The organism is Pedobacter sp. (genome assembly GCF_965279535.1).
Lineage (GTDB): Bacteria > Bacteroidota > Bacteroidia > Sphingobacteriales > Sphingobacteriaceae > Pedobacter.
In genome coordinates, this window is sequence record NZ_OZ257244.1 from 4,670,455 (window position 1) to 5,131,827 (window position 461,373).

At 39.7% G+C, this 461,373-nt stretch carries 370 protein-coding genes, 4 tRNA genes and 3 pseudogenes (2 of these 377 cut by a window edge); 249 read left to right on the forward strand and 128 right to left on the reverse strand.

Annotated features, from left to right (window positions below; translation table 11 throughout):
- Positions 1 to 3,039: the 3' portion of a carboxypeptidase-like regulatory domain-containing protein gene (locus tag ACQY77_RS19435; protein ID WP_421940660.1), read on the forward strand. The gene continues 2,751 nt to the left of window position 1, outside the view; 3,039 of the gene's 5,790 nt are visible here — the last part of the coding sequence; the start codon falls outside the window, past its left edge; the stop codon is at positions 3,037 to 3,039.
- Here the strand turns inward: ACQY77_RS19435 and ACQY77_RS19440 are convergent.
- The 10 genes and pseudogenes from ACQY77_RS19440 to hisG form a co-directional block, all read right to left on the reverse strand.
- Entirely contained in the window at positions 3,036 to 3,941 is a 906-nt protein-coding gene (locus ACQY77_RS19440; protein ID WP_421940659.1) for a WD40 repeat domain-containing protein, read from the reverse strand. The two genes, ACQY77_RS19435 and ACQY77_RS19440, sit on opposite strands and share 4 nt — an antisense overlap.
- Positions 3,942 to 4,170: 229 nt before the next feature.
- A complete protein-coding gene (gene hisIE / locus ACQY77_RS19445) occupies positions 4,171 to 4,773 on the reverse strand; it encodes a bifunctional phosphoribosyl-AMP cyclohydrolase/phosphoribosyl-ATP diphosphatase HisIE (protein ID WP_421940658.1) in 603 nt (200 codons plus the stop codon).
- 34 nt (positions 4,774 to 4,807) lie between these two features.
- Entirely contained in the window at positions 4,808 to 5,560 is a 753-nt protein-coding gene (gene hisF, locus ACQY77_RS19450) for an imidazole glycerol phosphate synthase subunit HisF (RefSeq protein ID WP_421942411.1), read from the reverse strand.
- 60 nt (positions 5,561 to 5,620) lie between these two features.
- Positions 5,621 to 6,010, reverse strand: a pseudogene (locus ACQY77_RS19455) (endonuclease domain-containing protein); the annotation flags it as partial.
- A 58-nt stretch (positions 6,011 to 6,068) separates the two neighbouring features.
- Entirely contained in the window at positions 6,069 to 6,818 is a 750-nt protein-coding gene (gene hisA / locus ACQY77_RS19460) for a 1-(5-phosphoribosyl)-5-[(5-phosphoribosylamino)methylideneamino]imidazole-4-carboxamide isomerase (RefSeq protein WP_421940657.1), read from the reverse strand.
- A 1-nt stretch (position 6,819) separates the two neighbouring features.
- A complete protein-coding gene (gene hisH, locus ACQY77_RS19465) occupies positions 6,820 to 7,419 on the reverse strand; it encodes an imidazole glycerol phosphate synthase subunit HisH (RefSeq protein ID WP_421942410.1) in 600 nt (199 codons plus the stop codon).
- Positions 7,420 to 7,557: 138 nt separating this feature from the next.
- Complete coding sequence (gene hisB, locus ACQY77_RS19470; protein WP_421940656.1) at positions 7,558 to 8,691, reverse strand: bifunctional histidinol-phosphatase/imidazoleglycerol-phosphate dehydratase HisB; 1,134 nt, start codon at positions 8,689 to 8,691, stop codon at positions 7,558 to 7,560.
- Between the two features lies 1 nt (position 8,692).
- Complete coding sequence (gene hisC, locus ACQY77_RS19475; protein ID WP_421940655.1) at positions 8,693 to 9,733, reverse strand: histidinol-phosphate transaminase; 1,041 nt, start codon at positions 9,731 to 9,733, stop codon at positions 8,693 to 8,695.
- Position 9,734: 1 nt separating this feature from the next.
- Positions 9,735 to 11,012, reverse strand: coding sequence for a histidinol dehydrogenase (gene hisD / locus ACQY77_RS19480; RefSeq protein ID WP_421940654.1), 1,278 nt, complete (start codon positions 11,010 to 11,012; stop codon positions 9,735 to 9,737).
- 49 nt (positions 11,013 to 11,061) lie between these two features.
- Entirely contained in the window at positions 11,062 to 11,913 is an 852-nt protein-coding gene (hisG, locus tag ACQY77_RS19485; RefSeq protein WP_421940653.1) for an ATP phosphoribosyltransferase, read from the reverse strand.
- Between the two features lie 277 nt (positions 11,914 to 12,190).
- On the opposite strand from hisG, the gene ACQY77_RS19490 reads away from it, so the two are divergent.
- From ACQY77_RS19490 to ACQY77_RS19560, 15 genes are all read left to right on the forward strand, one after another.
- Entirely contained in the window at positions 12,191 to 13,753 is a 1,563-nt protein-coding gene (locus tag ACQY77_RS19490; RefSeq protein ID WP_421940652.1) for a L,D-transpeptidase family protein, read from the forward strand.
- 19 nt (positions 13,754 to 13,772) lie between these two features.
- The gene (locus ACQY77_RS19495) at positions 13,773 to 14,186 is read left to right on the forward strand and encodes a hypothetical protein (RefSeq protein ID WP_421940651.1); all 414 of its coding nucleotides are present in this window, start codon (positions 13,773 to 13,775) and stop codon (positions 14,184 to 14,186) included.
- 71 nt (positions 14,187 to 14,257) lie between these two features.
- Positions 14,258 to 16,294: a BatA domain-containing protein gene (locus tag ACQY77_RS19500; RefSeq protein ID WP_421940650.1), complete on the forward strand. Its 2,037-nt coding sequence runs from the start codon at positions 14,258 to 14,260 to the stop codon at positions 16,292 to 16,294.
- Positions 16,291 to 17,547, forward strand: a complete 1,257-nt coding sequence (locus ACQY77_RS19505; protein ID WP_421940649.1) for a dihydroorotase — start codon at positions 16,291 to 16,293, stop codon at positions 17,545 to 17,547. Before ACQY77_RS19500 ends, ACQY77_RS19505 begins: the two co-directional genes overlap by 4 nt.
- 72 nt (positions 17,548 to 17,619) lie before the next feature.
- Positions 17,620 to 18,288, forward strand: a complete 669-nt coding sequence (locus ACQY77_RS19510) for a hypothetical protein (RefSeq protein WP_421940648.1) — start codon at positions 17,620 to 17,622, stop codon at positions 18,286 to 18,288.
- A 62-nt stretch (positions 18,289 to 18,350) separates the two neighbouring features.
- Complete coding sequence (locus ACQY77_RS19515; protein ID WP_428430049.1) at positions 18,351 to 18,875, forward strand: DUF4199 domain-containing protein; 525 nt, start codon at positions 18,351 to 18,353, stop codon at positions 18,873 to 18,875.
- Positions 18,876 to 18,997: 122 nt separating this feature from the next.
- A complete protein-coding gene (locus ACQY77_RS19520; RefSeq protein WP_421940646.1) occupies positions 18,998 to 19,948 on the forward strand; it encodes a glycosyltransferase family 2 protein in 951 nt (316 codons plus the stop codon).
- A gap of 66 nt (positions 19,949 to 20,014) precedes the next feature.
- Positions 20,015 to 20,983 (forward strand): glycosyltransferase, encoded by a 969-nt coding sequence (locus tag ACQY77_RS19525; protein ID WP_421940645.1) that lies wholly within the window; start codon positions 20,015 to 20,017, stop codon positions 20,981 to 20,983.
- On the forward strand, positions 20,980 to 21,768 hold the full coding sequence (locus ACQY77_RS19530) for a hypothetical protein (protein WP_421940644.1): 789 nt from the start codon (positions 20,980 to 20,982) through the stop codon (positions 21,766 to 21,768). Before ACQY77_RS19525 ends, ACQY77_RS19530 begins: the two co-directional genes overlap by 4 nt.
- 82 nt (positions 21,769 to 21,850) lie before the next feature.
- Positions 21,851 to 23,353 (forward strand): GH3 auxin-responsive promoter family protein, encoded by a 1,503-nt coding sequence (locus ACQY77_RS19535; protein WP_421940643.1) that lies wholly within the window; start codon positions 21,851 to 21,853, stop codon positions 23,351 to 23,353.
- Positions 23,354 to 23,553: 200 nt separating this feature from the next.
- Entirely contained in the window at positions 23,554 to 24,738 is a 1,185-nt protein-coding gene (locus ACQY77_RS19540; protein ID WP_421940642.1) for a 1-deoxy-D-xylulose-5-phosphate reductoisomerase, read from the forward strand.
- A 27-nt stretch (positions 24,739 to 24,765) separates the two neighbouring features.
- On the forward strand, positions 24,766 to 26,151 hold the full coding sequence (gene rseP, locus ACQY77_RS19545) for an RIP metalloprotease RseP (protein WP_421940641.1): 1,386 nt from the start codon (positions 24,766 to 24,768) through the stop codon (positions 26,149 to 26,151).
- 74 nt (positions 26,152 to 26,225) lie between these two features.
- Complete coding sequence (locus ACQY77_RS19550) at positions 26,226 to 26,762, forward strand: iron-sulfur cluster co-chaperone HscB C-terminal domain-containing protein (RefSeq protein ID WP_421940640.1); 537 nt, start codon at positions 26,226 to 26,228, stop codon at positions 26,760 to 26,762.
- 88 nt (positions 26,763 to 26,850) lie between these two features.
- Complete coding sequence (locus ACQY77_RS19555) at positions 26,851 to 27,162, forward strand: DUF3817 domain-containing protein (RefSeq protein WP_421940639.1); 312 nt, start codon at positions 26,851 to 26,853, stop codon at positions 27,160 to 27,162.
- Between the two features lie 88 nt (positions 27,163 to 27,250).
- Positions 27,251 to 27,330 (forward strand) — tRNA-Leu (locus tag ACQY77_RS19560).
- Here ACQY77_RS19560 and ACQY77_RS19565 read toward each other — a convergent pair.
- Complete coding sequence (locus tag ACQY77_RS19565) at positions 27,284 to 28,858, reverse strand: recombinase family protein (RefSeq protein ID WP_421942409.1); 1,575 nt, start codon at positions 28,856 to 28,858, stop codon at positions 27,284 to 27,286. The genes ACQY77_RS19560 and ACQY77_RS19565 overlap by 47 nt on opposite strands.
- Before the next feature lie 18 nt (positions 28,859 to 28,876).
- Positions 28,877 to 29,047, reverse strand: a complete 171-nt coding sequence (locus tag ACQY77_RS19570) for a hypothetical protein (protein ID WP_421940638.1) — start codon at positions 29,045 to 29,047, stop codon at positions 28,877 to 28,879.
- Positions 29,048 to 29,690: 643 nt separating this feature from the next.
- On the opposite strand from ACQY77_RS19570, the gene ACQY77_RS19575 reads away from it, so the two are divergent.
- Both ACQY77_RS19575 and ACQY77_RS19580 read left to right on the forward strand, forming a co-directional pair.
- Complete coding sequence (locus ACQY77_RS19575) at positions 29,691 to 30,017, forward strand: hypothetical protein (protein WP_421940637.1); 327 nt, start codon at positions 29,691 to 29,693, stop codon at positions 30,015 to 30,017.
- Positions 30,018 to 30,813: 796 nt separating this feature from the next.
- Entirely contained in the window at positions 30,814 to 33,018 is a 2,205-nt protein-coding gene (locus tag ACQY77_RS19580) for a S8 family peptidase (protein ID WP_421940636.1), read from the forward strand.
- Between the two features lie 5 nt (positions 33,019 to 33,023).
- On the opposite strand, the gene ACQY77_RS19585 is transcribed toward ACQY77_RS19580, so the two are convergent.
- On the reverse strand, positions 33,024 to 33,905 hold the full coding sequence (locus tag ACQY77_RS19585) for an ImmA/IrrE family metallo-endopeptidase (protein WP_421940635.1): 882 nt from the start codon (positions 33,903 to 33,905) through the stop codon (positions 33,024 to 33,026).
- Positions 33,895 to 34,254, reverse strand: a complete 360-nt coding sequence (locus ACQY77_RS19590) for a helix-turn-helix domain-containing protein (RefSeq protein WP_421940634.1) — start codon at positions 34,252 to 34,254, stop codon at positions 33,895 to 33,897. Before ACQY77_RS19590 ends, ACQY77_RS19585 begins: the two co-directional genes overlap by 11 nt.
- Before the next feature lie 186 nt (positions 34,255 to 34,440).
- Here ACQY77_RS19590 and ACQY77_RS19595 point away from each other — a divergent pair, with 186 nt between their 5' ends.
- The 4 genes from ACQY77_RS19595 (at position 34,441) to ACQY77_RS19610 (ending at position 37,081) form a co-directional block, all read left to right on the forward strand.
- Positions 34,441 to 35,133: a multiubiquitin domain-containing protein gene (locus ACQY77_RS19595; protein ID WP_421940633.1), complete on the forward strand. Its 693-nt coding sequence runs from the start codon at positions 34,441 to 34,443 to the stop codon at positions 35,131 to 35,133.
- Positions 35,108 to 36,289: a ThiF family adenylyltransferase gene (locus ACQY77_RS19600; protein WP_421940632.1), complete on the forward strand. Its 1,182-nt coding sequence runs from the start codon at positions 35,108 to 35,110 to the stop codon at positions 36,287 to 36,289. The genes ACQY77_RS19595 and ACQY77_RS19600 overlap by 26 nt, the downstream gene beginning before the upstream one ends.
- Complete coding sequence (locus tag ACQY77_RS19605) at positions 36,270 to 36,707, forward strand: DUF6527 family protein (protein ID WP_421940631.1); 438 nt, start codon at positions 36,270 to 36,272, stop codon at positions 36,705 to 36,707. The genes ACQY77_RS19600 and ACQY77_RS19605 overlap by 20 nt, the downstream gene beginning before the upstream one ends.
- A 152-nt stretch (positions 36,708 to 36,859) precedes the next feature.
- Positions 36,860 to 37,081 (forward strand): DUF2188 domain-containing protein, encoded by a 222-nt coding sequence (locus tag ACQY77_RS19610; RefSeq protein WP_421942408.1) that lies wholly within the window; start codon positions 36,860 to 36,862, stop codon positions 37,079 to 37,081.
- A 336-nt stretch (positions 37,082 to 37,417) separates the two neighbouring features.
- Here ACQY77_RS19610 and ACQY77_RS19615 read toward each other — a convergent pair whose 3' ends face one another.
- From ACQY77_RS19615 to ACQY77_RS19640, 6 genes are all read right to left on the reverse strand, one after another.
- On the reverse strand, positions 37,418 to 37,894 hold the full coding sequence (locus ACQY77_RS19615) for a hypothetical protein (RefSeq protein ID WP_421940630.1): 477 nt from the start codon (positions 37,892 to 37,894) through the stop codon (positions 37,418 to 37,420).
- Positions 37,895 to 37,909: 15 nt separating this feature from the next.
- Positions 37,910 to 40,129, reverse strand: coding sequence for an NB-ARC domain-containing protein (locus tag ACQY77_RS19620; RefSeq protein ID WP_421940629.1), 2,220 nt, complete (start codon positions 40,127 to 40,129; stop codon positions 37,910 to 37,912).
- Positions 40,130 to 40,480: 351 nt separating this feature from the next.
- Positions 40,481 to 41,326, reverse strand: coding sequence for a hypothetical protein (locus tag ACQY77_RS19625; RefSeq protein ID WP_421940628.1), 846 nt, complete (start codon positions 41,324 to 41,326; stop codon positions 40,481 to 40,483).
- Positions 41,327 to 41,482: 156 nt separating this feature from the next.
- A complete protein-coding gene (locus ACQY77_RS19630; RefSeq protein WP_421940627.1) occupies positions 41,483 to 43,447 on the reverse strand; it encodes a phosphatidylinositol-specific phospholipase C domain-containing protein in 1,965 nt (654 codons plus the stop codon).
- Between the two features lie 45 nt (positions 43,448 to 43,492).
- Positions 43,493 to 44,959: a hypothetical protein gene (locus tag ACQY77_RS19635; RefSeq protein ID WP_421940626.1), complete on the reverse strand. Its 1,467-nt coding sequence runs from the start codon at positions 44,957 to 44,959 to the stop codon at positions 43,493 to 43,495.
- A gap of 77 nt (positions 44,960 to 45,036) precedes the next feature.
- Positions 45,037 to 45,627, reverse strand: coding sequence for a hypothetical protein (locus ACQY77_RS19640; protein ID WP_421940625.1), 591 nt, complete (start codon positions 45,625 to 45,627; stop codon positions 45,037 to 45,039).
- Positions 45,628 to 46,299: 672 nt separating this feature from the next.
- Here ACQY77_RS19640 and ACQY77_RS19645 point away from each other — a divergent pair.
- From ACQY77_RS19645 to ACQY77_RS19665, 5 genes are all read left to right on the forward strand, one after another.
- A complete protein-coding gene (locus ACQY77_RS19645; protein WP_428430052.1) occupies positions 46,300 to 46,791 on the forward strand; it encodes a (2Fe-2S)-binding protein in 492 nt (163 codons plus the stop codon).
- Entirely contained in the window at positions 46,788 to 48,941 is a 2,154-nt protein-coding gene (locus ACQY77_RS19650) for a molybdopterin cofactor-binding domain-containing protein (protein ID WP_421940624.1), read from the forward strand. The genes ACQY77_RS19645 and ACQY77_RS19650 overlap by 4 nt, the downstream gene beginning before the upstream one ends.
- 883 nt (positions 48,942 to 49,824) lie before the next feature.
- Entirely contained in the window at positions 49,825 to 50,907 is a 1,083-nt protein-coding gene (locus ACQY77_RS19655; RefSeq protein WP_421940623.1) for an AI-2E family transporter, read from the forward strand.
- A gap of 132 nt (positions 50,908 to 51,039) precedes the next feature.
- The gene (locus ACQY77_RS19660) at positions 51,040 to 54,729 is read left to right on the forward strand and encodes a hypothetical protein (RefSeq protein WP_421940622.1); all 3,690 of its coding nucleotides are present in this window, start codon (positions 51,040 to 51,042) and stop codon (positions 54,727 to 54,729) included.
- Positions 54,726 to 55,796, forward strand: a complete 1,071-nt coding sequence (locus ACQY77_RS19665) for a transporter substrate-binding domain-containing protein (protein WP_421940621.1) — start codon at positions 54,726 to 54,728, stop codon at positions 55,794 to 55,796. Before ACQY77_RS19660 ends, ACQY77_RS19665 begins: the two co-directional genes overlap by 4 nt.
- A 28-nt stretch (positions 55,797 to 55,824) precedes the next feature.
- On the opposite strand, the gene ACQY77_RS19670 is transcribed toward ACQY77_RS19665, so the two are convergent.
- From ACQY77_RS19670 to ACQY77_RS19720, 11 genes are all read right to left on the reverse strand, one after another.
- Complete coding sequence (locus ACQY77_RS19670) at positions 55,825 to 56,391, reverse strand: hypothetical protein (protein ID WP_421940620.1); 567 nt, start codon at positions 56,389 to 56,391, stop codon at positions 55,825 to 55,827.
- A gap of 30 nt (positions 56,392 to 56,421) precedes the next feature.
- Positions 56,422 to 57,822, reverse strand: a complete 1,401-nt coding sequence (locus tag ACQY77_RS19675) for a phosphatase PAP2 family protein (RefSeq protein ID WP_421940619.1) — start codon at positions 57,820 to 57,822, stop codon at positions 56,422 to 56,424.
- 61 nt (positions 57,823 to 57,883) lie between these two features.
- The gene (locus ACQY77_RS19680) at positions 57,884 to 58,726 is read right to left on the reverse strand and encodes a hypothetical protein (protein WP_421940618.1); all 843 of its coding nucleotides are present in this window, start codon (positions 58,724 to 58,726) and stop codon (positions 57,884 to 57,886) included.
- Positions 58,727 to 58,747: 21 nt separating this feature from the next.
- A complete protein-coding gene (locus ACQY77_RS19685; protein ID WP_421940617.1) occupies positions 58,748 to 59,578 on the reverse strand; it encodes a hypothetical protein in 831 nt (276 codons plus the stop codon).
- A gap of 269 nt (positions 59,579 to 59,847) precedes the next feature.
- On the reverse strand, positions 59,848 to 61,431 hold the full coding sequence (locus ACQY77_RS19690) for a Na+/H+ antiporter (RefSeq protein ID WP_421940616.1): 1,584 nt from the start codon (positions 61,429 to 61,431) through the stop codon (positions 59,848 to 59,850).
- A gap of 11 nt (positions 61,432 to 61,442) precedes the next feature.
- The gene (locus ACQY77_RS19695) at positions 61,443 to 62,450 is read right to left on the reverse strand and encodes a bestrophin family protein (protein WP_421940615.1); all 1,008 of its coding nucleotides are present in this window, start codon (positions 62,448 to 62,450) and stop codon (positions 61,443 to 61,445) included.
- Positions 62,451 to 62,538: 88 nt separating this feature from the next.
- Positions 62,539 to 63,237: an SDR family oxidoreductase gene (locus ACQY77_RS19700; RefSeq protein WP_421940614.1), complete on the reverse strand. Its 699-nt coding sequence runs from the start codon at positions 63,235 to 63,237 to the stop codon at positions 62,539 to 62,541.
- Positions 63,238 to 63,356: 119 nt separating this feature from the next.
- Positions 63,357 to 64,196 (reverse strand): helix-turn-helix domain-containing protein, encoded by an 840-nt coding sequence (locus tag ACQY77_RS19705; RefSeq protein WP_421940613.1) that lies wholly within the window; start codon positions 64,194 to 64,196, stop codon positions 63,357 to 63,359.
- Positions 64,197 to 65,533: 1,337 nt separating this feature from the next.
- Complete coding sequence (locus ACQY77_RS19710) at positions 65,534 to 65,962, reverse strand: hypothetical protein (protein WP_421940612.1); 429 nt, start codon at positions 65,960 to 65,962, stop codon at positions 65,534 to 65,536.
- A gap of 22 nt (positions 65,963 to 65,984) precedes the next feature.
- Complete coding sequence (locus ACQY77_RS19715) at positions 65,985 to 66,932, reverse strand: hypothetical protein (protein ID WP_421940611.1); 948 nt, start codon at positions 66,930 to 66,932, stop codon at positions 65,985 to 65,987.
- A 157-nt stretch (positions 66,933 to 67,089) separates the two neighbouring features.
- Positions 67,090 to 67,647, reverse strand: coding sequence for a hypothetical protein (locus ACQY77_RS19720; protein WP_421940610.1), 558 nt, complete (start codon positions 67,645 to 67,647; stop codon positions 67,090 to 67,092).
- Positions 67,648 to 68,250: 603 nt separating this feature from the next.
- On the opposite strand from ACQY77_RS19720, the gene ACQY77_RS19725 reads away from it, so the two are divergent.
- From ACQY77_RS19725 to mobC, 3 genes are read left to right on the forward strand one after another with little or no spacing between them, the layout of a single operon-like run.
- On the forward strand, positions 68,251 to 68,661 hold the full coding sequence (locus ACQY77_RS19725; protein ID WP_421940609.1) for a mobilization protein: 411 nt from the start codon (positions 68,251 to 68,253) through the stop codon (positions 68,659 to 68,661).
- Positions 68,643 to 69,902 carry a relaxase/mobilization nuclease domain-containing protein gene (locus ACQY77_RS19730; RefSeq protein ID WP_421940608.1) on the forward strand — a complete coding sequence of 420 codons (1,260 nt, stop codon included), beginning with the start codon at positions 68,643 to 68,645 and terminating at the stop codon, positions 69,900 to 69,902. Before ACQY77_RS19725 ends, ACQY77_RS19730 begins: the two co-directional genes overlap by 19 nt.
- Before the next feature lie 16 nt (positions 69,903 to 69,918).
- A complete protein-coding gene (gene mobC, locus ACQY77_RS19735; protein ID WP_421940607.1) occupies positions 69,919 to 71,970 on the forward strand; it encodes a conjugal transfer protein MobC in 2,052 nt (683 codons plus the stop codon).
- 96 nt (positions 71,971 to 72,066) lie between these two features.
- Here the strand turns inward: mobC and ACQY77_RS19740 are convergent, their stop codons facing one another.
- Together ACQY77_RS19740 and ACQY77_RS19745 are read right to left on the reverse strand one after the other, a co-directional pair.
- Complete coding sequence (locus ACQY77_RS19740) at positions 72,067 to 73,095, reverse strand: sensor histidine kinase (protein ID WP_421940606.1); 1,029 nt, start codon at positions 73,093 to 73,095, stop codon at positions 72,067 to 72,069.
- A 249-nt stretch (positions 73,096 to 73,344) separates the two neighbouring features.
- Entirely contained in the window at positions 73,345 to 74,085 is a 741-nt protein-coding gene (locus tag ACQY77_RS19745; protein ID WP_421940605.1) for a LytR/AlgR family response regulator transcription factor, read from the reverse strand.
- Between the two features lie 365 nt (positions 74,086 to 74,450).
- On the opposite strand from ACQY77_RS19745, the gene ACQY77_RS19750 reads away from it, so the two are divergent.
- The 3 genes from ACQY77_RS19750 (at position 74,451) to ACQY77_RS19760 (ending at position 75,937) form a co-directional block, all read left to right on the forward strand.
- Entirely contained in the window at positions 74,451 to 75,053 is a 603-nt protein-coding gene (locus ACQY77_RS19750; RefSeq protein WP_421940604.1) for a Crp/Fnr family transcriptional regulator, read from the forward strand.
- 113 nt (positions 75,054 to 75,166) lie between these two features.
- Positions 75,167 to 75,631, forward strand: coding sequence for a MauE/DoxX family redox-associated membrane protein (locus ACQY77_RS19755; protein ID WP_421940603.1), 465 nt, complete (start codon positions 75,167 to 75,169; stop codon positions 75,629 to 75,631).
- A gap of 30 nt (positions 75,632 to 75,661) precedes the next feature.
- On the forward strand, positions 75,662 to 75,937 hold the full coding sequence (locus ACQY77_RS19760) for a hypothetical protein (protein ID WP_421940602.1): 276 nt from the start codon (positions 75,662 to 75,664) through the stop codon (positions 75,935 to 75,937).
- A gap of 80 nt (positions 75,938 to 76,017) precedes the next feature.
- On the opposite strand, the gene ACQY77_RS19765 is transcribed toward ACQY77_RS19760, so the two are convergent.
- The 3 genes from ACQY77_RS19765 to ACQY77_RS19775 are packed head-to-tail and all read right to left on the reverse strand — an operon-like array spanning position 76,018 to position 81,703.
- Positions 76,018 to 77,373: a TlpA family protein disulfide reductase gene (locus ACQY77_RS19765; protein ID WP_421940601.1), complete on the reverse strand. Its 1,356-nt coding sequence runs from the start codon at positions 77,371 to 77,373 to the stop codon at positions 76,018 to 76,020.
- The gene (locus ACQY77_RS19770; RefSeq protein WP_421940600.1) at positions 77,360 to 78,718 is read right to left on the reverse strand and encodes a RagB/SusD family nutrient uptake outer membrane protein; all 1,359 of its coding nucleotides are present in this window, start codon (positions 78,716 to 78,718) and stop codon (positions 77,360 to 77,362) included. Before ACQY77_RS19770 ends, ACQY77_RS19765 begins: the two co-directional genes overlap by 14 nt.
- A 3-nt stretch (positions 78,719 to 78,721) precedes the next feature.
- Positions 78,722 to 81,703 carry a SusC/RagA family TonB-linked outer membrane protein gene (locus tag ACQY77_RS19775; RefSeq protein ID WP_421940599.1) on the reverse strand — a complete coding sequence of 994 codons (2,982 nt, stop codon included), beginning with the start codon at positions 81,701 to 81,703 and terminating at the stop codon, positions 78,722 to 78,724.
- Positions 81,704 to 82,431: 728 nt separating this feature from the next.
- On the opposite strand from ACQY77_RS19775, the gene ACQY77_RS19780 reads away from it, so the two are divergent.
- Positions 82,432 to 82,674 carry a helix-turn-helix domain-containing protein gene (locus ACQY77_RS19780; protein ID WP_421940598.1) on the forward strand — a complete coding sequence of 81 codons (243 nt, stop codon included), beginning with the start codon at positions 82,432 to 82,434 and terminating at the stop codon, positions 82,672 to 82,674.
- 285 nt (positions 82,675 to 82,959) lie between these two features.
- Here ACQY77_RS19780 and ACQY77_RS19785 read toward each other — a convergent pair whose 3' ends face one another.
- From ACQY77_RS19785 to ACQY77_RS19795, 3 genes are read right to left on the reverse strand one after another with little or no spacing between them, the layout of a single operon-like run.
- Complete coding sequence (locus ACQY77_RS19785) at positions 82,960 to 83,289, reverse strand: hypothetical protein (RefSeq protein ID WP_421940597.1); 330 nt, start codon at positions 83,287 to 83,289, stop codon at positions 82,960 to 82,962.
- Positions 83,290 to 83,296: 7 nt separating this feature from the next.
- Positions 83,297 to 84,697: a hypothetical protein gene (locus ACQY77_RS19790; protein WP_421940596.1), complete on the reverse strand. Its 1,401-nt coding sequence runs from the start codon at positions 84,695 to 84,697 to the stop codon at positions 83,297 to 83,299.
- Positions 84,694 to 85,350 carry a Crp/Fnr family transcriptional regulator gene (locus tag ACQY77_RS19795; protein WP_421940595.1) on the reverse strand — a complete coding sequence of 219 codons (657 nt, stop codon included), beginning with the start codon at positions 85,348 to 85,350 and terminating at the stop codon, positions 84,694 to 84,696. Before ACQY77_RS19795 ends, ACQY77_RS19790 begins: the two co-directional genes overlap by 4 nt.
- Before the next feature lie 185 nt (positions 85,351 to 85,535).
- Here ACQY77_RS19795 and ACQY77_RS19800 point away from each other — a divergent pair, with 185 nt between their 5' ends.
- The 15 genes from ACQY77_RS19800 to ACQY77_RS19870 all read left to right on the forward strand — a co-directional run bounded on the left by ACQY77_RS19800 (position 85,536) and on the right by ACQY77_RS19870 (position 97,080).
- On the forward strand, positions 85,536 to 86,408 hold the full coding sequence (locus tag ACQY77_RS19800; protein ID WP_421940594.1) for an RteC domain-containing protein: 873 nt from the start codon (positions 85,536 to 85,538) through the stop codon (positions 86,406 to 86,408).
- 126 nt (positions 86,409 to 86,534) lie between these two features.
- Complete coding sequence (locus ACQY77_RS19805) at positions 86,535 to 87,044, forward strand: hypothetical protein (RefSeq protein WP_421940593.1); 510 nt, start codon at positions 86,535 to 86,537, stop codon at positions 87,042 to 87,044.
- Positions 87,035 to 87,415, forward strand: coding sequence for a DUF4134 domain-containing protein (locus ACQY77_RS19810; protein ID WP_421940592.1), 381 nt, complete (start codon positions 87,035 to 87,037; stop codon positions 87,413 to 87,415). Before ACQY77_RS19805 ends, ACQY77_RS19810 begins: the two co-directional genes overlap by 10 nt.
- A 2-nt stretch (positions 87,416 to 87,417) precedes the next feature.
- Positions 87,418 to 87,753 (forward strand): DUF4133 domain-containing protein, encoded by a 336-nt coding sequence (locus ACQY77_RS19815; RefSeq protein ID WP_421940591.1) that lies wholly within the window; start codon positions 87,418 to 87,420, stop codon positions 87,751 to 87,753.
- Between the two features lie 10 nt (positions 87,754 to 87,763).
- Complete coding sequence (locus ACQY77_RS19820) at positions 87,764 to 90,235, forward strand: TraG family conjugative transposon ATPase (RefSeq protein ID WP_421940590.1); 2,472 nt, start codon at positions 87,764 to 87,766, stop codon at positions 90,233 to 90,235.
- Between the two features lie 11 nt (positions 90,236 to 90,246).
- Positions 90,247 to 90,615 carry a hypothetical protein gene (locus tag ACQY77_RS19825; RefSeq protein WP_421940589.1) on the forward strand — a complete coding sequence of 123 codons (369 nt, stop codon included), beginning with the start codon at positions 90,247 to 90,249 and terminating at the stop codon, positions 90,613 to 90,615.
- Positions 90,616 to 90,624: 9 nt separating this feature from the next.
- The gene (locus ACQY77_RS19830) at positions 90,625 to 91,410 is read left to right on the forward strand and encodes a conjugal transfer protein TraI (RefSeq protein ID WP_421940588.1); all 786 of its coding nucleotides are present in this window, start codon (positions 90,625 to 90,627) and stop codon (positions 91,408 to 91,410) included.
- On the forward strand, positions 91,400 to 92,041 hold the full coding sequence (locus tag ACQY77_RS19835) for a hypothetical protein (protein ID WP_421940587.1): 642 nt from the start codon (positions 91,400 to 91,402) through the stop codon (positions 92,039 to 92,041). The genes ACQY77_RS19830 and ACQY77_RS19835 overlap by 11 nt, the downstream gene beginning before the upstream one ends.
- On the forward strand, positions 92,031 to 92,669 hold the full coding sequence (locus ACQY77_RS19840) for a TerB family tellurite resistance protein (protein ID WP_421940586.1): 639 nt from the start codon (positions 92,031 to 92,033) through the stop codon (positions 92,667 to 92,669). Before ACQY77_RS19835 ends, ACQY77_RS19840 begins: the two co-directional genes overlap by 11 nt.
- Before the next feature lie 11 nt (positions 92,670 to 92,680).
- A complete protein-coding gene (gene traJ, locus ACQY77_RS19845) occupies positions 92,681 to 93,892 on the forward strand; it encodes a conjugative transposon protein TraJ (protein WP_421940585.1) in 1,212 nt (403 codons plus the stop codon).
- A gap of 10 nt (positions 93,893 to 93,902) precedes the next feature.
- The gene (gene traK / locus ACQY77_RS19850; RefSeq protein ID WP_421940584.1) at positions 93,903 to 94,517 is read left to right on the forward strand and encodes a conjugative transposon protein TraK; all 615 of its coding nucleotides are present in this window, start codon (positions 93,903 to 93,905) and stop codon (positions 94,515 to 94,517) included.
- Between the two features lie 4 nt (positions 94,518 to 94,521).
- Positions 94,522 to 94,716, forward strand: a complete 195-nt coding sequence (locus ACQY77_RS19855; protein WP_421940583.1) for a hypothetical protein — start codon at positions 94,522 to 94,524, stop codon at positions 94,714 to 94,716.
- 16 nt (positions 94,717 to 94,732) lie between these two features.
- Positions 94,733 to 95,788: a conjugative transposon protein TraM gene (gene traM, locus ACQY77_RS19860; RefSeq protein WP_421940582.1), complete on the forward strand. Its 1,056-nt coding sequence runs from the start codon at positions 94,733 to 94,735 to the stop codon at positions 95,786 to 95,788.
- A 35-nt stretch (positions 95,789 to 95,823) separates the two neighbouring features.
- On the forward strand, positions 95,824 to 96,807 hold the full coding sequence (locus ACQY77_RS19865; RefSeq protein ID WP_421940581.1) for a hypothetical protein: 984 nt from the start codon (positions 95,824 to 95,826) through the stop codon (positions 96,805 to 96,807).
- A gap of 93 nt (positions 96,808 to 96,900) precedes the next feature.
- On the forward strand, positions 96,901 to 97,080 hold the full coding sequence (locus ACQY77_RS19870; protein ID WP_421940580.1) for a histone H1: 180 nt from the start codon (positions 96,901 to 96,903) through the stop codon (positions 97,078 to 97,080).
- 134 nt (positions 97,081 to 97,214) lie between these two features.
- Here ACQY77_RS19870 and ACQY77_RS19875 read toward each other — a convergent pair whose 3' ends face one another.
- On the reverse strand, positions 97,215 to 97,415 hold the full coding sequence (locus ACQY77_RS19875) for a hypothetical protein (protein ID WP_421940579.1): 201 nt from the start codon (positions 97,413 to 97,415) through the stop codon (positions 97,215 to 97,217).
- A gap of 283 nt (positions 97,416 to 97,698) precedes the next feature.
- On the opposite strand from ACQY77_RS19875, the gene ACQY77_RS19880 reads away from it, so the two are divergent.
- From ACQY77_RS19880 to ACQY77_RS19900, 5 genes are all read left to right on the forward strand, one after another.
- Positions 97,699 to 98,154 carry a JAB domain-containing protein gene (locus ACQY77_RS19880; protein ID WP_421940578.1) on the forward strand — a complete coding sequence of 152 codons (456 nt, stop codon included), beginning with the start codon at positions 97,699 to 97,701 and terminating at the stop codon, positions 98,152 to 98,154.
- Positions 98,155 to 98,458: 304 nt separating this feature from the next.
- Positions 98,459 to 99,061, forward strand: a complete 603-nt coding sequence (locus ACQY77_RS19885) for a hypothetical protein (RefSeq protein ID WP_421940577.1) — start codon at positions 98,459 to 98,461, stop codon at positions 99,059 to 99,061.
- Positions 99,062 to 99,108: 47 nt separating this feature from the next.
- Positions 99,109 to 99,303: a hypothetical protein gene (locus tag ACQY77_RS19890; protein ID WP_421940576.1), complete on the forward strand. Its 195-nt coding sequence runs from the start codon at positions 99,109 to 99,111 to the stop codon at positions 99,301 to 99,303.
- Complete coding sequence (locus ACQY77_RS19895; RefSeq protein ID WP_421940575.1) at positions 99,293 to 100,360, forward strand: DUF932 domain-containing protein; 1,068 nt, start codon at positions 99,293 to 99,295, stop codon at positions 100,358 to 100,360. Before ACQY77_RS19890 ends, ACQY77_RS19895 begins: the two co-directional genes overlap by 11 nt.
- 216 nt (positions 100,361 to 100,576) lie before the next feature.
- A tRNA-Pro gene (locus ACQY77_RS19900) sits at positions 100,577 to 100,650 on the forward strand.
- A gap of 44 nt (positions 100,651 to 100,694) precedes the next feature.
- Here ACQY77_RS19900 and ACQY77_RS19905 read toward each other — a convergent pair.
- Positions 100,695 to 100,961: a hypothetical protein gene (locus ACQY77_RS19905; protein ID WP_421940574.1), complete on the reverse strand. Its 267-nt coding sequence runs from the start codon at positions 100,959 to 100,961 to the stop codon at positions 100,695 to 100,697.
- A 162-nt stretch (positions 100,962 to 101,123) separates the two neighbouring features.
- Here ACQY77_RS19905 and ACQY77_RS19910 point away from each other — a divergent pair, with 162 nt between their 5' ends.
- The gene (locus tag ACQY77_RS19910) at positions 101,124 to 101,570 is read left to right on the forward strand and encodes a hypothetical protein (protein ID WP_421940573.1); all 447 of its coding nucleotides are present in this window, start codon (positions 101,124 to 101,126) and stop codon (positions 101,568 to 101,570) included.
- A gap of 661 nt (positions 101,571 to 102,231) precedes the next feature.
- Here the strand turns inward: ACQY77_RS19910 and ACQY77_RS19915 are convergent.
- A complete protein-coding gene (locus ACQY77_RS19915) occupies positions 102,232 to 102,510 on the reverse strand; it encodes a response regulator transcription factor (protein WP_428430150.1) in 279 nt (92 codons plus the stop codon).
- Between the two features lie 132 nt (positions 102,511 to 102,642).
- Between ACQY77_RS19915 and ACQY77_RS19920 the strand changes: the two genes are divergently transcribed.
- The 15 genes from ACQY77_RS19920 to ACQY77_RS19990 all read left to right on the forward strand — a co-directional run bounded on the left by ACQY77_RS19920 (position 102,643) and on the right by ACQY77_RS19990 (position 125,685).
- Complete coding sequence (locus ACQY77_RS19920; protein ID WP_428430057.1) at positions 102,643 to 103,356, forward strand: hypothetical protein; 714 nt, start codon at positions 102,643 to 102,645, stop codon at positions 103,354 to 103,356.
- Between the two features lie 929 nt (positions 103,357 to 104,285).
- A complete protein-coding gene (locus ACQY77_RS19925) occupies positions 104,286 to 105,275 on the forward strand; it encodes an IS110 family transposase (protein WP_421940571.1) in 990 nt (329 codons plus the stop codon).
- Positions 105,276 to 105,671: 396 nt separating this feature from the next.
- Entirely contained in the window at positions 105,672 to 105,842 is a 171-nt protein-coding gene (locus ACQY77_RS19930) for a helix-turn-helix domain-containing protein (RefSeq protein WP_421940570.1), read from the forward strand.
- Positions 105,843 to 106,618: 776 nt separating this feature from the next.
- Positions 106,619 to 108,469, forward strand: coding sequence for a malto-oligosyltrehalose trehalohydrolase (gene treZ, locus ACQY77_RS19935; protein WP_421940569.1), 1,851 nt, complete (start codon positions 106,619 to 106,621; stop codon positions 108,467 to 108,469).
- Positions 108,420 to 112,490 carry a malto-oligosyltrehalose synthase gene (gene treY / locus ACQY77_RS19940; protein WP_421940568.1) on the forward strand — a complete coding sequence of 1,357 codons (4,071 nt, stop codon included), beginning with the start codon at positions 108,420 to 108,422 and terminating at the stop codon, positions 112,488 to 112,490. The genes treZ and treY overlap by 50 nt, the downstream gene beginning before the upstream one ends.
- Before the next feature lie 314 nt (positions 112,491 to 112,804).
- Complete coding sequence (locus ACQY77_RS19945) at positions 112,805 to 113,170, forward strand: response regulator transcription factor (RefSeq protein WP_421940567.1); 366 nt, start codon at positions 112,805 to 112,807, stop codon at positions 113,168 to 113,170.
- Between the two features lie 261 nt (positions 113,171 to 113,431).
- A complete protein-coding gene (locus ACQY77_RS19950; protein ID WP_421940566.1) occupies positions 113,432 to 114,289 on the forward strand; it encodes an NEW3 domain-containing protein in 858 nt (285 codons plus the stop codon).
- A gap of 17 nt (positions 114,290 to 114,306) precedes the next feature.
- A complete protein-coding gene (locus ACQY77_RS19955) occupies positions 114,307 to 115,329 on the forward strand; it encodes an ABC transporter ATP-binding protein (protein ID WP_421940565.1) in 1,023 nt (340 codons plus the stop codon).
- Entirely contained in the window at positions 115,274 to 116,299 is a 1,026-nt protein-coding gene (locus tag ACQY77_RS19960) for an ABC transporter permease (RefSeq protein ID WP_421940564.1), read from the forward strand. Before ACQY77_RS19955 ends, ACQY77_RS19960 begins: the two co-directional genes overlap by 56 nt.
- Before the next feature lie 424 nt (positions 116,300 to 116,723).
- Positions 116,724 to 119,759 (forward strand): sensor histidine kinase, encoded by a 3,036-nt coding sequence (locus ACQY77_RS19965; RefSeq protein ID WP_421940563.1) that lies wholly within the window; start codon positions 116,724 to 116,726, stop codon positions 119,757 to 119,759.
- Positions 119,756 to 120,409 (forward strand): response regulator, encoded by a 654-nt coding sequence (locus ACQY77_RS19970; protein ID WP_421940562.1) that lies wholly within the window; start codon positions 119,756 to 119,758, stop codon positions 120,407 to 120,409. The genes ACQY77_RS19965 and ACQY77_RS19970 overlap by 4 nt, the downstream gene beginning before the upstream one ends.
- 92 nt (positions 120,410 to 120,501) lie before the next feature.
- Positions 120,502 to 120,993: a T9SS type A sorting domain-containing protein gene (locus tag ACQY77_RS19975; protein ID WP_421940561.1), complete on the forward strand. Its 492-nt coding sequence runs from the start codon at positions 120,502 to 120,504 to the stop codon at positions 120,991 to 120,993.
- Between the two features lie 29 nt (positions 120,994 to 121,022).
- Positions 121,023 to 122,171 (forward strand): type IX secretion system outer membrane channel protein PorV, encoded by a 1,149-nt coding sequence (gene porV, locus ACQY77_RS19980; RefSeq protein WP_421940560.1) that lies wholly within the window; start codon positions 121,023 to 121,025, stop codon positions 122,169 to 122,171.
- A gap of 15 nt (positions 122,172 to 122,186) precedes the next feature.
- Positions 122,187 to 122,534: a hypothetical protein gene (locus ACQY77_RS19985; protein WP_421940559.1), complete on the forward strand. Its 348-nt coding sequence runs from the start codon at positions 122,187 to 122,189 to the stop codon at positions 122,532 to 122,534.
- A 22-nt stretch (positions 122,535 to 122,556) separates the two neighbouring features.
- Positions 122,557 to 125,685 (forward strand): collagen-like protein, encoded by a 3,129-nt coding sequence (locus tag ACQY77_RS19990; protein ID WP_421940558.1) that lies wholly within the window; start codon positions 122,557 to 122,559, stop codon positions 125,683 to 125,685.
- A gap of 549 nt (positions 125,686 to 126,234) precedes the next feature.
- On the opposite strand, the gene ACQY77_RS19995 is transcribed toward ACQY77_RS19990, so the two are convergent.
- Both ACQY77_RS19995 and ACQY77_RS20000 read right to left on the reverse strand, forming a co-directional pair.
- Entirely contained in the window at positions 126,235 to 126,762 is a 528-nt protein-coding gene (locus ACQY77_RS19995; RefSeq protein ID WP_421940557.1) for an RNA polymerase sigma factor, read from the reverse strand.
- 367 nt (positions 126,763 to 127,129) lie between these two features.
- On the reverse strand, positions 127,130 to 127,753 hold the full coding sequence (locus tag ACQY77_RS20000; RefSeq protein ID WP_421940556.1) for a Crp/Fnr family transcriptional regulator: 624 nt from the start codon (positions 127,751 to 127,753) through the stop codon (positions 127,130 to 127,132).
- A 275-nt stretch (positions 127,754 to 128,028) separates the two neighbouring features.
- On the opposite strand from ACQY77_RS20000, the gene ACQY77_RS20005 reads away from it, so the two are divergent.
- From ACQY77_RS20005 to ACQY77_RS20035, 7 genes are all read left to right on the forward strand, one after another.
- The gene (locus tag ACQY77_RS20005; RefSeq protein ID WP_421940555.1) at positions 128,029 to 128,802 is read left to right on the forward strand and encodes an SDR family NAD(P)-dependent oxidoreductase; all 774 of its coding nucleotides are present in this window, start codon (positions 128,029 to 128,031) and stop codon (positions 128,800 to 128,802) included.
- Positions 128,803 to 128,881: 79 nt separating this feature from the next.
- Positions 128,882 to 129,301: a LytR/AlgR family response regulator transcription factor gene (locus ACQY77_RS20010; protein WP_421940554.1), complete on the forward strand. Its 420-nt coding sequence runs from the start codon at positions 128,882 to 128,884 to the stop codon at positions 129,299 to 129,301.
- A gap of 67 nt (positions 129,302 to 129,368) precedes the next feature.
- On the forward strand, positions 129,369 to 129,683 hold the full coding sequence (locus tag ACQY77_RS20015) for a DUF421 domain-containing protein (RefSeq protein WP_421940553.1): 315 nt from the start codon (positions 129,369 to 129,371) through the stop codon (positions 129,681 to 129,683).
- A gap of 6 nt (positions 129,684 to 129,689) precedes the next feature.
- On the forward strand, positions 129,690 to 130,082 hold the full coding sequence (locus ACQY77_RS20020; protein ID WP_421940552.1) for a YetF domain-containing protein: 393 nt from the start codon (positions 129,690 to 129,692) through the stop codon (positions 130,080 to 130,082).
- A 419-nt stretch (positions 130,083 to 130,501) separates the two neighbouring features.
- On the forward strand, positions 130,502 to 130,693 hold the full coding sequence (locus ACQY77_RS20025; RefSeq protein ID WP_421940551.1) for a hypothetical protein: 192 nt from the start codon (positions 130,502 to 130,504) through the stop codon (positions 130,691 to 130,693).
- A gap of 950 nt (positions 130,694 to 131,643) precedes the next feature.
- Positions 131,644 to 131,877: a hypothetical protein gene (locus ACQY77_RS20030; protein WP_421940549.1), complete on the forward strand. Its 234-nt coding sequence runs from the start codon at positions 131,644 to 131,646 to the stop codon at positions 131,875 to 131,877.
- A 1-nt stretch (position 131,878) separates the two neighbouring features.
- Positions 131,879 to 132,367, forward strand: a complete 489-nt coding sequence (locus tag ACQY77_RS20035; protein WP_421940548.1) for a DUF4385 domain-containing protein — start codon at positions 131,879 to 131,881, stop codon at positions 132,365 to 132,367.
- A gap of 54 nt (positions 132,368 to 132,421) precedes the next feature.
- On the opposite strand, the gene ACQY77_RS20040 is transcribed toward ACQY77_RS20035, so the two are convergent.
- The 6 genes from ACQY77_RS20040 to ACQY77_RS20065 form a co-directional block, all read right to left on the reverse strand.
- Positions 132,422 to 133,132 (reverse strand): type 1 glutamine amidotransferase domain-containing protein, encoded by a 711-nt coding sequence (locus ACQY77_RS20040; protein ID WP_421940547.1) that lies wholly within the window; start codon positions 133,130 to 133,132, stop codon positions 132,422 to 132,424.
- 52 nt (positions 133,133 to 133,184) lie between these two features.
- The gene (locus ACQY77_RS20045; RefSeq protein ID WP_421940546.1) at positions 133,185 to 133,496 is read right to left on the reverse strand and encodes a hypothetical protein; all 312 of its coding nucleotides are present in this window, start codon (positions 133,494 to 133,496) and stop codon (positions 133,185 to 133,187) included.
- 210 nt (positions 133,497 to 133,706) lie between these two features.
- Entirely contained in the window at positions 133,707 to 133,874 is a 168-nt protein-coding gene (locus ACQY77_RS20050; protein ID WP_421940545.1) for a hypothetical protein, read from the reverse strand.
- A gap of 396 nt (positions 133,875 to 134,270) precedes the next feature.
- A complete protein-coding gene (locus ACQY77_RS20055; RefSeq protein ID WP_421940544.1) occupies positions 134,271 to 134,609 on the reverse strand; it encodes a hypothetical protein in 339 nt (112 codons plus the stop codon).
- A 32-nt stretch (positions 134,610 to 134,641) separates the two neighbouring features.
- Positions 134,642 to 135,868, reverse strand: a complete 1,227-nt coding sequence (locus ACQY77_RS20060) for a recombinase family protein (RefSeq protein WP_421940543.1) — start codon at positions 135,866 to 135,868, stop codon at positions 134,642 to 134,644.
- A gap of 18 nt (positions 135,869 to 135,886) precedes the next feature.
- On the reverse strand, positions 135,887 to 136,057 hold the full coding sequence (locus ACQY77_RS20065; RefSeq protein WP_421940542.1) for a hypothetical protein: 171 nt from the start codon (positions 136,055 to 136,057) through the stop codon (positions 135,887 to 135,889).
- A 340-nt stretch (positions 136,058 to 136,397) separates the two neighbouring features.
- Here ACQY77_RS20065 and ACQY77_RS20070 point away from each other — a divergent pair, with 340 nt between their 5' ends.
- The 5 genes from ACQY77_RS20070 to ACQY77_RS20090 all read left to right on the forward strand — a co-directional run bounded on the left by ACQY77_RS20070 (position 136,398) and on the right by ACQY77_RS20090 (position 138,892).
- Positions 136,398 to 136,523: a hypothetical protein gene (locus tag ACQY77_RS20070; RefSeq protein ID WP_421940541.1), complete on the forward strand. Its 126-nt coding sequence runs from the start codon at positions 136,398 to 136,400 to the stop codon at positions 136,521 to 136,523.
- A 181-nt stretch (positions 136,524 to 136,704) separates the two neighbouring features.
- On the forward strand, positions 136,705 to 136,863 hold the full coding sequence (locus tag ACQY77_RS20075; RefSeq protein WP_421940540.1) for a hypothetical protein: 159 nt from the start codon (positions 136,705 to 136,707) through the stop codon (positions 136,861 to 136,863).
- Positions 136,864 to 136,876: 13 nt separating this feature from the next.
- On the forward strand, positions 136,877 to 137,605 hold the full coding sequence (locus tag ACQY77_RS20080) for a T6SS effector amidase Tae4 family protein (protein ID WP_421940539.1): 729 nt from the start codon (positions 136,877 to 136,879) through the stop codon (positions 137,603 to 137,605).
- Between the two features lies 1 nt (position 137,606).
- Positions 137,607 to 138,383, forward strand: coding sequence for a hypothetical protein (locus ACQY77_RS20085; protein WP_421940538.1), 777 nt, complete (start codon positions 137,607 to 137,609; stop codon positions 138,381 to 138,383).
- Positions 138,384 to 138,463: 80 nt separating this feature from the next.
- Complete coding sequence (locus ACQY77_RS20090; protein WP_428430059.1) at positions 138,464 to 138,892, forward strand: hypothetical protein; 429 nt, start codon at positions 138,464 to 138,466, stop codon at positions 138,890 to 138,892.
- On the opposite strand, the pseudogene ACQY77_RS20095 reads toward ACQY77_RS20090, so the two are convergent.
- A pseudogene (locus tag ACQY77_RS20095) lies at positions 138,853 to 139,224 on the reverse strand (IS110 family transposase); the annotation flags it as partial. The gene ACQY77_RS20090 and the pseudogene ACQY77_RS20095 sit on opposite strands and share 40 nt — an antisense overlap.
- A gap of 1,348 nt (positions 139,225 to 140,572) precedes the next feature.
- Here ACQY77_RS20095 and ACQY77_RS20100 point away from each other — a divergent pair.
- From ACQY77_RS20100 to ACQY77_RS20130, 7 genes are all read left to right on the forward strand, one after another.
- Positions 140,573 to 140,959 (forward strand): VOC family protein, encoded by a 387-nt coding sequence (locus ACQY77_RS20100; protein WP_421940537.1) that lies wholly within the window; start codon positions 140,573 to 140,575, stop codon positions 140,957 to 140,959.
- Between the two features lie 294 nt (positions 140,960 to 141,253).
- Positions 141,254 to 141,835, forward strand: a complete 582-nt coding sequence (locus ACQY77_RS20105; RefSeq protein ID WP_421940536.1) for a Crp/Fnr family transcriptional regulator — start codon at positions 141,254 to 141,256, stop codon at positions 141,833 to 141,835.
- Between the two features lie 126 nt (positions 141,836 to 141,961).
- Complete coding sequence (locus tag ACQY77_RS20110) at positions 141,962 to 142,090, forward strand: hypothetical protein (RefSeq protein ID WP_421940535.1); 129 nt, start codon at positions 141,962 to 141,964, stop codon at positions 142,088 to 142,090.
- Positions 142,078 to 142,566 carry an isochorismatase gene (locus ACQY77_RS20115; RefSeq protein WP_421940534.1) on the forward strand — a complete coding sequence of 163 codons (489 nt, stop codon included), beginning with the start codon at positions 142,078 to 142,080 and terminating at the stop codon, positions 142,564 to 142,566. Before ACQY77_RS20110 ends, ACQY77_RS20115 begins: the two co-directional genes overlap by 13 nt.
- Before the next feature lie 62 nt (positions 142,567 to 142,628).
- A complete protein-coding gene (locus ACQY77_RS20120; RefSeq protein WP_421940533.1) occupies positions 142,629 to 143,363 on the forward strand; it encodes a pirin family protein in 735 nt (244 codons plus the stop codon).
- Between the two features lies 1 nt (position 143,364).
- Complete coding sequence (locus tag ACQY77_RS20125) at positions 143,365 to 143,856, forward strand: cupin domain-containing protein (protein ID WP_421940532.1); 492 nt, start codon at positions 143,365 to 143,367, stop codon at positions 143,854 to 143,856.
- A gap of 280 nt (positions 143,857 to 144,136) precedes the next feature.
- A complete protein-coding gene (locus ACQY77_RS20130; RefSeq protein ID WP_421940531.1) occupies positions 144,137 to 144,397 on the forward strand; it encodes a hypothetical protein in 261 nt (86 codons plus the stop codon).
- A gap of 156 nt (positions 144,398 to 144,553) precedes the next feature.
- On the opposite strand, the gene ACQY77_RS20135 is transcribed toward ACQY77_RS20130, so the two are convergent.
- Positions 144,554 to 145,510 (reverse strand): NAD-dependent epimerase/dehydratase family protein, encoded by a 957-nt coding sequence (locus ACQY77_RS20135; protein WP_421940530.1) that lies wholly within the window; start codon positions 145,508 to 145,510, stop codon positions 144,554 to 144,556.
- 315 nt (positions 145,511 to 145,825) lie between these two features.
- On the opposite strand from ACQY77_RS20135, the gene ACQY77_RS20140 reads away from it, so the two are divergent.
- From ACQY77_RS20140 to ACQY77_RS20160, 5 genes are all read left to right on the forward strand, one after another.
- Positions 145,826 to 146,314, forward strand: coding sequence for an Lrp/AsnC family transcriptional regulator (locus ACQY77_RS20140; protein ID WP_421940529.1), 489 nt, complete (start codon positions 145,826 to 145,828; stop codon positions 146,312 to 146,314).
- Between the two features lie 825 nt (positions 146,315 to 147,139).
- On the forward strand, positions 147,140 to 148,522 hold the full coding sequence (locus ACQY77_RS20145; RefSeq protein ID WP_421940528.1) for an IPT/TIG domain-containing protein: 1,383 nt from the start codon (positions 147,140 to 147,142) through the stop codon (positions 148,520 to 148,522).
- 21 nt (positions 148,523 to 148,543) lie between these two features.
- The gene (locus tag ACQY77_RS20150; RefSeq protein WP_421940527.1) at positions 148,544 to 151,624 is read left to right on the forward strand and encodes a SusC/RagA family TonB-linked outer membrane protein; all 3,081 of its coding nucleotides are present in this window, start codon (positions 148,544 to 148,546) and stop codon (positions 151,622 to 151,624) included.
- A gap of 12 nt (positions 151,625 to 151,636) precedes the next feature.
- Positions 151,637 to 153,715 (forward strand): RagB/SusD family nutrient uptake outer membrane protein, encoded by a 2,079-nt coding sequence (locus tag ACQY77_RS20155; RefSeq protein WP_421940526.1) that lies wholly within the window; start codon positions 151,637 to 151,639, stop codon positions 153,713 to 153,715.
- Positions 153,716 to 153,734: 19 nt separating this feature from the next.
- Positions 153,735 to 154,733: a DUF4973 domain-containing protein gene (locus tag ACQY77_RS20160; protein ID WP_421940525.1), complete on the forward strand. Its 999-nt coding sequence runs from the start codon at positions 153,735 to 153,737 to the stop codon at positions 154,731 to 154,733.
- A 140-nt stretch (positions 154,734 to 154,873) separates the two neighbouring features.
- On the opposite strand, the gene ACQY77_RS20165 is transcribed toward ACQY77_RS20160, so the two are convergent.
- The gene (locus tag ACQY77_RS20165; RefSeq protein WP_421940524.1) at positions 154,874 to 156,586 is read right to left on the reverse strand and encodes a family 43 glycosylhydrolase; all 1,713 of its coding nucleotides are present in this window, start codon (positions 156,584 to 156,586) and stop codon (positions 154,874 to 154,876) included.
- Between the two features lie 519 nt (positions 156,587 to 157,105).
- Between ACQY77_RS20165 and ACQY77_RS20170 the strand changes: the two genes are divergently transcribed.
- Together ACQY77_RS20170 and ACQY77_RS20175 are read left to right on the forward strand one after the other, a co-directional pair.
- The gene (locus tag ACQY77_RS20170) at positions 157,106 to 157,843 is read left to right on the forward strand and encodes a 3-keto-disaccharide hydrolase (RefSeq protein ID WP_421940523.1); all 738 of its coding nucleotides are present in this window, start codon (positions 157,106 to 157,108) and stop codon (positions 157,841 to 157,843) included.
- A gap of 7 nt (positions 157,844 to 157,850) precedes the next feature.
- Positions 157,851 to 159,206 carry a Gfo/Idh/MocA family protein gene (locus tag ACQY77_RS20175; RefSeq protein WP_421940522.1) on the forward strand — a complete coding sequence of 452 codons (1,356 nt, stop codon included), beginning with the start codon at positions 157,851 to 157,853 and terminating at the stop codon, positions 159,204 to 159,206.
- Between the two features lie 85 nt (positions 159,207 to 159,291).
- Here ACQY77_RS20175 and ACQY77_RS20180 read toward each other — a convergent pair whose 3' ends face one another.
- Positions 159,292 to 160,068, reverse strand: coding sequence for a response regulator transcription factor (locus ACQY77_RS20180; RefSeq protein WP_421940521.1), 777 nt, complete (start codon positions 160,066 to 160,068; stop codon positions 159,292 to 159,294).
- A 3-nt stretch (positions 160,069 to 160,071) separates the two neighbouring features.
- Positions 160,072 to 163,251 (reverse strand): ligand-binding sensor domain-containing protein, encoded by a 3,180-nt coding sequence (locus ACQY77_RS20185; protein WP_421940520.1) that lies wholly within the window; start codon positions 163,249 to 163,251, stop codon positions 160,072 to 160,074.
- A 528-nt stretch (positions 163,252 to 163,779) separates the two neighbouring features.
- Between ACQY77_RS20185 and ACQY77_RS20190 the strand changes: the two genes are divergently transcribed.
- From ACQY77_RS20190 to ACQY77_RS20205, 4 genes are read left to right on the forward strand one after another with little or no spacing between them, the layout of a single operon-like run.
- Complete coding sequence (locus ACQY77_RS20190; protein WP_421940519.1) at positions 163,780 to 166,839, forward strand: SusC/RagA family TonB-linked outer membrane protein; 3,060 nt, start codon at positions 163,780 to 163,782, stop codon at positions 166,837 to 166,839.
- Positions 166,840 to 166,849: 10 nt separating this feature from the next.
- Entirely contained in the window at positions 166,850 to 168,520 is a 1,671-nt protein-coding gene (locus tag ACQY77_RS20195; RefSeq protein WP_421940518.1) for a RagB/SusD family nutrient uptake outer membrane protein, read from the forward strand.
- Between the two features lie 30 nt (positions 168,521 to 168,550).
- The gene (locus tag ACQY77_RS20200; protein WP_421940517.1) at positions 168,551 to 168,868 is read left to right on the forward strand and encodes a hypothetical protein; all 318 of its coding nucleotides are present in this window, start codon (positions 168,551 to 168,553) and stop codon (positions 168,866 to 168,868) included.
- A gap of 55 nt (positions 168,869 to 168,923) precedes the next feature.
- Positions 168,924 to 170,030: a glycoside hydrolase family 88/105 protein gene (locus ACQY77_RS20205; RefSeq protein WP_421940516.1), complete on the forward strand. Its 1,107-nt coding sequence runs from the start codon at positions 168,924 to 168,926 to the stop codon at positions 170,028 to 170,030.
- 158 nt (positions 170,031 to 170,188) lie between these two features.
- Here ACQY77_RS20205 and ACQY77_RS20210 read toward each other — a convergent pair whose 3' ends face one another.
- The gene (locus ACQY77_RS20210) at positions 170,189 to 170,704 is read right to left on the reverse strand and encodes a hypothetical protein (protein ID WP_421940515.1); all 516 of its coding nucleotides are present in this window, start codon (positions 170,702 to 170,704) and stop codon (positions 170,189 to 170,191) included.
- A 202-nt stretch (positions 170,705 to 170,906) separates the two neighbouring features.
- Between ACQY77_RS20210 and ACQY77_RS20215 the strand changes: the two genes are divergently transcribed.
- Positions 170,907 to 172,541: an ABC-F family ATP-binding cassette domain-containing protein gene (locus ACQY77_RS20215; RefSeq protein WP_421940514.1), complete on the forward strand. Its 1,635-nt coding sequence runs from the start codon at positions 170,907 to 170,909 to the stop codon at positions 172,539 to 172,541.
- 153 nt (positions 172,542 to 172,694) lie between these two features.
- On the opposite strand, the gene ACQY77_RS20220 is transcribed toward ACQY77_RS20215, so the two are convergent.
- Together ACQY77_RS20220 and ACQY77_RS20225 are read right to left on the reverse strand one after the other, a co-directional pair.
- Complete coding sequence (locus ACQY77_RS20220; RefSeq protein WP_421940513.1) at positions 172,695 to 173,441, reverse strand: DUF3667 domain-containing protein; 747 nt, start codon at positions 173,439 to 173,441, stop codon at positions 172,695 to 172,697.
- Positions 173,442 to 173,451: 10 nt separating this feature from the next.
- Positions 173,452 to 173,703, reverse strand: coding sequence for a hypothetical protein (locus ACQY77_RS20225; RefSeq protein WP_421940512.1), 252 nt, complete (start codon positions 173,701 to 173,703; stop codon positions 173,452 to 173,454).
- 148 nt (positions 173,704 to 173,851) lie between these two features.
- Between ACQY77_RS20225 and ACQY77_RS20230 the strand changes: the two genes are divergently transcribed.
- Positions 173,852 to 174,481, forward strand: coding sequence for a TetR/AcrR family transcriptional regulator (locus tag ACQY77_RS20230; RefSeq protein WP_421940511.1), 630 nt, complete (start codon positions 173,852 to 173,854; stop codon positions 174,479 to 174,481).
- A gap of 48 nt (positions 174,482 to 174,529) precedes the next feature.
- Here the strand turns inward: ACQY77_RS20230 and ACQY77_RS20235 are convergent, their stop codons facing one another.
- The 6 genes from ACQY77_RS20235 to ACQY77_RS20260 form a co-directional block, all read right to left on the reverse strand.
- Complete coding sequence (locus ACQY77_RS20235) at positions 174,530 to 174,817, reverse strand: hypothetical protein (protein ID WP_421940510.1); 288 nt, start codon at positions 174,815 to 174,817, stop codon at positions 174,530 to 174,532.
- 192 nt (positions 174,818 to 175,009) lie between these two features.
- The gene (locus tag ACQY77_RS20240) at positions 175,010 to 176,464 is read right to left on the reverse strand and encodes a TolC family protein (protein WP_421940509.1); all 1,455 of its coding nucleotides are present in this window, start codon (positions 176,462 to 176,464) and stop codon (positions 175,010 to 175,012) included.
- Between the two features lie 17 nt (positions 176,465 to 176,481).
- A complete protein-coding gene (locus tag ACQY77_RS20245) occupies positions 176,482 to 177,846 on the reverse strand; it encodes an HlyD family secretion protein (RefSeq protein ID WP_421940508.1) in 1,365 nt (454 codons plus the stop codon).
- A complete protein-coding gene (locus ACQY77_RS20250; protein ID WP_421940507.1) occupies positions 177,839 to 178,843 on the reverse strand; it encodes an ABC transporter transmembrane domain-containing protein in 1,005 nt (334 codons plus the stop codon). Before ACQY77_RS20250 ends, ACQY77_RS20245 begins: the two co-directional genes overlap by 8 nt.
- 163 nt (positions 178,844 to 179,006) lie before the next feature.
- Complete coding sequence (locus ACQY77_RS20255) at positions 179,007 to 179,345, reverse strand: hypothetical protein (RefSeq protein ID WP_421940506.1); 339 nt, start codon at positions 179,343 to 179,345, stop codon at positions 179,007 to 179,009.
- Between the two features lie 279 nt (positions 179,346 to 179,624).
- Positions 179,625 to 181,982, reverse strand: coding sequence for a glycosyl hydrolase 115 family protein (locus ACQY77_RS20260; RefSeq protein ID WP_421940505.1), 2,358 nt, complete (start codon positions 181,980 to 181,982; stop codon positions 179,625 to 179,627).
- 410 nt (positions 181,983 to 182,392) lie between these two features.
- On the opposite strand from ACQY77_RS20260, the gene ACQY77_RS20265 reads away from it, so the two are divergent.
- Positions 182,393 to 182,698: a hypothetical protein gene (locus ACQY77_RS20265; protein WP_421940504.1), complete on the forward strand. Its 306-nt coding sequence runs from the start codon at positions 182,393 to 182,395 to the stop codon at positions 182,696 to 182,698.
- Positions 182,699 to 183,130: 432 nt separating this feature from the next.
- On the opposite strand, the gene moaCB (ACQY77_RS20270) is transcribed toward ACQY77_RS20265, so the two are convergent.
- The 8 genes from moaCB (ACQY77_RS20270) to ACQY77_RS20305 are packed head-to-tail and all read right to left on the reverse strand — an operon-like array spanning position 183,131 to position 189,698.
- Positions 183,131 to 184,039: a bifunctional molybdenum cofactor biosynthesis protein MoaC/MoaB gene (gene moaCB, locus ACQY77_RS20270; RefSeq protein WP_421940502.1), complete on the reverse strand. Its 909-nt coding sequence runs from the start codon at positions 184,037 to 184,039 to the stop codon at positions 183,131 to 183,133.
- A gap of 9 nt (positions 184,040 to 184,048) precedes the next feature.
- Entirely contained in the window at positions 184,049 to 184,492 is a 444-nt protein-coding gene (locus ACQY77_RS20275) for a molybdenum cofactor biosynthesis protein MoaE (RefSeq protein WP_421940501.1), read from the reverse strand.
- 9 nt (positions 184,493 to 184,501) lie between these two features.
- Positions 184,502 to 185,599 carry a ThiF family adenylyltransferase gene (locus ACQY77_RS20280; RefSeq protein ID WP_421940500.1) on the reverse strand — a complete coding sequence of 366 codons (1,098 nt, stop codon included), beginning with the start codon at positions 185,597 to 185,599 and terminating at the stop codon, positions 184,502 to 184,504.
- Positions 185,600 to 185,605: 6 nt separating this feature from the next.
- Positions 185,606 to 185,839, reverse strand: a complete 234-nt coding sequence (locus ACQY77_RS20285; protein ID WP_421940499.1) for a MoaD/ThiS family protein — start codon at positions 185,837 to 185,839, stop codon at positions 185,606 to 185,608.
- Between the two features lies 1 nt (position 185,840).
- Positions 185,841 to 187,019, reverse strand: coding sequence for a molybdopterin-binding protein (locus ACQY77_RS20290; protein WP_421940498.1), 1,179 nt, complete (start codon positions 187,017 to 187,019; stop codon positions 185,841 to 185,843).
- A gap of 2 nt (positions 187,020 to 187,021) precedes the next feature.
- Positions 187,022 to 188,002 carry a GTP 3',8-cyclase MoaA gene (gene moaA, locus ACQY77_RS20295; protein ID WP_421940497.1) on the reverse strand — a complete coding sequence of 327 codons (981 nt, stop codon included), beginning with the start codon at positions 188,000 to 188,002 and terminating at the stop codon, positions 187,022 to 187,024.
- Positions 187,999 to 188,589, reverse strand: a complete 591-nt coding sequence (locus ACQY77_RS20300) for a nucleotidyltransferase family protein (protein ID WP_421940496.1) — start codon at positions 188,587 to 188,589, stop codon at positions 187,999 to 188,001. The genes moaA and ACQY77_RS20300 overlap by 4 nt, the downstream gene beginning before the upstream one ends.
- On the reverse strand, positions 188,589 to 189,698 hold the full coding sequence (locus ACQY77_RS20305; RefSeq protein ID WP_421940495.1) for an XdhC family protein: 1,110 nt from the start codon (positions 189,696 to 189,698) through the stop codon (positions 188,589 to 188,591). The genes ACQY77_RS20300 and ACQY77_RS20305 overlap by 1 nt, the downstream gene beginning before the upstream one ends.
- A 164-nt stretch (positions 189,699 to 189,862) precedes the next feature.
- On the opposite strand from ACQY77_RS20305, the gene ACQY77_RS20310 reads away from it, so the two are divergent.
- The 4 genes from ACQY77_RS20310 to ACQY77_RS20325 are packed head-to-tail and all read left to right on the forward strand — an operon-like array spanning position 189,863 to position 192,474.
- Positions 189,863 to 190,369 (forward strand): molybdopterin-dependent oxidoreductase, encoded by a 507-nt coding sequence (locus tag ACQY77_RS20310; RefSeq protein WP_421940494.1) that lies wholly within the window; start codon positions 189,863 to 189,865, stop codon positions 190,367 to 190,369.
- A gap of 12 nt (positions 190,370 to 190,381) precedes the next feature.
- Entirely contained in the window at positions 190,382 to 191,158 is a 777-nt protein-coding gene (gene modA, locus ACQY77_RS20315) for a molybdate ABC transporter substrate-binding protein (protein WP_421940493.1), read from the forward strand.
- A 9-nt stretch (positions 191,159 to 191,167) separates the two neighbouring features.
- Positions 191,168 to 191,839, forward strand: a complete 672-nt coding sequence (modB, locus tag ACQY77_RS20320) for a molybdate ABC transporter permease subunit (protein ID WP_421940492.1) — start codon at positions 191,168 to 191,170, stop codon at positions 191,837 to 191,839.
- On the forward strand, positions 191,836 to 192,474 hold the full coding sequence (locus ACQY77_RS20325; RefSeq protein ID WP_421940491.1) for an ABC transporter ATP-binding protein: 639 nt from the start codon (positions 191,836 to 191,838) through the stop codon (positions 192,472 to 192,474). Before modB ends, ACQY77_RS20325 begins: the two co-directional genes overlap by 4 nt.
- Before the next feature lie 156 nt (positions 192,475 to 192,630).
- Here ACQY77_RS20325 and ACQY77_RS20330 read toward each other — a convergent pair whose 3' ends face one another.
- Positions 192,631 to 193,128, reverse strand: a complete 498-nt coding sequence (locus ACQY77_RS20330) for a protease (protein ID WP_421940490.1) — start codon at positions 193,126 to 193,128, stop codon at positions 192,631 to 192,633.
- Positions 193,129 to 193,224: 96 nt separating this feature from the next.
- On the opposite strand from ACQY77_RS20330, the gene ACQY77_RS20335 reads away from it, so the two are divergent.
- From ACQY77_RS20335 to ACQY77_RS20390, 12 genes are all read left to right on the forward strand, one after another.
- The gene (locus tag ACQY77_RS20335; protein WP_421940489.1) at positions 193,225 to 194,286 is read left to right on the forward strand and encodes a hypothetical protein; all 1,062 of its coding nucleotides are present in this window, start codon (positions 193,225 to 193,227) and stop codon (positions 194,284 to 194,286) included.
- Between the two features lie 75 nt (positions 194,287 to 194,361).
- Positions 194,362 to 194,961: an RNA polymerase sigma-70 factor gene (locus ACQY77_RS20340; RefSeq protein ID WP_421940488.1), complete on the forward strand. Its 600-nt coding sequence runs from the start codon at positions 194,362 to 194,364 to the stop codon at positions 194,959 to 194,961.
- An 11-nt stretch (positions 194,962 to 194,972) separates the two neighbouring features.
- Positions 194,973 to 195,929 carry a FecR family protein gene (locus ACQY77_RS20345; protein WP_421940487.1) on the forward strand — a complete coding sequence of 319 codons (957 nt, stop codon included), beginning with the start codon at positions 194,973 to 194,975 and terminating at the stop codon, positions 195,927 to 195,929.
- A gap of 2 nt (positions 195,930 to 195,931) precedes the next feature.
- The gene (locus tag ACQY77_RS20350; protein WP_421940486.1) at positions 195,932 to 197,674 is read left to right on the forward strand and encodes an STN and carboxypeptidase regulatory-like domain-containing protein; all 1,743 of its coding nucleotides are present in this window, start codon (positions 195,932 to 195,934) and stop codon (positions 197,672 to 197,674) included.
- A gap of 218 nt (positions 197,675 to 197,892) precedes the next feature.
- Complete coding sequence (gene msrA, locus ACQY77_RS20355) at positions 197,893 to 198,387, forward strand: peptide-methionine (S)-S-oxide reductase MsrA (RefSeq protein ID WP_421940485.1); 495 nt, start codon at positions 197,893 to 197,895, stop codon at positions 198,385 to 198,387.
- Between the two features lie 279 nt (positions 198,388 to 198,666).
- Positions 198,667 to 199,224: an RNA polymerase sigma factor gene (locus ACQY77_RS20360; protein WP_421940484.1), complete on the forward strand. Its 558-nt coding sequence runs from the start codon at positions 198,667 to 198,669 to the stop codon at positions 199,222 to 199,224.
- Positions 199,225 to 199,329: 105 nt separating this feature from the next.
- Complete coding sequence (locus tag ACQY77_RS20365; RefSeq protein ID WP_421940483.1) at positions 199,330 to 200,313, forward strand: FecR family protein; 984 nt, start codon at positions 199,330 to 199,332, stop codon at positions 200,311 to 200,313.
- A gap of 104 nt (positions 200,314 to 200,417) precedes the next feature.
- On the forward strand, positions 200,418 to 203,882 hold the full coding sequence (locus tag ACQY77_RS20370; RefSeq protein WP_421940482.1) for a SusC/RagA family TonB-linked outer membrane protein: 3,465 nt from the start codon (positions 200,418 to 200,420) through the stop codon (positions 203,880 to 203,882).
- Positions 203,883 to 203,893: 11 nt separating this feature from the next.
- Positions 203,894 to 205,300, forward strand: a complete 1,407-nt coding sequence (locus tag ACQY77_RS20375) for a RagB/SusD family nutrient uptake outer membrane protein (protein WP_421940481.1) — start codon at positions 203,894 to 203,896, stop codon at positions 205,298 to 205,300.
- 8 nt (positions 205,301 to 205,308) lie between these two features.
- Positions 205,309 to 207,876: a zinc-dependent metalloprotease gene (locus ACQY77_RS20380; protein ID WP_421940480.1), complete on the forward strand. Its 2,568-nt coding sequence runs from the start codon at positions 205,309 to 205,311 to the stop codon at positions 207,874 to 207,876.
- Positions 207,877 to 207,885: 9 nt separating this feature from the next.
- Positions 207,886 to 208,992 carry a redoxin domain-containing protein gene (locus ACQY77_RS20385; RefSeq protein ID WP_421940479.1) on the forward strand — a complete coding sequence of 369 codons (1,107 nt, stop codon included), beginning with the start codon at positions 207,886 to 207,888 and terminating at the stop codon, positions 208,990 to 208,992.
- Between the two features lie 84 nt (positions 208,993 to 209,076).
- Complete coding sequence (locus ACQY77_RS20390; RefSeq protein ID WP_421940478.1) at positions 209,077 to 210,348, forward strand: amidohydrolase family protein; 1,272 nt, start codon at positions 209,077 to 209,079, stop codon at positions 210,346 to 210,348.
- Between the two features lie 150 nt (positions 210,349 to 210,498).
- On the opposite strand, the gene ACQY77_RS20395 is transcribed toward ACQY77_RS20390, so the two are convergent.
- The gene (locus tag ACQY77_RS20395; RefSeq protein WP_421940477.1) at positions 210,499 to 211,887 is read right to left on the reverse strand and encodes a M60 family metallopeptidase; all 1,389 of its coding nucleotides are present in this window, start codon (positions 211,885 to 211,887) and stop codon (positions 210,499 to 210,501) included.
- Between the two features lie 265 nt (positions 211,888 to 212,152).
- Here ACQY77_RS20395 and ACQY77_RS20400 point away from each other — a divergent pair, with 265 nt between their 5' ends.
- The 6 genes from ACQY77_RS20400 (at position 212,153) to ACQY77_RS20425 (ending at position 223,055) form a co-directional block, all read left to right on the forward strand.
- Positions 212,153 to 212,746, forward strand: coding sequence for an RNA polymerase sigma factor (locus ACQY77_RS20400; protein WP_421940476.1), 594 nt, complete (start codon positions 212,153 to 212,155; stop codon positions 212,744 to 212,746).
- Between the two features lie 101 nt (positions 212,747 to 212,847).
- The gene (locus tag ACQY77_RS20405) at positions 212,848 to 214,011 is read left to right on the forward strand and encodes a FecR family protein (protein ID WP_421940475.1); all 1,164 of its coding nucleotides are present in this window, start codon (positions 212,848 to 212,850) and stop codon (positions 214,009 to 214,011) included.
- A 79-nt stretch (positions 214,012 to 214,090) separates the two neighbouring features.
- Entirely contained in the window at positions 214,091 to 217,474 is a 3,384-nt protein-coding gene (locus tag ACQY77_RS20410; protein WP_421940474.1) for a TonB-dependent receptor, read from the forward strand.
- A 12-nt stretch (positions 217,475 to 217,486) separates the two neighbouring features.
- Complete coding sequence (locus ACQY77_RS20415) at positions 217,487 to 219,031, forward strand: RagB/SusD family nutrient uptake outer membrane protein (RefSeq protein ID WP_421940473.1); 1,545 nt, start codon at positions 217,487 to 217,489, stop codon at positions 219,029 to 219,031.
- Positions 219,032 to 219,077: 46 nt separating this feature from the next.
- Positions 219,078 to 221,621: a glycoside hydrolase family 95 protein gene (locus ACQY77_RS20420; protein ID WP_421940472.1), complete on the forward strand. Its 2,544-nt coding sequence runs from the start codon at positions 219,078 to 219,080 to the stop codon at positions 221,619 to 221,621.
- 171 nt (positions 221,622 to 221,792) lie between these two features.
- A complete protein-coding gene (locus tag ACQY77_RS20425; RefSeq protein WP_421940471.1) occupies positions 221,793 to 223,055 on the forward strand; it encodes an Hsp70 family protein in 1,263 nt (420 codons plus the stop codon).
- A gap of 177 nt (positions 223,056 to 223,232) precedes the next feature.
- Here ACQY77_RS20425 and ACQY77_RS20430 read toward each other — a convergent pair whose 3' ends face one another.
- Complete coding sequence (locus ACQY77_RS20430; protein WP_421940470.1) at positions 223,233 to 223,592, reverse strand: winged helix-turn-helix transcriptional regulator; 360 nt, start codon at positions 223,590 to 223,592, stop codon at positions 223,233 to 223,235.
- A gap of 78 nt (positions 223,593 to 223,670) precedes the next feature.
- Here ACQY77_RS20430 and ACQY77_RS20435 point away from each other — a divergent pair, with 78 nt between their 5' ends.
- The 4 genes from ACQY77_RS20435 (at position 223,671) to ACQY77_RS20450 (ending at position 231,310) form a co-directional block, all read left to right on the forward strand.
- Positions 223,671 to 224,558, forward strand: coding sequence for an NAD(P)H-binding protein (locus tag ACQY77_RS20435; protein ID WP_421940469.1), 888 nt, complete (start codon positions 223,671 to 223,673; stop codon positions 224,556 to 224,558).
- Between the two features lie 718 nt (positions 224,559 to 225,276).
- The gene (locus tag ACQY77_RS20440; RefSeq protein WP_421940468.1) at positions 225,277 to 228,483 is read left to right on the forward strand and encodes a SusC/RagA family TonB-linked outer membrane protein; all 3,207 of its coding nucleotides are present in this window, start codon (positions 225,277 to 225,279) and stop codon (positions 228,481 to 228,483) included.
- A 19-nt stretch (positions 228,484 to 228,502) separates the two neighbouring features.
- Positions 228,503 to 230,380 carry a RagB/SusD family nutrient uptake outer membrane protein gene (locus ACQY77_RS20445; RefSeq protein ID WP_421940467.1) on the forward strand — a complete coding sequence of 626 codons (1,878 nt, stop codon included), beginning with the start codon at positions 228,503 to 228,505 and terminating at the stop codon, positions 230,378 to 230,380.
- An 18-nt stretch (positions 230,381 to 230,398) separates the two neighbouring features.
- Positions 230,399 to 231,310: a DUF5017 domain-containing protein gene (locus ACQY77_RS20450; protein WP_421940466.1), complete on the forward strand. Its 912-nt coding sequence runs from the start codon at positions 230,399 to 230,401 to the stop codon at positions 231,308 to 231,310.
- A gap of 110 nt (positions 231,311 to 231,420) precedes the next feature.
- On the opposite strand, the gene ACQY77_RS20455 is transcribed toward ACQY77_RS20450, so the two are convergent.
- The 3 genes from ACQY77_RS20455 to ACQY77_RS20465 form a co-directional block, all read right to left on the reverse strand.
- A complete protein-coding gene (locus ACQY77_RS20455; RefSeq protein WP_421940465.1) occupies positions 231,421 to 231,603 on the reverse strand; it encodes a hypothetical protein in 183 nt (60 codons plus the stop codon).
- 343 nt (positions 231,604 to 231,946) lie between these two features.
- The gene (locus ACQY77_RS20460; protein ID WP_421940464.1) at positions 231,947 to 232,735 is read right to left on the reverse strand and encodes a glycoside hydrolase family 16 protein; all 789 of its coding nucleotides are present in this window, start codon (positions 232,733 to 232,735) and stop codon (positions 231,947 to 231,949) included.
- A 293-nt stretch (positions 232,736 to 233,028) separates the two neighbouring features.
- Positions 233,029 to 237,090 (reverse strand): hybrid sensor histidine kinase/response regulator transcription factor, encoded by a 4,062-nt coding sequence (locus tag ACQY77_RS20465; protein ID WP_421940463.1) that lies wholly within the window; start codon positions 237,088 to 237,090, stop codon positions 233,029 to 233,031.
- Between the two features lie 233 nt (positions 237,091 to 237,323).
- Here ACQY77_RS20465 and ACQY77_RS20470 point away from each other — a divergent pair, with 233 nt between their 5' ends.
- The 3 genes from ACQY77_RS20470 to ACQY77_RS20480 all read left to right on the forward strand — a co-directional run bounded on the left by ACQY77_RS20470 (position 237,324) and on the right by ACQY77_RS20480 (position 238,811).
- Complete coding sequence (locus tag ACQY77_RS20470; RefSeq protein ID WP_421940462.1) at positions 237,324 to 238,154, forward strand: BadF/BadG/BcrA/BcrD ATPase family protein; 831 nt, start codon at positions 237,324 to 237,326, stop codon at positions 238,152 to 238,154.
- A gap of 99 nt (positions 238,155 to 238,253) precedes the next feature.
- Positions 238,254 to 238,559, forward strand: coding sequence for a hypothetical protein (locus ACQY77_RS20475; RefSeq protein ID WP_421940461.1), 306 nt, complete (start codon positions 238,254 to 238,256; stop codon positions 238,557 to 238,559).
- A 12-nt stretch (positions 238,560 to 238,571) separates the two neighbouring features.
- Positions 238,572 to 238,811 (forward strand): hypothetical protein, encoded by a 240-nt coding sequence (locus ACQY77_RS20480; protein WP_421940460.1) that lies wholly within the window; start codon positions 238,572 to 238,574, stop codon positions 238,809 to 238,811.
- 86 nt (positions 238,812 to 238,897) lie between these two features.
- Here ACQY77_RS20480 and ACQY77_RS20485 read toward each other — a convergent pair whose 3' ends face one another.
- On the reverse strand, positions 238,898 to 241,243 hold the full coding sequence (locus ACQY77_RS20485; RefSeq protein WP_421940459.1) for a right-handed parallel beta-helix repeat-containing protein: 2,346 nt from the start codon (positions 241,241 to 241,243) through the stop codon (positions 238,898 to 238,900).
- 327 nt (positions 241,244 to 241,570) lie between these two features.
- Between ACQY77_RS20485 and ACQY77_RS20490 the strand changes: the two genes are divergently transcribed.
- From ACQY77_RS20490 to ACQY77_RS20515, 6 genes are all read left to right on the forward strand, one after another.
- Positions 241,571 to 241,726: a hypothetical protein gene (locus ACQY77_RS20490; protein WP_421940458.1), complete on the forward strand. Its 156-nt coding sequence runs from the start codon at positions 241,571 to 241,573 to the stop codon at positions 241,724 to 241,726.
- Positions 241,727 to 242,172: 446 nt separating this feature from the next.
- Positions 242,173 to 242,445: a hypothetical protein gene (locus ACQY77_RS20495; RefSeq protein WP_421940457.1), complete on the forward strand. Its 273-nt coding sequence runs from the start codon at positions 242,173 to 242,175 to the stop codon at positions 242,443 to 242,445.
- A 193-nt stretch (positions 242,446 to 242,638) separates the two neighbouring features.
- A complete protein-coding gene (locus tag ACQY77_RS20500) occupies positions 242,639 to 245,785 on the forward strand; it encodes a SusC/RagA family TonB-linked outer membrane protein (RefSeq protein WP_421940456.1) in 3,147 nt (1,048 codons plus the stop codon).
- A gap of 29 nt (positions 245,786 to 245,814) precedes the next feature.
- On the forward strand, positions 245,815 to 247,290 hold the full coding sequence (locus ACQY77_RS20505; protein WP_421940455.1) for a RagB/SusD family nutrient uptake outer membrane protein: 1,476 nt from the start codon (positions 245,815 to 245,817) through the stop codon (positions 247,288 to 247,290).
- 11 nt (positions 247,291 to 247,301) lie between these two features.
- Positions 247,302 to 248,951 (forward strand): arylsulfatase, encoded by a 1,650-nt coding sequence (locus ACQY77_RS20510; protein ID WP_428430064.1) that lies wholly within the window; start codon positions 247,302 to 247,304, stop codon positions 248,949 to 248,951.
- Between the two features lie 12 nt (positions 248,952 to 248,963).
- Positions 248,964 to 250,610 (forward strand): arylsulfatase, encoded by a 1,647-nt coding sequence (locus tag ACQY77_RS20515; RefSeq protein ID WP_421940452.1) that lies wholly within the window; start codon positions 248,964 to 248,966, stop codon positions 250,608 to 250,610.
- 60 nt (positions 250,611 to 250,670) lie between these two features.
- On the opposite strand, the gene ACQY77_RS20520 is transcribed toward ACQY77_RS20515, so the two are convergent.
- Positions 250,671 to 250,967 (reverse strand): hypothetical protein, encoded by a 297-nt coding sequence (locus tag ACQY77_RS20520; RefSeq protein WP_421940451.1) that lies wholly within the window; start codon positions 250,965 to 250,967, stop codon positions 250,671 to 250,673.
- Between the two features lie 148 nt (positions 250,968 to 251,115).
- Between ACQY77_RS20520 and ACQY77_RS20525 the strand changes: the two genes are divergently transcribed.
- The 7 genes from ACQY77_RS20525 to ACQY77_RS20555 all read left to right on the forward strand — a co-directional run bounded on the left by ACQY77_RS20525 (position 251,116) and on the right by ACQY77_RS20555 (position 254,944).
- Positions 251,116 to 251,508, forward strand: a complete 393-nt coding sequence (locus ACQY77_RS20525) for a MerC domain-containing protein (RefSeq protein ID WP_421940450.1) — start codon at positions 251,116 to 251,118, stop codon at positions 251,506 to 251,508.
- Between the two features lie 108 nt (positions 251,509 to 251,616).
- Positions 251,617 to 251,787, forward strand: a complete 171-nt coding sequence (locus tag ACQY77_RS20530; protein ID WP_421940449.1) for a hypothetical protein — start codon at positions 251,617 to 251,619, stop codon at positions 251,785 to 251,787.
- A complete protein-coding gene (locus tag ACQY77_RS20535; RefSeq protein WP_421940448.1) occupies positions 251,780 to 252,406 on the forward strand; it encodes an ABC transporter ATP-binding protein in 627 nt (208 codons plus the stop codon). Before ACQY77_RS20530 ends, ACQY77_RS20535 begins: the two co-directional genes overlap by 8 nt.
- Positions 252,406 to 253,617: an ABC transporter permease gene (locus tag ACQY77_RS20540; protein WP_421940447.1), complete on the forward strand. Its 1,212-nt coding sequence runs from the start codon at positions 252,406 to 252,408 to the stop codon at positions 253,615 to 253,617. Before ACQY77_RS20535 ends, ACQY77_RS20540 begins: the two co-directional genes overlap by 1 nt.
- A 3-nt stretch (positions 253,618 to 253,620) precedes the next feature.
- Positions 253,621 to 254,055: a hypothetical protein gene (locus tag ACQY77_RS20545; RefSeq protein ID WP_421940446.1), complete on the forward strand. Its 435-nt coding sequence runs from the start codon at positions 253,621 to 253,623 to the stop codon at positions 254,053 to 254,055.
- Positions 254,052 to 254,498, forward strand: coding sequence for a hypothetical protein (locus ACQY77_RS20550; protein ID WP_421940445.1), 447 nt, complete (start codon positions 254,052 to 254,054; stop codon positions 254,496 to 254,498). Before ACQY77_RS20545 ends, ACQY77_RS20550 begins: the two co-directional genes overlap by 4 nt.
- Complete coding sequence (locus tag ACQY77_RS20555; protein WP_421940444.1) at positions 254,495 to 254,944, forward strand: hypothetical protein; 450 nt, start codon at positions 254,495 to 254,497, stop codon at positions 254,942 to 254,944. The genes ACQY77_RS20550 and ACQY77_RS20555 overlap by 4 nt, the downstream gene beginning before the upstream one ends.
- 5 nt (positions 254,945 to 254,949) lie before the next feature.
- On the opposite strand, the gene ACQY77_RS20560 is transcribed toward ACQY77_RS20555, so the two are convergent.
- Both ACQY77_RS20560 and ACQY77_RS20565 read right to left on the reverse strand, forming a co-directional pair.
- Positions 254,950 to 255,780, reverse strand: a complete 831-nt coding sequence (locus tag ACQY77_RS20560) for a response regulator transcription factor (protein ID WP_421940443.1) — start codon at positions 255,778 to 255,780, stop codon at positions 254,950 to 254,952.
- The gene (locus ACQY77_RS20565) at positions 255,765 to 258,896 is read right to left on the reverse strand and encodes a ligand-binding sensor domain-containing protein (protein ID WP_421940442.1); all 3,132 of its coding nucleotides are present in this window, start codon (positions 258,894 to 258,896) and stop codon (positions 255,765 to 255,767) included. Before ACQY77_RS20565 ends, ACQY77_RS20560 begins: the two co-directional genes overlap by 16 nt.
- 375 nt (positions 258,897 to 259,271) lie before the next feature.
- Between ACQY77_RS20565 and ACQY77_RS20570 the strand changes: the two genes are divergently transcribed.
- From ACQY77_RS20570 to ACQY77_RS20650, 17 genes are all read left to right on the forward strand, one after another.
- Entirely contained in the window at positions 259,272 to 262,469 is a 3,198-nt protein-coding gene (locus ACQY77_RS20570) for a SusC/RagA family TonB-linked outer membrane protein (protein ID WP_421940441.1), read from the forward strand.
- Between the two features lie 19 nt (positions 262,470 to 262,488).
- Positions 262,489 to 264,384 (forward strand): RagB/SusD family nutrient uptake outer membrane protein, encoded by a 1,896-nt coding sequence (locus tag ACQY77_RS20575; protein ID WP_421940440.1) that lies wholly within the window; start codon positions 262,489 to 262,491, stop codon positions 264,382 to 264,384.
- 22 nt (positions 264,385 to 264,406) lie between these two features.
- Positions 264,407 to 265,105, forward strand: coding sequence for a DUF3823 domain-containing protein (locus ACQY77_RS20580; RefSeq protein WP_421940439.1), 699 nt, complete (start codon positions 264,407 to 264,409; stop codon positions 265,103 to 265,105).
- A gap of 75 nt (positions 265,106 to 265,180) precedes the next feature.
- The gene (locus ACQY77_RS20585; RefSeq protein WP_421940438.1) at positions 265,181 to 267,616 is read left to right on the forward strand and encodes a glutaminase domain-containing protein; all 2,436 of its coding nucleotides are present in this window, start codon (positions 265,181 to 265,183) and stop codon (positions 267,614 to 267,616) included.
- Complete coding sequence (locus ACQY77_RS20590) at positions 267,613 to 268,599, forward strand: glycoside hydrolase family 43 protein (protein WP_421940437.1); 987 nt, start codon at positions 267,613 to 267,615, stop codon at positions 268,597 to 268,599. The genes ACQY77_RS20585 and ACQY77_RS20590 overlap by 4 nt, the downstream gene beginning before the upstream one ends.
- Positions 268,600 to 268,710: 111 nt before the next feature.
- Positions 268,711 to 269,748, forward strand: coding sequence for a family 43 glycosylhydrolase (locus ACQY77_RS20595; RefSeq protein ID WP_421940436.1), 1,038 nt, complete (start codon positions 268,711 to 268,713; stop codon positions 269,746 to 269,748).
- A 26-nt stretch (positions 269,749 to 269,774) separates the two neighbouring features.
- The gene (locus ACQY77_RS20600) at positions 269,775 to 270,848 is read left to right on the forward strand and encodes a cellulase family glycosylhydrolase (protein ID WP_421940435.1); all 1,074 of its coding nucleotides are present in this window, start codon (positions 269,775 to 269,777) and stop codon (positions 270,846 to 270,848) included.
- A 388-nt stretch (positions 270,849 to 271,236) separates the two neighbouring features.
- Entirely contained in the window at positions 271,237 to 275,271 is a 4,035-nt protein-coding gene (locus tag ACQY77_RS20605; RefSeq protein ID WP_421940434.1) for a two-component regulator propeller domain-containing protein, read from the forward strand.
- 123 nt (positions 275,272 to 275,394) lie between these two features.
- Complete coding sequence (locus tag ACQY77_RS20610; protein ID WP_421940433.1) at positions 275,395 to 276,729, forward strand: BNR repeat-containing protein; 1,335 nt, start codon at positions 275,395 to 275,397, stop codon at positions 276,727 to 276,729.
- A gap of 17 nt (positions 276,730 to 276,746) precedes the next feature.
- Positions 276,747 to 279,119 carry a beta-L-arabinofuranosidase domain-containing protein gene (locus ACQY77_RS20615; RefSeq protein ID WP_421940432.1) on the forward strand — a complete coding sequence of 791 codons (2,373 nt, stop codon included), beginning with the start codon at positions 276,747 to 276,749 and terminating at the stop codon, positions 279,117 to 279,119.
- Positions 279,120 to 279,145: 26 nt separating this feature from the next.
- Complete coding sequence (locus ACQY77_RS20620; protein ID WP_421940431.1) at positions 279,146 to 280,291, forward strand: glycoside hydrolase family 88 protein; 1,146 nt, start codon at positions 279,146 to 279,148, stop codon at positions 280,289 to 280,291.
- A 7-nt stretch (positions 280,292 to 280,298) separates the two neighbouring features.
- Positions 280,299 to 281,552 carry a DUF2264 domain-containing protein gene (locus ACQY77_RS20625; protein ID WP_421940430.1) on the forward strand — a complete coding sequence of 418 codons (1,254 nt, stop codon included), beginning with the start codon at positions 280,299 to 280,301 and terminating at the stop codon, positions 281,550 to 281,552.
- Positions 281,553 to 281,613: 61 nt separating this feature from the next.
- On the forward strand, positions 281,614 to 282,699 hold the full coding sequence (locus tag ACQY77_RS20630; protein ID WP_421940429.1) for a glycoside hydrolase family 43 protein: 1,086 nt from the start codon (positions 281,614 to 281,616) through the stop codon (positions 282,697 to 282,699).
- Positions 282,700 to 282,816: 117 nt separating this feature from the next.
- Entirely contained in the window at positions 282,817 to 284,646 is a 1,830-nt protein-coding gene (locus ACQY77_RS20635; RefSeq protein WP_421940428.1) for a beta-galactosidase, read from the forward strand.
- A 264-nt stretch (positions 284,647 to 284,910) separates the two neighbouring features.
- Complete coding sequence (locus ACQY77_RS20640) at positions 284,911 to 287,910, forward strand: SusC/RagA family TonB-linked outer membrane protein (protein WP_421940427.1); 3,000 nt, start codon at positions 284,911 to 284,913, stop codon at positions 287,908 to 287,910.
- A 20-nt stretch (positions 287,911 to 287,930) separates the two neighbouring features.
- On the forward strand, positions 287,931 to 289,565 hold the full coding sequence (locus ACQY77_RS20645) for a RagB/SusD family nutrient uptake outer membrane protein (protein ID WP_421940426.1): 1,635 nt from the start codon (positions 287,931 to 287,933) through the stop codon (positions 289,563 to 289,565).
- A gap of 304 nt (positions 289,566 to 289,869) precedes the next feature.
- Positions 289,870 to 290,559: a Crp/Fnr family transcriptional regulator gene (locus tag ACQY77_RS20650; protein WP_421940425.1), complete on the forward strand. Its 690-nt coding sequence runs from the start codon at positions 289,870 to 289,872 to the stop codon at positions 290,557 to 290,559.
- A gap of 44 nt (positions 290,560 to 290,603) precedes the next feature.
- Here ACQY77_RS20650 and ACQY77_RS20655 read toward each other — a convergent pair whose 3' ends face one another.
- From ACQY77_RS20655 to nirB, 3 genes are read right to left on the reverse strand one after another with little or no spacing between them, the layout of a single operon-like run.
- Complete coding sequence (locus ACQY77_RS20655) at positions 290,604 to 291,014, reverse strand: hypothetical protein (protein WP_421940424.1); 411 nt, start codon at positions 291,012 to 291,014, stop codon at positions 290,604 to 290,606.
- 33 nt (positions 291,015 to 291,047) lie between these two features.
- Complete coding sequence (nirD, locus tag ACQY77_RS20660) at positions 291,048 to 291,440, reverse strand: nitrite reductase small subunit NirD (RefSeq protein WP_421940423.1); 393 nt, start codon at positions 291,438 to 291,440, stop codon at positions 291,048 to 291,050.
- Entirely contained in the window at positions 291,425 to 293,941 is a 2,517-nt protein-coding gene (gene nirB, locus ACQY77_RS20665) for a nitrite reductase large subunit NirB (RefSeq protein WP_421940422.1), read from the reverse strand. The genes nirD and nirB overlap by 16 nt, the downstream gene beginning before the upstream one ends.
- A gap of 252 nt (positions 293,942 to 294,193) precedes the next feature.
- On the opposite strand from nirB, the gene cobA (ACQY77_RS20670) reads away from it, so the two are divergent.
- From cobA (ACQY77_RS20670) to mobA, 10 genes are all read left to right on the forward strand, one after another.
- A complete protein-coding gene (gene cobA, locus ACQY77_RS20670; protein WP_421940421.1) occupies positions 294,194 to 294,964 on the forward strand; it encodes a uroporphyrinogen-III C-methyltransferase in 771 nt (256 codons plus the stop codon).
- Positions 294,965 to 295,023: 59 nt separating this feature from the next.
- Complete coding sequence (gene moaCB, locus ACQY77_RS20675) at positions 295,024 to 295,968, forward strand: bifunctional molybdenum cofactor biosynthesis protein MoaC/MoaB (protein WP_421940420.1); 945 nt, start codon at positions 295,024 to 295,026, stop codon at positions 295,966 to 295,968.
- 1 nt (position 295,969) lies between these two features.
- Positions 295,970 to 297,157: a molybdopterin molybdotransferase MoeA gene (locus tag ACQY77_RS20680; RefSeq protein WP_421940419.1), complete on the forward strand. Its 1,188-nt coding sequence runs from the start codon at positions 295,970 to 295,972 to the stop codon at positions 297,155 to 297,157.
- Positions 297,158 to 297,181: 24 nt separating this feature from the next.
- Positions 297,182 to 298,492 (forward strand): MFS transporter, encoded by a 1,311-nt coding sequence (locus tag ACQY77_RS20685; RefSeq protein ID WP_421940418.1) that lies wholly within the window; start codon positions 297,182 to 297,184, stop codon positions 298,490 to 298,492.
- A gap of 43 nt (positions 298,493 to 298,535) precedes the next feature.
- On the forward strand, positions 298,536 to 302,048 hold the full coding sequence (locus ACQY77_RS20690; protein ID WP_421940417.1) for a molybdopterin-dependent oxidoreductase: 3,513 nt from the start codon (positions 298,536 to 298,538) through the stop codon (positions 302,046 to 302,048).
- Positions 302,045 to 303,544: a rubredoxin gene (locus ACQY77_RS20695; RefSeq protein ID WP_421940416.1), complete on the forward strand. Its 1,500-nt coding sequence runs from the start codon at positions 302,045 to 302,047 to the stop codon at positions 303,542 to 303,544. Before ACQY77_RS20690 ends, ACQY77_RS20695 begins: the two co-directional genes overlap by 4 nt.
- A 183-nt stretch (positions 303,545 to 303,727) precedes the next feature.
- Positions 303,728 to 304,153, forward strand: a complete 426-nt coding sequence (locus ACQY77_RS20700) for a transposase (protein WP_421939148.1) — start codon at positions 303,728 to 303,730, stop codon at positions 304,151 to 304,153.
- Positions 304,150 to 305,007, forward strand: a complete 858-nt coding sequence (locus tag ACQY77_RS20705) for a transposase (protein ID WP_421939147.1) — start codon at positions 304,150 to 304,152, stop codon at positions 305,005 to 305,007. Before ACQY77_RS20700 ends, ACQY77_RS20705 begins: the two co-directional genes overlap by 4 nt.
- A 94-nt stretch (positions 305,008 to 305,101) precedes the next feature.
- On the forward strand, positions 305,102 to 305,380 hold the full coding sequence (locus ACQY77_RS20710) for a SelT/SelW/SelH family protein (RefSeq protein WP_421940415.1): 279 nt from the start codon (positions 305,102 to 305,104) through the stop codon (positions 305,378 to 305,380).
- On the forward strand, positions 305,377 to 305,943 hold the full coding sequence (mobA, locus tag ACQY77_RS20715; protein WP_421940414.1) for a molybdenum cofactor guanylyltransferase: 567 nt from the start codon (positions 305,377 to 305,379) through the stop codon (positions 305,941 to 305,943). Before ACQY77_RS20710 ends, mobA begins: the two co-directional genes overlap by 4 nt.
- Here mobA and ACQY77_RS20720 read toward each other — a convergent pair.
- Positions 305,940 to 308,072, reverse strand: coding sequence for a PAS domain S-box protein (locus tag ACQY77_RS20720; protein WP_421940413.1), 2,133 nt, complete (start codon positions 308,070 to 308,072; stop codon positions 305,940 to 305,942). The two genes, mobA and ACQY77_RS20720, sit on opposite strands and share 4 nt — an antisense overlap.
- Positions 308,073 to 308,699: 627 nt before the next feature.
- On the reverse strand, positions 308,700 to 308,834 hold the full coding sequence (locus ACQY77_RS20725; protein ID WP_421940412.1) for a hypothetical protein: 135 nt from the start codon (positions 308,832 to 308,834) through the stop codon (positions 308,700 to 308,702).
- A gap of 759 nt (positions 308,835 to 309,593) precedes the next feature.
- Between ACQY77_RS20725 and ACQY77_RS20730 the strand changes: the two genes are divergently transcribed.
- The 11 genes from ACQY77_RS20730 (at position 309,594) to ACQY77_RS20780 (ending at position 328,646) form a co-directional block, all read left to right on the forward strand.
- Positions 309,594 to 312,644: a SusC/RagA family TonB-linked outer membrane protein gene (locus ACQY77_RS20730; RefSeq protein WP_421940411.1), complete on the forward strand. Its 3,051-nt coding sequence runs from the start codon at positions 309,594 to 309,596 to the stop codon at positions 312,642 to 312,644.
- 70 nt (positions 312,645 to 312,714) lie between these two features.
- Complete coding sequence (locus tag ACQY77_RS20735) at positions 312,715 to 314,226, forward strand: RagB/SusD family nutrient uptake outer membrane protein (RefSeq protein WP_421940410.1); 1,512 nt, start codon at positions 312,715 to 312,717, stop codon at positions 314,224 to 314,226.
- A complete protein-coding gene (locus tag ACQY77_RS20740; protein WP_421940409.1) occupies positions 314,217 to 314,927 on the forward strand; it encodes a hypothetical protein in 711 nt (236 codons plus the stop codon). Before ACQY77_RS20735 ends, ACQY77_RS20740 begins: the two co-directional genes overlap by 10 nt.
- Before the next feature lie 11 nt (positions 314,928 to 314,938).
- Complete coding sequence (locus ACQY77_RS20745; RefSeq protein ID WP_421940408.1) at positions 314,939 to 315,964, forward strand: DUF5007 domain-containing protein; 1,026 nt, start codon at positions 314,939 to 314,941, stop codon at positions 315,962 to 315,964.
- A gap of 35 nt (positions 315,965 to 315,999) precedes the next feature.
- Positions 316,000 to 319,167: a SusC/RagA family TonB-linked outer membrane protein gene (locus ACQY77_RS20750; protein WP_421940407.1), complete on the forward strand. Its 3,168-nt coding sequence runs from the start codon at positions 316,000 to 316,002 to the stop codon at positions 319,165 to 319,167.
- Between the two features lie 16 nt (positions 319,168 to 319,183).
- On the forward strand, positions 319,184 to 320,701 hold the full coding sequence (locus ACQY77_RS20755) for a RagB/SusD family nutrient uptake outer membrane protein (RefSeq protein ID WP_421940406.1): 1,518 nt from the start codon (positions 319,184 to 319,186) through the stop codon (positions 320,699 to 320,701).
- Positions 320,702 to 320,704: 3 nt separating this feature from the next.
- Positions 320,705 to 321,493, forward strand: a complete 789-nt coding sequence (locus tag ACQY77_RS20760; protein WP_421940405.1) for a fasciclin domain-containing protein — start codon at positions 320,705 to 320,707, stop codon at positions 321,491 to 321,493.
- A 7-nt stretch (positions 321,494 to 321,500) separates the two neighbouring features.
- Positions 321,501 to 323,222 (forward strand): DUF5008 domain-containing protein, encoded by a 1,722-nt coding sequence (locus ACQY77_RS20765; RefSeq protein WP_421940404.1) that lies wholly within the window; start codon positions 321,501 to 321,503, stop codon positions 323,220 to 323,222.
- Between the two features lie 18 nt (positions 323,223 to 323,240).
- A complete protein-coding gene (locus ACQY77_RS20770) occupies positions 323,241 to 324,998 on the forward strand; it encodes a DUF4983 domain-containing protein (protein WP_421940403.1) in 1,758 nt (585 codons plus the stop codon).
- A gap of 8 nt (positions 324,999 to 325,006) precedes the next feature.
- Positions 325,007 to 326,950 carry a M60 family metallopeptidase gene (locus tag ACQY77_RS20775; protein WP_421940402.1) on the forward strand — a complete coding sequence of 648 codons (1,944 nt, stop codon included), beginning with the start codon at positions 325,007 to 325,009 and terminating at the stop codon, positions 326,948 to 326,950.
- Between the two features lie 10 nt (positions 326,951 to 326,960).
- A complete protein-coding gene (locus tag ACQY77_RS20780) occupies positions 326,961 to 328,646 on the forward strand; it encodes a LamG-like jellyroll fold domain-containing protein (protein ID WP_421940401.1) in 1,686 nt (561 codons plus the stop codon).
- Between the two features lie 604 nt (positions 328,647 to 329,250).
- On the opposite strand, the gene ACQY77_RS20785 is transcribed toward ACQY77_RS20780, so the two are convergent.
- Positions 329,251 to 329,877, reverse strand: coding sequence for a M23 family metallopeptidase (locus ACQY77_RS20785; RefSeq protein WP_421940400.1), 627 nt, complete (start codon positions 329,875 to 329,877; stop codon positions 329,251 to 329,253).
- A 39-nt stretch (positions 329,878 to 329,916) separates the two neighbouring features.
- Entirely contained in the window at positions 329,917 to 331,155 is a 1,239-nt protein-coding gene (locus ACQY77_RS20790; protein WP_421940399.1) for a metallophosphoesterase, read from the reverse strand.
- Positions 331,156 to 331,417: 262 nt separating this feature from the next.
- On the opposite strand from ACQY77_RS20790, the gene ACQY77_RS20795 reads away from it, so the two are divergent.
- The 13 genes from ACQY77_RS20795 (at position 331,418) to ACQY77_RS20855 (ending at position 347,688) form a co-directional block, all read left to right on the forward strand.
- The gene (locus ACQY77_RS20795; RefSeq protein WP_090882600.1) at positions 331,418 to 331,855 is read left to right on the forward strand and encodes an RrF2 family transcriptional regulator; all 438 of its coding nucleotides are present in this window, start codon (positions 331,418 to 331,420) and stop codon (positions 331,853 to 331,855) included.
- Between the two features lie 279 nt (positions 331,856 to 332,134).
- Positions 332,135 to 334,225: a HEPN domain-containing protein gene (locus ACQY77_RS20800; RefSeq protein ID WP_421940398.1), complete on the forward strand. Its 2,091-nt coding sequence runs from the start codon at positions 332,135 to 332,137 to the stop codon at positions 334,223 to 334,225.
- A 2-nt stretch (positions 334,226 to 334,227) separates the two neighbouring features.
- Positions 334,228 to 335,004, forward strand: a complete 777-nt coding sequence (cobA, locus tag ACQY77_RS20805) for a uroporphyrinogen-III C-methyltransferase (RefSeq protein WP_421940397.1) — start codon at positions 334,228 to 334,230, stop codon at positions 335,002 to 335,004.
- A complete protein-coding gene (locus ACQY77_RS20810) occupies positions 334,988 to 336,499 on the forward strand; it encodes a TSUP family transporter (RefSeq protein ID WP_421940396.1) in 1,512 nt (503 codons plus the stop codon). Before cobA (ACQY77_RS20805) ends, ACQY77_RS20810 begins: the two co-directional genes overlap by 17 nt.
- Positions 336,500 to 336,502: 3 nt before the next feature.
- Positions 336,503 to 337,219, forward strand: coding sequence for a phosphoadenylyl-sulfate reductase (locus ACQY77_RS20815; RefSeq protein ID WP_421940395.1), 717 nt, complete (start codon positions 336,503 to 336,505; stop codon positions 337,217 to 337,219).
- A gap of 238 nt (positions 337,220 to 337,457) precedes the next feature.
- Positions 337,458 to 338,363: a sulfate adenylyltransferase subunit CysD gene (gene cysD / locus ACQY77_RS20820; protein WP_421940394.1), complete on the forward strand. Its 906-nt coding sequence runs from the start codon at positions 337,458 to 337,460 to the stop codon at positions 338,361 to 338,363.
- Between the two features lie 72 nt (positions 338,364 to 338,435).
- Positions 338,436 to 339,686, forward strand: coding sequence for a sulfate adenylyltransferase subunit 1 (locus tag ACQY77_RS20825; protein ID WP_421940393.1), 1,251 nt, complete (start codon positions 338,436 to 338,438; stop codon positions 339,684 to 339,686).
- A gap of 182 nt (positions 339,687 to 339,868) precedes the next feature.
- Positions 339,869 to 340,879, forward strand: coding sequence for a bestrophin family protein (locus ACQY77_RS20830; protein ID WP_421940392.1), 1,011 nt, complete (start codon positions 339,869 to 339,871; stop codon positions 340,877 to 340,879).
- A gap of 80 nt (positions 340,880 to 340,959) precedes the next feature.
- On the forward strand, positions 340,960 to 341,427 hold the full coding sequence (locus tag ACQY77_RS20835; RefSeq protein WP_421940391.1) for a hypothetical protein: 468 nt from the start codon (positions 340,960 to 340,962) through the stop codon (positions 341,425 to 341,427).
- 420 nt (positions 341,428 to 341,847) lie between these two features.
- Entirely contained in the window at positions 341,848 to 342,642 is a 795-nt protein-coding gene (cobA, locus tag ACQY77_RS20840; protein WP_421940390.1) for a uroporphyrinogen-III C-methyltransferase, read from the forward strand.
- Positions 342,643 to 343,005: 363 nt separating this feature from the next.
- On the forward strand, positions 343,006 to 344,418 hold the full coding sequence (locus ACQY77_RS20845) for a glycogen synthase (RefSeq protein WP_421940389.1): 1,413 nt from the start codon (positions 343,006 to 343,008) through the stop codon (positions 344,416 to 344,418).
- Positions 344,419 to 344,425: 7 nt separating this feature from the next.
- Positions 344,426 to 345,694: a glucose-1-phosphate adenylyltransferase gene (locus ACQY77_RS20850; protein ID WP_421940388.1), complete on the forward strand. Its 1,269-nt coding sequence runs from the start codon at positions 344,426 to 344,428 to the stop codon at positions 345,692 to 345,694.
- A 209-nt stretch (positions 345,695 to 345,903) separates the two neighbouring features.
- A complete protein-coding gene (locus ACQY77_RS20855; RefSeq protein ID WP_421940387.1) occupies positions 345,904 to 347,688 on the forward strand; it encodes a glycoside hydrolase family 15 protein in 1,785 nt (594 codons plus the stop codon).
- Between the two features lie 45 nt (positions 347,689 to 347,733).
- On the opposite strand, the gene ACQY77_RS20860 is transcribed toward ACQY77_RS20855, so the two are convergent.
- From ACQY77_RS20860 to ACQY77_RS20870, 3 genes are all read right to left on the reverse strand, one after another.
- Positions 347,734 to 349,938: a bifunctional alpha,alpha-trehalose-phosphate synthase (UDP-forming)/trehalose-phosphatase gene (locus ACQY77_RS20860; RefSeq protein ID WP_421940386.1), complete on the reverse strand. Its 2,205-nt coding sequence runs from the start codon at positions 349,936 to 349,938 to the stop codon at positions 347,734 to 347,736.
- An 84-nt stretch (positions 349,939 to 350,022) separates the two neighbouring features.
- Positions 350,023 to 351,384 (reverse strand): sensor histidine kinase, encoded by a 1,362-nt coding sequence (locus tag ACQY77_RS20865; protein ID WP_421940385.1) that lies wholly within the window; start codon positions 351,382 to 351,384, stop codon positions 350,023 to 350,025.
- A 62-nt stretch (positions 351,385 to 351,446) separates the two neighbouring features.
- Positions 351,447 to 352,817 carry a sigma-54-dependent transcriptional regulator gene (locus ACQY77_RS20870; RefSeq protein ID WP_421940384.1) on the reverse strand — a complete coding sequence of 457 codons (1,371 nt, stop codon included), beginning with the start codon at positions 352,815 to 352,817 and terminating at the stop codon, positions 351,447 to 351,449.
- A 337-nt stretch (positions 352,818 to 353,154) separates the two neighbouring features.
- Between ACQY77_RS20870 and ACQY77_RS20875 the strand changes: the two genes are divergently transcribed.
- The 10 genes from ACQY77_RS20875 to ACQY77_RS20920 all read left to right on the forward strand — a co-directional run bounded on the left by ACQY77_RS20875 (position 353,155) and on the right by ACQY77_RS20920 (position 363,923).
- A complete protein-coding gene (locus ACQY77_RS20875) occupies positions 353,155 to 354,399 on the forward strand; it encodes an efflux RND transporter periplasmic adaptor subunit (protein ID WP_421940383.1) in 1,245 nt (414 codons plus the stop codon).
- 39 nt (positions 354,400 to 354,438) lie between these two features.
- A complete protein-coding gene (locus ACQY77_RS20880; RefSeq protein ID WP_421940382.1) occupies positions 354,439 to 355,137 on the forward strand; it encodes an ABC transporter ATP-binding protein in 699 nt (232 codons plus the stop codon).
- Between the two features lie 158 nt (positions 355,138 to 355,295).
- Positions 355,296 to 357,665: an ABC transporter permease gene (locus ACQY77_RS20885; RefSeq protein ID WP_421940381.1), complete on the forward strand. Its 2,370-nt coding sequence runs from the start codon at positions 355,296 to 355,298 to the stop codon at positions 357,663 to 357,665.
- A 100-nt stretch (positions 357,666 to 357,765) separates the two neighbouring features.
- Positions 357,766 to 358,563 (forward strand): ABC transporter substrate-binding protein, encoded by a 798-nt coding sequence (locus ACQY77_RS20890; RefSeq protein WP_421940380.1) that lies wholly within the window; start codon positions 357,766 to 357,768, stop codon positions 358,561 to 358,563.
- A 62-nt stretch (positions 358,564 to 358,625) separates the two neighbouring features.
- Complete coding sequence (locus tag ACQY77_RS20895) at positions 358,626 to 358,931, forward strand: lipoprotein (protein WP_421940379.1); 306 nt, start codon at positions 358,626 to 358,628, stop codon at positions 358,929 to 358,931.
- Positions 358,932 to 359,129: 198 nt separating this feature from the next.
- A tRNA-Leu gene (locus tag ACQY77_RS20900) sits at positions 359,130 to 359,211 on the forward strand.
- Positions 359,212 to 359,347: 136 nt separating this feature from the next.
- Positions 359,348 to 360,697, forward strand: coding sequence for a trigger factor (gene tig / locus ACQY77_RS20905; protein ID WP_421940378.1), 1,350 nt, complete (start codon positions 359,348 to 359,350; stop codon positions 360,695 to 360,697).
- Between the two features lie 337 nt (positions 360,698 to 361,034).
- On the forward strand, positions 361,035 to 361,742 hold the full coding sequence (clpP, locus tag ACQY77_RS20910) for an ATP-dependent Clp endopeptidase proteolytic subunit ClpP (protein ID WP_090885775.1): 708 nt from the start codon (positions 361,035 to 361,037) through the stop codon (positions 361,740 to 361,742).
- Positions 361,726 to 362,964 carry an ATP-dependent Clp protease ATP-binding subunit ClpX gene (gene clpX / locus ACQY77_RS20915; protein ID WP_421940377.1) on the forward strand — a complete coding sequence of 413 codons (1,239 nt, stop codon included), beginning with the start codon at positions 361,726 to 361,728 and terminating at the stop codon, positions 362,962 to 362,964. Before clpP ends, clpX begins: the two co-directional genes overlap by 17 nt.
- Before the next feature lie 95 nt (positions 362,965 to 363,059).
- On the forward strand, positions 363,060 to 363,923 hold the full coding sequence (locus ACQY77_RS20920; protein ID WP_421940376.1) for an AMP nucleosidase: 864 nt from the start codon (positions 363,060 to 363,062) through the stop codon (positions 363,921 to 363,923).
- A 75-nt stretch (positions 363,924 to 363,998) separates the two neighbouring features.
- Here the strand turns inward: ACQY77_RS20920 and ACQY77_RS20925 are convergent, their stop codons facing one another.
- Positions 363,999 to 364,658 carry an ATP-binding cassette domain-containing protein gene (locus tag ACQY77_RS20925; protein ID WP_421940375.1) on the reverse strand — a complete coding sequence of 220 codons (660 nt, stop codon included), beginning with the start codon at positions 364,656 to 364,658 and terminating at the stop codon, positions 363,999 to 364,001.
- A gap of 405 nt (positions 364,659 to 365,063) precedes the next feature.
- Entirely contained in the window at positions 365,064 to 365,924 is an 861-nt protein-coding gene (locus ACQY77_RS20930) for a sigma-70 family RNA polymerase sigma factor (protein ID WP_010601359.1), read from the reverse strand.
- Between the two features lie 391 nt (positions 365,925 to 366,315).
- Here ACQY77_RS20930 and ACQY77_RS20935 point away from each other — a divergent pair, with 391 nt between their 5' ends.
- Both ACQY77_RS20935 and ACQY77_RS20940 read left to right on the forward strand, forming a co-directional pair.
- On the forward strand, positions 366,316 to 366,912 hold the full coding sequence (locus tag ACQY77_RS20935; protein WP_421940374.1) for a hypothetical protein: 597 nt from the start codon (positions 366,316 to 366,318) through the stop codon (positions 366,910 to 366,912).
- 24 nt (positions 366,913 to 366,936) lie between these two features.
- A complete protein-coding gene (locus ACQY77_RS20940) occupies positions 366,937 to 367,143 on the forward strand; it encodes a helix-turn-helix domain-containing protein (RefSeq protein ID WP_421940373.1) in 207 nt (68 codons plus the stop codon).
- A 296-nt stretch (positions 367,144 to 367,439) separates the two neighbouring features.
- Here ACQY77_RS20940 and sucC read toward each other — a convergent pair whose 3' ends face one another.
- The 7 genes from sucC to ACQY77_RS20975 form a co-directional block, all read right to left on the reverse strand.
- Positions 367,440 to 368,639, reverse strand: a complete 1,200-nt coding sequence (sucC, locus tag ACQY77_RS20945) for an ADP-forming succinate--CoA ligase subunit beta (protein ID WP_421940372.1) — start codon at positions 368,637 to 368,639, stop codon at positions 367,440 to 367,442.
- Between the two features lie 206 nt (positions 368,640 to 368,845).
- On the reverse strand, positions 368,846 to 369,154 hold the full coding sequence (locus ACQY77_RS20950; protein ID WP_421940371.1) for a hypothetical protein: 309 nt from the start codon (positions 369,152 to 369,154) through the stop codon (positions 368,846 to 368,848).
- Positions 369,155 to 369,280: 126 nt separating this feature from the next.
- Positions 369,281 to 370,048 (reverse strand): ferritin-like domain-containing protein, encoded by a 768-nt coding sequence (locus ACQY77_RS20955; RefSeq protein ID WP_421940370.1) that lies wholly within the window; start codon positions 370,046 to 370,048, stop codon positions 369,281 to 369,283.
- Between the two features lie 119 nt (positions 370,049 to 370,167).
- Positions 370,168 to 371,733 carry a DUF4173 domain-containing protein gene (locus ACQY77_RS20960; RefSeq protein WP_421940369.1) on the reverse strand — a complete coding sequence of 522 codons (1,566 nt, stop codon included), beginning with the start codon at positions 371,731 to 371,733 and terminating at the stop codon, positions 370,168 to 370,170.
- A 10-nt stretch (positions 371,734 to 371,743) separates the two neighbouring features.
- A complete protein-coding gene (locus ACQY77_RS20965) occupies positions 371,744 to 372,040 on the reverse strand; it encodes a hypothetical protein (protein WP_421940368.1) in 297 nt (98 codons plus the stop codon).
- 43 nt (positions 372,041 to 372,083) lie between these two features.
- Entirely contained in the window at positions 372,084 to 372,380 is a 297-nt protein-coding gene (locus tag ACQY77_RS20970; protein WP_421940367.1) for a winged helix-turn-helix domain-containing protein, read from the reverse strand.
- Between the two features lies 1 nt (position 372,381).
- Positions 372,382 to 373,017 carry a hypothetical protein gene (locus ACQY77_RS20975; protein ID WP_421940366.1) on the reverse strand — a complete coding sequence of 212 codons (636 nt, stop codon included), beginning with the start codon at positions 373,015 to 373,017 and terminating at the stop codon, positions 372,382 to 372,384.
- Positions 373,018 to 373,310: 293 nt separating this feature from the next.
- On the opposite strand from ACQY77_RS20975, the gene ACQY77_RS20980 reads away from it, so the two are divergent.
- From ACQY77_RS20980 to ACQY77_RS21015, 8 genes are all read left to right on the forward strand, one after another.
- Positions 373,311 to 373,961 carry an ABC transporter ATP-binding protein gene (locus tag ACQY77_RS20980; RefSeq protein WP_421940365.1) on the forward strand — a complete coding sequence of 217 codons (651 nt, stop codon included), beginning with the start codon at positions 373,311 to 373,313 and terminating at the stop codon, positions 373,959 to 373,961.
- A gap of 123 nt (positions 373,962 to 374,084) precedes the next feature.
- Positions 374,085 to 374,564, forward strand: coding sequence for a hypothetical protein (locus ACQY77_RS20985; RefSeq protein WP_421940364.1), 480 nt, complete (start codon positions 374,085 to 374,087; stop codon positions 374,562 to 374,564).
- A 1-nt stretch (position 374,565) separates the two neighbouring features.
- Entirely contained in the window at positions 374,566 to 375,174 is a 609-nt protein-coding gene (locus ACQY77_RS20990; RefSeq protein WP_421940363.1) for an HAD family hydrolase, read from the forward strand.
- A gap of 3 nt (positions 375,175 to 375,177) precedes the next feature.
- Positions 375,178 to 376,668: a S41 family peptidase gene (locus ACQY77_RS20995; protein WP_421940362.1), complete on the forward strand. Its 1,491-nt coding sequence runs from the start codon at positions 375,178 to 375,180 to the stop codon at positions 376,666 to 376,668.
- Positions 376,669 to 376,807: 139 nt separating this feature from the next.
- On the forward strand, positions 376,808 to 377,074 hold the full coding sequence (locus ACQY77_RS21000; protein WP_421940361.1) for a hypothetical protein: 267 nt from the start codon (positions 376,808 to 376,810) through the stop codon (positions 377,072 to 377,074).
- A 58-nt stretch (positions 377,075 to 377,132) separates the two neighbouring features.
- Entirely contained in the window at positions 377,133 to 378,227 is a 1,095-nt protein-coding gene (dprA, locus tag ACQY77_RS21005; RefSeq protein ID WP_421940360.1) for a DNA-processing protein DprA, read from the forward strand.
- 156 nt (positions 378,228 to 378,383) lie between these two features.
- The gene (locus ACQY77_RS21010; protein ID WP_421940359.1) at positions 378,384 to 379,745 is read left to right on the forward strand and encodes a pyridoxal-phosphate dependent enzyme; all 1,362 of its coding nucleotides are present in this window, start codon (positions 378,384 to 378,386) and stop codon (positions 379,743 to 379,745) included.
- 64 nt (positions 379,746 to 379,809) lie between these two features.
- Positions 379,810 to 380,409: a hypothetical protein gene (locus ACQY77_RS21015; RefSeq protein ID WP_421940358.1), complete on the forward strand. Its 600-nt coding sequence runs from the start codon at positions 379,810 to 379,812 to the stop codon at positions 380,407 to 380,409.
- Positions 380,410 to 380,481: 72 nt separating this feature from the next.
- Here ACQY77_RS21015 and murA read toward each other — a convergent pair whose 3' ends face one another.
- From murA to ACQY77_RS21045, 6 genes are all read right to left on the reverse strand, one after another.
- Positions 380,482 to 381,807, reverse strand: coding sequence for a UDP-N-acetylglucosamine 1-carboxyvinyltransferase (gene murA, locus ACQY77_RS21020; RefSeq protein ID WP_421940357.1), 1,326 nt, complete (start codon positions 381,805 to 381,807; stop codon positions 380,482 to 380,484).
- Positions 381,808 to 381,917: 110 nt separating this feature from the next.
- On the reverse strand, positions 381,918 to 382,601 hold the full coding sequence (locus ACQY77_RS21025; protein WP_421940356.1) for a DUF4290 domain-containing protein: 684 nt from the start codon (positions 382,599 to 382,601) through the stop codon (positions 381,918 to 381,920).
- 278 nt (positions 382,602 to 382,879) lie between these two features.
- Positions 382,880 to 383,377 carry a SixA phosphatase family protein gene (locus ACQY77_RS21030; RefSeq protein WP_421940355.1) on the reverse strand — a complete coding sequence of 166 codons (498 nt, stop codon included), beginning with the start codon at positions 383,375 to 383,377 and terminating at the stop codon, positions 382,880 to 382,882.
- Positions 383,370 to 384,401, reverse strand: a complete 1,032-nt coding sequence (locus tag ACQY77_RS21035; RefSeq protein ID WP_421940354.1) for a glycosyltransferase family 9 protein — start codon at positions 384,399 to 384,401, stop codon at positions 383,370 to 383,372. The genes ACQY77_RS21030 and ACQY77_RS21035 overlap by 8 nt, the downstream gene beginning before the upstream one ends.
- Before the next feature lie 128 nt (positions 384,402 to 384,529).
- The gene (locus tag ACQY77_RS21040; protein ID WP_421940353.1) at positions 384,530 to 385,132 is read right to left on the reverse strand and encodes a DUF4254 domain-containing protein; all 603 of its coding nucleotides are present in this window, start codon (positions 385,130 to 385,132) and stop codon (positions 384,530 to 384,532) included.
- Positions 385,133 to 385,177: 45 nt separating this feature from the next.
- A complete protein-coding gene (locus ACQY77_RS21045; protein ID WP_421940352.1) occupies positions 385,178 to 386,854 on the reverse strand; it encodes a helix-hairpin-helix domain-containing protein in 1,677 nt (558 codons plus the stop codon).
- An 89-nt stretch (positions 386,855 to 386,943) separates the two neighbouring features.
- Between ACQY77_RS21045 and ACQY77_RS21050 the strand changes: the two genes are divergently transcribed.
- The gene (locus tag ACQY77_RS21050; RefSeq protein WP_421940351.1) at positions 386,944 to 387,573 is read left to right on the forward strand and encodes a hypothetical protein; all 630 of its coding nucleotides are present in this window, start codon (positions 386,944 to 386,946) and stop codon (positions 387,571 to 387,573) included.
- 179 nt (positions 387,574 to 387,752) lie between these two features.
- Here ACQY77_RS21050 and sppA read toward each other — a convergent pair whose 3' ends face one another.
- Positions 387,753 to 389,519, reverse strand: a complete 1,767-nt coding sequence (gene sppA / locus ACQY77_RS21055) for a signal peptide peptidase SppA (RefSeq protein WP_421940350.1) — start codon at positions 389,517 to 389,519, stop codon at positions 387,753 to 387,755.
- Positions 389,520 to 389,570: 51 nt separating this feature from the next.
- Between sppA and folK the strand changes: the two genes are divergently transcribed.
- On the forward strand, positions 389,571 to 390,065 hold the full coding sequence (gene folK / locus ACQY77_RS21060) for a 2-amino-4-hydroxy-6-hydroxymethyldihydropteridine diphosphokinase (RefSeq protein WP_421940349.1): 495 nt from the start codon (positions 389,571 to 389,573) through the stop codon (positions 390,063 to 390,065).
- A gap of 16 nt (positions 390,066 to 390,081) precedes the next feature.
- A complete protein-coding gene (locus tag ACQY77_RS21065; protein WP_421940348.1) occupies positions 390,082 to 390,444 on the forward strand; it encodes an Hpt domain-containing protein in 363 nt (120 codons plus the stop codon).
- A gap of 9 nt (positions 390,445 to 390,453) precedes the next feature.
- Here ACQY77_RS21065 and pssA read toward each other — a convergent pair whose 3' ends face one another.
- Both pssA and rho read right to left on the reverse strand, forming a co-directional pair.
- Positions 390,454 to 391,134: a CDP-diacylglycerol--serine O-phosphatidyltransferase gene (gene pssA / locus ACQY77_RS21070; RefSeq protein WP_421940347.1), complete on the reverse strand. Its 681-nt coding sequence runs from the start codon at positions 391,132 to 391,134 to the stop codon at positions 390,454 to 390,456.
- A 92-nt stretch (positions 391,135 to 391,226) separates the two neighbouring features.
- Positions 391,227 to 392,921, reverse strand: coding sequence for a transcription termination factor Rho (gene rho / locus ACQY77_RS21075; RefSeq protein WP_421940346.1), 1,695 nt, complete (start codon positions 392,919 to 392,921; stop codon positions 391,227 to 391,229).
- Positions 392,922 to 393,343: 422 nt separating this feature from the next.
- Between rho and pyrF the strand changes: the two genes are divergently transcribed.
- The 3 genes from pyrF to ACQY77_RS21090 all read left to right on the forward strand — a co-directional run bounded on the left by pyrF (position 393,344) and on the right by ACQY77_RS21090 (position 395,997).
- The gene (pyrF, locus tag ACQY77_RS21080; RefSeq protein ID WP_421940345.1) at positions 393,344 to 394,177 is read left to right on the forward strand and encodes an orotidine-5'-phosphate decarboxylase; all 834 of its coding nucleotides are present in this window, start codon (positions 393,344 to 393,346) and stop codon (positions 394,175 to 394,177) included.
- A gap of 187 nt (positions 394,178 to 394,364) precedes the next feature.
- On the forward strand, positions 394,365 to 395,648 hold the full coding sequence (locus ACQY77_RS21085; RefSeq protein WP_421940344.1) for a DUF2851 family protein: 1,284 nt from the start codon (positions 394,365 to 394,367) through the stop codon (positions 395,646 to 395,648).
- A 130-nt stretch (positions 395,649 to 395,778) separates the two neighbouring features.
- Positions 395,779 to 395,997 (forward strand): PspC domain-containing protein, encoded by a 219-nt coding sequence (locus ACQY77_RS21090; protein ID WP_421940343.1) that lies wholly within the window; start codon positions 395,779 to 395,781, stop codon positions 395,995 to 395,997.
- 145 nt (positions 395,998 to 396,142) lie between these two features.
- Here ACQY77_RS21090 and ACQY77_RS21095 read toward each other — a convergent pair whose 3' ends face one another.
- The gene (locus ACQY77_RS21095; protein WP_421940342.1) at positions 396,143 to 396,799 is read right to left on the reverse strand and encodes an ankyrin repeat domain-containing protein; all 657 of its coding nucleotides are present in this window, start codon (positions 396,797 to 396,799) and stop codon (positions 396,143 to 396,145) included.
- A 282-nt stretch (positions 396,800 to 397,081) separates the two neighbouring features.
- Here ACQY77_RS21095 and ACQY77_RS21100 point away from each other — a divergent pair, with 282 nt between their 5' ends.
- The 9 genes from ACQY77_RS21100 to ACQY77_RS21140 all read left to right on the forward strand — a co-directional run bounded on the left by ACQY77_RS21100 (position 397,082) and on the right by ACQY77_RS21140 (position 407,975).
- Positions 397,082 to 399,655, forward strand: coding sequence for a DNA translocase FtsK 4TM domain-containing protein (locus ACQY77_RS21100; protein WP_421940341.1), 2,574 nt, complete (start codon positions 397,082 to 397,084; stop codon positions 399,653 to 399,655).
- Between the two features lie 62 nt (positions 399,656 to 399,717).
- Positions 399,718 to 400,368: a LolA family protein gene (locus ACQY77_RS21105; protein WP_421940340.1), complete on the forward strand. Its 651-nt coding sequence runs from the start codon at positions 399,718 to 399,720 to the stop codon at positions 400,366 to 400,368.
- 236 nt (positions 400,369 to 400,604) lie between these two features.
- A complete protein-coding gene (locus ACQY77_RS21110; protein WP_421940339.1) occupies positions 400,605 to 400,877 on the forward strand; it encodes a hypothetical protein in 273 nt (90 codons plus the stop codon).
- Between the two features lie 43 nt (positions 400,878 to 400,920).
- Positions 400,921 to 401,685, forward strand: a complete 765-nt coding sequence (locus ACQY77_RS21115; RefSeq protein WP_421940338.1) for an MBL fold metallo-hydrolase — start codon at positions 400,921 to 400,923, stop codon at positions 401,683 to 401,685.
- Positions 401,686 to 401,731: 46 nt separating this feature from the next.
- Positions 401,732 to 401,815 (forward strand) — tRNA-Leu (locus ACQY77_RS21120).
- A 327-nt stretch (positions 401,816 to 402,142) separates the two neighbouring features.
- On the forward strand, positions 402,143 to 403,255 hold the full coding sequence (locus tag ACQY77_RS21125; protein ID WP_421940337.1) for a DUF1972 domain-containing protein: 1,113 nt from the start codon (positions 402,143 to 402,145) through the stop codon (positions 403,253 to 403,255).
- Between the two features lie 682 nt (positions 403,256 to 403,937).
- The gene (locus tag ACQY77_RS21130; RefSeq protein WP_421940336.1) at positions 403,938 to 404,576 is read left to right on the forward strand and encodes a response regulator; all 639 of its coding nucleotides are present in this window, start codon (positions 403,938 to 403,940) and stop codon (positions 404,574 to 404,576) included.
- 131 nt (positions 404,577 to 404,707) lie between these two features.
- Positions 404,708 to 406,123, forward strand: a complete 1,416-nt coding sequence (locus ACQY77_RS21135) for an exopolysaccharide biosynthesis polyprenyl glycosylphosphotransferase (RefSeq protein ID WP_421940335.1) — start codon at positions 404,708 to 404,710, stop codon at positions 406,121 to 406,123.
- A gap of 124 nt (positions 406,124 to 406,247) precedes the next feature.
- Positions 406,248 to 407,975, forward strand: coding sequence for an alpha-L-arabinofuranosidase (locus ACQY77_RS21140; RefSeq protein ID WP_421940334.1), 1,728 nt, complete (start codon positions 406,248 to 406,250; stop codon positions 407,973 to 407,975).
- A 2-nt stretch (positions 407,976 to 407,977) separates the two neighbouring features.
- Here the strand turns inward: ACQY77_RS21140 and ACQY77_RS21145 are convergent, their stop codons facing one another.
- The 12 genes and pseudogenes from ACQY77_RS21145 to ACQY77_RS21200 form a co-directional block, all read right to left on the reverse strand.
- Entirely contained in the window at positions 407,978 to 408,208 is a 231-nt protein-coding gene (locus ACQY77_RS21145; RefSeq protein WP_421940333.1) for an acyl carrier protein, read from the reverse strand.
- A gap of 1 nt (position 408,209) precedes the next feature.
- Positions 408,210 to 409,661: an AMP-binding protein gene (locus tag ACQY77_RS21150; protein ID WP_421940332.1), complete on the reverse strand. Its 1,452-nt coding sequence runs from the start codon at positions 409,659 to 409,661 to the stop codon at positions 408,210 to 408,212.
- A 37-nt stretch (positions 409,662 to 409,698) separates the two neighbouring features.
- Positions 409,699 to 409,854: pseudogene (locus ACQY77_RS21155) on the reverse strand (DapH/DapD/GlmU-related protein); the annotation flags it as partial.
- 505 nt (positions 409,855 to 410,359) lie between these two features.
- A complete protein-coding gene (locus ACQY77_RS21160; RefSeq protein ID WP_421940331.1) occupies positions 410,360 to 410,941 on the reverse strand; it encodes a serine O-acetyltransferase in 582 nt (193 codons plus the stop codon).
- A gap of 22 nt (positions 410,942 to 410,963) precedes the next feature.
- Positions 410,964 to 411,965, reverse strand: a complete 1,002-nt coding sequence (locus tag ACQY77_RS21165; RefSeq protein ID WP_421940330.1) for a glycosyltransferase — start codon at positions 411,963 to 411,965, stop codon at positions 410,964 to 410,966.
- A gap of 7 nt (positions 411,966 to 411,972) precedes the next feature.
- Entirely contained in the window at positions 411,973 to 413,124 is a 1,152-nt protein-coding gene (locus ACQY77_RS21170) for a glycosyltransferase family 4 protein (protein ID WP_421940329.1), read from the reverse strand.
- A complete protein-coding gene (locus ACQY77_RS21175) occupies positions 413,124 to 414,575 on the reverse strand; it encodes an oligosaccharide flippase family protein (protein WP_421940328.1) in 1,452 nt (483 codons plus the stop codon). Before ACQY77_RS21175 ends, ACQY77_RS21170 begins: the two co-directional genes overlap by 1 nt.
- Entirely contained in the window at positions 414,565 to 415,812 is a 1,248-nt protein-coding gene (locus tag ACQY77_RS21180) for an O-antigen ligase family protein (RefSeq protein WP_421940327.1), read from the reverse strand. Before ACQY77_RS21180 ends, ACQY77_RS21175 begins: the two co-directional genes overlap by 11 nt.
- Before the next feature lie 90 nt (positions 415,813 to 415,902).
- Positions 415,903 to 418,092, reverse strand: coding sequence for a GumC family protein (locus ACQY77_RS21185; protein ID WP_421940326.1), 2,190 nt, complete (start codon positions 418,090 to 418,092; stop codon positions 415,903 to 415,905).
- 28 nt (positions 418,093 to 418,120) lie between these two features.
- The gene (locus tag ACQY77_RS21190; RefSeq protein ID WP_421940325.1) at positions 418,121 to 418,897 is read right to left on the reverse strand and encodes a polysaccharide biosynthesis/export family protein; all 777 of its coding nucleotides are present in this window, start codon (positions 418,895 to 418,897) and stop codon (positions 418,121 to 418,123) included.
- Complete coding sequence (locus ACQY77_RS21195; RefSeq protein WP_421940324.1) at positions 418,894 to 420,018, reverse strand: DUF1972 domain-containing protein; 1,125 nt, start codon at positions 420,016 to 420,018, stop codon at positions 418,894 to 418,896. The genes ACQY77_RS21190 and ACQY77_RS21195 overlap by 4 nt, the downstream gene beginning before the upstream one ends.
- Positions 420,019 to 420,285: 267 nt before the next feature.
- On the reverse strand, positions 420,286 to 421,026 hold the full coding sequence (locus ACQY77_RS21200) for an SDR family NAD(P)-dependent oxidoreductase (protein WP_421940323.1): 741 nt from the start codon (positions 421,024 to 421,026) through the stop codon (positions 420,286 to 420,288).
- A gap of 100 nt (positions 421,027 to 421,126) precedes the next feature.
- Between ACQY77_RS21200 and ACQY77_RS21205 the strand changes: the two genes are divergently transcribed.
- Positions 421,127 to 421,510 (forward strand): winged helix-turn-helix transcriptional regulator, encoded by a 384-nt coding sequence (locus ACQY77_RS21205; RefSeq protein WP_421940322.1) that lies wholly within the window; start codon positions 421,127 to 421,129, stop codon positions 421,508 to 421,510.
- 24 nt (positions 421,511 to 421,534) lie between these two features.
- Here the strand turns inward: ACQY77_RS21205 and ACQY77_RS21210 are convergent, their stop codons facing one another.
- Positions 421,535 to 424,069: an ABC transporter permease gene (locus ACQY77_RS21210; protein WP_421940321.1), complete on the reverse strand. Its 2,535-nt coding sequence runs from the start codon at positions 424,067 to 424,069 to the stop codon at positions 421,535 to 421,537.
- A complete protein-coding gene (locus tag ACQY77_RS21215; protein WP_428430085.1) occupies positions 424,062 to 424,751 on the reverse strand; it encodes an ABC transporter ATP-binding protein in 690 nt (229 codons plus the stop codon). The genes ACQY77_RS21210 and ACQY77_RS21215 overlap by 8 nt, the downstream gene beginning before the upstream one ends.
- Before the next feature lie 105 nt (positions 424,752 to 424,856).
- On the opposite strand from ACQY77_RS21215, the gene ACQY77_RS21220 reads away from it, so the two are divergent.
- Entirely contained in the window at positions 424,857 to 425,540 is a 684-nt protein-coding gene (locus ACQY77_RS21220) for an arylesterase (protein ID WP_421940319.1), read from the forward strand.
- Positions 425,541 to 425,761: 221 nt separating this feature from the next.
- Here ACQY77_RS21220 and ACQY77_RS21225 read toward each other — a convergent pair whose 3' ends face one another.
- Positions 425,762 to 428,401, reverse strand: coding sequence for an outer membrane beta-barrel protein (locus tag ACQY77_RS21225; protein ID WP_428430087.1), 2,640 nt, complete (start codon positions 428,399 to 428,401; stop codon positions 425,762 to 425,764).
- Positions 428,402 to 428,643: 242 nt separating this feature from the next.
- Here ACQY77_RS21225 and ACQY77_RS21230 point away from each other — a divergent pair, with 242 nt between their 5' ends.
- Entirely contained in the window at positions 428,644 to 430,026 is a 1,383-nt protein-coding gene (locus ACQY77_RS21230) for a sulfatase (RefSeq protein WP_421940317.1), read from the forward strand.
- 18 nt (positions 430,027 to 430,044) lie between these two features.
- Here the strand turns inward: ACQY77_RS21230 and ACQY77_RS21235 are convergent, their stop codons facing one another.
- Complete coding sequence (locus tag ACQY77_RS21235; protein WP_421940316.1) at positions 430,045 to 430,803, reverse strand: class I SAM-dependent methyltransferase; 759 nt, start codon at positions 430,801 to 430,803, stop codon at positions 430,045 to 430,047.
- Positions 430,804 to 431,183: 380 nt separating this feature from the next.
- Here ACQY77_RS21235 and ACQY77_RS21240 point away from each other — a divergent pair, with 380 nt between their 5' ends.
- Positions 431,184 to 432,731 carry a sulfatase gene (locus ACQY77_RS21240; protein ID WP_421940315.1) on the forward strand — a complete coding sequence of 516 codons (1,548 nt, stop codon included), beginning with the start codon at positions 431,184 to 431,186 and terminating at the stop codon, positions 432,729 to 432,731.
- On the opposite strand, the gene ACQY77_RS21245 is transcribed toward ACQY77_RS21240, so the two are convergent.
- Positions 432,728 to 433,456, reverse strand: a complete 729-nt coding sequence (locus ACQY77_RS21245; protein WP_421940314.1) for a GntR family transcriptional regulator — start codon at positions 433,454 to 433,456, stop codon at positions 432,728 to 432,730. The genes ACQY77_RS21240 and ACQY77_RS21245 overlap by 4 nt on opposite strands.
- A gap of 353 nt (positions 433,457 to 433,809) precedes the next feature.
- Between ACQY77_RS21245 and ACQY77_RS21250 the strand changes: the two genes are divergently transcribed.
- The 14 genes from ACQY77_RS21250 to ACQY77_RS21315 form a co-directional block, all read left to right on the forward strand.
- On the forward strand, positions 433,810 to 436,977 hold the full coding sequence (locus ACQY77_RS21250) for a SusC/RagA family TonB-linked outer membrane protein (protein ID WP_421940313.1): 3,168 nt from the start codon (positions 433,810 to 433,812) through the stop codon (positions 436,975 to 436,977).
- 9 nt (positions 436,978 to 436,986) lie between these two features.
- Positions 436,987 to 438,927 carry a RagB/SusD family nutrient uptake outer membrane protein gene (locus ACQY77_RS21255; RefSeq protein ID WP_421940312.1) on the forward strand — a complete coding sequence of 647 codons (1,941 nt, stop codon included), beginning with the start codon at positions 436,987 to 436,989 and terminating at the stop codon, positions 438,925 to 438,927.
- Positions 438,928 to 438,935: 8 nt separating this feature from the next.
- Positions 438,936 to 439,694, forward strand: a complete 759-nt coding sequence (locus ACQY77_RS21260) for a DUF3823 domain-containing protein (protein WP_421940311.1) — start codon at positions 438,936 to 438,938, stop codon at positions 439,692 to 439,694.
- Positions 439,695 to 439,802: 108 nt separating this feature from the next.
- Entirely contained in the window at positions 439,803 to 442,700 is a 2,898-nt protein-coding gene (locus ACQY77_RS21265) for a glycoside hydrolase family 38 C-terminal domain-containing protein (protein ID WP_421940310.1), read from the forward strand.
- 115 nt (positions 442,701 to 442,815) lie between these two features.
- Positions 442,816 to 444,648, forward strand: coding sequence for a class I mannose-6-phosphate isomerase (locus tag ACQY77_RS21270; protein WP_421940309.1), 1,833 nt, complete (start codon positions 442,816 to 442,818; stop codon positions 444,646 to 444,648).
- Positions 444,649 to 444,661: 13 nt separating this feature from the next.
- Positions 444,662 to 446,983 (forward strand): GH92 family glycosyl hydrolase, encoded by a 2,322-nt coding sequence (locus tag ACQY77_RS21275; RefSeq protein WP_421940308.1) that lies wholly within the window; start codon positions 444,662 to 444,664, stop codon positions 446,981 to 446,983.
- Between the two features lie 28 nt (positions 446,984 to 447,011).
- Positions 447,012 to 448,418 carry a sugar porter family MFS transporter gene (locus ACQY77_RS21280; RefSeq protein WP_421940307.1) on the forward strand — a complete coding sequence of 469 codons (1,407 nt, stop codon included), beginning with the start codon at positions 447,012 to 447,014 and terminating at the stop codon, positions 448,416 to 448,418.
- Positions 448,419 to 448,435: 17 nt separating this feature from the next.
- A complete protein-coding gene (locus tag ACQY77_RS21285; protein WP_421940306.1) occupies positions 448,436 to 449,323 on the forward strand; it encodes an ROK family protein in 888 nt (295 codons plus the stop codon).
- Positions 449,324 to 449,331: 8 nt separating this feature from the next.
- A complete protein-coding gene (locus tag ACQY77_RS21290; RefSeq protein ID WP_421940305.1) occupies positions 449,332 to 451,686 on the forward strand; it encodes a GH92 family glycosyl hydrolase in 2,355 nt (784 codons plus the stop codon).
- Positions 451,687 to 451,713: 27 nt separating this feature from the next.
- Positions 451,714 to 454,893, forward strand: a complete 3,180-nt coding sequence (locus ACQY77_RS21295) for a GH92 family glycosyl hydrolase (protein WP_421940304.1) — start codon at positions 451,714 to 451,716, stop codon at positions 454,891 to 454,893.
- A gap of 437 nt (positions 454,894 to 455,330) precedes the next feature.
- Positions 455,331 to 456,839 (forward strand): alpha-L-fucosidase, encoded by a 1,509-nt coding sequence (locus ACQY77_RS21300; protein WP_421940303.1) that lies wholly within the window; start codon positions 455,331 to 455,333, stop codon positions 456,837 to 456,839.
- Positions 456,840 to 457,308: 469 nt separating this feature from the next.
- Entirely contained in the window at positions 457,309 to 458,133 is an 825-nt protein-coding gene (locus ACQY77_RS21305; RefSeq protein WP_421940302.1) for a glycoside hydrolase family 16 protein, read from the forward strand.
- Between the two features lie 70 nt (positions 458,134 to 458,203).
- Positions 458,204 to 460,225 carry an alpha-galactosidase gene (locus tag ACQY77_RS21310; protein ID WP_421940301.1) on the forward strand — a complete coding sequence of 674 codons (2,022 nt, stop codon included), beginning with the start codon at positions 458,204 to 458,206 and terminating at the stop codon, positions 460,223 to 460,225.
- A 119-nt stretch (positions 460,226 to 460,344) separates the two neighbouring features.
- Positions 460,345 to 461,373 carry the beginning of an alpha-galactosidase gene (locus ACQY77_RS21315; RefSeq protein ID WP_421940300.1) on the forward strand. 1,089 nt of this gene lie beyond the right edge of the window, so only the first 1,029 of its 2,118 coding nucleotides appear in the window; it begins with the start codon at positions 460,345 to 460,347; the stop codon falls past the right edge of the window.

Consider the following 461,373-nt stretch of genomic DNA (forward strand, 5'->3'; position numbering starts at 1 on the left):
AATGATAACATAAATTATAAGCAGTATGCAATTCGGAAGAATGAAATAGATAGTTTATGGAGTAATTATTTGGATTTGAGAAGTCATACTACCCAGCTTTTTAATAATAATCGCGTTGCAAGAACAACTCATACAGGTAGATTGAGTTACAAAATTGATACAGTATTCACCAATCGTTTGCCTTATATAAAAAATATTATCATCTATAAGCCGGATGAGCCGGACTTTGTTCAAATATATTCAGGCAATAATAACTATTTACCTTCATTTGAAGCAGGGAAATATAAGATTATGTTTTTATTAAAGGATAATAGATATTTCACGGCAGAAGATATTTTGATTAAGTCCAATGGGCAAAATTTTTATTCGTGGAAGACATTCAGAATTTCAGAGGCAGATTCCTTGAGCACTAAGTTAGATCAGTATATAAAAAATGTGAGATCAAATCATGATCATGAAACCGTCTCAACAGTTGCAAAGGAAGAAATTGAGCGATTTAACGAAAAGAATTTTGATTTGAGTAATTTGAAAGGTTTAATGACTGGCCGGGTGCTTTCTGCTAAAGACGGCGTTGCAATAGCCGGTGCATCAGTTAAAGTAGTGGGTTTGAGTGCTGGAGTTTCTACTGATCGTGAAGGAAAATTCGCAATCAAAATACCTAAAAGAGGCAAAGTTCAAATTAGCTATATTGGCTATGAACACAAGGAAGTCAGCGTAGTGGATGGGGCAGCTGGAAATATTTTACTTGATGAAAAACGTTTGGCGCTAAATGAGGTTGTGGTAGTTGGGTATGGAGCGGCTAAGAAGAGTATACTTACAGGAAGCATTTCAAGTATTTCAGGCTCCCTTGCAGGTAAAGCTGCCGGTTTGACCATCAACAATAATACCCTTGTTACTATTCGGGGTGTAATGTCCTTGCCAACCACAGAAAAGCCTATTATCATTGTTGATGGAGTTCCTTTTGCTGGAGACATCAACATGCTGTCTGCAGAAAACATCACAAATGTGGATATTTTAAAATCATCTGATGCGGTTGCAATATATGGTTCAAGGGCATCTAATGGAGTAATTATCATTAAAACAAAAAAAGGTGTATCTGGTGTCAATGATGCTGGCGAATTGGTGTCGCAACAACAAACCATGAGGACAAAATTTTCTGATCAAGGTTTTTGGAAGCCAACATTAATCACCGATGAAAATGGAATTTCGGATTTTAAGGTCAAGTTTCCAGATGATATTACAAATTGGAAAACCAGAGTAATTGCTGCTAAGGGCAAACAAGTTGGCTTGACAGAAACAAATATTAAATCTTTTAAATCGCTTAGTGCGAATTTTGTTTCGCCTCAATTTGCACTATCCGGAGATAGTATAAAGGTTATTGGAAAAATAATGAATTACACTCCCTTGGAAGAAATCCTGAGTAGAAAATTTTTATATAACGGAACTGAAATGCTGAACTCAAATATAAAAGTTAAGAACTCTTATCTTGATACAGTGGATATTGTAGTAAAAGAAAAAGATAGTTTGAAATTTGAGTATACTTTAAAACAGGAGAATGGTTACTTTGATGGGGAACTCCGGAAAATACCAGTATACAAACCTGGTGTGACAGAAACCAAAGGATACTTTTCTGCCCTGCTAGCGGATACAATTATCAATTATAGTTTCGACAAAAAGTTAGGTAAGGTTGTTGTGAGGGTAGAGTCATCTGTTTTCCCAACCTTACTGGATGAAATGACAAAACTGCGCGAGTACGAATATTTATGTAATGAGCAATTGGCATCAAAACTGAAATCCTTGTTGCTGGAAAAACAGGTTCGAAAATATTTAGGCGAGTCTTTTAATCATGAGAAAGATATTTTATATATTATAAAGAAGCTCAAAGAGAGCAAAAATCCGCAGGGAACCTGGGGATGGTGGCAAAATGGCGAAGAGCAAATGTGGATCAGTTTACATGTGGTTGAAGCACTATTGCAATGCGAAAAAGAAGGATTTAAAGTAGAGTTAAATAAAACTGTACTTTATAAATATTTGATAGAGAAACTAACGCAAGAATCTGATTATAATCAGTTATCAACAATTAAGCTATTAAATCTCTTAGATGATAAACATTATATCAAAGATTGGCTCTTGGCTTTTGAAAGAAAGAAAAAACAGGCAAGCCCAAATCTCTATGAGCGACTAGCATTCTGCGAATTGAAACAGTTAGCAGGATTAAAAGTTAATGTCGATTCTTTACTGTCGATTAGAAAAGAAACTATGTTTGGAAACATTTATTGGGGAAATGAGGGGATTAAATTTTGGGATAACAGTATCCAAAATACAATATTGGCCTATCGGATTTTGAAACGTGATGGAGGGCATGAAGGCATTCTTGAAAAGATTACCTTATATTTTTTGGAGCAGCGTAAGGATGGGCATTGGAGGAATACTTTTGAATCAGCGTTGATTCTGGAAACCATTTTGCCTGAAATGCTCTTGAGAAATTTAAAAAATGAGCCGGCTTCAGTTAAGATTGGAGGCCAGTTGGTTTACCAGTTTCCTTATGATAAAGTGATTGAAAATGTCGGACATGTCAAACTGGAAAAGTCCGGAAAGATGCCAGTGTATTTTACGGCTTACCAAAAGTTTCACAACGCTCATCCCGAAAAAGTGAATAAAGATTTTACCGTTAATACAAGTTTTGTTCAGGACGGAGCGACTGTTAAAAAGTTAAAAGCTGGTACATTAACCACGCTAAAAGTTGTAGTTAATGTCCGTGCAGATGCAGAATATGTTATGATAGAGATACCTATTCCGGCAGGATGTAGTTATGAAAATAAAAGGCAGAACTTTTGGGGAGTAGAAACACACCGGGAGTATTATAAAAACAAAACTTCCATATTTTGTAATAAATTAAAACAAGGTACTTATACCTTTGATGTGGACTTGATGCCAAGATATGCAGGTAGTTATAGTCTCAATCCGGCAAAAGCTGAAATGATGTATTTTCCTGTATTTTACGGAAGGGAAGAAATAAAGAAAGTTGGTATAAATTAAGCCTCATCCATCATCTCCCAAACCATTACCTTTTTATCATCTCCAGTAGAAATTAGGTGTTTACCATCATTACTCCAGATTATCTTATTAATGGAGTGTGTGTGTCCAATACCAGCTTTTTCCAAACTGAGGATTTTATAAAGTTTAAAGTTCTCCGCATCCCATAGTTTAATACTTTTATCCTGACTGCTTGTCGCAAAATAAGGTAGGATAGGATGAAAGGCAATGTCGTATACCGTAAACATATGCGCCGGAATAGTTTGCAGTAGTTCATGAGCCGGAAGGTTCCAGATTTTTAACTGTGCATCTCTGCTTCCAGAAATCAGGTATTTCCCTTTCGGGTGATAAGCTAAAGAAGTGACCGGTAGGGTATGACTATCTAAACTTTGTTTGAGGCTGTAATCTGAAAGATTATAGATTCGGATCAAGTGATCCTTGCATCCAAAGGCAATTTCCTGCTCATCAGGAGAGATAGCAATTGCTCTTACAGTATCATATGCTGCCTGAAACCGGTAAATTTCTTTATAATCATCTAAAGACCAAATGGCAACAGTTCCATCTTCCCCAGTGGTAATTAATTCATTTTTTGCTTTGACTGTTTTAATATCGAAGATTGGCTTTAAGTGGGCGTTAACCCGGGTCACCACACTTTCTTTTGCGAGATCATAAACGCTAAAAGCACCACTTCTTTCTCCAACGAATAAAAGGCCATTATTGTAATGAAGATAGTAAACAGAGCTTTGAACTGGCATCTTCACCTTCACGAAAGCCATATTCGCTAATGACCATTCTACCACTCCTTTATCATTTCCGGCACTAAAGAAGGTGTCGTCTTCAGTTGAATGAGCTAAGGCATAGACAGGGTTTTGGTGGCCGGAGAAAGTATGGAGATGTTTAAGCATTTGTGGGTGTTAAATTAGTATCAAGTATGGAGTATCAAGTATCAAGTATGGAGAATCAAGTATCAAGTATCAAGATGGGCAGCACATAAATTTAACCATCTAAACACCTTGGAGAACACCATGATAAGCATTCGCTTTCAGTAGTTTACGATATTCAAGTGTCGAGAATCAAGTATCAAGAAGTAATACTAGTCTGATCAGCCTGAGTGTTACACACTAAACTCAAAACTTATTTATGTCTTTTCTCTAAGTTCTTTGCGATATCCTGAATTGACAATCCTTTTTCCTTAAGTAAAAATAATAGATGGAAGATAAGGTCAGATGATTCATTGATCAAATCTTCTTCGGTTTCAGCCAATGCTGCTATTACGGTTTCTACACCTTCTTCACCAACTTTTTGAGCTATTTTATTTAAGCCCTTACTTCTCATTTTATTGATGTAAGAACCTTCAACCGGATTTTCATATCTATCGTTAATGATGTTTTCCAATTCGAAAATGAAGTTCTGGTTGAAATCTGTTTTGAAACAGCTGCGACTGCCCGTGTGGCAGGTAGGGCCAACGGCATCGGCTTTAATCAGGATGGTGTCGTTATCGCAATCCACAAAGAGCTCTTTCACGTAAAGGAAATTATTACTGGTTTCCCCTTTTGTCCAAAGGCGATTTTTAGATCTCGAAAAGAAGGTAACCTTGCCTTCAGCCTGTGTTTTTTCCAGTGCTTCAGCATTCATATAGCCAAGCATTAAAACTTCAAGGGTTTTGTAATCCTGAATAATTACAGGAAGTAAGCCAGCTGTTTTATCCCAATCAAGGGATGATATATTGATGTTCATTTTCTTTTAATATTGACTCGATATGTCGAGTGTGTTATATCCGCACGGGAATATGATTTCTTTTGAGTTCTTGCTTGAGATCGGGAATTAGGATTTCGCCATAATGGAAAACAGATGCCGCTAATGCTGCGTCAACGTTTGCTTTCTGGAAAACTTCTGTGAAATGATCCATACTGCCAGCTCCACCTGATGCAATGATCGGTATATTGATCATTTGGTTTACTTTATTCAATAAGTTGCAATCGAAACCAGCTTTTGTGCCATCATGATCCATAGAGGTAAGGAGAATCTCGCCAGCACCCAAATCTTCCGCTTGTTTGATCCAGTTTTCGGTTTCGAGCTCCGTAATTAATCTACCTCCATTGAGGTGAACCATATTTCTGCCTTCAACATGTTTGGTATCTACAGCTAAAACAACAAACTGAACGCCAAAAGTTTTTGCAAGATCTTCAATTAGTTTAGGGTTTCTAACTGCTGCCGAATTGATGCTGATTTTATCTGCTCCGGCGTTCAACAGCACATCAGCATCAGCAATTTCAGTTATTCCACCACCAATAGTAAAGGGTATATTTAATTGTCTTGCAACCGATTTTACCATCTCAATCATGGTTTTTCGGCGTTCATGCGTCGCTGTGATATCTAAAAATACTAATTCATCGGCACCTTGCTGTGCATATTGAGCAGCAAGTTCTACCGGGTCTCCGGCATCGCGTAAATCAACAAAGTTCACACCTTTAACAGTGCGACCGTCTTTTACGTCAAGGCAGGGTATTATTCTTTTACTCAAACCCCCTGCACCCCCTGAAGGGGGACCTGCAAACTGTTGAGCCGATATGGCTCCCTTTATATTATCCAAAACGTGATTTAAATTATTGTAAAGATCAGTATTCTTAAACCGGATTATCTTTATGCCGAGATTTTCAATTGCTTTTTGCCTGTCGATATCATGAATGGTTATTTCTGGTACATGATGTATAGTGCCATCTAATTCTATGATTAACTTGCATTCGTGACAATAAAAATCCGCTATAAATAACGAAATAGGATGCTGTCTCCGGAATTTTACTCCTAATTTTTTTTCTTTTAAATACTCCCACAGTAACCTTTCAGCATCTGTGGGAGTATTTCTTAGCTTCCTGGCATTTTCAAAAATGATTCTGGATGCGCCATAAAACATGTTAGGCTCGTTGAGCGGTAGTGTTCCAAAATCATCATCTTGTGGTATTTTATAGTTCATTTATGCAATTACTATTACCAGCATGCCTTTAGCTCCCCCTTCAGGGGGCCGGGGGGAATTATATCGAGCTCAACGCTTTCAAATTCCACTCCTTAATTTCCTCAATAGAGATTCTGTTTTCGTAAATTGCTTTTCCAACTACAACACTCCTAACTTCTAATTTGGCGAGATCTCTAATGTCGTCCATAGAACTTACACCACCCGAGGCAATCAATTTAATGAAAGGTGAGTGATCTAGGAGTTTTTTGTATAAGTCAATTGCTGCGCCTCCCAGTTTGCCATCTTTATTAATGTCGGTACACAGGAAACGGAAGAATCCTAATTGCAGACACTTGTCTACATAATCCATTAATTTAATCGGTGAGCTTTCCATCCATCCAGAATATTTAATTACCTCGTCCAAAACATCAATGGCGATTACAATGCGGTTAGCATAGTCATCTTTTTTGGCAAAGGCTTCACTTAACGAAGGGAGGAAGTCGGGATTAGTAATGGCCTGTGTTCCTACAATTACACGGTGGATTCCGGCATCAAGTAAATTGGTTACTTGTTCTATGGTTCTGATTCCTCCGCCATATTGCACTTTCATTTCCGTTTTTTTAATGATCTCAAACAATGATTTTTGGTTGCTAAAATCACCTTTGGCACCGTTTAAATCTATAATGTGGATGAAATCTGTACCGTTAGAACGGTATTTTTCGATCATTTCTGCAATGGAAACATCGTATTCAGTTTTTTGGTTGTAATCGCCTTCACGTAAGCGAACCACCTTCCCATCCAAAATATCAATAGCAGGTATTATGTACATTTTATAAGCTTAAGTTTGAAAAATTCTTTAGTATCTGTTCGCCAGCTTTTCCTGATTTTTCAGGGTGGAACTGAACGCCGTAAAAATTATCTTTTTGTACAGCTGCTGAAAACTTTAATCCATAATCAGCAGAAGCGATGTCAAAAGTAGGGTTATATTCAATAAAATACGAATGCACAAAGTAAAATTGTGCATTATTGTCAACAGCTTCAAACAGCGAATTGTTTTGATGATTTACTGCATTCCATCCCATATGTGGAATTTTGATATTCAGTGACTTATCGAATTTTTTGGTGTTAATTGGAACGATGTCGAGTAAAGGAGCGTCCCCTTCTTCTGAATGTGCAGTGATTAGCTGCATGCCCACGCAAATACCCAATACTGGCTTAGTTAGTTTTTTTATTGCAGAAACTAATCCGGTAGCTTTTAGTTTTTCCATGGCAGCGCCTGCATGGCCCACTCCGGGAATGATGATATGGCTATATTTGGTCAGGTCGGCCTCGGTATTAACCATACCATAGGATAAATTGAGGCGTTCCAATGCTGCGGTTAAAGAAAAGATATTGCCTGCGCCATAATTTACTATTCCAATACCCCCCATCCCCTTAGAAGGGGCTTCGTCTTTGATATCGTTTATATCACTTGAATAAGGGGCATCAATTTTTCCTACTTGATTCATTATTTGACTTTATCGTTTGTTTATTCCTTCTGTTTACTGTTCCTGCTTTATGGGCATGGACTACAATAAGCCCTTTGTACTTGGCAATACCATTTTCTCTGCATCGCGTTTAACAGCCATTTTTATGGCTTTTGCAAAGGCCTTGAAGATCGCTTCAATTTTATGATGTTCGTTATCGCCTTCTGCTTTGATATTTAAGTTACATTTTGCGGCATCGCTAAAGGACTTAAAAAAGTGATAGAACATCTCGGTAGGCATATCGCCAACTTTTTCACGTTTAAATTCTGCCTCCCAAACAATCCAGTTTCTACCTCCAAAATCGATTGCAACCTGCGCCAGGCAATCATCCATTGGCAGGCAAAAGCCATACCGCTCAATGCCTAATTTGTTGCCTAAGCCTTTAGCAAAGGCCTCACCAAGTGCAATTCCTGTATCTTCAATGGTGTGGTGTTCATCTATATGCAAATCGCCTTTGGTAATCACTTCTAAATCTATACTCCCATGTCTGGCAATTTGATCCAGCATGTGATCGAAGAAGTTCAAGCCAGTTTCGATTTTGGCCTTTCCGGTGCCATCCAGATCGAGATTGATGGTTATATCGGTTTCATTTGTTTTACGAACCTGACTGATTTTTCTGCTTCCTGCTTTTAGCAGGTTATAGATATCTTCCCATTTTTGGGTCTCCAGTACAATGATTTCAGCTAAAGATTCGCGTTTCTCCAAAGCCTCTCCAACGCCCAGGTTATCATTCTGGCGAAGGAAAATCGCTTTTGCTCCCAGGTTCTTAGCCAGGATTACATCATTTAATCTATCTCCGATAACAAATGAATTTTTTAAATCATAATCTTCACTGAAGTATTTGGTCAATAAAGCAGTACCTGGTTTGCGCGTTGGTGCATTATCTTTGGCAAACGTTCTGTCAATTACGATCTCACTAAAGTGAACACCTTCGCCTGCGAATGTATCAAGCATGAAGTTATGGATTGGCCAAAAATTCTCCTCAGGATTTGAGGGTGTACCCAGGCCGTCCTGATTGGTAACCATTACCAATTCGTAGTCTAGCTCTGCTGCAATTTTGGATAAATAATAAATGGAACGTGGATAAAATTTAAGCTTGGCAAAACTATCTACCTGTTCGTCATCCGGCTCAATATTCAGGGTGCCATCACGATCTATAAATAATATTTTTTTCATTTTAAAAGTTTCTTAAAACGGTTAAAAGTTTTTCATTTTCTTCTTTTGTGCCGACCGTTATTCTCAAACATCCTTCACATAAGGTAACCTTCGAACGGTCGCGAACAATGATTCCCTCCTCTACTAAAGTGTCGTAAATTTTTGTTGCATCCGTTACTTCTGCTAGGATAAAATTGGCATCGGAAGGATATACTTTTTTTACGATATTTAATGCATTTAATGCAATAGATAATTGCTCCCTTTCTGCAACAGATTCTTTAATCCATTCGTTAACTTGAGCAATGTTTTTTAAGGCCTCAAAAGCTAAATCCTGTGTAGCCTGATTGATGTTGTAAGGCGGCTTAATTTTGTTCAAAACATCGATCACTTTTGTAGAAGAAAAAGCCATTCCTAAACGCAAAGCGGCGAGGCCCCAGGCCTTAGAAAAAGTTTGCAAAACAACCAGGTTTGCATACTCGGTTAACTCCTGAATAAAGGTCTTTTGTTTGGCGTAATTAATGTAAGCTTCATCGATGACAACGATACCATTAAAGTTGGCTAAAATCGTTTCAATATCTGTTCTGTTTATTGAGTTTCCTGTTGGATTATTTGGTGAACAAATGAAAATAATTTTTGTGTTTTTGTCAATCGTTTCTGCGATTTTTTCCAGGTCTAACTGATAGTTTGGAAGCAGGTTTACTTTGCGGATTTCTACATCATTAATATTAGCAGAAACTTCATACATTCCATACGTTGGAGGCAAGATAATTACATTGTCTTTTCCAGGGTTGCAGAAAGCACGGAACAATAAATCTATCGCCTCATCACTACCATTTCCAAGAAATGTATTTTCAATAGGAACGCCTTTAATTTTACTGATCGCATCTTTAAGGTCCAACTGCAAAGGATCTGGATAACGATTGTAATTTGCAGGTAGTGGAGAGCCGTAACTATTTTCGTTTGCATCCAGAAAAACAGATGCCTGACCTTTAAATTCGTCCCTGGCGGTAGAGTAGGGGCGAAGCTTCTTTATATTTTCTCTAACTAATTCGTTAATATCCATCTTATTTTAATCTAATGGTAATTGCATTTTTGTGTGCTTCCAAGCCTTCGGCTGTAGCGAGTGTTTCAACGGTAGGGCCTATATTTTTAATGCCTGTTTCAGATAGGTGCTGAAAGGTTATTTTCTTTAAAAAAGCATCAGTGGATACACCTGAATAGGCCTTTGCGTATCCGCTGGTAGGTAAAGTATGATTCGTTCCGGAGGCATAGTCTCCAGCGCTTTCGGGGGTTAAATTGCCCAGGAATACTGAGCCAGCGTTGGTTATAGCCGGAATCAGGCGCTGAAAATCATTTGTCGCCAGGATTAAATGCTCTGGTGCATATTCATTAGAGAAATCCATTGCATCAGCCTGATTATCAGTTAATATAGCGTAAGAGTTTTCAATTGCTTTTGCGGCTATATCCTTTCTAGGAAGGCTTTCAATCTGAATTTCAATCTGTTTGATTACTTCAGTTATGATTTTATTTGAGGTAGAAACTAAAACAGACTGACTATCAATGCCATGTTCTGCTTGTGCAAGTAGGTCTGCGGCTACGTATGACGGATTGGCAGTGTCATCAGCGACCACTAAAACCTCTGAAGGACCTGCTGGCATATCGATAGCTACTTTGTTTTGAACCATTGTTTTCGCAGTGGTTACGTAACGGTTTCCTGGTCCGAATATCTTATAAACCTGAGGAACGGTGTCTGTTCCAAAAGCCATAGCAGCTACAGCTTGCGCGCCACCTATTAAATAGATTTTTTCGATTCCAAGAAGTACGGCGCAATAGGCCAGGTAGCAGTTCGTTTTGGTATCGCTTTGCGGAGGTGAACAAACTACTATTTCTTTACAGCCTGCAATCAAGGCAGGTGTTGCAAGCATAAGAAAAGTACTGGGAAGAACAGCAGTTCCCCCTGGAATATAGAGGCCTACTTTCTCAATTGCCCTTACTTCACGCCAGCAAACCACCCCTGGCATGGTCTCAATTTTATCCTCTGTTTTTAACTGAGATTGATGAAAGGTTTTGATGTTTTGGTAAGCCGTATCAATCGCTTTTTTAGCATCAGCCGGAATGGTTGATGCAATAGCTTTTAATTCGTTCTGGTCAAGAAACAGTTTGGAGAGATCAACCTTGTCAAAAGTTTTGGCGTAATTATAGAGCGCATTATCACCATCCGATTTCACTGTTTTAATAATCTCTGCAACCCTTTCTTCCACCAATTTATCGTCTTCAATTTCCCTGGAACATAGCTCCTGAATTTTTGATTTAGATAAATCTGTATAATTATAGATTTTCAATGTTTTATGTTTTTGAGATTAACTAATAGTTAATGATTTTCAGGTTGTTTTAGGTGATAATTTTCTCAATTGGCATCACTAAAATTCCCTCTGCTCCTGCTGCTTTAAGGCTATTAATTTTTTCCCAAAAATCAGCTTCTGCAATTACAGAATGTACGGCAACCCAATTCGGTTCAAACAAAGGAACTACTGTTGGACTTTTAACTCCCGGCAATAAATCAACTACCTTTTGAAGGTTATCTTTTGATACATTTAGTACCACATACTTGTTAGATTTTGCGCTCAAAACTGAACGTATTCTTTGGAGGAGTTCGGCAACTTCAGGATGATTTGCAATGGCTTCATTTCCGATTAAAACTGCTTCTGATGACATCACATCTGCAAAAGGTTTTAATCCGTTACTCTTTAAAGTTCCACCCGTAGAAACGATGTCACAAATGGCATCACTTAGTCCTAAACCAGGACCGATTTCTACCGATCCGGAGATGGTTCTGATATCAGAAGTTATCCCTTTAGACTGGAGGAAATTTTCAAGAATTACCGGGTAAGAAGTGGCGATAGCTTTACCATTTAAATCTTCTAATTTTTCGATTGAACTGGTGTTTTGAACGGCAATTTTTAATGTACATTTTCCGAAGCCTAATTTTTGCAAATGTGTTACTTTAGCTTTGGTTTCAGTGATTACGTTTTCGCCAACAATTCCGAGGTCGGCAATACCATCCTGAACGTATTCAGGAATATCGTCATCACGGAGAAAAAGAATCTCTAATGGGAAATTGGTAACAGAAGAAATTAATGAACTCTTGTAGTTCTCGAAAGATAAACCACAATTTTTAAGAATTTCTACAGATTTTTCGTTTAGCCTACCCGATTTCTGGATAGCAATTTTAAGTGTTTTCAAAGTATTGAATATAGAATGAACAAGAAATAAATTTTTTAAAAACAGTTTTGAAGTACAAAACACTACATATCACATCGCCTACTGGCGATGGTGCAAATGTAAGTGATGTTTCAAAGTAATGTTCATATAATTTATTTATGCTTGTATCAATACTTTAGCTGATAAGCGCTGGCAAATATAAAGATAGAATTGGTAAATCAAAAAAATATGGCACTTAATTTGCCTATTATCAGATATTAACTGGAATTAGCCCTATTTTTGCACCAAATTGTACATATTGAAAAAGTTTCGCTTTCTAATCCTGCCTGCTATTTTGTTTGTTTCTGCCTGTGGTTGGTTTAAATCTCCTCCCGAAATAGGCAAGGTATTGTCTGAACATTTTAAAAATAAAATCTACAAAGATTTTGATACAACAGTATACGACAGCATATTTGTACGCACTTTGGATAGCCTGGATAAGGATTTTATTAATCCTAAGACCATTAAATCATTCTATGCAAACCACTATTCGGAGCCTCAGCTCGTAACCAAATTTTACATTAATGGCAGTTTAGATTCTTTAGTAAGCTATTTAGAAAATAGTACAGATCATGGATTTAACCCCAGAATCTTTAAAACGGATGAGATAAAAGCGTTATTGGCTACGCTAACAGCCAATCGTTTTAAGAAGGTAGAGCAAACTTATCCGGTAATTGCAAAGCTCGAAGCTTTAAGTGCGAATGCTTATTTAAATTATACTAATTTTCTACGCTTTGGGGTAGTAAATCCTCGCAATATTTTTTCGCGTTATTACATTAAAGTTAAGCGTCCAGATAGTACCGGAATGTTCGGTATTTTAGGTTCAGAAAGTTTAGCGGATACCTTGAGAAAAATTCAACCGAAATCTGAGCAATATCAGGCACTTCAAAAAGCATTTTTAAATGCAAGTTCGGAAAGTGAGAGACGTATACTTTTACTGAATATGGAACGCTTCCGTTGGCGAATGCCAGAGACAGGGGATAATTACGTAATGGTGAATATTCCAGACTTTAGATTAACCTGGTTGGATAAGCAAGATACTGTAATTACAATGAAAGTTTGTGTAGGTGGAAAACGTGAAAATGGGTATGAAGAAAAGTTAAAAGCTTTTGCAAAATCCGGTAACCTGGATGATAAACCAAAGAACCATGAAACACCTTTATTGTTCAGTAAAATTAATGCCATACAAGCCAACCCAATCTGGAATATTCCGGTCAGTATTGCACAAAGTGAAATTTATTGGATGGCTAGAAAAGATCCATATTATTTATCTAACAGTAACATCAAGGTATATTATAAAGACAAGCTAATAGGTGAGCCCGATACCATTAACTGGAGCCGGTATTCGAGGGATAAACTGCCTTTTAAATTTAAGCAGGGATCCGGCGGAGGAAATGCACTTGGCAAGTTTAAATTCATCTTTGATAACAGCTCGAGTATTTACTTGCATGATACTAATAACAAAAATGGATTTAATTTAACCAATAGGGCCATAAGCCATGGGTGTGTACGGATTGAGAAACCTTTAGAGTTTGCTGAGAAGTTGCTTAACGATGATTATGCTTACGATAAATTGCGTGTTGAAGTAGATATGCTTCCTGTTGACACTACACATATGAACTGGTACAGAAAACGCATGGCGAAAAAAGCGGATACTTTAAAAACCTTCCAACTGAAACCAGCCTGGTTCGGGCCAAAGAAAGCTGTCCCACTTTTAATTACTTACTATACTGCATGGGCACAGAACGATAAGATCGAGTACAGACCCGATGTTTATAGTATGGACGATAAATTATGGGCAATGATAAAAAAATATAGGTAGAAGCCGTAAGTTTGTACCCATGGCAAAAGACACTTCTTCCTTTAACCACGAAAAGCTGATTACAGGGCAGGCGCAAAAATTTATCAATGCTTGGTTTAACAAAACAATCGATGAGCAGAGTGCTGAACTGAGCGATCATTTCTTTTTACCAGGAGGTAAAACACTTAATAAGAAAGCCGTTGTAGCAAGAATAAAAAGGATATTCAGTTCCTCAGAGCAATTTATTGGCGGAAGGTTTGATGTGGTGGACGCAAGTTTCGAGATCCTGAAGGATGGAAAGGGCATTGGTTCTGCAGAAGGTGCCGTTGGCTATCGGGCAACATTTAAAAATAACAGCAACGAAATTGTGAGCGGACCATTTAAGCTTTATTTTGCTTTAGAAAATGGTTCCTGGAAGATTGTACATATTGTTTTTCCGAGCTTTGTTTACTAATTCTGCATATTTCGGTAATATTGTGATTATCTAGGTTGTGCTTTCTATAATTTTTCTATCTTTGGTTTTTAATGAATTTCCTTTATCCGGGCTTTCTTTTCGCATTATTAGCCGTTGCTATTCCGGTTATTATTCATTTATTCAATTTCAGGAAATTTAAAAAGGTTTACTTCTCAAATGTTCAGCTTTTAAAAGATGTTGAACAGCAAAACTCCTCAAAAGAAAAGCTCAAAAACTTATTAATCCTTTTGACAAGGATATTGGCAATTACATTTTTGGTGTTGGCCTTTGCACAACCGTATATTCCTGCCGGCGAACAAAAAACAACTAGACTGGGCAACTCGGTAAGCATCTATATTGATAATTCATACAGCATGGATGCGCTTAATAAGGATGGAAGTTTATTAGATGAAGCCAAAAGAAGAGCTAAGGAACTGGTGAAGGGTTTTGGACTGAATGATCGTTTTCAGCTATTAACCAATGATTTTGAGGGCAAACATCAGCGATTATTAAATAAAGAAGAATTTTTAAAGGCTCTGGATGAAGTGCAAATCTCTGCAGCAAGCAGAACATTGCAGCAGGTAATTAACCGGCAAGGGAACATTTTAAGCGGTACAACTAACTTATATAGTTTCGTCATCTCTGATTTTCAAAAAAATACTTCTACAGGTAAAAAACTTGCTGGCAAGCCTGGCATTCAATATTCATTTTTAAAAGTTAATGCTTCAGCGCTACCAAACGTAGCGGTAGATAGCGTGTGGATGTTGTCGCCTAACCATCAGCCTCAGGCTAATGAAAGAATTGTTGTGCAGTTGAAGAATTACGCAGAGGAGGATGCAACAAATATTCCGCTGAAGCTCATGATTAATAATCAACAAAAGGGATTGGGTGCAGTGAGTATCGGTGCCGGAAAAAGCGTGAGAGATACGCTAAATTTTTCTGGCTTAACTGCTGGCTGGCAAAAAGGCATTGTGAGTATTAAAGATTTTCCCATTACGTTTGATGACACCCTTTCTTTTAGCTTTAAAGTAGATGATCATCTTCGTGTATTAAGTATCAACGGAGCACATGCCGGAAACTACATTAAAACACTTTTTGCAACAGATACTTACTATCAGCTTACAGAAAATGCCGAAAGTAATATCAATTATAATGGTTTTGGCAATTATGGGCTCATTATTTTAAATGGACTCAATAATCCATCAAGCGGTTTGTCTCAACAATTAAAAAGCTATTTGAATAATGGAGGTTCAGTTGTAATCTTTCCTGACCTGGATGCAGCAGTTAATTCATACAACACTTTTCTGACTGCGCTTGGACTCCCGGTCATTAAGCAACTCAACACCACAGCAACCCAGGTAGAGAAAATAGATCTCGAAAATCCTATTTTCAAAACTGTATTTGAAGAAATACCTAAAAATCTGGATTTACCAAGTGTGAACCGATTCTTTACTTTTGGGAGTAGTCAATCAAGTAAAGAAGATATTATGCAGTTTTCTGCCGGGAGATCGTTTTTAAGTAAGTATGATTTGGGGAATGGTAATATTTATTTATCGGCAAGTGGTTTAACTGAAAAGGATGGTAATTTAGCCAGGCATCCTGTGTTTGTACCTTTAATGTACCGCATGGCTTTGAGCAGCGGTATGGAAGAAAGTGTGTATTATCATTTAGGAGCTGACCATGCACTATCTGGCAAAAACATCAGCTTAGGCAAAAACCAAACTTTAAAATTGAAATCGGCATCTTTCGAGATGATTCCGGAACTTAGACAAGCCGGAGGAAAAACTACAATTTATTTGGCCGATCAAATTAAGGCCGCGGGCTTTTACAATTTAATGCTGGCAGATTCAGTACTTGCTGTTTATAGTTTTAATCAGCGTAGGAGCGAATCAGATATGCATTATCTGAGTACTGATGATTTAGGTTTATTAACCGATAAAGATAAATTCAAAATTTTTGATGCCGATAAAGATGCCGTTAAATTAATTTCGGGCGTTAATCAAATTGGGCAAACATTATGGAAACTTTGCCTAATTTTGTCGCTGATTTTTATTGCAGCAGAAATATTGCTCATCCGATTTTTAAATAACAATAAAAAAACAATATGAATCTCCTTATTAAGCAAGCAACTATCGCCGATCCTCAGAGTGAATTTTATAAGCAAAAATGCGATGTGAGAATAGCAGATGGCAAAATCAAGCAAATCGGTCAGCTCAGTGCCGGGAAAGGGGAAGAAGTTTTCGAAGCTGAGGGAGCTTTTTGGTCGCCAGGTTTTTTTGATCTGAACTCTGCTGCTGGGGATCCGGGTTTTGAAACCAAGGAAGATATACAAACACTTACCGCTGCGGCTCAGGCGGGTGGTTTTACCGGATTAGCTGTTTTACCACAAACCAATCCGGTTGTGCAGTCAAAATCTCAGGTGGAGTACATTCTTAACCGGGCAAAATATAATTTAGTTGATGTATTTCCTGTCGGAGCGATCAGTCAAAATCGAGAAGCGAAAGAATTGGCTGAGCTTTTTGATATGCAGCAGGCAGGTGCAGTGGCTTTTTCTGATGGTGACAAGGGGATTCAGGATGATGGGTTTATGAGCAGAGCTCTTCAATATGCTAAAGGATTTGATGCATTACTTATGGTTTATCCTGAAAATAAATCTATAGCAGGTAAATCTCAGATTAACGAAAGTAAAAACAGTGTGTTGCTGGGTATGAAGGGATTACCCCCACTGGCCGAGGAAATGCACATCTCAAGAGATATTTTTTTAGCAAGCTATAACGATACTAAAATTCACATCAGCAATGTTTCTACGGCAGGATCGGTTGCACTGATCCGTAAGGCAAAAAAAGAAGGCGTAAAAATTACCTGCGATGTGACGGCGCACCATTTGGTGTTTACCGAAGAGCTGTTAAGCGATTTTGATAGTAATTACAAGGTGAAGCCTCCTTTAAGGAGCAAAGCGGATGTAAAAGCTTTAATTGCCGGTTTAAAGGATGGAACAATAGATGCGATTACTTCACAACACAGGCCAGAAGAGATCGAATTTAAAAATGTGGAGTTTGAAATTGCCCACTATGGCATTATTGCTTTACAAACGGTTCTTCCATTGTTAATTAAGGCCGGTTTGGAAGAAGGGTTAATTGCTGAAAAACTAAGCATCAATCCCCGTAAACTATTAAATTTAAAAGTTCCGGTGCTGAAAGAAGGAGAGGAAGCGAATTTTACTATCTTTAGTTCGACCCAAAAATGGGAGTATAACGTAGCAAGTAATTATTCCAAATCGGCTAATAGCCCGCTTTTAGGTACAACGCTTACCGGAAAAGCACTTTTGGTTTATAATAAGGCGCAAAGCTGGAAAGTTTAAAACTTAAAACGATTGTTTCAGTTGCGTTTTCAAATAGTCAGACAGTTTAAATAATAGCTAAAAATCCTCAATATGGATAACAGAGTAAAAAGTGCATTAAGTGCATCGATTAATAAATATGCTGAGGTATCATCAGTAAATGTAGAAGGGTTTGAGCAGGAATTAGTGGCTGCTTTTGAGCTTGATCTTAACTTTTTAGATAAGGTAACGGCTTTTGATGCGGTATTTGATTCACATCCAAAATTTGAAGAATTGCGTGAAGTATTCTTTGATCTTTTAATGGTTAATTTCTTCGCTAGTGATGTGCAGAAGTTAGAAGACGATTATCTGGAAAGTGATGAGTGGGCCAATATAGAAGAAGAAACTATCGATAGGGGTACAGAGCTTCTAAATCTTTTGCTTTACATTAAAGAGTGCCATGATGAGGGCTTAGAACCAGAATTGGGCGATTTCTTAAAAGAGTTCTTATTGGTTGAAGATGATGAGTTTCAGGATGAATTTGAAATTTATGAAGAGTTGATCAGTAACCAGCAGTTGGCCGAAAGCAGCATACAGGAAATTACCAAAACTGCAGAAAAGCTCAATGTTAGCGAAGAAATGAAAGACCTGTTTGTACCTTTTATGGCTTTTTTTCTAGATGTAGAGGGTAGTGAAGAAACAAAGAAAGAAATAATTCAGTTTAGTCGTAACAAATCGTTCGATGTGGCTACTTATATATTAATTACCACTATTAATAACTAAATTAAAATTTAATTATGGACAAAAGTACGCTTATCTCAAAATTATCATTAAAGAACGGCTTTATGCTAGCTGCTATTTCGTTAGTAATTTCTATAGCCATTCATTTTATCGATCCGGTATTAATTTATACCAGTATTATAGCACAACTGGGTATTTTCGTTTTATTTATTGCTTTACTTGTTGTAGTTGGAATTAACATTAGAAAAGAGGTTGGCGGCTATTGGACTTTCGGAGAAGCTTTTAAAGCATTTCTGATTATTTCCTTGATTTTAGCCATTACCGCAACATTATACAATGTAATTTTGATGAAGTTTATTGATCCGGATTTACCTCAAAAAGCTGCAGCTGCGATTAAAGAAGCGCAAGTTAACATGATGGAAAAATTTGGTTTGGGTAAAGAAGAAATAGAAGAGGCATTAGCCAAATCTGGTAATATGGAAGAAAAACTAGAGCCAAGTTTTAAAAATATTCTAACCAGCTTTGGTGTTTCTATTGCGATGTATGGCGTATTGTCACTAATTTTATCTGCAATATTGAAGAAAAAAGCACCTGTTTCATTTAATACCCAACCTCCGGTAGAAGCTTAAAATTATAATACAGTTTAAAAATTTTGAACGTGCAGGTTTTATCATTTAATTTGATGAAATTTGCACGTTTTAATTTAAACCAGGCCCTGGCAGATAAATTTTGTTGGGTTTACGCTTAAAAAATGGATATATCAGTTGTAGTACCCTTATATAACGAAGACGAATCTTTACCCGAATTAACCTCCTGGATTGACCAGGTAATGTCTGCCAATAATTTCAGCTATGAAATTGTACTGGTTGATGATGGCAGTACAGACCGGTCTTGGGAAGTAATCGAAGAGTTGAGAGCACAAAATCCTGCAATTAAAGGGATTAAATTTAGAAGGAATTACGGTAAATCTGCGGCTTTAAATGTAGGTTTCGAAGTTACCCAGGGTGATGTTGTGATTACGATGGATGCCGATTTACAGGACAGTCCGGATGAAATACCAGAACTATACCGCCGGATTAAAGAAGAGAAACTCGATTTGATTTCGGGCTGGAAGAAAAAGCGCTACGATCCGATTACCAAAACCGTTCCTACGAAGCTTTTCAATGCGGCTACCCGTAAAATGAGTGGCATTCAGTTAAACGATTTTAATTGTGGTTTAAAAGCTTACCGCAGTGATGTAATCAAAACCATAGAGGTTTATGGCGAAATGCACCGGTATATTCCTGTAATAGCGAAATGGGCTGGATTTAGCAAAATTTCGGAGCAGGTAGTAGAACATCGCGCCAGAAAATACGGTACAACTAAATTTGGCTTCAGCAGGTTCATCAACGGGTTTTTAGATTTGTTGTCTATTTTCTTTGTGGGCAAATTTGGCAAGCGGCCGATGCATTTTTTCGGCTCTTTAGGTGTGTTAAGTTTCTTTATTGGTATCATTTTCTCACTTTATATTCTGGCAGAAAAGCAATATCTGATCTGGAAAGAGTTACCCTACCGCGATGTTACCCAGCAACCTTTATTTTATTTGTCATTAGTGGCAATAGTTGTTGGTTCGCAAATGTTTTTGGCCGGATTTATTGCGGAGTTACTCTCGCGTAATGCACCTGAAAGAAACCAGTATTTAATAGAAAAAGAACTTAAATAAGCAGCAGGATTAAAGCTTAAAAGCATTAGCTTTTGGCTTCGGTTTTTCAGCTTTTAGCTTCCACATATGTTTTTCTCCATCATTATACCACTTTACAATCGTCCGCAAGAGATAGACGAGCTTTTACATACATTAACCAAGCAAACGTACACCCAGTTTGAGGTTTTGGTTATAGAAGATGGTTCTAAAAATGATGCCCGTGCAATTGTAGAGGGGTATGCCAATAAATTAGATGTTAAATATTTCTTTAAAGAAAATGCCGGACAGGGCTTTGCGCGTAACTTTGGCTTTGAAAGGGCAAATGGAGAGTATTTCATCATTTTCGATTCAGACTGTTTAATTCCAGCTGATTATCTGGAAACGGTAAAGAATTATCTTTACGAACATCATTTAGATGCTTATGGTGGGCCTGATGCTGCACATGATAGCTTTACCCCGGTGCAAAAAGCCATCAGCTATGCGATGACTTCCCCATTTACTACAGGCGGAATCCGTGGAAATAAAAAGCATGTGGGGCAGTTTCATCCCCGTAGCTTTAATATGGGTGTTTCGCGACAAGCATGGGAAAAAGTTGGTGGATTTATTTTAACACGATTAGGAGAGGATATTGAATACAGCATCCGGATTCACGAAAATGGATTTAAGATTGGTTTAATTCCCGACGCGAAAGTTTACCATAAAAGAAGGACGAGTTTTAGTCAGTTTTACAAGCAATTGCACTTTTTCGGACGGGCGAGGATTAATATTTATAAACACTTTCCTAAACAGTTAAAATTGGTTCATTTTTTTCCGGCGGCCTTTACATTATTTATCGGCTTTGTCATTTTATGTAACCTGTTTTACTGGCCTTTAGCAGTTGTTAGCAATTTTTTACTGTTATTATACTTTTTGTTAATATTTTTTCACTCCTGGTCTGTAAATAAATCTTTAAAAGTTGCATTTTTGAGCATTATATCTTCATTCATCCAGTTAACTGCTTATGGTTTAGGCTTCATACAGGATTTATTTAAAAGAGTAATATTTAAACAGCAATGATCAATTACCTAAAAGAAAGTACATTCGCCGTAAATGAAGTGATTCAAAAGGCATGGGGCATCCTGAAAAAACACTATTTTTCTATTGCTACACTATGCTTTCTGATGTTTATCACGGCAAGTGCATCCAGTTTAATGGCTTTTTTCATTAAAGATGTGAGCAAAGCTTTGAGTGTAGCGATGGTTATCATATTTGTATTTCTTTACTTTACCATTAATCTTTCGCTGTTCAAGTATATATTTCACCTGATGGATGATGAAGAGCACGATGTAAAGATTGTAGATACGCTACCCACCAGATTGCAGATTATCCGTTTCCTGGTGGCTACCCTTTATTTTGTGGGTTGCATTTTTGGTGTATACCTCGTGGTAATTTTAGTTGCGTTTCCATTTATCTACACCGGTATTAACATCGATGTAGTTAAAAATGTGGCCATTTCAGTAGGTATTATTGCTATTTTTATTACCTGGTTAAGAATTTCTTTCTTCCCCTTTTTCATTATAGATAAGGGTTCTAAACCATTTGAATCGATTAAATTAAGTTTAGCCATTACTAAAGGGAATTTTACCAAAATTTTATTGCTTTTGGTGGTTCTAGGTGGGGGCTATTTAATTTATCTACTTCTTAATTATTTACAGTGGCCACTCATTGCCTTTATAGTAAATATTTTAAGCTCATTTATCATTGTACCTTTATCGAGTGTAGCTTTAACGGTGGCTTATCGTAAAATTGCAGGTGAATATAAAGGAGATGAGCATCCGGATATTTTGCATAATATCGTTTAAAAGCTCGACCTCCCACATCATTCATTCGCACAACCAGTTATTCATTTAATCAGTCACTCATTTTATTATTTAATCATTAAACATGGGGATAAAAGCAGCATTAAGTAAGCCCTTTGCGGCATTTGCAGTTTGGCAAATCAACAAATGGAAGCATAATGCAGTAAATGCACAACAAAAAATTCTGCTCCAATTGCTTAAAGATGCAAAACATACGGCATTTGGAAGGGATCATCATTTTGCTGAAATCCAAAACTATGCTGATTTTAAAAAGCATGTTCCTGTACAGGATTATGAGGGCTTAAAACCTTATGTAGATCGTGTGGTTGCGGGTGAAGCCGATGTATTATGGAAAGGGAAGCCCCAGTATTTTGCGAAAACTTCAGGTACAACCTCTGGTGTAAAATACATTCCACTTTCTAAAGAATCGATGCCTGAGCATATTAAAGCTGCCCGGAACGCCATTTTGACGTATATTCACGAAACAGGAAAAACAGATTTCGTAAATGGTAAGATGATCTTCCTGCAGGGAAGCCCGATTTTAACGAAAAAACACGGAATAAACATTGGCCGTTTATCTGGAATTGTGGCGCACCATGTTCCAGCCTATCTGCAAAAAAACAGGTTACCCTCTTATGAAACCAATTGTATTGAAGATTGGGAACAAAAGGTAGATGCCATTGTAAATGAAACGATCAACGAAAACATGACCCTCATTTCTGGAATCCCGCCCTGGGCGCAGATGTATTTTGATAAGTTATCGGAACAGGCAGGAGGAAAGAAGATTGCGGAAATCTTTAAAAATTTTAGTCTCTTTATTTATGGAGGCGTAAATTTTGAACCTTACCGGGCTAAAATAGAGCAGAGCATTGGTAAAAAGATCGATTCTATTGAAACCTATCCGGCATCTGAGGGATTTATTGCCTATCAGGATTCGCAAAAAGATAAAGGCTTGCTCTTATTAGCAGATGCAGGGATTTTTTATGAATTTATTCCTGCTGATGAATATTATAATGATAACCCCACACGTTTATCATTGGGGGAAGTGGAGCTGGAGCAAAATTATGCTTTAATTTTAAATACGAATGCAGGGTTATGGGGTTATAGCATTGGCGATACGGTTAAGTTTGTATCTAAAAATCCTTATAAAATTGTAGTTACCGGTAGGATCAAACATTTTATTTCTGCTTTTGGTGAGCACGTAATAGGGGAAGAGGTAGAGCATGCTTTACTAACTGTTGCCAATGAAGAACAAGTGAGCATAACTGAATTTACTGTGGCGCCTCAGGTTAATCCTGTACCAGGAGAATTGCCTTATCACGAGTGGTTTATCGAATTCGCTAATCCACCGAAAGATATGGGAGCTTTCAGTAAAAAAGTAGATCAGGCTTTGCAACAGAAAAATATTTACTATTTTGACCTCATAGAAGGAAACATTTTACAGCCACTTATTATTCGTAGTTTACAGAAGGATGCTTTTGTAAATTATATGAAAAGTGAAGGAAAACTGGGTGGTCAGAACAAAGTGCCCAGGTTGAGTAATGACAGGAAGTTGGCTGAGGGACTGGAAGGGTATATTGTTGGTTAAATCTATTGTTTAGCCAGTTAGTTGTTTAACTGCTTAGTCAGTTTGTTTACACGCTCAATCCAAAAATTTAGACGCTTGATAAGATCACAACAATATATTTGAGCATTTGGTAGCGATAGAAAGAACAGCAATCAAACAATTAAGCAATTAGAGAATTACGCAATTAAACACTTGTTCCACATTGCGATAGAAATAAGAATTTGAACAATAAAACAATAGATACTGTAAAAACCATAACCATTTTAGGTTCTACAGGGAGTATAGGTACGCAGGCCTTAGAAGTGGTGAGGGATAATCCAGGCATTTTTAAGGTATCGGTATTATCTGCATTAAAAAATGCAGAATTGCTAATTCAACAAGCCAGGGAGTTTAAGCCCGAGGCGGTTGTGATTTGTGATGAAAGTCAGTATGCGTACGTTAAAGAATCATTAGCCGGATCCGATATTCGGGTATTGGCTGGAGAGGCTGCATTAACCGAGGTTGCTGCTTACCCTTCGAGTGATGTGGTATTAACTGCCTTAATGGGGTCGGTGGGTTTAAAGCCGACTATTGCAGCCATTCAGGCCGGGAAAAATATCGCCCTTGCCAATAAAGAAACGTTGGTGGTAGCAGGGGAGTTAATCACGCAGCTTGCCGCAGAACATAAGATTAAAATTCTTCCGGTTGATTCAGAGCATTCGGCTATTTTTCAATGCCTGGTTGGTGAAGAACACAACGAAATCGAGAAAATTTATCTCACTGCATCAGGCGGCCCCTTTTTAGGAAAAGATAAGTCCTTTTTATCGACAGTTAAAAAAGAACAAGCGCTAAAACATCCCAACTGGGTGATGGGGGCAAAGATTACCATCGACTCGGCAACTTTAATGAACAAAGGTTTAGAGGTAATCGAAGCCAAATGGTTGTTCAATTTAGCGGTAGATCAGATTGATGTCGTTGTTCATCCACAATCCATTATCCACTCCATTGTACAATTTACAGATGGTTCTATGAAGGCCCAAATGGGTGTCCCGGATATGAAACTGCCTATTCAGTATGCTTTTACTTATCCCAACAGGCTAAAAAACAATTTTAAACGTTTTAATTTCCTGGATTACCCTAATTTCAGCTTTCAGCAGCCCGACCTTAATACGTTTAAGAATTTAGATTTGGCCTACACAGCATTGAAAAAAGGCGGGAATATGCCCTGCATTTTAAACGCTGCTAATGAAGTGATGGTTGAATCCTTTTTAAAAGACAAAGTTGGATTTTTAGAAATGAGTGAAGTTATAGCGCATTGCATGCAGGAAATAAAGTTCATTGAAAAACCACAATTGAACGATTATTTAGAAACTGACAAACATAGCCGTATCTTAGCGGCCGAATTGGTAACAAAAAGTATATTTTAACATCTAACATCAAAATATAAAGTAAATATGAATGGATTGATTATGGCGGGGCAGCTTCTGCTCGGATTGTCGATATTGGTAATTCTACACGAATTGGGACATTTCTTAGCGGCAAGGGCATTTGGCATAAAAGTGGAGAAATTTTACCTTTTCTTTGATGCTTGGGGTTTTAAACTCTTCAGTTTTAAAAGAGGTGGTGTAGAATATGGCGTTGGATGGCTTCCGCTAGGGGGCTATGTTAAAATTGCCGGTATGATTGACGAAAGTATGGATACCGAGCAAATGGCTCAACCCGCACAACCCTGGGAGTTCCGGTCAAAACCAGCCTGGCAGCGACTTATTGTAATGCTTGGCGGAATTATCGTTAACGTAATTGTGGGTATCGTAATCTTCTGGATGCTTACATTCTCTTACGGGCAAGATTATATCATTAATAATAAGCTTAATGATGGTATTGCTGTGGGTAATATAGGTAAAGAGATTGGGCTTAAAAACGGCGACCGGGTGCTTGCAATTAACGGGGTAAAACTGATTAAGTTTGGCGATTTGATTAGTTCCAAAGTTTTATTTGGTGATGCACAGCTAACTGTATTGAGGGGCGACAAAACCCTGTATGTAACGGTTCCTGATAATGTGTTGAATAAAATCTCTAAAAACGAGAAGGATAATTTTATTTCTCCGCGCTACAGGATGCAAAGTTTGAAGACTGTGGGCGCTCCTGATGAAAATAGCGGGCCATCGTTTTTTGATAAGCTTTTTAACAGAAAGGTAGAAGCACCAGTTTATCCGGCATACACAGCAGGAATTAAACCTGGAGATAGCATAATTAGTGTAAACAATAAAGCTGTTACCTTTTTTGATGAATTTAAAGACGAAGTATCAAGGAATGCAGGCCGTAAGGTTGAGATCAAAGCGATTCGTAAAGGCCAGCTGATGAACTTCAGTGTTCCGGTAACGGCAGAGGGTGTGATTGGTGTTGGTCCGAAGATGGCGGCATTGCCTATAGCGCATGTTGACTATTCTTTTTTTGAATCTCTTCCAATTGGTTTAAACATGGCCTGGAGCACTTTTGCCGATAACGCAAAAGGTATCGGGAAGATGTTAACCGGTAAAGTAAGTGCAAGAAACATCAGCAGTCCGATTGGTATTGCTAAAGTATACGGTAGTACTTTTGACTGGATTAAATTCTGGACTTTAACCGGTTTAATTTCTATGGCACTGGCCTTCATGAATTTATTGCCTATCCCGGGTTTGGATGGTGGACATGTGGTGTTCTTATTGATTGAAATGATCCAGCGCAAGCCTGTAAGCGAAAAAGTATTGGAAAGAGCACAAATTGTGGGCTTTGTAATTTTGATTAGCTTAATGGTGTTTGCCTTTGGTAATGATATTTTAAAATCCTTCGGGAAGTAAAATCTATTGATTAATATTGCCGCCAATGTGCTGATTTCTTCGGTGCATTGGCGGCTTTTTTATTTTAAGAACCCATGACTGAACACAAAACCCTTCCTAATTATTTTGAGTTTTATAATATACCGGTAGCTTTTAATCCGGATCAGAACAGCATTAAATCTGCATTTTATGCGAACAGCAAGAAGTATCACCCGGATTTTTATGCAAATGAGGCAGAAGAGAAGCAGCAGGAAGTGCTTGAACTCTCTACGCTGAACAACAAGGCATATCAGGTGTTAAACCATCAGCAAAGGCGCTTAAAATACGTTTTAGAACTTTTAGGCATTGTAGAAACAGACGAAGGGTATAAATTGCCTCAGGCTTTTTTAATGGAGATGATGGATATTAACGAGGCCTTGATGGACCTGGAATTTGAACCTGATGCAGCTAAAACCAATCAATTGAAAGAGGCCGTTGCTGAGATTGCAAAAGGACTGGATGAGGAATTGCAACATTTAACACAGACCTATGATGCCAGCACAGCCGAAAAGGAGCATGTTTTAGCTACCATCAAGGATATTTACTACAGACAGAAATACGTTGCCCGTATACAGGAAAAGTTGCAGGCATAAACCTTTGATGGACACCACAGTGTAAAAACATATTTTAGTTTTTGTAGCCCAATTGCTTTAAGGTATTTTCGGGCAAAACAATCAGATCATGAACAGTACCGTTTCCTTATTTCGTAAAGTGGCCGTAGCAGAAGGCATTTCGTACCTGCTTTTATTATTTGTAGCTATGCCATTAAAGTATTTTGCTGATATGCCTTTAGCCGTTAAATATACCGGTTGGGCACATGGCTTATTGTTTGTATTGTACGCTGCCTTACTGGTAATGGCCTGGCAAGAACAAAAATGGAAATTTGGTAAAGCGGTATTGATATTTTTAGCTTCATTATTGCCTTTTGCCCCTTTTGTGGTAGATCGTAAACTAAAAGATGAAAGACCTGAAAATGTAAATAACAGTTTGTAAGCGGGTTATCAAATATTTTAAATCAAAGTGAAAATATTTTTTGCATTTTCGCTTTCGTTGTCTACATTTGCATCCCCGTCTAACACATGCCCGGATGGCGGAATTGGTAGACGCGCTGGTCTCAAACACCTGTGGGAAACCGTGCCGGTTCGACTCCGGCTCCGGGTACTTGACCGGAGTAATCACTTTTAGAAGTTTTTACTCCGGTTTTTTTGTGACTTAACTTGTTGTTTAATAAGTAGATAAGCTCCATTCCTAGATTCTCTTTCCCGGTTCGATGTTCTATACCGTCGTAGATCCATTTTTCCGGAAAGATCGAACCAATAATTTTTCTTTTTTCATCATTTTCTCCTTCTAGATACAGAAAATCAAGTTTTTTCAGGTTTTCAAGGGCTCGGTAAAGAATTTCTTCAACATCTACCTTCTCAGCTTTCATGGAATTGAGTTCGACTATTTTTGCTTCATATTTTACAATGTTTAACTCTTCTTCGAGTTTAATTAAACGATAATCAGCGGCTTCTATGTCGTCTGATAACAACAATGTCCTTGCTTTTGCAATTCTATTATTTGCAGTTTCTATTTTTTTTGAAAGGCTCTTTTGTTCATTGATGTTTTGGTTTCTGTCTGAATAGATATCTAACACCACATGTCTATACAGTTCGGACATTCCAGGTTTGGGCATATACTTTCGGATTGCTTTGACAAAAGCAAGGTTCACCTCAGCAGCCTTGAATCTGGGTCCGCAGGAGGATTGGCAGTGGTAGTAGTGGAAATATCCATTTCTTCCTTTTGAAGCGCTTCCTGTGAGCAGTCTGTCGCATTTTGGGCATTTCAAAAAACCTCGTAGGGGAAGCTTATTCTTCGAAACTTTTGGTATTCCTCGTTTGTCAGGTTCTTTCTGCCTATTGTAGATAATCTCCTGTATCCGGTAAAACAGAGATTCGGTAATCAGTGGCTCGTGTTTCCCATCGGCTAAATAGGGAGCCTCATATTGGTTGGCTGGAACCAATATCTTTCCCATGTACGCAACATTTTTCAAAGCTTCCCTAAAGGTATTGATCTGTATCTGCAGTCCTTTTCTGCGAGCAGATCTCCAAATCTCGGCAACTGTGTATAAATCCTTTGCTACCTCATTAAACGCCCATTTCAGGATGCCTGCCTGGGGTTCTGATATTGCGATATATTTTTTGCCATTTTCATATGATTTGTTGACGTATCCTGCGGGAGCTGCGCCCATCCACCGCCCTTCTTTTTTTGCCTGCCTTAGACCATGTTTAACATTTAGTGCACGCCTATCATTTTCTATTTCCGGCGCAGTTAAGTAAACCGCAAGCATCATTTTATTTTCCGGAACATTGAGATCTAACGGTTGTTCTATTGCTTGAGGTTCCACGCCATATCTTCTGAGGATGCTTATCATCTGGTATGCGTCACTGGCGTTTCTGCTGAACCTGTCCCATTTGGTGAATAACAATAACTCGCTCTGTAATTTTTTGTTTTTTATGTTTATTAATAGCTTCCTCCATTCCGGGCGTTCGAAAGTTTTTGCGGAATGGTCTTCATAAATTACATTTCGTACTTTAATCTGGTTGATCTCGCAATAACGCGTGAGGACATCATGTTGGTTTCTTTGAGAATATCCTTTTTCAGCTTGTTCATCCGTACTTACTCGTATATATAAATCTGCAATTTTCATTTCAATAGGATTTGGAATTTAATAATTGGGTCTGACCTTTCTAATTTGTTGGTCTAAGGCTAATTTACCAAATTCGTACATGAAATCTAAGATAAGTTTTGCTTGATCTATACTAACTACTGTACCATGTTTGGCTAGTATTTTAACCGCTTCAGAAGGAGATACATTTCTTTTTTGCTTGAATTCCATATCGGCTTGTATGAAAGCTCTAAGATAATTTTACTGGGCTTTATGTTTTGCACCTTACGTTAGATAGTACGATCGCTATATTTAAATTATTTATTTCCTATTCACGGTAACTGTAGCTGGGAGATTGTAGAAAAGAAATTTCAGCGGATGCTAGAGGTAATGGATGAGTCTTGCAGAAGAATAATCAAGACATGTTTTGCAGAAGCATTGTGAAATTTAGTTAGTGTGCTTACACCTTCTGGGTAAGTATTGAAATCGCATGTTTTGAAACAAATTCACTCTACAGAATGTACAAAAGGGTTCTCAATTGATCTTATCTATCTCAATATGAACTAATTATGAAAGGACGCAACGAGTCCGAATTAATAGCCAAACATTGGAGATGTTTCGAAGGTACAGCAAAGGTTTTTGACAAACGGCAAGTGCCACAAGAGCAATAACCCTATACACAAAAAGGATTAATTTCCACCGTCACCCAAATATGCTGCATCTTTTTTCGATCCCATCCCGGGAAGAGCGTTGACGGCTGTTATAAAGTTATAAAACAACAGTTATTAGATGTAATAAATTTTCTTTTTCTCTGATGGTCAATGTTTTGCGTTTTTGCATTTGGAGTTTTTAGTTTTGCAGTTAAATTTGCCGCATGACCGTGACCGTACTGCCTATTTTAAAAACAGATTTTAAGCCCGAAAAGCCACTTGCCAAGGTAATGAATGAGAGATTGATCCGCCTAGCAAAGGAGTTGCAGGATGTGCATTTCAAGCCTTTGACCGGATGGGGATTCCCGAACGACGACTTGGTCGTGTACATCAGCTATAATCCCAAATACAAAGTGCGTTTTCGTATCGTCAATGACGTGCCAGCCGATGTGGAATATTTTGTGGCAGAATGCTGCGGCAGACTTGGATTTATCCTTTGGCGGGCAAACGCAATCGGCGTGCAAAACGAATCCAGTGCTGAATATCATTAGTCTTGTTTTATGCATGCTAATATTGCTATACCCGATATTGTCAAACGCTGTCTAGCCAATTCATATGATTCCATTCGGAGTTGTTCTTTTTCAAATTTAATCTTGGAAAACATCAGGTAACAATTCTGGGTGCTTGCGCCATGTAAAAGATGGACAATTGAGAGCGGTTCTGCCAACTTTTATAAATTAAATACTAATCAAATGCGGTCTGTGTACGCGTTTAGCTTCTAATTCTAAGAGGGGGATTTAAATTTGGCTTCCGAACCTGTGTAACTGCGGAAGTTCTGAAAGTAGCCGTTACTGGACAGATTTCGAATTTTTTCTTGTCTGATTTGCAGGAATTAGCTAAAGTTGCCAATTATTTGAAAATCTAAAGGTAGTTAATGGACAATTTTCGAACTCAAAATTAAGACATTAGTTGTGATCCATGAAAGACATGTTTTGAAAAACTAGCACGCAACTCGGTAAACTGCTGTAGGGTTAATCGGCGAAAAATCGACGTTGTATGAGCATTGCGAGGCCATCGTGAATTTTGAAAAAGTGTTGAAGAACAAAGTTGTGGGCCAGTATAGGAAAAAGAAATTATTGTAAATGTTCTTCAGAATTTGGTAATGACAACCTTTAGCAGGACGATACAGTTCCAATAAGGGATTTTAAGAAAAGCCGACCTTTAGCACGTGTCAAAGCTATCCGGAATCAATTATTTAGGCATTCAAAATATTTAGTTAAAATTTGGGATCTGTTTTGTTGAATTTTTCGCAAAAACAAATTATATTCGTTTAAAACCAAATTACGCTTGAATCTCCAAACGCCCAAAAAACATTACAGAATCCCGGATGAAAACATCCGCTTTGAGAAAGTTACGCCACCCAAGGGGGGGACAACTTACAAAAGAAATGATCATACTAACCATGGAAACTACTTATTACAAAGAAGTTCTGTCGTTAAGGCTTCTCTTATTCAAAAGGAGGATTATACTTGGAGTAAGTACCTGTTTTTGAATATTAGGTCCCCTCAATCTACTGCAATCAAAAGTGAAAAAACGAAACTGAAAGCTCTTGGTTTTGAGATCCTTAGTTTAAATAAGTTTCGTAAAAATGTCTGTATCGCAAAAATATCGAAAGATAATTTTAATGCCTTAGAGGATAAGATAAGGAAGTATGCAAATGATTCTGGCAATCCTGGGAAGACCAATCTGGCGATTTTGGAGGACATCGAAGAAGTTGAGGTAGAGGAAAAGTTATCAGGTTTAAAGAGAATGCAAGATGAATTGACAGTTATTATTTATCTATACAATTCGTTAAACCAAAAGGAAAGGTTTTTAATTCTAAACCATTTAGAGTCCGAATTCAAACAACTTTCGATCGAAACGGAGAGCCAAGTATTTGCAAATGGCACAACTGCCATAACCTGCAAAACAGAATATTCTGTTATTAAAGATATTGTTAAATCTTATTCAACGGTGAATAAAGTTGAATTGAACTCTTCATTTTATGTAAAGAGGTCATTGCCTGCTTCGAAGTTGCCAGGGATGTTAACAGTTAATCCTCCTATTTCCAATTCAATAGTTGCAATTATTGATTCTGGTATAGAATCTTCGTCTGTTCCTTTTCGTAGTTTGGTTACGACCAATTTAAGATATCTTCCAAAATCTGCGGTTGATGTTGATCAAGATCATGGAACTTTCGTGGCGAGTCGATGCCTTTTTGGAGATGAAATCGATAGTTGTCTAAGTTCCAATATCCTCACTCCATATTGTAAAGTTATGGATGTCACAGTTTTTGGTAAAGATAAATTGGGAAGAAGCGTTGGCCCAGATGATTTCTCTCTCATGAATATAATTGGAGAAGTAGTCAAAAAGCATCACTCGGAAATCAAAGTTTATAATCTTTCTTTGGGTAAGCCTGAGCCAATAAAAGATTTTGATTATTCTGAAGTTGCCAAGCAAATTGACTATTTGTCAAAAACATATGGTGTAATTTTTATCGTAGCATCGGGTAATATTGATACTCCGTTGGGAGTATATCCACATGATCATTTTGGACACAATGGGTCAAGACTAGGTTCACCAGCTGAATCCTTATTAGCGATTACTGTAGGATCTATTGCTAAATACGACAACATAAATTGTTTGGCTGTTAAAAATGAGATCTCACCATTTTCCAGAATTGGGCCAGGTGCTGATGGAGGTTTAAAACCTGAAATCGTTACGCATGGGGGGAATTTGGATAAGGGATATAAGGCAACTGCAAGAACTTCAAGCTATGGGATCAATAATACCGGTAGTGAGCTCGCGATTGACGTTGGGACGAGTTTTTCGGCACCACTTGTCTCACAATATGTTGTCCGTTTAATAGATGCATTCCCTGAAGCGACTACCAATCTGATAAAGGCTTTACTGTATCATTTCGCCCAGAAACGTTCCATACCTAGTACAATAATTAATCCGCACAATTTCTACACTGGTTTTGGGGAGCCAGATATTGAACATTCCCTGATATCGGCTCCGCGTGCTTTTAGCTATTTTTTTGAGGGTGCCATTGATCAAACCAAATACCAATATTTGGGATTTCATATCCCAACAATTTTCAAAACTAACACTGCCACTAAGTTGAAGGTTAAAGTGACAATTGTTTTTGATCCTTCTGTAAATCCTATTAATGACTTGGAATATAGCATGGCCAGGGTTAGTGCAACACTATTTAAGGCTCAAGGTATGGGCTTCAAGGAAATTAACGTAGATGCTGACCAAAAGTATAACTTGCCCTGGAATCCGATTCTTCAATTCGAGAAAGAGTTCACCAGAGGTTTTTCGTGTGGGTATTGGGAACTAAGGTTGCGCTTGTTCACTCGGGGAACTTTAACCAATAAGTATTTGCAGGATTTCGCAGTAATTATTGAGGTAATAGATTCAAATAATAAAGTTGACGTCTATGAAGAGACCGTTAACGAGTTTGGTAATAAATACGGAGTTGTAAGAAGCAAGAGGGGGGCAGCTTAGTGGAATCAGTCAGTTAGTATAAAACTAGTACGTGATTTTATGATTTCTCCTTTTGGGAACATGAAAACAAAAACATTATAGCTATTGTCAAAATAATGGTAATCGCAGGGAATGTCTCCATTTAAAGATTCGATTATCAGCTCACTTTTTGTCATTTTTCTATTTGACAAAAAATTCTGAACAAATGGTACATCATAATCAAAATTTGATTCCCATTCAATTTGCCCAAAATCCCTACTAAATGAAGGTGATTGGAAATAATTTCTCAATGTAAGAGTTGTTGTTGAAAAAGGAGATTTAGACTCTTTGTTCAGAACAAGTAGGGAGCATCTTTTTTTGGAGCGCTCAACGTATCGTCTTATTGTTGCATGAAATGAGCCACCAAATAGTTTCTGCAATTGAAGGCAGGCAGCAAGTTCAAGAGGGTATTCGCTGACTTTTTCATTAAAGACATCTACCTGGAACAATGCAGAAGAGGCAAAATAATTTGCCTCGGATTCAAACATATCATTGATGTCTGGATCGAGGGTTTCGTCATCATCTAAATATTTTAGCATATTGCCCTGCCAACCACAGAGTTCATGCCCAACTTCATGCAGTTTTACAAATTTCTGTTTAGCTACATGTTGATTTAAATCTAGGTAAATTACCTTTTCTGTACGATCCAAAACCCCTCTTATTTTCGCTAGACCTCTCTTTAGTGCTAGACCTTTCCTTAAGAAAAAATTTGATGGTGGCTTGCTCAAGTCAACGGAAGAATCAACTCTGAGCTGTGCATATTTCAGGATTTGATCTACAGGTGTGGGGAAAACACCGAGCGAATTGCTCTTATACAATGCATCTAGAGCAATGTTTTCAATGTCCTGTTTTTTCTTTTCACTTATCATTCTTCGTTTGATGGCGTAAAAATTTGAGATATTCGATAATCTTATCCCTCTCTTCCTCTGTCAAATCACCCATTGCTGATGAGAACGCAAAGCAGCCAGTCTGTACGGTAGATTCTTTCTTCTTTTCTACTATACCCGCAGATACCATTAGGTCATCAAAATTCATGTTGAATAATTCAGACAATCTATATAGAGTGTTGGCAGAAGGCTTCTTTATCTTGTCATTTTCTAACTGACTTAGATAGGCATTAGAAATTCCTGATTGGATCTCCAGTTCTCTTAATGAGATACCTTTCAATTCCCGAGCGTCTTTTAGAATTTTTCCTAAAGATTTATTTACACTTTCCATAACGGTTCAAAGTTAAGTAGACTTGTTCTAATTAGCAAATGCTAATTTTAGCTAGCTAATTCATAGCAATATAAAAATTATCAAGCACATTATCAAGCGTTTGCTAATTATATCAAATAAATATTTAGCAATTGCTTGATATATTTAGCAAACTGTTTTATATTTGTAATATTAAATGATATAGTTATGAAAGATACGGAAAAGGGGGCAGACCTTACAACTGCCAGCAAGAGTTTACCGCTGATCATCGAAGGCAAAAAATTTGATTGGGCTAAACAATACATTACGGGCAGACAAGTAAGAGATCTTGTTAATGCCCCGAAAGAAGTTGAATTATTCTTAGCTATTAAGAAGCCGTGGGAAGACGAAATGATCTTAGATGATGATAAAGTTGATCTGGCGAGGCCAGGAATCGAAAATTTCTTTTTCAAGCATATACTTTTACTTACCATTAATGATAAGCAATACAAATGGTATGAACAGTATATAACTGGTAAACAGCTAAAGGATCTTGCAAAGATACCGTTTGAAGACGTGCTTTATCTGAGTATCAAAAAACCATGGGAAGATGAGTTGATTGGCAACACTACCAGTGTAGATCTAGCTAGGCCAGGAATTGAGCATTTTTTTTCAACAAAAGTAGACCACGAAATTGTAATCATTGTAAACGGCAAGCCAAAATCCTGGAATAAGGAAAAAATCTCTTTTGAACAAGTTGTTTCCCTTGCAGAAGGGAATGCCAACAGCGATCAGAAAGCATATACTGTGACGTATCTAAAAGGCCCAAAACCGAATCCACAAGGAGAGATGGCAAAGGGTGATAATGTTTTTGTAACCAATAAAATGATCTTCAATGCAACACCAACTGATAAATCATAGCCCCGATCTAAAGCGCCTCAGAGATGAAGGCTACGATCTCGAAGTGAAAGGTGGATACGTTTGCATCCATCATATTCCCTACCTTAATTCCCAGATGGAGGTGAAATATGGCAAACTTATAAGTGCACTTACATTAATTTCCCCAACTTCAATCTCAAAACCTGCGGATCATACTGCTTATTTCATGGGGGAGATGCCGTTTCACAAAGATGGAACGCCATATAGCTCTATCGTCAATCATAGTCGGGCAACCCCATTGATAGAAGGTTATGTAGGCAATCACTATTTGTCGAGCAAGCCTGCATGTGGTTATTATAATAATTTCTATGATAAACTTACAAGGTATGCCCAGCTTATTTCTGCCCCTGCAAAATCGGCAGACAATAACGTCACCACTATGCCTTTCAATCCTTTTAGAGATGATAATGGAGATAGTACTTTCAATTATTTTGATACTAATTCGAGTAGGGCGAATATCGTTCAGTTGAATGCAAAGTTAAAGGGGCAGAAAATTGTTATCATCGGAATGGGGGGAACGGGTTCATATATTCTCGATCAGGTTGCTAAAACTCCAGTTACAGAGATACATTTATATGATGCAGATGTTTTCTCGCAGCATAATGCTTTTCGTTCACCAGGCGCTCCGTCTCTTGAAGAACTTGAAATGAAAAAATGCAAAGCAGAATACTTTTCAAATATATATTCAAAAATGCACAAAGGAATAGTTTCGCATCAAGAGTATATTTCCAACGAAAACATTCATTTGTTGAAGGATGCATCCCATGTCTTCATTTGTATAGATAATAATGCTGCTAGGAAATTTATTATAGATCAACTTCTATTTATGAATGTTTCTTTTATAGATGTTGGGCTGGGAGTGACCTTGGTTGATGACCATCTTATTGGTATTGTAAGAACTACAACGGGAACCGCTACTAAAAATGATCACTTGGACAAAAGAATACCGACAGAAGAGAGCGAGGTGAACGAGTACGCCACAAACATACAAATTGCAGATTTGAATGCACTCAATGCTATCCTAGCTGTAATTAAATGGAAAAAGCTGAGCCAATTTTATCAAGATCTCATCGAAGAACATCAGACAACTTATTCAATTAACGTATCACAACTATTAAATGGAGACACTGCAGCATAGGTTCGTTGAATTTATTCCGGAAGCATTAGAGGAAGGGATTTTGTATATCACAATGGAATACAGGACTGCGGTACATAAGTGCATCTGCGGTTGTGGGAATGAAGTAATTACTCCGTTCTCACCGACTGATTGGCATTTAAGGTTCTATGGAGATAGTATTTCTATATTTCCATCAATAGGAAGCTGGGGGTTTAAATGTAGATCTCATTACTGGATTATTAAAAATCGGATTGAACACGCCGGAAGTTGGGATGATAAGGAAATTCAGCAGGGAAGAAAGATTGATAAAGAAAATAAAGAAAAATACTACGATCAAAAATCAGAACATCCAACAATCGAAGAGTCCCAGAAAGAAATGGTCAAGAAAAGAAGAAAATGGAGTTTCAAGCAATTATTTTCGTTTTTCGGATTCAAATAGAAATTTAAAAAACGAAAGGAGATATTTGAAAATGAGTAAGATAACGGTAAAAGTGAACAAAAGCGCTACTACAGAAAGATTTGTGTCTAATGCGCAAGTTAAACGTAGTCCAAAAACAACATATATTCAATCAGTTAAAAAATCGAAATAAAATGAGTAAAAATCAACATGTAGTACCCCATAACGGGAGTTGGGCGGTACGCGGTGCAGGTAATGACAGAGTTACTAGAGTAGTTTCAACACAATCTCAAGCACAACAAATTGCCAGAGTAATTGCGACCAACCAAAGGTCAGAGGTTATTATTCATCGCCCAGACGGGCAGATCAGAGACCGTAATTCCTATGGTAACGATCCTTACCCACCTAAAGGATAACCTATGTTTTTGATTTATTAAAGCCATAACATTTTCTCTGTTATGGCTTTTTGCTTATAATATTAATACATAACTTTAATCAATGGAGAATCCAAATACAGAAGTGCAAAAAGGAGATATTCTTTGGAGCGATAACAATTTGAATTAGAGTGGAAGGAAGGGGTGAATTTCGCTCACAGTGATCGAGTTATTTAGGAATTTGAGGTCAGCGCGTTTCCGCCTAAACTGACCATCTAAAGAAAATGATAACTTAGATGTTCGAAGTGGTGCATGGATTTTCTTAAATTGGTCAATCCGCTGCGAAATCACTTAGTCAAAGAAGCCGAAATCTCCACTTTAATTGTTATATTTTCTTTCTAAAGCTTGTTTGAATTTTATTGATAAATCAGTTTCGTCCCCACCGTAGTTTCTGTAGTCTGCTAAATCTTTTTCGTCATTTATATCATCTTTAATGATATTTTCTAACTTATTTAGTTTGTAAATAAAGGGCTTATGGTAATCAGATGGCATTTGGTTTATAACTTTTTCACAAATTTCTCTTGCTTTATCATGTTTATTTAATCTGATGCATACTTCTGTATAATGAGTAAGTCCGTCAAGAACAAAATTTCTTGATTTAGGATTCATTTCCATCAAATTTTTATCTTTAACAAGATCGTAAAGCCTGCTTCCAGGATAATTATACAATTTGTAAAATGTATTACGTTGCTCTCTATAAATAAAAGTGTACTGTGTTTCTGAAATTTCCTTAAATCTCCTTTTGTCCTTTATTTCATTTCTTTCATCAACCAACATTATTGCTGAGTATGTCATTTGACTTCCTAAGATCTATAAATATTTATCTTCAGAAATTTTTGGCCTTAAACTTAGATAGTTCTCTAATATGTCGATAGCTTTATACCTATTAACCGAAGAACCCTCAGCCCAATGGAATTTTGAATTCTGCAAAATAAAATCGGAATCTGATTTAAACCAATGCCAATAATCAGAAAATAATTTTAATGCCTTGTCTATCCTTCCATTCTGAGAAAATAAATAGGTCGCATAATTAAATAACGCTTTTAATCTTACCTCATATTTAGCACTTTCCCTCTTTATGATTCTTCTGTAATGATTTTCAACTTCACTTTCTGAAGCATCCAATCTTTTCGAATCTGCTATTTTTAATAAAGCATAATCAGTTTCTAGTTTTTGACCTGTTTTGATCAAATTGTACCTATTGGTAATGTCACCATCATACTCCTTGCCTTTCTTTTCATAATAAGATCGCATTAACTTTAGGATTTCCGGAGAATATACCTTAAAAAAATCAACATCTAATCTCTCAACGATTCTAAGTTTTATCAATTCATTCAGAGCATTGTCAAACGAAGTTGTTTCCTCTTCCTTGTTTAAGATGAACTTTAAATTTGCAAGAAGGCCAGTTAGGTCATCATCATTGTTTACTAGCAAATTCATTGCTAAAAACATATTCTTAGCATCGTTAGACAAGTAATCATATATTCTATCATAAAGAAAGCTCCTTGCTTGCTCTATTGATTTGATATCTATCAGTAGCGTTTCATTAATTGAGCCATTTTGCGTGTAGAGGATCAAGAATTGAAGAATAAACAAGGGCCTACCGGATGTGATCTCAAAAATCTGTTTTGAATATTTTTTGAAAAGCTTAAAATCCTTATCAAAATTGACTTCTGGAAACTCATTTTTTGCAGCAGATATTAAAAATTCTAAAGTTTTATTTTCTGTTAATTCATTCGCTTCTATTTCAATTCCAGTAATTAAAGTTGCTGATCTAGTTGTAAGAATGACTTTGTGATAATTAATATTTAATTGCTGAATGAATTGTGTGATGTTGTTTTTCTCCTCTTTTTTAAATGTCTCTAGATCATCAATCACAATTAAAACTTTTCCCTCAAAATTCAAGATATCTTGTTGGTCAACATTTCCCACTTTGTCAAAGACAATTCTATTTATAAACTCAACAATTTCTTTCAAAGTATTAAAATTTCCGCTTATCTCTTCAATAACACCCTTATAATAATTGTAATACCTATCCTTTGCAGATAGAAAGATGATGTAATCAAATTTCTTATATTCGCTATTTGCTAATTGCTCACATACTTTCTGAATTGCAGAAGTTTTACCTATCCCGCCGTGCCCCCATAAGGTTGCAAATACTGACGAGTTATTTTTTGTTAAGAAGTTAATTACATGATTACTGATCCCAACGTCGATATAATTCTTCCAATCTTTTGAAAACTTATTAATGATTGTTCCATTTGAGGTTTTTATCTTATAAATATCTTCAGAGATATTAATTGTAGTCAATTCGGGTAATTCTAGAACCAATTTTCCCGTTTTCAATAGTTGATTAAATTTCGTTCTCCCTGTAAGTTTCTCTTCTATCGACGAGAACGTATAAAACTCATTTTCATCAACTATTACGATAAAAGGAGAAATTCTAAAGTATTCACCACTTTTATATTTTATATACAATGAGTTCGGTTCAAATTTTTGGACTTTTAACGGACAATTCCATAACATATAGTCTGATCCATTCGATTTATAATTGATTCCCGAATATGAACTATCTCCTTTCGTTGTAACTAATATCAGATCATGTTCAGCAAATAATAGTGAATTAGTGTCCTGAAATAAATCTAGAATTTCATTGAAAATATTTATCGACGAACTAATTTCATCCTCAAATGTATATCCATGACCTATTTGTTCATTTCTAATATTTGGATATTTATCAATTGATTCTCTAAGCTTATTAAGTTTTTTGTTGCCAAAAATTTCCGCATCTATATCAAGGGTTCTGGTAATTGATACAATACTTCCAATTGATGGTTTGAGAATGGTTTTTAAAATTTCTTCTTTTTTTTCTTGAGTTACCCTTGTGATGTTTTTATTCCATAGATAACCTAATGTGTAAATAAGGTAAAACTCTAATTTAGCTTGCAAATGAACTTTTAGTTCATGTTTTCTATCTAGGGCATTAAGTAGGTTGATTTTTTTATCAAGTTGGTGTAGTATATAATTCATTTAAATATTAAAGTGTGAGACGATAAATAGCTTAGATAGTTTACGATGGATGTACTTTGACTGTGAAGAGGCCTTGAGGATTTTAGGTTAACTTCGGATAGCTAAAGTATAAAAAATAATTATATTAACATTGCTCACTGAACAGCGAACTTAGAAAATGTGTGAGAACCGGTAATTGCGCTGCGATGAGGTTCGATCTATTTTTTAACAAATGTAAGTGCAGCAATTTCGATTGCTCATAGTAGCTGCAAAGTGGAGCCTGAAAGTATTGTTTACGAGTATTTGCTAGAAACTCACCCTTAATATATAGCCTAAATCTAATTTACTCATCAGAGAATCTTTGCTATAACATTAGTCCCCCGCGAAAATATTTTTTCCATCTTTATATCGAAGAACATAACCTTTCCATGAAAATAATTCGTATCGCCCATCAGACCATATGTATCCACCTTCGTTTCCTTTTCTTTTTAAGATGGAACCTTTTTTTGAATCAGGGAGAAATAGCTCTGCGAGCGACTGATCATCGTTAAAGAGGATATAGGCTGGCTTTTTTGCTGTTTTTTCGGCTAGGGGCTCCAGTTTCACATCCGCTTGCTCTAAATCAATAATTTCTTTGTTCATTGCAGACCATAACAAGCCATTTCCCAATGTCATATTCTCGGTATATCTTCCTAAAACATCTTCACGGGTTTCAGCACTATCTGCAGGGTTTATTCCTGTCAGGACATGCCCAGTCATCTGCTTTTTATCTGAATCCAACTCCGCTAGTTTGTTATCTGTTGGCCGGTAATAAAATTGCAAAGGGCGTTGACCTTTCATTACATAAATCGTTCCCCAGTCATCGGAATTTTCGGATTTGAATGTTCCATGATCGGTGTAAGGAAGCACCACGCTCCCGCTGTCATTAACCACTTCCCCATAGTCTAGCTTATAAACAAATGTTCCTTCATTTTTTCCCTCGGCCATTGTCAATACCATTGACCCGATCGCGGGGAGGTGATATTTTGTCGGTAAAACGCCTCTATAGACATATGTTTTATCGATGGAGTGGGGAGAAGTCACAGGAATCGAGTCCGTTTCATTTTTCGGATTTTTTTTATTTTCCTGACGACAGGCGAAAGCGAAAGATGCTGTCACCAGCAAAACTTGAAATAATATTCTCCTGCTTTTTGGAAGATGAAAATTTTTTTTATTCATAACTTAGAGGTTGTAGATTTTGAGCTAATTGAGTTTATGCATGAAAAGAATGTCGATCGATACAAGATTCTTTTTATTGCGTTTGTAATGTTTTTTAGTGTATGCTTTACCCATACCCGAGTTTATTCGTTTATTTGAAAATTATAGATAGGCGGCCTACCTATTAATTTTTTTTTGATTGTAAATAGGATGCTCATTGAGCAGGATACTATAATCTGTTATCCAGTTGCCAGACACATCTACATATAATATGTTCGGAAAACTCGCTTTATTGATAAGCCCTTCGTTTAGCCATTTATCTAAATTTTCTACTAATACTTGGTTACCCGTACGTGCGAGTTCAATAATGCTTTTATTCTTTTTTATCGAATTTAAGAGCAGCTTAGCCCCGTCCATAAGTGGATTAGACTTGGGCGATTGAAAATCATTACATACAAAGGCCGCTTCCTGACCTGCTTCAGTCAGCTGCCAGTCTAGTCGGACAAGGTCGTTGGCGTTGACAGAATCTTTAATGTTACTAAAGAAGGATTGCTGAGCCAGTAATAACTTATTTAAGTCATTACTGGCCGCATAAGCTCTTTTATAATTAATAAAGGCTCCACTTTTTTTGACAAGTGTATTCAATATCACGCTTTTATCCGGAAAAGAGTAATTTTCAAAAGTCACTAGTACTTTACCCGATAGATCATTGAGCGTTATATCTTTCAAAACTTTCCCCTGACTTTCAAAAAACAAATCTTTACCTAGCCATTTTTCAATGGAATCAGCTTGTTGAGCGACCGATATTTTTCGATCACAGAAATGACAAAAGCTCAGAATAACAAATTCCCTATCATTCTCTTTTAGAAATTGCTTCACAGATAGCAATGCACTGGACAGTTTTTCTCCATAACCACCAGCGATGGCGTCTTCCATGCAGTCCGAGGGAGCGTGTTTTGTATATAACTCTCCTTTATACAGATCCAGTCGAAGGTCAAACATTCGAATACCTGACTGAAGCTGTCCTCTTATGTTCTGTACCTGTGTAAGCGTATTACATTCGTTAATAATACTCAGGTTTTTACCCCCCGCTGAACTTAGAACCGACATTCCGGCGTCATGAGATCCAGGAATAACAATTTCTTTTAACGTGTAGTTACCTTTGTTAGGTAGCAGGAAATCTTTAATCCAATGTGCAGGGTTATAGGATTTAAATGAACCAAGGACGAACTGTCTATCCAATCTGGAGGTACCTATATAGAAATTCCCGTTTTCATCCTTACTCATGAGGGGGATCCGAGATGGTGCTTGATAATAAGGAAGCGGTGCATACTCGTCACGCAACAAGCCTTGACTGATAATGCCATAATACCATTTGCCATCTTTATCATTCCGCCTCCATACCATGAGCTGGCTGTCAGGGTCATTTAAAGATATAATTCCTGCGACTTGATAAACCTCGGTAGAGACTATATTGTTTGATTGATCTACCGCAGGAGTAAGATCTAGATTAATGGTAGTGCAAAGGAGGTTCTTATGCTTTTGTTCTTTCCAGAAAACTTTTATGGCGTGGCCTATTCCAGGAACTGCAGAACAAAATTCTATGTTCTTTGATTTGGCAATATCGAAGCTTTTCTCTACTGAAAGTTGAAGGTCATTATTCGCATTAACTACTAAAAGACCCGCATTTTTTGTTTTGGAATTTACTATACACAGAACTATTTGACTATTAATTTCAGTAGCTGATAAGAGTTGTAAAGAGCCTGAATTGGGTAAAATGTGTTGTGCCCCAGCCTCTCCGCCGGACAATGCAGTATACTGGATACTGCCAGTTTGATCATTCCATAGTAAATATTTTTTTCCCCTAAGAGAAGAAAATATCGGATGGCCACTAGCTTTGCCTACCACTGTTGGAGGCTGCATCGCTTTGGTGGATAGGTCATATGAGCCGATTTGGAAGTCTGGAGAAATGCCATCCCCAAGCCAGGCTAAATAAGCTGTTTGATCCTGGATTTTCATAGCGACGATATCCCCATTGATTTTTAAATCAAGTTCTGAGGGTGGCTTTAAGAAAATACCCTGGGCCATGGCGTAAATCGCGGGCACTAACAAAAGGTAGGTAGATAGTAGTTTTTTAGTCATCGCATATCAAATTAACATATCATGATATAAATTCAGGCAATTTAGCTAAAGGTTGAAAATATACCCAATTAAGACACCTGCTGAAAGATATTGGGCATTTGTTGTACTTGCAAAGCCCTGAAGCTGATTTTCTTCATTAGCCGTATCAAAATTCAGGGGTTGAACAAAACGGTTAGTCGAACCATAAGATAGCAATAAGCCCGCGTGAAGGTTCCCTTTCCTTCGTTTTACATTGATTCCAAATTGACCATGATAGGTGTTCCAAGTAGCAGTATTGGGATGGTGACCATTAAAATCACTGTCGACCGTAACACCGTTATCGTTATAATTAAAGTCTGTCCTTAATGACGCATATCCAATTAGTTTGGAACTTAAGGCTTGTTTAATTCCTATGCTGAAATTAGTAACTGACTTACGCTGTTCATTGAATTGAAGCAATTCATTAGTCAAATTCCTATTAGATTCATTATCTGGACGCAAAAATGTCGTATTTTGAGGATTTACGATGTTATATCTGCCTATTTTGGCAAAGTATTCTCCAGTCAGAAAAAACTCTCCTCCGTTCCCAAAATCAAATCCATAACCTAGGGCAATACTGAAGGGATCTCTGTATTTTATCGGTAATCCGCTCTGCCTGGTATTTCCCAGGACATTTAATATTAGTGAGGACCCCGGAATTGCATGTAAGTCATCAATGATTAAGTCGTTGGTAATCGTTCCATTTCCCTTGATATTCAGCCTAGGTGCGGTGATCACTACACCCAGATGATGTGGCCCATGTTCGTAGGCGGCACCGAACTTAAAACGTACTCCGATGTTCCAATAATTAATCTGATAACTGCTCTGCATATTTGTCATTGGTAATATCTCATTACCTGTGTCGTCACCATTGATCAGGGCACGCGCACTGTATTGTTCGGCATAGTCCTGGCTTCTTAACTTTGCCTCTAGGGTAAGACCAACAGACCAATTTTCATTAAGCTTGACAGCAAGGCTACCGTTTGCAATTGTATTACTGATTTTGTTATGTGCAGCATATTGGCCGACAAAGTTTTCATCTCCAGGGCTGTAAGAATTGTCGAGTATATTCATTTTTTTGTCGGATCTCTGGGTGACCTGATAGTTGCCGACCGGATCATGCACCAAGGAATAACCCAATGCAATGGTTTTTTTACCTTTAAAGAACAGGTTCCCTGACACCATCAGTGGGATGATTTGTACTCCTGTTGATTTAAGGTTTTTTCCCATGCCTACCCCGTTTTTGATGTTGTATTGTCCGAGTTGATAAACGCTGGTGGAGATACTAACTGAATTCTTAGGGTGCAGAGCTATCAATGCAGGATTATAATAATACAATCCGCTATCCCTGTCATTAACTATTGTGGCTCCAGGAGTCAGTAGTCCTCCTGGCCCGAAACTTGAATTCCAGTAATTTGCATCCTGCGCCATTAGCTGTCCGCTAAAAATCAGGCAGAAGCAGAGCGTATATAATGATCGATAGAAAGAAATCATAACAATTGATTATGGTTTAAGATTCGAAATTTAGGAACAATATGACCTATTGTTTGGCACATATTTTTTACTGGTAATTAAAATCCGTAGGCTAACACGGCATTGATAATACCTTTATAGCCAAACCCTGCATTCGCGGATATACTAATTTTATTTCCAAAACTGACACCGATGGCATCCACCTGATATGCAAAATTATTCATTTTATCTTTTTCGGTTCTGGCATCCGCTGTAGTAGAAATACGGCTATGGGCAAGGCCCGCCCCAATGCCGGAGTGTAATCTGAAGCTTTCATCATTGATATAATTATACTTTAGCTCCGCAAGGACGGTGTAAGAATTCGTTGCCACGCTTCCTATTTGAGTTCCGCCTGATAAAACATCTTTACTTGCCCGCTCAAAAATAAATGTTCCGCCGAGTTCGAGTTTTTCAGTGATATACCCTCTGTATCCTGCGAAAACAGCTCCGCTGTAATTCGAGTTGGTGGTAGTGACTTGTCCGTTTGTAGCACTTGTAACGATGATGTCTGCCAGCTCATTGCCAATGGCGTCTGCTGAGGCAACGCCGTAGCCTAAATAAATATGATTTCCTTTTTGCGCAAAGCTATTTATCGAAGTAAAAATTAAGGATAAAGCAATAATACAAAGTAATTGTGTCGTTTTTTTCATAATAATTTTTCTAGATTGGGGTTAATAGATCGAATAAATTAGGAATGAAGATATAAATAATCTTACAATCAAAAGTGCCGAGAATTCTTTGCTCAGGTGTTAGATTTGTCCACTATAGGCTTTTATCGGTAACGAAAGAGCTCCGGGTTTTTGCCGAAAGAACATCTTTTTTATTCGTTCCGCTTTTTGAAATGTAACGTCATCTCTTTCCTTTGGATAGAAGCCTAAGAAACATTTACGCTTCTCAAAATAGGAGGATTTGTTTGTTATTTGCACATTTAGCGCAGATTTGAGAAGCATAAGAACAGTAAAGGCAGGCGTAATTTCTTAGTTTGTGCGAGCTATGTGACCTGCAAAGCAAAACAAAAATAAATACCTTTTATGGGTACAGATTCCTCACCATGCGCTAGATCAGTCAGATGGAAAAAATGCAAAATGGAATTTAATTTCCCGCTGCTTTTTATGACATAGTATTGACTGCCGGACTTATGAGCAATATTAAACTGGACGTTTTGCAAATACAGCTCGTAGTAATTTAATTGTACTTTGTATCGGTCTAATGATGCAGCTCTTGTAGAGTTGAAAGATTTGTACATGTTGACTGCTGGATGTATACAATTGATACACATTGGACCGAAAATATGAAATAAGGTATTCGATAAAAGGATTACCGTGCCTTTAAATACTACTGCTATGATTACATTAAATGTAAATGAAAAATCATTTGAAATTGAAGCATCTAAGGAGATGCCCCTACTTTGGGCGTTAAGAGATCTGCTTGGTCTGACAGGCACCAAGTTTGGATGCGGTGTAGCTCAATGTGGCGCCTGCACTGTTCATCTCGATGGCGAGGCGGTACGTTCATGTGTCACCAAAATTGAAAGGGCCGCCGGAAAGCGCATTACTACGATTGAGGGACTTTCTGCTGGAAATGATCATCCTCTTCAAAAGGCATGGATTGAGTTTGATGTGCCGCAGTGCGGATATTGCCAATCTGGTCAGATCATGTCGGCCGTTGTATTGCTGAGAGAAAATCCTACGCCAAGTGATCAGGACATTGATGATGCTATGGCGGGTAACATCTGCAGATGTGGCACCTATCCCAGGATAAGAGCCGCCATACATCGGGCGGCAGAAATGCAACGGGAGGGCACAAAATCATGAACAGGCGTAATTTTATTCAGTCGGGTGCTTTATTGACCGGCGGATTGCTAATCTCTTTTAAGATACCAACGGCCAATAAAATGGCTGCTTTGAGTGAGGCTGCGGCAAGCGTTCCATTTGCTCCGAATGCTTTCTTAAATATTGGAACCGATAATTCCATCACAGTACTTTTGGCCCACGTTGAAATGGGCCAGGGTATCTGGACCACACTTCCCATGTTACTTGCAGAAGAACTGGATGTTGCTCTTGATCAGATCACGGTAAGGCATGGTGGTGCAGACAAGGCATTCAATCATACGCTTTATGGCATACAGATTACCGGTGGCTCCTCAACTACCTGGTCTGAATTTGACCGTTACCGGAATGCAGGTGCAACTGCCAGAATTTTATTAACTCAGGCGGCAGCGAAGCGCTCGGGTGTTGCTATTCAGGAATGCAAAACCGAAAATGGTACTGTCACCGCGGGTGAAAATAGATTTACTTATGGTGAACTGGCTGCAGATGCAGCGCTTTTCCCCGTTCCTGAAAACGTGAAATTGCGCGGTAAAACAGATTGGAAATACATAGGCAAAAGTATGAAGCGTCTGGATGCAGGTGTCAAAACCAATGGCCAGGCAATCTTTGGGATGGATATTCAATTTTCCGGTCTGCTAACCTCCGTTGTTGCACATGCGCCCGTTTTCGGCGGCAAGGTTAAGTCCTTCGATGCCAGTGGAGCCAAAGCGGTAAGCGGCGTAAGGCAGGTGGTTCAAATACCAACCGGTATTGCCGTAATCGCTGATCATTATTATGCAGCCCAAGAAGGTAAAAAAGCTTTAAAGGTTATTTGGGAAAACGGTACGGGTTCCAGACTATCGACAGTTAAACAAACCAACGCCTATAAAAAGCTTGCAGCCACTGATGGGTTTACCGCACAGAAAAAAGGTGACGCAGCCGCTGCGTTGTCAAAATCAGTAAAAATAATCAAAGCGGAATACGTGTTTCCCTATCTGGCCCATGCGCCCATGGAGCCTTTGAACTGCACAGTAAAAATAGATAAAGATAGTTGCGAGATCTGGACAGGAACGCAATTGCCAGCTTTTGAACAAGCATCAGCTGCTAAAATATTGGGCTTGTCGCCTGAAAAAGTGAAGATTAACGTTCCGTTCTTAGGCGGAGGATTTGGCAGAAGGGCAACACCGGGAACAGACTTTGTTTCTGAAGCAGTGCATATTGCAAAAGCTTGTGGTAAACCTGTAAAAATGGTTTGGAGCCGGGAGGATGATATAAGAGGCGGATACTACCGGCCTTTCTTTGTCCATAATGTAACCACAGGCATTGACCGGAACGGGATGCCCATCGCATGGAAACATAACCTTGCAGGGCAATCCATAATGAAGGGTGCCGCCAACGTATTGGGAGAGCTTAAAAGCCCGATTGACGAAACCTCAGTCGAAGGCGTAAAAGGTTCCCCGTATCTGACCAGCGTACCGGATCATTTTGTTGGATTGCATAATACCGAGGAAGTGATACCCGTTCTTTGGTTCCGTTCTGTAGGACATACCCACACTGCGTACGTGATGGAAACGATGATGGATGAGCTCGCGCACAATGCCGGACGGGATCCGGTCGAGTACAGGCGTGCTTTCTTTAAAGAACACCCGCGGCACCTGGCGGCGCTGGATCTGGTTGCTGAAAAAGGCAACTGGAAAAAAGTGTTACCTGCGGGTCGGTTTAAAGGGGTAGCAGTAGCTGAGGCGTTTGGAAGTTATGTGGCTTCTATCGCAGAGATCAGTATTTTGAATGGACAGGTGAAAGTGCATAAGATAGACTGTGCCATCGATTGCGGATTAGCGGTTAACCCGGAGGGCGTTAAAGCACAGACCGAAAGCGGGATTATCTTTGGTCTGACCATGGCCCTTTACGGTGAAATTACCGTGGAGGATGGAAAACTGCAGCAAAATAATTTTTACGACTACAAGATTGCCCGTATGCATGAGTCTCCAGAAATAAACGTTTACATCGTTGAAAGTGATGGTAAAATGGGCGGAGTCGGAGAATGTTCCGTGCCACCAACCGCGCCGGCTATTGCCAATGCAATCTTCGCTGCAACCGGGAAGCGGATCCGTAATCTGCCGCTTATGAACTATAATCTTACACAAAAAAAATAAGGAGGCGCAGATGATTAGTAACCTACTTAAGAAAATGACTTCGAAAAAGTCCGGGGCACTTATTATCCTGGTCCTGATAACGACCGGCATATTTGCTGTTTCCTTTAATAATGAAGTACGCCCTTCTCGAGTGCCTGTGTCTCCAAAAAAGGATAGCGTGACCTCAGTAAAAGCGTTTATGCAGGTTTATGCGGTACTAAAACACCCTCGGTGCATTAATTGTCATCCAGCCGGGGACATTCCTCTTCAGGGGGAAGATAGCCATCTCCACGCCATGTTGCCTAAGCGGGGTGTGGACGGAAAGGGACTTTATGCTATGAAATGCAGCAATTGCCATCAACCGGCCAATTCCACTGGACTACATACACCTCCTGGGAATCCCAACTGGCACCTGCCACCTGCTGACATGAAGATGGTATTTGAGGGTAAGTCACCAAGGGAGTTGGCGAAACAACTTCTTGATCCGGCTAAAAATAGTCATAAGAGTAAGGAGCAGCTGATCGAGCACGTGAGTTTTGACAGACTGGTAGTCGGCGGATGGGATCCTGGTGAGGGAAGGCAATTGCCCCCGGGAACCCACAAAGAGTTTGTCGCAAATTTCAAAACCTGGATTGAGACTGGGGCATACTTACCTTCGCCAAGTGCTCGAGCTTCTGGCCAAAAAAATATAAGCTGGCAGTAGCGCAACATTTGATATCAGGCACAGACTACGTAAAACGTCTGATTTAGAGAGGTTTATAGAATTTTATACTTTCGAAGCCGACATTTATTTATTACATTTAATTTTCAATAAAAAGACGATGTGGGGCTTTTTTAAGTTGCCTGAGGATAAGGCATAATTCTACAATTATTATATAATTAATTAGCGTTTAACCAGCAGAATATGATTCAATACCATTCAACTCCATCTCGAAGTGTCGCCGAAACAGTAATAAGTATGCTCGCCTTATTGGCATTGCTCTATGCTCTGTTCGAAGTATTGAAAGTGTTTTTTTGTATTTTTACTTTTGCACTTATCTTCTATGCTTCTTTCTCTACTGCCTTTGAGAAATTAGTGAGGTTATTCCTCAACCGGCGAAAAATTGCTGGGTTTATTTATTCACTTGTGTTGATAGGAATAGTTGCCCTGCCTTTTATTTTCATGATTACCGCACTGGGAAAGCATGTAAAAGAGGTGTTCTTTTTTGTTGAAGAAGTCAAAATCCACGGTATTCCACCCTTGCCTGAACAGGTAACTCGGCTGCCCTATGCCGGCGACGGCATAGCTGATTTCTGGCACCATTTGCAGCAAAATCCAAAGGAAACGGTCTTTGGGTATGAACATCAGATTAAGAATTTATTACATCATTTACTTACAGGTGGAATGGGGATTTTGGGAACCGGGATACAGCTTATTTCCGGCATTATCCTTTCCGCTATTTTTTTGGCTGGCGGCAAGGATATGTTAAAGCCATTCAGTTCAGGTTTACAGCGGCTGCTTGGCAAAAGAGATGGCGTTCTTTTACTGGATGCAACCGCTCATGCAATTAAAGGCGTATCAATAGGCGTGATAGGAACTGCTTTTTTTGCTGCTGCTCTATCCTGGATCGGATTTGGTATTGCCGGTATTCATTTTAAATTTCTGCTAACTGCACTGGTTTTTATATTGGTTTTGCTTCAAATGGGACCCCTGTTTGTATGGGTGCCATTGATCATCTGGATAAGTACACATGGGCAAACAGGAACAACTATTTTTGTAGCGGTGTACGGCCTATGCCTCTTTTTAGCCGAAGCCCTGGTCAGACCAATATTAATTGCCAGGAGCGGAGGAAAGCTTCCTTTTTTAGTGCTTTTCATCGGCGTAATTGGTGGGCTAGCAGCATGGGGATTTACGGGCATGTTCAAGGGTGCAATTATCATGGCTGTAGGATATACCATTTTTAATTCCTGGTTGAAAAGAAATGATCATCAATTACTACGCAACTAATTTGGAATGAGCTTTACAACATTAAAAAAAAGTTTCAAACTTTTCCTCCTGGCTTTTTTTACAATTATACTAATGGCCCTGGGGTTGTTATACTTTGTGGTTATTTTCAGGTTTAAAGAAAGCGTTAAATACATGGTCACAAAAGAAACCAATAGCAAGTACCAGTTTGATGCTGGTAAGGCTAGACTTTCTTTATGGTCCAAAAGCCTTGTTCTGGAAAAATCGAGATTGTTCAGCATAGATACAACAAAAACAAGCGCTTATTATGATGTTAAAATTGCCAAACTGAAATTTTCATTGGCTTCATGGGGGGATTTGATTTTTAAGAAAAAAGTGGTCGTTGATAGTTTGGAAATCATTGGTCCATTAATCAGGGTTCAGGCTTCTGGTCATCAGGTTAGCAAATCGAAAGGTGCCTTTCGCCCTTCAGACATACTTACTTTTCTTGAAAAAACCCAAAAGTATTTCAACCTTCGGAATCTGTCTGTCAAGGGGGCATCTTTCAGCTATAAACAAAATGCTCAACAACCAATCCGCATAAATGACATTAATCTAGTGATCAGGAATTTTGTGAAGGTAAATAATGACGATCGGCATCTTTTTGGTTCTGATCAAATTTCCCTGTCTGTTGGAAAACAACATCTGGAGTTGCCGCACCATAAGTTAACAGTCAACTTTAAGTCCTTAAAATTCAATAGTAATAATCAGTACTTTAATGTAGATTCCTTAACAGTGTATCAGCAAAATGAAAATCATACAGGAAGAATGAAATTTGCAACGGACAGATTTACATTTAATTCAAAGCATCTTCCCGCAACCTACCAGAAAAATCAGCTACTGCTCGATACGGTAACATGTGTAAATCCCAGACTCACCTTATATAAGAATAATCAGAAAACCGTTCCCAATTCACAGCAAACGGTTAGAAACAAGGATGCGCTATTTAAACTGATTAACATTAAGCTGATCCATGTAGTCAATGCGTCTCTAATGCAGAACGGACAGAATGAAAAAAAGGAAAATTCAATCGGGAAAAGCGCTAATCTGGATGTCTATAATTTTTCGGTTCTTTCAGATAAATCTGCAAAGATTACTTTGGATAGTATCAACATGAATCTCAAGGATCTGACATTTCTGTCCAAAGATAGCTTGCATAAACTGACTATAGCTAGGTTTTCTCTTTCACAAAACAAAGTAGTATTTCATGATATTCAGTATAGCCCGACATCTTTGTTAAAAACCCACAAATCGCTTGTTTTTTCTGCACCTGCAATGACATTGAAAAATATAGATTTGGAAGCACTTTTGAATAAAAAAATCCATGCGGACCAGGCCGTATTATCAGGTCCCATTATTACCCTGAGCGATAAAAATAGAAACCCTGAAAAAGGATTAAAAACGGTTTCTGCTCTGAAGGAAAACAAAAAGCCCGTTTTTTATGAGACGCTGCACCAGTTTAAGCAAATGATCAATGTTGAGCGATTGTTGATCAGGCAGGGCAATATTCATTACAGTTCATTTAGAAAGGTGCCACTTCAACTGGATATCCGGGATCTAAATGCTGAAATCCTGCTGAACAAAGCATTTATGAGTGACTCTCTGGTCGATATCAAACACGCCATTCCTGACCTTCGCATTGGTAAAGTAAATTTAAAAAGCAAAGGTTTGTTACTTTCTTTATATGATTATAAATTTAATGGCGGAGTCCGTGAAAACTGGGCACGCAGAGTAGACCTCAACCTACATAAAGCTAAGTTTACCGCAGAACACCTGTACTGGGAAGTTTTTGACTGGGACGTCTATAGTAAAACCAGAGCAATACAGATTGATTCGCTACATGTCAAAAAAATAATCGCTAATCTTTCAACTGATAACGCCTCAAAGCGGCCTGATCGTAGAAAAAGTTTACCCGTAGTCCGCTTAGGAAAATTAGGTATAGACGAAATGCTTTTTAACAGTCGATCAGGTAAAACGCAACTTAGTTTTGCCGTGAATGACTTCTATGCTGATCATATAAAATCCATTGAACATTATTTTATATGGTCGAACATTCATACAAAACTTACAAATTTTACCCTGAAAAGCCCGAACTCAATCTTAGCGATCCATGATATTTCCTTTAATAATGACAAGGGGGGGATCAGGGGGGCATCATTTGTTGCTGATTCTGAAAAGAGTTACACACGGATTCTTCTTCCATCTTTATTTTTTAAAGCATCGCTGCGGTCCACTAATATTAATCAGCTTGTTTTAAACTCAATTTCTGCAAATGGTGCAAATATTGATGTGCATGCAAATTCAGGAATTGTCCGCCAGCCTGCGCACTTGCCTGAAATAAACAAGTCTTTCCAAATCGGTTATGTTAACATCACCAATGCGATATTGAATTATACCAGAGAAGAACAAAATGATACCCTGAAATTTACCAGCACACTTAACCTAATTGCAAAAAATGTCCATAACCAGAAAAAGGCTGGGTATTTACTGGGCTATGACCAAATGGATCTCAATGTGATTGATGGAAAATTTGCTCATCAAAATACACAAGTTCTTGTTCCGTATTCATGGTTGAGGTTACGGAGTGGACTTGTGGAGAAAAACAATCAGAAGATCACCCTGAGTACAGCAGTCGATTTTCGCTGGTATGACCTCCTTTTCCATTTATCTAAGGATAGCGCACAACTTACTTCCGGGGGACTTTCAGGAGCTTTTAAAGACAGAGATTTCCGATATACCATTAATGAAAAAGTCGATTTTAAGAGCATTCTATTTAAGACCAGATTTGAGGGTGACCATATTACATACAGCAATAAGAAAATACAGGCAAATGCCAGCGATTATACCTGGAATCCCGTAAAAAACAAGCTGGATATTGGGCGATTTGGTTTACAGCCAGCATTGAGCCAGGAGTTGTTTTTTAAAACATCCAGGTATCAGGAAGATTATATTAGCATAAAGGGCGATTCAGTCTCTCTTGCAGGCGTTAAACCCAACAGCGTGGCAACTGATTCATTGTTTTCCGTTGATAAGATCAACTTGTACAATATTAATCTTGATTTTTCAAGGGATAAACACCTGCCATCCAAACCTGGTCATATTAAACCTATGCCCACCCGACTCCTCAGTATGGTAAAAAAGCCATTCCAAATAGATGAGATAGCACTTCATCGTAGCGCCGTTATTTACAAAGAATTGGCGGCTAAATCAAATCAATGGAGTGAAATTCCTTTTACCGATATCCACGGGAGGATTTTCAATGTGAGCAATCGTAAGGATGGTGATAGTCTTGCGCTTGTTCTCAGCGCCCGTTTATTCAGTAGTCAGATCAGGCATTTTTCCTATAAAGAATCCTATGCCGATTCTCTGTCGGGCTTTACCGCTAAAGTAAACTTTTCGCAAATGGATTTAAGAGCGTTTTCTCGCATGTCTATGCCTATGGCTTCGGTAGGCATTAAATCTGGTCAGGCAGACACCCTATATAGCTACTGGTCAGGTAACAAGTATGCCGCGCTTGGCAGGATGAATTTTAATTTCGAAGGCTTAAAAATTAAGTTTTTCGGTAATAATAGCCATAAATGGCAATTTGTGCCCGCCGTAAAAACTTTAGTAGTGAATCTGATCTTGCCTGGCAGCAACCGCAGACCGTCTGTGATCTACGTGGAACGTAACCAGCAAAAATTTATATTTAATTATTGGATAAAAGCTCAACTGAGCGGCCTGCTATCAACATTCGGTTTGAAAAAAAGTAAAAAGTACCGTAAACAATATGAGTTAAAGTCTGAAGAGTATAAACTCCCGGATCATAATAGCATTATGAAATGATAAAGAAACTGTATTTGCTACTGCTGATCATTTGTATTTACACATCACATTTACGAGCATCAACGCCAGATGCGAAAACACAGATAAAGGTTGGGGTTTATGTCAGCCCCCCGTTTGTTATGAAGAAAGATGGCCGGTTTACCGGGATGTCAATTGAACTATGGGAATCGCTCTCAAAACGGCTGGAGTTGTCGTTTGAGTATCAGCAGGTTCCTACTTTTAAGGAGCTGGTGCACGGGATTGAGGAGGGGAGGTTTGATGTTGCGGTCACAAATTTTACTATTACTCAGGAAAGGGCAAGAAATATTGATTTTACGCAGCCATGGTATGATGCAGGCCTTCGTGTAATGACAACCAAAGATCGCTCCAGTAGCTTTAAAGAAATTATTTCCGGTTTAGGTAATGCAGGCCATCTAACTACTTTTTGCTGGCTTGCGTTTTTAATCCTTTTGGGTACAGTTGTCCTCACTGTATTTGACAGGAAATATGATAAGGAATTTTCTAAGCGGTGGAGGGAGGGGCTGGCGGAAAGCTTTTATCACGTAATGTCCATAGCCATTTCTGGTAAAGCCGAAAGAAAGAATCTCTTTGGATGGGTGGGTAGAATCTTCTCCGCAATATGGCTTATATGCGGAGTCGCGGTTGTTGCCTATGTCACCTCTTCGGTCACAAGTGTTATGACTACCCAGTCGCTCGCAAATCAGATCAATAGTGTCAACGATCTGCCCGGGAAAAACGTGGGCATTCTCACCGGAAGTGCTTCAGAAAGATACGCTTATGAAACAGGTCTCCAAACAAAATCGTATAATAATATAGACCAGGCTGCAAAAGCCCTGGCTTCCAAAGAAATTCACGCTATTGTCGGAGACGCCCCTGTGTTGGAATATCATCAACATACCCATTCAAATGACCTCCTCACAGTGGTTGGGCCTCTTTTTAAACCTGATAAATATGGGTTTGGTGTGTCCAAAAAGAGCGGACTCGAAAAGCTGTTAACTATAGAACTGTTGGGTGCTCATGAACAGGGGCTAATCAGTGCACTTCGCAAAAAATATTTTGGTGAGTAAATCCCGATCCATTTACCCACCAAACTCATTACCCGTTCATGTAGTAGTGTAATATCCAAACCAACTGAAAAATAATAAATCCGGAAACAATGAAAAGTTGTATCCATTTATTGTTTGACCTTGCCGCAATTATGCAAGCAACAAGATGTATAAATTCCCTTACAGGATATATCCTTAGCATATCTAAATGGTAATTCGGTCCTTTGATGTAGGTGTCGACTGAATCAAATAGAAACAAGATCGCCAAAATCCCGAAAAACCATTTTTTTCGGGAGAAAAAATATGCCCTGTAATCTTTGTAGTCACGTAGGTCGTCAGGAAAAAGCACTGCTGCAAGCGTAAAGTAAGTAATCACGTAAACGACCAGAAAGATGTATTTTACAAAATCCCAATGTTTTATTTCCGTCAGATGTATTTCAAACCACCAAAAGTAAACTGTACTCAGAAACATATAAAAGGCCCACATGAGGTGCACTGCATATGCTTTTGCTCGGCCAGGATGTTCGATGAGTTTCACTGCACCCTTAAGTGCGTGCGTTATACTGTGGCCCAGAATGATGCCCAAAACAGTCTTTATATGCGAAAAAGTTTCCATGGTTGAGTATTTTATCTTGTCTATATGAAATTACCATAGATAAGCGGTCAAACCCAACCCCACGGTAAGATTGTCGAACCGGACTTTCTCGGATCCATAATCCTTAAAAGTATACCCGCCATTGGGATTAATATCATCTATAATGTCAAGCTTGAAATCATTTTTCGAATTGAAATAATTTAAATAGGCCTTAACACCAATATTCCTTTTTATCTGCTTTTGGATACCCACGCCCGCGGACCAGCTGAATGTACTTTTAGGCTGGTATCTGTAATATGGCAATTCATTGGATCCGAAAATTTCCCTATAATCTTCTTTTAGATTTAGCATAATCTCTCCCTTTGCCCCCGCAGCTGTTCCCGCTCCGAGTTTTCCTGTTACAAACCAATTTCTGGAAAGAGGAAGACTAAAGTAAGGACCAGCATGTATATACCGGATCCCCATCGGCTGTGTGTAATGCCCATCGCTTATTGTGGGAATATCCACATCGCTGAATTTTAAATTATCATCATTTATCGGGAAACTGGAAAATGCGAATTCGCCACCAACTCCGAAGTTCTTATGAAAGAACCACGCGCCTTCAATCCCAAAATTAAATCCCCCTTTGGCAAAAAGATCCTCAGACCTTTCTGTTAGATCTTTGCTCAATGCTTGTGTATACCCTAGTTTGAGCTCAATGAAGCTTGGCTTAAGCTGGACAGGGACATGGTTATTTGTCAGTTTGATGTGCTGTCCTTTTTCTTTGAAAATTTTATCTGCAACAACATACCCGAGTTCAGTCGAAAGAATCCCGATCCCCGCACCCGCAAGAACATCAGAAATCCAGTGGCGGTTGTTCAGTTCCCGTCCGACTGCGGTAGCAGTGGCAGCAGTATAGGCACCTACGCTATACAAGGGCGAGCGGTATTGTCCGTATTCTTTATGAAGAAATGTAGCATTCATGAAAGAATTTGCTGTATGGCCAGAAGGATAGGAATTATTAGAACTTCCATCGGGGCGTTCAACTTTTGCGGTGTACTTCACTGTATTTACAACAGAGCCCATGATCACTGCGGAAAAAGCATAGGAAACCAAAGCCCTGCCCATTTTGTTTTTTCCCTTTACACCGGCAGCGTTTAAACCGAGTACCGCAACTACGGGGGCATATTGTAAATAGTCGTCATAATGATATCGAAAGGTCGGTAGGTAGCGGTTACGGAAACTGCGTACATCTTTTCGTATACCCCACGTTGCTGCACTCCCGGCGATCAATAATACGGGAACAGCAGAAATTCTTACCGGTTTCGAGTTCCAGAAATTCTGTTTAACAATGGGGGAGTCAATTACTCCAATTCTTTGGGCGATTGTACTTTGAGAGATGAATAGCAGGATTAGTGAGGTGAGGCAAACATTCTTCACGCAGCTGGATGTGTTTAGGGATTTCGAAAGCATAATGTTATTGAGATTAGTTTACAGATTTAGATTATTAGCATTTTTTTCAAATGATACTCCATCATTTAGTATATAGTGGGGAACGTTTCAGGACAAATTCCAACGGAGCTGTGTAGGAGCCATCGGTATTTGTCCAGAAGGCTTTATGACTGTTACTGTAAAGGCTTACATTGTTGTCCATATAGATATGTAGCGTCACGCTGACATCATATTGTTGTTCGCTCTCGGTGCTAGATGAGCCAAAGTCAGTTACCTTGGCCTTGTTCCCATCAGTTTTAACCGTTGCACTACTGCTACCAAAGGTTGAACTTGTCGTATATGCTTTGGTCTGGCTTACTGTACCATCGATGATGTACTCAGCTCCCAAAATATCACCAAGATTTTTCATCGTGAAACCGATCAGTTTTTCGCGGGTTACCCCGGCCTGTAGCAATGCCGCGTTAGTGATCCGTGGATCAAGGATCGTATAGCCAGAGGAGTGCTGTGAAAGCAGGTTGTAGGCATCTTGTTGTGCCTTGATCCCAATTTCCGCTGCGCCTTGCTGATTATCTAGCAGGAAGGAAAAGGGAAGGATGGCTATCCGGTTATGGTGTTCATCAGGACTGGCAATCATCGAGATAGGATCTTTCTGGCGCACCTGCCCGGTAGAAGGCTGTTGGGAAAAATCCTCCACTCTTCCACTGGAATGGATAATTTTCGAAACATCTGACTTTTTGATCACGTATTCGGCGGTTTCACCAGCGTATACAAAAGAGATGTCGCTATCAGTAACACGGATTACTCTTCCCTTTAGCTCTTCACTGTTGGTTTTTTGTATGATATCTGGTTTGGTGTTCTGATTTCCCTGAGAAAATATATCAATTGAAATCATTGTACAAAGGACGAGAAGATAAATTATTTTCATAGTAGGGATGTTTGATAATAACTAAAAGTTTTCTTTTTTTAAGGTATATCTTAGTTTATACAATAATACTTTGCTTGAATCAGTATTGGGTTTAGTGTCGTACAATTTAATGGTGTTGTTGGTGATCACAAAAGCGTACGATTGCTGGTTCTTTTCGTATAGATTAAAGATTACCTGATCAAAATCGTCCATGGGATCGCCAATAAAATCGTTCAATATATAATAGGTTTTAATGCCTGGGAGCCCGGCTACCTCTCCGTCATTCGAGAATTTCACGTGGTTAATCGCTCCTTCAGGACTGGTCATTGTGTAGTTTCCTGAAACGAGGTTTTTATTTATTAAATAATCCATGTCACTACCAGAAGGATCTACCGAGTTTACACCTTTGATATATTGGGTGACTTCACGTTTTTTAGATTCTTTATTGTATTTCGAAAATAACAATACGGTATCCTTACGCGTTATCGAGTAAGTCAGATATCCGCCTGCGAATTGTAAACTTCCCGGCAACTTCCCCTGGTTGAACCTGAGAACAAATTTGTCTGCTTCATGATTATTGATCCCGGCAGGCACAATGAGGCTATCACCCCTGATCTTACTGGTGTCGATATGGATGGTAGTTAAACCTTCAGCCAAATCTATGGCCGCATAAGGCGATTTTGATTTGATCACCCTTTGGATATAATCGCTTTTTATCCAAACCCCGTGTAACAGCCGTTTGAACTCTTCCACAGATGTCCCTGTACTCCCGGGTGTGCCGCTATTGCTCGATGGTGATGAAGTTTCTTTGTTTTTGCTTTTGCAAGAAAAAAGAAGTCCGATTAAAAGAAGGATATTAAGTGTTTGTTTCATGATTACTAAGTCTGAATTTGTTTTTTTATTCTGAACCGGAAACCAGATTATGTCATTCAATATTTTGTGTCAAATTGTTAATCGCTGTAGAATTAGGTTAAATATAAATGTTCTACTACAGCTTTAACAGAAATCGGGATAAACCCGATAATTTTTTAATTAAGTATTTATTTTGATTTAGTCACTCAACGTTAAAGCTAACTATTCTCCGGCCAAGCACGAAGATGATTATACCGCAAGTTCTCTTTTCCCGTCGCCTTGCCATCAGGCTATTCGATTCTTAAACGCTCTTCTTCTAAATCTAATTTAAGTAGGTAATGTCTGGTAAGCTCTTCATCGATCAAGGGGTTATTCCTGTTTTCTTCCCTTAGCCATTCACGCTGTTTTTCCATAGTTGCAAAATATATTTTCTTGCCTTCATCAGAGAGTGTAAATATGGAATCTTCACCTTCCTCTTTCTCCCACCGGTTGATCATGTTTTTGATGTACAGATTTTTATCCTCTTTGTTTTTAAAGTTCTCATTGAGATAGGATAAGGCAACATCTTTCATCCCTTTTTGTAATACTATACTGGCTTCCTTTTCCGATAAATGGTAAGGCGTTTCCACAGGAATGTTTAGCCATTTAATTAATGAGGGAAGTGTTAGTCCCTGAACTATCAAAGTGAGTAGAATCACAACGAATGTGATGAACAGTATAAGGTCACGATGTGGAAATGGTTGACCGTTTTGAATGGTGACAGGGATCGATAATGCCGCTGCCAATGAAACCACACCGCGCATTCCTGTCCACCCGAAGAGTAAAGGAGATTTACGTTCTGGGTTTGGGTCGGCAACTTTGATAAAGTTACGCATGATTAAGGTGGTGATTACCGCTCCGTAGGACGCAATAAACCGGACAAATATCAAAATGATTGTAATTAGTAATCCGTATCCAATTGCCTCTGAAATTCCTATCCCTTCATTTTTCAATCCTTCGGTAATCTCCGGTAAGTCAAGACCGATAATCAGAAATACTATACCGTTAATCAGGAAAGTAAAGCTTTCCCAAACGTTAAAGCCTTTTAAACGTGATTCGGGTGTTTTTAGCCATTCATGCCTCCTGATAGAAAGAAACAAACCACCGCTGACTACTGACAATACACCTGATGAATGAACTTCCTCAGCTGCGATATACATGATATAGGGCGCCGCTAAACTTAAAATGATGTCCATGTTGACATCAGTAGGAAAGGATTTATGCACCTTTAGAAAGATAAAGGCCAGGGTTAAACCGATACCAATCCCACCGATAACCATCCAGCTAAAACTCAGCGCCGCATCCTGCCATATAAACTGCCCGGTGGCTACCGCTACTAATGCAAATCGGAAAATAATCAGAGAGGAGGCATCATTGAAAAGACTTTCACCTTCCAGAACAGTGGAATAGTTCTTGGGTATTTTTACGTATTTGAGGATCGCCCCCGTACTTACAGCATCTGGAGGAGATACAATCCCTCCCAAAACAAATCCGAGGGCTAACGAAAATCCCGGAATGTAAGCATTAGCTACAAAGGCTACAGAGATTGCTGTTAAAAAGACAATTATGAATGCAAAGCTTGTGATGATTCTTCTCAATTTCCAGATCTCCTTCCAGGAAACCTGAAAAGCACCTTCATACAAAAGTGGCGGAAGAAAAATAATAAAAATTAATTCCGGCTCAATCTTAACAGAGGGAATTCCTGGTATGATACTGATTAAAAGTCCGGCAATAACTAAAAGAATGGGGTAGGCAATTTTCATTATTTTTGCAAGCATGATGGCAAAAATAATGACCAGTACGAGCCCCAAATAAAATACAAAACTCTCTGTCATAAAAGTATCTGTTACATTAAAATATTATTTTGAGCTGCCAAAGGTTCTGGTAGGTTTTTATCATCCAGCATATCCTTCAAGTCGATTTCCAGCATGCGGCTGATTTGGGTAATGGGCACATCGTTGGCATTCCCTTCGAAAGGGTTTACCGAACTTTCCCCGATAGTGTCCAAAATGTGAAAAGCCCAGGCTATGAGGGCAGAAAAAGGAATATTAAACCAGATGGTATAGTTCTCCAAAAACGTACCTTTTCCCAAAGACTCATATTCCTTAAGCAAGCCGAATGGCAGAAGTAAAATAAAAATATACATCAAAAACGTCATTACCGTTTCGAAATTTCGGGGATAGGGAAAGTTTTTAATTCGCTCTGCCTTCCCCTGGTTATCAATCAGGCGAGTGATACAGTTTTGGAGATCGGACCATTCAATATGGCTTAAATCTCCGTTTCTTTTAAGTTTTCCCAAATTTTCTGACTGAAGTGCAATTAATTGCGTGGCTTTGTTTTTCTTGGATAAAATGTAGTTAAGTTCTGCGTCATTTAAATATTTCCTGAGCTCCTCCTCCACATTACTTTCCCACTCTGGTATACTAAAATTCCCCTGAGAAAAATTTTGATTACTCCTGTTTTTAGTATTTTCCCATGGACGATATTCCCGAAGTTGAAAACGTAATGCAGTAAGCCAGGCAAAGTGTCTGTAAAACATTGTCTTAACTGTATTGTCTTCCTTGCCCCCCAGAGTATCTCTTAAGGTGAATGCAAAACTGCGGCTGTCATTTATGATCGCGCCGTAAATCTGCCGTGCTTCCCATAACCTGCCGTAACTGGCATTATTCTTAAAACCGACACTAAAGGCTAGAGCGGTGCCCAAAAGCGCCAATGGCTGCCAGGGCAGCGAAAGGAAATGCCAGCCCAGGGCATAAAGCACTGTGGGGACTGTTGCAATGAAAAACATCCATAATGTGTTCCGCAACGTCCATTTAAAAAAAACTAAGGGTGTATATCTTCTTCCTGTAAACATGCTGTTAAATGAATATTGTCAATTGAATACACTGCTTTTGAATTATACTGGTAGTAGAGATTTCACCAGATGATGAGCGTTAATTTGATTACGGATTTGTTGCCCATACAGTGGCATCTGTAATAAATCCTATATCATTCATTGTCAACATTGATATGGCGACGTGCGCAATTTCAGCTGCTTTTAGTTTTTTTTCGTTCTTCTCTGACCCATATCCTGATTTGGCACCAAAATCAGTTACTACTTCGCTGGGGTTTATCTGCATCACTCTTACGTTATGCTTTCGAAGTTCCGCTCTCCAGCACTCGGTCATACCCTTTAATGCAAATTTACTGGCAACATAGGCAGACCCGTTCGCAAATCCATACTGGCTTGCAGTAGAACCTATATTGATTATGTTGCCTTTGTCCTGACGGATAAATATTTTGGCAGCTTGTCTTCCCATCATAAACGCCCCTTTAACGTTGATGTCCCAGACACGCGTGAAATCTTCGGTGGTTGTTGAAATCAGCTCACTAAAACTACCAATTCCTGCATTATTGATTAATACATCCAAACCATCCCATTTTTGCTCGATAAACCTAAAGAGGTTTTCAACATCCTTCTCATTGGAAACATCAGCTGTGAATCCTAAAATATCCAGTTCTTTTGCTGCCTCTACTACTGTCTTTTCAGTTCGGCCACAAATTAACACTTCTGCACCCTGTTGTTTGAATATTTTAGCCATTTCATAGCCCATTCCAGTGGCACCACCCGTTATCAGGATCTTTGCTTGATCGATTCTCATTTCTTATTTTTTTGCTTTAGGTTCGTTGTTTCTTGAACTACTTACTTTATTTTCTTACCTGTATGGAACTTAACCGATTGTTGCTGCTTCATTTCTTTTGTAGCATTGATGCACAGCTTCTATTGCTTGTTCTCGACCATTGAATCGTGTTCTTTTCTCAGATCAGTGGTGGTAATCCCGTATTTTTTTTTAAACGAAGAATAAAAGTGTGAAAGGTTTTCAAAACCCAGATCTAAATAGAAATCAGTAGGCTTTTGTGCTAAATGTTTGATTAAATAATGTGCTTCCTGCATCCGTCTTTCCTGAAGCCATTTTTTTGGGGACATTGAAAATATCCTGGAAAAGTCTCGCTTAAATACAGAAAGACTTCGTCCGGTGAGTTGTGCGAATGCTTCTAAAGACACGTTAAACATATAGTTTTTTTTCATAAAATCCTCCAGATCCATTTTATGTGGTGAGGAGAAATCAAATAATATTTGCTTAAAATCAGAATTGGCCTGCAAAAGCAATTCAATTGCTTCCCGGATTTTCAGATCAGCCAGTCTGGGCGTAGCTTCCTTTTTTTTATTGATGTACGGCTCAAGAGAAATGAAATAACTTTTCAGAAATTCGTCTGGTTCAAAAAATAGTCTTTGGCTCCCCTTATACCTGCCACCAATCTTAATTTTGTTTTCAAATGCATACTGTTGTAAGACTTCCTGATCGAGGTTAATGGAGATGAATTTATATTCGCCGGCGCTTGAGGGATACTTCGTCGTTCGGATCAGGTGGTTTTTTCTAATCAATATAATAGTGTTTTCAGGAATAACAGCTGTACCTCCAGGAAAAACAGCATGTGTTTCGCCAGATAACTGGAAGCCCAGCAAATGTTCACTAAAGAATTCTTCATATCCTCTGTGTTTTTTAAATTGACATGAGACTACCAGTCTATCAAATATTGTTTCCTTCTTACCTTCCATATTGAGCTATAAAAAATTTAGATTGGAAAAATTGCGAAACTTTTCTTCAATCTTTTCCAGAGATCTGCAAAATCAATTAACAGCTGAAATGATAAAGTTAAAAATTTGATTAGAATACGCCTTCATTTATCATGAAGAACAAAAAACCAATCTATAAAACTATCTACCACTGTGGAATTGGTTCAACATTCTGAACACAGATCCCACTATGCGGATACTTTTTCATTTACAGGACATTTCAATAACTTGATAAAAATGAATTCATAAACAAGGTACTAATTGTTAACTGTTATAGACAAAAGTATTTTCTGCATTAATTTTCGTTTACATTCCTGAGACTCTATTCTATTTAGTTGTTGCAAAGTTCAAATAAATAAACATTATTGATATTTGTTAAACGTCCAAGTTGGTGTTTCTGTAACGTCCATATTCAATTAGCAAGTTTTCAATTTATGAGCTAACCAGCTTCGTTAGTCAATTCTTTCTAAAGCTTTTTACTGATAATCAGGTTTGGACGCTAATTGTAATCACATTAAGCTGAAACCGGACCAGTCAAAGGCATGATTGGTTGCCAATCGACCGAGACGCTGTCTTTAATATAATCTTTCATCGTTGGATATTTGGTTCAATTGCCCCTAGGCTGAAGATGATGCTCGGCACTCCGGTTAAATGGAGAAGTAAGGTGCAACTTGATCAATACACTTGCCTGCAGGATTTTCAATTGATGCAGGCAATGAGCGCTAATGTACTTGGTAGAATTGAAGACTGTGTTGCTTATCACTAGAACAAGCATCGTCATTTAGGAAATCTTCGAATCGGAATACCTCAAACGACTCTTTACCTGACTTGTCAACTAAACTTATAAATATGTACTTGTCGTTGAAATACTCGATGTCAAATGATTTAACAAACTGGTTATTGGCCTTTACATTACATTCTATATAATGTTTATTCTTAAAATTCTCGGGTAAAAGGTATGCTTGATGGATAGTAACAAGATGTGAAACACAAAATATATCCCACCCATGAAAATAAAAAGCTAACCAAACTTACTTATGCCCTCGACCCATTCGTTATTCCGATTTAACTTTGCATTATTTATAGTTGATGAATATTGCGTTAACAATTTTTGCTCATTAGTCTTTTTTCATTTATCCAAGCTGAAAGATTAGTTTTATCTATCTCCATCTGAAAGACATTAGTTTAATACTGCAAATGAAATTACTTCGCCATCAACTTCCTTATAGACCCCTTTCAATGGAAACAAAAAACCTGCTATTTCTAGCAGGTTCAGGTTATTCCTTGAAGAAGAATTGTTGAAATTTTTGAATACCTTATTACTTGCAATCCCCTGCAACATTATAATCTGCTTCCGTAAACGTAAAGGTGAATTTATATGTCACATCATTAAGTTTTTCCGGTTTGTAACTTTTGATGTTAACTATACTGTGTCCGCTTTGATTGGTTGAGATAAAACATTTTCCACCAATTTTCACCACTACTTCTGCGGTGTTCCTGTTTATCAGTTTTGAAATAGGCTCGCTGTAGGAATCTGGTGTGGGATTCTTTGGTCCATCTTGTGTCTGCTTCACCAGGAAGCTTTCACCCGGTTGAATACTAAAACTAAAGCTTGGATAATTTAAAACCACCAGGTGACTAGTTTTATTTTCAAAATTAAACTCCCCATATTGTACGTATTCAGTTCTCTTCTTACAACTAAAACTAAATAATAATAAGCTAAAAACCCCAAGCAGTAAAGAGCGCATCAAGGTGTTGTTCTGTGTTGTTTTAATAGTTATTTTTTAAATTGTTTTTCCATTCTGTCCCATTTGATGCCCCAATTAAAGCATTCTGTATTTGTATGATATTATAACCGCTGACATTATCGCTGTTATCCGCAAATCCATTGTTATCAAATCTACCGAAATCGTCAATAAGATCGGTAACAACATTTGTGTATTTAGGCAATACTACTTCACCACCTCGATAATTAGGATATTCCATCCGGGTTAAGATCCACTGAGCGCCCCTGGACCACGATTCTGCCATTTGGTTTGTAGGAAGATCATTATTATTATAATGGCTTTGATCAAGTTTCCAATGAACCGCATGAGCGAGTTCGTGAATCGTTGTTGCGTAAATACCAGCTACGTTTACTCCATTAGGCTGGTAAATGTGTATAAACTGCCCCCAACCAAAGAGCCTTCGGGCAGGAGACGCATTCCCGCCGCTGGTAGGAAACTCAGGGTCTGGACTGAAGATGGCACGCAATTTCATCTGAACGTTCAAAAAACCATTTTCCGGTGGCCTGGTTAATCCCTGTATATCTTTATAATAATAATGAAAAGCCGCACGGAAGATGGTGCTGCAAAATTTGTCATACCCATCAAATTGCACATTCCATGCCGCTTCTACTTTTGGTCCTCCGATTTCCCTTGTCGTCCACAAGTTTTCGTTTTCTATAACCGCAAATTCATACCTTTCAAAATTAAGCCAATAATTGGCAGGGCGGGTAAACCAACCGTTAACCACATAATCTCCATTAGCGTTGGTAAAACCCTGGTAGGTCGTAAACCAACGTCTGGCTCTTATCTTCATGCCTTCTACACCTACGATTTGTCCATGTTCTTCGTCATATACAGTGATCCTGCCGTGTGGCCGCCATTCATCACCATTAACATTAGGGTCATTAGGAGGCCAATTACTGCCACCGCCACCACAATCGTCGGGAACCACTGGTACTTCCTCCTCTTGACCACCACCGCCTCCACCTGGTTAAGTAGGTTCATTCGGCCATTCTCCACACATTGATTCAGCAGCCAAGAGTTGACCGGAAACAGAAAAAGAAGATCCACCGCCTCCATTTACAGTAACGATGTTATCTTCGCTTTCATCAGGAATAAATAAGTCTTCCAGTTTCTGGTACGGAACATCCGGGAAGATATCCCACCGGAACGGAGGCATACTGATAGGTTGGAATCCCTGCAGGAACACTTGGGTCCCGGTAATTTCCCTCGTAAGGTGTCACCTCTGCATCAAGAGGAAAGGGATAGATTATTAAACTTTGATCTGCTTTTAGCCTATCCATATCAGTAGCATCACGGGGCATAAATTTAATGTAGTAGTGTGATGCATTAATTCCATTTTCAGCAATATAATAACCATCTTCAGTAGTCATTGTTTTTTTGATGGTTAATCCCTGTCCTGCTCCTCCGAACATTATTTTTCCCCTGGCATATTTTTGGGCATTATTGTTCATCAATTTTACATCGCCAATTAAAATCCGGGCAAGAGCCCTGCGCATGTTAGTGACGGAATAAGGATTTTTAGGATCTGAAACCTGTTTTTGATTCTTTTCGGTGTCGGGAGAACTCTGCTCCACATTTTGTTTTTTACAACTGGCAATACCAGCCATGATGAAGAACGTTAAGATTAGATGTTTTAATTTCATTAAATTTTTAATTAAGTGATGCCAAATATATCTATACGTTGTAAATTTTATTTAGAGGAGTTTGTCGAATAGGAAAAATTATTTGTATAATATTTATTACAAAGGTGAAGTCTATTAAGGGGTAAGAAGATATCACTACATTAACAATATGTAATATATGCTTATTTATATGTCGTGCCTAAATTTAATTCCCCAAAGGAAATAATAACGACTCTTCTCAAAACAACAGGATTACGTTCGATAGCGGTGAATATAATTCAATCATACTGGCGAGATTTGTTTTTAAAGCATCAGTTATGAACACTTCAGAGAAAAATGTAAGAAGAATTAAACCAGGATCTTTCACTTATTATCGGCAAATCAGAATAAATCTTCGCCGGATCATTACTTCGATTCCTCGACCTAGATCCTTTATTGAGGAACCATATCGGGCAGAGGAAAGCTGAAGTTAAGCCCACAATTTAGAGTTACCTGCAGGAATACTTTAACCACTCGCGTGTTTTGCAAGATGTATTTTTGTATACACAAAAGAATCTTGCGCCCTTGAGGTCGGGCATTTTCCTCGGAACTCGAAAATGCTGAAGACAGTTTAAATGCAAGATTATGTCCAGAAAGAAAACCAAGCAACCAGACCAGCTACTGACTCGTCCTATAATCGTAAGGGTCAATGAAAATACTTTTAGACGGCTGGAGAAAATACAGTTGCAGAGTAACTGCCAGTCAATAGGCGAGGTTGCCAGAAACATTCTGTCTAAAGAAAAAATCCTGATGCTGACCCGGGAGGTGGGTATGAACCTCCCTATGGAAGAGTTGACTTCCATTAGAAAGGAATTGAAAGCAATAGGGGTTAATATCAACCAGCAGACCCGGCATTTTCATACTTCAGAAAACGAGGCCCAGCGGTCATTTTACTTTATGCGTACCAGTGACCTGTATAAAAATGTAGGAGAAAAGGTTGACCGGTTACTGGAATTGGTAACCCAATTGTCTTTGAGATGGTTGCGCGGATATTAACTGGAAGTAGTATCAGGGGATTGATTAATTACAATGAATCAAAGGTCGCTGAGGGTATGGCCACGCTAATTTTAGCCAATCGGTTTGGACTTGATATTGAGCAATTAGAACTCAGGCACAAAGTTGCAAGGTTTGAACACCTGACTAAATTAAACAGCCGGATTAAAACCAATGCTGTACACATCATGCTCAATTTCGATAGATCAGATAATGTTGACGTAGCAGTATTTCAATCCATTGCCACTGCCTATATGGAACGGATTGGCTTTTCGGATCAGCCTTTTTTGGTCTATCAGCATCGGGATGTAAGTCACCCGCATATTCACATTGTATCAACGAACGTAAGGTCTGATGCGACCAGAATGGACCTGCATAATATCGGGAAAACTTTATCTGAAACAGCCAGAAAAGAAATAGAGATAGAATTTGGGTTAATCAAAGCCGAGGGGAGGGGACGTGAGCAAGTTATCCTTCCGGTAAATATCAGTGCTGCTGATTATGGAACCAAGCCCACAAAGCGTTCGATTTATAATGTGGTTACTGCAGTATTGAGAGATTATAAGTTTTCCTCTCTGGCAGAATATAACGCTGTGCTCCGGGATTTTAATATCGTTGCGGACCGTGGCGTGGAAGGTTCGGTTATGTTCGAAAAAAGGGGATTGGTTTATTCTATTTTGGACGCTGGGGGAAACCGGATCGGAATTCCCTTTAAAGCCAGCGCTTTTGCGGGTAAACCGACTTTAGCTAAGGTGGAAGCTAAGTTTGCCCTTAACACTGAGCGGCGCAAACTAAATGCCGACCCATTAAAGCAAATTATTAATAGGGTTTTACAAACGGGAGGGAATCTGAATAGAATGAGGTTGATGGAAGGGTTGCGTAAAGAAGGGGTATCGCTCCATTTCAGAGAAAATAATGAGGGTAGGATTTATGGCGTTACCTATGTAGACCACGATACCCGCACCGTTTTTAATGGAAGTGACCTAGGTAAGCAGTACAGTGCCAAAGCTGTTTTAGAAAGATTAGCAGATGGTAATATTGTTCCTGCAAAAGTGTCGATGCTTCCAGAAACAGTCAGCAGAAATTTAGGATTTGTTTCCGATCATCATCACGATCGAAGTTCAACAAGCCCTCATCTGTTACACTTTTTAATGGAAAAGCCAGCTTACGAGCCTCCTATTGCTTTGCCCGTTCGCAGGAGAAAAAAGAAAAAGAAAAAAGGGCTGCAAAGAAACATTCCTTAATTAGACAGATAAGCTTATGAATACAGGTGAAGATACCCAGGGACTTAGAAAAATACTCGATCTCAGCAGATTGATTAGTGCCGCTATATTGCTCTTGCACTTTTATATCAGGTTTTTTCAGCTTTTTTACGCCCTTGGCCTGCAGTCAACGATAACAACAAAAATCATTGGCCACTTAGCAAAGTTGTCCCTATTTGAGGGCTGGTGGTGGGCTAAAGTAATTTCCCTTATTTTTTTGTGCATTTCTTTACTGGGGGTAAATGGAAGGAAGGAGGAACGCATCAATATGAAACAGGTCTGGATCTATCTGGGGATTGGGCTTTGCCTGTATTTTGGGGCTTTATTTCTTTTGTTCTTAGGGGAATCTGTTATTGCGATAGCGGTCAGTTACATGGTCGTTACTGGTACTGGTTTTCTATTTATTTTGGCAGCGGGAACACGGATTTCCCGGGTCATAAAAGAGCACTTATCTAAAGATATTTTTAATTCCGAGAACGAAACTTTTCCCCAGGAAGAACGGCTATTGGAAAATGAGTTTTCGGTAAATCTTCCTGCTGTGTATAGTTATAAAGGGGAGAGGCGCAACAGCTGGATCAATCTGATCAATCTTTTTAGGGGACTTTTGGTAGCGGGGACACCCGGGGCGGGAAAATCCTATTTTGTCATCCGTCATCTGATTGATCAGTTAATGGGGAAGGGCTTCAGCATGTTCATCTATGATTTCAAGTATGACGATCTTTCGGTGATTGCCTACAATTGCCTTTTGAAATACATTAACAGGTATGAAATTAAACCTAAGTTTTATGTAATCAATTTTGATGACCTCAATCGTACTCACCGTTGTAACCCGCTAGATCCTGCCGCGATGACGGATATTACCGATGCTACTGAAGCCAGCCGAACCATCATGCTTGGATTGAACAGGGACTGGATAAAAAAACAGGGTGATTTTTTTGTGGAAAGTCCAATTAATTTCCTGACCGCGATCATCTGGTACCTGAAGAAGTATAAGGATGGAAAGTATTGCACATTGCCGCATGTGATTGAGCTGATGCAGGCCGACTATGATCAGCTCTTTGAGGTCCTTCAGCAGGAAGAAGAGATTAAGGTGCTCATCAACCCTTTCTTAAGCGCTTACCGTAATGAAGCCATGGCGCAGCTGGAAGGACAGATTGCCTCGGCCAAAATAGGACTCGCCAGGCTCGCTTCTCCGCAATTATATTATGTGCTAAGTGGGAATGATTTTACCCTGGATGTCAATAATCCTTTGGAGCCTAAAATTGTTTGCGTAGGTAATAACCCGCAGAAATTGCAGGTTTATGGTGCGGTGCTTTCCCTGTATATTTCCAGGATGATCAAATTGGTTAACCAAAAAGGAAAACTAAAAAGTGCACTGATATTTGATGAGTTTCCGACGATATTTTTTAACAACATCGACAGTTTAATTGCTACCGCGAGAAGCAATAAGGTAGCTACAGCGCTGGCTGTTCAGGATTTTAGCCAGCTCAAAAAGGATTATGGGGCTGAACAGGCTGAAGTGATTACCGGCATTGTGGGCAATATTATTTCCGGTCAGGTGACAGGCAGTACAGCAAAGTCCTTAAGCGAAACATTTGGCAAAATTATGCAGGACAGGCAATCGAAAAGTATCAACAGTAGCGATATCTCTATTTCTCAGAGCAGCCAGCTGGATTATGCCATTCCTGCCTCTAAGATATCAACCCTTTCTTCAGGGGAATTTGTCGGGGTGGTAGCCGATAATCCACAGGAAAAAATATCGTTGAAGATGTTTCATTGCGAGATTCAGAACGATCATGAGTTTATGGCAAGGGAGGAGCGAAATTTCAGACCAATTCCTGTGGTTAAACAGGTAAGTCAGCAAGAAATCTGGGGAAATTATGAGGCCATTAAGTCCCAGATAGCAGAGCTACTCGCAGCAGAAACGCAGAATACTGCTGTACATAAAACCGAAACTAAAAAAAAGAAAAAAAACATAAAACCTGATAAGCCTGGAGGTGTAGGACGGAATAAAACGGTTCGGTCATCACCAGGCGCCGTTTCACTTTAGCGATTAGATCTAGAGAAGATTCTTATGATCGGCGGACAGGGAGAATAATGGCGAGATATACTTATTCAATCGCATATGAATGTTAAAATACACGGGCTAAAATCTGTATATCTCGAGAAAAACGGAAAACACGTTGTTTTCACTCCAATAACGAAAGGCATGTTTTTGGGGATAATATTTTTCTAGTCTTTCTCTAATATTTTTAATTCCTGACCCGGAAGAATGGTCTAATGGGATTGGAGAAACTGCATTCTCCGAGCGAAATGATATTCGATCTTCAGTCACCTTTATCTCAATCAGAGAAGTTTGAGCGGGATCAAGCACCTCACCGTGCTTGAATACATTTTCTACTAATGTCAGTAAAAGTAGTGGGATCACCGGTGCCTCTTTATCCTTGATATCGAGGTCGAGCGTTGTGTTCAATCTGGATTCGAACCGGAGCTGATTGAGTTTGAGGATTTTTTTGATTTGCTCGGTCTCCATACAAATCGGGACATAGTCGCGCTTTCCGGAATCAAGTGCGTAAGATATGATGTCTGACAGCTCCTGAACAGCTTCCACGGCCTGTGCGGGGTTTTTCTTTACTGCATATTTTACGAAACTAAAGGTATTAAAAAGGATATGCGGATTTAACTGTGCCCGCAGGTAGGCTTTTTCCGCCGCGACCAGTTGCGCCTGCACTTCTGCATGTTCAATCGCCTTTTTTGCTTTAGCATTCTGTTCCTGCAGGTATGCCCTGAAATAGGAGTAGCCCGTTCCGTAAGCTATGAACCAACCACCGCGTATAAAAACGTCTGCAAAATAGATTTGATTAAGATGCCTGGCGACGTTACCGCTCGGACTGAGTATATAGGTAAAGAAGATCGAACACAGGAGGTATACTGCTAGCTCCAAAAACAACGAAAGACTAAAAATCCAGATATTCCTTTTGGGCCCGTGTATCCACCGCATCGTAACGAGTGCATGAAAATAAAACAGGCAACAGTTCAAAGTATAAAATAGCAGGTAGAACAGAAAGGAGCTAAACCGCTGGTTATGGATGGCTACCACGATTACTTCAAAGAAAATTAGCGTCACCCAGCAGAGCAGATGTATCAGGACCTTTTTGATATTCAGTTTCTCCATGATCTATAATATTATCCTAAGCATTTATAATAAAAGTGTGTGCCCATGGCAACCAGGGTAACATTGGCCATCAAAATGATTAAGCCATGAAAAATTCAAAGTTCCCGGGCCTGAAAAAAAAGACCCTTTTCATCTACAAGTCCCATGTTCGGCGCACAGTATCTTCAACAGGTGATCCAACAACTTCACTTACCGGTACCTCGACTGTTACCGATCCCACTACCGGGCGGATGAGGTTGTAATGACCATTTACCCAAGCTGCTGAGAGAGCATGCTGTAAAATTTCTGCTGGTAGGGAAGCCCCACCGGGAAATGGTCCCTGTTATCCAGGTACAGCATGTGGCCATCAATGCTATCAAAGTGCAATAGGGATATCACTATTCGCTTTGAGATTCGCACAAAGATGTTTTTGGCGCTGAATTCCTCCTCAATGTCTTTCAATAATTTATAGGTCATCTTGTTTCCTTGCGGGGTATGGATGATCACATAATTCGCCATGCCTTCGAAATACAGGATGTCCCTGGTCATCACTTTGAAAAAATGGTGCTTCGCTTCTCCCTTAAAGACAAGATAGTCCTCTTTTTGCAGTTTTCTGCTTTCTTCATCCAGAGCGGTCATGATCTGGTTGACCATATCCAAAACCTCCGTATATTTTACAGGCTTAAGGATATATCCGGTAACTTTCACCCTGATGGCCTCGAGGGCAAAATCTCTATAGGCAGTCACGTAAACCAGGTGCTTACAATAAGCGCGGAAATGTTTTCCAGCCTCAATACCATTAATCATTGGCATTTGGATATCAGAAAATATCACATCCACTGGTTTTGCAATCTGCAGAAATCCCAAGGCATCCCTCGCATTAGAAAATGAACCCATCACATCGACCATGGGGATCATTTGCAAAATTTCCCCGAGTTCTGAAAGTGCATGTGGCTCATCATCTATCAGAATGCAGGTGATTTTGCGATTCGTTAGTTTTTCGATTTTCATAGGTGGCTGGCAAATTAAACAAAATCGGAATAAATTTCAAATTAATCATACGTTGATGTATGTCATGTATAAAATTTTGTATAGCTTGTATAAAAAATGAAGCAAGCAAATTGGAGAAGAATACATTGGAACCGGAAATAATCATTAACCGGTCATTTCAGCCATCGTTCTTTAAATGGACCAATTGTCCTCGGATACAGGCAGGGGAGCTTTTGCTCCTTTGTCTTTTTTAATCCCATTTAAACAATGTTTTTGCTTTCGATGCCGGTTCGCATTTCTATAGGCTCGCTTTCTCCTTGGATCTTAAAGACTACTATTGAAAAGCCAATGACCGATGGCTGAGCTGTGCCACAACACTCTCTGTTATGCAACCAATCAGTGATGGATCTTTTGAAAGACTCATAACCGTTCTGGAAGGCTTTATGCCTTTGAGCGTTCAGCTCAAGATTGAACTGAAAGATGCCCTTGGGGAGGTGTCGATCCCAGCAAATAAGCTACTGCTTAATGTCGGGCAGGTTCAACATGTCGTCTGGTTTCTGCTGTCGGGGCTTGCCAGGGAATTCAGGGAAGACCCTATAACCCTGGAAGAAAAGACAAGTTGGTTCTGGACGGCCGATGGCTTTCTTTTCGATGATTCGGCTTTCTTTGCACAGGAACCATCTTATCGAGGGATCCAACTATTGGATAAAAGCCAGGTTGTCTGCCTGTCGTACACGGATTTCAAATTACTCCAACAGGGGTTCCTTGAAGTCCAACTGCTAAGCGAAAAGGTACGGGGCTACTATTCCAGGCTCCGCAAAAGGCACGGTGAGGAGTCACATGCGCTGAACGCAATGCAGCGGTACCTGAGCGAACAAACTTTGCTCGATCAGCTCTGGGGCAGGGTCAAGCTGCGCCATGTGTCCGAGTTTATGGGGATGGCACCTGATACCCTCGGACGGTTAAGGAAACAGCTGATCAAACGCTAGGGCTTAGGGGGGTATCGGATGTTTTTACGACGAATGTCTGATAAATTAGCGATGGCTGTCGGGGGTTTGTGCCTGACGTTTGCCGAATTTAGATCTGACCAATTTAACCAGGTATGAAGATTTTTTCACAGGCTACACCCCCTTTTAGTTTCCTGCCATCAGTAATGCTGGTCATGTTATGGACATATGCCGGTCTTTCCAAGCTTGTTGGCCTGGAGCGTTTCACCCAGCAGCTTGAGCTTATGCCTGTTGGGCTTTTGCAACGTGCTGCACCTTTATTGGCCTGGGGGCTTCCCATGTTTGAGCTGTTACTGGCAGTGTTGCTGCTACTGCCCAAGTCACGCCGGATAGCCCTCATAGTTTCGGGCATTCTGCTAATAGTATTTGAGATTTATATCACCGGTATGCTACTTTCCGGGCGCGAGTTGCCCTGTACCTGTGGTGGTCTCATCTCCCAGCTGAGATGGAAAGAGCATCTGATCTTTAACGCTGTTTTCATACTGCTGTCCTTTATTCCATTTTTGCTGCCATATCTAGTGTCTTTCAATAAGCATATTCACCGCGGAGTATATAAATAACCAATTTCTTAAACTTTAATCTTTACCAAGATGAAAACAAATCTAAAAAAAGGCGTATTCGCCTTTGCCTTATTGGCCAGCGTAAGTGGGGTGTTTGCCTCGAACATCAAAACTATGGTGACAGGTAAAAAACTGGCTGCCTATACCTGGACAAAGTATGATGAAAGCGGCAATCCAACCGGCACAAATATCCCGGGAGATGAAAATTCTTTCAGCGAGTGCCCTACGACTCCTACCCAGGATCTCTGTGCACACGGCGAGCTCGTATCGGATCCAAGTGTGACCATTGATCGTTATTATCAGTAAAAATTAAGGCTGTCCGGACAGCCCGGGCAGCCTTAATTTCATTATTCGTACCTATTACATTATGGTTCTGCGTTGATATTTCATCCCGGGTCGTGAAGGATAAGCTTAGGGTATTTTCGGCTTCGCTCATTGAAGCGAAAACCCATCTCCTGCAAAAGTTTGTAGTACATAGCTGCAGAGATATTCGGTCGTGAATCAGTGAGTTCATTAGAGAAATCCAATACCAGATCAAAGCGATAGTTGTCCTTTGCTGCAATTTCCACCACGAAAGGATAGGGAACTTGTTTATGGCCGTACCCTCTCCAGATGTAATCCAGGATATCACTGATTTTGGAATTTATAACTTCCACCCGGTTGCCGGAGACTTTTCGGATGCTCCCCACAGTGTCGCTTGTTAGGCTTCTGCGTGTATGCTTTCTAGGCTTGCCGCTTACAACCATACAACGGGTATCCCGCAGCTGTATTTCTGCCTTGATACCAAACTGAAGCTCGAGATCATCAAATATACGTTTGCGGATCTGCTCTAATCTGACTGGCTTGAAAAGATCAAGATTATAATTATAGGTGTGATGCTGTTTATACGCTTCCAGACTGGTAAATTTCGAATATTGGTAGAGGTGGGGAAAGCCCTGAGGATTGAACAATCTTAGTGAATCTGTGGTGGATACCTCGATTAGCTGCATGCGTGGTCCGGAAACAAATCCGCTATATGCTTTCCAGTATATATAGATCAATGGGCTATTATAAGCCGAAAACCTTCGATAGCCTATTTTGGCATTTCCTGCAGCAAGGGTCGTTCCCTCTTCGATTCCAGGAATGTAGGGCGAAATGATGGAGCGGGTTAGAAAGTTCTTGTCGCCCTGATGAAAAACTTCTTCTGGGGCAAAATCAAAGTTGTCAGACTTTGTTTTCATTTCCGTTGTTCCATTTTTGCCAAAACTAAGAATGTTGTCCTCGTTCACTTCCTCTGTACCAGTGATCGCACGAACTGTGCCGCTACGGTCTATCCAGATGTTATGTGGGGCAGAGCGATGAGGGAACATTTTGCGCAGGACCGTATCTCCGGTAACCAGGAATAAGTTCGCTTTTTTGAGATCACTGTTGGTTTGCCAATTCAGAAAATTCCGGATTTCCTGCTCGCTCTGGTAGGTGACCATAACAGTACGGAATTTTTCTGGGTGTTTTTTGCCGAGAGAATCTAATAATCTCATTTCTTTTAGACAAGGAATGCAGGAGGTGAACCAGAAGTCGATTAACAGAAGATCCCTATCCAGCAGTTGGCTGAGCTTGATCTCTTGATGATTTTTACCCATAATGCCACGGAGCATGATGTCCGGGATCCGGTCTCCGATTTTAAGGGGCTGCTGCGCCCATGAGTGGAAAACGCCGCAAAACACAAGACACACGGTTGCTAGCAAATTTTTAATATCCTTCATTTTGTATCAGATTGGTGTTGTAAATTGTTTCGTTTAATGGAATAGGGAAAGCTCTTGCAGTACTGCGCCAGCCCGGCTTAATTAAAGCCATTACTGTATTAATAATACCCCACCTTTTCAGGTCGAAAAAACGGTGTCCCCATTCACCAAGCAATTCTGTCCTTCTTTCTCTCGCCACTGCTGCCAGCGTCTCCTGAGTGGAAAGGGTAGACGGGAGCGGGCTGAGGCTTGCCCTTGCCCTGATGATATTAAGGTCTGCTATCGCTTCAAGCCCTTTATTCAAGTGGGCACGGGCTTCAGCACGAATCAAGAATTGCTCGGAGATCCTCAATGCGGTCGAATACTCCGGTCTTGTTGATCCTGTAGCACGATTGCGGTATTTCGCGGGATAATTATAAGCTAATGAGGCATTGATGTTCGTGCCTATCCATTTACTCTTTCTCCCGTCGTTGTTTTCAAAGCTGGCGAGCGTTTCCGGCCTGACTACATAGGGGGGAACTACAGAAACTGAAGAGGGTAGCACTGCAGTGGCGTCTGAGATAAACCCATTCTGATTCCAAAATTGTAAAACTGCTTCTATGCTGCCGGCAAGAAATACATCCTCGGGTTTGGGGAGCGGAAGATAGTTGCCCGAGGAGATTATTTGGTCGGATTCAGTTTCTGCACCGATCCAGTCTTCCTTAAGAAGAAAGGCACGCGATAACAAAGCTACAGCTGCCCATTTGTTTGCTCTTACCTTTCCGTTGCCAATATATGTCACTGGAAGTATAGCCTTGGCAAGAGAAAGGTCTGAGATCACTTGTTCTATAACTTCGTCCCGGTTTGCCTGTCCAGCAGTTCTGTTAATCTCTACTTCGGTAGTCAATATCAGGGGAACATGGTCATAGAGCTGTACGAGATACAAATAAGCAAAAGCTCTCAAGAATCTGGCTTCTGCGGAAATTTGTTCCGCGGCACCTTTTGATACGCCAATTGGTGATTCCATGGCGGCAATCAGGGCATTACTCTGGTAAATCGCAGAATAAAGCGCCGCCCAGAGGGCAGCGTTGTCAGGATTATTGGTCGAGAGCACACTCTGATTGAACTGCAATAGCGAGGTTCCAGTTCCCGGAGCTGTATGGATACAGTCATCGCAGTAAAGGCTTAAGAATTTACTCCCATTGTGGATATTGGTTGCAAACAGTGAATAAACTGAAAGCAGCGCAGCGGTCGAGAGCGTGCTGTCGGAGAATACCGCTTTAGCGTCTATCTGATTTTTTGAATCAGGGATCTCTACCGCTTTTTTACAGGAACTCATCCATGTCAAAAGCAGTATTAAAAATACTGTTAAATAGTTGATTTTCATATCTTATAGTTTTATCTGTAAGCCGATCACAAATGTTCTCAGCGTGGGAAAATTTCGGGTTGCGGCAGAGCTGCTACCACCGGTTTCTGGGTCCAGTAGCGGGATCTCTTTGTTCCAAAAGGTTATCGCATTCTGCACCTGACCGTAGATACTGAAGGTTTTTATGCCTATGGATTTCAATACCCGCTCGGGCAATTGATAGGAAAGGGCAATGTTTTTGATCCGCAGGTAGGAAGTGTCAAATATATTGCCTGATGACCCTGTTAGGTTGAAATCAAATACTGTGGTTGCCTTTGGGAAGCTTCCTGCGCCACCTGGCTCTCTCCAGCGGTCCGCTGCAATGGCAAAGTTGTTATAGGTGAAGTTCCCCGGGGTATAAAGTAAGCTCCCCGTTCCCTGCTGGCTGACAAACTGTGCAAGAATGTCCAGGCTAAGATTTCCTATCACAAACGAATTGGAAAGGCCCCCGAAGAAATCTGGTGTTGTTTTTCCAAGCGTATGGTTTTGATAGGGCGTAGCGGAAGGATTTCCATTCTGATCTGCGTAGACAGCCTTGCCGGTCTTTGGATCTGGTCCCAGATACCAGTATCCCCGGATCCGGGTAATATCATAGCCAAGCTCATATTGTGCTGCGTAGCTAGAAGTTGCGAAATTCTCAAAGGATTCCAGCTTGTTCCGGGGTAGGGTAAGGTTAAAGCTGCTGTTCCATCTAAATCCTTTTTTGGAAATGAGCTTGGCCTCCAGTGCCAGTTCCAAACCACTGTTGCGAACTACGGCCGGCAGGTTAGCTTGATAGCTCGAGAAGCCAGTCATCTGCGGGAGCGTATAATTAACCAGTTGGTCAGCGCTGCGGTTGAGATAGTAATCAGCTGATAAGAAAACCCTATCAGAAAAAAATCCCAGTTCCAGCGCGATATCAAACTTTTTGGTGGTCTCCCATTTGAAATCTGTATTGCTGATACGGCTGGGGCGGATAATGGCCTGGTCCTGATATAAAGCCGTACCAGGACTGCTGTAGGTCGAGGCAAACTGATAATCCTGAATTTGGTCGTTCCCGGTACTCCCGTAACTCGCCCGGAGCTTACCGTGGCTCAAAAAAGGAAGCAGCGTTTTGATGTACTTTAGCTCTGAGAAAATCCAAGCCGCACCGATCGAACCGAAATTACCGTAGCGGTTTCCTGGTCCAAACCTTGAAGATCCATCGCGGCGAAAAGTTGCGTTCAATAGGTAAGTCCCCGAAAAACTATAGGTTCCCCTTGCAAAAACTGAGGCAAACCGGTAAGGCAGATCGATGCTATATCTGCTATCGATTGTTCCTGCAGAAGCCAGATCCTCCATCAATGATTCTACTCGATAATTTCCTGCCTGGATAACCTGGTTTTTTGACTTTCGGTATTGCAGGGTTCCGCCAGCCAGCAGGGTAAATTTAGATCTACCACTGTACAGCTGATACTCTGCCTGTGGTTCTGTGATATAGGAAAAGGAGTTCGATTTTCCGAAATCGGTATAATTAGCCGCGCCCGGCCGCAGTGAGCTACTGGGGAAGATTAACGTCTGCTCATTTGTATTTCCGCTATAGCCTCCTGATAATTTTAGACTTAACCCTTTAGCAGCCTGGTACAGTAGGGTAAGGGAAGTTACGGTATTGTCGACGCGGGAACGGTTTCTCGCATTCAGCATCGCATCAAAGTTTCCCAGGAACCAATTGTAGCTACCGTCGGCGAGATAAAGTGGATAATTCGGTGCTAACAGGAATGAAGAATTAATTCCAGCGGTTGGGTTGGCCATGTCGTTATCCTGCATTCCAATCTGACTGGAGGCTGCAAATCTCAGCCGTCCGTCTTCAGATTGGTGATTGATCTGCAGGTGTAAACTGCTACGCTGAAATTTATTCTCTCCTGCAAGCACAGTACCTTCCCTATGATGGCTAACATTTGCCGAAAATGTGGTCGTTCCCTTCCCCCCTGAAACCCGTGCCTGCACTTCGCTGAATCCCGCAGTTTTTCCGAATATCCCATCAACCCAGTTTTGCTCTACGTTTTGGCTCCACACTGTCAGGTCCGGAGCGTAGTTCGGGGAAAGCGGGTCGGCAGTGGGGATAAGACCATCGTTAGCGTATGCCTCGCGTCGCATTAGGAGGTACTGTTCAAAGGTGAGTAAAGATGGCTTTTGGGAGACTGTGTTGACACCACTAAGTACATTGATATCGATAGAGGTGTTTCCTGAGGCTCCCTTTTTTGTAGTAATCATCACGACGCCATTAGCACCCCTGCTTCCGTAAATTGCAGTGGCATCAGCATCTTTTAGTATCGAAACCGATTCGATATCAGCGGGATTGATCGTGCTTATAGGGCTAAAGGTTCCAGCGATGCTGTTCTGTACCATAATCGTTCCTGATTGGTTAGCGGGGCTGTTGTCGAAAGGTATCCCATCAATAACGTAAAGCGGACTGGTGCCTGATGTTATAGAGCCCTTTCCACGGATTTGAATATTGATATTCCCTCCGGGTAGACCATTGCTTGTCTGCACAAATACACCGGGCATCCTTCCTGAAAGGGCGGAAAGTACATTGGTCACAGGCTGATCCGCGATCTGTTTGGCTGAAATGGAGGCCACGCTTCCGGTGTTAAGTTTTTTAGTGGTCTCCCCGTAGCCGATCACCACAACTTCCTCAAGCTCTCCCTTCTCTTCTTTGAGGATGATATTAATTTCGGGGCCGGGATTTTTAAAAGAAATTTCAGCAGTCCTATAACCGGTGTAACTAATCTGCAGTATGCCTTCTTTGAGTGCTGTGGTCAAAGTGAATCTGCCGTCGTTGTCTGTAGATGTGATGGATGAGCTGTTTTTTATGCGCACGGTCGCTCCGGGCAGCGGGGAATCCGGCGGTCCGATGGATACCTTCCCCTGTATGGTCCCGGTCTGTGCGTAGCCTTTGAGGACAAAGCATAGCATGGCCAGGACGATGAACAATCGTGAATTTTTCATGTCTGTTTATATGGTTAGTAAAATGATATGGCCATGGTTAGTGGCTAGGCAAAAAGCCAGAGCGGTTCCACCGTTGGAAATTCATTAACCGTAAGAATAGGTTTCCCCGCCTGGCAATAGGTTATTCCGGGGGACAGATGATTAGGATAAGGGAATATTTGGTCCGGGTGAGCATGTCTAGGTTAGCTGTTGGGTTTCTCGGCAAGTTGAAATACAAAGCCCTGGCTCTTAACCATTATAAAAGATATTTCGTCTTTTGAGGCAGGGCTTCATTTTCTCTATACCGGATTTTTCGGCTTAAGTGCGAACATTCGATCAAAGGGACAATTACGGGGAGAAGGGAAAATCAGATGTCCCGCAAAGGGCGTAGGAGCTCCATTGCGGACGCAACACTTAGCAAGATTACTGATTTTTAGATTTTCCATTGCCCGTATATTTTCAACGAGTCTTAGGTTAAAGAGCTATAGCGGGCTCTATTAACCGCCTTGCTAGGCTTTCGACGGCCCATGAAACGGAATTACAATAGAGCCCATAGCGCTATAGCGTGTACGAAAATACACAAAATATCGCCATAGGCATTAATCTATTGCCTCGTTCATTTGCATTTGTCGAAATTTAGCAAGCGAGACTCTTTAATACCTTAATTATTAATCAAATATAACGAATGTTGTGTTATAACACAACATTTAAAAAGAATTTTTCTGAGAACTTTCTCGAAAGTAAAGAGTATGAACGATGATTCCTCAGAAATTTTATTAGCATTTGGTCGAAATCTAGAACAAATAAAAAAAAACAAAAAGATGTCCTATAGGCAGATTGCTGCGAAATGTGATTTAGAGCATAGTGACATAAAGAGATATGTCGATGGAAAAATTAATCCCACATTGCTTTCCCTCGTTCAGTTATCAAGAGCCTTAGATATTTCTATTTCAGAATTAGTTAGTTTTGATGAACTTGAACTAGAGAACTAAATTAGAATTAATGTAGCGGTAAAACTGCAAATGATGCACAATCACACTGGACTAGATGATCTATCATATCGCAAGTGTCAGGACAAGTCGTTCCAATCTCTTCTTATTCCTATAAAATTGCTCTATTAATCAAAGCTTCCCTATAGATGCTTGATAGAACCTGATTCTTTGATAGAGAATCTCAAGTGAATACCCCTTCCGATAGAAAGCCTGGAGTACCTTTCTATCCATCAGCATTATTTCACGAGTCACGTCATTGAATGAATTTGTATTCGAGAAATCATTTCACTTGTTCTGCCTGGTAGTCATATAAGCGAGTTTGAATCGGTCAAAGCCATTTACCATCTGCCACCATTCCCAAAACTTCCAAGGTTTTATAGTGAATGTCCTAAATAAAACATCCTGTTTAATTTGCTTTTTATCTCGAATAAAATCCTTAAACATCGCTTTCGCAACCGTGAAGTTTTGTCCTGTACCCGGTTGTTCTGTGAAAGAAAAGCTCCCATCATAATTTTGGTAATGATAGTTCTCTCCTATAAAGTAATACACGGGTGGGAGGTTACTGATTACAATTATGAAGATTGCTATCAAGAGAATTTTTTTTGATTTTTTCATAGTGTTTCTATTTGCATTCACCTTTGCTGGCAGCCATTTGGCCTCCGCTTTCGTTAATATCAAGATTCGGATTATTTAATTTTTGCTCTCTCAAAGCACTTGCCATTCCCGCCGGCGTCATGGCCAACCCTGCGCCCCCAGGTCCTGAGAGACCTATCTGAGTAGTTGGGTCTGGTAAAGAAATTCCACCCGCTTTACCCGCATTATAAACAAATGCAGTACAATTGAAGTCTGTGAAATGATAATCGGTTGGTGGATTGCTAATATAATCAATCACATTTTGAAAACTTTCAGCAGAAACAAAGTAAGTTGAACTCATATTATATTCAAGGTAGCCGTTGTTCAAAATTTGTGATTTCGAAGAAAGTTTGTCCAGACCTGTTCCTGTTGGGTAGAAGCCGATTGTCTGAGTTATGGTCGAATTTCCAGCGCTTTTGGTCAATGAAATGGCGACATGGCCAAAGCTGTTAGCTCCTACGTTGAAAGATGTTCCGGGTTGCGGTTCCACTACGTAAACTCTCACCACAAATGCCGCATTAGGACTAGTAATCTGGGAAAAACAGTCCATCATCTTTTTTGGATTTACGACGTTATTGTATTCTCCTGGAAGGTTGGAGGGAGCTGGAGGTGCAGAAGAACCGGTCTGTCCTCCTGCACCTCCGCCTGTGCCGCGTCCCGGATAGTCGCCCCCAACACCATCATAACCTCCGCCGCCTGATCCTCCATAGCTATCGTAAAAACTGGTGAAGCAGATCTGGGTAGAGTGAATGGTCAGATCCCCGTTCGCATCGACATAACTGTCCTGTACCCAGTGACAGGACTGGGTGGCCATTAGCCTCATCACTTTTCCCTGCGCATTATTGAATGTGTTGTTATGGCCGATACCCTTACTGCCATTTTTGAGGATTTCTGATTCAGTGAGTTGTTTGATATTGCCCACTTGTTTTCCTCCGCTGTAAAGCCTTCCGCCTTTTAAGCGGTAATTCAGATCATATTCAAATACTCTTCCTGTAAATGTCTCCGGGGTACTTTTCTGATGTTGCTGCAAATAGATTGCCTCAGGGACGACTTCCAGGATTCGTGCATATATTTTCTGGTTTTCTGGATTCCTGATGATAGATAGTTCTCTGTATCCCTGTTTATAGTTCTGGTAGACAGGCTGACCTTCAAGCGGGATTACCCAACGTTTTCCATTTGCCCTGGCAGTGCTCCAGTCGATTTTTAGATTGTTGATACCTGAGGAATCACTGAGGCGTTTGGATTCCACGTAGGTTTTAGCTTCTTCAATGCTAAGTGCCGGGGAAGAACTGAGCGCTGTTGCTGGTTGATCTTCACTTTCGGACTGGTCTTTTGTGCAGGCCGACGTTACTATTATTAAGAATAGTAAAATGACATTTTTCATTTTCATAGGGCCTTGGTTGGGAAAAAGTCGGGGTTAGTATTGGACTGGTTTTGTGACTGGAAGCACAACTTAGCCTGTCGAGAGCGAACCCGGCTCAGAGTTTCGCGGCTTATTCCTAAGTAACTGGCGATGTTGGTCAGGGTTGTCTGTTGCTCGATTTCCGGATGTCTTTCCATGAGCTGTCTGTACCTTAGTTCGGGCGTCTGGGTCCTGAGGAAGATGGCACGTTCTTCACTTAGTATGTAGTATTTTTCGGTAAATATCCTGCCTAACAGATTGCCCTGGGGAAAGTCCGCGTAGTAGGCATTTAGCTCATTCCATGTAAGTGATTGCAGCTTGCTATCCTGCAGTACCTCAATGTATTCGTGCGCGGGTTTCTGGGTGAAAAAACTGTATACTGATATCATCAGGTCTCCTTTTCCCATAAACCAGGTCGTGCATTCTTTGCCGGAGTTGTCGATGAAATAGGCTCTTAAGAATCCTTGACGGATGAAGTAGAGTCTTCTGGAGGTTTCACCCGGACGCAATAGTACCTGCTTTTTGGAGAATTCCTGGATAAGCGCCTCTTTTTTTACGCGCTCCTGTAATGGCTGGGGCAGGGGCACAATAAAGCCCAATGTTTCCAGAAGGTCGGCCTCTACGTTTTTATTATTTCTCATTCACTGTCGATTGTGATCGAAATCAAACCTTCGCAGCTTTAAGTAGACTAATATTGTCCTGTCGGAAATGGATACAATTGTGTAACGCTAAAACTACTTGTTTTATTGTGTGGTATCGGATGTTTTGTCTGTTTCATCATCTTCATTATTGCTGCTCAGTATAATCTAACCTAAATCTTATTGCTATGAAGCTGAAAAAACTATCAGAAAAGCTGCATGGGCAGCTACTACAGGACTTGCCCGAAATTGAAGAAATCAGTGATGGACTGGAACGCCTCAGGGCTGGTTTGGCGCTTGTCCAGAAGGCGCTTGGAACTTTGCGGATTGAACTTGCCAGAATGGGATTTTCGGGTGATGCGGAGGAGATCGATTTTTTCAAAACAGGAAAGCCCAGGATTTATTCGATGCTCATTTTTTTGACTGAACGTTATGCCATCGAAAACAATATGCCGCGATTTGATAAAGGGAAGCAACAGGCTTACCTGGAATCTCAACTGGTCTTCATCGAACGGTTTTTCCGTCAGAATTCTTTTCTGTATGAGTATTACCGGCTGGGGGCAAGCGATCTGGATAATCAGTATTTTATCCGATCACACGCTGCGCATCCTGCGGGATATGCAGAGGTGCCGGATGTTGATCCGTCTTTTTCAACTGTGGCGGATTACCTGTTTTCCAAGTTTATCGCATATGAGCGGCTATTGGTATACCTGAAAGATAGCATCCAAATGCATTCCGGAGCCGCTGGTCCGGGTAGTGATCAGGCAAAAAAGCTGCGCTGGACGGGGGAGGCGGTGAATATCGTTGAGCTGGTTTACGGGGTTTATGAAACTGCCCAGGTTAACGAGGGTAAGATTACGCTCAGCGAGTTGATGGAATTTTTTGGGCAGACTTTCCAGGTGAATGTATCCAGCTATTTTAAGCGCTTTGCCGATATCAAGCGGCGCAAAAGCATGAGCAAGACCCGCTACCTGGATGAAATGCAAAAACTGGTGGCCAAGCGTATCGAGGACAGTGATGTCTGGATCCCTGAAGATCAGCGCTCGCGGTATGGTTATTAGTCCTGAAGGTTTTTTGAATCAATCGTACGGTATTACGTGCGTAGTACTGCAAAGGCGAGCGCTTGTATTCCCAATTTTGTCTTCCGGGAGCTCGCAATGCAGCGGCTGCCCTCAAAATAAAATGTTATGTTAAAGTTATTCTCCTGGACGCATTTCTTAGTCCTTTATGCATCACTCAGTGCCCTGTGGTACTGCGGCGTTTATCTTATTTCTTTTAGGAAGGTCCGTTTTCCGGGAGATGGCCATCGCGCAGGTCCGCCTGTATCTTTTCAGGATAGTGTAAACAGCGGTCAGGGTTATGAAACCGAGGTGCCGGAGGTGATGGGTAAAGCCAGGCTCACGGAAGGCCTTGAAGTGCTGAGCATGAGCTCGATCAGCTTTTCAGTGGGGGAGGAAGATTCCAGGGCTGAGCAGATTGGCTTGGTGGCGGATGTGCTGGAAGAAATTAAAGAAATATTTGCAATCCTGGCCAAAGAGGATGGAACCAAGCAGGATTTCTTTGCGATGTCCGGGATGATCAGCGAGAAGTACGGGCGTATCGGGTCCAGCCCCAATATCGGCCGGATCAATGAATATATCCGTGAGCATGCGCCTTTTGCGGTCACTTTGGAAGAACTCGAAAATTTATGGGATTAATCATTCATGCTAAAGCTATTACGATGAGATATAACTGGATTAAAAGCGGCAGAAAAAATGTGCCGCTCAAAACGAAAAAAATTAACCGGGTCTTGCTGATCCTCCTTCTAACCGTTCCGGCTTTTGCTCTGGCCCAGGATGGTAATGCGGGGATACAGGAAGCAACGAATAAGGTTAAAGGGTATTTTGATACCGGGTGTGACCTGATGTATGCTATCGGGGCCGTTGTAGGGATTATCGGGGCGATCAAGGTGTTCAATAAATGGAATGCCGGGGAGTCCGATACCAATAAAGTTGCTGCGGCCTGGTTTGGGAGCTGTATATTTTTAGTGGTGGTGGCTACGGTGTTAAAGTCTTTTTTTGGGATCTAGTTATGGCCAGCCTTTTTCAGATCAATAAGGGGGTATCTAAACCCATTGTATTCAAAGGGCTTAAAGCGCAGTACATTGCCTACCTGGCCATTGGGCTGGTGCTGCTGTTACTCGCCTTTGCTATCCTTTATATATCCGGACTGGGCCTGCTGGTTTTATTGCCGGTGATCATTATTCTGGGGAGCGCACTCTTTGTGCTCACTTTTCGCCTGAGCCGCCGCTTTGGCGAGCATGGGCTGATGAAGTTTTTCGCAAAAAGGGCCTTGCCCCGATACTTGCGTTTTTCTTCGAGAAGGATCTTCACCGGTCTGAAATATCCTGTAAACCATTTTAAATAATGCTACCATCATGACTGAAGCCGTAAACATACTGCCTGTTTATAAAATCGAACACGATTTCATTTTATCTTTTCAGGGGGATATCACCATTGCTTACCAGGCTACTTTGCCGGAAATATTTTCGCTTGCCGACCGCGATTATGACAGCTATCACCAGGCCTGGGTAAAGGCGATTAGGGTATTGCCCCAGCACAGCATCTTTCACAAGCAGGACTGGTTTTTATCCGAAACCTTTCGTGCGGACTTTGACCGCGCGGGAACCGACTTTCTTTCCCGGGCCAGTGAACGCTTTTTTAATGCCCGCCCCAGCACCGTTCACAGCTGCTATATTTTCCTGACTTTCAAGGCTGCGGGCAGAAAGGATTCCAGTTCCGCCAGCTCCGGGCTGTTGCGCAAAAGCCTTGTTCCGCCTCAAACCATCAATCCTACCATAGTAGGTGATTTCCTGGATAAAGCCGGGCAGTTCCGCCGGATCCTGGAAGACTCGGGATTTGTTCAGCTTAACAGGCTGGACAATGATGCCCTTGCCGGAACTTCCAATAAAGCGGGTATACTAGAACGGTATTGTTTTTTGCTCGGTGAGCAGGATATGCCCATTATCAGGGATATCCATATTCGCGATGAAATACGCGTGGGTGAAAAACAGCTGGAAATTTATACTCTTTCGGATCTGGCTGAACTGCCCGCTTTCTGCGGGAGCCGCATCAATTATGAGCCTTACTCCACAGACCGCTCGAAATTCAGTATAGGTTTTGCCAGCCCGCTGGGGCAGTTGCTGGATTGTAACCACATCTTCAACCAGTATGTGTTTATCGGCGACACGCAAAAGACGGTTAAGCGGCTGGAAGCCAAAAAACTTCGCCTGCAGTCCCTTTCCGGCTATTCGCGTGAAAATGCCATTTCCCGGGATGCGGTGAATGATTTTTTAAATGAAGCGGTGGCTTTAGGTCGATTGCCGGTCAAATCCCACCTGAACGTTATGGCCTGGTCTGATACCTCTGCTGCCCAGCTGGACATTAAGAATAAGGTGGGCTCAGCCATGGCTGCAATGGATGCGGTAGCCAAGCGCGAAACAGATGGCCAGGCGCAGATCTGGTTTGCTGGCCTGCCTGGCAATGAAGCTGATTTTCCGATGAATGACACCTTTGATACCTTTTTAGAGCAGGCGGCCTGTTTTCTTAACCTGGAAAGCCATTACCGGGATTCCCGATCGGCTTTTGGTATGCGCCTGGGCGAACGATTATCCGGCAGGCCGATACACGTGGATATATCCGATGAACCCATGTTTAAGGGCTTCACTACCAACCGGAACAAGTTTATTCTCGGGCCTTCGGGATCGGGGAAATCCTTTTTCACCAACCACATGGTCAGAAGTTACTATGAGCAGGGCACGCACGTATTGCTGGTGGATGTCGGGCACAGCTATAAAGGGTTGTGCGAACTGCTGGATGGTTACTATTTTACCTACAGTGAATCCAGCCCGATTGCTTTTAACCCCTTTTACCTGGCCCCGGGAGATTCACTGGATACTGAAAAAAAGGAATCGATTAAAACCTTGCTGCTGGCCTTGTCCAAAAAAGAAGGAGAGACTTTTACCCGCCCGGAATATGTGGGCTTTTCAAATAGTTTGACCTTGTATTTTAAGCACCTGGAATCCCATCCCGATATTTTTCCCTGCTTTAATTCCTTCTATGAGTTTCTCTCGGGTGAATACCTCAGGGTACTGGAGGAAAATAATGTCCGGGAAAAGCATTTCGATATCAACAGCTTTTTATATGTGCTCAGGCCTTACTACAGGGGCGGGGAATTTGATTACCTGCTCAATGCGACCAGCCAGCTGGATTTACTCTCTGAGCGCTTTATCGTTTTTGAGCTGGATGCGATCAAAGACCATCCTATACTTTTTCCCGCCGTTACGCTCATCATCATGGAAGTATTCATTTCTAAAATGAGAAAGCTTAAAGGAATTCGCAAGATGATCCTCATTGAAGAATGCTGGAAGGCTATCGCCAAAGAGGGGATGGCAGAATACATCAAGTACCTCTTCAAAACCGTCCGCAAATTCTTTGGCGAGGCGGTAGTGGTGACCCAGGAAGTCGAAGATATTATTTCCTCTCCCGTAGTGAAGCAGGCCATTATCAATAACGCGGACTGTAAAATCCTGCTTGATCAGAGCAAGTACCAGAACAGGTTTGACTGCATTCAGGAACTGTTGGGGCTGACGGAAAAAGAACGTGCACAGATCCTTTCGCTGAACCGCGCCAATGATCCCGCTAAAAAATATAAAGAGGTATTCATTTCCCTTGGTGGCCAGCACAGCCAGGTCTACCGCACCGAAGTTTCGATAGAGGAATATCTCGCCTATACAACCGAGGAAAAAGAAAAGCTTCAGGTAAGCGAATATGCGGTGCGTTTTGGCAGCATGCAAAAAGGGATCGCCGCGCTTGCCCATGAAATCAGAAATCAATCCACTAATCATTAAACCTAAAATCTATGAAAACTTACTTCAATCTTTTTACCCTCGTGCTGCTGCTGGCATGCTCCGCCTGCCAGCGGGATAAATCAAAGGCTTTCTTGCAAGGGACTTTTACCTCTTCAGCTACAGGAGAGCTGAGTACCGCGGACGATACGCTCATCGTTGAGCCCGCGGAAAACAATAACGTGCTGCTCCACCGGCGCACAGGATATAACCTGATCCGCAACGGGCAACTCGGTAAACGCCAGTATGAAAGGGAAGAATGGAACGCCATATATGACGCTTCCACCCAAACTTTAATGGAAACCCGAAAAGGAAAGCTGATCACACTTTATCCCGATTCGGGATACCTGCAGATCGGTAAAAGAAAATACGCTAAAAAATAAATTATTCCCATGAGATCTCTTCACACCGGTATCTGGCCAGGTACCACCATCAGAAACAGTTTAGCCCATCCCGCAAGAAAAGCGGGATGGCTGCTGAACAAAATTAAAAGCCTTATGAAAAGTTATATGGTAATTCTCCCGGTCAGCGCCCTGACCATCTGCGTGAGCCTGCCCAAAGGGGCCAGTGCCCAGATTGCGGTACTGGAGGTGATTAAAGCAGGGGTGAAAAAAGTCATCCGCGCAGTCGACCTTAAAGTACAGCGGCTTCAAAATGAAACCATCTGGTTGCAAAATGCCCAAAAGGTGTTGGAAAACCAGCTTTCTAAATTGAAGCTCACCGAAATTGCAGACTGGACAGATAAGCAAAAATCACTTTATCAGGAATACTATACCTCGCTTTGGAAAGTAAAATCTGCCATCACTTATTATAAACGCATCAAAGAGCTGACCACCAAACAGATCGCTATCGTGGATGAATACAAATGGGCCTTTGGGTTATTCCAGAAAGACCGGCATTTTTCAGGGGCAGAGCTTGATGAAATGCAGAAGGTATACCTGCGGATACTGGAGGAAAGCGTGAAAAATCTGGACCAGGTGTTACTGGTGGTCAATTCCTTCAAAACCCAGATGAGCGATGCCGGAAGGCTGGAAATTATCAATGCAGCGGCCGAAAAAATGGAGGAAAACTATGCGGATCTCAGGCAGTACAACGCCAGCAATATTTCCCTGAGCATACAGCGGGCAAATTCACTGGAGGAGGTAGCTAAATTAAAGGAGATTTACGATGTGCATTAAAAGAGCGGTCCTGCTGGGGGTCGTGATAGTGATGGCCTGGTCTGCCAGTCCGCTTCAGGCGCAGACCTGGCCGGAATGGTTTGCCCAGAAAAAGACCCAGAAAAAATATCTCCTGGAACAATTGGCTGCATTGAAACTCTATGCCGGATATCTCAAAAAGGGCTATGAAATTGGCTCCTCCGGGCTGGACTTGATCAAAGATGCCGGCAGGGGAGAACTGGATCTTCATGGCGCCTTCTTCAGCTCACTCAAAACGGTGAGTCCGGCCATCAAAAAGAATGTCAGGATCGCTGAGATCATCGAAATGCAGTTAGCCATTAGCAGCACTTGCGCTAGCTTTCGCCATCTAGGGAACCTGAGTGATGATAACCGGAGATACATTGATCAGGTTTCAACGGGCCTTCTAGTGGATTGCCTCAGCAATCTGGAAGATCTGCTACTGGTGATCAGCTCCGGCCGGCTGGAGCTTAGTGATGAAGAAAGGCTGTCCCGCATCGATCAGCTCTATTTGGACATGCAGCAAAAGCGAATTTTTACATCCCGGTTTTCGCTGCTCCTGCAATCTCTGGAGCGTGACAGGGCACAGGAAATCAGAGGTATCAAAGAAATGGAGGACATATATGAAAACTAGCATCTTCAGGCTTTATTTGATTGCGTTGCTGGTGTTTAGTGCCAGTATAAAAGCTTTTTCGCAATCCCACGAAGCGCAGCAGCTCATGCTGAATGTAGAAAAACTGAGCCAGCTGAAGAATATCCTTAGGGACATGAAAAAGGGATATAGGGTTCTTTCCAAAGGGTATAATATGGTGAAGGACATCTCCCAGGGGAATTATTCCCTCCATCAGGTCTTCATCGACGGGCTGATGCTGGTGAGCCCGGAAGTAAGAAAGTACCACCGCATAGGGGATATCCTCACCGCCCAGAAAGATATGGTTACCGAATACCAACTGAAACTCCGGAGCTTTAAATCCTCGGGGGTATTTATTCCCCGGGAAATGAGTTACCTCGGCAGGGTTTATGCTTCGCTGCTTTCCCAGAGCCTGTATAATCTGTATGAGCTCACGATGGTGATCACCGCCAGCACCCTGCGCATGAATGATGAGCAGCGGCTACAGGCGATTGACCGTCTGTATGAAGACAGCTCGGATAAGCTCATTTTTTTACGGTCCTTTAACAGGGATGCTGCGCTGTTAATGGAGCAGCGAAAGGCGGCAAAGGCCGATCTGCATAGTCTGGAGAACCTGCTTATTAACCACTAATCATTTTTATTATGAAAAATTTGTTTCACTCCCTTTTAAAGGGATCAGGGCTTGGCTTTGCCTTTTTTCTGCTTCCCCAGGTACTTTTTGCCCAGGGACTCGCTGGAGAACTCTCGGGTATGCAGTCGGTACTCGGCAAGGTCTATCAGGAAATGATTCCCTTGAGTTCCAGGTTGATTGACGTTGCCAGGGGGATAGCCGGCTTTGCTGCGCTATGGTATATTGCCAGCCGCGTCTGGCGCCAGATCGCGGCAGCAGAGCCCATTGATTTTTATCCGCTGATGAGGCCATTTGCGCTCGGATTATGCATCATGCTTTTCCCGGCGGTATTGGGGATCATCAATGGCGTACTTCAGCCAACAGTTTCCGCAACCGGGGCAATGGTTTCTGACAGTAATATCGCCATAGAGCGGTTGCTTAAAGTAAAAGAGCAGGCGATCAAACGGTCTAAAAACTGGCAGATGTATGTCGGAGACACCGGTCAGGGCGATAGCGATAAATGGTATAAGTACACCCATCCCAATGATCCGCAAAGGAATGATGAGACTTTTCTCGATGGCCTGGGGAACAGCATGCAGTTCTGGATGGAAAAGCAAAGTTATAACCTGCGTAACTCCATCAAAAGCTGGCTAAAGGAAGTACTGGAGGTGCTGTATGCCGCGGCATCTCTTTGCATCAATACCATACGCACGTTTTTTCTGATTGTTTTGGCTATTCTGGGTCCACTGGTACTGGGTTTTGCGGTATTTGATGGCTTTCAGCAAACCGTCACGGTATGGCTGGCACGCTACGTCAATATTTTTCTCTGGCTGCCCATTGCCAATATTTTTGGCAGCATCCTGGGAAAAATCCAGGAAAACATGCTCAAAGTCGACCTTTCCCAGATCGAAGCCCAGGGGGACACTTTTTTTTCCTCCACGGATACCGCTTATCTCGTCTTTTTGATCATTGGCATTGTCGGCTATTTTTCTGTGCCCAGTGTAGCCAGTTTCATTGTGCATGCAGGGGGAGGGAATGCGGTGCTAAGTAAGGTCAATTCCATGGTCATAGCTGCGCCCAGAGCGGGCGTGAACGCCGGCCTTGCAGCAGGGGGGATGGCGGCCGATGCACTGGGCGACCAGGCGAGGATGCAGTCCCAGGGCTATGCCAGCGCAGCCCAGGGAGATTATTTTACTGACCAGAACAGTCACCAAAAACAGAAGATTTCAGGAAAGCATACTTAAAAGAATGATCATGTTTACACAGTTCAAAAATATTGATACCGCCTTTAGTCACATTAAGCGCTTTAGTCTTTTTTTAATCCTGGCCTGTACGGTGATCTCAGCCTTTGCTATATATAAAGGCTTTGAGATGGCTTCCAGTGCAGGTAAAAAGGTGTATATCCTGGCCAATGGGAAAGCACTGGAGGCCTTTGCCGCCGAGCGAAAGGAGAATATCGGGGTAGAGATCAGGGACCACATCAAAATGTTCCACCACTATTTTTTCTCGCTGGATCCCGATGAAAAGGTGATCCAGGCCAACATTTCTTCCGCCTTGAACCTGGCTGATGAGAGCGCTAAAAAAGCTTATGATAACCTGAAGGAGCAGGGCTATTTCAATAACCTGATTTCAGCCAATATTTCCCAGGAGATTGCCCTGGACAGTATCCAGCTGGACCTCAATCAATATCCCTATGCTTTCAAGTGCTTCGCTACCCAGCGGCTGATCCGGGCATCTTCCACGGTTACCCGAAAGCTCGTTACCGCTGGCAACCTGCGAAATGTGTCCCGCTCGGATAATAACCCCCACGGGTTTTTGATCCAGCGCTGGCAGACGCTCGAAAATTATGATGAACCGCTAAAACCATAACCAGATGAAAAACAATCAAAACTGCAGCAAGGAGATGGTTGCCCTGAATGACAGGTTTTTAGCCATGCAGAAAATAATAGCTTCCTGGCTGAATGGTAAATGCCATGATCTCTCTAAAACTGCGCAGATGGCTATCCTCGCAGCCTTTTGTACGCTATGTGCCGGCATGCTTGTGCTGCTCATTATAGGAAAAATCTAAATAATAACAATACGAAATGGACAATCGAAAAATCAGGAACAGCAGAAAAGTTATGCTGTTCCTTCCGGTGCTTATTCTGCCTTTCGCCGCGCTGGCATTTTATGCCATGGGCGGGGGTAGCGGAGCACCTGGGATCACCAGACAAGCAGGCATTAATACGACATTACCCGATGCAGCTTTTTCAAAGCAAAAGCCCGGCGATAAAATGGGAATTTATGATCAAAGTGACCAGGATTCTGCCAGGATGGGCAGTTCGGGCCTTGATCAGATCGCGGAGCGCTTAGGTTTTCACCCGGAAGCCAAAGACGATCCCGCTGCAGAAATTGAGCTGAAGCTCCAAGCGCTTCATCAGCAGCTCAACGCACCTTTACAAAGCAGCCCGGAGGTGAATCAGTCCAGCCGGCCAGTTAGATTTTCCGCCAGGAACGCTGAAGTGGACCGGCTGGAAACGCTGATGTCGGGCATGCAGGGGAATAGCAACGATGATGCTGAAATGAAGCAGCTCAGCGGGATGCTGGAAAAGGTACTCGACATCCAGCATCCCCAGCGTGTCCGCGATGCTTACCTGGAGAAAGTCAATGCCGCGCCCGAAGAACGTTTCAAAGCCATTCCTGCCACGATCGCTAAAAAGCAGACGCTGGTGCAGGGGGCTGTGCTTAAGCTGGTGCTGAGCGATACAGTCTCTATCAGCGGGGTCCGCTTTCCCAAAGGGCAGGAAATTTTCGGGCTCTGTAACCTCACCAATCAAAGATTGCTCGTGGACATCAAAACCATCCGCATGGATAATCATATTATCCCGGTTGACCTGTCGCTATATAGCCTGGATGGGATCAAGGGGTTGGAGGCACCCGATGCGGTAGTCAACAGTGCCGTTTCAGGTGGCGCTGATGATGCGGTAAGCAGTTTACAGCTCCTTGGCATGGATCAGTCAGTAGGGCTACAGGTAGCAGGTGCCGGGATAGATGCGGCAAAGGGCCTTTTTTCAAAAAAGGTGAGGCAGGTGCGGATCAGGCTCAAGGCGGGGGAAAAGGTATTGCTGCGCAATAATCAGAAGGAAGATAAGGGGCACTGAACGTACAGTTAATCATTCACCATAAAAACACGATTATGAATTTAAACAATTTGGAAAATCTCAAAAGCGAGATGAAAACCCTGGGTTTCAGTAAGGAGCTACAGGAAAAAATGGAGGAAAACATGAAGCAGAATCTGCCTGAGTTTACCTTAAAAGATAAGATCCAGGGGCACAAGGGACAGATTGACCTTAACCTGTATTTTAAGCAGTCCGGTCAGTCAGAGAATTACTATTTGAATAAATATGATATCTCGCTCAATGAAGGAAAACCACTGGAGCCTGGTCAGCAGTACCTGGTAATTTCACCCAGTGATACCCCGGGAAAGAATAATGTTTTCAAAAGGGAGAATGTGGCTGAAGCCATCATTGTCTTTAAAAAACATACCGGTAACGCCGAGCTGGCCGTAGGAAAGGATGCTGCCCATAAAACCAGGCTGGCTTCTATGGAGGAAGGGAAGATTAATTTTGTGGACAAGGATTTCGCGCGGACTTTCCGCAATCCCCCGCTTCCCCAAACGATTTGGGTAGACAGGGGAAAAGGCTTTACCGCTTCCCAGTCGGTTAATCTGATAGAAGGCCGCGCCGTTTACCGGGAGGATATGTTGACGCAGGGCGGTTTGCCTTACCGGGCATGGATGAAGCTCGATCTGGATGGTCCGCGTGACCGCCACATGAATTTCAATATGAACCAATACCATGATCCCTCGTATGGTTTTAATTTAAAAGAGGTGCTGGACCGCTTTGAGATCAAAGAACTTGATTCGCCAAAAGAAAGGGAGAAGCTCGAAGCCAGCCTTCGTAACGGAGACCGCCCAACGATCACCGTGGAAAAAAACGGTGAAGCGGTGAAGCTTCAGGTGGAAGCGGTTCCGAGGTATTCGCAGCTGAATATGTACGCCGCGAACGGTAAACCTGAGAAAAGGGAGCAGTTCCTGAAAACCACTGCTCAGGTGAAAGCAGTCGCGCAGTCCAAGGGCAAAGAAAAAAACGCAGTGAAGGCGCAGGGTTTGGGCGTTTAAAGTCTTTTCTTATTTTTGCGGCCCGTACAGGCGGGATTAATAGTCAATCAGGATTCACCGCCTCAGGTTTATTTGGGGCAAAACAAGAATGAAATGGAAAAATTTGAAAAAGTTAAAGAAGTAATCGCAGCTGTTGAAGCAGATGTAACCAAGTTTTATGATGGCGGAAATTCTGCAGCAGGTACACGCGTACGTAAAGCGATGCAGGACCTTAAAAACCTTGCCCAGGAAATTCGTACTGAGGTAACAGAAAAGAAAAATAGCGCAAAATAATTAAACGCTGTTTTGGGAAATTATAAAGTCCTGGCTCCGGTCAGGGCTTTTTTTGTTTAATGAGGTTTCGGGTTTAGAAGCTTCCGTGATGCTCACGGGGCATATCTTTTGAAGCATTCCTGAAATGCCGTACTTCATGCTTTTTCTTCCTGTTGTATTGCACCGAGGTTTTCCGAGTGATCGTAACGGATCTTCTCGAAATCTGATGCCGCCTGCCTTAAGATCCTGATTTCAGTCATTTCATCCCCAGAAACGCCCTGGCTTCCCTTGTTCAGCAGGGTATTGATCCGCAAAATGGCTTTTCTGTAGTCTGTTAAGGTTTCGATCGCGTTCATCTTTTTAAAAGTTGGTTTCAATGTTACCCAATTCACTGCTAAATACTTAACATTTTTTTTCACAGGTTGTGGAAAACCAGAAGTCCGGGAAGGCTTTCCTGTTCGAAGGAGCAAGGGGGGATCATTTAATTACCGGCAAATTTAGGTTTGCGATCCGGCACGCGGGTGAAATTCCGGCATAAACCCTCCTGTGGCCTTTCCCCGCTAGTCTATTTATTCCGTTGCTTCTCCCGCTTTGGCGGATCCTCAAACCGCTGAGGCGCCATAATTAAATCAAAATATTATGGAAAACTCACTTTATCAGCTGGCCGAAATCGAAATCAGTTACAAACCAGCATTCCAGTCCTGCCAAAGGCCTCAGATTGACTGCGCGCATGCCGCTTACAAGATCATACTGGATAACTGGAACGACAACAAGATTGAACTCCTGGAAGAATTTAAAATCGTACTACTCAACCGCAGAAACCGGGTGTTGGGGATTGTCAATATCTCCCAAGGGGGAATATCCGGGACGGTGGCAGATGCCAAAGTTATCTTCGCCATCGCTTTAAAAGCCTGCGCCAGTGGGATCATCCTCTCTCACAACCATCCATCCGGAGAATCCAGTCCAAGCGCTGCTGATCTGAAATTAACGCGGCGGCTTGCTGAAATTGGCGAATTGCTGGATATTCCGGTTTTAGACCATATCATCGTTTGTAAAGACCATTATTACAGTTTTAAGGACAACGGCACGATATAGTCCGTCAAAGCTCCCATGGTAATTCCATGGGAGCTTATTTTTTGTTCATTTTTTTTCTTTGGCTTTCGCCTGTAATTAGATCAGCTAAAGGGTCGAAGGCATTTTGAGTAGCAAATTTCTGAACAACCGGATTGCCGGAAAGACCAGGCCCTGAAGGGTTTGCTGAAATAAAATCTTCCTCCCTGCGGGAGTGTATTTTTTTTCGCAAAGTCTTGCCTTGCAAGCCCGGTTGCATTCAGGTGAGGTGGCTTAACAAAAAGCCAGGAGGCTCCTGCCGACTGACTTGGAGATTAATCATTAAGCTATGGAAATCAGAAAATCAAGAAGCCCGCCTTTGAACTTAACGAAAGGAGAATATCTCCCGATGGAGATTAGCGAAAACATTTATTTATCACAAAAATCAATTATCATGAAAAATCAGAATTCAAATACCCCGGAAAGTAAACCTCACCACATTGATATCAATCCTAAAAATAATGCCTCTACGGCAAAGGCGATAGAAAAATCCCCCGAAGCGCGCGACCATACTTCAGCAAAATCGCTTGGGGCAGTAGCTCAGGTTCCATCAGATGGACAAAAACCCTCGGGCGCAGCAGGTCCAATAGCAGGGCTCAATCTGGAAGGTACACTCAAACTGGTTGAAGAACTTCACCGCAGGATGGTTCAGCGTGGTAGGCTGGTGCATACCATTGACAACCTCGATAAATTCGAAATTGAGCAAAAGGAGGATGCAGAAGATTCCCTTTCCAATTACTATCAGGGCTGCGAACTGGAAATCACAGATGATAAACGCAACAAATTTTCAACTAAAAACCCGGTGATCATCAAAGCTGTGGCGCTCTATGTACGCCAGTTATGTACTAACCGCCTTGCAGAAATCGAAGCAGAAATCACTATCCCCGTATAACCCGGTTCCCTGCCCCAAAAGGGCAGGGAACCAAAATTATCATCATCATGAAAACACAAGAAATATTTTTTATTGTCCGCGTGGAAGTGAAAAGCGGGCATGCCCATATCGATGAAACACTACTGGAAATGGAGAAGACCTCCCGGTTTTTTATCACCAACACCCCCAAAGTAAAGGTGCTCCGTTCAGAAATATTAAGCACTAAAGTCAGCAATCTAAAAAACAAAAATCATGGCGCATAACCTGTATTATAATCAGCAAACAGGCAGGCACAGCTTTTTCTCCGTGCAGCAAAAGCCCTGGCATGGGCTCGGTACTATTGTGGAAGACTACCCGACCAGTACCGAAGCGATCCGGTTCGCCGGACTGGATTATACTGTCGAAAAAAGACCTTTATTTACAGATGACCATTTCTTAACCCATCCTGCTAACGGGACCCAGGACAATACCTTTAATGCATTTATCTCGGTTCCCAATTATTATGCGACCGTTAGGACCGATACGCAGGACGTGCTGGGGGTAGTCGGAAAGGATTATCAGATTGTTCAGAATAGCGAAGCCTTTTCTTTTTTTGACAGCATTGTCCAGCATAACAGGGACATTAAATATGAAACCGCAGGCGTATTGGGTAGGGGAGAACGGATTTTTATAACTGCAAAACTCCCCGGGTATATCCGCATAGGAAGGGATGACCTGATCGAGCAATATGTTTTCCTCACCACTTCACATGATGGTTATGGGAGTATAACGGCCGCTTTTACCCCTATCAGGATCGTTTGTCAGAATACCTTAAATGCCGCTATTCGTTCCAGGCAACACAGTATAAAGATTCGCCACACTTCCAGCGCGGTAGAACGGTTAAAACAGGCGCATCAGTTGATGGGGATGACCAACGGCCTGGCAGGGGAAATGGAAACGCTGTTTAACCACTGGTCAAGGGTTCGCATTAGCGACAAAGCACTTAAAGACCTGATAGGTATCGCCATGGCACCGAGCAAGGAAGTACTCAGCAGCTTGCAGGAGGAAAAATTCCAGCACCTTTCTACTCATTATCTCAATATGGTTGATGATGTTTTGGAATATGCATTTTTGGCACCCGCTCAACAGCAGGTGACCACCAAGGGAACATTGTTTGGCGCCTATAATGCCATTACCGGATACTTTCAGAATGTCAGGACATTTGGCTCTGAGGAAATGAAGCTCAAAAGTATTCTTTGGGGAACGGGTTTACAGCGTGCACAGACTACATTTAAGCTCTGCGAAAATTTTGCCCTTACCGGAATAGTTCAGCTCAACTGAAGGAGTGGTCTTATGACCACTCCTTTCTTATTTTTCCGGGCGCGCTCCGCGCTTCAAGAGCTTTATTGGATTCGGTTTTAGATTTGCGATAAGCAAATGTATAAATGACTTATCCGCTTCTCGTAAGTTCGAACAAACTTTAGAAATTGCTAAGCGTCAATTTGTATTTTTTGCTCAAAATCATATCTTCGAGGCCGAAACCTAAATGGTTCTTATCGGGATGTAGCGTAGCCAGGTATCGCGCCAGCATGGGGTGCTGGAGGTCGGAAGTTCGAATCTTCTCATCCCGACTTAAGGTCAATGACGACTAACCTAATAGAAATCCTGCTCAAAATCAAAAACATATTCTTGTCAAACCGTGCTTTTTGAGCACTTTCCTGGCCGCAATCTTTCGCCTGTTAACCACCGCGCCAATACGGCCAATTACATCTTCCAATAACTGCTCCACTACAGCCGGGAGCAGCTTAGTCATTAAGTGTCTAATGGCAAAACTGCCCAAACAAAACTCAACAAAAAATGGGTAATCACTGATCCGGTAATACTCCCTGGCCAGCTTGTGGGAAATCAAGTCAATCATTCCCCACAACACGATCAGAAACATCAATTACTTTAGGTGACCTTACAAGTAGAAAAATCGGGGATAGCCTAAAGGATAAATCCGGTACAAGCGGAAAAGTCATTGCGATTCTTCAATAGACCTCCTTTCCAAGAAAAATTTAAATATCGACGTACGCGGCCGTGTTGTACCGAGCAGTACCTAAGCATGCGTAAGGAGGCTTACCAGTCACAGGGATTAGCAATTCCCAACAGTACCAGTACACCCAACACGTCCAATTACGACCTAACTGTGTGGGACCAGAACAGGTATACGGATTGGCAGGAGGAATTAATCGGTGGCAAGGCTAGGTATACCGACGCCCAGCTTACAATGTCAGGTGGCAGCGCCAACACACAGGTAGTGCTCGGGGCAAACTACCATAAAGAAACTACGGTTATGCCTGGTGACCCTTCAGATGTGAAGGGAAGCGTTCATGTAAACCTGAGCCACTCATCAGTCGACCAGCGATTCAGATTTTCTTTTAATGGCAGTTACATGGGCGACAAAAATATCCTACCCGGAATTGATCTTACAGCTTCTGAATTCCTACACTGCGAAATTTGTGCGCGTGAAAAAGATACGAGCAAGGTAGCGAAACAAGAATCAAAGTAGAGAACTTTTAAAGTTAAACCTTGGAAAAACAGTAAAAAAAACGGATAGGTAACTTTTGTATGCGGGGAGTTGTATTGTGCCCGGTATCCTACAAACTGTTGTCACCGGTACATTCATTCTAATAGGTTGAATACGAGCAGCATTGAAGGTCCCAATATGATCAAAGGGGTCAATTTGAAGCGGTTTATCCAGCTATTGCATGACAAAGTGTAATCCACCTAGGCGGGCTGACCATGCTCAGATGGAGGGGGTCGCAGTGGAAAGCATCGTCCCACTGACTACATCACGGCTTCCCCTGAAATCACTCAGGCTACAACAGAGCACCATGATCAGATGACCAAAAGTATTAAAGTGCTTGCAATATTGGTCTTAACCATCACGGCGCGATAATCATCCTGCAGAATTTCTGTCGATCGAACTTAATAACTGCTTTAATATCGGCTGTCCGGTAAAAAATGTATTTTTGGCTATATTATATTTAGGTGGGGTTAACTCAAATATAACGGCAAAGGGTAGGTTTTTTATGGCTACCCTATTTTATAAGCAAAAGAATATTTTATCCGGATAACCGTCGATATTTCACCATGAAGCCGCCTGTGGTCTTTTTCTGCGTACCCATTTATTCCGGTGCTTGGTTCGAGCCTGACAATATAGGTTGAGGTCAGATTAGCTCCTGTTTGCGCGCATAAAACAATAGTTCTGTAATAGAATTGACTTTGATTTTTTCCATCATCTTGCGCCGATGTGCCACAATTGTGTGTTTGCTTAGGTTTGTCTGTTCTGCAGTTTGGGCGATTGACAATCCTTGTGCAAAATAGTGAAGAACTTCCAGTTCCCGTGCTGTAAATGGTAACTTTGTTGTTTGGGCTGTGCCCGAGACAATATCGCTAATTGTGGGGGAAACTATTAAAAGTACTCTGATGAGATATAATTGTAAGATTTAGGAGAGTAATTCTGAGCACTTTCAAATTATTTTCTGTTTGCTGGTGAAACGATGTTAAACAATATTCACGAATTTTGTAAAATCCGATCTGAAAAGTGTACTTTGGAAAAGAGGTCAGGTTGATGAACTATGTTCATTTCGGCAATTTTGAAAAACACGAAGATAAAGCGGTCCGGTAATGTAAAAATTTGTAGAGCTTGGATCGGCCAAGAAGACCAGTATTGCTATTTAGTAATCATCATGAAAATACATACCTTCAATCCTAAACCTATTTTGCTTTGCGCAGCTTTTGTAACCTTTTTACAAATGTCTGCGTTTTGCCAAAAGTATGACAGAATTTTCAAAATATGCTTGGACGAATTAAATTTAGAGTACACGCTGCCAGCTGGTTTTTCTGAACGGGATTCCACTACAAGTTTTAAATGTAAGGATGATCTTTATAACAAAACCACAACGCTTGTATATTCTGTTATTAATAAAGACAGCAGCATTATTATAGGATTTGGGGATTTTATAAGGGATCGGGGACAGCAATATTATGAACCCGTCTCCAATATTCTTAAAAGACAGAAAAGTGAAGCCGACTCCCTCCATTTCAGCTCCTTGGTGTACCACCAGCAAAAGGCCGATAAGAAATTTAATGCCGATAATGCAGTGGAATACACAAAAAACTGTTCTGACGCATTCTTAGATAAATATAATAACGATAGGTATGTCTTAGCTGCCAGGAAAGGTAAAGGCGAATTTACAATCGTATTTTATTTCACAGATGCTGCGAAGGACAAAGCTTTACAATTGGTTAGGGAGGCTTCGGGTATTCTGAAATTTCGAAAAAATCAATAGGTGGGTATAATTTAAATACATCTGTCTCTTTCTATTGGTTTGGAATATTGAACAACCTTATTATACATTGGCGACCAAATGCATATTTTGTATCTGGTCGCTTTTTTTTAAAATTAAATGAAAAGAAAGGAATTAGCGTGATCATGCTCACCTATAAATTAATCTACGTTTTGTTCGCTTTACTGCGGTCATAAACGCATAATTGCAGGGTTTGGTTTTGATAAAAAGAAAATTGAAATTTAGCCACATTTAGAATGTTCATAGTTTACTCAACCTGAATGATCCAACATTGGTACTTTGCTTATTGTTTCTAAATGATCGTCTCAATAATAGTGATAGAACGCTATCTGACGTTGTTATTTTTCATATTTCATACTTTGTTTTCTTACATATAGTTAGTAAATTTATTATATGACTTAATCGCCCAACATTTCCATCAACCACCAGGCTTTCAGTTTAAGAATAATGGCTTCAGGCTAAAATGGACACCCAGGTAAGACCTAACATGTAATTTAAGTAAGACTGTAAATGGGGTGGTATGGCCGGGTTAGACTTAAGGTGTGCTAATAAGGCTGAAGACCAAATCCCTAATTCAAGTGCCGGCCATCATGGAAATGTTCTTATGTGCTCTTTGACGATTGTTCAGTGCTATTGATACCACTATTTGAAAATTTGCTTTTTGTCGCTAACACCAATTGATCATTTTACCCTCTTCTCCAAGGTTATTTTCTTCTGACACTGACGTCCCGTGAATGCACATTATCACTCAGCTTGCCTGAATAGACAGGTTTTTGATTCAAGAGAACAAAGACTGTGTGTCAAACAATTGGCAACTTAGACATTTAAGGGTAGGGTACTGTTCATTATGGATTATATCCTTTGAAGAAGAATTCAGTTAATTGTGGTTGAACCTTAAACGAACTTAGCCAATGGTAGCTAAAGAATTTTTTATCGGCATCGATGTTTCCAAGGGACATTTCGATTATGTTGTCCAATACAAGGGATTAAAGGTTGATTCTGGAAAGGTGCGAAATGATCGCGAGCATATTGAAGCGTTCATCTCCGGACTATCATCGTTAGCCGGATATTCACCGGCCGCGGCAGTTTTTGGGATGGAACATACTGGGATGTACTCTAATTTGCTGCTTGAAGGTCTTCGGGAGATGGGGAATGACACCGTGCATGAGAACGCCAGTGTGATCCGCAACTCTCTGGGCATGCTCCGGGGCAAAACTGATGAACTGGATGCAGAACGGATTGCGCGGTATCTGCACAGATGCCGTGAGGAGCTGAGGATATGGAAGCCGAAGATGCAGGTTATCGAACGGTTACGCTTGCTTTTGGCCCACCGTGAGCGGTTATTGAATGCCCGAAACAGGCTCAGGGTGGCACTTTCTGAACTCTCGCTGTTTACTGATAAAGAACTTTTTGATGAGCTGCATTTGTACAGTGACCATTGCATCACGGCCATTTGTAAAGACCTCTCGGGTTTGGAAAGCACCATAAAGAAGATATGGAGAGGAAATAACATCTGTGCTCTGCCCATGGAACAAATGCTCTCAGTACCTGGAGTGGGGGCTATTACAGCCCTATCTGTGCTCATCAAAACCAATGCTTTCCAGGATATATCCGATCCCAAAAAATTCGCTAGCTTGTGCGGGGTGGCGCCCTTTCCACACCGCTCTGGAAGGATGGTGATGAAAGACAGGATTTCGAAAATGGGTGACCATAAATTAAAGGGGTTGTTGCATATATGTGCATTATCCTCAATAAAAAATGATGGGGAGTTTCGCCAATATTTTCATCGGAAGAAAGCGGAGGGAAAGCCTGGGATGTTGGTGCTCAACGCGATCCGGTACAAGATCATATTGAGGATGTTCGCTTGTGTCAATGGCAACCGGTTGTATATATCCAAATAGACTTAAACTTAACCGTTATCGTATTTAATTATTTGTTAAAGGCTGAGAAAGTAGCAAGGTCGACGCAACTTGAAACAAGTACTCCAATCCGGGAATCTGTTGATAATGTACTTGCCATGGCCACTGAAGAAGCACTTTTTTCTTGCGATTAATGACCTTCATGAAAGGTTTTGTTATATTCTGGAATATCTTTTCGTTGCGATAGTCTGAAGGGTGAAGGCTATTCAGGCATTTTTTAATTTGCTTGTTGCACCGTTTATGAATACGCTTTCAGACTTTCTCTTTCAGATTCATCCTGTTCTCAGTAACCTGTAATCCCAAACTTGTTTGCAGTTAGCCAGCGAAAAATTTGCCTGGACGGTACCGGTTTTACTATTTTTGCTCATTGTTTTTGTTATGGGACAAGAGGTAAAACAACATCAGCTACATGTGATCACCAATATCCGCGAAATTCGGGTGCACAAAGGCTTGAGCCAAAGGTATCTTGGAAATGCTTTAGGACTCAGTCAGCATGCTTACAGTAAGGTTGAGCATGGCTATAACAGGATCACGCTTCCGCAACTTTAATTATTGCCGATGCATTGAATGTTGATGTGAATGTACTTTTGGCTAAGAAAAGGAGGATGAAGCGGTATCGAAATCGTGATGGGTATGTGGTCAATCTTGCAACAGCGGTGTTTTCAGATTTCAATAACCAGCATTTACCTGTCTACACTTAAAAATACCTTAATCAATTGGTGCCATGTGTAATTTTTTAACAAAGTTCCCAAATTCCTGCACAGATTTGGTTCAATTGAATTTTATAGCGTGATAAAAGCTATTTTTAAAAATCAATCACCTCACTTTGATTGAACAATTTTAGCAGGCCCTGGTAGATTCGCAGGGCTTGTTTTTATCGAGGACAACTCTGCTATTCGACGTGTGCATAAAATCGAAAGCTTTAGGCTATCAAGGGAGAACATTTTTAGGTTCCCATCATACCTTTAGCCCATCATATCCGCCGCAAATCGCAGGCTTGAACAAATAGCCAGCCACAACTAAAGCTAATGGCTTAGGATCCGCCTGGATGTCAGATATCGAAAAATCACGGCTCAGAGGCGCCTCTTTATCGAGGAGTTGGTTTAGAGATGGGCGGATCATTTAAAGAAAGTTATCATCCCACAAATTCAGCGCTTTAACCTCTTTACCAGAAAACGGTATCAGCATTTTTCATACGAATGAATGCGATTTTCATAAATCTTAAACCAGATGGGGAAAAAACAGGTTGATTGAGAAAGAATAGAATATGCTGGCTAGTGGCTATCGGCATATCCAGATTAATTTGATAAAATAACGCAAAGCACTTGAGAGAAAAATATTTACCAGATTCTAAATGTCGGAAACTGGGCCTGCACTTTAATACTGAAGGAAAAGCAGCATATTGGCTTTGGGCTCCGAATGCGGCTAATGCCAGTCTGGACACCGACCGGAAAAGCTTTCAGTTAAAACCCGCGGAAAACGGCTACTGGTATGCCCGGGACCTGGACATCTCAGCCGATGAATCCTACGCAATTACTTTGTATTTGCATGACGGAACCAAGCTCCGTCGAGCTGACCCGGCATCGCTGGCGATTGGCTATAATGGCGGAGCTACGCACTCAATTGCTTTAAATCCATTGTCTTACACTTGGAATGATGAACAATGGAAGGGTATCCCGCTTGAAGCATTTATTATTTATGAGCTACACGTGGGAACTTTCACAACGGAGGGGACTTTCGATGCTGTTTTATCTAAGTTAGACTATTTGAAGGATTTAGGTATTACCGCCATTGAACTCATGCCCGTGGCCCAGTTCCCCGGAAACCGCAATTGGGGTTATGATGGGGTGTACCCATTCGCAGTCCAGGATAGCTATGGCGGGGCGAGGGGTTTACAGCGGTTGGTTGATGGCTGTCATGCCAAAGGCCTGGCAGTTATCCTGGATGTGGTTTATAATCATTTTGGTCCCGAGGATAATTTTTTTCGTGATTTTGGCCCTTATTTTACTGACGCCTATCAAACCCCCTGGGGCCAGGCCGTCAATTTCGATGACCGGGGTGCTGATGGGGTACGTGATTTTTTTATTGAGAATGCATTGATGTGGTTCAGGGATTTTCATATTGATGGGTTAAGGCTCGATGCAGTCCATGCCATTAAGGATTTCAGTGCCGTCCATTTTTTGGAAGCGTTGCGGAGCAGTAAAGATGAACTTTCTGCAATTACCGGGAAGCGTCATTTTTTATTGGTAGAACTTGATCTGAATGACAACCGGTATATCAATCCACCTGTTAAAGGAGGTTACGGCATGGATGCACAATGGATTGATGAATTTCATCATGCGCTGCGTGTAAGTGCCGGACAGGAGAGGATGGGGTATTATGCTGATTTTTCAGGCGTGCGCGATTTGGCCAAAGCGTTTAATAACGCCTATGTATATGATGGACAATATTCCAGCGTGAGGAGGCGTAGGTTTGGCCGGCCTGCAACGGGAAATCCAGCTAGCCAGTTTATTGTTTTTTCCCAAAACCACGACCAGGTGGGTAACCGGATGAAGGGGGAACGCAGCAGCCAGCTGCTTAGTGCTTCCCTGCTACGCGTTATGGCAGGGGCTGTAATTCTAGGGCCATTCCTGCCACTGCTTTTTATGGGGGAAGAATACGCGGAAGATAACCCTTTTCCGTTTTTTGTCAGTTTTAGGGATGCAAAACTTATCGAATCGGTAAGAAAAGGGCGCAGGTCTGAGTTTAAAGATTTTGACGATGCCGACATGCCCGACCCCCAGGATCCCGGGACATTTTATACCGCAAAATTAAACTGGGAAAAACTCCGGAGACCCCACCATGCAAAGATGTTAAGGTATTATCAGGAATTGATTCGCCTGCGTAAGGCCAGCCCTATCCTGAATTCCCGGATAGCTACCTACTGTGCAATACCAATCGGGGAAAATCAAGGCATCCAGTTAAAACGAGAAACGATGAAGGGAAGCCTTTTCGTTCTGATGAATTTTTCAACTGCTGGGATTAGTGTTGAAGTAGGGGGGGTGGGAGCTAACTTATTATTAGACTCAACCCTGGCGTGCTGGGGCGGTGAATCCCGGCAACCCTTATCTCTAAAATCAAAAAATATTGTCCTACCCCCTGAAAGTATTATTGTTATCGCTTATGAATCCATTTAAACCACTGGCTACTTACAGGCTTCAGTTCAATAAGAATTTCCGTTTTAATGATGCCCTTAACCTTGTAGACTATTTCAGGGATTTGGGCATTGATACAGTTTATGCTTCTCCGATTTTTGCAGCTATCCCGGAAAGCACCCATGGATATGATGTTGTTGACCCCCAACAGATCAACCCCGAAATCGGAACAGAAGAAGAACTCGTTCAGCTTACACAGGCACTGAAGCAGTCAGGCATTAGCTGGATACAGGATATTGTACCCAATCATATGGCCTTTCATCCCCAAAACAACCGTTTAATGGATGTTTTGGTCAATGGAGTGGAATCTCAGTACTACCCATACTTCGATTTCGATGTTGCATTTGCCAAAGGTGAGCAACTAACTGTGCCTTTTCTAGCTGGCAACCTACAAGAATTAATTCAAAAGGGGAGCGTATATATATTGAAAAAAGCCGGTCAATATTATATCCATGACGGCAGCCAGGATTGGCCCGTTAGAGTAGATATGCAGCCGGGACTCCTCGAGGCAGACCTTGAAGCAGTTAACGCAGATAAAGCACTTTTGAGCAAAGTAGTCCAGGAGCAGTATTACAGGCTTTGTGACTGGGCGTCGGTCCAGGATGGGGTGAACTACAGGCGGTTTTTTACGGTAAATGAACTGATTTGTCTGAACATGCAGAAACGGGAGGTTTTTGATGACTATCATCATTATATCCTTAAGCTAGTGAAAAAAGGGATCTTTCAAGGTTTACGCATAGATCATGTAGACGGTCTTTACGATCCTTCAAGTTACCTCGAATGGTTAAGGGCAGAAACTGGCCCTGCCTGTTATATCATTGTGGAAAAGATTTTAGCCAGTGGTGAACTTCTTGCCAGTCAATGGCCGGTTCAAGGCAGCACAGGTTATGATTTTCTGGCGATGGTGAACAATGTTTTCACAAAAACAAGTTCAGCCGAAGACTTTGATGAGATTTACCGGCAGGTTACCGGCACGGTGCAAATTCCCAGGGTTAAGAAAATGGAAAAAAAGCAACAGATCCTGAATTTCCAGATGCGGGGAGAGCTTAAGCGCCTGGCAGCAGGGTTGCTTGATGTTCCCGAGCTGAAGATATCGGGAAAAGAAGCTGAGGCTTTTATCACAGATTTACTGGTAAATATGCCCCGTTACCGCTTTTATGATATCTCCTTTCCGATGAATGGGCAGGGCCATACCCAGGTTAGCGACCTGCTTGATACCATGGGCAGAAATGCCGTCAATATCAAAAGCCATGCATTTTGGACTTTTCTTCTCATCGATTATCCCCGGACGGCAAGCGCTTTGGGACTGGAAAAGCTGGGTTGTTTTTTTAACCGGTTGATGCAGTACAGCGGCCCGGTGATGGCCAAGGGTGTTGAAGATACCCTAATGTATACTTATAACCGCTTTATTGGGCATGCCGAAGTAGGAGATCAGGCGGAGCAGTTCGGAATCCCGATTGAAAAGTTTCATGCCTTGATGGAAGACAGGGCCCGAAAGCAGCCCTATTCGCTTAATGCTACGGCCACCCATGACACCAAAAAAGGCGAGGATGTGAGGGCAAGGTTAAACGTTCTCTCTGATTTGCCTGAGGCCTGGAAGACCGCAGTAAATAAAACCATGGAAAAATACGCAGTGGAGATCAGCACTTCGGGGCTGCACGCTAATGATCTGTATCTGTTATTTCAAACCCTGCTGGGCATTTACCCCTATGATCAATATGGCAAGGACGGGCTGGCTGACCGGCTGGCCGCTTTTATGGAAAAGGCACTAAGAGAAGCTAAAAAACGATCGGATTGGGCAATGCCTGAGGTGGCTTATGAGCAAAAAATAAAAGCCTGTTCGAAAAAAGTATGCAACGATCTCTCGGATGAGGGCCATCCGCTGCTGCTACTTTTCAATCAAATAACTGATCACGCGATAATAAACAGTTTTTCTCAGGTGATACTGAAGGTGTGCTGTCCGGGCATCCCGGATTTCTACCAGGGTTGCGAGGCTTTCGATCTTAATCTTGTTGATCCTGATAACCGTCGGCCGGTAGATTATGAACGGTTAAGGTCTGATATGGCTGAAATTTGTGGCGCTGGGCGAAGTATGGTCTGGGAGAACCGCTTGCAGGGTAAAGCGAAGGTTGAACTGATAAAAATGCTGTTGCAGATCAGGAAAACCAATCGAGCGTTATTTGAAGAAGGGACGTATCTGCCGCTGGAAGTAAAGGGAAAGTATTCCGAACATGTACTGGTTTTCCTTCGTCATCTGGGGGCGGATTGGTTAATGGTTGCCGTACCGCTTGGAACAGCCGGGCTGGGAACCGGACGGGAGGATTTTGCCTCCTTTGACTGGAAGGACACCCGAATCATTTTGCCTTTAGGGGTGCCGCAAATCTGGGAAAACCTGGTCTCAGATGAGTTGGCGGGGCCTGATGTGATTGAAGAGGGGTTACCTTTGGGTGGGTTATTGAAGAAAAGCTTTGCGGCGGTCGCTGTACCGGCTAAGCCTGAGAAAATCAGGCAATCAGGCGTTTTGCTGCACATCAGTTCATTGCCGTCAGATGGCCCCATTGGCGATCTTGGTCCGGAAGCTTATCGTTTTGTTGATTTTCTTCAAGAGTCGTCCCAGCACTACTGGCAGTTACTGCCTCTTGGGCCGGTAGCGGAAAGCCGTGCATTTTCACCGTATTCGACCTGGTCTGACAAGGCGGGGAATATACACCTGATATCCCTTGAACTATTGGAAGATTGGGGCCTGTTGCCTGCTCGCCACGCTCAACAAACAGTCGGTTCGCTGCCCGAAGCGGATTTTTACAACGCAGATTCCATAAAAAGAAACGCCCTTGAACAGGCATATCAGGTTTTCCTCCAGCAAGGCAAACATACCGCTTTGCAACAGGAATTTATAGCCTTTAAGCAAACAGAACATTACTGGCTTTCCGATTACGCACTTTATTGTTCACTCTCAGTTGCCTATCAGGGGTCATGGCGATCTTGGCCAGAAGAGTTTAAATGGAGAGACAAGGTTGCCCTGGAAACTTATCAATGCGAATACGCAACTGCTTTGGAAAAGTATGAATGGGAGCAATTTGTTTTCTGGAAACAGTGGCATCTGCTGCGGCAATACGCGAAACAAAGGGAGGTTAGCATCATTGGTGATCTGCCCTTCTATATCGATTTAGATGCAGTAGAGGTTTGGTGCAATCCCCGGTACTTTTTGTTGGGCGATGAGGGCTCGCCGCTGTTTCAAGCCGGAGTGCCCCCGGATTACTTCAACAAGTCAGGCCAGCGTTGGGGCATGCCAGTATATAATTGGGAAAAAATTGCTGAGCAGGAATATTCCTGGTGGGTAGACCGCATCTCTTACCAGCTTTCCAAAGTGGATGAGTTGCGCCTGGATCATTTCAGGGCGTTCAGCGCTTTTTATCAGATACCACAAAATGACACAGACGCCAGGAATGGGATTTGGAAAAAGGCTCCGGGAGATGCCATGCTTACCGCTTTGCAGCAAAAAATCGGTAAGCTGCCATTGATCGCGGAAGACCTGGGTGAAATAACCACAGAGGTGTACGAATTGATGGAGAAATTTGAGCTTCCGGGAATGAAAGTCTTGCAATTTGCTTTTGGCAGTGATTTATTAACCTCGGTACATATTCCTCATGATCCTGGGTTTTCAAAAGGAATTGTCTATACAGGTACGCATGATAATAATACCACTAAAGGCTGGTTTAATGAACTGGATGAAAAAGCAAGGGCCCGGCTACAGGCATATCTTGGACAATCCCTTGGTGAGCAAAATGTTGCTCACCAGCTTATCCGCCTTGCTTTGTCCTCTGCCGCATTTAGAGCAATACTTACCATGCAGGATATACTTGGCCTGGGAGAGGAGGCAAGGATGAACTATCCTGGCCAGGTATCGGGCAACTGGAGCTGGCGTCTTTCGGGAAGGGAAGACTACGATGATATTGCAAAAAGATTATCACAACTGACCAGGCTTTATGGACGGGGAGACTGATCTTTATCCTAAAAACCTTTAATGAGGGATGATAAAAATCTCGGTCTTGCCTGCACAGGTGATCGATTCACAGAAAGAGACTGGGTACCTCACCACAGGTTGTATGAATATCAGGTTTTCTCAAAGCTATTCTTAAAGGCAGGCCGCTACCCCTTTAGGTTTTATGGTGTTGTCTAAAAAGATAAACATTTTTAAGGGCAAGGTGTTAAAAAGCCGGATGCGTTTGGATATGCCGAATTATCTTAATAACCATCGGGCGTAAATGCCCTTGCGTTTGGTTTTTCATGGAACTTTTTAACAGTGTATGTTTGGATATGCGTGGAATAATATATGTACTTGAGGATGATCAGGGGATTAGGGAAGTAATCGAGCTCATTTTGGGCTTAGAATCTTATGTGGTGAAGAGTTTTACGACAATCAATGACTTCATGTCTGCCGACCGCCGGTCTGCAGATCTGTTCCTGCTGGATGTGATGCTACCAGATGGAAACGGGATTGAGGTATGCAAGGAACTTAAAAGTTCCATCACCACCAGGGAGGTTCCTGTAGTGATAATGAGCGCGCATGCAGACCTGAAAAACCTGGGGAAGGAGTGTCCAGCTGAGGGCTTTATTACCAAACCTTTTGATATAAACAAATTCTTACAGAAAATAGGGAGTCAGATCGCGCGAAAGAATTAAAAAAGAAATAAAATGGCCACTGGAGACTTTCCATCAACACTACACATTAGGGCCTGAATAAATCATCCAGGCAATTTCCTTCGCCCGGTTTCCCGAAAATGGCCTGATTGAAGCCTGCTTTTGATGGTTTTAGCGAAATGTTAAAAAATGTTAAAGCCGTTTGAAAATAGCCAATAGTTTTTTTGTTTTGAAGCAGTTCCCAGATAAGAAACTTGGAAAGCATTTTTTAGAGCTATTAATTAAATTTTTTGGTTTTGGATCATGTTATCATTATCACTTTTTAAACGTTTTCGCGGACAATTAAGGACCGCTGTTTTATTATTTTTTCTTTCTACGCCGCTTGCGGCAGTTCAGGCCAGGCAAAATGTCCCCTTGAATAATACTAATTCAACTTTCAGCGCCAGGCTGATGAATATCGAAGCCGCATCAAATGAAACCTTCCGGTACACCGCTACGCTTTATAACGGATCGGCGAAATCGAAGGTTTACGAGTTGAAGGCAGCTCTCCCTCAGGGTTGGCAGATCAGTTACAAAGTTGAAGGAAGCCAAATCTCCTCGCTTAACCTTGTTGGAGGAAAATCTCAGGACATTGCTATTGAGGTTAATGCCTCAGCAATTGCTGCAGCAGGAAAATATCCCATTTCCATAAAGGCTGAATCTCCTGCCGATACGCTTACATTGAAGCTGGAGGCTGTTGTCAGAGGTTCTTACGCTATCAGCATTGGCACCCCAAGTGGAAGGTTGAGTGAGGAGCTGGGGTCAGGAAGTCATAAGGATATATCTCTGGAGGTACAAAATACCGGTAGTTTGCCGCTTTCCGATGTTTCTTTAACAGGCCAGTTACCGACCGGTTGGGAGGTAACCTTTGAGCCGGCAAAGATTACAAAACTTGAGGCTGGAAAACGTTTGACGATCAAAGCCTCTGTAAAGGTGCCGGATAAAACGATTGCAGGAGACTACGCAGCCACGATAAGCGTGAACAGTGCGAATGCTAACGCGCAGGCCGCCTTTCGCCTGTTCGTGAAAACATCGCTACTTTCCGGCTGGATTGGCATCCTTGTCATTCTTGCTGCGATTTTGCTTTTATACTTCCTTATCCGAAAATATGGCAGAAGGTAATCCTGCGAACATCGTTAATGGAAATGAAGGAAGCTATTATAAAACTCAGTAATCTGAGCAAACACTATGGCCAGTTTGTAGCAGTCGACCAGTTAAATCTGGAAGTAAACCGGGGCGAGGTTTTTGGATTGCTAGGTCCCAACGGTGCAGGAAAGACGACGACGATTCTAATGATGCTCGGGCTCACAGAACCGAGTGAGGGAACAGCATGTGTTTGTGGGTTCAGCGCGGCAAGAGATCCGCTCGCTGTGAAACGAAAGGTAGGCTACATGCCGGATAATGTTGGATTTTATAATCACATGACTGCCCTGGAAAACCTGGCTTACATCGCTAGGCTTAACAGTATTGATGAAAAGCACTTGCAGGAACGCGCCAAGACGCTGCTGGATATGGTCGGCCTAGGAGCGGAGATGAATAAAAAGACTGGTACCTTTTCCCGAGGGATGAAGCAGCGGCTGGGACTTGCCGAAGTGTTGATCAAGAGCCCGGAGGTAATCGTCCTGGATGAGCCCACCCTGGGAATAGATCCTGCCGGGGTAAAGGATTTTCTCGAGATGATCAGGAGCCTGAGCCGGCAGCACGGCCTGACGGTCTTACTCTCTTCTCATCACCTGCACCATGTACAACAGGTATGTGACAGGGTAGGTATCTTCGTCAGGGGCAAGCTCTTGGCCCAAGGTGATATCCCTGCACTATCCTCCTCGTTATTTGGAAAAGAAGGCCACATTACCACCGTCAGGACAGTCCAAACGATCCTGCAGCCCTGGCAACTCGAGCCGGAAATGAGGTCCTGGCCGGAGATTAAAGATATCAGCTTTGCTGCTAATTCAATCGAATTTAGCTCGACTAGAGAAATCACCCCGGATATTGTGCGTTTGTTGGTTAACAATGGATATGATATTTTAAGTGTGAAAAACAAAGAGTTTGGGCTGGATGAAATTTACCAGAAATATTTTGAGCACAGTTTTAATGAGAATACCAATAATGGAAAATCAGCAAATTCTTTCACAACCAACGGTTTCACAGCAAGTCGAAAATAAAATTACACCATTTTCAGCCAGAGGTAAGGCATTTGGGGTAATGGTAGAAAAAGAGTTGGCAGACCACATTCGGGGCTGGCGGTTTATTTTATTGGTAGGGTTGATTCTACTCACTTTTTTAGGCTGCCTTTATGTATCGCTGAGCAATATCAGGACTGTCTTTGCCAATACCAATGATCCTGATCGTGCTTTCCTGTACCTGAAACTGCTCACCACTACAGATGGAACCGCACCACCCTTTCACTTGTTACTGAGCTTTCTAGCCCCACTGTTGGGAATTAGCCTGGGCTTTGATGCCATCAATACCGAGCAGAACAGCGGTACGCTGACCCGCTTACTTGCGCAACCAATTTTTCGCGACAATGTTTTGCTGGCTAAATTCACCGCTGCGATCATACTTGTAGGCGTACTGTTTTTCTCGCTCTCACTCCTGGTCGTGGGTGGAGGACTGGTCTTTACCGGCGTGAGGATAGAGCCTGAGGAGCTTGTCAGGATTCTGGGTTTTGTTGCATTGACTATCATCTATGTAGGGTTCTGGCTGAGCCTTTCGATAATGTTTTCCATCGCCTTTAAACAGGCTGCAACCTCTGCGCTCTCTGCAATTGGCTTTTGGCTGTTATTTACTGTTTTTTATCCGTTTTTAGTTAATCTTATCATCAGAAGCCTGTTGCCGGATCCCGCTTATCTGTCTCAGGCGCAGGTCATGGCCTATAATGAGCTTATCCTGGATGTGATGCGGATTGCGCCCAATCAGCTCTATACAGATGCTGCAACAACGCTACTCATGCCCGCTGTGAGAAGCCTTGGGCCGATGAATATGGAACAAATGGCGGGTGCCATTCCTTCCCCGCTTCCGGTGAAAGAAAGCCTGATGATTGTATGGCCACAACTAACCGGCCTATTGGCATCGACTATCAGCTGTTTTGCACTCTCTTATTATCTTTTTATGCGTCGAGAGATCAGAAGTTGACCAGGCGAGTTGGGAGTGTGTAAACGACTATGCTTTTTGATCAACTGCCCCTTTCTGAACCGATGTGAATTAGCTTGTTGGACACCCCCGGTAAAGCTTTGCAGGTAATCATTTCAGCAAGCAAGAGGTTCGAATGCTGCGAGGTATTCTGGTTTGCGGTCTTTTTTTGCTAACCCCAAAAAGACAAACATATAATACGCATTTCTGAAAGTTACCACGATTAAACTGGTAACCACCACATGATAGCTTAAGCACGTGGTATTTTTTTTTTACATGTGCAGGAAAATAATGAACCCAGCCGATGGAAATCCTCACAGTTAGAAAAACTTCGGCACGGTCAGCGGGTTAGATTTTCCTTATCATTGGGGGCATCGTTAGTTTAAAAACATTACTTTTATAAAAGTATTGATTATCAGACCTGACCATGCTCTTCATCCCCGGTTATGTTATCCGTTCCCTAAGCAAGTATGCGTGCGCCATACTGTTCATTCTCTTCCCTCCCTTTTGTAAGGCACAATTGGTGGATGGCTTGCTTTTTAAGCACCTTGACCAGGAATCAGGCTTGAGTGATTCCAATATCAAAGCATTACACACAGACCGGGAGGGTTTTCTATGGATTGGAACTGAAAATGGCCTTAACCGTTTTGACGGAACCAACTGTATTACCTATAAAAAGTATGGACCGACATTTGACAACTATCCGGGGAGTTATATTACCCACATTATCGAGGACCGGAACGGAGACCTCATCATCGGATCACAGCAAAATTTAGTGCGATACGATAAAAAGCATGAAACTTTCAGCCGTTATACTTTTAAGGGAAAGCCTGCTTTTAGCTATAACCATTATACTTTTCCATTCCACATTGATCAGGATAATAAGCTTTGGGTTTACATTGCTGGTAATGTTTACACTTACGACAGGACCAGCCGGAACTTAAGATATTTCACCACATATTCCAATGGTTATATTTTTACGCCTTTACCGATGTTTAAAAGGCTGGACTGGTTTGTTAGCCGTGGGGTAAAAGGCATTTACTTCAGTAAAACAAGTGATGTGCAGGAAAAGAATTTTAAGGAGTTTTTCACCGGCCAAGGGTCAGCAAAGGCAGTTACTGCAAATGTTCAGGATGCTTACCTGGCTTCTGATTCTGCATTCTGGTTAGCCTGTGAGCACGGTCTTATAGAGTTGAATCCCAAAAATGGTGTTTACAAAAGCTATAATTCTTTTAATGGGCGTACAAATATTGTAGCAACTGCGGTGAAAAAATACCCCAATAAACCCTGGCTAATTGTGGGCACAAGCCGTGAAGGCCTCCTTTTTTTTGACCTTAGGTCTAAGGCATTCTTTGCCCAACAAAAACACAACCCTGTTGACCCGCATAGCCTTTCGGGCAACAATATCCGCAAGCTTCACATTGATGATCGTGACCATTTGTTCGTAGCGGTTGAAGGCAAAGGTTTGGATTTTGGAAACCTCCATCAGGTGGTATTTCCCAGTCTTCCCCCCCCCCTTAAGCCTGAAAAGGCTTTTGGAATCACCTCCATGTTGCGATGCGCGAGTGGAGAGATACTTTGTGGAACAAGAAATAACGGGCTGATCAGGTATAGTAAGAATATGGATACGGTGCTGTCCAATCTCATCCCAAATACTGAAATCAGGAGGCTGAGCCATTTATCGCAAGCTGGGATAATAGTCGAAATGGCCGACGGTAATACATGGCTTTATCATGATAATACCGCCCGGTTAACCCCGCTAAAGCTTCAGACAGATGGTGCTTTACCTGTCCAGTTTCAAATTAACCAGTTCATTAGGATTAACGGACACTCATACGCAGCCACCGGTGAGGGACTTGCCGAACTGCAGCCCGGCAAAGAACATTTAACGTTTACCATAAACAAACAGTTTAACCGTACACTGGATTGGCCAAATATTCAACAGATCATACCCATTAGCCCTGATAGTCTACTGGTACAGACTTATTACACTGCTTTGTACCTTTACACCTTCAAAAATAACCGTTTTTTTAAAGTACGCGAAATCTGCAGAACGCCTTATGCGATTAACCAAAGTACCAGGGTAAAGAATGTGATTTATCTGGCTACTACACAAGGGCTTTTCAAGGTCGATGCAACAAAGCCTGCTGAGCCGGTTAGATTACTGGAGCATAATGCTAACGGATTGGTTTACTTTAAGGGGGCTATCTGGACGGCCGGAAACAGCGGGCTTTTTAAATATGAGATTAGCAATCAAAAAGTTGTACATTTCAATCGCCGGGATGGCTTAAAGAATATCAGTTTTGCTCCTCAAACGCTTTTGCTCTTACAAGGTAAGCTGATGGCGATTGGCGGAGAGAATGGCATCAACCTCTTCAATCCTGAAACCATCACGCCCTATCAGCATGCGGTGCAGCCCAAAATTGTAGAGCTGATGGTTAATGATGTCCGCTACCGGGATGCCGGAAACCCATTGCTTTGTGAGAAGATTGTATTAGCGGCGAGCCAAAGCACTTTGTCCATTGCTTTTAGCACCATGGATTACATTGCCCCCGAAAAGCGGCATATCCGGTATCGAATGATAGGTTACGATAAAAGCATGATTTCCCATTTTGGAAACGGTTTGATCCGTTACCCTAATATGCCCGCCGGAAATTATCGCTTCGAGCTTATAGATGTAATTTCAGGGAAAAAAAATACGCTGATCGTCCAGATATTAGGCCCATTCTGGCAAAGGTGGTGGTTCATTGGGGTTGTTATCGGAGTTTTAGTGCTCTTAAGTGCTTTATTGCTGTGGATATACCTGAAATGGATCAACAGGCTGCAGTCCTCACAGCTAAGGAAAATGATCAACTTTCAGAAGTCAGATCGCAAACGCATTGCAGATGAACTCCATGATGATTTAGGACTTAAACTTTCATCCCTCAAGCATTACCTTATTGCAGGAGATATCAATAAGATGATCGAGGGCGGAATGCTCAGATCTCTGGCTACAGAATACATTGACGGAGCAATGGATGTTCTCAGGAATACGCTAACTAACCTGAATCCTAAAACCCTCGATCAGGAGGGGCTTATATTAGCGCTTGAAGATCTTTTTGCAAGTATTTCGCGGAGTCCATTGCTTAAAATCCATTTCGATCATGGTAGTTTCAGTAATGCTTTATTGAGCACGCAAGAGTATGCATTGTATAGGGTATGCCAGGAGTTGCTAAATAATACTTTAAAACATGCCGGAGCCCGGAATATTTACCTTTCTATTGTAACCTTTCCAAACAGCACTGTACTGCTTTACGAAGACGATGGTAAGGGCTTTAAATATGAAATGGTTAAGCGTGGTTATGGTCTGTATAATATTGAAGCTTATGTCAAGGCCATCCGGGCAAATCTGGATATTCAATCTGTAAACGGAAAGGGTATGGCCGTAACGATAATCGTAGAACACAAAAATAAAAAGAGATGATTACCAAAATCTTAATCGCCGATGATCACAACATGCTGATTAATGGCTTAAAACTCATTCTAGCTATCCGGACAGATTATGAGGTTGTAGGAGCCGCTTATAATGGATTTGAAGTACTCGATATGGTGCAGGCCTTTGCGCCGGATATTTTATTGTTAGACATCAATATGCCTTTATTAAATGGCTTCCAAACCTTGAAAAAACTCAACTGCATTGCCCCGGAAACCAAAGTTATCGCTCTTTCAATGTTAAGTGACAAGAGAACGGTGTTGAGCATGCTGGAGAATGGTGCAAAAGGCTATTTGTTAAAAAACACAGACGACCGGGACTTATTTCAGGCGATAGACCAGGTATCACAAGGGCTATATTTTGTCTCTCCACTGCTCAGTGAGATTTTAAATGAATATTTAAAAGGCGGAAGGGGTGATTACGGTTTGAATCGTAAGTTATTGTCGGACAGGGAGGTAGAGATTGTAAGGCTTATAGTTGATGGGTTTACAAATGCTGAGATTGCTGACCGGCTTTTTTTAAGTGTGCGAACGGTTGATACCCACCGGAAAAATATTTTCCATAAACTATCTGTAAACAATACCGCTTCGCTGGTCCGGCACGCCCTGGAGAACAAAATTTTCCTGGGACTGGATGCTTAATCACCTCTGAAATATACCGTAAAAAGCGTATTGACTTTCCAGATTGGTTTGATTCATTTTGTATACACCTATACGAATGATTCAAGCGCTCTATGAAAAAAAATGTTCTTAGCCTATTGGCGCTCTCTTTTCCTTTTTTTGGTATAATTGCCCAAACCACACTTAACAGGTCAGTCGTGGCCAGTACAGGGGGAAGTGCCCAGGTAGGGAAGACACTTATCCAATTTACTGTAGGAGAGGTCGCCGTGCTTACCCAGCAACGCAGTAATTTGTTGTTGAGTGAGGGTTTTCAACAGCCTGAATTCACCATTTCTACATTAGCAGTACCTGCTGTAGAGAATATGCGCGTTTTTCCCAACCCCGCCACCAGTGCTACCAAAGTTGATTTTGACCTTTTTACAGACGCTAAGGTGGTGATTAATCTGGTAAACAATTCCGGGCAGATTGTACATTCCAGTTCAGTGTCGAGCAAAGCGGGCAAGATTGAATATGTCATCCCACTCAATGGCCTTGCATCCGGACTGTATCATGTTGTTCTTTACGTCAATTACCGGACATTTTCAGAAAAACTAGTCATTCAATAACAGATTCGTACACGCTCAAATCATCCCAGATGAAAAAGTTATTTACACAATTATTGCTTTGCATGCTGCTTTTCTGCGTACGCGAACATGCCACCGCACAGGTTCAAAACCAATATTCAACAGTTACAACAGGCGCCTCATTTCTGATGATTAGCCCTGATGCAAGAAACGCAGGTGTTGCCGAAGCAGGCACGGGGCTTTTTGGCGACAGTAATTCCGGCTTCACCAATGGGGCAAAGCTATCATTTGCGCAGCGCACGGGGCTAAGCGTCTCCTATGTGCCCTGGATGCGGGAACTTGATAAGGATCTGCATTTAGGCAATCTTAGTGCGTATCACGCGATCAGCGACCGGGAAACCCTTGGCTGCTCTGTAAAATACCTGGATTTAGGAAACATCAACTTTAGAGATGACGCGGGGAGCCTTCTCCAGCAATACCAGGCAAGTGAGTTTGCTATCGATGCAACCTACTCCAGAAAGTTCGGAGAAGACTTTGCCATTGCCTTAACCGGCAGGTTTATCCGAAGTGACCTGGGAAATGGCCAGTTCAATGGCTTGCAGGTTGAGCCGTCAAATGCCTATGCTGCCGATATCGGAATCTATTCGGATAAGACGCTGACCCATTCAAGATATGCATGGGGTTTGAGTCTGAGCAATGTGGGTACAAAAATAAAGTATTCTACAGTGAACGGTGGCGATGCTTTTTTACCCATGAACCTGCGGATCGGTGGGGGGTATACCTTATTGCAGAACAGCAATAACAGCATCACATTTTTAGTTGATGTTAACAAGCTTATGGTCCCAAGCCCGCCCAGGTATAAGCTGGACCAGAATGGCATGGTAACCTCAGAAATTGAAAAGGGCAAGGATCCGAACAGAAGTGTTCCCAATGCCTTGTTCAGTTCTCTTTTTGATGCCCCGGGCGGGTTCCGGGAAGAAATTTCGGAGTTCACTATTGCCGGTGGGCTCGAATTTGCCTATCAGGGACAATTTTCTATCCGTACGGGGTTCTTCTATGAAGATCCGGATAAGGGTAACCGCCAACACTTTGCAGCAGGTCTGGGACTGAAACTAAAGGGCGTTCAGTTTGATATGAGCTATGTCGCACCCACACTCAAGCGGTACGTGCTGCGCAACGGTCTTAAATTCACTTTAAGTTACGCTATAGATAATCGATAAACTAAATATTATATTATGAAAAAAATCATACTCCTCATTGCCTTTGCTGTTTTTTGTTCAGCCCGTTTAAAGGCTCAGCAATCATCATTTAAAAGACTTTTCCCAAATGATGAAAAGCCTAAGGCTAAGCCATCACTTAAATCTGCAGATGCACCAAAAGATGTGAGCAAGCCGGGCAAACAAAGAATATTTGAAAACTACAGTCAGGCAAAACCTGTATCAGATGCAGGTCGTTCAGCTAAGGCAGCTACCCAAAGGACCGAGCTGGTTTCAGATAAGCCAGCAGTAAAACAAGAGCAAAAACCTGCAACTGAAGAAACTAAGCTTCTACCTTCACAGGGTGAAGGAAAAAAATCTAATTAATAACGCCCCAACCTTTTATCCCATGAAAAAAATTATAATCTGCATATTCTCATTTGCGTTCTGCCTGATAATGGCCCGGGGCTATGCCCAATCTGGTTTAAGCGGTATTAATTATCAAGCTGTGGCCAGAAATAATGATGGAACTGTGCTTGCCAATCAGAATATTTCGGTACGGATATCCATTTTGGGCGGTAGCGCGAATGGAAGCTTACAATATCAGGAAACCCATAGTTTAGCTACTAATACCCTTGGTCTTTTTACCCTCCAAATAGGTAAAGGGTCTGCAGGTACAGGAACTTTAGCCGGTGTTCCCTGGAAAAATGCCAATCAATACTTACGGGTAGAACTGGTCCTCGGTTCTGGCAGTTATACTGATTTAGGCAGTACACAACTCATGAGTGTTCCCTTTGCGCTGTACGCAGCGGATGGAAATCCCGGCCCGGCTGGTCCGCAAGGTCCGGCAGGGCCTACTGGTGCAACTGGTGTTGCAGGTCCCCAGGGGATACCAGGGGCAGTTGGTCCGGCAGGACCGATAGGTGCCACAGGACCGCAAGGACCGGTTGGTCCAATCGGCGCTACCGGTTTGACTGGTGCAACGGGCCCGGCAGGCCCCGTTGGCCCTGCCGGAGCACAAGGCCCTGCAGGACCAGTAGGTTTAACCGGCGCAACCGGTCCGGCTGGTCCAATTGGGCTTACCGGAGCCCAAGGACCCGCGGGGCCAATAGGCCTTACGGGGGCAATGGGTGCGGCAGGGGTTCCAGGACCGCAAGGCCCTATTGGTGCTACAGGTTTAACAGGCCCTGTTGGGCCGGCGGGACCCATAGGACCCGCAGGGCCTCAGGGACCTGCCGGGAATTTAACTGGCCCCGCCGGTGGTGATCTCTCAGGCAATTATCCCGATCCACAGGTGAAAGCAATACAGAATGTTGCGGTTTCGGCTGCTGCTCCCTCAGCAGGGCAGGTACTCAAATTTGATGGCACGAACTGGGCCCCGGGTACAGATAACGGGGGAGGAGGCGCTTTAACCCTCCCTTTCACAGCAACAGAAAACAACGCGGCTACCCTTTTTTCCATCGCCAACAATGGTGAGGGAACTTCGCTGGAAGGGATTAACAATACTACCACCTCAAGTATCGCGGCTGTAAGAGGTACGGTTACTTCAACCAGCCCTGGAGGATTTTCGGCTGGTGTCAGGGGGATAAATAATGGAACAGGTGGCTTGGGGATAGGTGTTTGGGGAAGCCACAACGGTAGTGGCTGGGGGGTATATGGGGTAACGCCGAACGGTCTTGGTGTATATGGCAATGCAAGTGCTGCGGGCACTGGCGTTTATGCAAACAGTAACACGGGTACAGGCTTAACTGCTACTTCGACTAATGGCATTCCGGCAAGCATCAGCAATTTCAATAACGCGAATAATAATACTGTGCTCAATGCCAGTAATGTTGGTAACGGAACAGTAATCAATGTTAGCACTACCGGAAATGGAGTTGGGGTACAAAGTAGTACCGGATCGGGCATTGCGGTACAGGGGCTAACCTCTCAGCAAACATCAGCAGGTATCCTGGGCAGAAATAATGGTGCAGGGGAAGCTGTCGTAGGCCTTACCACAAGCGATATCGCAGGTGCAGTGGTTGGTCGAAATGATGGTGGCGGTTATGGCGTCAGGGGCTTTATAGCAACCAGCACCGCTAATACAGGTATTGGGGTATATGGACAGGTGGGCCTGAATAACAGTACCGGTAGGGCTGGAAGATTTGAAAACTCTAATCAAACCAATACCCAGGCCAATACCTTAGAGGTTTATTCAAATGGAAATGGTAACATCCCCAATAATACCCTTGGTAATGCAGCCTCTTTTACCCTAAACAATACAAACAGTGTAGGCGCGGCTGTCAGGGCAGAAGTGAATACCATTTTTGGGAACTTTGGCGCAGCGGCAATTTACGGGACCTCGGCTGGCACGGGCGGGTTCGCGGGCCTTTTTCATGCATCAAATCCAAGCGGAAACGGAAGGGCATTGGTTTCGATAAGCGATGGAAACGGGAATGCGATCACTTCTAATGCCAATACAGGCAATGCAGTGGAAGCGAATGTGGATGGAACAGGGACAGCAGTTTATGGATGGGTGCCTACTTTTAGTGAAGGAAGGGCCGCAAGATTTAATAATTTTAACGAGGATAATGAAAATGAGGTAATAACGGTGAAAACCGTAGGTAATGGGGCTGCGGGTAGTTTTATGGTAGACCGCACGACAGGCACCTCTCCTGCGGTAAAAGGGGAGGTTAACTCGATTTTTGCCAATTTTGGTACAGCCGGGGTTTACGGGCTATCGTCTGGAACAGGGGGTTATGCAGGTTTGTTTTATTCTTCTAATGCAGCCGGTAACGGACCTGCGGTATTAGCCTTAACCGAGGGCAACGGAAACGGGGTTACCGCCAATGCAGGTGGAAGTGGGGATGGGTTAGAAGCAACCTGTGATGGAACAGGAAATGCTGTTTTCGGCTGGATTCCGAATTTTGGTGTAGGTAAGGCGGCGAGGTTCGCCAATTTCAATACTGGAAACAGCCAGCCTGTCGTACAGCTCAATAATGCCGGAACAGGAAATGCATTGTTAATTAACCATACCGGCCCCTCAGGAAACCTGGTTACTTTCCAGTCTTCCGGGGCCAATGTAGCCCGGATCAATAAGGCCGGGCGGGCGTTTTTTGATGGCGGTACACAAAATAGCGGTGCAGATATTGCCGAAGCTTTCGATGTAAATGGTGAACTGGAAAATTTTGAACCGGGAGATATTCTTGTGATTTCTACCGAGAAGGATAGGTCTGTAGAAAAATCTTCTGGAAGTTACTCTACCTTAGTTGCGGGCGTATACGCTACAAAACCAGGGGTTTTACTTAGCGAGGAAAGTATTGATGCTGATTTAACCAATAAGGTTCCAATGGGGGTTGTTGGTGTGATCCCTACAAAAGTTTGCCTGGAAGGCGGGAAAATTAAAAGGGGAGATATGTTAGTAACTTCATCTATTACTGGGGTGGCAATGAAAGCAGATCTTGACAAGGTTAAAATCGGACAAGTGATCGGTAAGGCATTACAGGATTATCAAGACGATGCTATCGGTAAAATAAATGTTTTGGTCAGCATAAAATAGATGTTGGTTTGCGCGTATTGGGTAGCCCGTATGGTAGCGGGCTACCTTTTTTTATTTCTTGCCAGAGCGCTTTAGTTCTCAACTAACGCTGGGTGAGTAGAATAGAACAATCTTCTTTCTGGCTTAGTCTTTTCTCTTCAAAGGGGCTCTGACAATAAATTTTCTGCTTCAGTGTGCTCCATTAATTTAATATACGCTACATTGGAACAATAGCTCGCAATCTGATAATGCTCCACTTTTCGTTTAGCATAGATCTACGCAGCATCAAGTACCTATGGGTCTTCAGTAATGCTTTCTATAATTTCACCAGACTTCTCTAAAAGGCCGTTCATTACTTTTCAATTTTTGGCACTAGCCGAAAGGACAATAGAACTGATTATTTTTAAGCCTTTCTATCCGTCATTGGCGCTGATTCCAATGCCTGAAAAGCCTCTCTGAGTTTTTCGTTTGTTGCAGGGTCAATCAATTTTAAACCCATATAACAGCTGTTCTTGCACGGCTAAAATATCTCATAATTCATCCACTGTATAAGCACTTTGGGAAAATCCGCTAAGTGGCACTTCTGTCACGGTCGTATTTAAAATGCTGTAATTGCTTTTTCAATATCCCACGTGCCTGATGGATGTAAGTTTTTACGGTTCCCAGAGGTATGCCCATTTCTTTTGCAATTTCTTCATATTTATAGCCCTCAAAGTATTTCACGAAAGGTATCCGGTAGATTTCGGGCAACTTTCCCAAGGCCTTACCAATGTCGGCAATCATAAATGAACTTATAGCGGTATTATAGCTTGCACTGGGAACCAGTTCGGTATTGCTGACTTCCTCTTCCGATTTGATGATCTGCTGACGTTGCCTGCTTTTGTGATAGTTGTTTAAAAAAGTATTTTTTAGAATGACATATAACCAGCCTTTTAGGTTCGTACCCTCTTCAAAGGAATCCCGGAACCTGACCGCCTTTATCATGGTCTCTTGTACCAGGTCATTCGCATCGTCAATGTCACCGGTAAACTTGAGTGCATGTTCGCGCAGTCTGGAGGAGTGCTGTTCTATCACTTTTAAAAATTCTGCATTTTTCATAGTTAGAGGAATGATGTAGGTTTACAACACATCCTGACAATTTATGGTTTTGTCTATTTTTTATAGGAATGTATTTGTATGCTCGTGTTGTCTTTCTGACTTGTTTGTAGGAACTTTGGAGCGAGGTGTTGGTAATCGTCAATGTGTTTTCTATCCTAATACACGCAATGGAACCTGGGCTATACGGGCATTGACTGCTGGCCCCTTCGAAATCCGAAGCTTAAACCTTCGGTACTTTTTCCAGATATCCTGACGTAGATGAATCCAGTGAAGGTGCGTCTTATTATTCAGGGCTGGGAGAAACTTATTTAGCTGCCAACTTTCAGAGAGGCATTTAACTTCCATACCCGGAATTTTCAAAATAAGTTTAGTACATAGCTGCCTTGGATCGCATCCGGCTAAGGGTTTCCATTCTCATGCCCATATAGCTGGAGAGAATCCTCAAAGGAATTCTTTGGAAATATTCCGGATGGGTTTCCAGCACGCGTTCGTAACGCTGTTCAGCGAAGGGGATCCTGATCATCATGCTCCGCTCCCGGGTGAGACGACAGTAGTCCGAAACAGCTTTTCTCGCTATCACGCCCATCTGCGGGAAACGAGCCAAAATCAGCGCGATAGTTTCCTGAGAGATTGAAATCACCTCAGTTTTTTCCACAGCCTGGATGAACTCCCTGTAGCTATCATCCTGCGCGTCGGCTTCCCTTAACGAAAAAATCAATGCGGGTTCTGTGGCTATCCAGGTAGTTATCTCAGTTGAACCTTTTCCAATCACCCCCCTTAGCGTTCCCTCAACGATAAACACATAGCGGTCCTGACGTTCTGCGAAATCAACGATGTATTTGTTTTTCGCAAAAACCTGCCTGGAAGCGCCTTCAGCCAGCATGGCTTTCAGTTCAAGGGGCATGGAAATGGTTTTTTCAATAAAGGCGATTAGTGGACGTATAGACGCAACACGGCCATAGTTTAGGGGCGTTAAATGAGGATTAGACATGCTTTGCGCTGGTACATAAATTGTGCCATTTCGTCCTTTCAGTGTACGCTCAGACAAAATTGTAAACCAGCATGTGAAGAAATTTACCCTAATCCACGCTGGATTAAATCCATTAACGCAAAAAATTGGAACTTTGCAGACATTCTTGCTTGTTTTGTTGTTGTGGAGTGACCGTTTTTCAAAGTAATATGTCCCTCATTGCGTGTGGTGATGTTTAATTATACTTTTTTCAAACATAATGCCCGAAATCTTGCTTATCAGTTGTAAAAAGCATAATGATGAAACGTTTTGAAAACAAGGTAGCATTAATCACCGGAAGTAGCCAGGGGATTGGCGCCGCTTGTGCCAGGCGGCTGGCCAGTGAAGGATGCAGGATAATTCTAAATGGTCATACCCTGGATGATCGGGGAAACGCGCTCATAGCCGAAATAGCAGACCTGGGCAGCGAGGCCGTTTTTTTAGAAGCAGACCTTAGCCGTGCAGATCAGGCCATCGGATTGGTAGAACGTTCTATTCAGGCCTTTGGAGGACTGGATATCCTGATTAATAATGCCGGGATAGAAAAACATGCAGACTTCTGGGAAGTGAGTGAAGAGGATTACGACGCGGTGATGAACACTAATTTAAAAGGCGTATTTTTCGCAATCCAGTCTTTTGTCAAATACTGCAGACAGAAAGATCTCCCTGGAGTTGTCATCAATATGAGCTCGGTGCATGAGGAAATCGCATTTCCGCATTTTGCTGCCTATTGCGCCAGTAAAGGTGGACTGAAAATGCTTACCAGGAACCTGGCAAGTGAACTTGCACCTTTGAGCATCAGGATCAATAACGTTGCTCCGGGAGCCATCTCAACCCCTATCAACCAGGAGCTGATGAGCGATAAAGAGCAGCTTGGCCGTGTCTTGAAAAATATCCCCATGGGTAGGATGGGGACTTCTGATGAAGTAGCAGGCGTGGTTGCTTTTCTGGCTTCGGAGGATTCTGCCTACATCACCGGCTCCACTTATTATATAGATGGCGGGCTTACCTACCATTACCAGGAGCAGTAGGTTGTGATTTCTGCAGGCTGCAAGGTTAACGTTTTGCCTGTAATTTGGCTCGAAGTTTGACTATTGGCAGTTAGATTATATGAGCCACAAACTGAATAACTATTCCTGCGTACTGCTGGATGACGAACCCGCTTCGTTGTTAGTTCTTGAAAATTATATTTCCCGCTTGCCGGATATGGAACTGGCCGGATCTTTTACCGATGTTGCCCAGGCTATTGATTCGCTGGTTGAACTGGACCATATCGATTTCCTGTTTCTTGATATACGTATGCCGGTGTCAGGCATAGAGGTCGCCAGAAGGATCAGGGAAAGGACCAGCTTTCTTATTTTCACTACAGCATTCCCCCAATACGCTTTAGAGGCCTTCAGCGTTCATGCAGACCACTATCTGATTAAGCCGATTGGGTTTGATGGTTTTTTAAGCGCAGTGAACCAGGTATTGGTTAAGAATGCGCGTACACCGATATCCAGTGAGGCATATTTACGCAGTAGCGATTAATTTGTGCGAAACCATTAGCAAGTCCTACTTGTTTCTTTTGAGGCCGCCTTTTCACGGCTTAGTATAGATGCACAAATTCGAAACATTTGATTTTCAAAGGATATTTTTTGGCGAGCTCCCTTACGGGTTTCTCCTTGAAATCCTTTTCCGCACTGCGATCATGTATATTTATACGATACTATTGTTGCGGTTTTTGGGAAAGCGCAGCATGGGGCAACTTTCAACTTTAGAATTGGCCATTATCATTTGCTTCGGCTCGGCGGTAGGGGATCCGATGATGGGTAAGGATGTGCCGGTCATTCATGGTATGGTCGTGATCACCACTGTCGCTTTGCTGCAGACTGCTGCAGAATGGATCATTAACCGGGATAAACGCCTCTAAGCTTTTATGGAAGGTCAGGCGGACGCCTTAGTGAAAGATGGGATGATCATCAATAAATCATTGGATAAGAATAACCTCAGTCATGAGGACCTATACCGGTTTTTGCGTTCAAAAGGCATCGAACAGCTGGGGCAGGTGAAGAATGCCTTTTTTGAAACGTCCGGACTGGTGTCGGTATGGTGCTATCCTAAACAGAAAATTATGCCCGGACTCGGTATTCATCCTGATCAGCATTTTCCCGAACCGGAGATTCTCTCTGCCCGAAGCCAGCATCTGCAGGAGGGCTATTATAGCTGCAGAAACTGTGGGTTTACCCAGTATTTTCCCATGCAGCAATCACTAAAGCCCTGTCCGAAATGCGAGGCAACCGAATGGAGCAAATCAGTCGGACCCTTGTAGTCTAAAGCAAGAGTGGAAGTCTTAATTGCTGTTGCCGGTTCCAGCCTACAATAAAATAACATCGTTTTTCAAAACGTGGACAATGCATTTACGTATCGGCGCAGTGAGAGATTCGTTAACCGAATTTCAAAAATTAATCAAGAATGCCAAAGCAATGGCGGGCAACCAGCGAAAAGCAATAGACAAGAAACTGAAGTAGCTCAATGAGCCCCTTTGGGCTTTTTTTACGCCAAAATTAAAATCTGCAATAGTCAGGGGAGTAGGATTGTTCTATGAACCCGATGCTGAGCGTTCAGTTGTTATGAAGGTAATGCTTGATAAGGATAGATTGCATGCTAACCTGAATGAGGCTTTTTGATAAGGGGAAAACCATCTGGTGAAATACACTGTTCATTGTATATAACTAAAGATTGTTAACTATGGAAACACAACCTAAAAACGAAGGCACACAAGCCGATGAAGATGACAAATCGCAAAGTAAGCAAAGTCCCAATCAACAGCAGGAGATGGAAGAAAATGATGTACAACGAGGGCTGACAGGTGAGACTGATGATGAGGAAGATGTTGGCGGAGATCTTGCGGGAAATGCATCCGGCAATACTAAACCCTGAAAAATAACCCGGGCCATTTGATATCACTCCGAATGGCCCGGATGAAAATGATTCGTTATCGGCCAGCCCATCATACTCAGTGGTTGGCTAGGGGCAATTGAGGTCATTTGTCAGTTCATATATGGACTTCCTTGCGGCTACCAGGCGCCAAATTTATTAGAAAAACCGAACATCCTTTTTCTTTCTGTTTTGCGTACAGGCCTTCCTTAACCAATAAATAAAAAGTGTAACCAGATAAAGCTCTGAGTCACAATACCCATTATGGGCAAAAAATTAATGGTGTGGTATTTCAGTTCACTCCAGGTGAATATGGTCAGCGTAAGCTCAACGCTGGGGATGATTAATCTAAGACATGATAGTGAGGATAAACAATAACTGATGGTTTTGAAATAGCGTCTCATTTTTCTTGATTTATATGAAGACGTTCAAGGCGTTTTATCTGCAACAGCGGGAACTAAAAAATGCAGCAGGCCTGCGAAGAGTAAGGGGCATACCCACTAAATGTCGGTATGGAGTAAAGCGTAGCGTTTTTTATGACTTATTTTTATTTCGCCGGTTTCGCCTTCTCTCCGGGATAATCTTTGAAGTAATCACATGCTTTCTTCAGGCCGGTGGCGATGACAATCCCTCAGATCCGCTCTCCTCCGGTGTGCCATTTGCGATCTCGGTAGCCTTATCACGAAGGTATTTGGGCTGGTTTTTATATGATGGCGGGTAATCACCTTTTGGCCATGTCATAATTCCTCCTTTTTTAAGTGAAACATCTTGTGCCCTCAGCTTGTTTAGTTTTATGAAAATCAATATCGACACCCTTTGCGCAGTTATGGAGGATTTACAGGTGGTGGCTGCGATTTAACCTGGAAAAATAATTTTGGAAGGTTAATGGAATTACCCGTCAGCAAGGATAGTTACTGATTATGATAATGATAAAAGAACCGATATTAAAGCTCTTGGGACGAATCTATGAGCCGGATGCTATGATTGAACTCATGTTTGGACGATACGACCTGGCTATCAAAACGGATGGAAAGGGCAGGGCGAAATTACTTTTTCCTGGCAGCAAGGATCAACATACGGGAAAAATCAAAGGAGCGCGCTTCGCCATAAGGTTAATCGAAAATGAAAACGCAGAGGTGTTGAAGGACCATTGGGAAAATAAAGGTAAAGCTACAGCGCAACTGTGATATGGGTAAAGCAAAAACTCCTTCCTACCTGAATTTTGATGTATCGGGCTATCCCTGGAAAGCTAACATTGATTACCGTACAGAGCCAGGACAGTACCGTGTTGGTAAAGGAGAACAGGGCGTGTTGATTTGCGAACCTTATAAATCGGAAATCGGCCGGCACTGGCGTTTTAAAACGCCGGAGATTGCGAAGAAAAGCAGTGAGAAAATATACGGAATGTTTCTTGATTACCTGAAACAGGGAGAATTTGTGGGCGCTGATCTGGCCAGGAAATATTTGCAGATGGGCTATACACGGGCACGGCGCTACGCAAATTATAAAGGTGGGATCAAGTACAACAAGGATCTGGGATATTCCTTAAATGAAAGGGGGAGTGGCGATCCGGAGAAAGCCCAATCAGCAGCGATTTTTTATGGCAAATACAAACAGGCCGAGGCTAACCCGGAATATGCAAAACTGAAAGCCGGCTGGAAAAAAATGTTTGGATAAATCGCCAATGGAAGTATGGGCGAAGAAAAATCTACCGAAAAAATCATGGGGGGATTAACCCCTTTGAGTCTGCTGCCCGCCGACTGTTTCCAATACTTCCATCAATAATCTAGCCGTCGGGCCTGCTGAGAGGGGATTCTGCCCGGTCACCAGGATACCATCACGCTCTACATGGGAAGTGAAGGGGACCAGTGCGGTTTTAACTTCAGCACCCAGTTCTTTGAGCCTGGTCTGTAGCTGATAGGGAATGTTGCCGCTTCGCCCGGTCAATACCTCCTCAGCATTGGTAAATGCAGAAATCACTCTGCCCTGCAAAAATCCGCTTCGCAATTCTGCTGCAGCAATCAATGCCGCAGGTCCGTGGCACACCGCGCCCATGGGCTTTCCGCAATCGAGAAAGTCGAGTATCAGCTGGCCGCTTGCCTGACTTGCTGCCAAATCCCAGATTGGCCCATGGCCTCCGGGATAAAACAATGCATCAAAGTCTTGGGGCTTTAGCCCGTCCAGGGTGCTGGTATTATTAAAAGCCTCCTGGGCTGAATGATCATCTTTAAAGCGGCGGTTTGATGCGGTGATATTTTCTGTCAGCTCACTCAAGGGATCTATCGGAGGGGTGCCGCCCATGGGGCTTGCCAAGGTAATCTGGTACCCCTGATCAATAAATTCATAATAGGGGTCAGTAAATTCTCCCAGCCAGACCCCGGTTTTGCTGTCGGTATCCTCCATCGCACTGTGCGAGGTCAGAATCATCAAGATTTTTTTCATCTCTAACTATCGTTTTTTAATATCTTTTATTACCTCAAAGCTGACGGCAAGTTCAGTTGTTTTGCGGTGGTGCCTCCAGCTCATCATCACTATCAAATTCTATGTTGTCCAATCCGGCCAGCTGCCCCCTGCTTGGGTGTCGCAACTCGATCTGCTCAGCAAGTAAGTGCAAAATTTCCAGGTCAACCTTTCCGGGATTTTGACAGACATGCAGGAAATCCTGACTGCCTGCTTCCAGGCTTGCCAGGAATTGCTTATCCTGGAAGATCCTGTATTTGCAACCCCCGGAAGGATGCTGCGGATATTGTCCGACCTGGAAATGGTACTGCAACCCGGGACTGATGTGTATGGTATAGGTTTCCATAGTGATGCTGTTTTAGGGTATAACCATTCAGCTAACCCATATGTTTTATGATTTAAAATTCAAATTTCACTCATTTGGATGGAGCTTTACAAGATCTCTGCAGTTTATGGAAATTTCATACTCAAAGCCTGGCCCGTGGATACCGCTTGCGATCAAGTCTATTTTGGGTGGGGAGCGCCTATTTTAAGTTGTATAGTGTCAGTAGTTGCGCTAAATCTTTCTTTTGGAATGTTCATGCGCCTTGTTAGGGTATATTAAGGCGAGTTGATCCAGGAAGCGGTTTTCTGCATCTTTATAGCTGTTAAAGAACTTTCTCCTGGCCGTGGCCTGTACGCCAATGAACATACAGATCTTAAAAAATAATAATACAGATATCATTTTAATTTATATTTTAGCATCATCATCTCTCAATTACTTTTTTAAATTATTATATTTCTAAATTAACAACATGACTAAATTCGCGCCCAGGTCCCTTTGGATCTGCACTACCCTTCTCTTTTTAATTTGTGCCTGCAAGAAAGATAATCTTAAGCCTATGACACTACAGGAACAAATAGCTGATGCAAAATCCTGGTACAAAGGGGAGACCAAAGGTACGCTCAACTACCTGCAATCAACCAAGAAGGATTCTATTTTGATTAATAACGAGCCTCTATGGGACAAAGTGCAAACTGAAATCCTTAGCGATCAAACGCTGGCACTGGTTGTTCCGGTAAAAACTAATCTTTATGATATAACCCGCAGGAATGGTAAAATGCATTTGGTCATCAGTTATCAGGATGACAGGAGGGATTTCAAGTTATTGAACAGCTTCAAAGCAAAAAATACAGATACAGTCCGGCTAACTGGACCGGAGTAATTACATTTAGAAGTTTTTACTCCGGTTTTTTTGTGGCCTAACTTGTTGTTTAATAGGTAGATAAGCTGCATTCCAAGATTCTCTTTTCCGGTTCGATGTCCGATACCGTCATAGGTCCATTTTTCTGGGAAGATCGAACCAATAATTTTTCTTTTTTCGTCATTTTCTCCTTCCAGATACAGCAAATCGAGTTTTTTAAGATTTTCAAGGGCTGGGTAAAGAATTTCTTCAACATCTACCTTCTCAGCTTTCATGGAATTGAGTTCGACTATTTTTGCTTCATATTTTACAATGTTAATTCTTCTTCAAGTTTAATTAAACGGTAATCAGCGGTTTCTATGTCGTCTGATAACAACAATGTCCTTGCTTTTGCAATTCTATTATTTGCAGTTTCTATTTTTTTTGAAAGGCTCTTTTGTTCATTGATGTTTTGGTTTCTGTCTGAATAGATATCTAACACCACATGTCTATACAGTTCGGACATTCCAGGTTTGGGCATATACTTTCGGATTGCTTTGACAAAAGCAAGGTTGACCTCGCCAGCCTTGAATCTGGGTCCGCAGGAGGATTGGCAGTGGTAGTAGTGGAAATATCCATTTCTTCCTTTTGAAGCGCTTCCTGTGAGCAGTCTGTCGCATTTTGGGCATTTCAAAAAACCTCGTAGGGGAAGCTTATTCTTCGAAACTTTTGGTATTCCTCTTTTGTCGGGTTCTTTCTGCCTGTTGTAGATAATCTCCTGAATCCGGTAAAACAGAGATTCGGTAATCAGTGGCTCGTGTTTCCCATCGGCTAAATAGGGAGCCTCATATTGGTTGGCTGGAACCAAAATCTTTCCCATATACGCAACATTTTTCAAAGCTTCCCTAAAGGTATTGATCTGTATCTGCAATCCTTTTCTGCGTGCAGATCTCCAGATCTCGGCAATTGTGTATAAATCCTTTCCTACCTCATTAAACGCCCATTTCAGGATGCCTGCCTGGGGTTCTGATATTGCGATATACTTTTTGCCATTTTCATATGATTTGTTGACGTACCCTGCTGGGGCAGCGCCCATCCACCGCCCTTCTTTTTTAGCTTGCCTTAGACCATGTTTTACATTTAGTGCACGCCTATCATTTTCTATTTCCGGCGCAGTTAAGTAAACCGCAAGCATCATTTTATTTTCAGGAACATTGAGATCTAACGGTTGTTCTATTGCTTGAGGTTCTACGCCATGTCTTCTGAGGATGCTTATCATCTGGTATGCGTCACTGGCGTTTCTGCTGAACCTGTCCCATTTGGTGAATAACAATAACTCGCTTTGTAATTTTTTATTTTTTATGTTTATTAACAGCTTCCTCCATTCCGGGCGTTCGAATGTTTTTGCGGAATGGTCTTCATAAATTACATTTCGTACTTTAATCTGGTTGATCTCGCAATAACGCGTGAGGATATCATGTTGGTTTCTTTGTGAATATCCTTTTTCAGCTTGCTCATCCGTACTTACTCGTATGTATAAATCTGCAATTTTCATTTCAATAGGATTTGGAATTTAATAATTGGGTTTCGCCTTTCTAATTTGTTGGTCTATGGCTAATTTACCAAATTCGTACATGAAATCCAGGATAAGTTTTGCTTGATCTATACTAACTATTGTACCATGTTTGGCTAATATTCTAACCGCTTCAGAAGGAGACACATTTCTTTTTTGCTTGAATTCCATATCCGCTTGTGTGAAAGCTCTAAGGTAATTTCACTGGGCTAGATGTTTTGCCCCTTACGTTAGATAGTACGATCGCTGCACTTATATGATTTATTTCCTTGTCACCATAACTGTAGCTGGGAGATTTTAAAAAGACATTTCAGTGGGTATGTTAGAGGTAATGGATGAGTCTTGCAGAAGAATGATCGAGATATGTTTTGCAGAAGTATTTGTGAAATTTTGTTAGCGTGTTTACATCTTTTGGGTTACTTTGAAAATCAAATATTTTGAAACAGATCCTCTCTCCAGAATGTAGAAAAGGGTCCTTAACCGACATTATCAATCTCAAGGTAAACTAATCATGAAACGACACAACGAAACCGAAGTGATAGCCGTACATTGGAGAGGTTTCGAAGGTACAGCAAAGGTTTTTGACAAAGGGGGGGAGCGCCACAAGAACAATAACCCTAATACGCAGAAAGGATGAATACCCACCGCCACGCAAATATGCTGATCTTTTTTAGATCCCATTCCGGGAAGAGCGTTTGATAGCCGTTATAAAGTGATAAACAATAGTTTTTTAGCTATAATAAAATTTCTTTTCTTTGAGGGTCAGTGTCTTGCGTTTTTGCATTTGGAGTTTTTAGTTTTGCAGTTAAATTTGCCGCATGACCGTGACCGTATTGCCTATTTTAGAAACTGATTTTAAGCCCGAAAAGCCACTTGCCGAGGTAATGAATGAGAGATTGATCCGCTTAGCAAAAGAGCGGCGCGATCTCGGGGGTGGTCACCGCCGGGATAGGGGCAGGGTTCGGGGAAATTGGTAAATTTGGACACGAATTGCTCAGAGGCCTCGCACATGGAGTTGCACAAGGCGGCATCTCAACACTATCAGGAGGTAATTTCTTAACGGGATTCGCCACCGGCAGTCTTGGATCGCTGGCAGGAAGCGGATGGCAGTCACTTGGTGAGTTTGCTAAAAGCGGAGTTGGCACAGTGGCATTTTCAGCTGTCTCAGGAGGAATAGGCGCTGAGCTTACAGGAGGAAACTTTTGGCAAGGTGCCGGAACAGGCGCAATTGTAGCAGGATTGAATCACCTTGGACATCAAGTGAAAAATAAGTTTTACGACGCGAAGTTGAAAAAAATGTTCGATGTTTATAAAAAATCAGTAGACGATTTTCCTGGTGCCAGTGATTTCTACGATTCGATCGGCGGCCCCCTTGGCGACTGGGCAGCCCAATCCCCCGATATGTTCGAAAATACCTGCGCGGCAAGATTGAGCAAGGCATTAAATTACGGCGGATTTGAAATTCCCAAAGGTACGCCAGCCACATATCTCGGAGGCGACGGCAAGTCTTATTTTATCAATGCAAAAGCGATGAGCAATTACCTATCAAAAAGCACTGTATGGGGCACCCCAAGATCCTTAAGTAACTATCTGCATTTAAAAAATGCCGTATTCTACCAAAGCGATTTCGGAGGAGGAGTATCAGGCCACCTCGATATCCTGTACCGAGGCGTCCCAGCCCACCATATTTACCCAAACCCTACAAAATACTGGCACTAAGATGAAAAATACTTTTACTCTATTTTTTGCAATAACAATATTTGGATGCAATATAGGATCTTCCCAGAAACATGGAGATTCATTTGCCGGCGATCAAAATAGCTCACAACAACAGCAACAACAACCTTCAGATACCGTGCTTGTCGTCCAGGAAATAGCAAAAGAGATTTCCGGCGAAGGCCGCATCGAAAAGGAGTATTTCTTGGCGAAAGCCTCCGATAGTTCATCATTCTCCTGCATTGTACAGCAGAAAACTTGTAAAAAGGCCCTCTCAATGCTACTCAGATACGCTCCGGGAGGCAAGATACCAGCTAAGATTTCCCAAAGGGACACAAATGCATTAGTGAGTAACAATGGTTCAGGCAAAACGGTCAGAGAACTTTCGCTCAAGGATCAGTTGCAGGAGCTACGGTTCATCCTGCAGGGTATTTCAAAGGAATATGATTTTGACAGCCTAAAATACATCAGAATGTCCATAGGTACTTTCAGGCAGCTATCAGTAGATTTAACAAAAGAGTTCACTGCTAAATATGGCAAACGAGTGGATTATAAAAGCAATGAAAAAGTAAGACAGCTGCTGCTCCAATCCACCTTTTCATCTCAGCTGAATCAAATCCTGAAGTACTACGGGATAACTGTCATCAAAGTATCCCTTGGAGAACTCGTTTATTATCTTCCACCGCAGGGTAACCTAGATACAAGGCCAGGGGCGAGGGATACTACCCCAGAAAAGATAATAGACGGATTGGCGGTATTTACAGTATCGGGAGGAAAATAACCCTTCGGATAGTGAATCGGCAGCTTCATCAAAGGTCTGGAGTAATCCAAAATATTCAATTCCATTGATCGCCAAAAATTATGATAAAAATACTGACAACTTATTTAACGGCCCCTGTAAAATGCTTATTTATCCTATTGCTCGCCTCTTTTAGCCGTAGTTTTCTTTACGCCCAAACCAATGCATCGGTGCAGGCGGACGGAAGCAGGTTCAGTAACGTTCTTACATCAGTGCCGTTTTTACTCATCACACCGCAGGCCAGGTCCGGGGCAATGGGAAATGCGGGGGTAGCCATGGAGGGAGATGCAAATTCAGCTTCAATCAATACAGCTGCACTGGCTTATAGGAAGGAAGATAGTTTCGGTCTGTCGATAAATTATAGCCCATGGCTTAAAAACCTCACAGAGGGCATGAGCCGATTTCTTAATGTGGTTAGTTCTGATAGGTATTGTATAATTTCCCGTTTTGGGCGCCATAATCCAAGCGTTTCCCTATTTTTATACAGATAGGAAGCAATTTCGCGTGAGTCAGCTGCGTCTGTTTTTCCCCTCCTTTTTCCCAGGGACCTTTTTATCTGAAGCGCATCTTCCAGTATAACATTTGCCCTCAGTTTTTTTAAGCATTTAAGCACTGGGTTGCAATAAATACCTGTCTGTTCCATTCCGAATAGTGCTTTATTAAGACTGAAACCATTAATTCCATCTAACTCGCTTACAAATTCATAAATAGCATCCGGCTTATTCAGGATCCGTCTATGAAAAAGCAGTAGATTCCGTTTCATAACCGAACAGTCTAGGGTATCCTTTGATACGTCTATCCCAATCACAAAAACAGTTTTCATTTTCAACTTTAATTTTTAAAAGAAGTATCCTCGCAGTCTGAGATTGTGTCCCTGAGTGGGTCATTAACCTTACAGCCGCCTAATTCGCTCCGACTGTATTTAAGAAATTTCCAAAAAGCATTTAATATGGTCTTTTGCCTATAAGTGGGTCATTAACCTAGTGCTCTCGATAAGCCGATTTCATACGCTATCCTAATTAGACTAACTTAAATGAAAGGATACTTCAATATTATATGGTTCAAAAAAAATGTCAGGGATTGCATTTAATTTACTGCCAATCCTTAAGGTCTTATCTTGCCTGGTCGAGCTTTACCCGTTGGATGTTTATAATTCTTCAGATCATTTGTTAAAATCACAATGCATTAAAATGAGGCGGTGTCGTTTTGAAAATGTTTTCCAACTATTTTAAATAAAGTGTAGCTTGTTCAATCAGTTTACTGTCAATACTATAAACGCATTGTTCGCCTTTCTAATATACGCAGCAAAATTGGAGATATTGTTTTGAAATTTCGCTAACGTGTGCGCTGATTCTCTGTCCGAATTATAGATCCTTTTTAGTATACAGATGATATTTTAGACACAAACGATCCTCTCATGTTGGATTCATAGTCCAGCCACTCTCGAAGCAGCCATCCTCAGAATGGAAATCAACTTGTCAAATTCGGTAAAATGGCAACCCAGCAATACCGATACAATAGCTATAGTCTCTGATGCAGAAATATCACCCGAAAAGTAACGCAGAAGCATGGCACGTGGAAAGCAATTGCCCAGTTAAATTACTGTACTATTCCAGTGCGAAGACGATATTGCCAGGTATAAAACTATGTAGGGAATGTTGGGTTCCAAAAAAAGAGCCCACCATTTCCAATGTACACTACAATTAAACCCACTGGGCTTCCTCCGGACAGACTACAGGCGGTATGATGCATACCAGAATGGATCTTAACAGGAATACTCAAAAATGCTCCGAACTCATAAGTATTTGATTAATGGTTCGATAATACCCCGGTTTCATTCTACTAATCCAAATTGAGCTTGTCCAATCGAGATAAAACTTTCAAGTCTTCAAAGAATTGATTCGTTTGGAATCTATCGTAGGGTACTGGAAAGCCTTAACAAGAAATTGTTAAGGCTTTATTTTTTACGAGATGTTTTGCTGATGAATTGCCAGGAGAAAACACTGAAAAAAATACTACTGGTTAATCTGCATGGAATAATTTATGCTAGCGCAGGTCTCCAAATGCATCAGCCCTGGCACAAACTACCCACTAAAATGTCTCTCCTGCACCTCAGGTATTTGTGCATTATTCCCTAACTTTCTTAAAATTTTCTACCTAAAATATTTGATATGAATGCGAAAATGATCTGGGCTAATTACACCGTGAGTGACTTAGACCGAACAACAAAATTTTATACCGATTTAGGCTTTAAATCTAACGGACGATCTGCAGAGCTCACCAGCTTTTTCTTTGGTCAGCATGATTTTATTATCCATTTCTTTTTAACTGATAAGCTGAAAGCCAATGTAGAAATTGAAATATCTGATGCACATGTTGCAAACGAAATAATTTTTACCCTTTCTGCCGGGAACCGCGATGAGGTTGATGAGTGGGCAAAGCAGGTTGAAAACGCGGGTGGAAAAATTGTATCGGCACCTAAAGCTTTTGGAGCAGGGTATTACGGTTTTGTATTTGCCGACCCCGATGGGCACAAGTTTAATGTGTTCAATATGTAGCAATTGCTTAAAGGCTAAGTATAAGCGAAACTTTTTTAGCGGGAACAAAAAATAGTTTACATTTCTTATGCAATCATTTTGCTGTCATTCTGAACGTTAGTGAAGAATCTCTCGCAATGAAATATCACACCTGTGTTTTAATTGTTTCCTACTTTATAAATTATAGTTCTATCTACCTTACTTGCACTACTTGTTAACACCGAATGAAGGTTAAGTTAGGGTTAAAAAAGCGAATGCTTAAACCAGGACATAGGATTTAGTACAAATTTTTTAGTTTTATAAAAAATTAGCGATATGTTCGATTCCCTATTTAACTACATAAAACGGCACAGTAATTTACCGCTATCAGATGAAGATGTAACACTTATCAAAAAGTCATTCGCTTTAAAAAGCCTTAAGAAAAAGGAATTCTTTTTGCAGAGTGGAGATATATGTCAGTATACAGGCTTTATCCTGAAAGGTGCCATGAGGCAATATAGTGTTGATGATGCGGGAAATGAACATATCATCCAATTATCTATTGAGGACTGGTGGACTGTAGACCGGGAAAGTTTTTTGATGAAGACACCCTCGGTATATAATATTGATGCATGGGAGGATACGGATCTTTTGGTTTTAAGCCTGGAGAATCTGGAGCAAATTCACACTATTCCGGCAATTAAAGAAATGTTCTGGCAAATGAACCAGAGCAATTTCATAGCATCACAAAAAAGACTTAACCACTCCATCTCTCTACCTGCCCTGGAGCGATATGAAGAACTGGTAAAAAATTATCCTGATTTTGTTCAGCGCTTCCCGCAACACAGTATTGCTTCATATCTGGGTATTAGTAAAGAAACCCTTAGTCGGGTACGAAATAAATATGTGCATAAATAGCGTCCAATGGTTCTTACTAACCGTTAAAGTATTCTGAAGGCCCATTCTTTATTGACAAATGTCATCGTCGCGGGGTTTTTGTAGGGCCTAACTTTGATTAACAAAAGAAAGTTAAAACTCAAGACCATGAAACAGTTTAAAAAAGACGATGCTATCATGCTATTGGTAGATCATCAAACAGGAACACTCAATTTTGCTGCAAACAGATCACACGAGATGATTGTGAGCAGAACAAGGGCACTGTGGCGCGCTTAGCAAAAGCACTTGATATTCCGGTAATACTCACCAGCAGTCAGGAAGATCATGCTCAGGGACCATTGATTCAGGATTTAGCTGATTTGCTTCCCCAAGAATTTGAAAACAGGGTTAAAAGAGCAGGTATCACCAATGCCTGGGATGATGAAAATTATAAATCTACAGTGTTGGAGGCTGCTAAGGGCAAGAACAATGTAATCATGGCTGGATTGACCAATGATGTATGTATTGTTTGGCCATCTATTTCTATGCAGGAAGAAGGTTTTGATGTGCAGGTGGTGATAGATGCTGGAGGTTCTCCTTCTCAAATTGCCGATGATATTGCGCAGCAAACCTGGGAAAGCCATGGTGTAAGAACAACTACCATTAACCAATTGATATCTGAGCTGGTACACAACTGGGCTACTGAGGATGGACAAAAAGTATTGCCTATTCTCTTCGAAGAAGTAATGTCAAAAGTAGGACAGTTTTCTTAATTAATCAGGACCGATAAGCCGGCCTTAAACTGATGCTTAGACCGGCATTTAAAATTAATGTTATGTTGCAGAAAATAAGTAATTCCAGGTTTCTTGGGCACGGCCCGATTAAAATACTGTACCCTGGAACAGTCCTGTCTGACCATGATACAGGCATAGGCAGTATAGGTAGGATAGACCATCCGGAAATTCATGGCAATACCGTCATTAAAATGCATCCCCATATCAATGATGAAATACTTTCCTATTTCAGGACTGGTAAAGCAGAACACAGTGACTCGGAAGGCTTTGTAAAGATGATAGGGAAGAAGACGCTGATGTTAATGAAGGCTGGAAGATCATTTTTTCATGAGGAGAAGATTATTGGTGAAGGAGAAGCTTTAGAAGGACTTCAGATTTTTATTCGTCCAGGAGCAAAAGACCTCAGGCCTGAAGTCGTTTTTCTTGAATTAGATGAGGTTCATAGCACTAACGCCTGGCGCCTTTTGGCTTCCCCAAATCCAGAAACTACTTTCCGCTTCAGTAGCCAGACCTGGCTTTATGATACCAGGCTCTCGGCAGGAAATAGCATAGCGCTTCCAGCCCTGGCCAGAGAGAACCTCACTGCATTATTGTACATATTTCAAGGGGCGGTTAAGGTAAATGGTAATATTGATTTAGAGAAAAAAGATAGTTTGTTACTCAAAGATGAGGAAATCACCATAGAGGCTTCGAAAGATGCAGAACTGGTACTTTTCGTAACCGATGAAGCCGGAGAAATCTTTAAAGGAGGTATGTACAGCGGAAATCAAACGTAATATGGATTCTAGTGTAAGCATCATCAAAGCCGACAGCGGAGAAAGACTGGCTGTTGCGGGGGGAAATTACCGGATTATTATATCGGGCAATGAAACCGATGGCAAATATGCGGTTATAGAAATGATTGTTCCACCAGGCGGTGGCCCTCCACCACATGCTCATCCGGATATGCAAGAAATGTTCCATGTGCTGGAAGGGGAGATCGAGTTTAAAACCGAGAAAGGAATGCAAACCCTGGGGAAGGATGGTTTTGTCAATATCCCTTTGGGTGGTGCCATACACTGTTTTAAAAATAATTCAAAGGAATATGTTCGGCTGCTTTGTACAGTAGTTCCTGCAGGGTTGGAGGAACTCTTCAGGGAGATTGGCAGTCCTGTACTTCCCGGAGAAATACTCGCCATCCCTGAGCTCACGGAAGAAAGAAAACAATTTCTAAAGGAGATGGATCTTAAGTATAATCAAAAGACCTATCCTCCTGACTTTTTGGATTAACAAAAGATTTGTCAATTACTATGCAGGTATCACCGAATGAAGGCGAAATTAGGATTTATTGACCGCTGAAAATGCGAATACTTAAACCGGGGCAAATTTCCTTTCCTATGCAGTAATTTTGCTGTCATTCTAAATGCTAGTGAAGAATCTCTCAGCTATGCAATAACTGTCTGTTCGTTTAAGTCTGAGCAAAAAGCTGTGGCAGATATGGTTAGGAAATTAATGTTCGAGGCCAAACAGATAGCTAAAATCTGCGATACTTAAAGAACAATTGCTGCAAATGGAAAACAGTTATGAAAAGAACCAAAACCTATGGCGCCTTATTGGTAAGTTAAAAGTTAAGTGGGAAGCTCCCTCTTTAGGAAAACTATATTTAGATGTACTGGAGTTAGAATGCCTAAAAAAAATGCAAATTTATGGTATGGACCAGCAGATTTGGCTACGCCATCAAATTAATATACTGGATTGCGAAATGGCTTCTGCAGAGCGCCTTATTGAAGAATATAAGTTATTTTGCCTGCCCATACCACAGGCAATATGAGCTGATAGTTATAATAAATGTGATTTCAGGATTGGTTTAAAAAAATACTGGCCTGAATATTTCATCAGGCCAGTTGCAAAAAAACAAGAGATGGCCGGGAATCCTCGCGATGACCTGCGCAATCATTAACTAAAGTTTAATTTTTTTAGCCTGGGCTTAGTTTTCCTGTAGCTCCTTTAAGTTTAGCAACATGTCTTTAACCATCGCTTCCAGATTGAAAGCCGGCTCCCAACCCCAGTCTGTTCGTGCTGCGCTATCATCGATACTGCCTGGCCAGCTATCGGCAATCTGCTGCCTGAAATCAGGCGCATAAACGACTTTAAAATCAGGAACCAACTTAACAATTTCTTCGGTAAGTGCTTGCGGACTAAAACTCAAAGCAGCAAGGTTATAAGCGGTACGTACCAAAACCTTATCTTTAGGCGCATCCATAAGCTCCAGTGTTGCCCTGATTGCATCCTCCATATACATCATTGGGAGTACGGTATCTTCTTTAAGGAAACAAGTAAAGGGTTTATCTTCTACTGCGTGATGAAAGATATCTACCGCGTAATCGGTAGTGCCGCCCCCCGGCGCTCCGGTATAGCTGATTAATCCCGGATAGCGGATGCTCCGTACATCCAGTCCGAATTTATCAAAATAATATTTGCACCAGTATTCGCCTGCAGCTTTACTGATTCCATAAACCGTTGTAGGCTCGGTTACGCCTTGTTGAGGTGTTGATATTTTTTCTGAATCTGGTCCGAATATCGCAATACTGCTTGGCCAGAAAACTTTTTTTACATTATATTTTACCGACAGCTCCAGTACCGAAAGGAGGCTATCCATATTCAGGTCCCATGCTTTCTTCGGGTTTTTTTCTCCACTGGCCGATAGCATAGCTGCGAGGTGATAGATTTGAGTAATCTTTTCTTCAGCGATCAGTGTTTCTAATGCAGCGGCATCGGTTACATCAAGCCTGAAATAAGGATACATATCTGCCGACAGGTTACCCTGGGCCTGGATATCTGAGGCCAATACCTGTTGCTGTCCGAATTTTAAGCGCAGCGCTGCTGTAAGCTCTCTGCCAATTTGCCCGCAGGCACCAATAACCAATATTTTTTCCTGAACCATGTCTTAAAATGCTAAATGGAGCCCCTAAATCATGCTGTAAACAGCGGAATTCCAACAACACGAAATTCAACACTTGGCGCAACAAAACCTCATGTATGTCTTAAATCCGGAAATAATTCTGATAGGGAGATGACGGCCGAACAAAATTTTGTCAGCGAAGATTAATTTTAGCATCAGGCCAAATTATGTTGCATTGGGATTTGGAAAATTCCCTACAAACTCTTTATGTTTGCCCTTAATCAACAACATTAACCTGCGTAAGTTTAGCTAAATTATTTCCCACAGGTTTTTGTATCCTAAAAACAGCAACCACGCATGCCCAACTATATACTGGATCAGCTAGATCTTGACATATTACGCATCATTCAGGCCGATGGCCGGTTAACGAACAAAGAGATTGCTGCGAAACTTAGAAAATCGGGCAGTACGGTTTTTGAACGGATTGCCAGGTTAAGGCGTGAAGGATTTATTGGGGAAACCGTAACGGTAATTAACCGGAATAAATTTACCGATCTGTGGATTGCCTTTTCGCATGTTAAACTTATGGTACATAGCGCAGAAGCCCTGTCTAATTTTCAGGATCAGGTAGTGCAGTATCCGGAGGTTCTGGAGTGCTACCATACCACAGGGGAATATGATTTTCTGATTAAGATTGTAGTAGGCGACATGCCAGAATACAACCGTTTCATTATGGAAAAACTCTCTAAACTGGAAAATGTAGGGGCCCTTAACAGTACCTTTGTGGTTAATGAGGCCAAACGCTCACTTTGCTATCCGATCCGCTATAAGCAAGAGATTTTATAAATCAATTTACAATTTACCGCCTGTCTTTCTGCTATTTTAATTGGTCTTTTCTTCAGCCTTTTTGGCCTGATCTTTTTATGGGTAGTTTCGAGAAAATGCTTTGTTAATATAGCTGTATTTCAATGTTTTATTTGTGGTTAAGTTATGTTTTTAAAAGGCTAACTTGAGACAAATCGACAAAAAGTTGAACAAATAATAAAGGGAGTATTCCTTTACTTTGATTTCAATTAACCAAATAACAAACCTTACTGCACTATAGTCTAACCAGCAATACTAAGCATATGCAGTATCAATCCTTTTTATGAGAACAAAACTATTTATTTCAGACGATTGATAACCATCAAATTAAGTAAAGCAAACTAACTCAGGGAAATCAAAACTAAATTAATTTTATGCTCAATTTATACTTATCAGTTCTGAGAAAGTCTTTCCGATCAGAAAGCAACTAAGCGTCACTAATATTCTATTGATTAACACAAACCATTTCGGTTAGTATCAATCAAAAATAGTTAAGGATATCATCAGGTATTCAAAGGTGCCGTTATGCATTAATTTTTCGGCAAGGGCTAAGTATTTATTTCCAGATCGGAAACCGGTGTTTTATTTATAACACCGGAAGGCATTTTTTTGCCTTTTTTCTGAGAAAGGATGGCTTCCTGATGCCTGACCGCATACTCTTCAGCTAGTATTTAAGCGCATTTAAAAACCTGTCAATTTTAATAATTCATCAAATAAACCCCTCATTATCGGGTAACAGCAAGCGTGGTGACGAATAAGCAATCTGCTGCTCATTTTCGATAGGAGTTGGATCAAAACAAGGTGTATATGAAAACAAAAAACAAAGTTAAAACCAGGCGTTGGCGAATCCGTTGGATGTTGTTCGCGTTAATTGCGATTTCCTTATCTCAGTGTAAACAAGAAGAATTACAGGTGGATGAGGGATACGATCCGTCAAAGCCCGTAGTAATTACAGATTTTTATCCCAAGGAAGGAAGTGTAGGAAACAATCTGGTGATTTATGGTGAAAATTTTGGAAATGATATCACTAAAATAAAGCTGACCATCGGAGGTAAACCAGCCAAAATCATCGGTGTAAAAAACAACAGTTTATACTGCATCATCCCAGAGGGAGCATATGACGGAGATATCAAAATCAGTATTCTTGATGGCAACCAGCAGCTTGCCCAGGCGGTATCGAAAGAAAATTTCTCTTATACCCGCAAGCTACTGGTTTCTACCTTTCTGGGTAAATACTATCAGGTAGCGACCGATTTTCAGGAGAAAGAAGGCCCCTTTAATGATTGTGGTGCATTTAAAGGCATCACCTGGCTCACTATGGATCCTAAAAATCCAAACCAGCTCTATTTTACAGCAGATGTTAACAGCTGTCGGCTCATTGATTTTGAAAAGAAGTATGTAAGTTATTTCAGAACCGACCTGGACAGGGTATCGATCATGAACTGGAGGATTGATGGGAACCAGGATATGATTCTGTCTCATAACCATTCGAGCGATACGAAATACGGCAATTATATATTCACCCGGGAATCTAATTTTTTGCAGAAGAAAGCCATCGAGGTTTATGCCCGTGGTGTAAATGGTACAATGATTCATCCCCAGAATGGCGAACTGTATTATTCGAGGTATAGGGCTGGAGATATACGCAGGTATGATTTTAACACCAAAGAAGACAAACTGGTCTTTTCTAATCCCTTCAGTGCTGTAGCAGTGTATATGGTGATGCATCCATCGGGCGATTATGCCTACCTGGTTGAATATGAAAAACATTACATCATGCGCACAGACTATGATCGCGCAACCAAAACCTTTAAAATACCATATACCATCTGCGGAGCTGCAGGCACTGCAGGATATGCAGATGGGATTGGAACGAATGCCCGATTAAACAGTCCGGTTCAAGGGGTGTTTGTAAAGAACCCCGAATATGCCGCTTCAGGAGGCGACCAATATGATTTTTATTTCTGTGATAAGGCCAATCACGCCATCCGCACTTTAACCCCACAGGGAAGGGTGAGCACCTTTGCCGGAAGGGGAAATAATGGAACCAGTGGATATGTGGATGGTGATTTGCGCACTGAAGCCCGTTTCAACAATCCACAGGCCATTACTTATGATGAAACAAGGAAATGTTTCTACATCGGCGACACAGGTAACTGGCTTATTCGCAAAATAGCAAAAGAAGAATAATTACTAAAAACGCAGTATATAATGACAAGATTTTTTTTACTCATATGCATTGGTGTGTTGGTAACCTGTTTTAAGGTCAAAGCACAGGATGTAATTGTTAAAGGCGTGGTAACGGATGCAGCAAAATTACCCATCCCCGGTGTAAGCATAGCTGTTGCCAACCAACCCGGAATGGGCGCCATTACCGATGCTGATGGGAAATTCAGCATCAAGATGCCACCTTATAACCGACTGGTATTTACTTATGTGGGATACGAAAAACAAGAAGTGCTGATTAAAGAGCAACGGGTTGTTAACGTTACGCTTAAAGAATCTGAGGCGAGTGTGCTGAATGAGGTTGTGGTAACCGCCACAGGTGGTGAAAAAAAAATCGCGATAACGGGTGCAATTACCACAGTAAATGTTGATCAGCTGAAGTCGAATCCTTCCACCTCTATGGCCGATGCGTTAGCTGGCGTTGTTCCAGGTATCCAGGCCATGCAAACCTCCGGAAGGCCGGGAAGTATCTCTGAATTCTGGGTGCGCAGTATCTCTACCTTCGGCGCCAGCAATGCAGCCCTGGTATTAATTGATGGCTTTGAACGTGATTTTAATGAAATCAATGTAGAAGATGTTGAATCCTTTTCTTTATTGAAAGATGCCTCTGCAACTGCTATGTACGGAAGCAGAGGAGCCAATGGTGTAATTTTAATTAAAACGAAAAGAGGGAAGGAGGGAAAGGTAAATATTAATGCCAAAGTAGAGGGCTTTTATAATACACTAACCAAACTGCCGGATTTTGTTGACGGATATACCTATGCTTCTATGGCTAATGAGGCTAAGATTGTTAGAAATCAGGAACCTCTTTTTTCTAAAACGGAGCTCGAAGTGCTTCGCCTGGGCCTGGATCCTGATCTTTTCCCAAATGTAGACTGGATGGATGTGATATTACGTGATGGAGCCAAGAGCCAGCGGAGTATCCTGAATTTGAGCGGAGGTGGAAAAACTGCCCGTTACTATTTATCAGGAAGCTACCAAAACCAGGAAGGCATGTACAAGGTAGATGATGCATTGAAAAGTTATAACACCAATGCCAACTTTAAGAAATACACTTACCGTTTAAGCGTGGATATGGACATTACCAAATCTACTTTATTAACTGCAGGCGTTTCGGGCTCTTTGCGCAAGCAAAATGATCCGGGAGTAGGAAGCGATGCAATTTGGACCGCCCTGATGGGATATAACGCGATAACGGCACCATTGCGGTACTCGGATGGAAAGATACCCGCCAGTGATGACCGTGACGGCAATCCTGATAATGATATGGACCGGTTTAATCCCTGGGTTCAGGGTACCATGACCGGTTATAATGAAAACTGGACCAATAATATTCAAACCACTTTAAATCTAAACCAGGGTTTGGATTTTATTACGAAAGGTCTTCGGTTTGTGGGGCGTTTTGGTTATGATACTTACAACAATAACTGGATCAGACGCTACAAGTTTCCAGAGTTATGGAGTGCAAACCGTTACCGCGATACGGCAGGACAACTGGTGTTTAAACGAATCAGAGAAGAGCAGAAAATGACGCAATCGTCTGCTTCGGATGGGGAGAAACGAGAGTTTTTTGAGTGGGAAACACACTATAATAACAATATTGGATCACATTATTTCGGGGCGGTGGTTAAGTATACCCAGCAAGCAAAAATATTTACCCAAAATATTGGCAGTGACCTGAAGAACGGCATTGCCCGTCGGAACCAGGGTATTGCCGGACGAGCCAATTACAACTGGAAAGCCCGTTATTTTGTAGATTTTAACTTCGGTTATACCGGATCAGAAAATTTTCATAAAGATTACCGTTTCGGTTTCTTTCCTGCCATTTCTGGCGCCTGGAATATCGGTGAAGAGGCTATTGTGAAAAAAATGGGTTGGGTAAATATGCTCAAAGTTCGCTATTCATATGGAAAAACGGGTAATGACAATCTTGGTGATATCCGGTTCCCTTACCTCTACACCATTGAGCAAATGGCTGGCGGGGGATACAATTTCGGAGATTACGACTCTTCAAACGCATGGAATGGTATGCGCTATGCTACTGTAGCCTCTCCAAACGTAACCTGGGAAATAGCAACTAAACAGGATTTAGGACTCGATTATTCTCTGTTTAATGATAAGTTCAGTGGGGCAGTGGATTATTTTCGTGAACGCCGTGAAGGGATTTACATGAGCCGCAATTTTCTTCCCGGTTATGTGGGGCTGGAAAACAATCCTTCTGCAAATGTGGGCGAGGTGAAGGCAGCAGGGTTTGATGGCAATTTTACCTTAAAACAAAAGCTATTCAATGTAGACCTTACACTACGTGGCAATGCTACCTACAGCAAGAATGAAATTATTGAACGCGATGAAGAAAACACCATTTACAAATACAAACTGCAAGCGGGACACCGGGTTAACCAGGCCAGGGGTTTGGTAGATTTAGGGTTGTTTAAAGATTATGACGATATCCGGAATAGTGCCAGACAATCTTTTGGTGAAGTAATGCCGGGCGATATTAAGTACAAAGACATTAATGGAGACGGTGTAATTGATGACAATGATATTGTTGCCATTGGAGCAACCACCAGACCAAACCTCACCTATGGTTTCGGCCTTTCGGCCAGTTGGAAAGGTCTGGACATTAATCTGCATTTTCAAGGGGTAGGGAAGTCTACCTACTTTATTAATGGATCATCAGTTTACATGTTTAGTTTGGGTGAGAACTGGGGAAACATCCTGAGTGATGTTGCGAATGGCAGCCGCTGGCAATTGGGTGTGAATGAAGACCCTAACGCAGATTATCCCCGTTTAACCTATGGGCCGAATCCAAACAATTACCGGGCATCTACCTTCTGGCTCAGAGATGGTTCATACCTGCGTTTAAAAACCCTCGACATTGGGTATTCTCTTCCTAAAACCTTCGTAAACAAGGCTCACCTGAATAGTGTGCGCTTCTTTTTTATCGGAACCAACCTGTTCACTTTCAGCAATTTTAAACTATGGGATCCCGAATTGGGAAGCTCCACCGGAAAAGCATATCCGCTTAACAGAACATTGTCATTAGGTGTATCAGTTAATTTATAAGCAATGAAGAATATGAAAAAAATATTTACAGCCTTAGCCTTCTTCGCTACCCTCGCCAGTATAAACGGTTGCAAGAAATACCTGGATTCAGATTATCTTTTTGATGAACGGTTGACAACAGAGGAAGTGTTTACCAACCCTGATTATGCCAACAGATGGTTAGCTCAGGCATACTCTTTTCTGGGGAGCAACTACATGCAGGATATAAGCAGCAAGAAATTTGTGCCTTTTAATTTTGCCGATGATATGTACTATGGAGATGAGAGCGACGGGTACAGGCGATGGAAGAATGGACAATTTACTGAAAATGGGTTAAATGGCGAAAGTAAGGAAATATGGAATACCGCATATAAAGGCATTCGGCAGGCTTCTATTTTTATAAAAAATATCGACATCAATCAGAAATTCTCGGCTAAAGAAATTGCCGATTTAAAGGGGCAAGCCAGGTTTTTGCGTGCCTATTTTTATTGGGTCCTCCTGCGTACGTATGGACCTGTACCAATTGTACCTGACGAAGGCATTGACTATACAAAGGAGTATGATGAAATAGCACAACCACGCAATACCTATGAAGAATGTGCAGTTTACTTATCCAATGAGCTTGCAGAAGCAGCAAAAGGGCTTCCGCTTCAACAGGGAATTCAACAAATTGCCAGGCCTACCCGAGGAGCTGCATTAGCCTTAAGGGCGAGAATTTTATTATATGCTGCCAGCCCATTAGCTAACGGGAAGGCGCCTGCTGAGGTGGTTGCAGCCCTGGTTACCAAAGATGGAAAACCATTATTGTCCCGTACCTACGAAGAATCTAAGTGGGCGAGAGCTGCGGCCGCTGCAAAAGATGTGATGGATTTGGGGCAATATCGCCTCTACGTTGCTTATAAAAAAACAACCGGAGACATTGCCTATCCGGCAACTGTTACACCACCATTTGATAGTAATTTTTCTGGCGGAAACTGGCCCTCAGGGTGGAATGATATCGACCCTTACGAGTCGTACCGCTCATTATTTAATGGAACAGTTCCGGCATACCAAAATCCAGAACTTATTTTTACACACGCTCAAAATCAGGGTAATGAGGGGATAAATGTGCTGGTACTCCATCAATTACCTCGTTTGGAAGGAAAAGGCTATAATTCTCATGGTATGACACAAAAACAGGTAGATGCCTACTACATGAATGATGGAAGTGATATACCGGGAATGAACAATATGTATGCCGGCAGACAGGGGTATGAAAGCCGTTATAATACCAATCCACGTACATCAGGCTATGTGAAGCAAGATGAATTGACAAATTACCCGGAATTAGGACCTTTAGGAGTGGGCGTAAATAAACAGTATGCACGGCGCGAACCTCGGTTTTATGCTTCCGTTTCCTATAACGGATCTACCTGGAATTTTCTCAATGCTGAAACGCTAAAAGATGAAAAAACTAACGTTCAAATATTCTATTACAGGGGCGACCCCAACGGTTATAAAAATACATCGTACTGGCCCCGAACTGGTGTCGGGATAAAAAAATACGTTCACCCCGACGATATCAGCAACGTTTCCATTACCGCATACGATCAAAGCAGACTAAAGCCAAAAGTAGATCCTGCAATCCGCTACGCAGAAGTGTTGCTCATTTATGCTGAGGCCCTGAATGAACTCAATGGCTCTTATAATATTCCTTCCTGGGATGGCAGCAAAAGCCATTCAATATCAAGAAACATCTTTGAAATGAAAGCGGGAATCCAACCCATCCGCATTCGTGCCGGATTGGCTGACTATAAAAGTGATGTGTATGCAGATCCGAATAAGTTCCGTATCAAGTTAAAAAGAGAACGCCAGATTGAGTTATTTGCCGAAGGACATCGTTATTTCGACCTTCGCCGCTGGACTGATGCCCAGGCTGAAGAATCGGCTCCGGTGTATGGTTATAATGCTTATGCCACAAAAGCCCAGGCTGACCTTTTCCATACACCTGTTGAAACGCCCTCACTTCCATCAATCTTTACATTGAAGATGTGGTTCTGGCCGATTCACTATGATGAACTCAGAAGGAACAAATACCTGACCCAAAACCCTGGGTGGACAAATCCTGAATAATTTATTATAAGCTACAACCATGAAAAGAAGTATATATATTCTATTTTTAGTAATCGCAGCAGCAACCTGCTGTATGTCCTGTAATGATGAATGGAAAGAAGAGCAGTTTGTTCAAATGGCATCTTTTAAATCAAACCCAACGGCCCAGGGTGTAACCTGGTGTTATGTTCGTTATAATGCACAAGGCAATGTGAGATTTAATCTCCCCATCATTATGAGCGGTTCTACTCCAAATAACAAAAATCGCACAATACACATTGGCTTAGACCCTGATACCCTGGCTAAGCTAAACCAGGAACAATATGGCCATAGGCAAGAGTTGTATTTCCGTCAGCTTGGAGCCAATTATTATACCATGCCAGCAACAACGGTAGTGCCAGAGGGTGTTAGTACAGTTACGGTTCCCATCGACTTTAAGCTGGGCGATTTAGATCAGGCAGATAAGTGGGTCTTGCCCCTGCAAATCTTAAGTGATGCTTCTTATGATTATCAGGCTAATCCGAATAAACATTATCGGAGAACAATGTTACGCATTACACCCTTCAATGATTATTCGGGCGAATATGGCGGCACCTTGTATAAAATATTTCTGGAAGGCGATACAGAACCTTTAACACTAAACACACACCGTACATTTGTAGTAGATGATAAAACCATCTTTCTTTATGCAGGAATCAGAGATATAGATTATCTGGACCGCAAAAAATATAAAGTGTTTATCAGGTTTACAAACGATAATATCGATATCCAGAAAAAGAAGCTGGAGGTATGGAGCGATAATCCTGATAATAAATTTAAGCTGGGTTCAACGCAATCCTATTATACAAAAGACGAAGCCTGGGATCCTAAGCTTCCTTATTTAAAGCATATTTACACAACGCTTTACCTTTCTTATGAATTTGAAGATTATACAACTATTCCCGGTCAAAGGTTGAAGTATAAGGTAGAAGGAACATTATCGATGCAGCGAGACCTGAATACATTAATTCCTGATGAAGATCAGCAGATTCAATGGTAAGGACCTAAACTGTCTGTTGAGATATGGGGTTGTCAATATTTTGACAACCCCATTATTTTTGTTGTAGGATTAAAGTCTAAATACGCTGAAATAAATTCAGTGAGGGAGTGGATTGAGTTTTCGGAGCTTGCTGAGCGCAGTTAATCGTTTCTGATCTCAAAGTGGCTGAAGATTCCATTTGCTGAAGCATTTCCTTTTGCTACAATCCCTGCTCTGTAGCCCATACCCCAGGGTACGTATTTAGACGCTAAAAAGGCGGTAGTATGGAAAGGTTGCCATTCAGCGCCTTCTTTTTTATAGAAGAATGTTATTTGTTTGCCATTATCACTGATCTGCATTTTCAGTTCCAGCGATCCGGAAAGGTTATCCTTTGTTTCTTTTAGTATGGTGTATTTTCCTTCGAAATTATCAAACACTACAATACCATCCTGCGAAGCTGTAATACCAATTGCGCCGAGCTCCCCAGGCCATTTGCTTTTGAAGATGGCACCCCCCAGGCATATGCCTGCGTTAGCGGCAGTAGGAATTATTTTAGTAATGATCTGAAAGTTTACCGTTTTGATGTATTGACCAAGAAAAGTACCCAATGCGTGATTATCAGCTGAAGCCGCGAGATTTAATCCATTAGCGAAAAACATGGCTGGTTTTTGCAATTTTGAAGGCCACTGCCAGGCGAGATCCAGGTTCTTGTCTTTTTCGAAATGATCAGTAAAGTCGAGTTCGGATTTTGGGCGGTTGGGTACAGTTGAATTGTGCAATACAGGCCATCCGTCTTTACCTATAACGAGCTCTTCAATCACGCCTTCTCTGCCCACAAAAACATCATAATTTTTGTTAAATGCATGATACAACATAAATAATCTGTTATTTGCCGTCTTCACTACAGTACCGTGTCCGGGACAATTCCACTTATCATTGCTAACCATGATCGGGTTGTTGCTGTATTTTTCCCATACGCCGCTGGATAGGTCTTTAGTTCTGGCAATTCCGGTTTTATAGTTACATTTTGCATCACAACATCCGCCAACAGCATACAAGCTGTAAACATATTCGCCAAGGGTAAAAAAACAAGCCCCTTCTACAAGCGAAGTTTCCCAGGGTTGGCTATTGGTATATACCTTACGCTTTTGTCCGAGCAATTTGGTGCGGCTTTCATTTATTTCCTGCTGCCATATCCAGCTTTCCTGGCCACAGCCATTACCATCATTTTTCCAGAAGGCATAAATTTTTCCGTTATGCTGTAGTTCAAATGCATCAATTGCACCACAGGCATCTTCGATTATCACCGGGCCATTATCCGCAAATTTTCCAGTTTCAATTTTGTCAGCATCAATCCAGGCGGTACCACATTGTAAGCCCGGATTACCCTTGGTTTCTCTGTTGTGTGCAGTGTAATAAGCATATATCCGGTTTTGTTTTTGATCATAAGCCAATTCAGAGGCCCAGAAGTTATTTTCTCCCCACTGGTTTTTCATATCCTTAAATCCCTCAGGAAAAACGTGGTTAATCAGTTTCCAGTTTTTAAGATCGGTTGATTTATAAATGGTAAAATAAGGTGCCCATTCGTTTGTAGTGGATGTGGCATAATATACATTCCCAACCCTTATGATGGAAGGATCCGGATTATCTCCCGGTAAAGCCGGATTTACCAGCGCAGTGCTTATGGCTATCTGCTCGCCGGCTGGCAATTGATTTTTTTTAATGCCACAGGCGCTGAACAGTAAAGCACTTATTAAAAGTGTAGTGGCCATTAAATGATAACTACTGATGAAGCCTTGAGTTTTTGGAGGCCTTGAAGAAGCTGAAGATTTTTTGAAAATTGCAAAAAGTCCTGGTATCGAAAAATTAATCATGTATTTCAATGTGAAAAATGTTTGTTGCCAATGGTTTATTTTTTCGAATGTAAGGAATTCTAAACACGAAGGAATTTTGTTAACTCAAATGGCATGCTAATCCGAAGGATCTTTATGGCGGATTTTTTTGAAATTTGGTATTTGTCTTTAATGGGTTAAAATGCTGGTATATAGATTTTTATGGGTTGTGTTTGCCAAACAGGGTTCATCAGTTCATGCCCTCAAGTAGCTACAGCAACCTGCTTTAGCTGGGCTTAAACTGAGACAAATCGACAATAACTTGAACATATTTTACAATGTTCATTGGCTTACTTTGACATTAGAAAACCAATTATAAACATTGTTGCCATCGTAGCGGGCATTGCGGGTATTGTAAAATGAAGCAAGGTATTGATGAAAGTAAAATTATTCATACCGATTAGTATGCAACATAGCGATGCCGCCCTAACATTACCCGGTCTGGCTCAGCAGCACCATATCAACATTAAACACATTTAAAATCAAGTAACACAAAAATTAATGAAAAACTACAGGTTAATTTACACGCTATTGTTGGGCATTTGTGCAGTAAATCTGGCTTATGCGCAAAACACCCTTAGTAAAGACGAGAAAAAGGCAGGTTTCAAAATGCTTTGGAATGGAAAAGATGCAACAGGTTGGCGTGCTATATTCAAAGCGCAGTTTCCGGCCAGGGGTTGGGAAATGAAAAATGGAATTTTAACAGTACTGGCATCGAACGGGCAGGAGCAGGGTTCTGGTGGTGACATTGTAAGTAAAGAAGAATTTTCGGCTTTTATTTTAAAGTTTGATTTCAAACTGAGTCAGGGCGCGAATAGTGGCATAAAGTATTTTGTAACCGAAGAAGAAAAAACGAATATGTCCGGGATAGGATTAGAATTTCAGGTTTTAGATGATGAGAAGCATCCGGACGCCAAGCTTGGCAAAAATGGTAATCGCAAACTGGGATCTTTGTACGATCTTATTCCTGCAAACAAACCAGTATCTGTGCTAAAACCAATTGGCGAATGGAATAGCGGAGAGGTTAGGGTATACCCAAATAATCACGTAGAGCACTGGTTAAATGGTGTGAAAGTAGTAGAATATGAGCGTGGGTCGGCAGCTTTTAAACAACTGGTGGCAGGAAGCAAGTATAAAAACTGGAAGAACTTTGGCGAAGCAGAAAAAGGTCACATTCTTATACAGGATCATGGCAACAATGTATCCTACAAAAATATTAAAATCAAAATCCTTAAATAACCAGGTTATGAAAGAATCAAGAAGAGATTTTATAAAGAAGGCAGCCATTGCAACAGCAGGAACCTATATGGGGACTTTTGGAATGTCGGCAAAAAGTTATGGTAATATTATCGGTGCTAATGATCGGGTTAGGGTTGGAGTAGTAGGTTTTTCTGACCGCTTTAAGGATACTTTGTTCCCTTGCTTTTTGAATCACCATAAAGAATTGAATTTTGACATTGTGGCGCTCTCGGATTTGTGGAATTACCGTCGCAATTTAGGAACGGATTACATTAAAAATAAAATGGGTCACGGGATTACTTCCTGTAAAAACAACGACGAACTTTATGCAGTTAAAGATCTCGATGCGGTAATTATCAGTACACCCGATTTTGCACATGCTTTACATGCCATAGAGGCTGTTAATCACAAAAAAGATGTTTATTGCGAAAAACCTTTCGCCGAAACCATGGAGGATGCCCGTGCTGCATTGAAAGCTGTAAGATCTTCTAAACAAATATTGCAGATAGGATCGCAACGCAGGAGCGGACAAAACTATCAGGCGGCTGCCGATTTTATTAAACAAGGTAAATTTGGTGATATTACCATGGTTGAACTGAGCTGGAATGTTAATCAACCTGGTCGCTGGCGTCGACCTGATTTGGTTTCCAAACTCAAAGAAGAAGATACCGATTGGAAACGTTTTTTGTTAAACAGACCTTATGAAGCATTCGATCCGCGTATTTATTTAGAGTACAGGCTTTTCTGGCCTTATTCTTCGGGTATGCCCGGTCAATGGATGAGTCACCAGATTGATACGGTACATTGGTTCACTGGTTTATCACATCCCCGAAGTGTAACCGCCAATGGAGGTATTTATCAATGGAAGGATGGCCGCCGCAATTGGGATACCACTACCGCCGTTTTTGATTATGGTCCGGTTGATGATTTGACTAAAGGATTTCAGGTGGTATTTACCTCCAGAATGCACAACGGAGATGAAAAACCTGCTGAAATTTACTACTCTAATGGTGGTGAATTAAACCTGATAACCAATACGATATCGCCGCAAGGTGGTTTAACAGCAAGAGCAGCTGCGGCGATGAAAATGAAGCCGAACCTTTTGCCCGAAATTAAACTTGCAGCACCTTCAGCTGCTGCGGCATCTGCCAATACTGGTGCCGACGTGCTGAGCTCAAATCATATGCGTAACTGGTTAGAATGTATACGCAGCAGAAAAGAACCTAATGCACCGGTAGAGGCTGGTTATCAGCATTCAATTGCCAACATTATGACTAATGCCGCTGTTCGAACCGGAGGGAAATCAACTTTTGATGCCAACAAGCAGGAGGTAATGGTTGAGGGTAAAGTTTTTAAATATTAATGCTTTCATCATCAGGGATGGCCAAATACGGGCAATCCCTGACCTTTTTAGGCCTTGATTTTTTTAGAGATCCAAAGGTATGCAGTTAATCTTCCTGTGCGTTCTTGCTTAACGAATTCATATACTCCTGAGGCGGGACTTTAAAATATCTTAAGAAATTTTTATTAAAAAGACTTTGAGAACTGTAACCTACCATCTTTGCAATCTCAAAAAAACTGAACTCGTTTTGGGCTATGAGTTTAGTGGCTTTTTTAAGTCGGGTAACATCAATCAGTTCTTTTGGTGATAAGGAAGAAATTGCCTTTATTTTACGATAAAGTGTAGGCCGACTCATGTGCATATGCTCTGCAAGCTGATCGATATCTAAATAGGGGTCTTGAATATTTTTCCGCACATACTCATCCAACCTCTTTAAAAAGGCTTCTTCTGTTTTAGAGTTTGCAACTACCCGAACATCCTCGAAGGGGGCGCTCGCAAAATGGGCTTTTATTTTTAACCGGTTTTGAAGGAGGTTAGCCACCTGAACACGCAATAGCTGTGGTGAAAAAGGCTTTTTGATGTAAAGATCGGCACCAACTTCCAGCCCTTCAATATGCGCCTTGTAAGTGTTTTTGGCAGTGAGTAATATAATGGGAATGTGGCAATATTCTACGTTTGATTTGATCAGTCTACAAAGCTCAAAACCGTCAATTCCGGGCATCATAATATCCGAAATAATAAGGTCTACTATTTCCTGATCCAGGATTTGTTGGGCCAGCTCTCCATTTATTGCCAAATGCAGTTTATACGTATTCCCCAGAACCTGAGTAAGAAACTCAAGAATATCTTCATTGTCATCAATAATCAGAATACTGTCCGTCATATCTTATTTTATTTTTTTCCAGCTACTTAATTTGAATTCAAATTCCTGATGGATGGGCAAAGTTAGCTCAAATACAATATGGTTTGCCTCACCTTCAACCAATTTAAGCGAACCATTGTGCAAATCAGTAAGCGATTTGGCTAAAGAAAGCCCTATTCCTGTGCCAGGCTTATCTTTGCCATAAAGCCTGAAAAATGGTTCGAATATTTGTGCCTGATATTGTTGCGGAATGCCTTTTCCATCATTGATGAAGGTAATCCTGAAAAGACCATCAGCTTCATCAGGCTTTGCCAAGCTTACAATTGCTTTGCTTGTTCCGTATTTTATCGCATTAGATATGAGGTTGTTGCAAATCTTGATCAGCGCCTCCCGGTCAGCAAAAGCAATTACCTTATTTGTTGGGAGTTCCAGGTGCAGTGCAATATTGCTTTTTTGAGCCTCTTGTTTAAAAATGTCAATTTGTTCTTTCAAGAGGTTATTAATGTCTGTATTTACAAAATTTAAACCGAATTGGTGCATTTCGGTTTTCCTAAAATCGAGTAACTGATTGGTTAGTTTTGCCAAGCGGTTTGCATTTTTTTCAACCATAAGCAGATTACTTCTGAAAGGTTGTTCAGCTACCTGTTCCATCATCATTTCAACCGGGCCTAAAATCAAAGTGAGTGGTGTTTGAATTTCGTGTGCAATGTTTGTAAAGAATTCAATTTTGGATTGATAAATTTCTTTCTCCTTTTCGTGTTCAAAGAGCTGTAGTTTGTTTAGATTTTTGCGTTCGATATAACGGTGGTAGTAGCGAACTGCCAGGAAAAGTGCAACTGAAGTAATGATGAGATAACAAATGTAGGCGGTAATACTCTTCCAAAATGGTGGACGGATCTTGATAAAAAGCCGACGCTCTTTTCCTGTCCAGCTATCTACGTTGCTTTTCGCCCTCACTAAAAAAGTATAATTTCCGGGAGATAAATTAGTGAAATAAGCTCTTCTGTTATTGCTAAGATAAGTGGGAGACTGGTCTACACCTTTCATTAAATACTCATATCGGGTAACCTCAGGAGAGGAATAGTTAAGTGCTGCAAATTCAATATTGAAATTATTCTGATCATAAGCCAGTACAATGGTATCTGTATAGGAAATGGACTTGGTAAGCGGACTATTTTCAACATTAGGAAAAACTTCTTTATTGTTAATTTGAAAGCTGGTGATGAATGTAGGTGGGGCAGTTTCTTTTTGCTCAAAATCTTTAGGGTGGAAGGAAATCATTCCATTAACAGATCCAAAGTACATTTTACCTTTTGGATCTTTATAGGCCGAGCTGAAATTAAACTGGTCGGCAATTAATCCGTTAGATTTGGTGTATATTTTTATCTTTTCAGTACGTAAATCAAAACATATCAATCCTTTAAGTGAGCTGATCCAGAGTCTTTTAGCGTCGTCCTCCAGGGCGCGAAATAAGATGTTGGTAGGTAATCCATCTTCGGTTGTAAATTTTCTTAAGATCTTTTTATCCCGGCTTAAGCGAATCAGGCCATTTCCCTGTGTGGTAAACCACATGGCATGATTGCTGTCTTCCATGATACCGGAAACGGTAAAATCGTTTGATACCTTATCCCTGGTTTTTTCGCCGAAGCTGAAGTTGCCATGTTTACCTGTTTTTGGATGATAATAAAATGCACCACGTGTTTGACTTCCTGTCCATATATTACCAAAACTGTCTTCACAAATATCGAAAACAGAAGAGTTGGGAATTTGCTCCACCCTTTTAAAAGTTTTTTTAGATTGATCGAAAATAAACAGACCTGATTTCGGATTGTATCCAGTACCTACAAATATGGTGCTGTCTTTAGACACGTAAATAGAGAGCACAAAATCACTTGTTGGGTTATTTTTTTCAATGATGGTTTTAAACCTTTCCGTAACCAGGCCCCTTTTGATATCCATTATTTCCAGCCCATGTAAGAATGGCCCAACGAACAGCTGATTTTTAAAAGCGAACAGGCCATGGATATTGGGATAGGATACATCACCTTTTTTTCCTGAAGCTGTATAGTTGGTAAACAAGCCTGTAGCCAGATTAAACTTATTGATTCCGGCGTCTTCCGTACCTATCCATAAATTACCTTCTTCATCAGGGCAGATTTCTCTTACTGCATTGCCCGAAATGGAATGGGGATCCGAACTGGGATAATATTTTTCAAACCTCGCATTGCTCCTGGAAAAATAACTTAAACCTCCAAAGTAGGTTCCTGCCCACATGCTGCCTTCGTTGTCTTTGCAAACGGTGTAAACAGCATTGTCAGGAACTGCGTACGGATCACCGGTTTTCTTACGCAGGTTATGACTGGTATGCGTTGCTAAGTCGTAGATATAGATGCCTGATTCTGTTGCTATCCAATAGGCTTGTTTTTCGCCTGCGGTAATATCCCTGACATAAATGTCTGTATTATTGCTATTCCTCAAAATGAGCGACTTAATCAGGCCTGTTTTAGTATCATAACTTTTTAATCCCTGTTTAAAGCATCCTATCAATATCCTGTTATCGCCCAATGGAAATATTTTACTGATGGATCTGAGACTGGCCGGAATACGCTCATCAATAATTCTTACACTGGTTGTAGATTTCTTTTGAGGGTTGTACGTCAATAACTGTCCATCGTCATTTCCGATTAAAATATTTCCCTGTGCGCCCAGCGCGATACATGACCCTGAAATTTTCAGATCGATCACCTTATTTTGAACCTGGATAAACTGATGAAGCTGATTGTTCGCTAAAAAATAAAGATTGTTTTGCTGATCGGTTATGATATGGCTAATGTAATTTTTTGGAGCATGCTGCAGCGGGGTAAATACCTCATTGTAAGGATTATATTTGACAATACCACTCCCGGTGCCAACCCATAGCATTCCTTTTTTGTCTTCAACAAGGCTAATGATAATGTTGTTGCCAACATTCCCAAACTTACTGTTTTCATTCTTCAGTGTTTTAAAAGAATAACCATCGAAACGGTTTAAGCCACCACGTGTTCCTATCCAGATTAAGCCCTTTCTATCCTGAATGATGGCTTGTACTGAATTATGGGCCAGTCCATCTTCAGTTTGATACTGTCTGAAATAATGAGATTGTCCGCTGCAGGTATAAGCTGCAAATAAGGGAGCTATTAACAAAAAATATAATAGAAACCGCATAGTCAAGTAATACCAAATATATAGATAAATCGGATCGTCCTGAGGCTTAATTTCTTTGGAAAAATTCTGTAGTTAATCTTTTGTTGTGTTTTGTGTTGATATACAATGGGTTATGTTGTTGGTGGACGATATTTTGAGACATATCGACAAAAAGATGAACAATTTATGCTGGTACTTTTTTACAGGATTTGATTTTTCTTTATGGGTATCCGGGACTGATGGAAGTTATAACAAACTATGCTCCTTCCTGAGCGCATTTATCCCCAAACATGATATAAAACGACAAAAGAATGAACATTTTTTATGAGCTACATTCTTTTACTTTGAGAACAAGTAACCAAATATTTCAATGTACAATGTTGTCTTAAAAAGCCACGTTGTTAACCGATAATTGTATGCAAAAATGTCCTTTATCAAGCTGTTTCTTTTATGCCAGGCCGCCATCATCTCCGCCAAACCTATACGCTTTCTTAATCCCCTGATATAGAGTTGTATAAAGAAATATCCTAAATCCTAATCTAACCAACTATGAAATATAGAATTCTACTCCAAAGAATTATAAACATTACCTTTTTGCAAGTCCTTATAACGGCCTTCTTTTTTCCAGCTCTTGCTGCCGCATTTATTAAGGAAAGCAAAGGGCTGAAAAAAAGTCTTTTGATTCACAATCTTATCGACATTACCATTACCGGTAAAGTGACAGATGAAAAAAACAAAAGCCCGATACCTGGCGTAACGGTTAAAATAAAAAATGGAACTACTGTTGCCGTAACTGATGAAAACGGACTTTACAGGATAGCCGTTCCAAATGAACAAACCATCCTTACTTTTTCGTATATCGGCTATGATATACAGGAAAAACTTGTTGGCAACCTAAAAAATATAGATATCATACTTAAATCATCGCAATCCGATTTAGATGAGGTTGTGGTTGTAGGATACGGCACACAAAAGAAGGCAGATGTAACAGGATCTGTTGTGAGGGCTAATTTAGATGACTTTAGGAATGCACCCACTACCAACGTAGCCAACCTTTTACAGGGAACCGTTCCGGGATTAAATGTTGGCCAGGTTAACCGGGCGGGTTCAACACCATCCATTAATATCAGGGGACAAAATACATTGGGTGGAAATCAGAACGTACTCATAATTTTAGATGGGGTACAATATAATGGTTCTTTAACTTCCATTAACCCCGACGATATAGCCTCGATAGATGTATTAAAAGATGCCAGTGCAACGGCGGTTTATGGTGCGCAGGCAGCAAACGGTGTTATTTTAATTACCAGCAGAAAAGGAGCGAATGGCCGAACCAGGATCTCTTTTTCTACTCAATATGCCACCCAAAAACCAAACATCGATTTAAAGCCAATGGCCAGAGATGAATATTTAGATCATATTAAATATTTGTACTATAATGAAGCCTTTCTTGCTCCCGATTTTACCCAACCCAATCCGGCATTTAACCTGATCAGCAAAGTAGATCCATCCATGAAGGATAATCAGGGAAACCTCTTACCAAATGATTTTAGCTGGTACGATGAAGCCACAAAAACAGGGGCCATAGTAGATAACCAACTCAGTGTATCGGGCGGTACAGATAAAATCAATTACCTCTTGTCGGGAAGCTTGACCCGTAATTCAGGATTTATCAACAACGACATATTTAAGCGAAAAACGCTGCGGGCTAACATTGAAAGTAAAGCAACCAACTGGCTTACCATTGGCCTGCAATCTTTTGGAACTTTCGTAAATGAAGATGGAGTGGAACCCAATTTTAATGATATCAACCTCATGTCGCCACTCATTTTACCCTGGGATAATAATGGGGGACTGAAAATTAACCCCTTTAATACCAATTTAGTTAATCCCTTGCTCAGTTATGAGGCGAATGATTACGACCGTCATAATTACTTTTTTGCCAATATTTATGCCAATGTACAACTGCCCGTTAAGGGTTTGAGTTACAAAATAAGCTTTGGCAATAACTACCGCCTCGATATCAAAAATATCTCCAATATTTATGATGCTAACCTTACCGGACAGGCCTCTAAAGAAAACACCACTTATTACGATTATACATTTGACAATCTTTTAACTTATAACAAAACTATAGGTAAACACAATTTAACAGGCACCTTGCTATATGGCGCAATAGAACGGGAGAATAGCTACACCAGAGCTTATTCGACAGGTTTTTCACGGTTAACACTTGGCTATGATAATTTACAGCAGGGAACCAACAGATTTGCCATTTCAAACGCATTTAAAGAAGCCTTGAATTATCAGATGTTTCGATTGAACTATAGTTTCGATAGCAAATATTTATTTACCGGTACCATACGCAGAGATGGTTTTTCTGGTTTTGCAGAGAATAATAAATACGGTATTTTCCCTTCATTATCAGTAGGTTGGGATATTTCTAAAGAGTCGTTTTTTAAAGTAAGCTGGATAGATAATTTAAAATTCAGACTGGGTTACGGGGTTGCCGGAAATCAGACTTCCAGATACTCTTCCCTGGCAAGTGTTGGCGTAAATGCAGCCTATGTTTATGGCGATGGCAGTTCAACCGAGCTTGGCCAGCAGGTAAATTCATTACCCAATCCAGATCTAAGATGGGAACGAACTACAGGCGCAAATTTAGGTGTAGAATTTACCCTTTTTAAAAACAGGTTATCCGGAGTCGCTGAGTATTATGATACTAAAACTACAGATTTGCTCTATTCGGTTAATATACCGGTGTTAACGGGTTTTAATAACTACCTCACTAATATCGGGCAATTAAACAACAAGGGTATTGAACTTTCTCTAAACTCAAAAAACATCAATGGCACGAATTTCAAATGGACTTCTACCTTGAATTTTGCCAGAAATGTTAACAAAGTCGTTAAACTTTTAGGAGATCTCAACGGAGATGGGGTAGAAGATGACTTACCGCAAAGCGGGCTTTTTATTGGTGAATCAACGGCTGTAATCTATGATTATAAAGTAGATGGGATATGGCAAATAGGAGAGAAGATTCCTTCGGGGTATTCTGCAGGAACTTATCGCATTGTTGATCAAAACGGAGATGGATTAATTAATGCCGGCGACAGGGCGGTGCTAGGTTCATCGGCACCTGCCTACAGAATCAGCTTGCTGAACAATTTTCAGTATAAAAATTTCACCCTCAGCATATTCTTAAATTCTGTTCAGGGTGGAAATAGATCTTACCTGGCAGGAAATACCCCCAGACTCATCCGCGATGACAACTCCATTAGAAACAACTATTTGAGTGGGATAGATTTTTGGTCGCCTGATAACCCTGATGGTAAATATCCACGCTCGTTTGTATCAGCAACTTTAAATCCTTCGCTGTATCAAAATCGCAGTTTTGTACGATTACAAGATGTATCGCTCGCTTATAAATTCACTGGAAAGCTAATTGAACGCCTCAAACTGCAAAACTTAAACCTGTTTGTGAGTGGTAGAAACCTGGCCACATGGACAGACTGGGAAGGTTGGGATCCAGAAACCAACCAAGGACTAACCAATGATGGAAGGCCTGTATTTAAAGGATATTCAGTTGGTCTTAATGTTACATTTTAAACTAAAAGCGATGAAAAAAATAACTTTAACCATTATAGCTGCCATTACGATTTTATCTTTCTCCTGCAAAAAGTCTTTTTTGAATGAGGAACCTTTAGATTTCTTAACAACTGATAACGCTTATATCACTGTTAAAGATTTCGAGGCTTCCGTTAATAATTTATATGGCCGAGTGAGGAATGAATTTTACAGTAGTGGAGAGCAAAGACCCTTCGATTATGTGTTCGGTTGTGATCTCGTTTTTGATGGGCAACCCGCTGCCACCAGGCACACCAATATGGTTGCTGCCTATTCGCCGCTCAGTACCGAAATACCCTTAATCCACTGGACTTCTTTATATAAAATTGTTGCAGAATCCAATACCATTATAGATCGGCTTCCGGCTTCATCCTTAACTTCTGCCGAAAAAACATTAATGGAGGCCAGGGCTAAGTTTTTTAGAGGTATGGCTTACAGAACACTTGCTTATCTGTATGGTGGTGTGCCACTGAGTTTAACGGAAGCTGTATCCCCAAAAACGGATTATGTAAGGGCTTCAAAGGCTGCTGTATTAGACCAGGTAATTGTTGATTTAAAGTTTGCAGCTGCAAATTTACCAGCCATTAACGTGGTTCAGGATGGACAAATTAATAACCTGGCCGCCTATCATCTGTTATCAGAGGTTTATCTTGCAGCCGGGCAGTTTCAGAATGCAGTAGATGCTGCCACCGCGGTAATTGGTAATCCAAATGTAGGATTAATGACCACAAGATTTGGCGTGAAAGTATCCGATGCCAGCAAAAATGTTTATTGGGACCTTTTCCAGAAAGGAAATCAGAACAGGAAAAATGGTACGAATAAAGAGGCGCTTTGGGTAATTCAGTTTGAAACCGATGTGCCAGGTGGGGGAACGGTATCTACAGGGATAGCAGGTTCTTATCAAATGGAAAGGCATTTTGCGCCACAATTTTTAAACTTCAGGCTTGCAGGTAGCAGTGTTCAGCCTTTTCTGTATCCTATCAGTGATTACACAGGGGGCAGAGGTATAGGTTGGGCAATTCCTACCAGGCATTTTTCAGATGTAATCTGGCAAAGTGATTTTAATAATGATCTAAGAAATGCACCCTTTAATTTTGTTCGTGAATTTAAAGTGACTAATCCCGCACATCCTCGTTTTGGTCAAACCATATCAACAATTAATCCCCCGGCGGGAATAACCGTTCCAAGAAGGGATTTTTATCCATTTCAATCAAAGGTAACCACACCAGGGGATCATCCAGATGGAATGTTTCAGGACAAATCGCAGCTTCTTCTTAAGGCAAGTGCCGGAGGTACTTATGCTGATCAGTATATGTTCAGACTTGCAGAAACCTATCTCCTTCGGGCAGAAGCTTATTTAGGGTTAAATCAGTTGGGAAATGCTGCTACCGATATAAATGTAGTACGCAGCAGATCGAACGCATCGGCAGTGTTGCCGGCAAATGTAAACATCGATTACATTCTGGATGAACGCATGCGCGAACTGGGCTCAGAAGAAAAAAGAAGAATCACCTTAATGAGATTGGGTTTGGTTTACGACCGGGTGAAGAAATTCAATCCATACTATAGCGATATTCTGCCCACCTATAACTTATGGCCGATTCCTGCATCTGAAATCGAACGCAATAATGCTGCAAAGCTGGATCAGAATCCTGGTTATTAGTAGCCTGTTTAAACAAAAATGATCAAAAGAATGATAAAAAAAGTAGAAGTACTGATAGATCTTTTTGGTTATGGTATCTTAAACTTATCTGTAGATTATCATTTAAGTTATGTATCGGCTCTTCCAGGTGTCTATTGCACTGAATGCCATATTCATTCGTATAACCATAACGAGCATAGCTGGCTTTGTACACCCGATTTTAAATTTTTTGTTTCAGAGATTGAATCGGGAAGTGGTCATGTAATTCATTTTAATACAGATGGGTTGAGGGGTAAAAATCCCTATTATCAGACCATGTTAAATGTGGTTTCTGATTACATTTTTATGCGCGAGCGATTTTTTAATTAAGCTCATCCAGGCTTCAGGGAATTGTCTAACTATAAAATTTAACCAAATATAAACTATGTGTAAAAAATTATTTAGCCTTTTAATGATGATCATCTCCTGCCAGTTTTCCTATGGTCAGGGCAATGCTTTAAAAAACTTTCCGAAAGGGGCAGAACCTAAAGAAGTGGGGAAGCGTCTTGCTTATCGTTTTTTAGATCGTAAACATATGCTTCATGCAGGAAAATGGATCAGTTATCCGGAAACTTTCAATTGGAACGGGGCATTACAATACGCTGCTATAACCAAAGATAAAAAACTGCTATCTCTTTTAGAAGCTCGATTTGAGAAGCTAACCGCCCGGGAGAAAGCCTTATTACCGATCATGAATCATGTTGATTTGAATATGTTTGGAAGCCTTCCGTTGAAATTATATCAGATTACCAAAGATAAACAGTATTTAGATTTGGGAATGCCTTATGCTGATACACAATGGGCAGTTCCACAAAATGCCAATGCCCAACAAAAAGAATGGGATGACCATGGATATTCCTGGCAAACCCGTCTTTGGATTGATGATATGTACATGATTACTATTGTACAATCAGAGGCATACAAAGTCACAGGCGACCGTAAATACATTGATCGTGCAGCTAAGGAAATGGTTCTTTACCTGGATAAGCTGCAACGACCAAACGGGTTGTTTTACCATGCGCCGGATGTGCCATTTTACTGGGGCCGGGGTAATGGCTGGATGGCGGCGGGGATGACTGAACTTTTACGGCTTCTGCCTCAGGATAGTGAATATCGTGCAAGGATATTAAAAGGATATGAAACCATGATGAAAAGCTTAAAAAAATATCAGTCAGCTAATGGCATGTGGAACCAGTTAATAGATGAACCCGAATGTTGGGCTGAGACATCTGGATCAGCAATGTTTACTTATGCGATGATAACAGGAGTAAAGCATGGCTGGTTGGACGTGAAGGAATATGCTCCAGTTGCGCGTAAGGCTTGGCTAGCCATGATACCTTATATCAATGAGAAAGGCGATGTTGCAGAAGTATGTGTTGGAACGAATAAGAAAAATGATAAACAGTATTATTATGACAGACCACGGAATGTGGGTGATTCTCATGGACAATCTCCCTATCTCTGGTGTGTTGCCGCACTATTGGAAAAATAAGTTTGAATTTTGAAATCAGTTAAAAACAACATAAAGTGTGCTTTATTTGGTTTAGCTGCCACTGGCCTCATACAGTCGTAGTCGTACACTTTGAGCAGCCTGGGGCTTCGTCTCCAGGTTGCCTTTTATCATGAAAAATTAGAAGTCGCTTACTGCAATTAATCCTTAAGCCCGTTGGTTTCTTCAAATTTTACTTTTGCGCGATTTCTCTGCTGTTCGAGATTGCCCAGTTCCGTGTGTATTGTTAATCGTTTCCGGGCCAGATTGATCAATTCACTTTGTGCTTTTTTCGCTTTGATTGTGTCTTTACTCTGCGTTCCAGACAAGAGTTCGGCTTCCATAATGTCTACTTCCTTTAACCGCAATACCGTATTGTAATAATTCCTTACACTTTTTTTCAAAGGCAATGCATCGGGTAGATGATCGATATTGAGGCTTTCTACCTTTGCGATTTCTTTTTTTAACGATTGAGACTGTTGCTTTGCGAGTCTAAGCGCTAAATCGGGTTTGTCGGCAATCAAAGCCTCCAAACGTTTATCGTCAACCTGTTTGTCAATAAGGATCTGAAATATTTTTCTGTCAGTTGAATCGAGTAAGCTGAGATAGTTTTGCGCTTTTTTAGATTGGCACGAAAAAAGTGCAGATACGAAAAGAAATGCAATCAGGTATTTCATACGACAAGGATATGCTATTTAACATATTTTGAACGTTATTGTTTGATACTGCCCAGATCAGCAAGCCATGTCCGGTGTTTAACCTCCATCTTAAAGGTGATCGATTTTACACCGGAGTGCAGCAATTTGAAACCCTTTTATTTCTCTCCTCAAAATCCGATGTCTTTCCCTTATCTTTGCCAAAAAATCAATATTCCATACTGTGATTAATGTAAATAATATCTCCGTTTCATTTGGCGGAACCACCCTGTTCAGCGATGTAACCTTTTCCATAAACGAGAATGATAAAATTGCCCTGATGGGTAAAAATGGTGCGGGAAAGTCTACCATCCTAAAGATTATTGCTGATGTAGCCAAGCCAACTTCTGGTAATGTGACTGGCCCCAAGGATGCGGTAATAGCCTATTTGCCACAACATTTGCTTACTCAGGATAAGGTAACCGTTTTTGAAGAAGCCATGAAAGCTTTTGAAGAAGTAAACCAAATGCAGAAAGAACTGGATGAGTTAAATGAGCAGCTTACCATACGCACCGATTACGAGAGTGATGATTACATGAAGCTCATTGAACGCGTATCAGAACTGAGCGAGAAATTTTATTCGATCGAAGAGATCAATTACGACGCAGAGGTGGAAAAGGTATTAAAAGGCTTAGGTTTTGAGCGCAAGGACTTTTCTCGCCAAACTTCCGAGTTTTCGGGCGGATGGCGCATGCGTATTGAGCTGGCTAAAATTTTATTAAAGAAACCTGATCTGATTTTACTTGATGAGCCAACCAACCACATGGATATTGAAAGTATTCAATGGCTGGAAGATTTCCTCATCAACTCGGCCAAAGCGGTTATGGTTATCTCCCACGACCGTGCTTTTGTTGATAACATTACTAACCGAACCATTGAGGTTACCTTGGGTAGAATTTATGATTACAAAGCCAAATACAGCCATTACCTCCAGTTGCGTGCCGATCGTCGTTTACATCAGCTGAAAGCCTACGAAGAACAGCAACGTTTTATAGCAGATAACCAGGAGTTTATAGATCGTTTCAGGGGAACTTATTCCAAAACCTTACAGGTGCAGTCGCGTGTGAAGATGTTGGAAAAACTTGAAATTATTGAGATCGATGAGGTAGATACCTCAGCATTAAGGCTGAAATTTCCGCCATCGCCCCGTTCAGGTCAGTATCCTGTGATGGTAGAAGAGCTAACCAAAACTTATGGCGATCATGTAGTGTTCGAAAAGGCATCAATGGTTATTGAGCGTGGAGAAAAAATTGCTTTTGTAGGTAAAAACGGTGAAGGTAAATCTACGATGATCAAAGCCATTATGGGCGAAATTGATTATGAAGGAGGTTTAAAAGTAGGTCACAACGCAAAAATTGGATATTTTGCTCAAAATCAGGCTGCATTGCTTGATGAGAGCCTAACGGTATTCGAAACCATTGATCAGATTCCACTGAGCGATGGCACAATTAAAATTAAAGATCTTTTGGGTGCCTTTATGTTTAGCGGCGATGATACCACTAAGAAAGTTAAGGTACTTTCAGGCGGGGAAAAAACCCGTTTAGCCATGATTAAATTGTTGTTGGAGCCTGTAAATGTTTTAATCCTGGATGAGCCTACCAATCATTTGGACATGAAGACCAAGGATATCATTAAAGATGCTTTAAGAGATTTTGATGGAACACTGATTTTAGTGTCACATGATCGGGATTTCTTAGATGGGTTGGTAACTAAAGTATTCGAGTTTGGTAATAAGCGTGTTCGTGAGCACTTTGAAGACATCAAGGGCTTCCTGGCTTACAAGAAAATGGATAGCTTAAAAGAAATCGAACAACGATAAAAATATTGATATTTTAAAGCCATACCAATTGTCTTTCCTGCGCGGGAAAGACAATTAATATATTTTGCTCGAGGATGACCTTCCCTCGCTAATATGACCTTTTTACACAGTTTGCAACTTTGTGGTAAACCCTATCTAGATGTTGAACATTTTTTATTTGGTAAGGAACTTGATAACTCCGATCACCATGCCGATTAAGAACGATAATAGCATATAGGAGGCTGGTATCATAATGCTTCTAAAAAGAAGGGCTTTCTTACTGTAATCAAAAGCTGAGAAAAACTGGAAATAAAACCATATACTGTAAAGAAAACCAAATACCCCTGGAACAACAAGGTAAAGAAAAACAAGTACGTTTTTATCCCTGCAGAATACAGATGTTATAGTAACCAACAGGGCTACAATTAATTCGGCTATAATACGGTTTGAGTTGATTACAAGATGTTCTGAATAGTTGAGTTTCGCTTTTTTAAACCAAATAAAGCTAAAAAAAGAATAGATGGGAATGGCTATGATTAAAACCAATTTGGGGTAGGTGCTCATAAACCTCTCTACATCATTCATCATAGCTTTGCTTCCCTGAGGTAACAGATCCGATATTTTGCCATGTGCATATGGCGCAACCAGACCTGTTACGGTCAGAATAAGCAAGATGAGCGTAATAAAACTAAAGTAGTTAACCCTTTTCCCTTGAATAAACTCCCTAACACTGTGGCCTGGGCGGGTAAATAAGGCAATGAGGGTAAATAAGATGCCTTTGTCAACATGCCAAACACCATGCACGAGATCATGGGCCAGAAAATGTTGAATGGAATAACGATGTGTACTCGCTTTTTGCCCACAATTTGCGCAGAAATTATGGGTTAGCGGAGAAGTGCAATTCAGGCAATCTTGTGACATGGGGAGAGTTTTACTTTTCGATACGGGCTTTTATTTCTGTATTGATGTTTCTCAAACTGGTTAACATGGGCAAAAAGGTTACCGAGCATCCCAATGCAACAGCAATCAAGCTGGTGTTTTGGGTATGAATGGCAAAATACACCAAAGATATACAGCACACGAACATGGCCATACCAAGAACGATTGCTGCATGTTGCAAATTTTTTTTCCTCGTTTTAAGTTCTTCTAAGCTTGATTCACTTAATGATTTTCCTTGCGCCATGGGTTTGAGTGGTTAATTAGTCAACAAAAACATGCGTATCAGTAAATCTACGCCAGGATTCGTTTTTGCAAATATACAATATATCACCAATTGGTGATAAAATATTTAAAAAGGATTGTGTATTTTTCACAACGTAAATATTATTGGCATGAAAGAGGCAGCTTCTGAGGGAATATCAAGGAATAAGGAGAAGAGCAAGCAAAAATTTTTGGATGCTGTTGGGAAGATATTAAACACAAAAGGCTTTTCAGGACTAAAAGTCAACGACATTGCAAAAGTTGCCGGGTTGGATAAAAAGCTGATGTATAATTATTTTGGCGGGCGGGATCAGCTGATTGATGCATACATACGTTCCAAAGACTTTTGGAGCAATGCCGCAGAGGGAAACAGCAATACGGTTATCGATGATGGGGGTAAAGCGCTTACTAAAAAGATGCTGCTTTCTCAGTTCGATTATGTGTATAAGAATAAAGAACTGCAAAAAATTCTGTTATGGGGCTTAATAGAAAACAGGAAAGCCTTAAAAAATGTGGCTGAAGAAAGGGAGTTGAACGGGGCAGTTTTATTTGAAAACATCACTGATCCGTTTTTTGCCGAAAAAGCGAATCGTTTTCGTGCGGTTTCAGCCCTGCTGGTTGGTGGGATTTATTATTTAGATATCTATGCCAGCACCAATGATTTTACTTTCTGTGGTTTAGACTTAAAAAGTGTAGAAGGACGGGCTGAAATTGAAGAGGCGCTGGCATTCATCATTGACAGTACTTATTCTGCTGTTTAGGCAATACGCTTTTAGGTTAAAACGCTTCAATTTACCAATGGGATGCCGCTATAAAAACTTCAATACCAATTGTTCCCATTCTTCATTCAGTGATATACCTGGTCGGCTTTCCTGTGCTCTGTTGTACCAATAATCTGCATTCCAGATATCTCCCTCTTTACGGTGCAGATAGGCATGAACATGTGCAGAGGAGCGATCATTCAAATGATCAACCAGATGATGTGCCTGATCCCAATCGCCTTTGCCATCATACCACAACGCTTTCAACTGCACAGACAGTTCCTTTTCAGGCTGATTTTGCTGTAGTGACTTTATAAATTCTTGCAGGCTTTTCATATGGAATAGATTGGGTTTGATGTGTAATGTAAAAATAGAAAACATCGTTGTTAGTCGCAAAATCCTTTCGCATTGTTTTTGACCAAAAGGTTAAGGAGGGTAGTGCTGAAGTACTTAACACTACCCTAAAAACCAATATCCTGAGAAGAAGATTATGCTCTTAAGCATTAAGATTGCTGCCTTTAAAATTCCTTACAAGTGCCTCGTACCAGCTTTGTAGTACAATTCTGCAAGTGTTTTTTCATATCCGGCTATCATGCTTTCCTGTTTGATTTTCATGTCAATCAATTTCGTTTCTCTGCTGTTAATCAAAAATAAAGTACTTTCTCCCAGACTGAATTTCTGGTTCTCTCCATCTACAAGAATCTGTTGATTTTCGATGCTTTTAGTCTGAACATTTACCTGGGCAGCATAGGCCGACAAATCATTGAAAGCGGAAGTGATATCGTTTCTGATTGTTCTTCCAGATTGTTGAAGGTCATAGTTTAGCTCTTGTTGTTTGATTTTAACTTCACGGAGCTTTCCGCGCTCAGCTCTTAAAAAAAGCGGAAACGAAAACTCTACCCCCAGTTTATAATTGCTCCAGTTAAAGTCATAATAGCCTGGAACATTTCCATCAAAATTAGTCCTGTTCGATATGAGGGTTCCCATCAGGTTCAGTTTTGGTTTTAATTGTTCTTGCCGGTAAGATTTTTCAACAGCCAGCTGACTGGCTTTACTGCTTAATTTTAACAATTCGGGGTGCCTGTCTGCCTGTCCAATCAGTGTGTCCAGCAATTGTGGCGTAGGTCGTTTTATATTCTCTATTATGCGTTGAGGGATAGCATCTTCAGGAAGTTCAAGAGGAGATCCATCCTCATTCCAAAGGTGATTAGACAATACTAACCTTGCGTTTAACAATTCGATGGCTGTTTTTTCTTTCTGGATAATCCGCTCCTGAACTGTAATATAAGCTTCTACCGAATCTATCGCTGGCTTATCTCCAATCATAGTTTGTGCACTAAGTGCTTCAAAACGGCGCTGTGCCAAATCGACCCCCTCAATTATGAGCTTATGCTGCTGGTAGGCATAATACCAGTTCCAGTAGTCTTTTACTACACCGTACCAAACACTGTTAATCTGTTTCAGCTGTTCAGCTTCTGCATATTGTACCATTATTTTCGATTGCCTCAATGTACTTCTTCGGGCATCAATAATTAATCCTTGTCCGAGTGGAATACTCAAGCCTACAGCAGATAAGCCATTTGAATTGGTTCGGCTTTCAGGATTTACATATGTGCCGACATTTCGGTCATAACCTATTTTCAAATCTGCGCCTGCCAGCCAGAGCGGAATTTTAAGCTCATTGCTCCATTTGTTGTAGTAATTGGTATTTCCAAACAGCTTTTGGCTAAAACCTGCTTTTAATGCCGGGTCGAAATACCCTAGAGATTGCATTACATTGGCCTTTGCCGACTCACTTAGTAATGCAGCTTGTTTAATAACAGGATGATACCTGAAAACCAGCATTTGCAGATCTTCGAGTGAAAATACCTGTGCAGTATCAGCTGCTTTCGCTCTTAATGATTGTGCGAAGCTTATCTGATGGCCAATAAGCAGGCAAAGTAACATGAGCAAGGGATAAAATGGTTTTGAATATATTTTCATTTATTTACCTCCAGTCTTTATTTTTTCTCCTTACCATAATCCGAGGGTTCTTTCTCTAAACTTGGAGGGAAGCCGTTCAGCTGTCGCCAGATTTCATACCAAAGTGGTACCGATCTTAAAATGATACGACCATACACACCAGATCCCTGACGCAATTGAGCTGGCCAGGGTTCATCCTTAGCAGGAACAGGGGTGGTTTGTTTAACCAGTAACCGGTATTTACCTCCGGTGCTGCTTACGCGATCAATAGACGAAACTTTGCCTGCAAAAGTACCCACAGCAACAGATGGCCAACCAGAAAATTGTACAGATGGCCAACCTTCAAACTGTAATCGAACATCGCTCGTGTCTAAAATCAATGGAATATCCATGGCACTTACATATAATTCTGCTGCAACTAAGGGTGCTTTAGGCTGAAGTGTAGCTACCGATTCGCCTTCTTTAATGTTTTCTCCAATTCCGGCTTTGAGCGTTTTTACAACAAATCCATCCTGAGGGGCGCGGACTACGTACAGGCTTCGCCTGATGGCGATGTTGGAGATGTCATTTCTTAATTTCGCAATGTCGCCCTGGGCAGTTGCCTTACTGGAAATTGCCGAGCTCATATCTGATTGTGCCTTAGATATCGACTCTTCATATTTGGCCCTGATATTGTCGAGCTCAATGCTACTGTTCAATAGATTCTGTCGGGAGTTATTCAGCTTATTTCGCTGGCTAATTACTTTTGCATTATCTTCCTGAAGTTTCAGCCGGCGGGTTTCGATATCTGTTAAGGAAAATAGGCCATTCTTGAAACCAGTTTCATAACGATCTAAACGCACTTTAGTTGTTTCGTATAGTTTCTGAACCGCCAAAAGCTCAGCACTATCAATACTTACATAATTTTGTGCCTGTTTAACTTTATTTTCGGCCGCCATCATTTGAAAGTGTAAACCGTCTGTTAGTGCTTTCATTTGTGCTTTTGTAGCGTCTATCTTTTGAGCAGCTGCTGTTTCACTACCGCGCTTGGCGTTTAATTGCTCATTTAAACGGGTAGGCAACTCCGGGTCGAAATAAGATTGGCTGGTTTCTGAAATGATTAAAATTGTGTCGCCTTTTTTTACTTCCTGTCCTTCTTGCACAGCCCAGTGCTCTATCCTGCCACCAATTTGGTTCTGCACAGTTTGAGGCCTGTCTTCCGGTCGTAAAGCGGTTACAGTACCTCTTCCAGGGATGGTTTGACGGTAGGGCAAAAACAGTAGGATGGCAAAGAAAATAAACAGAAAGATGCTTACCCTGCCTAGCATCATCGGACCATTGGCATTGAGGATTTTGCTATTGGCATGTACAGAAAGTTCTTCCCAGTTTTTTAACTGGTTTAAGTGCTTGTTCGACTTACCCATGGTTTAATTCTCCTTCCTCCAACTCCAGGTCGGTAACAACAGCAAGTTTTTCACTTCCCGTAACCATATCAAATACGGTATTCAGATTAGTCATTAACTTTTCAATAGCATAGCTAATCTGCACAATAATTACCTCGGCTGCCACAAACTGTCCGAATGTCATTTGGCGTTCTACTACAAAATAGGAACCCAATAACAATAATGCACCCATGAGGATGGTACGCATGGCTACAGCACTCAGGAAGAACTTTTTCAATACACTGAAATGGTCGTTTCGAGCCTGAATGTAATTTGCAGTAATTTCATCAGTTCGGGTAATAATTTCCTTTCTCTTAATACTGCTTTGACGATAAGTATCCAAATCTGCAGCAATTTCTTCCAGATAACCTACAACCTCATATTTATAGCCAGATTCTTCCAAACTGGTTTGTACACCCTGACGAAAATACAATATGAGAATCAAAATAATTACGACTAATACGAACATCCCGAAAGCCATAAATACCGGATGGTAGAATGACAGGAGTATTACACTGAAAAAGATTTGAACAGCTGCAGCAACAATATCTACCAACAGTTTGGTTAATCCTTTTTGAATGGTTAGAATATCGAAAAACCTGTTAACTAACTCTGAAGGATTTTCACCTTCTAATGCCCTCTTTTTAATACGCGGTAAACGAAAGGCAAATTCAAGGGCTGCTTTGGTAAATATTTTCTGTTCCAGAAATTCTACCAGTGTAAATTGGCCGATTAGCAATAGCCCGCCCACTACAATGCCAATCAGGATGACTGCAATGAGGATATAGGTTGAACTATACATCGCACCATTGGATAATAAATTGAAAACGGCGCTGGTACCAAGGGGTAAGGATAGCCCTATCAAGCCAATCAGCATGGCGTAAACGTATATATAATTAATTGTCTTACGTTCGTAATGGAGTAAACGTATTAACCTTTGCCATGGTGTTGGTGCACCCGCAACGTGAGGATTCTTCATTTTAATTCTATTTGGAGATGAATATTTTTAGCAAAATTTAAGCAGCCATGCCACTAATGATGTGACATGAGCCATTTAGCCCGTTTAATACAGGACTAATAATATTGCGGGAATTTTATTTTTCAGGTGTAAAAAAAATGATCCCTATTAAATGCTATCTTATTTAGCAGGAAAAGTCTGGAGGCGGTGTGGGAATATTTCTGGGAGGAGGGTTGCCAATTCTCATTCGGTAATCGTGTATTCGAACTGGTAAATGGTTGGTCCAGAGTGGATGTTCATGATCTATTACAGGAGATTCATAAAGCATTAGTTTTTTCTTGCTTTTCTCAAAGGCTTCTTCCTCTTTTTCTTTATTTTCAGAGGCATTTTTTTCAATGGCAGAGCCATTTTGTGTACATGAAAATGATGAAATGGAAAATGCACACATTTTTATTGCAAAAATGGTTAACAATACGATTCCGAATGTTCGTTTTAGTAAGTTATTTCTTAGCGCTTTCATCATTTGTATTGCAAATATAGCGTGAACAATACTTTTAGAGATGCATATAGCGCTTTTTGCCTCATTATTAAGTCAAATTTGAGCTGCTTTTTAGGATTTTAACTTTAATGTTACGGTAGAATTAAAAAGAGATTAGAAATTGCTTTAAGAAATTATTGTTTCGCTTTTTATTGAACGTTTTTCAGTTACGATTAGGTTGAATGCTTTACATTTCAAGTTCTATATGTAAAAGGTAATGTGATGATAAAAATTAGAGAGAAACGGTAACGAAGTATTTCAATATCATTTAAGAAAAATGCTAATCTGATCAAGCACAACTCCCTCATCAATGGCTTTAACCTGAATATTGTGATTATTGTTTTTTTCAGAATTTTTCAGCACATGCCTGGTCTTCTTCAGGGCTCTATTGGTTAAAACATTCTTTTTCCATTCCTCTTCTCTGTCCTGTGTTTTATAAGAAATAATTTGTTTGTCACCTCCATCTACCGAGATTTCGTATCTCAGTTGTTTCCCATCTACAGGGTGATTTGGCGCTAAAGCAAGTTCAATCCAGAGCGAATCAGTGGCAGGAGCATTAAAATTGTATTCAACGGTGCTGTTTTTGGCGATTTCTATTGCACCTTGCTGGTAGCCAAGGCCGTGAGCCAAAGGTTTTTGACCTTTGTATATGGTATATGCTTTCCCATTCAATAAGCGGAGGGGAGCCTGTTTTTCAAGCAGTGGGTCACCTGTTTTCCTATGTTCTAACTTATCAAAAACAGGCAGTTGCCGTGGTTTGTAATCCATCATCTTGTTCCATTTGCCGCTGGCCAGCGTATTGTATTTTTGGGTTAGCGATACAATATTGTGATAGGCTTCATCACTAGCTGCCCATTCTGTTAAACCATGCCTGGCCAGCTGGGCATACAGGTGCTTTTTATTCATTTCTGCGGCAGCGCGAACGGGGTACTCCACCAGTTCAAACCAGGCATCTTGTTTTGTGGCAGGGATTTTCCTTGAAAGTGTGATTACAGCGTTCGCAATCTTTTCATAATCTGTCAGGCGTTGTTTAATTTCTGCTTCGTTCCAGTCTATGTCGCTAACAATTTTAAATTTCGGATCCTTTTCTTCTGTACGGGTGTTCCCCATAAATTCGGGCTTCCGGATATAGGCCAATCGATAATATTCTTGCATGATTGCGCATAGTGCAGCTGCATTTTCGTTTCCGAATTCACGACTCAACCAATTTTGAAGGTGCTTGTTAAGACCTTGCTGGTTGTTTTCAATCCCGTTGATATTCCAGGCCATATCAAGAAAAAGTTCGCTGAGGTATTCGCCGGGCTTGATATCACCAACATTCAATATCCACATATCCTGAGCACCTTTATCATAAGCCAGCTTCATTTGTGTATAAATCTGTGCAGGATGGTTAGTGCTTAACCAAAGGTAATCATGCGGTCGTCCCCAATAGGAGATGTGATAGTATACACCATTTCCACCCTTGCGCAAACGTTCCTTTTCGTTCGGAAAATGTCTGATGTAACCGTAATTATCATCACACCACATTAAGGTCACATCATCCGGAACCTGAAGACCCATGTTATAAACATCTAATACTTCTTTATAAGGAATGAAAACCTGCGGTACTTTTTCAAGATCGGGATTAAGATTTTTGGCAATCATCTCCCGCTGGTCTTTAATAATTGCTGTCAATGCATCGTATTGCTCTTTTAAAGTATTTGCGCCCTGCATTTTACCGTCATGAACACCCCGGATACCCAAAGTATACACATTATCGGAATTTTTAAGTTGTTGTACCCGGCTTTCCCAAAACTTGAGCACATTATCTTTATTGTGTACATAGTCGTATTCACCTTTACCATCTATTTTCCATTCTGCATTGGCATTCCGCATCATGGGTTCGCAATGTGACGAACCCAGCACAATGCCATATTTATCAGCCATTTCTTTATTACCAGGGGTGAGGTAGAAAGCCACAGAACATTCGTGCATGGCCGGCCAAAACATATTGGCCCTTAAGCGCAGGAGTAATTCAAAAATCCTGGCATGTGTTTTCGGACCGATTTGTCCTTTTATGTTACTCGGTTCATTGGTAAGATAACTCCATGGTGTAATACCCCAATCTTCATCATTGAGGAAAATGCCCCTGTATGCTACCGAAGGATACTCGAACTGACTAAATCCATTGCTTAAACGGAAGGAGTTTCTTTTTTCGATTGTAGCATCTGCCCACCATTCCCAGGGAGATACGCCAATTTTTCTGGAAATTTCTAAAATCCCATAGGCTGTTCCGCGTTTGTCGCTCCCTAAAATATACAGTTTATCATCAATAACTTTTATCACATAGGCTTCTTTATGGGTTGCCAGTTGCTGTATGGATTTGCTATCCATCATCTTCTCTGCCTGGCTGCCATTCCCTAAGGTCCCGATAAAAAGCTTTGCCTGGTCACTTTTGGTCATTTTGCCTCCAAAAACTGCCTGGTAATCTTTTGAAAGCATCTCAAATGCCGTACTAACGACTTCCTGTTCACTACTTTCAATAGATACTGCTAAATCTGTATTCATGCTGAAAACAAAATCGGCAAAGGATAAAAATGGATAAGCAACACTGAAGAGGAGAATGATGATAATCTTTTTCATTTATATAATTACTAAATGGCTGATCATGTGTTGTTCATGATCAACAGGCTTTCAGTCTGTTATTTGGTTAGATTGGTTGGGCTAAATAGTCCTATGCATCTCAAACATACTTTTTTTAGATTATAATGCTGTCCTGTACAGTTATGAAGGCAACATGATTTATCTTTCTAGCAATCTGTGCTATCTTTTTATACCAGGTTCAGCATCTTATGTACTTTATTGATGAGGAACTTTCTCTTTGTATTTTAATTGAGACAGACGTTGGCTTTTCTTGTAATTAACACTACAGGTGGGTGGCTTGCCGCCTACATTTAACGTTCAATTGAAGATACTTAAAATTATTGTTTCTCATTTTCAATTGGTTAAAGAAAGTTGCTTGCATAGCTCAGTGATGATTATAAATTTGCCTTATGACTGTTACCGTATTGCCTATTTTTGAGACTGAATTTAAGCCGCAACGCTCTCTTGCGAAAGTCATGAATGATAGATTACAGAAGGCTGCAAGGGAATTGCAGACCACTCATTTTTCTGCGCTTTCTGGCAGGGGTTTTTCTTCTGAAGATTTAGTTGTTTACATTAGCTATACACCGAAATATAAAATACGCTATCGCATTGTAAATGATGTACCTGCTGATATTGAGTATTTTGTAGCAGAACGTTGTGGTAGATTAGGCTATCTCTTGTGGAGAAGCTATGTTGCTGAGGAAGTAGAATAAGTAACGACTTTATTTACCAGGTATCCTTTTTATGGGTGTGAATGGTATCCATTACAAACTGGGTAACGGCATCGTTTTCATCTGCCTTACGCAGTCTTTCTTTAATATTAATATTCCAATCACGAAGTGCTGCTTCAGCACTATCGCCAGTTCCAACAATACCGGATTCAAGATTCGGACCTAGTACTGCTACAAATTTTGATCCTTCTTGAAATAGAAGCGGCTGAAATTCACGAACATAACCTGACTAAAATAACCGGGCAAGGTGATGGGCTAAAATCAAAGCTAATTTTTTGTTCTTCCGAAACATTCATCTGTTCCATATCTGATTATATTGATGTGTTTATTATAACAGCACAGGATTTAAAGTTGTTTCACGATTTTAGCAAAAAGCTCAGGTAGAGATATTTTTTGATTTGGGTGCTGAAGAACCTAATGTTTCTGTCCTTTATTGATTTTAAAAAGGTGTAAAACCTGAGGAAACAAGGCATCTATGCTTTCTTCTACGCCACGCACTGAACCTGGCAGGGTTAAGATTAATGTTTTGCCGGCAAAGCCTGCAATACCTCTCGAAAGCATGGCATAAGGCATTCTGTCCTGCCCATACCGTCTGACAGATTCCATTATTCCATCAATGTTGCGGTCAATTAGCGGTGCAATCGCTTCAGGGGTAACATCTCGAGGCGAAAGTCCGGTACCGCCTGTTAATATTAATATATCGAACCCTTGTGCAATCACGCTTTTAGCCATTTTACTGATAGATTCAATGCTATCGGGCACAATTTCATAATGACTGGTGTCAATTTTAAAATCAGCTAACCTGGAAACAATTACTTTACCAGATCGATCTTCATTCTGACCCTCAAAAACGGAATCAGAGCAAACCATCACTGCAGCTTTAATATCGGGAAACTGCATGTTTTTCAGGTCTGATTTTCCTCCGGATTTTTCCAACAATCGAATATTTTCTATTTCAACACCTTTATCAATAGGCTTAAGCATATCGTACATGGTAAGTGCGGTAACTGATGCGCCATGCATGGCCTCTACCTCAACACCTGTTTTATAAATGGTATGCACTTCAACGTTAATGATAACTTTAAGATCCTGAATATCGTATGTGATAGCGGTATATTCTACCGGCAGAGGATGGCAGTCGGGGATCATGTCGCTGGTGCGTTTAACACCAAATAAACCAGCTGCACGGGCAAATTCGAAAACATCACCTTTTGGTATTTTTCTTTGTACAATGGCCGCTATGGTTTCTGGTTTAGAAACTTTTACAGTTGCAGTTGCAACCGCTATTCTGAGTGAATTGGATTTTTTGGTAATGTTAACCATGATTAAAACTTAAATATTTTCTTTCCACTGGTGCGTGTCGTCTTCGAATAATTCCTTGCCCCAAATGGGTAGTTCTGCCTTTATACGTTCTACAACTTCATTGCAGGCATCAATTGCCGGTTTTCTGTGTGCAGAAGAGGTAAATACAAAAAGACAGATTTCACCGGCTCTTATGGTGCCTAAACTGTGGTGGATGTGCATACAGCTTAAAGGATATTTGTTAAAAATCTCTTCCCTGATTTCATGCATTTTATTTAATGCAAGCGCTTCATATGCTGTATATTCAATGGCCGAAACGAATTTTCCATCAATTTCGTCTTTCCTCACCTGACCCATGAAAATGCTGTGACCACCAATATTGGTTTTGGTACTGTGCTTGGAAATGCTGTCTGCGATGAATAGGGGCGAAATGGCTCCGTTGCTAAAGATATTCTTTATTTTTTTATCACTCATATTATCTGTTTAAAAATGATTTCTCCATTTAGCAATTCCACCTTTTAAGCTATATATTTTTTTTGCATTTCCATATTTTTCCGACAGCCGTTCTGCTGCAGCAACACTTCTGATGCCATGTTGACACAAAAAGACAATATGCTCTTCCTGAATATAGCTTTCGAGGAAATGCGCTAATTCAGACATGGGAATCTGTGAAAAAACCTGGGGATCTAATTGGGGAACTTCATGTCGTTCGCGAACATCAATTAAGCGTGTTGATGCTCTTTCCTTTAACACTAACAACTTAGCCATATCAATTTCTTCGTAGGCTTCTGGTAGTGTGCAATTGTTATGGTAATTCATATTTAAAAATTCGATTTCAGCTGTTGGCAACTTATAGTTTTTGGCCGGACTGATTTGAAGTTTATATTGTTCTTGTGTTAATAAGTTATAGTGTAATAACGTGTTAATAAGTGGTTTGCCTATATTGGTGATGAGCTTGATTGCTTCAGCCGCCGCCATTGTACCCAATACTCCGGGTAAGGCTCCTAAAACGCCATTTTCTTCGCAATTGGGAATTTCCCCGGCATTTGGAGGTACCGGAAAAAGATCTCTGTAGTTGGTGTGGTTTTGATGATCATCTGCTACATTAAAAATAGCCAGCTGACCTTCATATCCTGACACAGCGGCAAATATTAAAGGTTTTTCTAACAGTACGCAGGCATCATTAATCAGGTACCGGGATTCAAAATTATCTGTTCCATCAAGGATAAAATCATATTGTTTGAATAGCGGAAGGATGTTGTTCTGATCAATCCATATGGGGTAGGTATTTATATCAATATCCGGATTGATGGCTTTCAGCTTTTCAGCGGCTACGGCCACTTTCATTTTGCCAATATCATTGGTGTTATATAAAACCTGTCGATGAAGGTTCGAAAGAGAAACGGTATCATCATCTACAATGCCAATCGTACCAATGCCCATAGCCACAAGATATTGAAGCGCCGGACAACCCAATCCTCCTGCACCAATAACCAATACTTTTGCAGCAACAAGCTTTTGCTGTGCAACTTCACCGAAGCCTTTCAGGATAATCTGCCTGCTGTATCTTTCCAAATTCATTGTCATTTATCCTCCAGAAAAGGGTGGCATAATGGCAACAACATCATTGTTGTTTATTTCTGTTTTTACCTGAACAATATTTTTGTTAAGTGCCAGTTTATATTTGGTTCCGGCTAAATCCGGGAAATTTTTTTCTAAATACACCCTTAGTTCATCAGTATCGCTAATATTTACAATGCTGATTTTTTGTTGCGGTAAGAATTCCGCGATTTTTCCAAAACTGATTACTTCTATCTCCATCTTATTGAGGTAATAATAATATATTTACCTTTTCGCCAACAGCAAATTCCTGCTGTGTTTCATCCAGGCAAATGAGGCAGTTAGCCTGTGCAAAAGAACTCAACCTAAAAGATTCCTGGGCATGTAAAGGAGTAACCTTTGCATCAGTATAAACTCCTTTTAGAAAGTGTGTTAGTCCGGCTGTTTTTTCATACCTGTGGGTAAGCGTAGCCGTAATTTCACGTACACTGTTTTCTTTATTCGAAAGCTTTTTGATTGCAGGGAGCACATAATTGTAATAACAATTTAATACTGATGAAGGATTTCCGGGCAAGCCAAAAACCAATTGATCTCCTTTGGTTCCAAAAAAAAGTGGTTTGCCTGGTTTTTGTTTTACTTTGTGAAAAATTTGCCGAACACCGCAACGTTTGGAGGCTTCCAGAACAAAATCGTAGTCGCCAACGCTTACGCCGCCAGTGAGGAGTACCACATCATTTTTAATGAGCGCGGCCTGAAGAATTGAGGTTAATATAATTAAATCATCATCTGCCTGCAAAATTTCAATTGAGGTAATGCCTTCTGATTTTAAAGCTGCAGACAATGAATAGGAATTTGATTCATAAATCTGTCCGAAGTCCAGTACTGATCCCGGTTTCTGAAGCTCTTTGCCAGTAACAATAATGGCCACTTCAGGCATAGGAAATACCTTCACCTCTGTAATGCCTATTCCGGCAAGAAAGCCAATCGCTGCCGGACTAAGTAAGCTTCCGGCAGGCATTGCCAGCTCACCAGATTTGATTTCAGAACCAATAGGTCTAACATTTGAACCTAAATTAAGTTGCTGGTCTTCAATTTGAATTTTCCCTTCAGATATCTTCACTTTTTCCTGCATCACCACGGTATCCGCACCTTCGGGAAGCGGTGCCCCGGTAAAAATTCTTGCAGTTTCGCCGGATTCTATGTGGAGCGTATTACTGGTTCCTGCAGCCATTTCACCAACGAGTTTTAATGCTTGTGCATGGTCATCGTAAATTACCGCATAACCATCCATAGCCGATTGCCTGAATGCCGGGATATTGTATTGCGCATAAACATCTTCGGCTAAAATATGGCCTGAGGACTCAATGAGGGCTAGGGGGATCGGGTTTAGCAGCTTAATCTGTTCGGAGATAAGCGCTTTAGCTTCTGTAACACTAATCATCACTATCCTCCAATTGTAATCATGCTTCTGTTCTGAATGGCAGCTGCATCCAATTCTTCAAAATGCGTTTTTAACTGGCCACCAAGTTCCTTCTTCTTGCTCCATATAGAGGCTTTAATTAATGGAAGAACATCCTCATTTTTTCTCAAAGCACTGAGTAAATCGGTTTCTCCATCAGAAAAAAGGCAATTTTTAAGTTTACCATCTGCAGTTAAACGCATCCTGTTGCAAGTACTGCAAAAAGGAGCGGTCATGGTACTGATAATGGCAAATGAACCTTCATGCCCTGGAATCATGAAATGCTTGGCAGTATCATTAGCTGATCCTTCAACAGGTAGTACGGTAAAATCATTGGCTATAACCTGAAGGATTTCTGCCAGAGAAAACATCTTATTGCTGGTCCATTTATTACCGCTAAAGGGCATAAATTCTATAAATCTGATCTGAACAGGATTGTGTTTTGTCCAATCGATAAAGTCTTTAATTTCATTATCATTAAGCCCCTTCATTACCACCATGTTAATTTTTACTGCAATTTTATTTTGCAAAAGCAGCTCAATGTTGCTCCTAACCTGATGGAATAAATCTCTTCTGGTAATCATGAAAAACTTTTCGGGCTGCAGGGTATCTAAACTGATATTGATCGACTTAATATCCGCCTCAATGAGTGCTGGAAGCATTTCTGCAATCCGGGTACCATTAGTAGTAATCACCAGTTCGACTGGCAATTTACCCAGCGCTGCAATAATTGCTGCTGCATCTTTTCTTACCAGTGGTTCGCCTCCTGTAAGTCTGATTTTTTTTACCCCTTGTGCCACAAAAATTTTAGCCAGCTGAACGATTTCTTCTGTTTGCATCAATCGTGACGCTGGTGTAAAATCATAATCTTCCTCTGGCATACAATAAAAGCAGCGGAAATTACAGTTATCGGTAAGCGATATCCGTAAATAATCATGTACTCTTCCGAATGAATCTGCTATCATTGATTTTGGATTAAATTATTGTAATCTGCTGCGGTATCGATATCGATCAGTCCCTTTTCAAATGGTACTTTAGCGGTATCTGATGCATTTTCTGCAACTATTTTTTTTGCGCCAGTGCTTCCCTGAAGATTCAAAAGCTGGTCGAAATATTTCTTATTAAACAGCACAGGCGTTCCACTTGTTTCGCCATAGGTACTTGCCACAATTCCTTTGCCTGTAAGTTGGTGATTTTCTGCTAATTTTTCAAAAATCCGGGCAGTAATAAAAACCTGATCGGCAACTGCTATAATAACGTTTTCAATGTCTTTTTTGGTATCGAGGAGTGCAGTTAAGCCTGTGGCAATGCTTGAAGACATTCCAGTCTCCCATTCATCGTTAATGATGTATTGGATTTTTAGCCCCTGATGTGCTTTTGAAACCTCACTTGCGTAGGCACCAAGAACCACAACAACAGGATGAAATGAAGTTTTTAATGCTGCTTCACTTACGATGGTTAGCAGGGTTTTATCCTGATAAGTTAGCAGTTGCTTGGGTTTACCTAAGCGGCTTGAGTTACCTGCGGCTAATATGATAATTCCGGTATCCATTAGTTGCCTTTTATATCGTGAACATGGATAGGTGCATTTTTCTGTTTTAAAAACTGAGCTGAGGCACCGCTAAAGATTGATTTTATTTCAGCAATGATAGATATTGCGATTTCTTCTGCCGTTTCCGCGCCAATATCCAGGCCTATGGGGCCGTGAACCCTGGTTTGATTTTTCACAGTGTTCATATTTAGTTCATCCAGCATTCTGATTAACTTTCTTTTTGGACCTAAAGTTCCAATGTAGGCAGCATCTGTAGCGATCAACCGGCCAAGTAAATCAACATCATAATTGTAGTTGTGGGTCATCAATACGAAGGCTGTGCGATCATCGATACTTATGTGATTTAAAAACTGATCGGGTTTACTAACCAACACCCGCGTAGCCTTTGGAAAACGCAAGTTGGTAGCATGCGTGGGGCGACCGTCAACAACCGTAACCTCCCAACCTAATCGGTCAGCGATTTCTGATAGGGGCTGTGCATCGTTCCCGGCACCTGCAATTATAAGCGAGATAGGTGGGCAGATAAATTCTAAAAAAGCAGATGTTAAGTAGCCGTTGATTTCATATTCCTTAAAGTCTGAGGTTTTTTCTTCCAGTAATAAGGCTGTATCTGCCAATATCTGCTCATTAGCAGGTAAGCTGCTCACGAGCTGTTCAGGGCGGTAAAGTATTCTTGTACCTAATTGCTGCTGGTTTTCAAGCGAAAAAAAGGTCACCAATACGGCATTTTCCCTTCGTTGCTGAACTGCTTTTAATATGGTAATCGGATTGATTTCCTGCTCAGGAAGAATGGGTTCAAATAGTATATGTACTACACCGTTACAGCCTAGCTGGATGCCAAATTTAGCATCGTCTTCGTCTGTAGTATCATAACTCACGAGCTTTGTCTCCTGCTGGTGAATTGCAGAAAGCGCTTTTCTCAAAGCGTCCCCTTCCAAACAGCCACCACTTATTGCACCAGTAAGCATACCATCATCTGTAATTAACATTCTGGCACCAGGTCTTCTGTAAGATGAACCCTCTACTTTAACAACAGTTGCTAAAGCGGATTTCTTCTTTTCTTTTAGTGCTTTTTGATAAGCAATGAGTATATCTGCAATTTCTTTCATTTGGGATACCGCAATTTAGGTAAAAAACCAGTAAATAGCATCAGTTAGTCTATATGTTGTGTCAAGAAAAGCTATAGGATTGTACAGGTGGGTTAAGTATGAGCTAATTTAAAGTATTTTTCTTTAATTTGAAGTCCTTATTCACCTTTGGTTCATTCTTATCCATGAAAAAATATAATCTTGCTTTATTTATTACTTTTTTAGTCATTTTTTTCAGTGCCGGAGGGCTTAAGGCTCAAAAAACAGAAAGTCCAATACTCAAAATTACAGGAGAGGTAGATCATGCGATCCAATTTAGTTTGCCCGAATTGCAGAAAATGGATCGGGTGGCACTTGATAGAAATGATCGTGATGGTAAAATACACCATTATTCGGGGGTGCTTTTGTCTAATTTGCTGAATAAGGCGGGGGCATCGATGGGTGAAGCATTGCGGGGAGAAAATTTGCGTAAGTATGCCATGGTTAAAGCTTACGATGGATATCAGGTTATTTTCACATTAACTGAACTGGATCCGGAATTCAGTGATGAAAAGATAATTTTAGCCGATCAAATGGATGATAAACCGCTGCCACCTGCTGATGGTCCGTTTAGAATTATTGTTGAAAAGGATAAAAGACCTGCCAGATGTATAAAACAGGTGTTGAGTATAGAAGTTGGAATTGCACAATAGCGGATAACTAAAATGATAAAATTTTTAAAATTCAGCGGCATCTTCTTTAGTTTTTTGGTGTTAATGTTATTACCGTATGCAGTTGCTGCGCAAACCTTACGAATTGCTGTAGCAGCCAACGCACAAGGCGTAATACAAAAACTTCAGGCCGATTTTAAGAAGCAGACCGGGATTGGAATAGAAGTGATTGTTGGTGCTTCGGGCAAGCTTACCGCACAAATTATGAATGGAGCACCTTATGATATTTTTCTTTCTGCCGATACAGAATTTCCTGAAAAACTGTACCAAGAGGGCTTTGCAATTCAAAAACCAAAAATTTATGCATTGGGAAGTTTAATTGTTTGCGGGCATGTTGAAGGAGATTTTAAAAACTGGCAAAAGTTGCTTGTTGATGCACAAACGGTAAAAATTGCGATTGCGAATCCTAAAATTGCACCCTATGGTAAAGCGGCTGAGCAAGCACTAAAATTTTATAAACTAACGGATCGGCTTAGTTCAAAACTGGTTTTTGGTGAAAGTATTTCACAGGTAAATACCTATCTGCAAACGGGAGTAGTTAGAATCGGATTTACAACGGAGGCTTTTTTATATGAACAAAAATCTAAAAAACAGGTAAAATGGGCCCGGGTGGATCAAAAAAGCTACGAACAGATTGCCCAGTCAGCTGTGTTGCTAAGCTATGCAAAAAAAGGTAAACTGGCAGATGCTACCCGGTTTTACAATTACTTATACTCCGCAGCTGCCAGAAAGATTATAGCAGCTAACGGTTATCACTTACCTCAACAGTAATAAAACCTAATGGATTTAGACCCAATATGGCTCAGTATTAAATTGGCAGTAATAACAACTTTTTTACTGTTATTACTTGGTATTCCTGTCGCTTACTGGCTTTCACGTAAGCAGAATCTCTTGAAGATTATTATTGAAACCTTTATTACAATGCCTCTTGTACTTCCACCATCGGTATTGGGGTTTTATCTGCTGCTGGCTTTTAGTCCTAATAATGCCCTTGGCAGGTGGTTACACGAGTACTTTAATTTACAGCTGGTTTTTTCTTTTAAAGGATTGATATTCGCGTCTGTCATTTACAGTTTGCCTTTTATGGTTAGCCCTTTAAAAGCCGCGTTCACTCATTTACCCAAATCAATAGCCGAGGCATCTTATACAATGGGTAAATCTAAACTTCAAACTTTTTTTGCTGTCTTACTGCCCAATATCAAACCATCACTTTTTACTGCTGCAGTATTGACCTTTGCACATACTTTAGGCGAGTTTGGTGTGGTATTGATGATTGGTGGAAATATACCTGGTGAAACCAAAGTGGCTTCCATTGCTATTTACGATTCGGTAGAAACAATGGATTATGCCGGCGCTAATGTTTATGCGCTGATTCTTTTTGCAATAACTTTTGTTATTGTATTGGGTGTATTTATTTGGAATAGAAATGCCGTTAAAAGTCCGTTCGAATGATAGAAATCTCCATTTTTAAGAAAATAAAAACGCATCACGGAACGTTGGAACTGAATGTAGATGCTGTTTTTCAGTCGCATAGTATCACCCGGATTTTAGGGCCATCTGGTGTGGGTAAAACCACTTTTTTAAAGATGCTCGCCGGACTAATTACACCCGATGCAGGAAAAATAATAGTCAAAAATGAGCTGTGGTTTGATGAAGCCAATGCTTATTCGAAGCCAGTTCAAAACAGAGCTGTAGGATTTGTTTTTCAGGATTATGCGCTTTTTCCTAATATGACGGTAGAGAAACAGCTTAAATATGGCAGCGATGATCCCGAATATATCGATCGGTTATTGGAGATAGGAGAGTTAAGCCGATACCGGAAAAGTTTGCCCAGGCAGCTTTCAGGCGGTCAACAGCAACGTTTAGCCATCTTAAGGGCTTTGTCAACAAAACCCGGCTTATTACTGATGGATGAGCCCTTCTCTGCTTTGGATTTGGAATTAAAAAACCGCTTGATCAATAATTTAAAAACACTCCTCGCCGAACAAAAAACAACCGTAATCCTGGTTACCCATGCCGAAACCGAAATGAGCGAAGAGGGAAATAATTCATTTATATTAACTGAAAAAGGAATGATTTCGGGTTAACAGTTGGTTTAAGTAAGGGATGGTTGTCAAGTACTTAGTTTAAAGTTGTTAGTAGCAATTATGGAGTATAAAGTAGCAGGTATAAAGTAGCAAGACCAGCTATTCGTTTCTTCCATACGTGATACTTAATTCTCAATGCTAAGTACTTGATGCGAACTACTTCAATTCTAGGGTGAGGCTATCTTTTACTACTATTCCGCTGATGGCCGAACTGTTGTATTTGAATGTGTATTTCCCCGGTTTGGGAATCTGATAAGCTTTGGATACGTTTACTTCAGCACTTAAACTGTCTCCCGGCTTCAGCGTGATATAGCTATCTGCCGGAGGCGGCATAATGCGTTTAGCCATTGGCCCCTGATATTGCGCTACAGTACCATCTGTTGTGGTGACATCTAAATATTTGCTCATTAATGGTTCAAATGGCGTGTGCCATTTGCAAAATTTACGCAGGCTATCAGTGTGGTTGTAAACTACGAAGCTCAGTTTGACAGAGTCAGCTATTTTCGCTGTTGCATTACTGCGTAAAACAGCTGTTAAGCTGGTGTCTTTTTCTACAGAACTTGAATCGTTTTTTCCCTCAGAAACTTTTGAAGAGGAGCTGCAGGCAGCACAAAGGAGTATTGCTGCAGCGGCCGTGATAATGATGTTTTTCATAATGCAAAGCTAAGGGAAGATGTGTAATAAAAAATATTATTCTTCCACATAGGGGTAAAGCTGAAACAGTGTGTCTTATTTTAAAATTAGACAGAAATGGATTCAACTTTATCAAACATTAAGAACAAATTATCTATAGCTTGCTTCGCAACATTAAGTTTAGCTTTATTGGCTATTAGCGGCTTTGCGCAGGGAAACAAAAAAAACAAAGTCAATATTGGCCTGATCTACCCCATCAGTACCAACGGAACACATGCTCCAAAGGATACAAACAGTTTTTCCCTGAACTTATTGGTAGGTGTTTCTGCTAAAGAGAAAGGAGTATCATTTGCCGGATTGTCCAATGTAGTACGTAAAGATGCCAGCGGTGGTCAATTTGCAGGTTTTTCTAACCATATTTTAGGGAAAGTTGATGGCGCTCAGTTTGCAGGTTTCATCAATACTTACGGTGGTGGAAAAGGTGCGGCCTTTGCCGGTTTTGCAAATGTTTCTACCGCTGGCAATGGTGCCCAGGTAGCGGGTTTTTTAAACTGGAGCGCTAAAAATGCAGCTTTGCAAATGGCAGGTTTCATGAATAAAGCTGCTGATGTAAAAGGTTCTCAGATAGCAGGTTTTATCAATATCGCTAAAAAGGTTAAAGGTGTTCAGGTGGCTGGATTCATAAATGTAGCTGATAGCAGTGATTATCCTATCGGATTTATCAATATTATTAAGAACGGGGAAAAAAGTATTGCATTAACAACTGATCAGAACCTTACTACCCTGGCTACTTTCAGGTCGGGTGGAAAAGTATTGTACGGTATTATTGGTATCGGTTACAATTTCAAAAATAAAGATGAAGTATATGCGCTTCAATTGGGACTGGGGGCACATTTTTTCCAATCTGAGCATTTCAGGTTAAATACCGAACTTATTGCCGGGTCATTACATAATTTCAAACGGGGCAATTATTACAAGTATAGCTTCCAGTTAATGCCATCATTGAGAATTGCACCAAATCTCGAAATATTTGCAGGACCGTCATTCAATTTCGTAATAACCAATACTGAAGAAGGGAAAAGTTTGCAAAAACATTATATCCAAACCTGGGATAGAAAAAATAATGGCTTTAATGGAATGTTCCTGGGGTACACAGGTGGTTTGTCAATCAGTTTCTAACCAAATGATTTCTCCGTTGATCTGGGTAAATGCCAGACCAGCGGAAATAGTTAACAAAATAAATAAGCTATATATTTGGACACAATTAAATCGGTGACATTAGCAGCAATATCTTCCGGAACGCCCCATCAATATGATGATACTGCATTTGAACAGCTGTTTAAAACGCATTATGCTGCACTACATGCTTATGCTCAGGTAATTGTTAAAGACGAGGATATTGCAGAGGAGATTGTTCAGGGCATGTTTCTGAAATTTTGGGAAAAAAGAGAAAACCTTCAGATAAGCGCCATCAAAGCATATCTATACAAATGTGTATATCACGACAGTTTGAATTACATCAGGCAAGAACAAACCAAAAACAGGTATCAAGAATTTACGGTACATACGATGAATACAGAACATGAACCCGCATCTTTAAAAGTAGAGCTGTCCGAACTTCAAACACATTTAAGGAATGCTTTGAACGATCTGCCTGAGCAATGCAGAACCATATTCCAAATGAGTAGATTTGAAGAACTTAAATATCGTGAAATTGCCGATCAACTTGGATTATCAATCAAAACAGTGGAGAACCAAATGGGTAAGGCCTTGAAAATTTTAAGGTTTAAACTGGCCGATTTTATGGTTGTTGTGTTTCTTGGATTTTGGGCTTTTAAACAGTTTTTTAATTAGAAGAAAAGGACATGACTGATGAATTATTGATGAAATTTCTTCTAAACGAAAGCAGTGAGGAAGAAAACGAAGAGGTAAAAGTATGGCTAACTGCAGCTGAGGAAAATCAAAAACACTTTATCCAATTGAAAAGCATTTGGGAATTAAGTGGAACACTTGCCGGCCAAACTAAACAAGATAAAGATGCTGCCTGGGAACGTTTTAAAGTAAAGAGAGCGGAGCTACAAAAGGCCAATACTAATGCTAAACGGTTTTGGAGTACTTCAGGTTGGCTGAAAGTTGCGGCCATACTTCTGATTACCGTAGGTATATGGTCTACTTATAACTGGTTAGGACCCAGTAGCTTTACTTCATTACAAGCCAGGAACCAGATCCACACCGAAATACTTCCTGATGGATCGGTAATAACCTTAAATAAAGAGGCTAAAATCAGCTATGCGCGTTATTTTAAAAACAATAGAAAGCTGAAAATAGAAAATGGAGATGTATTTTTTGAAGTTGCCAAAGACAAGGCACATCCATTTGTAATTGACGTAGACCAGGTAATTGTCGAAGTGGTAGGAACTGCATTTAACATCAGTCAGGCCAATCATGTTACGGAGGTTAATGTAGAAAGTGGCATTGTAAAGGTGAAATTAGGCCAGTCTGAAATTAAGCTGTACAAAGGAGAGAAAATCACCATTAATGGCAAAACCAAAAAGCTTGCTAAAGTAAAAAGCCAGGATCAACTGTATAACTACTACAAAACAGGGTTAATACAAAGCAACAATACCCCGCTATCTAAGCTGATACAAACATTAAACAAAGCCTATGGTAGTAACATTACTTTGGACGCTGCTGTAATTGACTCGGGTATCACAACAACCATAAAGATCGAATCATTGGAACGGGATTTAAAGTTAATTTGTTTAACCATGAATTTAAAACAGACGCGTAGCGGCAACCATATTTTGCTGTCCAACCCTTAAAAATGAGGCATTCACTGATCATTTTATTGCTCTTCATTTCGGGTTATTGTTTTGCACAACAAACCAATGACGACTATAGACGGAATTTATCGAAGAGGGTATCACTTTCTGTGCAGCAGACGCCTCTGCATGAGGTATTGCAATTGCTGAGCAAAGCCGGGGAATTCTATTTCTCGTATAACGGTCAACTATTTAATCAAGACAGCCTCATTAGTCTTAAAGTTAAAAATATGCCCGTAAGGGATGTGTTAGATCAGGTTTTTGCAGGCAAGGTAGACTATAAAGAAAATGCAGAATATATTATTTTGCGATATGCTGTAAATCACTTAACCATTGAAGCAGAACGGATTTCGACTGATGATAACCACTATGAAATTAGCGGATACGTAAAAGATACCCGAAGCGGGGATAGGGTGAAACAAGCAAGTGTGTATGAAAAAAGACTGCTTCAAGCTGCTCTTACAGATCAAAAAGGCTATTTTACCCTACGTTTCAGAGGAGAACATACAGGTGTTATCCTCACCGCGAGTAAGGAAAGCTATAGAGATACATCCCTGGTTTTCCTTGCTGATATAAATGTAAAACCTGAAAAATATACTGATCCAGATAGTGAAAAGGGCACTTTCTTTTCCAATACCTTTGGTGGGAAAGGCATCTGGAGATTTCTAACCTCTTCAAAGCAACGCATTCAGAATCTGAATATTCCTGATTTTTTAGCTCAAACGCCTTTTCAGGTATCGTTTACTCCTGGGTTAAGCTCACATGGGAGCATGAGTTCCAGCATTGTTAACAAAGCCTCTTTAAATGTTTTGGGTGGTTATACCGCAGGTACAGATGGGTTTGAAATGGCAGGTGCCTTTAATCTTACCAAAGGTGATATCAAGAAGTTTCAAATCGCCGGATTATTTAATGCTGTTGGTGGTTCGGTAAAAGGGATACAACTCGCAGGAGCGTATAACGATGTAAAAAATGAAGTTGGTGGCTTTCAAATTGCCGGATTGGTGAATGATACCAAGGGTAAGGTGAGTGGTGCTCAGGTGGCAGGGGTGGCGAATATCGCCAGAAAAGGTTTTAAAGGTGTTCAAATCGCAGGTTTATTAAATTCCAGTAAGGAAACTTCTGGTTTACAACTGGCTGGGGTTACCAATTCAACTTTTGGAGTACTAAATGGCGCACAGGTTGGGGGGATTTTGAATTATGCCAAAAAGATGAAAGGCTTTCAATTTGGGCTTGTTAATCTTGCAGATTCATCATCTGGCGTAAGTTTAGGATTGGTCAATTTATCCTCCAACGGTTTTAAACAGATTACTATTTACAGCAATGAGGTAGCCAATACCAATATTGCTTTGAAAACAGGAAATTCGAAATTGTATTCGTTACTTATAGCAGGTAACAATTTTTCTGATACTGCCCGGGTATTAACTTTTGGTTTTGGTTTAGGCCATGAATTCCTTTTAAATAAACGCCTTTCTATTGCAACTGAAGTGACAGGGCAAAGTATTTACCTTGGAAATTGGTCCTACTTTAATAATCTCTATCGTTTTCAAACGCAGTTTCAGGTTATGCCTGCTGAACGGTTGATTGTTTTTGCAGGGCCTTCTTATACCTACTACAGAACCGATGCTCCACCAGGAGCTTCCGGGAAAAACTATAAGCACGAATTGGCACCTTCCTGGGCTAAGCATTTTAATAATCAGGCCAAGGGTTGGTTAGGTTGGAATTTCGGTTTATCCGTTTTGTTATAAACCTGTTCTACCCACCTGTTGATTAAGATTTCCAAATCTGCGGCAATCGCGATTGCAGTAATCTTAGGTTTCTTAGAAGACTTTGGCATTTAATCTGTTATTATACCTGCTGGTTCTACATTCCGTCATACGTAAGCCAGTTATTGCATTCCTTTCGGTTTTTGCTTGCGCATTGTGAATGCAGGCTGTATCTTTATTAGTAATAAAAAGGAGATTATATGAATACAGAAAAAGCGATATTGGCAGGTGGTTGTTTTTGGGGAGTAGAAGAGCTGTTTAGGAGTCAGCCAGGCGTAATTTCAACGGTGGTTGGCTATACCGGCGGTGATGTTCCAAATGCTACTTATCGCAATCACGGAACCCATGCAGAGGGGATAGAGATTGTTTTTGATCCGGCGATTCTCTCTTATCGCAAGTTATTAGAATATTTTTTTCAAATCCATAATCCTACCACCAGAAACAGGCAGGGAAATGATGTCGGTACATCCTATCGCTCAGCAATATTTTATCTAGATGCAGCGCAGGAAGAAACAGCAAAAGCATTAATTGCAGACATGGAGGCCTCAGGGAAATGGCCAGGTACTATTGTAACGGAAGTTATTCCGGCTGGTGATTTTTGGAATGCTGAAGAAGAACATCAGGATTACTTACAAAAACATCCCTATGGATATACCTGTCATTTCGAACGACCTGAATGGAAGTTGACAGAGTAATTAGATGCAATTCCAGCATTCATTCTGTATAAAATTTTGAAAGCATTTAACATCAGGTAATTTCATTAACCTTGCTGAAAAATGCCCCATGAGTAAAGTTGCTTTTGGGGCATTTTTTTGCTCTTAAAGAATCGGCCTTATCCATTTAATATGCAGGATAAATCCCCCATTTGATGCTGCGGGGATTAGATGTGCCGGAAAATTATTATCTTTAACTCCCTGTTGTCGATTTGTTAATCTAACATTAAGCCTTATCTTAGGGCTGCTAATTAACTAAAAATGCTTGCGCTGAGTGAAGAGTCGGATGAAGTACTATTTGATCTATTAAAAGAAGATAGTGAAAGGGCTTTCAGCGTATTATATAACCGGTATTGGGAGAAACTCCTCGAAATTGCCTACATCAAACTACAATCTCAGGAGGATGCAGAAGAGGCTGTTCAACAGGTTTTTATGAGGATTTGGAATAGCCGGCATCAAACTTTTCTAAAATATACCTTCCGAACTTACATCTCTGCGGCTTTAAAATATACCATCTACGCTAATTATGCTCAACGTAAAAAAAGAAAAGCAATCTCTTTCGAGGACGAACTATCACATAGTTTAGCCGATAACAGCACACAGCACTGGTTAGATTTCGCTCAAATTAGAGTTGAAATTGAAAATCTGGTAGTCCAGCTTCCCGAAAAATGCCAGATGGTATACCGTTTAAGTAGAGAAGAAGGTTTAAGTGTCAAAGAAATTTCTGCTAATATGGATATTAGTGAAAAAACCGTTGAAGGTCATCTTACAAAGGCCTTAAAGCATATTAAAGGTAACTTGAGTATGCTTTTTATGTGATTTTTTAGCTTGTTTTATTGCGTTTTTAGTAAAAAATAGATTTTTTTTCATTTAGACCAAGGGTATTTTACTTTTTTACATACTATAGGTTTGTAATCTATGAAAATGCCTAATCAACAAAATTCAGAAATCGAGAATTTAGCAGAGAAACTGCTGAATAATACGATAACACCAGAAGAGTTTAAGCAGCTTGAAAATTGGTATGCGGAGGTACCGGTTGAAGCTCCCGTCTGGAATCTTCAGGATAAAGACAAATCTCAGCTGCAACAGCGCCTTTTTAATTCTATTACCGAAAAGATGAAGAGTGGGCGGGTAAAAAAACTTCGCTGGAAATATTTTGCAGCAGCAGCCTCTTTGGTTGCAATCAGTACTATAGGTATTTTACTTTGGCAATATAACAATCAAGAAGATCAAATTGTACAGCATGTAGAAACTTCTACCTCAGGTAAAATCACTAAAGTACACCTGCCCGATCATTCCATTGTCTGGCTTAAAGGTAATAGTCGTTTAAACTATCCTTCAAAATTTAGTGACAGTACCCGTAATGTAGTTTTACAGGGAGAAGCTCTTTTTGAAGTTGCGAAAGATAAAATGCATCCCTTTGTAATCCAAACGGGTAAATATGTTGCCCGCGTACTGGGAACAAGTTTTAATATCAATGAAAATGCGCAAACTTTCAAATTAACAGTATTAACTGGTAAGGTGGCCGTTTCTTCAGCCCAAAAAGATGCTCAGCTAGCGGCACCGGTTATTGTTACACCTGGAAATGAATTTGAAGCCCTTAATTCAACCCAACCTGCCCGGGTAGTTGTGGCCGCTGTGGCAAACAAAGCCCTGATCTTACATGGAACGGAATACGATATGAATTTCGAAAGCGTAGCTTTTGATGAAGTGAAGCAACGCATTGAAAGGAAATTTAATGTACAAATCGTTGCAGACAAGGCGCTTTATGCCAACTGTGCTATTTCCGCTGATTTAACAGATCAATCTTTGGAAACCACATTAAAACTAGTTTCAAGCTCAATAAATGCAAAATTTTCTATTAATAAAGATCAGATTACCCTTACAGGAGGAGGGGATTGTAACTAATGAAATAAACTTTACTATCAACTATAAACACAACAGCAGGCGTGCTGCGAACACCCTGCTGTGAAGATTTAGAAGCCTTATTACTAACTACTAAAACCAAACAAATGTACAATAAATTGTTCAATAGGCCAGCCTATGCGCTAAACTTTGCGCTGGCCAAAAAGCATGTTGCTCAACAACATGTTGCAGTTAATGCGCTCCCCACATTAATTAAAATTATGAAGTTTTCTTTACTGCAAATTTTGGGTATTGCCATTGCTGTTCAGTTCAGCTGGTCTTCTGTTGTGAAAGCCCAACTAACTGAAAAACGCGTAACGATCGAGTTTTCTGACCAGAAACTGGAGAAGGTATTAAAAACCATTGCCACCAAAGCGCAGTTCAGATTGGTTTATAACAATCAGATAAAAAAGAATGATTCGCCCATCAGCGGAAACTATAATAACATCCGGTTAAAAGACCTTTTAGACAGGCTCTTAAAATCAAATAAACTTACTTACGAAGTGATTAATGATCAGTTCGTGGTGGTTAAATCGCAAACAGAAAAGGAAATTGAACCGGCCTCTATTTCAGAACCTTTATTAAACCCTTTGGTTCAAAAACGTGATGGTTTTGTAGCAAATGGTAAAGTGGTAGATGAAAATGGTGACCCTATGGTGGGTGTTTCCATCCGCGTAAAAGGAAGTACAAATATAGCCGCTACCAACGCAAGGGGAGATTTTGCAATAGGTGCGCCAGGGCCAAATACTGTTTTAGAATTTACTTTTATAGGTTACAGTACACAAAATATCACCGTTAATTCTGGTAATCCCATTATGGTGAAAATGAAACCCGATCCTGCTAAATTAGATGAGGTAGTTGTGATTGGTTACGGTACTACTACCAGAAGAACGAGTACTGGCTCTCAAACAGGGATTAATGCCGATGATATTGCCAAACAGCCTGTAGCCAATCTATTGCAAACTATGCAGGCAAGGATGCCGGGGGTTTCTATTGTTCAAACCAATGGCTTGCCAGGCGCAGGAATAAACGTACAGATTCGCGGTGCAAATTCTATTGGCCGCCCTAATCGCCCGCTTTATATTGTAGATGGGGTACCTTTTTTATCTGAGCAGATTAATTTAGCCGCATCTTCGTCTGGTACAACTGGATTACCCTCGGCTGAAGGACAAACAAGCCCGCTGAATACTATTAATCCGGCTGATATCGAAAGTATTGAAGTACTAAAGGATGCTGATGCAACGGCAATTTATGGCTCGCGCGCAGCGAACGGGGTAGTATTGATTACTACTAAAAGAGGAAAATCAGGGAAGACGAAATTTGGGGTAAACGCCTCTACCGGTGCTTCTGTTGTTCCGCATTTTATAGAAATGTTAGGGGTTGATCAATATCTCGCCTTGCGAAGAAAAGGATTTGCCAATATGACCACTAATCCTGCAGCACCTTCAACTATTAGTGCCCCCGATTTATTGGTGTGGGATCAAACAGCGAACACCAACTGGCAAAAAGAACTTTTAGGAGGAACGGCCAGAACGCATGATATTAGTGCCAATGTTTCTGGTGGAGATACCCGCACTAACTTTTATGTAAGTGGCACTTATCATAAAGAAGGAAACGTGTACCCGGGAGAGCAATCTTACCAACGTGGTGGAGTAAATGTGAACCTGAATCACAGTTCGCTGGATCAAAGGTTTACCATGGGCTTATCTGCGATTTATTCCACAGATAAAAATGATATATCGACAACAGATTTAGCTAATTATGCTTACAACCTGCCACCAAATTATCCTGTATATAATCCAAATGGAAGTTTGTACTGGGTTTCTGGTTTAAACAACCCTTACGGATTTTTATACCAGACGAATGATAACAGATCCAGTAACTTGTTATCGAGTTTAAATCTGAAATACACCATTTTAGATGGGCTGGATATAAAATCAACTTTTGGTTACAGTAAAACTGATTCAAAACAGACTACCATAAGACCACTAAGTTCGTTGAATACAGCACTAACTGTGCCTACTACCGGTACTTCCAGTTTCGCCTACACTTATACCAATACCTATATTTTAGAGCCACAAATTACTTATAACCGTAAAGTTTGGAAAGGAAACTTAAATTTACTTGCAGGTGGAACTTACCAATACAGAAAATCTGAACAACCCTACTATACCAGTGCTTCGGGTTTTCCCTCTGATGATTTCTTAAGAAATATCTCATCAGCAACGATAATTTCAACTTCCGCTTCATCAAAAGAGTTTAAATATGCCTCACTTTTTGGTCGTGTAAATTACAACATCGAAAATAAATATATTGTAAATGCCAACTTCAGAAGAGATGGCTCTTCACGGTTCGGCCCGAACAGAAAGTTTGGAAACTTCGGTTCAGTGGGTGGTGCATGGATTTTCTCTGAGGAAGACCTGATTAAGGATAAAACCAACTGGTTTAGTTTTGGTAAACTCCGTGGAAGTTACGGAACAGTGGGTAGCGATGAGATTGGCGATTACCAATATCTGGCTACATACTCTACTTCTTCGGCAATTTATAATGGAATCTCCAGTTTAAATCCATCAAGAATTGCCAACGACGATTACCAATGGGAAACAACTAAAAAACTGGAACTCGCTATAGAACTGGGCTTTTTTAAAGATCGGTTGTCTTTAGTAGCTTCCTATTACAGAAACAGAACAGGTAATCAGTTAATTAATTACCCATTAAGTCCGCAGGCAGGTTTCACCGGTTATCAGAGTAATTTAGCTGCGCAGGTGCAAAATTCGGGGGTAGAATTGAGTTTAACCAGTACGAATATTAAGAATAAAGATTTCACCTGGACTTCTTCCTTCAATATCAGTAGGAACGAAAACAAGTTGTTGTCTTTTCCTAATATCGAAAAAACATCCTATTATACCACCTATCTTGTGGGCAGACCCATTAGTTTCCTAACTGGTTACCAGTTTTTAGGTATCGATCCAACCACTAACCTGCCATCTTTTGCCGATTTAAATGGTGTTGGAGGTACTGCAAATCCAACTACCGGCCTATCGGAGATTGGCCGTGGCGATCGTTATGTAATTGGCAGTGCCTATCCAAGTTTCTTCGGAGGTTTAACCAACTCTTTTAACTATAAGGGATTTAATTTAGATTTCACCTTCCAGTTTGTGAAGCAAAAAGGAAAAAGTTTAGCTGCTGCCTCATTTTATCCTCCCGGATATATGTACAATGCTGCGGCCAGTGTAATGAACGATTATCTTGCTCTTGGTTCAGCAGATTATCTGGTTACTGCAGGTACAGGCGGTACAAACGGTAGGGCAGCCTATTTTGGTTATAGTAACTGGACAGGCGCTGATGTAAACATTGTGGACGCCTCTTTTATCAGGTTAAAAAATGTAAGCTTATCCTACACACTTCCTGCAAAATGGTTAGCGAAAGTACATGCAGAAAATATCAGGGTATTTACACAAGCACAAAATTTATGGACCATTACAGGCTATAAAGGTTTCGATCCTGAGTCGCAGGGCGTAACAACCCCTCCATTGCGTACCATTGTTGCCGGTTTACAGTTCACTTACTAACATTTTCAATCATGACAAAATCATTTCATAAAATATTGCTAAGCAGCATCGCGTTGGCCACATTGGTTTTATCTGCTTGCGAAAAAACGGTAGAAATCGATCCACCTTTAAACGAGATCACCACGTCGGTTGTTTTCTCTTCCGATAAATTGGCTACTAATGCTATGGCTGGACTTTATACCGGACTGGCTTCTACTGTAACCCAGAGTACCTATGTGCCAGTTTACAGTTCGCTTCAAGCCGATGATCTTTTGTACATTGGCGTGAACCCTACTTTTAAAGAAGTTTTTGATAATGCGTATTCTACGCTAAGTTCAGTTCAATCTTCTGTTTTTTCAGATTGGTATGCCATGATTTACAGGGCAAATTCAATTATAGAGGGCTTACAAAAATATTCAGGTACTTCAGATCAGGTAAAAAAACAGTTAACAGCCGAAGCAAAAGTGATCAGGGCATATTGTTATTTTAACCTGGTAAATACTTTTGGCGGTGTACCATTGGTATTAACTACTGATGTAAGTGTTAGTGCCATGTTGCCTAAGGAAACTGTTGCCAATGTTTATGCACAAATCACAACCGATTTAACAGAAGGTAAAGCAAACTTACTGGCCGATTATTCTGCATCCGGAAATACCAGATTAGGCGTTAACAAATTTGTAGCTGCGGCTTTACTGGCCAGGGTAAGCTTATTTACGGCAGATTATCCAGCTGCAGAAAGTAATGCTTCAGAAGTTATTGCCTCAAATTTGTACAGCATGATTTCTTCTGCCAATATCGCAACAGGGGTATGGGTAAAGAACAATACCGAAAGTATATGGCAAATGTCATCGCCGCTTAACCCAACCCAACAATACACGGTAGAGGCAGGAACATTCTTACCATTTACCGGATCTAATCCTCAGTTTGAGATTCGCCCAGCTTTCTTATCGCTCTTCAGCGCTACTGACCTTCGTCGCCAGCGTTGGATGACAAATTACACGGTAGCAGGCGTAATCAAAGTGGTACCCTTTAAATATAAATACATAACGAATGCGGCCGCAGTGGCAGCAAATGTGATAGAAGCACCTACAACTATGCGTTTAGCTGAACAATACCTAATCAGGGCAGAGGCAAGAGCCCGAATTGGAACCAATTTGGGTGGCGCATTGAGCGATTTAAATGTGATCCGTACCAGGGCGCAGGCAGATGTGAGTACAAGTACTACACAGGCCGCGCTGATTTCCGAAATAGCCTTAGAAAACCGCAAAGAATTCTTTTGCGAACAAGCTTACCGTTGGTACAATCTGAAACGGACCGGAGAAGCCGATGCGGTAATAGGGGCATTGAAACCCAGTTACCGGCCTGCTGCGAAATTGCTTCCGTTCCCTAATAATGCTGTAGATGCCAATCCAAATTTAATCCAAAACCCGGGTTACTAAAAAGAAACATGAAAAATAACATATTCAACCTGAACACCAAGCCTAAAAGCTTGGTGTTAGCTACCGCTTTGCTCGTTTTAACAGCAAGTTCATGTAGCGTTTTTAAGAAGAACAAACGTAAAAAGGCAGCTGCAGCATCCACAGCTGCATTGGCTACTAAACCGAAAGCTGATAGTGTCAAAAGTGTCATCAGGCCTTACAGTGAGATAGTTACAGCTAAGGCAGTAACTCAAAAAGGTTTGTTTACCGTTCATAAAGTGAACGATAAATACTTTTTTGAAATTCCCAATCAACTATTAAAAAAAGAAATTTTAGCGGTAAACCGACTAAGCAAATCTACTCCCGGAGCAGGTAACTATGGAGGTGAAGAAGTAAGTTCGAGAATTATTTATTGGGATTTAGGTCCGAATAATAAATTGTTCTTAAAAGTTTCGGCTACAGTGAGTATTGCCGATTCTAGCGATATGATTTCTAAAGCAGTGGCGAGCTCTAATCTGAATCCCATTATGGCAGCTTTCCCGATCAAGGCAAAAAGTAAAGATTCATCAGGAGTTGTAATTGATGTAACTGATTTCTTGATTAGCGAAACCCCGCTATTATCCTTTAATGGTGAAAATAAGAAGAGCTATGGTTTAGGTCCACAGGTGGCAGATCGTTCTTACGTCGAGAGTGTAAAGAGTTTCCCAATCAATACAGAGGTAAAAAGCATCAGGACTTATACCGCTGTGGGTGGAAACTTGCCTGCAGTTAGCGAAGCGGGGGCGATTACATTAGGAATGAACACCTCTTTTATCAAGCTTCCCGAAAACCCCTTAAGAAAACGGATATACGATCCACGTGTTGGCTTTTTTGCCAGTGCAAATATTTTGTATAAAGATAACCAGCAAAAAGTAGAGCAAGAGGCATTCATCCACCGCTGGAGACTAGAACCTAAAGCAGAAGATTTAGAGAAATTCAGACGTGGGGAATTGGTAGAGCCTCAAAAACAGATTGTTTATTATATCGATCCGGCAACGCCTAAGAAATGGAGACCGTTCTTAATCGCCGGGGTTAACGATTGGCAAAAGGCTTTCGAACAGGCTGGTTTTAAGAATGCAATTGTGGCGAAAGAATGGCCGGAAGCAGATACCACAATGAGTTTGGATGATGCCCGTTTTTCGGTAATCCGTTACTTCGCCTCTCCTCAGCAAAATGCCTACGGTCCAAATATCGCCGACCCGAGAACTGGTGAGATTTTGGAAAGTCACATCGGTTGGTACCACAACGTAATGAATTTGGTCCACCGTTGGTACATGATTCAGGCAGGTGCCATCGATCCAAGGGCCCGTAAAAATAAGTTCGACGATGAATTAATGGGACAGTTAATCCGCTTCGTGTCTTCCCATGAAATTGGCCATACCTTAGGTTTAAGGCATAATATGGGGGCCAGTAGTACGGTGCCTGTCGAAAAATTACGCGATAAAAACTGGGTAGAAGCTCACGGACATACACCATCTATTATGGATTATGCCCGTTTCAATTATGTGGCACAACCTGAAGATCATATCAGTGAAAAAGGAATTTTCCCAAGAATTAACGATTATGATAAATGGGCCATTCAGTGGGGTTATAAACCCATTTTAGATCAGCCAGATGCACAGGCAGAACGGAAAATATTAAATAAGTGGACAATCGACAGCCTGGCCGGCAACAAACGCCTGTGGTTTGGTGGAGAAGGTAAAGATTTTGATCCACGGTCTCAGGCAGAAGATTTGGGAGATGATGGTATTAAGGCCAGCTTGTATGGAATCAAAAATCTTAAAAGAATTGTTCCTCAGTTAATTAACTGGACAAGCGAAGAAGGTAAAGGCTTTGCTAATTTGGAAGAAATGTACAAGGAAGCCGTAGGACAATATAGCCGTTATGCATTCCATGTAGTGAAAAATTTGGGAGGCGTTATGGTAACGGAGCGAACCTACGATCAATCGGGTCCGGTTTATCAGTCTGTGAGTTTAGCCAAACAAAAAGAGGCGATTAAATTTATGAATGAGCAGATTTTTGCTACACCAACCTGGTTATTAAATAAGCAAATTTTGAACAAAATTGATCCGGGATATGGATTCAATGATGTTCAACGCGTTCAGCAAGGTGTTTTGGCGGCAGCTACCTCGCAAAGCAGGCTTTATCGAATGATGGTGAATCAACGTGATAATGGTAAGGGTGCTTATTCTCCGCGAGAATGGCTTAACGATTTAAAGACAGGTATTTTCACTGAATTAAAATCGGGTAAACCTACGGATGAATACCGCAGAGCGCTACAGAAAATGTATGTAGGTAGCATAATTACCATGTATAACAAACGTTTCGCCTTGCAAGGCTCTACAGATAATATTCTGGCTTCTGTAACACCAACTGAAATTTTGTTGTATTCGAATGTGAAATCTTTGGCCTTTGCACACTTAAAAGATTTGCGTGAAGATATCACTAAGGGAGCGGCAAGCGCTAAAGATCAGGACACAAAAATTCACTTCCAATACCTGAAACAGATGTTGGATAAAATTGTGAATGAATCTCCTATCCCAGGGTTAAATTATTAAAAAATCGCTATGATCAGTTTAAAAAGGAAACGTTCTAAAACAGCACTTATCGCTTTAGCATTGATCTCTATTTCGGCAGCCTTTTCGTTTAAGGCTGCCAATTATGAATTCGATGGTGTGCTGGCGGGCCCCGATGGGACGGTTATCAAGCTGAGCTATCGCTATGAGGGAAAAGAAGTAGCAGATTCAACAGTTTTAAAGAATAACCATTTCTCGTTGAAAGGCGCATTGCCAGAAACAATGATTTGTACATTGAGTAATTCTGCTAATCAGCAGATTAAAATATTTGTAGCACAAAATACCATTATTGGTTTTTCAGGAACACTGGATAAATTTTATGATTTAGCAATAAAGGGAGCAACAGAAAATACTCTTTATCAGGGTTTTAAAAGTAAAACTTTATCACTTTCGGGAGATTATCGTAAAAGCATAGAAAAAGCGAAAATTGATCGCCATGACCGGAGAAATCTACATTTTTTAAATTATAAAAGACGGGTAGATAGCCTGACTATTGATTTTGTAAAACGCAATAGTGCTTCTTCTGTTGCGGCTTTAGTTATGATTGATAGTTATTTGAATGATACAGATAGAAAACAGGCCGCTAATGGCTACGCACTGTTGTCTGAGAAAGGAAAAAGCACTTTTTATGCCAAACGGATTAAGCAGTTTATTGATACTGCAGTAGCCATCAGTAAGGGTAATGAGGCTCCAGCTTTTACTTTGGCCGATTTAACCGGCAAAGCGGTGAAACTGAGTGATTACCGAGGAAAATATGTTTTACTGGATTTTTGGGCGAGCTGGTGCCCGCCATGCAGAGCTGAGCATCCTTTGCTTAAGCAATTGGAGCAGCGTTATGGAAAAGAAATTGTATTTCTGAGCATATCCATGGATGCGGTAAGTAAATCATGGAAACAGGCTGTGCAGGCAGACCAATTAACCTGGACTCAGCTCAACGACCCACAATCAACCAATGGTGAAGTCGCCGACAGTTATGGGATCAAAAGCCTCCCCTTTAACTGTATTATTGGCCCAGATGGAAAAATATTAGCAACAAAATTGAGAGGGCAGGACCTGGCAAATTTTCTTGCCAAAAACTTCACCTTACCAAGGAACTAGAAAAGAGAGTTAGTTTAATGATGACAAGCGCAGTTGGTGGATGCCACTGCGCTTCTTTTTTATTACAGCATAATATGCAACGAGATGAATAGAAATACATTTATGACCACAACCAGGGTTTTCATAATCCTGATATTTGCTTTTACACAAATCAATGCAAAGCCAAACAGCAATTTGATTAGAAAGCCAATTATGGCTGATTCTTTGTTGATTTTGAAGAATGTGCACGTTTTAGACGTTAAGAAAGGAAAATTTTGGCTGGGGAAGGATATCGTCATTCGTTCAGGAAAGATTATTAAAATAGGCAAGGCACCGCGAAAATTAGATCGTGCAAAAGTGTTGGATTTAACCGGAAGTTTTGTTATACCCGGCCTAATTGATGCACACGTTCATGTTACGGCTCACAGAAGTAATAATATTGAAAATACCTATAAGCATCTGGAGTATTTCCTGAAACATGGCATTACTTCCGTTCGGGACGCAGGTGGCGACGGAGCATCCTTATTGAAGGCACAAACTGAAATCCGGGAGGGGAGAAGGATTGGATCAGATGTTTATTTCTCCTCCTTTATGGCGGGTGATTGGTATTACAATAGAGATCAGGGGCTTAGGAACGAACCTTACAGCCCCTGGGAGCAACGCTTAGTGCCTGGCGATTATTTGGATAAAGCAATGGCCTCGGCTAAAGCCAGCGGGGCAACCGGGGTGAAGCTTTATCATTCGTTCGATAAAAATTTTTTACCGAAAGTGGCTAAGGCCGCGAGGCGCCACAACCTGAAAGTTTGGGGACATACTATGATGTACCCTGCCAAACCGATAGAAGTGGTTAAATCAGGCGTACAGGTACTCTCTCATGTTTCTATGCTGGAAACGATGAAAACGGATACCTTATTTTACAGAAGAACTACATCAGCAGCTTACAAGGATAGCGTAATTGCAAATTTAGATATCACTGAATTTTGTAGGGAAATGAAAGCTCATCACGCCATATTGGATGCAACTTTATGTGTTTCAGAAAGAGATCGATGGGTTTTTCCTTTAGCAAAAAGGGTTCATCAGCAAGGTGTTAAAATTGTAGCTGGTACCGATCAGATTGTTGATTTGAAAAGTTCTTATCCACGTTTGGTAGATGAATTGGATTACTATATTAAAGAAGCTGGTTTTACAGCTGCGGAAGCCATTCGCTCTGCTACCATAACTGGTGCAGAAGTACTGGGGCAGGAGAAAAATATTGGAAGTATTAAATCAGGGAAACAGGCCGATTTGCTAATCCTGAGAAATAATCCGCTTTTAAACATCAGGGCGCTCGAAAACATCAGTCTGGTGATTAAGTCAGGGAAAATATTGATAAATTAAATACACAATTGATTCTGATTCTTGGGCTCAGGGAAAAAGGAGCAGAATTTCTGCTCCTTTAAATTGATGGTTAATATAGTCGTAAAATGAATTTATAAATTCAAGGTCGGTCTGATTATGCCTAAAATAGGCGCTACCTAATATTCAGCTTTACTGTTCGCTTAAAGTACTTGGCTCTACAACGGGTTGGGGCAGGTTTAATGCAGAAATCTCTGTATAGATGTTTTCATTTACCCGAAAGCCCCATTTTCTGAAGAACACGGTGAGGTCTTTTCCAGAGATATTACATGCTTTTAGCATAAAAAAGCGCATTTTTTCTTCATCTGTATTAACGCTAGGATTTTCTATTCGAGTAGCTTTATGTAATTGATGGTAAAAATTATCGCCAAAAGCCATCCATAATTGGTGGAACATGCTAAGTCGTACCCATTCGCGCTTACTTGGCATAAAAGCATTATCATTAAAGTTTTTTGTTGAACTGGTATCTGCTAAAAATGTTGCAACAAGTGGCCAAACATTATCACGTTTTAACCTTGAAGGTGTAACCCCCATTGCTCTTTCTACTGCGAGACTATAAATATTCACGGTTACTTCTCCAAGGCCATCCCATTTCCAGGGCTGCTGCTGATGCATATGCCCCAACTCGTGCCACGGTCCCCAGCCATCAATTCCTCCAATTTTTGAAGTAAATGGAGCACTTGCTGCATTTGTAACGTAAGACGTTCGATACGAGGTCGCAGCCATCCAGCCTGTACCGTCATTTTCTGTCATCAAGATCCTCTGATGTATATTCGGTTCATGCTCAGGTGCTGAACTGTCTAAACCGGAAATGGCATCCTCTACATCCATTACCTGATCGGCTTTACTGAGGACATAGTTGTTGTCTTGTGCTTGTGTGGTCAATGCCCTTTCTCTGGAATACACCTGATATACACGATCCCCAATTAATACCACATCAGGAGATTGAGTAAAGCTGTTTAACTGATTAGTCCAGTCTGCTGCGGTAGTCTGGTTTTTAATATAAGTTGGTACAGATATGTGACCGCTTACAAAGGTAATTCTCACTCTGCTGGAAGGGCTGCCTGAAGCACGAAAACGTACCCAGATTAAACCTCCATACTCATTTGAAGTAATGTTATTTGTATCAGCAGTAAGCGTAAATTCCTGTGGATTGGGGTTTGTGGAGTATCGGGAATAAGTACCAATCAGAAGTTTGGGTCTTTTAGTTCCTTTTAACTGTTTAACCACAATTTGCATTGTGGTGTTGGGAGCGAGGTAAAAGCCTGTCGGATCAAAATCAGACCATGGGCTTCCCATTTTTAGCCTGGTTTTTTCTGCGTTAGCATCTTTTAGTTCATAAAAATCCTGAGTGTTGCTTCCAACAGTTGTTGTTAGCTTGGGGTTGCTGGAAGCAGAAAGCTCATCGGGTTTTTTTAGGTTTTCATTTTCCAGTTCAAGGTTTTCTTTACAGCCGAAGAAGGACAGAAATAGTACCATAATGCCTGTTGTAGACAGAATGTTAAACATTTTGAAGTTCATAAAATTGGGATTAAGGTGAAGTATTTCAGCTAAAGAGACTTAATTTTAATGTTACACACACTGTATTATTTTTCAGAGGTATTGTATAGCTTAACAGTAGACATATATTGATGGTTAATCATTCGTAAAAGCAGTGTGTGTGGCTTTAAGAATAGGTCTCCATAATTTTAATAAGATGCCGTTAAAATCTGTCCCGTGTAATGAAATGATAATTTATTTCGTATGTTCGGTATCTTAAAATTTTGAGCTAACCAAGGGTTTTGTAATGAAGAGCTATACTGGATTTACCGATGCTGAATTGATTTCTTACCTGAATCAGGATGATCAGTATGCTTTTACAGAGATTTACAGACGCTATTGGGATAAGATTTATATAATTGCACGCAAGCGCTTAGGCAATAGCATGGACGCAGAAGAGATTGTTCAGAATATTTTTCTTAATCTTTGGAGAAAACGATCCACTTTTGAGTTAACCACCCAGTTTCCCAATTATTTTGCTGTGGCAACAAAGTTCGAAGTAATGGATTTAATGCGGAAGCAAGCCAGCATTTTTGAGTATGTGAAGGATTTTAAAAAGAAATTTTCCGAGCTGGATATGCAAACTCAACAGGAAATTGAGTTTTCGGAGTTTAAAGAGCAAATGCAATCAATCATTACTGCACTGCCAGATAAATGCCAGATGGTGATTAAGCTAAAATACAATGAAGGGCTCTCGCAGAAAGAAATTGCAGCACAATTAAACATCTCTGAGAAAACGGTTGAGGCCCATCTTGCCAAAGGCAGAAAAATCCTCCAGCAATCGCTTATGGATTATAATATTCAAATTTTGGTATGTTGCTTATATCTTTTTAGAGATTAGGAAACCAAGACAAAATCGTCCAAAAAAAATATTTTCATTTCGACTAAGGGATTTTTTGTTCTGAAACGGCTTGATAATAAACCAAGCTATTTTCTAACCGAATGTCAACACCTAAACCGCCTAAAAGAATTTTACTTTTAGCCCAGAAATGGCTGAATAATACAATTACAGCATCCGAAAAAAAGGAATTCGATGACTGGTATAATGCATTCGACGATACTGTTTTTGATGTAGATTCACCAGAAGGATTTCAAGAATTGGGAGATGAAATTCATACTAAAATTCTCAGTAAGATTAATCGCGAGCATAAACGTAGCAGCCTTAAGCTTTGGAAAACCATCACCATTGCCGCTACAATGATACTGGTGTTTGCTGGCGCTTTACTCGTCTACCAAAAATCAAAGCCTCAGTCAGAAACCAATCAAACTGCTACGGTAAATATTCTCCCAGGCAAAAATCAGGCTACACTTACACTGGATAATGGTAAAAAAATCTTTCTGAACGATGTGGTAAATGGTGAACTTGCTGCTGCTGGCAATGTAAAAATTGTGAAGATAGAGAATGGTCAGTTATTGTATAAGGTTGATGGAGCTAAGGCCCAGCCAGGCGATACAGCAGCTTTTAACACCATTGAAACTCCTCGTGGTGGTCAATATCAAATTGCACTTCCCGATGGAACGCATGTTTGGTTAAATGCAGGGTCATCCTTACGCTTTCCGGTTGCCTTTGCTGCTAAGAATCGAATGGTTAAACTTCAGGGCGAAGCTTATTTTGAAGTTGCCCACAATGCTAAAAAGCCATTTCTCGTGAGTACGGAAAAACAAACCGTAGAAGTGTTAGGAACACATTTCAACGTTAATGCTTATCAAGGCGAAACATTTACCAAAACAACCCTGCTCGAAGGGAAAGTAAAGGTGTATCGTGCAAGCGCTAATGGAGCCATAAAAGAAAATAGCATTTTGTTTCCAGGAGAGCAGGCAAGTCTGAGTAAAGATCATTTAGTGGTGAAGCAGGTAGAAGCCGAAAACGAAATTGCCTGGAAGAATGGCTATTTTATCTTCAATGGCGATGATTTTGAAACTTCTATGAGAACCATCGGAAGGTGGTATAACGTTGAAATTATTTGCCAAGGCAATTTTGACGATATCGTCTTAGGTGGAACCATGTCACGGTCTAAAAAATTAGATGAAACATTAACGGTTCTGTCTTTAACGCAAAAGATAAAATTCAGATACGAAGGCCGAAAGGTGATTGCAACAAGGTAAGTGCTACTAAAACTTTAACCATTGCGATAATTCTTAAACGAGCATCCCTAACAAGTTTTAAATTTTTAATAACCAAAATATGAACCTTAACTTAATTCATGTACAGCGGTGTGCCCTGTACAAAAAGATTAGACTATTAACCAGGCTCACCATCATTTTAATCCTGATGGGCCTCTTACAGGTGAGTGCGGTTTCTATGGCCCAAAGTATTTCACTTTCCCGGAAAAATGCGCCCCTGGAAAAGGTACTTAACGACATTAAGAAACAAAGCGGGTACGATATTATTTATATCCGACAGGTGATTAACAAATCGAGGCCAGTTAACATCCAGGTAGAGAATAAAACCTTAGAAGAAACCTTAAAAATAATATTTGCCGACCAACCCCTCGACTTTAAAATTTACAATCGGACAATTGTTATTAGCGAACGTACCAGTCAGCCTTCAACCTTTTCCACACCGGTTTTGAATAAGAACATAGATGTGAAAGGGAAAGTTGTAGATGAGACCGGGCAACCCATGCCGGGCGTTAGTATAAAGGTTAAGGGCGGATCAAATGGTGCAGTGACAGATCCTAACGGCCTTTTTACCTTGAAAAACATAGATGAAGATGCTATTTTGATAGTATCGTATGTTGGATATGATACACAGGAACTTAAAGCGACAGCTTCATTAACGGTGAGCCTAAAGCCTGCTTCCAGTAGCTTAAGTGATGTGGTTGTAGTAGGTTATGGTACACAAAAGAAGGTGAATTTAAGTGGAGCAGTATCAACTGTTTCCGGAGCAGAACTTACTAAACGTGTTGCTACCAACCCATCACAACTCTTGCAAGGCCAGTTGGCAGGTGTAAATGTAACTCAGGGGTCAGGAGAAGCCGGTAATGAGAATACGAACATCACCATTCGGGGCCTAGGTACGTATAGTGGGGCAGGAAGTCAGCCATTATATATTATTGATGGTATTCCGGGTAATTTTAGCAACTTAAATCCAGAAAGTATTGAAAATGTAACCGTGTTAAAAGATGCTGCATCTGCTGCGATATACGGTTCGAGGGGTGCCAATGGAGTTATTTTAGTTACCACTAAGCAAGGTAAAGCTGGAAAAACGCAAATCAGCTATAGTTATAATATAGGTGTTACCAATGCAACCCGGTTACCCGAGTTGATCTGGGATTCGCCTACCTATATGAGGTTATTTAATCAGGCGGCAAACAATTCAGGTTTAGCAGCTGCAAGCAGATTTACATCGCAACAGATAGATGCTTACACGAATCCTGCAAATCCAAATCAATATCCGAGTTTTAATTGGCTCGATGCTGTTTTTCAATCTGCTAATGTACACACCCACAATTTAAGTGTAACAGGTGGGTCAGAGAAAACAACATATAATGTAGGCTTAGGTTTTGTAGATCAACCCGATGTAATGGCTGGTTTCAGTTTTAAAAAAACAAACTTACAATTCAACATCAATAGTACCATTTCTGATCACATTAAGATGGGTACAAACCTGACCATCAATTATGGAAGAAGAATTTTTCCAAGAAATGGGAGTGAAGATCAATTCTTATCTACTTTGGCGCAATCGCCACTTTATGCCCCTACTCTAGCCGATGGCAGTGGCCGATATACTGCTGTAGCTTATCCCTTTATGGAATCCAACAAAAACCCTATTGCTGTAGCGGAAACAGCATTGGCCTCTACAGACAACTATGCCGTTCAGGGAAATTTATTTGTGGATGTCAAATTGCTGGAAGGTTTACAATGGAGAACTACTTTAGGAACGAACTTTAACTTTTCTAAAAACTATGAATACAAACCGGTTGTAAATCAATACTATTATCAAAGCGGTTTGTTTGCCCGTACTTTAGATGTTGCCGGCCAGGGTTTGACGGTAACCGATAATAACGATATTTACCCCTTAGGTATCAGTCAGCTAACTTATAATAAGAAAATCGGAGCGCATAATTTTTCTGCACTTGCCGGTGTTCAGAAAGAATATTTCAAGGAGCAAAATTTAAGTGCCTCCAGGGTATACTTTGCCAGTGATGGAATTAGAGAAATTAATGCAGGTGGCGCCGGAAATTCTACCAATTCGGGTTATGCAAACGAGTGGAGCTTAAGTTCTTACTTCGGACGGGTAAATTACGATTATAAAGGTAAGTATCTTTTTGAAGCCAGCGCCAGATACGATGGATCTTCTAGGTTTAAAGAATCAACAAGATGGGGTTTTTTCCCATCAGCCTCAGTGGCTTATCGCATTTCTCAGGAAAAATTCTTCGAAAACCTGTTGCCGGTAATCAACGATTTGAAATTTAGAGCTTCCTATGGTGTTTTGGGTAATCAAAATATAGCAGGCAACATTAATGCAAAATACTACCCTTATCAAACCGTGTACAACACAGGCTTTCCATATCCATTAGGAAGTTCATTAGTAGATGGGGTAAGGCAAAACGCGCTGGCCGATGATTTAATTACCTGGGAAACGACAGCATCAACCAATTTTGGAATCGATATCGCCTTATTAAAAAACAAATTGAATTTAACCGTTGATTACTACAACCGTAATACCAAAGATATTTTGGATGCAGCTGTATTACCCATTTATACAGGAACTACAGCACCTACAGTAAACTTCGGTAAGCTTGCCAATAAAGGTTTAGACCTTTCTGTAAGTTATAAGAATAGGGTGGGCGATTTTGCCTATGGCATTCAGGGCATTTTTCAAACCAATAAAAATAAGGTAACAGAATATGGTGCAACCAGTATTTCAGCCAGAAACCTCCGTCAGGCGGGTTTACCTTATGACAGCTATTACTTATATGAATTTGAGAAAATTTTTCAATCTGCAGCAGAAGTATCCAGCTCAGCAGTTCAGTCGCCTGCAGGGCAGCCAGGTTTATTCAAGTTTAAAGACTTAAACGGTGATAATAAGATCGATGCCAATGACAGACGCGTTTTTGATGGCATCTTTCCAAAATTTGATTACTCTTTTAAAATGGACTTCGAGTATAAGAATTTCGACCTGAGTATATTTTTATACGGTTCTGAAGGTAGAAAGGTATATGTAAATCAATGGGGAATAGAGCCATTCAGGCAAGGATCTCCTCCTCCGGTAGAATGGGTAGATGCCTGGACAGCTGAAAAACCGAGTACAACTCTACCACTTATTTACATTGCCAATTCCGGGCCTATTGCTCAGAACCTGGGAGCAGCTTCATCCTACTATCTTAAAGACGCTTCCTTTTTGAGGATTAAGAATATTCAGTTGGGTTATAATTTTCCAACAAGCTTAACCAGGAAGTTTTTTGTAAATGCCTTGAGGGTTTATTTTGCCGGAGATAACTTATTCCTGTTTTCAAAATTTCCAGGTTTAGATCCTGAACGGGCAGTAAATGCAACCAGTGACAGATATGTCACCCATCCGCAAAACAAAGTGTTCAATTTTGGACTAAGAGTTACACTATAAAAGACATTAGAAATGAAAAAGATTAATTTATATACCGGCCTGTTGATGGCAATCTTATTTTCTGCATGCCAAAAGGAATTCTTAAATAGGGTTCCACTTACCCAGCCAACGGAGGAGAATTTTTGGCAAAATAAAACAGATGCTGAATTTGCATTAGCAGGCTGTTACAACTTTTTGAGTAGAGGAGCCAATGCGGTTTCTACCACGGCTACAGCGCCAGGCTGGGGAGGTGGATACATGCTTTGGGAAACTTTGAGTGATAATGCTTATACGACTTCCGGAACAGGAAATTTCGCAATTGCTTCATTCGGAAGTTTCGATCCCTTAACCACAGGGATAATCCTGGATGCATACACAGTGGGATATCAGGCCATAGCCTCCTGCAATATCTACCTGGCCAATATTGGTCGTGTGCCAGGTTTAACCATCCAGGAACGCAACCGTTATATTGCCGATGTACGTTTTTTACGTGCTTATCAATATTTTATGCTATCTGAATTATATGGTGGCCTTCCTTTAATAACCAAACCGCTTGGTAACAATGATGAAAGCAAGAGGATAAGTCGAGTCAGCAAAACCATTATAGTTGATACAATTTTAGCAGATTTAGAATATGCAATTAACAACCTGCCAAATACAGCTTACAGCGGACGGGTAACAAGAGGTACGGCTTTAGCTTATAAAGCGAAAGTGCTGATGAGTAATGGCAAATTTACTGAGGCGGCCGTAGCTGCAAAGACGGTGATAGATGAAAAGATGTTTAGCTTAAATGCAAGTTATAATTCACTGTTTTTGAAACCAGGACAAAATAATAATGCCGAAATCATGTTTTCAGCACGCTATCTTCCTCCTGCATTTTATAGCCCACAAGACTGGCTTTTATCCTATGTTAACTTCGTTCAACCTTTAAAATACCTGGTAAACGATTATGAGTGTACAGATGGATTACCTATTTCTTCGTCTCCCTTATATAATGCTGCAAAACCATATGAGAACAGGGACATAAGATTAGCAAGTACGGTAATTGTACCTGGAAATTTAAGAGGAGTAAGCCCTGGAACTGAGTTTGATCCTGCAAGAGATAATGTTCCAAGTGGTTTTCTGCCCAGAAAAGGTGTAGATCCAAACAGATTTCCTACTACCTACGCAACAATTAGCGATCAGGATTGGGTTTTGATGCGATATGCCGAAGTTTTACTTACCTATGCGGAGTGCCAGAACGAGGTTTCAGGACCGGATGCAAATGTGTATGATGCAGTAAATAAAATTAGAAAAAGAGTTAATATGCCTGATTTACCAGTTGGCTTAACACAAACGGCGATGCGGGAAAAGATAAGACATGAAAGAAGGGTGGAGCTTGCGCTGGAAGGCCAGCGGTACTTTGATTTGAAAAGATGGGGTAATATTAAAAGTGTGATTACTGCAGTGATAGATCCTAATAATAAAGCCAGAACATTTCCAGACAGAAACCTGCTTTGGCCAATACCACAATCAGAAATTGATAAGGCAAAAGCTTTGGGCAATACTGGTTTAACTCAAAATCCAGGATATTTTTAATTGTAATTATTTATAGCATAGTTTGTATAGTTTAATTGGAACAACAATGAGATACACTTTTTTACTGACTTTGATGCTCGCAGCTTTTTGCAGACAGGGCTTTGCCCAGCAGGGCGAGCAACAACTATGGTATAATGAACCTGCCGTTACCTGGGAGGAAGCTTTACCCCTAGGAAACGGCAAAACCGGAGCAATGGTTTTTGGCCGGGTAAACCGCGAAAGGATTCAATTAAATGATAATACACTTTGGTCAGGCTATCCCGATGCCGGAAATAATCCAAACGGACCTACAGTATTGCCACAGGTTAGGGCGGCTATATTTCAGGGAGATTACGAGAAAGCCACTCAGCTATGGCGGAAAATGCAGGGACCTTATAGTGCAACCTATCTTCCATTGGGAGATATTTTTATACAGTTTCATCAAAAAGATAGTGTATGTACCAATTACAAGAGGCTTTTAAGTCTCGATCAGGCCATTTCTAAAACCAGTTATACCCTAAAAGGAATAAATTATGAACGGGAGGTATTAACCAGTTACCCGGATAAGGCTTTATTGGTGCGGATTAAGGCCAGCAAAGCGGGAGCACTTAACCTGAATATTGGCTTACTGAGCAAACTCAAATTTACTGTACAGGTTGAATCTGGAAATACAATCGTTTTGAGTGGTAAGGCTCCAAAATATATCGCTAACCGAAAGTATGAGCCTCAGCAAGTGATATATGACGAAAAAGAGGGCATGACCTTTCAAATTCGTTTAAAAGTTAAAAATGAAGGTGGTACGGTTTCAGTGGATAACAATCAGTTAAAAGTTTTAAATGCAAAGGCCCTGTCTATTTACCTTACCGAAGCAACCAGCTTTAATGGATTTGATAAATCGCCTGTAACACAAGGAAAGGATCCTGCTATAGAAACCAGGAAGAGTATGGATAATGTCTTTGTCAAAAGCTTCGAAAAAATAAAGCTGGCTCATATAGCAGATCATCAGGAATTGTTTAACAGGGTTAAATTTCAGCTGATCCAAAACCCGCTTGCCGAACAAAAACCCACCAACCTGAGGTTATTAAATTATACAAAGGAAAAAAATGATCAGGGTTTACAGGTTTTGTATTATCAATTCGGTCGATATCTGATGATTGCATCCTCAAGGCCAGGTTCGCGTCCATCTAATTTGCAGGGCATATGGAATGACCTTGTACAACCACCATGGCACAGTAATTATACCACCAACATCAATACGGAAATGAATTACTGGCCTGCAGAAAACACCAACCTCTCCGAATGCCATCAACCCTTGTTCGATTTTATCAAAGAATTAGCAGTAAACGGGGCAATTACTGCCAAGGTAAATTATAACATTGATAAAGGCTGGGTAGCGCACCACAATTCCGATCTATGGGCAAAAACATCACCTCCCGGTGCATACGATAAAGATCACATGTCTAACCCGCGCTGGTCTGCCTGGCCAATGAGTGCCTCCTGGTTCAGTACCCATCTTTTCGAACACTATTTGTATACAGGAGATCAGGCTTTTTTAAAAAATACAGCTTACCCCTTAATGAAGGGAGCGGCAGAATTTATGTTACATTGGTTGATCAAGGATGATCAAACCAACTATTTAGTTACGGTTCCCTCAACATCTCCAGAGAATACAATGAAGATTGATGGTAAGGAGTATCAGCTGTCTAAGGCTTCTACAATGGATATGTCTATCTTAAGGGCATTGTTTTCTGATTTAATTTCGGCCTCGGAAATTTTGGATATTGATAAAGATTTTCGCAAGGAACTTATGGAAGCTAGATCCAGGCTTTATCCTTTTCATATTGGGCAATACGGGCAGTTGCAGGAGTGGTTTAAAGATTACGACGATCCGAAAGATACACACAGGCATATTTCTCATTTATTCAGCCTTTTTCCAGGGAATCAAATTTCCGTATTCAATACTCCAGAACTGGCAAGCGCTGCTAAGCAATCGCTAATTTTCCGTGGTGATGTAAGTACAGGATGGTCTATGGCCTGGAAAATTAACTGGTGGGCGCGCTTACAGGATGGTAATCATGCTTACAAAATACTGGAAGATGCTTTCACTTTTATTAATTCGAAGGAAGAAAATATTAAGGCCGGAGGAACCTATCCAAATCTTTTTGACGCGCACCCACCATTTCAAATTGATGGAAACTTTGGCGCAACAGCAGGAATGACAGAAATGCTGCTGCAGAGCCAGGATGGGATGGTTAGCTTATTACCTGCATTGCCCGCAGCATGGAAAACCGGACGCATTGCTGGAATCAAAGCCAGAGGAAATTTTGAGATCGGAATAGGCTGGGATAAAGGAAAGCTAACTGAGGCATCTGTAAAATCACTCATTGGAGGTAACTGTAAATTGAGAACCCTTCAAAAGGTAAGGGTAGTAGATTTAAGTGGGAAAACTGTTGAAAATCTTGCTGTTAATCCATTACTAAAAAAGCCTTTTGTACCACCCTATCAAAATAATTCAAAAACCAGCTTAAAAGAAATAAACCATGAAACAGGGTTCATCATTGATTTCAAAGCGGAAAAGGGAAAAGTTTACCGCATAGTTCCGGAAAGTTAATAGAGAATGATATTGCTTTAAGTGAAATTTAAATAATATTTAGTTTTGGTTTGAGCCGGAGTATTGCATTAAGCTTTACACCGGTTTTTTTTATATCTTCTATTTTTTTCTTAACTGAATTTTCAATACTTTCGCCGCCCCTCGTCCATTTTTTTAATTTTATCCTGCGCAATGAAAAAGTTTTTATACGGTATTGACTTTGGTACAACCAATTCGGCTTTGGCCATTTATGATGAAGAAAAGCGTGAAATCCACAGTACCATTATTATACCATCGCTGATTTATTTTTATCATGAACTTCAAACCGGCGAAAAGAACTATGTAGTGGGGGAGGAAGCCATCGCGGCTTATCTGCAGGAAGGAATGAAGGGACGTTTCATTAAATCTATAAAGCAGATTCTATCTCGTACCAGTTTTTCTGAAACCCGGATACAAAACAGGCGCTATAATGCTTCTGATCTGGTAGCCATTATTTTGAAGGAATTGAAGAGCAAAGCCGATAAGATTATCGGACAGGATTGTCAGAAGGCGGTTATTGGTAGGCCAGTTTTTTTTGATGATGACAATGTGCAGAAAGATACACTTGCCCAGAACAGGTTAAGTAAGGCCGCAGAATTAGCAGGTTTTACTGATGTTCGTTTTCAATTTGAACCTATTGGTGCTGCATTTGCTTATGAGCAAACCCTAAGCAAAAAGGAAAATGTTTTGGTTGCCGATTTGGGTGGTGGTACCACCGATTTTACTTATCTGGTACTGGATCCTGCCAAAGTTGGAAGTAAGGACCGGAAAGGCGACATGATTGCAACAGGGGGTATCTACATTGGTGGAGACAGTTTTGATTCTGCTTTTATGTGGGAAAGGGGAACACCGTATTTTGGGAAATATACCCAATACGAAGCTACCCGGGGTAAGGTTTTAACCGTGCCTAAATCACTTTTTGCCAATATTTGCTCCTGGGAGCAGATGAATTTCTTTAACGGGCAGCGCATCAGAAAAGATATTGAGGATTATTATTATTTCTCGGGCAACGATCGGAAGTTCAAGAACCTGATCACGCTCATCGAAAATAACCTGGGGTATTCGGTTTTCCAATCCATTGAACAAACTAAAATTGCATTGTCAAGCCAGGATAGTACCTCATTTGCCTACAATCATTTAGGGATAGAGATTGATGAAACCATATCCTTAACAGATTATGAGCAATTAATCAAAAAAGATGTCGATCGGATTTCAGCTTATCTCGAAACTTTTATGGAGCAATACCAGATTGACGTGAAAGATATAGATAGCCTCTTCTTAACGGGTGGTACTTCTATGGTAAGTAGTATTCAGAAATTATTTAAAGAGAAGTTCCCGCACATCAGTCTTAACTCCGGAGATAATTTTAAAAGTGTTGCACAGGGTTTGGCGTACAGTGGTTACCTTTTTAATTGATGGGTTAAAGGGGAGTGTAAAGTATAAAGTATCAAGAATAAGTATCAGGACAAAGACTGTTATATGTGTGCTCCTGATCATAGATGATATTGAAACTGACCCGCTTTAATCCACAAGATCTGGCTACAAAATGACATAAATTTGAAAGGCTATGTCTGAGATAACTAACCCATAATACTATTGGGGTTTAAAATCCCTTGCATCAGCCCATTTCACCATTTCATCCAGAATGGGTCTTAATTGTTCTCCTTCGGCACTTAAACTATAAGTTACGAAAGGAGGAATTACATTTTCAGCTTTTCGGATTACCAGTATGTCTTCCTGCATCTCTTTCAAATGCTGTATTAGCATTTTTTCTGTTACCGCCGGAATTAGCCTTTTTAATTCACTGTAGCGTTTTGGCCCACTTAACAAATGAAAAAGAATAATGGGTTTCCAATGTCCTCCAATTTTGCTCATTACAAAGCTAACAGGGCAGGTAGCTTTACTACTTCTTCTGTTGGCGTTGGATGTCGAATTTTCTTTTATGGCAGTCATGATACATACTTTGGGGTAAGTACTTGTAAAAAAGTAAGTACAAATATAACTTTGACTATTCAAAAAAAGAAGATAATCATGAAAATAATTTTAACAGGATCGCTGGGAAATATCAGCAAACCACTAACAACTAATCTTACTGTTCAGGGACATGATGTAACTGTGGTGAGTAGCAATCATGACAAAGCAGATCAGATAAAAGCACTTGGTGCAACACCTGCTATTGGCTCTGTAACTGATGAAGAATTCTTAACCGGAATTTTTAAACAAGCAGATTTAGTATACCTGATGGTACCTAATGATTTTTCAACTAATGATATGAGAAATCATAGCAAGACCATTGGTCAGCACTATATTAATGCAGTGAAAAAAGCAGGGGTTAAGAAAGTGGTTTTGCTCAGTAGCATTGGTGCACATTTAGAAAAAGGAACAGGACCTATTGCCGGACTGCATGATGTTGAACAAATTTTTAGAAGCGAAGATGGCTTAGATTTGCTGATTTTAAGGCCAGCTTATTTCTACAATAATTTTTATGCAAATATGGATATGATTAAACATGCCGGTATTATTGGAAGCAATTATGGAGCAAATAAACCTTTGGTAATGGTTGACCCTCAGGATATTGCTGCGGTGGCTGCCAGGGAAATCCATTCAGGCTTTACCGGAATAAGTACCCTTTACATCGCCAGTGATAAACGGACACTGGGAGAGGTTGCTACTCAAATTGGAATAACCATTGAGAAATCTGATTTGCCTTGGGTAGAATTTACAGATGAGCAGTCTTTTGAAGGTATGGTAAGTGCCGGGCTTCCAGAAGAAATTGCAAAAAACTACGTGGAAATGGGAACTGCCATTAGAAGTGGTGTACTTTGGGAGGATTTCGATACCAAAAACATTATACCAGAAGGCAAAATAAAATTGGAAGACTTTGCGCTTAAGTTTGCGCAGGCCTACAAAGCCAAATAATATACCCAAATATTATAGCTAAGCTCTTGTTGATCATGACTGGTTGGCAAGAGTTTTTTTGCAAAAATTAATGATGACCAAACTAAATGATCATGTAAATGTTTAATCTAGCAAGTATTCAGACTGAATTAAAGAATAATAATCATTTGAAATACCGAATAGTAAGAAAAAGCCGTTTTAATAAAAACAATTACATTAAACATATGAGCCCAACCGTTTTCATCTGGACAGGACTTTTAATTGCCCTTGGTTTTTATATCCGATCATATTGGAAGTTGAATAGAAAAAAATAACAAGCATTCTTGAGTTCCTTACCTCAATTCCTGGCTTTCAAGCTGAGATCAAAATCATAAAGTTGCTCCTGCCTGAATATTTACCCAAATTAAAACCCAATCCGAACTTCCGCTTAAATTGAAATCCGCGGGCTAAGCTTTCCACACAAACATCCCTGATTTCAGCATTTTTCTGGTTATAGAAAGCATCATCTTTTTCAATAAATATTTCTAGCGGATTGAGGAGATACCTTTTTATTCACTTGCCTAAAAACGAATAAAACCGACGAAAAACCAGTAGCAGTTCACTTGTTTTTTGAAAATACCCCTATCTTGTTAAGGATATTCCCCTATCGTTTCGAGCGATCAGCCTTAGGTTTGTGTCTACAGGGATTTACCTTTTTGGTTATAACTGTATATAAACAACCAATCTAAACAATTAAATTATGAGTAAACTTTACAATGGATGTGAGGTGGAAAGAGTGAGATTCTGCATCATCCGCTATCCAGGGATTTTGCTACTCCTCATCTCCTTATTTTTAACCGCAAATGTTTTTGCCCAGCAAAAAACAATTGTGGGTATGGTGGTAGACGAAAAGAGCGAAGCCTTACCAGGCGTATCTATTTTGGTTAAAGGTACAAAATTGAGTACCCAAACGGATAAAGATGGTAAGTTCAAAATTCAGGCTTTAACAACAGACCGGTTAGTTTTTAACTACATTGGTTTCGGTGTTCAGGAAGTACTTGTAGGCACCAAAACAACCATTAATGTTGTACTTCATTCTACTTCCACGGGACTAAATGATGTAGTAGTTGTTGGATATGGCACTCAAAAGAGAAGCGATTTAACAGGTGCTGTAGGCTCAGTAAATATGACCGATTTCGCTAAAGCACCTGTAAAATCATTCGATGAAGCATTGTCAGGACGGGTAGCTGGCGTACAGGTTCAAAGCAGTGACGGACAACCGGGGGCAGTTGCAAATATTATTATCAGGGGAGCAGGTTCTATTACCCAGGATAACTCACCACTTTACGTAGTAGATGGTTTCCCTTCCGAATCCTCAAATGCCAATTCGATCAGTCCCTCAGATATTGAGTCTATTGATATCCTTAAGGATGCATCAGCCACTGCTATTTATGGCGCAAGGGGCGCCAATGGTGTTGTTTTAATTACTACTAAAAAAGGTAAATCGGGTCCGCCACAAGTGGTTTACAATGCCTACTATGGCATTCAGAAGGTGCCGGAAAAGGTTAAACTAATGGATGCTTACGAGTTTGTACGCTATGTGCGGGATCTTAACGCTCCACTGGCCGATTCTACCTACCTGAAGAATGGTACTACTTTAGATTTTTATAGAACAGCACCAACACTTGATATGCAGGATTATGTTTATCAAACCGGGCAAAATCAGAATCACGACATTGCCATCAGAGGAGGCTCTGAAGGTACACAATATGCCATTTCCGGTAATTTTAACAACCAGAAAGGTATTGTAAAGTACGGTGGTTTTAAAAGATATCAGGGTAGGTTTGTGTTAGATCAGAAAGTTAACAACAAACTTAAAGCAGGTGTAAATGCCAATTATGCCTATAGTGAGCAGTTTGGAATCCCTGTAAGTGCTACTAATTTTTATGCTTCTTCTGTATTTCTTTACTCCGTTTGGGGGCAACGCCCAACCAATGGGGTATCCTCAGCAGGCAAAAATTATGATCCCTTAGTTGATTTGTACGATCCCGTTAACGAATTCGGCAATAACCAGGATTATAGAGTTAATCCCCTGGTAAATATGCAAAATCAGATCACAAGGTTTAAAACCAATACCTTAACAGCCAATGCTTATGCAGAATACGCCATTTTGAAGAACCTTACTTTGAGGGTGTCGGGAGGGATTACCAAAAACAATGTAGAAACTAATATCCTTAACAATTCAAAAACACAAGCAGGCAGTAAATATGTCACCTCCGGCCCGAATGGAACAATTGGGTTTGCAAATCAGGCGAGCTGGCTATCTGATAATACTTTAACCTATAAAGTGAAAATCGAAAAGGATCATAATATCAATGCATTAGTGAATTACAATGCTCAGGGAAATAATAATTCAAACAGATCTTTTTCAGCATTTCAGTTGCCAAATGAAGACCTGGGTTTCGATGGATTCGATTTAGCAGCTGCGGCAAATACCAATCGGGTATCTAACAGTTCAAGATGGGCAATGCAATCTGTATTGGCGAGAGTAAATTATGACTACAAATCAAGGTACTTATTAACGGCTTCTATCAGGGCTGATGGTTCTTCTAAATTTCCTCCGGGAAGTAAATGGGGATATTTTCCTTCTATATCCGGTGCATGGCGCTTTAGTAGCGAGGAGTTTATGAAAAACCTGAAATGGATTTCCAATGCAAAATTACGTCTGGGTTTCGGCCAGTCAGGTAATAACAGGGTAGGTGATTTTGCTTACATGCGTCAGCTTCAATTATCCAATACCAATTATTGGTATTCAGCAAACAATGTACCTGCTCTAACCGGAGCATTTCTATCGGCCATTGGCAATGAAAATTTGAAATGGGAAACCAGCGAGCAAACCAATATTGGTTTGGACTTAGGATTTCTGAAAGACAGGATCAATATTACCGCTGATGTCTATCGTAAACGAACCAAAGATCTGCTATTAAATGCTTCTTTACCATATTCGTTAGGGGTAGAAGGAAGCACCGGATTTAAAAATGTGGGTAGTCTGCAAAATCAAGGTTTAGAATTCTCTGTTGATACCAGAAATATTGTAACCAAAAATTTCAGCTGGTCTACCAACTTCAATATCAGTTTCAACCAGAACAAAATATTAGCATTAACAGATAATCAAAATTATCTTTTAGCAGGAAATGGCACTTTCTTTAATACCACTTACAGCGGATTGTTCCCGTATATATCAATGGTTGGAAACCCGCTCGGTCAAATGTATGGATTAATCTCCGACGGAGTTTACCAATACGGAGACTTTGATAAAATGCCAAATGGTGCATATGTACTTAAATCTACAGTCACAACGAGTTTAGCGGCCAGAAGCGCGGTGCAACCTGGTGATGTAAAATACAAGGATATTAATGGTGATTTATTAATCAATGGTTCAGATTATACCATTATTGGAAATGGATTACCTAAATATACGGGTGGTTTATCTAATAATTTCAGCTATAAGGGATTTGATTTGAACGTGCTGTTGCAGTGGTCAGTTGGAAATGATGTGATTAATGCCAATCGATATATTTTCGAAGGTGGGATTGTTGCTAATCCTAATTTAAACCAGTTTGCCACTTATCAGGACCGTTGGACATCCACCAATCCGAATAATACCTATTTCAGAGCAGGAGGACAAGGTGCAGCAGCATACGCTTCAAGGGTAATTGAAGATGGTTCTTACCTGAAATTGAGGACAGTCTCATTTGGCTATACCATTCCTAAAAACACCATTCAAAAATGGGGTATGAACAATCTCCGCTTTAATGTTTCTGCGCAGAATTTAGCTACAATTACCGGATATTCCGGTATCGACCCCGAGATTTCTTCCAGACAAAGTAACCTAACACCAGGATTTGATTATGCCGGATATCCACATTCATTAACAGTTGTATTTGGTGTAAACGCTACTTTTTAATTTTAAAATTATGAATGTTATGAAACTAAAATATTTATTGCTGATCAGCTTAATGATCAGTGTGTGCGCCTGTAAGAAGGCACTGGATACCGAACCTTCTGATTTTTATACACCAGAAAATTATTTTAAAACTCCTGAGCAATTGCAACAGGCTTTAAATGGCGTTTATGGGACTATGATGAGCAGCAGATTGTACGGGCAGATATTAGCGGGTTATTATGAAACTGCTGATGAATTGTTGTCAAACAGAGGCGCAGATGGAGATGCCAGAGGCTGGCGATATACATACTCCGCTTCCAATACAAACGTGCACGCAATCTGGTTGGCTTGTTATCAGGGAATTAATAATGCCAATATTTTGTTGGATAATATTAATAAGCCCACGATGAATGAAACAACAAGGAATAGGATTAAAGGACAGACATTATTTCTGCGTGCTTACTATTACTGGATTTTAACTACCCATTTTCAGCAAGCTATTATCAGTTTAAAGCCATCATCTATCACCGATATCGATATCCCTGCCTCGAGTCCAAAACAAGTTTATGCTCAAATAGAAGTCGATTTAAAAGAAGCTGAAGGTCTGTTGCAGGGGTATACATCTGCAAGTTTGGGGTATAATGATGTGGTAACCATTACTGCGGTTCAGGCCATGTTGGCCAGAGTATATTTATACATGGCAGGGTATCCGGTAAATGATGTTACTAAATATCAAAGCTGCATTGACTATTGTGCTAAAGTGATCAATTCGGGACAACATGCGCTTAACCCTGATTATAAACAGGTTTTTATTAACCTCATGCAAGATAAGTATGATTTAAAAGAGAATATTCTGGAGTGGGGCTTTGCTACTGCAGCTGCAGGAACGGTAACTAAAGGGGCCAATGATATCGGAAGCTTTATAGGGGTAACCTCAAGTGTAGTTGCTTTTGATCCTACATCCTATGCAGCTGCTGGATGGACCTATGTTACCCGCAATCTTTTCGATGCATATGAAGTAAATGCCAGTAGCACATCAACCCCTAAAACCTCATTTGATCAAAGACGCGACTGGAATTGCGCCAATTACATTTACACCAATACATCAACTGCACGTACTAAAACAACCATCACCAATCCATGGTTAATGCCCTCAGGAAAATTTAGAAGAGAATATTCGGCAGCAGAAGCCAGGAATTTAGGTATTTATGGAACCAACTGGCCTGTAATCCGGTATGCAGATATATTGCTGATGTATGCAGAAGCTTCAAATCAATTGGTTGGCCCAACAGCAATTCCAACCGGAGGAACTTTAACCGCATATGAAGCCATTAACCTGGTTCGCAAACGTGGTTATGGCATTTTGAATGGAAACATAGTTAGAAACATTACTGTAAGCAATGGTGGTGCTGGTTACACTTCCGTGCCTGCTGTAACCATTAGCGGTGGAGGAGGAGCAGGGGCAACCGCTACGGCTGTTATTTCAGCCGGCCGGGTTACAGGAATAAATATTACCAGTCCAGGAATTATAGCTACAGGAAGTTACTACACTTCAGCCCCGGTAATAACAATAACCGGAGGTAATGGCACAGGCGCTGTTGCAACAGCAACAATTACAACAGGCACCGAAGCCAATTTAACTGCAGGTTTAAGCAAGGATAATTTTCAACTGGCCATTCGCGATGAAAGATTGCGTGAGTTTAATGCAGAATCGCTACGGAAAAATGATGTAACACGTTGGGGGAATTTTTATCAGGACATGGTTACATTTAAAATCTATTGTGAAGCCAATGGGGCAAGTGCAAATGCAAATGGATTAACCGGAGCGAGAAATGTGGCGCCACGGCATGTTGTGCTTCCCATTCCTGATTACGAACTGAACCTAAATAAATCATTAATTCAAAATGCTGGTTGGTAAACCCTAATCCGATTAATTATGAAAAATCTTATTATACTTATCACTTTCGTCTGCTTTTTTGCAAGCTGCGAAAAATCCTTAACGGTTACAGAACCAGATTGGGATATTCAAGTTAGCAATGCCAGGTCTGTTAATGGTAATACCTATGTATTTAAGCTGGGCGATTCCTGTAAATATACCATTTCAGGTAATGCACATAACGTGATCACTTATCCGGGAACAGCAGGATTTACTTACGCCAATAAAGACCGTACCTCCGCTGTAGGAGAACCTGGTTTGACATTTACATCATTCGCTCAGTTTGGCACGCAAACCAATACCTTAAAATTATTGGCATCTAATAGCTTGTCTGCTTTAGATTCAGTCAGCGTAGTAAATGCGAGTTGGACAGACATCACCAGCAGGGCCGTACTCTCCACCGGAACTGATAATACAGCTTCAGGAAAAATATCACTTTCAGATTTATATGTAGCCGGTAAGCCGCTCTATATTGCCTTAAAATATAATGGGACTACTGGTTCTACTCAAAAAACCTGGACCTTTAAAAATTTAACCGTTAGTAACTTATTGCCTGATGGTACCAGTGTTACAGTTTCTACATTATCAGATATATCCTGGACCGTTTATGGAAATGTACGTACTCCTGCCAATGGGAGCTGGATTGCAACAGCTTCACAAATTCAGGTTGTAGGTGGAGGCGCTACTGCTCCCACAAATGAGAGCTGGGCAATAAGTAAACCGCTTGATCTTAGGAAAGTGGCCCCTGATGTAAGCATTCCCATTAAAAGCTTAACCTCAGCAGCTTTAAAAACCTATGCGTTCCAATATCCCGCTGTAGGAAAATACAAAGCTATTTTTATTGCCAGCAATAATACCTTAAATGACAGCAAACAGGTAATGAAAGATATTGATATCGAGATTGTCCCATAAATCTTTTAATGGTTAGTTTAATTTTTGTTTAGCCGGGCCTACAAGGGTTCGGCTTTTTAATTAATAAACAGGAGAAGATGTGGTATTCCTGCCCCATCCTGGCTTATTGCTTATTTCAAAATGATAACTGTTCCTTTATTTGCGCTCAGCTTAAAATAGTAATGAATTTCAGCTCTGAACGATACTCTATCGATGCGTTCTACCAGACCCGATTGGCCGAGGTCATCTTCAATGTAATCGCCATATTTGATGGCATCAAGTATTTTAACAGGGGTTAATTTATCTATTTTCATATAAGATCCAATTGAATAATCATTCAGCGGCATCCTATTGTCTGCACTATGGGGCGAACAAAGGAATTCAGAACGCTGAAAGGCTACAAACGAGGGAGGAACTGTTCCCCTCCAGGTTTGCTTCAGTTGATCTTGGGATGGAAAAATAACAAGGGATGTTATTGATTCAGATAAATAAACATAGCTCAATTTAATTGGATTGAGCTATGCTGTAAAAGCTGACGTGACAACTTTCACGAATTACAAAGATAGTTTAATCTCGGAACAACGAAAAAAAATCGGCGATTTGGAGACTGTAATTTCGGGAGATGTTATTAGCAGGATATTTTTTCTTCTGGTTGATTTATTTTTGGGTCTTATAGACCCTCACATAATCTACCTCATATTTCAGTGGAAGTATATCTTCGTTTAAAGGGCCACCCAGAGTTCCTTGTCTGCCCAATGCGAGATTTAGCAATAAGTAAAAATCTTTTTTAAACGGATTCTCTCGTCCCTGAGCATCTTTTAGATTAAAAGTGAAGTACTTTTTGTTGTCATAGTAAAATTCAATGTTTTCTTTGGTCCAGTTAATGGCATAAATATGAAAATCTTCATATGGTTTGCCCATATCAGGCTTTTCACCTTTGTATTTATAGGTATTAGTAGAATCAGCATAGTGTACCGTTCCGTAAACCAGGGTAGAATCCTTTCCTACAAACTCCATAATATCTATTTCACCACAATCCGGCCATTTAACAGCGCCTCTGTTTGTACCTAACATCCATATTGCAGGCCAGCTGCCAATACCTTTGCAAACCTTCGCACGTACTTCTATCCTTCCATATTTAAAATGTTGTTTACCAAGGGTAATTAAACTTGCAGAGGTGAATTTCGCACCTTTATATGTTTCTTTTTTGGCTTCAATAACTAACTTTCCACCTTCAACTCTTGCGTTTTCAAGCCGTGCTTTGGTGTAATATTGTGGCTCTTTATTTCGGACAAGACCAACTTCGTAGTCCCATTTGCTGGGATCAGGAAGACCTTGATAATTGAATTCATCTGCCCAGATGAGTTTTCTTTTGATTCCATCGCTTTGCGCAAATAACGAAATAACAAGGAATTGCAACAGTAGAGTTAAGAGGGACTTTTTCATGTAATTACAGGTGTTTTTAAATTATCGGATAAGTGCTTTGAAGAATAGGTCTCTCATACAGAGAGCCAGTTTCCTAACCATTCTCCTGATCAAAAATATCACTGTACCAAGTTACTATAGGGGTAAAATCCCAATGGATGTAGGGGAGGATTCTAAAGAAAAAAAGCAATAAATATATGGATTAGCCAGGTTCAGGGATGCAGTAATTGGTACATCCCGAAATTTCAAAGATTTACTGATAAGAAGTAGAAAAATCTAAACAAATAGGGTTAAAAATAGAAAGTTTAAACAATCTAATCTGGGTTAGAACCTTCGTTTAGATTTTCTTTTGTGCTTTTTACATAATCTGTAGGTGATAAACCAAATTGTTTTTTAAACTCTTTGGTGAAATATTTTGGATCGCTAAAACCCACAGCATATGCTGTTTCTGAAACATTGTATACCTGCTGATTGAGGAGTTGAGCAGCTTTTTTTAACCTTACCGACTTGATGAAATCATTTACTGATAAATCTGTTAGTGCCCTGATTTTTTTATAAAGAATTGGCTGGCTCATGCCCATCTCACCCGATAACATGGGAACATTGAAGTTAGGATTAGCCAGTTGCCCTTCTATATAATTCATGATTTTAGTTAAGAAAGCCTGATCAGGCGCTGCTATGGTAACATTTGTTGGTTCCAGGGTAACAATTTGTCCAAACTTTTGCCTGATTAGGTTTCGGGTAGCAATGAGATTCTTAATATTTGCCGCCAATAATTCGAGGCTAAAAGGCTTAGTCATATATAGGTCAGCTCCTGTTTTTAGGCCAGCTAACTGATGTGCATGCGATGCCTTCGCTGTCAAAAGTATAACTGGGATATGACTGGTCCGGTCATCCAGCTTCACTTTCTCACAAAGTTCCAGTCCGTCAATCCCAGGCATCATAATGTCACTGATAATTAAATCAGGAATTTGAGTGGTGGCCATTTCCAGCCCCTGAATACCATCAGCACATTCCAGTATATGGTATCTACTGAAAAGCTCGTCTCTTAGTAATTTCCTAATTTCAGGATTGTCTTCTATCAGTAGAATAGTGCTTTCTATATGTTCATTTTTGTCCGGGTTTTGCTGTAGTACCTTTTCTGAATGAGGCTGAACAAATCCTGATTCAAGCTTCTCATAAGGATCAGGTTCAACAATAGTTTTTCTGTCAAAATGAGCATTTCCCTTCTTTAGTTTTACTGAAAACGTAGTGTTGCCCTCCTTATTTGCTGCAACCGGTTGACTATTCACCTGAATTGTGCCCGAATGTAATTCTACGATAAGCTTACTTAAGGCTAAACCTATCCCAGTTCCGGTTTGCCCCTTAGTACTATCGATCTGATAAAATGAACTAAAAAGCCTGTCCTGTTTCTCTAAAGGAATTCCCCTGCCATTATCTGTCACCTTTATTATCACATAATCTGCAAATTCTTCAATAAATACGCTGATCTTACCGCCATTGACAGAGAACTTGAAGGCATTTGAAAGGAGGTTAAACAAAACTTTTTCCATTTGAAAGCGGTCAAAGTAAAGTTGTATGTCTTCCGTTTGGCAGTTAAAGGTATAGTCAATTTGATTTTGCGTAGCCAATTCCTGAAAAACATGAAATATTTGCTTTGAATAGGCTACAATATTGTTTTTACTGATATGAAGATCCATGTGTCCCGACTCTGCTTTTCTAAAATCGAGGAGTTCGGTAGTTAAGCGCATCAGGCGATCTGCATTATCCTTTATCGAGTGGAGTTGAGTACTCAAGCCGCTATCAGATGAAGCATTGTCGATCATTTTTTCCAATGGGGCCGTAATCAAAGTAAGGGGAGTCCTGATTTCATGAGAAATATTGGTGAAAAAGTCGAGTTTTAAATTATGAACCTCCTGCTCTTTTTTAAAAAGTTCCCGCATTAAAGCATATCGGAGTACGATAAAAATTATGGATCCAAAGAATACAAGATAAAACAAATAGGCGTACCAGGTTCTCCAAAGGGGGGGAAGAATTTCTATTTGAAGTTTGGATATATTTTTACTCCAAATGCCATCATTGTTACGCCCTTTAACCAATAATACATACTTACCTTCATGAAGATTAGTATAGGTTACTGAGGGGATATGCACAAAATTCCAGTCTTTCTCAAAACCACTTAACTTATAAGCATAGCTGTTATTGCCCGGCTTGATGTAGTTGAGTGTAGCAAACTCAACACTGAAAATATTCTGGTCATGGCGGAGCGTAATCTTTTGTTCTCCATTACTATCCTTTTTTATGTGGTATGGAGAGTTTGCCTCAATTGTTTTATTGAAAAGCTTAATGTCTGTGAAAATAACAGCAGGTGCGTAGTGATTTTGATGAAACTGAGCAGGAAAGAAGGATACCAGCCCACTAAAACCACCGAAAAACATTTTACCTGCTTTGTTCTTGTAATATGAGTTTTCATTGAACACATTTCCGGGAAGACCATCGTTGGAATTGTAATTTTTAAAGGTTTTCTTTTTTGTATCAAATCTTGATATACCTTTATCCGTACTTAGCCATAGAATTCCCGGCTTTTCTGTTAAAATTCCTAAAATATTATCATTAGGTAAACCATCCTTTATTCTCCAGTTCTCCAGTTTTTTAGTTTCAGGATTAAAACAGGTTATCCCACCGTAATAAAACCCAATCCATATATTTCCAGCTTCATCTTCAGTAATACAATTAGGGCTATTGCTGAAATTAAGCCGGGTAAATGCATCACTCTTGTATTTTAGAAAATAAAGACCACCAACTGCCCCAACCCAGATGTTCTTTTGGCGATCTTCATGAATGCAACGAATAATAGATTTACGTATCGCTGAATTATTCCCCTTTGAAGCATCGGGCTGACTGAATTTTAGGCTTTTTTTATCTAATAGGTTTAGGCCTCTTGTTGTTCCCACCCAAAAGCGTCTCTGGCTGTCATGCAGCATACAATAAACATTGTTAGAGCTAATGGTGCCTTTAACACCCTGCTTATTTTTATAATGGATAAAATCTTGATTGCCTTGGTTAAATTTCTCCAGTCCGCCCAGAAATGTACCTATCCACAGCTCCCTATCTTGGTCTATATAAATTGTTTTTACCAAATTGGAGCTTAAGCTATTTGGATTTGCAGGATTATTTTTAAAGGTTCGAAAGGTTTTCGATTGTTGATGATATAAATTTAAACCTTCGGCTTCAGTTCCGATCCACAGGTTTTGCTCAGCATCTTCACAAATACCGCTGATGATGTTACTGCTTAAGCTGTTCTTAAAATTGCTGCTTTTAAATACCTCAAAAGCGCTTAGGTTTGGAAATACCACATTTGCCCCACCATAATAGGTGCCAATCCATATAGAACCATGGTTATCGGCAAATATTTCATAAACAGAATTCTGACTGATACTTTTTATATTGTCCGGATCATGTTGGTATACCATAACCTTTCCATTCAATGGATTTAAAATATTGATACCTTTCTGTGTACCAATCCACAGCAGACCATTTTTGTCCAGTAAGAGTTTGCGTACGCTATTACTGGATAAGGTTTTGTTGGCGGTAGAATAGAATTGCGTGGCTCCGGTGATCAGGTTTAATTTAATTAATCCCGCCTTGCTCGTTCCGATCCAAAGTATGTTGTGCTGATCTGTAATTAGCGTATTGATACTGTTCTCGACAATGCTGCTAATTTTCTTATTGAATGTTCGTTGAAGGTTAATTTTATAAACATTGCCGCTTTTGCTTAAGCGCATCAAACCTTTATTTGTGCCAACCCAAATAATACCTTTACCCGCGCATGCCAAAGCGGTAATTTTGACATCTTTCAGGAATGATTTAAAAAGAGTTCTTTTTTTGTTTATCAAAAGATTTAAACCAGAATCTGTTCCAACCCATATCTTTTTGTCTTTATCTTCTAATACCGCATTAATAACATTATTAGAGAGGCTAAACCTGGCAGAAGAATGTTCAATCCGTTCAAAATTCTCACTTTCTGGATGATATTTATTCAACCCTCCTGATGTTCCAACCCACAATGTTTTCTCCTGATCAGAGAAAAGAACCCTGATGTAATCACTGGAACTTAAAGTAGTGCTATCCTGATCCGAATGCTTAAATATCTTGATTTTGTTGGTGTCGTATTTATTTAATCCAAACCGTGTGCCTAACCAGATATATCCCTGCGCATCTTGAGTAATGGCCAATACCGAATTTTGAGAAAGCCCATTTTCTACGGTTAGGTGATGAAAGGAAATATTATCCTGACTCTGAGCTGTTGAGCAAAAGGATAGTATAAGTAATATAATAAACAGATTCTTCAACCCATAGGGAAGTAATATTTTCATGCGATTTGGTTTCAGGATTTGAGCTTTACCCTGCCTGAATTTAAGACAGCGTATTTCCATTTTCCTATACTTAAATATAAATAAAAATAGCCTAAAAATTAGATGAGGCTAAACCTTTTAAGCTTGCAATGAAGATTGTTATGGATTTTCACCCATGTTATTTAGTATTATACCCCATCTCCGGATTCCTTCTGTTTCAACTTTGAAATACTTTGATAAATAGTTAAATAAATATGATTTTAATCGCAGATAGTGGATCTACAAAAACCACATGGAGTATTATTGATGATGGGAAGGAATTTTTAAGATTCAGCACTGAGGGGTATAATCCCTACTTTGTTTCTAACGAATATATTATTGATTCGATCAAGCAATCGATAGATAGAAAAATCAGAAAAATGAGATTTAAAGCCATACACTTTTACGGAGCGAGTTGCGATGGAGTTCAGGCTAATAGAGTGGCAGAAGCCTTAAAGCAAATCTTTAATAAGGCTGAGGTGTTGGTTCATTTAGATTTATTGGCTGCAGCCAGAGGCGTTCTGGGGCGGGAAAGTGGTTTTGTAGCCATTTTAGGGACCGGTACAAACACTTGTTTATACAATGGAGAGGAGATTACACATAACATTGATTCATTGGGTTTTATTCTGGGAGATGAAGGAAGCGGGGCTTACCTGGGTAAAAAAGTTTTAAGTGATTATCTACGCGAAAATATGCCACTGGCAGTTAAGAAACGGTTTGAACAATCCTATCACACGAGTAGTAAAGAAATTATTCAAAACATTTATAAACTACCACTTGCAAATAGATATTGTGCCACATACAGCCGGTTTCTTCATAGTGATTGTGCCTATTCAGTATCGGTATTGAAAATGGCATTCCGGCGGTTTTTTTCAGATTTGGTTATGCTTTATCCCGGTTATGAGCAATACAAATTCAATTGTATTGGTTCAGTTGGCTTTGTATTTAAATCCATTTTAACGGAAGTTGCCCAGGAGTTTGGAATTGAGGTAGATAAAGTGCTAAAATCTCCTATTGATGGTCTTATCGAATATCATAGGGGATAGTAAAGATATGAAATTTTGAAATTACACATTTAAAGATGTGAGTCCGGGCAAAAGTGATACTCCTCATTAATAGAAGATAAGTAGCAAAAACATTAACAGATGGTATTAGTAGCAAATAGTGGTGCTGTCAAAACAGCTTGGAGCGTTTTATATGAAGGGACAGAAGTGTTAGGTTTTACAACCGCAGACTCCAATCTTGATTTGAGATATAGCAATAATATTGTCGCTGCGATTAATCGTAATTTGGATCAGGAAATAATCAATCTGGGCTTTAAAGCTGTGTATTTCTATGGTTTTTATGTTAATGAAATAGAAAAAAGTAGTATGAGAGAGGCTTTGGAATCTGTTTTTGAGGGAGCAGAAGTGGTGGTCAGCCAAAATTCAAATCAAGGCCCCAAATTCTAGAAATATGTAGTTATGAGAATTGAAAATATTAATCCCTGGTTACTCAATATTATTGTAATCATTTTAATTTCCGTTATTTCTTACTATTCCAATCCTAAAATGAAGAGCCTAAAAGAAGTTTCAGGGATGAAAACAGGAAAGCGTACATTTAATTCCAATATGGGGATATCATATAACTATTTCAATGCAAATATTAAGCAAAATCAGGTAGCGAAAAAACAAGATTTTTATGCCATTTTTACCTGTTGGTAAATGCTTATCCAAACCAATCTCGATCATAATCAATCCCGGAAAGAACACCATGTCTTAACCTTATTGCGACTGGTGTAAACCCATTGTTAGTTTTTAAGCGAAATCGCCAATTGCTGCTCTGTTTGATTTCTTACAACGACAATTGTGCAATCTCCTTTCCATTTAATGTTATTATATATTTTAAGTAAATCTGCAATTGAGGCTATGCTCTTATCATCTAGTTTTACAATCACATCGCCTTTCTGTAAACCATTTTTAAAAGCAATAGAATTGTTTGGTACCTGAACAATCAGCGCACCATTATTATCATGCAAACCTGCCGCAGAACGCTCACCCAGATTTTCTATGTTTTTTACTACTCCTCCAAGCCAGGCTACAGTAGCCGACTTCTCTAATGAAAGTTTAGTGTTTACAGGATTAATCTTAGGCGATGAAGTAATTCTCTTTAGTCTTGGCTCATTGACACCAAAATCCATCGGAAAATTTTTAAAACCGATCAGTAGGGCAGGTGAATTAGGTTCAACCTGATAATTACCAGTTTTTTCATTCAGGAATTTAGGATCTCCAAATGCACTGTGAAGGTCGATACCTAACTTTTGACTTTTAGATAAACCCTCCTCTGTTAGGAAAAAATTGTGGTCTATACTGCGGCCCCAGGTATTCATTTGAATGGGTGCATAAGGCATTGAAACAATGTTTTTTTCGAAAACGTCATCACTATTTTTTAGCCAAACATGTGGATGAAAAGTATTATTAATAATGATGTTATTGCTTACCTTACGGTGGTAGCCTTCTCTCAGTTTAAGTCCGCCGCTTAAACACACATTATTGTATATTTCATAATTTCCACTTCCATCATCAAGATCAATATCCCAGCCATGATCACATTGAAAACGATTGTTCCGGATGATGATAGGCTTTTCAACATCTAACAATTCTATGCCTGCACGTGCGGCAACAATACTGTCAATAACCTGCCTGCTCGGACGCCAGAAACGATCTCTTCCCCAGGAATTGAATGCACCATGATCCCCTGTTTCCAATACGGTTTCAAAAACATCATTAAACTCGATCACATGGCCACCCCAGGTTCCTTCACTTACATTTATACCAGCACGCGGAACGTGGTAAATGGTATTGTGACTAATCAGTATCTGGGATGACATTGAAAGCTGAACACCTGCTGATTGTTTTTCTATCGATCCTGTATGATGGATTAAATTGTTTGAAGCTTCACATTCCTGTGGATAGTTATTTGACTTTGGTCCGGGCGTATAATCCATTTCATCCCAAGGGATAAAATTTTCATATCTGAAAGCAGGGGAGCGTACTGCAGCTGCATCGCCAACAAAGGCAATGGCGCTGGCACCTATATTATGTATATGATTACCAACAACTTTGGCTCCTTTATTATAATTACTTAAGAAAATGGCATTACCGCCCAGATTGTAAAAGTTACAGTTTTTAATGCTTACCTGTTCAGTACCATCCAGCAGGATAGCTGCTCCACGATAAATGGTCCAGTCGCTCCTTAACAAAGGTTCTTTGGTTAGCATAAAACTCCTTGCGGTTTGTGCAAAATCGATATCAGTAATGCTAATGTTTTTAATTGGAGCTTTCGCTGTACCGCTAAAATGTAAAATATCAGTTGTTGTACTGATTGTGACTTTAGCGGTTTGAATATTTACACCTGCCGGTGGTATCAGGTATATCATTTTCGATTTCTCGTCGTAAAACCATTCTCCCGCAGCATCGAGCTCCTCAAAAATATGCTCTACGTAACGGTGTTGAGGGTGCATTTTTGATGGTCTGTTGTTTTGCCAGCCACCATCTGATTTGAGTTTTCCCTTTGCATCTTTGCCTGTAATAAGATAATGAAATCCACCCCACTCACCCTGGTGAAGTGCATGGATATATCCTCCCGCTGGGTTATTCCATTTACTTATCCGATCATCCGATAAGGCATCGGCTGAAGTGCCACTAAATACCCTTGCAGTTGAATCATAATTAGGATATCTGGCCATTTGTAATAAGTGATCATTTATGAAAATCTGATCGGGACGCTCCGCTAAATCCAGCCTGGCTGATAAAATATCACCTTTAAAGGCCGCCCATTTTAATTGATAGGCTTTAGAACCAGTTATTAAAACTTTAGATCCTTTTTTTGCTCTGATGCTTAATGATTTGAGTTGATAATCGACAGCTGAAACAATAATGGTCTTTTCTATCGGGTATGTCCCCGCTAAAAGTTCGATCACAATATCCTTGCCCGGATGTTTTAGTGCCAGGCTTACTCCCTTAACAAGTGTTTTCAAGGGTTGTGTATTCGAACCAACAGCCTGATCATTCCCGTTTGGAGAGATAAAGATGGTTTGTCCGGTGCAAAGTTTAAAGCTTAATAACAATAAGCAACTAATCAGAGGTATTCTCATATAAATAATTAATTATGCCGTCCGTATCTACCCGGAATATTTGGGGAGATTTAGCAATTTCGGATAAAATAAATATTTGGCTAAAGTCTGCTATGCTGTATTATAACAGCTGAATTAATTAATAGTTAATTCAATAGCAAATACTAAATAAATTTTGGAAAAATATTGAGTAAAATGAGCATGTTATTCTGTGTTTTTGGTGTAAAATGAATGCTAATCATTCAGTTAAAACCATTAAACATCAATGAATTATAAATTAGAACAATCACAAAGTTCTCTTCTCGTAGCCTACAGGCAAATAATTGCTTAATTGGTTATAGCTGCTTTATGAAAAAAGTACATTCTATTGATGGTAATTTTGCCATCAGGCAAGGCAAGTGGAAGCTTGAACTTTGCCCGGGGTCAGGAGGTTGGGCGGCTCCTAAAAATGCTGAAACTTTGAGAGCCGGCGATCCAGCCGTACAACTTTATGATTTATCATAGGATACAGCAGAAAAGGATAATTTACAAGCCAGATATCATGAGGTAACCATGAGGTTGACTACTTTGTTACTGAAGTAGGTAAATCAAATGATGCTTAGGTGAGCATCTGGAAGCATGAAATCAAAAATAACCGTAAACTCTTCAGTAATTTTAAATATTTAACATTTTTTTTTAACTCTATGAGTTAAAAAACAAAATTAACTCTGTTTTTTAATTAATTCTACTATTCCTATAGGAATTATAGTTTTAAGTTTTATCTTTGTCGCATCATCTTTTAAAACATGACATGAAGACACTTTACAAGCACATTTCATTTCATCTAACGGCTCTAAACACACCATTCCACCTCGGTATGCGAATGTGTTGTTGTTGTTAAATACCACAAATAATTTTCAATAAATTAATGATTTACCTGCTTTAAGTCACGAGAAGCTTATGCTCAGACTATGGACCAGGTGAAGGTAACCACAAGAACAGCCATGTACCGAATTTCTATTTCCATCACCATTATCTTTATCATTTTTCTTACAGGCTTTTCTGTTTCTAAACGCAGGCAAGCGGCAAAGCAGAAAGGAAAATCTTTATTTCCGAAGGTAGAAGCATGTTGCTCTTCGGGATTACCAAATAGATTTGGTATCCCCAGATTATCTGATACCCCGTATCAGTCCGGGGCATTAACAGCAGGCCATCAGTCATCAAAGGTAAAAAAGGCAGAATAGTAGGGCTTAGCGGTAAATACCTAAATAGATATTAAGTATCAATAATTATATGTCAAAAAGGAGGGAAATACAATAAACTATACATTAAAATAGGGGAAACAAGCATTGTTCCCCCAGGAATTAAACTATCGAAACAGGCATTCAATTGGCGTTGGCACCTGAATCTATTAACAACTTAACTCAATACAAAAGTATGCAAAATTCTGATGAACTCCGACAGCAGGGCTGGCCGGATTCGAACCCTTGTGGTCAAACAGCAAGGTCTGAAAAAAAACTGTTTTCTAAATTTTCACTATGCAAGGCCCAGGTTTGTGGCCTGATGCTCTTACAAATTTTAGCTTTTTGGTTTTATGAAGGAAAAGCCCAAACTACACCCCTAATTAATTCAACCTTAAGCGGTCAGGTACTGGATTCAAAAACAAAAGAGCCTATTCCAGGTGTGGTTGTTCGGATTAATGGTACCACACACTCGGCGGCTACGGATAATGACGGGAGATTTAAGTTTGTAACCGGGCAAAAGTTTCCCTATACCTTAACCATCAGTTATATTGGTTACAAAACCCTTGAAGTTGTGGCAAATGGAAGTCCTATTCAGGTAACTTTAGAAGAACTGGCCAATCAGCTCGAAAATGTAGTGGTAATTGGCTATGGTACTCAGAAAAGAAGCGACATTACAGGTTCTGTTTCTTCTGTTTCTAAAACGGCCTTAAAACAGCCTTTAAGTTCAGTGGATCAACTTTTAAAGGGAGCCGCCGCAGGGGTCCAGGTAACCCAAACATCTGGTCAGCCAGGTGGTGGAGTAAGCATTCGGATTAGAGGTGGCAGCTCAGTTCAGGGTGGTAACGAGCCCCTGTATGTGGTTGATGGTTTCCCGATTTACAACAGTTCGGCATCTGCAGGAACTTTAAGCGGAACACCACTAAACCCCTTAGCCAGTATTAACCCCTCCGATATTGAAACCGTAGATATCTTAAAGGATGCCTCAGCTACTGCAATATATGGCTCAAGAGGAGCCAATGGAGTGGTAATTATCACTACCAAAAAAGGTAAAGCAGATAGAAGTTCGGTAAGTTATGAAGGAAGTTATGGTAGCCAGGCGGTAGTTAAAAAGATTGATGTTTTGAATGCCCGCGACTTTGCCTTGTTGAGAAACGATGTTTTTTATGATACCGACCCAGGCAAAGGCCGCTTTCAATACCTGAGTCAGGCTCAAATAGATCAATTGGGTGCCGGAACTGATTGGCAGGGCGAAGCTTTTGTAAAAGCACCAACCCAAAACCACCAGTTAACCATTAGCGGAGGTAACCAAAAAACACGATATCTGATTTCGGGAAACTATTTCGACCAGGAAGGAATTGTGAGAAACACAGATTATTCCCGAATTAGTGTTAGGGCCAATGTAGATGCACAACCTTTTGAAAAGTTAAAAATTAGTGCCAATATTACGGGTAGCAAGGCCGATGCAAACGTATCACCATCAGGGATAATTTCTGGTTTGTTGATTATGCCCGCTGTAGCAACTGTTTACGATGCATCAGGGGCATATACCCTTCGAAATCCGTTTGAGAATATTTTTTCTAATCCTATCGCTTCCCTCAACGAGCAAATCAATAAATCTACAACCAATAAATTTCTAGGAACCGCTTTCGGAGAATATACAATTATAGATGGATTAAACTTAAAAGTCCTTTTGGGTGCAGATGTGAATAATGTGAATGAGAAAAATTTCATTCCTTCAAGCATTTATGAAGGGGCATCAATAGGAGGTTCAGCAGGCAGAGGTACGTATAATTCTTACTCCTGGTTAAATGAAAATACACTTTCTTACTCTAAAATCCTGGGAAAACATACCATTGATGCCTTAATCGGTTTTACACAGCAAGAGTTTAAAAGTGAAACTGTTCGATCAAATGCCCAGAAATTTGTAACTGACGATTTAACCTACAATAGTTTACAAAGTGGCGCCACATTGGTAGCACCTTATTCAGATGCAGCGTCATGGGTCCTTCATTCTTATCTGGCCAGGGTTAACTACAGTTATAACAATTTATATTTTTTAACGGGCAGCATCAGGGCCGATGGCTCTTCCAGGTTTGGTAAGGGCAATAAGTGGGGGTATTTCCCCTCTGCAGCAGCTTCCTGGAAGTTAAGCAATGAGGATTTTTTTGAACCCCTGAAAGCGGTGGTATCTGAACTGAAAGTGAGGGGAAGTTTTGGGACAACAGGAAATTTGGAAATTGGCCAATATCAATCTTTGGCAACCCTTTATAGCTTGAATTACGTTTTCGGAGGAGCAACTTCTACCGGATTTGCGCCAAATAGAATCGCAAATGATAATTTAGGTTGGGAAACCACTCATCAGTATGATGCAGGAATCGATGTTGGATTTTTGAATAACAGAATTCAACTGACACTAGATGCCTACTACAAAAAAACGGAAGATCTTTTATTGAATGTCGAAATTCCATGGACCACTGGTTATGCTTCTTCACTTCAAAATTATGGTTCGGTATCTAATAAAGGGCTTGAAATTGGTTTAAATACTAAAAATTTAACAGGTGAACTGGTTTGGAATACCAATCTCAATCTTTCTATTAACAGAAATAAGGTGCTGGCCATTGGAAACGGGGCTCAATCCTACATCAGCGGAAATTACATAGTACAGGTAGGTCAACCCCTGGGCAGCTTTTATGGAAATTTAACTAACGGAATTTTGCAAACCGGTGAAGAGGCTACAAAGGGGAAGTTTACCGGAAGCGCGGTGCCTAAGGCCGGAGACCGCTTATATCAGGATGTTAATGGCGATGGAACTTTTACCGTTGCTGCGGATAAAGCAATCATTGGAAATGCACAACCCGATTTTATATTCGGTTTAACCAATAGTTGGGAGTGGAAGGGATTTGATTTAACTGTTTTTATACAGGGCGCTTATGGCAACCAGATTTTAAACTCGAACAGGCAAACCCTGGAGCTGTTTACAGGACAACAAAATGCTTCTACTACAGCACTGGACCGTTGGACAACCACCAATCCGAGCCAAACTATTCCCAGGGCTAAACTGGATCCGGCACCGGTATTTTCCGATCGGTTCATTGAAGATGGCTCTTTCTTAAGGCTGAAGGATATCTCATTTGGTTATACTTTGCCCAGAAGAATTAGTACTAAAGCCAAATTATCCAATGTCTATTTCTATATAGCTGGTCAAAACCTGCTTACCTGGACAGATTATTCAGGCTTCGATCCTGAGATTACTTCAGGTAGCAATGTTTCTCCGGGAACTGATTCAGGAATTTACCCAATAGCTAAATCAATTAGGGCAGGCTTACGATTAACTTTTTAATTGTGCAGTGCTCATTAAAATATAATCCAATGAACAATAGAAAAATATTATGGGCTTTAATCCTTGTTTTTAGCATCTCAAGCTGCTCAAAACTGGAAGAAGATCCCGATTCGGTTTTAGTTACCGAACAGTTTTATCAGAATGAAAATCAAGCTGTCTCGGCTGTAACAGCAAATTACAGAAAGCTGTATGAAAGTGGTCAGTCTCTGTATAACAGTCTTTTCCAGATTGGTGTAGAAATGGCAACAGATGATTATGAAGCTGGTCCCAGGGCAAGAAACGCACATGTAAGAGCCATTTCAGGGCTTACCCACGACTCCTCAAACGATAGAATGGAGCAATTGTGGAAGCAAAGTTATGATGGTATTAATGCTTCAAATATTGCCATTGATAAGATTGCTCAAATTGACGCCGGCAAAATAAGTGCAACAATCAGAACCCGCTTAATCAATGAATCTAAATTTTTAAGGGCACTGCATTATTTCAATCTCGTGCGCTGGTTTGGCGATATTCCCATCGTACTCCACGAAACGACTTCATTAACACCTGAAAATCTGTATGTTGCCAATGCTGCCGAATCTGCTGTGTACGCGCAAATTATTCAAGATCTAAAAGATGCAGAAGGACTTCCCTCTGCGGCAGAATACGGAAGTAAAGATATAGGCCGGGCAACCTCCGGAGCTGCAAAAAGCTTATTGGCTAAAGTATACCTGACGCAGAAAGATTGGGCTAATGCGGCTAAAAAAAGTAAGGAAGTGATTGATAGCAAGGCTTATGGCTTGTTTAGTAATTTTGCAGACGTATTTAATGTGGCTACCAAAAATGGTAAGGAACACATTTTTTCTGCCCAGTTTGTTGGCAATGCAGGCTATCAGGGCAACAGTTTAGCCAGCCGATCTGCAGCTGCAGATGTGCCGGGGATTAATGGCGATTATGCCGATGCACTACATACCGCAGGGGGACTTTATGAAACGTTTAGCAACAATGATACCCGTAAAACCGTTACTTTTGTAACACAATTAGTAAGTCCGACTAACGGGCAGCTTTATACTTTCTCTCCTCAGTTTTTTAAATATTACGATCCTGCTGTGGTAGGTAATCAGGGCCAATCATCTAAAAACTTACCCATTATCCGTTATGCAGAAGTACTTTTAATATATGCCGAAGCTTTAAATGAACAAAATACAGGTCCCAATAGTGATGCCTATACTGCGATTAATGAAGTAAGGCTCAGGGCTGGGATTGGTAAGCTGGAGGATGTTTCTCCGGGCCTGAACCTGAATACTTTTCGTGATGCAGTTTTTTTAGAGCGGAGAAGGGAATTTGTTTACGAGTACCAGCGTTGGTTTGATCTGGCCAGAAGAGGCGCAGATTATTATATCGCTACATTAAAAGCTGCAGGCAAAACACTGGCTGCAAAAAGACATATTCACTTTCCAATTCCGCAAAGAGAACTAAATCTGAATCCAAAATTGAAACAAAACCCTGATTGGGTGGGCTTCTAATTTCTAAAAATATGAATCAAAAAATAAAGTTTCCTGTAAAAGCTGTTGGGATGGCTTTTACAATAATCATGCTCCTTGGAACCAATGCCTGGGCACAAAAGAAAGCGAAACCAAATATTGTTTTGGTTTTGGTTGATGATCTGGGTTTTTCAGATATCGGTCCTTACGGTGCTGCAGATATTGCGACACCAAATTTAGATCGCTTAGCGGCTGAAGGTATCCGGTTTAAAGAGTTTTATAATAATTCTATTTGTGCACCAACACGGGCATCGTTGCTCACAGGACAATATCAACATAAAGCCGGAGTAGGTTTCTTTAACAACAACTTGGGATTACCTGCTTATCAGGGTTTTTTAAATAAAGAATCACTCACTTTAGCAGAGGTGTTGAAAACAGCAGGATACACTACCCTTATGTCTGGTAAATGGCATGTGGGTGATGATGAAAATCAATGGCCAAACCAGAGGGGTTTTGATCATTTCTTCGGTTTCATAGGTGGGGCAAGTAATTACTACGAGATTGGGAACCAGGGTAAACCAACAGTACCTTTAGTAAAAGATAATAAGCCATTTTATCTGGAACCAGGGAAATACCTTACGGAAGAAATCACCAATAATGCACTTGGGTTTTTAGACGATCAGCAGAAAACGAATAAGCCATTTTTTTTATACCTGGCTTACAATGCCCCGCACTGGCCATTACAGGCATTGCCGGCAGATTTGGCTAAGTACAAAGGAAAGTATAAAAAGGGATGGGATTCTCTTCGGATAGAGCGATACCAGAACGCTATAAAAAAAGGTGTAATTGATGCCGGGCAAAAAATTGCTGTTCAGGATGCTCAGGTGAAGCCCTGGAATAAGCTTACTTATGATGAGCAACAATATTGGCAAACCCGTCAGGAAGTATATGCTTCGATGATTGACCATGTTGATCAGGGAATAGGTCGTTTATTAGCCAAACTAAAAGCACTTAAACAAGACGACAATACGATCATTATTTTTATCTCGGATAATGGTGCGCAAGGTGGAAATGGAACGCGTTTATATACTTCGCGTAATACTGGTTTGGTAGGTACTGCCGGTTCATATGAAACACAAAACAGCAACTGGTCGCAAACAGGAAATTCTCCTCACCGGGATTACAAGGGGGCGCCTTACGAGGGCGGAATCAGTGCTCCGTTCATTGCCTGGTATCCACAAAAAATTAAAGCCAGTAGCATAAGCCAGGGTACTGCACACCTGATTGACCTTGCTCCAACCTTCTATGAACTGGCAGGAGCAAAATATCCCTCAGTTTTAAACGGGGTAAGCAGTAATGCACTTCCAGGAAAAAGTTTACTTCCTGTGCTAACAGGTAAAGCGGGTAGAGTAGAACGGGGAGAACCCCTTTTTTGGGAGCGTGGTGGAAATAAAGCTGTTAGAGATGGAGACTGGAAGTTGGTTTCATCAGCAGCTAAGGGAGAGAAATACGAATTGTTCAATATCGCCGAAGATAGGGCTGAAAATTTGGATGTTGCCGCCCAGCACCCCGATATTGTTGCCCGGTTGAAAGCAGCATATGCGCAGTGGGCAGAGAAAAATGGTGTAGTCGATTACAACAAGTTAAAGTCTGTCCCTGTTCGTCAGCAAGGTGCTCCAAACAGGGGAAATCAAAATTTTTAAAGCGATAAAACGATGAAAAGAAAAATATTAACATTCCTCTGTGCGGCCTTAACCTTGCAGAGCATGGCTCAAAAGGTAGCTAAACCCAATATCATTCTGATTTTGGCTGACGATTTAGGCTACTCAGATTTAGGGGCTTATGGTTCAGAGATTCATACGCCTAATCTTGATCGTTTGGCCAATGAAGGCTTACGATTGCAAGAATTTTATAACAATTCTATTTGCGCACCAACCCGGGCTTCTTTATTAACAGGGCAATATCAGCACAAAGCTGGAGTAGGTTATTTCGCTAATGATTTGGGCTTACCTGCCTATCAGGGATATCTGAATAAAGAATCTTTAACCTTAGCCGAAGTGTTAAAAAGTGGTGGTTATCACACGCTGATGTCAGGAAAGTGGCATGTGTCTGGTAAAGATCAAAGTTATCCTTGGCAAAGGGGATTTGAGCAGGTAATGATGTCGGAGAACGGAAGTTATTTCGATCAGGGCGATTTTAACGGAGGCAGAAAAAGACCCTATACCTTAAACGGCAAACCATACGATTTAGCGGCAGGTAAATTTTACCAAACTGATGTAATTACCGAAAATGCAATAAACTTTCTGGATAAAAAGGAGAGTGCCAATAAACCTTTCTTCCTTTATCTGGCTTATACGGCACCCCATTGGCCTTTGCATGCGCTCCCAGAGGATATTGCGAAGTACAAAGGCAGATATGATAAAGGTTGGGATGTTTTAAGAGCAGAACGTTTGGAGCGTCAGAAGAAGTTAGGGATAATCGATAATCAGGCAAGTGTATCTGAAAAGGATGCAGATATTTACGACTGGAGTAAGCTTTCATACGATCAACGTTCGCAATGGGCAAAAAAAATGGAAATCTTTGCTGCTATGGTAGATCGTTTAGACCAGGGGATTGGTAAAGTTTTGGAAAAACTTAAAGCTACGGGTGCAGATAAGAACACGCTCATTGTATTTATTTCTGATAATGGTGCGCCTGCAGAAGATCTGGTAACCTGGTATCATGGAGCAGTTAGAAATACTGGTGAGGTAGGTACCATAGGTTCTTATGAATCGCAAAGTAAAAACTGGTCTTATGCTTCCAATACGCCATTTAAGGCCTTTAAAGATTACATGTATGAAGGTGGAATCAGCTCTCCTTTTATCGCCTGGTATCCTGCTAAAATTAAAGCCGGCAGCATTAAAAAAGGTACAGGACACATCATTGATATAGCACCAACATTTTATGATTTGGCTGGCGTAGTTTATCCAAAGAAATTGAATGATGTAACCGCCAACCCACTGGCAGGGAAAAGCTTGTTGCCTGTGCTTTTTGCTGATCAAAAGGCCGTAGATCGTCAGCAACCTTTATTTTGGGAAAGGGCCGGCAACAGGGCGGTACGCCAGGGGAAATGGAAACTGGTGTCTACCTGGCCAAGCTATAACTGGGAACTGTATGATCTAGAAAATGATCGTGCTGAGACTAAAAATGTAGCCCGCCAAAATCACGATGTGGTGAGCAAACTATCTGTGGCTTATTTTGATTGGGCAAAGAAAACGGGGGTGGTTGATTTTGCTACTCTGGAAGCCAAAGAACCTGCTTCAATGAAAGAATTCAGAAAAAGTAAAGTGCAGGAACAAGCAGTTGAAAGTTACGGCTTTTAAAATGCCGGCAGGAGAGGCTTTACTGCGTCGCCTGCCGGTTATTATACCTTCATTTTGCTTTTAAAAATCTGATGGTGTATAGTAGTTTGTTTTAAGAACAGAAAGTTCTTTCTGACTAATCATATCCTGATAAATTAAAGCAAGCGGCAGAACAGCACCTTTACCATCGGCTGATAGGAAGGTCAGATTTGAATCATGAGAATAGCCCAACATATGCGCCATTTCATGCACCGCAGTAAAACAAATCTCCTGGGGTGTATAGTTCTTTAAGATAACCTCGCCAAGACCGAAAGTTGAACCACCCGCAAAACCGGGAGCATTTACGCATACGCCACACCCAAAAAAGGGTTTTGACATTTGAATAGTTGGCTAGATAAAGCTAGACATTCAAAATCATCATTAAAATCAACTCATTTTATCATAAAAGTGCAATTATATCACAAAACCATTAGTGTTGATTTCAAATGCAACTAAATTGCTTTTATATTTGTGGCAAATCGCTATTATGAATATTTTAAAATTCAATCTGGATAAAATAGGCATTTCTGCCTCCTTATTATGTGCCATTCATTGTGCCGCATTACCATTTATTATGACGCTGCTGCCCCTATGGGGGTTAAGTTTTATCGCAAATGACTGGGTGGAGATCGGTATGATTGGTTTGTCGCTGATATTGGGGATATGGTCTTTGGGCAAATCCTTTAAATTACACAAGCGAACTACCCCGGTTATCTTCCTGATTTTGGGATTTGGCAGCATTGCAATTGGTCACTTTTCCGGGTTAGAGGTTTTAGAACCCATCCTGATTCCCTTAGGTGGACTGATTATTGCTTTTTCGCATCTTATTAACTTAAAATACCTGAAAAAATGCAGGGTTAACCATATTCACCAGCATTAGCCAATTTTTATCGATCTTTGGCAAAATTACTGTTAAATTAATATAGATTGATTGTTATCTTATTAAAACAACATTGTTGCGTTTAAAAAGCAAAGCTTATATTTGTGCATGCATTTCAATAAAAAACAGCTGTTTCTTCCCGCGATGTTACTGATTTCCGTGTTGAATCCGGCCTGTAAACATGGAACAAACGATGGGATTACGTTATATAAACGTTATGTGATTAAAAATCTGGTAATTAAAAAAGACCCTGTTGCAAAACGTATTGATCATGATTAAGATTAAAAACCTATCTCACACTTACGCCGGTGGGAGAACGATTAACTTTCCCGATTGGGAAATTGCAGATATGGATCAATGGCTGCTTTTGGGGGCTTCCGGGAAAGGAAAAAGTACACTTTTAAATATCTTATCAGGATTATTAAGTCCAACTGCCGGGGCGGTGATGCACAACGAGCTCAATCTTTACAGCCTCTCAGGCACTGCTTTAGATCGCTTTAGGGGCCGGCATATCGGAATTGTTTTTCAGCAAACGCATGTCATTAAAACTTTAAATGTCATGCAAAATCTTCAGATCGCATCCTCCCTGGCTGGATTACCCTTTGATGATTTACATGCAAAAACCTTGTTAAAAGACCTTGGAATTATCGAACTTCAGAAAAAATACCCTCAACAGTTAAGTCAGGGGCAGCTTCAGAGGCTCTCGGTGGCTCGTGCATTAATAAATAAACCTGATTTGTTGATAGCAGATGAACCTACTTCGAGTTTAGACGATGAAAATGCATTTCAGGTTTTAGAAATGCTCCAGACACAGGCCAAAAATAATAAAGCAGCGTTAGTTATTGCTACTCATGACCAACGGGTGAGCCAACGTATTGATAAATCTTACTTATTGTAATGAATATTTACCAGATCAGTTTTAAAAACCTTTATCGTAATCCACTTACTACCGCACTCAATGTAATGCTGGTTGCTTTTGGGGTTGGTATTTTATGTATCCTCCTTTTGGCCTCAAAACAAATTGAAAGTAAACTGGAGCAAAATGCCAAAGATATCGATCTTGTTGTTGGTGCAAAAGGAAGTCCGCTTCAACTGATATTGAGCAGTATTTATCATATCGATTTTCCAACAGGCAATATTTCTGTTGCAGATGCTGAACCCATTATGCATAATCCTATGGTAAAACGGGCGGTTCCACTTGCCCTTGGTGATAGCTATGAGGGCTTCAGGATAGCAGGTACAGACAGTGCTTTTATACAACTCTACCAATTGGAGCTGGGGAGTGGAAAATACTGGAAGGACGATCTGGAAGTAAATATCGGAAGTACGGTAGCTAAAACAACTGGTCTTAAAGTTGGCGACCGCTTTTATGGTGCGCATGGTTTAGATGGTAATGGCGATGAGCATAAACACCATATGTACATGGTAACGGGAATATTAAAAGCTCGTGGAAACGTAACTGATGACTTAATTTTAACCAACGTTGGAAGTGTGTATAAAATGCATGAAGCTGAAGGAGCGGAGGAGCATGAACCTACCGGCCATCATGAAGAGAAAGAAATTAATGATAAGGAAATCACCGCTATCTTAATCCAATATCGCTCACCCATGTCCGTAGTCCTTTTTCCCCGAATGGTGAATAAAAATACCAATATGCAGGCCGCTTCTCCGGCAATGGAAAGTGCAAGGCTATTTTCCTTAATTGGTATTGGATTAGATACTTTGAAATATTTTGCCTTTTTGATTATGGCGATATCAGGTTTAAGCATCTTTATCAGTTTGTATAACTCCATGAAAGAAAAGAAATATGATTTAGCACTCATGAGGTGCCTGGGTGCTTCAAAAGGCAAATTGTTTTTCCATGTTGTACTGGAGGCGATAGCTGTTACGTTGATTGGAAGTTGTTTAGGCATTCTTATTGGTCATGCAGCCGTTCAGATAATTGGTTTTTACCAGGAATCGGCTCAGGCCAGATTAACCGGGAATTATTTTATTCAGGAAGAACTATACCTGATTTTAGCCGGATTGATTATCGGTTTAGTAGCTTCAATCATTCCAGCTTTACAGGTATACCGGGTAGACATTGCTAAAACACTCTCTAAAAGTTAAGATATGAAAGGTTTTGGTTTATTGATTTTGTTGTTCAGCTCATTTTTCGCTTCAGCACAGGTAAAAGTACATACCGATATGCGCACGCCTACCTGGAACATTATTGGCTTACGGTACGATAAAGAAATTGCTCCGGGAAAATGGGGAAGCGGCTATCCACCTGCATTGAAAAAACTCCATAATAAAATCATTGAGTTGCCTGGTTATATTATTCCAACCAAAGTGGGAAGCAAGTTCTCCGAGTTTATGTTTTCAATTGTGCCCATAGCCTCTTGTCCTTATTGTGGTACAGGAGATATTCCTGCTATGATTGAAGTAAAAACGCTGACACCTATTCCCATCACCGAAAAACCTATAAAACTCCGTGGGATATTCATTATAAACGATTCTGGTGACGACCGGAGTGAATTTTTTCTGCTAAACGCCAAGAAAATATGATGAAGCATTTAAATAAATACTTATTGTTCGGCCTCTTATTGTGGAACTTGAGTTTGGCTGCCCAGGTTAATGTACATAAAGAAATGCGTACAGCGAATTGGAATTTAATTGCATTGCGGTACGAGAAACAGGTAAAGCCACTGGTCTTCAAAAGTATTTTCCCTTCCGAGCTCAGGGCCATTAATAACACAGTGATTGAGTTACCCGGTTACATTATTCCAACTAAGGTGGGTAATACTTTTTCAACATTTATGCTTTCTATAGTGCCCATAGAATCTTGTCCTTTTTGTGGAACAGGAGATATTCCCTCCATGGTAGAAGTTAAAATGTTAAAAAACTTAAAATGGACTGATAAGGTGGTACGGATAAAGGGAAAATTTGTGATTAACGATTCTGGAGATAACAGATCCGAGTTCTTTTTACTTGATGCCGAGCAGCTATGAGATATGTATGGTTGTTATTCTTTTTATTTACAGGATGCCTTGTACAGGCCCAGAACCCTAAACATAATCCAAACGATCAGTTACGCTCACTCAATTGGGATATTATCGGAACTGTCAAGTTCGAACTAACGGAAAAGAACGAACTCAATCCAGTTTATACCGATGCAATAAAAAGGTTTGAGCATAAACCATTTGAACTTAAAGGATATTTAATCCCTATTAAAACCGGCCAAAAGCAACAGAAGTTTTTATTGGCTACTTTACCCATTAATCAATGTTTCTTTTGTGGTCAGAATGGTGTGCCGGTTATGATCATGATAGAAATGGATCAGCCAATCAGTTATTCTGAAAAACCTATAACTGTAGTGGGTATATTGGAATTGGAACAGAAAGATGCCAGTTATGCCCCGCCAATTTCCATTAAGCACGCCAGATTAAAAGGATAAGCCATTTATTTCGGCCTGGTGCTTTCTTTTGCATGTTGCCTGCTGTGGATGTAATCGGAAGGAGACATGCCAAACTGCTTGGCAAAGTTTCTTCCAAAGTGGGTTTGTGAACTGTATCCCACCATTTCGGATACTTCATAAATTTTAAAGAAACCTTCATTTAACAACTCTGCTGCCTTTTTTAACCGGGCCAGGTTAATCAATTCATTCGGGGTAAGGTCGGATATGGATTTGATCTTTCTATATAAGGTGGGCCTGCTCATATTCATATGTTCTGCCAGGTGCTCAACATCCAGATCCTGATTGTCTAAGTTTTTAATTATAGTTTCCTGGAGCTTTTCTAAAAACTGTTCATCACCCTTAGAGTATGCCATTGTTTTGATATGAATTAGTGGCGAGCTTGCAAAATAGGCTTTGATTTTATTTCGGTTTTTGATTAAGGATGATACTTGTACCTGTAAAAATTCAGGAGAAAATGGTTTCTCTATATAGGCATCTGCACCAAGTTCGATACCCTCAATTTTAGATTGCAAAGTGTTTTTTGCGGTAAGTAATATTACCGGGATATGGCTGAATTCGAGACTGGATTTAATCCTGCTACAAAGTTCAAAGCCATCCATTTTGGGCATCATAACGTCGCTTATCACGAGTTGGATAATTTCTTTATTCAAAATTTCCAGCGCTTCTACACCGTCTCTGGCCTGCCGTACCTCGAATTTTTCAGACAGGTCATCGGCAATAAAATCCAGTATATCTTCATTGTCATCTACTAAAAGGATAATGGATTTTTCTTCCTGTTGCTGTCCCTGCATATCGGCTGCTAAAGTTTTTTCCATTTGCCTTTTAAATTAAATTCGATGAGTTGATGGATTGGAAGTTCGAGTATAAAGATATTATGATTATTGTTATGTTCATCCACAAATAATTTCCCATGGTGAAGTTCTGCAAGCGATTTTGAAATAGATAAGCCTATGCCCGTACCATGCTTAATTTCTGTTTCCGTAGCCCTGAAAAAAGGTTCAAATATTTTTTCTTTAAGCTCTTTTGGAATAAGTGGCCCATCACTTTCTACAAAAATTTGAAAATAGTCCTGATTTACAACAGGAAAGAGGCTAATGGTCACCATGCGTTCACCATATTTTAGGGCATTATCAGTTAGGTTACTCATGATTTTATACAGCGCCTCGACGTCCACATATGCTTCTATAGTATTTTCGGGGAGTTGCAAAACATAATGGATTTCCTGTTGCTCGGCTGCGGCCTGAAAGCTTAGAAATATATCCTGCAGGATTTCATTGATATTCGCTTTTACAAAATTAAGGGAGAAATTCTTAATTTCCGTTTTGCGGAAATCGAGCAGTTGATTGGTTAATGAAAGGAGCCTGTTGGTATTCCTATCCATTATTTTTAAATTTTTTTCTATAGCAGGTACACTTTCGGCCAGTTTAATTACCTTTTCCATAGGCCCTTTTATAAGGGTAAGTGGTGTTCTGATTTCATGCGCAACATTGGTAAAAAATTCGATTTTTGCCTGATAAATTTCCTTCTCTTTCTTATTCTCGAAAAGCTCCATCCGCCTTTTATTTTTAGTTTCAATTCTGCGGTGATAGCGCATTACCAGGTAAATAATCAAGGCAGAGGCAAGAATGAAATATAGAAAATAGGCTAAAGGACTCTTATAAAAAGGAGGTAAAACCTTGATTAATATTTTAACATTCTTTTGGCTCCAGTTATTGCTGCCATTGATTAGTGCTTTAGCCTCAAAAGTATAAGTACCAGCGGCTAGTTTGGTAAAGTATACTTTTCTGTTGGTTTTAAGGTAAACCCAGGTTTTATTTAAGCCACTCATTTTGTAGGCATACTCCGTCATGTCAGGCGAAGCATAACCCAGGGCAGCAAAATCAAAACTGAAAGAAGATTGATCATCTTTAATAATGAGTGTATCAGTATAAATAATCGATTTTTTAAGCACCGAATCAGGACCATTTACTAAGGTTTCTTCGTTGTCGATCTGAAAACCTGTTAAAAAAACAGGTGGCTGGATATTGGTATTCCTTAAGTTCGCAGGTAAAAAACTAATCAAACCTTTTACGCTTCCGAAATAGAAGCGACCGTCTGTATCTTTAAAGGATGAGCTGTAGTTAAATTGATCAGTTAATAATCCGTTAGACCTGGAATAGGTTTTGATCTGTTTACTTTCAGGATCGAAACGAATCAAACCCCGGGTGCTGCTAATCCATAACTTTTGATCTTCATCTTCCAGTATCCTGAAAATAGAATTGCTGGGAAAACCGTCTTTTGTTCCGAAATGGATAAAACTTTCGCTGTTGGCATCAAAAAGGTTGAGTCCGCCACCATCAGTAGTTACCCAGATGTTGTGTCGACTATCTTCAAAAACGCTGTTTACACTGTTATGGCTAAGCGATTTTTTGTCGCCAGCTATATTTCTATAATTTTTAAACCCTTTTTTATCCAAACGGAACTTGTAAATGCCGTCATTAAAGCTGCTAGCCCAGATATTACCTTTGCTATCTTCCATAACGGCATCATAAAAGAACATGGGCACCTCCGGAATAGGCTCAAAGAAATCTTTACCGGGGATATAACGGTATAAACCATAAATAGTTGCAACAAGGATATCACCTTTACTTGTTTTGCAAAAGGAAACAATAAAATTGGTTCGGAGTCCGTTTTTATCACTGGCGGTATAATGTTTTACCACCTTTCGGCTTTTAATATCCATAATATCGAGACCATGCTCAAAAGTTCCGATCCACAGTTTATCACCATCTACCAGCAGGCCGTGAATGTTATAGTAAGCAATGCTATGCGGAGTTCCATCGGGTAGGAAATTTTCAAACAGACCTGTTTTGGCATCGAGTTTATTTAAACCTGCATCTTCAGTACCTATCCATAAGTTACCATCATTGTCTTTACATATTTCACGAACATCACTTCCGCTAATAGAATTACTTCCTTTTTGAGGAAAATATTTAGTAAATACTGCATACTGGCTTGAATAATAGTTAATTCCGCCAAAATAAGTGCCAGCCCAAATGCCTCCTTCACGGTCGCGGTAAACGGTATAAATGGCATTGTCGGATAGGGCATAAAAATTATTATACTGCTTTTGCAGGTGCGCTAACTGCCCGTTCTGGCTATTGTAGATGTACACACCTGATTCTGTGCCAATCCAAAATTCATGCTCTTTAGATTGAAGGATATCTCTGACAAAAATGGAGGTTTTATCTTCATTAAATGTTTTAAGATTGCTGATGGAATAAGTTTTGAGATCGAAGAGCTTTAATCCCTGGTTTGCTGTTCCAACCAGAAGTTTTCCGTTACCGGCATCAAGGATCTTGGTGGTCCAGCCACTTTCCTTACTTTTACTCATTACATAATGAGATTCAAAATTGCCCTGCAGCGGATTATACTTTTCTAATGTTCCCTGCATGCTACTGATCCAGATTGCCCCATCATTGGTGATGCAGATTGAATTTGCTGAAAAGGGTGCTTTTTGGTTAAAAGGATAAAACCGCTTTTCTGCCGTATGATAAGTAAATAGCCTGCCCAGCGAAACAATCCAGAGATTTCCTTTCCTGTCACTCTGAACATCATTGATGCGCATGTCTTTAGTTTCGGGAATGAGTTTAAAACTTTCTTGCTGTGGGTTATACAGGTATACCCCTTTATTGGTGCCTATCCAGAGCCTGTGCTGTTTGTCGGTATGTAAAGCATAAATAAGATCATTGCCTATGCTTTTGGGATCTTCATCGTTATGGCGATAAGTTTTAAAGGTGTAACCATCAAAGCGATTTAAACCATCCTTAGTACCAAACCACATGAAGCCTTTATCATCCTGGACAGCGCAGAAAACAGTATTGTTTGATAATCCATTCTCTACCTGGTAGCGTCTGAAATAATAGGGCTGAGCCATGATGAGCTTACTCATCAATAAGAAGAAAAATAGGATGGCTGGTTTTTTCAATGCTGTTTATACTCGGTTGTTCAAATATATCAAAGAAATGGTTCGATTTCGGGATTTTGACTGCAGTTTGCTTTTTTACATGCCAGTAAGTATCACTGCAGTCATAAGATAGCTTTAATGTTTTGAATCGTGTTATAAGTGTTATTTTATTGATAAACAGTGTGTTATTTGGAGGTTGGCGAGTGCTAAAACTGAGCAGGTTGGGAAAAAAAAGAGACAAATTGAGGAAATATTGATACAAATGCAGCGCTTAGCAGGGGCTTAAAAGCATCATATTTGTTTGTTGCTTAACCACATCTAGCGGGTTTTAACAGCAGAGCTAACCAAATAACAATTCTTATGAGAAAAATTTTATCCTCTTCAGGAGGAGCCAAATGGCCTACATGGTCTCCTCTACAAAATCCTTTTAGTAAGCCAAAAATGCTGTTTTTGATTTTTGGATTCTTAATTGTGCTTTGCACGGGTAATGTTTATGCCCAGGAGCAGGCCACGGTAACGGGAACAGTTACCGACGAAAAAGGAGAGAGCTTAGTTGGCGTGAGTATCAAAGTTAAGGATGCCACTACTACAACCACTACCGATGGGAGTGGTAAGTATAAAATTGTAGCCGCTAAAAATGCTACATTGATATTTATCTACGTAGGCTATGCCAATCAGGAAGTTGCCATCAACGGACGTACTACTGTTAATGCTAAATTAAAATCTTCTTCTACAGATTTAACCGATGTAGTAGTAGTAGGTTATGGTACGCAGAAAAAAGAAGCCATTACTGGAGCAGTTGCCACCATTAGCAGCAAAGATTTTGAAAAGGTACATGGTGGATCTACTGTAAGTACAGGTCTGGCAGGAAAACTGGCTGGGGTTTCTTTCCGGATGCCCGATGGAAGACCAGGAGCAAGTGCCAATATTCAAATCCGGAACATGGGTGATCCTTTGTACGTAATTGATGGAATTCAGCAGGATGCCGGGCAGTTTAACAATATTTCTCCTAACGATATAGAAAGCATTACAGTTTTAAAAGATGCATCGGCAGCGATTTATGGTAGCCGTTCAGCAAATGGGGTAATTATCGTAACCACTAAAAAAGGTAAAAACAGTACACGAAATTCTTTCTCTGTTGATGCTTATACCGGTTGGCAAAACTGGGTGAGGTTCCCGGAAACAACCGATGCCTATCAGTGGATGCTGGGGAAAGCGACCGCCGAAATGAATGCCAACGGAAAAACCGATATTACACAGGCAGAATTAGATAAATGGAAAGCAGGAACCGAGTATGGCTACCAAAGTCAGAATTGGAAAGATGTGATTATTTCGCCAAATGCCCCACAGTCTTCAGTAAATTTAAGCGCTTCAGGCGGATCGGATAAGTTAACATACTATATCTCCGCTACCCATTTAGATCAAAAAGGTGTTTATGGGACAGCACGAGAGTTCGAATTTAACCGTACCAACATTCAAAGTAATGTAGAAGCTAAGATTACCGATCGTTTTAAAGTGAACATGTTAATCAATGGTCGTGTAGAAACCAGAGATCAACCAGGTGTACCGGGCGGAGATGATTACTGGGCGGCCCGTTTCGCACTATTGAGAAACCGCCCAACTGAACAGGCCTATGCCAATGGTAATCCAAATTACCCTAATGATATTGGGCACAATACCGAGCAGTTCGCCGTTCAAAGTAAGGCCTTAAGTGGTTATTGGAAATCAGACTGGAGAGTTTTACAAACCAACTTAACGGCAACCTATAACACACCGATTACAGGTTTGGAAGTAAAAGGACTTTATTCTTATTACATTGCAGACAACGTAATTAACGGTCATGAATACACTTATAATGTATATACCTACCATCCCGAAACAGGTGTTTATGAACAAAAAGTAGGAAGTTCTAACCCTTATCGTGAGCGTAGAAATGAAAAGGTTTTAACCAATACTTATCAATTACAGGCCAATTATAACCGTACTTTCGGCAAGCATACTGTTGGCGCTTTACTGTTAGCAGAAAGATTGGATCGTTTCCGTACTTATACTTTCCAGCATGCAGTACCTCAAACCAATGTTTTACCTGTACTCCAGTTTGCCGATATGGATGGGCAGGATTTTACTGATCAGCAACAAGAGGAAGCCCGTATTGGTTACGTAACCAGGTTAAACTACAACTACGATAATAAATACTATGTTGAATTTTCCGGAAGAAGAGATGCTTCCTGGAAATTTGCTCCAGACAGGCGTGTAGGTTATTTTCCTTCTGCTTCTATTGGCTGGAGAATCACTCAGGAGGGATTTATGAAGTCTCTTTTAGGTGAAAACAGTATTTTAGACGATTTGAAATTCCGTGCCTCATACGGGATATTGGGAGATGATAATATCAACCTGGATCCTTTTGCTTACTTGCCAGGGTATACCTATAATGTGGGTACTGTTATTTTGGATGGAAAAACAATTACCACCTCAAGAGATAAAGGACCAATCATTAATACTTTAAGTTGGTTTAAGAGCAGAATCGCTGACGTAGGAGCTGATTTCTCCCTGTTCGGTTCTAAATTGAATGGTACTGTTGATTATTTTTACCGTAAACGTACCGGGCTGCGGGGAACAAAAAATGATATCCTCGTACCAGCAGAGCTAGGTTACAATCTTCCTGATTACAACATTAACAGCGATGCGCAATATGGAGCAGAGTTTTCTTTAAACTATCGCAACAAAATTGGAGAATTCAATTACAACGTTGGTGGTAATTTTTCTATCACCAGAAGTAAGTTCTTAGAATCATATAAACCCCGTTTCAATAACTCATGGGATCAATACCGCAACTCTTTAGAAAACAGATACAATAATATTTTCTGGGGATATGAAGTTACCGGACAATTTCAAAGTATTGATGAAATCAACAACTATAGGGTAAATATCGATGGAAAAGGAAACCGAACCTTGCTTCCCGGAGATTTAATCTATAAAGATCAAAATGGCGATGGTGTTATTGATGGGCTTGATGAACGTCCTATTGGTTATACCACTACCGGCCAGCCGAATGTTATGTATGGTTTCACCATTGGTGGTTCATGGAAAAACTTTGACTTTACTGCCGATTTTTCTGGTGGCTCATTGTACTCCTGGAATCAGAACTGGGAGCAAAGATGGCCCTTCCAAAATACCGGAGCCTTATTGCAAAACTTTGCTGATGACAGCTGGCACAGAACAAACCTATATGATTTGAATAGCCCCTGGGTTTCTGGTAAATATCCTGCTATGCGTTTTAACGATAATCAGTTGAGTAACTATAATAAGAACTCTACTTTTTGGTTGCACAATGTAAGCTATTTGCGTGCACGTACTTTAGAATTAGGTTATACTATTCCTAAAAGATGGTCTGAAAAAATTAAAATTCAAAGTGCAAGGATTTATGTTAACGGTTACAATCTTTTCTCTCTTGATAACTTAAGCGATTATGGTGTGGATCCGGAGATTGCTGATGATAATGGTTTACAATATCCTCAAAACAAGTTTTACAATATCGGTTTCAAATTAACGCTGTAAACATCCAAAATTTAAAATAATGAAAAAATACATCTATATATTGTCTGCTGTTGCATTATTAACCTTTGGAGAATCATGCAAAAAAGACTCAGAATTTTTAGATAAACAGCCTACCAATACCCTCGATATTGAGGCTACCTGGAAGGATCCAAACTTGGTTTTATCTGTAATTGGTGATTTGTATGATCGCTATCCGGATTTTCAAAGAATAGAATCCTGGTGGTTATTTGCTGATTTTGATGAGGGTTTTGCTTCAGCCGGAGGTGATTATTTTCGACACCAGAATCTGGAATATAATTATGATTCATGGAACATGTGGGATTATGCCTACGTTCGCGACCTGAATAATTTTATTAAAAAAGGAGAAGAATCTACCACTTTAAAACAAGCGGATAAAGATCGTTTCCTGGCCGAAGCAAGATTCATCCGTGCAGGTCTTTATTTTGAAATGGTTAAAAGGATGGGTGGTGTACCTTTAATTACAGAGCCTTTAACTTATGACTTTAGCGGAGACCCTACTTACCTGCAACGTCCTAGAGCAAAAGAAACAGAAGTTTATGATTTCGTAATTGCAGAATTAGAAGCCATTAAAGGCCTTTTGCCTAACTCGGCAACAGTTCAGAGCAGGGCAACCAAAGCTGCAGCCTTAGCAATGGAATCAAGAGCTGCACTATATGCCGGATCTATTGCAAAATACAGTACATCGCAACTGATGCTTCCAAATGGCGAAGTAGGTATTCCGGCCGCTTTAGCCAATGCCTATTTTACGAAATCGCTAAATGCCGCTAAAGAAATTATAACAGATGGTAAATATTCACTTTACCAGAAAAACCCAAATCTATCAGAGAATTTTGCCAGTTTATTTACGGATAAAGGAAATAATCCGGAAGTAATCTTTGTGAAAGACTTCAAATTGAAAACCAATAAGGTTCATGGATTTACCATTGATAACCAGCCACGTTCTTCTGCAGAGGAAGCACAGGGCGGGCGTTTAAATCCATCTTTGAATTTGGTTCAATCTTTCGAGAAATTAGATAATACATACGCCTCTTTTCCAATTACCGATGGTTCTGGAAACCCGGTTTATTATACTGGTATTACAGATATTTTTGCAGGTAGAGATGCCCGTTTAGCCGGAACGGTTATTTTACCCGGAACTTTGTTCAAAGGAAATAGGGTAGATATCTGGGCAGGCTATCAACTGGCTAATGGAAGCATTGTTACCGGAGATAATTTTGGACAAAGTAAAACTGATGTACTCCCTGGAAATCCTGGAAGTGTACAGGTAGTTGGTGGCGATGGGCCTGTTGATGGTTTGGAATTCAGTGCTCAATCAGGCTTTTATGTTCGCAAATATTTAGATCCTGCTGCAGGTTCCGGCCAGATTGGTACCAGAAGCGAAGTTTGGTGGATCAGGTATCGCTATGCAGAAGTTTTGTTAAACGCTGCTGAAGCGGCATTTCAATTGGGCGATTTAGGAGCAGCTGCAGGTTATTTGAAACCCGTAAGAGATAGAGCTGGTTTAACTACTGCCTTAACCGCTGCTGATATGACTTTCGATCGCATCGTACACGAACGTAAGGTAGAACTGGCTTTCGAAGGACATGAACTTTGGGATATGAAACGTTGGAGATTAGCCGATAAAGTTTGGAACGGCAATAATATGAGCAATGCTGATTTTATTAATGCCACGAATATAGGTTCGGCAACCAGAACCAGTACACAGGTGTTTGGTTTGTGGCCTTACAAATATTACAATCCAGGTAATGCAAATCACAATAAATACATTTTCAAAGTAGTAAAACCAAGCCGTGTAACCGCTGCACATCGTTTCCGTTTAGGCAATTATTACTCGCTGATCAATCAGGATATCATCAACAGAAATCCGAAGATTGTAAGAAATCCAAATCAATAATTTATTATCAAGACATAAGAACATGAAAAATAGAGTTTATATCATCATGCTACTAGCCACCGTAATTTTTGCTTCCTGTAAAAAGGATAATTACGATGCACCTGCGGCCGATTTTACTGGTCGGCTGGTATACAAGGGAGAAGCCATTGGCGTACAGTACGGAAACGTAAATTTTGAACTTTGGCAACCTGGTTTTGGTAATAATGGCGCCATCAATGTAAACGTCACCCAGGAAGGAACTTTCGGAGCAAAATTATTTGATGGTAACTATAAATTGGTGTTTACTGCTAACCAAGGCCCTTTTTTATGGCCTAAAAATTCAGCAGGAAGACAAGATACCATAGCTGTGCAAATCAGTGGCAGTAAGACGATGGATTTAGAGATATTGCCTTATTACATGATCAGAAGTGTTGCTGTTGCAGCAGCATCTGGTAAAGTAAATGCCAGTTGTAAATTAGAGAAAATCATCACTGATGCAAATGCGAAGGATGTAGAACGTGTAAGTTTGTACATCAATAAAACCCAGTTTGTAGATGGAGGAAACAACATTGCTGCACAAGATTTAACAGGTACAGCCATTGCAGATTTGAACAATCTGAATATGTCAGTAACCATTCCTTCCCTTGTACCCACGCAAAACTATGTCTTTGCCCGTATTGGTGTGAAGATAGCAGGGGTGGAGGATATGATTTTTAGCCCTTCTCAAAAAGTAACTTTTTAACTCTACCTATAAAAAAAGCTGTCGGGATAGCAGGTTTAAGATCTGCCCGACAGCTTCCTAATCATTCAAACACACATGAAAAAATTTTCCCTGTTTTTTTCCCTGGCATGCAGTGCTGTTTTCTCTTTTGCGCAAGAACGAAAGGCACCTGCATACCCGCTTATTACACACGATCCATATTTTAGTGTTTGGTCTTTCAGCGATCAGCTGAATGAGTCGCCCACCAGACACTGGACAGGCGCTACGCAATCCTTAATCGGGATGATCAAAGTAGATGGCAAAACCTACAGTTTTTTAGGAAACGTAGATAAAACTTATATTTCTGTTGTACCAGGGGCCGATGAAAAGCCTTATCAGGCAAAGTATACCGAACAAAAACCTGCCAATGGATGGGAGAAAACCAATTTTGATGATCAGCAGTGGAAAACCGGAACGGGTACTTTTGGCGATGGACAGGCGAAAACACAATGGAGAACAGATAATATATGGTTAAGAAGAACATTTGATGTAACTGAAATCCCCAATCAGCAACTGAGCCTTAAAATTAGTCATGACGATAATGCAGAAGTGTTCTTAAACGGAGAATCTATTTATGATTGTCAGTGCTTCGTGGGCAAATATATTTATGTTCCGATTGATCGTAGCAAACTTAAGAAAGGGCAAAATGTTTTGGCTATCCATGTTAGAAATACAGGTGGCGGCCAATTTATTGATGCAGGCATTGTATACGAAAAACCAGCTGCACAATTGCAAAATTTAATTGCTGCAAAACAGACAGATGTAAAGATCAACGCTACGCAGACAACTTACAATTTTAACTGTGGAAAAGTCGATTTAGAAGTGGCTTTTACATCACCGCTTTTAATGAACGACCTTAATTTATTAGCCAGACCGGTTTCTTATGTAAACTTCAAGGTAAGGGCCAATGATGGCAAAGCCCATCAGGCAGAAGTTTATTTCGGGGCTTCATCAGATTTGGCTGTGAATACTAAATTTCAGGAAGTAGAAGCCAAAAGCTATACCAGTGGAAACTTATCCATCCTTAAAGCAGGTACTGTAGAACAACCTGTTTTAAAGAAAAAGGGAGATGATGTGAGGATTGATTGGGGATATGCATATGTAGCGCTAAATCAAAAGGATGGAAAACAATATTTAACAACAGATCCTACCGCCTTTATCCAGGGAAAGTTGAATGCTACACCTGCATTGAAGGGTAAAAGCTTAACCTTGGCAACGGTGATGCCTTTTACGGTGAATGGTCAAAAGATTGCAGAGAAGCAGGTTTTGGTGGCATATGATGATTTGTATGCAGTTCAATATTTTGGTGAAAACCTTCGGTCATGGTGGAATAAAGATGGCAACAAGAAAATAGAAAATGTATTGACCGAGGCGGCAACATCGTACCCCGCTGTACTGCAAAAATGCGCTGCTTTTAACCATACATTTCATACTGATAACGTAAAAGCAGGTGGGGAGAAATATGCCAAATTGAATGATATTGCCTATCGCCAGGCCATTTCCGCTCACAAACTGGTGCAGGCACCAAATGGAGATATCTTATTTTTATCAAAGGAAAATTTCAGCAATGGCTCAATCAATACTGTTGATGTGACTTATCCGTCTGCACCTCTTTTTTTAACCTACAATCCCGATTTATTGAAAGGAATGCTGAATGGTATTTTCTACTACAGTGAAAGTGGGAAATGGAAAAAACCTTTTGCAGCACACGATTTAGGAACTTATCCATTAGCAAACGGTCAAACATATGGAGAGGATATGCCGGTAGAGGAGTCAGGTAATATGATCATTCTTACAGCAGCAATTGCCAAAGTAGAAGGAAATGCCGATTACGCTAAAAAACACTGGCAAACCCTGAGCGTTTGGGCAGATTACCTGAGTAAAGAAGGTTTCGATCCTGCAAATCAGCTGTGTACAGATGATTTTGCTGGTCATTTGGCCAGAAACACCAATCTTTCAGTTAAAGCGATAGTGGGTTTAGGTGGCTACGGTATGCTGGCTAAAATGTTGGGAAAAGCTGAAGAAGCCAATAAGTATACCCTTATGGCTAAAGATATGTCAGCAAAATGGATTCAAATGGCCAATGATGGTGATCACTTTGCCTTAACATTCGATAAAAAGAATACCTGGAGCCAAAAATATAACCTGGTTTGGGATAAGGTTTTAAATCTTGATATTTTCCCTAAAGAAGTATATAAAAAAGAGATCGATTTTTACCTGACCAGGCAAAATGCGTTTGGACTTCCTTTAGACAGTCGAAAAACGTATACCAAATCAGATTGGATTATGTGGACAGCAACTTTGACGGATAATCGTGCTGATTTCGATAAATTTATCAACCCGATCTATAAATTCTCGGTAGAAACGCCAACGCGTGTGCCACTAAGCGATTGGCATGAAACCACAGATGGAAAGCAAGTAGGTTTCCAGGCCAGGAGCGTGGTTGGTGGTTATGCCATAAAGCTATTGGATTCAAAATTGAATAACAGGTGATATTGAAAAAATATAGTTTTCTTATCCTGGCCCTTGCTTTGAGCCTGGGCCAGGCTTTTAGTAAAGGAATTGAGCTTAAATCCGGCATTTATTCCGTTACTGATACCATTGCGGTTGCAGACCCCACTATTTTCTTAGATAAAGGAATTTATTATTTATATGGTACGAGCAGTGATGACGGATTTCTGGTTTATCAATCAACCGACCTGAAGAAATGGTCAGGTCCTGTAGGTAAAAATAGCGGCGGATTTGCGCTTTCTAAGGGTCAAAGTTTTGGAACCAAGGGATTCTGGGCACCACAAGTATTTAAGCAAGGAGCGAAATATTTTATGGCTTACACTGCAAATGAGCGAATTGCCATTGCCGAAAGCGATAACCCATTGGGGCCATTTAAGCAAAAAGAATTAAAGCCCTTACCAGCCGATGGTTTGCAGATAGATCCCTTCGTTTTTAAAGACAATGATGGGAAGTTTTACTTATACCATGTACGGTTATCCAAAGGAAATAGAATCTTTGTAGCAGAACTAAATGCTGATTTTTCTGCGGTAAGGGAAGAAACCTTAAAAGAATGCATTACCGCTACCCAAACCTGGGAAAATACACAAGCTGTAAATTGGTCCGTTACTGAAGGCCCTACCGTTATAAAAAAAGGAAGCTTATATTACCTTTTTTATTCGGCAAACGATTTTAGAAATATTGATTATGCTGTAGGTTACGCCATTTCATCCTCGCCTTATGGCCCCTGGAAAAAAGTGATTCAAAACCCAATACTCAGCAGAAAGAACATAGGATTCAATGGTACGGGGCATGGCGATTTTTTTACCGATAAAACAGGGAAAATCAAGTATGTATTTCATACCCACCGCAGTGCTAAAAAGGTTTCACCCAGGCTAACAGCTATAGTTGATGTGAAAGTAGCAAAACATAAACAAGAATTAGAGTGGCGGGTTATCCCTAATACCCTCAAATTTTTAACCCAATAATTTAAAATGATACGTGATGTTGAAATTATGATACGCTTTACATTGTGTATCTGGTTCAAAAAGTCGTGTTTTGAATTTAGATTGGAACTAACCAGATATAAATAATCTAATATGAGAGCAATTTTACTCCTGCTTGTATTGTCACTTTTCTCAGTGGAAGTTATACAAGCACAAACCTTTAAAAATCCGCTTTTACCACGTGGGGCCGATCCTTACAGTTATTATAAAGATGGCTATTATTATTACACCCATACTGGTGGAAACAGGATTGACTTGTGGAAAAGTAAAACTTTAGAAGGTTTAAAGGATGCAGCGCATAAAACCATTTGGAAAGCTCCTGCTGCGGGTCCTTATTCGAGAAATATATGGGCGCCCGAAGTGATGTTTTTAAATGGTAAATGGTACGCATATTTTGCTGCAGATAATGGTAGAAATGAAAATCATAGGATGTATGTGCTTGAAAATTCGGCTAAAGATCCCATGGAAGGTGAATGGATTTTCAAAGGGCAGATTACAGATTCTACCAATAAATGGGCAATTGATGGAGATGTAGCTCAAATAAATGGACAATTATATATGGTTTGGTCGGGATGGGAAGGTGATGTAAACGGTAAACAGGAAATATTTATAGCTAAGCTTAAAAATCCATGGACGGTGAGCGGCGAACGCGTTAAAATTTCAAGTCCAAAATTCGATTGGGAGAAAGTAGGAGACCTTAATGATGCCAATAATCCGCCACATGTGGATGTGAATGAAGGGCCACAATTTTTGGTTCACGGGGATAAAGTATTTGTTGTTTACTCGGCCAGTGGTTGTTGGACAGATTTTTATGCCTTGGGCATGTTAACCGCTTCATTAAAGAGCAATCTGCTTGATCCCCACTCCTGGACCAAAGCTACGCAACCTGTATTTCAAAAGTCGGTAGAAAATGGCGTTTATGCACCGGGACACAATTCCTTTTTCAAATCGCCTGATGGTAAAGAAGACTGGATTTTATATCATGCAAATGACAAGCCCGGACAAGGCTGCGGAGGTTTCCGCACTCCACGGGCACAAAAGTTTACCTGGAATGCTGATGGAACACCAAATTTTGGTATCCCGGTAAAGAGAGATACTGAATTAGCCATTCCCTCAGAACATAAAAAATAATAAACATCAAAAACTCAGATATGAACATGAAAAAACTATTACTTGGGCTATCGATCCTGGCGATATCAACAGGTAGTTTTGCACAAAAAGCAAAAACTGCAGCAACAGGTACGGTATGGTCGGCCGAAAAAGCCAATCAATGGTACGCAGAACACAAGTGGCTAACTGGCGCCAACTACATTCCTGCAAATGCCATTAACCAATTGGAAATGTGGCAGGCGGATACTTTCAGCCCGGAATTAATTGATAAAGAATTGGGTTGGGCACAACAAATCGGATTTAATACCATGCGCGTGTTTTTGCATAGCCAAGCCTGGAATCAGGATGCAGAAGGCTTTAAGAAACGAATTGATCAGTTTTTAACCATTAGCCAAAAGCATGGTATACAGCCAATGTTTGTGTTTTTCGACGATTGCTGGAACAAAACATCAACGCCCGGCAAGCAACCTGCCCCAAAAACAGGCGTACACAACTCTGGTTGGTTACAAGATCCCGGAGATCCAAATTCTAAGGAAACTGCCAATTTTCCGGCATTAGAAAAATATGTGAAAGATATTTTAACACGTTTTGGTAAAGACAAACGTATTTTAATGTGGGATTTGTACAATGAACCCGGAAATAGCGGCAAACTGGAGTCAACAATTCCTTTACTAACTGCCGAAATTAAATGGGCAAGAGAAGTAAATCCTGAGCAGCCCATTACTATTGGTTTATGGGATTGGAATTATGAAAAACTGAATGCCATTCAAATTGCTAATTCAGACGTAATCACGTATCACAATTACGAAGAACCGCAATGGCATGAAAGAACGATCAATCTGTTAAAAGCCCACGGAAAACCCCTTATCTGTACAGAGTATATGGCCAGAACCCGCAACAGTCGCTTTTCTAATATCCTTCCTTTGCTCAAAAAAGAAAATGTAGGTGCGATAAACTGGGGCTTTGTTGCAGGGAAAACCAATACCAAATACGCATGGGATACCCCACTGGCTGATGGTAGCGACCCGATCGAGTGGTTCCATGAAATTTTTAATCCTGATGGAACACCATACAGACAAGATGAAGTGAATCTGATAAAAAAACTTAATCAGGGAAAATAAATACAGGGGTTGCCAAAAGCAACCCTTTTTTTGTCTAATTCAATTAATAGCGTAGCTGAAAAAATGCTGCACTAATAGGTTGGAGTAAAATCCCATGTACTATCGTCTTGCTTATTTTTAAGATTAGCATCTTTGAGAAAAGGTTCTGAAATAAATTCTGTTTAATGTATAGAGAAGATTGCTTAAGTGTGTATGGCAGGGCTTCACCAGGATAAAGCAGTCCATGTATCTGCTATGCTGAAGGTGTTTAAAAAGAACCTCGAATAATTAAGATGTTGAAATTCAGTTGGTTTTAAGGTTTTAAACGTTAAAGTGACATTATTGAGAATATTGCGTACTTTTATTTTTGAAACCAAATACTCAATCCATCATCCGCTGAATTCAATTTATGTCTAAATCAATCAGGGTAATTACTTGTTTATTATTTAGTTATTGCTTTTGTTTTGGGCAGTCGGAAAAAAAAACGATAAAATACCTGGGCGTAGAAGACGGTCTTTCTAACAACGTAGTTAATTCACTCTATCAGGATCGCTTTGGGTTTATCTGGATGGGTACATACGATGGATTGAATCGTTATGATGGTTACAATTTTAAGGTTTTTCGTAATAAGTGGGGTAATGATAATTCTTTGATTAATAATCATATAATTACCCTCAATGGCGATTCGAAAGATCGTGTCTGGATCGGTACTCAAAAAGGCATTTCCTACTTTGATTATACAGACACTAAAATTCATTCTGTTTATTACCTTAACAATGCCCAAAATAAGGTTACTGCTGCAATTAATTCAATCTCCATTGGTCAAAATGGCGATGCATATATCGCAACCGAAGCAAAAGGATTGCTGATTGTTAAGAATGGCACTAATAAAGCGCATTCACTTGCTATTCGAAATAATAGTACCTACTCCGTAAAGGCTACAAATTTTGATCAGGACCATACATTGTGGTTTTTCATCAAAGATCACGGTCTATATACCTGGAAAAATGGCCAGCTTAAGCTTGCCTTTAGTAAAATAAAAGGGGTTACACAGCTTTTAAATGATGATAATAATCAATTGTGGATAGGAACAGAAAATGGTCTGTTCATTTTTGATAAAGGGGCCAGGACTTTAAAAAGAGCACCATTTAAGTTGAGCAATGAAAATATCATGAGCTTAAAAATGGATAAAAGCAAAGTCCTCTGGATCGCAACAGATGGGGGAGGAATTACCACTTACGATAAGCGAAACAATCAAACCGCATATTTAACTGCAGGAAAAGAAAAGGGCCAGCTGAGCAGTAACTCCATTGGTGCAATTTTAGAAGATCGTGAATCACGAAAATGGATTGCAACACTCCGTGGTGGAGTAGATCTTATCGATTTTAAGGATACTCAGTTCAATACCATCAAGGTAGATCCCTTTCAAAGCAATACGCTGGTTAATAATTTTGTGCTTTCTTTCTGTGAGGATGCAGATCACAATATTTGGATAGGTACCGATGGGGGAGGTTTAAGTATCTGGAATCCCAGGACTAATAAGTTTAATAATTTTGTACATAATCCAAATGATAGAGAGTCACTAACCAGTAATTTTGTTACGAGCATCTTAAAAGATAGCCGAAATACCATATGGGTGGCGTCTTTTAGTGGCGGGATTGATCGTTTTGAGCCGGGTACGCAAAAATTTAAGCATTACCGCTGTTATAATACGGTAAAAGGGGTTGAGGATGTAAATCTCTGGAAGCTTTTTCAGGATACCAAAGGAAACCTTTGGGCAGGAACCACAAAAGGTGGTGCCTTGTACCTGTTCAACGCTAAAGCCGATCAATTTGAATTGTTTGATAATAATCTGATAGATATTCATACTATTTATGAAGATCAGTACGGAACATTATGGGCAGGAAACTATACCCATTTAATTAAAATAGATCCCATTAGAAAAAAGCATGAGTTTATTCCTGTAAACTCTGCCATCAGGGCCATTCATGAAGATCGCTTTCACAATTTCTGGATTGGTACTGAAGGAGGTGGGTTATTAAGTTTCAATAGAAATAGCCATAAGTTTGTACGTTATATAGAAGCAAACGGACTTCCAAGTAATTCTATCCTTAATATTTTAGAGGATAACAGTGGTAATCTTTGGTGCAGTACTTATAACGGACTTTCTAAATTCAATATCAAATCTGCAAGTTTTAAAAATTACTTTGCTACAGACGGGCTGCAAAGCAATCAATTTAATTACAATGCTGCATTGAAATTAAATAACGGGGAGTTTCTTTTTGGTGGTATTAAAGGCTTTAATAAATTTTTTTCTGATAGTATCCGGATCAATAAAAGAGTTCCTCCGCTTGTGTTAACCGATTTCAGGGTAAACAACGTGCCAATAGATGATGATCCATATTTTAACAATGCTTCATCTGTTGTTAATCTCCAAAAAATATCCATTCCTTTTAATTCTGCTGTTATTTCTGTTGATTTTGCTGCCATTGAATATTCTTTTCAGGACCAGATCAAGTATGCCTATTTTTTAGAGGGTTGGGATAGAGACTGGAATTTTGTAGATAAGCTCAATACAGCTTACTATTCGAGGCTGAATGAAGGAGATTACAAATTGCATATTAAAAGCACGGATACAGAGGGTGTTTGGAGTACCAACGAGAAAATTATCCACATTACGATTTTGCCACCATGGTATCGCACCTGGTGGGCCTATTGTTTGTATTTTGTTGCTGTTTCTAGCCTCTACTATTTGTTTTGGTTATATAGAAAAAGGCAGCACAGATTAAAACATGAGGTTGAAATTGCCAATCTGAAGATGGAAAAAGAGAAAGAGTTAAACGAAAAGAAACTTAATTTCTTTACCAATATCTCTCATGAATTGCGTACACCATTAACACTGATCGTAAATCCAATTAAGGATATTTTAAGTACAAAAGAGTCTGGCGCTGAAAAAAACGATTTGAATGTGGTTTACCGTAATTCGAGAAGGTTGCTCAGTTTGGTCGATCAGTTACTGCTTTTTAGAAAAACCGAAAGTGAAAATGAATCACTTAAAATTGTAGAACTCAATCTCTATAAATTTGCTAAAGAAATTTTCATGTGTTTTAGTTATCTGGCCAAAAATAACCAGATTGATTATACTTTTAATTGTGAAGATGAAAGTTTAAAAATTCAGGCAGATAAAGAGAAATTAGAAATTATTCTTTTCAATCTCCTATCTAATGCCTTAAAATTTACACCTAAAGCGGGTTCTGTACATTTAAATATCGTTTCAGAAGGAGGATACATCCGGATAAGTGTAAGCGATAGTGGTCCGGGCATTCCGGAGGAGGTAGGAGATAAATTGTTTGACAAGTTTTACAAAGTAATGAACAATACCTCACTTAAAATAGGTTTTGGTATCGGTTTATACCTGGTTAAAAATTTTGTCGAACTGCATAAAGGCACCATTTCTTATCAAACCAGGAAGGGAGAAGGCACAACATTTACGATCGATTTGCCTGAATTGTCTGCCACAACCACTAGCCTTCAAAACGATGGATTTGAAAATGAACTAACTTATGTAAATGAACTGATTTCACAGGAAGAAGAGGAAGATCGTGCAGAACAGGAAAGAACAGGGAATTTAGAATTGTTGATTTCAGATTTACATACCATCCTGATTATTGATGATAATGAGGAGGTATTAGACTACATTCAGCAGATTTTTAAAAATACCTTTAAAATTTACAGGGCAGAGAATGGCTTAGATGGGTTAAAAGCCGCACAGGATTTCCTGCCAGATATTATCATCTCTGATGTCAATATGGATGGATTAAACGGTATTGAGCTTTGTAAAGCGGTAAAAGAAGATCAGGCGCTTAGCCATATTCCTGTTATTTTATTAACAGCTGATCCGAGCAATGAAATGCGGTTAACGGGCTTAGAAGCCGGCGCTTATGATTTTATCAGTAAACCTTTTGACAAAGAGCTGTTTACCGCCAAGATTAATAGTGTGATTAAGACCAGAACCAATCTTCAGTCGTATTTTTATAATGAAATAACCCTAAAGTCAGATGCCTATAAAGTATCTCAGGAAGACAAGGGTTTCCTGCAGAAGTGCATTACCATTATTGAAGAAAACCTGATGGAGACCGAGTTTAATGTAAAGCGGCTGGCTTCAGATTTGGGAATGAGTCATTCTAATCTTTATAAAAAAATTAAAACTACATCTGGTCTTTCCATTAACAGTTTTATCCGGTTCATCCGAATCAGAAAAGCAGCAGAATTATTAATCAACACCAATCTAAATATTAATGAGGCCGCATTTAGGGTAGGTATAAATGACATCAAATATTTTAGAGAACAATTTCAAAAACAGTTTAAACTAACACCATCTGATTTCATTAAAAAACATCGGAAAACTTTCCATAAGCATTACAGCCTGAATACCAATTTATAGCCGAAAACTAAGTTTAAATATCAAAAAGAGCTTTTTTTATTAAATAGCCCCCCTTAAAATGTTATTCAGCCCCCTATAAATAATCGTAAAATTGGTGTACTTCGAAAAACCAAATATAAAAAGTTGAGCAATTTAATATTCAATAGCATAAAAAACAGATATCAGTATTTACTCACACTGGGTATATTGGTCTGGGCCTTTTCTTGCCATGCCCAGGAGCATAATTTAGTAACCATTGCTAAAAATGGCTGGGCTAAAAATTCTGTAAATGCAGTAATCTTTAGAAAGAATTCATTATTCACACATCAGGGATATCAATATGCTGCCTATTATGACGAAAACCAGACTGTAGTATTGGCCAAGCGAAAAATAAATGAAACCAGCTGGGAAATTAAGCCAAGTCAGTATAAAGGAGACGCTACCGATGCACATAAATCCATCAGTATTATCGTAGATGGATCAGGTTTTATTCACATAGCTTGGGGCCAACACAATAACCCGTTAAACTATGCCAAAAGTGTTGCTCCCGGATCTTTAGCATTGGGCAATAAAATCAATATGATTGCGGAGAAGGAAGGTAAAGTAAGTTACCCGGAATTTTATAAGTTAAAAGACGGAAATTTGCTTTTTTTCTATCGTGACGGAGGATCTGGAAATGGTAACCTGATGATCAATAGGTATAGCTTGAAAACAAAGACCTGGATTAGGGTACAGGATAATTTAATTGATGGACAAGGAGCAAGGAATGCATATTGGCAAACTACGATAGACAAAAAAGGCACCCTCCATATCAGTTGGGTTTGGCGGGAGTCGCCAGATATTGCCAGCAATCATGATCTGTGCTATGCAAAATCAACCGATGGTGGTAAAACCTGGCAAACATCAGATGACAAAAAGTATGAACTCCCTATAAATGCTGGTAATGCAGAATACCTGGTAAAGATTCCTCAGAAAAGTGAACTGATTAATCAAACCTCCATGTATGCCGACGGACAGGGGGGGATTTTTATTGCTACTTACTGGAGAGATACTGATGCTGTCATTCCACAATTTCATATCGTTTATAAAAATGTTAACGGCTGGAAAACGTTATCTGCAAACTTCAGGAAGACACCATTTTCACTTAGTGGAGGCGGTACTAAAAAGATTCCGATTTCCAGGCCACAGATTATTTCCTGGAAGAAAAATGGAAAACAGGCTGTGGCACTTATTTTTAGAGATCAGGAACGTGATAATAAAGTCTCTTTAGCGATAAATAAATCTATTGAGCAAAATACCTGGGAAGTAATAGATCTTAACAATCAACCGGTTGGAGATTGGGAGCCAAGTTTTGATACGGCACTTTGGGACACTAAATCCCTTTTAAACCTGTTTGTTCAAAAGGTAACTCAGGTAGATGGGGAAGGTAAGGCGGATACAGCTCCTACGCCGGTACAGGTGCTGCAATGGAAACCTTAGCCTTATAAGTGATGAAAATGAATGCATTTTATAAGATAAGTTTAATATTGGGGCTGGGCTTATTTTTCAGCTCGTCTCCATGCACGCTGGCTCAGCAGCAGGTGAGGTGGCTGTTTAAGCCTCAACAGGTTCAATTGCTTCCCGGTGTGTTTAAAACAGCGGAACAGACAGATCTAAAATATATCCTCGAGTTAGATGCCGACAGGTTGTTGGCGCCTTATCTTAAGGAAGCAGGCTTACAAGCTAAAGCCGCTAATTATCCCAACTGGGAATCTACGGGCCTGGATGGACATATGGCTGGACACTATCTTTCTGCACTTGCGCTCATGTATGCTGCTACGGGCGATAAAAGTGTAGAGACTAAAATTGCTTATGTACTTGCTGAATTAAAAAAATGTCAGGATGCAAATAAAAACGGATATCTGGGAGGTGTGCCTGGAGGAGCTGCAATGTGGAACGACATTGCCAATGGAAATATTAAAGCTGGTAGTTTTGACCTGAATAAAAAATGGGTCCCCCTGTACAACATCCATAAAATTTTTGCCGGGTTAAGAGATGCCTGTTTGTATACCAACAATGCTTTAGCTAAAACCATGCTGATTGATTATTCGAACTGGTTTGTTTGGCTAACCGCTAAACTGAATGATGAACAGATTCAAAAAATGTTGATTTCAGAACATGGGGGCTTAAATGAGGTATTTGCAGATGTTTATGCCATTACTAAGGATGAAAGGATGCTTAAATTGGCTTATCAGTTTTCAGATCACCGCATTTTACATCCTTTAGCTAAGCAGGAAGATAAACTCAATGGCTTACATGCCAATACTCAAATTCCCAAAGTAATTGGTTTTGAACGCATTGCTATGCTAAGCCATGATAAAGTTTATCATCAGGCTGCCCGTTTCTTTTGGCAAACCGTAGTGCACCACCGTACCACCGCTATCGGAGGGAATAGTGTTCGCGAGCATTTTAACCCTACAGATGACTTTTCTACCATGATTAGCAGTGTAGAAGGACCCGAAACCTGCAACAGTTATAACATGTTGAAATTGAGTAAACTCCTTTATGAAACAGAGGGGAATACAGCGTACCTGGATTATTACGAACGTACGCTGTACAACCATATCCTGTCCTCTCAAAATCCAAAAGGAGGTTTTGTATATTTCACACCTATGCGGCCTGATCACTATCGCGTTTATTCTCAACCCCAAACCAGTTTTTGGTGCTGTGTAGGTAGTGGTATTGAAAATCATGCGAAATACAACGAGTTAATATATGCTCATCAGGCCAATCAGTTATTCATTAATTTGTTTATTCCTTCCAGATTGGATTGGCAAGAAAAGGGCATTAAAATTACCCAAACCACTCAATTTCCAGCGTCGGAAGAAACACAGTTGCTCATCAATACAAAGAAGGCACTTCAGTTTACCCTAAATATTCGCAAGCCTGTCTGGCTTAATGCCGAAGACTTGAAAGTTTTTGTAAACAATAAACTCATTTCAAGCCCAGAGCCGGATAGTGGTTACCTCAAAATATCACGTCTATGGAAAAATGGTGATCAGGTTAAGGTAATTCTTCCAATGAGGATTAACCTGGAACAAATGCCAGATAAATCTGCCTATTATGCAGTTTTAAAAGGTCCCATTGTACTTGCGGCCCAAACCGGTATTGATGATTTAGCGGGCTTATATGCCGATGATTCGCGTATGGGACACATTGCGAATGGTAAGCAGCACAACCTTCAGGATGCTCCGGTATTGGTTGGTGATATAAATACAATCTCGAGCCAAATCACACCAGTAAGTGGTAAACAGTCTGCCTATAATCTTGCTAAATTTATTTATCTGCAATCAAAATCTAATTTGACGTTAATACCCTTTTATAAAATTCATGATAGTCGATATATAATTTATTGGCCTACTGTAACCGAAAAAGGCCTTGATAGCTTGAAGCAAAGCATAACCGTAACTGAGCAGGAAAAATTGAAACTGGCAGCGAAAACAATAGATGTGGTATTCCCTGGTGAGCAACAACCAGAAGTGGATCACCAGTTTAAATCTGATCAGTCTAATAGCGGAATTTTTAGAAATAAGCATTGGAGAAGTAGTAAGACCTGGTTTTCGTATGAACTTAATGACAAAGAAAATCTGGCGAAAGCACTTCAACTAACTTATTATGGTAAAGAAATTGGCCGAAACTTTAAAATTCTGATTAACGGGAAAGTAGTTGCCACGGTGAAGTTGCAGCAAAATCTTGGTGATGTTTTTTATACGCAGAATTATCCCATTGATAATGATTTATTGACGAAGGGACAAACGATAAATATTCGGTTTGAGGCGCAAGAAAATAGTGAAACTGCCAGTGTTTATGAAGTTAGACTAGTGAAATAAATATTTAAACCACATTTAAACCAAACATGAAAGAAAGCCGATTATATTACCGTTTTAAACCGCTTTTAATTTGTGCTACAACGTTAATGCTGTTGTTTCAAGTGGCTTTTGGCCAAACACAGCAGGAGGTGCTGGCAGTAATTAATAAAGTAAATGTTTACTGGCAGGAAAACAATAAACCGCAAGTCAGGGCATTTTGGGATCATGCCGCCTATCACACGGGGAATATGGAGCTTTATAAATTGACTAAAAATCAGGTTTTTAGAAAATATTCAGAAGATTGGGCTGAGCATAATCAATGGATGGGCGCTAAAGCTAACGATACAACCAAATGGAAATACAATTATGGTGAAACGGATGATCATGTGCTTTTTGGCGATTGGCAGATCTGCTTTCAAACTTATATAGACCTCTATCATTTGGATCCAAAAGATTATAAAATAGCACGTGCTAAACAGGTAATGGAGTATGAAATGAGTACGCCTAATAACGATTACTGGTGGTGGGCAGATGGATTATATATGGTGATGCCGGTAATGACTAAACTCTATAAAACAACTGGTAATGCGAAATATCTGGATAAGTTGTACGAATATTTTACTTATGCCAACAGCATCATGTATGACAATGAAGCTAAATTATATTACCGTGATGCCAAATATGTTTATCCTAAACACAAGAGTGTAAACGGAATGAAGGATTTTTGGGCCAGGGGTGATGGGTGGGTATTTGCAGGATTGGCCAAGGTACTTCAGGATTTACCTGAAAATAATCCTCATCGTAAAGCATTTTTAAACAAATATCTTAACATGGCCAAAGCCATAGTAAAAAGTCAGCAAAAAGAGGGGTATTGGACCAGAAGTATGCTCGATCCGCAGCACGCACCTGGGCCAGAAACAAGTGGAACTGCTTTTTTTACCTATGGTTTGTTATGGGGAATTAATAAAGGTTATCTCAAAGAGAAAACATTTTTCCCAGCCGCCCGGAAAGGCTGGGGATATTTAACTCAAACTGCCGTTCAAAGTAACGGGAAGGTAGGTTATGTACAGCCCATCGGTGAGAAGGCCATCCCCGGGCAAGTTGTCGATGCTAATTCTACGGCCAACTTTGGTGTAGGTGCTTTTTTATTGGCTGGTTGTGAAATGTATAAATTCTTAGCACCGAAAAAATAAAAAATTGATGAAAACGATTATGAGTAAATCCTTAAACTTTATCCTGTTAATCCTTTTGGCTTCTACGAGTACTTTTGCTCAAAAAGGTAAAAGCAGTAAAAAACAAGGTTATTTAACAGATAGGCAGTTCTGGCTGCAACAAATGGATAAGATGGTTAAACCGGTGTTGTATAATCTTGCGCAGGATAGTTTGAGGATTGCCATGCCAAAAGTAACCTCCGTACATATTGATAACAAAGAGCACCGCATAAAAGTGCAGTATGTAGAAGTGCTGGGCAGGGTTTTGAGCGGAATAGCACCCTGGTTACAATTGGAAGGAGGCTCTGCAGAAGAAATAGCTTTAAGAAAACAGTATCGCGACTGGGCTTTAAAAGGCATTAACAATGCTCTAGATTCCAATGCAAAAGATTTTATGAATTTCGATATAGGTGGGCAACAACTGGTAGATGCCTCTTATGTAGCCTATGCCTTTGTGCGTGCCCCATGGCTTTGGGAAAATATAGGCAGGAAAAATCAGCAACTGCTGGTTAAATCTATTCAAACCACGCGCCGGTTTAAGCCAGTATTTTCCAACTGGTTGCTTTTTTCAGCCATGAACGAAGCATTTTTAGCTAAATATGGCTTTGATTGGGATCCTATGCGCGTAGATTATGCCTTACAACAATTAGAACAATGGTATGTTGGCGATGGTATGTATTCTGATGGTACAAGTTATGCTTTTGACTATTATAATAGCTATGTTATTCATCCCTATTTAGCTGCATTAGTTGATATTATTGGTAAGAAAACCTCTGCATATAATCCCATGTTCGATAAGATAAAGAAACGGAATGAACGATATGCTGTCATCCAGGAGCGGTTAATTAATGCAGATGGAACCTATCCTGCAACCGGCAGGTCTATTGTTTATCGGGGCGCAGCTTTTCATCACCTTGCAGATATGGCATGGCGAAAAGCATTACCCAAACAATTAAGCCCTGAGCAGGTACGTGGTGCATTAACAGCGGTAATCAGGAAAACATTAGAAAGTCCGGGTACTTATAAAAATGGTTGGCTAACGATTGGTTTGTATGGCGATCAACCGAACCTTGGCGATTTTTATAATAATCAAGGCAGTCCATATATCTGTACCAATATTTTCCTTCCGCTGGGTTTGCCCGAAACCGATCAGTTTTGGTCAGGACCTGCAGTAAAATGGTCTGCGCAAAAAATCTGGAGTGGTGAGGATTTTCCAAATGATCACAGTGCTGGTTTGAAATAAAGATTAAAAAGATGTTGAATTTTATATACGATAGAACATGATAAAAGCTAAATCTTACCTGATGGGACTAATACTATGTGTTGGTTTTAGTCTTCATACACAAGCACAATCATATACCGATTTTAATCCTGGTCAGGTCTGGAAAGACGATAAAGGGGTACATATCAATGCCCATGGTGGTGGAATTGTGAATGTTAAAGGGATATATTATTGGTTTGGAGAGCATAAAGTAGCAGGTGAACTGGGCAATACCGCACAGGTAGGCGTTCATTGCTATTCTTCGAAAGACTTATACAACTGGAAAGATGAGGGGATTGCCCTTTCCGTAATTGATGATCCCAATAGTGATATTGCAAAAGGCTGTATTTTAGAAAGACCAAAAGTGGTTTACAACAAAAAGACAGGGAAATTTGTAATGTGGTTCCACCTGGAACTTTTGGGTAAAGGCTATGCTGCTGCCCGTACAGGGGTAGCCACTGCCGATAAAGCCACAGGACCTTATACATTTATCAAAAGTTATCGGCCAAATCCCAATAAACAGCCCTTCTATGCTGAAGGAACCCCGGATGCCGAAAAAGTAAATTGTGAACAACCTAAAGACAAGGTAGATGGTTTTTTTTGCAGAGATCTGCCCGGTGGGCAAATGGCCAGAGACATGACTGTTTTTGTGGATGATGATGGTAAAGCCTATCATGTTTTTTCTTCAGAAGAAAACTTTACACTGCATCTGGCAGAGTTAAGCCCTGATTACCTCAGCCATACTGGAAAGTTTATCCGGATTTATGTTGGCCAGCAAACTGAAGCACCCGCACTCTTTAAAAAAGACAATGTGTATTACATGGTTGGATCGGGCTGTACTGGTTGGGCGCCCAATCCTGCAAGGTGGTTTAAAGCGAAATCTATTTGGGGGCCATGGACGTTTATGGGTAATCCCTGCGAAGGAGAAGGTGCAGGTAAGACTTTTGGCGGACAAAGTACCCACGTTTTGCCTGCGCCCGGGAAAAAAGGTCAATTTATCTTTATGGCTGACAAATGGGCGCCTAAAGATGCAATAGATGGTCGTTATCTATGGTTACCTATACAGTTTGAAGCCGATAAAATCAAAATTAAGTGGATGGACAAATGGAACCTAAGCGTTTTTAAATAAAACCAGCGCAAAGCACTAAAATTTCTTAAAAATATCTTTAACTGCTTAAAATTAAGTGGATTGGAGGTTTTTTATGCCAAAAAAATCAAATATGAATCATTTAATACCCCAATATCTATGAAAAAAAACATCTTATTAGCCGTCATGTTGTGTGTTTCTATGCTGGCATTTGGTCAGAAAAAATCACACGAATTTAAATTAGGAGAAAATGATTTCCTGCTGGATGGGAAGCCCTTTCAAATTATATCAGGAGAATTACATTATCCCAGAGTGCCGAAGGAAGCGTGGAGAGATAGAATGAAAATGGCGAAGGCCATGGGGTTAAATACCATTGGTACTTATGTTTTCTGGAATTTGCATGAGCCTCAGAAAGACAAATTTGATTTTTCTGGCAATAACAACGTAGCAGAATTTGTAAGAATAGCGGCAGAGGAAGGCCTTTGGGTGATTCTGCGCCCAAGCCCTTACGTTTGCGCAGAGTGGGAGTTTGGAGGTTATCCTTATTGGCTGCAAAATGAAAAGGGGCTAATCGTAAGAAGCAGAGAGAAACAATACCTCAACGAATACAGAAAGTACATTACTGAGGTGGGTAAACAACTGGCCCCTTTGCAGGTAAATCATGGGGGTAATGTACTAATGGTTCAAATTGAGAATGAGTATGGCTCTTATGGTTCGGATAAAGAGTATCTGGAAATTAACCGTAAAATGTTTATAGAGGCAGGTTTTGATGGCTTGCTTTATACCTGCGATCCGGAAGCCGACATTAAAGACGGACATTTGCCAGGTTTATTACCTGCAATCAATGGACAGGATAAGCCAGCTATAGTAAAATCTAAAATTGCAGCCCTGCATCATGGAAAAGGGCCTTATTTTATAGCTGAATGGTATCCTGCCTGGTTCGATTGGTGGGGAACAGCTCATCACACCGTGCCGGCAGAAAAGTATACAGGTAAGCTCGATTCTGTACTTGCGGCAGGTATTTCAATCAATATGTATATGTTCCACGGCGGCAGTACAAGAGGTTTTATGAATGGAGCAAATTACAAGGATATTTCTCCTTATGAACCACAAACCAGTAGCTACGACTATGATGCGCCCCTGAATGAAGCAGGGAATGCAACAGAAAAATTCAGGCAATTCAGGGCCGTTATTGAAAAACATCTTCCTGAGGGACAGGTTTTGCCCGCCATTCCTGCAGATAAAAAAACAATTGTTATTCCTTCCGTTGCACTGAACAAGAGTACAGGCTTATTTTCAGCTTTGCCTTCTGCCGTTAAAAATGTTAAACCATTATCTTTCGAAGATTTAAAGCAAGATTATGGCTATGTGTTGTACAGTACAACAATTAAGGGGGGGAAAAGCGGGATGCTCAAACTTAATGAGCTTCGTGATTACGCGGTGATTTTCCTTAACAAAAAAAAGGTAGGTGTTTTAGACCGAAGATTAACTCAAGACAGCCTGCAGATTACGCTTCCACAAGGTGATGTACAGCTAGACATTCTCGTAGAAAATATGGGTCGTGTTAACTTTGGTAAGTATCTCCTGGAGAATAAGAAAGGAATTACTGAAAATGTGTTATTTGATGGGAGGATAGTTTCTAACTGGGCAATGTATAGTTTGCCATTTAATGATATCAGCTATTTTAAAAATAAAGCTGGGGCTTCTCCCGTAAATACCGGACAGCCAACTGTAAAAAGCGGCCAATTTGAATTAGAAGCGATCGGTGATACCTATCTGGATATGAGAACCTGGGGTAAGGGAATAGTGTGGGTTAACGGGCATAACCTGGGTAAGTATTGGTCAATCGGTCCTCAACAAACCTTATATCTGCCGGCAGAATGGTTGAAAAAAGGAAAGAATGAAATTACTGTTTTTGAATTATTGAAGCCAGAAGCCAAAACCATTTCTACACGATCAGGCCCTATCCTTAATGAGCTAAAAAATTAAACGTTAAACTAACGATTAAGTTTGAACGTGAAAACTCAAAAAAGGGGTTAAATGCTGTTTTTTTAATGTAAAATCACAATTTAACCCCTATTAATTACCGTATTACCCCTCACTACAGCAGTAATTTTAGTAGTTAATTTGTTATAACCAAATATTAAAATTATGGAGCTATTCACCTAAACCCTTCTGCGATACAAAGTGTCGTTTCTTGCTTTCCTTTTGTCAGGAGTAACCAAATACTAACTAAATATAAAATACAATTTGATGAAAAAAGAATTTTTAAAAGAGGCCCGGCATGCGCTATGTTCTCCTATAATTTTATTGATCATGTTATTCAATCTTCAGGGGTTGAAGGCACAGGATGTAACCCGGATAACCATAACAGGTAAAGTTTCCGATGAAAGGGGAATGCCATTACCAGGGGTTACAGTAAGGAGCAAAGGATCAACGAATGTTGTGGCTACAGATGGTAATGGAATTTATAAGATTGGTACAGTAAAAGGTGCTGTTCTCGAATTTAGTTTTATCGGCTATACCACTAAAAGCATCACAGTAGTTAATGAAACCACCATTAATTTATCCCTTGCAGAAGATACTGGCAAAAGTTTAAATGATGTAGTGGTAGTAGGTTATGGTACGCAGAAGCGTTCTGATATTACCGGGGCGGTAGCATCTGTACCTAAAGAACGATTGTCGCAACTACCGGTTACCAATGTTTTGCAGGCCATACAGGGTGCTGTTTCAGGCGTTACCATTACCTCCAGTTCTTCAATCCCTGGAAGCCAGCCGGCAGCACTTATTAGGGGACAAAATTCAATTACAGCAGGTACAGGGCCATTCGTAGTGGTTGATGGTGTTCCCTTAACTAAAACCGGTGGTTCCTTGAATGATATCAATCCCAATGATATTGCATCTATTGAGATTCTTAAGGATGCTTCTTCAACAGCAATTTATGGTACTAACGGATCCAATGGGGTTATCCTGGTAACCACTAAAAGAGGGCTTACCGGTAAACCGATTATTCGTTATAATGCCTATGCAGGTGTCGAAAATATTGCACATATGCTCGAACCCCGCACGGGAGAAGAGTACCTGCAAAAATATGCCGATTATATGAAACAAACCGGCCAGACACAAACCAGTCCGGTGCCTAACTTTGGAGAACTTCCTAACTATAAAGCAGGTATTACTACCGACTGGATTGATGCGGTAACTCAAACAGGTGTAATGCAAGATCATAACCTCAGCATTTCTGGTGGAACAGAGAATACCAAATATTTTATTTCCGGAGGCTATTTAGACCAGAAAGGACCGGTAAAGGGGTATCAATTTAACAGAACGAGTTTAAGATCAAATTTGGATGTGAACGTAACGGATTTTCTTACTGTAGGTACTTCCTTGTTTTTTGCCGGGAATAATTACGATGGAGGACGAGCAAATCTGCTTTTCGCTACGGCTATGAGTCCTTATGCACCGGTTTACAATGATAAGGGTGAATATAAAATCTATCCAATGGAACCCGAGCAGCTTTATACGAATCCCTTACTTGGTTTATTAACGGATAGAATTAGCAGAACAACAAACTTAAACGGCAATGGCTATGCAGAGATTAAATTCTCTGGCGTATTAAAAGGGCTTAAGTATCGTTTAAATGGTGGATATACCTTTTTTCCAGAAAATTCAGCCTCTTATGTAGGTAGAAAAGCCAATGATCTTTTAGGAACGGCATCCACTTTTTATGCTCAAACCAGAAGTTATACGATTGAAAATTTGCTAACGTATAGCAGAGATTTTAAAAAACACCATTTTGATTTTACAGGACTATACAGTGCACAGCAAAGAAGGTATTCGACCACAACTGCAGGAGCAGTAGGTTTTGTTAACGACGAATTGTCTTACAATAATTTAGGAGCAGGGTCAACACAAACCAGCTCATCTTATGCCGACAGATACCGTTTAAACTCTCAAATGGCCAGGGTTAACTACTCTTACGACAGCAAATACCTGTTCACGGCAACGGCCAGAAGAGATGGCTCTTCTGTGTTTGGAGCCAACACCACTAAGTATGGAATTTTCCCTTCAGTAGCCTTGGGATGGAATATCTCGAACGAAGAATTTATGAAAAACAACGCTGTTGTGGATAACCTGAAACTGAGAGGATCTTATGGGAAAACTGGTAATGAGGGGGTAAATGTTTATCAAACCATTACGGTAGAAGGTGCGGTAAGATTTCCATTTAATGGTATCAGCACCATTGGTGTAGTGCCCAGTAATTTGGGTAATGCCGATCTTCATTGGGAAAGTACCACAACCGCCAATATTGGATTGGATTTTTCTTTGTTCAAAGGACGCATATCAGGTATGTTAGATGCTTACAGCGGCAAAACCAATGACCTGCTCTTATACCGAAGTCTGCCTATCATCACCGGATACACTCGTGTGCTGGATAACTTAGGTAAGGTAGCCAATAAGGGTATCGAACTTACTTTAAACACCAAAAATATCGCTAATGGCGATTTTAAATGGGAAAGTACCATAAACTTTAGCACAAACAAAAATAAGATTGTCGACTTGTATGGAGATGGTAAAGATGATTTGGGGAACAGGTGGTTTATAGGTAAGCCCATCAGCGTAATCTATGATTATAGAATGACGGGTATCTGGCAAACTGGTGAGGATCCATCTAAACAGGATCCAGGATCAAAACCAGGTGATTTAAAATTTGCAGACCTCAATGGAGATGGTGTAATTACAGCCGATAAAGACAGAGAGATTTTAGGTCAAACAGCTCCAAAATGGACCGGTGGATTAACCAATACCTTTCACTATAAAAACTTCAATCTCAGTATTTTTATTCAAACCGCTCAAGGTATGACCAGAAATAATACCGATTTAAATTACGGAGATGAAACAGGAAGAAGAAATACTCCGGCAGAAATAGGTTACTGGACAACTGCCAATCCGAGTGACAGCAGGCCTGCGCTTTCTTACAACAACACAAGAGGTTATGCATATGCTTCTGATGCCAGCTATACCCGGATTAAGGATATAACCGCCAGTTATGTGTTTTCGCAAAAGATTTTGGATAAACTTCATTTGGGTGGATTAACAATCTACGCCAGCGGAAGAAACTTACATACTTTTACCAAATGGGTTGGCTGGGATCCTGAAAACACGTACATCACCCGGGGTTCTGATGGTTGGCTTAACAACTATCCTTTAACCCGTTCTTTTGTTTTCGGAGCAAATATTTCGCTTAAATAATTTAATCAGTAATACAAATTATGAAAAAGTTTATCAATATATTTTTCTCGGGCTTGGCAATTGTATTGTTGTTTTTAAGTTCATGCAAAAAGGGATTTCTGGATGAAAAACCTTTCTCTTCCTATACACCCATTACGTTAAGTGATTCATTAGGTTTTGAAGCTTCATTGGTAGGTTTGTATAATCATGTCAGTACTATTTTTTCTGCTTCTGACAGGCAAGGCTGGCCATCTGTTTGGCAAGTGGGAACAGATGTGGCGAACGCTACTGCCAATCAGGAAGGAATTGAAATTCCTTATTACGATTATACACAATTAACGCCAACAGATGCAGCAGCAGGGACAACCTGGAACCGCAATTATATTCTGGTTAATTTAACTAACATCATTGTAGATGGCGTTGAAAGTCCTGGATTAACAACTATCAGTGCTAAAGGCAAATCCGCAATCAGTGCCGAAGCGAAGTTTTTTAGGGCTTATGCTTACAACAACCTGGCTACCTGTTTCGGCAGAGTTCCTTTGGTACAACATGCATTGTCAGCACCCAAAACAGATTTTGTTAGGGCTCCTTTGGATGAAGTAAACAACTTTATTGTAAACGATCTGCTCTTTGCTGCGGCTAACCTTCCAGATATTGAAGCTGTAAAAACCAATTCAAAAGGTAAATTATATGGTCGTGCCAATAAATATATGGCCATGCAATTGCTTGCAGAAGTTTATTTGAGAATGGGTAAAAATGATCTGGCAGAACAACAAGCAGCGGCAATTATCAATAGTGGTCAGTTTAGTTTAGTTAGTAGCCGTTTTGGAGCTAAAACAGGATCTCCGGGAGATTATTATTCGGATATTTTCGTATACGGAAACGAACGTCGCTCACAAAGTAACAGGGAAGTGATCTGGACACTAGAGCAGGAAAACCCAGCCAGTGTGGTAGGAGGTATCACCAATAGCCCACAACAACGCCGGGTTTGGGTGAGTGCCTATTATAATATTGCCGGAATGACAATTGCCGATTCACTTGGAGGGAGGGGGATTGCCAGGTTACGACTCAGTAATTGGGTGATTTACGGTCTTTACAAGGATGGTGATATCCGAAATTCACAATATAATATTCGTCGTAAATTTTATTACAATACGCCGGGAAATGCAAATTTTGGCAAACAAATTCCTTACACCGGACCAGATACTTTGTTTAAAATCTGTCCGATGACAACCAAATGGAACCAATTTGATCCTAATGATAGCTTTGGTTTTGCCATGATTAAAGATTTTATCCTCATGCGTTTGGGCGAAACGTATTTATTGTTAGCAGAGGCTCAAATGAAGCAGGGTAAGTTGCAGGATGCAGCTAATACCATAAACGTACTCAGGAAAAGAGCATTTCCGGAATATCCAGCTAAAGGACAAGTTGCTGGTTCAGATATGAATCTCAATTTTATTTTGGATGAAAGAGCACGAGAATTAATCGGGGAAGAAAATCGCCGCATGACCTTAATGCGCACGGGTACGCTGGTAGAACGTGCTACCCGTTTAAATAGCAACGATCCTGCAAAGCCACTTAAAGGATTAGCTGCAAAACATTTATTAATGCCAATTCCCCTAACAGAAATTCAATTGAATAAAGATGCTGTTTTAGAACAAAATCCGGGATATTAATCCATCCCGTTCTCTATGGTTAGTTAGTATGCCAGGCAATCTTAATCGGTTGTCTGGCTTTTTCGTTTTTAAAGTCCGAAAGTCCGAGTTTTAATTATCCAGTCTTCATACTTTATTCTTAGTACTTGATACTTAGAAATCTATACTAGCTGCCTGATACAACGTTAAAGTCCGAAAGTCCGAGTTTAATCATCCAGTCTTGATACTTGATACTATTTACTTGATACTATCTACTTTAAACTGTATACTTTTTACTAATTACTCCATGCTAAATACTAATTTTGCCAATCTTAATCCCTGCATAATGAAGAAAGATAAAAGTTGCGATCATAAAAGCTGTTTCATGTGTCAAATTGTTCTTAAAGAGTGGTTGCCAGCCATAGAAGGACATCGGAAAAACTTCATCGCAAAAAAGGGAGAGATAATCATAAAAGAAGGCGAACCGGTTACAGGAGTTTATTTTGTAACCAGCGGTAATGTTAAAGTGCATAAAAAGTGGGGTGATAAAGAATTGATCTTGCGCTTTGCCAGAGGAGGTGCAATACTGGGACACAGGGGGATACAAAGCGAACACGCAGTTTATCCCATTTCAGCCACCGCACTGGAAACAACAACCCTTTGTTATGTAGATATTGATTTTTTTATGGCTACGATAAAAGTAAATCATGCATTCGCATTCGAATTATTGTTGTTTTATGCCGATGAGTTGAATACTTCGGAAAGAAAGATGAGAAATCTGGCATTGATGTCGGTGAAAAGCAGGCTGGCCGTAGCGCTATTCAGTTTACGTGCACAGTTTGGTGTAAATCAGGAAGATTGCATTGCAGTTGAGTTAAGTCGCCAGGATTTAGCGGCTTACACCGGTGCAACTTATGAAACTGTATTCCGGACGATGAATGAGCTGGTCCAGGAAGGGTTAATTGTATTGAAGGGAAAGGGGATAGGAATCCTTGACGAAGATAAATTGCGGGTATTAACAGAAGAGGGAGTTTAAGGCAAACGAATTGGGCACGCTGGATGGACGTGCCCAGGAAATCGTTACAGTTTGTAGCCTAGTCCCACACCCAGCTTCCATGAACCGTTTTTAGTGCTCGTTTTAGTATTATAATAGAATGGTAATTGTAATGCAATGTGTTTAAAGGCGGCGGTTAAGCCAAATCCTAAATTAGGGGTAAGCATCGAATTTTTAGTTGCGCCAGCCGCTACCTGGTCTTCCTTGATGCGTAAACTCGGTAACATGCCAATTAACAGCATGTATGGTTTTTTAGTTACTTTCAAACCTGGGCCTGTAAAGTTAATGTAGGCGCCATGGTCCACATATCCTGCTGCAACAATTCCTTCAAACAATACCAATTTGGTTTGTGTAGCTGTGTTTTGTGCGCTTGATTTTGGGCCGAAAAAATTTAAGGACAATGCAATTGCTAATGGAGTAAAAGTTTTAACTTTCATAATTTAGGTTGTTTATTTTGAGTTATGGTTTGTTCAGGCACTTAAACCGATGAAAACCGTCCCATCTTCTACTTTTACGGGGTAGGTTTTGATGGCACACTCATCACCGCTCAAACATTCTCCTGTACTTAAGGAGAATGTTTTTTTATGGAACGGACAAGCTACCTTAGGTTCATCAGTAGTAGATCCGATCATTCCACGGCTAAGTGCCATTTGCTTGCGGTGCGGGCATTCATTTTGAGTAGCGTACCATTCATTCCTGCGGGTAAAATAGAATAAAGCAATCTGCTCATCTCCATGTTTTACACACACACCACCATTTTCTACTGCATCTTCAACACGGCATGCAGCCAGCCAGTTAATTGTTGTTTCCATGTTATCAAGTCCGTTAAGGGTTGAGGTCTGATTTTCTAAGCTGTTTTCCATTCTTCTGTACGTTTTTGGCCGCGCATGTCGACGAATTGAATTGTTGGATCTTTTTCTTCAGGTGCATTTACAAAATGCGAGAATCTTTTTCTGATGGCTGGGTTTTCAATAGCGGTTTTCCATTCACATTGGTATGCTGCAACTAAGCCTTCCATTTCTGCTTCCCACTGTTTGGCCATTCCTAAACTGTCATTCACTACTACATTGCGTAAGTAATCAATTCCACCGTCCATCTTATTTAGCCAGGTGGCTGTTCTGGTTAGCGGGTCTGCAGTGCGGATATAAAACATTAAGAAGCGATCAATATATTGAATACAGGTTTCGCTATCTAAATCTGTTGCCAGCAAAAGCGCATGCTGCGGCTTACTTCCGCCGTTACCACATACATATAAATTCCAACCCTTTTCCGTTGCGATGATACCGAAATCCTTACTTTGGGCTTCTGCACATTCGCGAATACAACCACTTACCGCCGATTTAATCTTGTGCGGTGCCCGTATACCCCGGTATCTTTCTTCAACCTGAATGGCAAAACTTACACTGTCTTGTAATCCAAACCTACACCAGGTGCTTCCTACGCAGCTTTTTACAGTTCTTAAGGCCTTTCCGTAAGCATGTCCACTTTCAAATCCTGCATCGATTAATTCTTCCCATATCTTTGGCAGATCGCTCAGGTGTGCACCGAATAAATCAATCCTTTGTCCGCCAGTAATTTTAGTGTACAATCCATATTTTTGAGCAACTTGTCCAATTACGATTAATTTTTCAGGCGTAATTTCTCCTCCCGGTATTCTTGGCACAACAGAATAAGAGCCGCCTTTTTGAATATTAGCTAAAAAGCGATCATTGCTATCCTGAGCAGTATCATTACCCTTTTGCAGGATCATCTCATTCCACAAACTCGCCAGGATAGAAGAAACCAGTGGTTTACAAACCTCACATCCATCTCCTTTGCCTAAGCTATCGAGTACCTCGTCATAGCTTTTAATCTCATGAATATGAACAAGATCATAAAGCTCTTGCCTGCTGTAGTTAAAATGTTCACAGATTACATTTCTGACATATTTTCCCTGGGCTTTCATGGTGTAAAGCATTAAATCTTTCACCATTGGGACACAACCTCCACATCCTGTTCCCGCTTTTGTGCATTTCTTGATCTGATCTATGTTTTCACACCCTTCATCGGTAACGGCACTGCATATACCGCCTTTAGTAATGCCTTCGCAACTACAGATTAAAGCAGAATCAGGTAAGTGTTCTATTCCGCCAGAGGCTGATCCTTCGCTACCACCCCGTGATCCTAAAATAAGTTCCTCCGGATTTTCAGGCAATGGGATGTTGTTAGTGGAAGTTTGCAGCAACATGTTGTATGCAGCTGCATCTCCAATTAAAATACCTCCTAAAAGATATTGCCCGTCATTACTTATGTTTATCCTTTTATAAATTCCTTTATGTTTATCTTCAAATACAATCGTTCTGCAATCCGGTTCGTTAATAAAGTTATCGCCAAAGCTGGCCACATCAACGCCAATTAATTTAAGTTTGGTACTCATATCGAAACCATTGAATGTTTTATCCCCGTTTTCGCAAAGATGAGTAGCAACTACTTCCGCCATTTCATATCCCGGTGCAATCAGGCCATAAATCATCCCGTCATATAGGGCGCATTCTCCAATAGCAAATACTGCAGGGTCATTAGTCTGCATTTTCTCATTTACCACTATACCTCCTCTTTGACCAACTTCCAGTCCGCAGGCCTTAGCCAGCTCGTCTCTCGGTTTTATACCAGCCGAAATAACCAGCATATCTACTGCAAGGTGAGAGTCATCACTGAATTTTAAAGCCGTAATGCTGCTTTCTCCTTCAATGAGACTGGTGTTTTTATTCAATAGAATTTTTAAACCAAGGTCGGTTAATTTAGATTTAAGAATGTCGCTACCTGCATTATCAATCTGTCTGGGCATTAAACGAGGTGCAAATTCGATGATGCTGGTTTCTGAAATGCCTAAATCGATTAAAGCTTTAGCAGCTTCCAGTCCTAATAAACCACCTCCAATAACAGCAGCTGTTTGCGCTTTTTGCGCGTACGCACTAATGAGATCTAAATCTTCTATTGTACGATATACAAAAACACCTTCCTTTTCAATACCAGCAATCTGAGGCACGAAAGCAGCAGAACCAGTAGCAAAAACCAGAAAGTCGTAATCATAGCTCAATCCGTTTGCTGCATAAACCTTTTTTTCAGTTCTGTTTATTCCTGTTACAGGTGTGTTAAGATATAGGGTGATTTCCTGTTCATCATACCATGATTCTGTAGATAAAGAAAGGTCTTCAGCAGTTTTACCATTAAAGTATTCACTTAAATGAACACGATCATAAGCTCTTCTAGGTTCTTCTCCAAAAACAATCAAATTAAATGATGAAGTCTTGGATTTTAGCTTTTCACAGAATTTGTATCCCACCATTCCGTTGCCAATGACTATTATTTGTTGTTTTTTCATAAAATCTTGTTGTTTTTTAAGTTTTTGGTCTGAATTTTCGGTTTATTTTTATTTTTTGCTGATTTTATATGTGTTTAGTCTTTCTTTTTGGTGTTTTTTTAGATTGAAAGTGTATATTTTGTGATATTTGATATTCAAAAATAGGTTATTTTAAATTAAAAACAATAATATTTATGATTTTTATCATAAAATATTTAATTTTTTGATAAATAATTACGATTTTTATCCCATGTTAATTTAAATCGTAATGTAATGAGAAGAAAATTATCACCTTTTGGGCTTTATGTAGTGGGTGCGGGTCCAGGAAATCCGGAATTACTTACTTTAATGGCTTTTAAAGTCTTGAAAAAGGCTGATGTTATACTGTATGATAACTTAAGTAATGATGAATTGCTAAAAATTGCTCCAAAATCATGCAAAATGATTTATGTAGGTAAGCAACCTTATAGAAATTGTACGCCTCAGGAAAAAATTAACGATTTAATAGTTCAGTATACCAAATCGCATAGTACGGTTGTTCGCTTAAAAGGTGGCGACCCATTTATTTTCGGTAGGGGCTTTGAAGAATTACTTTTTGCTGAAGAAAATGGGATCAGGGCACAGTATATCCCGGGGATAAGCAGTATGCAGGGTGCTGGATTTGTAGACATCCCGTTAACACACCGTGGAATCAGCGAGAGCTTATGGGCAATTACCGGAACTAAACGTGATGGAAGTTTGTCGGATGATTTAAAATGTGCCATGAGGAGCTCAGCTACTGTGGTGATTTATATGGGGATGAAAAAATTAGCAGAAATTGCTCATACTTACAGTGAAGCAGGTTTGGGGCATGTTCCCGCTGCAATTATTCAACATGCTACCATGCCTCAACAGAAATCTCTGGTTTGTGAAGTAAAGGATCTTCAGGAAGCAGCCTTTAAAGAAGGTTTAAGTAATCCAGCAATTATTATTATAGGTGATGTGGTTCAAGCCAGGGCTTTCATTGCCGCTAAACAATTTAACGAACGTCCGATAGCTGTTTAATTATATACCTATATATATAAGGTAAGCGAGGAGTAGATCAATAAGTAGCGCAACCGAGCATGAGAGACATTAGTTTTAAAACCGTTACACTTCGTACAGCCCAGGCGGTTGCTTATGTGCTTTGCAGTGCCGAAACCATAGACATGATCAGGAAAGATCTTTTGCCGAAAGGAAATCTCTTTGATGTGGCTAGAGCAGCGGCATTTCTAGGTGCAAAAGCAACTCCTCAGCTTTTGCCGCATTGTCACCCAGTTTGTATTGATAGTATGGAGGTGCAATTCGGATTTTTTAGTGCTGCTGATGATACTGTTCCAGAAAACCTTAAAGGTAAAACTGGAATTAGTATCTGGGCTGAAGCTAAATCAATCGGACGTACCGGGATTGAAATGGAGGTGTTAACGGGTGTTTCTGTTGCTGCATTGGAAGTTTACGATATGCTTAAAGCGGTAGATACCATACTAGAAATTACTGGAGTTAAACTTTTGGCTAAGAAGGGCGGGAAAAGCGATCGGCAGAAATATTTTAACAATTCCCCAAGTTGTGCAGTGTTGGTATGTTCTGATTCTGCTGCTGCTGGTACACGGGAAGATAAAAGTGGAATGATACTTCGCGATCGTTTAACAGCAGTTAAAGCAAATGTTACAGGCTACCAGATTGTTGCTGATGATAAGGCGGTAATTCAAAAACAGATTTTGGAATGGGTTGCAGCAGATGTAAATTTTATTTTTACTACAGGTGGTACCGGTTTAGGGCCAAGAGATCATACCGTTTCTGCGGTTAAAGAAATATTGGAACGAGATGCCGATGGAATTACCGAAGCCATGCGTAACCATGGGCAAATGCGTACACCAATGGCTATGATGAGCAGGGCAGTGGCAGGGTCCATTCATCAAACACTAATTGTTACCCTTCCGGGAAGCTCAGACGGAGTAAGAGAGTGTTTAGATGCCATTTTACCAGCAGTATTTCATGCCAGGAAAATGATGAAGGGAGGGGGGCATTAAAATGGTAAACTACAAGCAAGCACAAGACATTATTATTGCAGAAGCCAAATCTTTTGGAACAGAAAAAATTAAACTGGAAGCCAGCCTGGGTAGGGTTCTTGCTGATAGCGTATTTGCAACAAGAGACTTTCCTCCTTTTAACAGGGCAGCAGTAGATGGTTATGCCATAAGGCTGAAGGATTTTGAACAGGGCTTAAGAAACTTTGAAATAGTGGAGACTATTTTCGCTGGTCAGGGACAAAAAAGCGAGTTAATGGCCGGACAATGTTATAAAATCATGACTGGAGCCGCTGTTCCGGTTGATGCCAATGCCGTTTTTAGAAGAGAAGATACAACAGAAGCAGGTAATCTGGTTACTATTCATACCGAAAAAGGCTCCAACTGGCAGAATATAGCTTTAAAAGGTCAGGATTTGAAAGCAGGTGACCTGGGTATTCCAGCCAACTATAAGATAAATGCCTCAGCAATAGGATTTTTAGCTGCATTAGGGCAGGAAGAAGTTGCTGTTCAAAAACAGCCACAGGTAGCTATTCTTACCACAGGTGATGAAGTAAAAGCGTTAGGTGAAAAGGTAGATGCCTTTCAAATTTACAATAGTAATTTATCAGTATTGAAAGCCCTGCTGGCCGAATATGATATTGAGGTATCCACCCAGGCGCATATTCTTGATAATAAAAATGAACTAGAAAAAGTAATTGGCCAAAATCTTAAACAAGATATACTGATTTTAACAGGAGGTGTATCTGCAGGTGATGCCGATTATGTACCTGCAATTTTAGCGCAACTCGGTGTATCTGTTTTATTTCATAAGGTTGCCATCAAACCTGGGAAACCTGTTTTGTGTGGAAAAATTAAGGATGGGGCAATGGTTTTCGCATTACCGGGAAATCCGTTTTCCTGCCTGGTAACATTCAAAATATTTGTTGATACCTATTTAAGAACCTGTCTCAACCTTGACCCAAAGCCAATTTTTAAACTACCGGTAGATTTTTGCAGAAAAAAAAGAACAGGCTTTGATGAGTTTTTTCCGGTGTCGATAAAAGGACCACAAGCAACATTGGAATTAAGCCCACTCAACGGCTCTGGAGATATCAGATTAGGAACATTTTCAAATGCATTGGCTATACAAGCAGCTGATCAGATGGAAATTGAGAAGGGAGAAGAGATTTATTACTTACCAATTAATTAATTGTACCATTAAATTTATTTCGTTATGACCCCAAACAAACTAGAACCACTTGAAAAATTAAACGTATTTTCTTTTAAAGGCACTCAAATGCGAACCTTCCACATTACATGGCTAACGTTTTTCGTATGCTTTTTTGGCTGGTTTGGATTAGCCCCGCTAATGCCGAGTATTCGTGCTGATTTAGGATTGAGCAAATCGGAGGTAGGCAATACCATCATTGCTGCAGTGTCTGCAACAATTTTTGCCAGACTAATTATTGGTAAACTTTGCGACACCTTTGGGCCGAGAAAAACTTACACCGGACTATTGCTTGTTGGTGCTTTGCCGGTAATGTTAGTAGGATTGGCCGAATCTTACACTACTTTTTTATTATTCAGATTGGCAATTGGCGTAATTGGCGCTTCATTCGTAATTACTCAATTTCATACTTCAATGATGTTTGGTCCTAAAATAAAAGGAACAGCCAATGCAGTTGCAGGTGGCTGGGGAAATCTTGGAGGAGGAATTACCAATATGCTTATGCCTGTAATTTTTTCGGTAATTGTAGGTTTTGGTTATACTAATGCCCAGGCATGGCGTTATGCCATGGTTTTTCCTGGAGTTTTATTGCTGATAATGGCCTGGTTGTATTTTAAATATACTAAAGATACTCCGGCAGGTAATTTTGATGAAATCGATAGGGCCAAAAAAACATCTTCTAAAACTGACTGGAGCTTGCTGGCAGATTGGAGAATATGGTCGCTTGCTTTAGCTTATGCAGTTTGTTTCGGGATGGAAATCACTTTTGATGGTATAGCGGCTTTGCATTTTACTGATACTTTTAGCCTTTCTCAATCAACTGCCGGATTTTTAGCCGGGATATTTGGCTTTATGAACCTTTTTGCCAGGGCCTTAGGTGGAATTGCCGCAGACAAAGTAAGCCAGAAATACGGCATGAGGGGTAAAGGACTATTATTGGCAGGTTTACTGATTCTTGAAGGCATTGGTATTATTCTCTTTGCCTATTCTGGTTCGTTAACGATGGCCATTGTTTCCATGTTAGGTTTTGCACTTTTCTTAAAAATGGCTAACGGAACTACTTATGCGATTACTCCATTCATTAATGAGAAGAACGCCGGGATGGTTAGTGGCATCGTTGGTGCTGGTGGTAACGTTGGCGGAATGCTTTTTGGGTTCCTGTTCAAATCTGAATCTATTACTTATGTAGAGGCTTTCCAATACATCGGGTACGTAGTAATTGCTGTTGCGGCATTGGTATTAATTACCCGGTTTGCAACCAAAGGTTCAGCAGAGGAAGAAGAAGTTTTGGAATCTCCTCTTGTAGCGCAATCTTAATAAAAATCAAAAAGTTAATCAATTTCTCCCCTAATCTTAAGAAATGTCGACGAATAGAAAAGAAACATACTCCTCTACTTGCTGCTATTGCGGTACTGGATGTGGTATATTGGTTAGCAAAGATAAAAAAGGAGTAGTTAGTCTTGAAGGTGATGCAGATCATCCTGTAAATAAAGGCATGCTTTGTAGCAAAGGGATGAACCTGCATCACACTGCAAACGATACTTCAGACCGTTTGCTGTTTCCGCAAATGCGGTTTAACAGGAACATGCCATTACAGAAGGTTAACTGGGATACAGCCTTGGAAAGGACAGCAGCCGTATTTAAAACATTTATCAATAAGTATGGGCCAGATTCGGTAGCATTTTACATGTCTGGCCAATGTTTAACGGAGGAATATTATGTGGTTAACAAGCTGATGAAGGGCTTCATTGGTAGCAATAACATTGATACTAACTCGCGTTTATGCATGAGCAGTGCTGTGGTGGGCTATAAAATGGCATTAGGAGAAGATAGTGTACCCATTTGCTATGAAGATATTGAACTGGCTGATTGTTTTATGGTTACAGGAGCAAATCCAGCCTGGTGCCATCCCATCATTTGGAGAAGGGTAGAAGCGCATAAATCGGCCAATCCCAATGTAAAAATCATTGTAATAGACCCTCGGAAAACCGATACCTGTAGTGTTGCGGATCTGCATTTGCAGCTTAACCCGGGTACAGATATTACTTTAAATAATGCAATCGGCAGGATTCTGATAGAACAGGGAAACATCGACTATGCTTTTGTAGAACATCACACAGAGGGATATGAACGATACAAGCAATCGGTTTTTGAACGAAGCATAGACGAAGCCGCCCAGATTTGTGGTGTGCCCGCCAGAGATATTGAATTAGCAGCAGAATACATCGCTGCATCAAAAGGTTTTTTAACTATGTGGACGATGGGATTGAACCAAAGTGCCGTGGGCGTTAATAAAAACCTAAGTCTTATCAATCTTAATCTGATTACCGGACATATTGGGAAACCAGGTTCTGGACCATTTTCTTTAACCGGGCAACCCAATGCTATGGGGGGCAGGGAGGTAGGTGGTTTATCTAATCTTTTACCGGCTCACCGCGTATTGAACAATCCTGCTCATCGGGCAGAAGTGGAAAAGTTTTGGGGAGGAGGAAGCATTGCGGCACAACCAGGTTTAACCGCAACAGAAATGTTTGAAGCACTTGAAAGTGGTAAGTTAAAAGCCATTTGGATCATGTGTACCAACCCGTTGGTGAGCTTGCCTGATGTAAGAAAGGCAGAGAAAGCATTAAGAAAAGCCAAATATGTAGTTGTTCAGGATATCAGTAATAAACCTGAAACTTTAGCTTACGCTGATGTGATTTTGCCTGCAGCTACCTGGCTTGAAAAAGAGGGAACGATGACTAATTCGGAGAGAAGAATCAGCCATCTATCTAAAGTAATAGATGCACCTGGAGAAGCACTCCCGGATCGCGAAATTATCTGTCGGTTTGCACAAAAAATGGGCTATCAGGGATTTGATTTTGAGAACGATGAGGCTGTTTACAAAGAACACGCAGCATTAACTGCAGGTACAAATATTGACGTTTCCGGCGTAGATTATAGTGTATTAAAGAGTCGGAAAACAGTTCAATGGCCATATCCTAAAACAGGGGCCGCAACAGAAACCAAAAGATTATTTACAGATAAACAGTTTTATACGCCATCTTCAAAAGCCATCCTTCATCCCGTTGCTGATCAGAATACAAGTGAAACCATTGATGATGATTACCCACTGGTGCTTACAACTGGCCGGATCAGAGATCAATGGCACACCATGAGCAAAACGGGAAAGGTGAATAAGCTTAACAGGCATATCCCTAAAGCGATGCTGGAAATACATCCTGACGATGCTTTTCTACTGAGTATAAAGGAGGACGATGTAGTTGAAGTAAAATCCAGAAGGGGAGAGGTGAGGTTAAAAGCTAAATTGAGTGACGGAATAAAGCCGGGGGTTGTATTTCTGCCGATGCACTGGGGAAAGCTGTTGAACAATGATTTAAATAGGACTAACAACCTCACAAACAGTTTGCTCGATCCGGTTTCTAAAGAACCCGACTTTAAATATTGCGCGGTTAGCGTTCAAAAGTTTATTAAACCTAAACAAAGAATTGTAATTGTTGGGGCAGGTGCCGGAGCCTGTGGTTTTGTGAAATCTTATCGTGAGCTTAATCAAACAGACGAAATTACCATATTCAGCAAGGAGAATTTACCTTTTTATAACCGTGTAATGCTACCTGATTACATTTCCGGAACTCAAAAATGGGATCAGCTGGTAAAAATGCATGAAGAGGAAGAGGCAGGATATCAGATTGACATGAAGAAGGGGATTTCTGTAACCAACATTGATCGTCAGCAAAAAACGGTAACAGATACTGAAGGTAATATCACACCATATGATTTACTTATTCTGGCCACTGGCAGCAGATCTGCCTTTCCCAAAAATATCTATCCGCTCCCAGGCATCTTTACCATGAGAAGCCGTCCTGATGCAGATAGTTTTAAAACTTATTTGTCTCCGGATGCACATGTTGTAATTGTTGGCGGTGGATTATTAGGACTGGAGCTGGCTGCATCGCTTTGCGAAGGTGATACCCGGGTAACGGTGGTTCATCGTTCTTCCCGTTTCCTAGACCGGCAGCTTGATGTTTTAGGAAGCCAGATGCTGCACGATGAGATGATTGATCAGGGATGTGATATTTTCTACAATGATGAAGTACAGCTGGTTAATGGCCAGGATAAAGTAACTGGTTTGCGTTTAAAAAGTGGAAGAACACTGAATTGTGATGCGATCGTTTTTGCCATTGGTACTGTTCCTAATATTGAACTGGGTAAAGAGTGTCAGCTGGATTTTAAATCGGGCATCATTGTAAATGAAAAACTGCAAACCAACGATCCTGATATTTACGCCATTGGAGAAATTGCAGAGTTTGAAGGTCGCCTATTTGGGATTACTGCTGCCGCTGAGCAGCAAGCAGACGTATTGGCTCACTATCTCAATGGAGATATAGCGAGTTATTATCAAGGCACTTTGCTGATGAACATCATTAAGGTGCATGGTTTCGATTTGTGTAGCATGGGGCTCTCCGAACGGCCGAATACTACTGATTATGAGGAGATTGTTTTTATTGATCAGGCCAAAAGATATTATAAAAAATGCATTATTCAGCATGACAGATTGGTGGGAGCCATCTTGATTGGTGATAAAAATGAGTTTTTAGAATTTAAGGAATTGATTGCTAACCGAACAGAGTTGAGTGAAAAGCGCCTTCAGCTTTTGCGCAGCGGAAAAGCTGCTGCACCTGTAATTGGCAAATTGGTTTGCAGCTGCAATAATGTTGGCGAAGGGAATATTAAACAGGAAATTGCCAAAGGATGTACCTCATTAAAAGAGATTTGTAATTTAACGGGCGCCGGCACAGGATGTGGTTCTTGCAGGCCGGAAGTACAACGTTTGCTTTCACAGGAAATTAATGAATTGGAGGTAGCAGGATGACCAAGCAAAAAAATATCGTAAAAATCAATCTGTCAGGTGGAATTGTATCTACGGGAGATCTGTTAAGCATTGTTAAGGCGGCAGAAACAGCACAGGCTAAAGACATTAAGTTTGGAACCCGTCAGCAATTGTACCTCACGGTAGCAGAACCAAAACTGAATGAATTTATTGCCGAACTTAAGACCGCCAGAATTAATTATGAAGTTAATTTTGATGAATATCCCAACATTGTAAGTTCTTATGTTACTGATGAGTTATTTAACAGATCCAATTGGTTAACAGAAGGTGTTTACGCAGATGTATTGGATGCTTTTAATTATCAACCGGCTTTAAAAGTTAACATTATTGACAGCACCCAAAATCTGGTGCCCTTTTTTACCGGGAACATTAATTTTATTTCCAGCCCTACCGCTAATTATTGGTATTTATTTATCCGTTTTCCTAAAATGACGGAAAGTCAGCATTGGGGAAGCTTGGTTTATTCTGCTGATATTCCCGCCATAGCGAAAGCAATTGAGACTGTGATTTTAGCAGATGAGAAAGTTTTTTACAGTAAATCAAGTGCAACTGTAGGTCTTTTGAGAGAAAGGGTTCAGGAAAATTATCAATTCTTTCATCAACCTGTTATAGAGGAACTGCAATTACCAAAATTTACCATCCCTTATTATGAAGGATTAAATAAATATGGACAAAAGTTCTGGCTAGGGGTGTACAGGCGAGACGAAACGTTCCCATTGGCATTTTTGAAGGATGTTTGTGCCATTTGTCTGAAAACTAAGATTGGTAAAATTTATACAACCCCCTGGAAATCGATGTTAATTAAGGGGATTGATGCGGAAGATCAAAAATACTGGAGCTATGTATTGGGTAAAAATCACATTAATGTTCGTCATGCTTCGAATGAATTAAACTGGCAGGTTGAAGATCTTTCTGCTGATGGATTGGTGATAAAACGTTACCTGGTTAGGCGTTTTGATAGCATGGATTTAAAAACACACGGGCTTTGCTTTGCCATAAAAACACAACCTAAAAGTGGTTTATTTGGCTCTGTGGTAATTAAAAGGTTGTTGAACAATGCCAAATCAGCAAAAAAAGCTACCGATAGGTTCGATATTCTTTATACACCAGATTTTAATCCAAATTCGAAAAATTATGTAGTGTACAAAAGGAAGCTCGCACTTACAGTATTAGATCAGCATCTTTCAGATTTAAGCAACCTGTATTACGACCAGCTGGGCTTAAATAACCTTATTGGAACTGAGCTCAAATCAGATGAATCACAACAGGAATCTACAGCTAGCAGCACTTATTGGGTACAACAATGCCAGAACTGTTTTACGATATACGATGAACAGTATGGTGAGCCTGAAAATGGCATAACGCCCGGCGTACCTTTTGATTCATTGTCGCCAGCATATACCTGCCCGGTGTGTGATGCTGCAAAAGCAGATTTTATAACGATTAATTTTCAAACTTTAGCTACATTAGGTACCTGAAAGTCGTCAACAGTCGTGAGTATAAACTAATAAGCCCCAAGTCGAAACGGCTTTAATGCTTATTTAAGTAATTAGTGTTGAGTGGTTAGATGTAAAGCTTTTATTTCATCGCCTCTTGATACTTAATAATTGTCGATGCCTGAAATAAGTTGACCGTTTTTTAAATTTTTAAACATATAAAAAATGGGAACATCAACAGTTTTAGGATTAAACTCTAAGGAGCGTTTAATGCGAGTATTTAGTGACAATTTCAAGGTCCAGAAAGTTAGGGAGCTAGAGTGTGGGCTGGCTTCCATATCAGATGTTTGCAAACAATATCAGGTAAGTCGCACCAGTGTTTACAGATGGATTGCTAAATTTGGTATTATGAGAGAGAAAAAAGATCGTTTGATAGTTGAAAGCCAGAGTGATACCCAGGAGCTTCTTGCCCTGAAAAAAAAGGTAGCAGAACTGGAACGTATGGTAGGACAAAAGCAGATCCTGCTTGATTTTCGTGAGAAGCAGATCGAAATCGCAGAAGAGATGTATGGTGTGGATATTAAAAAAAAACTTTCTACCCGACTGCCCGATATTTCTGGGGGAACAGACAACGATTCTCCTACAGTATGAATTTCTTCTACACCAGTATAGGGATAAGCAAGCAAGCCTTCCATCAGCAACTTGGTCGCACCGCCTGCCATCGGGAATGCCGGGAATCCCTGCTTCCCATCATCCATCAGCTAAGGAATGACCATCCTACCATGAGTAGCCGTGCGATGTACTATAAGCTAATGCCTGAAGGGATCGGCCGGGACGCATTTGAAGCCTATTGCAGCTGTGAGAACCTCAGCGTTAAGCGGGTTAAGAATTGGCGCAGGACAACCGACAGTAGTGGCGTTACCCGCTTTGAGAACCTTGCCAATAATCTTTGTTTAAGCAATATCGACCAACTTTGGCAAAGTGATATTACCTATTTTGAGTTGAACGGACGTTTTTATTACCTAACCTTCATAATTGATGCCTTTTCAAGGCGTATCCTTGGGCACCATACCTCGGGCAGGTTGCTAACCGACCAGACTACACTCCCTGCTTTAAGAATGGCACTAAAAGAACGCAAAAGGGAAAACCTGGAGGGGTTGATCTTCCATTCAGATGGTGGAGGCCAGTATTATGACAAGGAGTTCCTCAAGCTGACCAGACAACACAAAATATTAAACAGTATGTGTGAATTTGCCTGGGAAAATGGTAAAGCAGAAAGGATTAACGGTGTAATCAAAAACAATTATCTAAAGCACAGAAGGATCAGGAATCTTAATGAGCTGATAAAAGAAGTTGACCGAAGCGTTAAACTTTATAACTTTGATAAACCACATATTGGGTTACAAAGACTCACACCAATTAAATTTGAACGCCAACTTAAAGAAACCTCAATGCAAAAGAGCAAAATAAGAAATATTGGAAAATCAATGCAAATTGTAAACTAACACTGGTCAACCTTATTTAGGCATTGACAAATTGATACTTGCTACTTAATACTTGCTACTGAGCACTTACTGCTAAATACTTGATACGAATAAAATGAAACCAATAATATCCATAGAATATTGCCCCAAATGTGGTTGGCTTTTACGTTCTGCATACATGGCACAGGAGTTATTGACTACTTTTTCGGAGGAAATAAAAGGAGTTACACTTATTCCGAGTGAAACCGGAGGGACTTTTATTATTTCTGTAGATGATAAGGCCATTTTCGACAGGAAGGAAATGCAACGATTTCCAGAAATTAAAGAGTTAAAAAGATTGGTGCGGGATATGGTAAGCCCGGAAATGGATTTAGGACATACAGATCATAAATGATGAAATTGCAGGGTTTAATACTTTGTGGAGGTGAAAGCAAACGAATGGGCCGGGATAAAGGTTTAATCGTTGAGAACGGGCAACCTTGGGTAAAAATTGTATCGAACCTTTTCGAAGCGCTGGAGATGGAATATTTTTTGAGTATCAATGCCAGTCAGGAAATGCGATACAACAAGTTTTTCCCCTCTGATCAATTTATTTATGACGCGGTTGATGCTCCAGGACCTTTGCGGGGAATTTTGTCTGCACATAATGCCTTCCCGGAAAACAACTGGCTGATTTTAGCCTGTGATATGATCGAAATGAAAGGAGAAACCATCAAAAATATTATTGATAAGGTAGCTCAAAATCCGGATTATGATTATTGGATCTACAAAAATCCCTCTTTTTTTGAGCCTTTTTGCGGTATATATTCGGCCCGCGGCCTACACAAGCTAGTAGAAGAGTATCAACATGGAGATTTATCAGGCTTTAGCATGCAAAATGTATTTAAACATGCTGCCGTTTTTTGCTGCCCTACAGCTGGCCACCAATCTTCATTTAAAAATTTCAATCAGATTTAAGCAAGTGGCAGGGTAAAATAGAATATAGATCCCTGTCCGGGTTGGCTTTCTACCCAAATTCTACCACCATGTCTCTGAACAATTTCGTAACAAAGATATAAGCCAATGCCAAAACCCGATATGGTATGGTTGCTTTCTACTCGATAATATCTTTGGAACAGGCTTTTAATATCTTCGGCACTGATTCCGATGCCGTAATCTTTTACAGCTACCTGAACATGATCTTCAATAATCTCACAACTTATTAATACCTCTGTTCCATTTTCGGAATATTTGAAAGCATTACTGATCAGATTACTAACTACACTACCTATTTTTTCCCGATCTGCATGCAACGAAACCTCACAGGTAGGTTTTAGTATTACCTGGTGTGTAGAAGGTGATATGTAGCTGTCTTCAACAATTTCAGCAATCAGTTCATCTAACCTGAATAAGCTTTTGTTAATGAGCAGTTTGCTCGATTCCAATCTCGAAACATTCAGGAAGCCATTAATCATAGAAGTCATTTTCTTAATCTGGATGTTTGCTTTAGCCAGTGCCTGGATAAAATAGTCTTCCTGAACTTTGCTTGCACGGTGTTGGAGCACCTGAATATAACCATAAAGGGCCGTTAAAGGTGTTTTTAACTCATGACTTACCATTCCGATGAAATCATTTTTTCGGATCTCATCCAGCTTACGTTCAGTAATATCCATAAATAAGCCTGAGTAAGTTACGGCTTTGCCATCCTCATCTGTAAATACCCGGCCTGTGGCCTTAACCCATTTGAGTTTACCGCTTTTTAAATTGGTAATTGGATATTCTGTGTCCGAACTTTCGTGCGTTTCAAGTGCATTTTTCAATGCAGAAAAGAGCATGTCATGATAATCCGGATCTACAGCTTTCATGATGTCGTTAATCTCAACATCATTCTCAATTGGCAGGCCCAGCATGTCTTTTACAAACTTCGACATATCCACTCGTTGGGTTTCAGGATTGATACTCCAGGTTCCCATATTTCCAGTCTCGATAGCGAGCATTAATTTTTGCTCGCTATCAGTAAGTTTATTCAGCGATTCAATTAATTGTTTTTGCGTTTTTCCTAATGTATCATTGGTTAATGAAAGTTCCTCATTGGAAGACATCAATTCTTCATTTATAGTTGCCAATTCCTCATTGAGCGCTTGTAAATCTTCCTCTTGTTTTTTGAGGATAGAAATGTCGGTACAGGAACTAATGTAGCCAGCAAATGTTCCATCAGGATTAAAACGGGGAGGGCCAACCGCAAGCAGCCAGTGATAATCGCCTTTGGCAGTTAATATTCTAAATTCGCCGGTAAAGGTGGTTCGCAGTTTAAAAGCATCCAGATAAATATTTAGATAAATCTCTTTATCATCCGGGTGAATAAGATCAACCCAGCCAAACTCCAGTAAATCTTCCATTCTCCTGCCAGTGAGTTTGGTCCAGGCTTTATTAAAATAGATGGCATTTCCATTTTCATCGCCAACAGCAATTAAAATATCGGTACCCTCTGCCATGGTTCTAAATCTGCTCTCACTTTCAGAAAGTTGTTTTACCCGTTCGGCCACCCGATTTTCGAGTTCTATATTCAATTGTGAGAGCGTTTCCTGGGTAGTCAGGAGCTCATCATTGGTAGCGCTTAACTCTTCATTTGTTGCGGCGAGTTCTTCATTAAGTGCCTGTTCACGTTCCAGGGCTTCTTGTTTCTCAGTAGATAACCTTTCGGCTTCCTGTTTTAAAAAACGATCCGTAACATCAATCGCCGTATGTAAAATACAAATTACATCACCTGCTTTATTTTTGATGGCCCTATATTCGAAATCGAAATAAAAGGTTTTTAAGACTCCATCAATATTGAGTGTTGCAGCGGTATCAGAGCCCTTAATAGTTAAACCTTCATTCCAAACCCTTTTAAACATATCAATAAAAGGTTGTCCTTTCAATTCGGGTAAAGCTTCAGCTAATGATTTACCGATAACTTGCTGGTCTTTCCCCCAGATTTTAAGCATGGCATCATTTGCAAACTGGATTACAGCATCTTCTGAAACATGAATTGCAGTGGCGGTTGGAGTAACCTGTATTACTGATAACAGCGATTCATTATTCAAAAAGTAGGGGTTTAAATCCATAGAAGCTTATTTTTTCAATTAAATCAAAACTAACAACAAAACAATATGAGATAAGTTTTTGCTTAGTTTGTTTAGCATGAGAAATATAAGCAAAAGTGATGATTTGCTAAACAGCATGTTACTCCTTTATTGAATAGCAGAAATTTAGGGATACTATCTTTTCCTATCAGCGCCTGGAGCTGAACCAGGTTTTGGCTTTAAAAACCTGATAAAAAGGCCGAATGGTTTTACTAAATGTTGTGAAATTAGACAATCAAAAGTGTGCAGAATCGCCAATTTCATTTTTTTTATCTTTTTGGCAGGTGAATCAATCATTTAAGCAATAAAATCATGCAATTCAACCGGGAAAATGAAAATCAGGTTTAGGTTACCTGGATGATGATCAGGTTGGTTAAACAGAAGTGCAATGAAAATAATATAGGCTTATCAGCAATGGAATTGGCCATTGTTAATTTGTTTATGGGTTTAAAATAAGAACGGGGAACTAGCCTCACGGCTGGTCCCCCGAATCTAAATTAACGCTCCTTAAACGAATATAGAACTATGCTTAGTGTTATGCAAGCGGGGGCTGTGGAACTTTCCAATTAGATCGATATTTAGAAAATCTAAAGTCTTTTTACAAGTGGATTATGTAAAAAATGCAGTATTAGTATGTGCAATGGTTAAAACAGGAAGACTTCCTGTCTTCATGAGTATTGTAAATACCAGAAACGAAAACGCATAAAGAACAGAAAGTACGCCTTCTGCTGCTGAAAATTTCAAGCGTATATTATTTTTGGTTATTGGATGCTTTTGAAAGTAAGCTAAAATCAAATAACTCGTCTTTTTTTTATTCAGTTCGCATATTTTATGTGTATTTAACACTCTGTTTATCAATATTTTAATTAAAATCAAACGTTTGCGCTCAAATAATTTGAGCGCTATTTTTAGACTTTTATTTTTTGTCAATCTGACAAGTAATAAAAGTTGTTAAAGAGATTGTGTGAAGTAGCTTTTTTGTAAAGGGAATTCTATTCGAACCTAATTTTGGTAAATGAGGGTATAATAGGAGAATATGAGGCATAAAGCTTTCCCATTACCCTTTAAATATTTCTTATATAAGCTGTGAATCATTTAATTACAAGCTTAAAAACACGAAAAATTAATCAAACGTTTGCGTTGAAAAAAAATAAAATTGATTAATTCTTATCTATACCTTGTATCAACAAACAAGAAAAACTATCCTATTTTATTAAGCGTAACCAAAGCACCTTTTTAATAAAAACATAATTAAAGGTGTGCATGATAAAATATATACATCCCTAACCAGGATGCGAATACAACAAACAAACTAAATATAAGCCTAACAAGCTTGTATAATATTATAAACTAATCACAACCTAATCTCTATGTTCAAAAATTTTACTCTTTGTCCCCAGGCATTGCTATGCCCAAGAAGCTCAAACAGTCCTGAATATCAATCAACGTTTTAGGACCGGCATTTTCTTCTTCAAATACTAAAAACTTAATTAAACTAATAAAATGGTTAAAATCATTACAGGCATTTTTTGTGCTTTATTGTTACCTATTTTTGGTTTTTCTGCCGTTAAGGCGAGATCATTACATACGGTATTATTTGCCCATCATTATACCTTTAAAGTTAAGCGAGTAGTAGAGAAATCTCATGCAATTGCTATCGATACCGCTAAAAATCGGAAGATTGCAAAGGATACTACTATAAAAGATAGCCTGAAAAACAAAACTTTAGGTAGGGCTCCAGGATTTGACTATCAATTTACTCATAATCAGGATTCATTAAAGGTATCATATTCGCGAGCAATCCCAAATCTGTCTTTGCAACAGATGTTAAAAGGTAACATTGCGGGCCTTTATGTTCAGGAGACTACGGGCGAACCGGGTACAGAGCAGAGTATGATTATACAAGGAACTTCAGCGCCGATTTTCACGAAAAAGGATATTTATAATGTACAACCTGCAGTATATATCAATGGTGTATATCTCGTTCAGGACAATCCCTTTGCTTATGATGTTCAGAAATATGATTACAATAGGATTGGGCCTGCAACCAATTTGCTGGCAAACATTGATATAGATAATATCCAATCCATCGAGGTGCTTAAAGACCCTATAGCATTAGCAAAATTAGGCCCCAATGCTGCAAATGGTGCAATCTGGATTACCACTAAGGCGGCAAAGAGCGGTTTACGGGAGATAAGTTTAAACTCCTATGTAGGCATGGCGCCTGCCAGTGAGGTGCAGACTGTAAATGGGGTATTTGAAAATAATTTCAGGACACCGTTTTATCAGAAGTATGCCTCAACAGCCAATTATAATAACTATGCCAGCTTTTTAAGGGATTCTACCAACCTTGATTATTTCGGAAAATCCAACTGGAATGATTTGTATTATAAAAACGCAAAAATTTATGGTGTTAATTTAGGGATTACAGGTGGTACTGAAAGGGCAAATTTCCGCTTTTACGGAACCGGAATGAAAAATGCCAGCAATGCCGACGAAACCGCATTAACGAAGTATAACGCTTATTTCGCCATTAACATGATGCCTTTTAGCTGGTTAACCGTATCAAGTTTTTTGAACGCGGCCAGAATGGACAGAGATAGAAACAGAAGTTTACGTGATCGTTTCGCCGAAGTAAGGTATTTGCCAGATTTTTCTAACCCTTTGTCGCCTAATAAAGACAATTATCAGCTGTTTTTAAATGAATACAATAAGGTTGTTGACGATAACAGAAATAACTTATTAAACGGATCATTGGCATTAAATTTCAAATTAATGCCTAAGCTAAACTTTAATACAGCGGTTGTATTTGATTATAATGAAGGATTACGTGATGCTTTTTACCCAACAACTTTAATGGATGGGGTTAATTATGTATCTGGATTTTTTGGCTATAATCAACGTTTCGGTTTAAACAACCTGTTAACCTATAAGTATGATCTTAATAAAAACCATGCTTTCGATTTTGAACTGGGCCAGTCATTACAAGGCGATGCTTATAAGTATAACTATGCAAGGGGATATAATGGCAGTAGCGATTTTATTAAAATCAATGTTGTAAATGGCGATCCTAAGAATACTGATCCCGGTTATTTAAATGCTGTTGGGAATTTCTACTTGTTTAGATATTCTGATAAGATGAAGAATGGCTTGGTTTCATTCTTTGGAGCAGTTAAATATAAATACAAAGATTTGTTGTCTTTCGGGGCTATTTTAAGAAGAGATGGATCATCAAATGGTCAACCAGATAGCCGTTGGATCAATACACCTGCTTTTAGTTTAGACTGGAACCTGAAAAACCAGTTATTAACCGATAACAAATTTTTTGATGACTTCAAACTTGGTGTCTCATGGGCAAGATCGGCAAAAATTTTTGTGGATGACCGCTTTGGAGCAGGACCACAGTACCGCACAGAATATGGATGGAACGAAGAACCAACCATTCCGACTTTTGGTGGTTTTCAAGGAATTTCCCGTCCTTACAATACGGGTTGGGTGGGTTACGGCGTAACGCTACCTTATACTGATCGCTTTAATGTAGCGGCATCAGCCACCATGTTAAACAACAGACTATCTGCAGCAGTAACTTTTTATAATCGTGATGATAAAAACCAACTCTTAAACATTCCGCTATCAGCAGAAAGCGGTTACGCAAGTATCTATAAAAACGGAATGGCCATAAATAATAAAGGTGTTGATTTAAGCTTCACCGGAAATATCCTTCAAAACGAAAAAGCATTGTCATGGACAACAGGCATCAATTTTAATTATAACATTAATAAACTAACGGCTTTGCCTGATGGTTTAACTGAGCTTGTTATTGGAGATAATAAGTTGAAAGTAGGAGAATCGGTGGGAACTTACTGGCTTTATACCAACAATGGAATTTATAATTCTGATGCAGAGGTACCAACCAATCCAGCTAATGGACAAAAATTAACGTTCAATGGCCTGGCACTTAAGGCTGGAGATCCGAGATGGGCAGATTATAACGGCGATTTCAATATTACAGATGAAGACAAACAGTTTAGTGGTGATAGAATGCCGAAATTAATCGGGGGCTGGATGAACGATTTCAGATATGGCAACTTCGATCTGAACTTTCATTTATTTTTTGCTATTGGTCAGAAAGCAATTAATCAGTTTGATGCCACCCGCTATGATTTTGCAAATAAAGAATCTGCAAGTGATATCAATTCGGTAAAAGAGATTACCTCTTGGGAAACCAGAGACAATTTAAAAACCTATCCCATTTATAACGTGTGGAGCAATGTTGTTCCTTATCGCGCAGATCAGGATCTTTTCCTGGAAAACGCTTCATACATCAAGCTTCGTTCAGTTACGGTAGGTTACGATTTGTCCAGAGCTAAGTTTGTAACCAATGCCAAATTAGGATTCAGAAGAGCTTATCTGTATTTAACAGGCAGTAACCTGCTAACCATTACCAGTTTCTCCGGTAGAGATCCTGAGCTGATCAATTATAATGGTAATTACGACGGTACAAGCTTACCTATTGCCAGAACTTTCACTTTAGGTTTAAAATTAGATTTATAGGAGCGCGAATATTATGATATCATTAAAATATAACGGCGTCAGATTAACCAAATTCTTAATCGCGCTATCAATGATCACTCTCGGCACTGTGAATTTCTCATGTAAGAAAATGCTCGACATCCAATCCTCCAGACTGGCTGCTGAAGAAAACTTATGGAGAAATCAGGAAGATGCAAAAGGGGCATTAATTGGTATGTATACGCTTATGCGTACTGCCATGGTGGCCGATAACACCCATTGGTTAATGGGTGATTTAAGAAAAGGGGATTTTGTTTCCACTAATCGATCTGATTTAAAAGCAATAATGGATGGAGAGTTGAATGCCTCTTATCCAGTATTGAACAGAATTACTAATTGGAGGAGATTCTACTCTGTAATCAATGCAGCGAGTTTATTTATAGAACGTTCTCGTGAGATTGTAGCTAATGATCCTCGTTATACACCAATCAATAATCAGGTAGATGTGGCACAAGCCAGAGCCATGAGAGCATTCGCCTATTTCTATATGGTAAGAATTTGGGGGGACGTGCCTTTACTGATTACATCACATGATGGTGATTTCAGTACTCACCCTCGTACTTCAAAAGAAAAAGTATTGGCCTTTGCTACGTCAGAATTATTGCTGGCGATAAAGGTATTGCCATTCCGATATGGGGGTAGTGATCCTCTTTTTCCTGGTTTATACTATGGAAGTAGCTGGACAACCTGGAATGGTGTATTGTTAACTAAATTATCTGCCTACGCAATTTTAGCACACATTGCTGCCTGGCAAGGTAACTATCTGGATTGTGAAGCATATACCAAATTCTTTGTTGATAATACCTCACAGCTTAATGGTGATGGAAGCTTTGGCGTTAAATTTATTTCTACCGATGAGCTTACGGAAAATGTTAATGGTTACAGCCCCTTTGCATTTAAGCGTGCCGTACAAATTGTGGGTTTTGGATTTGAATATGGTAATGGTGAAGCCACCGCTAACGGTCATATTGAGCAATTAACACTTGCTAAGCCATTGATTTTGAAAGAATATCCAGAAATGTATGTTCCTAAAGATACCATTAGAAAGGCTTTTACCGACAGTAAGGATTTACGCTTTAGTATTGATCCTTTAACTAATCTTTATCGCACAAATTACTTTACCAATTACGCTAGCGAACGTCCCCTGTTTAGTAAAATCAAAGTTATTGGAGCAGCTCAAACAAGTGATAATTTTGCTTTCTTTACCTCAGCAGTGCTCTTTACCCGAATAGAGGAAGTTACTTTGTTAAGGGCTGAAGCTTTAGCTGTTTTAGGTATGCGTAACGACGCCATAAACGCTTTAAATCAAGCTGCTTCTTTAAGAGGAACCTCACCTTACTTATCCAATTCAAGTACCGATTTATTAGATGCAATTTTCGCGGAGAGAAGAAGAGAACTAATGGGAGAGGGATGGCGTTGGTATGATTTGGTTCGCTACAACAGAATCAAAAAGAATAATGCAGCATTTAATGCTCTGCTTAGTAATGGCGGCATTTACTGGCCGGTATCAAGAGATATTTTAAATGCCAATCCTCAGATTAAACAGAATCCTTATTGGAATTAGTAGTAAATCATAAAATGAAGATGATCAATATAAAAATAAAATTCTTACAGCTGCCAATAATGCTTTTGGCGCTGATAGGCCTGACTTTTACTGCCTGCAAAAAAGATTCAGAATATTATGATTATGAAAATAAAGTGAAGGAATTTAACGGTACGGTGCTACAATATCTAACTGCCCAACCTGCGAATACTTTCGATTCACTCCTGTTAGTAATCAATAGGTTACCTGATTTGAAAGATACTTTGAACAACCAGAGTATTACCTTCTTTGCTCCAACAAATGCGAGTTTCCAGGCTGCCATAAAAAACCTCAATATCCTTCGTAAAGATCAGGGAAAGACACCCTTATATTTAAAAGACTGTGATGTAAAGGAATTGGAAATATTAACCAGCAGGTACATCATTAGAGGGAGTAGGACAACTGATAGTTATGCACCATTTGCTGATGGAATATTATTTGCCAGCGTGAAGTATGCTTACCCAATGCACATTCAATACGACAAGCTAAATGCTTCTGGTTTTGTTGAGGGCGGTCCTCAGTCTATTATTTATAGCGATCCAAAGAATAACATTTTCGAGAAATATTGGCAAAGATCAAATACGAATGCGGTAAACATCAAAGCTAAAAATGGTGTGATTAACGTTTTAGCTCCGCTTCACGATTATGGTTTCAATGAATTTGTAAGTAGAGTTAATCAATAAGATATAAAGTAATGAACAATAAAAAATATTTATCATTAATAGGGCTGCTATTTTTTAGCATCGTATTGATCACGGCTTGTAAAAAGAATATTCCTGATGAACGCTTATCATTAGGTAGCGATTCTCAATTTACAATTAAAGTTTATCAACCTACTCTGGGAAGAAACACTTTGTTTTCTGATAATTTTTATGTGGGAAGTTCTTCTGTTCCGCTTGATTTTAAAATTGTGAACATGCGCCGTTTTACGGGCGAGCCTGCTCCCGAATTAACGGAGTACTTTCCGGTTCAGGTTTGGAAAACAGCTTATGATGGAACAGAGAAATCTCTGGCCGAAATTGAAGCCAAGCGCAAGATAGAAAATCATCAGTTGTTTGAAATCCGTGAACATTCTGGTCAGTTTTTGATGTGGAGCAGAGCAAATTCAAACTTCGTAAAAGCACAGGCTGATTCGGGTTATGTGTTTGATGTGGAAGTATCTAATTCAGGCGGACGCAAGTACTTTAAGGATATGAAATTACGTCCTTTTAAAGAGCGCCCTTATGAACCTTCAAATCTAAACCCACTTACCGGACAAGCCATCAATACTGGCGTTTTTCCTTCTTATATGGAAAATATCAGAGGTGAGAAAACAGGCCGTTATTTATCTCCTTTCGATATTGAAGTACAGTTTAAAAAGAATAATGCGCCTGGTAACTCAATTTCCTTTAAATTTTTAGATACCCTACAGCAGGTAATAGACCCCAATAAGTTTGCGGTTACAGATTGGCCAAACCTTGTTCATGGCTTTAATATGGTTAAAAACAGCGATTCAGTAAAGTTTGATGTTGCTTATCCTATCCCATTGGCAGCATATCCAACCAAGTATACCATCTCAACCGGACAACAGGCAAGGAGCATGTTCAGATACGACCGACAGGGGTTTGGGAACATCAGAGAATCGGCCATGCTGGGAATGAACTTCAATATTTTTGAACCCGGAAACTGGACGATCATATTCTGGTTTAAAACGGAACGCCCCAAATTCACAAACGATTAATAAGAGAAACCGGATAAGAAATTAATTTATAGAAGATGAAATATATTTACATATTTACGCTGCTGTGCCTCTTGGGTATCAATCAAGAATTAAGGGCACAAACCAAGAAGACGGTTACAGGTGTAGTTACCGATAACCTAGGTGGTGTGCCTAGTGTGAATATCCTTTTAGACAGGAGGCCTATTGCAGCAACTAATTCGGATGGAGCATTTAGTGTTTCAGTTCCAGATAATGCTGTTTTGGAGTTTTCTTCCGTAGGATATAAATCCGTTAAAGTAAGTGTTGCCGGAAAGACCAAACTAAATGTTAGGCTGGAAAACGATAACAACAACCTAAAAGAGGTAACGATTTCGGGTTATGTTAATAAAACCAAAGAAACCTCAGTAGGCTCCAGTGTTAAGATATCAGGTAAAGATTTACAAGCTGTTCCTGTAGCTAGTGTTACAGATATGCTGCAAGGTAAAATTGCCGGTCTGAATATTCAGCAAAATACCGGTTCACCAGGAATGAGGGGTTCAATTGCTATTCGTGGTTTATCGAGCACCAGTTTAAGTGGATCAGGTAATGAAGCATTCTTACAACCTACCTCACCATTATTTGTGGTAGATGGTGTTCCTATTGATGATAATCAGAATTTCAGTTATGGTTTTCAATCTGCAGGGCCTGGAGTAAGCCCCATTTCCTTAATCCCTCAACAGGATATAGAAAGTATTGAGGTTTTAAAAGATGCCTCAGCAACGGCTCTATATGGTTCGCGTGGAGCATATGGCGTAATCCTGATTACTACCAAGAGAGGTAATTCAAAGATTCCGATAGTAACTTACAATGGTCAGTTCTTTTTAAGTGCAGTACCTAAGTTAAGATCAGTAATAGGTGGGGTAGATGAACGTGATTTACGTATTACGCAGATTTTATCGAGTGATACCAGCTACTATCATGCTTTGGGGTTAATTAACGGAACGGCATTTATCTCTGATAGTTTGAATGCTTACTACAATAACTCCACAGATTGGCAATCTTATTTTTACAGAACAACTTATAACCAAACACACAACCTGAATGTTGCCGGTGGTGACCCAACTTTTAACTATAAGGTCAACTTTGGTTATTATAATCAAAAAGGTATCCAGGAAAATACAGGATTTAACCGCTCCAATTTGCGTATGAATATGTCCTATATGCCGAATCAAAAATTTAAATTGTATGCTACAATTAATGGCGGTTTAGGTAAACAGCAAAAGGGGAGCGGAAATGGTTTGCTGAATACGGGAGTTGCAACCGGTGGTGCTTCATCATCCTTATTGCCATCACCTTCTCAATACTCTGCCATAAACTCGGTATTGGGGGCAATCACTACAGATAATGACAATAAAACAGTTGATTTAAATAGTACCGTTGAGTTAAAATATGAATTTGTAAAGAATTTAAGCTTAACCTCAAACTTCAACTATACCTTTAATACAGGTACAGAAGATAATTTTTTACCAGCTTCGATTAACGGTGACCGTTCTTCATTATTTGCCTATAACAGTGTGAAAAATGTTATTTATAATAGAAATTTGCTGCAGTATGTATTTTCTATTCCAGATAGCAAAGAGGAAAATGCACATAACTTCCTGGCATATGTTTTTAACGAAACGAATGCAGCCAACTTCAAGGCAGATGTGATCAAGAATAATAAAGTAGTAAACGATTATTTAAGAGGTCCAATAGTGGGGGTAGATAATTACCTGAGCTCTTTAGGTGGAACCTTAAATAACTTCTATCAAACCAGATCGGTTGCATTTGCGGGGAGTTTTCAATACAATTATAAAACAAGATATATTATTGATGCAACTTACAGGTTGGATGGTAACTCTTCAAACGGACCAGATGCTGGTTATACAAAAAGTCCGTCCATTGGAGTTCGCTGGAATATACAAAACGAACCGTTTTTAGCCTCACAAGTAGAAAAATGGCTAGATTTTGCTTCCATCCGTTTAAGTTATGGAACGGTTTTACAGCCGAGCGGCAACGTTTATGATGTTTACGGTCGTTATAACTCTTTAGGCAATTACAATGGTGCACCATCTGTTGGTATTGTTAATGGCAGATCTCCAAATACGAATTTGCAGCCTGCTAAGAATACTACGCTAAACTTTGGTTTTGATTTCGGTGTTTTGAAAAATAGATTGTTCGGAAGCTTTGAAGCCTATTATAAACAAACAGATAATTTATTTGACTCTAAAAAAATAGCCAATATCAATGGCTTTGATGAAGTAACTACCAATGAAGAAGCTATTGTAAATATCGGTTATGAAGGTAGTTTAACAGCTAGTTTATTGCCGAATACAAGCAAAGCTCGTTTCACAATTAATGTTAACGGAGCAATTAACCACGATTACCTGGCAGCCTTGCCGAATGGCGTACGCCAGGAAATTTGGCTGGATAAAACCACTGGCCAATATATTCTCAAAAGAGTAGGTACTAACGCATTGGCTAACTTTATTTACAATACCAAAGGTGTTTATGCCAATACAGCAGATGTACCGGTAGACCCATTAACTGGTTTAAGATATCGGGCACGAAATGCAGATGGATCTTTAGGTGGCGTTTTGAATTATTTTAAGGCTGGCGATCCTCGATACACGGATGTAAATGGCGATTATATCCTAGACCCTTACGATCTTGTAAATGCAGGAAATTCTCAGATTCGTTTTAGCGGAGGGGTAACTCTGGATTTCAGATACCAGGGATTTAGTGTGCAGGTGCAGGGAACAGGAATTTTTGGGCGTGACATTTTAAACAATGCCTTAGCCTCCCAATTTCAGGCTTTCAATAATCCATTAAACTTAACAGGTTTGGTGCCAATTTCAGAATATGATATCTGGAAAAATTCAGGTCAAACGGCGACCTATCCTAATCCTTATGATTATTTAAGAAGTGGGATTATTAGTCCTTATCGCTTTGCGCAAACCCTTTTCCAGGAAGATGGGTCTTACTTCAAACTGAATTACATCTCTTTGAATTATACGCTAAACCAAAAGTTTACCCAGCGATATGGAATGAACAGAATTGTGATCGGCGGAACAGTAAACAATGTCTTGATGCTAAGCAATTACTCTGGTCCGAACCCGGAAACTGTTTCGGCTTTGGGAAGAGATTACTCGGGCGGCTACCCTAACCCTAGAACATACATTCTTAACTTAAATATCGAGTTTTAATCTTCAACAGTTGATTATGAAAAAATATACAATTATACTTTTGACAGCTTTAACTTTCTCGGGCCTGAGCTGTAAAAAGTTTCTGAATATTGTGCCAACAGATGCACTTTCAGGGAATAACTTCTGGCAAACCAGAAATGATGTAGAGACTTACACTAACGGTTTATACGCTAAATTTAAGAACAAAGTAAGTGGTGGTTTTATTGCTTTAGGTGATATGCGCTCGGCACCAATTCTCACAACTGAAGGAAGTTATGGTACTTACCTCGCTGCAAACGATTTAAGAGGTTTACAGGCAGTTTCTACCCCAACGCAATGGAACGGATCGGCCTACGTACCACAATGGACTGTTGGTTGGACCTGGAGAAATATGACACTTTGGAAGCCTTTCTACGATATTATTGCATCGGCAAACCTCTTGTATAAACAGATGGATGAAGTTCCGGCAGGTGTACTGAGTGAAGCAGAAATTAAGCGATATAAAGCCGAGGCAGTATTTATGCGTAACCTATGCTATTTCTTCCTGGTTCGTTTATATGGAGATGTACCTTACTACACTACCGCTTTAAATACTTCTGCTATACCCAGATCACCTATGCTACAAGTACTGAACAGCTGTATTGCCGATTTAGAGGCAGTAAAGCAAGATTTGCCATGGACATACGCTGATCCATCAATGATTGGGGTAAGGGCCATGAGGGGCGGTGCTATTGCATTACTAATGCACATGAACATGTGGGCTGCGGGTTTCGATGCAGAAGTAAATAAAAATAAATTTTATACTGCTGTGAAACAACTTGGTGTTGAGCTCAGCAGCTCGACAGATTATGCATTGCTAACCTATAGTCAGGAAGATAATAAACGTATTTTTAAAGGCCGTACTAAAGAGAGTTTATTTGAGCTTTTTCAGAGTTTTAATAATGGAGAAAAATTCTCTAACTATGCCCATGTAGGTTATGTATTAAGTCATTATCCTTATTTAGGTGCACAAACTTTTACAACCAGCAGAGGATATTACCTCAAAACCTGGATGGACAAAATTTATACCGATGGTGCTCCTGATACCCGTAAAGATCTCTGGTTTGAGAATAGGATCGCGAACAACAATACTTTTCAGTTTAAGAAATTTGCGAATGTATATGTTAATGGAACTGCGGTTCAAAATGACGATGACCTTATTATATTCCGTTTACCCGATGCTTACTTGCTTACTGCAGAAGCCCTTGCTGAATTAGGCGAAGAACCAGACGCCAGAATTTATCTGAATAAAGTACGTCAGCGTGCCGGTGCAACTGAAATCTCCTCAACAGGTGTACAATTAAAAGAAGATATCTATTATGAACGGGTGAGGGAGTTAATGGGTGAGGGCCACTATTACTATGATTTAGTAAGGACTAAAAAAATATGCGATCCGAAATACTGTGTTTCGCCAATTGCAGTATCGAGCTACAATGCAGGTGCATGGACATGGCCTATCGATCAATCCGCACTGGAAGAGAACCCAGGTATGACTTTAAATAACTATTGGAGATAAGAAATGATGAACAAACTAAGCATAAAAGCAATCATTCTAATTGCTGTAAGCATCACACTGTTTACTGCCTGCCAAAAAGAAAAGTATTTTTTTGATAGCGGAACTCAAAAGGGAACTTTTAATGGAAGCATTTTAGCCTTCCTGAAATCTAAACCGGTGTATTTTGATACGCTTACAAGGGTAATAGAAATAGCGGGTATGAATGAGGTACTTGATAAAGAAAATGTAACTTTTTTCGCACCAACGAGTTCTGCTATTTATAAATCTGTTAAAGGTTTAAATCTGTATTTAAGACAGAATGGAAGAGATACTGTAGCTAAACTGGAGCAGATTAAACCGGAGGCCTGGAGAGAACTATTATCACAATACATTTTTAAGGGTACAAACAAATTAAAGGATTATCCACAAATAGATACTTTAAATATGGCGGCCTTTCCCGGGCAAGGTTACACCGCCAGAAGTGGCCGAACCATGAATATTGGTGTACTTTTCAATGATGCGGTTTCTTATGAAGAGGGTGTAGAAAAATCAAGAGTAAAGTATGCCGGTTATCGTCAACTTTTTATTGCTTACATCCCAAATTATGCTGATCCTAAAGTAGGATTAATTAATGCTCCCGTAGCCACATCAGACGTTTCACCAACCAATGGTGTTGTACATGTCTTGGCTCAGGAAGGCTTCTACTTTGATGGACAAAAGAACCTTTGGAAGAGCAAGCACAACTTTGGTTTCAGCACCAATTTATTTATCAATACGGTTCAAGCATACGGTATTTCACCCCTAACTCCTTAATTGATTAATGATGAAACAGATTATGTTTAATAATTACAAATATAACCACCGCTTAAGCCTGGTCTTTATCTTGTTGATGACTATGGTGATTTACTCCTGCAAGAAAGCAGAAGTAATAGGTGAAGACCCCTATGCGGGAGGGAAGCAACCGCTTGGCATTAAGTTCGATAATGCACTACCCGACCCAGAATTAGCTTCTCAGGGTGGAGAAGTAACCATTTTTGTAAGAGGAGTGAAAAAGTTTGAAAGCAACTATAAGTTCTATGTGAACGAAATTGAAGCTACCGTTTTAGCGCTTACAGATAGTACAGCTAAAATAAAGGTGCCAGATAATGCCAGTACCGGCGGTTTATCAATTGTTGCTAATGAACAAACTTTCTTTGGCCCTGTACTCAAAATAGATGGGAAGGTAAGTATAGATGATTCTTTCCAAACCAATGGCGCCAGCTACAGAGATAATAATGGAAATATAATCTCTGCTTCAATTTACGACATGGTAAGACTGGCTAATGGGAATGCATTTGTAGTAGGTGCCTATAACAATTTCGATAATCGATGGTCAGAGAAAGTTCCAAATGGAGGCATTGCACAAATAGATCCTAATGGAACATATATTGGACCCATTGTAAACGATCCCACTTCAGTAAATTTTGGTAAAGGGGTAAACGGGACTATAACCAGTGTAAATCGTTTGAACACAGGTAACAACAGTGGGAAATATATCATTTCAGGTATTTTTAGCAGCTTTAACTCAACCAGACCCAATCGTTATAACATTAGTGGAATTACCAGACTGAATTCAAATGGAACACTGGATAGTACGATTATAGATGTTATTAATCCTACTCCCAATGAGGTTAATAAAAATAGAGATACAGTACCAACCTTCAATGGTGGAGTAGATGGTTTCATCAGAAAATCGTTTGTATTTGGCGATCGCTTATATGTTGTCGGAAATTTCAGGAATTATCTGAGACGCTTTTACGAGCGATCAACATACGATACTAAGGTATTAGATGTAATTAAGATGAATCAAATGGCTTGCTTAAAAATCAACGAAAGCAATCCTGTAAATGAAGGTGATTTGGATCTTAGTTTCCACTATAATAGCAGTACAAAGCAAAGTCCGGCAGCAGGTAATGGCGCTATATATGACGCGATCCAACAACCAGATGGCAAATTAATATTGGTTGGTGCGTTCACCACTTTCAATGGTCTTCCTGCAAACCACATTGTTCGCATTAATTTAGATGGCAGCGTGGATCAAAGCTTCAATATTGGAACAGGTGCAGATGATGAAGTTAGCTCAATCACTTTCAATGCCACTACCAATAAAATTTTAATTACAGGTTTATTTAAGAAGTTTAATGGAAGTAGTAAACCTGGTGTAGCCATGTTAGATCTGGAAGGGAGTTTATCTGCAGGATTTAACTTTGGTCCGGTAACGGCAGGGATACCCACTTTTGCAGCGCAGCTAAACAACGGAAAAATTATTGTATCAGGAAGTTTCAAAACCTACAATGGTGTAATCCGTCAGGGTTTCATGATCTTAAATCCGGATGGCAATCTGGCTCCCGGATACAATAACACAGGTCAATTTACTGGTTCTATCGCTAAAATGATGGAAACAACATCGGGAAATACTACTAAAGTGACCCTAATAGGCTATATCTCGAGGTTCGATAACAGAACTTTCAGAAGTATACTCCGCATAAACTTGAAAAATTAATGCTTAAAAATATTTGATATGAAAAAGCTCAATAAAAAGCAATATTCCATTTGGATCAATAGCTTAGGCATGCTTGGCCTTATATTCACACTATTGTTTATTTCTTCTTGTAATAAGGATTTTCCAAATACTTTAAGAACAGAATATCCAAGTGATACTACCAATATAAAGGAGGGTAAACGCAAGGTGTTATACCTGATATTAGATGGAGTAAGGGGAAGTGCAGTAAGTACATTATTGCCTACTAACATCAACTTACTTGCTCGTAATTCTATTTACACTTTTGATGGTTTAACGGATTATCAACTCAATACCACAAATAATGCAACAGCTTGGGCAAATATGATTACAGGAGTAAATGATGTTAAACATAAAGTGACTTCAGAAAATTTTGCAGGTAATGATTTAATCAATTATCCAACTTTATTTTCAAGACTTAAAGCCTCAAATACAACATATAGAACTGTATCGATTGCCTCCAGCGCCGGATTTAATGTCAATTTGGCAACTGATGCAACCGAGAAGCAAACTTTATCTACAGATTTGGCCGTAAAAGATGCTTTGATAGCTGAACTCAAAACTAAAGATGCTGATCTTATTGTTGGTCAATTCCATAGTGCGGAAACTGAAGGTACAGCTAATGGATATGAAATTACGAATGCTGCATATGTGAACGCAATTACTACACTGGATGGCTATATAGGCAGTATACTAACAGAGTTAAAAGCTAGGACGAATTATAACAAAGAAAACTGGCTAGTTGTTATCGCTTCTAATAAAGGGGGAAATATTGCCACAGTACCTGGTAGTTCTGATTTAGGTGTATATGGAGACGCAAGTAGAAATAGTTTCATAATTTTCTATAACCCTAAATTTTCAAGTCAGCCATTAGCAAGACCTGATGTAAATTCTTTTCCATATGTAGGGGTTGGACCAAGATTCGTGGCCAGTACAACTGCTAACGGGATCGCAACTTTAAGTAATACGAGTATAGGCAATTTTGGTAGCAGTACTGGGGGCGAATTTACATTCATGTTCAAGATTAAAAATACAGCAAGTGCAGCTAATTATTATCCCGTTTTCTTAGGGAAAAGATCCCCATTCAACAGTGTAAGTTCTACAGGATGGGGCTTTCTATTTGGTGGAGATGACTACCAGTTAGATTGGGGAGGATCCCCACGGCCTGGAGGCGGAAAGGTGCGTGATGGTTTATGGCACACAATTGCTTTTAAAGTTTTCAATATTGGTACAACACGGTATTTGGCATTATTTACTGATGGAGTGAAGAAAACCACAAATCTTGATATTACCAGTAAGAATATTGACAATAATGTTGGTCTTAGATTAGGTGCAGATATAGCCTTGAATGGGAATGAACTTACTAATATTATGATTAAAGATGTGGCCTTATTTAATATTGCCATGTCTGATGCGGATCTCATCAGTAATATGAGGAAAGAAATGACCACTTCAAATCCATTTTTTAGCAAGCTTTTAGGCTGGTGGCCAGGAAACGAAACTTCAGGGACTACAATTACTGATTTTTCAGGAAAAGGGAACAACTTCACAGCAACCGCAGGAGTTACGAGATCTGCTTTTGAAGATTTGTCCCCTAATGTAAGTCCGTTAATCAGCACAGCCAGTTATAGAGTCGTAATCAATAGCGTAGATATACCTACTCAAATTTATCAATGGATGGGTATTATTCCTGCCACAAACTGGAATCTTGATGGTAGGGTTTGGAAACTTTTATATACAGATGTACGCAATAATTAATAAAAGCCATGAAATCAACTAGATTTTTCAATTTAACTGCAATTGTAGCAATTGTATTTAGCTTAAATGCCTGTAAAAAATACGGCATTGAGGCACCAGATGGTTATGATGATGCATCTGGTAACCAGGCCAATGTAACGGTTGATACCAATATGAAAAATATCGATCGTACAGGCTATGCCAAGGCACGCCTTTTTCCAGGTTTGGTAGATCAATCAGAGCCAAGGGTACAAAATGTATCATTCACCATGGATTTTAATTTTGCCAATCAAACGGCAAATAATTTACGTATTGCAGCAGCTCCAGAACCTCAGTTCAGTACTGGATTTTATGCAGCTCCTGGAGAATTGATCAAAATTATTGTTCCTGCCGGAGTAAATGGCTTAAGCATGCAGATCGGTGGTCATACCGATAATTTATCAGGTAAAGTACCATTATTAAGAGATCCTATTATTTATAATCTCCAACCCTTATATCCAGGGGTAAATTACATGCGCAATATTTACGGTGGAACAATTTATATTCACGCGAGTTTTGCTATTCCACAACCCGTAAAATTTACCATTTCAGGTGCAGTAGTCTCTCCCGATTTTGTTTTAGGTGTAGATACCGATCAGGGCTGGATTGCAAAAGTTAAAGCTTCTAAAACCCCTTGGTTAGAACTGAGAAGCAGGCGTGTGGCCTTTTTAGTGCCAACAGAGAAAGTTTTGGCCAAAATTAATGCCGGACAGTTAAATAATGCAACTGCGTTAATGACAGAATGGAACAATAAATTCGAATTAGATTATAACGCCTGGATGGGGCTATCTGATAATGCAACTGATCCAAGAGATTTAAGTCCACAAGGGCCTTGGAGAGGTGTGCTGGATATTCAGTTAACACTCGGGTATGGCCATTCAGGTATTCCTTTTGTGGGGCAAAACGATCCTTATTGGTTTAACAGTTTTACTAGCTTACCAGATTTACTTTCAAGCGAAGGCATGTGGGGTACTTACCACGAATTTGGTCATAATTGCCAGCAAGCTAATGTTTGGAGCTGGAGTACACTAGGTGAAACGACTAACAATCTCTTCAATTTCAAAGCTGCTAACCGTATGAATGCAAATTATTCAAACCTGCATCCTGCGGTTACCAGTGGATTTCCTAAAGCAGTAGCCTGGGCCTCGTCTGCCATTGGTACCAGAAATTTTGATAATACATCAGATGCAGTTATGGCAAATGATCCGTTTATGCGAATGACTCCTTTTGTGCAGATTTTTGAATTGTATGGTTACGGTGCCATGACTAAACTGTATACAGAAGCACGCCATGCGCAACGTTTATCAATCAATGATATCGATAAACATGATTTTACCTACGAAAAACTTTCGGAATACTGCAATGTAGATTTAATCCCTTTTTTCGAAGCATGGGGGATTTTAGTAAGCCCGTTATCTCAGGCTAAAATAGGAGCAAAGTATCCTCTTTTAACTAAACAAATCTGGACTTATAATCCGTTAACTAAAACCGGCGGAACAGCTAATATTGTTTATACAACAACAGTAATTTCGGCAAGTTCTCCAGCCCAGGAAGGTTCAACGGCAAATCTGGTCGATAATAATGTAACTACCTACTACCATTCTCAATATTCCAGCCCTACACCAGCACAGAGTTTTCCATTTACCTTTATCCTAAGTCCAGGGGCTAATATGCCGATCAAGGGAATGTATTTTAATGGAAGATCGGGTACAAACAGAGCCGGAGATGGAAAGGATATTGAAGTCTACAGCAGTAGAGATAATATAACCTATACGCTCATCGGCACAGCCACCCTTCCAAATACAGCCAATAGGTTTGAGTATTTATTCCCGAATGGTAGCATCAATGCCAAATATTTTAAAGTTATCGTAAAGAATGGCTACAGTTCAAACCCTTATGTTGTATTTGGCGAAATGAATTTAATTAAGCCTTAATTAAAAGAATATGAAATTAAATCTAAAAATAAAATCAGCCCTGTCGCTAATGGTAATTCTTGCCATAGCGTACACCGGCTGTAAAAAATATGATAATCCACCACCAACATTTGAGGAGCTTGAAACTATAAGTAGCGTACAGCGTAAAGTTTTGGTAATTAGTATAGATGGTTTAACAGGAACTGAGCTAAAAACAATTGCCCCACCAGTTATAGAAGAGTTAAGAAAAACATCTAAATACAGCTATGACGTGCTTCGTGGCCAGGTAGCAAATGATGCAGCTTCATGGGCATCTATGGTTACAGGAGTGGGATATGGAAGACACTTAATAAAGGAAACAACCTTTCAGCCAACCCCAAAAGACAATAGCCATGAATCGCCTGCAGTTTTCAGGAATGTGTTAGATTATATCTTACAGTATAAATCCGTAAGGACGGCTATTGTTACACCTTGGCAGCCATTAAGAAATTACTTAAAAATTGCTGACCATGCGCCAGTAGTGAGTACTGATTTGGCGGTAAAAGATTCAACAATCAACATCATCAATACAAGTTCTGCAATAGGAAGTCTGATTGTAAATTTTAGAGATGTCCTTTCTGCTGGGGCCAATGGAGGTTATTTAGCTTCCAATGCCAATTATAAAAATGCTGTTTTGAAAGCAGACGAGTATATTGGAAATCTTATCGCAGCAGTAAAAGCACGTAAAACTTATGCAAAAGAAGATTGGCTTATCATGGTTACCAGTAACCATGGAGGAAGTAGCGAGGATCCTAAGCCAGGTTTTTTGATCGCCTCGAATAAAAATTTAAAAGAAGAGGAGGTTAAGAAGAGTGGATTCAATACAGTTTTATTTAAAGGTGGCAATATTTTAGCCCAGGTTCCAAACGACAATGGCTTATATGATCCAGGAGAAACCAAAGATTTTACTGTTCAAATGCAAGTGAAATTCAATGTACAAACTTCTTATCCTGGTTTTCTTTCAAAAGGTACATCGATGATAGGTTCTGCTATAACCGGCTGGATGTTTAGACAGGGTGGGTCTGGTGTATCAGCTGCTATAGGCGGTACGCTAAACGGTGGTTCAGGCAAAGTGGAATATTCTACTGGTACAGCTGCTGATTTAGCCTGGCATACCATCACATTGACTGTTAAAACAGATAACGCAACCACAAGAACTTTAACAACTTATCTGGATGGCGTACAGGTAACCACTGCCAATATCCTTTCAAGAAAAAGTTTAAGTACAAATGAAAAGTTAACCATTGGTTATAAAAATGTAGATAATGGCGGTACTGCACTATCTTTTCAGGCCGCAGATTTATGCTATTTCAATACCGCTTTAGATGCCGCAACGATTTCGGCTAATAAAGGACTAAAGGATATCACGAAGCATCCTAAATACAATAATTTAATTGGGTATTGGCCTATTGATGAGGGAGCTGAGGGTATTTTGAGCAACAAGGCTCCTGGGGGTTACAATATGGAGTTGAGTGGTCCTTTTACATGGGTTTCTATGGGAACTGATGTTCCAGCTTCCGTTACACCTGATCCTAATGCAAAAGGAAAATCAATTTTATTAACCTCAGGTGCGGTTTCAGCAACCATGTTATATTGGTTAAACGTCAACATCCTTCCAGAATTCGGAATCGATGGAAATCCATTTTTAAAAGAATTTGAAATTGAGTTTTTAAAATAAATAGTTAGTTAGTTTTGTAATTGGAAACGCCCTCTCCATGGATTTGGAAAGGGCGTTTTTTCGTTTAACGCATTAAAACCAACTAACTCAGCGCAAACGTTTGATTTTTTCTGTCTTTTAAAGCAAGATTGACTTTAAAATTCCATTTTTTATCTGGATTTGGCTTTCGTAAGGCAATTCCGCAGGCTTGATGATTCAAAATTGAAGGGAATGAATTTTTCAACTGAGATCTGTTTTTGGCAAAATCCTTTTGATGGCTGGTGTTTTTGCCATTTTAGGTGGATTGAAAAGCTGAGTGATTGAAAAACAGTTGTTTATCTCAATAGCAGGCAGCTAAGTAACATCTTTAAAACTCAAACGTTTGCGCTAAAACAGTTTAAAAAACATCCACTAATCATCACTAATTTGGATCCACAATCTATAATGGTATATAGATGACCAATCAAGCCAGATCAACAAGCATTAATTGATCCTTTTAAGTCTGGTTTGACGATGAACCGAACCTCAAGAACTTTGAAATTGAGTTTTTAAAATAAATAGTTAGTTAGTTTTGTAATTAAAAAGCCCTTTTCATGGATGTGTAAAGGGCTTTTACTTGACTGGGCTATTTAATATATTCTTTTATAAAAAGCTGCGGGTTAAAAAATCTTTCATTAAGCTGAGCATTATTCATGGTCAACCAGCTGCCACAACCGTAATCATCAAATTTTTTCCTGATTTCTAAGTGGAGGTGATGGTAGTCACCCCCATATTTCTTACTTTCTAAAGGGGTAAACAATCTGGCGAGTTTTGTTTTTTCATCTACCTGCTGCCCATTGCGCACATAAACTTCTTTGAGGTGCTTGTAACTGGTAAACATCGTTATACCAGTTTTCATTTTATGTTTAACTACAACTGTTTTCTGGTTTTCTCCCAAATGGATAGAACACACTACACCGGCTGCCATGGCATAGACCGGAATGAGTTTAGATTTAGGCTGACTGGGATTAATGTCGATCGCGGTATGGATATGGCCCTTGTAATAACTATCCCGGTGATCGCCGAAAATGCTAATGATTTTAATGCTTTTTATACTTTTGCGGTTATTGGCTTCAAAAGGCAGAAACCAGTTATCTGCTACTTTATTGGGCACAACATCCAGATAATAAGGTTTCCAGCGATCGCGGTCGTTCTCTATGGTTGGTGTAACTAAGCCAAATAACCCACATATCAATAACAATATAATTTTCATAACAGGATCAAATAAAGAACAAGTTACAAAAATAACTATTTAATTAGTTGAATTTTGTAGCTTTCTTCTCAATTCAATTACGGTAATCTCCGGCCATATCCCGATTCTTCCCGAAAAGCCTAAAAATCCGAATCCTCTGTTCACATTTAAATACCTGCCATTTTCCTCTTTTATCCCTGCCCAATGGTTATAGCGATATTTCACCGGGCTCCATTTAATACCAAAAGCCTCAATGCCGAATTGCATTCCATGGGTATGGCCTGCAAGAGCTAGCTGAATTTTTGAAGGATGATTTTTTACTTGTGCATCCCAGTGGGAAGGATCGTGGGAAAGCAATATTTTAAAATCATTTCTTTGGGTATTTGCCAGGGCCTGCTCCAGATCACCACGTTCGCCAAAACCGATTCCCCAGTTTTCTATACCGGCTAAGATAATTTTATCATCACCTTTGCGGAGTTCAACATGCTCATCCAATAATAACTTGAAGCCAATTGCCGCATGGTACTGTTTCAATTGTTCCAGGTTTTTGATTTTAGCTTCTTCGTTTGGCCATTTAATATAGTCACCATAATCATGATTGCCCAATACCGAAAATTGCCCAAATGGTGCTTTAATCTGGGCAAAATGCCCTAAATAAGGTTGTATCTCCGTCGCGGCATTATTTACCAGATCGCCTGTAAAAACAAATAAATCACTTTTTTGTGCATTAATCAGGTCAATACCTTTTTGAACTTCCTTCGGATTGGTGAAACTCCCGGCGTGTACATCAGAAATTTGTGTTAAGGTAAATCCATCGAAGCTTGCCGGCAAATCGTCAAAATATAGGGTGTGTTTTATTACACGATAGGCATATTTTCCTTTAGTAATGCCATAAAAGAACAGCAGTACAGCTGCAATTAAGATGAGGAAGGAGAAATCAATCCAATATGCACTTCGGGGTACCCAATGAAAACCATTGGGTTGGAAGTAAGTAAATAAACTAACGCCTAAGCGGTAGATATCGCCAAGCAACAAAAAAGCAGCAAAGATAATTTCTACGATCACTAGGCCTAAGAAAATATGACTTACCCATTGGAAGAAAGTATGCATGCCCAGCTTTTGAAATCTCCTGATCGCGATGAATAAGGCAACAGTTAGCGTTAAAATAAAAATCCAAAAGCCTGGAACCAGTAATTTGGAGTGTATTAAAAACTGCAGCCCGCTCAGAACATAAACGTTTATGATATAGAAAACAATTGCAATAACAACTAATGGGACAAGGGAAAATCTCCTTTTCATATTAATCTTCGATAATGATTTAAAGTAAACATAGCGTTTAAACCCTGATATCAGGACATTGTTACACTTCAATATGTATTATGACGATGGCTTGATAGAACCTTAATGCTATAAAATAGATAGGAAAGGTTTGATAAATAGGATAAAAAAACAAATTGCTGAAATATTCTCTTATTTTAGGGTAACGATTATAGGATAATGAGGTAGGAGTAAAGCTACCATATTTTAAATTATATTAACTTTTAGTAGCTTTGTAAGATATATGCTATCAAAAAAGACTAAATACGCCATTAAAGCTCTTGTTGCTCTTGGTAAGAATGTTGAAAAACCACCCATGCAGATTTCGAAAATTGCAGAGGAAGAGCATATCCCCAAAAAATTCCTGGAGCAGATTCTGCTGGATTTGAGAAATGCCGGCTTTTTATACAGTAAAAAAGGCGCCGGGGGCGGTTACAGTTTAAACAAAAAGCCTGAAGAGATTTTGTTGGTTCATGTGATGCGTATCACAGATGGTCCAATCGCCATGGTGCCCTGTGCAAGTCTGAACTTTTATCACAAGTGTGATGAATGTGTTGATGAAAAAACCTGCGGTATCAGAAGCGCTTTTATTGATGTGAGAGATGCTACCCTCAAGATTTTAACAGAAACCAGTATTGCTGACATCATTGCAAGAGAAGACGGCTTAAAAATCATCCTGTAGGCATTCCTAATCCTTTCGCCTAATTAAATTTTGTATGGCTAGGGTCATAAGCAACCTGGACAAATAAAATTTTTTAAAATAAATTACGACTATTCCTATATACTTTATATATTTGAGGGATGAATTTAAATTTTATATCTAATTATCAGCTGTATAACCTGATGCGTTGTTGTTATCAAACAAGGTAGAAGAGGGCGTATAAACATTTTTTTAGATATGAAATGGAAATGCTTCTCCTAAACGAGAGGCATTTTTAGAATAAAACAACAACAACAAAACATGCAAAGTTTCAGAACAGAACTCGAAAATCCGATAGTTGAACAGGATATCATTGATCTAGAAAAGAAAATTAGGGCTTTTCGGGATGGAACCATTCATGAGGAGAAATTTAGAAGTTTACGCTTAGCCAGAGGTGTTTACGGACAAAGACAGCCTGGTGTACAAATGGTGAGAATTAAATTGCCATTTGGTAAAGTAACCTTCAGGCAATTATTGCGCATTGCAGATATAGCAGATGAGTATGGAAGTGGTAATTTACACTTAACAACACGCCAGGATATACAAATTCACTATGTAAGCTTAGACAGAACTCCAGAACTTTGGGCAAAGCTAGAGCAGGATGATATTACGTTGAGAGAGGCTTGCGGAAATACCGTTCGTAATGTAACAGCATCGCCGAACGCTGGGATTGATGCCGAGGAACCTTTTGATGTTTCTCCGTATGCACAGGCTGTATTTGCTTACTTTCTGCGCAACCCGATTTGTCAGGAAATGGGCAGAAAGATTAAAATCTCATTTTCATCCAGTGATCGCGATACAGCTTTCAGCTACATTCACGATTTGGGTTTTATCCCTAAAATTAACGATAAAGGAGAACGAGGATTTAAGGTTTTATTCGCAGGTGGCTTAGGCGCGCAGCCTTTCTTAGCCAACGCCGTTCACGACTTTTTACCCGAAGATCAATTAATTCCTTTTACAGAATCAGTTTTACGGGTTTTTGATCGCTACGGAGAAAGAAGTAACCGAAATAAAGCCAGAATGAAATACCTGGTTCAGAAACTGGGGTTGGAAGAAGTACTCCGTTTAGTTGCCGAAGAACGTATTGCCAATAAGGTTAAGACTTTCGAAATTGACCGCAATACAGTTGTTGAACCCGCTTTGCCCCAGGCGTTAAACTATGCAGAGGTAAAAATTGAAGATGAACAACATTATAAACACTGGTTCGCTACAAATGTTATCGAACAGAAACAGAGTGGATTTTATGGGGTATATGTAAAAGTAAAAGTAGGCGATATCAAAACCGATAGGGCGCGCGCTTTTGTAGAAGCCATTAAGCCTTATGTGGCCGATGAAATTAGAATTACACAAAATCAGGGCTTGTTATTGAAATATGTTAGAGAAGAGGCTATTCCTTCTTTATATGTTGCCCTAAATAAAATAGGTTTTACTACCGCAGGTTTTGATAGCCTGGCAGATATTACCACCTGCCCTGGTACAGATACTTGTAATTTAGGTATCTCTAACTCGATGACTTTAGCCGAGGTATTAGAAGATGTGATTTATAACGATTTTCCAGAATTTATATACGAAAAGAACCTTAATATCAAAATCAGTGGCTGTATGAATTCCTGCGGGCAGCATGGTCTGGCAGAAATTGGTTTCCATGGCAGCTCGTTAAAGGCAGCTGGCAAAGTCGTTCCGGCAGTACAGGTTATGCTTGGTGGCGGAACAGTAGGAGATGGCGTTGGAAGAGTAGCAGAACGTGTAATTAAAGTGCCTTCAAAAAGAGCTACAAGCGTACTTCACTATTTATTGAATGATTTTAAAGAGAACAGTTTAACAGAAGAGAATTTTCATCAATATTACGATAGACAAGGAAAAGATTATTTTTATCAGCTGTTAAAACCGCTGGCAGATCTTACTGACTTAAAAGATGAAGAGTTTGTAGACTGGGGGCATGTAGAGCAATTTGCAACTGCCATTGGTGTAGGAGAATGTGCTGGCGTCGTTATCGATTTGGTAGCCACACTTTTATTAGAGGCTGATGAGAAGTTCGACTGGGCTAAACAGAATTTAGATAAACAAGCTTATGCCGATGCCATTTACCATACTTACAGTACTTTAGTGAGTGCTGCAAAATCTTTGCTGCTTGATAAAGGTGTAAATAGCAGTACCCAGGTGGGTGTAATCAGAGAGTTTGATAACCATTACATACAAACAGGCGAATTTAATCTCGCAACAAGTTTCTCTGATTTTGTTTTACAGATTAATAAAAACGAACCAACAGCAGCATTTGCACAGCAATACTATGCAGAAGCAGGTGAATTTTTAAACCAGATTAAAGCTAAAAGAAGTTTAGCAACCGTATAATTATGACTGAGCAGAATATAAATAAAGAACCCAAAATTACACTTTTAGGCGCCGGTCCTGGAGATCCGGACTTGTTAACCTTAAAGGGAGTAAAGGCTTTGCAAGCTGCAGATGTTGTGCTTTACGATGCCTTAACCAATGAAGCATTACTAGAACATGCACCGCAATCAGCCATTAAGGTTTATGTAGGTAAACGTTCCGGAGAACATTCGTATCCACAGGATACCATTAACAAATTAATGATCGACTATGCCTTAAACTACGGACATGTAGTCCGTTTAAAAGGAGGTGATCCGTTTGTGTTTGGCAGGGGCTATGAAGAATTAGATTACGCAGCCTCTTACAGCATTCCGGTAAGTGTTATTCCAGGTATCTCCAGCTCTATTGGTGTGCCGGGCTTACAACAGATTCCGGTAACACACCGTGGTTTAAGCGAAAGTTTCTGGGTAATTACCGGTACAACAACCTCCGGAGAAGTATCAAATGATATCTATCAGGCAGCACATTCCAATGCTACAGTTGTAGTGCTAATGGGATTGAAAAAGCTAGATCGTATTGTAGAAATTTTTAAAACTGCAGGGAAAAGAAATTTACCGGCAGCTGTAATACAAAATGGTTCTTCAGAAGAAGAAAAATTAATCATATCTACTGTAGAAAATATCCGGAAAGAAGTGATTCAGGAAAATATTAAAGCACCAGCTTTGTTAATTTTCGGAGAAGTAGTTTCTTTACATCCATCATTTAAGAACATCGTTAAACAATATGCAACAATCGCCTAATCCAGATAACAACGCAATCGTTTTCTCAGAAGAAGAAAAAGGTAATCAGCTATTTCCGGTTTTTGTAAAACTGAATAAGCTACGTACGTTGTTAATTGGAGCAGGAAATATTGGTTTAGAGAAGTTAACGGCTATTATTTCCAATAGTCACCAGGCACAAATTACCATTGTTGCCGAAATTATTTCTCCGGAGGTTTACAGGCTTATCGCCGATTATCCTCGCATAAAAGTGAAACAGAAAAGCTTTGATGTTACTGATCTTCAGGATATCGATATCGTTTTTGCTGCCACTAACAATAATATTTTAAATGAAGAAATAAGAGCTGTAACCCACGAAAAAGGCTTGTTAATAAACGTTGCAGATAAACCTGATCTTTGTGATTTTTATTTAGGCTCTATCGTTCAGAAAGGAGACCTTAAAATTGCAATCTCTACAAACGGTAAATCGCCAACCATCGCCAAACGATTAAAACAAATTTTAAATGAAGGATTACCGGCAGAGCTGGATGCAACCCTTCAAAATATGAGCGCCCTTCGCCAAACTTTAAATGGCGATTTTTCTGCGAAAGTAAAAAAACTCAACAAAGTAACCGAAAGTCTCGTTAACCCTAAAAAAAGCTTTGTTGAGGCTAATATTAAATGGCTGATCTGGTTAGTTGCAGTATTATTTATTGCAACTGTAGGCATTACACTGTGGAATACAGAACCGGAGTTTCAAACATTCTTCATTAATATAGACCCATTATTTTATTGGTTCTTAGGGGCTGGATTTGTATTTGCCATGGTAGACGGAGCCATTGGCATGTCATATGGTGTAACCTCTGCCTCTTTTTCTTTGGCTATGGGATTACCACCTGCATCAGCCAGTATGGCGATCCACATTTCAGAAGTAATGAGCAATGGTATTGCAGGATGGATGCACTACCGTATGGGAAATGTAAACTGGAAGCTTTTTAAGATTTTGATAATTCCTGCCATAATTGGCGCTGTTCTTGGCGCATATATTTTATCCTCTTTAGAACATTATAGCGCTTATGTGAAACCTGTTGTAGCCGTTTATACTTTGTTTTTAGGCGGGATTATCTTAATGAAGGCCTTTAATATCAAAAGAAAGAAAGCTGAACATAAAATTAAAAAAATAGGTTTTCTCGGTTTCGTTGGCGGGTTTATTGATGCCGCTTTTGGAGGAGGATGGGGATCAATCGTATTGTCAAGTTTAATTGCTGGAGGCAGACATCCACTTTTCTCCTTAGGCACAGTGAAAATTAGCCGGTTCTTTATCGCAACATTAAGTTCACTTACTTTTTTTACCATGTTGGGTGGAAAATACTGGGAGGCCGTTATTGGTTTAATTATTGGTAGTGCACTGGCTTCTCCTATTGCAGCAAAAGTATCTAACAAAATTTCTGCAAAAACCATTATGGTAGCTGTAGGGGTAATTGTAATGGCGGTGAGTTTGAGAAGTGTGATTCTGTTTATATTGAAATTATTTTAAGTGATGGCGAATTTAGAAGAGATAAAAAACGAACTTAAAGGTTTAGATGTAGTAGGGAAATTGAAGCTACTGGCAGAGAAATATGCCGATAGCATTATCTTTTCAACCAGTTTTGGATGGGAAGATCAGGCCATTACACATTTAATCTTTGCCAATAATATTCCGATAAAGGTGTTTACATTGGAAACCGGAAGGCTGTTTCCCGAAACCTATTATGTGTGGAACAGAACTTTAGAAATTTATAATAAACCCATTCATGCCTACTATCCTAACAATGAGCTATTACAGGATATGGTAAATGCTAAGGGGCCGAATAGCTTCTATGAGTCGGTAGAAAACAGAAAAGAATGTTGTTACATTCGCAAGATTGAGCCTTTAAAAAGAGCTTTAAATGGTAATAAAATCTGGATTACCGGCATTAGAGCAGAACAAAGCCCGAACCGTGAAGATATGCGTGATTTAGAATGGGATGAAGGAAACCAACTGGTTAAATTCCATCCAATTTTTGATTGGACACTGGATGACGTTAAAAATTATATTAAAGAAAATAATATCGTTTATAACACTTTACACGATAAGGGTTTCCCCAGTATTGGATGTGCTCCTTGTACCCGTGCAGTGAGGCCAGGAGAAGATTTCAGAGCCGGAAGATGGTGGTGGGAAGACCAGAGTAAAAAGGAATGCGGTTTGCATGCTACTGAAGCTAAAGCAGAAGGCTGAAAGACTTAAGCTGAAGGTTGTCTTCAATAAAAGCATTGAGCAATTAGACAATTGGTCAGTTCAACAATCAACACTTAATCGGTTTTAGACAGTTAAGCAATTAAACAGTTTAACAATTAAGCACTAATAAACATTAACACAACAAATAAATATAACATGCTAAATCAGAAGATTGGATAGGGAATGTAATTCACATTCAATCATTCAACACTTTGGCATTAAATTGCAACATTACGAAATGAGTACATATAATTTTGATTACTTAGACGAGCTGGAAGCTGAAGCGATTCACATTTTACGTGAAGTGGCGGGGCAGTTTGAAAAGCCGGCTTTGCTATTTTCTGGCGGTAAAGATTCTATTACCTTAGTGCGTTTGGCAGAAAAGGCCTTCCGTCCCGGTAAATTTCCTTTCCCTTTAGTTCACATTGATACGGGTCATAATTTTGAAGAAACCATCGACTATAGAGATAGAATGGTAGAACGAATTGGTGAAAGATTGATCATTGGCTCTGTTCAGGAATCAATAGACCAGGGTAAGGTGGTTGAACAAAAAGGTAAAAACGCAAGTAGAAATGCTTTACAAACGGTTACTTTATTAGATACCATTGCCCAGTATCAATTCGATGCCTGCATAGGTGGAGCACGTAGAGATGAAGAAAAAGCCAGAGCAAAAGAACGTATTTTTTCTGTTCGTGATGAATTTGGCCAGTGGGATCCTAAACGTCAGCGCCCGGAATTATGGAACATCTATAACGGTAAAATCCATAAAGGTGAGAATGTTCGGGTTTTCCCAATCAGTAACTGGACAGAATTAGATGTTTGGAATTATATTCGGAGAGAGAAAATCGAGCTTCCAAGCATATACTTCTCTCATCAGCGTGATTGTATTACCAGAAATGGACAGTTAATGGCTGCTTCACCGTTTTTAAATATGGATGATGAAGATATTGTGCTGAGCAAAAAAGTAAGGTTCAGAACCGTAGGTGATATGTCTTGTACAGCAGCAGTAGAATCAGAAGCAGATCTTATTGATGATATTATTGAGGAAATCAGTGCCTCTAAAATTTCAGAACGTGGCGCACGCATGGACGATAAAGTTTCTGAAGCTGCTATGGAGGATAGGAAAAAAGGAGGATATTTTTAGTCTTGAGTCAGGAGTCTTTAGTCTTGAGTCAATTCATTCATTCAAACCTCATTCATTCAATCATTTTTAAACATGAACATATTAAAATTTTTCACAGCGGGCAGTGTAGATGACGGTAAAAGTACACTCATTGGCCGTTTGTTATACGATACAGATTCTATTTTAGCCGATCAGTTAGAAGCTTTACAAAGTTCTAACCGGAAAAACGATGATGGTACAATTGACTTGGCCATTTTAACTGATGGTTTGCGCGCGGAGCGTGAACAAGGAATTACCATTGATGTTGCTTACAAATATTTCCAAACAGATAAACGTAAATTTATTATCGCTGATACCCCTGGTCATATTCAATACACCAGAAATATGGTTACAGGCGCATCTACTGCGAATTTGGCCATCATCCTTATCGATGCCAGAAATGGGGTAGTAGAACAAACCATTCGCCATTCCTATTTAGTTTCTTTATTGGGAATTAAACACATTGTGGTTTGTGTAAATAAAATGGATATGGTTGATTACAGCGAAACTGTATTTAATGCCATCCAGGAAAAATACAAGAGCTTAGCACAACAGCTAAAATTACAGGATGTAACTTATATTCCGGTAAGTGCATTAAAAGGCGATAATATTGTTCAGCCTTCAGAACGCATGGACTGGTATGATGGTGAAAGCCTGTTACACTTTTTGGAAAAAGTAGATACCGACCATCTGGATGAATCTCAGCAAGCCAGAATGCCTGTACAATGGGTTATTCGTCCGCAAACAGACGAGTTGCACGATTATCGTGGATATGCTGGAAGGGTATTGAGCGGGACTTTCAAAGTAAACGATAAGGTAACCGTTTTACCTTCGGGTGCCAGCTCCACAATTGAGAAAATTGAGTTTTTTGATCAGGCACCAAATGAAGCTCATGCAGGCCAATCAGTTACCATTCATTTAACGGATGATGTTGACATTAGCCGTGGCGATACCATTGTTAATGCATCTGCTTTACCTCAGGAGTCTAAATTAATCGAAGCTGATTTATGCTGGATGGATACCCGTGCATTGGATACTTCAATCATGTACCTCATCCAACACAATAGCAAAATCACCAAGACAAAAATTAGTGAGATTCTTCACAAGGTAGATATAAATACTTTAGAGAAACATGCTGCAGATGAATTTAAATTAAACGATATTGGCAGAGTAATATTAAAAACAGCCGATGCATTGGCTTTCGATCTTTATGATGAGAACCGAAGCAACGGTTCTGCAATTCTGGTTGATAGTCGCACAAACCTAACGGTTGGAGCACTTATGTTCAGGGCTGTAGTAGAATAAGTAAACCACAACCAAATATAATGAAGCCTTTTCTCCCAAAAGGGATAGAGGGTAATGAGTAAAGCAGGATATCTACGGATGCCTGCTTTTTTCTTTATTGAGCTTCTGAGCTATTATTTCCAGGCTTGAGCTACTTTTTATATCTTCGTTATCATCATTTATATCTAATCTAAAACAAAAGCATGCACGCCGGAAAACGATATTCCCTATATGAATTTATACGCTGGACAAGAAGAGATATTTATCGGTTAACCATACTGGCGATTATCCCAACCGTACTGTACCATTATTTTAAGCTCACCTTTCTATCCATTTCCTGGGTTCCAATTGCACTACTGGGAACGGCTATATCTTTTATCATTGGCTTTAAAAATAATGCAAGTTATTCGCGACTATGGGAGGCAAGACAAATTTACGGGGGAATAATCAATTCCAGTCGCGCGTTTGGAGTAATGATCAGAGATTTTCTGGCTTCAACAAATAGAAAAGAGGATATAGCCCCCATTTTCTATCGACACTTTGCCTGGCTTACTGCATTGAGATTTCAATTAAGAGAGCCACGTGTTTGGGAAAATATGACTGAAGCTTCGAATGTTGAATATGCCAGGCTTTATCATATCGCAGAACGAACAGATAAATTGGAAGAAGTATTAACCCAATACTTAACTGAAGAAGAATTGCTGTACATTCTGAAGAAGAAAAACAAAGCCACACAGATTATGGCTCTGCAATCAGCTCACATCAATAAACTGGTAGCTGAAGGAACCTTATCCGAACTGCATCTACAGCAATTACAAGGCGCAATTACTGCATTTTATGATCATCAGGGCAGAGCCGAAAGGATTAAGAATTTTCCATATCCACGAAACTTTTCTTCTATCGCAACGATCATGCTAAATCTTTTTGTAGTACTGGTACCTTATGGATTACTGAATGAATTTAATAAATTAGGGAATGGGACATTAATTGAAGGATACTCTATATGGTTGAATATTCCCTTTGCAATTTTACTTACCTGGGTTTTTGATACCTTAGATACGGTAGGAGAGAGTTCCGCTAATCCTTTCGAGGGAAGTTCTAATGATGTTCCCATTACCAATATCTCCAGAACAATCGAAATTGATATGAGAGATATGCTGGATGAGGAGAATCTACCCCAGGTAATAGCTCCTGAAAACAGTATATTGATGTAATTGTTATATTATGGAAAGTGTTATATTTTTTCATCCTTATTGTATCTTATATTGAAACATTTATCCTAAAAAATTGAACCATGAAAAGAAATCTCCTTTACCTAGCCATTGCATCTCTTCCATTCGCTGTGGCTTGTAATCAATCTGAAAAAAAAGCTGATGCTGCGGCTAAAAAAGATTCAATATTAAATACGGCATGCTATCAGGCAGGCTTTGAAAAAGACAGTGCCAGTTTAACAGTGAATACCCTGTCATCTGGAAAAGTAACGGGTACTCTAGTGGTTAATTATGGAAGTAAGCCAAAAAACGATGGTGTAATCAATGGTAAATTCAGTGGTGATACCTTATTGGTTGATTATCAGTTTAAAACAGGTAAAGATTCCGTTCGGGTGTATACCAACCCACTGGCTTTTCTAAAAAAAGATGGTAAGTTAATTATGGGCGTTGGACAGATTGAAACCACACTAGGCAGGTCTTACTTTGTTAAGGGTAAACCGATAAATTACGAAGTAGGAAAATTTATATTCCTGGAGGCTGCCTGTAAGTAGCGTACCATATATTTTATTTCCGGGGATAGATTGAAGGTCTATCTCCTTTTTCAATACCATCTAAGCCTGTCTTTTATTTCTATCTTTCAACACAAAGTAATCTGCTGAGTTAAGCGCATAATTGTGTTTACACACAACCATTCTCTATTCTTTTAACTATTAACACGGGCAAGCCTATTGCCCACCCGCAATAGTAGGAACACCTTAGCGGTTTTGACACCTTTGGTATACACCCTTCTATTCACTATTCTCCATTTTCTATTCCTATTAGGCTTTAAAGTCCCTTTTTTAAGGATTAACTGTCTTATTGTCAATAGTTTGAAATAAAATAAAATTATTTTAAAATAAATTACTACAATTTCTATAGACTTTATATATTTGTATTATTAACGAATGTGAAAAGGAGCATATATTTTTGTTATGATTTTAAATAAAGTAGAAAAAGCCAACATTGAACCGAAGATCACTTTAATAGGAGCTGGTCCTGGTGACCCTGATTTGTTCAGTTTAAAAGGGGTGAAAGCATTAAAAACAGCAGATGTTGTTTTGTATGATGCTAACGTTAATGAGGCTTTACTATGTCATGCTCCCGACGGTATTCCAAAAGTATATGTGGGTAAACGCAGCGACAATGAATCGTTTTCTCAGGATGCAGTTAATAAATTAATTATTGATTATGCCTTAAACTATGGTCACGTAGTGAGGTTAAAAAGCGGCGATCCTTTCTTTTTTGCCAAAGGTTACGAAGAAATTGATGCGGCAGAATCCTACAGCATTCCAACAGAAATTATTCCAGGTATTTCCAGTGCTACTGGTGCACCAAGCTTACAGAAAATCCCAATGATCTATAAAGATCTAAGCGAAAGTTTCTGGGCAGTTACAGGCACCAATAGTAAAGGAGAGATTTCTGAAGATCTTTATATCGCAGCTAAAACTAAGGCAACTATTGTTGTTTTAAATGGTATTGAAAAAGTGCGCGAGATTGCAGCCATTTTCCAGGCAGAAAATAAAGGTTTGCTTCCTGTGGCAGTAATTCAAAATGGCTCTTCGCCAAACGAGAAGATTGCTGTGGGTACGGTAGAGACTATTGCAGAAGTTGTTGAAGATAAAAAAATACAGGCACCTGCGCTTTTGGTTTTTGGAGATGTAGTTTCGTTACATCCTCAATTCCAGCCCATCCGCGATTTCTATGAAACTATCGCCAATGAGTACTAATTAATTTCGTAACTGAAATCATATATTTGTTTTGTTGTAAAACCGCCGGTGAAAGCCAGGCGGTTTTTTTATTACATAAGTTTTGCATACTGCCCGTTAATAATAAGCCTGATGGAAACGGCAGCCGCCGATCTGAAAATCTTACAAGGCAAGGATTTTCGGCGCTACAGTGTACAGCAGGACTGAGTCTGCTATCTGCACAAAACGCTAACTTTCTGATAATCAAAATTGAATTAAAGGATTAGTCATAAATGATATCGAAAGGCGTATAGGCTTAAATTACAACATAAAAATAAATCGTCCTTTATTTGCAAAGAACAAAACAATTAGTAACTTAAGGGGGTTATCTACACCAAATATTCAATGGAAATAATACATATAAGTGCCGAGTGTTACCCCGTTGCAAAAGTTGGTGGTTTAGCAGATGTAGTGGGGGCCTTACCAAAGTATCAGAATAAATTAGGCCACATCGCAAAGGTGGTTGTACCAGCCTATGATACAAAGTTTGTCCGCGAAAGTGAATTCGAGGTAACTTACGATGCCTGGGCAAATTACGGCAATAATCATTTTCAATACCGCATATTAAAAGAAAAGACCAATAAATTAGGATTTGATTTGTATGTTATTCATATACAAGGATTAACAGATCGTCCAAATGTTTATGGTTATCATGATGATACCGAAAGATTTATTGCTTTTCAGATCGCTACATTAGATTGGATTGCGCAGTGGGAACATCGTCCTGATGTCATTCATTGTCATGATCATCACACTGGGCTTGTTCCGTTTATGCTCAGCAATTGTATTAAATATCATCCGATCAGCAGCGTGCCAACGGTACTCACCATTCATAATGCGCAATATCAGGGGCAATTTGGCTGGAATAAGCTCTATTACCTACCTGCTTTTGATCTATGGAAGGCTGGATTGTTAGAATGGGATAAAGATATTAATCCATTGGCTTCTGCCATTAAATGTGCATGGCGGGTAACTACGGTATCGCCAAGTTATTTAGAAGAGATGATGCACAATGCCCGTGGTTTGGAAAGTTTGCTTAGACAGGAACGCGGAAAGTGTGTGGGGATTTTAAATGGAATTGACGCAGAGGTTTGGAATCCGGAAACAGATCCTATGCTGGGAACAAAGTACAACCTGAAAACCCTGGAAGCGGGGAAAGCAGCAAATAAAACCGCGCTTTGTAATGTTTTTGGATTGGACGCTTCTAAACCCCTGTTCACTTTTATTGGAAGGTTGGTGGATGAAAAAGGTGCTGATATTTTGCCCGATATTTTTTACACCGCTTTACAACAACATAGTGAAGAAATCAATATATTGGTTTTAGGTTCTGGCGATCCATGGGTTGAAGGCAGGTTAAACCAACTGAAAGATATTTTTAGTCAGCAGTACAATGCCTATATTGGTTACAATGAGCAGGTTTCACATGAGATTTATGCCGGTGCAGATTTCCTGCTTATGCCTTCGAGGGTAGAGCCTTGCGGTTTAAACCAGCTATACGCACTACGTTATGGCACGATACCAATCGTTCGAAGGGTTGGGGGCTTAAAAGATACGGTAATTGATATTGGCGATGATGGTTTTGGAATATGTCATGACCAAACCAGTATATGGGATGTTACACATGCCATTAACAGAGCGATTGAATTTTATCATGATAAAAAGAAATTTAAAGCGGTGCGCAAAACAATGATGAAGATTGACCACTCGTGGGATCGGGCAGCGTTAAATTATATAGAACTATACCAAAAATTAAATTAAGCTTAACATGACTGACAAAGTTTTAGGCGTTATCCTTGGCGGTGGCCAGGGCTCTAGATTATCGCCGTTAACCCAAACACGTTCGAAACCTGCAGTTCCGATTGCAGGTAAATACCGTCTTGTAGACATTCCGATTTCCAACTGTCTAAACTCTGGTATTCATCGAATGTTTGTGTTAACCCAGTTCAATTCGGCATCCCTAAACAAACACATTAAAAACACGTATCATTTTAGCCATTTTAGTAAGGCTTTTGTTGATATTCTGGCGGCTGAACAAACTGTGCAAAACTCAGGTTGGTTTCAGGGTACTGCAGATGCCGTTAGGCAATGTATGCACCACATTGTTTCGCATGAATTTGATTACATCTTAATTCTTTCTGGCGATCAACTTTACCAGATGGATTTTAAAGATATGATCGAAAGACATATCGAATCTAATGCAGAAATTACCATCGCAACCATTCCGGTAACCGGGAAAGAAGCTACAGATTTTGGTATTTTAAAAGCTGATGAAGAAAATATGATCACCTCTTTCATCGAGAAACCTAAAACAGGGCTCGAAGATTGGGTTTCAGATACCGGTGAAGAAATGCAGGCAGAAGGACGTAACTTCCTGGCTTCTATGGGTATTTATGTGTTTAACAGACAGTATTTAATTAATATTTTAAATGATAATCCTGATGAGAAGGATTTTGGTAAGGAAATATTACCTAGAGCTATCGCTTCCAGCCGTGTATTAAGTTTTCAATATGAAGGCTATTGGACAGATATTGGTAATATTTCTTCGTTCTTTGAAGCCAATCTTGGCCTTACAGATGAAATACCGAAGTTTAATATGTTTGATAGCAACCATACGATCTTTACCCGATCAAGGATGCTTCCCCCATCTAAAATTTCAGGGACAACTTTAGAAAGAACGATCATTGCAGAAGGTTGTATTATTCAGGCAAGCAGGGTAGAACATGCTGTTTTAGGTATCAGATCCAGAATTGGTCGGGAAACTGTGATTACTAATGCCTACATTATGGGGAGCGATCGTTATCAAACACTGGAAGAAATCCAATCTGAAACGGAAGCAGGAAATTCACTGATTGGTATCGGGGATAGGTGCCACATCAATAATGCAATCATCGATAAAAACTGTCGCATTGGAAATGATGTTACCATTAATGGTGGACCGCATTTAGAAGATGGAGATTTTGAACTCTATGCTGTAAAAGATGGTATTGTGGTCATTAAAAAAGGCGTTGCACTCCCAAGCGGAACGGTAATTTAAGTACATTTATTTATCAATATAACAGGCCAGCCTAGCTTTTGCTAAGCTGGCTTTTTTATTTTAATAGGGAAATTAAAAGTTTTTTAATGATTTACCACAAAAGTTTAAAGCTCATATCTTATGCGCAGTGGCACTCTGGATAGGTATTCCTGAAATCTTCTCCAACATTTTTGGCTTAAGCTTGTTAATTCATAAACACATTTTGATTTATGGCCGATAAACACCTTTATGAAACTGGAATAATTGGAAATTGCGCTTTTTTAGCTCATGTTAATAAAAATACGGATCTTTCCTGGCTATGTTGGCCTCGTTTTGATAGTCCCTTTGTTTTTGGAAGTTTACTGGATAAAAAGAAAGGTGGTGAGTTTTCTATTTTACCCGATGGAGAATTTTCTTCTCACCAATACTACGTGGAGAATACCAATGTTTTACGAACAGAAATAACCGCAGAAGATGGAAAATATAGAATAACCGATTTTGCCCCCAGGTTTCACCTGTATGAGCGTTATTTTAAACCCTTAATGCTGATCAGAAAAATAGAACCCCTGGAAGGTAATCCAAGAATAAAAGTCAAATGCGCTCCGGTTTGTGATTATGGTCAGGGAAAGATGCGATCGGTGATGGGAAGTAACCATATCGATTATATTGGCTGCGACGAAAACATCAGATTGAGCACCAACGCATCTATAAACTATATCATGGATGGAAAACCCTTTGTGCTCAATGATACAAAATACCTGGTTTTAACTTATGGATATAACCTGGAAGCGCCAATTGTGAGTACTTCTGAGAATTTTTTAAGGGAAACCATTGCTTATTGGCGTTTGTGGATTAAACATTCATCCATTGCAGGTTTCTATCAGCCCTTCGTAATCCGCTCAGCTTTAGTGCTTAAAATCCATCAGTATGAAGATACCGGAGCTATTATTGCAGCAAGTACAACGAGCTTGCCTGAATCACCCGGAAGTACGCGTAACTGGGATTACCGATACTGTTGGCTGCGCGATTCATTCTATGTACTCACTTCCTTAAATCACATCGGGCATTTCGAAGAAATGGAAAAGTATTTTAACTACATCTCTGATATTTCTTTTGCTGAAGATACCCGTTACCAGCCATTATACGGAATTGGAGGTGAGCGGGACATTACTGAAATTATATTAACACACTTAGACGGATATCTTGGAGAGCAACCCATCCGCATCGGGAACCAGGCCTATGAGCATATCCAAAATGATATTTACGGGCAGGTACTCATTTCCATGTTGCCTTTATATACCGATCATCGTTTTGTTTTTTCAGAGAGAAGCGACTCTGTAAAATGGATAGAAGGTGTTTTATCTAAAATTGAAAGAACAATCGATGAGAAGGATGCGGGCATCTGGGAGTTCCGGAATATTGCCAATGTGCATTGCTACAGTAATTTGTTTCAGTGGGCAGGTGCACAGGCTGCACTTAAAATGGCAAAAACCATAGGGAATAAGGATTTTGAACAGCGCGCTCAGGTACTTATTGATAAAGCTTCTGCACATATTGAAGCGTGTTATGATCCTGAACGAAAAGTATATACAAATGCTGTAGGAAGCAAACATTTAGATGCAAGCACCCTTCAGCTCATCGTAATGAATTATCTAGATCCCGCATCTGACCGTGCAAAAGATCATTTAAAAGGACTGGAGGCGGAGTTGAAAACAGAAGATGGTTTATTTTACAGATACCTGCACGCAGATGATTTTGGTAAGCCTAAAACAACTTTCTTAATTTGTGCATTTTGGTATGTTGAGGCTTTAGCCTGTGTAGGAAGAACAGAAGATGCCATTAAAGAGTTTGAGAATATAATTAAATATTGTAATCACTTGTTGTTATTTAGCGAAGATGTGGATGCTAAGACAGGTAGCCAGTGGGGCAATTTCCCGCAAGCTTATAGCCACGTAGGCCTGATGAATGCAGCTTATCGAATAGCTATTAAATTAGATAGACCAGTGTTTTTATAAAAATATGGCTGCTGTGTTGATTTTTAACACAGCAGCCATGTTCTGTTAGTTTAAAATTTTAGTGTTTTTTGCCTGTACCTCTTCACTCACCAAACTCCTTAGTAATTTCCTTACCTCTTTGTAATCATTCAGGTAATACTTCGCTTCCGAAATGTTATTTCCTACTTTTACCGTTACGGCAGTATCCGGCAGAGCCCTGAAAATATCTTCATCTGTGTGGTCGTCTCCTAATGCCATAATAAAATCCGGATGTTTATCATAGAGCCAGTTAAGCGCTGCCTTACCTTTATTCACTTCCATATTCTTAAATTCAATTACCTTATTTCCAGGCATTAGTTGAAGCCCTTTGTCGGCGGCCAGGATTTTCAAATGACTAACAATTTCATTAGCTCTCAATTCTCCCAATCCTTCTTCTGCTTTGCGGTAATGCCAAACCAGCGAATAGCTTTTTTCTTCGATAAAAGATCCCGGTGTCCGGTCTGTGTAAGTTTCCAGTAATGTACGTATTTCCTGTTTCCATTGATCTGTTAATAAAGGGAGGCAGTTCCATTTATCTCCATGTGTTTTTTGCCAGGCGCCATGCTCAGCAATAAGATCTACTTTTAAATGCCCGAACCACTTTTCGAGCGTTTCATTTCTTCTTCCGCTAATAATAACTACTGTATTAGCCGGATCCTGAGTTAATTTTTCAATAATCTCATAAAGTTCATCATCCGGAGAAGCATCGTCAATATTTCCTGTAAAACCTACCAGCGTACCATCATAATCAAGAAAAAGTGTTCGATTACTTGCATGTGAGTATTTTGAGGCAATAATTTCATTGATGTTATTTACAGCATGTTTAGTAAGCAAGGATTTCTGTGTGTCTTTCACTTCGTTTAATCTGAGGATAAAATTTTGTACCCAATGTTTTACATTAAATTTTTCTACAATGTTTCGCATGGCTTTCATACGGCGATGCTGCTCTTCTAAAGGCATATTTAAAGCCACTAAAATCGCTTCCATAATGTCGCCCAGATTATTCGGGTTTACCACAATTGCATCTGTTAACTCCTTTGATGCCCCGGCCATTTCACTTAAAATAAGTACGCCATCATTTTGATTTCTACTGGCAACATATTCCTTACTCACCAGGTTCATACCATCGCGCATTGGAGTGACGAGGCAGATGTCAGCAGTTGAATAGAGTGCAGACAATACTTCAATGGGGAAGGAGCGGTAAAAGTAATTGATTGGAATCCAGTTGATTGATCTGTATTTGGCATTAATGTTACCTACAAGCTGATCTATTTGTTCCTTTAAATCCCGGTATTGCGGAACAGTATCCCGTGAAGGCACTACAATCATATAGAGTTCAATTTTACCAATGTATTCCGGATGTAGTTGCAACAGCAGCTCCAATGCTCTTAATCTTTCTAAAATTCCCTTGCTGTAATCTAATCTGTCTATAGATAAAATAAATTTCATTTTATCTTTCCCGGATTTGAAATAATCAATTTCTTTCTGAACTTCAGGCGTGGCTGTTAATCCGGAAAATTTATTAAAGTCAATTCCCATTGGGAACGCTTCTACCACAATTTGCCGATCTCCTTTACTTAGCATATTCGCAGTAGAATTAACCGGAAGAAGGCGGGTAGCGGTACTGATAAAATGCCTAACATCGTCATAGGTATGAAAACCAATAAGATCAGCACCAATTAAACCATTTAAAAGTTCTTTACGCCAGGGGATGAGCCTGAAGATCTCGTAAGATGGAAATGGAATATGTTGAAAAAAGCCAATGGTAGCCGAAAGCTGATGCTTTCTTAGCAAACAGGGTAAGAGTAAGAGCTGGTAATCCTGTATCCATATTTTATCATTTCTCTGGATAATCTTTAATGCAGTCTGAGCAAATTTTTCATTCACCGATTTGTAGCTATCCCAGTAACTTTGTTCATAGTGTGCATAAGTGACTAAATAATGAAAAACCGGCCACAATATTTCGTTCGAAAAACCTTCGTAATATAAATTGATTTCATCCTGTGTAAGAAAAACAGGGTAAAGATTAAGTTCAGCCAGTTTATGAATTACTTCTTCCTGCCGGTGTTCAGGTACCTCTATTCCGGGCCAACCCACCCAAATAGAATTACCATTTTTATAAACATCACCTAGTCCGGTAGCAAGGCCACCTTCACTCGGAATAAAAGTATATTCATTGTTTTCTTCAATAATTTTAACGGGTAGTCTGTTCGATATTATAACTGTTTTCATGCTTGTATCTGATGTATCCACATCAATAAAAGCCTTTAGAACCTATTTTGTTTGGATTTTTTGGATTTTACAACATTCAAATGATTAATTGTAGGTAAATAATATGGAAAAGGTGGTCATCTTATTAGGCTGAGAAGTTACTTCTATACTGCCACGGTGCATTTTCATAATGTTTCTGCTAATGGTAAGTCCGATACCTGATCCATTTGTGCGGGTTGTATAAAATGGGACAAATATTTTATCGAGATCATCGGCCGGAATTCCTTTTCCATTATCCGTCACATCAATATATACCTTGTTATTTTCCATACGGTATCCTATTTTAATATATGCCTTGTCTAGACCTTCAACTGCATAAATGCTATTGGTAATTAAATTTATAAGTACTTGTTCAATTAATTTCATATCTAACTGTACTGTTATACGAGAGGAAGTTTGTTCTACTTCTAATGTAATATTCCTCCCAGATGCAAAAGGTTGCATCAGAACTTTAATGTGTTTTAAAATTTCGCCTATGGTGTGCTTATCGAACCTGGGCGTAGGAAGCTCAGCAATGAGGCGATAATCTTTTACAAAATCAAGAAGCCCGGCAGATCTCCTTTTTATGGTTTGCAAAGCGGTTTTCAAATCTTCCATTTCTTCTTTTTCTAAATTGTCCTTATCATTTACCATGCTATTAATGGTATCGGATAGCGAACTAATTGGAGTAATGGAGTTTAAAATTTCATGGGAAATCACACCAATCAGTCTATTCCAGGCTTCTGTTTCTTTTTGTTCTATTTCATCTTTAATGTTTTGGAAACTAATAACGGTGTAGTTTCTATTATAAAGATTCAACGGGATCACCTCTGTAGAAAGTTGGATGAGTTTATCCTGTATTTTTAATTCAAGAAATCTTTTACCTCCGTTTGAAATCTGGAGTACTTCACGAGCAAAGCTGGGCAGGTGCTTACTTACCCGATGCCAATACTTATATGCGGGAATACCCAGCAAGTTAGAAGCGGCCAAATTAAAGAAAGCTATTTCATCTCTTTCTGCTGTTTCAGAAAGTTTGTTGTTAACCACAATTACCCCAACCGGAACTTGCTCCAAAATGGTTTTGATTAGCTGGAACATCGCTTCTTGTTCTAATTTGATTTGCTTGTGTACCAGTAAAATATCATCAAATGATTCATAAAGCTCAGGGAAACTACCTTTTGTTACTTTATTTTGAAAATTTAGTGTATGATCGCGGGTTTTTACTGCCAGGATAAACCGGTTAATATCTGACCTGAGCTCATTGATGTAGGCGTATAAAGATACCACTGCACCAATCAATATCAAAGATACCCCCATAATGGTAAACCACAGTTGGGTATTCCGAATCAGGTAAAAGAGTAAGAATGCCAGTAGATTTATAATCAGTAGCTTGGATATTAAGCGAAAGGTAAAGCGTTTGTAAAACATAATTTCGGTTAAAGCTAATCGCAAATGGGTTAAGACTTGTTGTTTGGCCTTTCAGTCCAGGCTTAAATTCCAAATTTCTCTATTCTTCGGTATAGTGCAGCTCGTGTTAAACCCAGCTCTGCAGCCGCCCGGGATATATTCCCTTTGTGTTTGTCAATAGCCTTCTGTACCATCAGTTTTTCCATGTCTCCCAGCGCCATTTCCTCATGGATTGCAGGTTGATTACTAAAGCGATTAGGGTTTAATTGCAAATCATGCTCATTGATTTCATAACCATCACTCATAATCACTGCACGTTCTAACACATGTTGTAATTCCCTGACATTTCCCGGCCAGTTGTAATTTAGTAAAACATCAGCTGCTTTATAACTGATCTTCCTGCTTTCTTTGTGGTATTTGTTGCTAAATACCTGCAGGAAATGATTGGCAAGAAGAAGTATATCTTCGCCTCTTTGTCTTAACGGAGGAAGTAAAAGCTCTACGGTATTAATTCTAAAAAGTAAATCCTGCCTAAAGGTATTTTTTGCCACCATTTCATGAAGCGGCATATTAGTTGCAGTAATTAACCTTACATTTATCTTCCTTTCCTTACTTTCTCCTAATCTGGTAACTGTTCTGTTTTGCAAAACACTCAATAACTTAGCTTGTAATGGTAGCGTCAAGTTGCCTATTTCATCCAGAAATATAGTTCCACCATCTGCCAATTCAAATCTTCCTGGTTTGTCGTCTCTTGCGTCTGTAAATGCACCTTTTGTATACCCAAATAGTTCACTTTCGAACAAATTCTCGTTTAGTGAACCTAAATCAACATGCATAAAAACCTGATTTTTGCGCTGCGAATGACGGTGGATTTCATATGCAAATACCTGCTTTCCGGTACCATTTTCACCCAATATTAATACATTGGCATCAGTAGGAGATACCTTGGAAATGGTTTTTTGCAATAGTTTAATGCCTTCCGCTTGCCCTACAATATTTTCAAAACCTCGCGCTAAATCTTTTTGTAAAGAACTGTGTATCTTTTCCAGTTTCTTTACTTTACGTGTAGATGCCCTCAGTTTTGATGCTGCAGAAAGCGTAGCAAAGAGCTTTTCGTTTTCCCATGGTTTCAGAATAAAATCGGTAGCGCCGTTTTTAATTGCTTTTACAGCCAATTCAACATTACCAAAAGCAGTCATTAAAATAACCACATAATCCTTATCAATAGATAAAATATGGTCCAGCCAATACAAACCTTCTCTACCATCACTGGCCCCTTTTTGATAGTTCATGTCCAGTAAAATAATATCAACTTCGCTTTTGCTGAGTACCACATTTATATCTTTTGGCGATTTGCAGGTTATTACTGTCTTCACCTGCTGTTTTAGAAATAAGCGGGCACTGAGCAAGATGTCGTCATCATCATCTATAATTAAAACTGTTGTGTCTAGCATATCTTAATATATTTATTTAGCTCAGCATGTTAAAGTTTTACTTCGTTGTTCTTTAGTGCTGTCCCGCTCCCTGAAGAGCGGACTTAAGGTTAAAGCATTAAAATTTAGGTTATACCTGTTGCACTTTATCACCCTCCTGCAAGAGAAGGGATAAAAGGCTGAGGATTTATCCACCGAATTTAAACCATACTGTTCAAAGTCGTACATTAATTGTTCGATTATGAACAGTTAATGTTTGCTGCGTATTTTTAAACATCTGGTATTGAGTGTTTTGAGTTTTGTTTGTTGATTTGGCATATCCTTGGCATATCAGAAGCAAATGCGATCTACCGGAAACATGGACAAAAAAATAGAGAGAAAAAAGCTGAATCTTAAAACCGTATTCATACTGGCTACGGCAATACTTTTCATCGCTATCGTAATATACGGCTATACCTTATCGCTTAAAAAGGTGTATCAGGCAGATGCCGATAAACTAACCATGAGTAGGGTTCAGTTTGGTGATTTTGAAGATGTGGTTCTGCTAAATGCAAGTGTTGTCCCATTAACCTCTGTAATTGTAAGTTCGGCAGAAGGGGGAACAGTTGCAGAGATTTTCACAGAAAATGGTGCATCGGTTACTAAAGGAACTCCTTTATTGAGAATTTCCAATTCAAATGCTATGCTCAGTTATACCTCCAGTCAAACAGCAGCTACCGAGCAAATAAACCAACTCAGAAAATCCAGGTTGGACTTGGAGCAAAATCAAAGGGTTCTTAATCAAGATCTTTTGGAAGTTGAAAATAATCTGCGTACCGCGGCACGACAATTTAAGTTAGACAGCAGCTTATTCGCTAAAAAAGTCATCACCCTTCAGGAATTAAATAAGTCTACTCAGGATTACGAATATTATCAGGGGAAACGAAAGATCGTTCGCCAGGCGATTGCTCAGGAGAACCAGAGCAGAAGAATGCAATTGGCCCAGATTGATCAATCGATGGCGCAAATGAATGAAAGCCTGGAAATGATTCGTAAGAATATTAAGAATATGACAATAAAAGCGCCCGTTTCAGGTAAATTATCTTCCTATGATCCTGTAATCGGTAAATCGTATGCCACGAATGAAATGATTGGTAAAATTGATGTTCTACAAGGATATAAGTTACAGGCAGGGGTAGATGAATATTACATCAACAAAGTTAAAGAGGGTCAGCGGTCTACCTGTGAATTTAATAATAAAACCTATCAGTTAGCAGTGAGTAAAGTTATTCCGGAAGTAACCAACGGACAGTTTCAAATTGAAATGGTATTCAAAGGTTCATCACCCGAAGGTCTTCGTCGGGGATTATCTTTACAAAATAAACTTACTTTATCTGATAATAGTAAATCCTTATTACTTGCCCAGGGGCAATTTTTTCAGAGTACAGGTGGTGCCTGGGTATTTTTAGTGAAGAATGGAAAGGCAAGCAAGAAAAATATTAAAATAGGTCGTAAAAATTACCTATACTATGAAATCCTGGGTGGTTTGGATAAAGGAGATGAAGTTATAACCTCATCTTATGATCAGTTTAATCAATATGATCAGGTTGAAATTACTAAATAGAATTATTGTTTATAAAAAAGATTTTAATAACCAGCAGTTATGATAAAAATAGAAAACTTACAAAAAGTTTATAAAACAGAGGAAATAGAAACCACGGCCCTGAACGGAATTAACCTGCATGTAAAAGCAGGTGAGTTTGTTTCCATTATGGGGCCTTCTGGTTGTGGGAAATCAACATTGTTAAACGTAATGGGACTGTTAGATAAGCCAGAAGGTGGCAGTTATCAGTTTCTTGCAAATGAATTGTTAACACTTAACGAAAAAGAACGGGCTAATTTCAGGAAAAGGAATATGGGTTTTGTGTTTCAAAATTTTAACTTGATAGATGAGTTAACGGTTTTTGAAAATATAGAACTCCCGCTTATATACAATAAGATTGCAGCTTCAGAACGTAAAAAACTGGTCAATGAAATAATTGAGCGAATGAATATTGTTAACAGAAGCAGCCATTTTCCTCAACAGCTTTCAGGTGGACAACAACAGCGGGTAGCCGTAGCAAGAGCCTTGGTGACCAAACCAAAATTGGTTTTAGCGGATGAACCAACCGGGAATTTAGATAGTTCTCATGGAAACGAAGTAATGGAACTCCTGTGCGAACTCAATGAAACAGGTACAACAATTGTAATGGTAACGCACTCCAGTCACGATGCGAGTTTCTCTGACAGGATTATCAATTTAAAAGATGGTCATGTCATTTCAGAGAAGATCAATAAAAGCAAAAGTGAGGAATTAATTTAAGGCAAAAGACTAAGCACCTGCAATAGCTCAATACTTGCTTCTTGCCTCCTGATACTTGATACTTGATACTTGCTTCTTGATACTACGAAGACGAAAGCACCTGCAATATCTCGATACTTAATACTTGCTTCTGAATACTAACCACTTAATACTAAAAAATGTTCAAAATAAACTTAAAAATCGCTTTGCGAAACCTTTGGAAAAATAAGGGATTTACCCTGATTAATGTGGGTGGATTAGCGATTGGATTGGCCAGCTGTATGATTTTACTTTTGTATGTTGCATACGAGTGGAGTTATGATAAGCAATACACCAATAGTGATAAAACTTACGTAGTTTATCAGAATGCAGCTGCTAATGGAAAAACATTTAGCTGGGCATGGACACCCAATGCAATGGCTAACGAGGTGGCAGCTAAAATTCCTGGTGTTAAATATGCTTCACATTGTACCTATGTGAATGGGGAATTAATTACTGCGGGTGAGAAGAAAATATCTGGTAAAGTAATTTTTGCCGACCATTTTTTTCCCAGGATCTTGGATTATAAATTCATAAAAGGGAATCCGGATCAGGTTTTAAAAGATGTGAATACCATTATCCTAACCAAATCATTTGCCGAAAAACTATTCGGGAAGGAAGATCCCATTAATAAAACTGTTAAACTCGATAATCAGGATGTTTTGAAAGTGGAGGCCGTTATTGAGGATATCCCGGCCAATACCAGCATTAACTTTGAATGCTTAATGCCCTGGAGTTTATTTGAAAAGAGAGAATCATGGGCCAGAGGGATTAACTGGGGGAACAATATGTGCCTCACACTGGTGCAGCTGAAAGACAATAGCTTTTTTGCTGAAGCAAATGCTGATATGAAGGGTATTTACAAGCGAAATGACAAAGGAAATGGGGCAGAAGCCTTATTACATCCTTTAACTAAATGGCATTTGTACAGCGATTTTGAAAATGGAAAATCCGTTGGTGGTAAAATAGAACAACTCAAAATCTTTTTATTGCTTGCCTTCTGTATTCTGCTCATTGCTTGTGTAAACTTTATGAATTTATCCACTGCCCGTTCCGAACGAAGGGCTAAAGAAGTGGGGATAAGAAAGGCAATTGGCTCTAGCCGCAAGTCGCTGATAGGGCAATTTCTGCTCGAATCGGTATTTATTACGCTAATATCAACCGTTTTAGCCTTTATGCTGGTCGAAGTCAGTCTACCTTATTTCAATAATTTACTAAACATAAAACTGGAGATTAGGTACAGCAGCATCAGTTTCTGGGCCACACTTTTACTATTGATGACTTTTACCGGTTTTATGGCCGGAAGTTACCCGGCATTATATTTATCGTCTTTTGAGCCGATCAAAGTATTAAAAGGCTTAAAAATTAAATCAGATTCATCAGTTTCCATCAGAAAAGTTCTGGTAATTGTGCAGTTTGTATTTGCAGCCTGTTTAATCGTTTGCACGTCGGTAATTTATCAGCAGCTTAATTACGTTAAAAATAAGCCAATTGGCTATGATAAATCCAATTTGATACAAATTGCTGTTCAGGGACAAATGGCAAACCGAAATAAGCTGGAATTATTGAAAACTCAATTAATAAAGTCTGGAGCAGCAACCGGTGTTACTACTTTTAGTAAGGATATAACAGAAAACGGCAACAATACAACGAATGTCTCCTGGGAAGGGAAAAATCCGGGAGAATCCATTTTATTTAACAACAGGGGGATAGGAACTGATTTCATTAAAACCATCGGGACAGAACTGCTGAGTGGAAGAGAATTCTCTTCTATCGCTAGAAATGATAGTGGGAAGGTGATGTTAAATGAAGCTGCGGTGAAAATGATGAGGCTTAAAAATCCGGTTGGCGCAACCATTTTCTTTCACGATACAAAGGTAACAAATGTGGGTGTGGTTAAAGATTTTGTAGTAGAAAGTGCATACCAAAAGGTAGCACCGATGATATTTTACCCAAGCTATATGGATGATGCCGCTGTGGTTATCGTACGCCTGAATCCCAATCAAAACATTGGCTCCTCCTTGCAAGTCATAGATAATCTGGTGAAGCAGATAGAACCAGATTATCCCATAAATAGAAAATTTGTGAATGAATCTTTCGAAGTTAAATTCCAAAATGAGAAACTTTTGGGTACACTTTCGAACTGGTTTGGTGGTTTCGCCATTTTTATCTCTTGCTTAGGTTTATTGGGTTTGGCGTTATTCATGGCCGAACAGCGTAAAAAGGAAATCAGTATTCGTAAGGTTCTGGGGGCAAGTACAGGCAATATTCTTGCGCTTCTCAATAAGGATTTTATCAAGCTCGTAGCCATAGCAAATTTAATTGCCTTTCCATTAGCTTATATCATCATTACGAAATGGCTTTCCGCATATGAATATCGGGTATCCATTTCAGCACTGCCCTTTATGGTCGCAATTTGCCTCTCTTTACTGATAGCAATTTTAACGGTTAGTATACAATCAATAAAAGTGGCAAGGGCAAACCCTGTGGATGCGCTAAAATACGAGTAAAGCTCACCGGATATGGTGTGTTGATCAAAAGGTTACTTTAAATTTAGGATTGAAACCAAGGCCTTCTTGAATTATCAGCGTTTCCCTGTACCTTTGTTTTATGCAAAAATCGTTTACTGATCAATTGGGCAGGGAAATTACCATTAACTATCCCCCTCAAAAAATCATTTCTGTTGTTCCTTCACAAACCGAACTGCTTTTTGACCTTGGGCTGGATCAGGAAATCATTGGTTTAACCAAATTTTGTATTCATCCTATTGAAAAATTTGCTGCCTGTACAAAGGTTGGAGGCACTAAAAAGTTAAACATTGAGTTGATCAAGGCTTTGGATCCGGATTTGATTATTGGTAATAAAGAGGAAAATACACAGGCAGAGATTGAAGAACTGGCTGCCTATTTTCCTGTGTGGATGAGTGATATTACTACACTGGAAGATGCCACGAACGCCATTGGTCAAATAGGGGAGCTGGTTAACCGCGAACCAGAAGCTGCTTACCTTAATCATTTAATTGCCGCAGGATTTAAAGATCTGAAAACCCTGGCCCTTCAGCATAAAATAGACAAAAAAGTAGCTTATCTTATCTGGCGTAAGCCTTATATGGTTGCAGGTAAAAACACCTTTATAGATGAGGTTTTGATGATTAACGGGATGAATAATGTGATTACTGAAAACCGATATCCGGAAATAACCCTGGAAAAACTGAAAACTGCCAATTGTGAACTGCTGCTACTCTCTTCAGAACCTTATCCATTCTCAGAAAAACACATTGCAGAAATACAGCAGGAATTGCCAGATAGTAAAGTTCTGTTAGTTGATGGTGAAATGTTCAGTTGGTATGGCAGCAGGTTAGTGAAGTCAGTTCAATACTTTTTTGAATTTCAAAAGCAACTTTATTAACTGTTTGTTGTTCCTATTTTGTAAATTGTAGCATAAACCTTAATCATCCCGTTCTACTCATTATGAAAAAGATACTTTATCTCACACTTTTTGTAGCTGTATTATCAGCTTGTGGTTCCATGAAAAATAAATCGACCGACAATAGCATCACACTGAGCGGCAAAATAGAAAAAATAGGAATGACTACCTTTCAATATGGTACCCATCTTTTAAGAGCGGATGCTAAAACCTATGCTTTAAAGAGTGCAAACCTGAATTTAGATACTTACCTGGATAAACAAGTAACCATTAAGGGCACCAAGGTGGAGGGATATCCAATAGAAGGTGGACCAGAATTCATTGCTGTTACTGAAGTAAAGGAAATATAACGGAAGAAAAAAAAGAATGTTAGTCACATTTTAATAGAAAAGGTACTTTGTAGCCTTCAGAAATAAAGTTGTTAAAATTTTTATAAAATCTTTCTCCTTTAAAATTAGATACTTAGCATTTTTAGTGAAAAAATATCTTGCCATACTTTTGAATTTCAAATCTAATTTCTATTTTTGCAGTCCTTAATAAATCCTACTGCGGAAGTGGCGTAATTGGTAGCCGCACCAGACTTAGGATCTGGCGCTTCACGGCGTGGGGGTTCGAGTCCCTTCTTCCGCACAATAAGATCAAGGCCGTTCCGATGTAAAATCGGGACGGTTTTCTTTTTAAAAACGGATACATTAAGAAATAAAATAATTTTGGTGAAGTTGAGCCTGTCTCATTTCTCATAACCAAATACTCATATCTTATAAAAATGAATATTACACAGGAAAAAACCGGCAATTTAAATGCTGTTGTAAAAATCAAAATCGCTCCTGCAGATTATACTGAAAGAGTTGATAAAGCCATTAAAGAGCAAGCGAAAAAAGCACAGTTACCAGGTTTCCGTAAAGGAATGGTTCCTGCGGCTCACATTAAAAGAATGTATGGTAAAAGTATTTTGGTTGATGAGATCAACAACCTGTTAAACGATACATTAAGTAAATACATCGCGGACGAGAAATTAGAAGTTTTAGGTCAACCTTTACCTAAAATGGATGACGAAAGAGAATTCAAATGGGATAACACAGATGAGTTCGAGTTTGATTACGAGTTAGGTTTAGCGCCTGCTTTTGATGTAGCCATTTCATCTAAAGATAAATTTACCCAGTATGTGGTAAAGGCTGATAAAGAAACTTTAGAAAGCCGCATTAAAAATATCCGTCGCAGCTATGGTAAAATGACCAACCCTGAGGTTTCTGCTGAAGGCGATGTGCTTTACGCTGATTTTACCCAGTTGGCTGCTGATGGTTCTGTATATGAAGGTGGAATTGCTAATACTGCAACTTTACGTTTAGATCAGGTACAAGACAAAAAAATCCTTAAATCATTAGTTGGTTTAAAGAAAGATGATGAAGTAACCATCGATATTCAAAAGGCATTAGAGGATGCAGCAGTAATTGCTAAAGCATTGAATATTTCTGAAGATGATGCTAAAGAATTAAAAGCTAACTTCAAATTAACCGTTAAAAACATTAACCGTTTAGAAGAGTCTGATTTAAACCAGGAATTTTTCGATAAATTATTCGGAGAAGGTGTAGTAACTGATGAAGCTGGTTTCAGAGCTAAAATTACTGAAGAGGTAGAAAGCATGTTCACTCAAGATGCTGACCGTAAACTATCAAACGATATTTATGAGCAATTCTTAGCGAAACACGATTTCGAATTGCCAGATGAATTCTTGCGTCGCTGGTTAAAAGCTACAAACGAGAAATTAACTGACCAGGAATTGGCTGAAGGTTATGATGATTTCGCTAAGAACCTTAAATGGACGCTAATCGAGAACAAAATCATTAAAGACAATAACATCGAAATTAAATATGAAGATGTAGTTCAGGCGGCTAAAGCTAAAATCGATATGCAGTTCAGAATGTATAGCCCAAGCCCACTTCCAGAAGATCAATTGGCTCAATATGCTGTTCAATTCTTACAGCAAAAAGAAAATGCCAATCAGGTTTTCGAAGAAGTTAAAGCTTTAAAAACTTTTGAGCAAATCAAATCTGTTGCTACATTAGAGCAAAAAGAGATTGATTACGATAAGTTCATTGCTTTAGATAAGAAATAAGACCTAACTGACCAAATGTCAGTTTTAAGATAAGATAATAATTAAGAGCAGCCCTAGGGCTGCTCTTAATATATACAGCGGTTGATAATTATTTAACCCCATTTAAAGGCATTAGTAATGCTAATGGCATAGGAATCTAATGGTTAAGCTCCTTTGCCGGATGAGAGTGTGGTTGACAAATGTCATTTGTAATACAGATTTGTTTTACAATACCAAAGAAATAGATATATTGGCACGGAAATTAACCGAATTTGGAAAATATTTATTAAAATTATAATCCGGTTTGGTCAATATTTCTCATAAAGTTTTATCCGAACCTTAAACGCAAGACAAGATTATGACTATCGACTCACAAGAATTTAGAAAATTTGCCGTTAAACATCAGGGAATTGGTGGTTTGCATGTAGATAAATTTATCGCGCAAGCCAACATGAATCCTCAAAATATGACTCCATATATCATTGAAGAACGCCAGCTAAATGTAGCTCAAATGGATGTATTTTCAAGATTAATGATGGATCGTATTATATTTTTAGGAGATGCCATTTATGATCAGAATGCCAATATCATTCAAGCACAATTGTTGTTCTTGCAATCAACAGATGCGGATCGTGATATTCAGATCTATATTAACTCTCCAGGTGGTTCAGTATATGCAGGATTAGGTATTTACGATACAATGCAGTATATTCAACCAGATGTAGCTACAATTTGTACTGGTATGGCAGCCTCAATGGGTGCTGTATTATTGGTTGCCGGTGCTAAAGGAAAACGTGCTGCGTTACCACACTCAAGAGTAATGATTCACCAACCGTCAGGCGGTGCACAAGGTGTTGCATCCGATATGGAAATCAACTTAAGAGAAATGCTTAAATTGAAGAAAGAATTATACGATATCATCTCAGAGCACTCTGGTCAAACTTATGATTGGGTAGAGAAAGCTTCAGACCGCGATTACTGGATGACTGCTGATGAAGCAAAAGGATTTGGTATGGTTGATGAGGTGTTGTCGAGAAACGTGAAAAAAGATGGCGAAACAAAATAAAGAATCACGCTGCTCATTCTGCCATTCTGGCAAGCATGAAACTTTGATGCTTATAGAAGGCATGGATGCGTTTATCTGTGATAAATGTGTAACGCAGGCCAATCAGCTGCTGGCACAGGAACTTGGTACTAAGAATACCAAAAATATTCAGGCAGCAATTACACTCTTGAAACCATTGGAGATTAAAAACCACCTGGATCAGTACGTAATTGGACAGGATGATGCTAAAAAAGTATTGTCGGTAGCTGTTTATAACCACTATAAACGTTTGAATCAGAAAATTGATAAAGACGAGATTGAGATTGAAAAATCGAATATCATGTTAGTTGGAGAAACCGGAACTGGTAAAACGCTTTTGGCTAAAACCATTGCGAAAATTTTACATGTACCTTTCTGTATCTGCGATGCAACTGTATTAACAGAGGCAGGTTATGTTGGAGAGGATGTAGAGAGTATTCTTACCCGCTTATTGCAGGCAGCGGATTACGATGTAGCGGCAGCAGAACGAGGTATTGTATATATCGATGAGGTAGATAAAGTGGCACGTAAAAGCGATAATCCATCTATAACCCGTGATGTATCAGGTGAAGGTGTGCAACAAGCTTTATTGAAAATTTTAGAAGGTACTGTGGTAAATGTTCCACCTCAGGGCGGACGTAAACATCCAGATCAAAAAATGATCCCGGTAAATACGAATAACATTTTATTTATTTGCGGAGGTGCTTTTGATGGTATCGAACGTAAAATTGCCAACAGGTTGCGCACACAGGCGGTAGGGTACAAAGTAAAGAAAGATGAGACCGTTCTTGATCTTAAAAATCTTTATAAATACATTACCCCTCAGGATTTGAAATCTTTTGGTTTGATTCCGGAATTGATCGGACGTATTCCGGTACTTTCACACTTAAATCCTTTAGATAAGGAAACCTTGAGAAATATCCTTACTGCTCCTAAAAATTCATTGATCAAGCAATATGTGAAGTTATTCTCATACGAAAATGTAGAATTGATTTTTGAAGACGAGGTGTTAGATTTTGTAGTGGATAAAGCGATGGAGTATAAGCTGGGTGCCCGTGGTTTAAGATCGATCTGCGAAGCCATCATGCTGGATGCCATGTTTGAAATCCCAACGCAGGGTGATGTCAAGGAGTTGCATATCACGCTCGACTACGCGATTGAAAAATTTGAAAAGGCCGACTTTAAGAAGTTACAGGCAGCATAAAAAAAATCAAATCCTCTCGCGAAAGCGGGGGGATTTTTTTTAATATAATATTTTTAACGCTTGGTGCTCAGCACCAGCTCAAAAGAGGAAATAATATGAACGAAGAAAAAGACGTAAAAAAAGATGAAAAAATCGTAGAAAAAGCGAAAAGAGTTAAAGAAGTAGAAAGTCCGGTTAAATCTGGATTGAAATCTAAAGATGAAATTGTAAAAAACTGGTTGCCGCGTTATACCGGAAGAACGCTGGATCAATTTGGTGATTATATATTGTTAACCAATTTCAGTAAATATGTTACCATGTTCTCTGAGTGGCATGACAATGCTCCAATAATGGGACTTGATAAGCCTATGCAGAGTGTAACGGCTAACGGGATCACCATTATTAACTTTGGTATGGGAAGTCCTTTGGCCGCAACCATGATGGATTTATTAACTGCTATTAAACCCAAAGCGGTACTGTTTTTAGGGAAGTGCGGTGGCTTAAAGAAAAAGAATCAGCTTGGCGATTTAATACTGCCTATTGCTGCAATTAGGGGGGAAGGAACCTCTAACGATTATCTTCCGGCTGAAGTACCAGCATTGCCTGCTTTCGCCCTTCAAAAAGCAATATCAACTACCATCCGTGATCATGGTAGAGATTATTGGACGGGCACCTGCTACACCACTAACCGTAGGGTTTGGGAGCACGACAAAGATTTTAAGAAATATTTAAAAACTTTGAGGGCTATGGCGGTAGATATGGAAACAGCCACCATTTTTACAACAGGTTTTGCTAATAAAATTCCAACAGGTGCACTTTTGTTAGTTTCTGATCAACCTATGATCCCTGAGGGCGTTAAAACAGCCGAAAGCGATAGCAGTGTTACAGAAAAATATGTAGAAACGCACTTAAGAATTGGAATCGATTCGTTAAAACAGTTGATTAATAATGGTTTAACTGTGAAGCATCTTTTGTTTTAAAACCAAGAATCTTTAGAGGGCGCAGAAGTCACTAAGACCAGTTCTTAGTGTCTGCGTATCTGGTAGCTCCAGGTTTTACACCGTAAATCCCGGTAAATACCCGTGGAGTATTAAGTCTTCCTCATTGTTAATGGTATAGTTTCGTTTGTTGTGAATGAGCACGATACGATCAGCGCAGTCTATTATCGAGCGGTAAAGGTGGTCGGTAATGATGAAGCCTTTTTGAGCTTTCACTTCGTTGATGTGTTGCTTCAATTCCTCAACCCATACAGGAGAAAGTTGTGAAAATGGTTCATCCAATAATACGAACTGCGCATCACTATAAATCAAGAGTAAACATTCGATAAATCGGCATTCTCCACCTGAAAGATGATAAAACTTATTAAGCAGATTCTTTGCAATAATTGGCACCTGAAGTAGTTTCTGTTTGTGCGTTTTACAAAAGGTTTCTATGGCTTCAATAACATTGATTTGATCGGGTATGAAACGATCCTGCGGCAAGTAGGATAGGTTTTTAGATAAATAACCTTTGTCATATTGCTGGCCATTTATATTCAGGTATTTAAAATGAGCTTTAACATTGCCAAACATAATCTTTAATAAGGTGGATTTTCCACAGCCATTTCTGCCCAATAAGCCCACTACTTCTCCAGTTTTACAAGCCAAATAAACCCCGCAGAGCAATTCTCTCTCTCTGTAAGAATGGGTAACGCTGTCTATAAAAATCTTTGACATTGACGTATAAACAACAATAAACTTATAAATAATAAAACGTCATAACATATTAGGTTAAACATGATTTTTTTTAAACCAATACCCATATTTTGAAAGAAGTATATTGAGGATTGGTAGAACATGTAATGTAATGCCAGAGAGACGGCCCAGCCTAATAATTTGAAGAAGATGGCCAGGCTGTAAATTTCTGTCTCAGCAAAGCCCTTGTAATAAAATAATAAGGAAACCAATACACTGACGGTAACGTTCCATGCTGCAATTGGTTTGTAAATCCGGATTGTTTTTTTGAGGAGGTTAATGGACATGGATTAAATATAGCGAAATCAACTATAAACCCAGTTATATTGAATAAAAAAAGGACCGGCAAATTTTGCCGATCCTTTTCTATCTCTAAAAATCTTAATCTTAGCCTAAATAAGATTTTAAAATTTTACTTCTTGAAGTATGACGAAGACGTTGTAGTGCCTTGTCCTTAATTTGCCTCACACGTTCACGCGTTAGGTTAAATTTTTCCCCAATTTCTTCTAAAGATAATGGGTGGTTAGAACCTAAACCAAAGAATAAAACGATAATTTCTCTTTCTCTTTCTGTTAGGGTAGATAAAGAACGTTTAATCTCTTCAGATAATGATTCGTTGATTAATGAACTATCTGTATTTGGCTCATGGTTTTCCAGTACATCTAATAATGTATTTTCTTCACCTTGAACAAATGGTGCATCCATTGATACGTGGCGGCCAGAGTTACTTAAAGTGTCAGAAATCTTATCAACAGTAGTCTCTAAAATATCAGCTAATTCCTCTGGAGAAGGCTCGCGCTCATACTCTTGCTCTAATTTAGAAAAAGCCTTGCTGATTTTACTCAATGAACCAACCTGGTTTAAAGGTAAACGAACAATACGGCTCTGCTCTGCAATAGCTTGAAGAATAGATTGACGAATCCACCAAACGGCATAAGAAATGAATTTAAAACCCTTGGTTTCATCGAAACGCTTTGCAGCTTTGATTAAGCCCAGGTTACCTTCATTAATCAAATCACCCAATGTTAAACCTTGGTTTTGATATTGCTTGGCAACTGATACAACGAAACGTAAGTTGGTTTTAGTCAATCGCTCTAATGCAGCCTGATCGCCCTCACGAATCTTCCTAGCTAAAATTACTTCCTCTTCTGCTGTGATTAAATCTACTTTACCGATTTCGTGAAGATATTTGTCTAAAGACTGACTTTCGCGGTTGGTAATGGATTGCGTTATCTTGAGTTGTCTCATTTATACGTTTTGTGTGCTCTATAATTATTGGAGTGTGCAAAGTTACGAAATTGTATAGCAATCCGAAAGGATAAAATGCTGAAAATGTTGCTGTTTGCACAAGTTTTTTAATGTTTTAGTTACAACAAAAATCATTCCAATAAAGTTTTTGTCATATTTTATTTACGATATCCAGTTATAGTCGAAATGCAATTAATATTTATTGTAAAACAATAAATATATTTTGAATTATAATAAATATTTTAATATGTTTGATGTATAATTAATTATTTACAAATGACGTTTTAGGGATCTGCACTCACTACGCATCTATTAATCAAAGTTTTAATTAAGGTGTTTGTACAAGCGTTTCCTCAAGCTGAATTTTTGTCACTTATTACACGCTCAAGTCATGAATAAAATTAGCAAAATAATCAAATCTTCAGCCTATGGTTTCATCATTATGGCTATTATTCCGCTACTATTTCATCTGGTAGGAGCAATACGGGCATACAGTAGTGGAAATATCATACTGAAAGTAATAGATAACTCTTCCGCCAGCACAACTAAGGCAGTTCAATTAGGTACATATACAAACGAACAAACATTAGGAACATTACAGATAAAACCTACTTTGTTTCAGTCCTTGTTCTTGTATAATGAACATTTTTCTGATCATGGTGCAAACGTAATTTTTTTCTTGATTTTAGGCATCATGATGCTGATTATCCTAAAGTTTAAACCTCAAATTTTGCTCAATCTCACAGAAAGTAATTTTTACCAATATGTGGGAGGTGCTGGTATACTCTATTTTGCGCTCCTTTTTGCTGTGGGTATTCCGGTAGACCATTATTTCCTGCAATTAACGGGTGGGAACTTTAAGCTTGATCATAGTCAAAATGGTTACTCTATTTTTAATCTGCTATCCTTATTTGTCTTGTTTAATGTTATTTTGCAATACCATGCATACGTTATTGAACTCAAAAAGGAAAATGATTTGACTATTTAACTTACGTTAGAACTTATTTTAGAGATGCCTATAATCATCAATTTAGATGTAATGCTTGCCAGACGAAAAATGTCGTTAACCGAACTAAGTGAAAGGGTAGGTATTACGATGTCTAATTTATCCATTTTAAAAACCGGTAAAGCAAAAGCAATCCGTTTAGAAACCCTGGAATCAATCTGTAAAGTACTGGATTGCCAGCCCGGAGATATTCTGGAATTCAGGGAGGGTTAATTCTCCATGTCCCTGTAAACGGATACAAGCAGGCTCGTACCAAAGGCATTTGATTTGATTATATAAACCTGATAAAGCGGAAAGTCCGGAGAGAAGTCTGTTGAGGGGCTGGATGGATAGCAGGGCTGCAGTGTGCCATAATGCATTACCTTTTGTTTTCAATACAGCAGTAGTCATCAGCTATATTCCATTACATTGAGCGGGTGTAAGGCCTTTGTTTGCCAATCTGGCGATATAAAAATAAAAGCCTTTCAGTTTTACTGAAAGGCTTTTAAAATATAACTTTAGCTTTAAAATTATGCTTGTTCTTCTAAAACTTTAGTTACTAAATCAGCGGCTTCTTTTAAAGCGATAGCTGAATAAACTTTAAGTCCTGAATCATCAATTAATTTTTTAGCTTCCTCAGCATTTGTACCTTGTAAACGGCAGATAATCGGAACAGGAATATTTCCGATTTCGTTATATGCATCAATAACACCTTGAGCAACACGGTCACAACGAACAATACCACCAAAAATGTTAATTAAGATAGCTTTAACGTTTGGATCTTTCAAAATGATGTTGAAAGCAGCCTTTACTGTTTGTGCATTTGCAGTTCCGCCAACATCTAAGAAGTTTGCAGGCTCACCACCAGCTAACTTAATAATGTCCATTGTTGCCATTGCTAAACCAGCACCGTTAACCATACAACCTACGTTACCATCTAAGTTAACGAAGTTAAGGTTAGAAGCACTTGCTTCAACTTCCATTGGATCTTCTTCTGTCACGTCACGCATGGCAGCATAATCCGGGTGACGGAATAAACCATTTTCATCTAAATTAACTTTAGCATCAACGGCTATCACTTTATCGTCAGAAGTTTTTAAAACAGGATTGATTTCGAACATTGAAGAATCGGTAGCTTCGTAAGCTTTGTATAAAGCAGAAACAAATTTTACCATTTCTTTAAATGCATTACCGCTAACGCCTAAGTTGAAAGCGATTTTACGTGCCTGAAAACCTTGTAAGCCTACTTTAGGATCAATTTCTTCTTTAAAGATCAAGTGAGGAGTATGTTCAGCAACTTCTTCAATATCCATACCACCTTCGGTACTGTACATGATGATGTTACGACCTTTTGCACGATCTAATAAAACTGAAATGTAGAATTCTTTAGTTTCAGAAGGACCTGGATAATAAACATCCTGAGCTACTAAAACTTTGTTCACTTTTTTACCTTCAGGACCGGTTTGTGGAGTAACTAATTGCATGCCGATAATATCGGTAGCACGTTGTTGAACCTCTTCAAGGTTTTTAGCCAACTTAACACCTCCGCCTTTACCGCGACCACCTGCGTGGATTTGCGCCTTAATAACAACCCAGTCAGAATTGTAATCGGTTTTCAGTTTCTTAGCAGCCTCAACAGCTTGCTCAGGCGTATCGGCAACAATTCCTTCTTGAACGTTTACACCGAAACTTTTTAATATTTGTTTACCCTGGTATTCGTGAATATTCATTTGCTACAAAATTTGCCCAAAGCTACAATTTCAAAGCCTTTAAACAAATAGTAAAAACCGATTTTTTCAGAAAATGAACGTTTTGTGTTAATCAGCTGTTTCAGCACTGCGAAGAAGGGTTAAGGTGTGGGATATGCTTGTAAAATAAAATAGTTACTTAACCTCTCTTCTTGGTGTATATGAACTTTAAGAAAGTTTAAAACGGATTAACTCCCTGCGAGGGGAGAACCGAATATGCCAACGGCCATTTCTGCCCAAAGTAGAAACAATACCAATAAAATGACCAAAAAGAGTACAGCTCTTAGGTTGTTGGAAGTAATTGTTCTAAAAACCAACTCTATTGCGAGGCCTGCACTCAATAATAAGGCTCCGGCTGCTACAAAGTCGGCCAGGTCCCACTTTACCTCTGGGGTAAACTGCATCGCAATTAATGGAATGGTTAATATAGTTGCAATTACAACTAATATTATTTTAACTCGCTGTGTTCCTGTGTTCAATGTTGCTTGATTTTTCATTTTTTTTAAATTTAAATAGTTTTTATAAAATAATTCGATTTTAAACCTTTGCTTTCCCGACGCAATTGCACCGGGAAACTAAAATCCAACAAAAGTTTAGCAAAGGCGAGCGGTTAATTACAAATATTATGCTGTAAGTATTTCTTTTGCTGAAACATGCGTGTTGTCCTGTGTCTGGTATAATTGGTTTTTCCCCATCACTTTTCTCAATTTTGATTTCATCTTATTGAAATATCGGGAGAAACTGAGTTTTCCAGCCTTGAATAAGTTCTTATGGGCAATCCATACGATCAAACTGGTGCAGATGAAAAAACAGGTGTAAGCATGGTAAGCTGTGAACTTGAAAAATGCATTTTTCTGGCTAAAGATGATGTAGAGCCGCTCTCTTTGAAAGGTAATGTGTGCTGCTTCATCGATTAAGATGTCTGTACAGATTTGCCCCAGCAGGCTGCAATTCGTTGCATCTTTTAATGCCTGATAAAAGATTTGGGCAGCACTTTCCACCGTAATTACGGCAAGTGTCCACAGCTCCATGTTAGTATTGTAATATCTTATTTTTCGGAACATGCTATCTCCCCAGTCTTTTTTTATTCGCTCTTCTCCAATCAGGTCCAGATACTTTCCCAGGTTATTACCATGTTTTTGTTCCTCTTTGATAAAAAGTTTAACTGCATCAGGGTATTCAGGATCATTAATAGTATGGGCATATTTTTTTGAAGCATGGAGTAAATGCTCACCCTCCGAAGTTTCACCGAGCTGCCAGGCTTGTAATGATTTGAGAATGTTTGCCCTTTCTGCTGGCATGAGCTGAGGTGTTAAACGCCAGTCAATTCTTTCTTGTTTAAGATTGGCAGCAAAATATTTTATCCAGTAGTTGGACGTGTGAATTTTCATATACTGATCGCTTAATTTTTAATGTCAAGTATTTTCTGAACAGCTTGATCCAGGATAAACCAGGCCAATGCCAATAATGATAGGAGGAGTAGGAATAGGTTTGACGACTTGTTCATCATTTATTTGTTTAATCCAAAATAATGTGCTGCCTTCCAATCGGGTAAATTCAGAGATAGCCAGCTTACTTCTTCATAGCGTGCCTTAAAATACCCTATTCTGTTATCAAGTTTGTTTTGCAGCTCAATGTTATTAGCAGGTTTGGCAATTTCATATTCAGGTAGTTCGGTCGTATTGGAGATCGTCAGGCTTTTTCGGTTCTGATCAAGTATTGGCAAAGTTTTGTCGGATAATGAGAGTTGGTAGTCTGGATCGAATGTTATGCTGTCTTTGTTGGCAAAATTGTATTTTACAATAAATACATCCCAGTTTATGGTACTGAATGCCAGCAGTAAGATAAACCAGATACTGCCGTTTACTTTAAGCAGATAGAAGAGGGTTTTTTGCCTGGCTACTTTGATGTATACAGTTATTAAGCCGATAATACATAAGGTTGCAAATACTAAAACGCCAATCCGTTTGTGTGTTAATCCATAAACATCAATATAGTAGCCATCTTTTATAAAAACAGAAATGATCAGGATGAAATTTTGGAGCATCCAGAAGTAAGCCAATGTTCGGAGTGTTTTACTTTTGCTATAAAAGTTCAGATTAGCCCTGAAAAAATAAATGATCACCACCATGGCAATGAGGATGCTGAAAATCAACGCGTTGGTGCCTTGGTGTAAATCAGCAGAAAAACTTCCACGTGGTTTGTAATTAAACCATAATGTGGTAATATCAATAAGATTAAGGAACAATATCAGTAGGTTCAAGGCACTGAATGAGATCATTGCAATAATGAACTCTGTTTTCAAGGCCAGGTTTTTTGTTATGAGGCTCCCGCCAAAAGTGTGAACAATTTCATACCAAAGGGTTTTTAATTTTGTATTTCTGCGCAGTCTAATCAGTTCTTCCTTGCATTTCATCTCTGCCTCTTCCAATCCCTTGCTAAAAAAACTGATAATTAATCCAGCTGATAAAAACATTCCGAAACAAAAATGTACGAAACGCGGCAGGCTTAAATCCTGAAAGAGGAAGTTTAAAATTTTGCTGAAAAAGTCTTCAATACTAGCGAAGAAATTACTGGTATAATGATTAAAAACATCATTAGCACCGGCATAGATAGCAGTAAATACTGTTACAATGAATATTGGGAAAACAATGTATTTTAATAATCTGAACAACGGCTTTAAATTAAAACCACCGATGCTGACCTGGCTTAGGTGCTGGACAAAACTTATTGGAACCGTAAAAATTTGGACTCCGGCAGTTATAATGGCAAGAAAAACAGTCCTTAATTGAGGGAAATGGCTAAAGCCGATAAAAAGTAGCAAACTCAGGTAATAAGTAGCAATACTGAGGCTGCTGTTGTTTATCACCACTAAGGCGGCAGCAAACAAATGTGCAAGGGCATATATTTTGAATTTAGGGCTTTTAGGAACTTCAGGATTCCAAAAGTTAACTGCCAGGATGAAAATACTGTAAATGAGTAAGTTTAATGCAAGGCGTTCATTCCAGAACAGGAAGCTAAAAAGCAAGCCTCCAATTAAGATGAAGAGTAGCAAGAGGTTGGATTTATTTTTCATTTTTTTATTATTATAGATGGAAAGAGATAGCAACATGGCAGTATAAGATGCTCAGCGGGATGTTAATTAGCATGCGGAGCATAGTAACAAGGTATACTCTCCAATCAGCAGGTTTGCCTAAAAATTCAAGGAGTATACATAAGAATAAGAGTGAATTAATGATAAAAGCAGTGAGGAGGAAATAAAGTCCTGCTGTTACGAATAATTCAGATTTACTCAATAAAAATAGCACCAGGATAACTGTGCCTGTTATTGAGGAGAAGTAAGCGATTTTCTTACCGATGTAAGTCAGGTTAATGTTTTTCATTTTAAAAGTGCTTTGAATTTCAAAGTAGTTGGTCAAAAAAATATTATAGTTTCTTAATCATTTTTTCAAGGGCATCTAAGTGTGCTTTAAAGGCTTGCTTGCCCAAATCGGTAATGGAGTAGGTGGTACTGGTTTTTCTTCCGATAAACCCTTTATGAACCTTGATGAATTCTGATTGCTCCAGTGTATTTAAGTGTGAAGCGAGATTCCCGTCGGTAAGTTCAAGCATCTGCTTGAGGTCGTTAAAGCTAATTTCATCATTCACCACAAGCATAGACATCACGCCAAGCCTGATTCTGCTATCAAAAATCTTATTTAAATCAGCTATAGGGTTCTTCATCTTATTTGCCTTTCTCGTATTTGAAATACATTAAAAGACCGTAAACAATGTGTAATAAACCAAAGCCAACTGCCCAAAATATTAATCCGTAACCTACATAAAACATGCAAATTAAACCCAATGCTACTTCACAAAAGCCCAGATAACGGATATCGCTATAAGTATATCTGCTTGCATTAATTAACGCCAACCCATAAAATACCAAACAGGAGGGAGCAATGATGCTGTATGTGCCCGGATGATTAACCAACAAGGCAATGATAAACAGACCGCCAGTAACCAGGGGGATAAATAAATTAATTACCAGTGATTTAGATGTTTTATCCCAGATAGGAAGGTTATTGCGTTGGCTTTTGCGATAGGTAAATAAAATACCTCCGGCCAGGGCTACAAATAACACGATTAGACCCAGTTTAACTAAATTATATTCTAAGTCTATTTCTCCTTCAACACCGTAAGAATAGCCTCTGTTATTAATGAATTTATCAATTTCATCCTGGGCAAAATAAGCACCTATTAAAGCGATAACGCCAGCAAAAACACCAGACAGGCCACTCAAAGAGATAAATCTGGAGGAGCGATCCATCATTTGTCTGATGTCTTTCAATGCATCTAGCTGTTCTTCTGTAGTACTCATATTAAAAGTGCTTTGTTTTTCAAAGTTATGCAACAAAATGAGAATTGCAAATTTTATTTTTTTATTTCTGATTGGTTTGGATTAATGATAGAGCAAAAGGGGATATAGAGAAAGCTAAGACTATCATTTATTCTTTCGCTATTGGTTCATTTCAATATTCATTGCTTAGCTTCTGATCCATTGTGTATTTCCCGTTACCAATTTCCTGTCCGAGTCATTCTCAATTGTCCCGGCTCTGTTTCCTCTGTTGCTAATAATTGTGCACTTTGCCCTTTTTTACTAAATTTGACGATATGCTAAAAGCCACAGGAATAAGAAAATCATACGGTAAACTTGAAATTTTGAAAGGTGTAAATTTTGAGGTTGAAAAAGGGGAGATTGTGAGCATAATAGGCCCATCCGGAGCGGGTAAAAGTACATTGTTACATATTTTAGGCACTTTGGACAAGCCAGATGCCGGGGCTGTAGAACTAAAAAACACGGTTGTTAGTAAACTAAGTGGCGATTTATTAAGTAGTTTCAGAAATCAGAATATTGGTTTTGTATTTCAATTCCATCACTTACTACCGGAGTTTAATGCACTGGAAAATATCTGTATCCCAGCTTTTATTGCTAAAACCAATAAGAAACAGGCCGAAATCCGGGCGTTAGAATTGTTGGATTTGTTCGGTTTGAAGGATAGAGCACATCACAAACCCAATCAACTTTCGGGCGGAGAACAGCAACGTGTGGCTATTGCCCGGGCATTGATCAATAATCCAGCTATCATTCTTGCAGATGAACCATCTGGCAATCTGGATTCGGAAAATGCAGCTGCGCTTCATCAGCTTTTTGTAAGCTTGAGGGATAATTTTCACCAGACTTTTATAATTGTAACCCATAATGAACACCTTGCGAAAACCAGCGATCGTGTGGTAAGTATGAAAGACGGGCTTATCGTTTAGTTTTTGCGTTTACTGGTTATTAGTTACAGGGCATTAGTCATTAATCGATAGTTATTGGATCATGTTGTTCAATCACTCCTTCTACATCCATTCTTTAATTCTATCAAATCACTCATTTAATAAATGAAAATACTCATTACGGGCGGCAACAATGCCAAAGCACTTAAATTATTAAAAGCATTTCCCAATCACTTTGTTTTACTTGGCGATTATGGGGATGTTCCTGCCATATTAACTGAAAATTATGGATTCGCATCTTTTGGAAATTTAAATAAGGATAGTATTGCTCATATTTTTCTAAATTTCTGCATTACAGAATCTATAGACTGCATTATTCCATTAAAAGCATTTGAATTGGAGCCTATGGCAAAGTCAGCTGTGCTTTTCGATGAATATAATATTCAGGTACTGTTGCCTCCGGCGGACATTTTATCCAACTTTTTGCCAGAAGAACAGCAGTCATTTTCAGATTTTGCGGTTTTTATAAACGGGACTTGCATTTACTCAACAGGTATTGTGCCTGAACAGCTAAAAAATCAGCCATTGAATGGCATTTTTGGATATAACCAAACCAGTAATGAACTAAAACTATTTACAATATAAAATGGATAATTTCTCTTTTGCTAAAGACAAACAGCTGGTAATTTTTGAATTGGATGATGTTCTTTTTCCAGCCAAGGATTATTTATTGCAGGTTTATTATTTATTTGCTCAATTTATGGAGTACACCGAGCAAAAAAGTGCTACGGCCATCCTGGATTTTATGCGTACAGAATATGAACAGGGTGGAACTGAAGGTCTTTTTGTAAAAACTGCAGCACAGTTTGATTTGGATGAAAAGTACTTTCATAATTTCGAATTGTTGCATCAAACAGCACGTTTGCCATTAAAGTTATTGCTTTTTCAAAATATGCTGGACTTTCTAGAGGAGTTGGTTATAGATCGGAAAAAAATCGTGATTGTAACAGATGGGGACCCGGAGCAGCAATTAAATAAAATAAAGCAAACAGAATGGAATGGTTTGGAACAATATCTAACCGTTTTCTTCGTTCAAGAACTCGGTCAATCTAAGTCGGAAGTGTTTCAGAAGGTGTTAACTGATAACGACTTAAGTAAAGATCAATGCTTGGTAGTAGGGGCAAATAATTTTGATGCAGAGCAATCTAAATTAATTAATTTGCCGTATATTGAGTCACTGGAAATTTACAAATAGAAAATGAATAGAAAGGCTTTGGTACAGCGGTGTTTGTTGTATATCATGATTGTTGGGGTAGGAATTGTTGGTGCTTGTAAAAAATCAAGTCAGGATCAGCCAAATGGGTCGGTAGACCAGGGTACTCCGGGAACGCGGGATGAATTGACGAAAGATTCAATCTACCTTTATGCGCAGCAAACCTACTTGTGGAATGCAAATATGCCCACTTACAGCACATTCAATCCGAGACAATACAGCTCTTACAATGCAGTGCTTTCGGCCATTAAGGCCTTGCCGAGCACTGGTGGAAAAGACAAGTATTCGTTTATCGACGATGGTTCTGTTGCAGAGCAGCTGGGTGGCGTTAGCGGTGATTATGGTTTCTCTGCGAACTACGATGGAAATAATCTGCTTCGCGTAAAATATGTTTATCCAAACTCTCCTGCTGATGCAAAAGGTTTAAAACGGGGTTATCAAATCACCAAGGTAAATGGTCGCACGGTAATCCGTTCGAGCCAGACTGATATTGATAACCTTAATAATGCCCTCTTTGGAGACAATCCATCCATTACTTTAACCCTGGTGAAGAGTGATAATACGGTTGAGGAGCAGACTGTTACCCGTTCTACTTATAATATTAACCCGGTTCTGTTTACCAATACCTATACAGTTGGTGCCAAAAAAGTAGGTTATGTAGTTTTTAATAGTTTCACCACCAACTCATCAGGCTTGTTGGATGCTGCCTTTACAAAATTTGCAGCTGATCAAATCACTGAGCTTGTGGTAGATTTGCGTTATAATGGCGGTGGATCAGTAGCCACAGCCGAAGATTTTACTAACCTGATTGCACCGTCAAGCAGAAATGGACAGGTTATGTATACAACCTACTGGACCCAAACGATGCAAGATGGACAGGCAACGATTTTACAAAATCAAAAATTTTACGCCAAGGGAAATGATGGTGTAACCCGGATGTATTCGTTCTTCGATTACTCTTATAAGCCTACAGCAGCAGCTGGAAACCAGGAAGTATTTAAGAAAAGAGGAACGCTGAACGGTTTAACACGGGTTTACTTTTTGGTAAGCGATGGCACTGCATCTGCCAGCGAATTGCTAATCAACAATCTTAAGCCAATTATGGACGTGCAACTCATTGGAAAAAAAACCTATGGAAAGCCTGTGGGATTTTTCTCTATCCATATCGACAAGTATGATTTATACATCCCGCAATTCCAGACTAAAAATCAGCTTGGAGAAGGCGATTATTTCTCCGGGATGCTTGTAAATAAAGACGTAGCAGACGACCTGACAAAAAACTTTGGAGACCCAGAGGAAGCCATGCTTAAGCAAGCGCTTAACTATGCTGAAAAGGGTATATATAGCGCCATTGTAAGTGAAAACAGACTTAGTAGTACTTCGGGAGTTACGAGAGCAGATATAGATAAAAGTAACGCGCAATTAAACCATGAATTTAAAGGCATGGTAGAAACAAGAAAATTGAAATTTAAATAAACCAAGCAATATTTTTAGGCCGATAGCGTAAAAAACTATCGGTTTTTTTTTATCTTAATTATTAGAAAAATGAATCACTAAATGGTTGCATTTTTTATGAAATTTTGATAAGCTTGTTATATTAATCGTTAAGAGAGTTATGCCGATAGAAATCGTTGAAAAAGAGCACATAGGATATTTAAACATCATCAGCGCCAAAGAAGATCATACAGAAGAGTTGCGATCTAAACTGGATGAAGCGCAGCGTTTGGGTAATGAATTTAAATCCAAAGCAGTAATTACCTTTAATACTACCATTGGCCCGAAGCGGGTTGATACCACTGTTTGGTCGGTTACAGAGAAATATGTTCAATTAAAAAATAATGTACACATCCCGATAAAAAGCGTAATAGATATCGATTTTTAAGTCTGCTTATTTAAGGAAATAAATCATCCCGCGTTTTATTTACCTTATAAAATTCTGAATGAGCACACTTTATAAAATTGCATTAACCTTCATTAAAAATATTGGGCCGGTTACGGCAAAAAATCTTTTAGCTTATTGTGGAAGTGCTGAAGATGTTTTTTCTGCCAAGAAAAAGCATCTTTTGCAAATACCAGGTATAGGAGAAAAAACAATACTATCCATATTAAATACCGATGCATTAATTAAAGCGGAGCGGGAACTGCTTTTTATGGAAAAACATGGTATCGAGCCACTGTTTTTTTCGGATGAAGGTTATCCACAACGGCTGAAAAACTGTTATGACGCACCTATTCTGTTATACTATAAAGGTGTAGCCAATTTAAACCATAAACGTATTGTTAGTATTGTAGGGACGCGAAATGCATCTGAATACGGCAAGAGTCTTTGCAGGGAGTTGGCCGAGGGACTGTCTGCTTATAATGTGACCGTTGTTAGTGGTTTAGCCTATGGTATTGACGTTTGTGCGCATCAGGAATGTTTGTCTTACAACATTCCAAATGTTGGTGTTTTAGGGCACGGTTTGGATCGCCTGTATCCTCAGGTTCATGAACGCATTGCCCAGCAAATGGTATTGAATGGTGGTTTGTTAACCGAATACCCAAGTCTAACGAATCCTGATCGTCAAAATTTTCCGCAAAGAAATAGAATCATAGCCGGAATTGCTGATGCTACTGTTGTAGTAGAAGCCTCCAGAAGAGGTGGAGCACTCATTACTGCAGAGATAGCAAATTCTTATAATAAAGATGTTTATGCTTTTCCGGGGAGAACGACCGATATTTTTTCAGAAGGCTGCAATTTTCTGATTAAAACTAACCGGGCAGCATTGATTAACAGCGCGAAGGATTTAGTTTATTATTTAGGGTGGGAGGCAATTGGTAAACAGATAAAGCCAGTTATACAAACAACACTTTCAATTAACCTGAGCCCACAGGAAAAAAATATTGTTGGGGCATTGGTCAATGGACCATTAAGCATTGATGAGCTTAGCTATCAATTTAATATTTCTGCGGGGAAACTGGCTATCGTTTTACTTACATTAGAAATGCAGGGTATTATTATCACGCTCCCTGGGAAAATTTATAAACTGGTTTAGGTTGAAGAAGAATGTAAATGCAGAATAAACAATCTATAATACCTATCATAATAATAGATTATGGTATTAAATTTTGATTTTTAGGTTTATTTAAAATAATGTTTTAATTAAATAATGATTTGTAAAATACTTAATGCCTTTTCTTAAATTTGCAGTATGTGGTACAATAATATTTTAGAAACCATTGGTAATACACCATTGGTCAAATTAAATACAATTACTAAAGGAATACCGGCAACGGTTTTAGCTAAAATTGAAACAACTAACCCTGGAAATTCTATCAAAGACCGGATGGCGGTAAAGATGATTGAAGATGCAGAGAAAAGTGGCAAGCTAAAACCAGGTGGAACCATTATTGAAGGAACATCCGGCAATACAGGAATGGGATTGGCTATGGCCGCTATCATTAAAGGTTACAAATGTATTTTTACCACCACAGATAAGCAATCTAAAGAAAAAGTTGACGCTTTACGTGCCTTTGGTGCGGAGGTAATCGTTTGTCCAACTAATGTAGAGCCTGAAGACCCACGTTCATATTATTCGGTTTCTTCCCGTTTAGAGCGCGAAGTACCCAATTCATGGAAACCTAATCAGTACGATAACTTAGCTAATTCTCAAGCGCATTATGAGCAAACCGGACCAGAAATATGGGCGCAAACTGAAGGCAGAATTACCCATTTAGTAGTGGGTGTAGGTACGGGTGGAACGATATCAGGAACAGGGAAATACCTAAAAGAGAAAAATCCAGATATTAAAGTATGGGGAATTGATACTTATGGTTCGGTATTCAAAAAATATAAAGAAACAGGAATCTTCGATAAAGATGAGATATATCCTTATATCACCGAAGGGATAGGGGAGGATTTTCTTCCTGCGAATGTTGATTTCAGTGTGATTGATCTGTTTGAAAAGGTAACTGATAAGGATGCTGCATTAATGACCAGGGATATTGCCAGAAAAGAAGGCATTTTTGTTGGTAATTCTGCTGGTGCTGCAGTAGCGGGATTGGTTCAGCTTAAAGATAAATTAAAACCTGAAGATGTGGTAGTAGTTATTTTTCACGATCATGGTAGCCGATACATGGGTAAGATGTACAATGAAGATTGGTTACGTGAACGCGGCTTCTTACAAGATGAAAAATTAACGGCAAAATCTATTCTTGCCAAAAAGGAAAGTGCTGATATCGTGACACTTGATGCGCAAAAATCGGTAATCGAAGCAATCAATACCATCAAATCGATGAACATTTCTCAAATTCCGGTAACACAACAAGGAATGATTGTTGGGAAAATCGCGGAGAGCGATATTTTGTCTGCCTTACTCGAAAATCCGGGTTTGAAATCTGCTCCAATCGCAGAAATTATGACAGCTACTTTCCCTTTTGTGGATCTGAACACATCAATTGATAAGATTTCTTCTTTGATAAATAAAGAAAATTCGGCAGTGCTGGTAGAGGATGAGTCGGGTAAAATTGAGATTATTACACAGTATGATATCATTAATGCGATATCGGGATAAAGCATTTGATTATTTTTGATAAAGGCCATAAGTTACTAACTTGTGGCCTTTATTATGATATACCATGGCCACGCTCAAAGAAATATTATCCGCTAAAACCAACGAACAGTTAAAATATTATATACAAAATGTAGATAAGCACACCGAAGAGGCTGTTCGGGTTGCATTAGCTGAATTACAGGCACGAAACGTCGATTTACCTGAAGATATTGCTGCGCAGATTGAAGCTAAAATCGAAGCCAAGCAAGGTGCAGGCTATGACAGTACGAATAACTGGAGGAAAAATATAGTTGAAGATGTTGATGCTCCGGAATATTACTCTCAAACGGCTATCTATGTTTTCTCCATTCTTTTTTCAGTACTTTTTGGATCTGTAATGATGGCGATTAATTTAAAGCGGGCAGAAAAAAAGTGGGGATGGGCAATTTTGTACGGATTTGGATTTACTGTTGCGTTCGCCTATTTGACGCAATTTATTTCCGGACCATCTATTAGCCTTTCATTTATAGGTAATGCCGTTGGGGTGACCATTATGTACCAGCTATTTTGGAATAGCCAGATTGGAAAGGAGACAAGATATCGGGCTAAACCAATTTGGATACCACTGATTATTGGAATTTTCCTGATGATTCCAATAATATACTTCGTTATACGAAAGCCTTAAACTTAAAAAGATCCCTGAATACATTTCAGAGATCTTTTTAGGTTTCGTTTTTAGGCTTTTAGCTATAAACCATTAGTGACTTGGCGCATCGGCATTTACACGCTTAATCTGTGCGCCTAAGGCACGTAAACGTGTATCGATATCCTGGTAACCGCGCTCAATCTGTTCTATGTTGTAAATGGTTGATTTACCCTCTGCAGATAAAGCTGCAATCAGTAGTGAAACCCCAGCTCTGATATCCGGAGAGGTCATACTGATTCCACGCAATTTATATTTTTTATCAATGCCGTTAACAGTTGCACGGTGCGGATCGCAAAGAATAATCTGCGCCCCCATATCAATCAATTTATCGACAAAGAATAAGCGGCTTTCGAACATCTTTTGGTGGATCAGAACGTTTCCTTTTGCCTGAGTTGCCACAACTAAAACAATACTTAGCAAGTCAGGTGTAAAACCTGGCCACGGAGCATCTGCAATGGTTAAAATTGATCCATCAATAAAGGTGTCAATCTCGTAATGCTTTTGAGATGGAACGAAAATGTCGTCTCCTCTTCTTTCAAGTTTGATACCCAATTTTCTGAAAACTTCAGGAATAACCCCCAGTTCATCATAACAAACATTTTTGATGGTAATTTCAGATTCGGTCATCGCTGCCATGCCGATGAATGAACCTATTTCTATCATATCCGGAAGCATACGGTGTTCTGTACCTCCCAATTGAGTTACACCTTCAATAGTCAGCAAATTAGAACCAATTCCTGAAATTTTAGCCCCCATGCGGTTTAGCATTTTGCAAAGCTGTTGCAAATAAGGTTCGCAAGCTGCGTTGTAGATCGTTGTAGTGCCTTTAGCAAGAACTGCGGCCATTACAATGTTAGCCGTACCTGTAACAGAAGCCTCATCTAACAGAATATAAGCACCCTGTAAATTAGTAGCATCTACATTGAAGAACGCTTTCTTACTATCATAAACAAATTTGGCACCTAGTTTTTCGAATCCGATGAAGTGAGTATCTAATCTTCTACGTCCAATTTTATCACCACCTGGTTTAGGAATTGCTGCCTTACCAAAACGAGCCAATAAAGGTCCCACAATCATAATAGAACCTCTTAAACCACCGCCTTTTGACTTGAAAACATCCGATTGGAAGAAATCAAGATTGATATTTTTAGCCTCAAAGCTATAAGTGTCTTTATTTAAGCGTTCTACAGTAACACCAAGGTCACCTAAAAGCTCAATCAGTTTGTTAACATCCTTAATGTCAGGTATATTGCTGATAGTTACTTTTTCTTCTGTCAGTAATACTGCAGAAAGAATCTGTAAAGCCTCGTTTTTGGCGCCCTGAGGAGTAATTTCGCCTTTTAATTTGATTCCGCCTGTTATTTCAAATGCGTTCATATATCTGTTTTTCTGCTAATAAGATTATTTTCAGGTCTTCTCCGCTATTACAATCTCTAATTTAAGAGATTCCTGATACCCGGAGAACAGGGTTGAAAATATAAAGGTTCTTAGTATTTAGATTTGTTGTTGTTATTTCTTTGTCGATTGTTGTTGTTATTGTTATTCTGGCGGTTTTTCCCATTATTGTTATTATTCCGGCCACGGTTATTGTTGTTGTTGTTTTGACGTGGGTTCTGCTGTCTGAATTCTACCTTTGCCAGGTTTACATTTTCATCAAGTCGCAATAATCCACCAGATAAATCATGTAAATCTTTAAGAATGGTTTCGTCAGAAACATTATCTTTATTCCAGGTTACATAAGCCATTTTCATAAAGTTGGCAATGCTTTGAACCATCACTTTTTTATGCTCAGGATTTTCCTCCCGCATAGCTTTTTCAATAAGGTTTTCTACTGCTTTACCATAATGTTTGTAAGTAATTCGCTGCTGCGGATAACCAATATGTGCAGGTTTTACAAATGCATTTTCTGGTAAAGGTTTAGGATAGGGGCTATCTACATCAATCTGATATCCCGAAATGATGTGGAGGTGATCCCAAAGTTTATGTTTAAAATCGGCAACATCACGTAAATGTGGTTGTAGGAAGCCCATCAGGTCGATAACAGCCTGGGCATATTTATTCCGTTCTTCAATGGTTGGTAACGCGCAGATATACTTTACCATATTTTGAACATTGCGGCCATATTCTGATAAAATTAAATGGCTACGCGTAGTATTATAATCAAAACTCATGTCAAATAAATTAATGGATAAATTTTCTGGCGATACGAATTATGAAATAACCAGAAGAGTTTAGGTTATGAATTCACCGAAATGTCTATTGCCAGATTTCGTTTAATAAATTCAAAGATACTAAAAATATTGAGGATTGAATGTTCGTTGCTTATTTTTTGCAAACGTTCCCGGCAGGGGGCTCACTGCAATTTATGTTTCGGATATCTGGCTTGTAAAAACAGTTAAGAAATGAAGCAAAGTTCCATTGCTGAGGGTGCCAAACAACTATTTCCTGTTTAAAGTTCGTCGCTGTTTTTTGGGTAATCAAAAAACACGAGCTCACCAGTTCCTCTGCTCACCATTTTCCAGGAGTCAAAAGGGAAGGAGACCAACACCATACCCGCTGTAGGGATATTGTAAATGTCTGCATCACTAAGTTCATTGGCAAAGTCGGTAAAACCTGGATTGTGACCAAACATGATCACGGTATCGGCACCATCACTTAAGCCATTAACAACTTTTAGCAGTGCAGTGGTGTTTGCTTCATAAATCGATTCTTCATAGATAATATGTTCAACGCCATATGCTTCAGCAAAGTATTTAGCTGTAGACTTTGCCCTTTTTGCCGGACTACTAACCATCAAATCGAATTTAAAGTCTCTTCGCAGTAAACGTTCTGCCATTTCAGGCGCATTTTCTTTACCACGTTTATTTAAGGGGCGATCAAAGTCTTTTAGGTCTGCATTGCCCCAGTCGGATTTGCCATGACGGACCAATAATAATTGCTTAGCCATTGAGTTTCTGTTCTATTTTATTAATGATCGTTTCTGGTTGAATCATTTCCATACAACTTTCAACACCGCAAAGGCAGGGTTTGTTTCCATAAATAGAATTAGGCCTGTTTGGATGGTCAATTTGGATGCAGTCTTCCTCTGACTGTCCATAACCTAAGAAACCTGCATAAGGGTGTGTTGGACCCCATACAGAAACTACTGGTACTCCCTCCAGAGATGCCATATGCATCCCGGACGAATCCATGCTGAGCATAAGATCCAAATTGGAAATGATAGACAGCTCTTCGGAAAGGTTAAACTGACCAATTAAATTATAAGAATTTTCGTGTTTCCTGACCCATTTTTCTGCGATTGCTTGCTCTGCTTCTCCTCCTCCGAATATAAAAAGCTGATACCCATTGGCAGATAGCCCTTCAATTACCTTGTCCATTTTATCGTAGGGATAAATTTTATAAAAGTGCTGAGCAAAGGGGGAAATCCCAATCTTTTTGGCAGGAGTTGTAAAAAGCCCTGCTGCTTTTGCAGGTAGTTGGTGTGGCCGGTTTTGAAGTTGATGAGAGAGTTTAAAAACATAACCTAAACTTCTGAAAACATCAGCATATCTTTCGACGGTGGGGCGTAAGGGTTTTAAAACTTTATGCTCATCGCGTGTCAAGGCTTTTTTCTCGGCTCGGCCCTTATCTATTCTTTTAATTTTTACCCCGGAAATTCTAAAAAAGCTTGATACTGCCCTGCTTCTGATATTATCATGAAGATCGGCAATAGAAGAAGCTTTATATTGTTTTAATTCTCTAAATAGGTGATATAGCCCTGATAATCCTTTATGGATGGTTTTGGGTTCTATTGCATGGAAAATGAGATTTGGAATTGAGCTGAAAAAAGGCTTGAAGGCTGCCCTGCTCACCATTATGATTTCTTTTTCTGGGTGTTGCAGCGTGAATTCTTGCAAAACAGATGCCACCATCGCCACATCGCCCATAGCCGAAAAACGTAAAACGATGATTTTCTCTTTTGATGATGCCATAATTTTCCGCACTGGTTTAACTCCTTTCCACTAAGGTTCAAAGAACACCAAGATTTAAGGCTAATGGAAAGATAGCTTGTCTGGGTGCTGAAACGGTCTACTGCTTAAGTGCTATACAGGTTAAATAATTAAGCTTTTTTATATAATATAGGATTCAGGCTCGGGTCGTTATACATTTTCATTTGCTTGTAAACCTTCATGTATTTTTTCCCGGCCTCAATGTCTGTTAAAAGTTCATCAATACTTTTAGAAAGATCTTCGCGCTGCGTTAACAATACATCCAGTTTCGTTTGGCAGAGTTCGCGATGAGCGGCAGAAGCACTTGGTCTTTCAGCTTCTTCACGCATGTGATAGATTTTTAAAGCTAAAATCGACAATCTATCTATAGCCCATGCTGGACTTTCGGTATTTACTTTCGCATTAGCTTCGGCTTTTATGCCCTGATATAGATTGAGGAAATACCCATCAATAAACTCTACCATATCTGTACGCACCTGGTTCTGAGCATCAATCCTGCGTTTCCAGCTTAAACCCTCAACCGGATCAATCTCGGGGTTACGTACTACATCCTCCATATGCCATTGAGCGGTATCTATCCAATTCTTAAGGTAAAAAAGATGCTCCAGGCTCTCCGCATCGTAAGGATTGGAAATTGGGTAGTCAATATCATCAAACTGATGATAATCGGTAATGGCTTGATTAAATATACGGTTGGCTATTTCACTTATCATGGGGCAAAGGTATTGAAAAGATTAAATTATTTATTATGCCAGTAACTATGGTTTTTTGCGCTCAAAATATTGAGTAATTTCATCTACTGAAAAGGCATTTAAGCATTTGTCAGCACTTAAGCCACCTTTTCTGGCTACTAAAATGCCATAGTTCATATCATGAAATCCTTCTGTTCTATGTGCATCCGGATTAACAGAAAGGAGTACCCCTTTTTCCAGTGCATAACGGTGCCAACGCCAATCTAAATCTAAACGCAAAGGATTAGCATTAATTTCAATTACAACCTTGTTGGCTGCACATGCATCGATAATTTTTTTATAATCTATCGGATATCCGGCGCGGCTTAGTAATAATCTTCCGGTTGGATGTCCTAATATGGTAGTATAAGGATTTTCAATGGCTTTTATTAACCTTGTGGTAGCTTTTTCTTCGTCCATACGTAAATTACTGTGCACAGAAGCAACCACAAAATCGAAGGTTTTCAGGATCTCATCGGTATAATCAAGTGAACCATCGCTGAGAATATCACTTTCTATGCCTTTGAAGATTTTAAAAGGTGCAAGCTTCCTATTTAGCTCATCTATTTCCTGATGCTGGGCATAAACGCGTTGTTCGTTCAATCCTTTGGCATAAACAGCAGTTTTTGAGTGATCACAAATACCCAGGTATTCAAGGTTAAGCTGATCTTTGCAATATAAGGCCATTTCTTCCAGGCTATGTACACCATCAGACCAGGTAGAGTGATTGTGCAAACTTCCTTTCAGATCTTCATACTTTATTAATACAGGGAGTTGATTGGCTTTAGCCAATTCTATTTCGTCGTAATCCTCTCGAAGTTCAGGTGCAATAAACGCTAAACCAGCTTGGTTATAGATATCTTCTTCATTTGAAAAAGGGCCACTTCCGGCCAATGCTAAAACTTTATCCACATGTGCCTGGCAGCCTGTTTGTTTAAACCACTCCAGATAGAAAGCAGCTTTTTCGGTAAGGATAACTTTCACTTTAAGCCCCGCTTCTGTTACGGCATGAAAGGCATTATCACCTTGAATTAAAGTCAGGGGTGCAAAAGCATCTATATTCAGTATAATGGCTTCTGGGTTTTCGGCACCAATAATGATTTCTAGTTCATCAATAATTTCACAGCTGCGTCTGTACTGGCCTGCAAATCCCAATAACGCGTCATGATCTACCGATACTAACCATGCAGAAAGTGATGTAAATATCGATTTGGCAAAGCCTTCAATCTGCGCATATAAAAATCTGCCATTGGCTGCAATTTTGAATTCTATTGCTTTTTTTATTTCTTCCTGTGTTTTTAAACCAAAACCTTTGGCCTCAATTAATCGGTTCTCATTGCAGGCATAATAAAGTTCTCCAATATTCTCTATGCCCAAAACATGCCAAATGATAGCTATTTTTTTTGGTCCGATGCCTTTAATACTTAGCATCTCAACCACTCCTTCTGGAGTTTTTGCAATTAAATCCTGCAGTTCTTTCAATGCCCCGGTTTCCAGCAGCTCAGCCACCTTGGAGGCGAGGCTTTTTCCTATCCCATCTATTTTATCTAAATCCGATAAGGCCTTGTCTTTAAGCGCGAAAGGGAGTTTGTCGATTTTAAAATAAGCATTAGCGATAGATTTTATTTTAAAAGGGTTTTCCTCATGCAGTTCCATTAACTGCGATAAAAGTTTTAGGGTACGGGCGATGGTTTTATTCTCCATAAGCGGTAAAATTAAGGAAAATAATGTTTCAAAACTTTTGGATGGTATGAATTTGCCACACAATTTCAAAAGCGTGTTGTTCTTAAACTATGAATAAGTTTTATGGGAGTATTGTTTTCGGATTAGGTATTGCCCTGATTTCCTGTAAGTCGCCCCGCAGAATCCAGGATAAGGTAGACTCTATCGTGAGTATAGAGTCAGGACCAGGAAAAATAATTGATGAACGATTTTTAATTGTTCCAGGCCGTTCTGTAGGAGAAATATCGCTGGGTGATGATTTAGAAAGTGTAGGTAAAAGGCTAGGTAAACCAGATGCAGGGGATGCAGCTATGGGCAAGGCCTGGGGAATTTGGTATAAGACTGATGCAGTAACTAAACAAAAATCTGAATTAGCCATCTACTCCGCCTATCGGGATACAAGCATGCGGTTAAAGGAGGTTAAGCAAATCAGAATTACTTCAAACGCTTATAAAACGCAAGATGGGTTCGGGACCGGGAGAACCATGAATGATACAGAACTCCATTTCCCAGGTATGGAAGAAGTAGCTGCCTATTTAAACGAGAATAAGGATACTATTTTGGTTTATGACGCTAAACCGGAAGGAATAAGCTTCGAATTCTTAAAAGGAAGGGGTATTTCGATTACCGTGCACCCTAAAAATGTACCCATTAATAATACTTACCTTACGCTCCATCCAGAATGGAAAGTGGTTAAGTGAGGGTAAATGTTAGTCGAGTATTTAGTATCAAGTATCTAGTATCAGGTAGCAAGTATAAAGTACAAAGTGTCAAGGATAGAAGGGATACTATAGCAATTGGTTTATGCTTTTGCCTTTAGGTATAGAAACAATAAAGCCCGGTGCTGGATAAACATGCCGGGCTTTATTTTAATTATTTTCTACTTAATAACAGCTTCGAATGGCATTCTTGCCTGGATGCCTGAGCTCGCAACTACTTTTTTCATTTGTTGATAGAGATAGTAATTTTCTCCCAGCTCTTGTTTGGTATAGTAAGTTTTAACGCGATCAGTACTTTCCTGAAGCAGTGATTTTAACGGATCAATTACATCAGGGTACTCAACAATTTTATAATTTGTTAGCTTGGCTTTTTTAGCAGCAGCTTTAATGGCATCATTAAAACTTCCGATTCGATCTGCCAGTCCTATTTGTACCGCATCTGTGCCAATCCAAACATGGCCACCGCCAATGCTATCAATGTACGCTTTACTTTTCTTTCTGCCCTCTGCCACGCGGCTCACGAAGCCACTGTATATTCTATTCAGTTCATTTTGAATGATGAATCTTTCACCATCGGTCATCGGGCGGTTAGTGGCCATGATATCGGCGTATTTTCCTGTTTTTACACCATCGAATGTTATCCCCAGTTTGTTGGTCATTAGGTTTTGGAAATTTGGAATAATACCGAAGACACCAATAGAGCCCGTAATGGTATTGGGCTGAACAAAAATACTATCTGCAGCACAGCCGATGTAATATCCGCCAGATGCGGCAACATCGCCAAAAGAGGCAATAACAGGTTTTTCTTTTTTGCTGAGTACAATTTCTCTCCAGATTACATCAGAAGCCAGCGCACTACCACCAGGAGAATTTACACGAAGCACAATGGCTTTTATATCTTCGTCTAAACGTGCCTTGCGAATGGCCCTTGAAATACGTTCCGAACCGATCTGATTATCAGATCCTTCACCCCCGGTAATATCTCCGTTGGCATAGATAACAGCTATTTTGTTACTGCCAGAGCCACCGTCAGAATTGTTCTTTAGGTAATCATTAATGGAAACAGCGCGGATGATTTCATTTTTTTTACGACCAGACAGTTGGCGAAGCTTATCTAGAATCTCGTCTTTATATTTTAAACCGTCTACCATTTTGAAATCCAGTGCATCCTTAGGTTCACGGATTTTGTAGTTATCTGCAATGGTGTATAGTGAATCTTTCTGGATATCTCTGCTTTGAGCAATATCCGTTAAGAAAGTATTGTATAAGCCACCAACATAAGCAGTTACTTGCTTACGGTTATAATCACTCATTTTATCCAGAATGAAAGGCTCTACAGCACTTTTATAATTTCCTACGCGGATTACCTGTGCTTCTATTCCTAACTTTTCGAGAGTACCTTTAAAAAAAGTAAGTTCAGAACTGAAGCCTTTAAATTCTAATGCTCCCTCTGGATTAAGGTAGATTTCATCAGCTACAGAAGCTAAATAGTAAGCTCCCTGGGTATACACTTCACTATACGCAATGATCTTTTTATGAGATTTTTTAAAATCAATTAATGCATTCCTGATCTCACGCATGGTAGCAAAGCCAGCATTCGGACTGCTTACATTCAGATAAATACATTTAATATTATCATCTGTTTTTGCATTTTGAAGAGATTTTAGAAGGTCGTTTAACCCCAGGCCCTCTTTTTCTTCACCTCCAACAATGGGCAAATTACCAAATGGATTTTTAGGAGTTCTTTCTGTTATTGCCTGATCCAGGTTTAAAAACAAAACTGAGTTATTATTTACAACTACTGCTTTATCTGTATCAACTGATGAAATAAGGGCCACAATGATAAAAAAGCAAATTACCCCCATAAGTACTATGGATAGGAAAAAGCCAAGCATGGAGGCAAATAGATACTTAAAAAAATCTCTCATTTAAATGTTTTAATTTTGTGCTGTAAAGATATAAAAATACACATCGCTTATATGGCTTTAGAGCGCACAATTGCTTATTTGTTACTGGGGGGAAATTTAGGAGATATTAAGGCAAATTTCGGCCTCGCAATACAGTTATTAACGAAAAGGGTTGGTCAGCTAGTGTCGGTTTCGGCATTATACGAAACTGCTGCCTGGGGTAAAACGGATCAACCGGCATTTTTAAACCAGGCCATTGCTTTAGAAACCAGCTTGTCTGCTCTCGAAGTTTTAGAATGCGCGCTGAGTATCGAGTCTGAATTGGGCAGAATTAGAAAAGAGAAATGGGGAGAAAGATTGATAGATATTGACCTTATCCTCTTCGGTACTGAAGTAATTCATATTCCGGGAAAGCTACAGGTGCCACATCCACACATGCAGGATCGGAATTTTGTTTTGACCCCATTAGCCGAAATAGCAGGAGAGGTGATTCATCCGGTAATTGGTGAAAACATTTCAAAATTAGCAGAAAATACTTCTGATAAATTACCTGTAAAGCGGCTGTAATTATTAGATTTGTTTTATGGAGAATAATTATGATAATCATCCCATAGATTTATCATATCTTATAGAAATGCTTGGGAATAACCGGGCGTTCATAGTTGAATTTATTGATGCCTTTTTTGAGCAAACCCCACTGTACCTTGAAGAAATCGAAAATGCATTATTCGAACACAACTGGGATCGGGTTGCGCGTTCTGCACACAAGATTAAGCCTACATTTGCTTATTTTGGACGCCATGATATCAAGGAGCTTGTTCAAACCATTGAGTTAGATGCCCGGGAAACCTACCCGCTTGATAAGGTTAAGACAGATGTTGAACTACTTAAATTGGCTTTAAATAAACTCTATTTACAGCTTGAAGAAGTAAAGGTAAAGTTGTAAGTGAAGGTGTTAAATAGATTTACCTCTAAAATGCAAGAACGACATGCCGATGTAAAGCACCAGCACAAACGGAATAGCTGCAAATTTTAAAAAGACAATGAGCAGGGCAGAGATAATCAAAAAGATAAATTTGATCTTATTGCCCGACCAGCTTAGTTCCCCGAATTTTAATGAAAATATTTTAATCTCGCTCACTAAAAGAAAAGATGTTAAAGCCGTTATGCCTAGGAGGAGTGATGATGAACCCACTATACCTGGATAATCGCGACCTATAAAAGATAATGAACAGATAAACAAAGTATTCATTGGCGTATTTAGACCAATAAAATCTTCAGTCTGCCTGTCGTCATTATTAAACTTGGCTAAACGAAGAGCAGAAAATATGGTAATCAGGAAACCAAAGTAGGGTAGATATTCAGAACTGAAGTCGCTCAGTTTTAATAACTGGAACATTACAACTCCGGGAAGAAACCCAAAACTTACCATATCAGCCAGAGAGTCGAGATCTTTTCCAATTGCCGATTTCACATTCAGGAAACGAGCAGCCATGCCATCAAAAAAGTCGAAAATACCAGAAAGGATAACGAAGTAAGCGGCGGTTTCAAGATCGCCTTTGAATGCAAAAACGATACCTATACAACCAGAAAAGAGGTTCGCACAAGTAATCGCATTGGGAATGTACTTTTTCATGAGATAGGGTAAAGGTAAATAAATAAGGTGTAAGATTTAAGTATCCTGAGGGAAAACTTAATCCTTACACCTATATGTTTTTTTGCCTTTTACTAGCTGTTCATGGAAATAAGGAATTCTTCATTGCTCTTAGTTCCCTTAATTTGAGCCTGAACAAATTCCATAGCCTCCTGGCTATTCATATCTGCTAAGTGGTTGCGTAAAATCCAAACCCTTTGCAACGTATCTCTGTCGTGCAATAAGTCATCTCTACGTGTACTTGAAGCAGTAATGTCGATAGCAGGGAAAATACGTTTGTTAGATAATTTACGATCTAACTGAAGCTCCATGTTACCTGTACCTTTAAATTCTTCGAAAATTACTTCATCCATTTTAGAGCCTGTATCAGTTAATGCGGTTGCTAAAATGGTTAATGAACCCCCATTTTCAATATTACGGGCAGCTCCAAAGAAACGTTTTGGTTTGTGTAATGCATTGGCATCAACACCACCAGATAAGATTTTTCCAGATGCAGGAGCGGTGGTATTATAAGCCCTGGCTAAACGGGTAATTGAATCTAAAAGAATGACTACATCGTGACCACTCTCTACCAAACGTTTCGATTTTTCGAGTACTATATTCGCAATTTTTACGTGACGCTCTGCTGGCTCATCAAAAGTAGAAGCAATTACTTCTGCCCTAACACTACGAGCCATATCTGTAACCTCTTCCGGGCGTTCATCAATTAACAGGATAATCAAATACACTTCAGGATGGTTTTTGGCAATTGCGTTCGCTACTTCTTTTAGCAGGTTGGTTTTACCTGTTTTTGGTTGTGCTACAATTAAACCACGCTGACCTTTACCTATTGGCGTAAACAAATCCATGATCCGGGTACTGTAGTTCCCCATATCAGTATATAAATTTAATCTTTCGGTAGGGAAAAGGGGAGTAAGATAATCAAAAGGTACCCGATCACGAACTTCAGCAGGGATACGGCCATTAATGGTTTCTACCCTTACTAATGGAAAATATTTTTCACCTTCTTTTGGAGGGCGAATGCTTCCTTTTACTGTATCACCAGTTTTTAAACCAAATAGTTTAATCTGAGATTGAGATACATAAATATCATCAGGAGAAGTGAGGTAATTATAATCTGCAGAACGTAAGAAACCATAACCGTCTGGCATAATCTCTAAAACGCCTTCGTTGGTAATTACATTGTCGAAATCTAAATTAGAGTAGCTGTTTTCATTTTTGTGATGGCTACCTGCATTAGGTTGTTTTTGCTGACGATTTTCATCGCGTTGTGGCTTTTCTTTTTGCTCGTGTTTCGGCTTTGGAGCCGGAACAACTTCAGCATTTTCTTCGATAAGCGCAGAGATTGGTTTTACACTTTCTTCAGCTTCAACAACCCTTTCAGGCTGGAATTCAACTACAGGTTCATCAAAAAGTGTTACTGATTCTGTTTTAGGTTTAGAAACAGGAACCACATCATCTTTTTGTATTCTTGCTCTTTTTTTCGCTGGTTTTTCGGGCTCAGCTACCGCTACTGCTACTTCAGGCTCTGCAACAGGTGCTTTTGCTGTTTTTGCAGTTTTTGCTTTTGCTGTTACCGGTGCTTTTGCTTTTTTCTCTACAGGTGCATCTGAATCAGATTTTGCTGCACTTATCATTTCTTGCTGATGTAAAAGCACTTCAACTAAGTCAATTTTTTTTAGGGAATCGGCACCTTCTATGCCGTAAGTTTTTGCAAGCTCACGCAGTTCTGATGTGAGTTTATCATTTAATTCTGTTTTGCTAAACATTCTAAATATATATGTTTCAAGAAATTTTTTATTCGCTTATAACGTGATATCAGTTATAAGGCTGCACAAGCTTATAAATTGTGTTTTGCCTAAGCCTGGCGGTTTTGTTGTGTATAAATTCTTTAAGGCTATAAAACTGTGATGAGTTTTTACTTTAATAAACTCAAAATGGTTTCATAAAGTGTTTAAATGCTGAATAAAAAGCAATATTGGCTTTTAAAAATGATTACAAAAAACAAGTCTTGGTAAAATTTTCTGGGATATTCAGATAAACGGTTGAGAAATTATGTTGCAATTGTATGTATTTGAAACGTAATCTGCAAGAGAAAACTGAAAATGTTTAAAAAAATATTTATTGTTGGAATAATATTGTCGTGCAAAAAGTTTAAAAATCTTCATATTTGCAGCAAATAAGCCATTATATGACCAAGCAACAACTTTTTGCGGAAATACAAAAAAAACGTTCATTTCTTTGTATTGGCCTCGATTCTTCTTTAGATAAAATTCCTCAGCATTTGTTAAAGTATGAAAATCCGATTTTGGAGTTCAATAAACAAATTATTGATGCCACTAAAGATTTATGTGTTGCTTATAAACCCAATACTGCCTTTTATGAATGCTATGGTAAAAAAGGTTGGGAAACTTTAATCGAAACGTGGAAATACATACCACAGGATATTTTTTCTATTGCTGATGCAAAAAGAGGGGATATTGGCAATACTTCTGCCATGTATGCAGAAACCTTTTTCAATGCGGCCTCATCAGATATGAGTTTTGACTCGGTTACTGTTGCACCTTACATGGGTAGCGATTCGGTAACGCCGTTTCTGACTTTTAAAGATAAATGGGTGATCCTTTTGGCATTAACTTCCAATACCGGGCATGCTGATTTTCAACTCCAGCAAATTGGCGATGAGCGTTTATTTGAGAAGGTACTCCAAATTTCTCAAAATTGGGCTACTGACGAGCAAATGATGTACGTGGTAGGTGCAACACGTGGAGCTGCATTTGCCGATGTCCGTAAACTTGCCCCAAACCATTTTTTACTGGTTCCAGGAGTAGGCGCACAAGGTGGCGATTTAAAAGAAGTTTGTAAATACGGATTAAACTCACAGTGTGGATTATTAATCAATTCTTCGAGAGGGATTATTTATGCTGGTCAGGGAGAAGATTTTGCCGAAAAAGCAAGAGCCGAAGCCCTTAAATTGCAACAGGAAATGGAGCAGATTTTGGTCGCGGCTGATCTGATATCGTAATTCGAAATTGCTATTCGTTAGCAAAGTTGTAGTATTATTAAGTCGCTAACCAGTTTGACTTCATCTATACTCGTATAGTAGATAATCAATATCGTTGATTTGTAGGAGGAGAGTACCATTTTAGCAGTTTTTCTGAAACTAAACGTTTAAATTTATAGCTGAGGGGAATATTTTATTACCTTCAATAATGGATATTCCTGAGGATTTTCTTCATTATGTATGGCAGTTCAGGTCATTTGATAATAGTGGATTGGCTAGTACAACAGGGGAGGGACTTAAAATAATCAGTACTGGTTTCCTTAATAGAAATGCAGGGCCAGACTTTAGCAATGCTAAAATCCAAATCGGGGAAACGCTCTGGGTTGGACAGGTGGAAATCCACCTTAAGTCATCGGATTGGGAAAAACACAATCACCAATCAGACAAAAGCTATGACAATGTTATTCTTCATGTAGTATTGGAGCATGATGCTGAAGTGATTCGGGAAGATGGATCTATTATTCCTGTACTGATTTTAAAAAACAGGATCGCTCAGTCACTAATTGATAACTATTACCGGTTAATTTTAAATCTGAACGACTTCCCCTGTAAGGCACAAATTAAAAATGTGGATACCTTGATCGTGGATAGTTTTCTTTCACGCGTTGTTATTGAACGCTTTGAGCAAAAGACGATACAAGTGTTTGAGTGCTTATCTCAACTCAAAGGTAATTGGGATGATGCATTTTACCATTTTTTAGCAAGGAATTTTGGTTTTAAAGTAAATGCCCTTCCTTTTGAGCTTTTGGCCAAGTCTATTCCTCAGCATTATTTTGCTAAGCATAAAAATAATCCTGAGCAAATAGAAGCTTTGATTTTTGGTGTTGCGGGTTTCTTAAATGATAAATTTCAAGACACTTATCCTGCCAAATTAAAATGTGAGTTCGATTACCTGAAGAAAAAGTATCTGATCAAACCAATGGAAGTGGATTTATGGAAGTTTATGCGGATGCGGCCACAGAATTTTCCAACGCTTCGTTTAGCTCAGTTTTCTGCCCTGATTGTGCAATCCAATCACCTTTTTTCTAAGATTTTGGAAATAAAGGATGTTGGAGAGTTGAAAAAATTATTTGAAAAGCTTCCTGTGAATGAATACTGGAAACATCATTATCACTTTCGAAAGAAAGCTGAAGGGGTAAAGATTCAACTTGGTAAGAACTCGATTGATAATATCCTTTTAAATACCGTCGCTTTATTTTTATTCGCTTATGGTAAATATACCTCAACACAATTTTATGTTAGCAGGGCAATTAAATTACTAGAATCATTGCCCCCTGAAAAAAATGCGATTACCGAAGGATTTGTAACGGCGGGTGTAAGAATGGATCATGCTTTTGCTTCCCAGGGAGTTTTACAGTTGAAAAAACAGTATTGTGATGACAAAAAATGCTTATCTTGTGGTATTGGAATTAAAATTTTAAAACTGGCATAATCGTTGTTTATGCTACGTTGCTAAAAGCGAAATAAAAATTTGGTTTAAATCAATATCAATTATGCCCTTTTTTCGTTCTCTAATTAAGAATTTAAAAGGTTGATGTTGTTAACAATTAAAGAAGTTAGAAATGTTTCAGAGAATTGTAACCTATTTTGAACAACAAAGTTTTGGTGTTTCTACTTATTTGGCCAATAAACTGAATATGAGCACCGCAAAGGTCAGGTTGTTTTTTATTTATTCGTCGTTTTTGGCGGTTGGCTTTCCTATACTCTTTTATTTTCTTGCAGCTGTTGTATTGGATATTCGAAATTACATGAAGCGGATTAGACTTCGGGTGTGGGAGTGAGAGGCAACATTTGAGATTTGAGATGTGAGACATGAGATTTGAGACAAGAGTGAGAACCGGGCATAATTCTTTAAGGGAGATGGGTTCTGAACTTTAAACTTTTCACTTTCAACTCATCACTTTCAACTTGCTTACTCCTAACAAACTAATCATCGTCTCTTAGTATTTCTGCAATTTCATGAAAGCCTTTTTCTGCTGCTAAATCTGCAGGCAATTTTCCACCTTCCATGCGTAAGGATACTTCCGCGCCGTGTTCTAAAAGCAAAATTATCAATTCAATATTGCCAAGTTGGGCTGCGGTATGCAGAGGTGCCAAGCCAGCTTTTTGGCATACATTAGGATAAGCACCACTATCTAACAGCATTTTAGTAATGTTGTAGTTATTTGCAGCAACAGCCGAATGAATTGGAAAAACATTGAAACCATTTTTAGAAGCCAGATTTACATCAGCGCCCTTTAATACCAGGAAACGGGCAAGTTCTTCATGACCAAAATAACAAGCAAGGCCCAGAGGTGTGAAACCATCTTCAGAATAATCATTGATTCGATCGGGATTTTGGAATACAAGTAGTGTAGCTGTATCGAATTTACCAACGGCACAGGCTTCGAAGAGGGTTAAATCATCTACGAATTCGGAGATAACATTGGCTATTTCTGGTTTTTTGTAATAACAGGCCAATAATAGTGCTGAAATACCATGAGAGGTGTTTTTTCCGGCCAGTTGAGGAGCTTTAATCAGTATTTCTTTAACAGCCTCTAAATTTCCTGCCTCGATTTGTTCTTCAAGTTGAGCAATATCCATATGGAATGTTTAATTCTAAAAATCGTTTTAAATTAATAAAAAATACCATATAATAAAAAATCCCGTTTTACCTCTCCAGGCCAAACGGGATTAAACCTAAAACAAAATCCGTTTCATTTGAACAAAACGTTTCAACTGTTATGTTGATATTAAAATAGACAGGCTTTTTTACAGAAGGTTTAATCTGTATTAAATATTTTATTTATTTTAAGGCCTCAGGATAAAAACACAAGAGATAGAATATATATTTTATATTTGTCTTATAAAATACGACTATAGAAAATGCCGATAAAAGGTAATCAATTTAAAGCCAATACATTCAGGGATAAAAATGCAGATACAGCCTCAGGTAGGTCGGCATCTAATCGCCAGCAGCAGGAAAAGAGGGAATATTTACCACGCTTTGATTTACAAGATGGACGTGCGGTAAAGATATTAGGGCTGTTTTTTGTTATCCTTTCTCTTTATTTTTTAATCGCTTTTACTTCCTATCTATTTACCTGGCAGGATGACCAAAGTTATGTAATTGACGCCAATGGGGGATGGGGTAATTTATTTAAAACCGCAGAAGAACTAAAAGATTCGGGGGTTACCACGCCTGTTGTGCAGAACTGGTTAGGCAAGTTTGGCGCGTTATTGTCTCATCAATTTATATATGAGTGGTTTGGTATAGCCTCATTCTTATTTGTGCTGGCCTTTTTTATTATCGGATATCGCTTATTATTTAAAGTTAAAATTCTTTCTATTTCTAAAACTTTAGCTTATAGTTTTTTCTTTTTGTTGTTTATCTCTCTAACATTAGGTTTTGTACATGCCTTTTGGAGCGAATCCCCGCATTACATTGAAGGAGAATTTGGATATTGGAGCAACAAACTCCTTCATGCACAAATTGGATCAGCGGGAGTTGCGGGGCTAATTGCTTTTGCTGGATTAACAATTCTGATTATTGCTTATAATATTGATTTTAAATTTCCGGAGCGTAAAAAAGAGGAATATATTGAACCTGAAGTTCCGGAAAATATAGAAGTTATCAGGGAAAACAGATCTGAACCTGTAGAATTCAGTGTTCCCAATAAGCCAAACTTAAACACTGAACGCAGACCTCAAAATGTTACTTTAAGGCCAAACCGATTTGAAGAAAAAGAGGAGGAAGAGGAAAATGTAGCGCCAGTTGTTTTATCTCCTTTGGCTAGTAATCTTCCTATAACACCTGTTACCCCAGTTGCAACTCCTCCATTGGTTGTAGAGCCGGTAGCAGAAGAGGAGCACGCAGAACCAGCTTTTACCATAGCAAAATCAGAAGAGGAAATTAAATCTGATGATTTAATTGAGCAGTTTGGTAAATACGATCCAACTTTAGATTTATCAGGTTACAAGAAACCTCATTTAGATTTACTGGAAAATTACGGTTCGAGTAAGATCTCTGTAAATGCAGAGGAGCTCGAAGCCAATAAGAATAAGATTGTAGAAACACTTAATCATTATAATATTGAAATTGACAAGATTAAAGCTACAATTGGCCCTACGGTAACGCTTTATGAAATTATCCCCGCTCCGGGCGTTAGGATTTCAAAAATTAAGAACCTTGAAGATGATATTGCACTTTCATTAGCTGCATTGGGTATTCGTATTATTGCTCCAATGCCTGGAAAAGGTACCATTGGTATTGAGGTGCCTAATCAACATCCGGAAATGGTAGCCATGAGAAGTGTATTGGGTACAGAAAAATGGAGCCAAACCACTATGGATTTACCAATTGCATTGGGTAAAACCATCAGCAATGAGGTGTATATTGCCGATTTAGCTAAAATGCCCCACTTACTGGTAGCGGGTGCAACCGGACAGGGTAAATCGGTAGGGATTAATGCCATTTTGGTTTCTTTACTTTACAGTAAGCACCCAGCAGAACTAAAGTTTGTATTGGTTGATCCTAAAAAAGTAGAATTAACACTCTTTAATAAAATTGAACGTCATTTCCTGGCCAAGTTACCAGGTGAGGCAGATGCAATTATCACAGATACAAAGAAAGTAATTAATACTTTAAACTCCTTGTGTATTGAGATGGACCAGCGTTATGACCTGTTAAAAGATGCACAGGTAAGAAATCTAAGGGAGTATAACGACAAATTTATAAAGCGTAAGCTTAATCCTAATAACGGACACAGATTTTTGCCATTTATAGTGCTGGTGGTGGATGAGTTTGCCGATTTAATGATGACTGCAGGTAAAGAGGTTGAAACACCGATTGCCCGTTTGGCCCAATTGGCCAGGGCCATTGGTATCCACCTGGTATTGGCTACACAGCGTCCATCGGTAAATATTATTACCGGAACAATCAAAGCCAATTTCCCTGCACGTTTGGCATTTAGGGTATTGTCGAAAATTGACTCCAGAACTATTTTGGATAGTGGTGGTGCAGATCAGTTGATTGGGCGTGGAGATATGCTTTTAGCTACAGGAAGCGACTTAATCAGGCTACAGTGTGCTTTCGTTGATACACCGGAAGTGGATCGTATTTCTGATTACATCGGCAATCAACGTGGTTATTCTGAAGCTTATCAATTACCAGAATATGTTGATGAGAATGGCGAAGGAAGTAAAATGGACTTCGATCCTAATGAAAGAGATAAGTTCTTTGAAGAGGCTGCACGACTAATTGTGATGCATCAGCAGGGCTCTACTTCATTAATTCAACGTAAATTGAAACTGGGTTACAATAGAGCCGGACGTATTATTGACCAGTTGGAAGCCGCGGGCATTGTTGGTCCGTTTGAAGGAAGTAAGGCTCGTGAAGTTTTATATCCTGACGAGTACTCTTTGGAACAGTTCTTGAATAGTATGAATGACAAAGATTAGATTAAACTAATTGTAAAAAATCTACTCTAACGTTTCAAAAAGGAATAATAAAAAAAGAAAAGATGAAGAAAATAATTTCAGCATTAATGGTTGTAGTTGCTTTTACAACTTCAACTTATGCTCAGACAGATGCGAAGGCCAAGGCAATTTTAGCAGAGGTAAGTAAAAAGTACAAATCTTATAATATCGTTAAAACCGATTTTACATTTACTTTAGAAAACCCAAGGGCAAAGGTTAAAGAAACACAGCAAGGTACTTTGTATGTGAAAGCCAACTCTAATAAATACAAAGTGGCTATGACGAATCAAGAGCTTTTTAGTGATGGTAAAAGTCAGTGGACTTACTTAAAAAAAGATAAAGAAGTTCAGGTAAGTAATGTAGATAACAGTGGCGATGCAATTAATCCTGCTAAAATATTTACGGTTTACGAAAAGGGATTCAAATACATTTATACCGGAGAAGAGAAAGTTGGTGGTAAAACTTATCAAATGGTTGATTTAACTCCGGTTGATACCAAGAAATCAATTTTTAAAGTAAGATTAAGCATCGATAAAACTGCAAAGCAGATTGCAAATGTGGTTTTGTTTGATAAAAACGGCAATAAATACACCTACAATGTAAGAACATTTTCTCCTAATGTAAGTGTTCCGGAAACTACTTTCGCTTTCGACGCTAAGAAATATCCTGGTGTTGAGGTGGTAGATTTAAGATAATTGTGCACTCCTTGAGAGGCTTTAAAGGTTCAGTTGGAAACAGCTGAACCTTTTTTGCTTTCCGGCCCTTATTGTTAAAGGCTCCAACTGGCCAAGGTCTTTTTAAATATTCTGTATAATCCCATATTCAGCGTTTGGGATTTTGGGTAGTAACAATATTATGGCCTTTATCCCAAGTTGGTAAATATTTCAAACGTATTTATGAATGCTGCTCAGATTTCTCTAAGTTTGTTTTAATGTCTTTACCAATTACCAACCACACATTAGAGAAACTAGAGCAATTGCTCCTGGTTATGGGATTTAAGGTTCGATATGAGAAAGGGAACTTTAAAACCGGTTCATGCCTATTAGAGCATAATAAAGTTATTGTAGTGAATAAATTCTCTAATTTAGAAGGGAAAATAGCGGCGTTGATTAATTTGGTAAAACAAACCAATGCTGATGAAAACCTATTTGATGATAAACAGAGACAATTTTATCAATCCTTAAAGCAAACAGAGTTATTTTAATGAGTTGTTCCAATTTATATCTATACGGAAAGGAAATGATTAAATGAAGGTTACTTTTTTAGGTACCGGTACCTCTCAAGGTGTTCCTGTTATTGCTTGCAATTGTGAAGTTTGTACCTCCTCAGATCCAAAAGATAAGCGTTTAAGAACTTCCATTCTGGTAGAAACAGCAGATAAGACTTTCGTGGTAGATAGCGGCCCTGATTTTCGTTACCAGCTGTTACGTGCAGGGGTAAAGGATTTAGACGCCGTTCTGTTTACGCATGAACATAAAGATCATATCGCAGGATTAGATGATATCCGTCCCTTTAATTATTTATTGCATAAGGTTATTGATGTGTATGCCACTGAAAGGGTTCAGGCAGCTTTAAAAAGAGAATTCTATTATATTTTCGCAGATACGCGTTATCATGGATTGCCACAGGTTAGCTTGCATACTGTTTACAATGGAACAGATTTTAACCTGGGCGAAATTCAAATTACCCCTTTTGAGGTGATGCACCATGCATTGCCGATAACGGGTTATCGCATTGGCGACTTTACTTATATTACGGACGCAAAAACGGTATCTGATGCTTCCTTTGACTTAATTAAGGGGACAAAGGTTTTGGTTATCAATGCTTTGCAACATGCACCTCATATCTCTCATTTTACTTTGGATGAGGCAAAGGAATTTGCTGATAAGGTAGGGGCTGAAATTACTTATTTAACGCATATCAGCCACAATTTAGGACTTCATGAGTTGATACAGAACGAGTTGCCGCCCCACATTCGGCTGGCTTTTGATGGCTTGAGCATAGAAGTTTAAAATAGGTTTTTCAAAATCCAAAATTACACTATATTTGCAGCACCATACCTGGGTGGCGAAATTGGTAGACGCACCATCTTGAGGGGGTGGCGCTGGCAACGGCGTGGCAGTTCGAATCTGCTTCCAGGTACAGTTTTTAAAAAAGCTAACAATCATATTGTTAGCTTTCTTTGTTTTCAGCGCTTATTTATAAACTCATCTGTTGTCTGAATTTCAGTTGCTTGATAAGCTTTCATTTATTTTAAATTGGCTGTCGATACCTGCTGGAGATTAGCTATGAACACACATTTACATTTAAACCGAATTTTTAAAATTTTGACTATATACATCATCCTAAAAATGTAGTCTTTAAGGGCTATTGTAGAGCTTTCCTGTTGTCGATAATTTAGTCCCGTTCTTATTTAGCAGATAATATACCTGAAATGAGGACAGGGCAGATAGATATACAAAAAGAATAATGCGCATAGCAATTTTAGGGACAAGAGGAATTCCAAGCCAATACGGTGGTTTTGAAAAATGTGCAGAGCATATTGCCTTAAGTTTGGTGGAAAGAGGGCATGAAGTGACGGTATACAATTCTCATAATCATGCGAATCAAAAAGAATTATGGAATGGAGTTGAAATTGTGCATATACATGATCCTGAATTTAAATTGGGGATATTTGGACGTTTCATATATGACTATCGATGTATCCGCGATTTAAAAAATAAACAAATTGATATTATACTTCAATTTGGATACCGAAGTAGTCCCGTATGGAGGTTCAAAATGCCAAAGGATGTAAGTTTAGTAACCAACATGGGGGGAATAGAATGGAAACGGGCAAAGTATGGTTTCTTTTTAAAGAAACTTATTGTTTTAACTGAACGATTAGCAGCATTTAACTGTGATCATTTAATTGCAGATTCTCTAGGCATTCAAAGTTATTTATTTAAAAAGTTTGGGAAAGTATCGCAATACATCCCTTACGGGGCTTATATATTTGATGATGCAGATGAGCGGGTTTTATCAGATTTTGATGTTTTAAAATACAAATATGATTTGTTTATTGGTGGATTGGAACCTGAAAACAGCTTGGAAATCATTTTGGATGGCGTAGTTAAGGCACAAATGGACCGTGATTTTTTGGTTATTGGAAATCGTTTAACAGGATATGGGAAGTTTTTAAAAAACAAATACCGGAAACACAAAAACATTAAGTTTTTAGGGGGCATTTATGACGACAAAGCCCTTAATAACCTGCGATATTTTTCAAACTTATATTTTCACGGACATACACTTGGTGGAACAAATCCACTTTTGCTACAGGCCATGGCATGCAGAAGCTTAGTTTCAGTTCATAACAATGATTTTAACAGGTTTATTGTGGGCAGTGATGCCTTATATTTTCAAACTGCAGAAGACATAACACAACAAATGAAAGCAAAAGGTAAAGACAGCCAAGCCTACAATCAACATCTTGAGAACAATGTCATCAAGATAAAAAAATATTATTCCTGGGATCATATTGGTGAAAGATATGAGCGCTACTTTTATGGTGTATTGAACAGTATAGATTCTGTAAGATAATGATGGTTATAATAATTCCATGACTTATTATAAGGAGTGCTAAGTAACTGCACATCTTTTGTGTTGCAACTCTATTTATTAAGTAGCTTTAGTATCAGCCGTCATGTTTCCTGCAAAAGGATAAAAATCAAAATTTTAATCTCCTGGCTAAATTCTTACCCAATCTCATTTAAATTTACGATGGGAGCCCGTTCTTTACATTCTGGTAGAGAAATATTCAAAGCAACATTTTACTGGCCTTCTCACACTTCTCAAAAAAAAGTTGTTTTATGAATGATAAAACAATTTAGTGGTGTTATAAATGAATATTTTATAGTGCTATACCTAAGCCCAAACTGTACGAATTCTGGTGATTTAATAATGTTAATAAAAATATAAAGAAGATATATTTATTTCTTATTGAATTTTGAAAAACGGCTTAAAATAGTCTTGAATGCCATTAAACTTTATTTTTTACATTAAAAGAAGCTGTTTTCTATAACATAAAAATGTGGAAAAGCCTGATTAATAATACGGAAAATATAGAGCTTGGCAAGCTTTTTGTTTTTCTTGTTGTACTCATCCCAAATTTCACATCCCCGAATTTTTTAATGTTTAACCTAGAAAATTAAAAATTTTCGAATGGCCTGTCTAACTGTTGTCGACTGTGAAGATGCGCTATTAATTTTAAATGACGTAATTTATGATCTCAATCTCTATTGTAGAAGACAATGACTTCTATCGTGAATTATTAGTGAGTGTACTTGAGAAAAAGCATTTTCTTAAGGTTATTGGGGTTTATTCTTCTTTTGAAGAAGCTATGCAGGGTTTGCCTGAAGATGCGCCTGATATTGCAATAATTGATATTAAGCTTAAGGAAAAATCAGGCATAGCGCTTATCGAAGCGATAAAGCTTCAGCTTACGAACACACAGTTTTTGATGTATTCCGGCTTTCAGAATGATGAGAATATTATCAGTGGGCTAAAGGCTGGTGCCTCAGGCTATATTTTGAAGGGGGCTAGTGAGGAAGAAATTCAAAATGCCATTATAGAATTGTATAATGGAGGCTCTCCAATGAGTCCTTACATTGCCCGTAAAGTAATCAATCTATTACACCAGCGGCAAACCAATGATACTCATGGTTTAAGTGCAAGAGAGCTGGAAGTACTTTCTTTACTCAGCCGGGGCTTGCTATACAAGGAAATATCCTATCAATTAAATATCAGTGCCAACACTGTAAAAAATCATTGTAAAAATATTTATAAACGCCTGCATGTTCAAAACAAGATAGAGGCCATTAATAAATTTAGTAATTATAATTTGCAAGCATACGCATCATAAATATCTCCCTCCAATCCCATCCCCACAAAGAATTAAAAGTAGTTTAAGTCATTGATATTGGGGGGCTTATCTGTTATAAATAAACCCATCTGATTTTTAGGTCAGAAAGATTTAATCTTTTATTTAAAATTATGGAAAGCCGTCACATTTTTATTTTAATCATATTGTTAATCGTTTTAGATGCATTGGCATTAAATTGTTCATTCGGATTAGTTTATGGTTCTGGGATCTTAAATGATCATTATTCGAATAGAGAACTTACCTTTTTACTTCTGTTTTTAAATCTTACCTGGTTCATAGCATCGTTTGTTAATCGAACCTATAACCAGTTAAATGTTCAATCTATTGATTCACTTTTCAAAAGAATGATCACTACTTTTTTAACTCAGGCATTGCTATTGATTATTGGTTTAGCCTTTATAAAGCATATTCAATTTTTTAATAGCTATACCTTTTGCATTTTACTGGCTCAATTTATCGGAACATCAACGGTACGTTTAATCATTTACTTTTCAGAACAAAATTATCCTAAGCTGAATCTTCACAAGAAGAAAATTGTAATCATAGGTAATCATGATTTGGCCAGTGTTTTAGAAAAATATTTTTTAAAGAATAAATTATCTTTTAATCTGGCAGGTTGTTTTACAGATTTTAATACAGAGGTAATTGATGAAAGAAATAGTAAAAAAATTAATAGATTAAAGGATACTGTTAAGTTTGCAATAGAAAATAACCTGGATGAAGTTTATACCACTCAGTTTCCAGAGCAGTGCAAAGATCTTCAAGGTATACTTAATCTTGCAGAAAAAAACTGTGTAAGAGTCAAATATGTAACCTCCTTTATTCAGTATAAAAGGGAAGAGGAATCTTTTACCAATTCGAGTTATATTTTTAATAATTTTTATGATGGCATTCCCATTTTAGTAAACCGGAGAGAGCCCTTAAGTGCTATTGGAAATCGCATTGTGAAACGTTTATTTGATATTGTTTTCAGTCTTTTAGTTATAGTTTTTCTGCTTTCCTGGTTTTTACCCCTGATGTCACTCCTGATTAAACTGGAATCAAGAGGTGATGCCTTATTCTTACAGCTCAGATCTGGAAAGAAAAACAAACCCTTTTACTGCTACAAGTTCAGGAGCATGAATATGAATAAGGATAGTAATAACCTGCAGGCTTCAAGAAACGATCCCAGAATTACCCGGATAGGGGCCTTTATGCGCAAAACCAGTATAGATGAGCTGCCTCAATTTTTTAATGTTCTTTTTGGACATATGAGTGTTGTTGGGCCACGTCCTCATATGCTCAAGCATACCGAAGAGTATAGTAAGTTAATCGATCAATATATGGTGCGTCATTTTCTTAAACCAGGTATTACTGGCTGGGCACAAATTAACGGCTATCGCGGGGAAACCAAAAAACACGAACAAATGCTGGGACGTGTAAAACATGATATTTGGTATATGGAAAATTGGTCCTTATTCCTGGATATCAAAATCGTCTTTAAAACTGTTGCCAACGCTATTAAAGGTGAAGAAAATGCATTTTAATAAAGATTAATATTAGAGGAAGAAGTTTAGAGCTTTTGGGAGTTGGTGTAAAAAAAGTGTTAAATCAATTTGAGGGGTTTACCTTCAAATTGATTTAATGTTTTACATCCCATAAGCTATTTTCATGTTTACAAATAAGATGCCGGTGCAATTAGGTTTAATTTATTTCTTCGTTGTTATTTTATTTTCTATAATAGGGTGTGACAAAACCGGCGAATTAGCCATTAGCGATACCTTTTCCACGGATAGCATTCCATTCAAATCACAAGGAGCCTTCTTCAGCGACTGGTCTGCAAGGCAATTAACCTTACCCGTATTTACCGACGTAGAACCCTTATCAAAAACAGGTACTACAATCATAAATGTTAACACGAGTAAAGTTTTAAGTCGTGTAACGCCCTATATTAATGGGAATAACGCTAATCCGTTTTCAGGGCAAATGGTTACAGAAGGTAAATTGATTACACACATTAAAAACCTTGACCCGGGTATAATTCGTTTCCCGGGAGGAGATATTAGCAGTTTATATTTCTGGAATAGAACTAACAAAGAAAAACCAGCTGATATTCCTTCTGCAATATTTGCTTCAAATGGTGATAGTACTACTAATGATGTTTGGTATGGTAAAAATGATGAGCCCTGGACATTATCACTTGAAAATTATTATAAGCTACTCAGTCTTACCAGCTCCACAGGAATAATAACGGTGAATTATGGTTATGCAAGATATGGGTTAAGTGCAAACCCTGTACAGCAAGCAGCGCATCTGGCAGCTGATTGGGTTAGATATGATAATGGAAGAACCAAGTTTTGGGAAGTAGGTAATGAAAGTTATGGTTACTGGGAACCTGGTTGGAAAATTGATGTTTCTTTAAATAAAGATAAGCAGCCTCAAATCATGAGTGGAACGCTTTATGGTAAGCATTTTAAGGTTTTTGCAGATTCGATGCGAAAGGCTGCTGCTGAAAAAGGATACAAAATTAACATCGGGGCACAATTGATCAGCAGACCTACACCTCACAATATAAATCCAGCAGAAAGTTCCTGGAATAGAGATTATTTTGCTGAGGCACAGGATATCGCTGATTATTATATTATACATGATTATTATACTGACTATGGTGAGAACAGCGCTGTTAAAACCATATTAAATTCTGCAACCATCCAAACCGATGCTATAAAAAATTATTTACGTAGTTCTTTTCTGGAAAGCGGGCGGGTAGAGAAACCAATTGCCATGACAGAATGGAACATTTTTTCGACCGGTAGTAAACAGAAAATTTCAGCAATTGCGGGTGTACATGCTACAATTTGCATGGCTGAAATGCTCAAAGCCAACCTGGCAATGGCTGCCAGATGGGATTTATTAGGTAAGTATGATAACGGGAATGACTTTGGATCTATTAGTATCGGAGATGAGCCGGATAATTCGGAAAAATGGAATCCAAGGCCGATATTCTTCTATATGTACTATTTTAAAAAGTTAATTGGCGATCGTTTGATTGAAACTTCGATTAACGGTAATAGTGATATTTTATCATATGCTTCCAGCTTTTCTTCAGGTGAAACAAGCATGGTTATTATAAATAAGTCAAAATCAGATGAAATGGTATCTGTAAATATTGATGTCGCATCTACGCTGAAACATTATTATACCTATACGCTGGAAGGCGAAGGAAGTGTCGATTTTTCAAGGAAAGTATTTGTTAATGGTATAGGCCCAACGGGAGTTTCCGGTGGTCCTTCAGGATATACCACTTTAGCGGCAAAAAGATCTACTATTTCTGCTGGAAAAATTAACATTAATGTTCCAAAATATGGGGTAGTATATCTAATTGCCACTAATAAATAAGTTTATTGACTGCTAATGAAGTTTAAAATGTCGTTAACAGATTGAAGTTTAACTATATTTTCTTCACTGATTTCGATATTGTACTTGTTTTCTAAAGCAACCATGATGCTTAAATGTCCAAAGCTATCCCAGTTATAGTGCTGACCGAGTGCTGAGTCTAAATTTAAGGATGCTGGTTCGCATTCCAAAGCGGTAGCTATGATTTGCAGTACTTCTGATTGATTAATGTTCATTTTATAAGGGTGTTAATTCTGACAATAATTGTTTAAGATCTATCTTTCCACTGTTATTAAATGGCAAGCCGGGTTTATTGATAATTAGATTCGGAATATAATACGCGGGTAACTTTTGTTTCAGATAATTTTGAAGGCTGGCTTCACTAAAATCTTTTAAAACAACAAATGATATGATTTTATCCCCAATGCAGGTTGTGATATTGGTAATACAGCCATATTCGCGTAATGCGTAATCAATTTCACTTAAATCAATGCGATTACCTTTAATTTTGATTTGAGAATCCTTTCTGCATCCGTAATAAAGATTATTGTCAATATATTCAACATAATCTCCTGTGGAATAAGACCATTTTTTAACCTCATTAACAGATATCTCTTTAAAAGCTGCGGTTTCGGTATTGCTTTTTATTCCAAGGTAGCCACTGCCAATGCAATCGCCTAAAATAATCAGCTCGCGTTGTTGCTCTTCTTTATCCTGAAGCATTAATTCATAATTTGGCAATGGCTTCCCTATAGAAACTGTGCTGGTACAGTATTGCAGGTAATCGTTTTTGGTTAATTTTTGGTAAGTAGCGTATATGGTTGCTTCTGTAGGACCATAGAAGTTATATATCAGCAACTCCGGATTTGCGTCAAAAAGTAATTGAACCTGGGAAGGAAATAGGCGTTCACCTCCAAAAATCATGGTTTTAACAGTACCTAAGATCTCTTTGTTGATATGGTTGGTTTTGAGCATTAAATCAATTGCACTTGGAACCGAATGCCATATGGTTATTTTTTTATCCTTTATAATTTTACCCGGAAGCAGTTTTTCTGCTGTACCAGGAAAAGGTATAACAGCAGCACCACTTATGATGCCTGTAAATATATCCAGAAGGCTGATATCAAAGCCCAGATTAGAATATTGTCCCCAGATATCATTTGATGATGCATTAAACTCTTGAATGCAAAATCCTATAAAATTATTCAATGATTTTCTTGGAATCATTACCCCTTTAGGCAAGCCTGTTGAACCCGATGTGAAAATAACATAGGCGGTTGAGTCGACGTTTCGGACATCGAATTCAAAATGGGGCAGTACATTGCTTACATTTTCAAAAAATGATTTGGGTGTTGTTAACCGTTCGCTTATATCAGTGTCAGGTATTTCTGTATCAATGATTAAGTCAGGTTCAAATTGCTTAATAAAGTAAGCTTTCCTATCTTCGGGCAAGCCTACATTTACCGGGCAAAAGGTAGTGCCAGCCAGATATGCAGCCCAAATCAATGTGTATGCATAAAATCCCTGTGGGGCAGTAATCAAAACTTTATTGATATTGTGCTTTACAAAGTATTCCCTGGCATATAAACAATGGTTGAGGAATTCCGAATAGGAGTAGCTGTTTGATTTCTCAGTTACTGCTGTTCCATTGTTTTCATAATGGGTTTGGAGAATTTTAATTAAGTCCATAGTTTGTTTAATTTTTAATTATTAAAAAGCTTAGTTATCGCCTCTTTATCAATTTAGCGGGTACCCCAGCCATGATGCTATAAGGATCTACGTTTTTGGTAACCACACTACCTGCAGCGATAATAGATCCTTTTCCAATGGTTACGCCAGAGAGTATAACACTATTGGCCCCAATCCAGCAATCATCGGCTATGGTAATGAATTTTCTTTCCACCCCTTGTTCATGCATTGGGATATCAGTTCTTTCGAAGTTGTGGTTTTCGGCAAAAAGCCCCACACGTGGCCCCATCATAACATTATTGCCGATATCGATAAAACCCGAACAACCGATATAATTATAGGTACCAATGCTGGAGTTATTACCTATTTTTAATCCTTCACCAACCTCACCTCCATACGCATTTGAAGGTCGAATAATGGCAAAGCGGCCAATGGTTACCCGATTACCAATGGTGATGTTTTTTGATGACATACAGTTTACCTCTGCATAATCTTCAATTATTAAATCATTGCCAGCATAGAGATGATTAGCATACCGAATGGTTGCACCCTTCCCAACCATAACCAGGCCCTTGGTTTTACCCATAAATAAGCGGGCATAACTTCCTCTCAACGTATAAATCAATACGGTAAACAGGGTGCTGATTATATCCCGGCCAGACCAGCCGGAAAACCTGTTTTGGAGTTGCTCGGTATATTTAAACTGTGCCATTTGAGGATTGTTTTAAGGGCCCGGCCTCATCATGTCGTTTAATCACACGGGCAGGGTTGCCCAGTGCGGTAGTATTTGCCGGAATATCTCTTACCACCAGCGATGCTGCGCCAATCAAAACATTGTCCCCAATGGTAATTCCTCCAATAATGGTTACACTAGCTCCCACATCAACATTGTTTCCGAGCCTTGGCGGTGGGGTATAGCTGCCATCTTCATGTTTAATGATTCCTATTGTTGTTAAATGCCTGATGGTACAGTAATCGCCTAAAATTGCATCGCCATGTATAACTGTTCCATGCCCATGCTCTAACCTAAGCCCCTTACCAATTGTTGAATTCCAGTGTATCTCAATATTTAAGAACCACTCTACAAAAATCCGATAGAACAGGAGGTACCAGAAAAAAAGTATAACGAGTATTTTCTGGCTTCGTATCAGTGTGGCCAGCCGATACAGTGCGAGTACAATTCGTCCTTTGATATTTCCCTTGTTTATTTTCCAGTCTTGAAAAATATGATAGGTCTTTCTTTGTGTAGTTTTATTTGGGGTATGATTAAAAGTTTCCATAAAGGCATTCCGTTTGTAATAATTATTGTGTGTTTTTTTTTCGATTTATGTGTTCAGATTTGGTTAATGCGCTATAAAATTTCAAAATACTGCTGTAGAGGAAAGGCGAAAATCTGAACAGTGTATAGCCATATTTATATCTCTTGCTCACAAATCTTCCTCCTTTGTAGAAATCAGCATAATGCAGGAGGTTTTCTTTAATTATGCGGTATTCTTTGTCGTGTGCTTTACTTGACTCTACCAAAATCATATTCAAATTGATCATGTTGATGTTAAAATCGAAAGCCTTGGCTTCATCCACATGATGGGGCAGTTCGTTTTCGCAGATGTTAACGATATTACGGGTTAGGAGCAGGGGCTTCATATATTTCTGGTTAAATGCAGCCTGGCTAAGTGAATTGTCCCTGATCATGTAATCATATAAAATACTGTCGTCGTAAACTGTTTTGTTTGCTGCTTTTAATGCCTCAAAATTGTAATAGGCATCTTCAAAGATTGATAAATCAGGTGCGAAATAAATGCCTTGAACGGTTTCTCTTTTATAAATTTTATCGTAATTACTTAATAAAATCTCACCACCAAACAAACCCGTAATTCCTTCGTCGCGGTTATAAACTTTGATGGTTTTATTGCCTCCAAATAATTGAACTTTATCCGGTGAAATCCTTTTCACTCCACATATTGATATGTCGGCATGGTGTTTTTTGATGTTCGTAATTAAAACTTCATACATTTTGGTATTCAAAACGTCGTCGGCATCAACAAACCCAATATATTGGCCTTTTGCTACTGCTAGACCAGCATTTCTGGCCGATGATACACCTTTATTTACCTGGTGGATGACAATTATTCTAGCATCTTTTTTTGCAAATTCATCACATTTTTTGCCACTGTCATCGGTGGAGCCATCATTAACCAAAATCAGCTCAAAATTGGTCATAGATTGACTTAAGATAGACTCAATGCATACATCCAGGTATTCGGTTTTATTGTATACGGGTACTATAATGGATAGCTCGCTCATCACTTTATCAATTAAATTCTAAGGCATTAATGATGCATCTTTCATACTGTTCTTTGGAGAAAAATTGGTTTACCCTTTTGTGTCCATTATCGCCCATTTTTTTGCGGAGTTGCCCATCAGATACCAGCTGAGAAAAGGATTTAACCGCTGTTTCTGCATCGTTCCAGGGGATTAAAATCCCTGTATTCATATTGTCTACCATTTCCAGCGCCCCTCCGTGTGCAGTTGCAACAACAGGTTTATTACTGGCCATAGCTTCAAGAACCACTGTAGGTAAAGGATCGGGCAAAATAGAGGGTAGTATAAAAATGTCCAAGCCTTTTAAAATATTGGGTATGTCTTTCCTGAAACCTAGATCCAGCACTGTATTTTGAAGTCCTCTTTTTATGATGATCTCTTTCAGCTCATCCTGGAGATATTCATATCCGGGATAGGCATCGCCAGCCATTACGAATTTGATGTTGTTAAATTGTTTTGTGAGTTGAGTAGCCAGTTCCAGAAAGTATTTCTGTCCTTTCCAGGCATTTACCCTTCCCACCATGCCAATTAAGATGTGGTGGGGTTGAATGTTAAGTTCTTGCCTGATGGATGATTGATCAATCGCATATTCCGAATAATCCAGGCCATTGTGAATGGTCAGAATTTTATTACGTTCAATGTGCTTTGACCAGTGCTTTTTTACTTCATCAGATACCACCAGCACTTTATCACTGTATTTGTTGATTACCTTGCCTATTATTAAACTGAATAGGGCGGGCTTTTCAATAATTTCATGAATGTGCCAAATGTGCTTAACATTGCATTTTTTTGCCGCAAAAGCACCCACCAAAACGCCTGCAGTATTAGAATATACTGTATCAATTTTCTTTTGATTGATGATTTCAATCAATTTCTTTTTGGCAGTTTTAAATGCTGAATAACGATTAAATAGTCCGCTTATATTGAAATATTTACGCCTTAAAATGCCGAGTTTTAATACGATAACCTCAATTCCTGATGCTGTTAATTGTTGGATTAAAGGTCCATCATCAGAAAGTACCGCGGTTACGTTATAGCCATTTTTTTTAAGCAATGAAGCCGTAATCAGGAAAATTTTACTCGCCCCATAAACATCAGAAGAGCTGTGTAACATTAAAATATTTGGATGCTGATTTTTCATTAAATTAATTGTCGATCAGGTTTTATGTGTGTAAAAAATCTTTTTAGGAATAAACCAACCATCAAAATCAATAGCCAAAATGTGATAAATAAGAGGTAAGGATTGATGTTTGCTGATAGGAATGTGTATGTTAATACTGTGGCGGTAATGGAAAAATATACCCTGAGCGCATATTTCAAGGTTATAATCTGCCGTTTAATTAATATAATATCCTGAATGATGTGTAAAATAAGGAAAGAGATAAAGATTGAATAATTGATTATACTCAAAGACTTCACATAGTAAAAGCCTATAAACGTTAGGATGAGGTAAACAACAATTCCTATTAGGTTTAATAGCATATCTAACTTTTCCAATTTCATGGCGATTAAAACGTTGGCCTGGAGTAGAAAAGTTGGAAACACAATCATGGTTAGAAACATTTCAGCTGTGTATTGAGCTGTTTCGGTATAGGTAGATCCAAATGCGAAGGGGATAAGGATGCTGGAAAAAGAAAATATGAAAGTGAATGAAGCTAATCCGAAGATTAAATAAATTAGATAAAATTTACGATAATGGGCTTTGAACTCCGACTTATCCGGCAATTCGAAAAGTTTTACAAGTGAGGGAAAAACGGAGGATGATAATATAAGTGGGACCAATTGCGCCAGTAGAAATATTTTAAATGAAATTTCATAGTTGGCAACAGCTGTATCTGTTAGCAATTTGGAAATAATAATGCTGGCTATCCGCCAGTATATAATTGAAATACTACCAATTACAATAAAAGACCAGTTGTTAGAAATGAGTGTTTTCAAATCCTGGTAGCTTACTTTGGTTTTAATGATGGTTGTAAAATTTACCAGATGTTTAACACCAATATTGATAAACAAGTAAAGCGTGGCAAACCGTACTGCAACAATCATTAAACAAAATACCATCATTGGCATGGGATAGAAGATTAATACAACGCTTATCAGAAATCTTAATACAGCATCTATTAATAATATTCTAAAAGTCTTTTTTTGTTCGAAATCGGCTATGTTTAAGCTTTTTATAGCAAAAATTATATTATCGAAAACTACATTTATACCCAATACAACAGATAATTCTCTAACCAGCTGGCCATCGTAGATGAAATAGGCCAATGCTAAATTAACGACGTAGAAGAAGGTGCCGGAATAGAATTGAATTTTTAGAAATTTGCTAATGAGAGACTTTTTGTCTTCACTAATCAGATATTCGCGAACAAACCATTGTCCAAGTCCCAATGTAGAAAAAGCGGCAACGATTTGATATAGTGTATTGGCAATTAAAAACTGGGCGAAATCAAAAGTAGAATACTTTCTGGCCACAATGACAAAGAATAAACTGAGCAATACGTTTTGTGTAAAGCTTGATACTAATCCCCATATGCTATTCTTAAGGACGGGAGATTCATTTATCTTATGGATGAACGCGCTAATTTTCATCGTACTTGTAATTTGCTGAGCCATAAGAAGAGGATATCAAGATGGAGATGAGTGTTACTACAAAAATTCCTATCCTCAAATCACTAAATGAATACACGGTTACAAAGGCTACCAGCCAGCAAATGAGGCTTGCAGACACAAAGAGTAATATTTTTTTTCCATCAGCAAAAACAGGATTTATGATTACATAAAAGGCATTTATTACAGGAACAAAAATTAAAAACAGGAGCAGTATAAATCCGAGGACTCCAAATTCGACCAAAAGCTTAAGATAACCGCTTTCAGGGTGGTCCATGTATTCATACGTTCCAAAAAAAAGCCAGAACTGATCTTGTGCATGGAGGGAAACATAGTTTTGGTAGTTGCCAATCCCTATGCCTAAAAGGGGGTTTTGAAGGAATATTTTGTAGGCTCCTTCCCAATAGGCATATCTCACGCTGGCCGTATCGTTTACATCAGCACCCCTGTTAAATATGGCAAAATGATTGGCGAAGAATACTGCAGTGATGATAACAATTACAGCGCAGGCAATACCCAGTATTTTATACTTTTTATCGCCAAAGAGAAACAGTATGATCATGCCTACGCATAAGCCGGTAAAAGCTGCTCTAACACCTGTTAAAAAGAGGGAGATGATGACCAGAAAAAATAAAGCCTGACCAATTAAACTGTTTATTTTTTTTGCCGGATTTTCAATAAGAAATATGAAGCTGCTCATGGCTAAAAACTGACCGTATTTCTGAGGATCCTCAAAGTAACTGGGATAGCGGATAATGGAATCGTATGCAGATGCATTGAGATTAAGTTTATATAGCGCTACAGAGAGTCCAAAAATCAATTGCAGGGCTAGAAACCCCAAAGAGAACAAGCAGGAAAACTTAAGTCCTTTTAAAATATCGTAAATAAAAGTGGGTTCCTGATGTAATTGTCTAACCAATATGCTCGCATAGATGAATACGGTTACAAACTGAGATAAGAAAACAAAAGATCTGGCTATAAATTCCGAGTGTAAACTACCAACTATTAAAACTACCATTAACAAAAAACTCGTTGCAGTATAAAGTGTATTGATACTTCGCCAGTTCTTAGGTTTACCAATGAGTAGAATAACCGTGAAATAACTGATGATATCAAATACTTTATAACCACCCCAATCTTGAGTAGTTATAAACAAATCCATAAATGGAAAAAGAAAAACGGTATATAATAAATAGTTCTTTTTTATATCAGCTCCCATTAAAACAAAAATGAAATAGCTTAATACAGAAAGAAGGCTTATTATATTTTTAATGTCCATTGTTTTTTAATTGTTTCACGATGGGTGATTTTATCCGTTTAGGATGAGGTTTAATTTAGGTAAGCGATCTTCATTAAATAATTTGCCAACCAGGCTTAACTCAGATTTTTTTGTAATATCTTTTCTGATTACAAATAATGTTAATTCTGCCTGCCCGGCGAAAGCATATGCATCTGTGTAGACTCCAATGGGAGGGGTATCTATGATAATATCTTCGTAAATGGTTGTCAAATGGCTGAGCAAGTCCATTATTGCTTTACTTTCAATGAGTTCAGAAGGGTTATTAATGGTTTCGCCTGCGCTTAGTACATCCAGATTGTTTATTTTAGTATGTTGGATGATTTCCTTTTTGGAAGCTTTCATATTTAGGAAATTGGTAACACCTGGCGATGCCTTTGGTAACTCAAAAAGTTCGATAAAGCAAGGGGTTTGCAGGTTCAATTCTACGATAATTGTTTTCCGGCCTGATGAGGCGAGGGAAGTAGCAAGATGAGTGGCGATAAAGCTCTTTCCTTCACCATGTTTGCCTGATGTTACTACCGTGATCCGCCCTTTTTCCCTATTCCCGTGCAAGTAAGCGATCTCAGTCCGAAGTCTTCTAAATTGTTGTGACAGGGCCGAACTGTCGCTGTGTTGCAGTAACGATTTAGCATTTTTTGGGGCTGTCGTGATTTCAGATAATATGGGTTTCGCTAAGGCATCTTCCACCTCAGCAGGGAAAGAAATGTTATTACCCCAAATTTCCTTTATAATGATGATTGATGCGGTAATAACCAGGGCTATAATTAATGCCAGGGCATAAACAAATGGTTTTTTTGGCCACACGACTGCTTTTACATAGGCCATTTCAATAATATTTGCGCTGGCTAAAGTTGGCGCGTAACTTAATGCAACTTCCTCCCGTTTCTGCAAAAGATAGGTGTATAAATTTTCCTTAATTCCTTGCTGTCTTTTGATGCTGATGTAACCCCGTTCCTGCCCAGGTAAGCTTTTAATGGCCGACTCAACCCTGGTGTTCACATTTTGTAAGCTGCTTTTCATGTTTAACAGCGATAGCCTGATGTTTTTGGTGTTTTCTTTAATCGCTGCACTTGTGGTTTCTATTTGCTCATTTATCGGGTCGAATAAATAGTTAGATTCCGGTGTAGTGGCAAGCAATTTATTTCGTTCAAGCTGAAGTGCTGATAATTGATCGATCAGATTGGCGAGGCCCTTATCTTCAATGCCGATGGAGGCTGGGACACTATTTTTCTTAATGGCCTCTTCTATGCCATCAATTACCTGTAATTGAAGGTTAACTTCATTTAATTTACCATCATTTGACTGCATGTTTTGCAAGTAAATGTTTGACTCGGCCGAAATATCAGTTAAGCCATTACTGCTTTTATAGCCTTCAATGTTTTTTTCAACTGAGGTTAATTCCCCACTCAATAAGCCCAAACGTTCATCAATAAATGCCAGGGTGTTCTTAATCAATTTGTTTTTTTCATCGGTGCTGTTATTCTTGTATTCAGCTATCAAATAATTTAAGAAATCCTTTCCTCTTTGGGGATTTTGATCTTTGTAACTGATTTCGATAATGGGGGCTAATTTATCAACGAGCCTGGTTTCCAGGTTGGATTGATACCTTGTTATTATCTCTTCAGCGTTATCAAAGTTTATTGAGATTGTTGCACCAACATATTTTTTAATCGTTTTTGTGCGCTGGATCATTCCTGATCCCAAAGTACTTTTAAATGGTATGTTGAAAGGCACTTTAATGGTATTTTCTCCTAAAACCAATTCAATATTGTTGGTGTCCAGTATTTTTACATGGGCTGTTCCCTGATAAATGGGTAGGCTATTAATAGGTTTATAGCTGATTGGCGAGGTATTTCCCAGTTCTTCATTACTTGAATCATGATAAGTGCACCAGGCGTTAATATCTGTTATAACCCTTGCAATTAAGGGTCGAGATTTAAGTACTTCCATCTCAATCTCTACCTTTTTAGAAGTATTGGCTAAATCTATTTCGTCGAGCGCGGCCTTTTGTTTTTCAACTTTATCTTTATCTGCTATTACCAGCGAGGCTTTTATTTCGTATACAGGACTTACAATTTTCAGGTAGGTGAATGCTATCAAAAGCGCAATGATGATGCTAGCCAAAAAAAGAGGCCATTTAGGCAGGTACCTCAGCAGGATAATGGTTAATACGTTTTGACTTTTAACCTGTGAATTCATTGCATGTGACATTTTATTATTCATCAGCTTATTTATGGAGGGTAGAGAACACAATGGCAATTACGGATAATGCAGAAACGATTAGTGTTCCGGTCTGGAAGCCACGGCTTACCTGCGCATATTTGGTTTTTCCGGGCTGAACATAGATTACATCATTGTTTTTGAGATAATAATTGTTGGAAGTATAAGTGTCTTTTGAGGTTAAATCTATGGGTATTACTGTCCTTTGCCCGTCAATTTCTCTAATTAACATGAGACTGCTTCGCTTTGCGGTAATGTTTAAATCGCCAGCCAGGGCCAGGGCTTCGGTTACAGTGAGCCTTTCATTGGTAACGGGAAATACTCCCGGATGTTCAACATCACCTAATACTGAAACTTTAAAGTTTAAGATGCGAACGGTTACATTTGCTTCTTTTAATAAGGATGAAGCTTTTGCAAGAATTTTCTGCTGCACTTCCGAAGTGGTCATTCCGGCAACATTGGTTTCGCCAAGAAGTGGCAAAGTGATGTTTCCCTTTTGATCTACTAAATAGCCTAAAACCGGGTTAATTGGGCTTACATCGAAGTTACTTCCATTGGTTCTGGTTAAATTATTATTGAAAATGGCCGATGCTTCGGGGTTTAAACTGGTGATGTTTATTCCAAGAATATCATTTTTTTGAACCGTTAATGGCGAGTAATTTTGTATAGGAAGTACTGAATTCAGTTCAGCATCTTGAAAATAGGGTACTTGTTTGTATGCGCTGCAGGAGATAAGCAGGCAAGACATTACAATTAATAAATAAATAATGGGTTGATTTCTCATGATGAAAGTTGAAGCTTAGCTTCTTTTGCAGTATGGATAGCGATGAAATGATCTTCGTACTGATCAATTATCTTTTTCCAGCTAAACTGTTCTTTGATTTTAAGGTTGTTGTTTATCACTAAATCGAGGTATTTCCTCGATGATTTATCTGTATGGTTGAGTTGCTCAGTAATTTCATCCGATGAAGTAAAGTATAGTGCATCATCTCCAAGGATATAGCGGTTGAAATCATTGTCATTTGCTGAAATTAAGCTTGATGAGGCCATGGCCTCCAATAAAGAAGGGTTTGTGCCACCCACAGTATGTCCGTGAAAATAGAGATTGGAAAAGTACCGAAGGTTATTGAGCGTATCTAAATCATATACCCCTCCAACAAATCTGATTTTGTTACAAGATTTATATTTATCCTTTAAGTAATTGCCATATTTGGTTTGGTGCTTACCAATAACCAAAAAAGGTTTATCTGTAGTGGATTTAGCCATTCCGTCAAGTATGACCTCTATACTGTTTTCGGGTTCTAGCCGGGCTACAAGCATATTGTACTGGTATTTTGATACGCTATAACCATCCAGTTTATTTTCGTTTGGATGATTGAATAAATGAGCACCATAGGGAATGTAGGTAGAGTGAACATTATACTTTTCATTAATGTATTTTTGTATACCTATCGAATCACTTATCAGGTGATCACTTGATTTAACGGCTAATTTTTCGGCGAAGAGCAGAAACTTACGCACAGATTTCCCAAATTTGGTCCTTTTCCATTCTAAACCATCCATGTTTGTGGTAAGAATTGGATTTTTTGGTAGGAACTTGTACCATATAGAACTACTGGTATAGCCGAGTTGTAAAATAATATCGAGATGATGTTTTTTTAAATCTCTGATGCAATTAAAATCATAAATAAACTGTCCGATGGTTCCGAGTTTAAATTCCGGATCGAAAACGTGTATAAGCTTAACCCCATTCCAAATTTTTTCCTGATAAGGATGATTGTGGGAGTTGTAAACGATCACTTCATGGCCTCTTTCTACTAAACCTAAAGCCAGATATTCTGCAAACTGCTCAAAACCCCCATAATGGTTTGGAATTCCCCTCGTACCTAAAATAGCTATCTGCATGAAGTCATTATGATTAAGTTTTTGTGTCAAATTAGCCTTGTTAAAAACCTTAATTTGAGCTTTACGAAAGTATTTATATTAGCAAGCTGGTACAATAGCCCTTTAATACTAGCGGTTAGCAGGAAAGGGCATCGGATGGGATTTAATTAGCCCCTAACATTAGACCGGACAATTAATTGACGTTAGGGAAATAATGATTGGTATAAAACTATAAAAGGTTCCTGCCGATGGCAGAAACCTTTTATAAATGGAGGGGTGTTTGGTTAATTAAGCATTAAAACCACCATCAATTGTTACCCAGGAGCCAGTAATATGTTTGCCTTCTTCGCTGGCCAGAAAAGCTACCAGTCCGGCAACATCATCAACACTTCCATAGTTGGAGAGTGCCATTCTGCTGCGTTGCTGATCAGCGTGCTGGCTATTTGCCGGGTTCATGTCGGTATCTGTTGGGCCGGGTTGTACCAGGGTAACTGTAATGCCTTTTGGGCCTAAATCACGAGCGAGACCCCGGGTAAAGCCTTGCAGGGCTGATTTGCTCATCGTATAAAGTGTGGTTTGAGACCTGATGGCGTTATCGCCCATGTTACTGCCGATGGTAATGATTCGTCCACCGGTTTTCAGGTGTTTTACAGCTTCCAACGCAGCAACGTATACCGCTTTAACATTGATGTCCATTATCTGATCATATTCATTTATGGTGTGCTCTTCGAAATCCTTACCGATATAAATGCCGGCATTGTTCACCAATATATCGAGACCACCAAATTGATTAACGGTTTTATTTACAGCATTGATGATATCTGTGGATAGGGCACTATCGGCCTGGATAGCCAATGCTCTTCCGCCTGAAGCATTAATCTCTTGTACCAACAATTCGGCTTTGTCGGCCGAACGGGTATAGGTAAAGGCTACGCTTGCGCCATCAGATGCCAAACGGAGAACGGTTGCTGCACCGATACCACGGCTGCCACCAGTTACTAATGCTACTTTATTTGCTAACTTTTTCATGATTTGATATTTTTTTAAAAACTATGACACAAACCTAAGGCCCTTATTTTATATTTGTAGGCAAGCAGCAAATTGTTAGGTACTAACAAAATAGTAAGAAATGAGAAAGGAAACTTCTACGAACGCTTTGAACGAAAAACGCCTCACTGACACCTGCGGTATGGCTGTAGCTTTACGGGTAATTGGTGGCAGGTGGAAGCCTGCCATTTTGTGCAGACTGGCTTATGGCAGGATGCGTTATGGCGAGTTAAAAAAGTCTATTGAAGGTATTTCTGAGCGTATGTTGGTTGCCCAATTGCGCGAGTTGGAACAAGATGGTGTAGTTAGGCGAATGGTGTATGCTGAAGTGCCGCCACGGGTGGAGTATGAAATGACTGAGCTTGCCGAAAGTATGCGACCTATGTTAAATGCCATGTCTGAATGGGGTAATCTGCATCGTCGTTTGAATCCTAAGGAATCAGTTTCCGAGCATGTTGAAGTATAAATTGCTGGCAGCCTGATTTCGCCTTTAACTTTCCGTTCTCAAAATTTTTAATGGAGGTTGGTTGAGGATGCTCCTGGTGCTTAGCACACCTGTGATCAACACCAGTAAGATAACAGATGAAAAGAGCAGTAAGGTTGGTAAAAATGGCGGAATAAACGCAGCATCAAAGCTAAATCTGGCGAGTGCCCAACTTCCGCCAAAAGCTAAAATTAGTCCGGCCCCAGCTGCAAACGCACCCAAAAAGAAGTATTCAATTGCATTGATCATTATTATTTGTTTTCTGCTGGCGCCCATAGTTCGCAGTAAAATACTCTCTTTTATTCGTTGGTTTTTACTGGTAAGCACAGCCGATATCAAAACAATCCAGCCAGTTACCATGCTGAATCCCGCCATAAACTGAATAACGAAGCCAATTTTACTTAATAACTCATCCAGCAATTTTAAAATCAGATCTAAATCGATAACAGACACATTAGGGAATTTTTGTACCACTTCTCCCTGAAAACGAGCCGATATTTCACCTGACGGAACCCGGGTCATCAATACATGGAATTGAGGGGCTTCTTCTAATACGCCGGCAGGAAAAACGACCCTGAAATTGGTTTGCATTCTGCTCCAGTTCACTTCTCTTAAACTTCCAACAACGGTTGGAATCATCATACCCTGAACATTGAAAAGTATTTTATCATTTAACTGCACATGAATCTGTTGGGCGTATCGTTGATCTAAGGAAATATAAACGGTTTCATCTGGTTCTATTTTTCCAGTCCATTTACCTGCTGTGATTTTCTCTGCGGCAGTTAATGTGTCCTGGTAAGTTGCCCTGATTTCATTGCGATAAGCCCGGCGGTTATTGGTGTCGGCACTGGCCTTTTTTCCATTAATTTCTTCAATCCGCATGGTAATTACCGGAACCCGGTTCATTAAAGGCAGTTTAAAAGCTTTGGTTAGGCTATCCAGTCCTTCTTTCTGGGTGTTTTGAATATCAAACATCACCATATTAGGTTGACTGCTTCCTGATGAAAGGGTAACCCGATTCATTAAAATGCCCTGTATAAAGAATAAAGTGCATATAAATGCGGTGGATAAACCGATAGAGACTGTTAACATTAATGTTTGATTGTTTGGCCGATAGAGGTTGGCAAAACCTTGTCTCCACAAATAGCTTGACGAATCAGGCAACAGTTTGCGGACAAGAAACATCAGTATTTTGGATAGTACGATCAATAAGATAAAGGCGAGGGCTATGCTTAACGAAAATGCCGCCGTTTGTATCCAGGTTTTCATCTGTAAATGTGTAAAACCGGTAATGAAAACAGCCATAATCAGGTAAACCAACCAGGTTAAGAGGTCTATCTTTCCAGTAGTTTTTTCGAAAGACATGCGGATAGCATTTAAGGGTGAAATCTTTCTGACCGATAGGAGGGCGGGGAGCGCAAAAAGAATGGAGATAATTAATCCGAGCAAAATGCCCTGACCTACTGCTGACCAGGATACCTGCATGCTCAGTTCGATGGGTAAAAAATCTTTTAATACCCAAGGTAACAGAAATTGAATTCCAGTGCCCAGAACAGCACCCAGAACTGCAGCTATGAGCCCAATAAAAAATACCTGAATCACATAAATGAAGAAGGCATGTCTGGCTTTCAGGCCTAAGCACCTTAACGTGGCAATAGCTTCCAGTTTTTCCTGAATGTAGACGTGAATGGCACTTCCTACGCCCACACAGCCCAGCAATAAGGCTATAAAGCCGGATAATGCCAGGAAGCGGTTCACATCTTTGAATGATCTGCCGGTTTGTTCCTTTCGCGATTCTACAGTATCGGCATCGAAACCTTCTTTTTCGAGTTTGCTATCTTGTTTTTTTACCCACTCATCTATTTTTGAAGGGTCGTTATATCTGAAGTAAAACTTATTGTTTATCCTGCTTCCGGTTTTAATGAGGTTGGTTGCTTCAAGAAATTGGAGCGGAATATATACCGTTGGAGCTATACTGGATCCAATTCCTGTTTGTCCGGGTGCCTTGGTAAGTGTACCCGAAATATTGAAATTAAGGTCGCCGATTTTTATCGAATCGCCAACTTTGGCATTAAACTGAAGCATTAAAGTTTGATCTACCAATGCATTTCTCCCGCTTTGAAAGTTTTTTGCGGCGGCAAGCGGTATCGTTTCTAAGGCACCGTAATAGGGATATTTTCCTTCAAGTGCTTTCATTTGTACCAGCCTGCTACCTCCACCTTTTTCAAAATAAATCATCGAGGCAAATGTTTTTTCCTGAGATCGCTCATCGCCAAGCGTGTCGAGCATTTTTTGCATTGATTTGCTTACGCCTTTTCTGCTATCTAATACCAGATCGGCTCCTGTAAGCTCTTTTGCCTGGGAATCAATATCCCTTTGCAGGTTATCTTTAAATGAATAAACAGCCACCAATGCGGCTATTCCTAAAATTATAGAAGAGATAAAAAGAAATAATCGAGAACGGTTTTTTCTGCTGTCGCGCCAGGCCATTTTAAACAGCCATGAAAGCTTTATTTTTGGCTTGGGAAGTGTGTTAGGCATAAGTTGGGTTTTCGTCTGAAATGATTAAGCCGCCTCTGATTTTTATACTTCTGCCGGTTAGTGCTGCCAGTTCGAGATCGTGTGTTACAATTACCAGTGTAGTTCCGGCATCTTTGTTCAAATCGAAAAGCAGTTTAATTACCTTCTCACTGGTTTCTGCATCCAGATTTCCGGTAGGTTCATCGGCAAAAAGAATGGCTGGTTGATTGGAGAATGCCCTTGCCAATGAAACCCGTTGCTGTTCACCACCTGAAAGCTGAATGGGATAGTGATGCGCGCGATCGGCTAAACCCACTTTATCCAACAAATCCAGGGCATGAGCCTTAATGTTTTTTGCCCCCCTTAGTTCCAGCGGAACCATCACATTTTCGAGTGCAGTTAGGGTGGGTAGAAGCTGAAAATTCTGGAAAATAAAACCTACATATTGATTTCTAACGGCAGCGCGCTGGTCTTCATTTAATGTTTCGAGTGCTATTCCATTTAATTCCACTGTACCACTACTGGCCCTATCTAAACCAGCACATAAACCTAAAAGTGTTGTTTTTCCACTTCCGGAAGGACCTGTTATGGCAACCGTTGAGCCTGCCGATATCGAAAAATTGATTTGATCTAAAACCGTTAATTCGCGTCCTGCACTTTGGTAAATTTTACTTACATTTCGAATGTTCAATATGCTTTCCAATAGTTGAATTTTTTTAGGGTTTGCGTAAAGAGCTGCACCAAACATAACAGCGATGTTGCTGTTAAGATATTGGTTATTTAATTATTAGATATACACTTACAGCATATGTTACGAAAACGTATAACAGGTCTTTTTGTTTTGAGTTTAATACTGTTAAGCTGTGGTAATCAGCAAAGCAAAGGCAATCACGATCAAACTTTAGATTCTTCTGACCAAAAGTCACTCAATACAACTAAAGCAAAGAAAAATATTCTGTTTTTTGGAACCAGCTTAACTGCAGGCTATGGACTTGATCCTACTGAAGCTTATCCGGCACTGATTCAGAATAAAATTGACTCGTTAAATTTACCATACAATGTAATTAACGGTGGTTTAAGTGGCGAAACATCGGCTGGCGGAAAGGCCAGGATAGATTGGTTACTGAAGCAGCCTGTATCCGTTTTTGTATTAGAATTGGGTGCTAACGATGGTTTACGCGGATTGCCAGTTAGTCAAACCACTAAAAACTTACAGGCTATTGTTGATCGGGTAAAAGCTAAATATCCAGATGCGAAAATGGTACTTGCCGGTATGCAGGTTCCACCTAATATGGGTGCTAAATATGCGCAGGATTTCAAGGATATCTTTCCTGCCCTGGCGAGAAAAAATCAAATGATATTGATTCCATTTTTATTAGATAAGGTTGGTGGCGTGCCGAGATTAAACCAGGCAGACGGCATACATCCTACAGCAGAAGGTGATAAAATTCTGGCAGAGAATGTATGGGCTGTGCTTGAGGGTGTTTTGTAATAAGAATTTAGCCTAAAGAATTCGTTATAATGATTAAGAACTGAATGGAAAAGAGATTAAATCTAAAAGACGGAAGCGGAAAAAATCAAAAATCTGTTTCTTGGTACGAGCATTCTGATAACTGAATACTCGCTCCTGATACTTGATAATCCAATCTTGATACTTGATACCCCAATCTTGACACTGATACTGGATTCCCATCCCAATACTATCAAATCTCATTACCCAAATTTACGTACCCTGTATATCAGTGAAAGCATAAAATACCTGCCTAATCTATTTACCTGCCTGTCTACAATCACGTTGTCGAATACATCTCTGGAAATACCAGAATTCTGATCGAAGAGGTCGAAACCTTCTACACGTATCGCTGCCATGTCATTTTTCATGAATTTATATTCCATGGAAAGACGTAAAAGTGTTGGATTGCGAACGGCACCATTATTAAAGCCCGAGTTAATCTGTTTGCTGAAATCATAACCTAAAGTGAGGTCTTTGAAAAAGTAATTTCTACCTTCAATACCGTATTCAAAGCGGTTAGACTGGCGTGCTTCAAATGCCGAACTGGAATAGTGTGTTAAATTCTGTGAATAAGATGTTTCTATCTCAAAGTTGGTGATATCCTTAAGATCTACCCTAAATTCCAATTCCTGGCGCCATGACACGTTTCTGGCCTCGATGCGGCTATCATCGGTAAAAGAAATATTGTTGTTGAGCTGCCCTGATCCAGAATACCCAATGGTAAATTTTCGTTCAGGAGAAAGTGGTCTGCTAATATCATAATCACCCTGAAGGGTATAATATCCATCGGTATTGGTATAGCTGGTAAGCTGATTAACCGTGCCTGGAACACGTTGTTTGATGGTTACGATACGGTCGTCTGTACGGTCATATCTTAAATTGGCTATGATTACTTTGCCGGCATTCCAATCAGCCTGTTTATAATGCGCTACAATGCTGTGAATAAATTCTGGCTTCAGGTCTGGATTTCCGGAAACGATGTTTTGCAAATTTGAATTGTCTGCGATAGGCTGGAGTTGTAGAAATCCTGGTTGATTGTTTCTACCCCAGTAATTAATATCAAGAGATTCCTGGTTCGAAAACTTATAGGAGAAGCGGCCAGATGGGATAAAATTAAAGGTTTTGTTAATTGTTTGAATGTTGCCACTCAGATTTTCACCACGTAAAACTGCGGGTTGTGCATTTAAACCTAGTGTATAATTGAGTTTTTCGCCAATGTACCTGTAATTTAATCCCGCTCTGTTGGTAATGAATTGATAATCATAAATGTTGCTTAGGTCTGGATTAAACGTTTGGCTTCCGGCAACTACATCATATACATCTCTGGAGCTGTTAGTGGCAGAACGATTCCAGCTGTAATTGAATTCAATAAAGGTCTTTTTCCAAAGCGGTTCCATGTATGATGCACCAACATTGAGCCCAAGGTTTTTGTTGTTCTGCCCATTGATTTGGTTTTGCACAACAGAATCCGTTGCTGTGCTATGTATATTGATATATTTATTATAAACATCTCTGTCGCTATCACCGTTAGAATAGTTGATATTACTCCAAATGGTTAGGTTACGTCCTTTTTTTGGAAACTTATGGTTGAAAAATGCATTGGCGCGGGCATTTATGTTATTGGAATTGCTGAAATTGGTACTTTCTCTGCGCGTAAAAAGTGTATCCTGTGTAATCAACGATCCTCCTGCGGTGTTGCCATTGTTCGTGCTATAGTTAAAGTTTGGAGAAATCTTTAGGTAGTTCATGGTATCGATTTTGTATTCGAGATTACCACCAAACCAATGGCTGCGGTTGTCGCTCTGGCTGTTGTTGCGGGCATCTTCCAGGCGGCTCAATGGATTTTGCCCTGCATCTTGCAAGATATTTTGGGTATAAGTTGAGCTGATAGTATTGTTTTTATCCCTGTTGAAATTGTAAGCTGCATCAGCAGAAAGTTTGGAACTGAACTCGTTTTTATAGTTAATTCCGGCTGCGTTTCGGGTTGTAATACCATCACCACCGCCTCCGCGCATATTTGCATTGGCAATTGTACCATCAAAAGATATTTGCTGTTCGCCTTTGAGGCTATTTCCACGGAGATTGGTGTTGTACCTGTCAGAATTACCCAAACCTGCAGATGCTCTTGCAAAATATCCCTTTTTCTTATCCTCTGCGATGGTAAGATTCAATACTTTCTCCGGTTCACCTGTTTTAATACCTGTTAATTTTGCCTGATCGCCATAGTCATCTATAAATTGAAGGTTTTTGATAATGTCGGCAGGAAGATTTTTGATGGCTGTAGCTACATCAGTACCAAAAAAATCTTTACCATTAACACGAATTTTAGTTACCGGTGTGCCTTGACTACTTACATTTCCATCTTTATCAACCTTAATCCCGGGTAGTTTTTTAAGCACTTCGTCTACTGCATCACCATCCCTAACAGGAAATGCTTTGGCATTAAAGCTTACAGTATCTTCTGTAACCTTAACAGGCGGGGTGCCGGATATAACCACACCATCCAGGGTATTGGAAGAAGGTTTTAATTTGATGTCACTGATATTGAGTGTATTACCTTTTTCGATAACATATTGTTTGATAAAAGTATCATACCCTATGAATGCTGCAGATAAGGTGAATTGTTTAGATTTAACTTTACCAAATGTAAAGGTGCCATCAGGATTAGCGGAGGTTCCGATACTATCGGTACCTGATTTAATGCGCACTACCGCACCTGGAAGTGCCAGGCCTGCAGTATCCAATACAATGCCTTTTACAGTATAATTTTGTGCGAAACTATTGCTGAAAATACCTGCAAAAAGCAAGAATAGCCAAATCGTTTTAGTAAAAACCTTCATGAATGTGTTTGTGTGTGCCATAAAAATACAGCAAGCTTTCTTAAAGCGCTTCAGCGTAATCAACATGTTACTGATTGGCTAGTTAAGATATTTTATAATTATTGTCGTTTTGACATTTAAAAATACGTCAGGATAATAAAAACTGAGAAAAACAGGCATTCGTAACTTTTTTGAATACAAATGGTTAACTCATTAATATTTAATGCTTTTTTAATAAGATTGCTTCTTCTACCAAATTCATTATGCTGAAAAACAAAATTTATTTATTGGGCCTGTTGGTTAGTCTGACTTTACTTGCGGAAGCCCAACGAGTGCGTAAGGTTAGACAGGCACAACCAAACGTTATCATTATTTTAACAGATGATATGGGCTTTAGCGACATCGGAACCTTTGGAGGTAAATTTGTGCCAACACCTCAGATTGATCGGCTGGCCAGTAAGGGATTAAAATTAACCCAATATTATAGTGCTGCCCCAATCTGTTCGCCCTCGAGGGTAGGAATGCTTACGGGTATGTACCCTGGAAAGTGGAATTTCAGTACTTATTTAGATAATAGAAAACATAATCGTAATGCGGAGCAGGCAGATTATTTAGATCCTGCTGCCCCAACAATGGCGAAAATTTTTAAGCAGGCAGGATATGCAACAGCACATTTTGGAAAATGGCACATGGGCGGGGGCAGGGATGTAAAAGATGCACCGGGCTTTGATCAATATGGGTATGATGCGCATGCCAGTACCTATGAAAGTCCGGATCCTGATCCAGCAATTACTGCTACAGATTGGATCTGGTCGGAAAAAGACAGTATTAAACGTTGGGACAGGACGAAATATTTTGTAGATAAAACACTGGATTTCATACGGAAAAATAAGGGGAAACCTTGTTTCGTTAATCTTTGGCCTGATGATGTGCACACACCCTGGGTGCCGAGAACTGAAAAAGAGTATATGGGAAAATTCCCGATGAACCCGCAGGAGGAAGCGGCCTTTAAAGGGGTTTTAAGGGAATATGATGTGCAGATCGGAAGATTGATTGAAGGACTTAAAAAAATGGGGGAGGACAAGAATACCATCATCATTTTTACCAGCGATAATGGTCCGTTACCAAGTTTTAAGGGAAGCCGGGCGGCTGGTTTGCGCGGATCTAAGCTTTCACTCTACGAAGGAGGAACACGTATGCCATTCATTATCAGTTGGCCGGGACATATCCCTGAAGGCCAAATTAATGAAAAATCAGTGGTAACGGCTATTGACCTTTTGCCATCCTTAACAGCGATGGCCGGGATCGCTTTACCTGAAAACTATAAGGCAGATGGGCTAAACAGAAGCCCGGTATTCCTGGGCAAAACTGTGAGTAGAGACCAGCCTGTTTTTTGGGAGTATGGTAGAAATAACATAGCCTTCAACTATCCAAATCCAAAAGATAAAAGCCCAAATCTGGCTATGCGCCTTGGCGATTGGAAATTTTTAATGAACAGTGATGGTACTGATTCGCAATTATACAATATTGTAAAGGATAGGCATGAAAGGACCAATTTAGTAGAAAGCCAGGGGAAATTAGCTGCTCAATTAAAAGAAAAACTAATTGCCTGGTGGAAATCTATGCCAAGATTAGGCCAGCAATAACGAGGTTATGTATATTCGTTATAGAGCAATTTTTCCTAAAAACATTTTTGCATCATATTCCAGCTTTACTTTGCCGTTTTTCTCAAAGCGATCGAAGATTATCTGGAGATCCCGTTCTGCATCCAGGTATTGTACTTCACCTGGGAGCGGAGCATAGGATGACGATCTGAAGTAACCCAATAACGCATTAAAATCTAATAATCTACTGTGGTAAATTTCCTGAACGGTAATTGCTGCACCATCAAAAAAATGTGCTACCTGTTCCTGATCAGCTTTATCACGATAAGGCTTTGATCCTGAAAAACCTTCTTTAAACTGCTGATAAGCTTTTAAGAAAGGTGTTTTATTTTGAAGGATGTTCCATACGAGTAACACATGGGCACCGGGTTTGGCAATTCTCAGAAACTCTGACCTGACTTGCTGGGTGTCGAACCAGTGAAATGCCTGGGCTACAGTAATCAGATCAACAGATGCAGTGGGAATAAGTGTAGACTCCGCGCGGGTGCCAACGCTTTTAAACTGCTTGAAGTACCCTAAATGCTCCTCTGCTTGTAACCTCATTTCTGCGTTGGGTTCTACAGCGATAACGGGATAACCTTTTCTTAAAAATAACTCCGTAAATATACCGGTACCCGAACCGATATCAGCAACATTTTTCTTTGCATTTAAGCCAATATTTTGTTCCAGATAGGTGATGATAGCTTCCGGGTAGCCAGGTCGGTATTTCTGGTAATCGGAGGAGTGATCGGAAAATCTTGAAATGGGATCTAAGCTCATGTATAAGTTTTATGCTAATTAAACAGTATTCTTATTATCATGAATACAGTACTGATGGTAAGAAGCAGGGGCGTACATCCGTCGCGCCCCGGCTAACAACAAAACTGTTTCTGATCTGGCAAGCAAGTTTAAATGCTTCACCCGATGTTTCAGAATACTATGCCGGCAAATATAGTATTTATGTATATTAAATCTATGGGTAAACTATACATTTTGTAATTGAATCAATTTTTTAATTTAAAATGGCTTATACATTTAGGTGATTGCTTAAGATTATCGTGTGGCTTTAGAATTTTAACTTCAATTTTGAAAAGGTAATCTTTATGTTTGTATGTTTGTACATATTAACTACATTTGAATAAGCAATTTTATTTTTGAGTATGAAGAATGCCTTAAGCCGAATATTTAGCTGTTTCATCAGTTTCTCTATATCCGTTTCAGCGGTTTACGCGCAATCGGCGAAGCAGAACAAAAAACCGAATGTTATCATTATCATGTCCGATGATCATGCTTATCAAACGGTATCAGCTTATGGGAGTAAGTTAATTCAAACACTTCATATAGACCGGATTGCACGCGAAGGTATGTTGATGAGGCAAGCAGCTGTTACCAATGCTGTGTGTAGTCCTGCAAGAGCAGTTATACTTACCGGAAAGTATTCTCATATGAATGGAATGAAGGATAATGGAACTTATTTTGATGGCACACAGCAAACACTTCCGAAGATTTTCCGTGCTACGGGCTATCGAACGGCAATGATGGGTAAATGGCATCTGTTTAGTACGCCAACAGGCTTCGATGACTGGAATATCCTGCCTGATCAGGGAAACTATTACAACCCTAAATTTATTAAAAACGGCAAGGATACTGTGTATACGGGCTATGTTACAGATGTAATAACCGATATGGCACTGGACTGGATTGATAAAACCAAAGAGGAAGCACCTTTCTTTTTGATGCTTTATCATAAAGCTCCCCATCGTAATGCAATGCCACCATTAAAGTATTTGAATAAGTTTAATGATCGAAAATATCCCCTACCTACAAACTACTATGATGACTATAAAGACCGGGAAGCCCTTAAAATTCAGCAGGTAACGATGCGGGATCATCTTGATATTCGATATGATAGTAAAATACCTTGCGACAGCTGTTTGATAAATAAAATAAACGATTGGGCACCTGCAGAATACCAAAGGGAGATAAGCCGTTTAACCCCTGCTGAAAGGAAGGTTTGGGATGCCGCTTTTCAAAAAGAGTATAACCAATTTAAGAAACTTAGAACAGCTGATGAAGTGGCCAGATTTCAATTTCAGCGTTATATGGAAGATTATTTGAGGTGTGTGAATTCGTTAGATGATAACATTGGAAGGGTATTAACTTATCTGGAAGAAAATCGTCTGGCAGAAAATACCATTGTAATCTACTTGTCGGATCAGGGGTTCTTTCTAGGAGAACATGGTTTGTATGATAAGCGTTTTATGTACGAAGAATCATTACATACACCCATGATGATTAGATATCCTGCTGGTTTTGCCGGGGGCAAAAAAACTGAAAATTTTGTACTGAATCTTGATGTTGCCCCCACCTTGCTTGATTTAGCAGGTATTAAAATTCCGGAAGATATGCAGGGGGCATCGATGAAAAAACTGCTCACTGCCGGAAAAGACAAAGATTGGAGAAAGGAAATTTATTACCATTACTATGAAAAGTCTTTCGGTTTAACACGGCATTATGGCATCCGAACAGATCGTTATAAGCTAATTCACTTCTATGATCCGGTTAGTTCCTGGGAACTTTACGATTTAAAAAAAGACCCAAAAGAAATGAAAAATTTATATCATCAACCTGGATATGAGAAACTTATTGAGAAGTTGAAACAGCACTTAAAAGCTTTACAACAGCAATATAAAGACCCTATACACTAATCTCTGCGGCTTTCAACTGTATATACAAAGCTATCAGCACGATAATAACCCAGGTTAAATTCTATAGGGCGGTCACCCTGGTCAAAAACAAAGCGTTTCCTGAATAACAAGGCATTTCCAGGTTCTATTTCAAGTTTTGCTGCCAAAAATTTATCGGCTTCCCTGGCGCTAATCTCTTCTTTAGACAGGTTGGCGATCACAGAATGATCTTTTTCCAGAATTTCGTAAAGCGGTCTCTTGAAATCTTCTTCTCCTGTCAATCCTACTCTTGGGTGAAAATAGGAGATAAAATAAACAAATGGTCCTTCTGCACGTCCCCTCAAACGTTCGAGTTTTAATACTTTTTTATCGGTAGTAATGTCGAAGAAATGAGCCAGTTTTTCGTCTGGGTGAACCCAGCTGATATGCAATTCAAAGTTTTTAATTGGAATTCCACGTGCCTGCATTTCCTGTGAAAAACTAAGCCAATTATTTGATTTTGAGCTTACTGATACTTCGGCGACTTTAGTGCCTATACCTTTTTTTCTGATCAGTAAACCTTCATAAACCAACTTGTTTAGCGCCTGGCGAAGCGTGGTTCTAGATATGGCCAGTTGTTTGGCCATATCAACCTCATTGGGTAAGAACTTGGTTGCATACTGAGGGTCCTTGATCAGCTCGCGGAGTAATTCCTCAGCCTGTATGTGTAAAGGAACATGGCTTTTATGGTCAATCGATAATTTCATCTGGCTTTATATAACGAAAACTAAATCTAGCTAAAAACTTAATACAAAATTAATAAAAATATATTTGTTTTTATTTTAAATGTTTATATGTTTGTACATAACCAATTTATAACTCTTAAATAACTAATTATGAGACTAAAAGCTTCCCTAGAAAGGACTGAGCGAAAATTAGCCGAGAATATGCTCCTTTCCTCGGCATTTCCATAAAACAGAATATTTTATAGAACACGACTCGATGTTCTGATTACAATATAGATGTACATACATATTTAATTCCAAACCCAACAAGAATAGCTATTAATTTTATGAAACTATTTTTACCTAATTGCCAAACGCATCTGCGTAAAATCCCTATGGAAATCACAGATGTTTATTATCCATCGCGGGGAAAACATGGCCCGGATGGTTTAAAATACCGAGCCCTGAAAACCTGGCTTGCCTCTTTTATGCTGGTTATTTGCTGCCTGTCGGCACTTGCCCAAACCAGCACTAAATTTCAGGGTACTGTAGTTGATGAAAAAGGAATCGGGATTCCGGGAGTAAGTGTTGCAGTAAAAGATTCGAAAGTAGTAACCGGTACTGATACCGATGGAAAATTTGCTATTGACGCCAGGCCTGGTCAGGTATTGATTTTCAGGATGGTGGGTTACAAAAATCAGGAGTTAAGTGTGGGAACACAGAAAGGCGTAACTATCCAGCTGGTTCCAAGTACTTCTGATCTGGAGGAAGTTGTGGTAGTAGGTTACGGACAACAGAAGAAGGGAAGTATCACGGGAGCCGTTTCTACGGTTACCAGCAAGGAAATTGTTACCACCAAAAATGAGAATATCCAGAACATGCTAACCGGTAAAATTGCTGGTGTGCGTTCTATACAAAACAGCAGTGAGCCTGGAAGTTTTAACAATACTTTTGATGTTCGTGGTTTAGGTTCTCCGCTTGTGGTTATAGATGGAATTGTCCGGAACAACTTTTCACGTTTAAATCCGGAGGATGTGGAGAGCATCACTGTGTTGAAAGATGCCTCGGCAGCTATTTATGGGGTGCGCTCGGCGAATGGAGTAGTATTGATCACGACCAAGAAAGGTAAAAAGGGGCAAACATCTTTAACATATAATGGCTCATACTCTGTGCAAACACCTTCTTTTATGCCTAAGAGTGTCGATATTCTGGATTACATGACGCTTGCAAATGAGATTCAGGTACACAATATAGGGGCAGGTCAAAAGGGTAATATCCGTTTTACGCCGCAAGATTTTAGTGATTATGCTACAGGAAAGAAAGTGGCTTCCAATTGGAATGAGGCTGTTCTAAACGATTTCGCTCCGCAAATGCAGCATGATATCAGTGCTTCGGGAGGAACAGAAAATACAACTTATTTTGCCAGCCTGGGTTATCAGCAACAAGACGGGTATTTTAAATCTGGAGACTTACGCTACAACCGGTATAATTTAAGGTCTAATTTAAGTACCAAATTAACTAAAAACCTAACCTTCGATTTGAACCTGAATGGTATAATTGACCAAAAAGATCAATTATTGGAAGATACTTACTGGGTAATCAGAAGTACCTGGTATCAGGCACCAACTGAACAGATTTATGCCAATAATAACCCCGATTATCTGGCCAATGTGCCCAGTTCACTTAATGCTGTTGCACATGCTAATGCCGATATCAGCGGTTATAGAATCTATTCAAATAAATGGTTTCAGTCTTCTGCAAGCTTAAACTATGATGTGCCTTTCGTAAAAGGGCTGAGTGCTAAAGGTTTGTTTAGTTACGATTATCAAATTGCCAATAATAAATTTTATAACAAAACTTATAATCTTTTTAGCTACAACGCAGGTACAAATGTTTATACGCCAAGTCCGCAAAAGTCGCCTTCTACGCTAAGAAGAGAGTTTTACGACTATCCTTCGTTTTTATTCCAGGGCTCATTAAATTATGCCCGGACTTTCGGTTCACATAATGTTAGCGGCTTACTTTTATATGAAAGCAACATCCTCAAGGGCGATAACTTTTATGCACAGCGGGAGCTTTCAATCCCTGTTGATCAGCTGCTGGCCGGAAACAGTTTAAACCAGCAAGGCAACATGTCTTCTAACCAGTTGAACTTATTTGATAACCGGACAGCCTCTTATGTTGGAAAGTTTTCTTATGATTACAAAGGCAAATATTTAGCTGAATTTGCATTCAGAGCAGATGGAACTTCAAAGTTTGCTACTGATCGACAGTGGGGATTTTTCCCGGTAGCATCGGCCGGATACCGGATTTCTGAAGAAAGTTTCTGGAAAAATTCGGCTTTAAAGTTTATTAATACCTTCAAAGTTCGGGCATCTTATGGTAAACAGGGTGATGATGCCGCTTCTACTTATCAGTTTATTACGGGTTATACCTATCCTTCAACTGGTTCTGCCAGTGGAACACCTGCCGGTTCTGTTTTTGATGGAACTTTTATCAGCAGTGCCACCAGTAAAGGCTTAGCCAATCCATTTATCACCTGGTATACTTCTAAAACATTTGATGTTGGGGTAGATGCGGATGCCTGGAACGGACTTTTCGGATTCTCTATTGATTACTTCGTACGAAACAGAACCGGATTATTGGCTACACAGTCTTCTACCTTGCCAGATGTTGTAGGAGTAGGTTTTCCTCAGGAAAATCTAAATGGCGATCGTTCCAGAGGTATCGACCTGGAGGTGAACCACAGAAATCATTTTGGTAAGTTTTTCTATGGCATTAAAGGAACCATGGGAATTACGCGCACGATGAATACCACAAGGGTTATTGCACGGGCCGGAAATTCTTATTTAAACTGGAATAATAGTACTTACACCGAAAATCGTTGGAACAATCTTTATTGGGGCTATGGTACTGCCGGACAATTTGAGGATTGGAACGCCATTAGGAACAGCAACATTTATGTACCTAAAAACACTGTTGTTGGTGATTACAGATATGAAGATTGGAACGGAGACGGGGCCATCAATATTTTAGATAATCATCCGATTTCTACCGCTGGTTTGCCAACTTTTACCTACGGCTTAACGCTGGATATGAGCTATAAAAACTGGGATTTCAATACCACAATCAGTGGTGCAGGAAATGTATATGTTTCTTATTTTGAGCAATTAAACACCCCATTGTGGGCAGGAGGAAATGCATTGCGTCAGTTTTTAGACCGGTATCATCCTGTAGATCCTAATGCCGATCCTTATGATCCAAATACACAATGGGTTCCAGGATATTATGCTTACACAGGTACGGTACCTTATACCAATACACTGGCCAATGCGCAAAATGCGAAGTACTTCAGGATTAAATCCATCGAACTGGGCTACACTTTGCCATCTAAATTATTTACTAAAATTGGTATAAGGGGATTAAGGGTTTATGCCAACGCATATAACCTGTTAACTGTTACAGATCTGAAATTCTTAGATCCGGAGCATCCTTCAAGTGATTTTGGATATACCTATCCCTTGGATAAGAAATTCACTTTTGGTTTAAATCTAAAACTTTAAAAGAAAGTCATGAAACAAAAAATATATTCATTAATTGCTGTACTGCTGATTTCGCTTACAGCATGCCGTAAACTAGATGTACCGCCGGTGAACGTGATCCAGGATAAAGACCTGTTTACTACCGAGGCCGGTATTACGGCTTATCTGGCCAGGATTTATATCACTATGCCTGTTGAAGATTTTAAATATACACCAACAGGTGGATTTAATAACACCACTGTGGGATCAGCACATGCTGTAACGGGAGAAGCTTCGAGCCGCGATATGGGCAATACCACAGAAACTTTTAACTACTGGTCTGCAGCTTATACACTTATTCGCGACTGCAATTATTTTATGGAAACTTTGCCAACCTATGCGGGCAATTTTAAACCTGAGCAGGTAACCAATTGGATGGCTGAAGCGAGATTTATCCGGGCTTTTACCTATTTCGCATTGGTAAAGCGCTATGGTGGAGTTCCAATTGTAGATAAGTTATTAACCAGCCCGGGGCAAACCATTAGTGAACTGGCCTCGGAGATTGAGGAATTAAAAATTCCCCGTGCATCTGAAGAAGCGGTTTATGATTTTATCTCTGCCGATTGCGATTTAGCTTTTGTAAGTCTTCCTGAAACCAATAAGACTGGAAGAGCAAACAAGTATGCTGCTGCTGCACTTAAATCAAGAGCCATGCTTTTTGCAGGAACTATTGCCAAGTATAATACCATTAATTTAACTTCAACAGATGGAAAACGTTTATGCGGAATTCCGGCTTCGAAAGCAGCAACCTATTTTAAGGCCAGTTATGACGCTGCAAATCTGTTAACGGGGAAATATAACCTATACAAAGCCAAATGGGCTGCGGGTGATAAAACAGCGCAATACAACAATTTTGTGAATCTTTTTTTAGATGCTACAGCCGCTAATAACGAGGCCATTTTTGTAAGACAGTACAAATACCCTGATGCGGTGCATCAGTATGATGCAACCAGCGTGCCTAAACAATTAGAAGGACCTCAAGGCAATTATTCATCAGAAACTTGTCCGACACTTAATTTCGTAGAGATGTTTGAAGGATTTCCTAAAAATGCCGATGGTACTATTCAGGTGCTTGATGCTACAGGGAAATATATTTTCTTTAATAATACTACTGATCTTTTTGCCAATGCTGAACCGAGGTTAAGGGCAACTGTAATTTTACCAGGTGATCAGTTTAAGGGAACAGCCATTGAGGTAAGACGAGGTATTTACACCGGAAGTTCTGCTGCCGGATTGAATAAACTTCTACCTGCAAATTCAACTTCTGCATATCCTGCAACCGTTGTTGGATCGGCTACCATAGCAGAAAATAATACAAACCTTTACACCTTGCCAAATGGTTCAAAAGTAACTAAATCTGGCCTGAGTGGGGTATTTACTGCGATTACTGCCAATGCAACCGGGGGAACCATCACAGGATTTTATATCAGAAAGTACTTAAATCCTGATAAAGCAACTGCTGAAACTATTCCGGGTCGTTCTGAACAGCAGTGGATGGAATTCAGATATGGAGAAGTATTGTTGAATAAAGCAGAAGCGGCTTATGAGTTGTTCCTTTTAGGGCAGGCAGGTACCTATGCTGCTGATGCACTTACCGCCATCAACCAAGTCAGAGAAAGGGCAGGAGCAAGTCTGTTAACGGCCATTACCGCTGCAAACGATATCCGCATGGAAAGAAGAAGGGAACTGGCTTTTGAAAATAAAACCATTTGGGACCTGAGAAGATGGAGAATTGCCGATCAGGAACAAAATGCAACAATTTATAAGGCATTACTCCCAATCTTAGTTGCAGATCAAAACAAATACATAATGGATGCTCGTTTTGAGGAACGAAGTGTACAGTTTACTTTCCAATCGAGATGGTATTACACACAGATTCCTACAGCAGCAATTGCAAAGAGTTTAAATTTAGTTCAAAACCCAGGATGGTAATTAAGCATATGAAACGCATCGTATATTACATCGCAATTTGCCTTGCAGGATTATCTGCAAGCTCATGTTCAAAGTTCGATAACTACAAAGCACCCGATCAAACTTTACAAGGTACAGTAACCGATGTGGTTACAGGGAAACCCTTACAAACAGAAGTTACCGGGGATAATACAGCAGGAACCAGAATCAAGCTGATTGAAACCAGCTGGAGCGCTACCGCAACACCTCAATTTTTAGGAAGCAAAATGGACGGTACCTGGATCAATACCAAAATTTTTGAAGGTACTTATAAGATTTCTGTAGAAGGGGCATTTGTTCCTTTGGTACAAACTACTCCTGTAGCCATTGATAACAGTAAAACCGTTAATGTTTCTGGTGGTACAACAACGGTAGATTTTGCAGTAGAGCCCTTCCTGCGCGTTGAATGGGTAGGCGAACCTGTTTTAAACCCCAACGGCACCATCACTGCTAGTTATAAAATTACCAGGGGAACAGGCAATGCCTTGTTCCAGCAAAACATTACCGATGCAATGCTTTTTGTAAATGGTACAAAGTATGTGGGCAATTGGAATTATGACACCAGGTGGTCTGCAAAAACCACTTACACTGGTAATGGAGCTAATGCTTTGTTGGGAACTACCCAAACGATAACCACACCGGCAACCTTACCTACCAAAAGAGAATTGTACGTTCGTATTGGAGCAAGAATTGCCTATGGTGCAAATATTTACAATTATAATGAGGTTAAAATTGTAAATGTTCCTTAGTCATCTATCTATTTAAATACTATCTATTTTTAGCAGTTAAGCAAGGGATTAGTTCGGGCTAATCCCTGCTTTTCTTAAGGAGATTTACGTCTTTAAAATCCCCATCAGATGTATAAGTTTAAGTATTTTCTTTTTACCGGAATTTTTCTGGTACAGCAGGCTTTTGCCCATTTTTGCTTGAAATCCGAACCTCAAGGCTTAAATTATATCGTTAAGCCCTGGTATAAATATCGTACAGATGGTAAAGCGGGAAGAGAAGTAATGATTTTTTTCTCCGGTAAAAAGCTGTTTGGAAAGATAACAGTCAAAATTGAAGCCGAGGGTAAAGCGGAACAATTTAATATTCAATTACAACAAGCTCAAGATTCCTTATCCGTTTTACTGCCTGAAAATGTCGGACTAAAATCCACAATGGTTAATCTGACCATCACCAGTGCATCAGGGAAATTCGTTCAGGAAATAAATGTTCCCGCTAAAAAAAAGTGGACGGTTTACATTTATCCCCACAGTCATGTAGATATCGGTTATACGAATTTGCAGGAGGTAGTAAAAGACCTTCATATCCGCAATATCGATGTAGGAATTGACATTGCCAGCAAGACCCGGGATTACCCGGATGGGGCAAAATTTGTTTGGAACCCCGAAGCCACCTGGGTGGTAGAGCGTTATTTAAATAAAGCCACAGCGGGGCAAAAGAAATCATTTGTTAATGCGGTAAGAAAGGGCTGGATTCAGATTGATGCGGCACACTCCAATATCAATACCTCTACCTGCTCTGATGAGCAATTGCTGGCCATGTTCAAATCTAGTGCGCAGATTGAGTCATTTACAGGTATACCCATCACAACAATGGTGCAGATGGATAATCCTGGGGCATCCTGGGGCCTGGTGCAGGCTGCGGCAAAAAGTGGTGTTAAAGCATTTTTTAGTTATCCTAATTATTACGATCTCCGCCAGGCCTGGGAAAATAAACCTTTTTACTGGCTGTCCAACAATGGAAAAGATAAACTTTTTTATTTGCAGGCAACTTCCTATGGGTATGGCTTCAGGGCTAAAGGCCAGAAGTATGGCCTGGGGAAAATTCAGGCATTTACTACTGAATACGACAGACTCAGCACCGATAACCCGCTTGAAAATTTTATCGATCCGTTTATTTTTCAGGAAACCCAAAAGCTGGAAGATCGAAATTCTCCATACGATATCTTTGTGATGACCTGGTCTATGGCGGATAATTGCCTGATAGATGCCGATTTGCCAGATGCGGTTAAACTCTGGAATGCGCAGTATGCTTATCCGAAACTCGTAATTGCCGGATCCAAAACCATTTTAGAGGCCTATGAAAGTAAATATAAATCAATTATTCCCGAATATGGGGGAGATATGACCGAATTCTGGACACAGGGCTTAGCCTCTGATGCTAAAAGAGTAGGGATAGGGAGAATAGCAAAAGAAGATCTTGTACAGGCAGAGGCCTTATGGTCTATGTTGGGTAAAAAAAACAATCCGGGATTTGATCGCGTATGGGATAATTTACTTTTATCTGCCGAACATACCTGGGGTTATCAGGATCCCACAGCTCCGCTCGCCCATCAGGTAGAACAACAAAAAGCAGCGTACTTTGAGCAAGCAGGCCAGCTCAGTAAAGCGTTAATCGAGCAGGGTGTTAAGGATATCAAAAAGGATGGTGAAAACGGTTTTGCAGTAATCAATACCTTATCATGGGCAAGGAAAGGACTAATAAAAATAGCTCCAGAAGAAAGTAAAAAAGGAGATAAAGTAGTAAATGAGCAAGGCCGGGAAATGAACAGTCAACGACTTTCTACAGGCGAATTGGCCTTTCTATCCGATTCAATTCCCCCGTTTGGCTCTGCATTTTATCAAATAAAACCTGGGAAGCAAAGCAAGAAGCCTGCAATGTCTATCGGGAAAGACCACTTGAATAACAGTTTATTAGCACTCTCTGTTGATACGTTAAACGGAAACATCACCAGTATTATCGACCTGAAAACCAAACGCGAATTTGTAGATCGTAAAAGTCCTTTTGGTTTTAATAGTTACAACCACTTGTATGGTGTAAAAAACGGGAAGCCCGAAATGATGCCTGGAAAACCGACAAGCGATAAACTCAGTTACATTGAAATAAAAGAAAAGGGCCCATTATTGTCTACTTTAGTCATCCATTCAAAAGGAATGGGCAGTAACTGGATCAGGAAAGAGATAACACTCATTAAAGATCAGGCTTACATTGTTTTGAATAATACTTTAGATAAAACAGCCACAACAAACAAGGAAGGCATTCACTATGGTTTTCCCTTTCAGGTTTCTTCAGGCAAGATTAAAATGGATATTCCTTTGGGGTTTATGCAACCAGAAACCGATCAGATTCCTTTTAGCAACAAAAATTGGTTTGCATTTCAGCGGTGGATCGATATTTCAAATGCGGATTATGGTGTAAGCTGGACGGCCATTGAGGCACCAATCGTGGAATTGGGAAATTTAAGTGGTGATATTTTAGACGGTGCCCGGCAGGCCCGGGAGTGGATTAAACAAGTGCCGGAAACCCAAACACTATTCTCCTGGCCCATTAACAACCACTGGGATACTAATTTTCCTTTAAAGCAAAGCGGTATCATCAGCAATAAATATGTAATTATGCCTCATGAAGGGAATTTCGAACCCAGCAGATCTGAACAATTCGGAACGGCGCAAAACCGGCCTTTAATTGTGGTGCCTGCAGCACAAAATCCAATAAAAAAAAGTATGTTATTGCTTAGTAATCCTAAAATTGTTGTATCAACGTTACAGCCCTTAACAGATGAGCAGGGCGTACTTTTGAGATTAAAATCAGTATCAGAACAGGCAGAAGAAGTAGAACTTACATGGCCAGATAATAAACAGGCAGTTTTGTATAAAAGTACTCCATATGGAACAACAACCGAACAGCTGACCGGTAAAATTAAACTCATCCCACACGAGTTAATGACGCTGAAAGTTTTATTTAAATAGTTGAATATTAGGACTTTGATTAGTTTGAATCTAAGGAAAACAGAAAATTAAAAAATATTAGGATATATGTATGTACATATGTACATTTGTTTAAATCATTAGAATAACGTTTTATATGGAAGTGAATACTCACGTAGCGGATACGAACCGATTAGTTAATCAGCAATGGCGCAAGAGTTCTGAAACAATTTTGCCTGAAAACCTAAAAGATAGAAATGGACTGGGGAAAGGATATGATATTTATCCTTCACACAAACTGGATTCAGGAAAGATTTTTAATGGATATGAGCGTTTGGCAGACTGGATAATTTCAGAAAAGAACGTTAGGATAGATGGTTACGTAGGTGTACTTTGGGAAGATGTTGAGCGAGCCCTGCAAAGCGTCTTCGACAAAAGGGGCTTAAAAGTTAGCTGGACATACCTGGCCGACAAGCTGAAAGGTAATGCGGAGATTCAAACCATGGTACAACCTTTCCTTGGTGAAGCTAAAAGTGTTTGGGGAACCAAAACTAATTTGAACATTACCGATTTTTTTGATGTTCCAGTGCTCCGGAACTCACAACCCGATCCCGCTGCCGATCTCAACATTGCCATCGGTATTGGAGCGTCACTTTTAAACTGGAATGCCCCAATTGTTTACCTGGATATTCCTAAAAACGAAATACAATATAGAATGCGCGCAGGCTCGATTACCAATTTAGGAAGCGACAAACCTGCCGGTAACCACGCAGCTTACAAACGTTTCTTCTTTGTAGATTGGGTGGTGTTAAATAACCATAAGCAAGCCATTACAAAAGAAATAACGGTTATTGCCGATGCGCAACGTAAAGACAGCATAAACTGGATGTTCAATGAAGATTTACAGTTTGGTTTAACAGCCATGAGTAAATCGGTTTTCAGGGTTCGTCCCTGGTTTGAGGCAGGTGCCTGGGGTGGGCATTGGATGCAGGAAAAAATTGAAGGACTGAACAAAGACGAAGTGAATTATGCCTGGTCTTTTGAGTTAATTGTACCGGAGAACGGAATTCTCTTTGAAAGTGATGGCTTTTTGCTTGAAGTTTCTTTCGATTTTTTAATGTTTAATCAATCGCAAGCTGTTTTAGGTAAGCATGCAGCCGTTTTTGGTACTGAATTCCCAATCAGGTTTGATTTCTTAGATACTTTTGATGGTGGAAACCTTTCCATTCAGTGCCATCCTTCATTATCTTATATCAGATCTCAGTTTGGAGAAAATATCACACAAGACGAAACTTATTACATTCTCGACTGTAAAAAAGGTGCGCAGGTATATTTAGGCTTTCAGGAAGATATTAACCCTGAAGTATTTAAAAAAGAACTGGTTAGAAGCCAGACTGAGAATCAGGAAATTGATATCACTGAATATGTACAGGTTCATGAAGCAGAAAAGCATGATCTTTTCTTAATTCCAAATGGCACGGTTCATAGCGCAGGTGCCGATAACCTGGTACTCGAAATTAGTGCAACACCATACATCTTTACTTTTAAAATGTACGATTGGATGCGTTTAGGCCTTGACGGCCAGCCCAGACCAATTAATATCGACCATGCTTTTAATAACCTTAAATTTGAGAGAAAAGGCGAGAAGGTTAAAGCAGAACTTATTTCCAGGCCTAAATTGCTAACTAAAGGTGAAGACTGGCAAATTATCCACCTTCCCACTCACGAAGATCATTTTTATGATATTCACCGTATCGAATTTGCTACTCAGGTTGTAGTTGATACTAAAGATGTTTGTCATATTTTAATGCTTGTGGAAGGAAGCAGTGTTGAAGTGATTACAGCCGATGGAACGAGCAGGTTATTTAACTATGCTGAAACATTTGTAATCCCTGCCGGGGCAAAAAGTTATACCCTTATCAATAAGGGAAATACACCAGCTAAAGCAGTAAAGGCTTTTGTTAAAGATGAATTCAATTTAGCACTATAACAGGTTAACCATCATGGATTTACAGAAGAAAAATTTGCTGATATTATTAATGCTTCAAATCATTTTCGTATCTGTACAGGCACAGCAAAAAGAACCTGTAGATTACGCAGACCCTTTATTAGGTACTTCAGAATCACGATGGATGCTAAACCCAGGTGCTACCATGCCTTTTGGGATGGTACAATTGAGTCCTGACAACCAGGGTGATGTTTGGAAATCAGGATACGAATATTCCATTAATAATATCGGTGGATTCAGCCACATTCACAGCTGGACTATGGTTGGACTTTCGGTGATGCCAACTGTTGGCTTGCTGAGTACCTATCGTGGCCCTGCAGATGCACCCACCACAGGCTGGACTTCAGGATATCGTTCCCGGATTGATAAATCTACTGAGGTAGCAAAACCCGGTTATTATGGCGTAACACTTATGAATGGTAATATCCGTACAGAGCTTACCAGTACCACCCGGGCAGGTTTTTTTAAGTTCAGTTATCCTGAAGCACACGAAGAAGCACATGTTTTGTTGGACCTTGATATTCCCGGTGAGGCTAAAACCGATATTTTGGACGCGAAATTTACCCAGATATCTGACCGGGAAATTGAAGGATATTCCCATCAGAAATGGAGCTGGAATGAATACACTGTTCACTTTGTGATCAGATTTAATAAGCCCATTAAAAAATTCGGAGGCTGGAAGGGGAGTAAAGTTGAACAGAATATTAAAGAAATCCTGGGTAAAGGTAAAATGGGAGCCTTTGCCGATTTCAGCGTAAAGGCTGGTGAAGTTATCCTCATGCAAACGGGTATCTCTCTGGTGAGTATTGATCAGGCAAGGCTAAACCTCGAAACCGAAATGAATCCTTTCAACTGGAATTTTGATGCAGTTAAAAACAATGCCTATAAGGTATGGAATGGCATGTTGAGCAAAATTAAGGTAGAAGGGGGAACAGAAGTGGATAAAAAGAAGTTCTATACCAATTTTTATCGTTCATATGTAGCCAGAACAACATGGAGCGATGTTAATGGCAAATATGTGGATGCAAATGAGCAGGTTCGTCAATCAGATTCTCCTGTTTATGGTTCGGATGCATTATGGAATACTTTCTGGAATTTAAACCAGCTATGGGGTTTAGTAAATCCGGATTTAACCAGTAACTGGGCCAAATCGTTGATTGAAATTTACAAAACCGGCGGTTGGCTACCCAAAGGTCCTGCGGGGATCGAATATTCGGGGATTATGGAAGCTTCTCACGAAATTCCGTTAATAGTAGGTGCTTACCAAAAGGGCATTCGTGATTTTGATGTACAGCTGGCCTATAAAGCCATGCTACATCAGCAAACTACCCCCGGTGTGAAAACCCCGGAAAATGGTTTTGCCGGAAACCGTTTCTTCGATTCTTATATGAAACTGGGTTATGTACCCAACGAAGAAGGTCAGGTATCCAATACCTTAGAATATGCCTATGACGATTGGTGCGTAGCTCAAATGGCCAAAGCACTTGGGAAGACGGATGACGCACAATTGTTTTTAAAACGTGCCGGCAGCTATAAAAATGTTTTTGATACGGAAACCAAATACATCAGAATGAAAAATCGTGATGGAAGCTGGGTAAAGGATTGGAGCCCCTTCTGTTGCACCAACTTTAGTGGCCCGGGTTATCTGGAAGGGAATGCCTGGCAGTATAGTTTTTTCAATCCGCATGATGTACAGGGTATTCTGAACCTCATGGGGAAAGATGAGTTTAACCACCGGCTAAATGATGGTTTTGAGAAATCGGTAAAATATAACTTCAATGCAGAAGGAGATCAATACGATTTGGTGCCTGTAAACCATGGTAACCAGCCTAATATGCAGGCTGCATGGCTTTTCAATTATTCGGGAAAACCATGGCTTACTCAAAAATGGACCAGAGAGATCATGAACAGATACTATGGTGCTACACCTTATCATGGCTGGCTTGGCGATGAAGACGAGGGGCAGATGGGTGCCTGGTTTGTAATGGCGGCCATGGGTCTGTTTCAAACCGATGGTGGCGTAGCTTCGAAACCATTCTATGAAATTGGAAGCCCAATATTTTCAAAAATTACCATTGCTTTGGATCATAAATATTACAGTGGAAAACAGTTTGTAATCGAAGCTAATAATACTTCTGATGCAAACCGATATATCCAATCTGCAACACTGGATGGAAAACCTTTAACAAAACCATGGTTCTACCACGCTGATTTAGTGAAGGGCGGAAAGCTCTCACTAAATATGGGCGCTAAACCGAATGAAAAATGGGGAAGTAAACCCACAGATGCACCACCATCTATGTCGCCAGCAAATTAAATGAATAACCCTGACCAAAATATAAATTATGAATAACCAGCAAAAGCAGATTAGCATTTTAACCGTTACCCTCGTTGCCTCTTTGGGTGGCTTTCTCTTTGGCTTTGATATGGCCGTGATTTCGGGTGTATTGCCACTCGTTCAAAAACAGTTTACCCTTTCAGCAGCACAGGAGGGTTGGTTTGTATCCTCAGCTTTGGTGGGTTGCATTATTGGTGTGGCTTTCTCCGGTGAGTTAAGTGATCGTTTGGGACGTAAAAAACCGCTAATCCTTACCGCATTACTTTTTATCGCTTCGGCTTTGGGCTGTGCATTTATGCCTAACCTGGCTGGTGTAATTGCGGCAAGATTAATTGGAGGAATTGGCATCGGTATTGCCTCTAACGTAGTGCCGCTATACATCTCAGAAATTGCACCTTCGGCAATCAGAGGTCGTTTGGTAACGTACTATCAGTTTGCACTTACCTTCGGTATTTTAGTAGCTTATTTAAGCAATGCGGCACTGCTGAGTGCTGCAGATCAAAGTGTCGCGAATCATGGGTTAAGCCAGATTTTTAATGCAGAGGTATGGCGGGGGATGTTAGGCTTAGGCGTTATTCCTGCAGCATTGTTTTTCATCGGCTTACTCATTATCCCTGAAAGCCCGCGATGGTTGATGCAAAAGGGAAGAAGGGCTGAAGGTATAGCTATCATTAGCGGAATCAGCAAACGCAGTGTAGCGGAAGTTGAAGCAGAACAAGATAAAGCAGTAAAACAATCAGATAAAAGTTCTTACAGGGAGTTGTTCGCTCCTGGAATGAGAAAAGCACTGCTGATCGGCATTCTACTTCCTTTATTTTCACAATTCAGTGGCATCAATGCGATTATTTATTACGGCCCCAGTATTTTGAGTAACGCCGGGATCTCATTGAGCAATTCGCTCATCAGTCAGATTATTTTTGGCCTAGCCAACATGCTTTTCACCCTGGTTGCTATCTGGAAAGTCGATAGCTGGGGCAGAAGGCCATTATATCTTTTTGGAACAGCAGGAGCAACCATTACCCTGCTTTTAACCGGTTTTTGTTTTTATTATGGTGCAACCACCAGCATCTGGTTACTCATTTGTGTATTAGGATTTTTGGCCTGTTTTGCTTTTTCAATTGGCCCTTTGAAATTCGTGGTTGCCTCAGAAATTTTTCCAAGTGCCATTAGGGGCAGGGCATTGGCCATTAGCATTATGGTAATGTGGGTTGCGGATACGATTGTGGGGCAATTAACGCCCATATTGCTTAAATCCATTGGTACTGCAGGTACATTCTGGTTTTTTGCATTTTTCTGCCTGATAGCCTTTTTGGCCGTGTATAAACTGCTCCCGGAAACGAAAGGTAAATCGCTCGAGCAGATTGAAAACGACTGGAAAGAAAAAGAAACCGAAGAACACTTTTTTGTTCATTAAACATTGAATTGAGCCTGATGATGAAAGATAATGCAATTGCAATCGGTGCAGATATTGGTGGAACCCACATCACCACTGCATTGGTAGATTTAGAGAATAAAAAGGTTTTAAGCCATTCATTGGTGAGAGAGAAATTAGATTCACATGCCCCTGCTGCGGAAATTATTAAGATTTGGGCAGAAACGATAAGGACTGCTCAGAAGAATAAACCGATAGATAAAATTAGTCTGGCTATTCCCGGCCCTTTTGATTATGAAGAAGGCATTTGTCTCATTAAAGGCCAGTCCAAATACGAGCATCTGTATGGCTTAAATGTGAAGGAATTATTAGCAATAGAACTGGATATTGAACCCTCCAAAATTATCCTGACTAACGATGCTGCTTCCTTTTTACAGGGAGAAGTTTTTGGTGGTGCGGCTATCGGCCATGATCATGTGCTGGGGATAACCCTGGGTACAGGATTAGGTACCTGTTTTTATCGGCATGAAGTTGCGCACAATGCAGATTTATGGAACTTGCCTTTTAAACAGGGAATTGCAGAAGATTATCTTTCTACCCGTTGGTTTACTTCCAGGTATTTTGAGTTAACCGGAAAGCAAATTACAGGTGTGAGGGCGCTCGCTGGCTTAATGGATACCGCACCTGTGGTAACAGCAATATTTAAAGAATTCGGAGAAAACTTAGCAGGGTTTTTAAAAGCGTTTATTGCAGATAATCGACCGGATGCCATTATTATCGGGGGAAATATAGCCAGGAGTTTTGAGCTTTTTAAAGAACCATTATTAAACGAAATCAACAAATTTTTTCCCGGTATAGCGATTAAAACTGCCCTTTTGGGAGAGGAAGCTGCATTGATGGGCGCAGCCAGCTATTGGAAATACAAAGGCATTAGCCTCGAAAACTAAAGTACTTCATGAAAAATATTCATAAACTAATCAGAGCAACAGTTACTTCCGTATTAATCCTTTCCTCCGCCCAGCTTGCTGTGGCGCAGAACGGTAAAGAATTGTTGAAATATGTTGATCCCAGAATTGGGACAGCACATAGCAGGTGGTTCTTCTTTACGCCGGGAGCGATGCCTTTTGGTATGGCCAAACCAGCACCTTCAACCAATGGCTCTTACGGAAACGTACATGGTTGGGATGCCGTTGGTTACGATGAAAGACATACTTCTATTGAGGGTTTTGCCAATTTTCACGAATTTCAAATTGGGGGACTGGTTTTTGCACCCATAACCGGTAAACTGCAAACCCTTGCCGGTAAACTGGAGCAGCCCGATGAAGGTTACCGATCCAGGTTTGATCGTGCCGATGAAATTGCACAACCAGGGTATTATTCCGTTTTGCTAAAAGACTATCATATTAAAGCCGAACTGACAGCAACTCCACGGGTGGCCCTACACCGCTATACATTTCCCGCTTCAGCACAATCGCATATCCTTTTTGATATCGGTCATAAACAAGGCGAAAGCGGAGAAGTGAAAGATGCCAGGGTATATATCACTGACGACGGCAGGGTAGAAGGCTATGTAACCACACTTCCGGTTTACGTTCAGAAATATCAGACAGGTTCTGAGGTAACGATGTATTTTTCAGCCGTACTGGATAAAAAACCAACAGCTGTTGGTGTATTCAAAGGAAATGAGATTTTAGCAGGTCAAAAGGAAATCAAAGGTAAAGGGGCAGGTGTATACCTTACGTTTTCAACTCAGGACAAAGAAAGTGTAACCATCAAGGCAGGCCTTTCCTACACCTCTATTGAAAACGCAAGATTGAACCTCCAAAAAGAAGCAGAGGTATTGTCCTTTGATCAGGCTAAGAAACAAGCCACTGATACCTGGGCGGCAGATTTGAGTAGAATTACAGTTTCTTCCAAAAATGAAAAAAACATGGTTAAATTTTATACCGGATTATACCATGCTTTACTGGGAAGGGGTTTAGCCAGCGACGTAAGTGGCGCATATCCTAAAAATGATGGAACTGTAGGGCAAATCCCCTTAGGAAGCGATAATAAACCCCTTCATAATCATTACAATACAGATGCCATTTGGGGTGCTTTTTGGAATTTGACCCAGCTTTGGGCTATCGCTTATCCTGAATATTATTCCGATTGGATAAAAAGCCAGTTATTGGTTTACAAAGATTCGGGTTGGCTGGCCGATGGGATTGCAAATAGCAGGTATGTTTCTGGAGTAGGAACCAATTTTGTAAGCTTAACCATGGCAAGTGCTTACATGAGTGGTATTCGCGATTTCGATGTTAAACTCGCTTATGAAGCAGCATTAAAAAACGAAATCGATGGTAAAGATCGTCCGCATGGTGCTGGTAAACTGGATGTTGCTCAATTTGTAGCAAATGGTTTTGTACCGCATCTGGATAAAGGAAAGGGAGGAGGTGAACTCTGGCAATTTTCAGGTTCTCATACCCTGGAATATGCCTATAGTTCATATGCCGTGGCACAATGGGCAAAGTTATTGGGTAAGGAAAAAGACTATCAGCAATTAATGCGGTTATCTAAAGGTTGGGAACATATTTACGATCCGAAGCTTAATCTTGTTCATCCTAAAACTGCCGATGGTCAGTTCATCGCTAATTTTAAACCTACAGAGGTTTGGCGGGGATTCCAGGAAGGGAATGCCTGGCAGTATACTTTTTATGTACCGCATGATCCCAAAGGCCTCATTGCCAAGGTTGGAAAAGCAAGATTTAACGCCCGCCTGGATAGTATCTTTATTACCTCGCAAAAGAATAATTTTGGGGGCGGAACCAAACTGGATGCCTTTTCAGGTCTTGAAGGCTTATATAATCATGGTAACCAACCCAATCTGCACATTTCATGGCTCTTTAACTTTTCAGATAAGCCATCTCTTACTCAAAAATGGGTGAGAACTATAGCGGATGAGTTTTATGGTACAGATGGTATTCATGGATACGGCTATGGACAAGACGAAGATCAGGGACAGTTAGGTGCCTGGTACGTAATCTCTGCTATGGGTTTATTTGATGTGAAAGGATTTACCGATATCCAACCTGAAGTTGGATTGGGAAGCCCGCTTTTCGACCGCATTAAAATAAAGGGCAATAACAAATATTTTAGCGGTAAGGATTTTGAAATCGAGGTTAAAAACAACAGCAACGCCAATATCTATGTACAGTCCTACAACCTGAATGGAAAAGTATTGCACCAGCCTTTCATCAAACTGAAAGACATTCAGCAAGGAGGAAAAATGATCCTGCAAATGGGCAATAAACCGAAGGATAAATATTAATACCAGCAATACCTAAAAGCAATCGCAATGAAATTGATGAACAGATCAAAATACTTGTTGGCTACGCTAACAGTTGGACTAAATATAATGGTTGGACTATCAGCTGAGGCACAAACCAAAACCATCTGGGAGATTGGCAAAGCAGATGATAATAGTGCCGGAATGGCTTTAGCACCAGCTGATTATAAGAAATTTTTAGCGTACGATTTTGGTTGGGAAGACCGATACTTTCTAATCGGTTTTTCCGATCCCACAAAAGATTTTGCTTATGTGTTGCCAGGACCGAAAGACAGTTGGGGCGGCACTGCACCCACCTCCGGGATAAGGTCGCACCAGGCTAATGTTTTGTTCGGTGTAGATAAAATTGCCGGCCAGGGAAAATGGAAGCTCCTTGTAGATCTGGTAGGCTACAATGGAGAAAAACCACCACTTTTTAAAGTGAGTATTAACGGTAAAGCCTTTGTGAACCAACTGGCAAAGGCCGATAAAAACGATGCAGTTTCCGGAGACTTTTCCAAATCAAAAGCATATATTTTAGAAATTCCAATGCCCGCAGGGTTAATTAAAACAGGTGGCAATGAGGTTCAGCTTACCTCCTTAGATGGTTCATGGATTGTATTTGATCAGGTAAAACTCGAAGGACCTTCCGGGGTACTGTTACAATCGCCGAAGGTTGCTTATCTGAGATCGGTAAAGGCAGCAGATTATGAATTGAACAATGAAGGTAAGCATATCCAGCCCTTGCTGATTGATGTTGAGCATCTGGCATCAAAACCTGTGCTCAGCGTTCGTTTAGATGGTAAAGAGATTTTTAAAGAGAAATTAGAGACCGGTCGATATCAGTTTGAAGCGCCTATGCCTGTGGTTACAAGGACCAAACAAAGCAAATACGAAATATTGGCCAATGGGAAAATTATTCAAAGTGGTTGGGTTAATCGTAAACCTCAAAAAACAGCCACATATGCAGATTATGTAGATACCCGTATAGGTACAGCGCATTCGAGATGGATGATTGCTCCCGGGCCCTGGATGCCTTTCAGTATGGTGAAGGTAAGTCCGGATAACCAAAACGATGGCTGGCAATCAGGCTACGACCCTACTTTTGAGAGTATTGGTGCTTTTAGTCATATCCACGAATGGACAATGGGTGGATTGGGAATGCTCCCCGTAAATGGTCCCTTAAAAATAAAGGTTGGCGATCAGCGATCAGCAAAGGGAGAGGGCTATCGTTCCGCAATAGACAAAGCAACAGAAGAAGCTCCTTTGGGTTACTATAAAGTTAATCTTACCGATTATAATATTAAAGCGGAAGTTACAGCCAGTACACGTGCCAGCTTTATGCGTTATACCTATCCGAAAGCAACAGATTCGAGGGTAATGATTGATTTGCAAACTCCTGCCGAAAACAAATATAAACTATCGGAGGTAACGCTTAGAAAGGTAAGTGATTATCGGATTGAAGGGGTATGCAAACAGTTTGCGCCTCAGGTTTGGATTGCACAGGCAGGATCAAGTGAGCAGGAGTATGTAGTGAATTTTGTGATGGAGTTCGACCAGCCAATCCAGAAATTTGGAAGCTGGGTAAACGATGATATAGGAACAGGAGATCTGATCAGTATAAAAGATGCTAAAGATGCAGGTGCTTATGTCGAATTCGACACCAGAAATAATCAGGTGGTACAGGTAAGAACAGGAATGTCTTATGTTGATTTAGCTGGTGCTGCAAAAAATTTAGAAACAGAAATCTCTAAACCTTTCGGATGGAGTTTTGATCAGGTTCGTGCAGGTCAGGTTAAGGTTTGGAATGATTTGCTCGGCAGAATTAATACCAGTAGTAACGATCGGCGAGAGAAAATCAGATTTTATACCAATATGTATCGCGCCCTATGCAGCAGAAACACCTTTAGCGATGTAGATGGCAAGTGGATTGATGCCACCGAAAAGGTGCAGCAGTTTGCGAGTCCTGATGGTATTGCCCTGGGTTGCGATGCTTTCTGGAATACCTTTTGGAATTTGAATCAGTTCTGGAATCTGGTTACACCCGAGTGGTCATCAAAATGGGTAAAATCTCAGTTGGCCATGTACGATGCCAATGGCTGGTTAGCAAAAGGTCCGGCAGGTATGGAGTATATTCCTGTGATGGTTGCAGAACACGAGGTGCCTCTAATTGTAAGTGCTTACCAAATGGGGATTCGTGATTATGACGCCAACAAAGCTTTCGCAGCTGCAGATAAGACACTTTCCACACCTCAAACCAAAGTTGGTGGCGCACTTGCCGGAAATCAGGATTTTGAGGCTTACATGAAATATCATTTTGTACCCTATGATAAAGGCCGTTTTTCTAATTCTTTAGAATATGCCTATGATGATTGGACCCTGGCGCAGTTTGCCAAATCGTTGAATAACACAACCGGTTATAATAAATATATCGAAAGAGCAGGCTGGTGGAAAAATGCGATAGACTCAGTAAGCGGTTATGCCAGGTTAAGGAAGTCAGATGGCAGCTGGTTTGAGAACTTCGACCCCTTCCAGTCGGGCCGAAACGAACATTATGTTGAAGGAAATGCCTGGCAGCTTACTTTTTTCGTGCCACAGGATGTACCGGCATTAGCCAATAAAATCGGGGTGGACCGTTTTAAGGAAAGGTTGGCATGGGGTTTCAACGAGAGTGTGAAATGGCGGTTTAATGCGCCTAATGATCAATATTGGGATTATCCGGTAACACAAGGAAATCAACAGTCTATGCACTTTGCTTTCTTGTTTAATTGGGTTAAGCAACCCTGGCTCACGCAGAAATGGAGCCGTTCAATTGTAGATCGTTATTATGGTTACGATGTAGCAAATGCCTATCTGGGCGATGAAGATCAGGGACAGATGAGCTCCTGGTATATCATGGCCGCGCTCGGACTGTTTCAAACTGATGGAGGAACCAGCGTAAATCCAATCTATGAATTGGGAAGCCCAATTTTTAAAAATGTAACACTCAACTTAGGCGGGCAATATGGAAGGGGTAAAACATTTGAAATTATTGCCAACCATGCCTCAAGAGATAACCAATATATCCAAAGTGCTACCCTCAATGGTAAAGTATTGAATACCTTCTGGTTTTCGGCCGCAGAGCTTTTAAAAGGCGGTAAGCTGGTATTGGAAATGGGGCCAGAACCAAATAAGAATTGGGGCATTGCTGAGTTACCTGTGGCGAAATAGTTTAATGGTCATTAATCATTAGTCATTAGTGATTAGTCAATTGTCATTAGTTAAATGTCAATAGTCATTTGTCATCTATATTTTGGTCTTAGCGTCTCGCTAAGACCTTCCAGTGAAAAACTGTGTTCTTTGCACATGGATTATTATCTATGCAATCAATAACTAGCTTTATTTGTATTATTTTGCAGTGTTTACTGTAAGAAAAGGCGGTGGGTATATCATTCCTGTTCACTCTGAATGTTTAAAGTCAATATTTCTGATCAAACGTTTGTTTCGGTGAATACGGTAACTATCTTTTAAATTAGGCCACCTGATGGTGCAAAATTAGCGTGTGTATTAGTCGTAAAATGCTTGGGAAGACGCTTTAGGTATAAAAATGTGGGATTTTGATCATAATCTAAATCTTATAAATTTGCTCCTCCTCATCAACATAACAAATGAAAAAGACTATTCTTTTAGCTTCTCTGCTCATTTCTAGTGCCTATGCACAACACAAGAGTATAATAACGCTTTCGCCTGCCGATAATCAAAAGACCATCATTTTTAAGGCGGCCAATGTAACACCATCGCCAAGACAACTGCGCTGGCAGGCGCTTGAGCTGACCGCTTTTTTTCATTTTGGCATCAATACCTTTACCGATAGGGAGTGGGGAGATGGAAAAGAAGATATCTCCAAGTTTAATCCGGAGAAACTAGATGCTGAACAATGGATAAAGGCAATAAAGGAAGCCGGTTTTAAACAAGCCATTATCACAGCAAAACATCATGACGGATTTTGCTTATGGCCAAGTAAATTTACCCGGCACAGCATCAAAAATACACCTTATAAGCAAGGAAACGGTGATATCGTGAAAGAAGTGGCCGATGCATGCAGGAAGTATGATATCGGCTTTGGTGTGTATTTATCACCATGGGATCGCAATCATCCCTCATATGGAACAGATGCTTACAATACCTATTTTGTAAATCAGCTAACAGAATTGTTAACCCAATACGGTAAAGTTGATGAGGTTTGGTTTGATGGGGCAAATGGCGAAGGGCCAAATGGCAAAAAGCAGGTTTATGATTTTAATACCTGGTATAAACTGATCAGAAAATTACAACCCCAGGCGGTTATAGCAGTTCAGGGGCCGGATGTACGCTGGGTAGGTACCGAAACAGGTGTAGGACGTGAAACGGAATGGAGCGTATTGCCTATGGCAGAACAAAGCCAGGAAAAAATAGCTGCATTATCTCAAAAGGATGTGAATGTAATCCCTACTTTATCAGGTTCTTACAAAGATCAGGATCGTGGAAGCAGAGAGAAACTGGTAAATGCAACCGGCCTGATCTGGTATCCGGCAGAAACAGACGTGAGTATTCGTCCGGGATGGTTTTATCACACCAATGAAGACTCTAAAGTAAAAACACCTAAAAAATTAATGGATATTTACTTTACCTCAGTAGGTAGAAATGGAGTTTTACTATTAAATATTCCGCCTAATACACAGGGCTTAATAGCCGATAGTGATGTTAAAAACCTGACTGCCTTTGGACAAAAAATGAAAAATACCTTCTCTGATAATATCGCTAAAACGGCATCAGTTACTGCAAATACAGGTAAAAATATAAAGACCATGTTTGATGGCAAGCTAAGTACCTACTTTACCACTATTGGCAAAGATACCACCTCAACAATAACACTAAACTGGCCGAATGAGGTGAGTTTTAATGTACTTGCTTTACAAGAAAATATTGCAGTAGGACAGCGGATAGAAAAGTTTGAAGCAGAATATTTTGATGGCAGTGAATGGAAAGAATTCACTTCTGGAACTACCGTAGGCTACAAACGTTTACTCAAATTTGATACAGTAAAAGCAAAGAAAGTAAGGTTTAAAATTTTATCGTCAAGGTTAAATCCAACTTTGGCAGAATTTGGATTATACCGGTTAACTGAGGAGAATTAGTGGGTGACCCTGAGTTCAACAAAAGAAAACCATAAGAGGCCTCTGGAATTTTCCAAAGGCCTTTTTAGTACCTGTTTAAGGTAAAAGACAGCCGAAAGTTTAGTAATTTACCGCTGGATTAAGATAAGACTATGAAAATCATATTAACAGGTGCTACAGGTATGGCGGGAGAAGGTGTTTTGTTAGAATGCCTGGGAAATCGTAGGCTTGCGCAGCTTTAGTTGTAGAAAGCAAACCTTACAATGTTGCGCATCCAAACTGAAAAACCTGATTGTTCCCGATTTTTTGGAAATCGGCTATTTTCTCGCTACTATGTAACTTGTATGTGATAACCCGGAATCTTTTAAAAGATAGCTACTATATTCGGAAGGATTATATACTAAAATAGTTATCCACTTAACCAAATATCAACCAGCCAGCGCTACCCATGAATTGTAAAGCAATATACCTCAAGTATCTTCTTATTTCCATGAGTTTTCCCACGTTTTTTCTTGCCAATGCGCAAGAGAATAGCATCAAACCACCCAGGCTTGATAGTGATGGCTATAAAATGGTTTGGGCAGAAGAGTTTAATGATAGTGGAGCACCCAAGGCGGAGAGATGGAAACATGAAAAAGGATTTGTAAGAAATGAAGAATTTCAGTGGTATCAGGAAGATAATGCATGGTGCGAAAAAGGCAGCTTAATTATTGAGGCAAGAAAAGAAAATAAGGCAAATCCTGATTACATAGCAGATAGTCACGATTGGAAGAAAAACAGAAAAGAGGCCGCTTATACCTCTTCCAGTATTAAAACACAAGGCTTACACAGCTGGCTTTACGGCCGATTTGTGATGCGTGGTAAGATCGATATCCGCGATGGGATCTGGCCTGCCTGGTGGACGCTGGGCATCAACGGACGATGGCCTGCAAATGGTGAAATTGATATAATGGAATATTACCGCAAAAAACTGCTGGCCAACATCGCGTACCTGGGGGCCGACCATAAAGCTGCCTGGTATAGTACTGAAAAAAATATTGATTCACTGGGTGGAAAATTATGGGCCAAGCAATTTCATGTGTGGCGCATGGATTGGGATGAAAATTTCATCGCACTTTATGTAGACGATCAACTGCTCAATAAAGTTGCAATGGATAAATTGGAGAACCAGGACGGAACGCATACCAATCCCTTTAAGCAACCACATTACATGCTTTTTGATTTGGCAATTGGAGGGAAACAAGGTGGTGATCCATCTAAAACAGCTTTTCCGGTAAGGTTTGAGGTTGACTATGTGCGGGTTTATCAAAAATAAGATAACAGTAGGAATGGCATGAAGTTTTGGAACTGCGAATGGTTAAGGAAGTAATGGAAACTAAAGTATAATGATGAAGTATATATCAAATCATCCGATGCTGATTATGCTGATAATACTCTTTTTGAGTATAAAAATTCAGGCACAAGAGATTCCTTTTGGGAAGCGCGGTGTCATCAAATTTGACCAGCAAAAGGGAGATTTCAGTGCATGGCTTGCGGGAAGAGAGATTGCAACGAATGTAATTTCAACCCTGGAAATAGCTGGTAGAATTGTTAAATCTAACCAATATACAAAACGTATTTATACCAGCCAGCACTATAGCGATGGTTTAGGTAAGGGGAGAAAACATATCATTAAACTTTCGGGAGTTGGTTTGCCTAATCTGCAACAGATAATTTATACCTATCCTAACCATGATTATTTTATTGTACAACTGGTGGTTTCAGGACCAGGCTTAAGAACAAATCACATGGTTCCGATTAAAGCGGTACATAAAACGGATTTTGACTATGCCGATTTAACGACCTTAATCGCACCATTTGATAATGATACTTTTATCAGCTACGATGCGAAAAGTTTTGCTCAAACCAACCAATCCGTAAGTGCAGAGGTAGGTGCTTTATATCATAATGCAAGTCGTAATGGCTTGATAATGGGTTCATTGCAGCAGTCAGATTGGAAAACCGGTATTCAGGTGCAAAAAGACAGGGAGGGGATAGAAATGAGCTCCATTTGTGGATATACCGCCTATGACTTAACAAGAGACCAGCTTGCACATGGGTTTTTAACTGGAAATACCATCGCCTCAGCTAAAGTGTTCTTTGGTGCTTTTGCCGATTGGCGCCTGGGCATGGAAGAATTTGCTAAAGCAGTTAAAGCCAGTCAAACCAGGGTGGTTTTTAAATGGAATAAACCTACACCCATAGGCTGGAACAGCTGGGGTGCAATGCAGGAGAAAGTATCAGAAGCAAAGGCCATAAAAGTGGTCGATTTTTTTGCCGATAGCTTAAAAAACTTTAGAAACGATGGCTCATGTTTCATCAACCTGGATTCTTACTGGGATAATATGGTTAAGCATGAAGATTATTCGAAACTTAAAGCATTTGCAGATTATTGCAAAAGCCGGGGCTTAAAGCCAGGAATTTATTGGGCACCCTTTACCGATTGGGGATTTGCTGCTGGTGGTGATCGAAAACCCAATGGCAGCGATTATAATTTCTCTGCAATGTGGACCAAAATAGGCAAGGGCTATCACGATTTTGATGGCGCAAGGGCACTTGACCCTACACATCCCGGAACTTTACAGCGGATTAAATACATGATCGGAAAGTTTAAAGCCTGTGGTTTTGAAATGATTAAGGTAGATTTTTTAGGTCATGCTGCGGTAGAATCCGATCATTTTTACAATGCCAATGTGAAAACGGGTATGCAGGCTTATAAATTTGGGATGGATTTTTTGCTAAAGGAACTGGAGCATAAAATGCTTGTTTATGGCGCCATTTCCCCAAGTTTGGCTACAGCGCCCTATGTGCATGTAAGGCGAATTGCCTGCGATGCTTTTAAGTCCATTAGTGATACAGAATATACGCTTAATAGTGTAACCAATGGCTGGTGGCAAAGCAGCCTTTATGATTATGTTGATGGCGATCATGTGGTTTTGGGTAACGAATGTTACGAAGCCAATGTTTCCAGAATGCTCTCGGCTGTAGTAACAGGTACTTTTATCTGTGGAGATGATTTTTCACAACAAGGTCCGTGGCTTGAGAATGTTAAAGCACTCTTTCAAAATAATGACGTTTTAGCCGTTATAAAGGATGGGAAAGCCTTTCAACCCGTCGAGGGTGCACTAGATAAAGGAGCATCTAACCTTTTTTTAAAGAAATCTGGAAACAAGCTGTATCTGGCAATATTCAATTTCGATGAAAAGGAGAAAGCTGTTGCCATAGATTTTAGCCGTCTGAATTTGACAGGAGATAGCTTTCAGGCTAAAGAATTAATTAGCGGAACGCCGTATCAGGTTCAAAATCATACCCCAATAAACCTAAAACCAGAGCAGTCTGTTCTCCTTCAGGTTATGCTAAATAATTAAAATCATCCAATTTTAAATAGATTACAATGTACACATCTCTTCGTCTCCAAAAAATCTCATCATCCCTTTTGCTCTTAATTTGCATGCTTTTTATGGCAAATAGGGCTAAGGCTCAAATAATGATTCCTATCGAAAGTGAAAATTATGCACTTGTTTTAAAAGCCTCAAGCGGTGGTGATGTTACCATTCAGTACTTTGGTCAAAAATTAACTTCTTCCAAAGAGTATGCACTGATTGGTAGTACTTACAAACAAAATGGTGATTTTACTGGCCAGTTAAACTCGGCTTACACACCATCTGGTTCAAGAAATCTTTTGGAACCTGCAATTTCAGTTGTCCATGCAGATGGCAATAACAGTTTGAACCTTTCATATGTTGCTCACGAAACAAAACAAATTAACAATAACAGTACCTTAACCAGGATTCTGTTAAAAGATCCGGCATATAATTTTCAGGTAGAGCTGTATTATCAATCTTTTTTTAAAGAAAATGTTTTTGAGCAATGGACAGTAATTAAACATCAGGAAAAAGGTACTGTTGTGTTGCAGAAATTTGCCTCTGCAAATCTCCATTTAAAGGCTAACGATTATTACCTAAGGCAGTATCATGGCGATTGGGCACAGGAGATGCAGCCTGAAGAAAGTCGCATTACACACGGCATTAAAACTTTGGATACTAAATTAGGAACAAGGGCCAACCTGCTCCAACCATCAGTTTTTATGGTATCACTGGATCAACCGGCTACCGAGAATAGTGGCAGTGTACTTTATGGCGCAATGGAATGGAGTGGTAATTTTAGAATAGATCTTGAACTGGACTATCAGGATAACCTGCGCATTATTGCCGGAATGAATAATTATGCTTCGCCTTATAAATTAAAGCCCAATGAGGAATTTGTAACCCCCAAATTTTTATATACTTTTTCTAATCAGGGTAAAGGGCAGGCGAGCCGACAGCTGCAAAATTGGGCGCGTAACTATCAGATTCTGGATGGCAAAGGCGATCGTTTAACCCTGCTCAACAATTGGGAAGCAACTTATTTTGATTTCAATGAGCAGGTACTCGCAACATTATTGAAGGATACCAGGAAATTAGGGGTAGATTTATTTTTGCTTGATGATGGCTGGTTTGGTAATAAATATCCACGC

Excerpts from the sequence above, each read along its gene's own strand:
- ACQY77_RS19440 (WP_421940659.1), bottom strand. The coding sequence starts at position 3,941 with ATGCTTAAACATCTCCATACTTTCTCCGGCCACCAAAACCCTGTCTAT.
- hisIE (WP_421940658.1), bottom strand. The coding sequence starts at position 4,773 with ATGAACATCAATATATCATCCCTTGATTGGGATAAAACAGCTGGCTTA.
- hisA (WP_421940657.1), bottom strand. The coding sequence starts at position 6,818 with ATGTACATAATACCTGCTATTGATATTTTGGATGGGAAGGTGGTTCGC.
- hisH (WP_421942410.1), bottom strand. The coding sequence starts at position 7,419 with ATGGGGGGTATTGGAATAGTAAATTATGGCGCAGGCAATATCTTTTCT.
- hisB (WP_421940656.1), bottom strand. The coding sequence starts at position 8,691 with ATGAAAAAAATATTATTTATAGATCGTGATGGCACCCTGAATATTGAG.
- hisC (WP_421940655.1), bottom strand. The coding sequence starts at position 9,733 with ATGGATATTAACGAATTAGTTAGAGAAAATATAAAGAAGCTTCGCCCC.
- ACQY77_RS19495 (WP_421940651.1), top strand. The coding sequence starts at position 13,773 with ATGGCAAAAGACACTTCTTCCTTTAACCACGAAAAGCTGATTACAGGG.
- ACQY77_RS19500 (WP_421940650.1), top strand. The coding sequence starts at position 14,258 with ATGAATTTCCTTTATCCGGGCTTTCTTTTCGCATTATTAGCCGTTGCT.
- ACQY77_RS19505 (WP_421940649.1), top strand. The coding sequence starts at position 16,291 with ATGAATCTCCTTATTAAGCAAGCAACTATCGCCGATCCTCAGAGTGAA.
- ACQY77_RS19510 (WP_421940648.1), top strand. The coding sequence starts at position 17,620 with ATGGATAACAGAGTAAAAAGTGCATTAAGTGCATCGATTAATAAATAT.
- ACQY77_RS19515 (WP_428430049.1), top strand. The coding sequence starts at position 18,351 with ATGCTAGCTGCTATTTCGTTAGTAATTTCTATAGCCATTCATTTTATC.
- ACQY77_RS19520 (WP_421940646.1), top strand. The coding sequence starts at position 18,998 with ATGGATATATCAGTTGTAGTACCCTTATATAACGAAGACGAATCTTTA.
- ACQY77_RS19525 (WP_421940645.1), top strand. The coding sequence starts at position 20,015 with ATGTTTTTCTCCATCATTATACCACTTTACAATCGTCCGCAAGAGATA.
- ACQY77_RS19530 (WP_421940644.1), top strand. The coding sequence starts at position 20,980 with ATGATCAATTACCTAAAAGAAAGTACATTCGCCGTAAATGAAGTGATT.
- ACQY77_RS19535 (WP_421940643.1), top strand. The coding sequence starts at position 21,851 with ATGGGGATAAAAGCAGCATTAAGTAAGCCCTTTGCGGCATTTGCAGTT.
- rseP (WP_421940641.1), top strand. The coding sequence starts at position 24,766 with ATGAATGGATTGATTATGGCGGGGCAGCTTCTGCTCGGATTGTCGATA.
- ACQY77_RS19550 (WP_421940640.1), top strand. The coding sequence starts at position 26,226 with ATGACTGAACACAAAACCCTTCCTAATTATTTTGAGTTTTATAATATA.
- ACQY77_RS19555 (WP_421940639.1), top strand. The coding sequence starts at position 26,851 with ATGAACAGTACCGTTTCCTTATTTCGTAAAGTGGCCGTAGCAGAAGGC.
- ACQY77_RS19565 (WP_421942409.1), bottom strand. The coding sequence starts at position 28,858 with ATGAAAATTGCAGATTTATATATACGAGTAAGTACGGATGAACAAGCT.
- ACQY77_RS19570 (WP_421940638.1), bottom strand. The coding sequence starts at position 29,047 with ATGGAATTCAAGCAAAAAAGAAATGTATCTCCTTCTGAAGCGGTTAAA.
- ACQY77_RS19575 (WP_421940637.1), top strand. The coding sequence starts at position 29,691 with ATGACCGTGACCGTACTGCCTATTTTAAAAACAGATTTTAAGCCCGAA.
- ACQY77_RS19585 (WP_421940635.1), bottom strand. The coding sequence starts at position 33,905 with ATGATAAGTGAAAAGAAAAAACAGGACATTGAAAACATTGCTCTAGAT.
- ACQY77_RS19590 (WP_421940634.1), bottom strand. The coding sequence starts at position 34,254 with ATGGAAAGTGTAAATAAATCTTTAGGAAAAATTCTAAAAGACGCTCGG.
- ACQY77_RS19595 (WP_421940633.1), top strand. The coding sequence starts at position 34,441 with ATGAAAGATACGGAAAAGGGGGCAGACCTTACAACTGCCAGCAAGAGT.
- ACQY77_RS19600 (WP_421940632.1), top strand. The coding sequence starts at position 35,108 with ATGCAACACCAACTGATAAATCATAGCCCCGATCTAAAGCGCCTCAGA.
- ACQY77_RS19605 (WP_421940631.1), top strand. The coding sequence starts at position 36,270 with ATGGAGACACTGCAGCATAGGTTCGTTGAATTTATTCCGGAAGCATTA.
- ACQY77_RS19610 (WP_421942408.1), top strand. The coding sequence starts at position 36,860 with ATGAGTAAAAATCAACATGTAGTACCCCATAACGGGAGTTGGGCGGTA.
- ACQY77_RS19615 (WP_421940630.1), bottom strand. The coding sequence starts at position 37,894 with ATGACATACTCAGCAATAATGTTGGTTGATGAAAGAAATGAAATAAAG.
- ACQY77_RS19620 (WP_421940629.1), bottom strand. The coding sequence starts at position 40,129 with ATGAATTATATACTACACCAACTTGATAAAAAAATCAACCTACTTAAT.
- ACQY77_RS19625 (WP_421940628.1), bottom strand. The coding sequence starts at position 41,326 with ATGAATAAAAAAAATTTTCATCTTCCAAAAAGCAGGAGAATATTATTT.
- ACQY77_RS19630 (WP_421940627.1), bottom strand. The coding sequence starts at position 43,447 with ATGACTAAAAAACTACTATCTACCTACCTTTTGTTAGTGCCCGCGATT.
- ACQY77_RS19635 (WP_421940626.1), bottom strand. The coding sequence starts at position 44,959 with ATGATTTCTTTCTATCGATCATTATATACGCTCTGCTTCTGCCTGATT.
- ACQY77_RS19640 (WP_421940625.1), bottom strand. The coding sequence starts at position 45,627 with ATGAAAAAAACGACACAATTACTTTGTATTATTGCTTTATCCTTAATT.
- ACQY77_RS19650 (WP_421940624.1), top strand. The coding sequence starts at position 46,788 with ATGAACAGGCGTAATTTTATTCAGTCGGGTGCTTTATTGACCGGCGGA.
- ACQY77_RS19655 (WP_421940623.1), top strand. The coding sequence starts at position 49,825 with ATGATTCAATACCATTCAACTCCATCTCGAAGTGTCGCCGAAACAGTA.
- ACQY77_RS19660 (WP_421940622.1), top strand. The coding sequence starts at position 51,040 with ATGGTCACAAAAGAAACCAATAGCAAGTACCAGTTTGATGCTGGTAAG.
- ACQY77_RS19665 (WP_421940621.1), top strand. The coding sequence starts at position 54,726 with ATGATAAAGAAACTGTATTTGCTACTGCTGATCATTTGTATTTACACA.
- ACQY77_RS19670 (WP_421940620.1), bottom strand. The coding sequence starts at position 56,391 with ATGGAAACTTTTTCGCATATAAAGACTGTTTTGGGCATCATTCTGGGC.
- ACQY77_RS19675 (WP_421940619.1), bottom strand. The coding sequence starts at position 57,822 with ATGCTTTCGAAATCCCTAAACACATCCAGCTGCGTGAAGAATGTTTGC.
- ACQY77_RS19680 (WP_421940618.1), bottom strand. The coding sequence starts at position 58,726 with ATGAAAATAATTTATCTTCTCGTCCTTTGTACAATGATTTCAATTGAT.
- ACQY77_RS19685 (WP_421940617.1), bottom strand. The coding sequence starts at position 59,578 with ATGAAACAAACACTTAATATCCTTCTTTTAATCGGACTTCTTTTTTCT.
- ACQY77_RS19690 (WP_421940616.1), bottom strand. The coding sequence starts at position 61,431 with ATGACAGAGAGTTTTGTATTTTATTTGGGGCTCGTACTGGTCATTATT.
- ACQY77_RS19695 (WP_421940615.1), bottom strand. The coding sequence starts at position 62,450 with ATGTTTACAGGAAGAAGATATACACCCTTAGTTTTTTTTAAATGGACG.
- ACQY77_RS19700 (WP_421940614.1), bottom strand. The coding sequence starts at position 63,237 with ATGAGAATCGATCAAGCAAAGATCCTGATAACGGGTGGTGCCACTGGA.
- ACQY77_RS19705 (WP_421940613.1), bottom strand. The coding sequence starts at position 64,196 with ATGGAAGGTAAGAAGGAAACAATATTTGATAGACTGGTAGTCTCATGT.
- ACQY77_RS19710 (WP_421940612.1), bottom strand. The coding sequence starts at position 65,962 with ATGCGCTCTTTACTGCTTGGGGTTTTTAGCTTATTATTATTTAGTTTT.
- ACQY77_RS19720 (WP_421940610.1), bottom strand. The coding sequence starts at position 67,647 with ATGAAATTAAAACATCTAATCTTAACGTTCTTCATCATGGCTGGTATT.
- ACQY77_RS19725 (WP_421940609.1), top strand. The coding sequence starts at position 68,251 with ATGTCCAGAAAGAAAACCAAGCAACCAGACCAGCTACTGACTCGTCCT.
- ACQY77_RS19730 (WP_421940608.1), top strand. The coding sequence starts at position 68,643 with ATGGTTGCGCGGATATTAACTGGAAGTAGTATCAGGGGATTGATTAAT.
- mobC (WP_421940607.1), top strand. The coding sequence starts at position 69,919 with ATGAATACAGGTGAAGATACCCAGGGACTTAGAAAAATACTCGATCTC.
- ACQY77_RS19740 (WP_421940606.1), bottom strand. The coding sequence starts at position 73,095 with ATGGAGAAACTGAATATCAAAAAGGTCCTGATACATCTGCTCTGCTGG.
- ACQY77_RS19745 (WP_421940605.1), bottom strand. The coding sequence starts at position 74,085 with ATGAAAATCGAAAAACTAACGAATCGCAAAATCACCTGCATTCTGATA.
- ACQY77_RS19750 (WP_421940604.1), top strand. The coding sequence starts at position 74,451 with ATGCAACCAATCAGTGATGGATCTTTTGAAAGACTCATAACCGTTCTG.
- ACQY77_RS19755 (WP_421940603.1), top strand. The coding sequence starts at position 75,167 with ATGAAGATTTTTTCACAGGCTACACCCCCTTTTAGTTTCCTGCCATCA.
- ACQY77_RS19760 (WP_421940602.1), top strand. The coding sequence starts at position 75,662 with ATGAAAACAAATCTAAAAAAAGGCGTATTCGCCTTTGCCTTATTGGCC.
- ACQY77_RS19765 (WP_421940601.1), bottom strand. The coding sequence starts at position 77,373 with ATGAAGGATATTAAAAATTTGCTAGCAACCGTGTGTCTTGTGTTTTGC.
- ACQY77_RS19770 (WP_421940600.1), bottom strand. The coding sequence starts at position 78,718 with ATGAAAATCAACTATTTAACAGTATTTTTAATACTGCTTTTGACATGG.
- ACQY77_RS19775 (WP_421940599.1), bottom strand. The coding sequence starts at position 81,703 with ATGAAAAATTCACGATTGTTCATCGTCCTGGCCATGCTATGCTTTGTC.
- ACQY77_RS19780 (WP_421940598.1), top strand. The coding sequence starts at position 82,432 with ATGAACGATGATTCCTCAGAAATTTTATTAGCATTTGGTCGAAATCTA.
- ACQY77_RS19785 (WP_421940597.1), bottom strand. The coding sequence starts at position 83,289 with ATGAAAAAATCAAAAAAAATTCTCTTGATAGCAATCTTCATAATTGTA.
- ACQY77_RS19790 (WP_421940596.1), bottom strand. The coding sequence starts at position 84,697 with ATGAAAATGAAAAATGTCATTTTACTATTCTTAATAATAGTAACGTCG.
- ACQY77_RS19795 (WP_421940595.1), bottom strand. The coding sequence starts at position 85,350 with ATGAGAAATAATAAAAACGTAGAGGCCGACCTTCTGGAAACATTGGGC.
- ACQY77_RS19800 (WP_421940594.1), top strand. The coding sequence starts at position 85,536 with ATGAAGCTGAAAAAACTATCAGAAAAGCTGCATGGGCAGCTACTACAG.
- ACQY77_RS19805 (WP_421940593.1), top strand. The coding sequence starts at position 86,535 with ATGTTAAAGTTATTCTCCTGGACGCATTTCTTAGTCCTTTATGCATCA.
- ACQY77_RS19810 (WP_421940592.1), top strand. The coding sequence starts at position 87,035 with ATGGGATTAATCATTCATGCTAAAGCTATTACGATGAGATATAACTGG.
- ACQY77_RS19815 (WP_421940591.1), top strand. The coding sequence starts at position 87,418 with ATGGCCAGCCTTTTTCAGATCAATAAGGGGGTATCTAAACCCATTGTA.
- ACQY77_RS19820 (WP_421940590.1), top strand. The coding sequence starts at position 87,764 with ATGACTGAAGCCGTAAACATACTGCCTGTTTATAAAATCGAACACGAT.
- ACQY77_RS19825 (WP_421940589.1), top strand. The coding sequence starts at position 90,247 with ATGAAAACTTACTTCAATCTTTTTACCCTCGTGCTGCTGCTGGCATGC.
- ACQY77_RS19830 (WP_421940588.1), top strand. The coding sequence starts at position 90,625 with ATGAGATCTCTTCACACCGGTATCTGGCCAGGTACCACCATCAGAAAC.
- ACQY77_RS19835 (WP_421940587.1), top strand. The coding sequence starts at position 91,400 with ATGTGCATTAAAAGAGCGGTCCTGCTGGGGGTCGTGATAGTGATGGCC.
- ACQY77_RS19840 (WP_421940586.1), top strand. The coding sequence starts at position 92,031 with ATGAAAACTAGCATCTTCAGGCTTTATTTGATTGCGTTGCTGGTGTTT.
- traJ (WP_421940585.1), top strand. The coding sequence starts at position 92,681 with ATGAAAAATTTGTTTCACTCCCTTTTAAAGGGATCAGGGCTTGGCTTT.
- traK (WP_421940584.1), top strand. The coding sequence starts at position 93,903 with ATGTTTACACAGTTCAAAAATATTGATACCGCCTTTAGTCACATTAAG.
- ACQY77_RS19855 (WP_421940583.1), top strand. The coding sequence starts at position 94,522 with ATGAAAAACAATCAAAACTGCAGCAAGGAGATGGTTGCCCTGAATGAC.
- traM (WP_421940582.1), top strand. The coding sequence starts at position 94,733 with ATGGACAATCGAAAAATCAGGAACAGCAGAAAAGTTATGCTGTTCCTT.
- ACQY77_RS19865 (WP_421940581.1), top strand. The coding sequence starts at position 95,824 with ATGAATTTAAACAATTTGGAAAATCTCAAAAGCGAGATGAAAACCCTG.
- ACQY77_RS19870 (WP_421940580.1), top strand. The coding sequence starts at position 96,901 with ATGGAAAAATTTGAAAAAGTTAAAGAAGTAATCGCAGCTGTTGAAGCA.
- ACQY77_RS19875 (WP_421940579.1), bottom strand. The coding sequence starts at position 97,415 with ATGAACGCGATCGAAACCTTAACAGACTACAGAAAAGCCATTTTGCGG.
- ACQY77_RS19880 (WP_421940578.1), top strand. The coding sequence starts at position 97,699 with ATGGAAAACTCACTTTATCAGCTGGCCGAAATCGAAATCAGTTACAAA.
- ACQY77_RS19885 (WP_421940577.1), top strand. The coding sequence starts at position 98,459 with ATGGAAATCAGAAAATCAAGAAGCCCGCCTTTGAACTTAACGAAAGGA.
- ACQY77_RS19890 (WP_421940576.1), top strand. The coding sequence starts at position 99,109 with ATGAAAACACAAGAAATATTTTTTATTGTCCGCGTGGAAGTGAAAAGC.
- ACQY77_RS19895 (WP_421940575.1), top strand. The coding sequence starts at position 99,293 with ATGGCGCATAACCTGTATTATAATCAGCAAACAGGCAGGCACAGCTTT.
- ACQY77_RS19905 (WP_421940574.1), bottom strand. The coding sequence starts at position 100,961 with ATGTTTCTGATCGTGTTGTGGGGAATGATTGACTTGATTTCCCACAAG.
- ACQY77_RS19910 (WP_421940573.1), top strand. The coding sequence starts at position 101,124 with ATGCGTAAGGAGGCTTACCAGTCACAGGGATTAGCAATTCCCAACAGT.
- ACQY77_RS19920 (WP_428430057.1), top strand. The coding sequence starts at position 102,643 with ATGTTCATTTCGGCAATTTTGAAAAACACGAAGATAAAGCGGTCCGGT.
- ACQY77_RS19925 (WP_421940571.1), top strand. The coding sequence starts at position 104,286 with ATGGTAGCTAAAGAATTTTTTATCGGCATCGATGTTTCCAAGGGACAT.
- ACQY77_RS19930 (WP_421940570.1), top strand. The coding sequence starts at position 105,672 with ATGGGACAAGAGGTAAAACAACATCAGCTACATGTGATCACCAATATC.
- ACQY77_RS19945 (WP_421940567.1), top strand. The coding sequence starts at position 112,805 with ATGCGTGGAATAATATATGTACTTGAGGATGATCAGGGGATTAGGGAA.
- ACQY77_RS19950 (WP_421940566.1), top strand. The coding sequence starts at position 113,432 with ATGTTATCATTATCACTTTTTAAACGTTTTCGCGGACAATTAAGGACC.
- ACQY77_RS19955 (WP_421940565.1), top strand. The coding sequence starts at position 114,307 with ATGGAAATGAAGGAAGCTATTATAAAACTCAGTAATCTGAGCAAACAC.
- ACQY77_RS19960 (WP_421940564.1), top strand. The coding sequence starts at position 115,274 with ATGGAAAATCAGCAAATTCTTTCACAACCAACGGTTTCACAGCAAGTC.
- ACQY77_RS19965 (WP_421940563.1), top strand. The coding sequence starts at position 116,724 with ATGCTCTTCATCCCCGGTTATGTTATCCGTTCCCTAAGCAAGTATGCG.
- ACQY77_RS19970 (WP_421940562.1), top strand. The coding sequence starts at position 119,756 with ATGATTACCAAAATCTTAATCGCCGATGATCACAACATGCTGATTAAT.
- ACQY77_RS19975 (WP_421940561.1), top strand. The coding sequence starts at position 120,502 with ATGAAAAAAAATGTTCTTAGCCTATTGGCGCTCTCTTTTCCTTTTTTT.
- porV (WP_421940560.1), top strand. The coding sequence starts at position 121,023 with ATGAAAAAGTTATTTACACAATTATTGCTTTGCATGCTGCTTTTCTGC.
- ACQY77_RS19985 (WP_421940559.1), top strand. The coding sequence starts at position 122,187 with ATGAAAAAAATCATACTCCTCATTGCCTTTGCTGTTTTTTGTTCAGCC.
- ACQY77_RS19990 (WP_421940558.1), top strand. The coding sequence starts at position 122,557 with ATGAAAAAAATTATAATCTGCATATTCTCATTTGCGTTCTGCCTGATA.
- ACQY77_RS19995 (WP_421940557.1), bottom strand. The coding sequence starts at position 126,762 with ATGAAAAATGCAGAATTTTTAAAAGTGATAGAACAGCACTCCTCCAGA.
- ACQY77_RS20000 (WP_421940556.1), bottom strand. The coding sequence starts at position 127,753 with ATGTCTAATCCTCATTTAACGCCCCTAAACTATGGCCGTGTTGCGTCT.
- ACQY77_RS20005 (WP_421940555.1), top strand. The coding sequence starts at position 128,029 with ATGATGAAACGTTTTGAAAACAAGGTAGCATTAATCACCGGAAGTAGC.
- ACQY77_RS20010 (WP_421940554.1), top strand. The coding sequence starts at position 128,882 with ATGAGCCACAAACTGAATAACTATTCCTGCGTACTGCTGGATGACGAA.
- ACQY77_RS20015 (WP_421940553.1), top strand. The coding sequence starts at position 129,369 with ATGCACAAATTCGAAACATTTGATTTTCAAAGGATATTTTTTGGCGAG.
- ACQY77_RS20020 (WP_421940552.1), top strand. The coding sequence starts at position 129,690 with ATGGAAGGTCAGGCGGACGCCTTAGTGAAAGATGGGATGATCATCAAT.
- ACQY77_RS20025 (WP_421940551.1), top strand. The coding sequence starts at position 130,502 with ATGGAAACACAACCTAAAAACGAAGGCACACAAGCCGATGAAGATGAC.
- ACQY77_RS20035 (WP_421940548.1), top strand. The coding sequence starts at position 131,879 with ATGGGTAAAGCAAAAACTCCTTCCTACCTGAATTTTGATGTATCGGGC.
- ACQY77_RS20040 (WP_421940547.1), bottom strand. The coding sequence starts at position 133,132 with ATGAAAAAAATCTTGATGATTCTGACCTCGCACAGTGCGATGGAGGAT.
- ACQY77_RS20045 (WP_421940546.1), bottom strand. The coding sequence starts at position 133,496 with ATGGAAACCTATACCATACACATCAGTCCCGGGTTGCAGTACCATTTC.
- ACQY77_RS20050 (WP_421940545.1), bottom strand. The coding sequence starts at position 133,874 with ATGATATCTGTATTATTATTTTTTAAGATCTGTATGTTCATTGGCGTA.
- ACQY77_RS20055 (WP_421940544.1), bottom strand. The coding sequence starts at position 134,609 with ATGAAAGCTGAGAAGGTAGATGTTGAAGAAATTCTTTACCCAGCCCTT.
- ACQY77_RS20060 (WP_421940543.1), bottom strand. The coding sequence starts at position 135,868 with ATGAAAATTGCAGATTTATACATACGAGTAAGTACGGATGAGCAAGCT.
- ACQY77_RS20065 (WP_421940542.1), bottom strand. The coding sequence starts at position 136,057 with ATGGAATTCAAGCAAAAAAGAAATGTGTCTCCTTCTGAAGCGGTTAGA.
- ACQY77_RS20070 (WP_421940541.1), top strand. The coding sequence starts at position 136,398 with ATGAAACGACACAACGAAACCGAAGTGATAGCCGTACATTGGAGAGGT.
- ACQY77_RS20075 (WP_421940540.1), top strand. The coding sequence starts at position 136,705 with ATGACCGTGACCGTATTGCCTATTTTAGAAACTGATTTTAAGCCCGAA.
- ACQY77_RS20085 (WP_421940538.1), top strand. The coding sequence starts at position 137,607 with ATGAAAAATACTTTTACTCTATTTTTTGCAATAACAATATTTGGATGC.
- ACQY77_RS20090 (WP_428430059.1), top strand. The coding sequence starts at position 138,464 with ATGATAAAAATACTGACAACTTATTTAACGGCCCCTGTAAAATGCTTA.
- ACQY77_RS20100 (WP_421940537.1), top strand. The coding sequence starts at position 140,573 with ATGAATGCGAAAATGATCTGGGCTAATTACACCGTGAGTGACTTAGAC.
- ACQY77_RS20105 (WP_421940536.1), top strand. The coding sequence starts at position 141,254 with ATGTTCGATTCCCTATTTAACTACATAAAACGGCACAGTAATTTACCG.
- ACQY77_RS20110 (WP_421940535.1), top strand. The coding sequence starts at position 141,962 with ATGAAACAGTTTAAAAAAGACGATGCTATCATGCTATTGGTAGATCAT.
- ACQY77_RS20120 (WP_421940533.1), top strand. The coding sequence starts at position 142,629 with ATGTTGCAGAAAATAAGTAATTCCAGGTTTCTTGGGCACGGCCCGATT.
- ACQY77_RS20125 (WP_421940532.1), top strand. The coding sequence starts at position 143,365 with ATGGATTCTAGTGTAAGCATCATCAAAGCCGACAGCGGAGAAAGACTG.
- ACQY77_RS20130 (WP_421940531.1), top strand. The coding sequence starts at position 144,137 with ATGGAAAACAGTTATGAAAAGAACCAAAACCTATGGCGCCTTATTGGT.
- ACQY77_RS20135 (WP_421940530.1), bottom strand. The coding sequence starts at position 145,510 with ATGGTTCAGGAAAAAATATTGGTTATTGGTGCCTGCGGGCAAATTGGC.
- ACQY77_RS20140 (WP_421940529.1), top strand. The coding sequence starts at position 145,826 with ATGCCCAACTATATACTGGATCAGCTAGATCTTGACATATTACGCATC.
- ACQY77_RS20145 (WP_421940528.1), top strand. The coding sequence starts at position 147,140 with ATGAAAACAAAAAACAAAGTTAAAACCAGGCGTTGGCGAATCCGTTGG.
- ACQY77_RS20150 (WP_421940527.1), top strand. The coding sequence starts at position 148,544 with ATGACAAGATTTTTTTTACTCATATGCATTGGTGTGTTGGTAACCTGT.
- ACQY77_RS20155 (WP_421940526.1), top strand. The coding sequence starts at position 151,637 with ATGAAAAAAATATTTACAGCCTTAGCCTTCTTCGCTACCCTCGCCAGT.
- ACQY77_RS20160 (WP_421940525.1), top strand. The coding sequence starts at position 153,735 with ATGAAAAGAAGTATATATATTCTATTTTTAGTAATCGCAGCAGCAACC.
- ACQY77_RS20165 (WP_421940524.1), bottom strand. The coding sequence starts at position 156,586 with ATGATTAATTTTTCGATACCAGGACTTTTTGCAATTTTCAAAAAATCT.
- ACQY77_RS20170 (WP_421940523.1), top strand. The coding sequence starts at position 157,106 with ATGAAAAACTACAGGTTAATTTACACGCTATTGTTGGGCATTTGTGCA.
- ACQY77_RS20175 (WP_421940522.1), top strand. The coding sequence starts at position 157,851 with ATGAAAGAATCAAGAAGAGATTTTATAAAGAAGGCAGCCATTGCAACA.
- ACQY77_RS20180 (WP_421940521.1), bottom strand. The coding sequence starts at position 160,068 with ATGACGGACAGTATTCTGATTATTGATGACAATGAAGATATTCTTGAG.
- ACQY77_RS20185 (WP_421940520.1), bottom strand. The coding sequence starts at position 163,251 with ATGCGGTTTCTATTATATTTTTTGTTAATAGCTCCCTTATTTGCAGCT.
- ACQY77_RS20190 (WP_421940519.1), top strand. The coding sequence starts at position 163,780 with ATGAAATATAGAATTCTACTCCAAAGAATTATAAACATTACCTTTTTG.
- ACQY77_RS20195 (WP_421940518.1), top strand. The coding sequence starts at position 166,850 with ATGAAAAAAATAACTTTAACCATTATAGCTGCCATTACGATTTTATCT.
- ACQY77_RS20200 (WP_421940517.1), top strand. The coding sequence starts at position 168,551 with ATGATAAAAAAAGTAGAAGTACTGATAGATCTTTTTGGTTATGGTATC.
- ACQY77_RS20205 (WP_421940516.1), top strand. The coding sequence starts at position 168,924 with ATGTGTAAAAAATTATTTAGCCTTTTAATGATGATCATCTCCTGCCAG.
- ACQY77_RS20210 (WP_421940515.1), bottom strand. The coding sequence starts at position 170,704 with ATGAAATACCTGATTGCATTTCTTTTCGTATCTGCACTTTTTTCGTGC.
- ACQY77_RS20220 (WP_421940513.1), bottom strand. The coding sequence starts at position 173,441 with ATGTCACAAGATTGCCTGAATTGCACTTCTCCGCTAACCCATAATTTC.
- ACQY77_RS20225 (WP_421940512.1), bottom strand. The coding sequence starts at position 173,703 with ATGGCGCAAGGAAAATCATTAAGTGAATCAAGCTTAGAAGAACTTAAA.
- ACQY77_RS20230 (WP_421940511.1), top strand. The coding sequence starts at position 173,852 with ATGAAAGAGGCAGCTTCTGAGGGAATATCAAGGAATAAGGAGAAGAGC.
- ACQY77_RS20235 (WP_421940510.1), bottom strand. The coding sequence starts at position 174,817 with ATGAAAAGCCTGCAAGAATTTATAAAGTCACTACAGCAAAATCAGCCT.
- ACQY77_RS20240 (WP_421940509.1), bottom strand. The coding sequence starts at position 176,464 with ATGAAAATATATTCAAAACCATTTTATCCCTTGCTCATGTTACTTTGC.
- ACQY77_RS20245 (WP_421940508.1), bottom strand. The coding sequence starts at position 177,846 with ATGGGTAAGTCGAACAAGCACTTAAACCAGTTAAAAAACTGGGAAGAA.
- ACQY77_RS20250 (WP_421940507.1), bottom strand. The coding sequence starts at position 178,843 with ATGAAGAATCCTCACGTTGCGGGTGCACCAACACCATGGCAAAGGTTA.
- ACQY77_RS20255 (WP_421940506.1), bottom strand. The coding sequence starts at position 179,345 with ATGATGAAAGCGCTAAGAAATAACTTACTAAAACGAACATTCGGAATC.
- ACQY77_RS20260 (WP_421940505.1), bottom strand. The coding sequence starts at position 181,982 with ATGAAAAAGATTATCATCATTCTCCTCTTCAGTGTTGCTTATCCATTT.
- ACQY77_RS20265 (WP_421940504.1), top strand. The coding sequence starts at position 182,393 with ATGACTGTTACCGTATTGCCTATTTTTGAGACTGAATTTAAGCCGCAA.
- moaCB (WP_421940502.1), bottom strand. The coding sequence starts at position 184,039 with ATGGTTAACATTACCAAAAAATCCAATTCACTCAGAATAGCGGTTGCA.
- ACQY77_RS20275 (WP_421940501.1), bottom strand. The coding sequence starts at position 184,492 with ATGAGTGATAAAAAAATAAAGAATATCTTTAGCAACGGAGCCATTTCG.
- ACQY77_RS20280 (WP_421940500.1), bottom strand. The coding sequence starts at position 185,599 with ATGAATTTGGAAAGATACAGCAGGCAGATTATCCTGAAAGGCTTCGGT.
- ACQY77_RS20285 (WP_421940499.1), bottom strand. The coding sequence starts at position 185,839 with ATGGAGATAGAAGTAATCAGTTTTGGAAAAATCGCGGAATTCTTACCG.
- ACQY77_RS20290 (WP_421940498.1), bottom strand. The coding sequence starts at position 187,019 with ATGATTAGTGTTACAGAAGCTAAAGCGCTTATCTCCGAACAGATTAAG.
- moaA (WP_421940497.1), bottom strand. The coding sequence starts at position 188,002 with ATGATAGCAGATTCATTCGGAAGAGTACATGATTATTTACGGATATCG.
- ACQY77_RS20300 (WP_421940496.1), bottom strand. The coding sequence starts at position 188,589 with ATGGATACCGGAATTATCATATTAGCCGCAGGTAACTCAAGCCGCTTA.
- ACQY77_RS20305 (WP_421940495.1), bottom strand. The coding sequence starts at position 189,698 with ATGAAAGAAATTGCAGATATACTCATTGCTTATCAAAAAGCACTAAAA.
- ACQY77_RS20310 (WP_421940494.1), top strand. The coding sequence starts at position 189,863 with ATGAAAAAATATAATCTTGCTTTATTTATTACTTTTTTAGTCATTTTT.
- modA (WP_421940493.1), top strand. The coding sequence starts at position 190,382 with ATGATAAAATTTTTAAAATTCAGCGGCATCTTCTTTAGTTTTTTGGTG.
- modB (WP_421940492.1), top strand. The coding sequence starts at position 191,168 with ATGGATTTAGACCCAATATGGCTCAGTATTAAATTGGCAGTAATAACA.
- ACQY77_RS20325 (WP_421940491.1), top strand. The coding sequence starts at position 191,836 with ATGATAGAAATCTCCATTTTTAAGAAAATAAAAACGCATCACGGAACG.
- ACQY77_RS20330 (WP_421940490.1), bottom strand. The coding sequence starts at position 193,128 with ATGAAAAACATCATTATCACGGCCGCTGCAGCAATACTCCTTTGTGCT.
- ACQY77_RS20335 (WP_421940489.1), top strand. The coding sequence starts at position 193,225 with ATGGATTCAACTTTATCAAACATTAAGAACAAATTATCTATAGCTTGC.
- ACQY77_RS20345 (WP_421940487.1), top strand. The coding sequence starts at position 194,973 with ATGACTGATGAATTATTGATGAAATTTCTTCTAAACGAAAGCAGTGAG.
- ACQY77_RS20350 (WP_421940486.1), top strand. The coding sequence starts at position 195,932 with ATGAGGCATTCACTGATCATTTTATTGCTCTTCATTTCGGGTTATTGT.
- msrA (WP_421940485.1), top strand. The coding sequence starts at position 197,893 with ATGAATACAGAAAAAGCGATATTGGCAGGTGGTTGTTTTTGGGGAGTA.
- ACQY77_RS20360 (WP_421940484.1), top strand. The coding sequence starts at position 198,667 with ATGCTTGCGCTGAGTGAAGAGTCGGATGAAGTACTATTTGATCTATTA.
- ACQY77_RS20365 (WP_421940483.1), top strand. The coding sequence starts at position 199,330 with ATGCCTAATCAACAAAATTCAGAAATCGAGAATTTAGCAGAGAAACTG.
- ACQY77_RS20370 (WP_421940482.1), top strand. The coding sequence starts at position 200,418 with ATGTACAATAAATTGTTCAATAGGCCAGCCTATGCGCTAAACTTTGCG.
- ACQY77_RS20375 (WP_421940481.1), top strand. The coding sequence starts at position 203,894 with ATGACAAAATCATTTCATAAAATATTGCTAAGCAGCATCGCGTTGGCC.
- ACQY77_RS20380 (WP_421940480.1), top strand. The coding sequence starts at position 205,309 with ATGAAAAATAACATATTCAACCTGAACACCAAGCCTAAAAGCTTGGTG.
- ACQY77_RS20385 (WP_421940479.1), top strand. The coding sequence starts at position 207,886 with ATGATCAGTTTAAAAAGGAAACGTTCTAAAACAGCACTTATCGCTTTA.
- ACQY77_RS20390 (WP_421940478.1), top strand. The coding sequence starts at position 209,077 with ATGAATAGAAATACATTTATGACCACAACCAGGGTTTTCATAATCCTG.
- ACQY77_RS20395 (WP_421940477.1), bottom strand. The coding sequence starts at position 211,887 with ATGAACTTCAAAATGTTTAACATTCTGTCTACAACAGGCATTATGGTA.
- ACQY77_RS20400 (WP_421940476.1), top strand. The coding sequence starts at position 212,153 with ATGAAGAGCTATACTGGATTTACCGATGCTGAATTGATTTCTTACCTG.
- ACQY77_RS20405 (WP_421940475.1), top strand. The coding sequence starts at position 212,848 with ATGTCAACACCTAAACCGCCTAAAAGAATTTTACTTTTAGCCCAGAAA.
- ACQY77_RS20410 (WP_421940474.1), top strand. The coding sequence starts at position 214,091 with ATGAACCTTAACTTAATTCATGTACAGCGGTGTGCCCTGTACAAAAAG.
- ACQY77_RS20415 (WP_421940473.1), top strand. The coding sequence starts at position 217,487 with ATGAAAAAGATTAATTTATATACCGGCCTGTTGATGGCAATCTTATTT.
- ACQY77_RS20420 (WP_421940472.1), top strand. The coding sequence starts at position 219,078 with ATGAGATACACTTTTTTACTGACTTTGATGCTCGCAGCTTTTTGCAGA.
- ACQY77_RS20425 (WP_421940471.1), top strand. The coding sequence starts at position 221,793 with ATGAAAAAGTTTTTATACGGTATTGACTTTGGTACAACCAATTCGGCT.
- ACQY77_RS20430 (WP_421940470.1), bottom strand. The coding sequence starts at position 223,592 with ATGACTGCCATAAAAGAAAATTCGACATCCAACGCCAACAGAAGAAGT.
- ACQY77_RS20435 (WP_421940469.1), top strand. The coding sequence starts at position 223,671 with ATGAAAATAATTTTAACAGGATCGCTGGGAAATATCAGCAAACCACTA.
- ACQY77_RS20440 (WP_421940468.1), top strand. The coding sequence starts at position 225,277 with ATGAGTAAACTTTACAATGGATGTGAGGTGGAAAGAGTGAGATTCTGC.
- ACQY77_RS20445 (WP_421940467.1), top strand. The coding sequence starts at position 228,503 with ATGAAACTAAAATATTTATTGCTGATCAGCTTAATGATCAGTGTGTGC.
- ACQY77_RS20450 (WP_421940466.1), top strand. The coding sequence starts at position 230,399 with ATGAAAAATCTTATTATACTTATCACTTTCGTCTGCTTTTTTGCAAGC.
- ACQY77_RS20455 (WP_421940465.1), bottom strand. The coding sequence starts at position 231,603 with ATGAAAATAGATAAATTAACCCCTGTTAAAATACTTGATGCCATCAAA.
- ACQY77_RS20460 (WP_421940464.1), bottom strand. The coding sequence starts at position 232,735 with ATGAAAAAGTCCCTCTTAACTCTACTGTTGCAATTCCTTGTTATTTCG.
- ACQY77_RS20465 (WP_421940463.1), bottom strand. The coding sequence starts at position 237,090 with ATGAAAATATTACTTCCCTATGGGTTGAAGAATCTGTTTATTATATTA.
- ACQY77_RS20470 (WP_421940462.1), top strand. The coding sequence starts at position 237,324 with ATGATTTTAATCGCAGATAGTGGATCTACAAAAACCACATGGAGTATT.
- ACQY77_RS20475 (WP_421940461.1), top strand. The coding sequence starts at position 238,254 with ATGGTATTAGTAGCAAATAGTGGTGCTGTCAAAACAGCTTGGAGCGTT.
- ACQY77_RS20480 (WP_421940460.1), top strand. The coding sequence starts at position 238,572 with ATGAGAATTGAAAATATTAATCCCTGGTTACTCAATATTATTGTAATC.
- ACQY77_RS20485 (WP_421940459.1), bottom strand. The coding sequence starts at position 241,243 with ATGAGAATACCTCTGATTAGTTGCTTATTGTTATTAAGCTTTAAACTT.
- ACQY77_RS20490 (WP_421940458.1), top strand. The coding sequence starts at position 241,571 with ATGAAAAAAGTACATTCTATTGATGGTAATTTTGCCATCAGGCAAGGC.
- ACQY77_RS20495 (WP_421940457.1), top strand. The coding sequence starts at position 242,173 with ATGGACCAGGTGAAGGTAACCACAAGAACAGCCATGTACCGAATTTCT.
- ACQY77_RS20500 (WP_421940456.1), top strand. The coding sequence starts at position 242,639 with ATGCAAAATTCTGATGAACTCCGACAGCAGGGCTGGCCGGATTCGAAC.
- ACQY77_RS20505 (WP_421940455.1), top strand. The coding sequence starts at position 245,815 with ATGAACAATAGAAAAATATTATGGGCTTTAATCCTTGTTTTTAGCATC.
- ACQY77_RS20510 (WP_428430064.1), top strand. The coding sequence starts at position 247,302 with ATGAATCAAAAAATAAAGTTTCCTGTAAAAGCTGTTGGGATGGCTTTT.
- ACQY77_RS20515 (WP_421940452.1), top strand. The coding sequence starts at position 248,964 with ATGAAAAGAAAAATATTAACATTCCTCTGTGCGGCCTTAACCTTGCAG.
- ACQY77_RS20520 (WP_421940451.1), bottom strand. The coding sequence starts at position 250,967 with ATGTCAAAACCCTTTTTTGGGTGTGGCGTATGCGTAAATGCTCCCGGT.
- ACQY77_RS20525 (WP_421940450.1), top strand. The coding sequence starts at position 251,116 with ATGAATATTTTAAAATTCAATCTGGATAAAATAGGCATTTCTGCCTCC.
- ACQY77_RS20530 (WP_421940449.1), top strand. The coding sequence starts at position 251,617 with ATGCATTTCAATAAAAAACAGCTGTTTCTTCCCGCGATGTTACTGATT.
- ACQY77_RS20535 (WP_421940448.1), top strand. The coding sequence starts at position 251,780 with ATGATTAAGATTAAAAACCTATCTCACACTTACGCCGGTGGGAGAACG.
- ACQY77_RS20540 (WP_421940447.1), top strand. The coding sequence starts at position 252,406 with ATGAATATTTACCAGATCAGTTTTAAAAACCTTTATCGTAATCCACTT.
- ACQY77_RS20545 (WP_421940446.1), top strand. The coding sequence starts at position 253,621 with ATGAAAGGTTTTGGTTTATTGATTTTGTTGTTCAGCTCATTTTTCGCT.
- ACQY77_RS20550 (WP_421940445.1), top strand. The coding sequence starts at position 254,052 with ATGATGAAGCATTTAAATAAATACTTATTGTTCGGCCTCTTATTGTGG.
- ACQY77_RS20555 (WP_421940444.1), top strand. The coding sequence starts at position 254,495 with ATGAGATATGTATGGTTGTTATTCTTTTTATTTACAGGATGCCTTGTA.
- ACQY77_RS20560 (WP_421940443.1), bottom strand. The coding sequence starts at position 255,780 with ATGGAAAAAACTTTAGCAGCCGATATGCAGGGACAGCAACAGGAAGAA.
- ACQY77_RS20565 (WP_421940442.1), bottom strand. The coding sequence starts at position 258,896 with ATGAGTAAGCTCATCATGGCTCAGCCCTATTATTTCAGACGCTACCAG.
- ACQY77_RS20570 (WP_421940441.1), top strand. The coding sequence starts at position 259,272 with ATGAGAAAAATTTTATCCTCTTCAGGAGGAGCCAAATGGCCTACATGG.
- ACQY77_RS20575 (WP_421940440.1), top strand. The coding sequence starts at position 262,489 with ATGAAAAAATACATCTATATATTGTCTGCTGTTGCATTATTAACCTTT.
- ACQY77_RS20580 (WP_421940439.1), top strand. The coding sequence starts at position 264,407 with ATGAAAAATAGAGTTTATATCATCATGCTACTAGCCACCGTAATTTTT.
- ACQY77_RS20585 (WP_421940438.1), top strand. The coding sequence starts at position 265,181 with ATGAAAAAATTTTCCCTGTTTTTTTCCCTGGCATGCAGTGCTGTTTTC.
- ACQY77_RS20595 (WP_421940436.1), top strand. The coding sequence starts at position 268,711 with ATGAGAGCAATTTTACTCCTGCTTGTATTGTCACTTTTCTCAGTGGAA.
- ACQY77_RS20600 (WP_421940435.1), top strand. The coding sequence starts at position 269,775 with ATGAAAAAACTATTACTTGGGCTATCGATCCTGGCGATATCAACAGGT.
- ACQY77_RS20605 (WP_421940434.1), top strand. The coding sequence starts at position 271,237 with ATGTCTAAATCAATCAGGGTAATTACTTGTTTATTATTTAGTTATTGC.
- ACQY77_RS20615 (WP_421940432.1), top strand. The coding sequence starts at position 276,747 with ATGAATGCATTTTATAAGATAAGTTTAATATTGGGGCTGGGCTTATTT.
- ACQY77_RS20620 (WP_421940431.1), top strand. The coding sequence starts at position 279,146 with ATGAAAGAAAGCCGATTATATTACCGTTTTAAACCGCTTTTAATTTGT.
- ACQY77_RS20625 (WP_421940430.1), top strand. The coding sequence starts at position 280,299 with ATGAAAACGATTATGAGTAAATCCTTAAACTTTATCCTGTTAATCCTT.
- ACQY77_RS20630 (WP_421940429.1), top strand. The coding sequence starts at position 281,614 with ATGGGACTAATACTATGTGTTGGTTTTAGTCTTCATACACAAGCACAA.
- ACQY77_RS20635 (WP_421940428.1), top strand. The coding sequence starts at position 282,817 with ATGAAAAAAAACATCTTATTAGCCGTCATGTTGTGTGTTTCTATGCTG.
- ACQY77_RS20640 (WP_421940427.1), top strand. The coding sequence starts at position 284,911 with ATGAAAAAAGAATTTTTAAAAGAGGCCCGGCATGCGCTATGTTCTCCT.
- ACQY77_RS20645 (WP_421940426.1), top strand. The coding sequence starts at position 287,931 with ATGAAAAAGTTTATCAATATATTTTTCTCGGGCTTGGCAATTGTATTG.
- ACQY77_RS20650 (WP_421940425.1), top strand. The coding sequence starts at position 289,870 with ATGAAGAAAGATAAAAGTTGCGATCATAAAAGCTGTTTCATGTGTCAA.
- ACQY77_RS20655 (WP_421940424.1), bottom strand. The coding sequence starts at position 291,014 with ATGAAAGTTAAAACTTTTACTCCATTAGCAATTGCATTGTCCTTAAAT.
- nirD (WP_421940423.1), bottom strand. The coding sequence starts at position 291,440 with ATGGAAAACAGCTTAGAAAATCAGACCTCAACCCTTAACGGACTTGAT.
- nirB (WP_421940422.1), bottom strand. The coding sequence starts at position 293,941 with ATGAAAAAACAACAAATAATAGTCATTGGCAACGGAATGGTGGGATAC.
- cobA (WP_421940421.1), top strand. The coding sequence starts at position 294,194 with ATGAGAAGAAAATTATCACCTTTTGGGCTTTATGTAGTGGGTGCGGGT.
- moaCB (WP_421940420.1), top strand. The coding sequence starts at position 295,024 with ATGAGAGACATTAGTTTTAAAACCGTTACACTTCGTACAGCCCAGGCG.
- ACQY77_RS20680 (WP_421940419.1), top strand. The coding sequence starts at position 295,970 with ATGGTAAACTACAAGCAAGCACAAGACATTATTATTGCAGAAGCCAAA.
- ACQY77_RS20685 (WP_421940418.1), top strand. The coding sequence starts at position 297,182 with ATGACCCCAAACAAACTAGAACCACTTGAAAAATTAAACGTATTTTCT.
- ACQY77_RS20690 (WP_421940417.1), top strand. The coding sequence starts at position 298,536 with ATGTCGACGAATAGAAAAGAAACATACTCCTCTACTTGCTGCTATTGC.
- ACQY77_RS20695 (WP_421940416.1), top strand. The coding sequence starts at position 302,045 with ATGACCAAGCAAAAAAATATCGTAAAAATCAATCTGTCAGGTGGAATT.
- ACQY77_RS20700 (WP_421939148.1), top strand. The coding sequence starts at position 303,728 with ATGGGAACATCAACAGTTTTAGGATTAAACTCTAAGGAGCGTTTAATG.
- ACQY77_RS20705 (WP_421939147.1), top strand. The coding sequence starts at position 304,150 with ATGAATTTCTTCTACACCAGTATAGGGATAAGCAAGCAAGCCTTCCAT.
- ACQY77_RS20710 (WP_421940415.1), top strand. The coding sequence starts at position 305,102 with ATGAAACCAATAATATCCATAGAATATTGCCCCAAATGTGGTTGGCTT.
- mobA (WP_421940414.1), top strand. The coding sequence starts at position 305,377 with ATGATGAAATTGCAGGGTTTAATACTTTGTGGAGGTGAAAGCAAACGA.
- ACQY77_RS20720 (WP_421940413.1), bottom strand. The coding sequence starts at position 308,072 with ATGGATTTAAACCCCTACTTTTTGAATAATGAATCGCTGTTATCAGTA.
- ACQY77_RS20730 (WP_421940411.1), top strand. The coding sequence starts at position 309,594 with ATGGTTAAAATCATTACAGGCATTTTTTGTGCTTTATTGTTACCTATT.
- ACQY77_RS20735 (WP_421940410.1), top strand. The coding sequence starts at position 312,715 with ATGATCACTCTCGGCACTGTGAATTTCTCATGTAAGAAAATGCTCGAC.
- ACQY77_RS20745 (WP_421940408.1), top strand. The coding sequence starts at position 314,939 with ATGAACAATAAAAAATATTTATCATTAATAGGGCTGCTATTTTTTAGC.
- ACQY77_RS20750 (WP_421940407.1), top strand. The coding sequence starts at position 316,000 with ATGAAATATATTTACATATTTACGCTGCTGTGCCTCTTGGGTATCAAT.
- ACQY77_RS20755 (WP_421940406.1), top strand. The coding sequence starts at position 319,184 with ATGAAAAAATATACAATTATACTTTTGACAGCTTTAACTTTCTCGGGC.
- ACQY77_RS20760 (WP_421940405.1), top strand. The coding sequence starts at position 320,705 with ATGATGAACAAACTAAGCATAAAAGCAATCATTCTAATTGCTGTAAGC.
- ACQY77_RS20765 (WP_421940404.1), top strand. The coding sequence starts at position 321,501 with ATGATGAAACAGATTATGTTTAATAATTACAAATATAACCACCGCTTA.
- ACQY77_RS20770 (WP_421940403.1), top strand. The coding sequence starts at position 323,241 with ATGAAAAAGCTCAATAAAAAGCAATATTCCATTTGGATCAATAGCTTA.
- ACQY77_RS20775 (WP_421940402.1), top strand. The coding sequence starts at position 325,007 with ATGAAATCAACTAGATTTTTCAATTTAACTGCAATTGTAGCAATTGTA.
- ACQY77_RS20780 (WP_421940401.1), top strand. The coding sequence starts at position 326,961 with ATGAAATTAAATCTAAAAATAAAATCAGCCCTGTCGCTAATGGTAATT.
- ACQY77_RS20785 (WP_421940400.1), bottom strand. The coding sequence starts at position 329,877 with ATGAAAATTATATTGTTATTGATATGTGGGTTATTTGGCTTAGTTACA.
- ACQY77_RS20790 (WP_421940399.1), bottom strand. The coding sequence starts at position 331,155 with ATGAAAAGGAGATTTTCCCTTGTCCCATTAGTTGTTATTGCAATTGTT.
- ACQY77_RS20795 (WP_090882600.1), top strand. The coding sequence starts at position 331,418 with ATGCTATCAAAAAAGACTAAATACGCCATTAAAGCTCTTGTTGCTCTT.
- ACQY77_RS20800 (WP_421940398.1), top strand. The coding sequence starts at position 332,135 with ATGCAAAGTTTCAGAACAGAACTCGAAAATCCGATAGTTGAACAGGAT.
- cobA (WP_421940397.1), top strand. The coding sequence starts at position 334,228 with ATGACTGAGCAGAATATAAATAAAGAACCCAAAATTACACTTTTAGGC.
- ACQY77_RS20810 (WP_421940396.1), top strand. The coding sequence starts at position 334,988 with ATGCAACAATCGCCTAATCCAGATAACAACGCAATCGTTTTCTCAGAA.
- ACQY77_RS20815 (WP_421940395.1), top strand. The coding sequence starts at position 336,503 with ATGGCGAATTTAGAAGAGATAAAAAACGAACTTAAAGGTTTAGATGTA.
- cysD (WP_421940394.1), top strand. The coding sequence starts at position 337,458 with ATGAGTACATATAATTTTGATTACTTAGACGAGCTGGAAGCTGAAGCG.
- ACQY77_RS20825 (WP_421940393.1), top strand. The coding sequence starts at position 338,436 with ATGAACATATTAAAATTTTTCACAGCGGGCAGTGTAGATGACGGTAAA.
- ACQY77_RS20830 (WP_421940392.1), top strand. The coding sequence starts at position 339,869 with ATGCACGCCGGAAAACGATATTCCCTATATGAATTTATACGCTGGACA.
- ACQY77_RS20835 (WP_421940391.1), top strand. The coding sequence starts at position 340,960 with ATGAAAAGAAATCTCCTTTACCTAGCCATTGCATCTCTTCCATTCGCT.
- cobA (WP_421940390.1), top strand. The coding sequence starts at position 341,848 with ATGATTTTAAATAAAGTAGAAAAAGCCAACATTGAACCGAAGATCACT.
- ACQY77_RS20845 (WP_421940389.1), top strand. The coding sequence starts at position 343,006 with ATGGAAATAATACATATAAGTGCCGAGTGTTACCCCGTTGCAAAAGTT.
- ACQY77_RS20850 (WP_421940388.1), top strand. The coding sequence starts at position 344,426 with ATGACTGACAAAGTTTTAGGCGTTATCCTTGGCGGTGGCCAGGGCTCT.
- ACQY77_RS20855 (WP_421940387.1), top strand. The coding sequence starts at position 345,904 with ATGGCCGATAAACACCTTTATGAAACTGGAATAATTGGAAATTGCGCT.
- ACQY77_RS20860 (WP_421940386.1), bottom strand. The coding sequence starts at position 349,938 with ATGAAAACAGTTATAATATCGAACAGACTACCCGTTAAAATTATTGAA.
- ACQY77_RS20865 (WP_421940385.1), bottom strand. The coding sequence starts at position 351,384 with ATGTTTTACAAACGCTTTACCTTTCGCTTAATATCCAAGCTACTGATT.
- ACQY77_RS20870 (WP_421940384.1), bottom strand. The coding sequence starts at position 352,817 with ATGCTAGACACAACAGTTTTAATTATAGATGATGATGACGACATCTTG.
- ACQY77_RS20875 (WP_421940383.1), top strand. The coding sequence starts at position 353,155 with ATGGACAAAAAAATAGAGAGAAAAAAGCTGAATCTTAAAACCGTATTC.
- ACQY77_RS20880 (WP_421940382.1), top strand. The coding sequence starts at position 354,439 with ATGATAAAAATAGAAAACTTACAAAAAGTTTATAAAACAGAGGAAATA.
- ACQY77_RS20885 (WP_421940381.1), top strand. The coding sequence starts at position 355,296 with ATGTTCAAAATAAACTTAAAAATCGCTTTGCGAAACCTTTGGAAAAAT.
- ACQY77_RS20890 (WP_421940380.1), top strand. The coding sequence starts at position 357,766 with ATGCAAAAATCGTTTACTGATCAATTGGGCAGGGAAATTACCATTAAC.
- ACQY77_RS20895 (WP_421940379.1), top strand. The coding sequence starts at position 358,626 with ATGAAAAAGATACTTTATCTCACACTTTTTGTAGCTGTATTATCAGCT.
- tig (WP_421940378.1), top strand. The coding sequence starts at position 359,348 with ATGAATATTACACAGGAAAAAACCGGCAATTTAAATGCTGTTGTAAAA.
- clpP (WP_090885775.1), top strand. The coding sequence starts at position 361,035 with ATGACTATCGACTCACAAGAATTTAGAAAATTTGCCGTTAAACATCAG.
- clpX (WP_421940377.1), top strand. The coding sequence starts at position 361,726 with ATGGCGAAACAAAATAAAGAATCACGCTGCTCATTCTGCCATTCTGGC.
- ACQY77_RS20920 (WP_421940376.1), top strand. The coding sequence starts at position 363,060 with ATGAACGAAGAAAAAGACGTAAAAAAAGATGAAAAAATCGTAGAAAAA.
- ACQY77_RS20925 (WP_421940375.1), bottom strand. The coding sequence starts at position 364,658 with ATGTCAAAGATTTTTATAGACAGCGTTACCCATTCTTACAGAGAGAGA.
- ACQY77_RS20930 (WP_010601359.1), bottom strand. The coding sequence starts at position 365,924 with ATGAGACAACTCAAGATAACGCAATCCATTACCAACCGCGAAAGTCAG.
- ACQY77_RS20935 (WP_421940374.1), top strand. The coding sequence starts at position 366,316 with ATGAATAAAATTAGCAAAATAATCAAATCTTCAGCCTATGGTTTCATC.
- ACQY77_RS20940 (WP_421940373.1), top strand. The coding sequence starts at position 366,937 with ATGCCTATAATCATCAATTTAGATGTAATGCTTGCCAGACGAAAAATG.
- sucC (WP_421940372.1), bottom strand. The coding sequence starts at position 368,639 with ATGAATATTCACGAATACCAGGGTAAACAAATATTAAAAAGTTTCGGT.
- ACQY77_RS20950 (WP_421940371.1), bottom strand. The coding sequence starts at position 369,154 with ATGAAAAATCAAGCAACATTGAACACAGGAACACAGCGAGTTAAAATA.
- ACQY77_RS20955 (WP_421940370.1), bottom strand. The coding sequence starts at position 370,048 with ATGAAAATTCACACGTCCAACTACTGGATAAAATATTTTGCTGCCAAT.
- ACQY77_RS20960 (WP_421940369.1), bottom strand. The coding sequence starts at position 371,733 with ATGAAAAATAAATCCAACCTCTTGCTACTCTTCATCTTAATTGGAGGC.
- ACQY77_RS20965 (WP_421940368.1), bottom strand. The coding sequence starts at position 372,040 with ATGAAAAACATTAACCTGACTTACATCGGTAAGAAAATCGCTTACTTC.
- ACQY77_RS20970 (WP_421940367.1), bottom strand. The coding sequence starts at position 372,380 with ATGAAGAACCCTATAGCTGATTTAAATAAGATTTTTGATAGCAGAATC.
- ACQY77_RS20975 (WP_421940366.1), bottom strand. The coding sequence starts at position 373,017 with ATGAGTACTACAGAAGAACAGCTAGATGCATTGAAAGACATCAGACAA.
- ACQY77_RS20980 (WP_421940365.1), top strand. The coding sequence starts at position 373,311 with ATGCTAAAAGCCACAGGAATAAGAAAATCATACGGTAAACTTGAAATT.
- ACQY77_RS20985 (WP_421940364.1), top strand. The coding sequence starts at position 374,085 with ATGAAAATACTCATTACGGGCGGCAACAATGCCAAAGCACTTAAATTA.
- ACQY77_RS20990 (WP_421940363.1), top strand. The coding sequence starts at position 374,566 with ATGGATAATTTCTCTTTTGCTAAAGACAAACAGCTGGTAATTTTTGAA.
- ACQY77_RS20995 (WP_421940362.1), top strand. The coding sequence starts at position 375,178 with ATGAATAGAAAGGCTTTGGTACAGCGGTGTTTGTTGTATATCATGATT.
- ACQY77_RS21000 (WP_421940361.1), top strand. The coding sequence starts at position 376,808 with ATGCCGATAGAAATCGTTGAAAAAGAGCACATAGGATATTTAAACATC.
- dprA (WP_421940360.1), top strand. The coding sequence starts at position 377,133 with ATGAGCACACTTTATAAAATTGCATTAACCTTCATTAAAAATATTGGG.
- ACQY77_RS21010 (WP_421940359.1), top strand. The coding sequence starts at position 378,384 with ATGTGGTACAATAATATTTTAGAAACCATTGGTAATACACCATTGGTC.
- ACQY77_RS21015 (WP_421940358.1), top strand. The coding sequence starts at position 379,810 with ATGGCCACGCTCAAAGAAATATTATCCGCTAAAACCAACGAACAGTTA.
- murA (WP_421940357.1), bottom strand. The coding sequence starts at position 381,807 with ATGAACGCATTTGAAATAACAGGCGGAATCAAATTAAAAGGCGAAATT.
- ACQY77_RS21025 (WP_421940356.1), bottom strand. The coding sequence starts at position 382,601 with ATGAGTTTTGATTATAATACTACGCGTAGCCATTTAATTTTATCAGAA.
- ACQY77_RS21030 (WP_421940355.1), bottom strand. The coding sequence starts at position 383,377 with ATGGCTAAGCAATTATTATTGGTCCGTCATGGCAAATCCGACTGGGGC.
- ACQY77_RS21035 (WP_421940354.1), bottom strand. The coding sequence starts at position 384,401 with ATGGCATCATCAAAAGAGAAAATCATCGTTTTACGTTTTTCGGCTATG.
- ACQY77_RS21040 (WP_421940353.1), bottom strand. The coding sequence starts at position 385,132 with ATGATAAGTGAAATAGCCAACCGTATATTTAATCAAGCCATTACCGAT.
- ACQY77_RS21045 (WP_421940352.1), bottom strand. The coding sequence starts at position 386,854 with ATGGAGAATAAAACCATCGCCCGTACCCTAAAACTTTTATCGCAGTTA.
- ACQY77_RS21050 (WP_421940351.1), top strand. The coding sequence starts at position 386,944 with ATGAATAAGTTTTATGGGAGTATTGTTTTCGGATTAGGTATTGCCCTG.
- sppA (WP_421940350.1), bottom strand. The coding sequence starts at position 389,519 with ATGAGAGATTTTTTTAAGTATCTATTTGCCTCCATGCTTGGCTTTTTC.
- folK (WP_421940349.1), top strand. The coding sequence starts at position 389,571 with ATGGCTTTAGAGCGCACAATTGCTTATTTGTTACTGGGGGGAAATTTA.
- ACQY77_RS21065 (WP_421940348.1), top strand. The coding sequence starts at position 390,082 with ATGGAGAATAATTATGATAATCATCCCATAGATTTATCATATCTTATA.
- pssA (WP_421940347.1), bottom strand. The coding sequence starts at position 391,134 with ATGAAAAAGTACATTCCCAATGCGATTACTTGTGCGAACCTCTTTTCT.
- rho (WP_421940346.1), bottom strand. The coding sequence starts at position 392,921 with ATGTTTAGCAAAACAGAATTAAATGATAAACTCACATCAGAACTGCGT.
- pyrF (WP_421940345.1), top strand. The coding sequence starts at position 393,344 with ATGACCAAGCAACAACTTTTTGCGGAAATACAAAAAAAACGTTCATTT.
- ACQY77_RS21085 (WP_421940344.1), top strand. The coding sequence starts at position 394,365 with ATGGATATTCCTGAGGATTTTCTTCATTATGTATGGCAGTTCAGGTCA.
- ACQY77_RS21090 (WP_421940343.1), top strand. The coding sequence starts at position 395,779 with ATGTTTCAGAGAATTGTAACCTATTTTGAACAACAAAGTTTTGGTGTT.
- ACQY77_RS21095 (WP_421940342.1), bottom strand. The coding sequence starts at position 396,799 with ATGGATATTGCTCAACTTGAAGAACAAATCGAGGCAGGAAATTTAGAG.
- ACQY77_RS21100 (WP_421940341.1), top strand. The coding sequence starts at position 397,082 with ATGCCGATAAAAGGTAATCAATTTAAAGCCAATACATTCAGGGATAAA.
- ACQY77_RS21105 (WP_421940340.1), top strand. The coding sequence starts at position 399,718 with ATGAAGAAAATAATTTCAGCATTAATGGTTGTAGTTGCTTTTACAACT.
- ACQY77_RS21110 (WP_421940339.1), top strand. The coding sequence starts at position 400,605 with ATGTCTTTACCAATTACCAACCACACATTAGAGAAACTAGAGCAATTG.
- ACQY77_RS21115 (WP_421940338.1), top strand. The coding sequence starts at position 400,921 with ATGAAGGTTACTTTTTTAGGTACCGGTACCTCTCAAGGTGTTCCTGTT.
- ACQY77_RS21125 (WP_421940337.1), top strand. The coding sequence starts at position 402,143 with ATGCGCATAGCAATTTTAGGGACAAGAGGAATTCCAAGCCAATACGGT.
- ACQY77_RS21130 (WP_421940336.1), top strand. The coding sequence starts at position 403,938 with ATGATCTCAATCTCTATTGTAGAAGACAATGACTTCTATCGTGAATTA.
- ACQY77_RS21135 (WP_421940335.1), top strand. The coding sequence starts at position 404,708 with ATGGAAAGCCGTCACATTTTTATTTTAATCATATTGTTAATCGTTTTA.
- ACQY77_RS21140 (WP_421940334.1), top strand. The coding sequence starts at position 406,248 with ATGTTTACAAATAAGATGCCGGTGCAATTAGGTTTAATTTATTTCTTC.
- ACQY77_RS21145 (WP_421940333.1), bottom strand. The coding sequence starts at position 408,208 with ATGAACATTAATCAATCAGAAGTACTGCAAATCATAGCTACCGCTTTG.
- ACQY77_RS21150 (WP_421940332.1), bottom strand. The coding sequence starts at position 409,661 with ATGGACTTAATTAAAATTCTCCAAACCCATTATGAAAACAATGGAACA.
- ACQY77_RS21160 (WP_421940331.1), bottom strand. The coding sequence starts at position 410,941 with ATGGAAACTTTTAATCATACCCCAAATAAAACTACACAAAGAAAGACC.
- ACQY77_RS21165 (WP_421940330.1), bottom strand. The coding sequence starts at position 411,965 with ATGAGCGAGCTATCCATTATAGTACCCGTATACAATAAAACCGAATAC.
- ACQY77_RS21170 (WP_421940329.1), bottom strand. The coding sequence starts at position 413,124 with ATGAAAAATCAGCATCCAAATATTTTAATGTTACACAGCTCTTCTGAT.
- ACQY77_RS21175 (WP_421940328.1), bottom strand. The coding sequence starts at position 414,575 with ATGAAAATTAGCGCGTTCATCCATAAGATAAATGAATCTCCCGTCCTT.
- ACQY77_RS21180 (WP_421940327.1), bottom strand. The coding sequence starts at position 415,812 with ATGGGAGCTGATATAAAAAAGAACTATTTATTATATACCGTTTTTCTT.
- ACQY77_RS21185 (WP_421940326.1), bottom strand. The coding sequence starts at position 418,092 with ATGAATTCACAGGTTAAAAGTCAAAACGTATTAACCATTATCCTGCTG.
- ACQY77_RS21190 (WP_421940325.1), bottom strand. The coding sequence starts at position 418,897 with ATGAGAAATCAACCCATTATTTATTTATTAATTGTAATGTCTTGCCTG.
- ACQY77_RS21195 (WP_421940324.1), bottom strand. The coding sequence starts at position 420,018 with ATGCAGATAGCTATTTTAGGTACGAGGGGAATTCCAAACCATTATGGG.
- ACQY77_RS21200 (WP_421940323.1), bottom strand. The coding sequence starts at position 421,026 with ATGAAAAAGTTAGCAAATAAAGTAGCATTAGTAACTGGTGGCAGCCGT.
- ACQY77_RS21205 (WP_421940322.1), top strand. The coding sequence starts at position 421,127 with ATGAGAAAGGAAACTTCTACGAACGCTTTGAACGAAAAACGCCTCACT.
- ACQY77_RS21210 (WP_421940321.1), bottom strand. The coding sequence starts at position 424,069 with ATGCCTAACACACTTCCCAAGCCAAAAATAAAGCTTTCATGGCTGTTT.
- ACQY77_RS21220 (WP_421940319.1), top strand. The coding sequence starts at position 424,857 with ATGTTACGAAAACGTATAACAGGTCTTTTTGTTTTGAGTTTAATACTG.
- ACQY77_RS21225 (WP_428430087.1), bottom strand. The coding sequence starts at position 428,401 with ATGAAGGTTTTTACTAAAACGATTTGGCTATTCTTGCTTTTTGCAGGT.
- ACQY77_RS21230 (WP_421940317.1), top strand. The coding sequence starts at position 428,644 with ATGCTGAAAAACAAAATTTATTTATTGGGCCTGTTGGTTAGTCTGACT.
- ACQY77_RS21235 (WP_421940316.1), bottom strand. The coding sequence starts at position 430,803 with ATGAGCTTAGATCCCATTTCAAGATTTTCCGATCACTCCTCCGATTAC.
- ACQY77_RS21240 (WP_421940315.1), top strand. The coding sequence starts at position 431,184 with ATGAAGAATGCCTTAAGCCGAATATTTAGCTGTTTCATCAGTTTCTCT.
- ACQY77_RS21245 (WP_421940314.1), bottom strand. The coding sequence starts at position 433,456 with ATGAAATTATCGATTGACCATAAAAGCCATGTTCCTTTACACATACAG.
- ACQY77_RS21250 (WP_421940313.1), top strand. The coding sequence starts at position 433,810 with ATGGAAATCACAGATGTTTATTATCCATCGCGGGGAAAACATGGCCCG.
- ACQY77_RS21255 (WP_421940312.1), top strand. The coding sequence starts at position 436,987 with ATGAAACAAAAAATATATTCATTAATTGCTGTACTGCTGATTTCGCTT.
- ACQY77_RS21260 (WP_421940311.1), top strand. The coding sequence starts at position 438,936 with ATGAAACGCATCGTATATTACATCGCAATTTGCCTTGCAGGATTATCT.
- ACQY77_RS21265 (WP_421940310.1), top strand. The coding sequence starts at position 439,803 with ATGTATAAGTTTAAGTATTTTCTTTTTACCGGAATTTTTCTGGTACAG.
- ACQY77_RS21270 (WP_421940309.1), top strand. The coding sequence starts at position 442,816 with ATGGAAGTGAATACTCACGTAGCGGATACGAACCGATTAGTTAATCAG.
- ACQY77_RS21275 (WP_421940308.1), top strand. The coding sequence starts at position 444,662 with ATGGATTTACAGAAGAAAAATTTGCTGATATTATTAATGCTTCAAATC.
- ACQY77_RS21280 (WP_421940307.1), top strand. The coding sequence starts at position 447,012 with ATGAATAACCAGCAAAAGCAGATTAGCATTTTAACCGTTACCCTCGTT.
- ACQY77_RS21285 (WP_421940306.1), top strand. The coding sequence starts at position 448,436 with ATGATGAAAGATAATGCAATTGCAATCGGTGCAGATATTGGTGGAACC.
- ACQY77_RS21290 (WP_421940305.1), top strand. The coding sequence starts at position 449,332 with ATGAAAAATATTCATAAACTAATCAGAGCAACAGTTACTTCCGTATTA.
- ACQY77_RS21295 (WP_421940304.1), top strand. The coding sequence starts at position 451,714 with ATGAAATTGATGAACAGATCAAAATACTTGTTGGCTACGCTAACAGTT.
- ACQY77_RS21300 (WP_421940303.1), top strand. The coding sequence starts at position 455,331 with ATGAAAAAGACTATTCTTTTAGCTTCTCTGCTCATTTCTAGTGCCTAT.
- ACQY77_RS21305 (WP_421940302.1), top strand. The coding sequence starts at position 457,309 with ATGAGTTTTCCCACGTTTTTTCTTGCCAATGCGCAAGAGAATAGCATC.
- ACQY77_RS21310 (WP_421940301.1), top strand. The coding sequence starts at position 458,204 with ATGATGAAGTATATATCAAATCATCCGATGCTGATTATGCTGATAATA.